General features: G+C 68.2%; 459 protein-coding genes and 4 tRNA genes (2 of these 463 only partly in view). 227 read left to right on the top strand and 236 right to left on the bottom strand.

The features are described from left to right. Positions 1–773, top strand: partial view of a hypothetical protein gene (locus E0H45_RS01110; protein WP_131334395.1) — the 3' portion only. It extends 7 nt beyond the left edge of the window; the window shows 773 of its 780 coding nt (coding positions 8–780); the start codon falls outside the window, past its left edge; it ends in the stop codon at positions 771–773. A gap of 2 nt (positions 774–775) precedes the next feature. Here E0H45_RS01110 and E0H45_RS01115 read toward each other — a convergent pair whose 3' ends face one another. After that, positions 776–2,566, bottom strand: coding sequence for a sialidase family protein (locus E0H45_RS01115; RefSeq protein WP_131334396.1), 1,791 nt, complete (start codon positions 2,564–2,566; stop codon positions 776–778). Between the two features lie 127 nt (positions 2,567–2,693). On the opposite strand from E0H45_RS01115, the gene E0H45_RS01120 reads away from it, so the two are divergent. Together E0H45_RS01120 and E0H45_RS01125 are read left to right on the top strand one after the other, a co-directional pair. Continuing rightward, positions 2,694–3,314: a bifunctional 4-hydroxy-2-oxoglutarate aldolase/2-dehydro-3-deoxy-phosphogluconate aldolase gene (locus tag E0H45_RS01120; RefSeq protein WP_131334397.1), complete on the top strand. Its 621-nt coding sequence runs from the start codon at positions 2,694–2,696 to the stop codon at positions 3,312–3,314. 220 nt (positions 3,315–3,534) lie between these two features. Continuing rightward, positions 3,535–4,497 carry a sugar kinase gene (locus E0H45_RS01125; protein ID WP_131334398.1) on the top strand — a complete coding sequence of 321 codons (963 nt, stop codon included), beginning with the start codon at positions 3,535–3,537 and terminating at the stop codon, positions 4,495–4,497. On the opposite strand, the gene E0H45_RS01130 is transcribed toward E0H45_RS01125, so the two are convergent. Beyond that, on the bottom strand, positions 4,494–5,471 hold the full coding sequence (locus E0H45_RS01130) for a GlxA family transcriptional regulator (protein ID WP_131334399.1): 978 nt from the start codon (positions 5,469–5,471) through the stop codon (positions 4,494–4,496). The two genes, E0H45_RS01125 and E0H45_RS01130, sit on opposite strands and share 4 nt — an antisense overlap. 73 nt (positions 5,472–5,544) lie before the next feature. Here E0H45_RS01130 and E0H45_RS01135 point away from each other — a divergent pair, with 73 nt between their 5' ends. Next, positions 5,545–6,393: a dienelactone hydrolase family protein gene (locus E0H45_RS01135; RefSeq protein ID WP_131334400.1), complete on the top strand. Its 849-nt coding sequence runs from the start codon at positions 5,545–5,547 to the stop codon at positions 6,391–6,393. Here E0H45_RS01135 and E0H45_RS01140 read toward each other — a convergent pair. From E0H45_RS01140 to E0H45_RS01155, 4 genes are read right to left on the bottom strand one after another with little or no spacing between them, the layout of a single operon-like run. Then, positions 6,359–6,979, bottom strand: coding sequence for a dihydrofolate reductase family protein (locus E0H45_RS01140; RefSeq protein WP_131334401.1), 621 nt, complete (start codon positions 6,977–6,979; stop codon positions 6,359–6,361). The two genes, E0H45_RS01135 and E0H45_RS01140, sit on opposite strands and share 35 nt — an antisense overlap. Continuing rightward, a complete protein-coding gene (locus E0H45_RS01145; protein WP_131334402.1) occupies positions 6,979–7,470 on the bottom strand; it encodes an SRPBCC family protein in 492 nt (163 codons plus the stop codon). The genes E0H45_RS01140 and E0H45_RS01145 overlap by 1 nt, the downstream gene beginning before the upstream one ends. A 3-nt stretch (positions 7,471–7,473) precedes the next feature. Then, positions 7,474–7,815, bottom strand: a complete 342-nt coding sequence (locus tag E0H45_RS01150; RefSeq protein WP_131334403.1) for an ArsR/SmtB family transcription factor — start codon at positions 7,813–7,815, stop codon at positions 7,474–7,476. A 54-nt stretch (positions 7,816–7,869) separates the two neighbouring features. Further along, the gene (locus E0H45_RS01155; protein ID WP_131334404.1) at positions 7,870–8,406 is read right to left on the bottom strand and encodes a helix-turn-helix domain-containing protein; all 537 of its coding nucleotides are present in this window, start codon (positions 8,404–8,406) and stop codon (positions 7,870–7,872) included. A 55-nt stretch (positions 8,407–8,461) separates the two neighbouring features. On the opposite strand from E0H45_RS01155, the gene E0H45_RS01160 reads away from it, so the two are divergent. Further along, on the top strand, positions 8,462–9,364 hold the full coding sequence (locus tag E0H45_RS01160) for an alpha/beta hydrolase family protein (RefSeq protein WP_202872164.1): 903 nt from the start codon (positions 8,462–8,464) through the stop codon (positions 9,362–9,364). Here E0H45_RS01160 and E0H45_RS43555 read toward each other — a convergent pair. The 3 genes from E0H45_RS43555 to E0H45_RS01175 form a co-directional block, all read right to left on the bottom strand. Then, positions 9,361–10,827 (bottom strand): ATP-binding protein, encoded by a 1,467-nt coding sequence (locus E0H45_RS43555; RefSeq protein WP_131334406.1) that lies wholly within the window; start codon positions 10,825–10,827, stop codon positions 9,361–9,363. The genes E0H45_RS01160 and E0H45_RS43555 overlap by 4 nt on opposite strands. Next, a complete protein-coding gene (locus E0H45_RS01170) occupies positions 10,827–12,488 on the bottom strand; it encodes an FAD-dependent oxidoreductase (protein ID WP_131334407.1) in 1,662 nt (553 codons plus the stop codon). The genes E0H45_RS43555 and E0H45_RS01170 overlap by 1 nt, the downstream gene beginning before the upstream one ends. A 102-nt stretch (positions 12,489–12,590) precedes the next feature. After that, positions 12,591–14,114, bottom strand: a complete 1,524-nt coding sequence (locus E0H45_RS01175) for a chitinase (protein WP_238154732.1) — start codon at positions 14,112–14,114, stop codon at positions 12,591–12,593. A 91-nt stretch (positions 14,115–14,205) separates the two neighbouring features. Between E0H45_RS01175 and E0H45_RS01180 the strand changes: the two genes are divergently transcribed. Then, complete coding sequence (locus E0H45_RS01180; protein ID WP_131334409.1) at positions 14,206–14,544, top strand: hypothetical protein; 339 nt, start codon at positions 14,206–14,208, stop codon at positions 14,542–14,544. 33 nt (positions 14,545–14,577) lie between these two features. On the opposite strand, the gene E0H45_RS42285 is transcribed toward E0H45_RS01180, so the two are convergent. Further along, positions 14,578–14,925, bottom strand: coding sequence for a hypothetical protein (locus E0H45_RS42285; protein WP_165546324.1), 348 nt, complete (start codon positions 14,923–14,925; stop codon positions 14,578–14,580). A 202-nt stretch (positions 14,926–15,127) separates the two neighbouring features. On the opposite strand from E0H45_RS42285, the gene E0H45_RS43560 reads away from it, so the two are divergent. The 3 genes from E0H45_RS43560 to ligD (E0H45_RS01195) are packed head-to-tail and all read left to right on the top strand — an operon-like array spanning position 15,128 to position 18,385. Further along, a complete protein-coding gene (locus tag E0H45_RS43560; protein ID WP_272948928.1) occupies positions 15,128–16,225 on the top strand; it encodes a helix-turn-helix domain-containing protein in 1,098 nt (365 codons plus the stop codon). Positions 16,226–16,274: 49 nt separating this feature from the next. After that, on the top strand, positions 16,275–17,384 hold the full coding sequence (locus E0H45_RS01190; RefSeq protein ID WP_238154733.1) for a branched-chain amino acid aminotransferase: 1,110 nt from the start codon (positions 16,275–16,277) through the stop codon (positions 17,382–17,384). Positions 17,385–17,419: 35 nt separating this feature from the next. Then, a complete protein-coding gene (gene ligD / locus E0H45_RS01195) occupies positions 17,420–18,385 on the top strand; it encodes a non-homologous end-joining DNA ligase (protein WP_131334412.1) in 966 nt (321 codons plus the stop codon). A gap of 198 nt (positions 18,386–18,583) precedes the next feature. Here ligD (E0H45_RS01195) and E0H45_RS01200 read toward each other — a convergent pair whose 3' ends face one another. Beyond that, complete coding sequence (locus E0H45_RS01200) at positions 18,584–19,186, bottom strand: TetR/AcrR family transcriptional regulator (RefSeq protein WP_202872165.1); 603 nt, start codon at positions 19,184–19,186, stop codon at positions 18,584–18,586. A gap of 83 nt (positions 19,187–19,269) precedes the next feature. On the opposite strand from E0H45_RS01200, the gene E0H45_RS01205 reads away from it, so the two are divergent. Continuing rightward, the gene (locus E0H45_RS01205; protein WP_131334413.1) at positions 19,270–20,628 is read left to right on the top strand and encodes an FAD-dependent monooxygenase; all 1,359 of its coding nucleotides are present in this window, start codon (positions 19,270–19,272) and stop codon (positions 20,626–20,628) included. On the opposite strand, the gene E0H45_RS01210 is transcribed toward E0H45_RS01205, so the two are convergent. Continuing rightward, complete coding sequence (locus E0H45_RS01210) at positions 20,600–21,040, bottom strand: hypothetical protein (protein ID WP_131334414.1); 441 nt, start codon at positions 21,038–21,040, stop codon at positions 20,600–20,602. The two genes, E0H45_RS01205 and E0H45_RS01210, sit on opposite strands and share 29 nt — an antisense overlap. Positions 21,041–21,108: 68 nt before the next feature. On the opposite strand from E0H45_RS01210, the gene E0H45_RS01215 reads away from it, so the two are divergent. Continuing rightward, a complete protein-coding gene (locus E0H45_RS01215; RefSeq protein WP_131334415.1) occupies positions 21,109–21,744 on the top strand; it encodes a nucleoside/nucleotide kinase family protein in 636 nt (211 codons plus the stop codon). Here the strand turns inward: E0H45_RS01215 and E0H45_RS01220 are convergent. After that, positions 21,725–22,462, bottom strand: a complete 738-nt coding sequence (locus tag E0H45_RS01220; protein WP_238154734.1) for a TetR/AcrR family transcriptional regulator — start codon at positions 22,460–22,462, stop codon at positions 21,725–21,727. The two genes, E0H45_RS01215 and E0H45_RS01220, sit on opposite strands and share 20 nt — an antisense overlap. 82 nt (positions 22,463–22,544) lie before the next feature. On the opposite strand from E0H45_RS01220, the gene E0H45_RS01225 reads away from it, so the two are divergent. The 8 genes from E0H45_RS01225 to E0H45_RS01260 all read left to right on the top strand — a co-directional run bounded on the left by E0H45_RS01225 (position 22,545) and on the right by E0H45_RS01260 (position 28,517). Beyond that, positions 22,545–23,444 carry an ATP-binding cassette domain-containing protein gene (locus tag E0H45_RS01225; protein ID WP_131334416.1) on the top strand — a complete coding sequence of 300 codons (900 nt, stop codon included), beginning with the start codon at positions 22,545–22,547 and terminating at the stop codon, positions 23,442–23,444. Between the two features lie 10 nt (positions 23,445–23,454). After that, the gene (locus E0H45_RS01230; protein WP_131334417.1) at positions 23,455–24,228 is read left to right on the top strand and encodes an ABC transporter permease; all 774 of its coding nucleotides are present in this window, start codon (positions 23,455–23,457) and stop codon (positions 24,226–24,228) included. A 247-nt stretch (positions 24,229–24,475) separates the two neighbouring features. After that, positions 24,476–24,673: a hypothetical protein gene (locus E0H45_RS01235; protein ID WP_130383912.1), complete on the top strand. Its 198-nt coding sequence runs from the start codon at positions 24,476–24,478 to the stop codon at positions 24,671–24,673. A gap of 86 nt (positions 24,674–24,759) precedes the next feature. After that, positions 24,760–25,734 carry a proline racemase family protein gene (locus E0H45_RS01240; protein WP_131334418.1) on the top strand — a complete coding sequence of 325 codons (975 nt, stop codon included), beginning with the start codon at positions 24,760–24,762 and terminating at the stop codon, positions 25,732–25,734. A gap of 48 nt (positions 25,735–25,782) precedes the next feature. After that, complete coding sequence (locus tag E0H45_RS01245) at positions 25,783–26,106, top strand: putative quinol monooxygenase (protein WP_131334419.1); 324 nt, start codon at positions 25,783–25,785, stop codon at positions 26,104–26,106. Continuing rightward, on the top strand, positions 26,103–26,843 hold the full coding sequence (locus E0H45_RS01250) for an endonuclease/exonuclease/phosphatase family protein (RefSeq protein ID WP_165546326.1): 741 nt from the start codon (positions 26,103–26,105) through the stop codon (positions 26,841–26,843). Before E0H45_RS01245 ends, E0H45_RS01250 begins: the two co-directional genes overlap by 4 nt. 147 nt (positions 26,844–26,990) lie before the next feature. Then, positions 26,991–28,043: a zinc-dependent alcohol dehydrogenase family protein gene (locus E0H45_RS01255; protein ID WP_131334421.1), complete on the top strand. Its 1,053-nt coding sequence runs from the start codon at positions 26,991–26,993 to the stop codon at positions 28,041–28,043. Positions 28,044–28,235: 192 nt separating this feature from the next. Further along, entirely contained in the window at positions 28,236–28,517 is a 282-nt protein-coding gene (locus E0H45_RS01260) for a P-loop NTPase family protein (RefSeq protein ID WP_131334422.1), read from the top strand. A 207-nt stretch (positions 28,518–28,724) separates the two neighbouring features. On the opposite strand, the gene E0H45_RS01265 is transcribed toward E0H45_RS01260, so the two are convergent. From E0H45_RS01265 to E0H45_RS01275, 3 genes are all read right to left on the bottom strand, one after another. Next, a complete protein-coding gene (locus E0H45_RS01265; protein WP_131334423.1) occupies positions 28,725–30,107 on the bottom strand; it encodes an MFS transporter in 1,383 nt (460 codons plus the stop codon). Positions 30,108–30,401: 294 nt separating this feature from the next. Then, positions 30,402–30,483, bottom strand: a tRNA-OTHER gene (locus E0H45_RS01270). A 257-nt stretch (positions 30,484–30,740) separates the two neighbouring features. Beyond that, positions 30,741–31,628 carry an aldo/keto reductase gene (locus E0H45_RS01275; protein ID WP_131334424.1) on the bottom strand — a complete coding sequence of 296 codons (888 nt, stop codon included), beginning with the start codon at positions 31,626–31,628 and terminating at the stop codon, positions 30,741–30,743. Positions 31,629–32,171: 543 nt separating this feature from the next. Here E0H45_RS01275 and E0H45_RS01280 point away from each other — a divergent pair. Then, positions 32,172–32,774 carry a site-specific integrase gene (locus E0H45_RS01280; RefSeq protein ID WP_165546327.1) on the top strand — a complete coding sequence of 201 codons (603 nt, stop codon included), beginning with the start codon at positions 32,172–32,174 and terminating at the stop codon, positions 32,772–32,774. Positions 32,775–32,892: 118 nt separating this feature from the next. Here E0H45_RS01280 and E0H45_RS01285 read toward each other — a convergent pair. Then, positions 32,893–32,966, bottom strand: a tRNA-Met gene (locus E0H45_RS01285). Between the two features lie 115 nt (positions 32,967–33,081). On the opposite strand from E0H45_RS01285, the gene E0H45_RS01290 reads away from it, so the two are divergent. Both E0H45_RS01290 and E0H45_RS01295 read left to right on the top strand, forming a co-directional pair. Continuing rightward, positions 33,082–34,047, top strand: coding sequence for a GNAT family N-acetyltransferase (locus E0H45_RS01290; RefSeq protein WP_131334426.1), 966 nt, complete (start codon positions 33,082–33,084; stop codon positions 34,045–34,047). A 119-nt stretch (positions 34,048–34,166) separates the two neighbouring features. Next, on the top strand, positions 34,167–34,751 hold the full coding sequence (locus E0H45_RS01295; protein WP_131334427.1) for a hypothetical protein: 585 nt from the start codon (positions 34,167–34,169) through the stop codon (positions 34,749–34,751). 98 nt (positions 34,752–34,849) lie between these two features. On the opposite strand, the gene E0H45_RS01300 is transcribed toward E0H45_RS01295, so the two are convergent. Genes E0H45_RS01300 through E0H45_RS01320 form a run of 5 tightly spaced genes read right to left on the bottom strand, consistent with a single transcriptional unit; the run spans position 34,850 to position 40,260 of the window. Then, a complete protein-coding gene (locus E0H45_RS01300) occupies positions 34,850–37,840 on the bottom strand; it encodes a UPF0182 family membrane protein (protein ID WP_131334428.1) in 2,991 nt (996 codons plus the stop codon). Further along, on the bottom strand, positions 37,837–38,454 hold the full coding sequence (locus tag E0H45_RS01305; protein WP_202872166.1) for a PPA1309 family protein: 618 nt from the start codon (positions 38,452–38,454) through the stop codon (positions 37,837–37,839). Before E0H45_RS01305 ends, E0H45_RS01300 begins: the two co-directional genes overlap by 4 nt. 43 nt (positions 38,455–38,497) lie before the next feature. Next, positions 38,498–39,535, bottom strand: a complete 1,038-nt coding sequence (locus tag E0H45_RS01310) for a YlbL family protein (RefSeq protein WP_131334429.1) — start codon at positions 39,533–39,535, stop codon at positions 38,498–38,500. Further along, positions 39,532–39,804, bottom strand: a complete 273-nt coding sequence (locus tag E0H45_RS01315; protein WP_238154735.1) for a hypothetical protein — start codon at positions 39,802–39,804, stop codon at positions 39,532–39,534. Before E0H45_RS01315 ends, E0H45_RS01310 begins: the two co-directional genes overlap by 4 nt. Positions 39,805–39,834: 30 nt before the next feature. Further along, entirely contained in the window at positions 39,835–40,260 is a 426-nt protein-coding gene (locus tag E0H45_RS01320; protein ID WP_131334430.1) for a molybdenum cofactor biosynthesis protein MoaE, read from the bottom strand. Between the two features lie 307 nt (positions 40,261–40,567). On the opposite strand from E0H45_RS01320, the gene E0H45_RS01325 reads away from it, so the two are divergent. Both E0H45_RS01325 and E0H45_RS01330 read left to right on the top strand, forming a co-directional pair. Continuing rightward, a complete protein-coding gene (locus E0H45_RS01325; protein WP_131334431.1) occupies positions 40,568–41,878 on the top strand; it encodes a zinc-dependent metalloprotease in 1,311 nt (436 codons plus the stop codon). An 81-nt stretch (positions 41,879–41,959) separates the two neighbouring features. Further along, a complete protein-coding gene (locus tag E0H45_RS01330; protein ID WP_238154736.1) occupies positions 41,960–42,475 on the top strand; it encodes an NUDIX hydrolase in 516 nt (171 codons plus the stop codon). A 736-nt stretch (positions 42,476–43,211) separates the two neighbouring features. Here E0H45_RS01330 and E0H45_RS01335 read toward each other — a convergent pair. Beyond that, a complete protein-coding gene (locus E0H45_RS01335; RefSeq protein WP_202872167.1) occupies positions 43,212–43,892 on the bottom strand; it encodes a DUF2064 domain-containing protein in 681 nt (226 codons plus the stop codon). Beyond that, the gene (locus E0H45_RS01340; RefSeq protein WP_131334433.1) at positions 43,889–44,293 is read right to left on the bottom strand and encodes a winged helix-turn-helix transcriptional regulator; all 405 of its coding nucleotides are present in this window, start codon (positions 44,291–44,293) and stop codon (positions 43,889–43,891) included. The genes E0H45_RS01335 and E0H45_RS01340 overlap by 4 nt, the downstream gene beginning before the upstream one ends. A gap of 104 nt (positions 44,294–44,397) precedes the next feature. On the opposite strand from E0H45_RS01340, the gene E0H45_RS01345 reads away from it, so the two are divergent. Next, positions 44,398–45,321, top strand: coding sequence for an NADP-dependent oxidoreductase (locus E0H45_RS01345; protein WP_131334434.1), 924 nt, complete (start codon positions 44,398–44,400; stop codon positions 45,319–45,321). Positions 45,322–45,324: 3 nt separating this feature from the next. Here the strand turns inward: E0H45_RS01345 and E0H45_RS01350 are convergent, their stop codons facing one another. From E0H45_RS01350 to E0H45_RS01360, 3 genes are read right to left on the bottom strand one after another with little or no spacing between them, the layout of a single operon-like run. Continuing rightward, positions 45,325–47,091, bottom strand: a complete 1,767-nt coding sequence (locus tag E0H45_RS01350) for a helix-turn-helix domain-containing protein (protein ID WP_131334435.1) — start codon at positions 47,089–47,091, stop codon at positions 45,325–45,327. A 4-nt stretch (positions 47,092–47,095) separates the two neighbouring features. Beyond that, a complete protein-coding gene (locus E0H45_RS01355; protein WP_131334436.1) occupies positions 47,096–48,403 on the bottom strand; it encodes an MFS transporter in 1,308 nt (435 codons plus the stop codon). A 16-nt stretch (positions 48,404–48,419) separates the two neighbouring features. Further along, positions 48,420–49,148, bottom strand: a complete 729-nt coding sequence (locus tag E0H45_RS01360; RefSeq protein ID WP_131334437.1) for a 3-hydroxybutyrate dehydrogenase — start codon at positions 49,146–49,148, stop codon at positions 48,420–48,422. 146 nt (positions 49,149–49,294) lie between these two features. Between E0H45_RS01360 and E0H45_RS01365 the strand changes: the two genes are divergently transcribed. Then, on the top strand, positions 49,295–51,550 hold the full coding sequence (locus E0H45_RS01365) for an FdhF/YdeP family oxidoreductase (protein ID WP_131334438.1): 2,256 nt from the start codon (positions 49,295–49,297) through the stop codon (positions 51,548–51,550). Here E0H45_RS01365 and E0H45_RS01370 read toward each other — a convergent pair. Beyond that, complete coding sequence (locus E0H45_RS01370; RefSeq protein WP_131334439.1) at positions 51,519–52,688, bottom strand: MFS transporter; 1,170 nt, start codon at positions 52,686–52,688, stop codon at positions 51,519–51,521. The genes E0H45_RS01365 and E0H45_RS01370 overlap by 32 nt on opposite strands. Before the next feature lie 67 nt (positions 52,689–52,755). Between E0H45_RS01370 and E0H45_RS01375 the strand changes: the two genes are divergently transcribed. After that, positions 52,756–53,349, top strand: a complete 594-nt coding sequence (locus E0H45_RS01375) for a CGNR zinc finger domain-containing protein (RefSeq protein ID WP_131334440.1) — start codon at positions 52,756–52,758, stop codon at positions 53,347–53,349. A 182-nt stretch (positions 53,350–53,531) separates the two neighbouring features. Here the strand turns inward: E0H45_RS01375 and E0H45_RS01380 are convergent, their stop codons facing one another. The 3 genes from E0H45_RS01380 to E0H45_RS01390 all read right to left on the bottom strand — a co-directional run bounded on the left by E0H45_RS01380 (position 53,532) and on the right by E0H45_RS01390 (position 57,421). Then, the gene (locus tag E0H45_RS01380) at positions 53,532–53,846 is read right to left on the bottom strand and encodes a hypothetical protein (protein WP_131334441.1); all 315 of its coding nucleotides are present in this window, start codon (positions 53,844–53,846) and stop codon (positions 53,532–53,534) included. A 149-nt stretch (positions 53,847–53,995) separates the two neighbouring features. Then, the gene (locus E0H45_RS01385) at positions 53,996–56,200 is read right to left on the bottom strand and encodes an MMPL family transporter (RefSeq protein WP_131334442.1); all 2,205 of its coding nucleotides are present in this window, start codon (positions 56,198–56,200) and stop codon (positions 53,996–53,998) included. A gap of 684 nt (positions 56,201–56,884) precedes the next feature. Then, positions 56,885–57,421, bottom strand: coding sequence for a M48 family metallopeptidase (locus tag E0H45_RS01390; protein ID WP_131334443.1), 537 nt, complete (start codon positions 57,419–57,421; stop codon positions 56,885–56,887). Between the two features lie 523 nt (positions 57,422–57,944). Between E0H45_RS01390 and E0H45_RS42290 the strand changes: the two genes are divergently transcribed. Then, positions 57,945–58,103: a DUF5679 domain-containing protein gene (locus E0H45_RS42290; protein ID WP_012922897.1), complete on the top strand. Its 159-nt coding sequence runs from the start codon at positions 57,945–57,947 to the stop codon at positions 58,101–58,103. A 179-nt stretch (positions 58,104–58,282) separates the two neighbouring features. Beyond that, positions 58,283–59,596 carry an ABC1 kinase family protein gene (locus E0H45_RS01395; protein WP_131334444.1) on the top strand — a complete coding sequence of 438 codons (1,314 nt, stop codon included), beginning with the start codon at positions 58,283–58,285 and terminating at the stop codon, positions 59,594–59,596. Here E0H45_RS01395 and E0H45_RS01400 read toward each other — a convergent pair. Further along, the gene (locus E0H45_RS01400; RefSeq protein WP_131334445.1) at positions 59,583–61,055 is read right to left on the bottom strand and encodes an MFS transporter; all 1,473 of its coding nucleotides are present in this window, start codon (positions 61,053–61,055) and stop codon (positions 59,583–59,585) included. The two genes, E0H45_RS01395 and E0H45_RS01400, sit on opposite strands and share 14 nt — an antisense overlap. Positions 61,056–61,148: 93 nt before the next feature. On the opposite strand from E0H45_RS01400, the gene E0H45_RS01405 reads away from it, so the two are divergent. After that, a complete protein-coding gene (locus E0H45_RS01405; protein ID WP_131334446.1) occupies positions 61,149–61,943 on the top strand; it encodes a DUF899 domain-containing protein in 795 nt (264 codons plus the stop codon). On the opposite strand, the gene E0H45_RS01410 is transcribed toward E0H45_RS01405, so the two are convergent. Then, on the bottom strand, positions 61,934–62,908 hold the full coding sequence (locus tag E0H45_RS01410) for an alpha/beta fold hydrolase (protein ID WP_131334447.1): 975 nt from the start codon (positions 62,906–62,908) through the stop codon (positions 61,934–61,936). The two genes, E0H45_RS01405 and E0H45_RS01410, sit on opposite strands and share 10 nt — an antisense overlap. A gap of 45 nt (positions 62,909–62,953) precedes the next feature. Here E0H45_RS01410 and E0H45_RS01415 point away from each other — a divergent pair, with 45 nt between their 5' ends. Further along, complete coding sequence (locus E0H45_RS01415; RefSeq protein ID WP_131334448.1) at positions 62,954–63,481, top strand: NUDIX domain-containing protein; 528 nt, start codon at positions 62,954–62,956, stop codon at positions 63,479–63,481. Positions 63,482–63,546: 65 nt separating this feature from the next. Here E0H45_RS01415 and E0H45_RS01420 read toward each other — a convergent pair whose 3' ends face one another. The 4 genes from E0H45_RS01420 to E0H45_RS01435 form a co-directional block, all read right to left on the bottom strand. Continuing rightward, a complete protein-coding gene (locus E0H45_RS01420; protein WP_238150791.1) occupies positions 63,547–63,687 on the bottom strand; it encodes a hypothetical protein in 141 nt (46 codons plus the stop codon). Between the two features lie 109 nt (positions 63,688–63,796). Next, complete coding sequence (locus E0H45_RS01425) at positions 63,797–64,084, bottom strand: WhiB family transcriptional regulator (RefSeq protein ID WP_131334449.1); 288 nt, start codon at positions 64,082–64,084, stop codon at positions 63,797–63,799. Between the two features lie 149 nt (positions 64,085–64,233). Next, positions 64,234–64,431, bottom strand: a complete 198-nt coding sequence (locus tag E0H45_RS01430; protein WP_131334450.1) for a hypothetical protein — start codon at positions 64,429–64,431, stop codon at positions 64,234–64,236. 362 nt (positions 64,432–64,793) lie between these two features. Continuing rightward, a complete protein-coding gene (locus tag E0H45_RS01435) occupies positions 64,794–66,920 on the bottom strand; it encodes an ATP-dependent DNA helicase UvrD2 (protein WP_131334451.1) in 2,127 nt (708 codons plus the stop codon). 100 nt (positions 66,921–67,020) lie between these two features. Between E0H45_RS01435 and E0H45_RS01440 the strand changes: the two genes are divergently transcribed. Next, positions 67,021–67,260: a mycoredoxin gene (locus E0H45_RS01440; RefSeq protein WP_131334452.1), complete on the top strand. Its 240-nt coding sequence runs from the start codon at positions 67,021–67,023 to the stop codon at positions 67,258–67,260. Between the two features lie 99 nt (positions 67,261–67,359). Further along, positions 67,360–69,717: a hypothetical protein gene (locus E0H45_RS01445; protein WP_238154737.1), complete on the top strand. Its 2,358-nt coding sequence runs from the start codon at positions 67,360–67,362 to the stop codon at positions 69,715–69,717. Here E0H45_RS01445 and nudC read toward each other — a convergent pair whose 3' ends face one another. Beyond that, complete coding sequence (nudC, locus tag E0H45_RS01450) at positions 69,718–70,641, bottom strand: NAD(+) diphosphatase (protein WP_238154738.1); 924 nt, start codon at positions 70,639–70,641, stop codon at positions 69,718–69,720. 39 nt (positions 70,642–70,680) lie between these two features. Here nudC and deoD point away from each other — a divergent pair, with 39 nt between their 5' ends. Beyond that, the gene (deoD, locus tag E0H45_RS01455; RefSeq protein ID WP_131334454.1) at positions 70,681–71,394 is read left to right on the top strand and encodes a purine-nucleoside phosphorylase; all 714 of its coding nucleotides are present in this window, start codon (positions 70,681–70,683) and stop codon (positions 71,392–71,394) included. Here deoD and E0H45_RS43090 read toward each other — a convergent pair. After that, complete coding sequence (locus E0H45_RS43090; RefSeq protein ID WP_238154739.1) at positions 71,354–71,686, bottom strand: hypothetical protein; 333 nt, start codon at positions 71,684–71,686, stop codon at positions 71,354–71,356. The genes deoD and E0H45_RS43090 overlap by 41 nt on opposite strands. 16 nt (positions 71,687–71,702) lie before the next feature. On the opposite strand from E0H45_RS43090, the gene E0H45_RS43095 reads away from it, so the two are divergent. Further along, a complete protein-coding gene (locus tag E0H45_RS43095) occupies positions 71,703–71,966 on the top strand; it encodes a hypothetical protein (RefSeq protein ID WP_238154740.1) in 264 nt (87 codons plus the stop codon). Positions 71,967–71,975: 9 nt separating this feature from the next. Here the strand turns inward: E0H45_RS43095 and E0H45_RS01465 are convergent, their stop codons facing one another. Beyond that, entirely contained in the window at positions 71,976–72,611 is a 636-nt protein-coding gene (locus E0H45_RS01465; protein ID WP_238154741.1) for a TetR/AcrR family transcriptional regulator, read from the bottom strand. Positions 72,612–72,799: 188 nt separating this feature from the next. Between E0H45_RS01465 and E0H45_RS01470 the strand changes: the two genes are divergently transcribed. The 3 genes from E0H45_RS01470 to E0H45_RS01480 are packed head-to-tail and all read left to right on the top strand — an operon-like array spanning position 72,800 to position 76,314. After that, positions 72,800–73,606 carry an SDR family NAD(P)-dependent oxidoreductase gene (locus E0H45_RS01470; RefSeq protein ID WP_131334456.1) on the top strand — a complete coding sequence of 269 codons (807 nt, stop codon included), beginning with the start codon at positions 72,800–72,802 and terminating at the stop codon, positions 73,604–73,606. After that, positions 73,606–74,727: a DUF5938 domain-containing protein gene (locus tag E0H45_RS01475; protein ID WP_131334457.1), complete on the top strand. Its 1,122-nt coding sequence runs from the start codon at positions 73,606–73,608 to the stop codon at positions 74,725–74,727. The genes E0H45_RS01470 and E0H45_RS01475 overlap by 1 nt, the downstream gene beginning before the upstream one ends. A gap of 21 nt (positions 74,728–74,748) precedes the next feature. Then, complete coding sequence (locus E0H45_RS01480; RefSeq protein ID WP_131334458.1) at positions 74,749–76,314, top strand: AMP-binding protein; 1,566 nt, start codon at positions 74,749–74,751, stop codon at positions 76,312–76,314. Here the strand turns inward: E0H45_RS01480 and E0H45_RS01485 are convergent. Further along, positions 76,300–76,971, bottom strand: a complete 672-nt coding sequence (locus tag E0H45_RS01485) for a GOLPH3/VPS74 family protein (protein WP_131334459.1) — start codon at positions 76,969–76,971, stop codon at positions 76,300–76,302. The genes E0H45_RS01480 and E0H45_RS01485 overlap by 15 nt on opposite strands. 82 nt (positions 76,972–77,053) lie before the next feature. Next, on the bottom strand, positions 77,054–77,257 hold the full coding sequence (locus E0H45_RS42770) for a PASTA domain-containing protein (RefSeq protein WP_131334460.1): 204 nt from the start codon (positions 77,255–77,257) through the stop codon (positions 77,054–77,056). A gap of 345 nt (positions 77,258–77,602) precedes the next feature. On the opposite strand from E0H45_RS42770, the gene E0H45_RS01495 reads away from it, so the two are divergent. From E0H45_RS01495 to E0H45_RS01505, 3 genes are all read left to right on the top strand, one after another. Further along, positions 77,603–78,199 carry a GNAT family N-acetyltransferase gene (locus E0H45_RS01495; RefSeq protein ID WP_131334461.1) on the top strand — a complete coding sequence of 199 codons (597 nt, stop codon included), beginning with the start codon at positions 77,603–77,605 and terminating at the stop codon, positions 78,197–78,199. Next, entirely contained in the window at positions 78,199–79,893 is a 1,695-nt protein-coding gene (locus tag E0H45_RS01500) for an IucA/IucC family protein (RefSeq protein WP_131334462.1), read from the top strand. The genes E0H45_RS01495 and E0H45_RS01500 overlap by 1 nt, the downstream gene beginning before the upstream one ends. Positions 79,894–80,041: 148 nt before the next feature. After that, on the top strand, positions 80,042–80,539 hold the full coding sequence (locus E0H45_RS01505) for a Uma2 family endonuclease (protein WP_131334463.1): 498 nt from the start codon (positions 80,042–80,044) through the stop codon (positions 80,537–80,539). Here E0H45_RS01505 and E0H45_RS01510 read toward each other — a convergent pair. Then, a complete protein-coding gene (locus E0H45_RS01510) occupies positions 80,525–82,168 on the bottom strand; it encodes a carboxylesterase/lipase family protein (RefSeq protein ID WP_131334464.1) in 1,644 nt (547 codons plus the stop codon). The two genes, E0H45_RS01505 and E0H45_RS01510, sit on opposite strands and share 15 nt — an antisense overlap. A gap of 90 nt (positions 82,169–82,258) precedes the next feature. On the opposite strand from E0H45_RS01510, the gene E0H45_RS01515 reads away from it, so the two are divergent. Continuing rightward, a complete protein-coding gene (locus tag E0H45_RS01515; protein ID WP_131334465.1) occupies positions 82,259–83,008 on the top strand; it encodes a TetR/AcrR family transcriptional regulator in 750 nt (249 codons plus the stop codon). Positions 83,009–83,038: 30 nt separating this feature from the next. On the opposite strand, the gene E0H45_RS01520 is transcribed toward E0H45_RS01515, so the two are convergent. Together E0H45_RS01520 and E0H45_RS01525 are read right to left on the bottom strand one after the other, a co-directional pair. Further along, on the bottom strand, positions 83,039–86,260 hold the full coding sequence (locus E0H45_RS01520) for an ATP-dependent DNA helicase (protein ID WP_131334466.1): 3,222 nt from the start codon (positions 86,258–86,260) through the stop codon (positions 83,039–83,041). Continuing rightward, a complete protein-coding gene (locus E0H45_RS01525; RefSeq protein ID WP_131334467.1) occupies positions 86,260–89,478 on the bottom strand; it encodes an ATP-dependent helicase in 3,219 nt (1,072 codons plus the stop codon). Before E0H45_RS01525 ends, E0H45_RS01520 begins: the two co-directional genes overlap by 1 nt. Positions 89,479–89,592: 114 nt before the next feature. Here E0H45_RS01525 and E0H45_RS01530 point away from each other — a divergent pair, with 114 nt between their 5' ends. Next, positions 89,593–90,495 (top strand): hypothetical protein, encoded by a 903-nt coding sequence (locus tag E0H45_RS01530; RefSeq protein WP_238154743.1) that lies wholly within the window; start codon positions 89,593–89,595, stop codon positions 90,493–90,495. Between the two features lie 54 nt (positions 90,496–90,549). Here the strand turns inward: E0H45_RS01530 and E0H45_RS01535 are convergent, their stop codons facing one another. The 3 genes from E0H45_RS01535 to E0H45_RS01545 form a co-directional block, all read right to left on the bottom strand. Then, positions 90,550–90,846: an MGMT family protein gene (locus E0H45_RS01535; RefSeq protein WP_131334468.1), complete on the bottom strand. Its 297-nt coding sequence runs from the start codon at positions 90,844–90,846 to the stop codon at positions 90,550–90,552. A 9-nt stretch (positions 90,847–90,855) separates the two neighbouring features. Beyond that, the gene (locus E0H45_RS01540; RefSeq protein ID WP_131334469.1) at positions 90,856–91,695 is read right to left on the bottom strand and encodes a TIGR03560 family F420-dependent LLM class oxidoreductase; all 840 of its coding nucleotides are present in this window, start codon (positions 91,693–91,695) and stop codon (positions 90,856–90,858) included. A 78-nt stretch (positions 91,696–91,773) separates the two neighbouring features. Continuing rightward, positions 91,774–92,040 carry a DUF2277 domain-containing protein gene (locus E0H45_RS01545; RefSeq protein WP_131334470.1) on the bottom strand — a complete coding sequence of 89 codons (267 nt, stop codon included), beginning with the start codon at positions 92,038–92,040 and terminating at the stop codon, positions 91,774–91,776. Between the two features lie 78 nt (positions 92,041–92,118). Between E0H45_RS01545 and E0H45_RS01550 the strand changes: the two genes are divergently transcribed. Then, positions 92,119–92,760 carry a TetR/AcrR family transcriptional regulator gene (locus E0H45_RS01550; protein WP_165546328.1) on the top strand — a complete coding sequence of 214 codons (642 nt, stop codon included), beginning with the start codon at positions 92,119–92,121 and terminating at the stop codon, positions 92,758–92,760. Next, positions 92,757–93,542, top strand: a complete 786-nt coding sequence (locus E0H45_RS01555; protein ID WP_131334472.1) for a maleylpyruvate isomerase family mycothiol-dependent enzyme — start codon at positions 92,757–92,759, stop codon at positions 93,540–93,542. The genes E0H45_RS01550 and E0H45_RS01555 overlap by 4 nt, the downstream gene beginning before the upstream one ends. Here E0H45_RS01555 and moeZ read toward each other — a convergent pair. From moeZ to E0H45_RS01570, 3 genes are all read right to left on the bottom strand, one after another. Beyond that, entirely contained in the window at positions 93,539–94,729 is a 1,191-nt protein-coding gene (moeZ, locus tag E0H45_RS01560) for an adenylyltransferase/sulfurtransferase MoeZ (RefSeq protein WP_131334473.1), read from the bottom strand. The genes E0H45_RS01555 and moeZ overlap by 4 nt on opposite strands. 198 nt (positions 94,730–94,927) lie before the next feature. Further along, a complete protein-coding gene (locus E0H45_RS01565; RefSeq protein ID WP_238154744.1) occupies positions 94,928–97,678 on the bottom strand; it encodes a Calx-beta domain-containing protein in 2,751 nt (916 codons plus the stop codon). A gap of 63 nt (positions 97,679–97,741) precedes the next feature. Next, positions 97,742–98,656: an alpha/beta fold hydrolase gene (locus tag E0H45_RS01570; RefSeq protein WP_131334475.1), complete on the bottom strand. Its 915-nt coding sequence runs from the start codon at positions 98,654–98,656 to the stop codon at positions 97,742–97,744. A 64-nt stretch (positions 98,657–98,720) separates the two neighbouring features. On the opposite strand from E0H45_RS01570, the gene ligD (E0H45_RS01575) reads away from it, so the two are divergent. The 5 genes from ligD (E0H45_RS01575) to E0H45_RS01590 all read left to right on the top strand — a co-directional run bounded on the left by ligD (E0H45_RS01575) (position 98,721) and on the right by E0H45_RS01590 (position 101,367). Continuing rightward, positions 98,721–99,647 (top strand): non-homologous end-joining DNA ligase, encoded by a 927-nt coding sequence (gene ligD / locus E0H45_RS01575; RefSeq protein ID WP_131334476.1) that lies wholly within the window; start codon positions 98,721–98,723, stop codon positions 99,645–99,647. Positions 99,648–99,655: 8 nt separating this feature from the next. Further along, entirely contained in the window at positions 99,656–99,823 is a 168-nt protein-coding gene (locus tag E0H45_RS42300) for a hypothetical protein (RefSeq protein ID WP_165546329.1), read from the top strand. Between the two features lie 153 nt (positions 99,824–99,976). Then, complete coding sequence (locus tag E0H45_RS01580; RefSeq protein ID WP_130383969.1) at positions 99,977–100,606, top strand: TetR/AcrR family transcriptional regulator; 630 nt, start codon at positions 99,977–99,979, stop codon at positions 100,604–100,606. Positions 100,607–100,719: 113 nt separating this feature from the next. Then, positions 100,720–100,947, top strand: a complete 228-nt coding sequence (locus E0H45_RS01585; RefSeq protein ID WP_131334477.1) for a DUF3107 domain-containing protein — start codon at positions 100,720–100,722, stop codon at positions 100,945–100,947. A gap of 159 nt (positions 100,948–101,106) precedes the next feature. Next, positions 101,107–101,367, top strand: coding sequence for a GlsB/YeaQ/YmgE family stress response membrane protein (locus tag E0H45_RS01590; protein WP_238154745.1), 261 nt, complete (start codon positions 101,107–101,109; stop codon positions 101,365–101,367). Between the two features lie 185 nt (positions 101,368–101,552). Here E0H45_RS01590 and E0H45_RS01595 read toward each other — a convergent pair whose 3' ends face one another. Beyond that, positions 101,553–102,233 (bottom strand): ferritin-like fold-containing protein, encoded by a 681-nt coding sequence (locus E0H45_RS01595; protein WP_202872168.1) that lies wholly within the window; start codon positions 102,231–102,233, stop codon positions 101,553–101,555. Positions 102,234–102,485: 252 nt separating this feature from the next. Here E0H45_RS01595 and E0H45_RS01605 point away from each other — a divergent pair, with 252 nt between their 5' ends. Together E0H45_RS01605 and E0H45_RS01615 are read left to right on the top strand one after the other, a co-directional pair. Continuing rightward, a complete protein-coding gene (locus tag E0H45_RS01605; RefSeq protein WP_238154746.1) occupies positions 102,486–104,357 on the top strand; it encodes a DEAD/DEAH box helicase in 1,872 nt (623 codons plus the stop codon). 87 nt (positions 104,358–104,444) lie between these two features. After that, entirely contained in the window at positions 104,445–105,377 is a 933-nt protein-coding gene (locus tag E0H45_RS01615) for a DUF4349 domain-containing protein (protein WP_131334481.1), read from the top strand. An 8-nt stretch (positions 105,378–105,385) separates the two neighbouring features. Here E0H45_RS01615 and E0H45_RS01620 read toward each other — a convergent pair whose 3' ends face one another. After that, a complete protein-coding gene (locus tag E0H45_RS01620; protein ID WP_131334482.1) occupies positions 105,386–106,138 on the bottom strand; it encodes a ParA family protein in 753 nt (250 codons plus the stop codon). Positions 106,139–106,288: 150 nt separating this feature from the next. Here E0H45_RS01620 and E0H45_RS01625 point away from each other — a divergent pair, with 150 nt between their 5' ends. Beyond that, on the top strand, positions 106,289–107,164 hold the full coding sequence (locus E0H45_RS01625) for an alpha/beta fold hydrolase (protein WP_131334483.1): 876 nt from the start codon (positions 106,289–106,291) through the stop codon (positions 107,162–107,164). On the opposite strand, the gene E0H45_RS01630 is transcribed toward E0H45_RS01625, so the two are convergent. Next, complete coding sequence (locus tag E0H45_RS01630; protein WP_131334484.1) at positions 107,157–108,236, bottom strand: hypothetical protein; 1,080 nt, start codon at positions 108,234–108,236, stop codon at positions 107,157–107,159. The two genes, E0H45_RS01625 and E0H45_RS01630, sit on opposite strands and share 8 nt — an antisense overlap. Beyond that, complete coding sequence (locus tag E0H45_RS01635; RefSeq protein WP_131334485.1) at positions 108,233–108,766, bottom strand: RNA polymerase sigma factor; 534 nt, start codon at positions 108,764–108,766, stop codon at positions 108,233–108,235. The genes E0H45_RS01630 and E0H45_RS01635 overlap by 4 nt, the downstream gene beginning before the upstream one ends. A gap of 189 nt (positions 108,767–108,955) precedes the next feature. Between E0H45_RS01635 and E0H45_RS01640 the strand changes: the two genes are divergently transcribed. From E0H45_RS01640 to E0H45_RS01650, 4 genes are all read left to right on the top strand, one after another. After that, entirely contained in the window at positions 108,956–109,759 is an 804-nt protein-coding gene (locus E0H45_RS01640; RefSeq protein ID WP_165546330.1) for a hypothetical protein, read from the top strand. After that, a complete protein-coding gene (locus E0H45_RS01645; RefSeq protein WP_131334487.1) occupies positions 109,756–110,070 on the top strand; it encodes a hypothetical protein in 315 nt (104 codons plus the stop codon). The genes E0H45_RS01640 and E0H45_RS01645 overlap by 4 nt, the downstream gene beginning before the upstream one ends. Before the next feature lie 26 nt (positions 110,071–110,096). Next, positions 110,097–110,219 (top strand): hypothetical protein, encoded by a 123-nt coding sequence (locus tag E0H45_RS43565; protein WP_272948930.1) that lies wholly within the window; start codon positions 110,097–110,099, stop codon positions 110,217–110,219. Between the two features lie 192 nt (positions 110,220–110,411). Further along, the gene (locus E0H45_RS01650; RefSeq protein WP_131334488.1) at positions 110,412–111,275 is read left to right on the top strand and encodes a hypothetical protein; all 864 of its coding nucleotides are present in this window, start codon (positions 110,412–110,414) and stop codon (positions 111,273–111,275) included. A 31-nt stretch (positions 111,276–111,306) separates the two neighbouring features. On the opposite strand, the gene E0H45_RS01655 is transcribed toward E0H45_RS01650, so the two are convergent. From E0H45_RS01655 to E0H45_RS01685, 7 genes are all read right to left on the bottom strand, one after another. Next, a complete protein-coding gene (locus E0H45_RS01655; protein ID WP_131334489.1) occupies positions 111,307–112,254 on the bottom strand; it encodes an ABC transporter ATP-binding protein in 948 nt (315 codons plus the stop codon). Positions 112,255–112,258: 4 nt separating this feature from the next. Beyond that, entirely contained in the window at positions 112,259–113,074 is an 816-nt protein-coding gene (locus tag E0H45_RS01660; RefSeq protein ID WP_238154747.1) for an ABC transporter permease, read from the bottom strand. Next, positions 113,067–113,864 (bottom strand): ABC transporter permease, encoded by a 798-nt coding sequence (locus E0H45_RS01665; protein ID WP_131334490.1) that lies wholly within the window; start codon positions 113,862–113,864, stop codon positions 113,067–113,069. Before E0H45_RS01665 ends, E0H45_RS01660 begins: the two co-directional genes overlap by 8 nt. 240 nt (positions 113,865–114,104) lie before the next feature. Further along, on the bottom strand, positions 114,105–114,950 hold the full coding sequence (locus E0H45_RS01670) for an alpha/beta fold hydrolase (protein ID WP_131334491.1): 846 nt from the start codon (positions 114,948–114,950) through the stop codon (positions 114,105–114,107). Between the two features lie 76 nt (positions 114,951–115,026). Beyond that, positions 115,027–115,896 (bottom strand): RecB family exonuclease, encoded by an 870-nt coding sequence (locus E0H45_RS01675; RefSeq protein ID WP_131334492.1) that lies wholly within the window; start codon positions 115,894–115,896, stop codon positions 115,027–115,029. Positions 115,897–115,909: 13 nt separating this feature from the next. Continuing rightward, the gene (locus tag E0H45_RS01680) at positions 115,910–116,542 is read right to left on the bottom strand and encodes a MarC family protein (protein WP_131334493.1); all 633 of its coding nucleotides are present in this window, start codon (positions 116,540–116,542) and stop codon (positions 115,910–115,912) included. Beyond that, a complete protein-coding gene (locus E0H45_RS01685) occupies positions 116,539–117,420 on the bottom strand; it encodes a PHP domain-containing protein (protein ID WP_131334494.1) in 882 nt (293 codons plus the stop codon). Before E0H45_RS01685 ends, E0H45_RS01680 begins: the two co-directional genes overlap by 4 nt. 101 nt (positions 117,421–117,521) lie before the next feature. Between E0H45_RS01685 and E0H45_RS01690 the strand changes: the two genes are divergently transcribed. Next, on the top strand, positions 117,522–117,920 hold the full coding sequence (locus E0H45_RS01690) for an NUDIX hydrolase (RefSeq protein WP_131334495.1): 399 nt from the start codon (positions 117,522–117,524) through the stop codon (positions 117,918–117,920). Positions 117,921–117,933: 13 nt separating this feature from the next. Here E0H45_RS01690 and E0H45_RS01695 read toward each other — a convergent pair whose 3' ends face one another. Then, positions 117,934–118,464 (bottom strand): helix-turn-helix domain-containing protein, encoded by a 531-nt coding sequence (locus E0H45_RS01695; RefSeq protein WP_165546331.1) that lies wholly within the window; start codon positions 118,462–118,464, stop codon positions 117,934–117,936. Next, positions 118,377–118,640 carry a hypothetical protein gene (locus E0H45_RS42305; protein ID WP_165546332.1) on the bottom strand — a complete coding sequence of 88 codons (264 nt, stop codon included), beginning with the start codon at positions 118,638–118,640 and terminating at the stop codon, positions 118,377–118,379. The genes E0H45_RS01695 and E0H45_RS42305 overlap by 88 nt, the downstream gene beginning before the upstream one ends. A gap of 86 nt (positions 118,641–118,726) precedes the next feature. On the opposite strand from E0H45_RS42305, the gene E0H45_RS01700 reads away from it, so the two are divergent. After that, the gene (locus tag E0H45_RS01700) at positions 118,727–119,554 is read left to right on the top strand and encodes an NAD(P)H-binding protein (protein ID WP_131334497.1); all 828 of its coding nucleotides are present in this window, start codon (positions 118,727–118,729) and stop codon (positions 119,552–119,554) included. Between the two features lie 65 nt (positions 119,555–119,619). Next, entirely contained in the window at positions 119,620–120,399 is a 780-nt protein-coding gene (locus E0H45_RS01705) for a GNAT family N-acetyltransferase (protein ID WP_238154748.1), read from the top strand. On the opposite strand, the gene E0H45_RS01710 is transcribed toward E0H45_RS01705, so the two are convergent. Further along, complete coding sequence (locus tag E0H45_RS01710; protein ID WP_131334498.1) at positions 120,381–120,926, bottom strand: DUF4267 domain-containing protein; 546 nt, start codon at positions 120,924–120,926, stop codon at positions 120,381–120,383. The genes E0H45_RS01705 and E0H45_RS01710 overlap by 19 nt on opposite strands. Positions 120,927–121,061: 135 nt before the next feature. Here E0H45_RS01710 and E0H45_RS01715 point away from each other — a divergent pair, with 135 nt between their 5' ends. After that, positions 121,062–121,634: a TetR/AcrR family transcriptional regulator gene (locus E0H45_RS01715; protein WP_131334499.1), complete on the top strand. Its 573-nt coding sequence runs from the start codon at positions 121,062–121,064 to the stop codon at positions 121,632–121,634. 821 nt (positions 121,635–122,455) lie between these two features. Here E0H45_RS01715 and E0H45_RS01720 read toward each other — a convergent pair. Then, on the bottom strand, positions 122,456–123,031 hold the full coding sequence (locus E0H45_RS01720; RefSeq protein ID WP_131334500.1) for a histidine phosphatase family protein: 576 nt from the start codon (positions 123,029–123,031) through the stop codon (positions 122,456–122,458). Between the two features lie 115 nt (positions 123,032–123,146). Between E0H45_RS01720 and E0H45_RS01725 the strand changes: the two genes are divergently transcribed. Genes E0H45_RS01725 through E0H45_RS01750 form a run of 6 tightly spaced genes read left to right on the top strand, consistent with a single transcriptional unit; the run spans position 123,147 to position 130,691 of the window. Beyond that, a complete protein-coding gene (locus tag E0H45_RS01725; RefSeq protein ID WP_131334501.1) occupies positions 123,147–124,205 on the top strand; it encodes a LacI family DNA-binding transcriptional regulator in 1,059 nt (352 codons plus the stop codon). Positions 124,206–124,216: 11 nt separating this feature from the next. Beyond that, the gene (locus tag E0H45_RS01730; protein WP_131334502.1) at positions 124,217–125,512 is read left to right on the top strand and encodes a sugar ABC transporter substrate-binding protein; all 1,296 of its coding nucleotides are present in this window, start codon (positions 124,217–124,219) and stop codon (positions 125,510–125,512) included. Positions 125,513–125,517: 5 nt separating this feature from the next. Next, a complete protein-coding gene (locus E0H45_RS01735) occupies positions 125,518–126,459 on the top strand; it encodes a carbohydrate ABC transporter permease (protein ID WP_131334503.1) in 942 nt (313 codons plus the stop codon). Continuing rightward, a complete protein-coding gene (locus tag E0H45_RS01740) occupies positions 126,459–127,271 on the top strand; it encodes a carbohydrate ABC transporter permease (RefSeq protein ID WP_131334504.1) in 813 nt (270 codons plus the stop codon). The genes E0H45_RS01735 and E0H45_RS01740 overlap by 1 nt, the downstream gene beginning before the upstream one ends. A 31-nt stretch (positions 127,272–127,302) precedes the next feature. Continuing rightward, positions 127,303–128,877, top strand: coding sequence for a glucoamylase family protein (locus tag E0H45_RS01745; protein WP_131334505.1), 1,575 nt, complete (start codon positions 127,303–127,305; stop codon positions 128,875–128,877). Positions 128,878–128,891: 14 nt separating this feature from the next. Further along, on the top strand, positions 128,892–130,691 hold the full coding sequence (locus tag E0H45_RS01750; protein ID WP_131334506.1) for a GH39 family glycosyl hydrolase: 1,800 nt from the start codon (positions 128,892–128,894) through the stop codon (positions 130,689–130,691). Here E0H45_RS01750 and E0H45_RS01755 read toward each other — a convergent pair. Beyond that, the gene (locus E0H45_RS01755) at positions 130,597–131,358 is read right to left on the bottom strand and encodes a FadR/GntR family transcriptional regulator (RefSeq protein ID WP_131334507.1); all 762 of its coding nucleotides are present in this window, start codon (positions 131,356–131,358) and stop codon (positions 130,597–130,599) included. The genes E0H45_RS01750 and E0H45_RS01755 overlap by 95 nt on opposite strands. Before the next feature lie 169 nt (positions 131,359–131,527). Here E0H45_RS01755 and E0H45_RS01760 point away from each other — a divergent pair, with 169 nt between their 5' ends. From E0H45_RS01760 to E0H45_RS01775, 4 genes are read left to right on the top strand one after another with little or no spacing between them, the layout of a single operon-like run. Beyond that, positions 131,528–132,799: an ABC transporter substrate-binding protein gene (locus E0H45_RS01760; protein WP_165546333.1), complete on the top strand. Its 1,272-nt coding sequence runs from the start codon at positions 131,528–131,530 to the stop codon at positions 132,797–132,799. Then, positions 132,799–133,740, top strand: coding sequence for a carbohydrate ABC transporter permease (locus E0H45_RS01765; protein ID WP_131334509.1), 942 nt, complete (start codon positions 132,799–132,801; stop codon positions 133,738–133,740). Before E0H45_RS01760 ends, E0H45_RS01765 begins: the two co-directional genes overlap by 1 nt. Further along, positions 133,730–134,578: a carbohydrate ABC transporter permease gene (locus E0H45_RS01770; protein ID WP_131334510.1), complete on the top strand. Its 849-nt coding sequence runs from the start codon at positions 133,730–133,732 to the stop codon at positions 134,576–134,578. The genes E0H45_RS01765 and E0H45_RS01770 overlap by 11 nt, the downstream gene beginning before the upstream one ends. A gap of 17 nt (positions 134,579–134,595) precedes the next feature. Beyond that, positions 134,596–135,888 carry an alpha-L-fucosidase gene (locus E0H45_RS01775; protein WP_131334511.1) on the top strand — a complete coding sequence of 431 codons (1,293 nt, stop codon included), beginning with the start codon at positions 134,596–134,598 and terminating at the stop codon, positions 135,886–135,888. Positions 135,889–136,027: 139 nt separating this feature from the next. Here the strand turns inward: E0H45_RS01775 and E0H45_RS01780 are convergent, their stop codons facing one another. Continuing rightward, positions 136,028–136,531, bottom strand: a complete 504-nt coding sequence (locus E0H45_RS01780; protein WP_131334512.1) for a MaoC family dehydratase — start codon at positions 136,529–136,531, stop codon at positions 136,028–136,030. 98 nt (positions 136,532–136,629) lie between these two features. Beyond that, a complete protein-coding gene (locus E0H45_RS01785; protein WP_131334513.1) occupies positions 136,630–137,178 on the bottom strand; it encodes a YflT domain-containing protein in 549 nt (182 codons plus the stop codon). Positions 137,179–137,254: 76 nt separating this feature from the next. On the opposite strand from E0H45_RS01785, the gene E0H45_RS01790 reads away from it, so the two are divergent. Further along, on the top strand, positions 137,255–138,361 hold the full coding sequence (locus E0H45_RS01790) for a magnesium and cobalt transport protein CorA (RefSeq protein ID WP_238154749.1): 1,107 nt from the start codon (positions 137,255–137,257) through the stop codon (positions 138,359–138,361). 200 nt (positions 138,362–138,561) lie between these two features. Continuing rightward, the gene (locus E0H45_RS01795) at positions 138,562–139,581 is read left to right on the top strand and encodes an ArsR/SmtB family transcription factor (protein ID WP_131334514.1); all 1,020 of its coding nucleotides are present in this window, start codon (positions 138,562–138,564) and stop codon (positions 139,579–139,581) included. Between the two features lie 61 nt (positions 139,582–139,642). On the opposite strand, the gene E0H45_RS01800 is transcribed toward E0H45_RS01795, so the two are convergent. Together E0H45_RS01800 and E0H45_RS01805 are read right to left on the bottom strand one after the other, a co-directional pair. Beyond that, a complete protein-coding gene (locus E0H45_RS01800; RefSeq protein ID WP_131334515.1) occupies positions 139,643–140,833 on the bottom strand; it encodes an acyl-CoA dehydrogenase family protein in 1,191 nt (396 codons plus the stop codon). Positions 140,834–140,944: 111 nt separating this feature from the next. Next, positions 140,945–142,396, bottom strand: a complete 1,452-nt coding sequence (locus E0H45_RS01805; protein ID WP_131334516.1) for a serine/threonine-protein kinase — start codon at positions 142,394–142,396, stop codon at positions 140,945–140,947. Between the two features lie 119 nt (positions 142,397–142,515). On the opposite strand from E0H45_RS01805, the gene E0H45_RS01810 reads away from it, so the two are divergent. Next, positions 142,516–143,172 carry a peptidylprolyl isomerase gene (locus E0H45_RS01810; protein WP_131334517.1) on the top strand — a complete coding sequence of 219 codons (657 nt, stop codon included), beginning with the start codon at positions 142,516–142,518 and terminating at the stop codon, positions 143,170–143,172. 41 nt (positions 143,173–143,213) lie between these two features. Further along, positions 143,214–143,819, top strand: coding sequence for a VOC family protein (locus tag E0H45_RS01815; RefSeq protein ID WP_131334518.1), 606 nt, complete (start codon positions 143,214–143,216; stop codon positions 143,817–143,819). Here the strand turns inward: E0H45_RS01815 and E0H45_RS01820 are convergent. Together E0H45_RS01820 and E0H45_RS01825 are read right to left on the bottom strand one after the other, a co-directional pair. Continuing rightward, the gene (locus E0H45_RS01820) at positions 143,816–144,778 is read right to left on the bottom strand and encodes an HpcH/HpaI aldolase/citrate lyase family protein (RefSeq protein WP_131334519.1); all 963 of its coding nucleotides are present in this window, start codon (positions 144,776–144,778) and stop codon (positions 143,816–143,818) included. The two genes, E0H45_RS01815 and E0H45_RS01820, sit on opposite strands and share 4 nt — an antisense overlap. A gap of 129 nt (positions 144,779–144,907) precedes the next feature. Beyond that, on the bottom strand, positions 144,908–148,783 hold the full coding sequence (locus E0H45_RS01825; RefSeq protein WP_131334520.1) for a S8 family peptidase: 3,876 nt from the start codon (positions 148,781–148,783) through the stop codon (positions 144,908–144,910). Between the two features lie 89 nt (positions 148,784–148,872). On the opposite strand from E0H45_RS01825, the gene E0H45_RS01830 reads away from it, so the two are divergent. The 9 genes from E0H45_RS01830 to E0H45_RS01870 all read left to right on the top strand — a co-directional run bounded on the left by E0H45_RS01830 (position 148,873) and on the right by E0H45_RS01870 (position 156,353). Then, positions 148,873–149,829, top strand: coding sequence for a helix-turn-helix transcriptional regulator (locus tag E0H45_RS01830; RefSeq protein ID WP_131334521.1), 957 nt, complete (start codon positions 148,873–148,875; stop codon positions 149,827–149,829). Next, complete coding sequence (locus tag E0H45_RS01835; RefSeq protein ID WP_131334522.1) at positions 149,822–150,628, top strand: helix-turn-helix domain-containing protein; 807 nt, start codon at positions 149,822–149,824, stop codon at positions 150,626–150,628. The genes E0H45_RS01830 and E0H45_RS01835 overlap by 8 nt, the downstream gene beginning before the upstream one ends. An 18-nt stretch (positions 150,629–150,646) precedes the next feature. After that, the gene (locus E0H45_RS01840; RefSeq protein WP_131334523.1) at positions 150,647–151,174 is read left to right on the top strand and encodes a hypothetical protein; all 528 of its coding nucleotides are present in this window, start codon (positions 150,647–150,649) and stop codon (positions 151,172–151,174) included. 46 nt (positions 151,175–151,220) lie between these two features. Further along, positions 151,221–152,519: a magnesium transporter MgtE N-terminal domain-containing protein gene (locus E0H45_RS01845; protein ID WP_131334524.1), complete on the top strand. Its 1,299-nt coding sequence runs from the start codon at positions 151,221–151,223 to the stop codon at positions 152,517–152,519. Next, positions 152,509–153,066 (top strand): DUF1003 domain-containing protein, encoded by a 558-nt coding sequence (locus tag E0H45_RS01850; protein ID WP_131334525.1) that lies wholly within the window; start codon positions 152,509–152,511, stop codon positions 153,064–153,066. Before E0H45_RS01845 ends, E0H45_RS01850 begins: the two co-directional genes overlap by 11 nt. 40 nt (positions 153,067–153,106) lie before the next feature. After that, on the top strand, positions 153,107–154,003 hold the full coding sequence (htpX, locus tag E0H45_RS01855) for a zinc metalloprotease HtpX (RefSeq protein ID WP_131334526.1): 897 nt from the start codon (positions 153,107–153,109) through the stop codon (positions 154,001–154,003). Between the two features lie 4 nt (positions 154,004–154,007). Then, a complete protein-coding gene (gene pspAB / locus E0H45_RS01860; RefSeq protein WP_131334527.1) occupies positions 154,008–154,571 on the top strand; it encodes a PspA-associated protein PspAB in 564 nt (187 codons plus the stop codon). Positions 154,572–154,648: 77 nt separating this feature from the next. After that, positions 154,649–155,794 (top strand): Mrp/NBP35 family ATP-binding protein, encoded by a 1,146-nt coding sequence (locus tag E0H45_RS01865; protein WP_131334528.1) that lies wholly within the window; start codon positions 154,649–154,651, stop codon positions 155,792–155,794. A gap of 1 nt (position 155,795) precedes the next feature. After that, a complete protein-coding gene (locus tag E0H45_RS01870) occupies positions 155,796–156,353 on the top strand; it encodes a GNAT family N-acetyltransferase (protein WP_238154750.1) in 558 nt (185 codons plus the stop codon). Here E0H45_RS01870 and E0H45_RS01875 read toward each other — a convergent pair. Next, positions 156,336–156,917 carry a TetR/AcrR family transcriptional regulator gene (locus tag E0H45_RS01875; protein WP_131334530.1) on the bottom strand — a complete coding sequence of 194 codons (582 nt, stop codon included), beginning with the start codon at positions 156,915–156,917 and terminating at the stop codon, positions 156,336–156,338. The two genes, E0H45_RS01870 and E0H45_RS01875, sit on opposite strands and share 18 nt — an antisense overlap. A gap of 90 nt (positions 156,918–157,007) precedes the next feature. Here E0H45_RS01875 and E0H45_RS01880 point away from each other — a divergent pair, with 90 nt between their 5' ends. Continuing rightward, the gene (locus tag E0H45_RS01880; protein WP_131334531.1) at positions 157,008–157,427 is read left to right on the top strand and encodes a hypothetical protein; all 420 of its coding nucleotides are present in this window, start codon (positions 157,008–157,010) and stop codon (positions 157,425–157,427) included. 1 nt (position 157,428) lies between these two features. On the opposite strand, the gene E0H45_RS01885 is transcribed toward E0H45_RS01880, so the two are convergent. Next, positions 157,429–158,634 (bottom strand): epoxide hydrolase family protein, encoded by a 1,206-nt coding sequence (locus tag E0H45_RS01885; protein ID WP_131334532.1) that lies wholly within the window; start codon positions 158,632–158,634, stop codon positions 157,429–157,431. 61 nt (positions 158,635–158,695) lie between these two features. Here E0H45_RS01885 and E0H45_RS01895 point away from each other — a divergent pair, with 61 nt between their 5' ends. Then, a complete protein-coding gene (locus E0H45_RS01895; protein ID WP_165546334.1) occupies positions 158,696–159,649 on the top strand; it encodes a helix-turn-helix transcriptional regulator in 954 nt (317 codons plus the stop codon). 1 nt (position 159,650) lies between these two features. On the opposite strand, the gene E0H45_RS01900 is transcribed toward E0H45_RS01895, so the two are convergent. The 7 genes from E0H45_RS01900 to E0H45_RS01930 form a co-directional block, all read right to left on the bottom strand. Continuing rightward, entirely contained in the window at positions 159,651–159,986 is a 336-nt protein-coding gene (locus E0H45_RS01900) for a sec-independent translocase (protein WP_130384017.1), read from the bottom strand. A gap of 65 nt (positions 159,987–160,051) precedes the next feature. Beyond that, positions 160,052–161,512, bottom strand: coding sequence for a S1C family serine protease (locus E0H45_RS01905; RefSeq protein ID WP_131334534.1), 1,461 nt, complete (start codon positions 161,510–161,512; stop codon positions 160,052–160,054). Between the two features lie 76 nt (positions 161,513–161,588). Beyond that, positions 161,589–162,653 carry a sigma-E factor regulatory protein RseB domain-containing protein gene (locus E0H45_RS01910; RefSeq protein ID WP_131334535.1) on the bottom strand — a complete coding sequence of 355 codons (1,065 nt, stop codon included), beginning with the start codon at positions 162,651–162,653 and terminating at the stop codon, positions 161,589–161,591. A gap of 3 nt (positions 162,654–162,656) precedes the next feature. Then, positions 162,657–163,259 (bottom strand): anti-sigma factor family protein, encoded by a 603-nt coding sequence (locus tag E0H45_RS01915; protein ID WP_131334536.1) that lies wholly within the window; start codon positions 163,257–163,259, stop codon positions 162,657–162,659. Beyond that, positions 163,256–163,927, bottom strand: coding sequence for an RNA polymerase sigma factor SigE (gene sigE, locus E0H45_RS01920; protein WP_130384020.1), 672 nt, complete (start codon positions 163,925–163,927; stop codon positions 163,256–163,258). Before sigE ends, E0H45_RS01915 begins: the two co-directional genes overlap by 4 nt. Before the next feature lie 150 nt (positions 163,928–164,077). After that, positions 164,078–164,299, bottom strand: coding sequence for a biotin/lipoyl-binding carrier protein (locus E0H45_RS01925; protein ID WP_131334537.1), 222 nt, complete (start codon positions 164,297–164,299; stop codon positions 164,078–164,080). A gap of 62 nt (positions 164,300–164,361) precedes the next feature. Beyond that, complete coding sequence (locus E0H45_RS01930) at positions 164,362–164,898, bottom strand: CGNR zinc finger domain-containing protein (protein WP_131334538.1); 537 nt, start codon at positions 164,896–164,898, stop codon at positions 164,362–164,364. A 72-nt stretch (positions 164,899–164,970) separates the two neighbouring features. On the opposite strand from E0H45_RS01930, the gene E0H45_RS01935 reads away from it, so the two are divergent. Together E0H45_RS01935 and E0H45_RS42775 are read left to right on the top strand one after the other, a co-directional pair. Beyond that, a complete protein-coding gene (locus E0H45_RS01935; protein WP_238154751.1) occupies positions 164,971–166,143 on the top strand; it encodes an MFS transporter in 1,173 nt (390 codons plus the stop codon). After that, positions 166,140–166,295 (top strand): hypothetical protein, encoded by a 156-nt coding sequence (locus tag E0H45_RS42775; protein WP_202872169.1) that lies wholly within the window; start codon positions 166,140–166,142, stop codon positions 166,293–166,295. Before E0H45_RS01935 ends, E0H45_RS42775 begins: the two co-directional genes overlap by 4 nt. On the opposite strand, the gene E0H45_RS01945 is transcribed toward E0H45_RS42775, so the two are convergent. Next, the gene (locus E0H45_RS01945) at positions 166,282–167,145 is read right to left on the bottom strand and encodes an SIS domain-containing protein (RefSeq protein ID WP_238154752.1); all 864 of its coding nucleotides are present in this window, start codon (positions 167,143–167,145) and stop codon (positions 166,282–166,284) included. The two genes, E0H45_RS42775 and E0H45_RS01945, sit on opposite strands and share 14 nt — an antisense overlap. Before the next feature lie 119 nt (positions 167,146–167,264). Between E0H45_RS01945 and E0H45_RS01950 the strand changes: the two genes are divergently transcribed. Both E0H45_RS01950 and E0H45_RS01955 read left to right on the top strand, forming a co-directional pair. Continuing rightward, positions 167,265–168,047 (top strand): DeoR/GlpR family DNA-binding transcription regulator, encoded by a 783-nt coding sequence (locus tag E0H45_RS01950; protein ID WP_131334540.1) that lies wholly within the window; start codon positions 167,265–167,267, stop codon positions 168,045–168,047. Positions 168,048–168,197: 150 nt separating this feature from the next. Further along, a complete protein-coding gene (locus E0H45_RS01955) occupies positions 168,198–168,887 on the top strand; it encodes an O-methyltransferase (RefSeq protein ID WP_131334541.1) in 690 nt (229 codons plus the stop codon). Positions 168,888–168,955: 68 nt separating this feature from the next. Here the strand turns inward: E0H45_RS01955 and E0H45_RS01960 are convergent, their stop codons facing one another. The 8 genes from E0H45_RS01960 to glgC all read right to left on the bottom strand — a co-directional run bounded on the left by E0H45_RS01960 (position 168,956) and on the right by glgC (position 177,058). Then, positions 168,956–169,678, bottom strand: coding sequence for an alpha/beta hydrolase family protein (locus tag E0H45_RS01960; protein WP_131334542.1), 723 nt, complete (start codon positions 169,676–169,678; stop codon positions 168,956–168,958). Continuing rightward, positions 169,671–170,669 carry an amidohydrolase family protein gene (locus E0H45_RS01965; RefSeq protein ID WP_131334543.1) on the bottom strand — a complete coding sequence of 333 codons (999 nt, stop codon included), beginning with the start codon at positions 170,667–170,669 and terminating at the stop codon, positions 169,671–169,673. Before E0H45_RS01965 ends, E0H45_RS01960 begins: the two co-directional genes overlap by 8 nt. After that, entirely contained in the window at positions 170,666–171,181 is a 516-nt protein-coding gene (locus E0H45_RS01970) for a 3-hydroxyanthranilate 3,4-dioxygenase (protein ID WP_131334544.1), read from the bottom strand. Before E0H45_RS01970 ends, E0H45_RS01965 begins: the two co-directional genes overlap by 4 nt. Beyond that, the gene (locus E0H45_RS01975; RefSeq protein ID WP_131334545.1) at positions 171,181–171,594 is read right to left on the bottom strand and encodes a RidA family protein; all 414 of its coding nucleotides are present in this window, start codon (positions 171,592–171,594) and stop codon (positions 171,181–171,183) included. Before E0H45_RS01975 ends, E0H45_RS01970 begins: the two co-directional genes overlap by 1 nt. After that, positions 171,591–173,093: a 2-hydroxymuconic semialdehyde dehydrogenase gene (locus E0H45_RS01980; protein ID WP_131334546.1), complete on the bottom strand. Its 1,503-nt coding sequence runs from the start codon at positions 173,091–173,093 to the stop codon at positions 171,591–171,593. The genes E0H45_RS01975 and E0H45_RS01980 overlap by 4 nt, the downstream gene beginning before the upstream one ends. A 175-nt stretch (positions 173,094–173,268) precedes the next feature. Next, complete coding sequence (locus E0H45_RS01985) at positions 173,269–174,570, bottom strand: FAD-dependent oxidoreductase (RefSeq protein WP_131334547.1); 1,302 nt, start codon at positions 174,568–174,570, stop codon at positions 173,269–173,271. Further along, positions 174,567–175,802: a kynureninase gene (kynU, locus tag E0H45_RS01990; RefSeq protein ID WP_131334548.1), complete on the bottom strand. Its 1,236-nt coding sequence runs from the start codon at positions 175,800–175,802 to the stop codon at positions 174,567–174,569. The genes E0H45_RS01985 and kynU overlap by 4 nt, the downstream gene beginning before the upstream one ends. After that, positions 175,799–177,058 carry a glucose-1-phosphate adenylyltransferase gene (gene glgC, locus E0H45_RS01995; protein ID WP_131334549.1) on the bottom strand — a complete coding sequence of 420 codons (1,260 nt, stop codon included), beginning with the start codon at positions 177,056–177,058 and terminating at the stop codon, positions 175,799–175,801. The genes kynU and glgC overlap by 4 nt, the downstream gene beginning before the upstream one ends. Before the next feature lie 64 nt (positions 177,059–177,122). Between glgC and E0H45_RS02000 the strand changes: the two genes are divergently transcribed. The 4 genes from E0H45_RS02000 (at position 177,123) to E0H45_RS02015 (ending at position 181,115) form a co-directional block, all read left to right on the top strand. Beyond that, positions 177,123–177,668 carry a GNAT family N-acetyltransferase gene (locus tag E0H45_RS02000; RefSeq protein ID WP_131334550.1) on the top strand — a complete coding sequence of 182 codons (546 nt, stop codon included), beginning with the start codon at positions 177,123–177,125 and terminating at the stop codon, positions 177,666–177,668. A 19-nt stretch (positions 177,669–177,687) separates the two neighbouring features. Beyond that, positions 177,688–178,845, top strand: coding sequence for a glycogen synthase (gene glgA / locus E0H45_RS02005; protein ID WP_131334551.1), 1,158 nt, complete (start codon positions 177,688–177,690; stop codon positions 178,843–178,845). 70 nt (positions 178,846–178,915) lie between these two features. Then, a complete protein-coding gene (locus E0H45_RS02010) occupies positions 178,916–180,154 on the top strand; it encodes an alpha/beta hydrolase (protein ID WP_131334552.1) in 1,239 nt (412 codons plus the stop codon). Positions 180,155–180,260: 106 nt separating this feature from the next. Continuing rightward, on the top strand, positions 180,261–181,115 hold the full coding sequence (locus E0H45_RS02015; RefSeq protein WP_131334553.1) for an oxidoreductase: 855 nt from the start codon (positions 180,261–180,263) through the stop codon (positions 181,113–181,115). A 330-nt stretch (positions 181,116–181,445) separates the two neighbouring features. Here the strand turns inward: E0H45_RS02015 and E0H45_RS02020 are convergent, their stop codons facing one another. Then, a complete protein-coding gene (locus tag E0H45_RS02020) occupies positions 181,446–181,997 on the bottom strand; it encodes a TetR/AcrR family transcriptional regulator (RefSeq protein ID WP_131334554.1) in 552 nt (183 codons plus the stop codon). A 72-nt stretch (positions 181,998–182,069) separates the two neighbouring features. Between E0H45_RS02020 and E0H45_RS02025 the strand changes: the two genes are divergently transcribed. Continuing rightward, positions 182,070–183,056 (top strand): alpha/beta hydrolase, encoded by a 987-nt coding sequence (locus E0H45_RS02025; protein ID WP_202872170.1) that lies wholly within the window; start codon positions 182,070–182,072, stop codon positions 183,054–183,056. A 16-nt stretch (positions 183,057–183,072) separates the two neighbouring features. On the opposite strand, the gene E0H45_RS02030 is transcribed toward E0H45_RS02025, so the two are convergent. Then, positions 183,073–184,593: a leucyl aminopeptidase family protein gene (locus tag E0H45_RS02030; RefSeq protein WP_131337599.1), complete on the bottom strand. Its 1,521-nt coding sequence runs from the start codon at positions 184,591–184,593 to the stop codon at positions 183,073–183,075. A gap of 294 nt (positions 184,594–184,887) precedes the next feature. Continuing rightward, positions 184,888–185,055: a DUF3117 domain-containing protein gene (locus tag E0H45_RS02035; protein WP_012923066.1), complete on the bottom strand. Its 168-nt coding sequence runs from the start codon at positions 185,053–185,055 to the stop codon at positions 184,888–184,890. Positions 185,056–185,221: 166 nt separating this feature from the next. Between E0H45_RS02035 and E0H45_RS02040 the strand changes: the two genes are divergently transcribed. From E0H45_RS02040 to E0H45_RS02050, 3 genes are all read left to right on the top strand, one after another. Next, complete coding sequence (locus tag E0H45_RS02040) at positions 185,222–186,040, top strand: PaaX family transcriptional regulator (protein WP_131334555.1); 819 nt, start codon at positions 185,222–185,224, stop codon at positions 186,038–186,040. Between the two features lie 32 nt (positions 186,041–186,072). Next, positions 186,073–186,864, top strand: coding sequence for an enoyl-CoA hydratase/isomerase family protein (locus E0H45_RS02045; protein ID WP_131334556.1), 792 nt, complete (start codon positions 186,073–186,075; stop codon positions 186,862–186,864). A 202-nt stretch (positions 186,865–187,066) separates the two neighbouring features. Next, the gene (locus E0H45_RS02050; protein WP_131334557.1) at positions 187,067–189,184 is read left to right on the top strand and encodes an alpha/beta hydrolase-fold protein; all 2,118 of its coding nucleotides are present in this window, start codon (positions 187,067–187,069) and stop codon (positions 189,182–189,184) included. A gap of 191 nt (positions 189,185–189,375) precedes the next feature. Here the strand turns inward: E0H45_RS02050 and E0H45_RS02055 are convergent, their stop codons facing one another. The 7 genes from E0H45_RS02055 to E0H45_RS02085 all read right to left on the bottom strand — a co-directional run bounded on the left by E0H45_RS02055 (position 189,376) and on the right by E0H45_RS02085 (position 195,000). Next, the gene (locus E0H45_RS02055; protein WP_131334558.1) at positions 189,376–189,936 is read right to left on the bottom strand and encodes a DNA-3-methyladenine glycosylase I; all 561 of its coding nucleotides are present in this window, start codon (positions 189,934–189,936) and stop codon (positions 189,376–189,378) included. Continuing rightward, positions 189,933–190,412 carry an SRPBCC family protein gene (locus E0H45_RS02060; protein WP_131334559.1) on the bottom strand — a complete coding sequence of 160 codons (480 nt, stop codon included), beginning with the start codon at positions 190,410–190,412 and terminating at the stop codon, positions 189,933–189,935. Before E0H45_RS02060 ends, E0H45_RS02055 begins: the two co-directional genes overlap by 4 nt. Further along, a complete protein-coding gene (locus E0H45_RS02065; RefSeq protein WP_272948967.1) occupies positions 190,412–191,515 on the bottom strand; it encodes a DivIVA domain-containing protein in 1,104 nt (367 codons plus the stop codon). The genes E0H45_RS02060 and E0H45_RS02065 overlap by 1 nt, the downstream gene beginning before the upstream one ends. 214 nt (positions 191,516–191,729) lie before the next feature. After that, entirely contained in the window at positions 191,730–192,587 is an 858-nt protein-coding gene (locus E0H45_RS02070) for an LOG family protein (protein WP_131334561.1), read from the bottom strand. A 37-nt stretch (positions 192,588–192,624) separates the two neighbouring features. After that, a complete protein-coding gene (gene dapE, locus E0H45_RS02075) occupies positions 192,625–193,692 on the bottom strand; it encodes a succinyl-diaminopimelate desuccinylase (RefSeq protein WP_131334562.1) in 1,068 nt (355 codons plus the stop codon). Then, a complete protein-coding gene (locus E0H45_RS02080; protein ID WP_131334563.1) occupies positions 193,689–194,378 on the bottom strand; it encodes a VOC family protein in 690 nt (229 codons plus the stop codon). Before E0H45_RS02080 ends, dapE begins: the two co-directional genes overlap by 4 nt. 10 nt (positions 194,379–194,388) lie before the next feature. Next, positions 194,389–195,000: a CGNR zinc finger domain-containing protein gene (locus E0H45_RS02085; RefSeq protein ID WP_131334564.1), complete on the bottom strand. Its 612-nt coding sequence runs from the start codon at positions 194,998–195,000 to the stop codon at positions 194,389–194,391. Between the two features lie 53 nt (positions 195,001–195,053). Here E0H45_RS02085 and E0H45_RS02090 point away from each other — a divergent pair, with 53 nt between their 5' ends. Beyond that, positions 195,054–195,719 carry a maleylpyruvate isomerase family mycothiol-dependent enzyme gene (locus E0H45_RS02090; RefSeq protein WP_131334565.1) on the top strand — a complete coding sequence of 222 codons (666 nt, stop codon included), beginning with the start codon at positions 195,054–195,056 and terminating at the stop codon, positions 195,717–195,719. Positions 195,720–195,735: 16 nt separating this feature from the next. Here the strand turns inward: E0H45_RS02090 and E0H45_RS02095 are convergent, their stop codons facing one another. Beyond that, the gene (locus E0H45_RS02095; RefSeq protein WP_131334566.1) at positions 195,736–197,769 is read right to left on the bottom strand and encodes a DUF4185 domain-containing protein; all 2,034 of its coding nucleotides are present in this window, start codon (positions 197,767–197,769) and stop codon (positions 195,736–195,738) included. Positions 197,770–197,772: 3 nt separating this feature from the next. Further along, positions 197,773–198,798 (bottom strand): glycoside hydrolase family 172 protein, encoded by a 1,026-nt coding sequence (locus E0H45_RS02100; RefSeq protein ID WP_131334567.1) that lies wholly within the window; start codon positions 198,796–198,798, stop codon positions 197,773–197,775. Between the two features lie 297 nt (positions 198,799–199,095). On the opposite strand from E0H45_RS02100, the gene E0H45_RS02105 reads away from it, so the two are divergent. The 3 genes from E0H45_RS02105 to E0H45_RS02115 all read left to right on the top strand — a co-directional run bounded on the left by E0H45_RS02105 (position 199,096) and on the right by E0H45_RS02115 (position 201,752). Continuing rightward, the gene (locus E0H45_RS02105; protein ID WP_131337600.1) at positions 199,096–199,749 is read left to right on the top strand and encodes a KpsF/GutQ family sugar-phosphate isomerase; all 654 of its coding nucleotides are present in this window, start codon (positions 199,096–199,098) and stop codon (positions 199,747–199,749) included. Next, positions 199,746–200,684, top strand: a complete 939-nt coding sequence (locus E0H45_RS02110) for a ribokinase (RefSeq protein WP_131334568.1) — start codon at positions 199,746–199,748, stop codon at positions 200,682–200,684. The genes E0H45_RS02105 and E0H45_RS02110 overlap by 4 nt, the downstream gene beginning before the upstream one ends. A gap of 69 nt (positions 200,685–200,753) precedes the next feature. Beyond that, positions 200,754–201,752 carry a LacI family DNA-binding transcriptional regulator gene (locus E0H45_RS02115; protein ID WP_131334569.1) on the top strand — a complete coding sequence of 333 codons (999 nt, stop codon included), beginning with the start codon at positions 200,754–200,756 and terminating at the stop codon, positions 201,750–201,752. A gap of 8 nt (positions 201,753–201,760) precedes the next feature. On the opposite strand, the gene E0H45_RS02120 is transcribed toward E0H45_RS02115, so the two are convergent. The 3 genes from E0H45_RS02120 to E0H45_RS02130 all read right to left on the bottom strand — a co-directional run bounded on the left by E0H45_RS02120 (position 201,761) and on the right by E0H45_RS02130 (position 206,684). Further along, on the bottom strand, positions 201,761–204,838 hold the full coding sequence (locus E0H45_RS02120) for a GH92 family glycosyl hydrolase (RefSeq protein ID WP_131337601.1): 3,078 nt from the start codon (positions 204,836–204,838) through the stop codon (positions 201,761–201,763). Positions 204,839–204,969: 131 nt separating this feature from the next. Next, positions 204,970–205,863 (bottom strand): Rossmann-fold NAD(P)-binding domain-containing protein, encoded by an 894-nt coding sequence (locus E0H45_RS02125; protein ID WP_131334570.1) that lies wholly within the window; start codon positions 205,861–205,863, stop codon positions 204,970–204,972. Then, on the bottom strand, positions 205,860–206,684 hold the full coding sequence (locus E0H45_RS02130) for a phosphotransferase (protein ID WP_238154753.1): 825 nt from the start codon (positions 206,682–206,684) through the stop codon (positions 205,860–205,862). Before E0H45_RS02130 ends, E0H45_RS02125 begins: the two co-directional genes overlap by 4 nt. Positions 206,685–206,762: 78 nt before the next feature. Here E0H45_RS02130 and dapD point away from each other — a divergent pair, with 78 nt between their 5' ends. Together dapD and E0H45_RS02140 are read left to right on the top strand one after the other, a co-directional pair. Beyond that, positions 206,763–207,701: a 2,3,4,5-tetrahydropyridine-2,6-dicarboxylate N-succinyltransferase gene (gene dapD, locus E0H45_RS02135; RefSeq protein WP_131334572.1), complete on the top strand. Its 939-nt coding sequence runs from the start codon at positions 206,763–206,765 to the stop codon at positions 207,699–207,701. 100 nt (positions 207,702–207,801) lie between these two features. Next, positions 207,802–208,779 carry a VldE C-terminal domain-containing protein gene (locus E0H45_RS02140; protein WP_131334573.1) on the top strand — a complete coding sequence of 326 codons (978 nt, stop codon included), beginning with the start codon at positions 207,802–207,804 and terminating at the stop codon, positions 208,777–208,779. Positions 208,780–208,842: 63 nt separating this feature from the next. On the opposite strand, the gene fdxA is transcribed toward E0H45_RS02140, so the two are convergent. Then, positions 208,843–209,169 carry a ferredoxin gene (gene fdxA, locus E0H45_RS02145; RefSeq protein ID WP_012923087.1) on the bottom strand — a complete coding sequence of 109 codons (327 nt, stop codon included), beginning with the start codon at positions 209,167–209,169 and terminating at the stop codon, positions 208,843–208,845. A 117-nt stretch (positions 209,170–209,286) separates the two neighbouring features. Here fdxA and E0H45_RS02150 point away from each other — a divergent pair, with 117 nt between their 5' ends. After that, a complete protein-coding gene (locus E0H45_RS02150) occupies positions 209,287–210,213 on the top strand; it encodes a GNAT family N-acetyltransferase (RefSeq protein ID WP_238154754.1) in 927 nt (308 codons plus the stop codon). Here the strand turns inward: E0H45_RS02150 and E0H45_RS02155 are convergent. Next, positions 210,195–211,571 carry an MFS transporter gene (locus E0H45_RS02155; protein WP_238154755.1) on the bottom strand — a complete coding sequence of 459 codons (1,377 nt, stop codon included), beginning with the start codon at positions 211,569–211,571 and terminating at the stop codon, positions 210,195–210,197. The two genes, E0H45_RS02150 and E0H45_RS02155, sit on opposite strands and share 19 nt — an antisense overlap. Positions 211,572–211,625: 54 nt before the next feature. On the opposite strand from E0H45_RS02155, the gene E0H45_RS02160 reads away from it, so the two are divergent. Continuing rightward, a complete protein-coding gene (locus tag E0H45_RS02160; RefSeq protein WP_131334574.1) occupies positions 211,626–212,063 on the top strand; it encodes a type II toxin-antitoxin system PemK/MazF family toxin in 438 nt (145 codons plus the stop codon). A gap of 4 nt (positions 212,064–212,067) precedes the next feature. Here the strand turns inward: E0H45_RS02160 and E0H45_RS02165 are convergent, their stop codons facing one another. From E0H45_RS02165 to E0H45_RS02210, 10 genes are all read right to left on the bottom strand, one after another. Then, entirely contained in the window at positions 212,068–213,849 is a 1,782-nt protein-coding gene (locus E0H45_RS02165) for a VanW family protein (RefSeq protein WP_131334575.1), read from the bottom strand. A 113-nt stretch (positions 213,850–213,962) separates the two neighbouring features. Continuing rightward, positions 213,963–214,481, bottom strand: a complete 519-nt coding sequence (locus tag E0H45_RS02170) for a flavin reductase family protein (protein ID WP_131334576.1) — start codon at positions 214,479–214,481, stop codon at positions 213,963–213,965. Between the two features lie 61 nt (positions 214,482–214,542). Continuing rightward, entirely contained in the window at positions 214,543–215,454 is a 912-nt protein-coding gene (gene mshB, locus E0H45_RS02175; protein ID WP_131334577.1) for an N-acetyl-1-D-myo-inositol-2-amino-2-deoxy-alpha-D-glucopyranoside deacetylase, read from the bottom strand. Positions 215,455–215,522: 68 nt separating this feature from the next. Next, positions 215,523–215,834 carry a LuxR C-terminal-related transcriptional regulator gene (locus tag E0H45_RS02180; RefSeq protein WP_131334578.1) on the bottom strand — a complete coding sequence of 104 codons (312 nt, stop codon included), beginning with the start codon at positions 215,832–215,834 and terminating at the stop codon, positions 215,523–215,525. A 157-nt stretch (positions 215,835–215,991) separates the two neighbouring features. Beyond that, positions 215,992–217,692 carry an ABC transporter substrate-binding protein gene (locus E0H45_RS02185; RefSeq protein WP_131334579.1) on the bottom strand — a complete coding sequence of 567 codons (1,701 nt, stop codon included), beginning with the start codon at positions 217,690–217,692 and terminating at the stop codon, positions 215,992–215,994. A 188-nt stretch (positions 217,693–217,880) separates the two neighbouring features. Beyond that, a complete protein-coding gene (locus E0H45_RS02190; protein WP_131334580.1) occupies positions 217,881–218,921 on the bottom strand; it encodes an ABC transporter ATP-binding protein in 1,041 nt (346 codons plus the stop codon). Between the two features lie 16 nt (positions 218,922–218,937). Next, positions 218,938–220,008, bottom strand: a complete 1,071-nt coding sequence (locus E0H45_RS02195; RefSeq protein WP_131334581.1) for an ABC transporter ATP-binding protein — start codon at positions 220,006–220,008, stop codon at positions 218,938–218,940. A gap of 15 nt (positions 220,009–220,023) precedes the next feature. Beyond that, positions 220,024–221,028 carry an ABC transporter permease gene (locus E0H45_RS02200; protein ID WP_131334582.1) on the bottom strand — a complete coding sequence of 335 codons (1,005 nt, stop codon included), beginning with the start codon at positions 221,026–221,028 and terminating at the stop codon, positions 220,024–220,026. 3 nt (positions 221,029–221,031) lie between these two features. Then, complete coding sequence (locus E0H45_RS02205) at positions 221,032–222,078, bottom strand: ABC transporter permease (RefSeq protein WP_131334583.1); 1,047 nt, start codon at positions 222,076–222,078, stop codon at positions 221,032–221,034. A gap of 146 nt (positions 222,079–222,224) precedes the next feature. Beyond that, positions 222,225–222,632 (bottom strand): (deoxy)nucleoside triphosphate pyrophosphohydrolase, encoded by a 408-nt coding sequence (locus E0H45_RS02210; RefSeq protein WP_131334584.1) that lies wholly within the window; start codon positions 222,630–222,632, stop codon positions 222,225–222,227. A 9-nt stretch (positions 222,633–222,641) separates the two neighbouring features. On the opposite strand from E0H45_RS02210, the gene E0H45_RS02215 reads away from it, so the two are divergent. The 11 genes from E0H45_RS02215 to E0H45_RS02265 all read left to right on the top strand — a co-directional run bounded on the left by E0H45_RS02215 (position 222,642) and on the right by E0H45_RS02265 (position 236,086). After that, positions 222,642–223,274 (top strand): hypothetical protein, encoded by a 633-nt coding sequence (locus tag E0H45_RS02215; protein ID WP_131334585.1) that lies wholly within the window; start codon positions 222,642–222,644, stop codon positions 223,272–223,274. Positions 223,275–223,376: 102 nt separating this feature from the next. Further along, on the top strand, positions 223,377–223,694 hold the full coding sequence (locus tag E0H45_RS02220) for a hypothetical protein (RefSeq protein WP_131334586.1): 318 nt from the start codon (positions 223,377–223,379) through the stop codon (positions 223,692–223,694). A 79-nt stretch (positions 223,695–223,773) separates the two neighbouring features. Continuing rightward, complete coding sequence (locus E0H45_RS02225; RefSeq protein WP_131334587.1) at positions 223,774–224,574, top strand: hypothetical protein; 801 nt, start codon at positions 223,774–223,776, stop codon at positions 224,572–224,574. A 7-nt stretch (positions 224,575–224,581) separates the two neighbouring features. Continuing rightward, a complete protein-coding gene (locus tag E0H45_RS02230) occupies positions 224,582–226,462 on the top strand; it encodes a fumarate reductase/succinate dehydrogenase flavoprotein subunit (protein WP_131334588.1) in 1,881 nt (626 codons plus the stop codon). Next, positions 226,459–227,211 carry a succinate dehydrogenase/fumarate reductase iron-sulfur subunit gene (locus E0H45_RS02235; RefSeq protein ID WP_131285662.1) on the top strand — a complete coding sequence of 251 codons (753 nt, stop codon included), beginning with the start codon at positions 226,459–226,461 and terminating at the stop codon, positions 227,209–227,211. Before E0H45_RS02230 ends, E0H45_RS02235 begins: the two co-directional genes overlap by 4 nt. A gap of 420 nt (positions 227,212–227,631) precedes the next feature. Then, entirely contained in the window at positions 227,632–229,683 is a 2,052-nt protein-coding gene (locus E0H45_RS02240) for an ABC1 kinase family protein (RefSeq protein WP_131334589.1), read from the top strand. A gap of 34 nt (positions 229,684–229,717) precedes the next feature. Beyond that, positions 229,718–231,106 carry an MFS transporter gene (locus E0H45_RS02245; RefSeq protein WP_131334590.1) on the top strand — a complete coding sequence of 463 codons (1,389 nt, stop codon included), beginning with the start codon at positions 229,718–229,720 and terminating at the stop codon, positions 231,104–231,106. A gap of 77 nt (positions 231,107–231,183) precedes the next feature. After that, positions 231,184–233,658, top strand: coding sequence for a DUF4091 domain-containing protein (locus tag E0H45_RS02250; protein WP_131334591.1), 2,475 nt, complete (start codon positions 231,184–231,186; stop codon positions 233,656–233,658). Between the two features lie 4 nt (positions 233,659–233,662). Then, positions 233,663–233,950, top strand: coding sequence for a 4a-hydroxytetrahydrobiopterin dehydratase (locus E0H45_RS02255; protein WP_131334592.1), 288 nt, complete (start codon positions 233,663–233,665; stop codon positions 233,948–233,950). An 86-nt stretch (positions 233,951–234,036) separates the two neighbouring features. Continuing rightward, positions 234,037–235,095, top strand: a complete 1,059-nt coding sequence (locus E0H45_RS02260; RefSeq protein ID WP_131334593.1) for a WD40/YVTN/BNR-like repeat-containing protein — start codon at positions 234,037–234,039, stop codon at positions 235,093–235,095. A gap of 166 nt (positions 235,096–235,261) precedes the next feature. Continuing rightward, positions 235,262–236,086, top strand: a complete 825-nt coding sequence (locus tag E0H45_RS02265; protein ID WP_131334594.1) for an acyltransferase domain-containing protein — start codon at positions 235,262–235,264, stop codon at positions 236,084–236,086. On the opposite strand, the gene E0H45_RS02270 is transcribed toward E0H45_RS02265, so the two are convergent. The 4 genes from E0H45_RS02270 to E0H45_RS02285 form a co-directional block, all read right to left on the bottom strand. Then, entirely contained in the window at positions 236,081–237,310 is a 1,230-nt protein-coding gene (locus E0H45_RS02270; protein ID WP_131334595.1) for a polysaccharide deacetylase family protein, read from the bottom strand. The genes E0H45_RS02265 and E0H45_RS02270 overlap by 6 nt on opposite strands. A gap of 75 nt (positions 237,311–237,385) precedes the next feature. Continuing rightward, on the bottom strand, positions 237,386–238,015 hold the full coding sequence (locus E0H45_RS02275; protein ID WP_131334596.1) for a DedA family protein: 630 nt from the start codon (positions 238,013–238,015) through the stop codon (positions 237,386–237,388). Positions 238,016–238,112: 97 nt separating this feature from the next. Further along, complete coding sequence (locus E0H45_RS02280; RefSeq protein WP_131334597.1) at positions 238,113–239,294, bottom strand: cytochrome P450 family protein; 1,182 nt, start codon at positions 239,292–239,294, stop codon at positions 238,113–238,115. Positions 239,295–239,303: 9 nt separating this feature from the next. Continuing rightward, positions 239,304–242,003, bottom strand: coding sequence for an AAA family ATPase (locus tag E0H45_RS02285; RefSeq protein ID WP_131334598.1), 2,700 nt, complete (start codon positions 242,001–242,003; stop codon positions 239,304–239,306). Between the two features lie 94 nt (positions 242,004–242,097). Here E0H45_RS02285 and E0H45_RS02290 point away from each other — a divergent pair, with 94 nt between their 5' ends. Genes E0H45_RS02290 through E0H45_RS02300 form a run of 3 tightly spaced genes read left to right on the top strand, consistent with a single transcriptional unit; the run spans position 242,098 to position 243,937 of the window. Further along, positions 242,098–243,156 (top strand): class I SAM-dependent methyltransferase, encoded by a 1,059-nt coding sequence (locus E0H45_RS02290; protein WP_131334599.1) that lies wholly within the window; start codon positions 242,098–242,100, stop codon positions 243,154–243,156. Positions 243,157–243,189: 33 nt separating this feature from the next. After that, the gene (locus E0H45_RS02295; RefSeq protein ID WP_131334600.1) at positions 243,190–243,507 is read left to right on the top strand and encodes an ArsR/SmtB family transcription factor; all 318 of its coding nucleotides are present in this window, start codon (positions 243,190–243,192) and stop codon (positions 243,505–243,507) included. Next, entirely contained in the window at positions 243,497–243,937 is a 441-nt protein-coding gene (locus E0H45_RS02300) for an SRPBCC family protein (protein ID WP_131334601.1), read from the top strand. The genes E0H45_RS02295 and E0H45_RS02300 overlap by 11 nt, the downstream gene beginning before the upstream one ends. Here the strand turns inward: E0H45_RS02300 and E0H45_RS02305 are convergent. The 7 genes from E0H45_RS02305 to E0H45_RS42310 all read right to left on the bottom strand — a co-directional run bounded on the left by E0H45_RS02305 (position 243,897) and on the right by E0H45_RS42310 (position 249,844). Beyond that, positions 243,897–244,688, bottom strand: coding sequence for an ABC transporter permease (locus tag E0H45_RS02305; RefSeq protein ID WP_131334602.1), 792 nt, complete (start codon positions 244,686–244,688; stop codon positions 243,897–243,899). The genes E0H45_RS02300 and E0H45_RS02305 overlap by 41 nt on opposite strands. Further along, positions 244,672–245,487 carry a 2-aminoethylphosphonate ABC transporter permease subunit gene (locus tag E0H45_RS02310; RefSeq protein ID WP_131334603.1) on the bottom strand — a complete coding sequence of 272 codons (816 nt, stop codon included), beginning with the start codon at positions 245,485–245,487 and terminating at the stop codon, positions 244,672–244,674. The genes E0H45_RS02305 and E0H45_RS02310 overlap by 17 nt, the downstream gene beginning before the upstream one ends. Continuing rightward, positions 245,477–246,547, bottom strand: a complete 1,071-nt coding sequence (locus tag E0H45_RS02315) for an ABC transporter ATP-binding protein (protein ID WP_131334604.1) — start codon at positions 246,545–246,547, stop codon at positions 245,477–245,479. The genes E0H45_RS02310 and E0H45_RS02315 overlap by 11 nt, the downstream gene beginning before the upstream one ends. Continuing rightward, positions 246,544–247,569, bottom strand: coding sequence for a 2-aminoethylphosphonate ABC transporter substrate-binding protein (locus E0H45_RS02320; protein WP_131334605.1), 1,026 nt, complete (start codon positions 247,567–247,569; stop codon positions 246,544–246,546). Before E0H45_RS02320 ends, E0H45_RS02315 begins: the two co-directional genes overlap by 4 nt. Continuing rightward, positions 247,566–248,669, bottom strand: coding sequence for a TIGR03364 family FAD-dependent oxidoreductase (locus tag E0H45_RS02325; protein ID WP_131334606.1), 1,104 nt, complete (start codon positions 248,667–248,669; stop codon positions 247,566–247,568). The genes E0H45_RS02320 and E0H45_RS02325 overlap by 4 nt, the downstream gene beginning before the upstream one ends. Positions 248,670–248,862: 193 nt before the next feature. Continuing rightward, positions 248,863–249,564, bottom strand: coding sequence for a GntR family transcriptional regulator (locus E0H45_RS02330; RefSeq protein ID WP_131334607.1), 702 nt, complete (start codon positions 249,562–249,564; stop codon positions 248,863–248,865). Positions 249,565–249,667: 103 nt separating this feature from the next. After that, a complete protein-coding gene (locus E0H45_RS42310; protein WP_165546335.1) occupies positions 249,668–249,844 on the bottom strand; it encodes a DUF5302 domain-containing protein in 177 nt (58 codons plus the stop codon). A gap of 146 nt (positions 249,845–249,990) precedes the next feature. On the opposite strand from E0H45_RS42310, the gene E0H45_RS02335 reads away from it, so the two are divergent. From E0H45_RS02335 to E0H45_RS02345, 3 genes are all read left to right on the top strand, one after another. Next, positions 249,991–250,641 (top strand): LysE family translocator, encoded by a 651-nt coding sequence (locus E0H45_RS02335; protein WP_202872172.1) that lies wholly within the window; start codon positions 249,991–249,993, stop codon positions 250,639–250,641. A 61-nt stretch (positions 250,642–250,702) separates the two neighbouring features. After that, positions 250,703–251,377 carry a hypothetical protein gene (locus E0H45_RS02340; protein ID WP_131334608.1) on the top strand — a complete coding sequence of 225 codons (675 nt, stop codon included), beginning with the start codon at positions 250,703–250,705 and terminating at the stop codon, positions 251,375–251,377. A 44-nt stretch (positions 251,378–251,421) separates the two neighbouring features. Next, complete coding sequence (locus E0H45_RS02345; protein WP_131337605.1) at positions 251,422–252,309, top strand: aminoglycoside phosphotransferase family protein; 888 nt, start codon at positions 251,422–251,424, stop codon at positions 252,307–252,309. On the opposite strand, the gene E0H45_RS02350 is transcribed toward E0H45_RS02345, so the two are convergent. The 4 genes from E0H45_RS02350 to E0H45_RS02365 form a co-directional block, all read right to left on the bottom strand. Beyond that, a complete protein-coding gene (locus tag E0H45_RS02350) occupies positions 252,296–253,018 on the bottom strand; it encodes a class I SAM-dependent methyltransferase (protein WP_131334609.1) in 723 nt (240 codons plus the stop codon). The genes E0H45_RS02345 and E0H45_RS02350 overlap by 14 nt on opposite strands. A 151-nt stretch (positions 253,019–253,169) precedes the next feature. Then, a complete protein-coding gene (locus tag E0H45_RS02355) occupies positions 253,170–253,955 on the bottom strand; it encodes an ABC transporter permease (protein WP_131334610.1) in 786 nt (261 codons plus the stop codon). After that, positions 253,952–254,707: an ABC-2 family transporter protein gene (locus tag E0H45_RS02360; RefSeq protein ID WP_131334611.1), complete on the bottom strand. Its 756-nt coding sequence runs from the start codon at positions 254,705–254,707 to the stop codon at positions 253,952–253,954. The genes E0H45_RS02355 and E0H45_RS02360 overlap by 4 nt, the downstream gene beginning before the upstream one ends. Continuing rightward, entirely contained in the window at positions 254,704–255,675 is a 972-nt protein-coding gene (locus tag E0H45_RS02365) for an ABC transporter ATP-binding protein (RefSeq protein WP_165546336.1), read from the bottom strand. Before E0H45_RS02365 ends, E0H45_RS02360 begins: the two co-directional genes overlap by 4 nt. Before the next feature lie 62 nt (positions 255,676–255,737). Here E0H45_RS02365 and E0H45_RS02370 point away from each other — a divergent pair, with 62 nt between their 5' ends. Next, the gene (locus E0H45_RS02370) at positions 255,738–256,682 is read left to right on the top strand and encodes a helix-turn-helix transcriptional regulator (RefSeq protein WP_131334612.1); all 945 of its coding nucleotides are present in this window, start codon (positions 255,738–255,740) and stop codon (positions 256,680–256,682) included. A gap of 3 nt (positions 256,683–256,685) precedes the next feature. On the opposite strand, the gene map is transcribed toward E0H45_RS02370, so the two are convergent. Then, positions 256,686–257,459 carry a type I methionyl aminopeptidase gene (gene map, locus E0H45_RS02375; protein ID WP_131334613.1) on the bottom strand — a complete coding sequence of 258 codons (774 nt, stop codon included), beginning with the start codon at positions 257,457–257,459 and terminating at the stop codon, positions 256,686–256,688. Between the two features lie 65 nt (positions 257,460–257,524). On the opposite strand from map, the gene E0H45_RS02380 reads away from it, so the two are divergent. Continuing rightward, the gene (locus E0H45_RS02380) at positions 257,525–257,791 is read left to right on the top strand and encodes a helix-turn-helix domain-containing protein (RefSeq protein WP_131334614.1); all 267 of its coding nucleotides are present in this window, start codon (positions 257,525–257,527) and stop codon (positions 257,789–257,791) included. A gap of 22 nt (positions 257,792–257,813) precedes the next feature. Here E0H45_RS02380 and ychF read toward each other — a convergent pair whose 3' ends face one another. Further along, the gene (gene ychF / locus E0H45_RS02385; RefSeq protein WP_131334615.1) at positions 257,814–258,890 is read right to left on the bottom strand and encodes a redox-regulated ATPase YchF; all 1,077 of its coding nucleotides are present in this window, start codon (positions 258,888–258,890) and stop codon (positions 257,814–257,816) included. A 43-nt stretch (positions 258,891–258,933) separates the two neighbouring features. Continuing rightward, the gene (locus E0H45_RS02390) at positions 258,934–259,455 is read right to left on the bottom strand and encodes a GNAT family N-acetyltransferase (RefSeq protein ID WP_131334616.1); all 522 of its coding nucleotides are present in this window, start codon (positions 259,453–259,455) and stop codon (positions 258,934–258,936) included. Positions 259,456–259,522: 67 nt separating this feature from the next. Here E0H45_RS02390 and E0H45_RS02395 point away from each other — a divergent pair, with 67 nt between their 5' ends. The 10 genes from E0H45_RS02395 (at position 259,523) to E0H45_RS02440 (ending at position 267,982) form a co-directional block, all read left to right on the top strand. Continuing rightward, the gene (locus E0H45_RS02395) at positions 259,523–260,389 is read left to right on the top strand and encodes a DUF817 domain-containing protein (protein ID WP_238154756.1); all 867 of its coding nucleotides are present in this window, start codon (positions 259,523–259,525) and stop codon (positions 260,387–260,389) included. 72 nt (positions 260,390–260,461) lie between these two features. Further along, complete coding sequence (locus E0H45_RS02400) at positions 260,462–261,226, top strand: polysaccharide deacetylase family protein (RefSeq protein WP_131334617.1); 765 nt, start codon at positions 260,462–260,464, stop codon at positions 261,224–261,226. A gap of 30 nt (positions 261,227–261,256) precedes the next feature. Then, positions 261,257–262,255, top strand: coding sequence for a methyltransferase (locus tag E0H45_RS02405; RefSeq protein WP_131334618.1), 999 nt, complete (start codon positions 261,257–261,259; stop codon positions 262,253–262,255). Positions 262,256–262,301: 46 nt separating this feature from the next. Further along, complete coding sequence (locus E0H45_RS02410; RefSeq protein ID WP_131334619.1) at positions 262,302–263,471, top strand: DNA recombination protein RmuC; 1,170 nt, start codon at positions 262,302–262,304, stop codon at positions 263,469–263,471. A 46-nt stretch (positions 263,472–263,517) separates the two neighbouring features. Beyond that, a complete protein-coding gene (locus tag E0H45_RS02415) occupies positions 263,518–264,063 on the top strand; it encodes a mycothiol transferase (RefSeq protein ID WP_131334620.1) in 546 nt (181 codons plus the stop codon). Positions 264,064–264,113: 50 nt separating this feature from the next. After that, positions 264,114–264,740: a HEAT repeat domain-containing protein gene (locus E0H45_RS02420; protein WP_131334621.1), complete on the top strand. Its 627-nt coding sequence runs from the start codon at positions 264,114–264,116 to the stop codon at positions 264,738–264,740. A gap of 104 nt (positions 264,741–264,844) precedes the next feature. After that, positions 264,845–266,038 (top strand): glycoside hydrolase family 64 protein, encoded by a 1,194-nt coding sequence (locus E0H45_RS02425; RefSeq protein ID WP_131334622.1) that lies wholly within the window; start codon positions 264,845–264,847, stop codon positions 266,036–266,038. Between the two features lie 39 nt (positions 266,039–266,077). After that, complete coding sequence (locus E0H45_RS02430; RefSeq protein ID WP_131334623.1) at positions 266,078–266,413, top strand: ArsR/SmtB family transcription factor; 336 nt, start codon at positions 266,078–266,080, stop codon at positions 266,411–266,413. Continuing rightward, the gene (locus E0H45_RS02435) at positions 266,410–266,859 is read left to right on the top strand and encodes an SRPBCC domain-containing protein (RefSeq protein ID WP_131334624.1); all 450 of its coding nucleotides are present in this window, start codon (positions 266,410–266,412) and stop codon (positions 266,857–266,859) included. Before E0H45_RS02430 ends, E0H45_RS02435 begins: the two co-directional genes overlap by 4 nt. A gap of 7 nt (positions 266,860–266,866) precedes the next feature. After that, positions 266,867–267,982 carry an aromatic ring-hydroxylating oxygenase subunit alpha gene (locus E0H45_RS02440; protein WP_131334625.1) on the top strand — a complete coding sequence of 372 codons (1,116 nt, stop codon included), beginning with the start codon at positions 266,867–266,869 and terminating at the stop codon, positions 267,980–267,982. A gap of 69 nt (positions 267,983–268,051) precedes the next feature. Here E0H45_RS02440 and E0H45_RS02445 read toward each other — a convergent pair whose 3' ends face one another. Further along, entirely contained in the window at positions 268,052–268,660 is a 609-nt protein-coding gene (locus tag E0H45_RS02445) for an NAD(P)-dependent oxidoreductase (RefSeq protein WP_131334626.1), read from the bottom strand. Positions 268,661–268,737: 77 nt separating this feature from the next. Between E0H45_RS02445 and E0H45_RS02450 the strand changes: the two genes are divergently transcribed. The 3 genes from E0H45_RS02450 (at position 268,738) to E0H45_RS02460 (ending at position 270,495) form a co-directional block, all read left to right on the top strand. After that, complete coding sequence (locus E0H45_RS02450) at positions 268,738–269,100, top strand: winged helix-turn-helix transcriptional regulator (protein ID WP_131334627.1); 363 nt, start codon at positions 268,738–268,740, stop codon at positions 269,098–269,100. Between the two features lie 81 nt (positions 269,101–269,181). Next, positions 269,182–269,700 (top strand): SigE family RNA polymerase sigma factor, encoded by a 519-nt coding sequence (locus E0H45_RS02455; protein WP_131334628.1) that lies wholly within the window; start codon positions 269,182–269,184, stop codon positions 269,698–269,700. A 3-nt stretch (positions 269,701–269,703) separates the two neighbouring features. After that, on the top strand, positions 269,704–270,495 hold the full coding sequence (locus E0H45_RS02460; protein ID WP_131334629.1) for a hypothetical protein: 792 nt from the start codon (positions 269,704–269,706) through the stop codon (positions 270,493–270,495). Here E0H45_RS02460 and E0H45_RS02465 read toward each other — a convergent pair. Together E0H45_RS02465 and E0H45_RS02470 are read right to left on the bottom strand one after the other, a co-directional pair. Then, a complete protein-coding gene (locus E0H45_RS02465; protein WP_131334630.1) occupies positions 270,488–271,519 on the bottom strand; it encodes a 4-hydroxy-3-methylbut-2-enyl diphosphate reductase in 1,032 nt (343 codons plus the stop codon). The genes E0H45_RS02460 and E0H45_RS02465 overlap by 8 nt on opposite strands. A gap of 130 nt (positions 271,520–271,649) precedes the next feature. Continuing rightward, entirely contained in the window at positions 271,650–272,147 is a 498-nt protein-coding gene (locus E0H45_RS02470) for an HAD domain-containing protein (RefSeq protein ID WP_131334631.1), read from the bottom strand. 67 nt (positions 272,148–272,214) lie between these two features. Between E0H45_RS02470 and xseA the strand changes: the two genes are divergently transcribed. From xseA to E0H45_RS02495, 5 genes are all read left to right on the top strand, one after another. After that, positions 272,215–273,429 carry an exodeoxyribonuclease VII large subunit gene (gene xseA, locus E0H45_RS02475; RefSeq protein ID WP_131334632.1) on the top strand — a complete coding sequence of 405 codons (1,215 nt, stop codon included), beginning with the start codon at positions 272,215–272,217 and terminating at the stop codon, positions 273,427–273,429. 17 nt (positions 273,430–273,446) lie between these two features. Continuing rightward, the gene (locus E0H45_RS02480) at positions 273,447–273,641 is read left to right on the top strand and encodes an exodeoxyribonuclease VII small subunit (protein ID WP_131337608.1); all 195 of its coding nucleotides are present in this window, start codon (positions 273,447–273,449) and stop codon (positions 273,639–273,641) included. Between the two features lie 14 nt (positions 273,642–273,655). Then, positions 273,656–274,177 carry a GNAT family N-acetyltransferase gene (locus tag E0H45_RS02485; protein WP_131334633.1) on the top strand — a complete coding sequence of 174 codons (522 nt, stop codon included), beginning with the start codon at positions 273,656–273,658 and terminating at the stop codon, positions 274,175–274,177. A gap of 102 nt (positions 274,178–274,279) precedes the next feature. Next, positions 274,280–275,203, top strand: a complete 924-nt coding sequence (locus E0H45_RS02490; RefSeq protein ID WP_131334634.1) for a hypothetical protein — start codon at positions 274,280–274,282, stop codon at positions 275,201–275,203. A 4-nt stretch (positions 275,204–275,207) separates the two neighbouring features. Beyond that, on the top strand, positions 275,208–276,848 hold the full coding sequence (locus E0H45_RS02495) for an SMI1/KNR4 family protein (RefSeq protein ID WP_131334635.1): 1,641 nt from the start codon (positions 275,208–275,210) through the stop codon (positions 276,846–276,848). Between the two features lie 123 nt (positions 276,849–276,971). Here the strand turns inward: E0H45_RS02495 and E0H45_RS02500 are convergent, their stop codons facing one another. Further along, positions 276,972–277,598 (bottom strand): TetR/AcrR family transcriptional regulator, encoded by a 627-nt coding sequence (locus E0H45_RS02500; protein WP_131334636.1) that lies wholly within the window; start codon positions 277,596–277,598, stop codon positions 276,972–276,974. Between the two features lie 42 nt (positions 277,599–277,640). Here E0H45_RS02500 and E0H45_RS02505 point away from each other — a divergent pair, with 42 nt between their 5' ends. After that, on the top strand, positions 277,641–278,234 hold the full coding sequence (locus E0H45_RS02505) for a flavodoxin family protein (RefSeq protein ID WP_131334637.1): 594 nt from the start codon (positions 277,641–277,643) through the stop codon (positions 278,232–278,234). After that, on the top strand, positions 278,234–278,554 hold the full coding sequence (locus E0H45_RS02510) for a DMT family transporter (RefSeq protein ID WP_131334638.1): 321 nt from the start codon (positions 278,234–278,236) through the stop codon (positions 278,552–278,554). The genes E0H45_RS02505 and E0H45_RS02510 overlap by 1 nt, the downstream gene beginning before the upstream one ends. 129 nt (positions 278,555–278,683) lie before the next feature. Here the strand turns inward: E0H45_RS02510 and E0H45_RS02515 are convergent, their stop codons facing one another. Together E0H45_RS02515 and E0H45_RS02520 are read right to left on the bottom strand one after the other, a co-directional pair. Further along, positions 278,684–279,340: a nucleotidyltransferase family protein gene (locus E0H45_RS02515; RefSeq protein ID WP_131334639.1), complete on the bottom strand. Its 657-nt coding sequence runs from the start codon at positions 279,338–279,340 to the stop codon at positions 278,684–278,686. A gap of 187 nt (positions 279,341–279,527) precedes the next feature. Next, positions 279,528–280,202, bottom strand: coding sequence for a DUF4245 domain-containing protein (locus E0H45_RS02520; protein ID WP_131334640.1), 675 nt, complete (start codon positions 280,200–280,202; stop codon positions 279,528–279,530). 149 nt (positions 280,203–280,351) lie between these two features. Between E0H45_RS02520 and glpX the strand changes: the two genes are divergently transcribed. From glpX to E0H45_RS02535, 3 genes are read left to right on the top strand one after another with little or no spacing between them, the layout of a single operon-like run. Next, the gene (gene glpX / locus E0H45_RS02525) at positions 280,352–281,386 is read left to right on the top strand and encodes a class II fructose-bisphosphatase (protein WP_131334641.1); all 1,035 of its coding nucleotides are present in this window, start codon (positions 280,352–280,354) and stop codon (positions 281,384–281,386) included. Next, on the top strand, positions 281,383–282,324 hold the full coding sequence (locus E0H45_RS02530; protein WP_131334642.1) for a carbohydrate kinase family protein: 942 nt from the start codon (positions 281,383–281,385) through the stop codon (positions 282,322–282,324). Before glpX ends, E0H45_RS02530 begins: the two co-directional genes overlap by 4 nt. 2 nt (positions 282,325–282,326) lie before the next feature. Continuing rightward, positions 282,327–282,797 (top strand): hypothetical protein, encoded by a 471-nt coding sequence (locus tag E0H45_RS02535; protein ID WP_131334643.1) that lies wholly within the window; start codon positions 282,327–282,329, stop codon positions 282,795–282,797. Here the strand turns inward: E0H45_RS02535 and E0H45_RS02540 are convergent. Beyond that, entirely contained in the window at positions 282,794–283,462 is a 669-nt protein-coding gene (locus E0H45_RS02540) for a FadR/GntR family transcriptional regulator (protein WP_238154757.1), read from the bottom strand. The two genes, E0H45_RS02535 and E0H45_RS02540, sit on opposite strands and share 4 nt — an antisense overlap. Positions 283,463–283,648: 186 nt before the next feature. Here E0H45_RS02540 and E0H45_RS02545 point away from each other — a divergent pair, with 186 nt between their 5' ends. Beyond that, on the top strand, positions 283,649–284,977 hold the full coding sequence (locus E0H45_RS02545) for a 2-isopropylmalate synthase (protein WP_238154758.1): 1,329 nt from the start codon (positions 283,649–283,651) through the stop codon (positions 284,975–284,977). After that, the gene (locus E0H45_RS02550; RefSeq protein ID WP_131334644.1) at positions 284,965–285,753 is read left to right on the top strand and encodes an ABC transporter ATP-binding protein; all 789 of its coding nucleotides are present in this window, start codon (positions 284,965–284,967) and stop codon (positions 285,751–285,753) included. The genes E0H45_RS02545 and E0H45_RS02550 overlap by 13 nt, the downstream gene beginning before the upstream one ends. Here the strand turns inward: E0H45_RS02550 and E0H45_RS02555 are convergent. Further along, complete coding sequence (locus E0H45_RS02555) at positions 285,695–286,510, bottom strand: DUF3592 domain-containing protein (protein WP_131334645.1); 816 nt, start codon at positions 286,508–286,510, stop codon at positions 285,695–285,697. The genes E0H45_RS02550 and E0H45_RS02555 overlap by 59 nt on opposite strands. A gap of 66 nt (positions 286,511–286,576) precedes the next feature. On the opposite strand from E0H45_RS02555, the gene E0H45_RS02560 reads away from it, so the two are divergent. Further along, positions 286,577–287,077, top strand: a complete 501-nt coding sequence (locus E0H45_RS02560) for a hypothetical protein (protein WP_165546338.1) — start codon at positions 286,577–286,579, stop codon at positions 287,075–287,077. 77 nt (positions 287,078–287,154) lie between these two features. Here E0H45_RS02560 and E0H45_RS02565 read toward each other — a convergent pair whose 3' ends face one another. Next, positions 287,155–287,844 (bottom strand): DUF1707 SHOCT-like domain-containing protein, encoded by a 690-nt coding sequence (locus E0H45_RS02565; protein WP_131334647.1) that lies wholly within the window; start codon positions 287,842–287,844, stop codon positions 287,155–287,157. 128 nt (positions 287,845–287,972) lie between these two features. On the opposite strand from E0H45_RS02565, the gene E0H45_RS02570 reads away from it, so the two are divergent. Continuing rightward, positions 287,973–289,640 (top strand): fumarate hydratase, encoded by a 1,668-nt coding sequence (locus tag E0H45_RS02570; protein ID WP_131334648.1) that lies wholly within the window; start codon positions 287,973–287,975, stop codon positions 289,638–289,640. Between the two features lie 81 nt (positions 289,641–289,721). Continuing rightward, complete coding sequence (locus E0H45_RS02575) at positions 289,722–290,144, top strand: nitroreductase/quinone reductase family protein (RefSeq protein WP_131334649.1); 423 nt, start codon at positions 289,722–289,724, stop codon at positions 290,142–290,144. Positions 290,145–290,147: 3 nt separating this feature from the next. Here the strand turns inward: E0H45_RS02575 and E0H45_RS42315 are convergent, their stop codons facing one another. The 3 genes from E0H45_RS42315 to E0H45_RS02585 are packed head-to-tail and all read right to left on the bottom strand — an operon-like array spanning position 290,148 to position 292,468. Beyond that, a complete protein-coding gene (locus E0H45_RS42315) occupies positions 290,148–290,306 on the bottom strand; it encodes a hypothetical protein (protein ID WP_165546339.1) in 159 nt (52 codons plus the stop codon). 57 nt (positions 290,307–290,363) lie between these two features. Next, complete coding sequence (locus E0H45_RS02580) at positions 290,364–291,068, bottom strand: ribonuclease FAU-1 family protein (RefSeq protein ID WP_238154759.1); 705 nt, start codon at positions 291,066–291,068, stop codon at positions 290,364–290,366. Next, positions 291,065–292,468 carry a class II fumarate hydratase gene (locus E0H45_RS02585; RefSeq protein WP_131334650.1) on the bottom strand — a complete coding sequence of 468 codons (1,404 nt, stop codon included), beginning with the start codon at positions 292,466–292,468 and terminating at the stop codon, positions 291,065–291,067. The genes E0H45_RS02580 and E0H45_RS02585 overlap by 4 nt, the downstream gene beginning before the upstream one ends. Positions 292,469–292,552: 84 nt before the next feature. Between E0H45_RS02585 and E0H45_RS02590 the strand changes: the two genes are divergently transcribed. Further along, positions 292,553–292,930 (top strand): DUF3224 domain-containing protein, encoded by a 378-nt coding sequence (locus E0H45_RS02590; protein ID WP_131334651.1) that lies wholly within the window; start codon positions 292,553–292,555, stop codon positions 292,928–292,930. Here E0H45_RS02590 and E0H45_RS02595 read toward each other — a convergent pair. The 3 genes from E0H45_RS02595 to E0H45_RS02605 are packed head-to-tail and all read right to left on the bottom strand — an operon-like array spanning position 292,915 to position 295,569. After that, entirely contained in the window at positions 292,915–293,556 is a 642-nt protein-coding gene (locus E0H45_RS02595; protein WP_238154760.1) for a spermine/spermidine synthase domain-containing protein, read from the bottom strand. The two genes, E0H45_RS02590 and E0H45_RS02595, sit on opposite strands and share 16 nt — an antisense overlap. A 2-nt stretch (positions 293,557–293,558) precedes the next feature. Continuing rightward, positions 293,559–294,218 carry a response regulator gene (locus tag E0H45_RS02600; protein ID WP_420323322.1) on the bottom strand — a complete coding sequence of 220 codons (660 nt, stop codon included), beginning with the start codon at positions 294,216–294,218 and terminating at the stop codon, positions 293,559–293,561. Next, complete coding sequence (locus tag E0H45_RS02605) at positions 294,211–295,569, bottom strand: sensor histidine kinase (protein WP_131334654.1); 1,359 nt, start codon at positions 295,567–295,569, stop codon at positions 294,211–294,213. Before E0H45_RS02605 ends, E0H45_RS02600 begins: the two co-directional genes overlap by 8 nt. On the opposite strand from E0H45_RS02605, the gene E0H45_RS02610 reads away from it, so the two are divergent. Beyond that, positions 295,568–295,996 (top strand): hypothetical protein, encoded by a 429-nt coding sequence (locus tag E0H45_RS02610; RefSeq protein WP_131334655.1) that lies wholly within the window; start codon positions 295,568–295,570, stop codon positions 295,994–295,996. The two genes, E0H45_RS02605 and E0H45_RS02610, sit on opposite strands and share 2 nt — an antisense overlap. Then, complete coding sequence (locus E0H45_RS02615; RefSeq protein WP_165546340.1) at positions 295,993–297,576, top strand: alpha-L-fucosidase; 1,584 nt, start codon at positions 295,993–295,995, stop codon at positions 297,574–297,576. Before E0H45_RS02610 ends, E0H45_RS02615 begins: the two co-directional genes overlap by 4 nt. A 3-nt stretch (positions 297,577–297,579) precedes the next feature. On the opposite strand, the gene E0H45_RS02620 is transcribed toward E0H45_RS02615, so the two are convergent. The 3 genes from E0H45_RS02620 to E0H45_RS02635 all read right to left on the bottom strand — a co-directional run bounded on the left by E0H45_RS02620 (position 297,580) and on the right by E0H45_RS02635 (position 302,014). After that, positions 297,580–298,281 (bottom strand): aggregation-promoting factor C-terminal-like domain-containing protein, encoded by a 702-nt coding sequence (locus E0H45_RS02620; RefSeq protein WP_131334657.1) that lies wholly within the window; start codon positions 298,279–298,281, stop codon positions 297,580–297,582. A gap of 172 nt (positions 298,282–298,453) precedes the next feature. Then, the gene (locus E0H45_RS02625; RefSeq protein ID WP_131334658.1) at positions 298,454–299,785 is read right to left on the bottom strand and encodes a PhoH family protein; all 1,332 of its coding nucleotides are present in this window, start codon (positions 299,783–299,785) and stop codon (positions 298,454–298,456) included. Positions 299,786–301,234: 1,449 nt separating this feature from the next. Beyond that, complete coding sequence (locus E0H45_RS02635) at positions 301,235–302,014, bottom strand: isoprenyl transferase (RefSeq protein WP_131334659.1); 780 nt, start codon at positions 302,012–302,014, stop codon at positions 301,235–301,237. 259 nt (positions 302,015–302,273) lie between these two features. Here E0H45_RS02635 and trhA point away from each other — a divergent pair, with 259 nt between their 5' ends. Further along, a complete protein-coding gene (trhA, locus tag E0H45_RS02640; protein WP_131334660.1) occupies positions 302,274–302,969 on the top strand; it encodes a PAQR family membrane homeostasis protein TrhA in 696 nt (231 codons plus the stop codon). Between the two features lie 822 nt (positions 302,970–303,791). Here trhA and E0H45_RS02645 read toward each other — a convergent pair. After that, a complete protein-coding gene (locus E0H45_RS02645) occupies positions 303,792–304,235 on the bottom strand; it encodes a MarR family winged helix-turn-helix transcriptional regulator (RefSeq protein WP_131334661.1) in 444 nt (147 codons plus the stop codon). Between the two features lie 53 nt (positions 304,236–304,288). Here E0H45_RS02645 and E0H45_RS02650 point away from each other — a divergent pair, with 53 nt between their 5' ends. Beyond that, positions 304,289–305,443 carry a phosphotransferase gene (locus E0H45_RS02650; RefSeq protein WP_131334662.1) on the top strand — a complete coding sequence of 385 codons (1,155 nt, stop codon included), beginning with the start codon at positions 304,289–304,291 and terminating at the stop codon, positions 305,441–305,443. A gap of 196 nt (positions 305,444–305,639) precedes the next feature. Continuing rightward, complete coding sequence (locus tag E0H45_RS02655; protein WP_238154761.1) at positions 305,640–306,020, top strand: hypothetical protein; 381 nt, start codon at positions 305,640–305,642, stop codon at positions 306,018–306,020. On the opposite strand, the gene E0H45_RS02660 is transcribed toward E0H45_RS02655, so the two are convergent. The 3 genes from E0H45_RS02660 to E0H45_RS02670 all read right to left on the bottom strand — a co-directional run bounded on the left by E0H45_RS02660 (position 306,017) and on the right by E0H45_RS02670 (position 311,805). Next, positions 306,017–307,432, bottom strand: a complete 1,416-nt coding sequence (locus tag E0H45_RS02660; RefSeq protein WP_131334663.1) for a M28 family metallopeptidase — start codon at positions 307,430–307,432, stop codon at positions 306,017–306,019. The genes E0H45_RS02655 and E0H45_RS02660 overlap by 4 nt on opposite strands. A gap of 86 nt (positions 307,433–307,518) precedes the next feature. Further along, positions 307,519–309,567 carry a M4 family metallopeptidase gene (locus E0H45_RS02665; protein WP_131334664.1) on the bottom strand — a complete coding sequence of 683 codons (2,049 nt, stop codon included), beginning with the start codon at positions 309,565–309,567 and terminating at the stop codon, positions 307,519–307,521. Between the two features lie 249 nt (positions 309,568–309,816). After that, positions 309,817–311,805 (bottom strand): thioredoxin domain-containing protein, encoded by a 1,989-nt coding sequence (locus E0H45_RS02670; protein ID WP_131334665.1) that lies wholly within the window; start codon positions 311,803–311,805, stop codon positions 309,817–309,819. A 58-nt stretch (positions 311,806–311,863) separates the two neighbouring features. Here E0H45_RS02670 and E0H45_RS02675 point away from each other — a divergent pair, with 58 nt between their 5' ends. Continuing rightward, positions 311,864–312,391, top strand: coding sequence for a nitroreductase family protein (locus tag E0H45_RS02675; RefSeq protein WP_131334666.1), 528 nt, complete (start codon positions 311,864–311,866; stop codon positions 312,389–312,391). Here the strand turns inward: E0H45_RS02675 and E0H45_RS02680 are convergent. The 5 genes from E0H45_RS02680 to mca all read right to left on the bottom strand — a co-directional run bounded on the left by E0H45_RS02680 (position 312,388) and on the right by mca (position 316,280). Next, the gene (locus E0H45_RS02680; RefSeq protein WP_131334667.1) at positions 312,388–313,266 is read right to left on the bottom strand and encodes a nucleotidyl transferase AbiEii/AbiGii toxin family protein; all 879 of its coding nucleotides are present in this window, start codon (positions 313,264–313,266) and stop codon (positions 312,388–312,390) included. The genes E0H45_RS02675 and E0H45_RS02680 overlap by 4 nt on opposite strands. After that, positions 313,263–313,820 carry a type IV toxin-antitoxin system AbiEi family antitoxin domain-containing protein gene (locus E0H45_RS02685; RefSeq protein WP_131334668.1) on the bottom strand — a complete coding sequence of 186 codons (558 nt, stop codon included), beginning with the start codon at positions 313,818–313,820 and terminating at the stop codon, positions 313,263–313,265. The genes E0H45_RS02680 and E0H45_RS02685 overlap by 4 nt, the downstream gene beginning before the upstream one ends. Before the next feature lie 77 nt (positions 313,821–313,897). Next, a complete protein-coding gene (locus E0H45_RS02690) occupies positions 313,898–314,893 on the bottom strand; it encodes a copper resistance D family protein (RefSeq protein ID WP_238154762.1) in 996 nt (331 codons plus the stop codon). 168 nt (positions 314,894–315,061) lie between these two features. After that, entirely contained in the window at positions 315,062–315,385 is a 324-nt protein-coding gene (locus E0H45_RS02695; protein ID WP_131334670.1) for a hypothetical protein, read from the bottom strand. Between the two features lie 31 nt (positions 315,386–315,416). Next, positions 315,417–316,280 carry a mycothiol conjugate amidase Mca gene (mca, locus tag E0H45_RS02700; protein WP_131334671.1) on the bottom strand — a complete coding sequence of 288 codons (864 nt, stop codon included), beginning with the start codon at positions 316,278–316,280 and terminating at the stop codon, positions 315,417–315,419. Positions 316,281–316,339: 59 nt separating this feature from the next. Between mca and E0H45_RS02705 the strand changes: the two genes are divergently transcribed. Both E0H45_RS02705 and greA read left to right on the top strand, forming a co-directional pair. Then, on the top strand, positions 316,340–316,768 hold the full coding sequence (locus tag E0H45_RS02705) for a DUF4307 domain-containing protein (protein WP_238154763.1): 429 nt from the start codon (positions 316,340–316,342) through the stop codon (positions 316,766–316,768). Between the two features lie 208 nt (positions 316,769–316,976). Next, positions 316,977–317,489, top strand: coding sequence for a transcription elongation factor GreA (greA, locus tag E0H45_RS02710; RefSeq protein WP_131334673.1), 513 nt, complete (start codon positions 316,977–316,979; stop codon positions 317,487–317,489). A 63-nt stretch (positions 317,490–317,552) separates the two neighbouring features. On the opposite strand, the gene E0H45_RS02715 is transcribed toward greA, so the two are convergent. From E0H45_RS02715 to E0H45_RS43760, 3 genes are read right to left on the bottom strand one after another with little or no spacing between them, the layout of a single operon-like run. Next, the gene (locus tag E0H45_RS02715) at positions 317,553–317,984 is read right to left on the bottom strand and encodes a VOC family protein (RefSeq protein ID WP_131334674.1); all 432 of its coding nucleotides are present in this window, start codon (positions 317,982–317,984) and stop codon (positions 317,553–317,555) included. Then, entirely contained in the window at positions 317,981–318,595 is a 615-nt protein-coding gene (locus E0H45_RS02720) for a TetR/AcrR family transcriptional regulator (protein WP_238154764.1), read from the bottom strand. The genes E0H45_RS02715 and E0H45_RS02720 overlap by 4 nt, the downstream gene beginning before the upstream one ends. 33 nt (positions 318,596–318,628) lie before the next feature. Further along, positions 318,629–319,297 carry an ATP-binding cassette domain-containing protein gene (locus E0H45_RS43760; RefSeq protein WP_131334675.1) on the bottom strand — a complete coding sequence of 223 codons (669 nt, stop codon included), beginning with the start codon at positions 319,295–319,297 and terminating at the stop codon, positions 318,629–318,631. A gap of 148 nt (positions 319,298–319,445) precedes the next feature. On the opposite strand from E0H45_RS43760, the gene E0H45_RS02730 reads away from it, so the two are divergent. Then, positions 319,446–320,681, top strand: a complete 1,236-nt coding sequence (locus tag E0H45_RS02730; protein WP_131334676.1) for an MFS transporter — start codon at positions 319,446–319,448, stop codon at positions 320,679–320,681. Here the strand turns inward: E0H45_RS02730 and E0H45_RS02735 are convergent. Continuing rightward, positions 320,668–321,699, bottom strand: a complete 1,032-nt coding sequence (locus E0H45_RS02735; protein ID WP_131334677.1) for a hypothetical protein — start codon at positions 321,697–321,699, stop codon at positions 320,668–320,670. The genes E0H45_RS02730 and E0H45_RS02735 overlap by 14 nt on opposite strands. A gap of 285 nt (positions 321,700–321,984) precedes the next feature. On the opposite strand from E0H45_RS02735, the gene E0H45_RS02740 reads away from it, so the two are divergent. The 3 genes from E0H45_RS02740 (at position 321,985) to E0H45_RS02750 (ending at position 324,134) form a co-directional block, all read left to right on the top strand. After that, complete coding sequence (locus E0H45_RS02740) at positions 321,985–322,308, top strand: hypothetical protein (RefSeq protein WP_131334678.1); 324 nt, start codon at positions 321,985–321,987, stop codon at positions 322,306–322,308. Positions 322,309–322,548: 240 nt separating this feature from the next. Then, the gene (locus E0H45_RS02745) at positions 322,549–323,130 is read left to right on the top strand and encodes a copper resistance CopC family protein (RefSeq protein ID WP_131334679.1); all 582 of its coding nucleotides are present in this window, start codon (positions 322,549–322,551) and stop codon (positions 323,128–323,130) included. Beyond that, positions 323,127–324,134, top strand: a complete 1,008-nt coding sequence (locus tag E0H45_RS02750) for a copper resistance D family protein (RefSeq protein ID WP_131334680.1) — start codon at positions 323,127–323,129, stop codon at positions 324,132–324,134. The genes E0H45_RS02745 and E0H45_RS02750 overlap by 4 nt, the downstream gene beginning before the upstream one ends. 85 nt (positions 324,135–324,219) lie before the next feature. Here the strand turns inward: E0H45_RS02750 and E0H45_RS02755 are convergent, their stop codons facing one another. Next, positions 324,220–325,683 carry an MFS transporter gene (locus E0H45_RS02755; protein ID WP_131334681.1) on the bottom strand — a complete coding sequence of 488 codons (1,464 nt, stop codon included), beginning with the start codon at positions 325,681–325,683 and terminating at the stop codon, positions 324,220–324,222. Positions 325,684–325,801: 118 nt separating this feature from the next. On the opposite strand from E0H45_RS02755, the gene E0H45_RS02760 reads away from it, so the two are divergent. Both E0H45_RS02760 and E0H45_RS02765 read left to right on the top strand, forming a co-directional pair. Further along, positions 325,802–326,257, top strand: a complete 456-nt coding sequence (locus tag E0H45_RS02760) for a MarR family winged helix-turn-helix transcriptional regulator (RefSeq protein ID WP_131334682.1) — start codon at positions 325,802–325,804, stop codon at positions 326,255–326,257. Further along, positions 326,250–327,269, top strand: coding sequence for an alpha/beta fold hydrolase (locus tag E0H45_RS02765; protein ID WP_131334683.1), 1,020 nt, complete (start codon positions 326,250–326,252; stop codon positions 327,267–327,269). The genes E0H45_RS02760 and E0H45_RS02765 overlap by 8 nt, the downstream gene beginning before the upstream one ends. On the opposite strand, the gene ilvA is transcribed toward E0H45_RS02765, so the two are convergent. Beyond that, complete coding sequence (ilvA, locus tag E0H45_RS02770) at positions 327,262–328,464, bottom strand: threonine ammonia-lyase (protein ID WP_131334684.1); 1,203 nt, start codon at positions 328,462–328,464, stop codon at positions 327,262–327,264. The genes E0H45_RS02765 and ilvA overlap by 8 nt on opposite strands. A 53-nt stretch (positions 328,465–328,517) precedes the next feature. On the opposite strand from ilvA, the gene E0H45_RS02775 reads away from it, so the two are divergent. Then, positions 328,518–329,732 carry a phosphotransferase family protein gene (locus E0H45_RS02775; RefSeq protein WP_131334685.1) on the top strand — a complete coding sequence of 405 codons (1,215 nt, stop codon included), beginning with the start codon at positions 328,518–328,520 and terminating at the stop codon, positions 329,730–329,732. On the opposite strand, the gene E0H45_RS02780 is transcribed toward E0H45_RS02775, so the two are convergent. The 6 genes from E0H45_RS02780 to E0H45_RS02805 all read right to left on the bottom strand — a co-directional run bounded on the left by E0H45_RS02780 (position 329,712) and on the right by E0H45_RS02805 (position 335,285). Next, positions 329,712–330,458, bottom strand: a complete 747-nt coding sequence (locus E0H45_RS02780; RefSeq protein WP_131334686.1) for a hypothetical protein — start codon at positions 330,456–330,458, stop codon at positions 329,712–329,714. The two genes, E0H45_RS02775 and E0H45_RS02780, sit on opposite strands and share 21 nt — an antisense overlap. Positions 330,459–330,526: 68 nt before the next feature. Continuing rightward, the gene (locus E0H45_RS02785; RefSeq protein ID WP_131334687.1) at positions 330,527–331,570 is read right to left on the bottom strand and encodes a hypothetical protein; all 1,044 of its coding nucleotides are present in this window, start codon (positions 331,568–331,570) and stop codon (positions 330,527–330,529) included. 56 nt (positions 331,571–331,626) lie between these two features. Continuing rightward, the gene (locus E0H45_RS02790; RefSeq protein ID WP_131334688.1) at positions 331,627–332,700 is read right to left on the bottom strand and encodes a hypothetical protein; all 1,074 of its coding nucleotides are present in this window, start codon (positions 332,698–332,700) and stop codon (positions 331,627–331,629) included. Between the two features lie 38 nt (positions 332,701–332,738). After that, positions 332,739–333,542, bottom strand: coding sequence for an ABC transporter permease (locus E0H45_RS02795; protein WP_131334689.1), 804 nt, complete (start codon positions 333,540–333,542; stop codon positions 332,739–332,741). Next, positions 333,542–334,336 carry an ABC transporter permease gene (locus tag E0H45_RS02800; RefSeq protein WP_238154765.1) on the bottom strand — a complete coding sequence of 265 codons (795 nt, stop codon included), beginning with the start codon at positions 334,334–334,336 and terminating at the stop codon, positions 333,542–333,544. The genes E0H45_RS02795 and E0H45_RS02800 overlap by 1 nt, the downstream gene beginning before the upstream one ends. Position 334,337: 1 nt before the next feature. After that, positions 334,338–335,285: an ABC transporter ATP-binding protein gene (locus tag E0H45_RS02805; protein ID WP_131334690.1), complete on the bottom strand. Its 948-nt coding sequence runs from the start codon at positions 335,283–335,285 to the stop codon at positions 334,338–334,340. 56 nt (positions 335,286–335,341) lie between these two features. Between E0H45_RS02805 and E0H45_RS02810 the strand changes: the two genes are divergently transcribed. Continuing rightward, positions 335,342–335,923, top strand: coding sequence for a hypothetical protein (locus tag E0H45_RS02810; RefSeq protein WP_131334691.1), 582 nt, complete (start codon positions 335,342–335,344; stop codon positions 335,921–335,923). On the opposite strand, the gene E0H45_RS02815 is transcribed toward E0H45_RS02810, so the two are convergent. Then, positions 335,905–336,633, bottom strand: coding sequence for an SDR family oxidoreductase (locus E0H45_RS02815; protein WP_131334692.1), 729 nt, complete (start codon positions 336,631–336,633; stop codon positions 335,905–335,907). The genes E0H45_RS02810 and E0H45_RS02815 overlap by 19 nt on opposite strands. Further along, on the bottom strand, positions 336,630–337,403 hold the full coding sequence (locus E0H45_RS02820; protein WP_131334693.1) for a CPBP family intramembrane glutamic endopeptidase: 774 nt from the start codon (positions 337,401–337,403) through the stop codon (positions 336,630–336,632). The genes E0H45_RS02815 and E0H45_RS02820 overlap by 4 nt, the downstream gene beginning before the upstream one ends. Before the next feature lie 249 nt (positions 337,404–337,652). Between E0H45_RS02820 and E0H45_RS02825 the strand changes: the two genes are divergently transcribed. From E0H45_RS02825 to E0H45_RS02850, 6 genes are all read left to right on the top strand, one after another. Next, on the top strand, positions 337,653–338,252 hold the full coding sequence (locus tag E0H45_RS02825) for a MarR family winged helix-turn-helix transcriptional regulator (protein WP_131334694.1): 600 nt from the start codon (positions 337,653–337,655) through the stop codon (positions 338,250–338,252). Next, positions 338,249–339,859: an MDR family MFS transporter gene (locus E0H45_RS02830; protein ID WP_131334695.1), complete on the top strand. Its 1,611-nt coding sequence runs from the start codon at positions 338,249–338,251 to the stop codon at positions 339,857–339,859. The genes E0H45_RS02825 and E0H45_RS02830 overlap by 4 nt, the downstream gene beginning before the upstream one ends. 166 nt (positions 339,860–340,025) lie before the next feature. Next, complete coding sequence (locus tag E0H45_RS02835) at positions 340,026–340,619, top strand: hypothetical protein (RefSeq protein ID WP_131334696.1); 594 nt, start codon at positions 340,026–340,028, stop codon at positions 340,617–340,619. Then, the gene (locus E0H45_RS02840; RefSeq protein WP_131334697.1) at positions 340,616–340,918 is read left to right on the top strand and encodes a hypothetical protein; all 303 of its coding nucleotides are present in this window, start codon (positions 340,616–340,618) and stop codon (positions 340,916–340,918) included. Before E0H45_RS02835 ends, E0H45_RS02840 begins: the two co-directional genes overlap by 4 nt. A gap of 104 nt (positions 340,919–341,022) precedes the next feature. Next, positions 341,023–341,595, top strand: a complete 573-nt coding sequence (locus E0H45_RS02845) for a hypothetical protein (RefSeq protein ID WP_238154766.1) — start codon at positions 341,023–341,025, stop codon at positions 341,593–341,595. A gap of 8 nt (positions 341,596–341,603) precedes the next feature. Then, positions 341,604–342,758 carry a hypothetical protein gene (locus E0H45_RS02850; RefSeq protein ID WP_131334699.1) on the top strand — a complete coding sequence of 385 codons (1,155 nt, stop codon included), beginning with the start codon at positions 341,604–341,606 and terminating at the stop codon, positions 342,756–342,758. A 66-nt stretch (positions 342,759–342,824) separates the two neighbouring features. On the opposite strand, the gene E0H45_RS02855 is transcribed toward E0H45_RS02850, so the two are convergent. The 3 genes from E0H45_RS02855 to E0H45_RS02865 all read right to left on the bottom strand — a co-directional run bounded on the left by E0H45_RS02855 (position 342,825) and on the right by E0H45_RS02865 (position 346,815). Beyond that, positions 342,825–344,066, bottom strand: a complete 1,242-nt coding sequence (locus tag E0H45_RS02855) for an AI-2E family transporter (RefSeq protein ID WP_131334700.1) — start codon at positions 344,064–344,066, stop codon at positions 342,825–342,827. A gap of 31 nt (positions 344,067–344,097) precedes the next feature. Further along, positions 344,098–345,468, bottom strand: a complete 1,371-nt coding sequence (locus E0H45_RS02860) for a glutamate mutase L (protein ID WP_238154767.1) — start codon at positions 345,466–345,468, stop codon at positions 344,098–344,100. A 192-nt stretch (positions 345,469–345,660) separates the two neighbouring features. Continuing rightward, the gene (locus E0H45_RS02865) at positions 345,661–346,815 is read right to left on the bottom strand and encodes a cystathionine gamma-synthase (protein WP_131334702.1); all 1,155 of its coding nucleotides are present in this window, start codon (positions 346,813–346,815) and stop codon (positions 345,661–345,663) included. Positions 346,816–346,984: 169 nt separating this feature from the next. On the opposite strand from E0H45_RS02865, the gene E0H45_RS02870 reads away from it, so the two are divergent. Next, positions 346,985–347,599, top strand: a complete 615-nt coding sequence (locus E0H45_RS02870) for a hypothetical protein (RefSeq protein ID WP_238154768.1) — start codon at positions 346,985–346,987, stop codon at positions 347,597–347,599. 8 nt (positions 347,600–347,607) lie between these two features. Next, a complete protein-coding gene (locus tag E0H45_RS02875) occupies positions 347,608–349,995 on the top strand; it encodes a DUF4097 family beta strand repeat-containing protein (RefSeq protein ID WP_131334703.1) in 2,388 nt (795 codons plus the stop codon). Positions 349,996–350,046: 51 nt separating this feature from the next. On the opposite strand, the gene E0H45_RS02880 is transcribed toward E0H45_RS02875, so the two are convergent. Next, positions 350,047–350,343, bottom strand: coding sequence for a DUF1905 domain-containing protein (locus E0H45_RS02880; protein ID WP_202872175.1), 297 nt, complete (start codon positions 350,341–350,343; stop codon positions 350,047–350,049). Then, positions 350,340–350,921 carry a TetR/AcrR family transcriptional regulator gene (locus E0H45_RS02885; protein WP_131334704.1) on the bottom strand — a complete coding sequence of 194 codons (582 nt, stop codon included), beginning with the start codon at positions 350,919–350,921 and terminating at the stop codon, positions 350,340–350,342. The genes E0H45_RS02880 and E0H45_RS02885 overlap by 4 nt, the downstream gene beginning before the upstream one ends. 102 nt (positions 350,922–351,023) lie before the next feature. Here E0H45_RS02885 and E0H45_RS02890 point away from each other — a divergent pair, with 102 nt between their 5' ends. Beyond that, positions 351,024–353,183: an MMPL family transporter gene (locus E0H45_RS02890; RefSeq protein WP_131334705.1), complete on the top strand. Its 2,160-nt coding sequence runs from the start codon at positions 351,024–351,026 to the stop codon at positions 353,181–353,183. Positions 353,184–353,252: 69 nt separating this feature from the next. Here E0H45_RS02890 and yczE read toward each other — a convergent pair whose 3' ends face one another. Then, positions 353,253–353,912: a membrane protein YczE gene (gene yczE, locus E0H45_RS02895; RefSeq protein ID WP_131334706.1), complete on the bottom strand. Its 660-nt coding sequence runs from the start codon at positions 353,910–353,912 to the stop codon at positions 353,253–353,255. Between the two features lie 63 nt (positions 353,913–353,975). Here yczE and yczR point away from each other — a divergent pair, with 63 nt between their 5' ends. Together yczR and msrA are read left to right on the top strand one after the other, a co-directional pair. Continuing rightward, positions 353,976–355,418, top strand: coding sequence for a MocR-like transcription factor YczR (yczR, locus tag E0H45_RS02900; protein ID WP_131334707.1), 1,443 nt, complete (start codon positions 353,976–353,978; stop codon positions 355,416–355,418). Between the two features lie 309 nt (positions 355,419–355,727). Then, on the top strand, positions 355,728–356,372 hold the full coding sequence (gene msrA / locus E0H45_RS02905; protein ID WP_131337617.1) for a peptide-methionine (S)-S-oxide reductase MsrA: 645 nt from the start codon (positions 355,728–355,730) through the stop codon (positions 356,370–356,372). 43 nt (positions 356,373–356,415) lie between these two features. Here msrA and E0H45_RS02910 read toward each other — a convergent pair whose 3' ends face one another. Continuing rightward, positions 356,416–357,345, bottom strand: a complete 930-nt coding sequence (locus E0H45_RS02910; RefSeq protein WP_131334708.1) for a lysylphosphatidylglycerol synthase transmembrane domain-containing protein — start codon at positions 357,343–357,345, stop codon at positions 356,416–356,418. 138 nt (positions 357,346–357,483) lie between these two features. Between E0H45_RS02910 and E0H45_RS02915 the strand changes: the two genes are divergently transcribed. The 4 genes from E0H45_RS02915 to E0H45_RS02930 all read left to right on the top strand — a co-directional run bounded on the left by E0H45_RS02915 (position 357,484) and on the right by E0H45_RS02930 (position 361,211). Next, the gene (locus E0H45_RS02915; RefSeq protein ID WP_131334709.1) at positions 357,484–359,754 is read left to right on the top strand and encodes a CDP-alcohol phosphatidyltransferase family protein; all 2,271 of its coding nucleotides are present in this window, start codon (positions 357,484–357,486) and stop codon (positions 359,752–359,754) included. A 135-nt stretch (positions 359,755–359,889) separates the two neighbouring features. Continuing rightward, the gene (locus tag E0H45_RS02920) at positions 359,890–360,816 is read left to right on the top strand and encodes a hypothetical protein (RefSeq protein ID WP_131334710.1); all 927 of its coding nucleotides are present in this window, start codon (positions 359,890–359,892) and stop codon (positions 360,814–360,816) included. 18 nt (positions 360,817–360,834) lie between these two features. Beyond that, positions 360,835–361,014 (top strand): hypothetical protein, encoded by a 180-nt coding sequence (locus E0H45_RS02925; protein WP_131334711.1) that lies wholly within the window; start codon positions 360,835–360,837, stop codon positions 361,012–361,014. Then, positions 361,011–361,211 (top strand): hypothetical protein, encoded by a 201-nt coding sequence (locus tag E0H45_RS02930; RefSeq protein ID WP_198682517.1) that lies wholly within the window; start codon positions 361,011–361,013, stop codon positions 361,209–361,211. The genes E0H45_RS02925 and E0H45_RS02930 overlap by 4 nt, the downstream gene beginning before the upstream one ends. Positions 361,212–361,504: 293 nt before the next feature. Here the strand turns inward: E0H45_RS02930 and E0H45_RS02935 are convergent, their stop codons facing one another. From E0H45_RS02935 to E0H45_RS02955, 4 genes are all read right to left on the bottom strand, one after another. After that, positions 361,505–362,266 (bottom strand): class I SAM-dependent methyltransferase, encoded by a 762-nt coding sequence (locus E0H45_RS02935; protein ID WP_131334712.1) that lies wholly within the window; start codon positions 362,264–362,266, stop codon positions 361,505–361,507. A 113-nt stretch (positions 362,267–362,379) separates the two neighbouring features. Further along, a complete protein-coding gene (locus tag E0H45_RS02945; RefSeq protein WP_131334713.1) occupies positions 362,380–362,817 on the bottom strand; it encodes a VOC family protein in 438 nt (145 codons plus the stop codon). 116 nt (positions 362,818–362,933) lie between these two features. Next, complete coding sequence (locus E0H45_RS02950; RefSeq protein ID WP_131334714.1) at positions 362,934–363,563, bottom strand: histidine phosphatase family protein; 630 nt, start codon at positions 363,561–363,563, stop codon at positions 362,934–362,936. Between the two features lie 66 nt (positions 363,564–363,629). Continuing rightward, the gene (locus tag E0H45_RS02955; protein WP_131334715.1) at positions 363,630–364,571 is read right to left on the bottom strand and encodes a DUF4333 domain-containing protein; all 942 of its coding nucleotides are present in this window, start codon (positions 364,569–364,571) and stop codon (positions 363,630–363,632) included. Positions 364,572–364,700: 129 nt separating this feature from the next. Between E0H45_RS02955 and E0H45_RS02960 the strand changes: the two genes are divergently transcribed. Beyond that, on the top strand, positions 364,701–365,285 hold the full coding sequence (locus E0H45_RS02960) for a chloramphenicol phosphotransferase CPT family protein (protein WP_238154769.1): 585 nt from the start codon (positions 364,701–364,703) through the stop codon (positions 365,283–365,285). Positions 365,286–365,322: 37 nt separating this feature from the next. Here E0H45_RS02960 and E0H45_RS02965 read toward each other — a convergent pair whose 3' ends face one another. Next, positions 365,323–367,167 (bottom strand): heparinase II/III domain-containing protein, encoded by a 1,845-nt coding sequence (locus E0H45_RS02965; RefSeq protein WP_238154770.1) that lies wholly within the window; start codon positions 367,165–367,167, stop codon positions 365,323–365,325. A 349-nt stretch (positions 367,168–367,516) separates the two neighbouring features. Continuing rightward, positions 367,517–368,041 carry a DinB family protein gene (locus tag E0H45_RS02970; RefSeq protein WP_131334718.1) on the bottom strand — a complete coding sequence of 175 codons (525 nt, stop codon included), beginning with the start codon at positions 368,039–368,041 and terminating at the stop codon, positions 367,517–367,519. Between the two features lie 192 nt (positions 368,042–368,233). On the opposite strand from E0H45_RS02970, the gene E0H45_RS02975 reads away from it, so the two are divergent. The 4 genes from E0H45_RS02975 to E0H45_RS02990 all read left to right on the top strand — a co-directional run bounded on the left by E0H45_RS02975 (position 368,234) and on the right by E0H45_RS02990 (position 372,664). Then, a complete protein-coding gene (locus E0H45_RS02975; protein ID WP_131334719.1) occupies positions 368,234–369,058 on the top strand; it encodes an alpha/beta fold hydrolase in 825 nt (274 codons plus the stop codon). Between the two features lie 233 nt (positions 369,059–369,291). Then, the gene (locus E0H45_RS02980) at positions 369,292–371,028 is read left to right on the top strand and encodes a sialidase family protein (RefSeq protein WP_131334720.1); all 1,737 of its coding nucleotides are present in this window, start codon (positions 369,292–369,294) and stop codon (positions 371,026–371,028) included. Between the two features lie 90 nt (positions 371,029–371,118). Next, the gene (locus E0H45_RS02985) at positions 371,119–371,625 is read left to right on the top strand and encodes a GNAT family N-acetyltransferase (RefSeq protein ID WP_131334721.1); all 507 of its coding nucleotides are present in this window, start codon (positions 371,119–371,121) and stop codon (positions 371,623–371,625) included. Positions 371,626–371,635: 10 nt separating this feature from the next. Then, a complete protein-coding gene (locus E0H45_RS02990; protein ID WP_131334722.1) occupies positions 371,636–372,664 on the top strand; it encodes an NADPH:quinone reductase in 1,029 nt (342 codons plus the stop codon). Here E0H45_RS02990 and E0H45_RS02995 read toward each other — a convergent pair. Next, positions 372,651–373,301, bottom strand: coding sequence for a DUF2625 family protein (locus E0H45_RS02995; RefSeq protein WP_202872176.1), 651 nt, complete (start codon positions 373,299–373,301; stop codon positions 372,651–372,653). The two genes, E0H45_RS02990 and E0H45_RS02995, sit on opposite strands and share 14 nt — an antisense overlap. 15 nt (positions 373,302–373,316) lie before the next feature. Next, complete coding sequence (locus tag E0H45_RS03000) at positions 373,317–374,159, bottom strand: AAC(3) family N-acetyltransferase (protein ID WP_131334724.1); 843 nt, start codon at positions 374,157–374,159, stop codon at positions 373,317–373,319. Positions 374,160–374,276: 117 nt separating this feature from the next. Between E0H45_RS03000 and E0H45_RS03005 the strand changes: the two genes are divergently transcribed. After that, positions 374,277–375,158 carry an SDR family oxidoreductase gene (locus E0H45_RS03005; protein ID WP_131334725.1) on the top strand — a complete coding sequence of 294 codons (882 nt, stop codon included), beginning with the start codon at positions 374,277–374,279 and terminating at the stop codon, positions 375,156–375,158. A gap of 1 nt (position 375,159) precedes the next feature. Here the strand turns inward: E0H45_RS03005 and E0H45_RS03010 are convergent, their stop codons facing one another. Next, entirely contained in the window at positions 375,160–375,639 is a 480-nt protein-coding gene (locus tag E0H45_RS03010) for an NUDIX domain-containing protein (RefSeq protein ID WP_238154771.1), read from the bottom strand. A 75-nt stretch (positions 375,640–375,714) separates the two neighbouring features. Here E0H45_RS03010 and E0H45_RS03015 point away from each other — a divergent pair, with 75 nt between their 5' ends. Beyond that, the gene (locus tag E0H45_RS03015; RefSeq protein ID WP_131334726.1) at positions 375,715–376,395 is read left to right on the top strand and encodes a hypothetical protein; all 681 of its coding nucleotides are present in this window, start codon (positions 375,715–375,717) and stop codon (positions 376,393–376,395) included. Here E0H45_RS03015 and E0H45_RS03020 read toward each other — a convergent pair. Beyond that, on the bottom strand, positions 376,385–377,227 hold the full coding sequence (locus E0H45_RS03020; RefSeq protein ID WP_131334727.1) for an SDR family oxidoreductase: 843 nt from the start codon (positions 377,225–377,227) through the stop codon (positions 376,385–376,387). The genes E0H45_RS03015 and E0H45_RS03020 overlap by 11 nt on opposite strands. Positions 377,228–377,283: 56 nt before the next feature. Next, complete coding sequence (locus E0H45_RS03025; protein ID WP_131334728.1) at positions 377,284–378,663, bottom strand: FAD-binding oxidoreductase; 1,380 nt, start codon at positions 378,661–378,663, stop codon at positions 377,284–377,286. Between the two features lie 183 nt (positions 378,664–378,846). Between E0H45_RS03025 and E0H45_RS03030 the strand changes: the two genes are divergently transcribed. Continuing rightward, the gene (locus tag E0H45_RS03030; protein ID WP_131334729.1) at positions 378,847–380,070 is read left to right on the top strand and encodes a lactate racemase domain-containing protein; all 1,224 of its coding nucleotides are present in this window, start codon (positions 378,847–378,849) and stop codon (positions 380,068–380,070) included. A 22-nt stretch (positions 380,071–380,092) separates the two neighbouring features. Next, positions 380,093–381,544, top strand: coding sequence for a flavin-containing monooxygenase (locus E0H45_RS03035; RefSeq protein ID WP_131334730.1), 1,452 nt, complete (start codon positions 380,093–380,095; stop codon positions 381,542–381,544). Between the two features lie 216 nt (positions 381,545–381,760). Here E0H45_RS03035 and E0H45_RS03040 read toward each other — a convergent pair whose 3' ends face one another. Then, positions 381,761–383,134 carry a cystathionine beta-synthase gene (locus E0H45_RS03040; RefSeq protein WP_131334731.1) on the bottom strand — a complete coding sequence of 458 codons (1,374 nt, stop codon included), beginning with the start codon at positions 383,132–383,134 and terminating at the stop codon, positions 381,761–381,763. Between the two features lie 78 nt (positions 383,135–383,212). Here E0H45_RS03040 and E0H45_RS03045 point away from each other — a divergent pair, with 78 nt between their 5' ends. Then, the gene (locus E0H45_RS03045; RefSeq protein WP_131334732.1) at positions 383,213–384,241 is read left to right on the top strand and encodes an SGNH/GDSL hydrolase family protein; all 1,029 of its coding nucleotides are present in this window, start codon (positions 383,213–383,215) and stop codon (positions 384,239–384,241) included. 114 nt (positions 384,242–384,355) lie between these two features. Beyond that, positions 384,356–384,586 carry a DUF4287 domain-containing protein gene (locus E0H45_RS03050; protein ID WP_130384213.1) on the top strand — a complete coding sequence of 77 codons (231 nt, stop codon included), beginning with the start codon at positions 384,356–384,358 and terminating at the stop codon, positions 384,584–384,586. A 54-nt stretch (positions 384,587–384,640) separates the two neighbouring features. Here E0H45_RS03050 and E0H45_RS03055 read toward each other — a convergent pair whose 3' ends face one another. From E0H45_RS03055 to E0H45_RS03065, 3 genes are all read right to left on the bottom strand, one after another. After that, positions 384,641–385,702 (bottom strand): VOC family protein, encoded by a 1,062-nt coding sequence (locus E0H45_RS03055; RefSeq protein ID WP_131334733.1) that lies wholly within the window; start codon positions 385,700–385,702, stop codon positions 384,641–384,643. 96 nt (positions 385,703–385,798) lie between these two features. Further along, positions 385,799–386,629 (bottom strand): Bax inhibitor-1/YccA family protein, encoded by an 831-nt coding sequence (locus E0H45_RS03060; RefSeq protein WP_131334734.1) that lies wholly within the window; start codon positions 386,627–386,629, stop codon positions 385,799–385,801. A 146-nt stretch (positions 386,630–386,775) separates the two neighbouring features. Then, positions 386,776–387,525, bottom strand: coding sequence for a DUF4118 domain-containing protein (locus tag E0H45_RS03065; protein WP_131334735.1), 750 nt, complete (start codon positions 387,523–387,525; stop codon positions 386,776–386,778). 73 nt (positions 387,526–387,598) lie between these two features. On the opposite strand from E0H45_RS03065, the gene E0H45_RS03070 reads away from it, so the two are divergent. The 3 genes from E0H45_RS03070 to E0H45_RS03080 all read left to right on the top strand — a co-directional run bounded on the left by E0H45_RS03070 (position 387,599) and on the right by E0H45_RS03080 (position 390,086). Then, positions 387,599–388,102, top strand: coding sequence for a DinB family protein (locus E0H45_RS03070; protein ID WP_131334736.1), 504 nt, complete (start codon positions 387,599–387,601; stop codon positions 388,100–388,102). Positions 388,103–388,502: 400 nt separating this feature from the next. Then, positions 388,503–389,696 (top strand): GNAT family N-acetyltransferase, encoded by a 1,194-nt coding sequence (locus E0H45_RS42790; RefSeq protein ID WP_131334737.1) that lies wholly within the window; start codon positions 388,503–388,505, stop codon positions 389,694–389,696. A gap of 15 nt (positions 389,697–389,711) precedes the next feature. Further along, a complete protein-coding gene (locus E0H45_RS03080; RefSeq protein WP_165546342.1) occupies positions 389,712–390,086 on the top strand; it encodes a VOC family protein in 375 nt (124 codons plus the stop codon). Positions 390,087–390,094: 8 nt separating this feature from the next. Here the strand turns inward: E0H45_RS03080 and E0H45_RS03085 are convergent, their stop codons facing one another. Continuing rightward, entirely contained in the window at positions 390,095–390,481 is a 387-nt protein-coding gene (locus tag E0H45_RS03085; protein WP_131334739.1) for an ester cyclase, read from the bottom strand. A gap of 248 nt (positions 390,482–390,729) precedes the next feature. Here E0H45_RS03085 and E0H45_RS03090 point away from each other — a divergent pair, with 248 nt between their 5' ends. Together E0H45_RS03090 and E0H45_RS03095 are read left to right on the top strand one after the other, a co-directional pair. Then, positions 390,730–392,037 carry an NAD(P)/FAD-dependent oxidoreductase gene (locus E0H45_RS03090; RefSeq protein WP_131334740.1) on the top strand — a complete coding sequence of 436 codons (1,308 nt, stop codon included), beginning with the start codon at positions 390,730–390,732 and terminating at the stop codon, positions 392,035–392,037. Between the two features lie 99 nt (positions 392,038–392,136). Then, on the top strand, positions 392,137–392,583 hold the full coding sequence (locus E0H45_RS03095; RefSeq protein ID WP_131334741.1) for a nitroreductase/quinone reductase family protein: 447 nt from the start codon (positions 392,137–392,139) through the stop codon (positions 392,581–392,583). A 36-nt stretch (positions 392,584–392,619) separates the two neighbouring features. On the opposite strand, the gene E0H45_RS03100 is transcribed toward E0H45_RS03095, so the two are convergent. Next, a complete protein-coding gene (locus tag E0H45_RS03100; protein ID WP_131334742.1) occupies positions 392,620–393,279 on the bottom strand; it encodes a response regulator in 660 nt (219 codons plus the stop codon). Further along, positions 393,276–394,385: a sensor histidine kinase gene (locus tag E0H45_RS03105; protein WP_131334743.1), complete on the bottom strand. Its 1,110-nt coding sequence runs from the start codon at positions 394,383–394,385 to the stop codon at positions 393,276–393,278. Before E0H45_RS03105 ends, E0H45_RS03100 begins: the two co-directional genes overlap by 4 nt. 104 nt (positions 394,386–394,489) lie before the next feature. Between E0H45_RS03105 and E0H45_RS03110 the strand changes: the two genes are divergently transcribed. From E0H45_RS03110 to E0H45_RS03120, 3 genes are all read left to right on the top strand, one after another. Continuing rightward, positions 394,490–394,996 carry a glycine cleavage system transcriptional repressor gene (locus E0H45_RS03110; protein WP_130384223.1) on the top strand — a complete coding sequence of 169 codons (507 nt, stop codon included), beginning with the start codon at positions 394,490–394,492 and terminating at the stop codon, positions 394,994–394,996. Beyond that, positions 394,993–395,535 (top strand): peptide deformylase, encoded by a 543-nt coding sequence (gene def / locus E0H45_RS03115; RefSeq protein ID WP_131334744.1) that lies wholly within the window; start codon positions 394,993–394,995, stop codon positions 395,533–395,535. The genes E0H45_RS03110 and def overlap by 4 nt, the downstream gene beginning before the upstream one ends. A gap of 25 nt (positions 395,536–395,560) precedes the next feature. Beyond that, positions 395,561–395,646, top strand: a tRNA-Leu gene (locus tag E0H45_RS03120). Between the two features lie 94 nt (positions 395,647–395,740). Here the strand turns inward: E0H45_RS03120 and E0H45_RS03125 are convergent. Beyond that, the gene (locus E0H45_RS03125; RefSeq protein ID WP_131334745.1) at positions 395,741–395,950 is read right to left on the bottom strand and encodes a tyrosine-type recombinase/integrase; all 210 of its coding nucleotides are present in this window, start codon (positions 395,948–395,950) and stop codon (positions 395,741–395,743) included. A 331-nt stretch (positions 395,951–396,281) separates the two neighbouring features. On the opposite strand from E0H45_RS03125, the gene E0H45_RS03130 reads away from it, so the two are divergent. The 4 genes from E0H45_RS03130 to E0H45_RS42330 all read left to right on the top strand — a co-directional run bounded on the left by E0H45_RS03130 (position 396,282) and on the right by E0H45_RS42330 (position 398,827). Next, positions 396,282–396,506 (top strand): hypothetical protein, encoded by a 225-nt coding sequence (locus E0H45_RS03130; protein WP_131334746.1) that lies wholly within the window; start codon positions 396,282–396,284, stop codon positions 396,504–396,506. Between the two features lie 479 nt (positions 396,507–396,985). Then, on the top strand, positions 396,986–397,867 hold the full coding sequence (locus E0H45_RS03135; RefSeq protein WP_165546343.1) for a pentapeptide repeat-containing protein: 882 nt from the start codon (positions 396,986–396,988) through the stop codon (positions 397,865–397,867). Further along, entirely contained in the window at positions 397,864–398,541 is a 678-nt protein-coding gene (locus tag E0H45_RS03140) for a nucleotidyltransferase domain-containing protein (protein ID WP_131334748.1), read from the top strand. Before E0H45_RS03135 ends, E0H45_RS03140 begins: the two co-directional genes overlap by 4 nt. Before the next feature lie 109 nt (positions 398,542–398,650). Next, positions 398,651–398,827, top strand: a complete 177-nt coding sequence (locus E0H45_RS42330) for a hypothetical protein (protein ID WP_165546344.1) — start codon at positions 398,651–398,653, stop codon at positions 398,825–398,827. Between the two features lie 528 nt (positions 398,828–399,355). Here the strand turns inward: E0H45_RS42330 and E0H45_RS03145 are convergent. The 6 genes from E0H45_RS03145 to E0H45_RS03170 form a co-directional block, all read right to left on the bottom strand. Next, positions 399,356–400,402 carry a helix-turn-helix domain-containing protein gene (locus E0H45_RS03145; protein WP_131334749.1) on the bottom strand — a complete coding sequence of 349 codons (1,047 nt, stop codon included), beginning with the start codon at positions 400,400–400,402 and terminating at the stop codon, positions 399,356–399,358. Continuing rightward, positions 400,399–401,025 carry a hypothetical protein gene (locus tag E0H45_RS03150; protein ID WP_131334750.1) on the bottom strand — a complete coding sequence of 209 codons (627 nt, stop codon included), beginning with the start codon at positions 401,023–401,025 and terminating at the stop codon, positions 400,399–400,401. Before E0H45_RS03150 ends, E0H45_RS03145 begins: the two co-directional genes overlap by 4 nt. Positions 401,026–401,332: 307 nt before the next feature. Beyond that, a complete protein-coding gene (locus E0H45_RS03155) occupies positions 401,333–402,022 on the bottom strand; it encodes a J domain-containing protein (protein WP_131334751.1) in 690 nt (229 codons plus the stop codon). Continuing rightward, complete coding sequence (locus E0H45_RS03160; protein WP_131334752.1) at positions 402,019–402,696, bottom strand: hypothetical protein; 678 nt, start codon at positions 402,694–402,696, stop codon at positions 402,019–402,021. Before E0H45_RS03160 ends, E0H45_RS03155 begins: the two co-directional genes overlap by 4 nt. A gap of 133 nt (positions 402,697–402,829) precedes the next feature. Beyond that, on the bottom strand, positions 402,830–403,684 hold the full coding sequence (locus E0H45_RS03165) for a uracil-DNA glycosylase (RefSeq protein WP_131334753.1): 855 nt from the start codon (positions 403,682–403,684) through the stop codon (positions 402,830–402,832). A 75-nt stretch (positions 403,685–403,759) separates the two neighbouring features. Then, on the bottom strand, positions 403,760–405,178 hold the full coding sequence (locus tag E0H45_RS03170; protein WP_131334754.1) for an MFS transporter: 1,419 nt from the start codon (positions 405,176–405,178) through the stop codon (positions 403,760–403,762). 130 nt (positions 405,179–405,308) lie between these two features. On the opposite strand from E0H45_RS03170, the gene E0H45_RS03175 reads away from it, so the two are divergent. Beyond that, the gene (locus E0H45_RS03175) at positions 405,309–405,884 is read left to right on the top strand and encodes a TetR/AcrR family transcriptional regulator (RefSeq protein ID WP_131334755.1); all 576 of its coding nucleotides are present in this window, start codon (positions 405,309–405,311) and stop codon (positions 405,882–405,884) included. Positions 405,885–405,897: 13 nt separating this feature from the next. Here E0H45_RS03175 and E0H45_RS03180 read toward each other — a convergent pair whose 3' ends face one another. From E0H45_RS03180 to E0H45_RS03205, 6 genes are read right to left on the bottom strand one after another with little or no spacing between them, the layout of a single operon-like run. Further along, positions 405,898–406,806, bottom strand: coding sequence for a Ppx/GppA phosphatase family protein (locus E0H45_RS03180; protein WP_131334756.1), 909 nt, complete (start codon positions 406,804–406,806; stop codon positions 405,898–405,900). After that, positions 406,799–407,281: a DUF501 domain-containing protein gene (locus tag E0H45_RS03185; protein WP_131334757.1), complete on the bottom strand. Its 483-nt coding sequence runs from the start codon at positions 407,279–407,281 to the stop codon at positions 406,799–406,801. The genes E0H45_RS03180 and E0H45_RS03185 overlap by 8 nt, the downstream gene beginning before the upstream one ends. Continuing rightward, positions 407,278–407,886 (bottom strand): FtsB family cell division protein, encoded by a 609-nt coding sequence (locus E0H45_RS03190; RefSeq protein ID WP_131334758.1) that lies wholly within the window; start codon positions 407,884–407,886, stop codon positions 407,278–407,280. Before E0H45_RS03190 ends, E0H45_RS03185 begins: the two co-directional genes overlap by 4 nt. 28 nt (positions 407,887–407,914) lie before the next feature. Further along, complete coding sequence (gene eno / locus E0H45_RS03195; protein ID WP_131334759.1) at positions 407,915–409,195, bottom strand: phosphopyruvate hydratase; 1,281 nt, start codon at positions 409,193–409,195, stop codon at positions 407,915–407,917. 60 nt (positions 409,196–409,255) lie between these two features. Further along, positions 409,256–409,780, bottom strand: coding sequence for an RNA 2'-phosphotransferase (locus E0H45_RS03200; protein ID WP_131334760.1), 525 nt, complete (start codon positions 409,778–409,780; stop codon positions 409,256–409,258). Beyond that, positions 409,777–410,619 carry a LysR family transcriptional regulator gene (locus tag E0H45_RS03205; protein WP_202872178.1) on the bottom strand — a complete coding sequence of 281 codons (843 nt, stop codon included), beginning with the start codon at positions 410,617–410,619 and terminating at the stop codon, positions 409,777–409,779. Before E0H45_RS03205 ends, E0H45_RS03200 begins: the two co-directional genes overlap by 4 nt. Positions 410,620–410,689: 70 nt before the next feature. On the opposite strand from E0H45_RS03205, the gene E0H45_RS03210 reads away from it, so the two are divergent. Continuing rightward, positions 410,690–411,154 carry a hypothetical protein gene (locus E0H45_RS03210; protein ID WP_131334762.1) on the top strand — a complete coding sequence of 155 codons (465 nt, stop codon included), beginning with the start codon at positions 410,690–410,692 and terminating at the stop codon, positions 411,152–411,154. On the opposite strand, the gene E0H45_RS03215 is transcribed toward E0H45_RS03210, so the two are convergent. Then, on the bottom strand, positions 411,122–411,955 hold the full coding sequence (locus E0H45_RS03215) for a phosphotransferase enzyme family protein (RefSeq protein ID WP_131334763.1): 834 nt from the start codon (positions 411,953–411,955) through the stop codon (positions 411,122–411,124). The genes E0H45_RS03210 and E0H45_RS03215 overlap by 33 nt on opposite strands. 210 nt (positions 411,956–412,165) lie before the next feature. On the opposite strand from E0H45_RS03215, the gene E0H45_RS03220 reads away from it, so the two are divergent. Then, positions 412,166–412,627: a hypothetical protein gene (locus E0H45_RS03220; RefSeq protein WP_131334764.1), complete on the top strand. Its 462-nt coding sequence runs from the start codon at positions 412,166–412,168 to the stop codon at positions 412,625–412,627. After that, positions 412,624–412,914, top strand: coding sequence for a transcriptional regulator (locus tag E0H45_RS03225; protein WP_131334765.1), 291 nt, complete (start codon positions 412,624–412,626; stop codon positions 412,912–412,914). The genes E0H45_RS03220 and E0H45_RS03225 overlap by 4 nt, the downstream gene beginning before the upstream one ends. Here the strand turns inward: E0H45_RS03225 and E0H45_RS03230 are convergent. Genes E0H45_RS03230 through E0H45_RS03250 form a run of 5 tightly spaced genes read right to left on the bottom strand, consistent with a single transcriptional unit; the run spans position 412,911 to position 419,454 of the window. Continuing rightward, the gene (locus tag E0H45_RS03230) at positions 412,911–413,900 is read right to left on the bottom strand and encodes a nucleoside triphosphate pyrophosphohydrolase (RefSeq protein ID WP_131334766.1); all 990 of its coding nucleotides are present in this window, start codon (positions 413,898–413,900) and stop codon (positions 412,911–412,913) included. The two genes, E0H45_RS03225 and E0H45_RS03230, sit on opposite strands and share 4 nt — an antisense overlap. Positions 413,901–413,906: 6 nt before the next feature. Further along, the gene (locus tag E0H45_RS03235) at positions 413,907–414,533 is read right to left on the bottom strand and encodes a SurA N-terminal domain-containing protein (protein WP_131334767.1); all 627 of its coding nucleotides are present in this window, start codon (positions 414,531–414,533) and stop codon (positions 413,907–413,909) included. Between the two features lie 28 nt (positions 414,534–414,561). Then, positions 414,562–418,191 (bottom strand): transcription-repair coupling factor, encoded by a 3,630-nt coding sequence (gene mfd / locus E0H45_RS03240; protein ID WP_131334768.1) that lies wholly within the window; start codon positions 418,189–418,191, stop codon positions 414,562–414,564. Further along, the gene (pth, locus tag E0H45_RS03245) at positions 418,188–418,763 is read right to left on the bottom strand and encodes an aminoacyl-tRNA hydrolase (protein WP_131334769.1); all 576 of its coding nucleotides are present in this window, start codon (positions 418,761–418,763) and stop codon (positions 418,188–418,190) included. The genes mfd and pth overlap by 4 nt, the downstream gene beginning before the upstream one ends. Before the next feature lie 43 nt (positions 418,764–418,806). Continuing rightward, complete coding sequence (locus E0H45_RS03250) at positions 418,807–419,454, bottom strand: 50S ribosomal protein L25/general stress protein Ctc (RefSeq protein WP_131334770.1); 648 nt, start codon at positions 419,452–419,454, stop codon at positions 418,807–418,809. A 234-nt stretch (positions 419,455–419,688) separates the two neighbouring features. Between E0H45_RS03250 and E0H45_RS03255 the strand changes: the two genes are divergently transcribed. Beyond that, the gene (locus E0H45_RS03255; protein WP_131334771.1) at positions 419,689–420,354 is read left to right on the top strand and encodes a hypothetical protein; all 666 of its coding nucleotides are present in this window, start codon (positions 419,689–419,691) and stop codon (positions 420,352–420,354) included. Here the strand turns inward: E0H45_RS03255 and E0H45_RS03260 are convergent. From E0H45_RS03260 to E0H45_RS42335, 4 genes are read right to left on the bottom strand one after another with little or no spacing between them, the layout of a single operon-like run. After that, positions 420,347–421,108 carry a DUF1932 domain-containing protein gene (locus E0H45_RS03260; RefSeq protein ID WP_131334772.1) on the bottom strand — a complete coding sequence of 254 codons (762 nt, stop codon included), beginning with the start codon at positions 421,106–421,108 and terminating at the stop codon, positions 420,347–420,349. The genes E0H45_RS03255 and E0H45_RS03260 overlap by 8 nt on opposite strands. 24 nt (positions 421,109–421,132) lie before the next feature. Then, positions 421,133–421,774: a response regulator transcription factor gene (locus tag E0H45_RS03265; RefSeq protein WP_131334773.1), complete on the bottom strand. Its 642-nt coding sequence runs from the start codon at positions 421,772–421,774 to the stop codon at positions 421,133–421,135. After that, complete coding sequence (locus E0H45_RS03270; RefSeq protein ID WP_165546345.1) at positions 421,762–422,412, bottom strand: sensor histidine kinase; 651 nt, start codon at positions 422,410–422,412, stop codon at positions 421,762–421,764. The genes E0H45_RS03265 and E0H45_RS03270 overlap by 13 nt, the downstream gene beginning before the upstream one ends. Continuing rightward, positions 422,333–423,730, bottom strand: coding sequence for a V-type ATP synthase subunit I domain-containing protein (locus tag E0H45_RS42335; RefSeq protein ID WP_165546346.1), 1,398 nt, complete (start codon positions 423,728–423,730; stop codon positions 422,333–422,335). The genes E0H45_RS03270 and E0H45_RS42335 overlap by 80 nt, the downstream gene beginning before the upstream one ends. Before the next feature lie 137 nt (positions 423,731–423,867). On the opposite strand from E0H45_RS42335, the gene E0H45_RS03275 reads away from it, so the two are divergent. Then, positions 423,868–424,551: a hypothetical protein gene (locus E0H45_RS03275; RefSeq protein ID WP_131334775.1), complete on the top strand. Its 684-nt coding sequence runs from the start codon at positions 423,868–423,870 to the stop codon at positions 424,549–424,551. Here the strand turns inward: E0H45_RS03275 and E0H45_RS03280 are convergent. The 4 genes from E0H45_RS03280 to E0H45_RS03295 form a co-directional block, all read right to left on the bottom strand. Continuing rightward, on the bottom strand, positions 424,548–425,528 hold the full coding sequence (locus tag E0H45_RS03280; RefSeq protein ID WP_131334776.1) for a ribose-phosphate diphosphokinase: 981 nt from the start codon (positions 425,526–425,528) through the stop codon (positions 424,548–424,550). The two genes, E0H45_RS03275 and E0H45_RS03280, sit on opposite strands and share 4 nt — an antisense overlap. Positions 425,529–425,561: 33 nt before the next feature. Continuing rightward, entirely contained in the window at positions 425,562–427,010 is a 1,449-nt protein-coding gene (gene glmU, locus E0H45_RS03285; RefSeq protein WP_131334777.1) for a bifunctional UDP-N-acetylglucosamine diphosphorylase/glucosamine-1-phosphate N-acetyltransferase GlmU, read from the bottom strand. A gap of 232 nt (positions 427,011–427,242) precedes the next feature. After that, positions 427,243–427,413 (bottom strand): ferredoxin reductase domain-containing protein, encoded by a 171-nt coding sequence (locus E0H45_RS43825; protein ID WP_420323329.1) that lies wholly within the window; start codon positions 427,411–427,413, stop codon positions 427,243–427,245. Between the two features lie 332 nt (positions 427,414–427,745). Next, positions 427,746–428,828, bottom strand: coding sequence for a hypothetical protein (locus E0H45_RS03295; RefSeq protein WP_131334778.1), 1,083 nt, complete (start codon positions 428,826–428,828; stop codon positions 427,746–427,748). A gap of 123 nt (positions 428,829–428,951) precedes the next feature. On the opposite strand from E0H45_RS03295, the gene E0H45_RS03300 reads away from it, so the two are divergent. Continuing rightward, on the top strand, positions 428,952–429,287 hold the full coding sequence (locus tag E0H45_RS03300; protein WP_131334779.1) for a VOC family protein: 336 nt from the start codon (positions 428,952–428,954) through the stop codon (positions 429,285–429,287). Here E0H45_RS03300 and E0H45_RS03305 read toward each other — a convergent pair. Beyond that, positions 429,280–430,158 (bottom strand): phosphotransferase family protein, encoded by an 879-nt coding sequence (locus tag E0H45_RS03305; protein ID WP_165546347.1) that lies wholly within the window; start codon positions 430,156–430,158, stop codon positions 429,280–429,282. The genes E0H45_RS03300 and E0H45_RS03305 overlap by 8 nt on opposite strands. A gap of 117 nt (positions 430,159–430,275) precedes the next feature. Continuing rightward, positions 430,276–430,749: a hypothetical protein gene (locus E0H45_RS03310; RefSeq protein ID WP_131334781.1), complete on the bottom strand. Its 474-nt coding sequence runs from the start codon at positions 430,747–430,749 to the stop codon at positions 430,276–430,278. A gap of 39 nt (positions 430,750–430,788) precedes the next feature. Between E0H45_RS03310 and E0H45_RS03315 the strand changes: the two genes are divergently transcribed. The 4 genes from E0H45_RS03315 (at position 430,789) to E0H45_RS03330 (ending at position 434,335) form a co-directional block, all read left to right on the top strand. Then, entirely contained in the window at positions 430,789–431,607 is an 819-nt protein-coding gene (locus E0H45_RS03315; protein WP_131334782.1) for an alpha/beta fold hydrolase, read from the top strand. A 169-nt stretch (positions 431,608–431,776) separates the two neighbouring features. Further along, positions 431,777–432,358, top strand: a complete 582-nt coding sequence (locus E0H45_RS03320; RefSeq protein ID WP_131334783.1) for a nucleotidyltransferase domain-containing protein — start codon at positions 431,777–431,779, stop codon at positions 432,356–432,358. Positions 432,359–432,476: 118 nt separating this feature from the next. Then, a complete protein-coding gene (locus E0H45_RS03325; protein WP_131334784.1) occupies positions 432,477–433,445 on the top strand; it encodes a threonine ammonia-lyase in 969 nt (322 codons plus the stop codon). Further along, the gene (locus tag E0H45_RS03330) at positions 433,445–434,335 is read left to right on the top strand and encodes a bifunctional NUDIX hydrolase family protein/GNAT family N-acetyltransferase (RefSeq protein WP_131334785.1); all 891 of its coding nucleotides are present in this window, start codon (positions 433,445–433,447) and stop codon (positions 434,333–434,335) included. Before E0H45_RS03325 ends, E0H45_RS03330 begins: the two co-directional genes overlap by 1 nt. 7 nt (positions 434,336–434,342) lie before the next feature. On the opposite strand, the gene E0H45_RS03335 is transcribed toward E0H45_RS03330, so the two are convergent. Further along, a complete protein-coding gene (locus E0H45_RS03335; RefSeq protein ID WP_131334786.1) occupies positions 434,343–434,780 on the bottom strand; it encodes a hypothetical protein in 438 nt (145 codons plus the stop codon). Positions 434,781–435,090: 310 nt separating this feature from the next. On the opposite strand from E0H45_RS03335, the gene E0H45_RS03340 reads away from it, so the two are divergent. After that, positions 435,091–435,783: an MBL fold metallo-hydrolase gene (locus E0H45_RS03340; RefSeq protein ID WP_202872180.1), complete on the top strand. Its 693-nt coding sequence runs from the start codon at positions 435,091–435,093 to the stop codon at positions 435,781–435,783. Between the two features lie 66 nt (positions 435,784–435,849). On the opposite strand, the gene E0H45_RS42340 is transcribed toward E0H45_RS03340, so the two are convergent. Continuing rightward, positions 435,850–435,921: transfer RNA gene (locus E0H45_RS42340), tRNA-Gln, on the bottom strand. A 123-nt stretch (positions 435,922–436,044) separates the two neighbouring features. Here E0H45_RS42340 and E0H45_RS03345 point away from each other — a divergent pair. The 6 genes from E0H45_RS03345 (at position 436,045) to E0H45_RS03370 (ending at position 443,002) form a co-directional block, all read left to right on the top strand. After that, positions 436,045–437,043 carry an acyl-CoA desaturase gene (locus E0H45_RS03345; protein ID WP_131334788.1) on the top strand — a complete coding sequence of 333 codons (999 nt, stop codon included), beginning with the start codon at positions 436,045–436,047 and terminating at the stop codon, positions 437,041–437,043. Positions 437,044–437,102: 59 nt separating this feature from the next. Continuing rightward, on the top strand, positions 437,103–437,744 hold the full coding sequence (locus tag E0H45_RS03350) for a TetR/AcrR family transcriptional regulator (protein WP_131334789.1): 642 nt from the start codon (positions 437,103–437,105) through the stop codon (positions 437,742–437,744). 74 nt (positions 437,745–437,818) lie between these two features. Beyond that, positions 437,819–438,997 carry a sensor histidine kinase gene (locus tag E0H45_RS03355; RefSeq protein WP_238154774.1) on the top strand — a complete coding sequence of 393 codons (1,179 nt, stop codon included), beginning with the start codon at positions 437,819–437,821 and terminating at the stop codon, positions 438,995–438,997. Next, entirely contained in the window at positions 438,997–439,659 is a 663-nt protein-coding gene (locus tag E0H45_RS03360; protein WP_131334791.1) for a response regulator transcription factor, read from the top strand. Before E0H45_RS03355 ends, E0H45_RS03360 begins: the two co-directional genes overlap by 1 nt. A gap of 99 nt (positions 439,660–439,758) precedes the next feature. Next, on the top strand, positions 439,759–440,538 hold the full coding sequence (locus tag E0H45_RS03365) for an ABC transporter ATP-binding protein (protein ID WP_131334792.1): 780 nt from the start codon (positions 439,759–439,761) through the stop codon (positions 440,536–440,538). A gap of 1 nt (position 440,539) precedes the next feature. Continuing rightward, the gene (locus tag E0H45_RS03370; RefSeq protein WP_131334793.1) at positions 440,540–443,002 is read left to right on the top strand and encodes an ABC transporter permease; all 2,463 of its coding nucleotides are present in this window, start codon (positions 440,540–440,542) and stop codon (positions 443,000–443,002) included. Between the two features lie 42 nt (positions 443,003–443,044). On the opposite strand, the gene E0H45_RS03375 is transcribed toward E0H45_RS03370, so the two are convergent. Further along, the gene (locus tag E0H45_RS03375) at positions 443,045–443,392 is read right to left on the bottom strand and encodes a VOC family protein (RefSeq protein ID WP_202872181.1); all 348 of its coding nucleotides are present in this window, start codon (positions 443,390–443,392) and stop codon (positions 443,045–443,047) included. Positions 443,393–443,394: 2 nt separating this feature from the next. Beyond that, the gene (locus E0H45_RS03380; RefSeq protein ID WP_131334795.1) at positions 443,395–444,192 is read right to left on the bottom strand and encodes a methyltransferase domain-containing protein; all 798 of its coding nucleotides are present in this window, start codon (positions 444,190–444,192) and stop codon (positions 443,395–443,397) included. Between the two features lie 98 nt (positions 444,193–444,290). Here E0H45_RS03380 and E0H45_RS03385 point away from each other — a divergent pair, with 98 nt between their 5' ends. Next, complete coding sequence (locus tag E0H45_RS03385) at positions 444,291–444,788, top strand: MarR family winged helix-turn-helix transcriptional regulator (protein WP_131334796.1); 498 nt, start codon at positions 444,291–444,293, stop codon at positions 444,786–444,788. Positions 444,789–445,185: 397 nt separating this feature from the next. Here E0H45_RS03385 and E0H45_RS03390 read toward each other — a convergent pair whose 3' ends face one another. Further along, a protein-coding gene (locus E0H45_RS03390) for an ABC-F family ATP-binding cassette domain-containing protein (RefSeq protein ID WP_131334797.1) crosses the window boundary here: on the bottom strand, positions 445,186–445,802 show its 3' end. It continues 1,204 nt past the right edge of the window; 617 of the gene's 1,821 nt are visible here — the last part of the coding sequence; its start codon lies off the right edge, out of view; the stop codon is at positions 445,186–445,188.

Raw genomic sequence — 445,802 nt, forward strand, 5'->3', positions numbered from 1 at the left:
CCATCGACGCTGCCGACGGTGGCCGCTGGACCTCTCTGCAGCTCGGTGGCCGCGAATGGCTCTGGGCCGGACCCGGCCTGATCACCGGCCCGCGTACCGATCTCGCCACCTTCATCGACGCGGGCGGCGTCGACGAATGCTTCCCCACCGTCCGCGGGTTCCCTGACCACGGCGGTCTCTGGAATCAGCCGTGGGACGGGACCGTCGCGTACGACGACGCGATCCTGACGCGGGCGTTCACCGCCGGCGCGGACACCGTCAGCGTCGACTACCACTTGGAGGCTCCGGCCGGCTACCGCTTCATCTGGGCCGCCCACGCGCTCCTCGACTGCGTGCCCGGCGCAACCATCTCCGTCCAACCCGGGACCGAGTGCCGCCTGTATCCCGAGGCCGCTCCGTGGTTGCCGTGGACCTGGCCGGGCGACGCTCCCTGGGTGACCGCCGTCTGGCCCACCCCTCTCGAACTCGGAACCTTCGGCCCGACCGACGGGACTGCTGCAGGCGCGGTCCTGGTGGACTGCCCGACTGTCGCGGTCCGCGATCGGGGCTCCGAGCTCACCCTGACCTTGAGTTGCCCGGGGCAACCAGTCTCCACCGCACTGTGGCGCAACCAGGGTGGCTTCCCGGACGATGCGCCGTACCGGAGTCTCGGGGTCGAGCCGATGCTGGGCCGCGTGTTCGACCTGGCGACCGCCGGTCCGGGCGACGCCGCGGTGGTGCCGGAGAGCGGTGAACTGACCTGGCGGTTGACGCTGTCCGCCAGGTCAGTGTGATGTCACCCGAGCGGCAGATCGAGTACGGCGTTGGGCACCGACGTGCTGTTGGTGGTGCGGATGCTGTTGAGTTCGGTTGCGGTCAGGGCGCGTTTGTAGATCCGGACCTCGTCCATCGAGCCGTCGAAGTGGTGCGCGCCGTCGAGGCGTTGCCCGACGTACATCTTGAAGGGTCGGCCGGGGCTGACCGATCCGGCCGGGGCCGTGACACTCGCGGCCTGGGCGCCGTCGACCCAGATCGAGAGGGTGCCGGCCTTGCGTTGCAGGGCGACGTGGTGCCAGGCGTTGTCGTTGTAGGCCTTCGTCGTCTGGACGGCCGCCGTGTTGCCGCCGGTGGTGATCAGGCCGCGGATGCGACTGTCCGCGGGCTCGGCGCGGAGCCAGAACTGCGAGAACTCGTTGATGTTGTAGCCCCAGAAGATCGCCTGAGGTGCGGTACTGCCGCCGTACTTGATCCAGGCCATCGCGGTGAAGTCACCCGCGCCGACCGCCAGCGACTCGGCGAACGGGAGCTGGATCGCATCGTCGATGCCGTCGAGGTCTCTCGCCTGCCCGAACTTGCCGGTGACGGCCGTGGTGCCGCCGCGCAGGTAGCTGTCGTTGTGCAGGCCGGACACGTCGGGGGTCGTGGTGCCGAGCGGCGCGTCGGGGTGACCGATGTCGTTCTCGGTGAAGCGGGCGAAGCGGATCTGGTCGCGGGCGTCGACCGTACCGCCTTCGTACAGCAGGCCGATCTCGCCGGTGTCGAGGATCGCCAGGTCGGAGTACCCGGACCAGTCGCTGGTGATTCTGGTGCCCTCGGCAACGGTCTGCCAGGTCTTGCCCTCGTCGAAGCTCGACCGGATCGTCATGTACCGCCGCCGATCCGGATCAGCCGGCGCCGCGAACAGGAGGCGGTTGTACTTGTCGCCCTGGTCGACCGCCCTGAGGCGTTGCAGCGACCCCTGGACGACGGGCGTGGTCAGCCCGGCGATGGTCGCGAACGGCGCGGAAAACGTTTGACCGCCGTCGTTGCTGACCGCGGCCATCCGGCTCGCGCCCGACGTACCGGCGTTGTTGCGTGCACCGGCGTACACACCGCCGTCGACCTTCTCGACGACGCTGATCTCCTGCGGAGTGGCGTCCGAGCGGAGGTCGGTCGCGCCCTTGTGCCACGTCTCTCCGTGGTCGTCGCTGTAGACGAGCTGGCCCGCGTTCTTGCCGGCGCCGTTGTCGTAGTTGGTGCCTGCGACCAGGCGGCCGGCGTGGGCACCGCGGGTGAGCTGGATGCCGTGCACGGGGCCGGTCGCGTACCAGCCCCAGGCCGGGTCGTCGATCTGGTCGCCGATGTTCTTCGCCTTGCTCCACGTCTTCCCGTCGTCATCACTGACCTGGACGTACGGCGTGCGCGGGCGGCTCGTCGTACCGGGGTCCATCGTGCTCAGCAGCACGATCCGGCCGGTCTCGTAGTCGACGATCGGCGCCGGGTTGCCGCGGGTGGCGACCGCGTTCGGGTCGGTGTCGGTGCCGGAGAGGACCGTTTGGGTCGCCGACCAGGTACGGCCGTCGTCCTCGGAACGGCGCATCACGAGGTCGATCTCCTGGGAGTCCGCGCACCACGCGCGGCGGGCCTCGGCGAACGCGAGCAGCGTTCCGGCCTTGGTCTTCACGATCGCGGGAATGCGATAACAGCCGAATCCGGCGTCCCCTTTGTTGAAGAGCACGGTCTGGGTGACGGCGGCTTGAGCCGGCGGCGCCGGGATGGTGAGCGTGGCCAAGGCCAGCGCTATGAGCAGGGCTTTGAGCTTAGGCATGAGCGGATGCCTCCTGAAAGTAAACAACGGGGCGGTTGTCCACTTCGAAATTTAGCCACACATTCGACGTCCACGCCAGACCTCATGGGACGTCCTATGTCTTCATCGATCACATAGGTTGGGGATTATGGATCTGCTTGCCGAACTCCGGAGCCGGAAACTGCTCGCGATCATCCGCGCCGACGGGGCGGACACCGCCTTCGCCTGCGTCCAGACCCTCGTCGAGGCCGGGATCACGGCGCTCGAGGTCTCGCTCACCACGCCCGGCGGCGTCGAGGCGATCGCCAAGGCGCGGGCGCAGTACGACCCGAACATCCTGATCGGCGCCGGCACCGTCGTCACCGCTCTTCAGGCCGACGAGGTGGCCGCCGCGAACGCCGACTTCACCGTCACCCCTGCGATCACGCGCGGCGCCCACCGCTCGGTCGAGCTCGGCCTGCCGCTGCTGTGCGGCGCCCTCACGCCCACCGAGGTCGTGGCTGCCCTGGATCTCGGCGCCACCGCCGTCAAGATCTTCCCCGCCAAGGTCCACGGCCCCAGCTACCTCTCCGAACTCCGCGCACCCCTCCCCGACGCTCCACTCATCGCCGTCGGCGGCATCGACGCGGTATCCGCCCCGAAGTACCTCGCCGCCGGCGCCCTCGCGGTCGGCGTCGGCTCCCCCCTCCTCGGCGACGCCGGCACCGGCGGCTCCCTATCCGAACTAGCAATCCGCGCAAGCACCTTCCGCACCGCCCTCAACGTCTGACGCCAAGGCCCCCGCTCCCGTTGAATTTGCCTGGTTGACCAGGCAATTTGGCTGGTCAACCAGGCAAATCGGGGGTTCCGGACCCTCCACGACGCTCCGGAACCCCGCATTTGGTGGGTGGACCAGGCAAATGGGCTCGGCAGGGGCGGGGAGCCGGCGCAGCCAAAGGGCGATCGGATGGGTCGCCCCTCGTTCTCGGAGTACTGAACGGAGTACCGAAATGACGGATCTGCTGACGCTGGGCGAGACGATGGTGTCGGTGCGGACTGCGCGCCCGATGCGGCTCGGCGGGGACGCGCATCTCTCGATCGCCGGCTCCGAGAGCAACGTGGCGATCGGTGTCGCGCGGCTCGGGCACGACGTCACCTGGCTGAGTGCCGTGGGCAACGACGAACCGGGCCGGCTGATCGAGCGCACTCTCCGCGCCGAGAACGTCGGCACCCGGATCCGGTTCTCCGACGACGCGTTCACTGGGTTCATCGCGTTCGATCAGCCGTCGCACGACATCACCCGTGTGAGCTACCACCGCCGCGGCTCGGCCGCTTCCACTCTCACGCCGGACGAGACCACAGCTGCCGTCATCGCCACAGCGCCGACGCTGCTTCACGTCACCGGCATCACCCCGGCGCTCTCCGACACAGCACGTGCCGCGACGCTGGCCGCCGTACGCACGGCCTTCGCAGCAGGCACCCAGGTCTCACTCGACGTGAACTACCGCGCCCGCCTCTGGACCCGCCCCGAGGCAGCGGCCGCACTGCGCGAACTCCTCCCCCACGTCCACACCGTCTTCGCGTCCGACGACGAACTCGACCTCCTCACCGACGCAGAAGACCCGATCGCCGACCTGCTGAGATCTGTCGGCACCGTCGTTGTGACGGCCGGCGGCAAGGGCGCTTGGTCCCACACCAAAGGCACCGAATCCGTCGACGCGCCGTCGCCTGAGGTACACACCATCCACAGCCCCGCGCTCCCCGTCACCGTCGTCGACAGCATCGGCGCCGGCGACGCCTTCGTCTCCGGCTACCTGTCCGCCACCCTCGACAACCTCGCCCCGGACGCCCGTCTGACCCGAGCCACCACCTCAGGCGCCTTCTGCGTAACGGCGTACGGCGACTGGGAATCCCTCCCGACCCGCGAGAACCTGACGCTCTTGACCCACACCCAGGGCACCGCTCTCCGTTAAGTGGTTCGCCGGAACTGGGCGCGATACTCGCCCGGCGCCTTCCCGGTGTGACGCCGGAACAGGCGGCTGAAGGAGGCCGGGTCCCGGTACCCCACTTCTCCGGCGATGCGGGCGACGGTCCGGCCCGTCGTCTCCAGCAGTTGTCCCGCCCGGCGTACGCGGGCCGCCTGGAGATACTCGAGCGGCGTCACACCCGCCGTCGCACCGAACCGGCGGAGCAGTGTCCTGGAGCTGACATGGAGCTCAGCTGCGAGTCGCTCCAGGTCGTAGGCAGTATCGAGGTGCTGGTCCAGCCAGCGCTTCACCTGGTCCGCGAAGGTCGAGCCCCCGGCCGGGAGGATCGAGTGGTCGACGTACGGCGCTTGCGATGTCCGGGCGTCGTCAACAAGCGCGATCCGCGCGGTTGCGCGCGCCACGGACGCACCGCTGTGCCGACGGATCAGCGTGAGGGCGAAGTCGTACATCGCGCTGAACGCGGCGGTGGTCGTCACCCCTCGATCGGTGATCACCAGTTGATCGGCGCGGACGTCGACCGCCGGGTACCGGCGCGCCAACTGATCGGCGTACAACCAGGATGTCGTGGCGGTACGGCGGTCCAGCGCGCCGGCCTCGGCGAGCAGGAATGCGCCCAGGCAGATGGAAACGACCGCCGCACCGCCGGCCGTGTGCGCACGGATCGCTGCGAGCTCCGGACCGAGGCGGGACAGGACCAGGGCGACATCGACGGCCGGTCCGACCTCGAACCCCGGCACGACCAGGACGTCTGACGGCCGCAACGGGGACACGTCGACCCTGACCTCTCCGGAGGCGAGCACACGACGTCGTGGGGAAACGATCCGTACGTCGTACGCCGGGTCGAGTGATCCACGCACCTGGGCCACGCGCGTCGCCATCGTGAGCAGGTCAGGGACACCGTGCACCTCCGACGCGAAGCAGCCCGGGTACGCAAGGACCGAGATGCGGAGCGGCGGCATGTGGCGAGATTAGCCAGATCCCTGGCGATCCCGCCACTGGCGGCTGCCGTCGTACGGCAGACATTCTCAGGCCATGACGCGAGCCGGCTCCGATGATCCCCTCGACGACTTCGACCATCGGATCGTGGAGGTCGATGGGGTCGCGAAGACGGTCCACGTGATCGGCTCCGGGCCGGCAGTCGTCGTGATGCCGGAGATGCCGGGCATCAGCCCCGACGTCGCGCGACTCGCGCGCTGGGTGCGGGACGCCGGTTTCACCGTGTTCGTACCGTCGTTGTTCGGGGTGGACGGCGCCTACCCGACGGCCGAGGAGGGCGAGGCGATCGTTCGGAGAGCCTGTGTGAGTGCGGAGTTCCGCGTGTTCGCCGGCGGCGGGACGAGCCCGGTCGGCGACTGGCTGCGCGGTCTGGCCAGGGTTGCTCTGGACGAGGCAGGTGGACCGGGCGTAGGCGCGATCGGACTGTGCTTCACCGGGAACTTCGCACTCACGATGGCGCTCGAGCCGGCGGTGATCGCGCCGGTCGTCAACCATCCGTCTCTTCCGCTGGACGCACCGGGCGAGCTCGAACTCTCGGCGGCCGATGCGGAAACGCTCGCGGAACGGTTCCGGCGCGAGGACCTGCAGGTGCTGGCGTACCGGTTCCAGGGCGACCGGTGGTGCACCGGCCAACGCTTCGCGGCGTACCAGCGGCTTCTGGGTGACGCCTTCCTCGGACGCGTGCTGCCCGCGGAGACCGCGAACCCGGCGCCGCCGCCCTTCTTCCGCGAGGTCGTGGGGTGTGCGCACAGTGTGGTGACCGCGCACTTCGTCGACGAGGCCGGTCACCCGACCGTGCGCGCCCGCGACGAGATCCTTGCCTTCCTCACCGCCAGGCTGACGCCCTCCGCTAGCGCTCCCGGACGGAGTAGGTCAGGTGTGTGACCTTCGGGGAGTGTTCTGCGTGGACCTGCTCGAGGGCTATGCGGCTCGCGTCCACGCCTTCGAACAGGCGTATTCCGGCACCGAACAGCACCGGTGACAAGGCGATCGAGAACTCGTCGATCAGCCCGGCGTTCAGGTACTCCAGGATCGTCTCGCCGCCGCCCGCGACGCGTACGTCGCGGTCGCCCGCGGCTTCACGAGCCTGTTCGAGAGCGGTCTCGATCCCGTCGTTGACGAAGTGGAACGTAGTCCCGCCCGGCCGCTCCCAAGGGTCACGCTTCTCATGCGTCACCACGAATACCGGCGTATGGAACGGCGCCTCCTCCGGCCACATCCGCTCGCCGGCGTCGAACATGCGCTTGCCCATCACACTCACGCCGGTCCGCTCGTACGTCTCCCGCGCGATGTCGTTGTTGCGCCCCTCCTCACCGCCCTTGCCGAGCTTCAGGTTCTCCCGGAAGAACCGCAGCGGAAAGACCCACCGCTGCAACTCCATCCACTGCTTCCCCATCAATTCCTCGGGCGAGTCAGGAGCGATGAACCCGTCCAGCGACATCGACACACCGAAGAACACCTTCCCGGCCATCAGCTCTCCCCTCCCAACCGCGAACCGACGTAGGCAGCCAGGTTGCCCAGCGTCTGCTCACCGCCCTCAACCGCGCCGTACTTCTCGACCGCCTCGTCGCGCAACTCCTTCGTACGAAACACCGTGCGCATCTCGATCCGCGTCGCCGCACCCTCGGGCGCGAACGTCAGCACCGACTCGAACGGGTTCGGATCCTCGCTGGACTCACCGTGCAGCAGCGCAATCCGCTCCGGTACGGCGATCTCGGTCCAGGTGATCCACTCGGCGTAGTCCGTCCCGTCCGGCCCGTGCATCACGAAGTCCCACACCCCGCCGACGCGGAACTCGAACGCCTGAGTGGTCGTGGTGAACCCGTTCGGCCCCCACCACTGCGACAGATGCCGGACCTCGGTGAACGCCTCGAACACCGACTCCCGCGGCGCGTCGATCACCCGAGAGATCACAATCTCCCGCCCGGCCGTCGCCGGTGCTTCTTGTCTGGCCTCTGCCATCAGCTACTCCTCCAGCCGTGTCTGCTTCAGGTCCTGTACGTACGCGTCCAACCGGTCGAAGCTCTCGTTCCAGAACCGCTCGAACCCGCCGGCCCACTCGTGAACCGGCCGCAGCCCCCGCGCATCAAGCCCGTACAGCCGCTGCTTGCCCGCCTTGCGATCCCGCACCAGCCCCACCTCCCGCAGCACCCGCAGATGCTTGGACGCCCCCGGCTGAGTCATCCCCAACTCCTGGGCCAACTCCGTCACCGGCCGCTCACCCGCCCGCAGCAACACCAGGATCTCCCGGCGCTGCGGCTCCGCGATCGCGTTGAACACGTCCGACGTCGTCGCTGCTCGTGCCATGCCCGCAATCATATGCCCATATCGGAATACGTCAAGCAAGGGCGATTGGATGAGCTAAGACGCGTTGTCCTCGGTGGGGAAGAGGATCGGGCTGAGGAGGTAGCGGGAGCGGGACGGGGTCGCCTCGTTCGACAGGACCGGGAGGATCGCGGCTCGCAGGCCCTCGATCAGCTGGTGGAGTTCGGCTTCGGTCAGCCAGATGCCGTGCTGGCGGTAGCCGACGAGGTCCGCGATCGGGTCGGCTCCGTCGCGTTCGACGTACGCGTTGAACTCCGCGACCAGCGCGGCCATCGCCGCGGCGAACCCGCGCCGGTGATCCTCGACCGTCAACTGCTCGAGCTGCTCGGGCGTGATCGAAGCGGACGCGACCCGCAACCGGAAGCGTCGCTCGACGGCGCCCCGCACCCGCCGTTCCTCCGCGACCTCGAGGATGCCGCCCTCGGCGAGCAGCTCGACGTGCCGGTACAGCGTCGCCTTCGACACATCCGCGATCCGCTCCCCCAGCTCAGCGGTCGTCAACGACCGTCCACCGCGCAGCGCATGCACGATCCGCAACCGCACCGGATGCCCCAGCAGTTCCAACGGACCCATGGCCCAACAATCTCACGCCGTGCTACCTTTCTCAAATCATGAGAAAGGTACGCCGATGACCTGGACTCCCCCGCCGTACGCCGATCCGGCCGGCTTCACCGAACACGACATCACCCTGGACGCGGCCGGCCGAACTGTCCCGGGCACGTTGACACTGCCCGCGCACCCGACCGGCCAAGGTGCGGTTCTGCTGACCGGTGGCGGTCCGTTCGATCGCGACGAGACCAGCGGGCCGAACAAACCGTTGAAGGATCTCGCGTGGGGCCTGGCGACTCAGGGCGTCGCGGTCCTGCGCTTCGACAAGGTCACCGCGAACCGGCCCGAAGCGATGGCCGAGCCGGGCTACACGATGACCGCGGAGTACGTGCCGCATGGGATCGCCGCCGTACGGCTGCTGGCCGAGCACGTCGACCAGGTCGTCCTCGTCGGCCACAGCATGGGCGGCAAGATCGCACCGAAGATCGCTGCTGAGGAACCACTCGTCGGCGGGGTCGTGATCATGGCCGGCGATACTCAGCCGATGCAGCATGCGGCGGTCCGCGTCCTGCGCTACCTGGCACAAACAAATCCCGAGGCGGTCCCACTCGAGACCGTGACACTGTTCGAACGGCAAGCGGTCGCGGCCGACAACGTCTCTCCGGAGACTCCGGCGACAGATCTGCCGTTCGGCGCGCCGGCGTCGTTCTGGCTGGATCAGCGCGCGTACGACCCGGTCGTGACGGCGGCGAAGCTCGACGTACCGATCCTTGTCCTGCAAGGCGGTCGCGACTACCAGGTCACCGTTGCCGACGACCTCCCCGCCTGGCGCGCAGGGCTTCCCGACGCCACGATCAAGATCCTCGACGCCGACAATCACCTGTTCTTTCCAGGCGACGGCCCGTCGACGATGGCCGACTACCAGGTCCCCGGACACCTGGACCCGGCAGTCGTCACCACGATCGTCGACTGGTTGCCTTAAGCAAGTAGGGCCGGGTCGGACTCCAGTTCGCGTTCCGGATCCAGGGGCAGGACGATCTTGAAGACGGTACGACCCGGCTCGGACTCGACCCGCAGGTCGCCGTGGTGCTTCTTCACCACGATGCGCCAGGAGATGTCGAGGCCCAGGCCGGTGCCTTCACCGATCGGCTTGGTGGTGAAGAACGGCTCGAAGATGCGGCGCCGGATCTCGTCGGGGATACCCGGTCCGGTGTCGCCGATCTCGACGACAGCGTAGGCGCCGTCCCGGCGGGTGCGGATTGTCAGCGTCCCGGATCCGCCCATCGCGCTCACCGCGTTGTCGATGATGTTCGTCCACACCTGGTTGAGTTCCGCGGCGTACGCCGGGATCGCGGGCAGCTCGGGATCGAAGTCCTTGACGATCTCGTACCCCTGCAGCTTCCCCGACATCATCACCAGCGTCGACTTCAGCAGCTCGCGCAGATCGACGGTCTGGTACGGCGCCCGGTCGATCTGCGAGTACTGCTTCGCCGCACCGACGAGGGTCGAGATCCGGGTCACGGAGTCGTCGATCTCGTTCATCAGCGACTCGGTGTCGATGGTGTACATCAACCACCGCACGGCACCCTCGAGGTACTTCGGCCCGACCGCGGCCAGCACGTTCTCCATCCACGGCACATCCAGGCCGGCGGCGGCGAGCACCGGCGCCACGTCCCAGCTCGCCTGGACGTCGTGGTCGTCGAGCCAGTCCGTCAGCGTGTCCTCGCGGTCGGACAACTCCATCGGCGGGATGTCCTTGTCCTTGTTCTTCTCCAGCCGCTCGACCGCGTCGTCCTGCAACGCGACGATCTGGTGCAGCTTGGTCGCGTCGAGCGTGCCGTCGGCGAGCATCGCCAGCTTCGACCGCATCCCGGACACCCGCTGCCGCAAGGTCGCGGCCGCCCGCACCGCGGCGGCGGCCGGGTTGTTCAACTCGTGGGTCAGCCCCGCGGACAAGGAGCCGAGGGCAAGCAACCGCTCACGCTCGCCGAGCGTCTCGTTGGTCCGCCGCATGCCCATCACGAAGCCCTCGATCAGGTGCACTGCCATCGGGAACCAGGTGTTCATCATCGTCGCCATCGTCTCGGCGCTGATCACGAAGAACTCCGACGGCTCGGTCACCTGCATCGTCGCGGTGTAGGACTTGTGATCGTTGGCGCCGAAGAACGCGTTGAACGCACCGGAGTACACCCCGCGCTGGCCGGTCCGGTTGATCTCCACGAGCTCGCCGTGCGACAGCTTGCACAGCCGGATCTCACCCGAGAGCAGGACATAGCAGCAGGTCGCCTCGTCGCCCTCGTTGAACACGACCCCGTCGTGCACGGACTCGACGTACCCGACCTCGGAGAGCCACTGCAGCTGCTCCTCGGTGAGGCTCTCGAAGAGGAACAGCGTGCGCAACTCGTCAGGAGTCAGCCGCCGCGGCTCCACATCTTGGTCAGTCATCAGAGCATCTCCAGGTATCGGTGCACCAGTGTCACGGCCATCGCTCCGTCGCCGACCGCGGAGGCGACCCGCTTCACCGACTCGGCCCGTACGTCGCCGGCGGCGAACACGCCCGGCATGCTCGTCTCCAGGTGGTACGGCTCCCGCTCCAGCGGCCAGCCCGGCGGTCTGCCGTGCAGGTCGGGTCCGGTGAGCACGAAGCCTCGGTCGTCGCGGAGCAGGTCACCGGGCAGCCAGTCCGTCCGCGGGGCCGCGCCGATGAACACGAACATCCATTCCGTGTCCACCTCACGCTTCTCCCCGGTCTCGCTGTTCAGCAGGGTGAGATGTTCCAGGTGCTCCGAGCCGATACAGGAAACGACCTGCGTGCAGGTGTGCACCTCGATGTTGTCGATCCCGTCGATCTGGTCGATGAGGTACGACGACATCGTCGCGGTGAGCGATGGTCCTCTCACCAGCATATGCACGCGTTTCGCATGCCTCGAGAAATAGACCGCCGCCTGACCGGCGGAGTTCGCCCCGCCGATGATGTACACCTCGGCGCCGGCGCACGCCGGACCCTCGGTGGTGGCCGAGCCGTAGTAGATCCCGCGACCGCACAGGTCGTCGACACCGGGCGCCTGGAGCGTCCGGTACGAGACGCCGGTCGCCAGGATCACCGAGTGCGCTGAGATCTCGCTGCCGTCCGCGAACACCAGCCGCCGCGCGTTGCCGAGCGTGTCGAGCCCGACGACCTGCCGGGTCGTCAACAGCTCGGCTCCGAACCGGACCGCCTGGCGCCGGGCTCGGTCCGTCAACTGCGCGCCCGACACCCCGTCCGGGAAGCCGAGGTAGTTCTCGATCCGGCTCGACTGCCCGGCCTGACCACCAGTCGCCAACTGCTCGACCAGCACGGTCCGCAGGCCCTCACTGGCGCCGTACACGGCTGCACCGAGCCCGGCCGGGCCGCCACCGACCACGACCAGGTCGTAGAAGTCCTTCGCCGGCGCCGTCGACAGACCGACCTTCTGCGCCAGCTCGGCCTCGGACGGCGCGATCATCACCGTGGCGTCGGGCGTGATCACGACCGGCAGCGTCGTACCGTCCACGTCAGCGGCGTCGAGGAGCCGCTTGGCCTCGTCGTCGTCGACGTTCAGCCAGCGGTACGGCACGGCGTTGCGGGCGAGGAAGTCGCGGGCCGCGAACGACGGCGCCGACCAGCGATGACCGATCACTCGGGTCTCGTCGCCGGACGGTTCGGGGGTCGACCGCCACAGGTCGAGCATCGCGTCGACCACCGGATACAGCTTCTCCTCCGGTGGGTTCCACGGCTTCAGCAGGTAGTGGTCGAGGTCGACGACGTTGATCGCCTGGATCGCGGCGTCGGTGTCGGCGTACGCCGTCAGCAGCACCCGGCGAGCCAGCGGGAACAGGTCCATCGCGGCCTCGAGGAACTCGATGCCGGACATCTGGGGCATCCGATAGTCGGCCAGCAACAGCGCGACGGGCTCACCACGGAGCTTCAGCTCCTTCAGTGCGTCGAGCGCCTGCACCGGGTTCTCCGCCCGGACGATGCGGTTCTCCTCGCCGTACCGACGGCGGAGGTCACGGGCGATCGACCGGGAAACGCCCGGATCGTCGTCGACGGTGAGGATCACCGAGCGGGTCGTTGACGCTGTCATGCCTCCTTCATACCAGCGGATGCCTACAAACAGGGATCGGTAATCCACAGGCCCTCGTCCGGTTCGCGAGGGGCTGATCGCGAACCGGACGAGAGGGGCGGCCTACGGGAGGGCGTCGAGGTACGGCGCGTGGCTGTTCTGGAACTCCCAGTTGTAGTAGTGGTCCCAGTTGACCGACCACGTCATCAGCCCGCGGAAGCCCGGCGAAGTACCGCCGCGGAGGCTGTAGCCACCACAGTTCTGGCCCTTCACCAAGCAGTCGAGCGCTTCGTGCACGGCTGCCGGGGCGGTGTAGCCGTTGCCTGCGCTGACCGCTGCCGGGAGCCCGAAACCGATCTGGTCGTCGCGCAGTCCCGGAAACGTCTGACCGGTGTTCGCCACCGGGAAGCCGGCCTTGACCATGTCGGTCATCGCGATGTGGAAATCCGCGCCGCCCATGGTGTGGTACTGGTTGTCCAGCCCCATCACCGGACCGGAGTTGTAGTCCTGGACGTGCAGCACGGTCAGCGAGTCCCGCAAGGCGTGGATGACCGGCAGGTACGAACCGGTCCGGTTGTCGCCGCCGCTGGAGCCGCCGTAGAACTGGTAGCCGACCTGCACGAAGAACGTCTCCGGCGCCATCGACAGCACGAAGTTCGCGCCGTACTTCGCCTTCAATGTCTTCAGCGCCGAGATGAGATTGACGATCACGGGTGTCGTCGGGTTGCGGAAGTCGGTATCGCCCGCGTTCAGATAGAGCGAGTGTCCTTCGAAGTCGATGTCGAGCCCGTCCAGGCCGTAGCGATCGATGATCGCGCTCACCGAACTGACGAACGCGTCCCGGGCCGCGGTTGTGGTCAGCTGCACCTGCCCGTTCGCGCCGCCGATGGAGATCAGCACCTTCTTACCCGCAGCCTGCTTGGCCTTGATGGCTGCCGCGAAATCCGCATCACTCTCGACGTTCGGACACTCGCTCACCGGACACCTGTTGAACCTGATATCGCCGGACGTGACCGACGTCGGTTCCCCGAAAGCCAGATTGATGATGTCCCACTGCTCCGGCACGTCAGCCATCCGCACGTAGCCGGAACCATTGGCGAAGCTCGCATGCAGGTACCCGATGAGCGCATGCTTCGCCAGCCCTGCAGGCGGATCTCCCGGATCAGGAGGATCAGTGGGGTCACCGGGGTCGCTGCCGCCCGGACCGTCCAGGGTGAGGTCGTCGGCCTGGTACGCCGGTTGGCCGTACCAGCCGTGCACGTAGATCCGTGCGGACGTCTGACTCGCACCCGTGGTGAAGGACAGACTCAGCTGGGTGTAGCTCGCCGCGGACGGTGTCCAGATCGACGCGCCACCCGTGACGCCCAGGTAGACGTACGAGCCGCGTACCCAGGCCGACAGCGTGTACGCCGTGTTCGGCTGCACCGCGACTGTCTGGCTGCACTGGGCGTAGTCCGAGCTCGTGACCGCTCCGTTGAGGGCATATCCGCCGCTGCGGACCGGAGTACTGACGACTGAACCGCCAGAGCAGTTCCAGCCGCTCAGGGATCCGGACTCGAAGCCGGGATTGGACAGGATGTTCGCGGCCTGCGCCGGAACAGCAATACCGGCCAGCAGGACGCCGAGAACCACCGCAAGCCATCGCATAGCCATTTAGTAGAGACGTTCCATAACTCATGGTCAATGCGCTGGGACGGCGGCTATCCGACGCTGTCGGGAACCGGCCTAGGGTGAGCGCGTGAGTGACATCGACTGGGGCGTGACCGGCGAGAACGCTGGAACCGGTCATCTCGACTGGCACGACCCCGACGCGCTGTCCGCAGCATTCGCTCCGCACGGTTATCAGATCTCAACAACCACGCTCGAGGTCGCAATCGTCACCGCCTCCGCGGAGGACTGGCAGACCCGCATCGCCGACCACCCGCTGGGTGTCGCGACCTTCCCGCTCCTGGAGCGAGCGGGCCGGCTGGACGACGTACGGACCCAGTTCCTCCAAACACTGACCGACAACTGGACCAGCCCGACCGGCGAGGTCCACATCCCCGCGCAGTACTTGCTGGCGACGGCCACGCGCTGATCACACCCGCTGCCAGGTGGACCCGCCCGACAGCTACGGACCGCAGTCCATGCACGGCCAGGGACGGCCGCAGCGTGAGCAGAGGCCGTCGGGAGTCGGCGCCGGCAGCCAGACCGTCTTCTCCGGCGGCTCGGGAGGTGGTGCGGTCGGCCGGACAGGCGGCGGGTCGAGCCAGTGCAGCCGGGTGTCGCCGTCGGCGGCGTGAACCGCCAGCAGTGACTCGATGCCGTCCCAGGTCGAGGTGCTCGACCAGCGGCCGAGCCACCTGAGCGCAACGGCACCATCGGACCACTCCGCACCTTCCGCGAGCATCCGGGAACCAGGGGCGGCGATGGGCCGGACCAGACGGAAGAGGCGAGCCTGTCGCTTCAGCGTGTTCACCTGCTCAGGGTCGCCCAGAACGCAGTGCGCACAACAGGTGTGGGCTGTGGGCTGTGGGAACAGCCCACAGCCCACATGCCCTTGTTTTCCACGGTTTTTGTCGGCGAGGGCTTGTAACTTGTCCGGCACGCACCACATGAGCTCGAAGCGCGAACGGGGTGGTCCTGTGACCGAGACATCGATTGGGACATCGTTTGGTCCGTTGCTGCGGCAGTGCAGGCAGGCGGTCGGGCTGAGCCTGCGCCAACTCGCAGCACGGGTCGGGTACGACCACAGCTATCTGTCACAGGTGGAGCGCGGGCAGCGGCCCGGCTCTGCGGACTTGGCCCGGCTCTGCGACCGGGAGCTCGGCACTGACGGCCGACTGACTGCCACCTTCGAGCGAAGGCCCGCCCGCGCAGGTCAGCTCCGGCCGGAGGCCGACCCGTTGGAGACGGCGTGGCGAGGGCTGGTCGCGACGCTCGATGCCGGCGGACCGGCTCCCGACGACTTCCGCAGTGTCCCACCGGCCTTGCTGCTACCGGAGCTGGTGAGGCAGCTGCACGGCGCTGACGGAGTGGAGGCAGCCGAGCTGAGCATCCTGATCGCCGAGACACTCGCCAGGCTGGGTGAGCGAAGCACTGCAAGGCGCTGGTGGTGGGCCGCACGCGTGGCCGCGGACAGCGCCGGCGAAGGCCCGCTGCCGGCGTTCGTGCGAGCCAGGGAAGCAATCACCGGTCTGGCCGAGCGGCGTCCGTTGGCAGAGCTGCTTGAGCTCGCGGACGAGTCGGTCGCGCTGGACCGGCAGACGCCTGGCGCAGCAGGCTGTGTGCCGCGGACAGCGCAGGCACTCGTCCTTGCCGAGCTCGGACGCACTCAGGAGGCGCACCGCGCCTTGCAGGAGCTGATCGGTGGCGGCGACGAGCTCCTGCGCGCTGCCCCACAGGCACGGCAGTACCAGTTGCACTGGGCCGAGGGACGAGTCTGCACCCTGCTGGGGTACGGCGTAGCGGGCTGCGTCCTGCTGGAGCGTGCCAGGGAGCTCTGCCCGGAGAGCTGGATCGGCGAGCGCGCACGACTCGACCTGTGCCTGGCCGAGTGCCTGGTCGTCGCGGGCGAGGTCGCAGCCGGGCTGGCCACGGCACTCCGCGTCCTGGTCGAGCTGCCGGACGAGTGGCACGACTCCTTGGTGTACGACGCTGCCGATCGAGTGCTGCACGTCGTACAGGCAGAGCCCGGTGCAGCCGAGCTACGGCAGCTGCTGGCGCGGTCGGCGTACCGGAGTGGTCGGAGTGTGGGCGGCGGGTCGAGCTGGAGGTGAGAGCAGGGGTAGCGTGCGGCGAGTGACAGGTGAACAGCGAGCAACGGTAGTGACAGACGCGTGGGACTTCGCAGTCGAGCTGCGCAGCGATCCGGCCAGTGCGGAAGCTCGGGCGGCCGTGCTTGCGGATCCGGCGTTCGGACAGTCGTTCACCGACCACATGGTCGTTGCGAACTGGTCGGTGGACCGCGGCTGGCACGACTCGAAGGTCACGGCGTACGCGCCGCTGTCACTCAGTCCGGCGGCTGCTGTCTTCCACTACTCGCAGGAGATCTTCGAAGGCCTCAAGGCGTACCGGCACGCCGACGGTTCGGTGTGGGCCTTCCGCCCGGACCGGAACGCCGCCCGGTTCACTGCGAGTGCGGAGCGACTCGCGCTGCCGCAGGTGCCGGAAGACGAGTTCGTCGCGGCCCTACGCGCACTGGTGACCGTTGACGAGGCCTGGGTGCCGTCAGCCGACGACGGCGAGACCAGCCTGTATCTCCGGCCGTACATGATCGCCACCGAGGCCGTGCTGAGCGTCCGGCCAGCCCACGAGGTGCTGTTCGGCGTCATCGCCTCCCCCGCCGGCCCGTACTTCGACACCGGCCCCAAGCCGGTGTCCATCTGGCTGACGACCTCGACCATCCGGGCGACGCCGGGCGGGACCGGAGCGGCCAAGTGCGGAGGGAACTACGCGTCCAGCCTCGCCGGCCTGGCCGAGGCGGTCGCGAACGGCTGCGAGCAGGTTGCGTTCGTCGACGCCGTCGAGCACAAGTGGCTCGAGGAGATCGGCAGCATGAACATGTTCTTCGTGTACGCCGACGGCCGGATCGCGACGCCCGAGCTGAACGGCTCGATCCTCGAAGGCGTCACCCGTGCGTCCGTGCTCGAGCTGGCCGCCGACCTCGGCTACCTGGTCGAAGAGCGCCGGATCTCCGCCGACGAGTGGAAGGACGGCGTCCGCTCCGGCGAGATCACCGAGGTCTTTGCCTCCGGCACCGCCGCCGTCATCACCCCGATCGGCCGCGTCGCCTGGCCCGACGGCGATCTCACCATCGGCGACCACTCCGTCGACCACGGCGTCGGCCCGGTCACCACCAAGATCCGCAGCACCCTCCTCGACCTGCAGTACGGCCGCACCCCGGACACCCGCGGCTGGCTCACCCGCCTGGCCTGATGCCGTTTGTCCCCGCCGCCGGTTAGGTTGGCGTCATGGCCGACTCCAAGGCGAAGTCTCCGGCGATCGAGCTGGAGGTGGGTGAGCGAACGGTGCGGATCTCCAATCCGGACCGGGTGTACTTTCCCGCGCGCGGTGAGACCAAGCTGGATCTGGTGAAGTACTACCTGTCCGTCGGGGACGGGATCGTCAACGCGCTGCGCGAGCGGCCGTGCATGATGCACCGGTTCCCGGAGGGTGTCGCGGGCGAGAAGGTGCACCAGAAGCGGCTGCCGCACGGAGCGCCGCCGTGGATGGAGACGGTCCGGGTCAAGTTCCCGCGGTACAACCGGACCGCCGACGAGCTGTGCGTCACCGAGATCGCGCACGTCGCCTGGGCGGTGCAGATGTCGACGGTCGAGTTCCACCCGTGGAACTCCCGTCGCGCCGACACCGAGACGCCGGACGAGTGGCGCATCGACCTCGACCCGATGCCCGACTGCCCGTTCGATCGGGTACGCCGGGTCGCGCACACCGTCCACGAAGTACTCGACGAGCTCGGCGCGGTCGGCTACCCGAAGACCTCCGGCGGCTCGGGCATCCACATCTACGTCCGGGTCGAGCCGGCGTACGGCTTCTCCGACGTACGGCGGGCCGCACTCGCGTTCGCGCGTGAAGTGGAGCGGCGTACGCCGGAGGACGTGACGACAACGTGGTGGCGCAAGGATCGCGACCCTCGACTGGTGTTCGTCGACTACAACCAGAACGCTCGGGACCACACGATCGCGAGCGCCTACTCGGTCCGCGGGAATCCCGAAGGCACGGTCTCGACCCCGATCCACTGGGACGAGATCGACGACGTGAACCCGAAGGACTTCACGATCGCCACCGTCCCCGCCCGGTACGCCGAACTCGGCGACCTGCACGCCACGATCGACGAGAACGTCTACTCCCTCGACACCCTGATCGAGTGGGCCGAACGCGACGAACGCGAAGGCGCGGAAGCACCGCCCGAGGACTGAGCGCGGACCTGCGCCACTCATCAACTGCTCTTTCCGAGCCTCGGCGACGCATACCCCCAGCGTGACCGCAGCCTCCTGCCCCGGCTTGGTGAGTGGCTCACGTCCGCATCTCCAGGCCATCACAATTGCATCGAGCCGCCGGCTCCACGCCGGACGAGGATCACCACCGCTCGATTGTGATGGCCTGGGCGTTCGCCCCTACCCCGCCAAACCGTGGTGCAGGAGGTTGGTAAGGGTTTCGATGGCTGCGTCGTCGGTGATTGTCTGGCCGTTGGACGGGTTGACGACGAGCCAGGTGTAGGCGAACCCCTCCATCAGGGCGTTCATCGCGGAGATCGTGACCAGTGGATCGGCCGGTGGGTTCGGCAGATGTGCGAAGTGCTCGATCATGTGCTGATCGTCGTCCGCCATGATCTGCTGCAGCCGCCGCCCCAGCTCCGGGTCCACCATCGCGGCCTGCTTCACCGCGATCATCTCCGGCAGATGCGCCTGGTAGAACCGCCAGAACGCGGCCACGTGCCAGCGGATGGCTGACAGTTTGCTGAAGTCGGCGTCGTGTCCGGCGTCGTCGACGACCGCCTCGTCCGCTGCCGCGAGCATGTCGCGAAGCAGCGCCTCGAGCAGCTCTTCCTTGCTCGCGAAGTGGTTGTAGAAGGACCCCGTCGCGCGGCCCGCGGCCGCGGTGATGTCGGTGATCTTCGTGTTCAGGTACCCGCGCTCGGCAAAGACGTCGCGCGCGGCCTGCTTCAGCGCCGCCTCGGTTCCGGCCGCCCGCTGCCGGCGGCTCACCGTGTCCGTCACGACAACCTCCTTGACACCGAACCCTAGTCACGTTCAGACTGAATCTGAATTCAGTGAATCATAGTTCAGTCAAGGAGACCACCATGAACGTCCTGATCGCGGGTGCCGGACCGACCGGACTGACCCTCGGCATCGAGCTGGCCCGGCGCGGCATCGCGGTGCGGGTGATCGACAAGGCGACCGAGTTCTTCAACGGATCACGTGGCGACGGCCTGCAGCCGCGGACCCTCGAGGTCTTCGAGGACCTCGGCGTACTGGACGAGGTCCTGCGGCGGGGCCGACCGATGCCGGTGATGAAGATCTACGTCGGCGGCCGATTCGTGGGCGAGCGCCGGATGGCCGAGCCGGTCGAGCCGACCCCGGACATCCCGTATCCGAACGGGCACATGCTCGGCCAGTCCCAGACGGAGCAGATCCTGCGCACCAAGCTCGCGGAGTACGGCGTGCAAGTCGAACTGGCCACCGCCATCGTCGGATTCACCCAGGTCGACGACTTCGTCACCGCCGAACTGTCCACTGGCGAGACAGTCGAGGTCGCCTATCTGGTCGGCGCGGACGGTGGGAGGAGTTTCGTCCGCAAGCATCTCGGCATCGCCTTCGAGGGGACGACCGACGAGTCGATCCGGATGCTGCTCGGGGACGTCGCCGCCGACGGGCTGGACCACGAGGTGGGCTATTGGTTCGGCGCCGAGGACAACCCGATGTCCGGGATCGCGATGACGCCGCTGTCCGGCGGCGACCAGTTCCAGTTCGGAGCCCCGCTCGACGGCGAGGATGCGGACACCTCCCTCGAGGCGCTGCAGGAAGTGGTCGACAAGTTCGCCGGCCCGGGTACGGCGAAGCTTCGCGACCTCACCTGGTCGACGGTGTGGCGTCCGAACGTGCGGCTCGCCGCGACGTTCCGGGTCGGTCGCGTCTTCATCGCCGGCGACGCCGCCCACGTGCATCCGCCGACCGGCGGTCAGGGTCTGAACACCGGCGTCCAGGACGCGTACAACCTCGGCTGGAAGCTGGCCGACGGACGGGAAGAGGTGCTGGCGACGTACGAGACCGAACGCCGGACGAACGCCGAGCGGGTACTCGGTATCAGTCAGGACCTGATGCAGAAGCACGTCGACGGCGACGAGTCGGCGCTCGAGCGCGGCGAGAACACCCGCCAACTGGACGTCTCGTACCGCGACCTGGCCGACACCCGTCCCCTCACCTCAGGCGACCGGGCTCCCGACGCACCACTGGTCGATGCCGAAGGCAACAAGGTGCGGCTCTTCGAACTGTTCCGCGGCCCGCACGAAACCCTGCTGCGCTTCTCCCCCACCACCGCGTCGACCCACCCGCGTACCGTCGACATCGGCACGACGTACACCTCACCGGAAGCCTTCACCCACTACTACGCGGCCGCCGGCGACGAGATCCTCATCCGCCCGGACGGGTATCTGGCGTAGTCCATCGAGGGCTCTGCGCCGCCAGCGTCAGGACGGCGTCCGAGTCCGGCAGGATCCGCTCCACCGCGTCAGCCGGCACGCCACCGGCGCGTGGATCCTCGGGCTCGCCGATCCACCGCCGTACGGCGTCGGCCGGTGCGGCACCCTTGTCCCGGGCTCGCTTCAACCGGCCTAGCCAGGGGCCTCCGGCATCGAATCCGACGGCTCCGGCGCCATGGACCGGCCGGAAGCCGGCAGCGTCTTCGTCCGCCGAGATCGAGCCCCACAGGAAGCCGAGCAGCTTGCCGCCGAGCATCACGGGCAGGCAACAGATCGGCGTCCGCGAGACCCCGATGTACTCGGTCCGCTCGAGGGTGAAGGGACTCAGGACTCCGAACTCGGTGGGGCGGCCGTACGTCGGCGGTTCGGACATCGTGGCTCCTGACGGTAGATCGCCGCGCAGTGGCCGGCCGGCGGCGCAAACATCCTAGGATCACTGGGGTGCGCACATTGGACTCAGCCGCCGCCTACGATCGTGCCGTCGAGTTGGCAACACGAGGGCGGCGGCAGATCCTGGGGATCACCGGGGCGCCGGCGGCGGGCAAGTCGACGTACGCCGAGCAACTCGCCGCGAAGCTGACCGCCGACGGGCACAAGGTCGCGCTCGTCCCGATGGACGGCTACCACCTCGCGCAGTCGGTGCTGGAGGCCGAAGGACTCGCGGACGTGAAGGGTGCGCCGCACACCTTCGACGGCTACGGCTTCGTCGCGCTCCTCAAGCGGTTGAAGGAATCACCGGACGAGCAGATCTGGGCGCCGCGCTTCGACCGCAGCATCGAGGACTCGATCGCCGCCAGCATCGGAATCGCCCCAGAGGTCACGCTGGTCCTCACCGAGGGCAACTATCTGCTGCTCAACGAGGCGCCTTGGTCGATCGTCCGCAGCCTGCTCGATCAGTGCTGGTACGTCGAGGTGCCCGAGGAGCTCCGTCACGCGCGCCTCGAAGCCAGGCACCGGGCGTTCGGCAGATCACCCGAGGAAGCACACGAACGCACGTACGGCTCCGACGAACGCAACGCGCACCTGATCGCGGCGACCGCATCGGCGGCCGACGCGATCATCCAACCCGGTCAATGAACGCAGCGACCCCGTCCAGGTAGAGCTGCAGGCCGAAGTCGAAGTCGGCCTCGTTGTCCTCCTCGAAGCTCCCCACCTCGTCGAACACGCCGGCGTCGACCGTGCGCGCCACGGCCGGATAGACCCGCGGATCCGCGACCCGCCGGAGCGTCGAGCCGAACCGCTGAAAGGCATCCGGGTTCTCCGCGTAGCCGGCCGCCAGGTCGAATGCCATCCGGATCTCCCCCTGCACGTACGTGATCAGGCCCATCACCACGCCGACCTTCGCCTCCTCGGGCAGGCCGGTGTCCTTCAGCACGCCGAGCGCGGAGTCGAACCAGGCGAGGTTGTTCGGACCGGCGGGCGGACCGGAGATCGGCACCTTCGCGTACCACGGGTGCCGCCGGATCGCGGTCAGCACGCCGTCCGCCCAGAACGTCAGCCCGGTCCGCCAGTCGACGCCCTCGGGCATCGGTTCCGGACGCTCGATCGCGGCGTCGGACATGATCACCAGCAGGTCGTCCTTGCTCTTCAGGTGCCGGTACAGCGCCATCGTCGAGTTCCCGAGCCGCTCGGCGACCCGAGCCATCGAGACGGCGGCCAGGCCTTCGGCATCGGCGATCGCGATCGCCGCCGCGACGATGTCGTCGAGCGTCAGCGACGGTTTCGGCCCGCGCCGCGGCTTCTCACGCAACCGCCACATCAGCGCGACGTCGGCCGGCAGCTCGTTGTTCTCCACCGGGTCAGTTTAGGGCTTGCCGACCATTACTGCGTACCTGCTACGCTATTTAGCGTATTCAATACGCAGTAAGGAGGGGACGATGATCGTCGAAGCGACCGGCTTGAAGAAGTCGTACGGCGCGACCGAGGTGCTGACCGGGGTCGACCTGAGCGTCGCGGAGGGATCGGTGCTCGCGTTGCTGGGCCCGAACGGCGCCGGCAAGACCACCACGGTTCGGATCCTGACCACGCTTACCCGCCCGGATTCCGGTACGGCGACCATCGCGGGGTACGACGTACTCCGCGAACCGGCCCGGGTCCGTGGCGTGATCAGCCTGACCGGACAGTTCGCCGCGGTCGACGAGAACCAGACCGGGCGGGAGAACCTGGTGATGGTCGGCCGGCTGATGCACCTCGGCCGGCGTACTGCGCGGCGGCGTACGACGGAGCTGCTGGAACAGTTCGGACTCACCGACGCGATGGACCGGCGCGTGAAGACGTACTCCGGGGGCATGCGGCGGAAGCTCGACCTGGCGATGAGCCTGATCGCGCACCCGCAGGTGATCTTCCTGGACGAGCCGACGAACGGACTCGATCCGGCCAGCCGGTCGGCGATGTGGGACGCGATCGTGGAGCTGGTCCGCGACGGTACGACGATCCTGCTCACCACGCAGTACCTGGAGGAAGCGGACCGGCTCGCCGACCGGATCGTCCTGCTCGACCAGGGGCGCATCGTTGCCAGTGGTACTGCGGACGCGCTGAAGACCCAGATCGGTGGCGAACGGATCGAGCTGCGCTTCACCGACGAGGTGCAGCTGCTGAAAGCTGCCGGCGTACTGAGCGGTGTGGTCGACCAGCTGGTGCTGAACGTTCCGTCGGACGGTACGGCGGCGCACCTGCACCAGGTCCTCGACGTACTGCGTGACAACGGGCTGACGCCGGAGCGGGTCTCGTCCCACCGGCCCACGCTCGATGACGTGTTCCTAGCACTGACCGCCTGAGAGGTAGCTGATGTCACACCAGGGAGTCGTCGCCGCCTGCTCGGACGCGGTGACCATGATCGACCGCAGTGTGCGGCTGGCGCGGCGCAACGTCGACACGTTGTTCGTGTCGCTCCTGCTGCCGTTGCTGATGATGGCGTTGTTCGTCTACGTGTTCGGCGGCGCGATCAACACCGGGACGGAGTACGTGAACTACGTCGTACCGGGGATCCTGCTGCTGACCACCGGATACGGCGCCTCGTCGACGGCGATGGTGGTCGCCGACGACATGAACAGCGGGATGATCGACCGCCTGCGCTCGCTGCCCATCCACAGCTTCGCCGTACTGACCGGGCATGTGGTCGCGAGCGTCGCGCGCAACGCGACGTCGACGGCGATCGTCATCCTGGCCTCGCTCGCCATGGGGTTCCGCCCCGAGGGCGGAGTGGTGGACTGGCTGGCGGCGATCGGGCTGCTGTTGCTGTACGTCGTCGCGCTGTCCTGGCTCGCAGCGGGGCTCGGCGTCATCGCCAAGTCGGTGGAGTCGGCCAGCACGCTCAGCTTCTTCATGCTGTTCCTGCCGTACCTGAGCAGCGCGTTCGTGCAGCCGGAGTCGATGCCGTCGTGGTTGCGGCCGATCAGCGAGCACCAACCGATCACGCCGGTGATCGAGACCGTCCGCAGCCTGCTGATCGGAACGCCGATGGAGAACAACGGCCGGATCGCACTCGCCTGGTGTTGTGGTCTACTCCTGTTCTCCGTCGTGCTGGCGACTTCGCTGTATCGCCGACGAACGAACCGCTGAGCGCAGGTCTGGTGCCGTTCGGCGACGGATGTTGCGAGAGACTGCCGAGAGTGACCCCTTCGTCGGGTTAACGTCAAAGTCCCCCCCAACGTGTGGTGGTCCCACTCCCCCCGGGACCCACACGGACGAGCGCCCCGATCATCGATCGGGGCGCTTTGTTTTGCCGAAATTTTCTTCTCGAGGACGTGTCGAATCCGGCCCCTCTGGTCCGACGTATCAGTAAGAGCGACCAAAGGAGAGGGTCAGAATGAACATCACCACCGACATCCGGAACATGATCGTCACCATGCTGGCCGAGGGGAGCCCGGTCTGGTACGTGGCCGGCATGGTCAACATGCGCAGCCACGACGTGTACGTGATCGGCTGCGAGGCCGGCTACCCCGACAAGGCCAAACTGCGCCGAGCCGTCTGGGCCGCGCGGAACCGCGTACCCCAAGCCGCCTGACCCAACCCGGTTCCAGGCCGCTCCCAGCCGCCGCCTTGCCCCGTCATCGGGGCGGACGGCGGCTTTCGCTTGTTTAAGGTACGTCTGTGGATGACGTCAGCGTTGTGGACTATCACACGGCCGGGGAGCCCTTCCGGATCGTGACCTCGGTCGAGATTCCGGGAACCTCCGTGGCGGACCGCCGGGTCGCGGCGCAGTCGTCCGAGGCGATCGACGCCGTACGGCGGTTGCTGGTGAACGAGCCGCGTGGTCATGCGGACATGTACGGCGGGTTCGTCGTACCGGGTGACGACGACGGCGCCGACTTCGGAGTGGTCTTCTGGCACAAGGACGGGTACTCGACCGCGTGCGGGCACGGGACGATCGCGCTGGCGACCTGGGCGGTCGAAACCGGTCTGGTCCAGGTCGCGGCTGATGGCGAGACGGACGTCGTTATCGACGTACCGTCGGGGCGGGTGGCCGCGCGGGTCAGTTGCGCCGGCGGTTCGGTGTTGAGCGTTGCCTTCCGCAACGTTCCGTCGTACGTGCTGAGCCGTGGCCTGCAGGTGCCGACGGCGCGCGGATCGGTGCTGGCGGACATCAGTTACGGCGGGGCGTTCTACGCCTCGGTCCTCGCTTCGTCGGTCGGTCTGTCGGTGACGCCGGCGTGTTACGCGGACCTGATCGCGATTGGTCGCGAGATCAAGTGGGCCTTGGACGCGGTCGCCGTACATCCTCACGATCCTCGCTTGAGCGGTCTCTACGGAACGATCCTGTACGACGATCTCGGGCCGGCGCACCAGCGCAACCTTGCGGTGTTCGCCGACGGAGAGGCCGACCGCTCCCCCTGCGGCTCCGGTACGTCGGCACGCCTGGCCCTACTGCACGACGAAGGACGCCTGCGCACGGGTGAGGTCCTGCGCCACGACTCCATCGTCGATACGACGTTCCTCGGCCGCGTCGTCGAGGAGACCCCGGACGGCGTCATCACCGAAGTCACCGGCACCGCCTACCGCACCGGCACCGCGACGTTCAGCCTGGACCCACGCGACGCCCTGGGTACCGGGTTCACCCTTCGCTGATCTCAGATTGCGACCGCCACCGCTGCGGTGGCCGCTAGGTTTGTCCTCATGATCTTCATCACCGCGAAGTTCCGTGTGAAGCCTGAGCACGCCGACGACTGGCCGGCCATCACCGCCGACTTCACCGCCGCAACCCGCGCCGAACCCGGCTGCCTGTGGTTCGACTGGTCCCGCTCGGTAGACGACGCCAACGAGTACGTGCTCGTAGAGGCGTTCGCCGACGACGACGCCGCCACCCACCACGTCACCTCGGCCCACTTCAAGGCCGCTCAGCAACACCTCCCACCCCACCTGGTGGAGACTCCCCGCATCGTCAACTTCAAACTCCCCCAGGACAGCTGGTCCGAACTCGGCGAACTCGCCGTCAATTGACCCGTCTGACAGTCGCCTCCCTCAACACCCGCGGAGTCCCACTCTTCAGCTCTGACCTGCGCTCCCGGTACACCGCGATGGCCGAAGCCTTCGAGGCGTCCGACACAGACGTGGTCAACCTGCAAGAGGTCCTCACCTACTACCACCTGCGCCTGCTGCGCTCGTCCATGCCGTCGTACCGAGCCAGCTTCCGTCCCTCCGCGGCCGGCCCAGCAGGCGGCCTGGTGACGTTCTCCCGCCACCCGGTCGCGACTACCACGTACAGCCGGATCCCGGCCTCTGAATTCAGTGCCTTGCCGCGCAAAACTCGCCTGACCGCATCACTCAAGGGCGTGCTGTCCACGAGCCTCTCGGGCCTCACAATCCTCAACGTCCACCTGTCCGCCAACCACGACGGCGACTGGTCCCCCGCCAACCGCTACCACGGGCTCCACCGCACCCAGCTCACGACGCTGGCGCAGTACGTCGGAACCGTTGAAGAGCCTGCCGTCCTCACCGGCGACTTCAACATCGCCCGCGACAGCTCCCTCTACCGCGACTTCCTCCGCGAATCCCGCCTGACCGACGCGTTCGGCGACGACTGCCCACCGACCTTCCACCGGGCCTATCTCCCTCCGGACAGGTCCCCGCACTGCATCGACTTCGTCCTACTCTCCGGCCCAACGGTCGAATCCGCCGCAGTCGACGACAGCTACCCCAGCGACCACCTAGGCCTAACCGTCCGCCTGCTGGTCTAGAAGCCGCTGCACCTCGAACTCACTTCCATCCCTCACTCCGCCTGCCGTCTCAAGATGAGACCGGCGGCGTCGGCCTGTGGTGTGAGCATCCGAGGTGTAACGGTGCGCACCCTTGGTACCGGCTGGCCGACGAGAAGGGGAGTACCGATGAAGGCGCTCGTTTACCACGGACCTGGCAAGAAGGCCTGGGAAGACGTCCCGAATCCGGTGATCAAGGACCCGACCGACGCGATCGTGAAGGTCGAGGTCACGACCATCTGCGGCACGGACCTGCACATCCTCAAAGGCGACGTACCCGCCGTCACCGACGGCCGGATCCTCGGCCACGAAGGTGTCGGTGTGGTCACCGAGGTCGGCGCCGACTGCAAGAGCGTGGAGGTCGGAGACCGGGTCATCATCTCCTGCATCAGCAAATGCGGGACGTGCGACTACTGCAAGGCCGGCCTGCCCTCGCACTGCAAGACCCTCGGCGGCATCGGCTGGATCTTCGGGCACCTCATCGACGGAACCCAGGCCGAGTACGTCCGCGTCCCGTACGCCGACAACGGCCTGATCCCGCTCCCCGAAGGAGTCTCCGCCGAACAGGGCGCGATGCTGAGCGACATCCTCCCCACCGGCTACGAGATCGGTGTACTCAACGGCGCCGTCAAGAGCGGGGACGTCGTCGCCGTCATCGGTGCCGGACCCGTCGGACTCGCCGCGATCATGACCGCGCGCACAGCCGGCGCCTCGAAGATCATCGCCGTCGACGGCAACAAGTTCCGGCTCGACCGGTCCCGCGATTTCGGGGCGACCGACACGATCGAGGCCGGCGACAACGTCGTACAGGCCCTGCGGGAACTCAGTCACGACGGCTTAGGCGTCGACGTCGCCATCGAAGCGGTGGGCCTTCCCGTAACGTTCAGCACCGCGCTCGAGTCCGTCCGGCCCGGCGGGCATGTCGCCAACGTCGGCGTACACGGCGAGAGCGTCGAGTTCCCGATCGAGCGGCACTGGATCAACAACCTCACCATCACCACCGGCCTGGTCAACGCCATCACGGCGCCAGAGCTCCTCGAAGACATCAAGACGGGCGCCATCGCCCCCGAGAAGTTCGTGACCCACCAGTACCCGTTCGGCCAGTTCGAAGAGGCCTACGACACCTTCGCCAACGCCGCAGAACAAGAAGCCCTCAAGGTAGTCATCACAAACCTCGAGTAAGCCAACTGGAACTGGGGACACCCCCGGGCACCGGGGACAGGCTATGGCTTATCCCCAGTCCCCCGCGCCTATCCCCGGTTGCCGCGTCGCGCTTCGTCGGTGAGGGTTTGACACGGCGGGTAGCAGCTGTCGCCTTCCGGCGGTGCAACACGGGTAAAAAGCTCACGGCATCGGCTGTTCCGCTCGCCGCACGTGCTCGCCGTCGTCGTACTGGCTCGCGCATTCCCGCCCCACTTCGCCTTGCTGATCAAGGGCATGAACCGTCGCGACGCGTGGGACCGCGCCGAGCTGGCCCTCGCCCGGGTCGAGCTCACCGACCGGGCCGGGACAAGGACGAGCGAGCTCTCCGGCGGGCAGCTGCGCCGGGTCGGGGTGGCCGCAACGCTGGCGACGACGCGCGCGTCCTGCTGCTCGACGAGCCCACCCACGACATCGCCGACCTCGCCGAGGAGGCCGAGCACGTCACCGTCCTGAGCCGGGGCCGGATCGTGCACAGCGGGTCGACGGACTCCTTTCTCGCGCACACCCCGTCTGGCGTCTCCCCAGGACGCGCCGCGGAGGCGGCGTACAGCGCGCTGCTGGAAGGGACGGTCGCGGTCAGCGGCTAGGCGTGTGCGTCAAACCGTCGCCGGACAATCGACCTGCCGAGACCGCGTGGAAACAGCTGAAGGTTGCTGCTGGTCAGTCTCGGGGTTGGGTTCGGGTGCTGTTGATGGCTGCGAGCAGGAGGAGGGCGGCGGCAGAGGCGAGGCTGATCCGCATGCCGGTGAGGAAGGTATCGGGATTGGCGATGAGGGCTCCGAAGACGGCGATGGCAACTGCTCCGCCGACCTGCCGGAAGGTGTTGAACACAGCGCTGGCGGTTCCGGCTCGTTCGGCTGAAACGCCTTCAAGGACGACTCCTGTGATCGAGGGCATGGCCAGCGAGCCGCCTGCGCCGATCGGGATGACGCACAGCGCGGTGATGACCGGCGACTCCAACGATGCGGTGAGCAACAACGCCAGGAGGCCACCGGTCATGCACAGCAAGCCGACCACGACAGGCACCCGGGCTCCGAATCTGTTGGTGACCGGTCCGCTGGCAAGGTTCCCGGCAATTGCGAAGAAGGCTGACGGCAGAAACGCCAGTCCGGCATGGAGCGGGGTCAGCTCGAGGTGTTGCTGGAGGAACAGGCTGACGACAAATACGTTGCCGTAGTTCCCGACCATGAACGCGAACCCCACGGGCAAGGCCAGTCGGAACCCGCGGGCGTGGAACAACTGCAATGGCATCATCGGATGCTGACCACGGGCTTGGACGAACACAAAGGCGGCGAGCGTGATCGCAGCCGTTCCGAGGGCGATGATCACGGGAGGACCCGTGAAGCCGCGGTGACCGCCTTCGATCAGGCCGAAGACCAGTGTGGCCAGGGCGATGACGGCGAGGAGTTGGCCTGCCCAGTCGAAACGGGACGGCCGAGTAGGCGAGGTCGCCACTGCGACCAGGAAGGCGACCATGCCGGCGCAGACAGGCAGGTTGATTGTGAAGACCCAACGCCAGTCGAGCGTGGTCAGCAGCCCCCCGAGAGGCTGCCCGACCAGCCCGGCGACGGCACCGCCGACCGCCCATACGCCGAGCGCGCTGGCCCGTCTACGGGGATCGGGGAACGCTTCGCGCACCAGCGCCATTGATGCGGGCAACATGATGGCCGCGGCAGCGCCCTGGGCGCACCGGGCGGCGATCAGCGATCCGATGGTGGGCGCGGCCGCACACGCGGCTGAGGCGAGACCGAACCCGACTATGCCTGCCGCGAGAGCTTTCTTCGCGCCGATGCGGTCCGAGAGGTTCCCGGCGTACAGCAGCAGGGCCGCGAACAGCAGGGTGTAGCCGTCGATGGTCCATTGCTGGCCGGTCGTTCCGCCGCCGAGTTCGACTCTGATCCGGGCGAGTGCGACGTTGACGATCGAGATATCCAAGGTGATCAGGAAGAATCCCAGCGACGCGATCGCGATGACGATCCGCGCGTGCGGGGCGTCGGGGATGGCTGACGCAGTCGCAGGTGTCAGGTCCTGTGGCGGCGGCATCTCGGTCTCGTTCGGATGGCTCGGTATTCCGCCGGGATCAGGCAAAGCGCTCCTTCTTGCGTGTTGTAGCCGTGCGCACCGATCCCTCCAGGTGGATCGGATGGCCTGCAAGAAGTCTGTCAGGGCCGTTCGGGATGAGTCAGGTACCAGGAGTACCCCCCACGACGACGACCAATGGCCGCCTTGGAGTCAGTACCTCCCACGCGGCGAGCTGTACGAACCGGGCACAAACCTGCAGGTCAGACCCTACGAACAAAGCGAAGGCCCGGACCTGTTGGTCCGGGCCTTCTTCCGTAGCGGGGGCAGGATTTGAACCTGCGACCTCTGGGTTATGAGTAGGAAAGAACACGTCTCAGCCGGTCTCGACGATCCCGCTCCGACCAGTGCTGCACGCTCACCGAGTGTCCGATTCGTCTCATCCGACCCCATCCGAACTCCGCCGTCCCTAACGTCCTGGGTACGGTTCTGGGTACAAAGTTCGCCCCTCCCGCTGGCGCTGGAACGCCTCGATCTCACCCTCCGACAGCGGCGTCAGAACCGACGAGTGCGCCCACCGACCGGGATCTAGCTGTACCCGGCCATCAGGTTGGTAGCAGCTAGGAGCTCGGCACGGCTGGCCATGGAGGCGTCCAGCTAGCCGAGGCTGGCGAGCTCGTCTGGGGAGAGCCGGATGGCGCCGGCCGCGATGTTCTCCTCGAGGTGGGATGGGTTGCCGGTGCCGGGAATGGCCAGGACATTGGGGCCTTGGTGGAGTGTCCAGGCCAGGCGGATCTGCTGTGGTGAGGCGCCGTGCTGTGCGGCGACTTTCTCCACGGCTCCTGAGTGGTCGGGCGCCGTGCCGGTCTCCCGCTGCGCACCGGCGATCGCGAAGAACGGCACGTAGGCGATGTCGCGCTCCGCGCACCGCCGGATCAGCTCGTCCTCCTCGCGGCGTAGGTCGATCGCGTAGCTGTTCTGTACGCACGTCACCGGTGCGATAGCCAGGGCCTCGTCGAGGTGGTCGGTCCGCACGTTCGAGATCCCGAGCTGGCGGATCAGCCCGGCGCCGCGCAGGTCCGCGAGCGCGCCGAACCGCTCCACGATCGAGTCCGCGCCCGGCTTCTTCATGATCCGCAGGTTCACCACGTCCAGGCAGTCGACCCCAAGCTGTCGCAGGTTCGTCTCAACCTGAGCACGCAGCTCGGCCGCGGTCGCCGCGTGGTGGAAACCGCGCTCGGGATCCTCACCCGGTCCGACCTTGGTGGTGATGACGAGACCGTCCGGGTACGGTGCGAGTGCCTCGCGGATCAACTCGTTGGCATATCGGACCTCGCCCTCGCCGACACCGAGCGTCCCACCCGGCGACCGGTAGAACGCGGCCGTGTCGATGTGGTTCACGCCGAGCTCGACCGCCCGGCGCAGCACCTGGATCGCGACCGAGCGATCGGAATTCGGCGTGATCCGCATGGCGCCGAAGCCCATCCGGTGAACGACGACGTCGCCGAGCGCCCAGTCCCCGGCGGCGGTTGCTGTGATGTTCATTCCTCAATTGCTCCTTTTATCGTCCGGAGATGAATTCCGGAAGGTCAGTGACGGATCGGCTGCGCGCGCCGGCAGGTAGTCGACGTCACTCAGGTATGGCTTGAGGCAAGCACCGAGTCACTCGATGCGCGGGGATCGGAAGATCGTCAGCAGCATGCGTGGCTCGAAGGCCATCCCAGCGGGATGCGGGTCGATTTCGACCGACCGCTGACTGAGCCGATGCTGTGGTTGCCTGAGGCGGCTGGCACGGTCACAGCCGGCCGCCGTGTTCGAGTAGCTCAGCGGACCCGTCGAGCCGATCGATATGAAGGTCCGCTAACACGCGCAAAGGCTGGGTCCCGGTTCACCCGGGGATCCCAGCCCTGACCTCCTGGCCACCCGCAGGTGGGAGGCAAGCCCTGTCTACAAAGGTAATTATCTCACGTACTACGGGTCAGTACAGCCAGCCCTGACTCCCGCATTGGTGGCGGCGGTCTCCGACCTCTGTTTCGAGCGGCTGCGACGGGGGCCGGAGCCGATCGCGGCCGAGACCGGGGTGCCGAATTGGCCGGTGTTGAGCGCCGGGGCGTCGACCTGGAGAACGGCGAACTGATGATCGAGGACACACGAGTTGTCGTCGCCGGGCGAGCGCAGGCATCCGATGGCAAGTCGGAGGCCAGTCAGCGAGAGATATCGCTCGACGCGTTCACTGTCCGCCATCTGAAGAGGTTCATCGACCAGATGAACCAAGAGCGAAAGGACTTCGGAAGGAGCTATCCGGACCACGACTACCTGATGGCGGGGCCGGAGGGCCGACCGTTGCACCCCGACACGATCACCGCGCGGTTCAACCGCATGGTCGACCGGGCAGGCGTACCGCGCATCCGCCTGCACGACGTCCGCCACACCTACGCCACGCTGGTCCAAGACGCAGGGAACAACATCAAGACGCTCAGCGAGCGGATAGGCCATGCAGACGTGACCGTGACGGGGAAGATCTACGCCCACAGGTCGCGGGGTACTGATCGAGTCATGGCCGACGCCATGGGCGCGATGATCGAGCGTCTCGCGGCCGACAACGAGGCCTCCGAGACGGCCGTGGAAGCGAGGTTGGGTAATGATCTGGGTAACGACGGCACCGAACCGGACCGCGATCCGCCCGAGTGAGCAACAGAGTACGACCCAACCTCACCATGTTCGGTAGATCACAGCGAGGACAAACGCGCAGGTCAGACCTCTGAAGTAAAGACGAAGGCCCGGACCTGTTGGTCCGGGCCTTCTTCCGTAGCGGGGGCAGGATTTGAACCTGCGACCTCTGGGTTATGAGCCCAGCGAGCTACCGAGCTGCTCCACCCCGCGTCGTTGTGTCTTTAGTTTAGAGGATCCGGGCCGAGCAACCAAATCGGTTCCCGGCGTGGCCGGGGACCAGCGAAAACCCGTGTCTGCCGAGGGTGCGGCGGCGTACCGTCCGAGTATGTCCCGACACGTCATTCGCCCGTTCGAGGAGGCGGATCTACCGGCTGCGGCCGGCCTGCTCGCCGAGCGGCATCAGGAGCATCGCAAGCGTCACCCGTTGCTTCCCGCTGACTACGAGGACGAGCAGCTCGCGCTGGTCGAGGTGACGGCTGCCTGGGAGACCGAGGGCGCGTCCGGCGCTGTCATGGTCGAAGGCGGCGAGATCACCGGTTATCTGCTGGCCGCTCCGAAGCAGTCCCCGGTCTGGGGTCCGAACATCTGGGTCGAGGCCGCCGGTCACGCCGTACGTGAGCCAGAACACATTCGCGACCTGTACGGCGCCGCCGCAGCGAAGTGGGTCGACGACGGCCGCATCGCGCAGTACGTGCTGGTGCCTGACGACCCCGCGCTGATCGACGCGTGGTTCCGCCTCGCGTTCGGTTCGCAGCATGCGCACGCCGTCCGCGCTGTGCCTGACTCTCCCCTCCTGCCGCCACCGGATCTCGTCGTACGACGTGCCGTGCGTGCGGACATCCCTGTACTCGCGGAGCTCGATCTCGAACTGCCCCGGCATCAGCGGTTGTCGCCGGTGTTCTCGTCCGGGGAGCTGCCGACTCTCGAGGAAGCGGTGGCGGACTGGGAGGAGTCGATCGACGACCTCGACTACGCGACCTTCGTTGCCTCGTACAACGGGGAGGTCATCGGCTCGTCGATCGGCTGCTCGCTGGACAAGTCGAGTGCGCACAATGGGCTCGCGAAACCGGACAACGCGGGGTTCCTCGGGTTCGCGGCGGTCCTGCCGTCGGCTCGCGGGCTCGGGGCCGGGCGCGCGCTGGGCGAGGCCGTGCTGCAGTGGTCGGCGCAGACCGGGTACACGTCGGTCGTGACCGACTGGCGGGTGACGAACCTGCTGTCGTCGCGAGCCTGGCCGCGGCTCGGGTTCCAGCAGACGTTCCACCGGCTGCACCGGCTGATCGGGCACTGACCGCGAGGTTGTCCACAGATCCGAACTCGTCGGTTCAGGCGAGGGACGATCGCTGCACCTTCTTGGTCACGAAGGGCGTCTCGCAGCAGGCGGGGCGCCGCCGTTTCCAGGAGGCAGCCATGTCGCGTTCATCGCTTCGTTCCCGAGCCGTGCCGTCCGCCCGCCGTATCGTGACCGGGAGCGCGGTCTTCCTGGCCGCACTGGGGCTCTCGGCGACAGTTCCTGCCTCAGCAGCAGAGTTCACGCCGTCGTCGACGTACTCCGCGGCACATCCATCGACCGAGCAAAGGGCTGGCACCTTGGACGGCTTCGTGATCGAGAACCTTCCCGACGGCCTCGGCACGCCGAGCGACTTCGAGTACGAGTGGGAGGACGTGTCCTTCCACAGCCGGGTCTGGGAGACCGGGCCGGATTCGGAGGGAGCGTTCAAGGTCGACCTGACCGTGAAGACCCTCCGTGGCGAGAAACTCACCGATCTCGAAGCCGTGAAGGACTTCCTCGTCGAGTACGAGGAGAAGGAGCCAGGCGACTGGCAGCTCGAGCCGGTCAAGGTCGGCGGGTACGACGCTCTGTTCGCCGGCAACGAGGTGTTCTACTTCATCGAGCCCGGCGTCGCGGCCGAGGTCACGATCGATCACGATCGCTTCACCGACGAGGACGTTCTCGATACCGCGGCCGGGTTCCACCCGGAGCCGACGACCTGATGCCGTAGGCAACCACCCCGGCGAAACGAACGGCGAAACCAACGGGGCGGCGACGCCGACTGATGTCGGTGTCGCCGCCCCGGGAACCACCTTGCGACTCAGCCTGTCGGTGAGGTCGGTGGGCTCGTCGGTGTCGTCGAGCCCGGTGGGTTCGACGGATTCGCGGACGGCGACGCCGATGGTGTCGTGGTCGGCGTCTCCGCTGCACCGGCAGCGGCACGGTCGAGCGCGGCCTTCATCTGGTTGAGGTTCGTCTGGTAGCCCGCAAGGTCGCCGTTCTTGAGGGCTGTCTGTGCCCGGGTCCATGCGGCCTGTGCGTCGGCGATGGCCTGCTTGACCGTCTGGTTCGGCTGCTGTGTCGTAGGCGGCTTCTCGGTTCCTGGAGGCAGCTCACCGGTGTCGACGCTGGTTTTGAAGACCTTGGTGAGGGCTTCCTGCAGCGTCCCGCCGTAGGCGACGCTGTCGCCGAAGGACACCAGGACGTACCGCAGTACGGGATAACTACCCTGCCCGCTGGTGCGCACCGAGTAGACCGGCTGGACGTAGAGCAGACCACCGCCGAGCGGCAACGTCAGCAAGTTGCCGTACTGCGCTCTTGCTCCGCTGTTCGGCTGGTTGATCGGCAGCAACGCCTGTCTGATGCCTTCGTCAGTCTGGAACTTGTTGTAGACCTGCCCCGGACCAGGTATCTGCAGGTTCCCCGGCAATCGCAGGACCCGGAACTTGCCGTAGTCCGGCGAGGTGGCCTCGGCATCGACGGCCACGAACGCAGTCAGGTTCTCCCGTTCGCCGTTCGGCACGTACACCGACGTCAGCGAGAACTTCGGCTCGGTCTGATCGGGCATCCGCAATGAGAGATAGAAGGGAGGCTGGCTGATATGCGTCGCCGAGTCACCACCGGAGGAGACCGCGGTCGGGTCGTCCGGAACCCGCCACAGGTCGCTGTTCTGGTACCAAGTGCCGGCGTCCTGGACGTGGTACTTCGCGAGCAGGTCGCGCTGCACCTTGAACATGTCCTCCGGGTAGCGCAGGTGCGACATCAGGTCCGGCGAGATGTCAGAGCGCGGCTTGACCGTGCCTGGGAACGCCTTCATCCAGGTCTTCAGCACCGGGTCCTTGTCGTCCCAGGCGTACAGCTCGACCGAGCCGTCGTAGGCGTTGACGACCGCCTTGACCGAGTTGCGGATGTAGTTGATCTTCTCGCTCGGTTGCTGAGCGATCGTCCCGCGGCCGGTCGTGGTGTCCCTGGTGCTGACGTCGAGGTCGACCTTCTCGGAGTACGGGTAGTTGTCCGAGGTGGTGTAGCCGTCGACGATCCAGACCACCTGGCCGTCGACGATCGCCGGGTACGGGTCACCGTCCGGCGTCAGCCACGGTGCCGCCTTCTCGACCCGCTCGCGCGGAGTGCGGTCGTAGAGGATCTTCGATTCCGGGTTCACCCGGCTGGACAGCAGGAGGTTCGCATCCCGGAATTTTGTTGCATACAGCAACCGGTTGCCGAACGAGCCGATCGGGACGCCGCCCTTGCCTTCATAGGTGTTCAGCGTCGGGTCGCCGCCGGTCTTTCCTTCCGGCGTGTCGAGCTCGACCTTCTGGCCGCCCTCAGGGGCGCCGACGATCGAGTAGTCCGGCGACTGCTCACCGAAGTAGATCCGCGGCTCGTACTCGCCGAGATCGCCGGTCGGTGGCAGGTCCTTCTCGGTCCACACCGGAGTACCGCCCTGCGACTGGTTCCCGTTTGCGGCGACGACTCCGTAGCCGTGGGTGTAGACGGTGTGGTCGTTGTTCCAGTTGCGCTGACCGGCCGGCAGCCGGTCGACCTGGACCTCGCGGACCGCGATGACCGTGTCGTTGACCTTGCCCTTGATCTTGTACCGGTCGACGTCGAGATCCGTCGGGAACGAGTAAAAGCCACGGACCTGCTGGAGTTGCTCGAAGGTCGGTCCGATCACGGTCGGGTCGATCAGCCGGATACCCGGCAGGACCTCGGCATCCGCCGTCAGGTCCTCCGGCTTCGCCGTGCTCTTCGCCTTGTATTCGGTGACGTCGGTGTCCTCGAGCCCGTACGCCTGGCGCGTGGCATCGATGTTCTTCTTGATGTACGGCGCTTCCTTCACCGGCTCGCTCGGTCGCACCCGCAACTGCTGGAGCGCGGCCGGCCAGAGCGCACCGAGGAGGATCGCCGACAGGATCAGCACGACCGTGCCCACGCCGGGAAGCAGCCAGGTCCGGCGGACCACGTTGGCGAAGAACAGGACAGCACACAGGACCGCTATGACGGCCAGGATCTCCTTGCTCGGCAGGATGGCGTTGTCGCCGGTATAGGAGACACCGGTGAAGAGCTTGGCGTCCGAGGTCGTGAGACCGAAGCGGTCCAGCCAGTAGCTGAAGGCCTTGAGCAGGACGAGCAGACCGAGCAGCACCGAGAACTGCACCTGCGCCGCGCCGGAGGCCTTCTGGCCCTTGGCGGACGGGCGGAAGCCGCCGTACAGGTAGTGGGTGATGATCGCGGCGACCAGCGACAGCAGGACGATCGAGTAGCCGAAGCCGAGCAGCACGCGCAGCCAAGGGTAGTCGAAGACGAAGAACGCGATGTCCTTGTTGAAGTGCTTGTCGGTGACGCCGAACGGGGTCCGGTTCCGCCAGGCCAGGAAGACCTTCCACTCCCCCGACGCTGCCGAGCCGCCGAAGACCAGCATCAGGGTCGCGACGACACCGACCGCGATCTTCCCGTGCTGCTGCAGCAGATCGCCGTACCGCTCGAAGCCGGGGCTGGGCGACGGGGCGAGTGCCACCCGAGGCCGGGTGCGGAAGGCGACGATGACGTTCGCGACGACCGCGGCCGCCATCAGAAGACCGACGATCACGAACAGCAGTACGCGGGTGCCGAGCACGGTGCTGAACACCGAGCCGAGGTCGACCGATCGGTACCAGAGCCGCTGGGTCCAGACGTCGGTGAAGACGCTGAAGAGGATGAGCAGGACGATCAGCGTGGCGATCGTCGGCAGCAGAGCGCGGGGGCGTCCGCCTGTTCGCCGGGTCCTGCGGGCCGGCGGCTCTTCCGGCATGTCATAGACGCCGTCGCTCATGGTCGGTTCTCCTCGTCGTCGCTCATGCCGTCGACCCCAGGACCCTGGCCGGACCGGATGCCGGCCGAAGGTTCGAATGTCAAAGACAGTACTTCGCACAGCGTGGGGACCAAGTCGACACCGGTGAGCACTGCACCGTCCTCGTCGTGGGCACGCAACCGGACGGCTCCGAACCGGGTGCCTTCCCGGAGCACCGCCGCGACCATCCGGACCTCGTGCCGGCGCGGATCGCTACCGGCCAGCCGGGCCAGTTCGGCGTCCGACTCGACGCTGGACAGGCCGGACTCGGCCGCCGCCGGCAACACGATCCGCTCGATCGCCAAAGCGCATCCGGCGACGCCCTCCGGCCATTCGATCCGGCCCAGCGTGTCGGCGAGGCGATCGTCCTCGACACCGCCGGGAAGCTCGCCCTGGGCGACCGGGGTCAGCGGCTGCGACGCGTCCTCGGCGCCGAGTTCGGCGGCAAGGTTGGGTTCGGCGCGGAGCAGGTCCGCCGTCGGAACCAGCGCGAACAACTGCGCGGGCTGGTCCCAGCCCGCGCTGCTCACGTGCTTCTCGATCTCGACCACCGCGCGGCTGAGCGCGTCCGGTGGCAGCGTGCCTACGGAATCCATGCCGGCAGATCTTCCCTTCGGCTCACCGGTTCGTACCTATCGTTCATTGGCTGCACGACGGGACATCTCCCTTGCCGTCGGCGAGCGCCTGCAGGGCGCTGATGGCGTCGGTCAGCGTGCTGATCTTCACCAATTGGATGCCGTTCACGTCCGCGTGCAGTGCGGCCGCGCAGTTCGGCGCCGGGACCAGGAACACCGTCGCGCCGTCATTCCTGGCGCCGGCGATCTTCTGCTGGATACCGCCGATCGCGCCGACCTGGCCGAGCGCGTCGATCGTGCCGGTTCCGGCGACGTGCTTCCCGTTCAGCAGGGCGCCCGGGGTCAGCTTGTCGTAGATGGCCAGGGCGAACGCGGTGCCCGCACTGGGACCACCGATGTCCTGCCCGAGGTTGACCGTCACCTTCACCTGCGAGTCGACGCCGATCGTGATCCCCACCATCGGCCGGGTCTCGTCACCGGGCGTCGCGGCGGTCTTCACTTGGACGGTCTGCTCGGCGGTGCCGCGGCGGATCAGGAAGACGACGTTCTCGCCGACCTTGTGCTTGCGGACGAACTCGCCGACCTGCGGGACCTGCGTCACCGTCTGACCGTCGACGGCCAGCACGATGTCGCCGGCCTTCAACTTGCCCTGCGCCGGCGAGTTGTCCGCGACCGTCGAGACCTTCGTGTGGAACGGGACCTTCGCCGCCTGCAGCGCGGCCGCGACCGCGCTGTCCTGCGAGCCGGTCATCTCCGCGGTGTTCTGCTGCTCGACCTCGTCGGCACTCTGGTCCGGCGGATAGATGATTTCGCGCGGGAACAGGTCGTGGTGCGGGTCGAGCCAGTTCCGCATCGCCTGCGGCAGGGTCAGCTGCCGGTCCGGCGAGGTCACGGACACAGTCGTCAGGTCGAGCTGGCCCGTGGTCGGGAACGTGTCGTGGCCGGTGATCTCGACGACCGGCTTGTTCTTCGTCGATCCCAGAGTGTCCTTGACCGGCCCGGGGCTGAACGAGACGAACGGCACCGGGAACGCGGTGACCAGCCCCAGCGAGACGACAAGCACAACGATCGAGGTGACCAATGTGGCGGTACGACGTGTCACGAACCCTGCCCTGCGATCTTGGAGCCGGAGCTACGGACCTCGGAAGAGACCGGCTGATGGTTACGACGACCCAGGCCACGGCGACGTTCCGGAGTGGCCCGTGGGCCTGGCGCGGCGAGCGCGGCGTTGAAGCGGCGGAAGTCTTCGACCGAGGCGAAGGCACCGCCGGACCGGCGGCGCTCACGGCTGCGCCAACCGCGCCATGCGGCCCAGCACATCGCCAGCAGCGTGGCGATCAGCGGGAACGCCAGCCACGCCAAAACCTTCATCCGGCCACCTTCATGCGCCCAGCGTACGTGTCAGTGAGCGCCGACCCACTCGCTGCCACCGTCGGTGAAGCGCTGGTGTTTCCAAATCGGGACCTCCGCCTTGAGGTCGTCGATCAACTGCCGGCAGGCGGTGAACGCCACATCCCGGTGCGACGCCGCCACCGCCACGATCACGGCGGCGTCCCCGATCACCAGGTCCCCGGTCCGGTGGACGGCGGCCAGCGCGGTCACCGCGGGGTCGTCGCAGATACGCTGCGCAACCTTTCGCAGGTGCTCCAGCGCGTCCGGGTGCGCCTCGTAGCTCAAGCGATCGACCGGCTTCTCCTGGTCGTGGTTGCGCACAGTGCCGATAAAAAGCGCGGTTCCGCCCGCCGTCGGGTCCGCGACAGCCGCCAGCACCTCGTCACTGGACAACGCACTGTCGCGAATGTCCAGCAGTCTGATCGCGTCGCTCATCCGTTCCTCATTCCGGCCAGGTCTCCACGCTCACACCACACCATTGCATCCCCCGCATCGCAATTCTCCCTCCCGCCCTCCATTTCCAGGACATCCCCTCCCTTTCCGCGTCCCGGAGTACGGGGCTGCGGTGCGTGGTGCGGCGTGCACCGGGAGAGACTGTTGCCTTCCTCACCTACCTGCCGCGCCGGGTTCGGGGCTCTGCCGGCGGCGAACAGGGACGGTTGTGCGTTCACCGAGCGAGGAACTGATGGACGGAACCAGTACGTTGGAGTTGTACGCCCCACCCGCACAGGAAGGCCCTCCGATGAGCGACGAACCGGACAACCCGGACAACCCGTTCAAGGGAACGCCGTTCGAGGCCATGTTCCAGCAGTTCTCCGGTGCGGCCGGCGCGGGCGGCACCCCGGACCTGAACGCGATCTTCGCGCAGGTCCAGCAGATGCTGAGCGGGTCGACCGACGGCAAGCCGGTGAACTGGGACCTGGCCAAGGACATTGCCCGCAAGACCGTCTCCACCGCCGGAGACCGCTCGATGACGTCCGCCGACAGCGATCGCGTCGCCGACGCGGTCCGCCTCGCCGAGCACTGGCTGGACGACGCGACCACCCTGCCCGAGGTGTCCGCGACCTCCGCGGCCTGGAGCCGTGCCGAGTGGGTCGAGAACACGCTCCCGGTCTGGCAGACGATCGTCGATCCGGTCGCGGAGCACGTCGCGGGTGCGATGGGCAACGCGCTGCCCGCCGAGGCGCAGCAGTTCGCCGGTCCGATGGCGGGGATGCTGCGGCAGCTGGGCGGTTCCGTCTTCGGAGCGCAAGTCGGTCAGGGTCTCGGGGAACTCGCCGGCGAGGTCGTCAGCTCGTCCGACATCGGGCTTCCGCTGGGTCCGACCGGCCAGGCGATCCTGCTGCCGGACAACGTGGCGAAGTTCGCCGACGGCCTCGGGCTGACCGACGAGGACGTCAGGTTGTACCTCGCGCTGCGTGAGGTCGCGCACCAGCGGCTGTACGCCGGGGTGCCGTGGCTGCGCCAGCACCTGCTGGCCGCGGTCGCCGACTACGCGGCCGGGATCGAGGTCGACACCGGCAAGATCGAGCGGGCGATGGCCGACATCGACCCGCAGAACCCCGAAGCCATGCAGGAAGCGCTCGCCGGCGGCCTGTTCGAGCCCGAGGACTCGGAGCAGCAGAAGGCGGCGCTCGTCCGGCTCGAGACCACGCTGGCCCTGGTCGAGGGCTGGGTCGACGACGTCGTCCGGCAGGCCACCAAGGACCGGATGCCCGCTGGGGTGCAGCTCGCCGAGACGGTACGGCGTCGCCGCGCCGCCGGTGGTCCGGCCGAGCAGACGTTCGCGACCCTCGTCGGTCTCCAACTGCGGCCGCGCCGCCTGCGTGACGCCGCGAACCTGTGGGCCGCCGTCCGTGACGCCCGCGGTGTCGACGGCCGGGACAACCTCTGGTCCCACCCGGACCTGATGCCGAGCACCAGCGACCTGGACGACCCGATCGGCTTCGCTCAGCACGCCGGCGAACTCTCGGACATCGACATCAGCGACTTCCTCAACGAAGAAACGTCAGAGAAGCCCCAGGACGACGACGGAGACAGCCCCACCAAGTAGTGGTTGTAGGACCCCGGCTGGGAGCGTTCGGGTGGGGGTGGGGAGACTTGCGGAATGCTTCATGGGGATGCGGTTGAGGTTTTGGAGGGGTGGCGTGCGCCCGACGCGGAGCAGGAGGAGTTGCGGGCGCACTACCTGCGGCACCTGGCGACGCATCCGGACGGGATGTGGCGCAGTTGCCGGCCGGAGCATGTGACGGCCAGCGCTCTGGTTGTCGATGGCACGGGTCAGAACACCTTGCTGACGTTGCACAAGACAGTCGGCCGATGGCTCCAACTCGGCGGCCATTGCGAGCCCGGCGACACCACACTCAGCGGCGCTGCCCTACGGGAAGCGGCTGAGGAGTCCGGGCTCCCGGGTCTGACGGTGAGCCGCGAACCGCTCCAGCTCTCCCGCCATCTGCTCCACGCCGGCGGGTGCGCTGGTGCGTACCACCTCGACGTGCAGTTCCTGGTCACCGCGACAACCACGGAGTACGTCGTCAGCGACGAGTCGGACGACCTCGCGTGGTTCCCGCTGAACGCCCTGCCGGCCGACACCGACACCAGCGTCCAAGCCCTCGCAACCCGAGCCCACCAGCAAATCTTCCAGCCCTGACGTCACCCGGCTGAACCGTGCAACTCGGCCGCCCACACCACCGACGCGGCTGTGGGGCGCGCCGGGGCGAGCGGAAGGGCACAGGCTTGTGGGCCGGCTCGAATCAGCCGGCCCACCTCCCCACAGCAGGGCACTCCCCACCTCAGCCCTGCGATCCCTCGTACCTCACCCCCGTAAGCACCGCACCCCCGCGCCGTGCTCGCCGCTGACACTGCGTTTCCCGTCATCCCCGTACGTCCTTCGCCCCGCCGTGCCGCCCCCGTGGCGCGGTCGCCTGCTGGTGCAGGCGGTTTCGGCTGTCCGCGTGTGTTCCTCTGCCGTACGGCGGTTCCGGTAGCTCCCGTCGTACTGCCCCCGTGTTGTGATCACCTGCTGGTACAGCGGTTTCAGCCGTCCGCGTGTGTTCCACCGACGCGCTACGCCGAGCAGTGATCGACTACTGGCGTAGCGCTTCCAGGTACCCCCGTGTCTGTCCCTGGTTGTACTGCGTTCCCCGTGATTCCCCGTTGGTACAGCGTTCTCTTGCGTTCCCCGTGTCCCCGTGGTGCGGCCGGTGTGCGCAGTCCCCCGACTGCGGCACGCCCGTTGTGGTGCGATCCCCGTTGTGTGGCAGGCCCGAGCCGCATCCCCCCGGTGCGGTCGGGTTGTCGTCGGGTGCCGCCCCTGAACGGCATCGGCGATCGGTTGGAGCTTCCCCGTTGCATGGTGAACGAGCGGGTGGGGACAAGGTGACGGGTCAGGCGTGACGAAGTAGGGATCTTGTGGCATCCCAGCCTTCAAGGCCGGGATCCAGTCGCGCTAGGTCAGCGTTCGATCGCAGACGGTGCCAGCCGGGGCCGATCGCGACGGCGTGGCGGCGGGGTTTGCGGGCCTCGAGGAGTTCGAGCGGGGTGTCGAAGGTCGGGGCGAGTTCCACGACCCAGTCGGCGACGGGGAGCTTGACGCCGACCGCCGCCAGTGTGCCGTCCTCGGCAGGCGTGACGGCGACGTCGGCGTTGCTCAAGGCGCGGAACAGCTTGCCGATGAGCAGCCCGGGAAGGTCGGGTACGTCGTGCGACACGGCGACCACCGCGGCGGCGGGTCCGGCTAGTTCCACCGCATGCAGGACGGGTCGATCGGGATCGACGGCGTACGTCGGAGTGCCGGGCCAGGTCAGTGCGCGGACCTCGGTCACTGCATTCTCGTCGCCGGCGACCGCTGCCGCGACATCGACCCGGTCGAGCGCGGCGATGACTTCGTACGTGTCCTCCGCCATCGCCAACCGCCACGCGTCAGGGTTCCGGCCTGGCGGAGCCCAGGTCCCGGCGGCCGGCACGACAACCACCACAACCCGACGATCGGACCCGTCCGACTCCACAATCCGCCGGTCGGCGCTATCCGACACGACGCGGTCGTCGGGGCTGTTCGAGTTGGTCATGCGAGGGTGCTCGCGTCGTAGGTGGTGCGGGCGGTGGTTACTTCGGGCATGTGGGATTCGGCCCACGACTTGATGGCGGCGATGAGCGGCATAAGGGTGCGGCCCAGTGGCGTCAGGTCGTAGTCGACGCGGACGGGGACGGACGGGGTGACCGAGCGGGTCAGCAGACCGTCGCGTTCCAGTGAGCGGAGGGTCTGGGTCAGCATCTTCTGGCTGACGCCGGCGATGCGGCGGGACAGGTCGGAGTAGCGCTGCGGGCCATCCGCGAGGGCGGTCAGTACCAGCGTCACCCACTTGTCGCTGATGCGGTCGAGGAGTTGCCGCGCGGGACAGGTCGCGAGGAACGCGTCGTACTCGCGCGCTGCCTCTTCGCGGAGCTGGGATGCGGTGCGGGTCGGCATGGCTCTCCTCGTCGTGCGGTACGCACTCCGAAGTGCGTACTTCCCAAGAGAGAGTAGCTCTCCGAGAGTGGTGCAGATTCCAGACACCACGAGGAGAGAACGATATGCGCGCAGTTGTAGCCCGGCGTCTCGACGGGCCCGATGCGATCGAGTTGATCGAGACCGACGTACCTGAGCCGGCCGTGGGCCAGGTCCGGATCAAGGTCGCCGCGGCCGCGGTCAACCCGGTGGATGTGGCGGTGAGTACCGGGGTGCTGGTCGAGTTCGGCCTGACGGCGCCGCGAGAGCAGTTTGGTCTCGGCTGGGATGTGGCGGGCACGGTGGACGCGGTCGGCCCCGGCTCCCAGGCCCAGGTTGGTGACACCGTGATCGGGGTCGCGGACCTTCTCGCCCAGACGCTCAAGACGCACGCGGAGTACGTCGTACTGGACGCCGACGCAGTGGTGCGCGCACCGGAGGGCGTAGAGCTGACCAGAGCGTCCACGTTCGGACTCAACGGGCTGACTGCGCTACAAGCCGTCAAGGCGCTGCCGGGAGAGACCGTCCTCGTGACCGGGGCTGCCGGCGGTGTCGGCGGGTACGCCGTGGAGCTCGCCAAGCACGCCGGTCAAACGGTGATCGCCAGCGCAGCAGCACATGACGAGGAGCTCGTACGACGGCTTGGCGCGGACCACTTCGTCGATCGGAACGGGGACGTGGCGGCAGCGGTACGACGGATCGCGCCCGCTGGCGTGGATGGCGTTGTGGACGCCGCCGTCGTTGGAATCGCTGCACAGGAGGCAGTGCGCAACGGCGGCCGTCACGTCCACCTGCAGGGAGGTCCACGACCACCGCAGCTCCGTGGCATCACGGTGGAGCAACTGTTCGTCCACACCAACCGCGACGACCTGGAAGAGCTCAAGAGACTGGTCGAAGCAGGCGTCATCTCAACTCGAGTCGCCGAGACCTACCACCTGGACGAGGTGGCTAACGCGTACAAGCGCCTTGCCGCGGGAGGGGTCCGCGGCCGCCTCGTCCTGGTGCCGTGAAGATCAGCCGACGGCGGAATGGAGGCGGAGCGCCACCTGGACGTCCAGTGCGCGGTCCGGGGACTGCCAGCCGTCACCCAGCAAGGCGGTGATGCGGTCGAGTCGCTGCTGCACGGTGTTGGGGTGGATGTGGAGTGATGTGGCGGCCCGGGTCGGGCTCTGGCCGGCGGCGAAGTACGCCTGCAGCGTGCCGATGAGGTCGGTGCCTCGCTGCGTGTCATAGTCGAGGACCTTGCCGAGCACATGGTGCACGTGGGTGCGTACGTCGATCTCGGAGGCACCGACCAGGCCTGCCACACCCAGGTCGTCAGGTGTGGCAGATTCGCACAAGCGGCCCAGGCGGACCATGGTGGTGACCAGGCGAGACGCCTGTCGGTGTGCCTCGACCAAGGGCTCTCCCCACGTCGCGGGCCCTGTGACAGCGACCGTCACGCCCGTGCGCTTAGCCAGCTCGGACAGGTCGCGGGCGGTAGCCGCAGCGCTGGTACGAGCAAACAGCAACACCAGGTCCCCGCCGTACGGACCAGCCAGTACCAGTCTGTCTTCCAGTGGTGCGGACAGCCGAGCACGTACGGCGGTGTGGTCGCCACGGCACACTGCGACGACCAGACGATCGTGCCGATGGTTGGGCGCGAGCAACCGGAGTCGATCGGTCAGAGCGCGTGGATCGGCGCTTCCACTCAGTACGTCGGCCAGCAGGTCTGCCTGTGCACGTTGGGATTGCTCAGCGGCCTGTCGGCGGAACAGCAGGACCAGTGCGGTGACAACGGCTGCACGCTCGACGATGCGCTGGTCTGCGCCGGACAGGTCGTCCGCACCACCAATGACCAGTGCGCCGAGCCGTTCGCGCTTCGCGGTCGCTGCCACGACCCAGCAGTCACCGATGCGAGTCAATCGACCGGACTCGGACTCCTGCCACGGCACGGGCGTACCGGGGACGCTCCCGGCCGCTGCCAGCTCGTTGCCGCTGGCATCGACCAGTACGACCCACATGTCGAGCAGCTCGGCCAGTGCGGCGGCGATGGCGTCCACATCCCCGCCGGACAACACGATCTCTGCAAAACGGTCATGCGCGGCGGCTGCGTGCTCGACGCCTGCGTGTGCAGCAGACAGCTGGTCCAACGCCGCAGCAGTCTCGGCCGCCGCCCGTACCTGCACCAGAGTCACCGCGGCCAGTGTGGCCAGTGAACCGAGCAGCGACACCTCGTCACGACTGAACGGGCGTCGTGTCCGGTTGGACGCGAACAACACACCGACGAACGCTCCATCCACCACCAACGGCGTACCGCAGATCGCTACCAGCCCTTCCTCGCCGACCGCGTCGTCGATCGGAGTGGTGTGCCGAAAGCGCCGGTCCGACGGGTAGTCCGCGGTCCAGTACGGCTTGTAGGTCTCCGCGACCAGTCCGCCGAGTCCTGCACCGAGCGGCAATCGCAGCTGCTGGAACGCGGCAGAGACGGAGCCGTCGGTGGCCCGCATGTACGTGTCGCCACGGGTCTCGTCGTACAGAGTCAGGTACGCGACGTCAGTGCCGACGAGGGTGCGGGCGCGGTGGACGATGGTGTGCAGTACGCCGCCTGGGTCGCGGGCGGACGCCAGCTCGCGCGCTACGTCGACCAGTGCGGACAGCTCGGCCTCACGCTTCTTGCTGGCGTCCATGCCCGCCCGGATCCGCAGGGCGAGGTCGCGTGCCACCGCGTCCTCGCCCGCCGCCCGGGCCAGCTCGCTCCCGGACGCATCCTCGGCCAGCAGCCGCAGAAGCTCCTCCATGGTCCTACAGCGTAGTGAGGTCCCGGCGATGTGTTTCGGAGTACGACGTCACCGCGACGATCGAGATCACCGCACAGGCCGCGACGTACACAGCGATCGCGTACCCGGAGTCGTACGCCTTCAGCAGCGCGACCGCGATGAACGGCGCCAGACCGCCCGCGACGATCGATGCGAGCTGGTAGCCGACCGAGACACCTGAGTACCGCACCCGCGTCCCGAACAGCTCGGTGAAGAACGACGCCTGCGGTCCGTACATCGCACCGTGCAATACCAGACCGACTGTCACAGCGAGCGTCGCAAGTGCGAAGTTGCGCGTGTCCACCAGTGCGATGAACAGGAACCCCCAGACGCCGACACCGACCGCACCGATGAGGTACACGGGCTTCCGGCCGATGCGGTCGGACAGCGCGCCCCAGAGCGGAATGGCGAAGAAGTGCACGGCCGCGGCGATCAGTACGGCGTTCAGCGCGAACGACTTGCCCATGCCGAGGTGTTCCTTCGCGTACGTCGCGATCACGATGGTGAAGATGTAGTAGCTGACGTTCTCCGCCATCCGCGCACCCATCGCGGTCAGCACCTCACGTGGGTACCGCGTGAGCACCTCGAGAATCGGAAGCCTTTCCGCCGGCTCCTCCTGCGAACGAGCGCGCGCCTCCTGGAAGACAGGTGACTCCTCGATGCGCAGCCGGACCCACAGCCCCACCAGCACGAGTACTGCGGACAACAGGAACGGAATGCGCCAGCCCCACGAGTTGAAGGCCGCATCCGTCTGGAACGCAGCCAGCCCGGCCAGTACGCCGTTTGCGATCAGCTGGCCCGCCGGCGCACCGGCCTGCGGCCAGGACGCCCAGAAACCACGCCGTGCCGGATCACCATGCTCCGACACGATCAGTACCGCGCCTCCCCATTCACCACCCAGCGCGAACCCCTGTATGAGCCGAAGCACTGTCAGCAGGATGGGGGCGAGCGCACCGACCTGTGCGTACGTCGGCAGCAGACCGATCGCGAACGTGGCAACACCCATCATGAGCAGCGACAGCACCAGCAACTGCTTGCGGCCCAGCCGGTCGCCGAAGTGCCCGAACACCACGCCGCCGATCGGACGGGCGAAGAAACCGACCGCGAACGTGGCGAAGCTCAGCAGCGTTCCGGTGAGCTCCTCGCCTTTGGGGAAGAAGAGGTCGCCGAACACCACCGATGCGGCGACCCCGTACAGGAAGAAGTCATACCACTCGACCGTCGTACCGACGAGACTCGCGCCGACCACCCGGACGATCGACGAACGGGTACGCACTGGTTCTGTAGCTGTCATTGGGCGGACTCCTCAGTTAGTGGGCGGTCCAGCCGCCGTCGAGTACGAACGAGCTCCCCGTGATGGAGGCGGACGCGGGGCCGCACAGCACGGCTACCAGCTCTGCCACTTCGGCCGGTTCGATCAGCCGCTTCACCGCGACCGGCTCGAGCAGGACCTTGTCCAGCACCTCTGACTCGGACAGGCCGTGTGTCGCAGCCTGGTCCGCCAGTTGCGCGGTGACCAGCGGCGTCCGGACGTACGCCGGGTTCACGCAGTTGCTGGTCACCCCGTGCGCAGCACCCTCCAGTGCGACGACCTTGCTGAGTCCTTCCAGTCCGTGCTTCGCAGCGACGTACGCCGCCTTGAACGGGCTGGCGCGGAGCCCGTGGACCGAGCTGATGTTCACCACACGGCCCCAGCCGGCGCCGTACATGTGTGGGAGCGTCTGCCGGATCAGCCGGAACGGCGCCTCCAGCATCAGCCGGAGGATGTAGCTGAACCGCTCCGGCGGGAACTGCTCGACCGGTGCGACCTGCTGTACGCCGGCGTTGTTCACCAGGATGTCCACGTCCGTAGGGAGGTCGGACAGCCGCTCCAGGTCGGACAGATCGGCCACGACCGTCTCAACGCCGTCCAGCGCGTCCAGACCGGCCTGGTCGAAGTCGACGGCCACCACGTGGACACCGTCCGCGGCCAGGCGCTGGGCGCACGCGGCGCCGATACCGGACGCGGCACCGGTGACGAGGGCTCGACGGGTCTCCATGGCCGATGACTGTAGAAATCCGCGCCCCGGCGCACTATGGGATGCGGCCACACAACCCAACGCAGCCGCATGGCCCGACGAGCCACTTGTCCACAACCGTGGCTATCAAAGGAGCGCGCCACGATAGGTGGACCTATTGTTGAAACATGGTCGATATCGAACAGCCGAAGCAGAAGGCCGCCGGTGTGCCTGCTGTGCTGTCGTCGTTCAAGTTCGGTCTCCGCTCGATGGGGCCGGTGCGCACCGGCCGCACCTTCCTGAAGATGAACCAGGACCGCGGGTTCGACTGTCCGTCCTGCGCGTGGCCGGATCCGGAGCACAAGCACACCGCCGAGTTCTGTGAGAACGGCGCGAAGGCGGTGGCCTGGGAGGCGACCCGCAAGCGGGTGCCGCGGGCCTTCTTCGCCGAGAACTCGGTCGCGGACATCGACCGGATCTCCGAGTTCGACCTCGGCAAGCTCGGCCGGATCACCGAGCCGATGCTGCTGCGAGCGGGTGCCACGCACTACGAGCCGGTTGGCTGGGACGAGGCGTTCCAGGTCGTCGCCCGGCACCTGAAGGCCCTCGTCGACCCGAACGACGCCGTCTTCTACACCTCCGGCCGGACCAGCAACGAGGCCGCGTTCCTCTACCAGCTGTTCGTCCGCGCGTACGGCACCAACAACCTCCCCGACTGCTCGAACATGTGCCACGAGTCGTCCGGTACGGCGCTGTTGCGGGTGATCGGCAGCGGCAAGGGCGCGGTCACGCTGGAGATGCTCGAAGAGTCCGAGCTGATCGTCGTCGTCGGGCAGAACCCGGGCACCAACGCGCCGCGGATGCTCACCCACCTCGAGACCGCCAAGCGCAACGGCGCCTCGATCGTCGCGGTGAACCCGCTGCCCGAGCCGGGTCTGATGCGGTTCATGAACCCGCAGAAGCCGCGCGGCCTGGTCGGCAAGGGTACGCAGCTCGCCGACCAGCATCTGCGGATCCGGATCGGCGGCGACCAGGCCCTGTTCCTTGCCCTCGGCCACCTTCTGCTCGAGGCCGAGGCCGCGAACCCGGGCACCGTGCTGGACAAGTCGTTCGTCGAGTCGCACACCAGCGGGTTCGAGCTGTACGCCAAGCACAACACCGAGCTCGACTGGCCCGCGGTCGAGCAGGCCACCGGGCTGCGGCGGGCCGAGATCGAGGAGCTGGCGCAGCGCTTCATCAAGTCGAAGGCGACCGTGGTGTGCTGGGCGATGGGGCTGACCCAGCACCGCGAGGCGGTCGCAACGATCACCGAGATCGTCAACGTGCTGCTCCTGCAGGGCAACATCGGCAAGCCGGGCGCGGGCCCGTGCCCGGTGCGCGGTCACTCGAACGTCCAGGGCGACCGCAGCATGGGGATCTGGGAGAAGATGCCGGACACCTTCCTGGACCGGCTCGACCACGAGTTCTCGTTCACCTCTCCGCGCGCGCACGGCATCGACGCCGCGGAGACCGTAAAGCGGCTCCGCGACGGCGACGTACGGGTGTTCTTCGCGATGGGCGGCAACTTCGCCTCCGCGACGCCGGACACCGAGGTCGTGCATCGCGGGCTGCGGCAATGCGACCTGACGGTGCACGTGTCCACCAAGCTGAACCGGTCGCACACGATCACGGGCCGCGAGGCGCTGATCCTGCCGACACTCGGCCGGACCGATCACGATCACACCGCGGCGGGTCCGCAATCGGTGTCGGTCGAGGACTCGCAGGGCGCCGTACACCTGTCGAAGGGCAACCTGATTCCGCCGGCGCCGGAGCTGAAGTCCGAGATCGGGATCGTGTGCGGGCTGGCCCAGGCCGTCGTACCGGACGTCGGGCAGATTCCGTGGGCCGACTTCGCCGACGACTACAGCCTGATCCGGCAGCGGATCGGGCGGGTCGCGGACGGGTACGAGAACTTCGAGGAGCGGCTGCGGGACGGTGACGGCGGCTTCCTGCTCGCGCACGCGGCGCGGGACAAGCGCGAGTTCAAGACGTCCGACGCGCGAGCGCAGTTCACGGCGAACGAGCTGACCTGGTTGCCGACGGAGCCAGGCCGGTTGCTGCTGCAGACGTTGCGCAGCCACGACCAGTTCAACACCACGATCTACGGCCTCGAGGACCGGTACCGCGGCATCCACGGGACCCGCGAAGTCGTCTTCGTGCACCCGGACGACCTGGCCGAGCTTGGCCTGGAGGACGGCGGGTACGTCGACATCGTGAGCGAGTTCCGGGGCGTCGAAAGGCGGGCCTCGCACTTCCGGTTGGTCTCCTACCCGACGGCCCGCGGCTGCGTGGCGGCGTACTACCCCGAGACCAATGTGCTGATGTCGGCCGACGACCTCGCGAAGGGCAGCAACACCCCGGTCGCCAAGGGCCTCACGGTCCGGCTGGAGCCAGTCGCTTCCTGAACCACGGCTGGAGTGCCGCGAGCACGACGGCAGCTCCGGCGGTCGTGAGCCAAAGTCCTGCTGGGCCTGCAGACTTGAGCAGTTGGGTGACGGTGATCGGCGCGATCGTCGTGGCGATGCCCCAGCTCAGACCGAAGACGGCGAGGTAGCGGCCGCGGGCCTCGTCGGGCGCGAGGCCGGACGCCTGGGTCAGGTAGCGGGTCAGCAGGAACAACTCGCCGAGGCTCCACAGGACCGAGGCGAGCAGGAACACGCTGAGGCCGTGAGCGACCGCGCTGACCACCAGCCCAGCAGCGACAAGTAGGTAGCCGATCGCGATGGCCCGGAAGTCGTCGAGGTGCTGCACACGGAGCACGCGTTGGGCCACGATCAAGGTGACCGCGGACACCGCGAGGATGATGCCGGTGCCCGACTTCGGGAGGCCTTGTTCGAGCAGCGTCAGCGGTACGCCGATGATCAGCTGCATGTAGATGGTGGCGAAGACTGTGCCGCCCGCGAGAAGCAGTAGCAGTCGCCTGTCTCGCCAGACTGCCGCGGGGCGATCCGCCGGGCGTTCCCGGCGTACGTCGGCCGGAAGCGCGAGCGCGACCAGTGCGGCGCAGGACAGACAGGTGATCGCGTCGGCGACGAAGAGCCAGCGGAGGTCCCAGTGACTGATCGCGGCGGCGAGCAGACCTGCCAGTACGCCGGCCGCTGCCAGCGCCGCGCTGTACAAGCCGTAGGCGGCAGGGCGATCCTCGGGCTCGGTGACGTCGGCGATCATCGCCTGGCTGGGCGGCTCGTAGATCTCGAACGCGAGGCCGAGCAGGATCGTCGCGAGTACGGCGGACCACAGGACGTGGCTGAGCGCGATCCACAACTGGGCGACCGCACACCCCGCCAGACCGAGGACGATCGTACGGCGGCGCCCGAGGCGATCGGCCAGCTGACCACCGAGCAGCCGGGACGGGATCGTCGCGGCCCCGAAGACCGCGAGGATCAGGCCGACTTGTCCGAGCGAAGCCTTGAGCTCGACCGCGAGCACCACGCCCAGGAACGGAAGCGTGAACGCGCCGATCCGATTCACAGCGCGGGCGATGACCAAGATCCAGACGGTCCTGGAGAGCCCGCGCGCTGTCAGTGCCGAAACAGCACTCATCCTGACACCTCATGACTGTCTAAGTGGCTATGATCGGTCACGCAACCTGAGCCTACGGAGGTGGCGCGTGACTGGTCAAGTGTCTTTTGATAGTCATGCCCGGAATGTGCTGGCGGCGTCGGTCGAGTACGTGAACCGACTGACCCCCGGGTACTCCGGTGGTGTCCCGTACGACGCTCCCGCCGACGAACCGGACGCGATCAAGGCCGCCGTCGCCGAGGCGCTGACCGCGATCGGCCATCCGCCGAAGTCCGTTCCGGTCGACGACGCGCGGCGACTGAAGCTGCTCGCGGGCCGGATGCGGACCGTCTTCGAGGCCGCGAACGACGGCGATCTGGACACCGCCGCGGCGGAGATCAACGCGTTGCTGATCGACACGAACGCGCGCCCGCAGCTCGACCGCGGCAAGGACCGCCCGTGGAGCCTGCACTTCCACGGCCCCGACGAGCAGCTCGCGAACGGCTGGGCTGCCGGCTGCGCCGCCGGCCTCGCACTCGCCGTCGGCAGCGACCTGGCCGGCCGGCTAGGCGTCTGCGCAGCCCCCCAGTGCGACCGAGTCTTCGTCGACGTCTCCAAGAACGGTCAACGCCGCTTCTGCTCCCCCCAATGCCAAAGCCGCGTCAAAGCCGCCGCCCACCGAGCCCGCCAGGCTGCCACCTGACCGAACCGGGAATACGAAATGGCTACCCGGGACAAGCCATTACGTGTCCCCAGTCCCCGGCGGGTGTCCCGAGTCCGAGCCGGATCAGCGGCGGGTGAGGGTCGGGTTGGACGGGTCCTCGTTGTTCACGACCGACATCCTCCAACGACACCCTTGCCGCGGCCGAACGGTTTTCGGAACGGTCAGTCGCCGAGGAAGCGCAGTTCCGCCCCCGTGCCGCGGCCGCCTGCTTCGCACAGCTCGGTGAGCCTGTCCAGGAAGGGGCGAACACTCTCCCGAGCGTGAGGCATGAACCGCCGGATCTCGGCCGCCAGCGCGCCCAGCTCCTCGCGCTCGAACAGCACGTCCCCGTAGGCGTCGACCCGGCCGAGCATCGGAAACTCAGCTGTCCTTTCGTCAGTGGCGAGGGCGGCCTCGATGTCGTCCCACCATTGCTCAGCCCCATCGACCACGCGGCCGTCGATCCACAACTCGACCCTGACAGCCATCGCGATCAACCGCCCCTTCTCCAGCCAACTCCCCCAGAACGGCCAGCGGTTGGCCGCGACGTTCGGTGCTCAGGGGAGACATTAGACGTACAAACGCGGCCCACCCGGACTCAGAATCCGGGTGGGCCGCGGCGGTCGCCCCGCTGTCCGATCGTCCGTTAGCCGACCGGGGTTAGTTCGCGTTCTTCTTCCGGGGCGGGTGGGGTCGGGGTGGCGTGCTTGGCGGTGTTGCCGCGGAGCCACTTGGGGGCCCACCAGTTGGCGTCGCCGAGGAGGGTCATGATGCTGGGGAGTACGACGGCGCGGATGATCGTTGCGTCGATCAGGATTGCGACCGCGAGGCCGACGCCCAACTGCTTCATGTCCAGCGTGCTCAGGGTTGCGAAGACCGCGAACACGCCGATCATGACGGCTGCCGCGCTGGTCACCACGCCGGCCGACCCGGTGATGCCCTCGGCCACCGCCTGCTTCGTCGGGACGCCGCGCAGTACCGCCTCGCGGATCCGGCTGACCACGAACACGTGGTAGTCCATCGACAGCCCGAACAGCACCACGAAGAGGAACAGCGGCAGCCAACTGACGACAGCGCCGTTCGACCGGAAGTCCAGCAATCCTTCGGCCCAGGTGTTCTGGAAGACCGCGGTGACGACGCCGTACGCCGCACCCGCGCTCAGCAGGTTGAGCCCGATCGCCGTGATCGCGACCACCACCGACCGGAACGTCACCATCATCACGATCATCGTCAGCAGCAGCACGAACCCGATCACCAGCGGCAGCTTGTCCCGCGTGTGCGCCGCATAGTCGACGTCCGCGGCCACGAACCCGCCGACCGCGTACTCGACTCCCGGCACCTTGCCGACCGTCTCCGGCATCAGTTCCTTGCGCAGCTTGGTCAGCGAGTCCCGTGCTTGGTCGCTGCCGCCCTCGTACGGCGTGGCAACCTCGAGCGTCGCGACCGTGCCGTCCTTGGAGAACCGCGGCTCTTCGAGACCGTCCGACGCGAACAGGCTGTCGCCCTTGGTCCGCTCCATCAGCTCGGCCAGCGCCGCCTTCACCGCGGGCTGCTGGTTCGCAGGCGCCCGTACGGCGACCTCGTGGCTGGTACCCGTACTCGGGAAGGCCGCGGTCAGCCGGTCGTACGCCTTCATCACCGCGGTGTCACGCGGCAGGTCCTCGGTGCCCGGGAACTTCAGCGTCATCCCCAGCGCCGGCGACGCGACCGCGAGCAGCGCGGTGACGGCGACCAGCAGAGTGGCGATCGGGTGCTTCAGGGCCGGCTTGAGAGCCATCGGCCAGAACCGCGGCTCCTTGTTGCCGGCCGTCAGCCGCCAGACGAGCGGGATCCGCGGCTTGTCCACCCAACGACCGAGCTTCGCCAGCACGGCAGGCAGGACGGTCAGCGAACCGACGACGGCCACTGCGACAACCAGGATCGAGCCGACCGCGAAGGACGAGAACACCGCGTCACGAGCGAGGAACAAGCCGGCCATTGAGATGATGACCGCCGTACCCGACACGACGACCGCGTGACCCGAGGTCGCCGCGGCGATCTCGACCGCGTCGACGTGGCCGCGGCCCTTGGCGCGTTCCTCACGTTCGCGGCGCAGATAGAAGAGCGAGTAGTCGACGCCGACCGCCATACCGATCAGCAGGATCACGCTGTTGACCGCATCCACAGCCGGCACCAACTGCGAAGCCGCAGCCGACAAGCCGATCGCGGCAGCCACCGCGGACAGCGCGAGCACCAGCGGGACGGACGCGGCGATCAGAGCACCGAATGCGATCAAGAGGATCGCGAGCGTCACCGGCAGGCTGAAAATCTCCGCCCGTTTGAAGTCCTTGCCCAGCGTCTCGTTGAGCGCCTTGCCGATCGACAGTCCACCGACCTCTTCGATCCGCAGATCCGGATACTGCTGCTGGACCTTGGCGGTCGTGTCGAGCAGCGGCTGGACCCGGGCGTCGTCGTCCGAGCCGTCCGGCACGTCCTTCATCGTCACCCGGACGATCACCGCGTCGTTCTTCGGCGACGGCATCGGCTGACCCACCTCCGCGACCCCACCGAGGGCGCGCATCTGCTGGATCACCACCGCCGCCGCCTTGTTCGCCGCGGCATGGTCGAGCTGTCCGGACGGCGCCGTGATCAGCACGCTCTCGACGTCCGGGTCGTCGAAGTTGCCGGACTTGACGATGTTGTCCGCCCGGGTCACCTCACCGATGTCACCCTCGTTCTTCGACTCCTTCGTCCCGGTCACCTGCCCGAGCGCGAAACAGGCGATCACGACGACAACCCACATCGCGATCGCCCGCCACGGATGGGTCGCGCTCCAGCGCGCTGCCCGGACCGTGATCTGTCCCCTGGCCATACGTTCCCTGCCCCTCTGCGCACCCACCGGCGCCCCACCCAGCGCTCCCTGGCGTTGCGCTGGCTACGGGAAGAAGCCTGGCTGCCGCGGCCCGGTCGCGACCATGCAGGAAGCCCCCCAGGTCACCCTGAGGCAAACCCCACCCCACCCTTTCCCGTACGCCGTACGCACCCCGGCCCACCCCTCCACACCCGCCCCGACCGACCCACCTTGAGCCCCCACCAACCGCTTCCGCCCCCCGCAAACGGTTGGCCGGTGCCCAAAGTCGCGCGAACCGCCGGGCAGGCGGTGGGCGGGACGGCGCGGGGCGCCGTGGGAGTGGGGCGGTGGGAGTGGGGCGGCTGCCCGACTTTGTGCATGACGTCCGTACGCGGCTCGCCGATCCGCACGGACTGGGTGCACAAAGTCGAACGAACGCGCGGGCGCGGGTGGAGCCGGCCCGGGCAGTACGCCGTACGCGCCCGGCCGCCCTGCACCACGCCACCCCCGACTCCATCGCCCTGCTCCGCGCCACCCCCGACTCCACCGACTCCACCGCTCAACCTTGGGCCCCTACCAACCGTTTCCGGCGCGCGCAAATGGTTGGTAGAGGCCCAAAGTCGAAACGGCGGGCAGGCGGCGGGCGGAGGCGGGGTGGGTCGGGCCCAAGGTTGGGCGGCAGGCTTGGGGGTGGGGCGGGGTGGGTTAGAAGTCTTCGAGGTCGAGGGATGAGGCGGCGGAGACGCCCTCCAGGTAGCCCTCGGCGCGTTCGGATTTCGGGTAGCGGTGGACCAGGGCCCAGAAGGTGGCGTTGTGGGTCGGCTCGATCAGATGGGCGAGCTCGTGGACCAGGACGTAGTCGACGACCCAGGCCGGCATCGACTGCAGACGGGTCGACAACCGGATCGATCGGTCCGCCGGAGTGCACGATCCCCACCGTCTGTTTTGGTTCGAAACCCACCTCACCGACGCAGGTTCGGGCACTTCCGGGAGGTGGCGACACGCGAGATCGTGTGCTCTGGCCAACAATTTTTCGTCCGACACGCGCGATCGGCTGCGCTGCTTCTCGAGTCGCGCCAGCATGGTCTCGACCCAGCGCGCCTCCTCGGCGGCGGACAGCCGGTCGGGCATCAGCACGACCACCCGGTCGCCGTCCCGGTAGGCGCTGACCGTGCGCTTGCGGCGCTTGCTGCGGCGGATGTCCACGTGAGGCGGGATCGGGCGCAGTGGAGAGTCGGCCATGGCTCAAAAATGTACCCCCCGAATCCGACAACTTTCTTCGGTCCACATCCTGTGCATGGACGTTTCCGCAGGTCAGACGCCAGATCTTGAACCTGCCGACCCTGGTTGTTCACATCCTGTTCCCCCGCCCGTCCACAGTGTCCGGCGGCGCGTCCCACAGGTTGCTCACAGAGTTATCCACAGGGGTGGACAACGCGGGCTTGCCACCGCCGCCGGTACCTCCTAGCGTCATCGGCAACAGGCTCCCGGACCGCTACCGGGGCCGCTCGGAGGGGAAGCCGAGTGGTCACGGAGGCGGATCACCGGGAGCCTGTTCTGCGCCGGCGAAAGTTTCGGTAAGGGCTTTCCTCGGGGGAATCACGCGGCACGCGGACCAGCAGGTGCGCTTGAGCCTGCGCCAGGAGGCCGTAGGGTGAATCCCGACTGGGCCGAACGGCCTACGGCAGGACGGTCTGCCGTTAGCATCCAACGACTGCCCGGGGCGAGACCCCGGGCTGGAATTCAGAGCAAGGAGAGGGCCCTCATGGCAGAGACCTGGAGCGGCGAGTTTTACTGCGTCAAGTGCAAGGCCAAGCGCACCGCCGACGGCGAGGTCAAGGTCAACGACAAGGGCACGCGCATGGCGAAGGCCAAGTGCCCCGAGTGCGGTACGAACCTGAACCGGATCCTCGGCAAGGCCTGACGCACCAGCACCAAGTCGTAGAGGCGGTGTCCGGCACGTTGCGCGTGCCGGACACCGCCTCTCGTCGTCCTCGGAGTCGTACCCGGAGTCGTACCCGGACCGCGACACACAGCGACACACAGCGACACACTTGGGGCCCCACCGCCACCGGGGCTTGGGTGACCGGACAGAATGGGTACGTGTCGGACCTTCCTCGTAAGGCGCTGAGCCGGACCGCGAAACTTGCCAGCCTGCCGCTCGGTGCCGCCGGGCGGGCGACGGTCGGCCTGGGCAAGCGCATCGGCGGCGCCCCCGCCGAGGCCGTGTACGCCGAGTTCCAGCGCCGTACGGCGGACCAGTTGTTCGCCGTCCTGGGTGAGCTCAAGGGCGGCGCGATGAAGTTCGGGCAGATGCTCAGCCTGATGGAGTCCGCGATGCCGGAGGAGCTCGCGGCGCCGTACCGGGCGACCCTGACCAAGCTGCAGGACTCCGCCCCGCCGATGCAGGCCTCGACCGTGGACACGATCCTCAGCCGTGAGCTCGGCAAGCGCTGGCGGGACCGGTTCGACGAGTTCGGCGACGTACCTGCGGCCGCGGCGTCGATCGGCCAGGTGCACCGCGGACGGCTGAAGGACGGCCGCGAGGTCGCGGTCAAGCTGCAGTACCCAGGTGCCGCGGAGGCCCTGCGGGCCGATCTGCGTCAGCTCGGGCGGTTCGCCCGGACGATCGGCAGCCTGATCCCCGGCCTGGACGTGAAGCCGCTCATCGCCGAGCTCCAGGAGCGGATCGGCGAGGAGCTCGACTACGACCGCGAGGCGCAGGCCCAGCAGCAGTACGCCGACGCGTTCAAGGATCACCCGGAGTTCGTGGTCCCGCGGGTCGTCAAGCACTCCCCCTCGGTGATCGTGTCCGAGTGGATCGAGGGCCGGCCGCTGTCGTCGTACATCACCGGCGGCACCAAGGAGGAGCGGGACGCGATCGGGCTGAAGTACGTCCGGTTCATGTTCAGCGGGCCGAAGTACGCCGGTCTGCTGCACTCCGACCCGCACCCGGGGAACTTCCGGGTGATGCCGGACGGGCGGCTCGGCGTGGTCGACTTCGGCCTCTGCGCGCGGCTCCCGGACGGCCTGCCGCCGGCGATCGGACGGCTGCTGCGGATCTCGCTGAAGGGCGACGGCCTGGCGGTCCGGGACGGGCTCAAGGCCGAGGGCTTCATCAAGCCGCGGATGGAGATCGACCCGGCCCAGCTGATGGACTACCTCGCGCCGTTCGCGGAGCCGGCCCGCGAGGAGAGCTTCCAGTTCAGCCGGGAGTGGATGCGCGCGCAGGCGAACCGGACCGGCGACTTCCGGTCCCCCAACGCGTCCCTCGCCCTGCGCCTCAACATGCCACCGTCGTACCTGCTGATCCACCGCGTCTGGATCGGCGGCATGGCCGTGCTCTCCCAGCTCGAGGCCGAGGCCCCGTTCCGCTCGGTCCTGGAGGAGCTCCTGCCCGGCTTCAGCGACGACTGAGCGCGGGCAGCGCGCGCAGGGTGACCGCCAGCAGGACCGCCATCGCGGCCAGGGCCACGGCAGTGATCCCGGCAGCCATGTGAAGTCCGGAGGTGAAGGCGTCCCGGGCCTGATCGAGTACGTCGGCAGACGCGCCCTGGCTGACCGCCTCACCCAGCGAGTTGCCGCCACGACCGTCGGTACGGCTGCGGTAGACCGCGGTGACCACGCTGCCGAGGACGGCGATGCCGAGGGAGTACCCGAACTCGTTGCCCGTCTGGGTCAGCGCGCCGGCCGAGCCGGCCTTCTCCGGTGGCACAGATCCGATGACCAGGTTCGTCCCCAGAATGACCAGCGCGCCCGGCCCGAGGCACTGCACCGCGAACGCGATCACCAGCACCGTGGTCGAGGTCGTCACGCTGACCACGGCCATGCCGGCCACCGTGAACGCGACACCGGCTGGGATGAGGATGCCCGGACGGATCCGCTGCGCCAGCCGCGGCGCGAGCTGGAAGCCGATCGTCGACGTGATCATGCCCGGGACCAGCGCCAGCCCGGCGTCGAGCGGGCTCATCCCCTTGACCAGCTGGAAGTACTGCGCAATGAAGACCATCACGCCACCGGACAGCATCGAGTACGCCGTCATGCTGCCGAGCGTCACACTGAAGGTCCGCCGCGCGAACAGCCGCACGTCCACCAGCGGGTCGTCCAGCCGCCGCTGACGCCGTACGAAGATCCAGCCGAAGGTGCCGCCGATCAGCAGGGCCCCGATGGACTGGGTGCCGGCCCCGTGCGAGGCGAGGTGCTTCAGGCCGTGGATGGCCGGCAGGATCGCGGCCAGCGACAGCAGGACACTCGGTACGTCGATCCGTCCGGCCTTCTCGTTCCGGTACTCCGGGAGGATGAACCGCCCCACTGCCAGCAGAACCAGCATCGCCGGGACGCCGATCAGGAAGGCGGAGCCCCACCAGAAGTGGTTCAGCAGGACGCCACCGACGATCGGGCCGACGATCGCGCCGACGGTGAAGCAGCCGCCCCAGACGCCGAGCGCGGTGGCCCGCTGCCGCTCGTTCGGGAACAGCGTGGAGATCAGCGACAAGGTGCACGGCGCGATCGCTGCTCCGGCGATGCCCAGCACCGCGCGGGCGCCGATCAGCATGCCGGGGCTGACCGAGTACGCCGCCACGATCGAGGCGACGCCGAACACCGCAGCGGCGATCAGCAGCAGCCGACGGCGGCCGAGGCGGTCGCCCAGGCTGCCCATCGTGATCATCAGGCCGGCCACCATGAACCCGTACACGTCCAGGATCCACAACTGCTGGCTACCGGTGGCGCCGAGCGCCTCGGTGACCGCCGGCACGGCCAGTAGCATCACGAACAGGTCCAGGGACACGAGCAGCGACGCGAGGCACAGCACGCTCAGCGCGATCCACTGCCGCTTGCCGGTGGCCACGGGGTCCGCCTCGAGGCTGAGGGTCATGATCCGGTCCTTCCACAGGAGTCTTGTCACTCACTGCGTCGGACGGCACATCGCAAGATCGACAGTGGGTACAGATCTTTTCAGGAGGTCGGGATGACAACGATGGACAATCTGCCCGAGGTCGTGACGCAGGACGAGTGGCTCGCGGCCCGTCTGGAGCTGCTGAGGCTGGAGAAGGAGGTGACGCGAGCGCGCGACCGCCTGAACGCCGAGCGCCGGCGGCTGCCGATGGTCCGGATGGACAAGCCCTACGTTTTCGAGGGTCCGGACGGTGAGGTCGGGCTGTTGGACCTGTTCGGCGGGCGGGACCAGCTGGTGATGCACCACTTCATGTTCGGCCCGGACTGGGACGAGGCGTGTCCGAGTTGCTCGTCCGCCGCCGACGAGGTCGGAAACCTCCGCCAGTTGTACGTGCGCAACACGGCACTGGTCGCCGTGTCGCGCGCGCCGTACCCGAAGATCGCCGCGTTCCAGGAGCGGCTGGGTTGGACGTTTCCGTGGTACTCGTCGTACGGGAGCGACTTCAACTACGACTTCCACGCCACGCTGGACGACCGGGTCGCGCCGGTGCTGCTGCATTTCCGCACGCAGGAGCAGCTGGCGAACGAGAAGGGGACGCCGTGGTCGGACGGACCGTGGACCGCTGACATGAACGGCGAGGAGCTACCGGGTATCAGCGCGTTCGTCCGGGTCGACGACGAGGTGTTCCACACGTACTCGACCTTCGGCCGTGGCATCGAGGACTTCCACAACTGCTACCGGTACCTCGACCTCACCGTCCTCGGACGACAAGAGGTGTGGGAGGAGCCGAAGGGACGCGCCGAGCCGCTCGGTCTCCACGTCGGCGGACCCGCGATGCGCGTCCCGGACCGGTACGACTACCAGTAGACCGAGTCGAGCTTTCCCTCGATGCTGCGGACGTTCTCCCGGGCACACCGGTCGCAGTACAACAGCTTGCGGCCGTCCTCGATCGAGGTCATCCAGGTCAGCGGCACGTCCTCGGACGCCGCCTGCTGACCACACAACACACAGGTAGCTCTGGTCACGCGCATCAGTGTTGCACCACTGGTCTCCAGGAAGCGCCGCACCTCCGTGTTGAACGCTTCAGGTGCCTCGAGGTTCGCTTCATGGCCCACTCCGCGGAGCACCACGAGTTCTGCAGTGGGGATTGCCGACCGCAGCGCCTCCCCGACCGTCCCGAGCGGGCAGCGCTGGTCGTGTTCACCCCAGAGCAGCAGCGTGGGGACCCCGATCGTGGGCAGGACCGCGTTCAGATCTGCCTCGGCGAACGCGGTCAGCATCGGCAGCATCCCGGTCGGACGGCTCTCCGCCATCATCGTCCGGACCAGTTCCAGCGACCCGGCCGGCGCTGATCCGGCGAAAAAGCCGGGGAGGTAGTCGTCCATCCACTCCGCCGGCGGCCGCTCGACCTCGGACCGGACCCGCCGTACCCGGGCCTCGACCTCCTCGGGCGGCAAGGATCCCTTCCAGCCGGCGTACGCCCCCACAAGGATCAGCGAGCGGACCAACTCGGGGTGGCGTTGCCACACGGCGAGAGCGAGGCCGCCACCCCAGGACAGGCCGCACAGATGGGCTTCCCCGATGCCCAGTTCGGTCACCAGAGCGGTCAGGTCATCGGCGTAGTCCGACATCGTCATCCGACCGGCAGGATCGTCGGAGGCTCCACAGCCGGGCGCGTCCCAGGCGATCACGTCGAAGAGATCGGCCAGGCCGTCCAGCTGGGGTCGCCAGGCACGGCCGTCGCTCCACCCGCCGTGCAGCAACACCAGCGCGGGTCCGGCACCGGCGCGGTGGTATGCCATCGTCCGGCCGCCGACGTCGACCAGCTTCATCGCCCGAGACCTCCCCCGCTCGAGACGTGCCCTACGCTCCTCAGCATGCGCTGGGTGATCCATGGTGAGGAAGAGGCCTGGTCCAATCGGTGGCTGAGCGTACGGCGGTTGGACGTCGAGCAGCCCGACGGGGAGCGGTTCGACTACCACGCGGTACGCCTGAAGGACATCGCCGCGGCTGTCGTCACCCGGGACGAGTGCGTGCTGCTGATGTGGCGGCACCGGTTCCTGACCGACACCTGGGCGTGGGAGATCCCGATGGGGATCATCGAGGCCGGTGAGAGTCCGGAGGCTGCCGCGGCGCGGGAGCTCGAGGAGGAGACCGGGTGGCGGGCGGACGGGCTGAGCGAGCTCATCCGCTCGGAGCCGGCGGCCGGGATCATGGACTCGCGGCACTTTGTGTACCGGGCGGCAAGTGCGCAGTACGCCGGACCGCCGACCGAGCGGAACGAGTCGGATCGGATCGAGTGGATCCCGCTGGCCGACGTACCCGGGATGATCAACCGCCACGAGATCGTCAGCGGCATCACGCTGGTCGGTCTGCAGCAACTGCTGCTGTCAGAACGTGGCTGAGGGGCGGCACCCCTTTGGGTGCCGCCCCTCAGTGATTCAGCTGGTCAGGCTGTGATTCTGGTGGATCAGACGAGGCGGGCGAGTGCGAGGCGCGCGCGTGCGCTGGCCCTCTCAGCTCGCCGGCCGGCCCGCTCGGCCTGCTTCTGCGCCTTCTCGATCTGGTGAGCGAGGCGGAAGCGCCGGTTCTGCTCTGCGTCCTTCAGCAAGCTACGACAATGAGCACGGGCGAGATCTTCGTGAAGTAAATGCATTTCGGTGCTCCTGGTGAAAGTCTGAGTGGTCACGTTGGACTCGTTTCGGATGGGTTGAAGGTCGTCAGGCTGCGGTTACGGTGTCACTCTTGCGGGGACGCCCACGGGGCCGCTTGCGCGGAACCACCACACCTTGGACGAACAGCTGGCCGCCCCACACTCCCCACGGCTCGGAACGCTCGAGCGCTCCGGCCAGGCACTCGGCCTTCAGCGGGCAGGTCGTGCAGAGAGACTTCGCGTACTCGACGTCCGCCGGCGATTCGGCGAAGAAGAGTTCTGGCGCGTAGGACCGACAGGGCAGGTCCTGCGACGTTGCGACCTCGGTGAAGACATCGAGGAAGCTCACGCTCATTCCGGTCACCTCCCAGTGACTTTTGGTTGCTGATCTCTTGTCGTCGGTGACGGCTGCCGGGTGACGGCCGCCAAATCTTGGGGACAAACAAAAGGGCCGCGGGACCCTAGGTGGGTTCCGCGGCCTGGAGGTGCCGGCTCTGACGTCTGTCAGACCGGTGGACTCCATGCTCGAGAACCCGAACCGCCGTACTTCACATCGCCGACAGCTCCGCCCTTGATCTGGGCAGCGCCGGAGGCCATGAGCACAACGGTCGCGACATGCAGGCGCGGCGAGGCACCCTGAATCGGGGCGCACGGCAGCGCGGTTGCGTCGCTGAACGGCTTCTTGACCGTGTTGGTGATCATTTCCAGGGCACCTCCTCTCGTTGTGGCGAAGCGGGCGGTTAGCTCGATCGCTATGGTGGTTTGAAGTTTTCGGCCAGGCTTCGACCGCAGAAAGAACAGTACGCCGTCCGCGCCGGAGCCCGCAAACTATTTATCGCCAGTTCGCGAAGTTGGCCGGAAGTTGCCGCTGAGGCGGCAAGATCTCATTGCCGGCGCAGCCTTCCAGCACGCTCCGGGACGCCATCCGCACGCTCCGGGATCGTTGCCTCTGTCACCTAACTGCCACGTCTGCCAGCAGCAGAACACGGCACGTCCTCCAGGATGCGCCGCGGATCTCGTGCCTGGCAACAGGTTTGCCTGAAAGGGCAGCCAGTGCAGAGGTCTCAGCGAGTGCAGAGGTTGAGGATGTGCTCGCCGTACTTGGTCAGCTTGGTGTGGCCGATGCCCGGGATCTGCCGGAGCGCCTGGGCGTCGCCGGGCTTGGTCTCGGCGATCGCGGTCAGGGTCGCGTCGGTGAGGATCACGAACGCCGGCATCTTCTCGGACTCCGCCTGCTCGGTGCGCCACTCGATCAAGGCGTCGTACAGCTTCTGGTCGATCGAGGACGGGCAGTCCTCGCAGCGGCCGAGCTTGCGGGCGCCCGGGTCGGTCAGGCCGCGGCCGCAGACCCGGCACTTGGGGATCGGCCGGCCGGACTTCTCAGCGCGTTCGGAGCGGGATGGGCGCTCCCAGCCGACGGACGACGACGGGGTCCACTCGGAGCGCGCCGTACGGACGCCGATCGGGTCCAGGAAGCGGGTCGGTCCACGCGTACCGCGGCCGCCCGGCGAGCGGGAGGTGGACCAGCTGATGAACAGCTGCTGCTTGGCCCGCGTCACGCCGACATAGAACAGCCGTCGTTCCTCCTCCACCTGCGCCGGCGTCTGGGCGTAGGTGATCGGCAGCGTCCCCTCGTGCGCCCCGACGATGAAGACGGACTCCCACTCCAGGCCCTTGGCCGCGTGCAGCGTCGCCAGCGTGACGCCCTCCGCCAGCGGCGCGTGCTGGATCGTCGCCCGACGGTCCAGCTCTGCCATCAGCTCCGGCAGCCTCGCGTCGGGATTCGCCGCGGCGAAGTCGGACGTCATCGTCACCAGCGCGCTCAGCGACTCCCAGCGGTCCCGCACCGCACCGGTCCCGGTCGGCGGCTCCTGCGTCCAGCCGGCACCGCCCAGCACTCCGGTCACCGTGGTCACCAGGTCGTCGCCGGCCTGACCGGCCTTGGCCTGTCCGCGCAGCAGTACGGCGGCCTGCCGGATCTCCGCGCGCTCGAAGAACCGCTCCGCGCCCTTCAGCACGGTCGGGATCTTCCGCTCGGCCAGCGCCTGCTCGAAGTTCTCCGACTGCGCGTTGGTCCGGAACAGTACGGCGATGTCCCGCAGCGCCACGCCCTCGTCCTTCAGCCGTACGACGGCCCGCGCCACCGCGTCCGCCTCCGCGACCTCGTCGGAGTACTCGCGGTAGACCGGAACCGGACCGGCCTCCTTCTGCGACCGCAACGTGACCCGCCCGGGCAGCCCCGTCGGACCGGCGGCGTCCAGGATCTTGTTAGCCACGTCCACGATCTGCGGCGTCGACCGGTAGTCGCGGACCAGCTTGATCACGGTCGCCGACGGGTGCCGGGACGCGAACCGCACCAGGTTCTCCGGGTCGGCGCCGGCCCATGAATAGATCGTCTGCGCCGGGTCACCGACCACGCAGACGTCCTCGCGGCCACCGAGCCACAGGTCGAGCAGGCTCTGCTGCAGCGGCGAGACGTCCTGGTACTCGTCCACGACGAACGTGCGGTACTGCCGCCGGATCTCCGCCGCCACCCGCTCGTCCTCCGCGAGCAGCGCGACAGTACAGAGCAGCACGTCCTCCAGGTCGATGCGCCCGCGCTCCAGCTTCACATCCTCGTACGCCGCGAAGATCCGGGCGATCGTCGCCGGGTCGAAGGCCGCCAGCGCCCGCGCCGACTTGGGCGCCAGCCGCGCGTAGTCGTCCGGCCGGACGTTGCTCACCTTGGCCCACTCGACCTCGCCGGCCAGGTCGCGCAGCGCGGGTGTGTCCACCCGGACGCGGCAGCGCGACGCGGCCTCGGTCAGCAGCGGGAACTTGCGGTCCGCGATCGGCGGCAGCTCCCCGCCGTACACCTTCGGCCAGAAGAACCGGGCCTGCCGGAGCGCGGCGGAGTGGAACGTGCGGGCCTGCACGCCCTGGACGCCGAGCTGCGCGAGCCGGCCGCGCATCTCCCCCGCGGCCCGCTGGGTGAACGTCACCGCGAGCACGCGGACCGGGTCGAACGTCCCGGTGCGCACGCCGTACGCGATCCGGTGGGTGATCGCCCGCGTCTTCCCGGTCCCCGCGCCGGCCATCACCGCGACGGCGCCGTGCAACGTGGTCGCGACCGCCCGCTGCTCCGGGTCGAGAGCCTCCAGAAGGCTCTCGGCGGATGCAGATTGTGTGAAGTCGCTCACGGGCTGGGACATGCGGGAACAGCACCACCTGCATCATGGTTCGGATACGTCGAAGGCAACCCTAGACGGGTCGCCCGACAAAACCCCTCCCCACTCCACAAGGAGTCCGCCGATGTCGGCATTCACCATGTACTCGACCCCGTGGTGCGGCTACTGCCACCGCCTCAAGGGCCAGCTCAAGCGGGCCGGAATCGAGTTCACCGAGATCGACATCGAGCAGGTCCCGGAGGCCGCGAAGATCGTCGAGAAGGTCAACAACGGCAACCAGACGGTGCCGACCGTGGTCTTCCCCGACGGCACCGCGATGACGAACCCGTCGCTCGCCCAGGTCGCGGACAAGCTCGTCGCCTGACGAGATCCAGGCATAGCTCAGGTCATATCGCCTGAGTTATGGACATTACGGTCATGACCGTTATACCTTGCGGTGAACTACGCCGCAGGGAGTCCGCCCATGTTCTCGCGCCGTCAATTCCGCTATGCCCTTACGAGCCTCGCCGTCACGCTCGGCCTGCTCGCGACGGGCGGTCTGCACGCCACTGCGGCCCCGCCGGGGGACCTGCCTGACCCGTTCCCGTCGGAGAACTGGCCGCTTGGCACCCCGACGCGACCGATCGCGCCGTCGGCCGAGGTCATCAAGGACCTCGGGTCGCCGATCAGCTCGCTCACGATCATGGAAGGCGCGATCGGCCACACGCCGGACGGCCGCGACGTCGTGTACGCCGTACCCGCGGGTGAGAACGCGCGGCTCAACGTCGTCGACCTGCACAGCCGCGAGCTGATCCGCACCGTGCCGCTGCCCGGGGCCGCCGGCGGCTGGGCGATCGTCGTGGTGCCGAACGGTGACGTCTACCTCGGCACCTACGCCAACGCGCATCTCTACCGCTACAGCCCGGCCACGGGTGAGGTGACCGACCTGGGGCAGCCCATCCCGGGCGAGTCCCAGATCTACGGCCTCACCGCCGACCAGGCCGGCAACGTGTACGCCGGGACGTATCCGACCGCCCACGCGTTCAAGTACGACGCAACGACCGGAGATGTCACCGACTACGGCTCACTCGACCCGGTGCAGCAGTACGCGCGGTCCACGGTCTACGACCCCGACCACAACAAGCTGTTCGTCGGCGTCTCCACTCCGAACGCCAGGCTGCTCCGCATCGACGTGGACACCAAGGCGGTCGAGGACATCACTCCCCCGGGTACGACGGCGAAGGACTTCATCGACCTCGACTACGCCGGCGGCAAGGTCTTCGCAAACGCGAGCAGCCGCCTGGTGGTGGTCGACGCAGTGACCGGTGAGCAGGTCAAGTACACCGACAGCGCCACGGGCCAGCAGGTGATGGACTACCCGATCGCTGCGCGCGGTGTCTCCGCGGCCGGACCAGGTGGCGTCTACTTCACCAACAACACCCTGTCCCTCACGCACTACGACCTGGACACCAACACGGTCGGTCCGGTCTCGCCGCCGCGCACACTGACCCGTGGCGCATCCATCGGCTACGGCTGGGTGACCGAGAACGGCGTACCGGTGCTGTACGGCCTGGCCGGCAACTACTCCGGTGGAACGTTCCGCTACAACCCAGCGGACGGGACGCTCGCGCAGTGGAGCTCACCGTTCCAGTACGTGCCGTCGCCGCTCATGCACGCACTGGCCGACCCCACCACGGCCAAGGTGTTCGTCAACGTCTACCTGAACGGCGCCACCTCCATTTACGACCCGGCGACCGGCAAGTCCACAGTCACCACCAGGCAGGGACAGGTGGAGGGCTGGGCCTGGGACGGCACCGGCAAGATGTACGTCGGTATCTACCCGTACGGCCGTCTCTCGCTCTGGGACCCGACCGCACCGGAGAGCCCGACCAACCCGAAGGAACTGTTCAGCCTCGTCGACAGCGACCACCAGAACAGGCCGGTCGCAGTGGTCCCCGCAGGCAACCGTGTGTACGTCGGCACCACACCGGCGTACGGCGAGTACGGCGGCGCGCTGACCGTGTACGACGTACCGACGGGCAGCCACACGGTCTACCGCAACCTGGTGACCGACCAGACGATCTCCTCCATCGTGCCCTCCGGTGCTGACGTCTGGGTCGGCTCCAGCATCGAGGGCGGTCAGGGCACCGACCCGAGGGCCAGTGAGGCACACCTGGTCAAGGTGAACCCGGCGACGGGAGAGGTGCTGACCGACGTCGTCCCGGTCTCCGGTGCGGCCAGCATCAACGAGCTGACCACCGGACCGGACGGCAACATCTGGGGTCTCGCGGACGGCATCGTGTTCGCCGTCAACCCGTCCACCGGTGAGGTGGAGCGCCTGCTGCCCGTGTTCAGCGGAGCCACCGGCTCACAGGACGGGGCACTGTCCTGGCGCGACGGCTACTTGTACGGCGTGACCGGTGGCCGGCTGTTCGTCATGGACATCCTGAGCGGCCGCACGACCGTACTGCGCGACCACGGCCTCAACCGGCTCACCCAGACGCCGGACGGCACCTACTACACGCTGCTGCGTCCGGACGGCTACATCAACCCGACCAACCTGGCCTCGTACACGCCACCGGTCGACTCCTGTCCGCAGTCCGACGTCCGGTCGACGGTCTGGACCGGGAACATCGACAGCCACGTACAGAACCGCTTCCTGACGTACGGTTGCACGCTGACAGACGTACTGCCGGATGCCGAGGCGGACTGGCCGAGCCACAGCGCCTACGTCGAAGCGGTCAACCGGAAGCTCAGGCAGCTCGAGACGGACGGCTCGGTCGAGCGCTGGGAGGGCGTCCTGATCAGGATCGCCGCAGCCCGGTCCGACGTGGGCCGGTGATCACCAGCTCCCGCTGAGGCTCTCGCCGTACCAGCCTTCGATCAGGCGGCGGGAGATCGAGATCGCCCCCGGGAGGGCCATCGTGCCGGCTTCGACCAGCACGCGGAGGTCCTCCCGGGTGAACCACTTCGCCTCGTGGATCTCGTCCTGGTCCACGTCGATATCGAAGTTCGTCGCCTTCGCGTAGAACCCCAGCATCAGGCTCGCGGGCAGCGGCCACGGCTGGCTGGCCGCGTACTCGACCTCCGGCCCGACGACCACACCGGTCTCCTCGAGCACCTCACGCCGTACGGTGGCCTCCAACGACTCGCCTGGCTCCACGAAGCCGGCCAGCGTGGAGTACCGGCCTGCAGGCCAGGCCTCGTTGCGGCCGAGCAGTGCGCGGTCCTGGTCGTCGGTGACCAGCACGATGATCGCCGGGTCGCTGCGCGGGAAGTGCGACAGCCCGCAACCCGGGCAGCGCCGTACGTGTCCGGCCTCCACTACCTCGGTGTGCTCGCCGCAGTTCCCGCAGTGCGTGTAGACGGCATGCCAGTTGGACAGTCCGATCAGGTGCACGGCGATGCCGGCCTCGCGGTCGTCCAGTACGGCGCCGAGCTCGCGCAGTCCGCCGTACGACTCGTCGCCCTCACCGCCGACCAGTACGCCGAACACCGCGCGGCCCTCCGCGGTCATCCCGGCCCCGGACTCGCGGTCGATGCCGAGGAAGATCCGAAGACCTTCCGGCGCCTCGGACGGCGGCACGAACCGCACTGCGGAGCGGTCCTCGACCACCTGGATCTTGTCGCCGGCCACGACCGCGACCTGCGTTTCGGGCGCGGCCCAGGCTTTCTCCAACCAGTCGTCGTCTCGGCGGCGGTCGGCGGCGCGGTCCAGTACGGGCCGGGACAGGGCTAGCGAACCAGGTGCGATGGAGTAGGCCACATGCCTCAACATATCCCGCGCCCGTGAGAGCATCCCCGCATGAGTATTCACATCGCCGCCGAGAAGGGGCAGATCGCACCGCGGGTGCTGTTTCCGGGCGACCCGCTGCGGGCCAAGTGGATCGCGGAGACCTACCTGTCCGACGTGATCTGCTACACCGAGATCCGCAACATGTTCGGGTTCACCGGCACCTACAAGGGTGAGCGCATCTCCGTGCAGGGCTCCGGCATGGGCCAGGCGTCCGCCTCCATCTACGCGAACGAGCTGTTCGAGGAGTACGAAGTACAGACCCTGATCCGGGTCGGCACCTGTGGCGCGCTGACCGAGGCGGTCCGGGTCCGCGACGTGATCATCGCGATGTCCGCGAGCACCGACTCGCAGATGAACCGGCTGCGCTTCCACGGCATCGACTACGCGCCGACCGCCGACTACAAGCTGCTCCGCGCGGCCGTGGACGCCGCCGAGGCAGCCGGGCTGAACGTGCACGTCGGCCAGGTGTTCTCCGGCGACCTGTTCTACAACGACCGCCCGGACCTGGTCTCGCGGACCGCGGAGTACGGCGTGCTCGGCATCGAGATGGAGGCCGCTGCGCTCTACACGCTGGCAGCGAAGTTCGGCCGCCGCGCGCTCGGCATCATGACCGTGTCGGACCACCTGATCACGCACGAGGTGACGTCCGCGGAGGAGCGTCAGACGACGTTCTCCGAGATGATCACGATCGCCCTCGACGCGGCGATCGAGGTGCCGGTCTGAACCCCCGGTACGGCGCTGCCGTTCTGGCCTGCGCCGCACTCGTCGTAGGGACCACGTCCTGCTCCGGCGACAAGCCGGAGTCGGACGGGAGCCCGAGCACATCTGCGAGCACCAGCACCTCAGGTACGCCTGCCGCGAGCAACAGCTCGTCAGGACCTGAGGAGACGCTGCCGGACCTCACGGCGGCACAGGTCGTCGCAGCGTTCACGGGCAAGCAGTACAAGTGCAGCACCGACGAGGCGTACGAGACCTGCAGCAGCGGCTTGCGGTCGGTCCAGGTGCTGATCGGCACGCACCCGCGTCCACCGGTGATCTCACTGCAGGCGGCCGGCCCGGCGACCGAGTCGACGACGCGGCTGGCCGAGTTCGCACCGGAGGCGCTGGAGCTGGCGCACGTGAACCCGCGCGGTCAGATCGTCGACTGGCTGAAGCAGCAGTCAGGCAAGGCGTCGGCGCAGACGACGTTCGGCGACTGGAACGTCGAGTTCTCGACCGAGGCCGACTCCGAAGCACCGGGCACGATCCTCACGCTCACCGACAAGCTCTGCAAGGCGAACTGCGGGGCCGAGTAACGGCTGTGGCTACGCCGCGACCAGCTTGGGCAGGACCTGCAGGAGCCGGCCGGTCAGCAGGTCCGGGACCTTCTCCGGGTTCGCGGCGTAGCCGACCACGGCCTGCTCGAACAGGCCGTCGATCAGCGCGTACGCCGTCGGTGCGTCCACTGTCGGTGTGGTGCCGGTGAGATCGGCGTACCGGGACAGGATCCGCCAGATCATCTCTTCGAGCAGCTGGTCGATCGCCTCGACGTCCGGGCGGAGCTGCTCCTCGAACATGCTCTGCGCCCGCAGGTCGTACCAGAGCTTGTGCATCGGGGTCTCCTCGACCAGCGTCTGGGTCATCTTGCCCAGGAAGCCGGTCGCGAGCTCGTCGGCGGACGTCGCGGTCTCGACCACCTCGTCGTACCGCCGGGCGCACTTGGTCTTGTAGTAGCGCACGCAGTAGCTGATCAGGTCGATCTTGTCGCGGAAGTAGTAGTGCACGACGCCGTGCGTGAACTCGGAGTTGTTCGCGATCTCGCGCAGGCTGGTGCGCGCGTAGCCGAGCTCACCCAGCGTCTTCAGTGCGGACTCCGCCAGCGCGACCCGGCGGCGTTCGATCTTGTCGATCCCGGAGACACGGGCAGGCCGCTCCTCAGCAGCGGACGCCACGGCAATCACCCACTCTCCTGCTCGGACCTGCTCGAACACGGTCAGGCCTGGCGGGCCCGATGCGCCAGAGTACCCCGCCCCGGGCCAGGCGCGTCCCGGTGCGGGGAGATTTCTTGACAAGTGTCAAACAAAGTCTTGACGACTGTCAAAAGCCTGGCCAGAGTGTGAACAACCCGTGCAGAGCAAAGGAGCTTCAGATGGGTTCACTCGATCTCTCCGGCCGCAAGGCCCTGGTCACCGGCGGAGCGCAGGGACTCGGCGAGGGGATGGCGAAAGCCCTCGCAGCAGCCGGCGCCAAAGTCGTGATCAGCGATATCCAGAAGGACGCCGGCGAGGCGGTCGCCGACGCGCTCGACCAGGAGTACGGCGCAGGCAACGGCTTCGTCGCCCACGACATCACCGACGACGGCGACTGGGAGAACGCGGTGGTCGCCGCCAACGACATCCTCGGCGGCCTCGACATCCTGGTGAACAACGCGGGGGTGGAGATCACCAGCCTGCTCACCGAGGTCACCGCGGACCAGATCCGCAAGATGCTCGAGGTCAACGTCCTCGGCACCACGCTCGGCATCAAGTGGGGCCTGCGGACGATGCGTCCCGAGGGCCTGGCCGGTCAGGGCGGCGCGATCATCAACGTCGCGTCGGTCGCCGCCACCATCGCGTTCCCCGGCATCGCCGTGTACTCCGCGACCAAGTCCGCCGTCGACCGGCTGACCCGGGTCGCCGCGATGGAGTCCGGCAAGCTCGGGTACGGCGTCCGCGTCAACTGCATCTACCCCGGCCTGGTCCCGACCGCGATGGGCGCCGGCCTGGCGAACGACGTGGCCCAACTCGGACTGTTCGAGTCGCCCGACGCCGCGGTCGCCGCGGTGATCGGACTGACGCCCGCCGGCCGGCTCGGTGAGGTCGCGGACATGGCCGATGCGGTCGTCTTCCTCGCGTCCGACGAGTCCCGGTTCATCACCGGCATCGGACTGCCGGTCGACGGCGGAATGGGGATGTGATGGCGAAGCCTGTTGTTGTCTACGGCGCCTCCGGCTACACCGGCCGCCTGGTCTGCGAGTACCTGCGCCAGTACCACGTCCCTTTTGTGGCGGCTGGACGTGACGAGGCGAAGCTCAAGGCCTCTATGGAGTCACATGTCCCTGGCATCGAGACGGCTGACTACGAGATCGCAGCAGTCGACCACGACGTCGCTTCACTCACCGATCTGTTCACAGGCGCTTCCGTCGTACTGAACACGGTCGGACCGTTCAGTGAGCTCGGTCCGGCGGCTGTGGAAGCAGCACTCGCAGCAGGTGCGCACTACACCGACACGACCGGTGAGCAGGACTGGCTGATGACCTGCGACGAGAAGTACGGTCAGCAGTTCGCTGAGGCCAACCTGGTGCTCGCACCGGGTATTGCGCAGATGTACACCACCAGCGAGATCGCCGCGCAGCTGTGCCTCGAGCAGCCCGGTCTGGACACCCTGGACATCGCCGTCTTCTGGGGCGGCAGCCCGACCATCGCATCGACCCGCACGATTCTGGTGAACGCTGCGACGTCGAAGGCGCACTACCTGGAGAACAACCAGTACGCCGAGTTCCCCGAGCAGGGCCTGGTGTCGTTGGTGGTGCCCGGACAGCACGAGCTCGCTTTGTCGCTGCCCTGGGGTGGCATGTCGCACCCGGTGTGGTTCAAGCGCGATCCGCGGGTGGCGAACTGCAAGGCGCAGGGCGGTGTGTTCAACGCCGCGCTGATGAACGGGGTCCCGCAGATCGTTGCCGCGGCGCTGGAAGCCACGAAGGACATGTCGCCCGAAGACCGCAACACCGCATTGACCGAGACCGCTCGCCAGGTGATGAACGAGATGCCGCCCCGGGAGAACCCGCGCGTCAACAAAACGCTGGACTCGGTGCACGCCTCCGGACCGCTCGGGCGGGCGCATTGCGTCATCCACGGCAACAGCAACTACCAGCAGACCGGTCTGCTCCAGGCGTTCGCGGCGTACTCGCTGCTGCAGACGCCACCTAAGCGGGTCGGTTTCGCGAGCGGCTGCCAGGCATTCGGTCACCGCGAGCTGCTCGGCGTACTGCGGAGCTTCGGGCTGGTGTCCGAGCCGCAGCTGACGGTGCAGCACTAGAGGAGTTCCAGAGGAGTTACTGTGCGGCTGGTCGACTACCTGGACAAGGGCGCATCGCTGGCGCCGGACGCCTCCTGCCTGACCACGGACGGCGAGACGCTGACGTACGCCGACGTACAGCAGCTCTCGTACCGGATCGCGGGCGCGCTGGCGGCAACCGGCGTACGGCCGGGTGGCAAGGTGGCGATCCTGGCCGCGAACGACCCGGTGGCGTTCAGTTGCGTGTTCGGGATCAGCCGGGCCGGTGCGGTCTGGTGCCCGATCAACCCGCGCAACGAGGCCGCCGAGAACCGTGAACTGCTCGACCAGTTCGACTGCGAAGTACTGATCTACCAGGCGGCGTTCGCGCCACTGGTGGACCGCATTCGGGACTCACTGCCGAAGGTGCACACGTTTGTCTGCCTCGACGGGGAGCCCTCCAGCTCCGGCCCCACCCCCCACCCTGTTGGCCGGAGCACTGTCGGCTGGGACGCGTTCTGCGGGGGCGCGTCCCAGCCGGCACCTGATCTGACCGACCCGGACGATCTGGCGATGATCGTCGGGACCGGCGGCACGACCGGGCGCCCGAAAGGGGTCATGCTCGGCAACAGCAACCTGGAGACGATGACCGCGCTCACGCTGATCGGGTACCCGTTCGGCGAGCGACCGGTCTATCTGGCGCTGGCACCGCTGACACACGCAGCAGGTGTGCTGTGCTTCCCGGTGCTCGCATCCGGCGGCGAGATCGTGATCATGCGAGCTCCCGACGTACATGCCTTCCTGGAGCTGATACCGCGCCACGGGGTGACCCACACGTTCTTGCCGCCGACGCTGATCTACATGGTGCTGGCAGCGCCGGAGCTCGACTCCACGGACCTGTCGTCGCTGCGGTGCTTCTGGTACGGCGCCGCGCCGATGTCGGTCGCCCGGCTCGAGGAGGCGCTGCGGCGGATCGGTCCGGTGATGGCCCAGCTGTTCGGGCAGACCGAGGCGCCGATGATGATCTCGATGCTGCCGCCTAGTGACCACTTCGACGCAAAGGGCCATAGTGCGCGGGGACGGCTGTCATCCGCGGGACGGCCGTCCCCGCTGGTCACGGTGGCGATCATGGGAGCGGACGGCACGCTGCTCCCGCACGGTGAGCGCGGCGAGATCGTGGTGCGCGGGTCGCTGGTGATGCAGGGGTACTACCGGAACGCCGAGGCGACCGCAGCGGCTTCGGCGTACGGCTGGCACCACACCGGCGACATCGGGTACCTGGACGACGACAACTACCTCTACATCGTCGACCGGGCGAAGGACATGATCATCACCGGCGGCTTCAACGTGTACTCCACCGAGGTCGAGCAGGCGCTGATGGCGCACGCCGACGTACAGGACTGTGCAGTGATCGGCCTGCCGGACGAGAAGTGGGGCGAGCGGGTCGTGGCCGTCGTACAACTCCAGTCCGGCAGTGTGGTCGAGCCGGACGAGCTGATCGCGTTCGCGAAGGCACGCATCGGCAGTGTGAAGGCACCGAAGGAGGTGCTCGTCTGGCCCGACCTGCCACGCTCCAAGGTCGGCAAGGTGGTGAAGCCGGACATCAAGGCCCGGCTAGCTGCTACCTGATGCTCCTGCGGTGGACGCCACCACGATGGCTGCCGTGACGGCCGCCTGCATCTCGGCGACGGCCTTCTTCACCGCGGCCGCGGCCCAGTCCGAGTCGGCGATCTCCTTCGCCCGCTGCTTCAGCGCCTTCTTGTCCACCGCATCCGTGATGACCTTCGGTACGACGTTCAGCGCGCTGAGAAGAGCGATCAACGCAGCGGTGCGCTCGTTCGGCGCCGTACCGACTTTCAGCACGCTCTCCAGCCCGGCGCGCACCTCCTGCTCGTGCCGCGCATCCTTGGCCGGCCAACGCGTGACCGGGAACAGTCCGAGCACTCTGCCCTGGTCCTCCTCCAGCACACCCCGCTCCGCAAGCCGTGCCAGCAACTGGTTGCGCAGCCGCTTCGAGAGCGCACCGATCTGGTCCTTCGGCTTCTTGCCAGGCTTGTTGACCACGTACGCCAGGCGCTCGTCCAGGATCGGGTCCCCGGTCGGCGTGCCGTCCAGCACCTGCAGGCGGCCCGCCTTGCCGTCGATGGTGATGTCGAGCTTCCGGTTCAGCGTCAACTCGATCAGCACCGCGCCGGCCAGCGCGTAGTCCAGGCCCGGCGACCCGGCGACGGGCTTGCCGGTCTCGTCGTCGTACAGCAGCAACAAGAGGTCTTCGGCGATCAACATGCCTCCAACCTAGGCATGCCCGCGGTTGGCGCACATCCGCCGCGCGGCGTACCTGCCGCATCCGCCTTTAGTAGGCCCCCGGCTACTCGCCGATCTTCTTGGAGCGCAGGACGATCTTGGCATCGGCCGCGGCACGGGTGCCGCCCGCGGGCTGCTGGCTGACTACGACCCAGTTGCGGTCGTTGATCAGCAGCCGGCCCTGTCCGGTGGCGTCCTCCTCGGTCAGATAGTAGAAACCCGCCGCCTGCATCGTGTCCTGGGCCAACTGGTGGTTCAGCCCGACCACATTCGGTACCACCGCTGTTTGAGCAGGCGAGGTCGAAGTGGGCGGCAAGGGAGTGGGAGTGGGCGACGAAGCGGCGGTCACAGTCGTCGCTGTCGTCGCAGTGACAGTGACTTGTGAATCCGGCGTTCCAGAGCTGCCACAGGCCACCAACAGAAACAGCATCCCGCCGAGCGAACCGACTGCGAACCAGCTTCGAGCTGCCATCTGCTCCCCGTCCGAGGTCGTCCTACCAGTGTGGACGACTGCGGGCGCCGCCGGGATACGGGCCGGTTTCGATGCGGACTCAGCTATCAAGTAAGGTAAGCCTTAGCTAATCAGGTACGCCATCTCGAAAGCAGAGCCGCCATGACCAGAGCACTGCCCGAGCCGACGTACCGGCGCTTCGTCGCCGGCCTCGGCACCTTCAGCCTCCGGCCGTTCGACCTCGCCGAGGACGTGACCACGCTGCACAGTTGGGTCACCCAGCCGTACGCGCGGTACTGGGGTCTGCTGACCGCGTCCGTCGCCGACGTGCACGCGGAGTACCTCCGGATCGCGGAGAGCACGCACCACCAGGCCTTCCTCGGCGAGCACGACGGGCGGCCGGCGTTCCTCATGGAGCGCTACGAACCGTCGTACGACGCGGTCGGCCGGACGTACGACGTGGCGCCGGGCGACATCGGCATGCACGTCCTGATCGGGCCGCCGACTGTGCCGGCCGCGCCGATCCCCGGGTTCACCGGGGCCGTGTTCGAGACGATCATGGACAGCCTGTTCAGCGATCCGCTGGTCGACCGGGTGGTGGTCGAACCCGACGTACGGAACGTGAAGATCCAGGCGCTGAACGCGCGGATGGGGTTCCGCAAGCACAGCGTCGTACGGCTTCCCGACAAGCAGGCGTGGTTGAGCTTCTGCACGCGTGACCAGTACGCCGAGGCGCATCGAATGAACGAGGCAGGCTGATGAATCACTGGACTGTGGTCAACCAGGCGTTGGTGCGGAAGGCTTTGGCGGAGTTCACGCACGAGCGCATTCTCGAACCCGTTGCTGTTGGCGACAGATATGCCGTCGGCCGATACAGCTTCACAGCGCGGCATTATCCCTTGAATCATTGGGATATCTCAGACGTCGTGCGCGACGACGGCTCGGCGGTCGATGCGCTGGAGTTCATCACCGAGTTCCACGAGCAGCTCGGGATCGGGCGCGAGATGCTGCCGGTGTACCTGGAGGAGATCAGCAGCACGCTGGCGTCGGCGGCGTACAAGCTGTCGAAGCCGGACCTGACGGCGGCGGACCTGGTCACCGCGGACTTCCAGACCATCGAGGCCGGGATGACCGAGGGGCATCCGTGCTTCGTCGCGAACAACGGGCGGCTCGGGTTCGGCCTCACGGACTATCTGGCCTATGCACCGGAGACCGGCGCGGGCGTGCAGCTGAGCTGGATCGCGACCCGGCGGGACCGGACCACTGTTTCTTGTAGTTCTTCCTTGGCGTTCGACGAGTTGATGCGGTCCGAGTTGGGGGACGACGTACTCGCACGGTTCGCCGTTGTTGCTGATCCGGCGGAGTACGTTTACATGCCCGTGCACCCTTGGCAGTGGGACAACAAGACGTCGATCACGTTCGCCGCCGACATCGCCCAGCGGCACATCGTGCACCTCGGATCGACGGACGACGTGTACCAGCCGCAGCAGTCGATCCGGACCTTCTTCAACCGGTCCGAGCCGTCCCGGTGCTACGTGAAGACGGCGTTGTCGGTGCTCAACATGGGGTTCATGCGCGGGCTGTCCCCGTCGTACATGGCCGCGACGCCGGCGATCAACGACTGGGTGCACTCGGTCGTCTCGAACGACGTTGTCCTGAAGCGCTACGGCTTCACCGTGTTGCGCGAGATCGCGGCGGTCGGGTACCACAACCGGTACTACGAGAACGCGACCGAGAAGACCTCGCCGTACCGGAAGATGCTGTCGGCGCTCTGGCGCGAGAGCCCGGTGCCGTCACTGGAGCCCGGTGAGCGGCTGGCGACGATGGCGTCGCTGCTGCACGTCGACCGGCACGGCGCGTCGGTGGCCGCGGCGCTGGTACGGGCGTCCGGCCTCGCGCCGGCGGACTGGCTGCGCGCGTACGTCGACGCTTATCTGATCCCGTTGCTGCACAGCTTCTACGCGTACGAACTGGTATTCATGCCGCACGGCGAGAACCTGATCCTGGTACTGCGGGACGCGATCCCGATCCGGGTGATCATGAAGGACATCGCCGAGGAGATCGCCGTACTGAGTCCGTCCACCGAGGTACCTGCCGAGGCGGAGCGGGTGCGGGCCGACGTACCGGACGACGAGAAGCTCCTGTCGATCTTCACCGACGTCTTCGACTGCATCTTCCGGTTCCTCTCCCCGCTCCTGGATCGGGAGGGTCTGCTGACACCGTCCGAGTTCTGGTCCGTGGTGGCGGAGGCGATCCGCGACTACCAGTCGGCGACACCGGAACTGGCCGAGGCGTTCGCGAAGTACGACATCTTCGCGCCGGAGTTCGCCCTCTCCTGCCTGAACCGCCTCCAACTTCGCAATAACCAGCAAATGGTCGACCTCACGGACGTGGCGGGATCGTTGCAGTTCGTCGGCACCCTCCAGAACCCGCTGACCGCCTCACCCAGCTGAAGTACGGGCGTGCTGCGCCGACACACGGGATATCCGTTCTTGTGTTGGAGGTGAGTCGGTGTGGCCGTGGGTGCTGCTGGATTGGGCTCGGACGGTGGGCTGTGGATAACTTCGGCGGGGGTACGGCGTTCTGCGTCACGCTGGTGTGGTGCGTACAGCAGAAGCCACGCGGGACGGCCGCCGCTACGAGATCGTCGACGGCCGCCTGCTCATCACCGGCCCACAACCGCCCGCCCACCACGCGGCCGTCCTCGCCCTCATGGTCCTGCTGAAACACGCCAGCCCACCCGACCTACTCGTCTCCGTCGGCTCGGTCGCCTTCCGCCCGACCACCCACACCACGCTCCGCCCCGACGTCCTCGTCTGCCACCGCGACGCATCCGTCATCCAGCCGCCCCTACTGGCAGTCGAGGTCCTCTCCCCAGCCACGCGCACCACCGACGTAGTCCTCAAACGAGCCCTCTACGAACAGCACGGAGTCCCGTCCTACTGGCTCCTCGACCCAACCAACCAAGAACTAACCATCCTGGAGCTAACCCCGACCGGCTACGAGTGTCAGGCCGTAGTCCAGGCCGAGGAAACCGCTCACGCCAGGAACCCGTTCCCGGTCGATCTCACACCCGCGAAGCTCTCAGGAGTCTATTGAGGTCCAGAAGGCGCACTGGTGTTCCTTGGCCAGGTCGGCTGAGGTGATCTTTGCAGGGGCGAGTGCCTGGACGTGGTCCTTGTTCTGGAATGGCTGCCAGCGTGGCTGGCCCGGACCGTTCGGGTTGCCCGTGCGTGCGAACTGCGTCCAGTAGCGCATCATCGTCGCGGAAAGTTGTTCCTGGGCGGATGTGCTCGGGCCTGGGAGTTGCTCGTCGGTGAAGAGGTACTGCAGTTCGGCGCCGTGGAATGCACCGGTCGGGAAGTTGGGCTTCGGGAGCGTGCTGAACCACGGAGCAGTCTCGTCGGCGAACTCGTACGCATACAGCGGTGTCTGCGCGGCAAGTACACGATCTCGATCGAGGACTGGGCAGCCCCACGCCCAGTCGGTAACGACGGCCGACAAGGCCTCGCCGGCGGAACGGAACTGCTCCACTGGATAGCGGGCCAGGATCCGTTCGGCGTCCTGCTGGCCGAACAGCGTGTGGACTTCTTCGCGATAGCTGGCCGGGGTCGTCACCTGACCGGTCGCGGTTTCGATTGCCGCCGTGAACAGGCGGTGCTCGTCCCGCGTGGTCCCCTGGATGATCGGTACGTGGTTGAAACGCCCGGTTGCGAAGGCGCGATCCGGGCTGAGCGGCAGCACGCCGCCACCAACGGTGGGTCCTGATCCGACACCGTCGTCAGACCACTTGGTGAGCTCGTCCGTAGGTTTGGCCCGCAGGCAGGCCGCGGCGGTACCCGGGTCGGAGCAGCCGACCTCGGCCGCGACGTCGAGGCCGTGCTGCTCGCGCTCGGACCGTGGCAGCGGAAACCAGGTCGGCGGTCCGGGCGACCACTTCCGCCCGGTGCATTCGGCGCTCTGCAGGATCGCCTTCTGGAACAGGCCCGCGGATCCTGGCGCGACCAGATGGGAACAGACGCTGGTGCCTCCAGCCGACTCACCGAAGATCGTGACATTGCGCGGATCGCCGCCGAACGCCGCCGCGTTGCGCTGAACCCACCGCAACGCAGCCTGCTGATCTTCGAGGCCGAAGTTGCCCGAGAGTTGCTGAGCTCCGCCGTGGTCCAGCGCCGGATGAGCGAGGAAGCCGAAGATGCCCAGCCGGTAGTTGGGGCTGACTACGACGACCTGGCCGCGGTCCGCCAACTGCTGTGCGTCGTACAGGCTGCCGGCTCCATTGATGAAGCCGTTGCCGTGGATCCACACCATGACCGGCAGCTTGCGTGCGCCGCTGTCGCGTGGCGTGGTGACGTTGAGGTAGAGACAGTCCTCGGTAGTGCTGGCCTCGTCGATCAGCCCTCCGGCCTGGGCACAGCGATTCCCGGGCTTGGCGGCGTCCCGGATGCCACGCCATGACGCGGCCCGTTGCGGCGATGCCCAGCGGAGTTCGCCGATCGGCGGTGCGGCGTAGGGAATTCCTTGGAAGAGCCGGGCATCCGCGGTGAGCGTGCCGCGTACTGCGCCGGCGTCTGTCGAGACCACGGTGTGCGCGGGAGTCTCCGGCGTACTGCGGTTGTTCGTCGTGGCTTCGGCTGCTCCCCCGCAGGCCGCTGCCGAGCTCGCGAGCAACGCCGCGGTCAGCAGCACTCCGAGCCGGCGAGAAAGGTCGAACCGTGGTCGTCTCATGTCGTACTCGCCTTCTCAGCTGAATTCGTGTGTGGGTCTCACTAATATAAAGTGTAAGGTACACACGAAGTCAACCGAGGAGCCGACCTGATGCCGTTGACCGACGATGCGCACCTGCCACCGGGGCTCGTGCTGGCGTGGGGCCTGCCCGCCAAGTCGAACCGACTCGGGCGGAAGCCGACGCAGAGCGTCGAGCAGATCGTCGATGCAGCCCTCGAGCTGGCCGATGCCGACGGGTTCGCCGCGTTGTCGATGCCGAAGATCGCCCACAAGCTCGGACTGACCGCCAACGCGATCTACAGGTACGTCAGGTCCCGCGACGAGCTGCTGGTACTGCTCGGTGACGCAGCCTGGGGTCCGGCACCGGACGGGGTCGTCGACGCACGGGACTGGCGAGCGGCAGCGACCGTCTGGACGCAGGCGATGGTCGATCGGTGCGACGTCCACCCGTGGCTCTGCGATCTTCCCATCCGCGGAGCGCCGATGACGCCGAACCTGCTCGGCTGGGCAGAGGCGATCCTGAAGGTGCTGACCGGTGCCGGGCTGAGTCCCACCGAAAGTCTGTCGTGCGCGTTGCTGCTGGATGGGTATGCCCGACGGATCGCCAGCTCGCGTCGCGATCTGCGCGACAGCGCCTCGACCTCCGTCGAGCCGGCGGCGGTGACACGATTCCTCGAACCTCGGCTGCACGAACTCGGGTACTCGACCCTGGCCGCCCTGATGGCCGGCAACCAGTACACCGACGAGATCCACGACGCCGACGTCACCTTCGGCCTCGACCGAATCCTGGACGGCATCGACGTACTGATCACACAGAAGCGGTCGATGCGCCGGTCCTGACGCACGGACCTGGTCCGGTGTTGCGTTCGGTCAGCCGTTCAGGAGGGTGGTGAGTTGTTGTTTGTCGGGCAGGTTCTCGGGGCGGATGATGTCGGCGGTGCGGACGTAGTAGAAGGCTGCTGTCACCTGGTCGAGGGGGATGTTCATGAGTTCGGACCAGGCGACCCGGTAGATGGCTAGCTGGAGGGGGTCGGCGGTTTCGCCTCGGGTGGTTTTCCAGTCGATGACGTCGTAGCCGCGGGAGCCGTCCGGGCGGACGATCTGGTAGACGGCGTCGATGCGGCCGCGGACGACCCGGCCGTCCAGCGCCAGAGCGAACGGGGCCTCGATCTCGTACGGCGTGGTGTCGCCGAACGGCCCGTCGCGGAACGCGTCCATCAGGTCGGTGAGGTCGGTGTCGTCGACGATGTCCTCGTCCGCGGCACCGGGGAGATCGTCCGGGTCGAGCAGCAGTTGCTGACCGAAGTAGCTCTCCACCCACGCGTGGAACCGGGTCCCGAAACGCGCGGCCCGGTTGGGTTTGCGCGGCATCGGGCGGGCCAGCTCGGCGGCCAGACCGTCCGGATCCTTCGCCAGCCGCATCATCTGCGTCGCGGACAGCGCGGCCGGCAGCGCCACGTCGTACGCCTTCCGGCTCCGGCTTTCCCTTGCCTCGGACAACAATCGCTCGAGCTCCGAGTCCCAGCGCGCGACCGTCGCCTGCTCGTCGAGCAGCAGCGACTCCTCCGCCTCGATCGACGGACCCTCCGTACGAGACAGCTGCACCAGAGCAGCCGACTCCAGCCGCCGCTGGAACGAATCCACGTCGTACGGCGTCGGCCACGGCGCCTGTGTCTGCTCGGCGAGCTCCGGGTTCTCCGCGGTCAGCTCCGGCTGCTCCGCCCACGCGATGACCCGCTCGCCCGCGTGCTTCTTCAACGTCTGGAGGTACGACGAGGGACCGCGCGGCCGCTTCTGCGTCGGACCCCACCAGTGCCCGGTCGCCACCAGCAGTTCCTTCGCGCGCGTGAACGCGACGTACCCGAGCCGCCGCTCCTCGAGTGCATTCACGGTCTTGCACTCGTCCGCGAACGCCTTCAGCCCGGCGTTCGACAGGTCGTGGATGTCCGGCAGCGTATCGGCGTCGCCGCGCAACGGCCACGGGAGCACCTTCGCGTTCGTCGTCCACTTGTCCCGCCCGCGGTCCGACGGGAACACCTTCGACACCAGCGTCGGCACGAAGACGACCGGCCACTCGAGCCCCTTCGACCGGTGCGTGGTGAGCAGCTTCACCGAGTCGGCTTCACTCGGTACGGCGAGGTCGAGGCCGGCGGCGTACTCCTCCTCGGCCGCGAGGTACGCGAGCAGACCGTCCAGTGATCCGTCCGACTCGGTCGACACGAAGTTGCCCACGGCATCGAGGAACGCGGCGAGGTGATCGCGGCGCCCGGCGTCGACGTGATCGGGGGTCGCGGTCAGCTCGACGTCCAGGCCGATCGTGCTGATCACCCGGCGGACCAGATCGAGCAGCGGCTCGCCCGCATGCGCGCGCAGCTCGCGAAGCTCGACCGACAGCTCCTTGAAACGGGTCAGGGCCTCCGGCGCGTACGCCGACAGACCCGGATCGTCGACCGCCTCGGCGAGCGAGATGACCTCGGTCGAATCCATCCCGGCGACGGCCGCGTCGAGCGCCGCGACCAGGTCGTCGGCAGCCGGCCGCTCCCCCGCGTCGGCGAGCGCGCGGGCGCGGTTGGCGAGCAGGGCGAGGTCGCGGTGACCGATCCGGTAGCGCGGGCCGGTGAGGATCCGGAGCATCGCCGCGTTCGCGGTCAGGTCGTTGACGGCTTGCAGTGTCGCGACGACGTCGACGACCTCGGGAAGCGCGAGCAGACCGCCGAGGCCGACGACCTCGACCGGGACCTTGCGCGCGATCAGCGCCTCGTGCACCGCGCTGAGGTCGACGTTCGTCCGCATCAGGATGCCGATGTCCTTCCAGCGGCGGTTCCGGGTGCGGTGCGCGGCGACGATCGCGTCGGCGACCCACTCGATCTCCTCCGAGCGGGTCTCGAACAGCCCGACCGTGATCGCGCCCTCCGGAGCGTTCGCCGGGGCCTCGAGCGGGATGACGCCGGGGTGCTGCTCGTAGAGCTCTGCAGCGTGCTGGTTGGCGGCCGCGAGAATGCGACTGCCGCAGCGGCGGTTGACGCTCAGCACATACCGCTGAGCCGGCGACCCATCAGCCTGTGGGAAGTGCGCAGGGAACTCGTCCAGGTTCGCGACGGAGGCACCGCGCCAGCCGTAGATCGCCTGACACGGGTCGCCGACCGCGGTGACCGGATGGCCGCGTCCGTCGCCCGCGGCGAACAGTGCGGTGAGCATCCGGCGCTGCGAGACAGACGTGTCCTGGTACTCGTCGAGAAGCACGACCTTGTACCGCGACCGCTCGACCGCAGCGACCTCCGGACATTCCTCGGCGAGCCGCGCTCCGAGCGCCATCTGGTCGGCGAAGTCGACGACGCCGCGCTCCCCCTTGTACGCCTGGTACTCCTCGACGAGCTGCAGGATCTCCCCCCGCTTCAACGCCGTCTCGGCGAGCTTGCGGACCTCCACCGTCTGCTTGCGCGCCGCCGCGACCTCCTGCCGTACGGCGTCGTCGTGGTCGCGGATGTCATCGGGACGGAGCAGGTGATCCGCGAGCTCGCCGTCCAGAGCAAGCAGGCTGTTGACGAGCGTCGGCACGTGATGCGAGGCGAAGCGGATCGGCCCGGCGGACCGCCGTACGACGCGACCCGCCAACTGGAACCGGGTGGCGTCGGCGAGCACGCGGGAGTCCGGCTCGAGGCCGATTCGGAGGCCGTGCTCCGCGATCAACGTGCCGGCGAACGCGTGGTACGTCGAGACGACAGGCTCGCCCGGCTCCTCGGGCTCCCAGTTGGGGATGTTGCTGCGCAGGTGCGCGGCCAGAATCGGGTGCTGGTCCCTCGGCAACGTCGATCCGAGGACGCCGGCCTTCGTCAGATCCTCGCGGATCCGCACATCGAGCTCGTTCGCCGCCTTCTTGGTGAACGTCAGCCCGAGCACTTCCTCCGGCTTCACCTGCCCCGTGCAGATCAACCACACCACCCGGGCCGCCATTGCCGTCGTCTTCCCCGACCCGGCCCCCGCCACAATCACTCCCGGCGCCAAGGGAGCAGTAATAGCCGCCAACTGCTGATCCGAAAACGGAATCCCCAACAAATCACACAACTCGGCCGTAGACCGCAGCTGAACCATCAGACGATCTCCCGGCCTTCGGGCTGGATGGGGCACAGGGCGCGGGCTTCGCAGCGGTTGCAGCCGTCGTTGCGTTGGGCGGTGAACTGCTCGGTGCGGATCATGGACTCGGCGTCGTCGACCGCGTCGTCGAGCCAGGTGCGGCCGTCCTCATCGGCCTCCAACGGACCCTGGTGCTGGACCTTCGGGAAACCGCCGTTGTCGTCGTGGCGGAGCTGGACGAGCTCGGCTCCACCGGCGACCGCCTCCTCGCCGAGCTTCTTCAGCTGCCGCGAGTTGATCGCGCGCTGGTAGATCGCCAACTGCACGTGGCGCTCGAGCGCCGGCTTGGTCGGAACGTTCCGCCCGGTCTTCAGGTCGACCACCCGGACCGTACCTTCAGGATCCGTTTCGACGCGGTCCATCCGGCCCTTCACCCGAACCGCCGGGTGCTCCTCGTCCGGCAGCAGTACGTCGAAGTCCACCTCCGTCCCCACCAACGTCCGGTCGGGCCGCCCCTGGTGCCACGCGACGAACCGCCGCAACGCCTGCTCCGCCTCGCCCCGCTCCCGGTCCGAGATCCACGCGGACTCGAACTCGAGCTGCGTCCACACCTTGTCCAGCCACCCGTTCAGCTCGTCGACCGACGGCGGCAGCGTCCCGGTCGCGACCGCATCGGCCAGCGTGTGCAGCACCATCCCGAACCCGATCGCCGACGTACTCGGCGTCTCCCCACCGGCGCGTCGGGTCAGGAACCACCGCAACGGACAGTCCACGATCGTCGTCAATGCACTCCCGGACAACGGGACCGGCTGCTCGGGATCAGCGATCGGCCGCACTGACTCCGTCCGCTCGCGCACGCCCCACCACCGCGACGGGTCGGCCGTCGGGACCAGAGGATGCTCACGGTCGTCGATCGCGTCGGCCAACTGGGCCAACCGGTCCGCCGCCACCCGCTTCAACGCCGGCGACGACGCCGGATCCGCCAGCACGCAGCGCAGGTCCGCCACCAGACCCGGCAACGACAACGGCCGCCGTGGCCGCCCGGCGACCAGTTTCAAAGGAATGTCCAGCTCGGCAAGGAATCGGGAGGGTTGATCACCGTCGGCTTCGGGCGCCTGTACGGCGGTCACGATCAACCGCTCCCGTGCACGCGTGATCGCGACGTAGAACAACCGTCTCTCCTCGGCCAGCAACGCGCCCGCCGACAACGGGTCGATCAACCCGTCCGTCCCCAACCGGTCCGGCTCCAGCAACGACCCGCGCCGCCGCAGGTCCGGCCACTGACCTTCCTGCACCGAAGCGACCACGACGAGCCGCCACTGCAGGCCCTTCGACCGGTGTGCCGTCATCAGCTGTACGCCGGCCTCGCGGTACGTCCCGTCGAACCGGTTGTCCCCCGCAATGTCCAGCGACTCCAACTCCGACAGGAACGCCGAAACCCCCTTGAACCCGACCTGCTCCTCCGCCCGGCCGGCCGCATCGAACAATGCGCACAACGAATCCAGGTCCCGGTTCGCGGTCCGCGCGGTCTCACCACCCGACGTGGCCTGCCCGCGCAACCGCCGCAACCACGGCGACTCCGACCACAGCGACCACATCACCTCGTCCGGCGCCGCGCCCGCGGTCACGATGTTCCTTGCCTTGAGCAACCGCTCGCCGAGCGCCGCGAACCGCGCCTCGGCCGGTGACGCCTCCTCGTCGAGCAGCAACGGGTTCAGCATGGCTTCCCGCAGCAGCTCGTCCGACGACCGCGGCAACCGCAGCCCGCCCGCCGCCTCCCGATCGCGTCGCCGCAGCACCCGCGCCAATCGCCGCAGCTGCCCCGCATCCATCGCGCCCAACGGCGACAGTGCCAACGCCCGGACGACATCGACGGTCAACGTCTCCGGGTCGGCCACGGCTCGCAACGCCAGCAACATCGGCCGTACGGCGGGCTCACGCGACAACGGCAGCTCGTCGCCCGCGACGTCCACCGGGATACCGGCCGCCGCCAACGCCCGTCGCAACGGTGGAATCGAACGGCTCCCGGACCGAACGAGTACTGCCATCTCGTTCCACCCGATGCCGTCCTGAACGTGCGCGCGCCGCAGCAGGTCCGCGATGTGCTCGAGCTCCGCACCGCTGGTCGAGTACAGGTTCGCCTCGACCTTTCCCGGACCGAACACACACGACGAGGCATCCGGGGCCCGGAACCGCTCGAACGTGTCCCGATCCAGCGACCCCGGTACGCCGAGCCGGTTGACGACGTTGCGCGACACGCGTTGCAGGGTCGTCCCGAAACGTCGCGTCGTACCCAAAGCGATCTGGGCGGCCTCCGCGCCGTCGCGAGACCGGAACTCGTCGGTGAACCGCAGCAGTCCGCGCACGTCCGCCCCGCGGAAGGTGTAGATCGACTGATCCGGATCGCCGACGACGACCAGGTCGCGCCCGTCGCCCGCGATCGCCTGCAGCAGCTTCGTCTGACCGGGGTCGGTGTCCTGGTACTCGTCCACGAACACCGCTTTGAACTCGGTCCGCAGCTTCGCCTGCACCTGCGGCTGCTGCGCCAGGATCACCGCGCGATGAATCAGCTCGGAATAGTCCAGCACCTGCTCGGCGTCGAGCACCTGCAAGTACTCCTCGAAGAAGTCGCCGACCGCGACCCACTCGGCCCGCTCCGCCGCACGCCCGATCGCGGACAGGTCCTCCGGGTCGAGACCCAACTGCCGCGCCTTGCCGATCACCGCCTGCACCTCGTCGGTGAACCCGCGCGTCTTCAACGCCGGATGCAGACTGCCCGGCCAGTGCACCGCGCCGACCTCACGACTTCCCGACAACGCCTCGCTCAACCGCAGCGACTGCTCCGGCCCGGACGGCAGTCGCAGCGGTACGTCGAACGCGTCGGCCGGCGTGAACCGGCGCAGCAACGCGTAGCAGAAGGAATGGAACGTCATCGACGGCATCACCCGCGTCGTCCGCCCGAGGCGACCGGTGATGCGATCCCGCAGCTCGGTCGCGGCCTTCCGGCCGAACGTCAGCACGAGTACTTCGTCCGGGCTCAGCCCTCGATTGCGGACCCGGTCGACGACGGCCTCGACCAACGTCGTCGTCTTCCCGGTGCCGGGACCCGCGAGCACCAGCAGAGGTCCGCCCGGGTGATCCACCACGGCTTGCTGGTCGGCATCGAGGACAGGTGCCTCCGCGCTCCGGCGCTCCTCCCGGACCAACCGGTACCGGGACCTCTGTCTGCTGACCACCGCCCTATCTCAACAGACCCCACCGACGTTTTCCGAATGAGCCACTCCGTAACTTTTCCACTCCGCTCCGCATCGAGATCCTCGACAGCTTCACAGACAAACAAGGAGCACCGAATGAGGACGATGCGGCGTACTGCCGCCCTCCTGGGGGCGGCTGTTCTACTGGCTGGTCTCGGTACCGCCACTGCCACCGCAGCGAATCCGAAGGTCCAGTCGATCTGCTCGCTGGATCTCGGCTCGATCACCGCGGAAGGCAACTATGTCGACCAGGTTCTGTCCGCCGCGAGCCCGCCGGTCGCGAGCGAACGCCGGGTCGGACCGCAGGTTGCCCAGCCCGGTGAGACCCGGGGCAGCGCGACGTGGGAGTTCAAGCCCGAACCGGAAGGCGGCAGCTCGGACAGCGGTTACGCGTTGTACGGCGACACGCTCTATAGCACGGTCATCAACAACCTGCCGGACGGGACCTGGTGGGGACGCGGGGTGGCGATGTCCGAGATGAACGGGTACACCTCGATCGCGCGAGCGGCGTACCCGAAGGGCGACTCGCCGACACGGCAGTACTTCTACGCGATGCGTGACGACGGCGTGCTGGCGCGCTGGAAGCGGGACGCCGAAGGGTTCCACCCGCTCGGTCTGTACGGCGGGTTCTCGGCCGTGAAGACGATGACGATGATCAGTACGACGGCGACGTACGACACCTTCCTCGCGACCACCAAGGCCGGTGCGCTCTACACGATCCACATCCCGGTCACGTCGCCGCTGACGCCGGTGGTGAAGGTCGTCCGGTCGTCGACCTGGCAGGGCTTCGAAGCGATCGTCGCGGAGAAGTGCGGCACGCAGAGCACGCTGCTCGCCGCGATCGACCGGGACAGCGGGTCGGCGTACCTGTACGCCGTCGGCCACGCCAACGGGACCGCCACGACCATCCAGAGCCTGGGCAAGGTGCCCGGCACGTTCAACGACCCGATCTACTTCCTGCGCACCTCGCAGGCAGGCACGTCGCTGAACGGCGAGTAGCAGAAGCCCATCGGCGGCGTGGGGACCCGGGGCGGGGTCGCCGCGTCGCCGGTGTCAGCTCTGCGGGGCCCAGCGGACTTCACGCAGGTTGACGCGGCCGTTGCTGACCCGCACACCGTCCGAGCGCAGCAGGTGCAGTTGCTCGTCGCCGACCTCGTCGGCCGGTACGCCGGACGCGCGGATCACCCGCCACCACGGCACACTCGCGCCGTACTCGCGCATGATCGCCCCGACCTGCCGCGGTCCGCCCTGCCCGACGTACTCCGCGATGTCGCCGTACGTCGCGACGCTGCCCTCCGGGATCGACTCCACGGCCTGCAGCACGGCCTCGACGTACTCCTCCCTTTCCACAGCCCCAATCTAAGCAAGCGGTGCGAGCGCCTTGGCGAGCGGCTCGAGGACGGACGGCGGCGCGTCCAGCGGGAGGTTCATGATCACCAGGTCGACGCCTGCCTCGCCGTACGCCGCGGCCTCGGCGACCGCCTTGTCGAGCGGGCTGTCGGGGTCGATGCGGACGTTCACCGAGCAGGTGATCTCGCTGACGTCGCGACCGACCTCCTCGCAGCGCTGAACGAGGACGTCCTTGAGCGCCTTCCACTCCTGCGGGTTCGGGACGATGACGTTCCACTGCTGCGCCCACTTGGCGACCGCGCGGAGCGTCCGCTTCGGGCCCTTGCCGCCGATCGTGATCGGCGGGTGCGGTGTCTGCACCGGCTTCGGATTGCAGTACGCCTCGGTGAGCTTGATGTACTTGCCGTCGAAGTTCGCGACCTTCTCGGTGAGCAGCGCGATCATCGCCTGCGCACCCTCGTCGAACCGGTCGAAGCGCTCCTTCAGGCCGTACAGCTCGATGCCGTACGCCGCGGTCTCCATCTCGTTCCAGCCGGCGCCGATGCCGAGCTCGAGGCGGCCGTTGCTGATGATGTCCGTGGTCGCCGCCATGTTCGCGAGCACGGCGGGATGACGGTAGATCATCCCGGTCACCTGGCAGCCGAGCCGGATCCGGGACGTGGCCTGCGCGAGTGCGGCCAGCGTCGTCCAGGCCTCCAGGTTCGGGCCCTGCATGTCACCGCTGAGCGGGTAGAAGTGATCCCAGTGCCACGCGGACTCGAAGATCTCGAACTGATCCGCCGCGACCCACACGTCCCGCATCTGCTGCCAGGTGGTGTGTTCCGGCCTGGTCTTGATCGCGAACCGCATCCGCGCCTCCCTCAAGGCAACCGTTTCCCAAGGGGAGACATTACTCCGCGCGAACGGTGAGGGTCCTCAGACACCCTCTCAGTCGAGGCCGAGGCGGGCGCGGACCTCGGGGCGACGCAGGGGTGGCACCGTCTGGGGTGGGTTGCGGCGGGCCGGCATCTCCTCGAGGAGTTGCTCGGTGATGCGGGCGACCTCGGTGGCCGCGCGCTCGATCGGGGCGCGGGTGGTCGCGCTCAGCGAGCCGACTCCCGACACCTTGCGGACGTACTGCAACGCGGCCGCGTAGATCTCCTCGGAGGTCGCGGACGGCTCGAGTCCCCGGAGCACGGTGATGTTTCTGCACATGCCATAAAACAGTACGCGCGACCGGGGACAACCTACGAGGTATTGACATCCCTAATGCCGTTAGGTTTTCCTCATGACATGAGCACTACTGCGCCGGACCGCCGTACCCGCCGTCGTCAGCAGACGATCGGCGAGATCCTCGACGTCGCCCTCGAACTGATGGAGGCCGAGGGGGTCGCGGCGCTGAGTCTGTCCGCGGTGGCCCGGCGGCTCGGCATGCAGCCGCCCTCGCTGTACCAGTACTTCCCGTCGAAGATGGCGATCTACGACGCCCTGTTCCAGCGGGGCGCCGAGTTGTTCCTGGCCGCGCAGCGGGACGCCGTCGCGGCCGCGCCGACCGACGACGTCGTCGAGCTGCACCTGATCGGCACCACGGCGTTCGCGCGGTGGGCGATGCGGAACCCGATCTATTCACAGCTGTTGTTCTGGCGGACGATCCCCGGATTCGAGCCCAGCGCGGAGGCGTTCGCGCCGGCTCAGGAGGCGCTCGCCGACCTGCGCCGGCACTTGCAGGCAGGGGTCGACGCGGGCCGGTTGCGTCCGGACGCGGCGACCGAGGAGGGGCTCGCGGTGTTCACGTCGGTGACCTCCGGCGTGCTGTCGCAGCAGATGGCGAACGAGCCGGACGCGCCGTTCGAAGAGGGACGGTTCAGCCGGCTGCTGCCCGTCGTACTCGAGATGTTCTACCAGCACTACGCACCTAGCAGGGGGAAGAGATGACTGCAGTACTCGCGGAGCAGATCGGGCGGGCCGACCGTCCGCAGTGCCGGATCCACCGGGACTCCGAGCTCAGCACCTGGCACGAACTGCTCGCGTCGATCGAGGGGGACGAGTGGCATCGCCGTACCGTCTGCGACGAATGGGACGTCGCGGACATCGTCGGCCACCTGATCGGGCAGGCGGAGGACGTGATCAAGCCGACCTCGTTCCCGCGGCGATGGCTCAAGAACAAGCGGGTCTACCCCGGCGTGCCCCGGTTCGACGCGCACATGATGGTGCAGGCCGACGAACACCGCGGTACGCCGCCGGCCGAGCTCCGGGAGCTGTTCGACCAGGTGTGGGCGAAGGCGACCCGGAAGGTCTCGCGCACCCCGGAGCTGCTCCGGCGGGTGTCGATGCAGGTGGACCCGGCGCCCCGGATGTCGTTCGGCTATGTCCAGGACATCCTGCTGGCGCGGGACCTGTGGATGCACCGCGACGACGTGTGCCAGGCGCTCGGACGTCCGTTCGACGCCGGACCGTACGCCGCTGAGCTGATCGCGCAGGTGGTCTACGACCTGGAGGCTTCTGGGCCGTTCTGGGGTGATCGGCCGGCCGTCGAGGTGGTGCTCACCGGACCGGGCGGCGGGGCCTACAAGCTCGGGAGGGGTGAGCCCGTAGGTCGCGCCGCCGTCGACGCCGTCAGCTACATGCGGACGCTGTCCGGACGTGACGACGCCCCGGCGGTGACGGGTGATCCCGTCGCTACCGAGGCGGTCGCGTCCTGCCGGATGCCGTTTTAGTACGAAGGCTGGCTCGGGTCGATCTGGTCGACCCAGGCGACTACGCCTCCGCCGACGTGCACCGCGTCGGAGAAGCCCGCGCCCTTGGCGATCGCGAGCACCTCGGCGGAGCGGACGCCGGATTTGCAGTGGAAGACCAACTGCTTGTCCTGCGGCAGCTTCTCCAGCGCCACACCGGTCTGGAAGTCCGCCTTCGGGATCAGCACCGAGCCCGGGATCTTGTTGATCTCGTACTCGTTCGGCTCCCGGACGTCGATCAGCACGAAGTCCTTCTCGCCGTTGTCCTTGAGCTTGATCCACTCGCTGAGCTGCTTCACCGAGATGGTCGAGCCGACGGCCGCGTCGGCCGCCTCCTCGGTCAGCGCGCCGCAGAAGCTCTCGTAGTCGATCAGCTCGGTGACGGTCGGGTTCTCGCCGCAGATCGCGCAGTTCGGGTCCTTGCGGACCTTCAGCGCGCGCCAGTTCAGGTCGAGCGCCTCGTAGATGTTCAGCCGGCCGAGCGACGGGTCGCCGATACCGGTGAGCAGCTTGATCGCCTCGGTGACCTGCGCGGCGCCGACGGACGCGCAGAGCACGCCGAGGACACCGCCCTCGGCGCAGGACGGGACCATGCCAGGGGGCGGGGGCTCCGGGTACAGGCAGCGGTAGCACGGGCCGTGTTCGGCCCAGAACACGCTGATCTGGCCGTCGAAGCGGAAGATCGAGCCCCAGACGTACGGCTTGCCGAGCAGCACCGCGGCGTCGTTGACCAGGTAGCGGGTGGCGAAGTTGTCGGTGCCGTCGACGATCAGGTCGTACTGCTCGAAGATCTCGAACACGTTGTCGTTGTCGAGGCGCACCTCGTGCAGGACGACGTTGGTGTTCGGGTTGGTCTCCAGGATCGACTCGCGGGCCGACTGAGCCTTGGACTTCCCCACGTCGGACTGGCCGTGGATGATCTGGCGCTGCAGGTTGGACTCGTCGACGGTGTCGAACTCGACGATGCCGAGCGTGCCGACACCGGCGGCGGCCAGGTAGAGCAGCGCGGGGCTGCCGAGACCGCCGGCGCCGATGACCAGCACCTTGGCGTTCTTCAGCCGCTTCTGCCCGGCCATCCCGACCTCGGGGATGATCAGGTGCCGCGAATACCGCCGCACCTCGTCAATCGTCAGCTCGTCGGCCGGTTCGACCAGCGGTGGCAGTGACACGTGTCGGCTCCTCAGGAAGACGTCGGACGGGATCTCCGGTTTTCAACCATCTGTCCCTCCCCCATGTTCCCGCACTATCCCAACTGCCCCCACCGCAGTCCACATCCCGGTCCCCGCGTCTCACCCCCAACCCCACCTTGAGCACCCCTCAACCATTTCGACCGGCGATTTTTGGTTGGTGGGTGCTCAAAGAGGGGTTCAGTCGTTGTCGGTGATGGTGGCGGTGAGGGTTTTGGGGAGTTTCAGAACGGCTCCGTCGATCTGGTTGATCACCGCGGTGAAGGTCTCGGCCGGTTCCTTGGCCTTGTCGTCGAGGATCTTGACCAGGAGCTCCCCGGTGGTCTTGCCGGGTTCGACGGACCCCTCGACGGTCCGGTCGGCGGGGCCGGTGCCGTCGTCGCTGACGCTGCGGTAGTCCTTGCGGATCACCGCCGTACCGTCCTTCAGGACGCCGGAGAAGCTGACGTACTTGTCGCTCGGCGCGGACAGCTTGACCGGGAAGCTCACGACGCCGGCCTTCTCGGTCGCCTTCAGGTTGCCGAGCGTCAGCGTCGGCGTCGGGTCGTCGTCGATGACCAGACCGTGCCCGAACGACTCGTACAGCAGCCCGTCACGCGGCGCGGAGAGCACCAGGCTGAACGGCAGGTCGTAGCTGTCCCGGGTGTTCGCCGTAATCGGCACGGTCACCTTCTGCCGCACCTGGCCCGGTTTGAACACCAGCCGCCGCGCAATATCCCCGACGGACTCGCCGAGGTCCCCGTTCGTCTCGACGTACACACTGACCGGGCGGATGCTCGGCCGCGACATGCGCACCCAGAAGTCCACAGTGCGCGTGCCCTTGTCCCCCTCCTTCACAGTGACGCTGGACGCGGACAGCTTCGGCAGCAGGACCGCAGGTGCCGAGAGCCCGAGTCCGGGCGACGAGAAGCCCAGATCACTCACGTACGCCGACCCGCTGGCGACCCTGTCCGTCCGCAGCTCCACAGCACGCACGTCCCGCAGGTCCACGCCCTTCAGCGACGGCACTGGGATACGTACGGTCCGCAGCAGGTTCTTCGGCAGACCGCCCTCGTTGTTGCCGGGCATCCGCACCAGGGCATCACTGACCGCAGACACCGGTACTACTGCCGCCCGGCCGTGCCCGTCGACGACCCGGACACTCAGGTCAGTCTTGGGCGCGCCAGCCGGGTCCGGTGCGGCACGGAACGTCAGCGCCGCGAACCGCCGTACGTCGCGCTTCCCAGCAGGTACGTCGACGCGTACTACCCCGTTGGTACCCGTCCACTTCAGCTTGGTGACCGCTGTGGTCGGCGTCCTCGCGGCGAACCACGCCGTACCCCAGTGCGGCGCGTTGCCCCAGTCTTCGGTCTCCATGCACGTCGGCGTAGGCGCCCGCATGGTCGGAGCGGTCACACCCGCGCACACAGTCGCAGACAGCTTGCCGCCGACCGCACCGGTCGGCAGCGCCTTGTCGAAGTGGGTCAGGTCCCGCCGCGACCCGAGTGGTGCCTGCGACACCACCCGTACGACGGCCTTCCCAGCGGACGCCGCCCGCGAGTCCGACCCGTCGAACTGCGCCTGAAACTGCGTCTCGTGGCCCAGCTGCAGCCGGAAGAACCCAGCGACGTACGCCGTACCGACGGCCTGCTGCTGCTTCGCTGTCAACCGGCCCGCGTACTTCGCTCCGCACGGCGACGCCTTCTCGTCACCGAACCAGTCGTCGTTCGACGGGGCCACCGACTGACCAGGGGTCCATTCGGTGTTGAAGAAGTTGTGGTTGGCGCCCAGCACCGTGACGGTGGACCGCGGCGCGGTGTCACCGCCAACGGAGTACCTGGTGTCGTCGTAGAACTTCTGGCCCTGCAGATCGGACACGTCACCGTCGCAGTACGGCAGTACGACGCTCATCGCCACACCGGGCACCGTGGCCCGCGCGAAGTCAGTGGGAGCCAGCGGAAGCACGGCGCGGATCCCGTACTGGCCGCCGCGGTCAGCGTTGAGCACAGCGGCCCGAGCAACGCCCTCGCCGCCACGGGAGTGCCCCATCAGGCCAACGTTCTGCAAGTTGATCTTGCCGACAAAGCGGGTACCGAACGGTGCCCCGCCGATCGTCGACCACTTCCTCCAGAGTGCGAGGTGGTCCAGGATCAGTTCGGCCCGCGCCTGTGCGCCGGCGTCGTACGCCTCGCTGTCCCAGCCGTTGATCGCGTTGGCACTGATCGAGACGACCTGATACCCGTTGCTGGCCAGTGCCGTCGCCGGACCGTCGTACCCGCGGTAGCTGGGGATCGGCTTCATTCCCGGCGGACACGGCCACGGCTTCTCGTTGTCGGACGGGTGGGTGGGCTCGCCGTAGCAGACCTCGTGCCGGCCGTGCAGGAAGACCACGAGCGGCCGCGGGCCCACCGCACCACGTGGCGAATACACCTTTCCGCGAAGCTCCGAGCGGTGCGCGAGACCTGGTAGGTAGACGGCCTCGTCACCCAGGTTGTACTCCGCGGTGTCGACCTTGTACTTGCCCAGCGTGCCGGGATCCGTCGGCAGCAGCGGTCCACGCCGCGCCTTCAGCCAGTCGGCATCGGTCGGTCCGGCGGGGCCGATGCTCCGGTCCTTACCGGCCTCCTTGCCGAGGTCCCCGGACCACACCAGGCGGACGTCGCGCGCTTTCAGCACAGCCGGATCGGTGCTGACGAGTGTCAGCGTCTTCCGGTCCGGCGACTGCTTCGCAACGCCGAGCGGCGCGCCGTCGACCTCCAGCAGCGGCAGCGATGCACGCATCGGTGCGGGCGCGTCGAGGTGCAGGGTCAGTTGATATCCGCTGGCAACAGGCCGCACTTCCCATTGGTTGCTCTGAGCAACAACCGGTGGTGCGGCGGTCGCAGTCAGCGGCCCCACACCAAGGAGTACGGCGATCCCCAACGACAGATTTCGGGCGGTTCTGCCAATCACGCGCCCAAGTTGACCTGACGCTCCGCTCAGTCATGTCTCAGCCGGGCCTCGGATTCGACTCGATCAAGCGATCAGGTGACGGAACGCCCGCGCCACTTGATCCGGGTGCTCCATCTGGGCGACATGTCCCGACTGCGGGAGGTAGAGGAGTCGGGCGTTCGGGAAGGTGCGCTGGGCCTTGGTACGGATCCGTGCGTCGACCAACCGGTCCTTGCCGCCGTAGATCAACAGCACTGGGCACTCGACTGTTGCGGCGTCCGCCCAGAGTGATCGGCGCGGCCTGGCCAGCGACGACCGCAGGATGCTGCGTGCGGCCTCCACAGTGGCCTGCCGAACCCACGGGTCGGTGTCGCGCCGATGCAGTTCCTCCTCGTACGCCGCGCGCACCTCAGGCGCCAGCGACCGCGGATCCCCGAACACCATCGCCAACGACGCCTGGAACCGCTGGTCGAACGGCAACCGCTGTGTCCGCTCCAGTACGGCGGGACCGAGCCGGGGCGTCGCCAGCGCGGTGAACCACAGCGCACTCGCCGACACCCGCGGATGCGGCAGTGCGGGCGAGACGAGCGTCAGCGACGCCACCAGGTCGGGACGCTGCGCAGCCAGCGCCACCGACGAGGCACCGCCCATCGAGTTCCCGAACACGTGCACCGGCTGGTCGTACTCGCGTTCCAGCAGCTGGATCAGTACGTCGGCCTGCTCCGAGATCCCGGTCACACCGGACAGCGGCGTACGACCGAAACCCGGCAGGTCGGGGGCGATGCCCCGGATCGTGTCGTTGAGCATCAGGCCGAGAGCGGTCCAGTTCAGCGACGACCCGCCCAGGCCGTGGACGAAGAGAGCGGGCGGCAGGTCCGGTGCCGCCTGCGGCACGTCTCTGACCAGCAGCTCCACCCCTGCGACCGGCACCCGCCGCTCCGGCCACTTCTGCAGTTCCACGGGTTCGGCGTCCCCGGTTACTGGTCCGTAACTCTCCACGGCACCATGGTAAGCAGAGTCGCCAGACCCCGCTTAGCCGCCGTTCAGGTGGAGACTGGGACGCATGGCGGGAGCGCAGCAGCAGCTGACGACCGAGGTGGATGGGCAGACGATGAAGCTCACCAACCTCAGCAAGGTCCTGTATCCACAGACCGGGTTCACCAAGGCCGAGGTCATCGACTACTACCACCAGGTGGCCGCGTTGCTGCTGCCACACCTGTCCGACCGGCCCCTGACCCGCAAACGGTGGCCGGACGGCACCGCAGCGGCGTACTTCTTCGAGAAGAACGCTCCCCGCGGTACGCCGGCCTGGGTACGGACCGAGACGCTGCCCACGCCCGGTAGCTCGACGGGCCGCGACGAAATGAGTTTCGTGGTCTGTGACGACGTACAGACCGTGGTGTGGCTGGCCAACCTGGCTGCGCTCGAGCTGCACGTCCCGCAGTGGCGGATCGGGCTGTCCGACCAGGGCCGGGACCCGCAGGCGGACCTGATCGTGTTCGACCTGGACCCGGGGCCGGGTGCGAGCATCGTCGAGTGCTGCGACGTGGCGCTGGCGCTGCGGCAACTGCTGGGCCACTACGGCATGGAGGGCTGGCCCAAGACGTCCGGGAACAAGGGGATGCACCTGTACGTGCCGATCGAACCTGCGTCGTCCAGGCAGACCAGTGCGTTCGCCAAGCAGTTGGCCGAGCAACTGGCGGAGGCGTTGCCGGAGAACGTGACCGCCAACATGACCAAGGCGCTGCGGCCCGGCAAGGTGTTCATCGACTGGAGCCAGAACGCCAGCGCGAAGACCACGCTGGCGCCGTACTCCCTCCGCGGCTCCGACGAACCCCGGGTGTCCACACCGATCGACTGGGACGAGGTGGCATCCGCCACGTCACCGGAGGATCTCCGGTTCCTGCCGCACGACGTCCTCGCCCGGATCGAGGAGTACGGCGACGTACTGGAAGGGCTGTACGACGACCCGCAGCCGCTACCGAGCTAGGAGGCGACATGACTGAGACCGATTTCGAGGGCCCGGACTACGATCCGGCCTTCGACGCCGAGCACGACACCGAGCAGGACGAGGCGGAGCCCGACGTACCCGCCGATGCCAACCCGGCGGACGTGGAGGAGCAGCGCCGCGAGGTCGGCGACTCCGACGACGACGATTATCGCTGACAGCTGCCCCTGACAGCCGCTTTAACGACTACCACGATGGAACACTGTTCGGCGGGGAAGCTACTGGCGAGGAGGACTGCTGGGTAGGATTCGGAGAACGACCTGGCGGCCGACGCAGACTGCCGCCGGAGCGCACCCTCGAAGGAGCCGACCGTGTCGACGACACCGGAGACCGCACCCAAGCGTGGCAGCCGCCTGCCCCGGCTGGCCCGTCGCGCGCAACTGCTCGAGGCTGCCCAGGAGGTCTTCGTCGCGAACGGGTACCACGCCGCCGCGATGGACGACATCGCAGACCGGGCCGGCGTGTCCAAGCCCGTCCTGTACCAGCACTTCCCCGGGAAGCTGGAGCTCTACCTGGCGCTGCTGGACACCTCCTGCGACGCGATCGTCGCCTCGGTGCAGGACGCACTGAAGTCGACCGAGGACAACAAGCTCCGGGTCGCGGCGACGATGCACGCGTTCTACGACTACGTGGCGAACGCGCAGGGCGCCTTCCGGCTGGTGTTCGAGTCGGACCTGACCAACGAGCCGGCCGTCCGGGAGCGCGTCGACCGGGTCACCCACGCCTGCGCCGAGGCCGTTTCCGAGGTGATCAGCGCCGACGCCGGCCTCAGCCGCGAGCAGTCGATGGTGCTGGCCGTCAGCCTGGTCGGCATGGCCCAGGTCAGCGCCCGCTACTGGCTCGGCGCCGGCGACCCGTCGTTCCCGCAGCAGCAGGCCGCCGACCTGGTCGCATCACTGGCCTGGCGCGGCATCCGCGGCTTCCCGCGGACCGACAACTGAGCGGCCTCTCGGGTTCTGCTTTGGGCGGACGGATGAGAGCTGGGGATCGGTAGCGGATAGGCTCGAAGCGTCATCGGCGAGAGTCGCCGGTCGGAGCGTGCCCGGAGGGTTTCGTGGAGGTCAAGATCGGCGTGCAACACGCCAATCGTGAATTGGTTCTGGAGAGCGAGCAGACTCCGGAAGAGGTCCAGGAACTGGTGGCGGCGGCGCTCACCGGCAAGTCCGGTCTGCTCGAGCTGGCCGACGAGAAGGGCCGCAAGGTGCTGATCCCGGCCGACCGGCTCGCGTACGTCGAGATCGGCGAGGTGTCGACCCGCAAGGTCGGATTCGGCGCGATCTGATCGCGTTCCGGACACAGTCGCGCGTGTCCCGGTTGCAGAGCGCCACTCACAGGGCACGATTGCGGTGAGACCTGCGCCTAACTGGTCTGGTTGTCACGGGGCACCGGGCCGGCGCAGGTTCACCATCCCTCACAAGGAGGAACCGTGTACTGGGTCTGGATGATTATCGTCAGCCTCATCGCGGGCATCATCTTCGGGCCGTTGGCCCGGGCGGTGCTCCCCGGCAAGCAGAACATCAGCCTCGGCTGGACCATCCTCGGCGGCGGCATCGGCGCCTTCATCGGTGGTCTGATCGCCAAACTCCTCGGTGTCAAGGACACATCAGGCCCGGACTGGATCCAGTACCTGATCCAGATCATCTGCGCCGCGATCGTGGTCGCGATCATCTCCTCACGCAACAGCAAAACCAAAGCCGCCTAGCCCAGGCATCACCAAACGGCCGCCGCCCCACCGGGCAGGCGGCCGTTGCCATTTCCCTGGCAGACCCACCAATTTGGCTGGTACACCAGCGAAGTACTGGGTTACCCACCCTGGTTCAGGGTGAGTAACCCCAGATGTGGTGGGTCAGCCAGGGAAATTGGTGGGTCAGCCAGGGAAATTGGGCCTCAGGCCTGGAGGCCGAGGGCGGTCATTCGGGCGGTGTGGGCCTCGGTGAGGCGGGTGAGCATGCGGCCGATGGCGGCCAGGTCCAGGCCGGGGCGGTCCACGCTGCCGGCCAGCAGAGCAGCCAGGGAGTCGCGGTCGGCGGCGATCCGCTGGGCCTGGCTGAGGGCCTCGCCCACCAGGCGGCGACCCCACAGCGCCAGCCGGCCACCGAGCTTCGGGTCCTCGTCGATCGCGGCCCGGACCCGGTCCACCACGAATTCGGCCTGACCGGAGTCGGCGAACACCTCCAGCACCAAGGCCCGGGTCTCCGCATCCACGAACGACGCGATCTCCCGGTAGAAGTCGTTGGCCAGGCCGTCCCCGACGTACGCCTTGACCAGGCCCTCGAGCCAGTCCGACGGGGCGGTGTGGTCGTGGAAGGCGTCCAGCGGGGTGACGAACGGCGTCATCGCCTCCATCGGATCCACCCCGAGCGCGACCAGCCGGTCTCGCAATTGCACGAAGTGCCCGAACTCGGTGGTCGCCAGCGCGGCGAGCTCCGCCTTGTCGTTCAGGGTCGGCGCCAGTTTGGCGTCCTCCGCCATCCGTTCGAACGCGGTCAGCTCGCCGTACGCGAGCACTCCCAGCAGATCCACCGCCGCGGCCCGGTAGGCGGGATCATCAAAGGCCGTCTGCTCCATGCCCGGCACCCTATCGGGCCGCGACGAACAGTGGCGCATGCCACACGAAGCGGCGTTGACAGCCGCTGCGGTTACACTGGTGAGCGATTCGCCGGTGACGCGCCCAGATGGGCAAGCTGGTGCGAGGTGCTTGCACAGTGTCCCCGCGCCTCACGATCGGGGCTTTCATGCCCCAGGCGCCCGGCCACTGAAGCATCTGTCCGCACAAGCATGTGAGAGGCGATCAGCCTGACCACCTTCCGAGAGCTCGGGGTGCTCCCCGAGATCTGTGACGCGCTCGACCGCGTCAACATCATCGAACCCTTCCCGATCCAGGAGATGACTCTCCCGGTGGCCCTGATGGGCACCGATCTGATCGGGCAGGCCCGCACCGGCACCGGCAAGACGCTCGGCTTCGGCATCCCGCTGCTGCAGCGCACGATCGCGCCGCACGAGCCGGACTACGACGAGCTGGTCGCGCCGGGCAAGCCCCAGGCACTGGTCGTCACCCCGACCCGGGAACTGACCATCCAGGTCGCCAAGGACCTCGAGACCGCCTCCACCGTCCGCACTGTGCGGATCCTCAAGGTGTACGGCGGGGTTGCGTACGAGCCGCAGCTCGACGCGCTGAAGAGCGGCGTCGACGTCGTCGTCGGTACGCCGGGACGCCTGCTGGACCTGGCGAACCGGGGTGTTCTCGACCTCGGCCACATCAAGGTCCTGGTCCTGGACGAGGCCGACGAGATGCTCGACCTCGGCTTCCTGCCCGACGTCGAGCGGATCCTGCGCAAGACGCCGGAGCTGCGCCAGACCATGTTGTTCTCGGCAACCATGCCGTCGGCCGTGATCGCGCTGGCCCGCACCCACATGCGGCACCCGCTGAACATCCGGGCCGAGTCGCACGAGGACACCCAGATGGTGCCGACCACGGCACAGTTCGTCTACCGGGCGCACGATCTGGACAAGCCCGAGGTGGTGGCCCGCATCCTGCAGGCCGACGACCGCGGCCGGGTGATGATCTTCTGCCGGACCAAGCGCGAGGCCTCCCGGCTGACCGATGACCTGCAGGACCGCGGGTTCAAGGCGGCCGCGATCCACGGTGACCTCAACCAGCAGGCGCGCGAGCGGGCGCTGACCCGGTTCCGCGGCGACAAGATCGACGTACTGATCTGCACCGACGTCGCGGCCCGGGGCATCGACGTCGAGGGCGTCACGCACGTCATCAACAACACCTGCCCCGAGGACGAGAAGGCCTACATCCACCGGATCGGCCGGACCGGACGCGCGGGGGCCAGCGGCATCGCCGTCACCTTTGTCGACTGGCCGGACCTCACGCGGTGGAAGGTGATCAACAAGGCGCTCGACCTGCCGTACGACGAGCCGCAGGAGATCTACTCCACCTCGCCGGAACTGTTCCACGACCTCGGCATTCCGTCGGAGGCGAAGGGCCGGATCCGTGCGGCGCGTGAGTCGAAGGAGACCCGCGAGCCGCGTGAAGGACGTGAATCGCGGGGGTCGCGCGAGCCCCGTGAGTCGCGGGAGTCGCGTCCGTCGCGGGACCGTCGCGATGACGGACGGTCCGAGGGCGAGCGCTCGGCCGCCAAGAAGCGGAACCGGTCCCGGAAGCGCACGCGAGCCGGTCAGCCGGTCGAAGAACTCGCCGACGTCACCACGAAGACCGAAGTACCGGCCGTGACCGAGGCTCCGGAGGAGGCGCCGGCGCCGAAGGCTCGCAAGCGCACCCGCACCCGGAAGACCGCGGAGACCGTCGAGACTGCGGCCGTGGAGACTGCGGCGGTCGAGGCACCGGCCGTCGACGCACCGGCTGTCGAGGCACCGGAAGAGAAGAAGCCGGTCAAGCGCACCCGGACCCGGAAGACCGCCGAGGCTGCACCGTCCGCGACCGAGGCCCCGGACACTGCGGCCGTCGAGGTCGAGGTTCCGGAGAAGAAGCCGGTCAAGCGGACGCGGACGCGCAAGACCGCCGAGGCGAAGGCACCCGCCGAGGCCAAGGCCGATCAGCCGACCGAGGTCAAGGCTGCGGCCGACGAGAAGCCGGTGAAGCGGACGCGGACCCGGAAGGCGGCTGCAACCACCGAGCCGAAGTCCGCGCCGACGACGCCGATCTTCAGCGCGCCGGAGTGAACGTCACCTAATGGTGATCTGAAGCTGCAACACCCAGCCCCACGTGGGCCGTCCTAGGGCGGTAAACCACGAGAGAGGGGCTGGGTGATGAGGCGGATCAGAGCGGTAGCAGCCGTGGTGGCTGTCGTGGGGGTCATGGTGCTGGCCGGTTGTGGTGCCAGCGGCAACGACAGCACGAGCGGCGACGCCGCGCCGGCGCCGGCCGCGAAGCAGGGCTCCGGCGAGGCCGCGGGCAACGCGAAACCGCAGGCACCGTCCGCAGGCAAGACGGACTCGGCAGCGGGCGGCGGTAACGAACAGCCGGCGATTACGCGGGCGATCATCAAGAGCGGCTCGCTGACGGTCGAAGGCGAGGACGTCTCCGGCATGCGGCAGAAGGCCGTCGCCGCGATCGGCAGCCTCGAGGGTCAGGTGGCCTCCGAGGACACCGGCAGCGACTCCGACGGCAAGATCACCCGGTCGAACCTTGTACTCAAGGTCCCGACCAAGTCGTTCGAGACCGCGATCCAGCGGCTCTCGGACCTCGGCAAACGCCTGCAGATCCACCAGGAGTCGACCGACGTCACCGAGCAGGTGGTCGACGTGGCCAGCCGGATCGAGTCCCAGCGCGCCAGCCTGGACCGGATGCGCGCGCTGATGGCGAAGGCGAACACGATCGGTGAGATCGTCTCGGTCGAGAGCGAGCTCACCCGCCGGGAGGCCGACCTGGAATCCCTGCTGGCGAAGCAGAAGAACCTGTCCCTGCAGACCGATCTCGCGACGCTCACGCTGACGCTGACCGAGAAGGGCAAGCCGCCGGTGCAGACCGTGCAGGAGCCGGACAAGGGCTTCGTGGCCGGCCTCAAGAGCGGCTGGCATGCGTTCACCACGGCGTTCACCTCGATCGCCACCGCGGTCGGCGCGCTGCTGCCGTTCCTGGTGCTGCTGGCGATCATCCTCGTACCGTTGTGGCGCTTCCGGAGCAAGCTGCGTCGGCAGCCGGCGACCCTGCCGCCACCGGCGCCCACCAGCGGCCAGTGAAGCAGCCGTCAGTGAAGTAGTGCGCCGGCCAACGCCCGGTAGGCCTTCGCGCCGGGCGAGGCCGGCGCCGTGCTGAGTACGGTCTCGCCGATCGCGGGCGCCTCCGCGAACCGGATCGACTTCGGGATCGAGGGCTGCAGGACGTCCAGCGAGTACGTGTCCGCGATCGTCTCGAGGACGGTGCGGGCGTGCGTGGTGCGACCGTCGTACAGGGTCGGGAGGACGCCGAGCACTCGCAGGCCGGGGTTGGTCAGCCGCTGTACGTCGTGCACGGTGTCGAGCAGTTGCCCTACGCCACGATGCGCCAACGTCTCGCACTGCAGGGGAATCAGGACGTCGGTCGCCGCGGACAGCGCGTTCACGGTGAGCAGGCCGAGGGTCGGCGGGCAGTCCACGATGATCCAGTCGTACGACGTCCGCAGCGGGCGCAGCGCGGTCCGCAGTACCTGCTCCGGACCGCTCTCCCGGGACAGCTGTACGTCGGCGGTCGCCAGCGCGATCGTTGCGGGCAGCAGATCCGGGGCGTCGTCCAGCTCGATCAGTACCTCGCGGACGCGCACACCGCCGAGCAGCACGTGGTGGATCGACTTGTCCAGGTCCTCGGGGTCGATGCCGACCGAGAACGTCAGGCAGGCCTGTGGATCCAGGTCGACCAGCAGCACCCGTTGGCCGAGCTCGACCAGGGCTGCGCCGAGGGTGGCGACGGTGGTCGTCTTGGCGACGCCGCCCTTCTGATTGGCGACCGCGAGAGTGCGAGGCACCCGGCCATTGTGCCGTACCGCGGAACACCGACAGCACCGCGTACCGAACGACGGGTAGAGGTCCGGCCCGCCGACGCCGTGCCCGCCTGACACACGCGGGCCGCACCCGCCTGCGGGCGACCACTACCCGTTCGTCGGTACGCTCCTCTTGTGAGTACGCCGCGTACGTTGACGCTGCCCGACGGGGTGCGCCCCGAGACACTCGAGACCGACCGGGGCGCGTTCGCCACACTGACCGCCGTACCGGACCTCGGTACGCCGCTCGGCACGGTCCTGCTCGTGCCGGGGTGGACGGGGAGCAAGGAGGACTTCACTCCCCTGGTCGACCACCTGTGCCGGTACGGGTGGCGCACGGTGGCCGTCGACCAACGTGGTCAGTACGAGACCACAGGTCCGTCCGACAAGTCGGCGTACTCGCTGGCGGAGCTGGGCGCGGACGTGGTCGCGATGAGCAAGGCACTGGGCGGGTACAGCCAGCTGGTCGGGCACTCGTTCGGCGGGCTCGTAGCGCGTGAGGCGGTGCTGACCGACCCGTCGGTGTTCTCCACGATCAGCCTGCTCTGCTCGGGACCGGCCGCGTTCACCGACGAGGCGACGATCCAGAGCCTGCAGATGCTCGCGTTCGGGCTCGAGAACCTGCCGATCGAGCAGGTGTACGACATGAAGCTCGACCACGACAGCAAGACCCCCGGGTACGTCGCTCCGCCGGAGGACGTCGCCGCGTTCCTGCGGAAGCGATTCACCGGCAACGTGCCGACCAGCCTGGCCGAGATCACTCGCCGGCTGACGGACGCGGAGGACAAGACCGATCAGCTCGCGAAGTCCGGCGTACGCATGCAGGTGCTGCACGGAGCGACCGACGACGGCTGGCCGCTCCCTGTGCAGCAGGCGATGGCTGTAGCTCTTGGTGTGGAGGCGGAGGTCATCCCCGACGCCGGTCACTCACCTGCCATCGACCAGCCCGCAGCGACCGCCCGCCTCCTCGTGGACTTCTTCCACGACTACCCGAGCCTGATGACTAACTGACCGGTCGCACCTGCGGCGAGAACCGGATCAGGTCGAGGCCGACCGGGGTGAACGCAGCCTTCACCTCCGGGGTGTACGCCACGAGCGAGACGGATGCACCGCCGCCGTAGATCCCGGACCCGCCGGCGCCGTAGATGCCGAGCGTCTTGTTCTTGCTCATCAGGTCGCCGATCGCGTTGCTGATGCGCTCGTTGTCGGACCGGCTGAGCAGGACGGGGACGACGCAGTAGTTCCCCTGGTACACCTTCTCGAAGGCCTCCCGGAACACGGTCGCGTCACCGTGCGCGATACCGATCAGGATTACCACGGGCGCGCCGCGGCTGGTGCCGTTCGGGTACCGGAAGATCGGGCCGTCGATCTGGGCGGCGTGCGCGGTGAGGAACTTGGTCACCGCGGTCGAGGAGATGTTGCTCGGCTTCGACGTCCAGCCGCCGGGCGGGACCGGGCACTGCAGTTCGTTCTGTGCCGGGTAGGACAGCGGCTTCTCCGCCGACTGCTCCTCGACGTCGATCGCGCCGCCACGCCAGATGCCGGTGACCGCCGCGGCGCCGACGCGGACGCCCTTGACCGTTTTGATCCCGGGGACCTTGTCCAGGTCCAGGCCGTTGAGCTTGACCGCGAAGTCGTCGGGGCAGCTCGGGGCCGGCTCCTTACCGGGCGGGTAGCCGATGGCGTGGACTGCCAACGGCGGGCAGAAGACGGGCGTTTTACCCGGAGCGGCGACGATCTGGCCGCTCACCTGCACCTTGTCGCCGGGCTTCACCAGGAACTCGTCGTTGCCTTGGGCAAACGTCTGCGGGGTCCCGGCATTCGGCGTACCGCCGGCGGGCGCACTGGCGACGGGACTGGCCGGGGCGTCGGCCGTCGGGGACTTCGGGTTCGGGAGCACGGTGATGACACCGGCCGCGACCACCGCAACGCTCGCCGCCGCGAGCGCGGGCACCCAGCGACGGTTCTTGCGGCCGCCGCTCAGCATGTACTCGAGATCAGGTTCCGGGGGCGCCTCCTGATCAGCCCGCCAGCGAGCCCCAGCGCGGGTCAACAAGTCGTCGACTTCATCGGTCTGCTTCATTCGGTCACCTCCAGTAGGGTGCGGAGTCGGTTGCGGGCGTCGGAGAGGGTGGATTTCACGGTGCCTTCGGAGCAGCCCATGACGGCGGCGGTGTCGGCGATCGACAGGTCCGCGAAGTAGTAACAGTCGACCGCGAGCCGCTGCCGCGCCGAGAGCGACATGATCGCGTGGTCGACATCCATCCGGGCGTCGAGATCCGGCCGCGACACCGGTCCGCCCGTAGCCTCGTCGATCAGCGACAAGGACGCGCCGCCCGAGCGCATCCGGCGTATCGCTTTCCGCGCTTGATCCGCGGTGATCGCGAGCAGCCAGGCAGACGGCGTACCGCGACTGGCGTCGTACTGCGAGCGCTTGGCCCAGGCCCGCGCGAGCGCCTCCTGCACGATGTCGTCCCGATCCGCCCCCACCGCAAGCCGCCCCGCCAACCGCGCCATCGCCACCAGATGCGGCCGCACCCACGCAACGAACCCAGGCCCGTCCCCCGGCGGCCCCTGCACCCCCACCACCGGCTCACCCGTCATCGTCGGCATACCTTCTCTACCCCCGATCGACCCACCCGGTTGGGTCCTACCCGCATTTCAACGACCCCACCACCCCAAGGTCACCACCCCCACCCATTCCGTAACCCACCCGAGTTATCCACAGATCCCAAATCCCACCCCACAGCCACCACCCAACTCCCTACGGTCGAAGAACCACCAACCGACCAGGGGGACCAGATGCCAGGCGCCCTCCCACCCACCCCAAAATCCCTCCACGAAGCCCTGAACAACACCCGCCCCCTCAACTGGGGCGACAAGGTGGGATCAGCAGACGAAATCGCCCGCAAGTACGGCCCCGACGCGACGCAGCAGAGCCTCTCGATGCTCGGACGGGTCGTCGCGGTGGAGCCGGCGGTCACCGACCAGTTCCTGGACTCGCTGCCGCCAAGTGCGTCGCCGTACCAGCTGAGTCGAAGGGTCAAGTCGCCGGAGTCGCTCGCTCGGAAGATCGCGGACTGGGAACAGGTCAACGACCGCCAGGCGATCGACGACCTCCTGCGCTACACCGTGCTGACCGGCCAATCTGACGAGGTGGTCGCCGCGGCCCGACGGACTGTGGATTCGCTCAACGATCGCGGCTGGCGGGTCCGCTACGCGATGCATTCTTATACCGAAGGTTCGCGGTACAAGGGACTGCACGCGAATCTCTCGGTCCCAGGCTCGCCCCGCGTCGAGGTCCAGTTCCACTCGGTCGCCTCGGCGAAGGTGAAGGAGCTGACAACCCCGTGGTACGAGATCGAGCGCAGCGCGACCGCAACGGCCGTGGAGCGATCGGAGGCACGGCAGCGTTGCTGTGAGGCCTCGGCAACCCTTGAACCACCACGAGGCATCGACGAACTCACACGGTTGGGCGGAAAGCGCGTCAAAGTGAACAACTACATTGAGTATCGGATGCCGGCTGGGCAGCCCCCACTGAGCAGCGCTCCACAAGCGCCACCACACCCCACAAGGATCGAGAGAAACGGCGGGATCGCACGATGAGGCTCTACCTGGTCAAGGACGAGGAGGAGCGCCTGGTCTGGGTGGCGGCGCTCGCGCACGAGACGATGTACGCGTACGTCGCCAACACGGGAAAGTTCCACGACAACAACGCCTTACGCAACGACTTCTACATGGTCCGACGCTTCACTTACGAGGAGATCGGGCCTGCTGAAGCCAGGCGGTTGATCGGACAGGGAATCGGCACCCTCAACGAAACCGACCACCCCAACGCCCTCGTCAAGTGGCGTGCCGATCCGAAGCCTCTCGCGCCCGCCGATGTCCTTTCCATGGCAGCCGGCTCGAACGGGTAGCGGCCGAGGTGACGCGGCTGTTTCTCGTGAGGCAGGGTGAGCGGCGGATCTGGGTGGCGGCGTTGGTGGATGAGGACGTTTGGACGTACGTCGCCAATACCGGGAAGTTTCATCGCAACGACGGTGTGCGGGACGACTACTTCGCCTAGCGGAGGAGGGTTGGGGAGGTTTTCTGCCCGATTCGGGTAGACAATCCTCCCCAGATGGTCGAGCTGCCGGGACCTTTGGGGCTGTAGTTTGCGGGGGTGGAGATGATTTCGGGGCGGTGCTTTCCTACGCCTGATGTTGTTAAGACGGGGAACAATCCGGCTGCTTGGGATCAGTTGGGTGGGTTTGCTGCTGTGCAGGCTGCGGAGGCCAACGCGGCGTTGGGGGTGTTGGCGGAGCGGTTGGAGGGGGCTGGCTCACAGGCGGAGCGGGTTGCGGCGTTCGAGGCGGCGTACCGGCATGTGGCTGAGTGGCGGTACCAGGTCGCCCTGGAGGGCGTTTGGACGCGGCCGGGGGCGGACGCCGACGACGTTCAGGCGACGATCGGCGAGGGTGAGTGGATGGGGTACCGCTTGTCGCCCGGTGCGGCTTCGCGGGAGCCGGGATCGCCCGCGTGGAAGTTGCTGTCCGAGTTGGAGCAGGTTGCTCTGCAGCGGCTGGGCGGGGAGCATCAGCTGCAGAACGTCGTGACATTGCGCGACGGGACCACGGTGAACGGGAATCTGTTGCACTACGTGGCGGCGCCGCGGGACCCGGCTACAGGCGCTCCGTTTCCAGGGCATCCGGATCAGGTGAGGACCCAGACCGCGGCGTACGCGGATCGGGAGGTACTGCGGCGGGCGTCGTTCGAGGCGCTGGCCGAGTTGGAGGGGGCGCGGACTGCGGGTACGGCGGACGTGCGGGATCCTGCGCAACGGCAGGCGTTCGCGGATGCGGCGTACTTCCTGGTGCAGGGGCCGGAGTTCCGGCGCGGGAGTGATGCGATCATGCGGACGTTCCTGGCTACCGCGCACACCCGGGTGTTCGACGCGGCGCCGGTGTTGCCGCAGGCAATCGATCTGGACGGGATGGTGCGCGGCCAGGAAGGTTTCAGCCGGGTGATGCACGAACATCTCCGCCCCGCCCCAGCATCCACCGGCACCGGACCAACCTCAGCCACCACTACCGAACGAGCAGTCCCCACAAGAACCCGTCCCGGCGGCGGCCTCGCCCGCTGACCCCACCGAGCGGCCTCATCCATCAGACCACCTATGCGGAGTTGTAGAGCTGGGTGATGACGGATTCGATGGTGGGTTCGGAGACCGACAGGTCGACCAGCGGGTAGTTGGCGGCGATCTGGGCCAGCAGAGGCGCGGCGCTGGCGCTGGTCGGGAAGGTGAGGTGCTGCCGGGGCCCGTCGACCTTCACAACCGTCGCTCCGGTGACCTCGATGGGTGGCAGGGAGGCGGCCAGGTCCACGACCAGCGTGCGCGGCGCGGACTGGCTGGACTTCAGTCCGTCCAGGGTGCCGTCGAAGATCTGGTGGCCGTGGTCGATGACCATCACCCGGGTGCACAGCGCCTCGATGTCGTCGAGGTCGTGGGTGGTGAGGATGATCGTCGTACGGCGTTCCGCGTTGACCTGTGCGAGGAACTCGCGGAGCCGCGCCTTGCTGATCACGTCCAGCCCGATCGTTGGCTCGTCCAAGTAAACGATCTCGGGATCGTGCAGCAGAGCGGCGGCGATGTCACCGCGCATCCGCTGCCCCAGCGACAACTGCCGCACCGGAACGTCCAGGAGGTCCTGGAGATCGAGCAGCTCCACGAAGGTCGCCAAGTTCGACCGGTGCCGTGCGAGCGGTACGTCGTACATCTTCTGCAGCACCGCGAACGAGTCCTTCAACGGCAGGTCCCACCACAGCGTCGTACGCTGCCCGAACACCACCCCGATGCGCTTCGCCAGTTTCAACCGATGCCGCGACGGGTCGACCCCGGCCACGCGGATCGAGCCGCCGGACGGCACCAGGATCCCGGTCAGCATCTTGATCGTGGTGGACTTCCCGGCCCCGTTCGGCCCGATGTACCCCATCACCTCCCCCGGTTCGACGCTGAACGTCATACCGTCCACCGCCCGCACCTCCCGCCGGGTACGGCGGAACCCGGTCCGCGACGTCACGGTGAAGGCACGCGAAACGTCCGCCAACTCGATAACAGGCACGACCTCAACTCCCTGTACTGCGATAGCGACGAAGGCCGGCCCGCCACGCCAGCGATGCCAGCGCGACCATCACCGCCGCGACCAGCGGCGAGAGCAGCCCGATCCAGGACGGCAACCCCAACGGGGCCGGCTTGCCCAGCACGTAGAGCACCGGGTAGTAGTTGACGAAGGCAATCGGTACGACGAATGTGACGGCCCGCACGATCTGCTGACCGAAGACCACCAGCGGGTACTGCGTCATCGCCTGCCCGCCGTACGTGAACGAGTTCGCCAGCTCGGCGGAGTCCACCGACACGAACTGGAACGCGGCGCCGAGCACGAAGATCGCCGCGAAGATCACCGATCCGGCGATCATCGACACCAGCAACATGATGCCGCGGGCAACTGTCCAGTCGACGTCGAGCCGGTTCAGTGCGAACACCAGCACGATCCCCGCCTGCAGCGGCCGCCCGATCCGCCGCAGCGCGAACCCGTCCGCCGCGGCCTGCACGAACGCCGGCACCGGCCGGATCAGGTACGCGTCGAACGCGCCGGTCCGGACCCGTTCCCCGACCCGCTCGATCGACCCGGTGAACAGGTCCGCGATCCCGAGCGTCATCGAGGCCGTTGCGTAGAGCAACGCCATCTCCGCCAGCGAGAACCCGCCGAACGACGAGATGTGGCTGAACATCAGCACGATCGCGACGAAGTCCATCACCGTCAGCACCATCGAGCTGCACAGCATCAGGACGAACGACGCCGGGTACGCCATCGACGACCGTACCCACATCATGATCAGCATCCAGTACTGCGCGGGCGCCCGGAGCACACGTTCAACCACCCTGGATCACCACCTTGCGGGTCGCCACCGACGTCACCACTTGCGCGCCGAGCAGCAGCACCGCGACCCAGCCCAGCTGGAACAGCAGTGCCGAACCGGTACCGCCCGGGTTCCGGCCGAGCCAGATGTCGATCGGCACCTGCATGGTCGCGGCCCACGGCGTCGCCCGCGCGAATCCACCGATCCAGCCCGGGAACACCACCAGCGGCAGGATCATCCCCGAGAAGAACGTCGACAGCACGAGTGCCAACTGCTCCATGCCGCGGGTGTCGGTGATCCAGAACCCGGACAGCGCGACGAGGTACCTGATCCCGAAGCTGACCAGAATCGCCAGGAACACGCCGACTGCGACCGCGAGCCACGCCAGCAGGCCCGACGGGAACTTGAGATCGAACACCAGCGCTCCGACGAGCAGCGGAATCCCGCCACGCACCAGCAACTGGAACAGCGCCCGGCCGAGGTCGACCGACAGCCACCAGAGCAGCAAATGCGTCGGCCGGTACAGGTCCACCGCGATCTCGCCGCTGCGGACCCGCTCCCCCAGCTCGCCCGTGGTCGTGGCGCCCCAGATCCCGACCGGCATCAGCAGCCCCTGCTGCAGCCACACGAACGTCAGCGCGTCCGCGGCGTCGTACCCGCCGAGCCCGGGGCGCTCGTGCCACAGCGTCAGGTAGATGCCGCACATGATGAACCCGAAGACCGAGTTCGTGAACGCGCCGGACGCGGTGGCGATCCGGTACGTCGAGAACCGCCGGAACGACCGTACGGCGATCGCCCAGTAGACCCCCACCTGCAACCTCCTCTCGAAACAGGTGATGTCCGAAAGGCACAGCGGCACGCAGAACCGCCCCGGTTCCAGAAGGACCCGGGGTTCGGACACCACTGTGACGGCATGGCTGAACCACGCCGATTGTCAAAGGCAGAAGAGGGACGCTACGCCGGGCCCGACGTAGCGTCAACACAAATAACCGGTCCGGACGTGGGACCCCTCAGACCCACGCCCGGACCGGTGCCCGGAAGGTACAGGAACCTACAGGGTGTCGCTCTTCAGCAGATGAGCGAGGTGGGTGGCGAACGGCCCAGGGTGGCTGGCGTACCCGCCGTGCCCGCCCGGGAACATCACCACCGGCCAGCCGAGGTGGTCCGCGATGACCTCGATCGGCAGTCCCGGAAGGTGCATGTACGACTCCAGCCCGGCCGCGGGGACGACCCGATCGGCCACCCGCTTCAACGCGTCCAGATCGGGCTCGTACCGGGTGAACGGCAACAACTTGTGCTCGTAGAAGTTGGCCGCGTTCGCCTGCATCCGCTCCGCGAGCTCGCGGTACTCCGGCAGCAGGTCCTCCATCGGCGGCATCGCGTCGTCGTCCATGCCGGTGCCCATCATGAACACCACATCGGCCGCGGTCAGCCCGTCCTTGCGGTACGTCTCGAACACGTCGGCGAAGAACGCCCGGGCGTCGTCCGCGTCGGCGCCCGGCAGCACCTCGGTGCACGGCGGCTCGTGCGCGACCAGCATCCGCACCCGCTCGGGGTGCCGGGTGATCAGCTCGAGCCCGGTGATCGCGCCGGAACTGCTGCCGAAGACGTACGCCGGTTCGCTGCCGGCGACCGCGTCGATCAGGGCCACCGCGTCCGCGGCCGATTGCACCAGGGTCTCGTCCGTCGCGTCGCCGACGTACCCGCTGCGCGAGTTGCCCCGCGGGTCGTACGTCACGACCGTGTACTCCGCGGCGAGCTGCCCGACCATCCCGCAGAACACGCCCGCGTCGGTCCCGCCGCCCGCGATCAGCAACAGCACCGGCCCCGAGCCAGCGACCTCGTAGTGCAGCGTTGCCCCCGGCACCGCCAATTTGTTCACAGTCTTCGCACCCATCAGGCGATCCCCTTTCGTTCACCCTCAGGGTTCACCCATCCGCTGGCATCCCACGCACACGGCGCTGGCACCGATGTCAGCCGACCTCGTTCAGCGGGACCGGTGACGGCTCGTCGAGGCCGGCCCAGGGGTCGCGGGTGGGGGCTTCGCGGCGGCCCTGGGGGCAGATTTTCGCGAAGTCGCACCAGCCGCACAGCGGGGACGGCTCCGGCGGGAAGGCCTCGTCGGCCTCCGCTGGAGTGAGTCCCTCCGCCCACTTCGCTTCGGCGGCGGCTGCGTCGTCGGCCATCGATTCGGCGCGCTTCTGGTGCCGTCCGAGCGACGCCTCGTCGTGGTCCGCGGCCGCGATGGTGTTGGTCGGTAGGTGATGGAGCTCGACCCGCGTGCACGGCTTGTGCAGGACGCGGCGCGCGCCGAGCACATAAAGGGCCATCGCCAGCGAGGATCGGGCGTCGACAGCGGTCAGCGGGCGGCGACCGGTCTTGTAGTCGACCATCGCCAGCTCGGTCCCACCGCTCCCGTCGCGCGCCGGTCGCTCGTCGATCCGGTCCACGCGTCCGCGCAGCGAGGCCCGCTCCGTGGTGAACGCAACGGTGCGCTCCACTCCGCGAGGTTCGTAGTACGGATCGGAATCGCGCAGGTACCCGAGCACCATCTCGGTCGACCGGTCCCGCCAGTCCAGCGACTGCTGCTCGTCGCGGAACCCCTCGCTACGCCAGCTCGACCGCATCTTCGCGACGACCTCGTCCGGCGTACGGCGGGACGCGGGCCAGCGCCCGAAGAAGTCGGCGAGCACCTCGTGGACGATCGCGCCGACCGTGTTGTGCGCCCACGGCGGGCCCTTGGGCGGCCGCGGCGACTCGAGGTACGTGTACCGGTACTTCCGCTTGCAGTCCGCGAACGTCAGCAACTTCGTCGGCGTCGCGACGAACAACCGCTTCGGCATTCCGGGAAGCACGTCACCCCGCCTTGATGCTGTGCTGATCGATGAAGGCGGTGACGGCGTCGGCCACGAGCTGTACGGCGATGGCGCTCAGCAGCAGACCGGCGATCCGGGTGACGAGCAGTACGCCGTTCTCCCCGAGGATCCGCATGATGATGCCGGAGAACCGCAGCGTCAGCCACATCACCAGGTGGATCGCGATGATGCCGACCGAGATCGCGACCACGTCCGGCAGCGACCCGTTCGCCCGCTGCACGAACACCATCGTGGCGACGATGGCACCCGGCCCGGCGAGCAACGGCGTACCGAGCGGAACGAACGCGATGTTCACGTTCTTGGTCTGCACCGGGTCCTCGGCGGTGTCGGTCAGCAACTGCAGCGCGATCAGCAGGAGCAGCAGACCGCCGGCGCACTGCAGCGCCGGGAGCGTGATGCCGAGGCGGTGCAGGATCTGTTGCCCGAACGCCGCAAACACCACGATCACGCCGAACGCGACCAGCACGGCCTGCCACGCCGCCTTCTTCCGGACCGCACGGGACTGGCCGGCGGTCAGTGAGATGAAGAGCGGCACGGTGCCCGGCGGGTCCATGATCACGAACAGCGTGACGAAGACCGAGCTGAACAGGCCCAGGTTGATGACGCTGTTCACGGCAGGTAGGCCTCGGGAACAGCGGAGTCGGAGGCGGCGGCGTTGGTCTTGGCAACGTCCAGCAGGCGCTCGAACTGCTCGGGCTCGGTCGAGTTCACGCCCAGGTCGTGGTCGATCTTGCCGGCGCCGTGGTGATCGCTGGAGCCGGTGTAGATGATGCCGAGGTTCGTTGCGATGGCGCGGAGCGCTTCCCGCGACTCCGGCGAGTGGTCCTGGTGGTCGACCTCGATACCGGCCAGGCCGTGGTCCGCGACCAGACCGGCCAGGGCCTCCTCGGTCATCACCTTGTAGCTCGACCGGCCCCACGGGTGCGCGATCACCGGCACGCCGCCGGCCTGGCGGACCAGGTCGATCGCATGACCCGGCTCGAGCGCGTAGTGCGGGACGTGGCCGGCGCGGCCGTCGGCGAGGAACCGGTCGAACGCCTCAGTGCGGTTGGCAACCGTCCCGTTCGCGACCAGCGCGTCCGCAACGTGCGGCCGGCCGACGGACGGCGTACCCGTCGCCTGAGCCAGGACCTCGTCGACGGTGAGCGGTACGCCGATGCTGTTCAGCCGGGCCACGATCGTCGGAATCCGGTCGGTGCGGCCCTCGCGAACCACCTGCAGGTCCTTCGCGAGCGGGGCATACGTCGGGTCGGGGAGGTAGCCGAGCAGGTGGACGCTGATCCCGGTGAGCTTGCAGGAGATCTCCAGCCCCGGGACGAACCCGATTCCGAGCTCCTCGGCGGCCCGCCGGCCGTCCACCCAGCCGTCGGCGGTGTCATGGTCAGTGAGCGCGATCACATCGAGCCCGGCCTGCTGCGCGTGCCTCATCAGGACGTCCACCGTGTCGGTGCCGTCCGAACGGTTCGAGTGGGTGTGCAGGTCGATGCGCACGAGCTGGCCGTGTCCTTTCTGATGGACTGTCAGGGCTGATGCTATCCGCGTTCACCGACGAGACCTGGAACTTGTGCACAGACGCCCTATCCTCGGGGTGCATGGAGCGCGTCGACTGCGTAGGTGCCCTGGTGTACGACGAGCAGCACCGACTGCTCGTCGTACGGAGAGCGCACGACCCCGGCCGGGGACTCTGGTCGATCCCGGGCGGCCGGGTCGAGTCCGGTGAGGACGATCCGACCGCGGTCGCGCGGGAGGTCGCAGAGGAGACCGGGCTGACCGTGGAGGTCGGCGATCTGGTGGGCGAGGTCGAACGGCCCGGTCCGCGCGGCCAGCTGTACGTGATCCGCGACTACGCGGCGACGGCCGTGGGCGGCACGCTCACCGCGGGTGATGACGCCTCGGACGCCCGCTTCGTCACCCGCTCGGAGATCGCGGCGCTCCCGACCGCGACACTGCTCGTTTCCACGTTGGAGCAGTGGAACGCCCTGCCGGGCTAAACGTGCTGCCCGGTTAGCAGGTGCTCAAGGGCACGCGGCCGGTCGCGTAGGCCGCGGGGGTGACGCGCATCAGGGAGCGAAAGTCGGCGATCAGGTGGGACTGGTCGGTGTAGCCGGCGTACGCCGCGGCGTCGGACCAGGAGCGGCGAGTCTGCGCGATCACCGTGCGTACGCGCGTGATTCGGGCGAAGTGCTTGGGCGACACGCCGACTGCCTCGCGGAACACGCGCCGCAGATACCGCTCGCTGACTCCGAGGCGCTGTGCGGTTTCTCCTACCGTGCGTGGTGCTGCCAGCTCGGCGACCGCTTCGCCGACCAGCTCCAAGCGGTCCGGGAGGCGGCGCGGCAACTGCCCGAGCAGGAAGTCGCCGAGAACGTCGACGGCCTGCTCGGGTTCATCTCTGTGGCTGACCAGGCGCTCGGCGAGAACGTTTGCCGACGGCCCGGTCAGGTCGCTCAACGGGACGGTGCGGTCGACCAGTTCGTCGGCGGCCGCGCCGAGCAACGGCAGCACGCGGCCGGCCGGATCCGGAGGCGCACGCACACCGGGAGATCCTTCGTGGTGTGGTACGCCGCCTTGGTGCGCGGTCCTGCTACGAGTACGTCGCTCTCGCCGGCGTTCGTCATCCGCCAGACGACCATGGTCGCGGGATCCGGCGGGAGGACGGTGATCGGCGTCGGTGGCGCCTGCAGCGTGACGTTCTCGATCCACGGGTGCACGACTTCGAGAGTAGTCAGTCGGTCGGTGGGTTCCGTAGTACCGAAACTTCCTATCCTCCCGGCGCCCGGTTGGTCAGGGTGGCGGCATGATTCTGATCACGGGTGCGACCGGCACCATCGGCAGTGAACTCAGCCGGCAACTGATGGCCCGCGGCGTCCCGGTGCGCAGGATGACGCGAAAATCTCGTCCAGGCTTCGTACAGAGCGACTTCGAGGATCCGATTTCGTTGCGGAAGGCAATCGACGGAGCTGACACCGTGTTCCTGCTGAGCGCGCCCGGACCATGGGTGCCGGATCATGACCGGGCTCTGGTCGCGGCCGCGATCGACGCCGAGGTGCACAGGATCGTGAAGCTGTCGGCGATCGGGAGCACCAACGAAGGGCTGCCGGGGAACTGGCATGCGGCCGGTGAGCGTGCGGTGCGGGAGAGCGGTCTGGCGTGGACGATCCTGCGGCCGACCGGGTTCGCGTCGAACGTGCTGCGATGGTTGCCGGCTGTGCGCGCCGGCCAACCGATTCCCAATCAGACCGGGGACGGTCAGCACGCGTTCGTCGACCCTGCGGATGTCGCGGCGGTGGCAGCCGAGGCACTGGTTTCGGGTGCGCACGATGAGCGTATCTACACGTTGACCGGCCCCGAGTTGTTGAGCGTTCCGGACCAGGTGGCGGTGATGTCGGACCTGCTCGGGCTGACGTTGCAAGTGGTCGACGTACCGCTGGAGATCTATGCGGAGCAGTTGCGGACAGCGGGACTGGACGAGGCGGTGGTGTCCGTCGCGCTGCGAGGCGCAGAGCTGATCCGGAGCGGCGGAGAGCGGACGCTGACGAACGACGTGGAACAGGTGGTGGGACGGCCGGCCAGGAGCTTTCGGGACTGGGTTGAGACGCATCGCGCTCTGTTCAGCAAAAGTTAATGAGTGGACGACGCTGAAGCAGTGCGTTGTGATGGAGGCCTAGGTGGACGACTCTGAGGCCGTGCATGGCGAACGAGACTCGGGTGGCGCGGATGGACGACGCTGACGTGGTGCGGGCGATCGAGGAGAACGCGGCCGAGTTGCTGATGGCGATGGGCGCGGCGGGCGGTGGGTCGCAGCGGGTCGACGACCGCGCGGAGTGGACGATCGGTGGTTCGCCGATCGACTATCACAACGCGGTGGTGCGGGCGTCCTCTGTCGAGGTGGCTGCTGAATCCCTGGCGGAGTTGAAGAAACACGGCGTACCAGGGACCTGGCATGTCGGGCCGTCGATGCAGATCGATAGCGCGGCCCTGACCGCGGCAGGGTTCGCCGCGGCCGGGTCGGAGCCGGGGATGGCGGTGCGGATCTCGGAGCTGGTCGCGCCCCGCGCCGTACCCGGGCTCTCGTTGACGCGGGTGCGGGACGACGAGTCATTGGCGGTGTGGGAGGCGACGCTCGGGCAGGGGTTCGGCGAGGGCGAGCGCGAGGCGCGGTGGGTTGCGTCGGTCTATCGGAAGCTCGGGTACGCCGACCCGTGGCAGCACTACCTCGGGTGGCTGGACGGCGCACCGGTCGCGACCGCGACGGTGTACCTCGGGGCGGGCGTCGCCGGGCTGTACTTCGTGATGACGGTGCCGGAAGCCCGCCGGCGCGGGATCGGGGCAGCAATCACGTACGGCGCACTGCGTGCAGCAGACACGGAGTACGCCGTACTGGAATCCTCCTCGGCCGGCCGCCCCGTATACGAATCCCTGGGCTTCCGCGAGTACTGCACAGTCGACCTCTACGAGTGGGCCGGCTGAACAGCCTCACCAGGCTCGCCGGTCTGACTGGTGCCGCCAGTCTCGCCGGTCTGGGCGGTCTGAGCGGTCTGAGCGGTCTGAGCGGTCTGAGCGGTCTGGGCGGTCTGGGCGGTCTGGGCGGTCTGGGCGTTGTCGGCGGTGGGGCGTTCGCGGAGGAGGAGGACCGCGTCGAAGAGGACGACGAGTGCGGTGAGCCCGTGAACCCCGAGTGCCGTCGCCGCGGGGCCGTCGTGCGTGAAGACGGTGATCATGTCGACGATCGGGACGAGCGTGGTGATCGCCAGCACGACGCCCGTCGCGCGCCGCTGGCGGAGCGCGAACAGGGCCAGGATGCTGAGCCCGAGGGCGATGTCGCGGATGCCCTTCACCGCGAAGTACCCGGCGGCGGTGCCGGTCGGCCACGGGTCGATCCCGAAGTTCGCGGCGGCGCCGTGCCCGTCGAACAGCCCGTTGAACAGGAACTGGGTTCCGAACGTCAGCGGGAAGACACCGAGCAGGACGGTCAGGACGGTGGTAAAGCGGCGCATCGCATTACTCCTCAACATCGCAGGGCTCCTTAACAGCACGGGGTAACAGCATGGGAAGAATCTAGCAGCGCTAGCTTTCCTAGCAATGCTAACCCTGTCATTGCTAGATTGTCTAGCAGTGCTAGGATTCGGGACATGCCGACTCAGTCACGCCGTGAACGGGCCCGCGCCGAGCGTCACGAGCTGATCCTGCGCACCGCCCGCGAGCTCGCCGAGTCCATCGGCTGGGGGGCCGTCACCACCCGCCGCCTGGCCGAGGCCATCGACTACAGCCAGCCAGTCCTCTACGGCCACTTCGAGAACATGAACGCGATCGCCGACGCCGTCGCCATCCAGGGCATCGAGGAACTGATCGACGTACTGCGCCATGCCCGCACGAGCACACCGGACGCCACAGCCGGACTCAACGCACTGGCCAAGGCCTACCTCAAGTACGCGTCCAACCACCCAGCCGTCTACGAGGCGATCTTCGTCCGCCCGACCGACCTGGAATTCGCTAGCACTGATAGCCCGTTGCTACTGAAGACCGCGTTCGCCGAGTTCCAGGCTGCCATCGAACCCTTCGCCGCCGGCGAGGACCTCGAAACCCTCACCGAGGTCCTCTGGAGCGCCCTCCACGGCCAAGCCACCCTCAGCCATGCCTCCCGCCTCCGCCCCGAGCTTTCCAGCGCCCGCGCGGACCTGCTCGTCAAGGTCATCACCTCCTGACATCCGCAGGCTCGAGGAGACTCGCCATCAGATGGTCGACGAGATAGGCAACGCCGCAACTCCCCCGACGTGTTTGTCGGTGTCCCTCGGCTCCCGGTGCAGAGCCCCCGCGAGGTGACAGGCCTGCTCTCAGGCAACGCGGCCGGCTGTTCGCGCGGCCTGCAGACTGTTGTGCGGCCAGCGGGTTGTTTGTGAGCTAGTGGGTTGTTGTGCGGCTAGTGGGTTGTTGCGCGGCCCGCAGATTGTTGCGCGGCTGGCGGGTTGTGGTGCGGCTGGCGGGTCGTAGCGGGTCAGCGGTGAATCAACCCGCTAGCGGCGGCCTCGCACGCACGCCGCCCCGGCCGCCGCGCAGAAACCACCACCCACAGCACTGCGCTTCCGGCATCACGTCGAGTCGTGGCGTTTGGTTGGTGGCCTAAATCGCGAGTCGTGGATCACGGTTGTGTTTGGCCGCCCGAATCCACGACTCGACGGTCACCCGAACCTGCGGCGTGTCGGGCGAGGGGGCTGCCGCGGTCGGGCGCGGTCGGGTCGCGGGTGGTGGGGTGGGACAGGTTGTGGTGTGTTGGGAGGTGGTATTTCGGGTCTCGTGGCACGACTTCCTGTCTCCAGGCACCAGATTCCCGCAGAACCACCGGGAGGCCCTTCACCGGTACCTGCGGCGCGTTTTGGACGAGGGGCTGCCGTGGGCGGGCGCGGGTGGTGGGGTGGGACAGGTTGTGGTGTGTTGGGACCTGGTATTTCAGGTCTTGCGGCACGACTTCCTGTTTCCTGGCACCGGATTTCCCGCGGAACCACCACGTATGCGTCGTCGGAGCGAGCTAGCTGTTCCAGCGGAGGATGGCTGGGGAGCCTCGTTCCCAGCCGAGGGTGGAGAGGGTGGCGGTGTTGAGGACGAAGTGGCGGCCTTCGGTGACGTCGAGTTCCAGCCAGCGGGCGGTGAGGCCGCGGAGGGCGTGGGAGTGGCCGAAGACCAGGACGTCTCCGGGTACGGCGGCCAGGCGGGCGTTGACGCGGTCGAGGCGGGCGGCGACGTCGGCGGGTGTTTCGCCGTGGGGTACCGGGTCGTCCCAGACTGTCCAGCCGGGGACGGTCTCGCGGATCTCGGCGGTGGTGATGCCCTCGTAGTCGCCGTAGTTCCACTCGACCAGGTCGTCGTCGACCTCCGCGTCGGGGAAGCCCGCGAGTTCCGCCGTACGCCGGGCGCGCTGCCGCGGTGATGTCAGCACCAGGTCGAAGGACTCCCCCGCCAGCCGCTCCCGCAGACTCGCGGCGACGCGCTCGCCGTCGGATGTCAGCGGGAGATCGGTGACGGACGTGTGCCGGCCCGACCTGCTCCACTCGGTTTCCCCGTGCCGGACCAGGAAGACCCGGTCCTTTCGCTCCTCTGTGGTCACGCCTGCATCCTCGCAGACCGCAGATCCGTCGGCGCCGAACCCTTGACCGTTCGAACGATCCAAGGCAGGGTATCGAAAGTGTAAGCGCTTCCACTTTTCCCCAGGAGCGAACCCAGTGCCTTCCGGACCCACCGGCCGGCCGGCGACGATCTACGACGTCGCGGCCCGTGCGAAGCTGTCGATCGCGACGGTTTCGCGTGTCCTGCAAGGGACCGGGCCGGTGTCGGCGAAGGCGCGGGCGCGGGTGGACCAGGCGGCGCAGGAGCTGAACTACGTACCGCTGCGAGCCGCGCGGAGTCTCGCCGTACAGCGGCACGAGGCGCACGGGCTGGTGCTGCCGGACCTCGCCGGTCCGTTCTACGGCGACCTGCTGATGGGGTACGAGCGCTGGGCCGGTGAACACGGTCAGAGCGTCGTCATCACCGTCACCCACGGCAACCCGGATCCGCGGCGCACCGTGATGGACCTGGCCGGGCGGGTCGACGGGATCGTTGTCCACGGCAACGCTCTCGACCTGCCGACGGTGCAGGGGCTGCGGAAGGCCGGCGTACCGGTGGTGCTGATCGCGCATCCGCCCGTCACCGGGTGCGACTCGGTCCGGAGCGAGAGCGCCGCGAGTGCCGAACAACTCACGACCAGACTGCTCGACCACGGCCGCGAGAGTCTTCTCTTCGTCGGTGACCCGGCCAGCTCGTACGACGTTTCCGAGCGGTACGCCGGGTTCGCGAAGGCGCATGAGCTCCGCGGGCTGCAGGTGCCGAAGCCGATCCGCGTCCCGTTGACGGAGGAAGCGGGACGGACGGTCGCCGAGAAGATGCTCCAGGCAACCACCGGTCCGCGGACGAGGCGACCGGACGGGCTGGTGTGTGCGAACGACGAGCTTGCGCTTGCCGCGCTCACGACGTTGGCCACCAACGGGATCGGCGTACCTGGGGAGATTGTCGTGACCGGGTGGGACGACGTGATGGCGGCTCGGTATGTGTCGCCGGGGTTGACGACTGTGCGGCAGCCGATGGCCGAGTTGGGTCGGGTGGCCGCGGAACGGCTGCACGAGCGGGTGACCGGGGCTCGGACCCGGGCGCGAAACGACGTACTGGCAACAGAACTGGTGCTGCGGGACAGCTGCGGCACGAGCCCGGGGGATGCACAGCAGGAACTCCGCAGTAATACGTGAGGAGACAACACATGTTCACCCACAGCATCCGCCGCCGGCTGGTGATCGGCAGCGCTGCATTGACCGCGACAGCGCTCGCGTTGGCCGGGTGTGGACGGTCAGCGGACACGCCGAGCGGCGGGTCGCAACCGACCACCACCGTCAGCGAGGGACCGGCGACCGGCAACCTGACCGTCTGGGCGATGGGCACCGAGGGCGAGAACCTGCCCAAGCTGATGGAGCAGTTCAAGCAGGCCAACCCGGGCGTCAACGTGACGGTCACCCCGATCCCGTGGGATGCCGCGCACAACAAGTTCACCACCGCGATCACCGCGAACACGCTGCCCGACGCGGCCATGGTCGGCACCACGTGGATGGGCGAGTTCGCCGACCTCGGCGCGCTCGACCCGACGCCGGAGGGCTTCGACAACTCCGGCTTCTACGAGGGCGCGCTGGACACGACGAAGGTCGGTGGAACGCAGTACGGAGTTCCCTGGTACGTCGAGACGCGGCTGGTGTTCTACCGGAAGGATCTCGCCGCGAAGGCCGGCTTCAGCACTCCCCCGACGGACTGGGACGGGCTGAAGGCGATGGCCAAGGCGATGAAGGAGAAGGCCGGCGCGAAGTACGGGATCAACCTGCAGCCGGGCGGCGACGGCTCCTGGCAGACGGTGATGCCGTTCGCGTGGTCCGCCGGCGCGAACATCACCGGGGACGACCAGAAGGAGTTCACCTTCGACACCCCGGAGATGCAGGAGGGGCTGAAGTACTACCAGAGCTTCTTCACCGAGAAGCTGGCCGGCACCGACCTGCCGCCGAACCAGACCGAGGCGCAGTTCGTGAACGGTCAGGTGCCGATGTTCATCTCCGGTCCGTGGATGGCAGGCTCGGTGGCGAAGGCCGGCGGTGACGCGATCAAGCCGAACATCGGCGTGTTCCAGATCCCGAAGAACAAGTCGGCGACGTCGTTCGTCGGCGGCTCGGACTTCGTGGTGTTCAAGGCGTCGAAGAACAAGGACAGCGCCTGGAAGCTGGTCAAGTTCCTGTCCGATGCCAAGACGCAGGCGTCGTGGTTCAAGCTGTCGTCCGATCTGCCGGCGGTGAAGAGCGCGTGGCAGGACCCGAGCATCGCGTCCGACCCACTGCTGCCGGTGTTCGGCAAGCAACTCGAGGACGCCAAGGCGCCGCCGGCGATCGTGAACTGGGAACAGGTCGCGAAGGCGTTCGACACCGAGGTCGAGAAGATGGCCAAGTCCGGCCAGTCCCCCGCCGACACCGCCAAAGCCATTCAAACCAAGGCATCCGCCATCGGCACGGGCGGTAGCTGAGCACGATGACAGCAGTCACCGATAGGCAAGCCCAGGCGGTACGGCGTAAGTCGCCGCCTGGGCACCCGCGGCGCCGGATCACCCGTGAGGCTGCGGCGGCGTGGGTTCTCGTATTGCCGTTCGTCGTACTGTTCCTGGCGTTTACCGCGGGGCCGGTGCTTGGGTCGTTCGGGATGTCGTTCACCGATATCAAGCAGCGGGATCTGCGGACGCCGTTGTCGGTGAACGGGGTCGGTTTCGACAACTACGCGAAGGCGCTGTCGGACGAGACCTTCCGCAAGGCGGCATTCAACACGGCGTACTTCGTGATTGTCGGCGTCCCGTTGACGCTGGTCGTGGCGCTGGGCGCGGCGGTGCTGCTGGATCGTGGTATCAAGCGGTTCCAGGCGCTGTTCAAGGTCGCCTATTACCTGCCCGTGGTGACGTCGATCGTCGCGATCGCGGTGATCTGGCGGTTCGTCCTGTCGCCCGACAACGGTCTGCTGAACACCGCGCTCGGCTGGGTCGGCATCGACGGCCCGAACTGGCTGGCGTCGAAGACCTGGGCGATGCCGTCGCTGATCGCGATGGCGGTCTGGCGGAACTTCGGCTCCGCGATGATCATCTTCCTGGCCGGGCTGCAGGGCATCCCGCAGTCCGTGGAGGAGGCCGGCCAGATCGACGGTGCGGGCCCCTGGCAACGATTCCGGTACCTGATCCTGCCGTTGCTGCGGCTGACGATCCTGTTCAACTGCGTGACCATGGGCATCGGGTACCTGCAGTTCTTCGAGGAGCCGTTCGTGATGACCAAGGGCGGTCCCCTGGACACCACGCTGTCGGTGTCGATGTACACCTACAACCAGTTCGGCTTCGGCAACTACGGGCTCGCGACGTCGATGGCGTACATCCTGTTCGTCGTCATCGCGGTCGTCACGTTCATCCAGTTCCGGCTGCTGAAGGAGAAGTGATGCGCCGTACCTGGTGGATCTACCTGATCGGAGTGCTCGGCCTGGTCGCCGTCGCGGCGCCGTTCCTGTGGATGGTGCTCGGCAGCTTCAAGACCCAGGGCGAGCTGCTCCGGGTCCCGCCGACGTGGTGGCCGGACCAACCGACGTCGCAGAACTACGACGAGCTGTTCAGCAAGGCGAACTTCCCGCGCTACTTCCTCAACTCGACCCTGGTCGCGCTGGCCGTCACGGCCGGCAACCTGGTCTTCTGCTCGATGATCGGCTACGCGCTGGCGAAGCTCCGGTTCAAGGGCCGCAACGCGTTGTTCGTGCTGGTGATGGCCACGCTGATGGTTCCGGGCATGGTCACGTTCGTCCCGCTGTTCGTCCTCGTCACCAACGCCGGGCTCGCGAACTCGTACCCCGGCCTGATCCTGCCGTTCCTGGTCTCGCCGTTCGGCGTGTTCCTGATGCGGCAGTTCTTCCTGGGGCTGCCCGACGACCTGATCGACGCCGGCCGCGTCGACGGCACCGGCGAGCTGGGCATCTTCGCCCGGATCATGCTGCCGCTGACCCGGCCCGCGCTGGCCACGCTCGGCATCCTCACCTTCCTCGGATCCTGGAACAACTTCCTCTGGCCGCTGGTGATCGCCCAGACCGAGGACAAGTACACGCTTCCCGTCGCCCTGGCGCTGTACTCGACCGGACAGAACGCGCAGAACTACGGCCTGTTGATGGCCGGCGCGGTCGTGGTCGTCGTACCGGTGCTGGTGATGTTCCTGGCCTTCCAGCGCCACGTCACCCGGGGCATAGCCATCACCGGACTCAAGTAGCACAGGTCCGGACTCAAAGAGGAGACCTCAGATGACCGCCATCATCAGTCGCCGCACAGTATTAGCCGCCGGCACCGCCGCAACCTTGATCGGAACCGCATCTCCCGCCTTCGGAGGGACGCCTTCACCGGCAGAGGCCTTGAAGGGCGGCTGGAAACCGAGTCGCGAGGACAAAGCCACCGTCGGCCGGTGGGCTCGTGACACCTGGCGCAGCATCGTCGCGATGACGGACGAGCAGACCGGGCTGCCCGCCGACAACATCGGCGAATCGGTGACGAACCCGGTGCGCAGCAACTACACCTCCCCCACCAACATCGGCGGCTACCTGTGGAGCACGGTCGTCGCCAAGCACCTCGGCATCATCTCGCCGCAGGAGTCGCTGCGCCGCATCACGCAAACGCTGACGACGATGAAGAACGTCGTACATCATGAGCCGAGCGGTATGTTCTTCAACTGGTACGACGAGGCCACCGGCGAGGTCCGGCACGTCGACCCGGACGGGACCAAGCCGATCACGCCGTTCGTCTCGAGCGTCGACAACGGCTGGTTCGCCTGCGCGTTGATGGTCGTCCGCAACGCCGAGCCGAGAGCACGGGCGCTCGCGGATTCCCTGCTGAACAGGATGAACTTCGCGTTCTACTACAACCCTGCGGCCCGGCCCGGTGGCCTGATGCGCGGCGGCTTCTTCGAGACGCCACCGCCGGACGAGGAAACCGACAAGGGCAACCACGCCGGCGTCGGCCCGGACGTGTACTACCGCAAGTTCCACTACGACACCTGCAACACCGAGGCCCGGATCGCCGGGTACGTCGGGTTCGCGCTGAACCAGGTCCCGCACACGCAGTACTTCGCGACGTACCGCACCTTCCCGGACAGCTGCGACTGGTCATGGGTGGAGCAGAAGCCGAAGGGCGTGCACCGGACGTACCTCGGTCTCGACGTTTTCGAGGGCACGTATTCGTACCGCGGCATGCGGATCGTCCCGTCGTGGGGCGGCGACATGTTCGAGTCGCTGATGCCCGACCTGTTCGTCCCCGAGTCGACCTGGGCGCCGCGCAGCTGGGGTATCAACCACCCGCTCACGGTCCGCGCGCACATCGAGCACGGCCTGGACGACGCGAAGTACGGCTACTGGGGTTTCTCGCCGGCCTCGAACCCCAAGGGCGGGTACTCCGTCTATGGCGTCGAACCGCTCGGCATGGACCCGGGCGGCTACCCGTCCGACCTCGAGGGCACCAACTACGACGGGGGCTTCGAAGGTTGCCGCGAAGGCACCAACCCGAACCCGACGTACGGCGACGGGGTCGTCACCCCGCATGCGGCGTTCCTGGCGATGTCGTACGCGCCGCGGCAGGCGATCGACAACCTGAGCAAGATCGAGAAGACCCTGCACGCGTACGGCGGTGGCGGGTTCTACGACTCGGTCGCGGTGAAGTCCGGGCTGATCGCCCGCCGGTACCTGTCACTCGACCAGGCGATGGTGATGGGTGCCATTGGCAACGTGTTCGGCGGGAACCTGATCCGGCGCAGCTTCGCGAGCCGGACGGTGGAGAGCAGGATCCGGCCGCTGATCGCGATGGAGCAGTTCGAGTCCGGCCTCGAGTAACGGGAGACAGCTAGATGCAGCAAGACGCCAAGACCGACTGGGACGAGCGGATCGCGGTCCGCAGCGACGAGGACCGCACGTTCGCCTTTCCCGAGCTCGATCCGCCGAACGAGGTCACGGCGGTCGGCGGCGTCGGCCAGGTGACGATCGACTGGTCGCCGGTGGACGGCGCGGTCGGCTACCTGATCTTCAGGGGAACCGGAGAGCGCGGTCCGCTGGAGCCGGTCGATCATCACAGCGGCGACGTGCTGTCGGTCCCGTCGCCGCCGTACGTGGACACCACGTGCACCCCGGGTACGCCGTACCGCTACGCCGTCGCGAGCGTGCCCGAGGTGACGGCCCACGGGCGTCCGAGTCAGACAGTCGGCGCCGTACCACTGGTTGCCGATAGCACGGTTCCGGCCGTGTCGGTCACCGTGGACACGGTTGCTGAGGGCACCGAGCTGCAGCGTCCGTGGGAGCCGATGGTCGGCAGCGAGCGCCTGAGCCAGTTGCTCTGCAAGGACCTGACCGGCGGGCACGAGATCGGCAGCGAGCTCGAGGACGCGCTGCGCAAGATGCACGACGAGATCGGCGTACGCACGGTCCGCGCGCACGCGATCTTCCACGACGACACCCACGTGATCGACGGTGATTCGTACGACTTCTCCGTGGTGGACGCGATCTACGACAAGCTGCTCGCGCTCGGGCTGCGTCCGGTGGTCGAGCTCGGCTTCATGCCGCGGGAGCTCGCGAGCGACCCGACGAAGACGGTCTTCGAGTACGGCGCGATCATCTCGCCGCCCACGTCGTACCAGCGCTGGCACGACCTGGTCCGCGCGCTCGTGCAGCACCTGGTCGACCGGTACGGCCTCGACGAGGTGCTGACCTGGGACTTCGAGGTCTGGAACGAGGCCAACCTCGAGGTCTTCTGGTCCGGCACCAAGGAGGAATGGCTCCAGCTGTACGACGTGTCCGCGGCGGCCGTGAAGTCCGTCGACGTACGCCTCGCGGTCGGCGGCCCGTCGTCCGCTGCAGCCGGATGGGTGGACGACCTCCTCGTCCACGCCAAACGCTTCGGTACGCCGGTCGACTTCGTGTCCACGCACACGTACGGGTCGCCGCCACTCGACGTGCGGGCGTCGCTGGAGCGGCACGGGTACGGCGATGCGCGCATCCTCTGGACCGAGTGGGGCGTGACGCCGACGCACTTCAACCCGATCAACGACTCGGTGTTCTCCGGGGTGTTCCTGCTCCGCGGCATGCGGTCCGCGGCCGGCCGGATCGACGCGCTCTCGTACTGGGTCGCGTCCGACCACTTCGAGGAGCTCGGCCGGCCGCCGCGGATGCTGCACGGGGGCTTCGGGCTGCAAACCGTTGGTGGATTGGCGAAACCGCGCTACCACGCGATGACGCTGCTCAGTCGGCTCGGACCGGTCGAGCTGCCGGTGACGTACGACGGAGATGGTGGCGGGAGCCTGGTAGAGGCCTGGGCATCCCGTGACCGCGATCGTGTCGCCGTACTGCTGTGGAATCTGACCCTCGATCAGACCAAGTCGTCGGGGGCAGCAGAACTGACCAGAACGGTCCAGGTCCACCTGCCCGGCGTGGACCCGACCTGGGAAGCGAAGGCCACCACGCTGGCCATTGGCGCAGGTGACATCGCCACAGCCGCAGCGGGTCTTGGCGACTGGCCGACCGAGGCCGAGCTCGCCGACCTGGCCGAGCGCAGTCGGATGGTCAGTACTCCACTGGAGTTGCACGACGGAGCGGTCGCACTGACCCTCCCGATGCCGTCCGCAGTTCTGCTGGAGCTTGGTCCTCGTCGAGATTGACCGCCTCCTGAATCCAGCGCTCCACACCGGCGATGTGCACCGTCGCCCAGGACCTGGCCACCTCCGGCTCGCGCCCCTCGATCGCGTCGAGGATGGCTCGATGCTCGGCCAGCGTCCGGGCGACGGCGTCGGTCTGCGTCAGCCCTCGCCAGATCCGTGCCCGGTACGTCGGCTGCCGCAGACTGTCGATCATCGAGGCAAGCGCCCGATTGCCGCTCCCCATCGCCACCAGCTTGTGGAACTCCACGTCACTGGTGAGCAGATCCTCGACGGACGGCCGCGGACCGAGATCGTCGAGCAGCTTGCGCAGCGCCGCGATGTCGTCGTCCGCCATCCGCAGCGCCGCCCGGGCCGCGGCAGCCGGCTCGAGGATCCGCCGTACCTCGAAGAACTCCAGCACCGACGCGTCCTGGTGGAGGTCGAGGACGAACCCCATCGTCTCCATCAGCAGCGACGGGTCGAGACTGGTCACGAACGTGCCGTCGCCCTGCCGGACCTCCAGCACCCGGATCAGCGCGAGCGCCTTCACCGCCTCGCGCAGTGAGTTCCGGGACAGGCCGAGGCGGGCCGCCAGGTCGGCCTCCCGCGGCAAGCGATCGCCCGGCCGCAGTTCACCGGCGACGATCATCTGCTTGATCCGATCGATCGCCTCGTCGGTGACGCGCATCGCCTCACCTCCTGAATCCGCTGAGACATCCGATGTTCTAGCAAGATACATCCGATGTCTAGGGCCGAATTGCCGGTTCAGGCCAGGAATTATGGCCCTGAGGTGTTGACTACGCCGAATGCTTCCGACTATAGATCGGATGACTAAGCACATCCCCTGGAGGTCAGCGATGAAAGCAACACCAGTGCGGGCACGCCGCTGGGCCACCACCACTCTGTCGGTGCTGGCGCTCACGGCGGTGGCCGCCTGTGGGGGCAGCAACGGTGGCAGTAGCGGTAGCTCCGGCGCAGCGGACAAGGCCGATCTGACCTGGTCGTTCTGGGTCGCCGGCGCCGAGGACCAGGCCGCCTGGCAGAAGGTCGCTGACCAGGCCCACACCGATCACGCCGGGATCACCGTCAAACTCCAGGGCGCCCCTTGGGACAGCTACTGGTCGAAGATCGGGACCACGCTGGCGGGCGGCAAGGCACCCTGCATCATCGGCATGCAGAGTCTGCGGATGGCGTCGTACGCCGGCGCGATGCTGCCGTTGGACGACCTGATGAAGAAGTACGGCATGAAGGCCGAGGACTTCGACAAGCCGATCATGGACGGCCTGAAGACGGACGGGAAACAGATCGCGATCCCGTACGACTCGGGCCCGATGGTGATCTTCTACAACAAGGACCTGTTCAAGGCCGCCGGCGTACCCGACCCGAAGCCGGGCTGGACGATGGACGAGTTCAAGGCGGCCGCGAAGAAGCTCACGGCGGCAGGGAAGAGCGGCCTGGTGACGACCCCTGGCGACCTGGGCACCATGTCCTGGGTGCGGACCATGACCGGCGCCGAGCCGCTGGCCGACGGCAAGCTCAACTTCACCGACCCGAAGTTCGAGCAGGGCTTCTCGCAGTACGCCGACTTCGTGAAGACCGACAAGATCGCCCCGCAGGTGCCGGGTGGTAACCCGGACTTCGAGACCCAGCAGTTCACCGGCGGCAAGGCCGCGATGCAGCTGAACGGGCCGTGGTCACTGATCGACACGAAGGGCAAGGTCAAGTTCAACCTCGGCATCGCGCCGATCCCGGCCGGTCCGGACGGCTCGAAGACCTACACCGCCGGCTCGGGCTTCGGCATCTCCCGGTCCTGCAAGACGCCGGACGCCGCCTTCCAGGCGATCATGTCGATGACGAGCGAGAAGCCGCTGACCACACTGGCCCAGGCCGGCCGCGCGTACCCGGCTCGCACCGTCGCGCACCCGGCGTGGTTCACCGCCGCGAACATCGACGGCGCGAAGGAGACCATCGACTACGCCTCCGAGCACTCGATCCCGCTGGTCACCTCGAAGAACTGGGTCCAGGTCGCCGACCTGCTCAACCGGTTCGGAACGCAGGCGCTGAACGGTGAGATCCCGCCGGACCAGGCGCTGAAGACCATTCAGGACCAGGCAGGCGCTGGTTCGTAATGGCAACCGACACAACCGTCGCTCCGCCCGGTGCACCTGCAGGTGCGCCCCGGGCGGGGCGCCGGCCCGCGTTGCGCCGGGACGGCCGGTACGCGTCGGTCTTCCTGGCTCCGAGCCTCGGCGGGCTGGCCCTGTTCACGTTGTTCCCGACCGCGATGGCGCTGGGCATCAGCCTGTTCGACTGGCCGGTGTTCGGGGAGCGCACGTTCCAGGGCTTCGGCAACTACTCGCACCTGATGCACGACCCGGTGTTCCGCCGGGTGGTGCTGAACACGGTTCTGTTCGTGGTGCTGTACGTCCCGCTGAACGTGGTCGTCTCGCTCGGGCTCGCGGTCTGGCTGGGCCCGCAGATCAGGGGCCGGCAGATGTTCCGGGTGCTGTTCTTCATCCCGGTGATGACGCCGATGGTGGCCAACGTGATGGTCTGGCGGCTGCTGTTCCAGCCCGGTGGGCTGATCGACGGCGGCCTGGAGAGCTGGTTCGGCATCGACGCGCCGAACTTCCTGGGCTCGTCGAACTGGGCGATGCCGGCGATCGTGGCGATGTCGATCTGGCAGGGCTTCGGGTACAACTTCCTGGTCTTCTCGGCCGCGATCGACCAGGTTCCGCAGTCCCAGCTGGAGTCCGCGCAGATCGACGGCGCCGGGCCGCTGCAGCGGTTCCGCTACATCACCTGGCCGATGATCACCCCGTCGATGTTCTTCGCCACCACGATGACGCTGATCACCTCGTTCCAGGTGTTCGCACAGCCGTTCATCCTGACCCAGGGCGGCCCGGGCGTGGCCACCCAGACCATCGTCATGTACGTCTACAACCAGGGCTGGCAGTTCCTCCAGATGGGGCTGGCCTCGGCGGCCGGATGGGTGTTGTTCGTGATCATCATGGGCATCACCGCGATCCAGTTCGTCGGGCAGAAGCGGTGGGTGAACTATGACGTCTGAGACCAACAGCGCCGCCCGCAAGGTCCGCAGCGGCGTCTCGCACACGCTCCTGGTCCTCGTCGCGATCGCCTTCCTCGGCCCTCTGGTGTACGCCGTTTCGACGTCGCTGAAACCCGCCGACGAGGTATTCACCGCGACACCGCACCTGTTCGGCTCCGAGATCCGCTGGAAGAACTACGCGGACGCGTTCACGTTCGCCCCGTTCGACCGGTACTTCCTGAACAGCCTGTTGGTCGCGGTCGCGGGCACCCTGGTGGTGGTCGCTGCGTCGAGCATGTCGGCGTACGCCTTCGCCCGGTTGAAGTTCAGGGGCCGGGAGCAACTGTTCGTGCTGTTCCTGGGGACATTGATGGTGCCCCAGGAAGTGCTGATCGTGCCGATGTACTGGCTGATGCAGGCGCTCGGGTGGGTGGACAGCTACTGGGCACTGATCCTGCCGTGGGCGTTCACCGCGTTCGGCACGTTCCTGCTTCGGCAGTTCTTCCTGACCATCCCGGCCGAATTGGAAGAGGCGGCCCGGGTGGACGGGTGCGGTCCGTTCGGCACGTTCCTGCGGATCATGCTGCCGCTCGCGCGGCCGGCCATCGCCGTACTCACCGTCTTCACCTTCATCAGTTTCTGGGGCAGCTTCCTGTGGCCGTTGATCATCATCAACAGCGTCGAGGACAAGGGCACCGTGCCGCTCGGCCTGGCGCAGTTCGTCGGCCAGCAGGGCACCCAGTGGAACCTGATGATGGCCGCCTCGATCATGGCCATGCTCCCCACCGTCCTGCTTGTCGTCCTGCTGCAGAAACACCTCGTCCGCGGCCTGCTCGTCACCGGTCTGGGCGGCCGCTAACTCACAAGGAGATTGACATGACCGACGCGCCTCCCGCGCATTCTGTCGAGAAGTTCCGCGACTGGCGGTTCGGCCTGTTCGTCCACTGGGGCCTGTACGCGCTGCCGGCCCGGCACGAGTGGGTGAAGAACCGCGAACAGCTGACCGACGAGGACTACCAGCCGTACTTCGACCACTTCGAGCCGGACCTGTACGACCCGGCCAAGTGGGCCCGCGCGGCCCGCGAGGCCGGCATGAAGTACGCCGTACTCACGACCAAGCACCACGAGGGTTTCTGCCTGTGGGACTCCGAGGTCTCCGACTACACCGTGGCGAAGACCGCCTGGGGCAAGGACCTGGTCGGGCCGTTCGTGGAGGCGTGCCGGGCCGAGGGGCTCGGGGTCGGGTTCTACCACTCGCTGATCGACTGGCACCACCCCGAGTTCCCGATCGACCTCGTGCACCCGCAGCGCGACGACGAGGAGGCGATCGCGAAGGCGGCCGGGCGGGACATCCAGGTGTACGCCGACTACCTGCACGCGCAGACCCGTGAGCTGCTGACCAACTACGGGCCGATCGACATCATGTGGTTCGACTTCTCCTACCCGGGCCGGAAGTACCCGGACGGGCGGGACGGTCACGGCAAGGGCCGGGACGACTGGCGCTCGGTCGAGCTGATGGCGATGGTCCGGGAGCTGCAGCCGGACATCCTGATCAACGACCGGCTGGACATCCCGGGCGACTTCGTGACGCCGGAGCAGTACCAGCCGGACGGGCCGATGCAGCGCGACGGCGTACCGGTGTTGTGGGAGGCGTGCCAGACGCTGAACGGCAGCTGGGGCTACGACCGGGACAACCTGGACTGGAAGTCACCCGAGCTGCTGGTGAAGATGCTGATCGACTCGGTCTCCAAGGACGGCAACCTGCTGCTGAACGTGGGGCCGACGGGTCGTGGTGAGTTCGACCCGCGGGCGCTGGCGACGCTGGCCGACATCGGTGGGTGGATGCGGCTGCACGAGCGGTCGATCCGCGGCGCACGCCCGAGTGAGTACACCCCGCCGGTGGACGCCCGCTACACGCAGAAGGGCAACCGGCTGTATCTGCACCTGTTCTCCTGGCCGATGGGCCACGTGCATCTGGCCGGCCTCGGCGGGAAGGTGAAGTACGCCCAGCTCCTGAACGACGCCTCCGAGATCAAGCGCATCGAGAACGACCCGCACCGCACGGCTCAGAACACCACGATGGGTGGCGTCTCGGCCGACGTACTCACGCTGAAGCTCCCGATCCAGAAGCCGAACGTCCTGGTTCCGGTGATCGAGCTGTTCCTCTGACCCCGCGCCAAACGCATTTCCCTGGCAGACCCACCAAGTGCTGGGTTCCCCACCCTGATAAAGGGTGGGGAACCCCCGAGTTGCTGGGTGAGCCAGCCAAATTGGTGGGTCTGCCAGTCAAATCGGGACCGGCCGGTGGTCAGGAGGCCGGGGTGGGGCGGCCAGGTTGTTCTCCGCCCCGGCTCTCCAGGTAGTTGTTCTTCGGGACCATGACCTTGCGGCGGAACAGGCAGACGACGGTGCCGTCCTGCTTGTAGCCCTTGGTCTCGACGTAGACGACGCCGCGGTCGTCCTTGGACTTCGACTCCCATTTGTCGAGGACGAGCGTCTCGCCGTACACGGTGTCGCCGTGGAAGGTCGGGGCGACGTGCCGCAGGGACTCGATCTCCAGGTTGGCGATCGCCTTGCCGCTCACGTCCGGGACCGACATCCCGAGCAGGATCGAGTAGATGTAGTTGCCGACCACAACGTTCTTGCCGAACTGGGTCGAGCCCTCCGCGTAGTGCGTGTCCAGGTGCAGCGGATGGTGGTTCATGGTGAGCAGGCAGAACAGGTGGTCGTCGTACTCCGTCACCGTCTTGCCCGGCCAGTGCTTGTAGACCGCACCGACCTCGAACTCCTCGTAGCTGCGCCCGAACTGCATCTCGGTTCCTCCTCGGCTGCTGGATTCCCCATGCTGCCGGGTCCGGGCGCATCCGGGCCGTGGCGTGGCTCTCACCGGCAGGAGATTTAGGTCACCCCCTAGTCGGTGGGCCGTGGCGCTGTCTGCTGGGCCTGCTGGGCCTGGTGATCCGGCAGGAGCGGGTGCACCTCACCCTTCAGGGCGAGCTTGGCGAGATGGTTGCGCGCCTCTTCAGCGAACTTGAAGTCGCAGAGTACGTCGTACGTCGTGGCCACCACGGCGGTCCGCGACGTGAAATCCCGGCGGCCGGCCGACTGCGCGTAGCCGAGGCCGCCGAACACCAGCCCGAAGAAGGCACCCAGGACGACGCCGGTCAGCACCGCCGCGATCCAGTTGTTGGTGGTGAAGAGTCCCAGCAGCAGGCCGACGAACAGCCCGAACCAGGCGCCACTGGCCAGACCCGCGGTCAGCGCCCGGCCCCAGGTGAGCCGGCCGGTGATCTTCTCGACCTGGCGGAGGTTGTTGCCGACGATGGTCGTGTGCTCGACCGGGAACTTCTCGTCCGAGAGATAGTCGACAGCTCGCTGTGCCTCCCGGTAGGTGTCGTACGTCCCGATCGTCAGGCCGGTCGGCCTGGGGTCCATCGAGGGCATGCCCTGCGTGGTCATCGTCGTTCCTCTCCACGTGCTTCCACCCCCATCATTGCCGACGGCTGGTTACCGCGTCTTGATAGCCTCGCCGGTGATGGCCGGGCGACGATGGGACATGGGCGCGACACGCCGTGTAGGACGGGTCTTCGCCCGGCGCGGCGGCGGTGCCGGACGCCCGCCGGACGACGTGGTCACCGGCAAGCTCGAGGGCGCCCTGGTCGACTGGGGCCTGTACCGCGACGGCGTCCGCGACAACCGGGTCAACTCCTACACCGAGGCGCTGGTCCGGGCGCAGCGCGGGCAGGGGTTCGTGTGGATCGGCCTGTTCCAGCCGACCGACCACCAGCTCGCCATCATCGGTACGGAGTTCGGTCTGCACCCGCTGGCGCTGGAGGACGCGTACGAGGCGCACCAGCGCCCCAAACTGGAGCGGTACGGCGAGACACTGTTCGCAGTGTTCAAAACGGTCACGTATGTCCCGCACGACGACCTGACCGCCACCAGCGAAGTGGTCGCGACAGGTGAGGTCATGGTGTTCTGCGGACCCGGCTTCGTCGTCACGGTCCGGCACGGTGAACACAGTGAGCTGGCCGGGCTGCGGCAGGAGCTGGAGCAGGAGCCGCAACGGCTCGCCACCGGTCCGGGCGCCGTACTGCATGCCATCGCGGACCACGTCGTGGACCGGTACCTGGAGGTCTCGGACGCCGTACAGGCCGATATCGACCTGATCGAGACGTCCATGTTCTCGCCGCGTGGCTGGCGGAACATCGACCGGGTCTACCAGCTGAAGCGTGAAGTGCTGGAGCTCAAGCGGGCCGTGGCGCCGCTGACCGGCCCGATGCGTGCCCTGGCCACGCTGCGGCACCCGCTGATCGCCGACGAGACGAAGAACTACTTCCGCGACGTCGACGACCACCTGCAACGGGTGAAGGAGCAGGTGATCTCGTTCGACGAGCTGCTCAGCTCGATCCTGCAGGCCGGGCTGGCCCAGGTCCAGGTGGCCGAGAACGAGGACATGCGGCGGATCTCGGCCTGGGTGGCGATCCTGGCGGTCCCAACCATGATCGCCGGGATCTACGGCATGAATTTCGACTACATGCCGGAACTGCGGCTGAAGTACGCGTACTTCGTCGTACTCGGAGTGATGGCGGCCGCGTGCACCGTCCTTTACCGGTTGTTCAAGCGGAACCACTGGCTCTGAGCCTGGAATTCGCTCCGGCCGGTCGGGTGAGTTGGCAACCTTTTGCCATGGCCAGGACTACTCCCGGATTGGAATGTTCAAACGGTTGTCCCGCGATCTCCTCCCTTGATTGAATTCCGGGATCGCATTCGGTCAGGAATTGATTACTTTCCGCGACCAAATGCCGACCCGGGGGACGACCAGGACGGGAGGGGATCGCGGTGCTTCGCATTCATTTCACGCCGCGCGACCTGACCCGGGTCACGGTCGCCATCACGCCGGCGCCGCTCTGGGAGGTGCTGCTGAGCCTGCACATGCTGCAGCACTCGGAAGGTCGGCTGATCTTCGAGGACTGGCGGCGCCACGTGCGCACCACGGTCGCACCGGACCAGATGCGGCTGTTGCTCGAGCTGACGCCGTCGAAGGGCTACTCCCCCGACTTCCTCACCCCGGCGGATCCCGCACCGGACTTCGACACCGCCCTGCAGCAGGCGTTGTCGACACCGCGGCAGCAGATCCGCAGCCAGCTCGACCTGCTCGCGCAGTACCGGCCGGCCTCCCCCTGGACACGGGAGCTGGCACAAGGTGGCCGTACGTCGATGCAGAAGCTCGGCCGGGCCATCCGGATGTACCACGACGCCGCGATCGCGCCGTACTGGAAATCGATCGGGACGCACGTGTCCGCCGACCACGCCCATCGAGGGGAGGCGTTGGCCCGGCACGGTGTGGACCGATTGCTGTCGTCGCTGCATCCGCGGGTCCGGTGGGTCGCACCGGTGCTGCAGGTGCTGGACATGAACGACCGAGATCTGTATCTCGATGGCAGGGGAATCGAGTTGCAGCCTTCGGCTTTCTGCTGGCAGGTACCGACCAAGCTGCGGGACCCGGATCTCAAGCCGATCCTGGTGTACCCGATCCAGCATGCGCCCGGGATCCTGCGGCAGATGCCGAGGGAGCACCCGCCGTCGAGTGATCCGCTGGCCTCCCTGCTCGGGTCGACCCGGGCCGCCGCACTGGAGGCGACCGTCAGCGGCTGCACGACCACGGAGCTGGCGAAACGCTGCCGGATCTCCCCGGCCGCCGCGAGCCACCAGGCGACGGTACTGCGGGAGGCCGGCCTGATCACCACCCGCCGGGCCGGCGCCTCGGTGCGCCACGAGATCACCCAGCTGGGCATCTGGCTGCTCTCCGGCCACGGCTCCGGCAAAACCCGGCAAGTCCCGACCCGCAGTACGGCCTAGACCCTGCCCCGCCGTGCGCTGGGCCGACCGGCACCGCCCCGCCTGTCGACCCAGCGCACGGTCAGAGTTTGTAGTCCTCCAGCAGGCGGCGGCCGATGATCATCCGCTGGATGTCGGCCGTTCCCTCGCCGATCAGGAGCATCGGGGCCTCGCGGTAGAGGCGTTCGATCTCGTACTCCTTGGAGAACCCGTAGCCGCCGTGGATGCGGAACGAGTCCTCGACGACCTGCGAGCAGTACTCGCTGGCCAGGTACTTCGCGACACCGGCCTCGAAGTCGTTGCGGGAACCGCTGTCCTTCTTCCGGGCCGCCTTCACCATCAGCTCGTGCGCGGCCTCCACCTTGACCGCCATATCGGCGAGCCGGAAGAGGATCGCCTGGTGCTCGGCGATCTTCTTGCCGAACGTCTCGCGCTGCTGCGCGTACGAGATCCCGAGCTCGAACGCCCGCCGCGCCACACCGCAGCCGCGCGCGGCGACGTTCACGCGTCCGACCTCGACGCCGTCCATCATCTGGTAGAAGCCCTTACCCGGTACGCCGCCGAGGATCTGGCCCGCGTCGATCCGGTACCCGTCGAACACCAACTCCGTGGTGTCGACGCCCTTGTAGCCCATCTTCTCGATCTTGCCGGGGATCGTGAGGCCCTTGTCGACCTCGCCGAACCCGGGCTCCTTCTCGACCAGGAACGTGGTCATGTTCTTGTAGACCGAGTCCTGCCCCTCGTCGGTCTTCACGAGTACGGCGACCAGGTTCGACGAACCGCCGTTGGTCAGCCACATCTTCTGACCGTTGACGACATAGCCGTCGCCGTCCTTCGTGGCCTTCGTCTTGATCGCGGCGACGTCGGACCCGCAGCCCGGCTCGGACATCGAGAACGCGCCGCGGACCTCACCGGTCGCCATCCGCGGCAGGTACTTCTGCTTCTGCTCGTCGGTCCCGTGCTGCAGGAGCATGTACGCGACGATGAAGTGCGTGTTGATGATCCCGGACACGCTCATCCAGCCGCGGGCGATCTCCTCGACGCACAGCGCGTAGGTCAGCAGCGATTCGCCGAGGCCGCCGTACTCCTCGGGGATCATCAAGCCGAACAGGCCGAGTTCCTTGAGGCCCTCGACGATCTCGGTCGGGTACTCGTCGCGGTGCTCGAGCTCGGTCGCGACCGGGAGGATCTCGGCTTCGACGAAGGACCGGACCGTCTTCAGGATCTCTTCCTGGATGTCGGTCAGCCCTTCGGTCTGCTGCAACCTGCTCATCGCTCGGCTCCTTCGATCGGGTCGCTTACCCGCGAGTATCGCGGTTATCAGCATCCCGGTACGAGGGCGACACCCGCTGTGACACCGGCCACCTGACGAAGGTCGCGTGCCTCACTCGTTGCCGTCGTGCTCCGGACGCGGGAGCGATTGGCTGATGGTGAAGAACAGTGCGGCGATCTGCTGGGTCGGCTGCCAGCGGTGGCGTTGCTGTGCCTCGAACAGCCGCTGCCGCGCGTCGTAGAAGTGCTCTGCGGCGGACTCGGTGTCGCCGTGGTCGATTGCCTGGGCAGCCTGGTCCAGGTCGCTCGCAGCCTCCCGCGGCGCCTTACTACGGCTGCCTTGCTGCGTCGCGCGTACCTGTGCCGCCAGAGAGCGCAGCCGCTGCACCAGGACCGCCTGTGCGTTCTGCGTCGGCTTCTGAGTCGGCTTCTTCGTCGGAGTCGTCTTGGTGGGAGTAGGAGTAGTAGGGGTCGGTTTGGGCTTCGGTGTGGTCTTGGGGGCCGCTGTGGCCTTCTGCACCGGAGCAGACGGCGTGCCGCCGGCCTGTGCAGGCGGATCGTTCGACACGCCTGCCCGCAACAGGAGCGCCGCTACTACACCCGCCACCACCACGGCAGCAGCCACACCTGCCTTGGCCAACGGGAAGCTACCGCGGGCCGCTCGATGCGTCCGGGGCGCCGGTTCGTCGGAGTCCTCCTCCCACTTGCCCACACCGAGCACGTCGGCGGCCGCAGGCGGTGTGAAGGCCAGCACCTGGGTCTGGTTGGCCGGTGCGAGCAGTGCGGCCACGTCCTGCTCCGACGACGGCCGGTCCGCCGGGTCCTTGGCCAGCAGGTGCATTACAAGGTTCGACAGCTCAGCCGGCACGTCGGCACGTGTGGCAGGCGGAGGCGGTACGTCGAGATGCTGCCGCATGACCACGTCGACGGTCGGGCCGGTGAACGGCGGCGTACCGGTCAGGAGCTCGTGCAGGACGCAGCCGAACGAGTACCAGTCGCTGGCCGCGGTCGCGGGCTCACCTCGGACCTGTTCGGGCGACACGTACGACGCCGTACCGAGCAGGACGCCCAGTCCGGTCGTCTCGTTGCCCGCACTCTTGGCGATCCCGAAGTCGGTCATCTTGAGGGTGCCGTCGGGAGCCAGCAGCAGGTTGCCCGGCTTCACGTCGCGGTGCACGATCCCGGCCCCGTGCGCCGCGTCCAGTGCGCGGGCGCCCTGCAGGGCGATGTCCTCGACCAGGGCGGCGGCCGGGAGGCCCGACGTACGCATCAGTTTGGCGAGATCGGGACCTTGCACGAGTTCCATCACCAGGAACACGTGGTCGCCCTCGGTGCCGACGTCGTACGTCGCGACGACGTTCGGATGTGTCAATCGAGCGGCTGATTGAGCCTCGGCGCGAAACCGCTGGACCGCGTCCATCGGGTCGCCTTCGAGGCTGCGCAGCAGTTTCACCGCGACCTGGCGGGCGAGGATCGTGTCCTCGGCCTGCCACACCTCACCTGCACCGCCCCTGCCCAGCAGGGTCAGCAACCGGTACCGACCGGCCAGTACCTCGCCGTTCACAAAAAACACCTTCCGCAGCGGACCGGATCACCTTAGGCGGGAAGTGCCGGATGTTCGAGTCCGCGGCCAATTCCTTGAACAACCTCTGCAGAGAGCAAGCGGCGTACTACGGTGTGGTGATGAAGCGATCACTCACCGCCCTGATCGCGGCCGCTCTGGTCGCGACGACGCTCTCCACGACGACAGCCTCCGCGGCCCCTGCTCCTGCCTCGAAGCCGGTGGCCAAGTGCGAGTTCACGCCGACGCCTGAGAACCCAGCAGCCAAGCCCGTCCGGATTCCGTCGCCGGTTGCCCGTGCGAAGGGCACGGTCGACGTGTACTTCGTGACGAACTACGGACCGTTCGTGGTCCGGATGGACCGCGCCAACGCACCCTGTGGCGTGCACAACTTCGTGCACCTGGTGAAGAGCCGGTTCTACGACGCCACGCAGTGCTTCCGGCTGACGAACTCGACCCGGCTGGGTGTCCTGCAGTGCGGTGACATCTACCGCCAGGAGGAGGGCGGTCCGGGGTACAAGTTCCCTGACGAGGTCACCGGCCAGGAGACCTACCCGCGCGGCACCGTTGCCTACGGCAACCAGGGTCCCGGTACCAACGGCTCGGAGTTCTTCGTCGTGCACTCGTTCGCGAACATCGCCCCGAACTACACCGTCCTCGGCCACGTGATCGCCGGCATGTCCACCTTCGACCGCATGGTCGCCGCCGGCATCGCCGACCCCGACCAGGACGGCCCCCCGGTCAAGCCCATCCGCATCTACAAGGTCTGGATCCACTGAGGGGGAGGGTAATTCGGGCGGTACGCCGCTAACTTGAGGGTGTGGGCACACGCGGACGGCCCCGGCACCCCGACGTACTGACACCCGCCGAGTGGCAGGTGGTGCACGCGGTGCGGCACGGGATGTCGAACCGGGAGATCGCGCGGCGGCGTGGAGTCAGCGTCGACGCGGTCAAGTTCCACGTCGCCAACGCGCTGATGAAGCTCGGTCTGGACCGACGGGCCGAGCTTCGCAGCTGGCGCGGTGTGCCCGCGGACAGTGCCCTTCGAGGACGAGGAGGTCAGGCGATGGAGTTAGGTGTTATCGGGCAGATCGCCCGCCCGGTCAGCAACATCGAGACCGCGGTCGACTTCTACGGGAAGGTGCTCGGCCTTCCGCACCTCTACACGTTCGGCGATCTCGCCTTCTTCGACTGTGGTGGCACGCGCTTGTTCCTGAGCGCCACGGACGAGCCCGCGGAACCGTCCGTCCTCTACTTCCGTGTCGACGACATCCAGACGGCGTACGACGAACTCCGCGCCCGCGGCGTGGAGTTCGAGCAGGCCCCGCACCTCATCCACAAGCACGACAACGGCATCGAGGAATGGATGGCGTTCTTCCCGGACCCCGACGGCCACCTACTCGCGCTCATGGCCCAGGTGGGTTAATCGGCCGGGGGTTGCCAGATGTCGGTTCGGGTGAGGCCGGCGGCGCGGCCTTTGGCGGAGATGACGAGGGCCATTTTGCGGCTGGCCTCGTCGATCATCTCGTCGCCGAGCATCACCGCGCCGCGGCCGCCGCCGGCCGCTGAGGTGTAGTGGTCGTAGGCGTCGAGGATGTTCTCGGCGTGGTCGTAGTCGTCCTGGCGCGGCGAGTAGACCTCGTTCGCGGCGGCGATCTGGTCCGGGTGCAGGACCCACTTGCCGTCGAAGCCGAGGGCGGCCGAGCGGCCCGCGACCCGGCGGAAGCCGTCGACGTCCTTGATCTGCAGGTACGGGCCGTCGATCGCCTGCTTGCCGTGCGCCCGCGCGGCCATCAGGATCTGCATCAGGATGTAGTGGTACGCGTCGCCGACGTCGTACCCGGGCGGCTGCTCGCCGACCACCAGCGACTTCATGTTGATCGACGCCATGAAGTCCGCCGGCCCGAAGATGATCGTCTCCACCCGCGGCGACGCGGTCGCGATCGCGTTCACGTTGGTCAGGCCGAGCGCGTTCTCGATCTGCGCCTCGATGCCGATCCGGCCCGGCTCGTACCCGTGCACCTTCTCCAGCTGGGTGAGCAGCAGGTCGAGCGCGACCACCTGCTCAGCGGTCTGCACCTTCGGCAGCATGATGCAGTCGAGGTTCGCGCCGGCGCCGCCGACGACCTCGATCACGTCGGCGTACGTCCACTCGGTGGTCCAGTCGTTCACCCGGACGACGCGCAGCTTGGTGCCCCAGCCGCCCTCGTTGAGCGCAGCGACGATGTTCTTGCGGGCGTCCGGCTTGGCGATCGGCGCGACCGAGTCCTCGAGGTCCAGGAACACCTGGTCCGCATCCAGCCCCTTCGCCTTGGTCAGGAACCGCGGGTTCGACCCGGGCGTGGCCAAGCAGGACCGCCTGCTCCGCAAAACCTGTTCCGACATCAGCCGACCTCCACTCGGTTACCCACCGGTCACCGGCAGCGTACGGCGTCCGCCGCCGCTGTCCCGGTGACCCGGCTCACTTCCTTTCCGAGTGTGTCCCGATTCACCGTGAAGTAGGCGCTGAGCCATTCAGCCACGCCCTAGTCCGTACGCGCGGGTGATGGTCTGCTTGATCGTGTTGCCGGCGGCGTCCACGCCCTCCGTGCGCAGGCTGACGGCGCCTGTGCTGCGCTTCGGGTGCTTCAGTACGGCGGTGTACTCGCTCCGACCCGACTTCGTCGCCCGCACGGACTGCCACGTGGCCCCGTCGTCGTAGCTGACCGACAGCTTCAGGCTGGTCAGTTCCGGGTCGCTCTCGAGGTACGAGTGGTGGTAGCCGCTGATGGTGATCTTGTTGTCGCGTCCGGCGGGCAGGGTGTTGTCCAGCCGCAGTCCGAGGTCGTAGCCCAGGTACAGCTGGCTGTTGGCCGCACAGCTGCCCTTGTCCTGCCCCACGCGAGTGATCGTGTCCCACGTCCCGCAGTGCACGCCGTACCCCTTCGGCGGGCGGTACGGGAAGCCGTCGGTGGGCTTGGCTGTGGTGAACGTCCACTCCGACGCGACGGTCCGCGACCACTTCTGCGGCTTGAACGGCGCCGGGTAGGTCTCGGTCATCCGGTAGCGGCCAGGTTCGTCAGGCAGGACGAAGTACGGCACGCCGATGACCGCGATGAAGAACACCCAGAAGCCCTGTTCTACGGGGATCTCCTTCCCGTCCGGTCCCCAGAGCTTGAGCTGTGTCTGCGGCTCACCACGCAGGATCTCCGGTATGTAGTACGTCTGCGTGCCCGCTGTCAGCCCGTCACTGCTCTGGATGTGCCAGGGCATGAAGATGTTGCCGCTGCGGCACGCCTGACACAGCTGCCAGGTGTAGTCGTTGTCCTCGGGCGTCACGTTCCGCAGGGCCGAGTGCACGAGCGGCTGCGCGCCGAAAGTGTCGGTACGTCGGCCAGGTCGCGTGAGTACGTCGCCGCGGCTCTGCACCCATCCGGAGCGGTGGAACGCCTCCATGTCAGCCGGAGCGTCGTACGTCAGGCCGGCGCCCCGGCTGCGTCGTACGTCGTTCTGGATCGGGCCGACGTACTCGGTCAGCGTGCCAGGTCCGCGCATCGTCAGCTTCACGCTGCCCAGGTTGCGGCCGTACTTCTTCGCCGCGTTCCAGCTCAGCGAGACCGTGCCGGGCGCGCCACCGTGGTAGCGGCTGTCGAAGCGGAACACCTCACGTGTGCTGACCGTCCTCTGTACGACGGGCACCCGTCCTTCAGTGGGGTATGACATCGCGTAGACGTACGGCATCGCCGCCTTGCCTCGTACAGTCACCACCCGCGGCAGGTGGGCCCGCAACGCCTGCCCCTGCGCGGCCGGGATCGTCAGCACCGGGATCGGTACTGCGACATCGTCGACCGGAACCGCCCGACCACGTGCGCCGTACAGGATCACACCGGCCGCACCGGCCTTCTGCGCGGCCTGAGCGCGAGCTAGTACGCCGGACTTGCACGTCCACGCGGCGGCGGGACACAGGTCGGATAGGTCGAGCAGTACGACGGCACCGCGTGCCGGCGTACCGAACACGAGCGGGAGCACCTTCGTACCGTCGAAACGCGCATCCTCTGCTTCCAGGCTCAGGTACTTCGCATCGAGGGTCCTGCCACCGGCATACATCGCTACGGGCGGTGTGGTGAGCAGCCGGTCGTCACGCCACAGGAACTGACCGACGGTGACCTGTTGTGTTGGTGTGACCCACAGCCCCCACTCCTGCTTGTAGAGCGACGAGGCACTGACCCGGAGCGTCCACATGCCAGTTGCTGACGCCTGAGCCCAGCCAACCTGCGTGTCGACCGGTACGGCGGCCAGCGGGGTCCGCGTACTCACTCTGCTAGCAGTACTCGCGTCGAGTACGACGTTCTGGTCGGAGCGCACGTCGACCTGCGGACTGGTCAGCAGCGTGACCTGTGGGTTGCCGGCGGCGTCACGCCAGTTGATGGACGTCTGCACGCTGTACGTGCCCTCGTCGATGGTGCCGCTGATGTTCTGCGCTCCCCCGGCGTACCCGACGTTGTTGGTGATGTCGAGGTCGTTCTGGTCGTCGATGCGCATGAAGTACCAGGTGTTGTACTGCACGTCGGTCGCACCGGCCGGGAGCTTGATGGACCCGGTCAGCTTGTGCCGCGCCGCGTGCGTGTACGCCGCAACGGCGTTGCGCAGCTCGGTCTGACCGGAGGTGGCGACGATCGAGCCCTGGTACCAGGTGCCTGGTCCAGTGGGGTCGAACGTCGCTGTGACCGGTGCAGACCCGTGGGCGGGCACCGTGACGGTGGCGGGCACCTGCAGCGCGTTCGGCGGCGCCGTACCTTCGGTCGCCTTGATGGAGGCGGTCAGGTTCAGCGTGACGGGCTGATCGGTGGTGTTGACGTAGGTGATGGTCTTCGTGGCCGGTACGTCGTACGGCTCCGGGAGGATGCCGAAGTCCAGGTTGCCCGTGCTGTAGACGCCTTGTGTGACAGCGCGTGCGACGTCGACGCGGCCGGAGCCGACCTGGTACGCCGTACCGTCGATCTGCTTGGTGCTGCTGATCAGAAGGCTCTTCAGCTGCTCGCCGGTCCAGTCGGGGTGCTGTTGTGCCAGCAGTGCTGCAGCCCCGGCGACATGTGGCGTGGCCATGGACGTGCCGCTGAGGCTCGTGTACTTGTCGCCGACGAGCGGGCCGAGCGACGTACCTGCTGCACGCGCGGCCACGATCGAGACACCGGGTGCGGAGATGTCCGGCTTGAGGCCGTAGTTGACTCGCCGCGGCCCCTGGCTGGAGAACGAGGCGCGCTGGTCCTGCTTGTCGACCGCCGCGACGGTCAGCGCCGCGTCTGCGACCCCTGGCGCACCGACCGTCCCAGCCGCGGCGTCGTTGCCTGCCGCGATCACGAACAGCGTGTGGTATTGCGCGGTCAGGTCGTTCACGGCCTGGCTCATCGGGTCCGTGCCATCGGTGCAGCAACCGCCCAGGCTCATGCTGATCACGTCAGCGCCCTGCGAGGCCGCCCACTGCATGCCCGCGATGATGCCGGACTCGAAACCACCACCACTGTTGTCGAGCACCTTCCCGACCAGCAGCGTGGCGTCCGGCGCGACGCCCTTGTACTTCCCGTCGGACGCGGCGCCGGAGCCGACGATGGTGTCGGCGACGTGGGTGCCGTGGCCGTGCTTGTCGGTGGCGTCCAGCCCGGGTACGAAGCTCACTGCCTCCGTAACCTTGCCGGCCAGGTCAGGGTGGGTCTGGTCGATCCCGGTGTCGAGTACGGCGACCTTGACGCCCTTGCCGGTGTAGCCAGCCTGCCACGCGGCCGGTGCGCCGATCTGCGGCACGCTGACGTCCAGACTCGCCTGCACCTTGCCGTCGAGCCAGACACTCGAAACACCGTCCAACGTGCGAGCCGTCGGAGTGTCGACAGCCGCCCAGAAGCCGCGCGTCTGCGCCTTGCCGAGGGTGACCGCCTCCGAACGGATGCTGGGCAGCGCCCGCACGCTGCGCGTCCCTGGCAGCGCCGACGTACTGCTGCGCTCGAGGATCAGGGGCAGCGTGGTGCTCTTGCTGTCGGTGTAGCCGTACTTGGTCAGGTAGGCCACGTCGAACAGTCGCCGGTCGAGGCGGCCCGTTCTGATCAGCTCGGACGCGTCGGACGGGTAGACGTAGTACTGGTCGCCCTGATGCAGCTCGGTGAAGACGACCGGACGGCCGTTCTCCCGCAGCGCCGGCGTGACGTCGGCGTCTACCGGCGTACCGTCCGCGGTGAACCGGTACGTGACCTGGTCGCCAGTGATCAGCGTGACCTGCTCGCTCCCGGTCGGCTCCGCGACCTGCTGCGTCGTCGTCGGCGGAACTGGAGGCGTGTCAGCAGCAGCACCTGCGGTCGTAGAGCCGAGCAGGAGTGCGAGAGTCGACAACACTGCGACAGGGGCGCGCCACTTGGTCATGGCGCCGAGGTTGTCAGGGGTGCGACATGTCCGGAAGCGGTCTGGCTGTGCAGTTCCCGCCAATGGCGGAAACCGGAGATGATCGATCAGTGCTCGAGTCACTCGGTCTGAACCGCGAGGAACAGGGCCTGTACGAGGAACTCGTGTCCCGTCCTCCGGTGTGCGCGGCAGAGCTCGCAGACCGCTCCACCGCGCTGGCCAAGCTGGTCGAACTCGATCTCGTCACCCTGGTCAGCACGGATCCCCCGAAGTACGTCGTACTGCCGCCAGATACCGCCCTGGACGTGCTGGCCCGACGGCGCGAGCGAGAACTGGCAGATGCCCGTCGGAAGATGGTGGAGCTGACGGTGCGGTTCCACGGGAGTACGACGCGACGCGAGCCTGCCGACCTGGTCGAAGTACTGCACGGTGACCAGGAGATCGCGCAGACCATGAGCAGGTTGTTGCTGGGGGCACGGCACGAGGTGTGCGGCTGGGACGCGCCGCCGTACCGGGACGACCCGAACCAGGTGAATCAGCTGGAGATCGACCAGCTGAAGCGGGGTGTGTCGTTCCGCGTGATCTACGACCGCCGCGGTTCGGTGGACCGGCCGGGGCGGCTGGCCGCGCTGATCCAGGGGATCGCGGACGGCGAGCAGGCCCGGGTCGGCGATGTACCGATGAAGCTGATCGTCACCGACGCGCCGATGGCCTTCGTCCCGTTCGACGTGCACGCGACGCATCACGAGACCGCGTTGCTGGTCCACGACCCGGTGATGGTGGAGGGTCTGGCCGCGTTGTTCGAGCTGTACTGGCGCAAGGCTGTCCCGTTGGCGACGTACGACCCCCAGCCGCCGGCCACCGACCGTCCGACAACCGCTGAACGCGATCTGCTCGCTCTGCTGATGTCCGGCTTCACCGACAACGAAATGGCGGTGCACCTGGGCTGGAGCGAGCGGACCGTCCGCAAACACATCGACGGGATGCGGCACCGTCTCGGCGCCGACACACGCTTCGAGGCGGGCTATCAGGCCGTACTGCGGGGCTGGCTGGGACACCGTGGGTGACCTGACGGCACTCGGCCTCTCCCCGGACGAGGAGGCGGCCTACAGCGCTCTCGTCGCGTCCGGACCGTCCGACGGCGAGCAGGACGCCGTACTGGCCAGCCTGATCACCAAGGGCCTGGTCGGTCGCGTGGGCGAGCTCTACGTGGCGGTGGCGCCGGACATCGCGTTGGAGGTGCTGCTGCTGGAGCAGGAGCGCCTGCTGCGTGACGCACGGACACACATCGACGACCTGTCAGCGGCGTACCGCAGCCACACGGGCACGCCTACCGCGACGCTGGTCGAGCTGGTGACAGGTGCTGGAGCTGTCCGGCAGCGGATCGACCAGGTGCAGGCGGCAGCGCGGACCGAGCTACGTCGGCTCGTCAAGGCGCCGTACGGCGATCCTCCGGTGCAGCGGGCCGAGTGCAGGACCGTGTACGAGCACGGCGTACTCGATGTGCATGGCAACGAGACGGCGCGCATGCTGCCGTCGCTGCCGATCCACCTGTACCTGGCCGACGATCGGCTGGCGCTGGTCCTGCTGAGCGAGGAGTCCGCCGTACTGGTGCAGCCGTGCGGTCTGTTCGATACGTACGTCGAGTTGTTCGAGGCACTGTGGGAGCGCGCGCTGCCGGTGAAGGCCGACGGCGCCGAGGCTTTGGTCGCACTGCTGCTGGCTGGTCTCACGGATCAGGCCGTCGCCCGGCAACTGGGGGTCAGCGAGCGGACGGCACAGCGGAAGATCGCCGCACTGCTGCAGGAGCTCGGCGCACGGACCCGGTTCCAGGCAGGCGCTCAAGCTGCGATCAAGGGGCAGTGATGTGACACGCTGGGGTCTGTGAGCACCGAGGAGGCTGTGGCCGAGATCGCCGGCGTGATGAAGAAGGCCGGACTCGTCTGGCTGGCCTGGGACGGCGGGCGACCGGTGCCGGCGTGGTTCGCGACGGTCGACGGGCAGTACGTCGTCCTGGCCGACTCAGCTGACGGTGCGGAGCAGCCGCTGCCCGGACTCGCAGCAGCATCCGCGGTCGAGGTCGTCGTACCGGCCAAGCCCGCCACGAACCGTCTGGCGAGCTGGAAGGCGACGGTGCGGCGGCTGGAACCCGGAAGCGACGACTGGACAGCGGCCGCGCAGGTACTCCGTAGCGAGCGGCTCAACGCAGCCGAGCTGGACACTCAGCTGGAGCGGTGGCGCGTGGAGGCAGACATCCTCGTGCTGGAGCCCACCGGTGAGATCAGCGAGTCGGCTGGGCGGTACGACGCGGCACTGCGAACCGAGGCCCCGGTACCGACCCGAGCCACCACCCGGGGCAAGCCACCGATGACACTGCACCGCCCAGTCCGCCGCCGCCCCAAGCTGAGCTAGCCCAAAGTTCCCCCGAGACTCAGGCTCGGCGGGTTAGCCTTCGGACATGAGTGGATCACCGTCGCGGGTCTATGTCGCCCGGTTGGCGGGTCTGCCGGTGTACGACCCGAACGGGGATCAGGTCGGCAAGGTCCGGGACGTGGTGGCCATGATGCGTCAGGGCGACCAGCCGCCCCGCGTGCTCGGCCTGGTCGTCGAGGTGTTCACCCGGCGGCGCATCTTCCTGCCGATGACACGGGTCACCTCGGTCGACGTCGGCCACGTCGTCACGACCGGTCTGCTCAACATGCGGCGTTTCGAGCAGCGCAGCACCGAGGTACTCGTCCTGGGCGAGCTGCTCGACCGGACCGTCACCATTGCCGACACCGGCACCACTGCGGTGGTGTACGACATGGCGATGGAGCAGTGGCGGACCCGGGACTGGCTCCTGACGAAGGTGGCGGTCCGGGAGGGCTCCAGACGGTTCCGGCGCCGCGGACAGACCCACGTGCTCGACTGGATCGACGTGACCGGCTTCACCCAGGTCGAGGAGGGACAGGGCGCGACACACATCCTGGCCGCCTTCGAATCCATGCGGCCGGCCGATCTCGCCGGCGTACTGCACGATCTGTCCCCCAAGCGCCGCAAGGAGATCGCCGTCGCGCTGAACGACGAGCGACTGGCCGACGTACTCGAGGAGCTGCCCGAGGACATCCAGGTCGAGATCCTCGACGGTCTGGACACCGAACGGGCTGCGGACGTGCTGGAGGAGATGTCCCCGGACGACGCGGCCGACCTGATTGCCGAGTTACCGACCGAGACAGCCGAGCGCCTACTGACGCTGATGGAGCCTGAGGAAGCAGAAGACGTACGGCGGCTGCTGACCTACGAGGAGCGCACTGCAGGCGGCATGATGACGTCCGAACCGGTCATCCTGCCCGCGGACGCCACTGTGGCCGATGCCCTCGCCCACGTGCGCAACGCAGAGCTCAGCCCGGCACTGGCCGCGATGATCTACGTGTGCCGGCCGCCGCTGGAGACGCCGACCGGACGGTTCATCGGAATCGGCCACATCCAGCGTCTGCTGCGCGAGCCGCCGTCCGAGCTGGTGTCCGCCGTACTGGACACCGACCTGGACGGGCTGCGGCCGGACGACAGCCTGCAGACGGTCAGCAAGTACCTGGCGACGTACAACCTGGTCGCCGCGCCGGTGCTCGACGACGAGGGCCGGCTGATCGGTGCGGTGACCGTCGACGACGTACTCGACCATCTGCTTCCCAGCGACTGGCGGGAGCACGACCACGCGGATCACCTGGAGCAAGCAGAGCTCCCTGAGCCGCAGGAGGTGGACCACGATGCCCCGTGACGACCGCAGCACCGACGACCGCCGCCAGCGCGGCAACGCCGCCGAGGAACGCCGCCTGATGCGGAGCACCAACCGCCTCGACATCCCGCGCGAGCTGCGCCGCACGATCGCACTGCGCTCGGCGTACGACGCCGACGCGTTCGGCCGGCTGTCCGAACGGATCGCGCGCTTCCTCGGCACCGGGCAGTTCCTGGTCTACATGACCGCGACCATCCTGTTCTGGGTCGGCTGGAACATCTTCGCGCCGGAGAGCGTCCGCTTCGACCAGTACCCGTTCATCTTCCTCACGCTGGCGCTCAGCCTGCAGGCGTCGTACGCCGCTCCGCTCATCCTGCTCGCCCAGAACCGGCAGGAGGCCCGCGACCGGGTGCAGTACGAGCGCGACCGCGACGTCGACGCCCGCACCCGGGCCGACATGGAGTTCCTGGCCCGCGAGGTGGCCGCGCTGCGGATGGCGGTCGGTGAGGTCGCCACCCGCGACTTCCTGCGCTCCGAGCTCCGCTCACTGCTCGCCGACCTCGACACGCGCGAGGAAGACCGGGTTTGACACCGAGCTACTCTCGCTAGCAGGTGAGGAAGGACGTGGGATGAAGACTCGATTCGCGCCTGATCGCGGGCTGTCCAGCCGGATGCTGATCACCAGTTTCCTGCTCGGACTGCTGTACGTCGGCTTCGTGGCGCTACTGATCGCGCTGACCAAGAGCGCGGTGCTGGCCGTGCTGATTGCCGGTGGCATGCTCTTCGCGCAGTACTGGTTCTCCGACCGGATCGCGCTGTATGCGATGCACGGCCGGATCGTCACCCCCGAGGAGGCACCGCAGCTGCACGGCGCGATCGACCGGCTGTGCGCGCTCGCCGACATGCCGAAACCGCGGGTCGCGATCGCCGACGTCGACCTGCCGAACGCGTTCGCCACCGGCCGTAACCCGAAGAACGCCGTCGTCTGCGTGACCACCGGCATCATGCGCCGCCTGGACGCCGACGAGCTCGAGGGCGTGCTGTCGCACGAGCTCTCGCACGTCGCGCACCGGGACGTCGCCGTGATGACGATCGCGTCGTTCCTCGGCGTACTCGCCGGACTGATCACCCGCTTCGGCCTGTACGGCGGCCTCGGCCGCGGGAACCGGGACCAGAACGCGGCCGTGATCATGCTGACGATCATCGCGGTGTCCATCGCCGTCTACGCGATCTCGTTCCTGCTCACCCGGGCCCTGTCGCGGTACCGCGAACTGGCCGCAGACCGAGCCGGAGCGATGCTCACCGGCAGACCCTCGACGCTGGCGTCCGCGTTGACCAAGATCAGCGGGGACATCGCACAGATACCGTCGCGCGACCTGCGCCAGGCGCAGGCGTTCAACGCGTTCTTCTTCGCGCCGGCGATCACCGGCAAGAGCCTGTCGTCGCTGTTCTCCACGCACCCGTCCCTGGAGACACGCCTCGACCGCCTCGGTACCCTCTCCCGCGAGCTGGGCGAGCAAGCTTAGACACATGGGCCTTCTCGACATCCTGCTCGGGCGCAGCAAGGCTGTGCCGCCGAACCTCGATCAGCTGTTCTCGCTTCCGTCGGCCGCGATCACCCTGGAGACCGCGGCCGGCTTCCGTCCGACGGGCAGCGGCTCGGTCTGCTTCAAGGCGGCCGAGGGCGGTGGGTTCACCGCACTCCGCGAGGAGGTCGACAAGCTGCTCGCGCTGGACAACGGCAAGCTCACCAGTACGACGGACTCGTACGGCTTCACCTGGCTGGTCCGGCAGACGGCTCCCGACGACCTGGAGACCCTGGTCACCGACCTGCACGCCGTCAACACGTCCCTCGTCGACGCCGGTTTCGGCAACGCCCTGCTCTGCACCCTGGTCGCCTTCACCAATGGCAGCCAGTCCGTGGGCCTCGTCTACCTCTACAAACGCGGCTCCTGGTACCCGTTCGTCCCGGTCGGCACAGACCGCCGCGACAACGCGCAGGAACTCCAGATCAAGTCGGTCGTAGGCGCAGACCTGAACTTCGAATCGGACCTCTCCCGCTGGTTCCCCATCTACGGCGCCCCCGGCCTCTGAAGTAAGGCTTGCCTTGCCGGGCCTACGTCACATGGACCGTGGTCGGGTGGATGTGGGTGAGCACGTAGCCTGGGGGCATGGCTCCCACTGCTGATCAGGTGACCACGGCGCTCGGCGGCGTAATGGATCCGGAGATCAAGAAGCCGATCACGGATCTGGGGATGGTCGAGACCGTCGCCGTCCGCGAGGACGGCGTGGTCGCCGTACGCATCCTGCTGACCGTCGCCGGCTGTCCGATGAAGGACACGCTGCGCCGGGACATCACTGCCGCGGTGAACAAACTGGACGGTGTCACCGGGGTCGAGATCGACCTCGGGGTGATGTCCGCCGAGCAGCGCGCGGCCCTGCAGACGCAGCTGCGCGGTGGCGTGGCCGAGAAGGAGATCCCGTTCTCCCGGCCGGACTCGCTGACCAAGGTGTTCGCGGTCGCGTCCGGCAAGGGCGGCGTGGGCAAGTCGTCGGTGACGGTCAACCTGGCGGTCGCGATGGCCCAGCAGGGGCTGTCGGTCGGCGTCCTGGACGCGGACATCTACGGACACTCGGTGCCGGCGATGATGGGGGTCGCGGACGAGCGGCCGACCGCGGTGGACGACATGATCATGCCGGTGCCCGCGCACGGCGTGAAGGTGATCTCGATCGGCATGCTGAAGCCGAAGCGCGACCAGGTGGTCGCGTGGCGCGGCCCGATCCTCGACCGCGCGCTGGTCCAGATGCTCGCGGACGTGTACTGGGGCGACCTCGACGTACTGCTCCTCGACCTGCCGCCCGGCACCGGTGACATCGCGATCTCGGTCGGCCAGCGGCTGACCAGCGCCGAGGTGATCGTCGTGACGACCCCGCAGGAGGCCGCCGCGGAGGTGGCCGAGCGGGCCGGCACGATGGCGCAGATGGTGCACCAGCGGGTGGCCGGCGTGGTCGAGAACATGTCGTTCCTGCCCTGCCCGCACTGCGGTCCTGAGCACCGCATCGAGATCTTCGGCAGCGGCGGCGGTACGCGCGTCGCGGAGACCCTGTCCGCACGCCTGGGCTACAGCATCCCGCTGCTCGGCGAGATCCCGCTCGACGAGCGCCTCCGCTCCGGCGGCGACCTCGGCCAGCCGCTCGTGGCAGCCGACCCTGACACTCCTGCCGCACAGGTCCTCGACAAGATCGCGTCGACCCTCGGCGGCAAGCCCCGCGGCCTCCTCGGCCGCCAACTGGGCCTCTCCCCCGCGGGCCGCTGAAGTGGACCATCCCGTCCTGGAAACGGCACGGCTGCGGTTGCGGAAGTGGCGTGAGGACGAGGCGGTACGGATCTCCGCGGCTCGCACGAACCAGGCGACGGCGCACTTCCTGCCGTTCATCCCGCAGCCGTTCACCGTGGAGGACGCGCGTTTCTGGCTGAAGGACCTGGCCGAGCAGGCGGCCGCCGGCACGCGCTTCAACTGGTGCGTGGCGGACGCCGCGACCGATCAGGGACTGGGCAACATCACGCTGTTCGGCATCCATGTCCGTGGCGCGGTCCGCGACGCCGAGGTGGGGTACTGGATGCACCCTGAGGCGCAGGGCGGCGGGGTGATGAGCGAGGCGATCCAGGGGGTCGCCCAGTGGTACTTCGCTCCGGCGAACGACGGCGGGTTCGGCGGGCGGCGGATCTTCATCCGTACGGCGGCCTCCAACACGGCGGCCCGCCGTACCGCGGAGAAGGCCGGCTTCCGGCACGTCGGCACCGAGCGCGCCGCCTTCGAGATCGGCACCCACGTCGACGACAAGATCACCTACGACCTACTGATCACCGACTGACCAGATCGGGCGGAGCGGGGACAGACCGTCCTCGACGTACTCCGCGACGGGACGTACGCCGCCGTCCAGGTACCACTGCTCCAATGCCGCGAAGTACCCGAAAACAAGGGCATTCGCGGCCACCCGGGCCTGGGTTTCGGTGAGCTTGCCGCCGGCCATCAGCGGGGCGATACGCAGGCTCGCGCGGTCCAGCGAGGCGCAGAACGCCGTACGCACCGACGGCTCCTTGAAGAAGTACCGGATCCGCCGCCACGGGATCGGCTCACCGCCGCCCGGCGCCGCCTCGTAGTCGCGGACGATCCGGGTCATCGTGCCGACCGGGTCCTCGCGGTCGAACAGTTCCTCGAGCGCCTCCTGACTCATCGTGTCGAACTCGTCGGCGACGATCAGACCTTCCTTGGTGCCGAAGTAGCGGTACACCGACGACGGCGACACCTCGGCCGCGGCGGCGATCTCCTCGATCGTCACCGCGCCGAACCCGCGCTCGTCGAACAGGTCGAGCGCGCACTCCTGGATCGTGCGCCGCGCCTTCTCGCGCCAGCGTTCCCGCAGACCGGTAGCCATCCCCCGACCCTAAGAGACAGCTACACGCTTCAGCAAGTCACTGTCTAAATCTCTTGACCCCGCCGAGCCGACGTTCGTACAGTCACTTGCATGAGACAGTCACTTTCAGAAAAGCGCACGGCGCTGCTCGCGGTCGGGCTCTCCGTCCTGCTCGCCGCGATCGCGATCGTCGACCAGGCCGGCAGCCGCAGCCTGTTCGACCACGCCTCATCGGGCTACGCGTCGTACGGCAAGCACGTGTCCGAGGGCGCGCTCTACGGCCTGCTGTACGGCGCTGCCGTCCTGGACGCCCTGCTGTGGTTGCTGGTCGCGGGTCTGGCCCGCTCACACCGCCTGGCCGCAGCAGGGGTCGGCGTACTCGTCGTACTACTCACAGCCTCGCTGGGCGTCACACTCCTGGTCGCGTCCGAGTACGGCGTCCACCCGTACCCGCCGCTCTGGGGCGTCCTCGCCCTCCTGCCCGCGGTCGCCGGTGCCGTCGCGACCGCCCTGCTCCTCCGGAGAAGGTGAGTCAGGCCTCCGACTGGCTTCGGAAGAAGGCCCGGATGTCCTCGACGAGCAGCTCCGGCACCTCCATCGCCGGGAAGTGACCGCCGCGCTCGTACTCGTTCCACACCGTGTACATGCCGTACGGGTCGACCTCACGCCGTACCGACAGGTCCGCCCCGAAGACCGCCACGCCGGTCGGCGGCAGCGGCGGTGCTTCCCAGCCTCCGTCTGCCGGCTCGGCCGCCTTGGTGGCGAACTCGCGGTAGGCCTGCATGCCCTCGTAGACAGCGTGCGCGGCCGACGCTCCGACCTGGTTGAACCAGTAGATGCTCACGTTGGTCAGCAACTGGTCGAGGTCGACGGCGTCCTCGGGGAGCTCGCGGTCCGCGTCGGTCCACTCCTTGAACTTCTCGATGATCCAGGCGAGCTGGGCGACCGGTGAGTCGGTGAGCCCGTACGCGAGGGTCTGCGGACGGGTCGCCTGCAGGTGCAGGTACCCGACACCGTCCTCGCGCCAGGCGTTGAACCGCTCGGCACGCTCGCGTTCGGGCCCCTCGAGACCGTCCAGCGAGAGCTCCGGACCGAACGGGAACGGCGCCGGGCCGTTAATGTGCGCGGCGATCACCCGGCCGGGCGCGACCATGCCGAGCATGCCGACGATGCCCGAGCCGACATCGGTGCCCTGGGCAAGGAACCGCTCGTACCCGAGCCGGGTCATGATCTCGGCGAACGCCGACGCGACCCGGAACAGGTTGCCCCAGCCGGGCTCGGTGACCGGCGAGAAGCCGTAGCCCGGGATCGACGGCAGCACCAGGTGCACCGCGTCCTCCGGCTTGCCACCGTGGGCGACCGGATCGGTCAGCGGCCCGATCACCTGGAGGAACTCGGTGAACGAGCTCGGCCAGCCGTGGACCATCAGCAGCGGCCGCGCGGCCGGCTCCGCGGATCGGATGTGGACGAAGTGGATGGGCTGGCCGTCGACCTCGGTGACGAACTGCGGCAGCTCGTTCAGCCGCGCCTCGGCCTGCCGCCAGTCGTAGGTGTGCTGCCAGTACTCGGCGATCCGCCGGAGGTATTCGGTCGGGACGCCGCGGGACCAGCCGAGGCCGGGCAGCTCACGGGGCCAGCGGGTGCCGGCGAGCCGCGCCCGGAGGTCGTCGAGCTCGGCCTGCGGTACGTCGATGCGGAAGGGACTGATCTGGCTCTGCGCTGCGGTGTGCGTCGTCATACCAAAACACTAGAATCGATTGCGGAAAGGTACGTTCCGCGTTCTGAAGGATTCTGGAGAAATGCTGGAGACCTCGGCACGACTGTTGCGGCTGCTCTCGCTGCTGCAGACGCATCGGCACTGGACTGGACCCGAGCTGGCGACGCGGCTGGAGGTGACCACCCGTACCGTCCGCAACGACGTCGAACGGCTGCGGAGTCTCGGATACCCCGTGGACGCGACTCCAGGTGTCGCCGGCGGGTATCGGCTCGGTGCGGGCGCTGCACTACCGCCCTTGCTGCTCGACGACGAGGAGGCCGTGGCGGTCGCGGTCGGCCTGCGGACGGCGGCGGGCGGCTCGGTGACAGGTATCGAGGAAACGTCCGTCCGGGCGTTGGCGAAGCTGGAACAGGTCCTGCCGTCGCGGCTGCGGTACCGGGTCAATGCGCTGCAGAGCTACACCGTGCCGATTCCGGGGTCTGGGCCAGTCGTGGATCCGTCAGTGCTGACGGCCTTGGCCGCCGCGTGCCGCGACCATGAGCGGCTGCGTTTCGACTACGCCTCGCACTCCGGTGCGTTGTCGGTACGCACCGTGGAGCCGTACCGGCTCGCCCACCTGCGAGGCCGGTGGTATCTGGTCGCCTTCGACCTGGATCGTTCGGACTGGCGGACGTTCCGCGTGGATCGGCTGACGCCGAAGATCCCCACCGGGCCGCGCTTCCCGCCCCGCGACCTGCCGTCCGAGGGCTTGGCGTCGTACGTCGATCGGAGTGTGTCGACCGCGATGTGGCAGTTCCGTGCGCGGATCAGGATCTTCGCTCCGCTGGCGGTCGTCGCGGCCCGCCTCCCGGCCACGGCCGGCGTACTGACCGAGATCGACGAGTCGTCGTGCTATCTCGACGCCGGATCGGACAGTCCCGGGATGCTGCTGCGCTACCTGAGCATGCTCGACCTGGATTTCTCGGTGGCCGAGGCGCCCGAACTCGTGGACGAGGTTCGCAAACTCGCTGCCCGCTACGCCCGCGCGCTGGAGTGAGTCAGGTCGACTCTGGGTCGTACGGCGGCTTGGCGCCGGCCGGGAGGCGTTGCGGGGTGCTGTCGGCGAAGTCTGCGACAGGCTTGTCGTCGTCGTCCATCGGCTCGAGCAGGTGCTTGCGAACGAAGTTCTTCGGGTTCAGGTCCTGCAGCTCGAGGTCGGCGTACTCCGGGCCGAGCTCGTTGCGCAGATCGTTCTGCGCGTTGGTCACCATCTGACGGACCTGCCGCAGCAGACGTCCCGCCGTACGAGCGAACTCCGGCAGCCGATCGGGTCCGAAAACGAGTACGGCGACGATCGCGATCACGACCAGTTCGAGTGGCCCGATGCCGAACATGTCCCCACCTCTCCGTACTTCGTTCCGGACTGCGCCCAGCCTATCCCGGCACCGGGTAGCACTCGTCAGCCGATCTGCTGGGCGAGAGTGAGCGTAACCGTTCGGGACCGCCCGCCGCGCTCGTACGCGAGCCGCACGGCCTCGCCCGGCTGGTGGGTGCGGATCGCGACGATCAGCACCTCGGCGCTGTCCACCGGGTCACTGTTGATCGACGTGATCACGTCACCGACGCGCAGACCGGCCCGCGCGGCCGGCGAGCTCGGGCTCACCGCACTGACCCGGGCGCCACCCTCGAACATCATGTCCACACTCGCCCCGATCACCGGGTACGACGCCTTGCCGGTGGCGATCAGCTGCTGGGCGGTCCGCCGGGCCTGGTCGATCGGGATCGCGAACCCGAGCCCGATGCTCCCGCTCTGCCCTTCCTCGGAACCGCGGACGGTGGCGATCGCGGAGTTCACGCCGATCACCCGCGCGTTCATGTCGACGAGCGGACCGCCGGAGTTGCCCGGGTTGATCGCGGCGTCGGTCTGCAGCGCGCTGATGTACGACGACGCCTGCCCGGTGTCGTCACCGGTCGTCACCGGACGGTTCTTCGCCGAGATGATGCCCGAGGTGACCGTGCCGGCCAGGCCGAGCGGCGAGCCGATCGCGACGACATCCTGCCCGACGACCGCCTGGTCCGACCGGCCGAACTGCACCGAGGGCGCGGTCAGGCCGGCCACCTGCACGACGGCCAGGTCGTACGCCGGGGAGCGGCCGACGAGCCGCGCGGTGGCGGTCTTGTTGTCGTTCGTGACGACCTGGATCGAGCCGCCCTTGGCCGCGGCCGCGACGACGTGGTTGTTGGTCAGGATGTGCCCGGCGTTGTCGATCACGAACCCGGATCCGGTGGCGTCGGAGTTGTCCGAGCCCTCGACCTTCAGCTGCACCACACTCGGCAGCAGGGTCGCCGCGACCGCGGACACCGAGCCGGTGCGGATCTTTGGGTCGGCGCCAGTGCCGACCGGCGGGTCCGGCTGCTGCGCAATGGGGGTGCCGTTACCACTGAGTGCGACGACAGCGGTGGCTGCACCGGCGCCGGCCAGGACACCGATGACCAGTGCGACCAGAGCGGCGATGGTGACGACCCGGTTGAGCTTCTGCGGCTCCGACGCGTACGAGCGGGCCTGCTGCTGGTGCCAGTCGAGCGGTGGCGGCGGCACGTACGCCGGACGGTACTGCGGCTGCTCCGTAGGCCAGGCCTGTCCCTGGTACACCGGGCGGAAGGCCTCCTGCTGCGGCTCCGGACGTCCGAAGCTGCGCTGAGCGGTGGACCGGCCACCGTTCGTCTGCCGGTACGCCGCATCCGAGCCGGGGGTCCGCAGCGGCATCGCACCCGCTCCAGGAGCCGGGCGGGTCAATCCAGTCAGCGGCGGGCCTGCCGCAGACCCGTTCCCGTTGGGCTCGCCCGCGGTGGGCAGGACCGAGGTCGGTTCCGTGGTCGCCGGATTCGGAACTGTCGGCTCGGCGTCGTCGCTCGTCACGGTGCCCGCCTCACGTCGTCGTCGTGGTCGTCGGTGGAGCCCTCCGGAGGTAACCGGGAGAGACTTCCACCTTTCATTATCCCAGCTTCGGCGAGAGTGCACCCATCGGAGTGAGCCAGGTCGCGATTTTGGCCAGCCCGGTGCCCAGTCGCTGGATCGCGCTCAGCTCGACGGGGACCTCGTGCGGGAACGATCTGACCACCTGTCCGAGCTGATCCGGGGGCAGATCCCCGATCAATGTGTAGACGATTCCACCGGACGACCAGACGACGTACGACGGCATGCCGTACCGAAGGTACACGCCAGGGCTGTCGGTGCTGCTGAAGCCTTCGACCGCGGCCGGATCGAGCGTGCCGCGCTGCTCGAACAGGGAGACGTTGAACAGCCCGTCGGAGTACGAGAACTGCAGAGAGCCGTTGCTGGTGTCCTGGTGGACGTCGTACAGCTTGAGCGAAGCAGGCAGCTCCGGCGCGCAGACCCAGCCATCGGAACGCAGGCCGTCGACCTTGCCCATGCCGAGCGATTCGACACCACTGGGGACCGTCGGCGGCAGGTGGCCGAGGAACTCGGAGCCCTCGATCTCGAGTTCGGTGAACACGGTGGCGCGCACCATGGTCTTGCCGTCCGCGCTGAACAGCTGACGCTGCAGCAGCAGTCCGGTCGCCTTGTCGATCCAGAACTTCGCCGCCAGCGTCTGGTCGTCCCGCAGCGCCTCCACGAGCACAGCGGTCCGGCCGATCAGATCCGTGCAGCACTTGTCGACCAGTTGGTACGTCGCCTGCAGCAACGCCAGCGGTCCACCGTCGATGGCGGCGTCCGTGGTGGTGGCGCGCTGCACGAAGGCCTTCGCACCAGGCGCGGACGAGCCGAGCACGCTGATCTCGGAGCCCTGCGACGCTGCGTGCAGGATGTCCAGCATCGCCGAGCTGGCGCCCTGCGGTCCCCAGGCGGTGATGACCTGCGTGCCGTGGTACGAGATCTGGTTCGGCGCGACGGCCGCCCGCTGCAGCCAGCTGACCGCCGTCGGCGAGTCCGCCTTCGACAGCGCCGGCAACAGGGCCGGGACGGCCGCAGCGGACGTGGGCAGGCCGAAGCCGATCAGGGCGGTGCTGACCAGGACGGCGAGCCGGGAGAGGCTCACCGGTCAGCGTCCTGTCAGGGCCACCGGGCGCAGCGTCGGGTTCAGCCCGGCGTACCCCGCACCGTTGTAGGAGTTCAGCAGCGCGACCGGGTCAGCGAACGGCGCCCCGCCGCTGGTGCTCGCGTGGTCGGACGAGAAGCTCGCCACCGGCGGTTGCAGCGTCGGCGGCTGCTCCGAGCGGGACGGGTCGCCGACGACGAACGCCGTACCGAGCAGGGAGGCGACTGCGGCAGCTGAGCCGGCTGCACCCAGGACGCCGCTGCGACGACGCGAGCGAGTGCCGCGGGCGGGTCCCGGTCGGGTGCCACCTGTGCGGCCGGCCGGGAACGCGGACCGCTGCGGGAACAGGTTGACCGGCGTGATCACCGGGCGGACCTCTTCCCGTGGCTCGGTCGAGAACGACGAGACACCCATCAGGCGCTGCATCAGGTCGGTTGACGGATCCGGCGACTCCAGCGCGGCGATCCGCGCCTTCAGCCGCCGCTGCGCGTCCACCTCGGAACGACAGGTGTCGCAGCCGACCAGGTGGCTCAGAACCTTGTCCCGGGAGTCGTGGTCGAGCTGGCCGTCGACCACGGCACTCAGCTTGTCCAGCGGGTGCGTCATGCGAGGTCACCTCCGTCGCCGAACAGGCCGCCGTCGACCGGCGGGCCGCCGACCCGGGTCTGGCCGGACCGCGGGGCCCGGTGCTCCAGATGTTTGCGCAGCATCGACCGGCCGCGGTGGATGCGGCTGCGGACGGTGCCGAGCTTCACGTCCAGGACGTCCGCGATCTCGTCGTACGTCATGCCCTCGATGTCGCACAGCACCACGGCCGCGCGGAAGTCCTCGGGCAGCGCGTCGAGCGCGTCCTGCACGTCGTGGTCGAACAGGTCGGAGTCGAGCTTCTCGGCCGGGCCCTCGCCCTTGGCCGGGAGCCGGTCGTGCGCGTCCTCGGGCAGACCGTCGAAGCGGATCCGCTGCTTGCGGCGGGCGCCGTCCAGGAACAGGTTCGTGGTGATGCGGTACAGCCAGCCCTCGAAGGTGCCCGGCGTGTACGACGACAGCGAGCGGAACACCCGGACGAACACTTCCTGGGTGAGGTCCTCGGCGTCGTGCTTGTTACCGGTCAGGCGGTACGCCAGCCGGTAGACGCGGGCGGAGTGTGTGCGGACTATCTCGTCCCACGACGGCAGTGCGTCCGGCACCTGCTGGGGTGCGGGGACCGTCGACGTGTCGAACGGCTTCACCGCAACGCCTCCCTGGGTCCTCTCGGCAATAAGCGTGAAGGCCATGGTGCCGCGGTCACCGTCCTCTGCGCACGTCGGGAAAACCCGGGTTGGACCCTGGTTTGTTCGTACGACGGCTCAACGCGGCTCCCCGGACGGAAGTTCCCGGCCGGTGCCTTCACTACACAAGACGCGCTCGCAGCCATTTCGGTTGAGTCACTGCTCCTCGATGACCGCGATCGGGTCGCCGTCGCGGACGACCTCGCCCTCGACGACCTTCAGTTCGACGATGGTGCCGGCCACCTCGGCCAGCACCGGGATCTCCATCTTCATCGACTCCAGGATGACAAGCGTGTCGGCCGGACCCACCGTGTCCCCGGCCTTGGCGGTGACCTTCAGCACGTTGGCCACCAGCTCGGCCAGCACGGTGTGACTCAACTCGCACTCCTCCCACTCCCGGAACCCACTCCCGATCCTAGGCGTGGAAGGCCAAGACCCGGCTACTGGGCGTGCTGCCGGGCCCGGTACGACGCGACGCGCGTCCGGCTCGAGCACCGCGGTGTGCAGAACCTCCGCGGCCGCTTCTCCGCCGCGTTGGCGAATACCCGCTCGCAGTCCGCCGCCGCGCAGACCCCGAGCGAGTCGAACCCGTGACCGGCCGCGAACGTCGCCAGCCCGAGTGAAGTCGTCGCGGCGAGCCACTCGGCCCAGTTGGCTCCGGGCTTGGCCACATGCAGGTGCCACGGCGACCCGTCATGGTCGGACAGATACGGGCGTACGGCGTACTCCTCCAGCAACTCGTTGAGCGTCCGGGCCGCTGCGCGCGGATCGGCATGGAAGACCTGGCGGACCCGCGCTCGGACCTCTCGGACCGCGAGCAGGTCGTCCTCGTCCAGCGTGATCGGGTCCGACTCACCATGCTCGAGGAGAAACGCGCGGACGTCGGCCGGCGCCGTCAACTGCTCCGGGTCGCGGGTGCGCGTGTTGACCAGGTCGACCGCGAGCCGCACCTGCCGGTCCGGCGTCTGAATATCCACTGGACTCCCTCCGTAACGCCTTTATGATCGTAACGCGTAACAGCCAACTTTGCGTTACAGGAGGTGTGCGGCGTGGCGAGCTACTACTGGGCGGCGACGCTGGCCAGGCTTGCCGACGAGATGGTGGCGTTCACGCTGGTGCTGCTCGTGCTGGAGCGGACGGACAGTCCGGCGCTGGCAGGGATCACCGGGGCTGCCTACGCGCTCCCGGCGGTCGCAACCGGGCCTCTGCTCGGTGCATGGCTGGACAGGACGCCGTACCGGCGAAGTGCGCTGGCACTCAACCAGGCCGTGCTCGGCGTGGTCATGCTCAGCCTGCTGGCCGTAGTCGGCCACAGCGCGCACTGGATCACACCGGCGCTCGCAGCGGTCGCCGGCGCAACTCTGCCGATGGTGAGCGGCGGATTCACCAGCATGCTGCCGAGCCTGGTCCCACCGGACCGACTGGCCCGCGCCAACTCCTTCGAGGCCGCGAGCTTCGGTGCCGCAACCATCACTGGGCCCGCGACCGCTGCCACCATCGCAGCAACGCTGTCGGTGGAGGTCGCGGTCGTAGTCATCGCCGTGGCCGCAACCCTCAGCATCTGCGCCATCAGCCGTCTGCCTGCCCTGCCACCGTTGCAGACCGCAGGAGAACCCTTCCTGCCCGCCGTCCTGGCCGGTCTGACTCACCTGGTCCGCACACCACGGCTGCGTGCATCCACCGTGACCACAACCCTGTTGATGGGGTCCACCGGCATCCTGCTGATCGCCCTGCCGCTGCACATGGCTTCACTCGGCATGCCCAAGTCAGCGGCCGGCTACTTGTGGACGGCCATCGAACTCGGCAGCGTCACCACCGCACTCTTACTGACTCGCCTCCAAGCGCGCTGGCGCCCGGAGCAGGTCGTCATCGTGTCGGTCGCGGCCTACGGCCTCGCCCTGACCACCTGGCCCCTGGCGACCAGCTTCGCCGCCCTCCTGCTTGTGGCCTTTGTCAGCGGTCTCCTGGAAGGTCCGACCCTCCCTGCCATGTTCGCCGCCCGCCAGCAGTACAGCCCGGAGTCCCTGCAGGGCCGAGTCAGCACCACAGCCGCCAGCCTCCGAGTCGGCGCCGCGGCGATCGGCCAAGCCACCGGCGGCCTCCTGGTCCCGGCAATCGGCACCCACAAAGCCCTCCTGGTCGTCGCCATCGCCCTACTAGCGGCAGCCACCCTCGGCCGTGCCACGACCATCTCAAGAAAGGCCCCGCTACATGCCGCATGACGCCTGGGTCCACGGCTGCACTGTCCACCGCAGCGCAGTACGCCGGTGCGAGCACCGGCGTACTGGTTGCGACTGAGGACGGGCGGGCGCTCTACACCGCGCTGGGGTGGACCCTCGGGTCCCCGATGACTGCTGCGGTCAGCCGAGGATGACGGAGCGGGAGAGGCTGCGGGGCTGGTCGGGGTTGAGACCCAGAGCCAGGGACTTGGCGACCGCGACGCGCTGGGCGACGACGAGGGACGCCATCGGGTCCAGGTCGGCGTGGTGGACGATGGTCGCGCCTGTGGCCTTCACGTCGTCCAGCAGGCCTGCCGGCGGCTCGCCGAAGACCCAGACGCCGCGGCCGGGCTGGGCGATCGCGATCGGACCGTGCCGGTAGTCCATCGCCGGGTACGCCTCGGTCCACGCCGACGCCGCCTCACGCTGCTTGAGCGCGGCCTCGTGCGCCAGGCCGACCGTCCAGCGCGTACCGACGTACGTGACCTGCTCGAGCTTGGCCAGGTCGTCGACGTCGACGGTCAGTGCGGTCTGAGCGTCCGCAGCGGCCTTCGACAGGTCCTCACCGAGCGACGCGCGCAGCAGCGCCAGCGTGGTGGTCGCGAACCGGGTCTGCACCACGGACTGCTCGTCGGCGAAGTCGAGCATGATGGTCTGGTCGGCCAGCTCGACGATCGGCGAGTCCGGGGTCGCGGTGATCGCGACGGTCGGTACGTCGGTCGCGCGGATCAGGTCGAGCACCTCGGTCGTCGTACCGGAGCGGCTGATCACCACCACGACGTCGTACGAACGGCCCGCCGGGAACTCGGATCCGGCGAACGCGTCGGTCTCGCCCTGGCCGAGGTCCTCGCGCAGCGCGGCGTACGCCATCGCCATGAACCACGACGTGCCGCAGCCGACCGCGGCGACCCGCTGACCGGCCTGCGGAAGTGCACCGCCGTACTGCGCGAAACCGTCCGAGACCTGTCGCCAAAGGTCCGGCTGAGTGGCGATCTCAGTGCTCACAAATGGCTGCTGGGTCATGTCGTCTCCGCACTTGTCATGGTCGAAACTGCTCGAACGTGATCGAATGGTGCCAACCAGCCGCCACCGGGCTGACCGATTGTGTGAAGGAGGAGCCCCGGGTGAAGCGTTATGAACGCCTCAACACCTTGCTCGAGTCGCTCGCCGAGAAAGGCGCCATCGACGTCGACGAGCTCGCCGAGCAGTTGCATGTGTCCGCGGCCACGATCAGGCGTGACCTGGACCATCTCGGCAAGCAGCAGCTCCTCACCCGGACTCGCGGCGGCGCGGTCGCCAACGCGGTGTCGTACGACCTGCCGCTGCGCTACAAGACTGCGCGTTTCGCGTCCGAGAAGCAGCGAATCGCGCAAGCCGCGGCCACGCTGGTCCGTCGCGGCATGGTGATCGGGATGAACGGCGGGACCACGATCTCCGAGGTGGCGCGGACGCTGGCGACCCGGCCGGAGCTGTCCGCGGAGCACGGCGAGCCCGCGTTCACGCTCGTCACCAACGCGCTGAACATCGCCAACGAGCTGATCGTCCGGCCGCACGTGAAGATGGTGCTGACCGGCGGTGTGGCGCGGCCGCAGTCCTACGAGATGATCGGCCCGCTGTCGCACCGGATCCTGTCCGACCTGTCGCTGGACATCGCCTTCATCGGCGTCGACGGGATCGACGAGACCGGCGCCACCGCTCATCACGAGGGCGAGGCGAACATCAACCAGCTGATCGTCAGCCGGGCCGCGAAGGTGGTCGTGGTGGCCGACTCCTCCAAGCTCGGGCAGCGGGCCTTCGCCCGGATCTGCGAGCTGAGCGAGATCGACACGCTCGTCACCGACGCCCAGGCCGACGAGAGCCAGCTCGGCGTCTTCAAAGAAGCCGGCATCGACGTCATCCGCGCCTGACAGCACTCCACACACCTCCCTCAACAGGTGAGTCACGTCTCCAAGAGACGATCATATCTGATCAGGGCAAGGTTGTTATGAGCAAGAGTGCGCAACCTCCGCGCGTGCATCACGGAATGCGGACCTGCAGCCGCTAGGCTTCGGTTCAGCATGGGTACCGCAGCCGCACACCACTCCGCCGACCACTGGGAGGACGCCATCGCCACCGGCATCGACCCGACGTCCTGGGCGTACGCCGAGGACTACACCGGTGAGGACGAGGTCGTCACCGGTGCGCGGGCGAGCGCCGCGGACAGCGGTGTCGCCCCGATCGGCCCCGGCGCGGCCGCCGCGCTGAGCCTGCTCGCCGCCGGCGTGAGCGCGAAGGCGGTCGTCGAGATCGGCACCGGGACCGGCGTCTCCGGCCTCGCACTGCTCCGTGGCATGCGCGCCGACGGCACGCTCACCACGGTCGACATCGACGCGGAGAACCAGCGGCTCGCGCGCAAGACCTTCCTGGACGCGGGCGTCGCGTCGAACCGGTTCCGCCTGATCGCCGGCGCCGGGCTGGACGTGGTCACCCGGCTCACCGACGGTCACTACGACCTGGTCTTCTGCGACGCGGACCGCCGCGAGAACACGGCGTACCTGCACGAGGCACTGCGCCTGCTCCGCCCCGGCGGCATCGTCGCGTTCGCCGGCATCCTCACCGGCGGCCGAGTCGCCGACCCCGCCCGCCGTGACCCCGACACCATGGCCCTCCGAGACCTGATCCGCGCCGTCCGCGACGACGACAACCTGGTCTCCGCCCTCCTCCCCACCTCAGACGGCCTCCTAACCGCCGCAAAACGCCTGAAGTAGCGGCTTCAGACAGGAACTGGGGTCTGAGCACAGGTTATTTCCTGTCTCCACCCACCAGATCCCGGCAGTTAGCTCGTCAGGCGGGTCAGTTCGGCGGTTACGTCGTGCCACGGGTCGGATTGGGGGTCTATCAGTTCGTAGTGCCCGCAGTGGGGGACGCGGTGGAAGTGGGCAGTGGGGTGGGCGGCGAAGTAGGACTCGGTGATGGTGATGGGCACGACAGTGTCGCCGGTGCCGTGGATGAGGGTGACGGGGGCGATGGAGGCGGGCAGGTGGGCCGGGTCCAGGTCGTTGCGCACGCCGCCGCCTATGAAGTCCTGTACGGCGCCATCGCCGATGCGGTCGCGGTCTGCTTTGAGGAGGTCGGCTACGGGGGCCAGGGCGACCACACCGCGCAGCCGGACCGGGTTGAGCGTCGACGCTGCCCACAGGACGAGCTGGCCGCCCGCGGAGTGGCCCATGAGCACGTAGCCCGCGTGCACGTCCACCAGGTCCGGTAGCGCGTCCAGCGCCGTACGGATGTCGCCGGTCGTCGTATCAGGGTTGCCGGGCTCGCGGCGGTACTCCAGGGACAGCACTGGCCAGCCCATGTCGGACAGCGCTGCGCCGAGCGAGCGGGCGTGCACCCGGTCGTACTGCGGCCGCCAGAACCCGCCGTGCACGAACACCACCAGCGGGCGGTACTCCTTCGCGTGCCAGTAGTCGATCACCTGGTCCGCATGGTCGCCGTACCGCAACTCCTCGTCCGGCTCGGGCGCCTTACGCGACAGTACTGATCGGTCCTCACTCATCAGACCTCCCGAGATAGCGCAGGGCGTTCACGGTCAGCAGTTTGTGCTGCTGCTCCGCGGTCAGGAATCCGGCCTTTCGTACCACCTCCCCGACCGGCCGCTCGCCCAGTGGATAGGGATAGTCACTGCCGACCAGAACGCGGTCTTCCCCCAAGGTATCGACAAGTAGCCGTAAAGGCGCTGATTCGAACACCACCGTGTCGACCAGGATCCGGTCCAGGTACGTCGACGGTGGGTGCTCGGAGCAACCACGGACGACGTCCCCGCGCCGGTGCCACGCGTTCTCCAGCCGCCCGAGCCAGAACGCGAAACTCCCGCCTCCGTGGGCGAAACAGATCCTCAAGGCAGGCGGCAACCGGTCGAACGCCCCGCCCAGGATCATCGCCAGCAACGACAGATGGGTCTCGGCCGGCATCCCGGTCAGCCAGCGCGCCATCCAGCGATCCAGCCGCGGCCCGCCCGGCATGTCCCACGGATGCACCAGCACCGGCGTACCGGTCTCCGCGCAATGGTTGAGGAAGGCAACGATTCCGGCGTCGTCGAGGTCCTTGTCGCCGACGTGGTTGCCGATCTCGACGCCGACATGCCCAGCGGCCCGGCAACGGTCCAGCTCGGCGCAGGCCAGGTCCGGATCCTGCAGCGGCACCTGGCAGAACGGCACGAACCGCTCGTCACCGGCCAGCGTTTCCAGGGTGAGGTCGTTGAAGATCTCCGCCAGCTTGACGGCCTGCGCCGCCGGGCGTTCGTACCCGAAGAACACCGGGGTCGGCGACACCACCTGGAGATCGATGCCGTCGGCATCCATATCGGCACGACGTACGGCGGGATCCCAAGCCTGCGGTCCGACCGGGCGGAACTCGGTCTCGCCGATCATGATCATCGCGGCCCGTTCGGAGTCGATCCGCAACCACGGCCAGCCGTCTCCCCCACACGCCACCGAAAGATCCGGCCACCCGCGCGGGACCAGATGGGTGTGGACGTCTACGGTCATTTACCCGGGTGCAGCGTGCCGCACTCCGGGCAGGTGCGTGCGTCCTCGCTCTCGTAGAACGCCTTGAACACCGGCGGCAGGTCCGCGACGATGTCGGTCACCTGGAGCTCGACCTCGTGCACGATCGCGTTGCAGTTGCCGCAGTACCAGCGGAACTTCTCCAGCACACCTGGTTCCCGGACTCGCTCGATCACCAGGCCGATCGAGTTCGGGCCGCGCTGCGGGGAGTGCGGCATGTTCCGTGGCAGCACCCACATCTCACCGGCGTTCACCGCGACGGTCGCCGGGCCGTCGTCGGTCATGACGTTGACCTTGAGCTCGCCGGAGATCTGGTAGAAGAACTCCTCGTACGGGTCGACGTGGAAGTCGGTGCGCTGGTTCGGGCCGCCGACCACCATCGTGATGAAGTCGTCCCCGGTCGGGAACATCTGCTTGTTGCCGACCGGCGGCTTCAGCAGATGCTTGTTCTCCTCGATCCATTGCGGAAAGTTCGTCGACTCCAAGTTCGCCATCACTCGCTCCTCTGCGGGATCGCCGCTACGGCCTGGATCTCGATCAGCAGCTGGGGATGCGGCAGCTGATGTACTGCGACAGTCGTCCGGGAAGGACCGGACTCGTCGAAAAACTCACCATAGACCTCGTTGTACCCGCCGAAGTCGTTCATCGACACCAGGTACGTCGTCACGCTGACGAGATCCTCCAACCCCACCCCCACCGCCTCGAGAACGTCCCGGATGTTCTCCAGCACCGCCCGCGTCTGCACCCGGATGTCCAGCGCGACAGTACCCATCGAGTCCACCGAGGCGCCCGCGATCGAGTTGTCCGGCCGCCGGCTCGACGTCCCTGAAACAAACGCGAACCCACCAGAAACCTTCACATGCGGAAACCGCCCCCGCGGCGTCGCCTTCCCCGGCACGACGGTCATGTGAGCTCCACGCAGACGTTGGTGGTTTCGGTGTAGAAGTCCAGCGAGTGGCGGCCCCCTTCGCGACCGATGCCCGACAACTTCACACCGCCGAAGGGCGTCCTGAGATCTCTGAGGAACCAGGTGTTGATCCAGCAGAGGCCGACGTCCAGGGCGGCGCCGGCGCGGTGGGCGCGGCCGATGTCGCGGGTCCAGACAGTTGCCGCCAGCCCGTAGTCGGAGGAGTTGGCGAGGGCGTAGGCCTCTTCCTCGGTGTCGAAGGGGGCAATGTGGCAGATCGGTCCGAAGATCTCCTCGCGGTTGGTGCGGGCGTCGGCGGGCAGCCCGGTGACCACGGTTGGTTGTATGTAGCAACCTCCGTCGCGCGCGTCACCGAAGGTCGGTACACCGCCACCGGCCAGCACCTCGGCGCCTTCAGCCCGCGCGAGGTCGTAGTACGACAGGACCTTGTCGCGGTGCTGTTTGGAGATCAGCGGCATGTTCATCGTGGCCTCGTCGGCGGGCCAGCCGTAGGTCAGCTCGGACGCGCGCTGGGCGAGCCGTGAGCAGAACTCGTCGTACACGGATCGCTGCACATACAGGCGTTCCGTGCACAGACAGACCTGCCCGCCGTTCGTGAAGACCGACCGCACCGATCCCTCGACCGCCGCGTCCAGGTCGGAGTCCGCGAAGATCAGCCCAGCGTTCTTCCCACCGAGCTCGAAGGACACCGCCTTGACCCGGTCCGCGGCCACCTTCGCGATCGCCGTACCGGTCGCGGACTCGCCGGTGAACGTGATCGCATCCACCCCCGGATGCCGGGTCAGGTACTCCCCCGCCGACGACGGCCCGAACCCATGCACCAGGTTGAAGACACCATCAGGTACGCCGGCCTCGGCCATCACCTCGGCGAGGACGGTCGCCGACGCCGGCGTCTCCTCGGACGGTTTCACCACCACCGCGTTGCCGCAGGCAAGCGCCGGCGCGACCTTCCAGGTGAGCAGCAGCAACGGAAGATTCCACGGTACGACGATCGCAACCACCCCGACCGGCTTCCGTACGGCGTAGTTCAACGCCCGCCGCCCGTCCGGGAGGACCGTCGTGTACGACTCGGTCGGCACGGTTGTCGCGAAGTCCGCGAAGGCACGGAAGTTCGCCGCGCCGCGCGGGATGTCCAGCGTGCGCGCCTGGCTGATCGACTTCCCGGTGTCACCGACCTCCGCCGCCACCAGATCCGCGAACCGCCGCTCCAGCCCGTCCGCGACCCGCCGCAGTACAACGGCCCGCTCCTGCTCACTCATCCGTCCCCACGGCCCGCTCAACGCCTGCCGAGCAGCACCAACCGCGGCGTCCACGGTCGACTCGTCCGCCTCACAGACATCGAAGATCTGCTGCCCGGTCACCGGCGAGACCTTCGCGAATCGCGAAGCGCTCTCCACGAACGATCCCCCGACGAAGTGCCGCAACAACCCCACGGAACTGGGTTGTCCGGTCAACAGCTCAGGCGACCACAAGCTCACTCCGCCACCTCCCCTGACCTCAAGCACATTCGAGGGGATATCCACTGGTGTTGCGGCTTCTCTCCTGGTGTACCAGGGGAGAACCCACAACACGAGTGGATATCCCCTCGTGTGTAGACGGGCACGCCGACGTGGCACAGCGGCGGGGTGGGGGCGAGCGAGACGCCTGGCGTGCTCATCGGCGTTTCCTCGCGCGGACGAGGCTCAACAGCGCGCCGGCGACGGCGAGCGCCCCTGCCCCCAGCAGTTGGTGCTGGCGTTGGACTCGGCGTTGGACTTCGGCGTACGGCGTGGTCGAGAACGACACGAGCTCGTAGCGGGAGACGTACGTGCCGGGGAGCAGCCGTTCCAGCAGATGCTCGACACGTTTCTGCAGGCGGAAGACAGGTGAGGCGACCTTGTCACGCATCTCGACGAAGTTCGCCAGGGCCATCTCCGCGATCGCCTCGGTGTTCTCGCGCCGTCGGGCCTCGAACAACGGCAGTGCCCGCGCCCACGAGCCGCCCGTGTCGTCCAGGCAGCGGTCCAGTTCGACCACGTCCTCGAAGGCACAGTTCGCGCCCTGCCCGTAGAACGGCACGATCGCGTGCGCCGCGTCGCCGAGCAACGCCGTACGTCCATGGGCCTGCCACGGCAGCGTGTGCACGGTCCCGAGGACACCGACCGGGTTGTTCAGGTAGTCGTCGACCAGATCCGGTGCCAATGGCAACAGGTCGGGGTAGTTCACCCGGAAGTGCTCTTCGATGGCGGTCGTCGACGTGAGCGCGTCGAACGACCCGGCCGGCCAGAACAGTGTGCAGGTGAACGAGCGGTCCGGGTTCGGCAGCGCGATCATCATCGACGTACCGCGCGGCCAGATGTGCAGCGCGCCGGGATCCAGCGCGAACTCACCTGAAGCCGCGGGGATCCACAACTCCTTGTACCCGTAGTCGAGGAAGTCGACGTTCTCCGCGACGATGCCCTCGGCAAGCAACTGCTCCCGCACCGCGGATCCGGCGCCGTCGGCCCCCAGTACCACGTCCGCCGCGACCGACACCTTCCCGGACGGCGTCGCGAACACCATCTGCCCGGCGGCCGAATCCAGCTCCACCAACCGGTGCTCGAACTCCACCGATACGCCCGGAGCCGCCGACGCCGCGGACAGCAACGCGTTGTTCAGCACACCCCGGCTGATCGAGTTGATCGCCCGGTCGCCGGACGCCGAATATGCCTGGAAGTCCAGCGGCCCCGCCACGGGATGGATCATCCGGCCTTTCATCGGCAACGCGTCCGCCATCACCTCGTCGACCAGGTCGATCCGCCGCAACGCGTCCAACCCGCGTTCGGAGATGGCCAGGTTGATCGACCGGCCGCGTTCCACCTGTGCGACCCGAGGATCCGGACGCCGCTCGTACAGCGTCACGGTCAGGCCGCGGCGTGCGAGGAAGCACGCGAGCAGCGAACCGGTCAGTCCGGCGCCGACGATCGCGACCTTCATGCCAACACCTCGGCCAACGCCGCCCCGGCCCGCCAGCAGTCGTGGTACGTCGAGTACAACGGCACCGGCGCAAGCCGCAGTATGTCGGGCTCCCGCGAGTCCGCGATCACGCCGTACTCGAACCGCAACCGCCGCGACAGCGCGCCGGCGCCGCCGCGGACCCGCAGCGACAGCTGCGCACCACGTCGCGCCGGATCGGCCGGGGTGATGACCTCAAACCCCGCCAGAAGCTCCGAAAGGTACGCCGTCAACCGCACACTCCGCTCCCGTAGTACCTCGATGCCGATCTTGTCGAAGATCTCCAGCGATGTCCGCACCGGGCTCATCGAGAAGATCGGCGGGTTCGACACCTGCCACGCCTCCGCGGTCGCCGGCGGCCGGGACTCGGGCGTCATCTCGAACCGCGTCTTCGCGTCGGTGCTCCACCAGCCCTCGAACCGTGGCAGATCCGCGCCGAGATGCCGTTCGTGCACGAACGCACCGGCGATCGCGCCCGGGCCGGAGTTCAGGTACTTGTACGAGCACCACGCGGCGAAGTCCACGTCCCAGTCGTGCAACGCGAGCGGCACGTTCCCGGCCGCGTGCGCGAGGTCCCACCCGACGACCGCCCCGGCCGCATGACCGGCCTTCGTGATCGTGGGGATGTCCATCAGCTCACCGGTCAGGTAGTTCACGCCACCCAGCAGCACGAGCGCCACGTCGTTACCGAGCTGCTCGACGACATCCGCCGTACGCAGACTGTTCTCCCCCGGTCGCGGACGCAACCGGATCACCGCGTCCTCCGCGTCGTACCCGTGGAACTCGACCTGCGACCGTACGGCGTAACTGTCCGAGGGGAACGCCGCATCCTCGATGACGATCCGGTGCCGGGACCCCGTCGGCCGGTAGAACGACACCATCAACAGATGCAGGTTGACGGTGAGCGTGTTCATCACGACCGTCTCGCTCGGCAACGCGCCGACGAGCCGTGCCGCGGGACCGGTCAACAGCTCGTGGTACGGCAACCAGGGCCTGGCCGCGTCCAGATGCCCTTCGACCCCGAGCGCCGCCCACGAATCCAGGTCCTCGAGCAGCTCGGTGCGGGTCGCCTTCGGGCGCAGGCCGAGCGAGTTGCCGGCGAAGTACGCCACCTCGGGGTAGTCGCCACCCTGCGCGGGCGGTACGTCGAACAGCCCCCGGTGCCCCGGGTCCGCGGCATCGAGTCCCAGTGCCTCCGTCTCGGAAGGGGTCACGCCTCGGCGACCTCGTCGGCGGCGGCCTTGGGCGCCTCGATCACCTGCCCCTTGCCGAGCACCGTCACGCCGCCCTTGGACACCGTGAACCCGCGCTCCCGGTCGTAGTCCTGGTCGACGCCGATCTCGGTGCCGTCCGGGATCACGATGTTCTTGTCCAGGATCACGTTCTTCAGCACGACGTCCTTGCCGATCTTGCAGTTGTCCATGATCACCGAGTACTGGATGTCGGCGCCGGCGCTGACGATCACGTTCGACCCGAGCACCGAGTGGTCCACGTGCGCGCCGGACACGATCGAGCCCTGGCAGACGATCGACTCGCCGACCGTCGCGTCGTCGGTGAACTTCGCACCGGGCAGCTGCGGGTGCGAGGTGAAGATCGGCCAGTCGTTGTTGTAGAGGTTGAACACCGGCTGGATCGACACCAGGTCCATGTGCGCCTCGTGGTACGAGTCCAGCGAGCCGACGTCCCGCCAGTACGAGTGGTCCCGGTCGAGCGCACCCGGTACGTCGTTGTCCTTGAAGTCGTAGACGCCCGCCTTGCCCTCGGCAACGAGCATCGGGACGATGTCGCCGCCCATGTCGTGCCGCGACGCCGGGTTGGCGGCGTCCTTGCGCAGCGCCTCGACCAGCACGTCCCGGCTGAACACGTAGTTGCCCATCGACGCGAACGTCTCGTCCGGCGAGTCCGGCAGGCCCGGCGGGTCGGCCGGCTTCTCCAGGAACTCGTCGATCGCGTGCCCGTCCGCGGCAGTCTTGATCACGCCGAACTCGGTCGCCTCGGCCCGCGGCACCCGGATACCGGCCACGGTCACGCCGTTCCCGCGCTCGATGTGCGCGGCGACCATCTGCGACGCGTCCATCCGGTACACGTGGTCGGCGCCGAAGACCACGATGTACTCCGGGTCGGCGTCCTTGATCAGGTTCATCGACTGGTAGATCGCGTCCGCGCTGCCCTGGTACCACTGCGGTCCGAGCCGCTGCTGGGCCGGGACGCAGGTCACGTAGTTGCCGAGCAGGGTGGACATCCGCCAGGTCAGCGTGACGTGCCGGTCCAGCGAATGCGATTTGTACTGCGTCAGCACACAGAGATTTCGATAACCCGCATTGACCAAATTCGACAGCACGAAATCGATGAGGCGGTAACTGCCGCCGAACGGCACGGCCGGTTTGGCCCGGTCCGCCGTCAGCGGCATCAACCGCTTCCCCTCACCACCGGCCAGCACGATTCCGAGAACTCTGGGCGCCTTTGCCATGTCCGCACCTTAGCTCCGACGACCCGCGGACATAAGCGTTTGCGCGCGTCGCAACACTGGAGGGATGCCGATCCTCGTCGTACCGACCACTGCCGTTCACCGATCGTTTCTCGCGGCCTGGGACGAGCTCGGTCCGGATCATGAGCGGTGGATGGGTGCGCGGTCGATCGCCGGCGCCGAGGAGGAGTGGACCCGCGGGCAGGCGGCGGATCCCGCCGAGTTCGCCCGCCTGGTCGACGCGATCAGGACGGAGGCCGAGCCGGAGACCGAGCTGGCGGCCGGCCTCGTGCACCAGACCGTGCTGTGGTTCGTGGACGGCGTCGAGTTCCTCGGCCGGCTCTCGATCCGCCACGACCTGACACCGGCGCTCACCGAGGTCGGCGGGCACATCGGGTACTGCGTCCGCCCGTCGGCCCGGCGGCACGGGTACGCGACCCAGATGCTCACCCAGTCGCTCCCGATCGCCGGCGCGCTCGGCATCGAGCCGGCCCTGGTCACCTGCGACCTGGACAACGCCGGATCGCGCAAGGTGATCGAGGCAGCTGGTGGCGAACTGGAAGACGAACGACACGGAAAGCTGCGCTTCTGGGTGCCGACACACGTCAGTTGATGACCTATCGTCGGGCGGTATGAAGGTCGCCATCCTGACGCGTGAGTTTCCTCCGGACGTGTACGGCGGGGCTGGGGTGCACGTGGACTTCCTGGTCCGCGAACTGCGCCGGCTGATCGACGTCGACGTCCAGTGCATGGGCGAGCCCCGGAAGGGCGCGACCGCGCATTCCGAGGACGACCCGCGGATCCCGACCGCGAACGCGGCGCTGCGCATCCTCTCCACCGACCTGACCATGACTGCGGCGGTCGGCGGGGCGGACCTGGTGCACTCGCACACCTGGTACGCGAACATGGCGGGGCACTGGGCCAAGCTGCTGTACGACGTACCGCACGTGGTGACCGCGCACTCGCTGGAACCGCGCCGCCCGTGGAAGGCCGAGCAACTGGGCGGTGGGTACCGGCTGTCGAGCTGGGCCGAGCGGACCTCGTACGAGGCAGCCGACGCGGTCGTCGCGGTCAGCCGCGGGATGCGGACCGACGTACTCGACTGCTATCCGTCGATCGACCCGGCCAAGGTGCACGTGATCTCGAACGGGATCGACGCGGACTTCTACCGGCCGGATCCGTCGACGCACGTGCTCGAGCGGCTCGGGGTCGACCTCAACCGTCCGTACGTGACGTTCGTCGGCCGGATCACCCGGCAGAAGGGCGTGCCGCACCTGCTCCGAGCGGGGCTGCGTCTGGACCCGTCCGTGCAGCTCGTGCTGCTGGCCGGCGCGGCCGACACGGTCGAGCTGAAGGCCGAGACCGACGCGCTGATCGACGACCTGAAGCTGGCCCGCGACGGCGTGTTCGTGGTCTCCGAGATGCTGCCGCGTGAAGAGGTCCGGCAGGTGCTGACGCACGCGCTGGCGTTCTGCTGCCCGTCGATCTACGAGCCGCTCGGCATCGTCAACCTGGAGGCGATGGCGTGTGAGACCGCGGTCGTTGCGAGCGCGGTCGGCGGCATCCCCGAGGTCGTCGACGACGGCGTGACCGGCACTCTGGTCCCGTACGACGAGAACGACCCGGACGCCTTCGAGCGCGGTCTGGCGGACGGGATCAACGCACTGGTCGACGATCCTTCTCGAGCTGACGCGATGGGTAAGGCCGGGCGGGAACGCGCGGTCTCCGAGTTCGGCTGGGACGCCGTCGCGCAACGCACCGTCGAGCTGTACAACAGCCTGCTCGGGTAGGGGAAACACCACCCTGGTTCGGGGGATCCGCACCATTCTGTGAGCGCGTCGGCGGCGGTTGGGTTGAGGTATGACTTCTCGCCTGATCAAGACCGTCGCCGCCACGCTCGCGACCGCTGCCCTGCTCACGTTCCCGTTGTCCGCCTTCGGCGCGGTCCACCAGCCGACACTCTCCGAGGCTGCGGTCTCCAGCGTGCATGCGCCGCGTGGCGCGCTGGTCTCGGCCGTCCCGATCGCGCAGCTGACCGCAGCTCAGCTCGACGCAGCAGCCGCTGACTTCCCCGGCACGCCACGGGCGTCGTACGGCGTCACGGCGTACCGCTTGATCTATCGGACGGTCGACACCCTCGGGCGGCCGACGACGGCAAGCGGGATCGTCGTACTGCCGGACGGGCGCCGGGGTGCGCTGACCGTCGCGGAGTACCTCCACGGGACGAACGCGACCAAGGCGTACGCGGCATCAGTCGACGACACGTCGACGGATCGGCTGGTCACGGCGCTGTTCGCGGGTCAGGGACTGGTCGGCGTGGCGCCGGACTACGTCGGTCTGGGGCTGGGACCCGGCCGGCATCCGTACATCGACACGAAGACCGAGACCTCGGCGTCGGCCGACCTGCTGCTCGCGACGCGGACGTTCGCGGCCAGGCACGGAGTCGCGCTGAAACGGGACGTGCTGGTGACCGGGTTCTCGCAGGGTGGGCGAGCATCGCTGGCGTTCGGGCGCGCGCTCAGCCGCGGCGAGGTCGGGCCGTTCCGGCTCGGCGAGATCCGGGCCGTCGCGGGACCGTACGACCTGCTCGGCGAGGAGCTCCCGGCGGCCTTCGACGGGCGCGTGCTCCCGCCGACCGCGACCTTCTACCTCGGGTACTTCGTGACCGCGTGGAACCGGACCGTCGGGCTGTACGACGACCCGCGCGAGGCGTTCCAGGCGCCGTACGCGTCGACCGTCGACGGGCTGTTCGACGGGTCGCACACCGACGAGGAGGTCGTGGCCAGCCTGCCGGACTCGCCGGAGAAACTGTTCACGCCGGAGTTCGCCGCGAAGCTCCAGCATCCGAGCGGTCGGTTCCTGCGGGCCCTCCGGGCGGCGGATCAGGTCTGCCGAGACTGGACGCCGCGGGTGCCGGTGCACCTGTACAGCGGGACGAAGGACACCGACGTGGTCGCGTCCAACACCGACTCGTGCGCGGAGTCACTGCACCAGCGCGGTGCGGACGTGACGGTGCATTCGATGGGCGCCGTCGACCATTTCGGTACGGCGTTCACGGCGTACCCGGAAATCATTCGGGCCTACGCTCGCCGGGCCTGACGCTCCGATCGAGCGGCACCGCAGATACCGTCCCAGCCTGTGCCCTGTCACTCCCAGGAACAGCGAGGTACTCCCTGTTCCGCGCGCGCCGGCGAACAGTGGAGACATGACGAACTCAACCATCACCCTCGCCGAGGACCTGACCATCACCCGGATGGGGTACGGCGCGATGCAACTCGCCGGACCAGGCGTCTTCGGACCCCCCAAGGACCGCGATCAGGCGATCGCCGTACTGCGGGAGGCCGTCGCACTCGGCGTCACCCACATCGACACCAGCGACTTCTACGGGCCGACCGTGGTCAACGAAATCATCAAGGAGGCGCTGCACCCGTACCCGGCGGACCTGGTCCTGGTCACCAAGGTCGGCGCCCGGCGCGGCGACGACGCCAGCTGGATCCCGGACCTCGCACCGGACGCGCTGCGCGCCCAGGTCCACGACAACCTCGAGCACCTCGGCCTCGACGTCCTCGACGTGGTCAACCTCCGGACGGAGTTCCACGACGGTCCCGGCGAGGGTTCGATCGCCGAGCAGTTCACCGTGCTCGCCGAACTGCAGCAGGAGGGTCTGATCCGGCACCTCGGCGTCAGCGGTGTCACGATCGCGCAGATCCGCGAGGCGCAGGCGATCGCTCCGGTCCGGACCGTTCAGAACCTCTACAACCTCGTGAACCGGCAGGACGACGACGTGGTCGACTACTGCGCCGACAACGGCATCGCGTACGCCTCGTTCTTCCCGCTGGGTGGATTCACCCCGCTGCAGTCCGAGACGCTGGCGAAGGTCGCGGCCCGTCTGGACGCCACCCCGCAGCAGGTCGCCCTCGCCTGGCTCCTCCAGCGCTCCACCACCAGCGTCGTCATCCCCGGTACGTCGTCACGGGCCCATCTGCGCGAGAACGTCGCCGCGCGGGACCTCGTACTACCCGCCGACGCCATCACCGAACTTGATGCGATCGGCGCCTGACCTCCCCGGCACCGCTTTCCGGAACTTTTCTGCCGCCTGGCGCAACAAAAGTTCCGGAAATCTAGTGCCATGCGCCGCAAGTCCGCGTCGTAAGTCCGGCCCGGTGCGATCACGGCTCCCGCGCTCAGCCCGTTCAGACCCGGACCCCGCGCCCCGCGCCCCGCGCCCCGACCAGCCTCCCCAAACCGGTTCAGGGAGGCTCTTGTCTCCGACCGGGGAGCAATACTGCCCGATTCGGGCAGTATTGCTCCCCAAACCGGTTTGGGGCCGGGGAAGAGGCGGGCACCCAGTCGACTCCGGACTTATCGCACGAATTTCCGGCGCGGAAAGCTAGCGGAGTTCGCGCTGGAGCATCTGGATGAGGGCGTCGACGTCGGACTCCACCATGGGTTCGCCGGTCATGCCCATCCGGTGCAGCAGCGTGCCGATGACGATGTCGATGAAGAACAGGACGCGCTGCTCGGACAGACCGAGCGACTCGGTGAGCACCTGGCGGTACGGGTCCTGGAGCTGCGTGGAAAGGATCTCGCGCAGCCCCGGATCACCGATCGCGTCGGTGAACACCCCGGCGAACGCGGCGGCGACCCCAGGCTCCGCGATCCGCCGCGCGCCGAACCGGACCGCGGCGGCCACATCCTCCTCGCGAGTGTGCCCGACCAGTGGCAGCGGGCCGAAAGTGTCCACGAGGCACGCGGTGACGAGTGCACCCTTGGACGGCCAGCGCCGGTAGATCGTGGTCTTCGCGATCCCGGCCGCGGCGGCGATCCGATCGACCGTGGCCCGGGTGTACCCGAGCTGGTGAACCGTCCGCAGTGTCGCCGCGAACACCTCCGCGTCGACGCTGGAACGGGGCCGGCCGGGCGGCCGGGTGGTGGGAGCCATGGGCCCATCCTACTAGTTATGCTACCGTCGGTATCGATACTAATCGTAGCGAAACCGCAGGGACGGTGCCCGATGCACAGATCCGCCACCATGGCCCCACCCACGCAGCGGCCACCTCTGGGCGTCCGCCTCGTGTACTCCGTACGCAAGGAGCCCGACTACCGCTCGATGTCGCCCGCGGACCTGGCCGCGTTCGGCGAAGTAGCGAACCGGATCGTCAACTCGCGCCTCGCCCGGCTGCTCACCGGCATCCCGCACAGCGGCGTGACGATCACCTGGCAGCAGGTCCAGCTCGCCGACCGCACGATCCGCGTGCGCGTCCACCGCCCGAAGAACCCGACCGCGCGCAAGCTCCCGCTGGTGCTTCACGTGCACGGCGGCGGGTACGTCGGAACCGCGGTGCAGTGCGACTGGATCAACAGCCACGTCGCCGCCCGGGCGTCCGCGGTGGTCGTGTCCGTAGAGCACCGGCTGATGGACCACGACACCCCACTCGCCGCGATCGTCGACGACGGCTGGGACGTACTGCGGCACGTGTTCCAGCACGCCGCCGACTGGGGTGTCGACCCGACCCGGGTAGCGGTCGCCGGGGAGAGCGCCGGGTCGATGGTCGCGGCTCTGTCCGCACTGCGGGCCCGGGACGCGGGCCTGTCGCTGCGGGCCCAGGTGCTGGTCAATCCGTGCGTCGACGTGACCTCGACCGCGCTCGACTACGAGTCGGTGACGCAGTACGCCGATACTCCGACGCTCACCCGCGAAGGACTCGAGTTCTTCCGGCGTCTCGCCGTACCGGGAGAAACCGATCCGCGTCCGCTGTCGCCGCTGTACGCCGACCGCCTGGACGGGCTGCCGCCGACGCTGATGGTGATCCCGGTGCTCGATCCGGTGGCGGACCACGGCCGGGTGTACGCCGAACGCCTCCGGGAGGCGGGCACCACGGTCGAGGTCCGCGAGTACTCCAAGGCCGGGCACGCGTTCATCAGCATGCCCGGTCTCGTACCGCAGGCACGGCCGGCCCGCGACCGGCTCGTCGAGTTCCTCTGCGAGCGGTTCAGATAGTTGCCGACAGCACCCGTCAGCCGATTCCGGACGTCGGCGTGCCGGACGCCAGCCAGGTGCTGAGCAGCCGGGCGCCGGCGCCGGTCGCGCCGACGGAGTACTCGAACCGGTCGGCCGGGGACTCCGCGATCGACGACAGATCGAGGTGCACCCACGGAAGATCGCCGGCGAACGCCTTCAGGAACAGCGCCGCCGTGATCGAGCCCGGGCCCTTCGAACTGTTCACCGAGTCGGCGATCGGCGTCGAGATCAGGTCCTCGTACTCGGCCGGCAGCGGCATCCGCCACAGTTCCTCGCCGGACACCCGGCCGGCGTCCGCGAGGTTGTCCGCCAGCGCGTCGTCGGTCGCGAACATCCCGCCGTACAGCATCGCGCCGAGCGACACCTTGATCGCGCCGGTCAGCGTGGCGATGTCGACGAGTACGTCGGGCTTCAGCTCCTGCACGGCGTACGCGAGCCCGTCGGCGAGCACCAGACGGCCCTCGGCGTCGGTGTTCTTCACCTCGGTGGTGCGGCCGCCGAAGTGCCGGATCACGTCGTCCGGGCGGTACGCCGTACCGGACGGCATGTTCTCCGCGGCGCAGACCAGGCCGGTGACCCGGACGTTCGCTCCGAGGTCACGCAGCGCCGACAGCGTGGCGATCACCGAGCCGCCGCCGGTCATGTCGCGCTTCATCGACACCATGCCCTCGCGCGGCTTCAGCGACAGGCCGCCGGTGTCGTAGGTGATGCCCTTGCCGACGAGCACGACGTACGGCGTCTTCTTGTTCGCACCCTCGGGCACGTAGTCGAGCCGGATGAGCCGCGGCGGCCGGGTCGAGCCCTGGCCGACCGCGAGGATGCCGCCGAACCCGTCGGCGGCGAGCTTCTTCTCGTCCCAGACCGTCACCTCGAGCCCGGTCGCGGCGGCGACCTCGGTCGCGCGCGCGGCCAGCCAGGCCGGGTCCTTCTCGTTCGACGGGGTGATCGCGAGCTGCCGGGCCAGCCAGCCGGTGCGCCCGATCACGACACCCCGGTCGATCACCGCCTGCCGGACCGCGGCCGATCCGTCGGTCAGCGTGACAGTGCCGACGGCAGGCTTGCCCGCGTCGACCGTCTTCTGCGTGTACGAGAACGAGCCGAGCACGACGCCCTCGGCGAGCGCCTGCAGCGCCGCGTCGTCGATGCCCTCGGCAACGACAGTGGTGAGCTCGTCCTTGCCGCGGCCGAACCGCGCGATCGCCGCACCGGCGTGTCGCAGGTCCTTGGCGCTCCCGCCGCCGGCCCCGACCAGCAGGATCTCGGTCACCTCACCGGTCAGCAGCGGGTACGCCGCGGCCGCACCGGCGGACGGGGTGAACCCGGTCGCCCGCTGCACCTCGAGCAGCCGGTCGAGGTCGACGCCGAGCCGCCCCCCGGCCTCCTTCGCGGCGGCCGGCAGACCGTCCTCGTCACCGACGACAACAACCCAGGTCGACGACCCGTGCACCGGCAGACCGGGCTGCCAGGCAACGACCGGAAGACTGGGAAAAGGAGACGAACTACTGCGGCGAGCCACTGGGTCGAACCTCACTGTTTGATCAGATAGAAGCTGCATAACCGTAACGACCCCGGCCGGTGCCGCAAAGAGGGTGTCTCGGGACTCTGCGCCGTAGCGAGCAGGTGCTCGGCGGAGTGCCTCGGTGCGCTGGAGCGGAGGGGTCGATGTGGTTTCATCGTGCCCTTCGCTCCAGTGCAGCGAGGTGCCCGCCGAGTGCCGCGCAGTAGGCGCAGAGTCCCGAGACGCCCTCTCGGGCACCCACCGGGGTCGGGGTGATAGGCAGGGGGCGACCAGACCCCCTGGAGGATGTGATCAGCCGACGACGGCCTTCAGTGCGTTGCCGAGCTCGGTCGCTTCGTCGGCGTTGAGCTCGACGACGAGCCGACCGCCGCCCTCGAGCGGAACCCGCATCACGATCCCGCGGCCCTCCTTGGTGACCTCGAGCGGACCATCGCCCGTCCGCGGCTTCATCGCCGCCATGCGCGCACCCCTTCCCAGTGTCGGTGTTGAGCGACGACACCGCGCGGCAGACCGTCGCCGGCGCCGTTGCGGTGATGCGCCGTCGGCGCGTATCGCAGTGTGTATCGGACCCCATTATTCCCGATCCCAGGCCAGAGCCGTGCACCATACGGCAGACTCGAGTCTTGTGCACGCCCGTTCAGCCCTCTTCGACCTGTACGGCGACCACCTGCGCGCGCGAGGTGCGCAGGCTCCGGTCGCGGCTCTCGTCCGGCTGCTCGCGCCGCTCGGGGTCCACCCGCCCGCGGTCCGGACCGCCGTCTCCCGGATGGTCCGGCAGGGCTGGCTGGAGCCGGCCCGGATCGACGGCCAGCCCGGGTACGCGCTGACGTCCCGGGCGCGTCGCCGCCTCGACGACGCCGCCGCGCGCATCTACCGGACCGCGCCGGACGGCACGCCGGTTGTCACCGGTTCCGAGGGCCCGGGCGACTGGGACCGGCACTGGCACCTGGGCATTCTCCGCGAGGTCCCGAACGCCCGGCGCCGCGACCACCTGGCGAGCCAACTCTCCTTTCTGGGTTGGGCTCCGCTGTCCGACGGCGCCTGGGTCGGGTTGCGCAACGACGCCGAGGTGGACCAGATCCTCGGGGTGGAGGGGATCGCCGCGGATCGGTTCCGCGCCCCGGTCGACGCGGGCGCGGTCGAGTTCGCCCGGCGGGTCTGGAAACTCGACGAGCTCGGCGCGTCGTACGACGCCTGGCTGATCGAGGCGAAGGCACTCGTGGACGCCGCCGGCACGGACACAGGCGACGAGCACGCGTTCGCCGTACGGTCGGAACTGGTGCACGAGTGGCGCAAGTTCCTGTTCCTGGATCCGGGGCTTCCGGACGAGCTGCTGCCGGCCGACTGGGCGGGGACGAAGGCGGCCGAATTCTTCGATTTCCATGCAGAACGATTGGGCCCCGCGGCCGGGCGTTTCGTCGACGACTGCCTGACACAGCACTGAAAATTTCACTGACAGTCAAGGAGCTGACCACGATGAGTGATTCCGTCACGTACGCCGTATCGGAGGGTGTCGCGACTATCACGCTGAACCGGCCGGATGCGATGAACGCGCTCGACACGCCGACCAAGGTCCTGCTCCGCGACACGGTCCTGGCCGCCGCCGACGATCCGGCGGTTCGCGTCGTCGTACTGACCGGGACCGGGCGGGCGTTCTGCGTCGGGCAGGACCTGAAGGAGCACATCGGGCTGCTCCAGGCCAACGACCAGGCCGCGCTGTGGAGCACCGTGCCGGACCACTTCGCGCCGATCGCGCTCGCGCTCGCCGAGATGCCGAAGCCGGTGATCGCGGCGATCAACGGTGTGGCGGCCGGGGCCGGCGCGTCGATGGCGTTCGCGTGCGACTTCCGGGTCGTCGCCGACACCGCGGGCTTCAACCTCGCCTTCACCGGCATCGCGCTGTCCTGCGACACCGGGATCTCCTGGACGCTCCCCCGCCTGATCGGCCAGGCGAAGGCGCTCGAACTGCTCTACTTCCCCCGCACCGTCCCCGCCGCCGAAGCCCTCGACCTCGGACTGGCCACCTCGGTCGTCCCCGCCGCCGACCTGGAAACCGCGGTCGCCGACCTGGCAACCAAACTCGCAGCCGGCCCCACAGTCGCCTACGGCTCCGTCCGCCGATCCCTCAGCTACTCAGCCAGCCACACCCTCGCCGAGGCCCTCGTCTTCGAAGCCACCAAAATGCAACTAACCGGCTCCACAGAAGACCACCACAACGCCGTGTCCGCCTTCGTAGCCAAACAAAAACCCACCTTCACCGGCCGCTAAACCTCTCCCACCGCCCAGCCCGCCCCCCTCCGCCCCGCCACCCCGCGCCACCCACCGGGGGTGTGAACAGGGAGTGGGGGCGATGCACAGGGAATAACCTGTTCACCGCCCCCGGCGCGCGGGGGCAGCCCCGACAACCTGCCCGGATGCGCGGTGTCGCCAGGTCTTGTAATCGTTTACGTAAGCGATTACAACCTGACGTGTGAGGAAACTGCTGCTGCCTGTCCTGACTGTTGCCACGCTGGTCGGGAGTCTCGTCGTACCCGGATCCACCGCCGCGCCCACCGCCGAGCCGGGTGTCATCAAGCCGGCCGCCGTGCGGTCAGCGACGCTCGGTGAGGACATCAAGTACAACGTCTACCTGCCGGCTGGGTACGACGCGTCGGACCGGCGCTACCCGGTCGTCTACCTGCTGCACGGGCGCGGCGACTCGATGAGTGCCTGGACGCAGGTCAAGAGCCGGCTGGACGAACTGATCGGGAGCGGCGAGATCCCACCGACGATCGCGATCATGCCGGACGCGCCGTGGAGCAGCCGGGCGAGCTGGTACGTCGACTCGGCGTACCGAGGAACCGATCCGGGACGACCCGTCGAGACCGCGTTCTTCAAGGATCTCGTGCCGCAGATCGACGCGACGTACCGCACCATCGCGGACCGCACCGGCCGGGCCATCGCCGGCTATTCGATGGGCGGGGCCGGCGCGCTCCGCTACTCGCTGGCACATCCGGACGTGTTCGGCGCAGCGATCGCCCTCAGTCCGGCCGTGTATTTCCCGTTGCCGCCGAGCGATTCGAGCACCCGCGATTTCGGTGCCTTCGGCAAGGGTAAGGACCCGTTCGTCGAGTCGACGTACCTGAAGCTGAACTGGCCCGCCGCGCTGAAGTCGTTCGCGGCGACCGGGCTGCAGTCGCATCTGTTCCTCGCGGTCGGCGACGACGAGTACAAGAACCCGAAGCCGATCGACGCCACCCACGACCTCGACTTCGAGACGCATGTGGTGTTCAACCAGGCGGCGCGGGTGCCGACCCTCACCTCGGAGTTCCGGGTCGTCGACGGCGGGCACGACTGGGACGTCTGGGGACCGACGTTCGCCGAAGGCGCGAAGTACATCTTCCAGTACCTCGGGAAGCCGCCGGCCACGCCGATGCAGGCCGCGATCACCGGTACGCCGGGCGAGGACCGCGCCGGCGGAATCGCAACAGATGCCTCAGGCAACATTTACCAGGCGGTCGCGGCAGCGGGCGCGCTGGACGGCCAGCCGTACGCCGGCGGCACGGATGTCGCGCTGACCAAGTATCGCGCCGACGGGTCGCGCGAGTGGACGCGATCGCTGGGAACCGCTGGGACGGAACGCGCGTACGGCGTTGCTGTGGACGCGGACGGGCGGGTCGTGGTGACCGGCTACACGAACGGCGATCTGGACGGCGCACATGCGGGGAACGCCACGGACGATGCGTTCGCAGCGCAGTACGACGCTGACGGGAATCGCCGGTGGCTGACGCAGTTCGGCGTACCGGGCGTGGCGGATCGGAGCTACTCGGTGGCGATCGACGGAACCGCGGTGTACGTCGGCGGCTACACGAAGGGCGCTCTGGGCGGAGCGAACCAGGGCGACAAGGACGTGTTCGTTGCGCGGCTCGATGCGGATGGGAAGCAGGTGTGGTTGCGGCAGACCGGCAGCGCAGGCGAGGACAAGGGGATGTCGGTCGCGGTCTCGGGTGGCGCGGTTTACCTGGCCGGGATGACGGCCGGCGAACTCGGTACGTCGGCCGGCGGCATCGACGGATTCCTCGCGCGCTACTCGCCCAACGGCGATCCGGTGTGGACGAAGCAGGTCGGCACCGCTGCGTCCGACGAGGTGTGGGGCGTCGCGCCGGATCCGGCGGGCGGCGTCTATCTGACCGGCTACACAGCAGGCGATTTCGCGGGAACGTTGAGCGGAGACAAGGACATCCTGGTCGCTCGTGCCGACGCAGACGGCGTACTGACGTGGCGGGACCAGTTCGGAACGACCGGCAACGACAAGGCCGCCGCGGTGGCGGTAGATGCGAGCGGTGCGGTGTATGTCGGCGGCTTCACGGACGGATCGTTGGAGACCCCACTGGGCAAGTTCGACGGCGTACTGACGAAGTACTCACCCGACCATGCACGCAGCTGGACGCGACAGTTCGGTACGGCGGACGATGACGCGGCAGATGCTTACGCCGAAGCGAATCTGTACCTCACCACGACGTCGGTCGGGACCCAACTGTCCGGTCTGACCGCAACCGATGTGTTCCGGACGACCTTCACCACAGACGGCGCGAACAAGCTGCCGTAGAACGTTTGGTGGGCTCCACGACCGCGTTCCGGCCGGGCGAGTCACGGCCGGACAACCACCTGACAGTCGGGGAGCCCGCTGAACACCACATCACGTTCAGTGTCCGAAGCACAACTCGTTCAGCCGTTTGTCTTTTGATTCCGCCAAAGTTCCTTTTGCATCTGCAAAAGGCGTCTGCACGTGCACGCGGATTACCGGGCTATACAGGTCTTCAAGTGGTCGTTCACGATGCCGGTGGCCTGCATCAACGCGTACGCCGTGGTGGGTCCGACGAAGACGAAACCCTTCTTCTTCAAGGCCTTCGACATCGCCACGGACTCAGGAGTCGTGGCCGGTACGTCGGCCAGCGTCTTCGGAGCCGCGTGCTTCGCGGGCCGGAACGACCAGAGCAGGTCGGTGAACTCGCCTTCGGCCAGGTCGAGCAGCGCGCGGGCGTTGGAGATCGTCGCGTTGATCTTCAACCGGTTGCGGACGATGCCGGGGTCAGCCATCAACCGCTCGAAATCAGTGTCGTCGTACTTCGCGATCGTCTCCGGATCGAACTGTGCGAACGCGGCCCGGAAGTTCTCCCGTTTGCGCAGGATCGTGATCCACGACAGGCCCGACTGAAACCCCTCGAGGGTCATTCGCTCGAACAGCGCGACATCGGTGCGGATCTCCTTGCCCCACTCGGTGTCGTGATATTCGACGTACTCCGGTGCGGACGTCGCCCATCCGCAGCGCGGCTGCCCGTCCGGTCCGACGACCGTCATGCGTTGGCCTCCTTGACGAGCCGCCGGAGCGAGATCCGCATCATCACCTCGAACGCCGGGCGCACCACCGGCCAGGCGAATGCGCCCAGGCGACCGAGCGGCGGTACGACGTCCTCGGACCAGGTGAACGTGCTGCCGAAGACCGACGTACCGCGGTCGACGCCACAGAACACTCTCGGCTCGATGGCGAACGTCCCGGTGCCGCGGACGATCTTGCCGAGATGCTTCACCGTGCACTCGCGCGGTGGATCCCAGTGTGTGATGACCATGTCGTCAGTGAACCCGACGCCACCGACAGAAGTCCGCGCCGCGACTCCCCCACCGACGCCGACGCCGTCGTTGTCGGTGCCCCAGACGCGGGTGAACAGCATCCAGCGGGACTGGCGCTCCCAGTCCATCACCACGTCCCAGGCGACCTCAGGCGCCAGCAGCAACTCGACCGACGCCTCTGCGTGACAGCTCCTCGTCGCGTCCATCAGCTGGGGCGCTGATACGCCCCTTCACCCTGCTGATCCGCAGGCGGCCAGAACCGCCACCCCTCCTCGTCCCCGTCCCCAGCCGCCCCGTTGACGCCAGCCTGCTGCGCCCCCTGCTCCGGGGCCTGCTGTCCCGGGGCCTGCTGCTCCTGGGTCTGCTGCTCGACCTGCGGCTGAGGTGCGGCGGTGCGCTCGTCCGACGTCTGCTCAGGCGCCTGTGCAGTCCAGTGCTGCGACTGCGACTGAGCGGAAGCCTGCGGTGCCTCCGGAGCCTGCGGCTGCTGCAGTTGCGGTGGCTGCTGCTGTTGCGACGGCTCCTGCGGCTGCTCCTGCGGCTGCTGCAACGTCCAGTGCGCGGTGGGTGGCTCGGCGGGAGGTTCTGCAGGCGCTGGGTCCGGCTGCTGCTGGGGCTGCTGAGCGGGAGGTGCCTGATGCGGAGCCGGCGTGCGGCGTGGGGTCACCGGTTGCGACTGGGCTTCCAGTACGGCGCGCGCCTCGGCCTGCAGGCGCTCGTACTCGTCCGCGGCTGCCTGGATCGCCCGCGGCAGTTCGGTCGTCTCCGGCTCGTCGTCCGCTGCGTCGGGAGCTACGGACGCCTGCGGTACGTCGGGCGTCGCGCCCTCAGACTGCGCCGACCCAACGGATCCAGCGGAGTCGGTCGGCTCCGCGGTGTCCTCCGGGGCGGCAGGCTCAGCTGCCGGCGCAGGTTGGGCGATGGGGTCGGGACCGCCTACCAGGATCGGTGGCTGGGTGCCGGTGTCCTCGAACTCGCTCGGGTCGTACGGCCGGGAGCTGAAGCCGTGCCCGTCCGGTGCCTCGACGATCGGGGCGACGGCGCGCTCCAGGTCGGCGATCCGGCGGTCGCGTTCGGCGACCTCCTTCGCGACCCGTTCGAGCAGCGTGTCGACCTCGTCCATCCGGTAGCCGCGCACCCCGACCGCGAACCGCGCCGACTCGATATCGGTCGACGTGAGCGCTTGCCGCGCCGGCACGGTCATGTCGGGCCGGTCGTCGTACGCCGTGCTCATGGCACCCCAACGACCCGAGGCCACTACCGCTACAGCCCCGATCAACAGCACCACGATCAGCCCGAAGAACCACATCACGGGACCGATCGTGCCATGCCGGGCGAGTCAACCGCGAAAACCCCCGGGATTTGGAGGTCGCGCGAGGCGGTGACGCCGTCGCGAGCGTCGTCCCGCGGAGTGCTGGGCAAGGCGGAGGAGGGAGGCAGGACGGAGTCCTGTCGACCGACGACAACGCCGCCCAGTGCCCGCGGGACGGCGCGCAGCAGGCGTCACCGCCTCGCGCGACCTCTCAGCTCCCGTCGGAGCCGAGGCGGTGATCCCGGCGGGCCGGCTCGTTCGCGGCGTCGACCTCGCGGGCGGCCGCTGCGGCGGCCTCCTCGGCGGCCTCGTCGGCGAGTTCGCCGGCCTTGACGATGTAGCTGATCGCCTCGTCGACGTCGTCCGTGACGACGAACATCTCCAGGTCGGCGGCCGAGATCTTCCCGTCCTCGAGCATGGTTGTGCGCAGCCAGTCGACCAGCCCGCCCCAGTACGACGTACCGAACAGGACGACCGGGAACGACGTGACCTTCCGGGTCTGCGCCAGCGTGAGCGCCTCGAACATCTCGTCCAGCGTGCCGAACCCGCCCGGCATCACCACGAACCCCTGGGCGTACTTCACGAACATCGTCTTCCGGGTGAAGAAGTACCGGAAGTTCATGCCGACATCGACCCACTCGTTCAGGCCGTTCTCGAAGGGCAGTTCGATACCGAGCCCGACCGACACCCCGCCGGCCTCGGACGCGCCCTTGTTCGCGGCCTCCATCACGCCCGGTCCGCCGCCGGTGATCACGGCGTACCCGGCCTCGACCAGCTTCCGCCCGAACTCCTCGGCGGCGGCGTACATCGGGTCGTCCACCTTGGTCCGCGCCGACCCGAACACGCTGATCGCTGCCCCGAGCTCGGCCAGCATGCCGAATCCCTCGATGAACTCCGACTGGATCCGCAGCACCCGCCACGGGTCAGTGTGCACCCAGTCCGACGGCCCGCGACTGTCCAGGAGGCGCTGCTCGGACGTGGACTGCTGCACCTGGTTGCGCCGCATCGTGACCGGCCCGCGCTGCTGCTGGCCGACCGGACGGTCGGGGTGGGTTGATGGTTCTGACATGCGTCCAGGTTATTGCCTGGCCGGTAACCGGGCGCGTTCAGGCGCGGTCTGTCAACCAACTCCTCAGCCGCTGTTCACACAGCTCGATCTCGGCCTCGGGCACGAACTCGTCCTGCTTGTGCGCGTACAGCGGGTCGCCCGGCCCGTAGTTCACCGCCGGTACGCCGAGCAACGTGAACCGCGCCACGTCCGTCCACCCGAACTTCGGCTGCGGCTCCCCGCCCACCACCTGCAGGAACGCCGCCGCGGCCGGCCGCTCGAGCCCCGGGAGCCCGCCCGGCGCGGAGTCCGTCACGGTCACGTCGTACCCCTCGAAGACCTCGCGCAGGTGCGCCTCGGCCTCCGCCTCGGACCGGTTCGGCGCGAAGCGGTAGTTGATCGTCACCGTGCACAGATCCGGTACGACGTTGCCGGCGACGCCACCCGTGATCGCGACCGCGTTCAGCCCCTCGCGGTACTCGAGCCCGTCGATCGGCACCCGCCGCGGCTCGTACGCCGCCAGTCGCGCGAGCACCCCGCCCGCGGCGTGGATCGCGTTGCTACCCATCCACGAACGCGCCGAGTGCGCCCGCTCACCGCGGGTGGTGACCTCGATCCGCATCGTGCCCTGGCAGCCGGCCTCGACGACCGCGTTCGACGGCTCCATCACGACCGCGAACACGCCTTCGAGCAGTTCCGGGTTGGAGCGGGTCAGCTTGAACAGACCGTTCCGCTCGGCCTCGATCTCCTCGCAGTCGTAGAACACGTACGTGATGTCCCGGTTCGGCTCGTCGAGGGTCGCGGCGAGCCGCAGCCCGACCGCGACACCGCCCTTCATGTCGCACGCGCCGAGGCCGTGGATCAGGCCGTCGGCGCGGCGGGCCGGGAGGTTGTCGTTGAGCGGCACGGTGTCGAGGTGACCGGCGAGGACGACCCGCTCGGCGCGGCCGAGGTCGGTGCGGGCGACGACGGTGTTGCCGTGCCGGAACACCTTCAGATGCGGGTACGCCGACAACGCCGCCTCGACCTTGTCCGCGAGCTTCTCCTCCGTCCCGCTGACCGAGGAGACGTTCACCAGCGCCTCGGTCAGATCCGGCCCGGATACGGTCAGGTCCAGCTTGGTCATGGCGAGTCCTCGGTCGGGGGCAGGAAGACGCAGAATTCGTTGCCTTCGGGGTCGGCGCAGATGTGCCAGCCGATCTCGTCGTCCTTGGGCCGCAGCAGTGTCGCACCCGCGTCGAGCACCGGCTGCAGGGCGGGTGCGGTGACGTCCCAGTGCACGCGGTTCTTGACCGTCTTCGGCTCCGGGACCGGGTTGAAGACCCAGTACCTGAATGGCAGCCCGAGGACGTTCTCGAGCCAGTAGTACGGCCGGCCCGGACGGCTCGAGAAGTCGCCGCCGACCACGTTCGCCCACCAGCGGGCCTGCGCCTCCGGATCAGCCGAGTCGACGATCAGTTCCATCAGCCGGTACGCCGGGACCGTCTCGCGGACGAACCCGCAGAACTCACCGCCCTCCGGGTCGGTCAGCACCGTCCACTGCTGGGCCTCGGTCTCCGGGGACTGGATCGTCGCACCGGAGCGTTCGAGGTCCGCGATGTCACCGGCGATGACGTCGAGGTGCACGCGGTTCTTCACGGTCTTCGGCTCCGGGACCTTGCACATCCAGATGGTCTTCTCCGGGGCGTCGCCGACCAGCACGTTCGGGTTGTCGGCCGGCGCGGTCAGCCCGATCGTCCGTCCCCAGAAGGCAGCCATCTCACTCGGGCTCGCCACGTCCACACACAGGTCCTTGAACCGCGCGACGCTCATACCGCACACATTATCCGGCGGTGCGCTTGCGGTAGTGCCGGTTCACCCGCTCGCGATTCCCGCAGGCCGGCGAGCACCACGTCTGCCGCGGGTCGTCCTGCAGGAAGTACTTCACACACCGCGCCGCCGGGCAGGCCCGCAGCCGTGCGCGGTCCGGGCTCGCCAGGAAGTCGATCGCCGACCGCCCGACCGCGCCGACCAGCAACGCGATCGGGTCCTCGGTCCGGTACGCCCATCGCACAACCGGCTCGTCCACCCATTCCAACTCCGTCGTACCCAACCGCTCCGCCGCCCGGTTCACCATCCGCAGCGCATCCTCGACCGTCATCAACCGCGCGGCATCCGCCTTACTAGGAGCCCCAGGAGCAACCGCCCGAGCAAACAACGCCCGCACCGCCCCCCGAATCCGCACCAGCTCCTCCCACAGGTTGGGGAGGATTTCTGCCCGATCCGGGCGCAAAAACCTCCCCAAGTCGGACTCGGCCCCCAACACGTGCGCAACCAACAGGTCGTGCTCGGTGAGCCAGGCAGCTGCCTCCTCCGGAGTGGAGAGCAGGTCCGCGACGCCACCGTGACCGTCGTGCTTGATCGTGGCGGCTAAAGCGAAGGCGAGCGTGGTCATCTGATGATACTAATGGGATATTCGACTGATGGCATGTGAATGAAGGAGCTGCTGTGGCCCTGAATGAAGTACGTGCGATTGCCGGTCAGCTGCTCGCGCTGACGGGAGATCTCGACGACGACGCCGCACGTGCCGGGTCGGGCCTGCCCGGGTGGTCGCGTGGTCATGTGATCACCCACGTCGCGAACTTCTCCGAGGCGATGACGCGTCAGGTCGACGAGGCGCTGCAGGGACGCCTCATCGAGGTGTACGACGGTGGGCGCCCGGCGCGGGATGCCGCGATCGAGGCCGGCGCCGACCGTCCCGCCGCCGAGCTCCGGTCCCACCTGACGCAGGCCGTCACCACGTTGCTCGCCTCCTGGGACAAGGTCGGCCCCACCGACTGGCCGCTCCCGATCCTGCACCGCAACAGCAACCTCTCCGCGGGCCTGCAGGCCACGTGGCGCGAACTCACCATCCACACCACAGACCTCGACCTCGGCATCACCGCCACCACCTGGTCCGACGACTTCTGCCTGCACCTGCTCGACTTCCTCCGCGCCCGCACCCCCGACAACACCCACCTGATCCTCAAGTCCCCCACCATCACCTGGGACAACGGCACCGGAGAGGACATCACCCTCGAAGGCGCCCTCACCGACCTAACCGCCTGGTACGCCGGCCGCCCAACCCCAGGCCCCATCACAGGCTCAACCCCGGACCTCCTCGCCTGGCCGTGACCTTTCCGGAAAGCGGTTAGTTCACCGTGAAGTCGTCTAGCTGGATCCAAGTGTCGAGGTTGGGGGCGTTGAAGCCGGCGTAGACGGTGAGTTCGTGGACGTTGGGCGGGACCTTCACCGTGACCTCGTGGTGCACGTAGCCGGTGCCGGCGCCGAAGGTGGTGCTTGCGAGGTCGGTCGTTCCGGCGCGGACGCCGAAGCGGCCCTGGTCGGCGGGGAGGTTCGCTGACGCGTTGATCCAGGAGCCGAACGTGTACGTCGTACCGGGGACAACAGGCACGGTCTGGTACAGCGCGCTCCATCCCGTACACGTGCAGCGGATCCAGCCGTTGTTGGCGCCGGAGTGCGCGAAGCCGAGGCCGCGGTCGACGCCGTTGGCCGCTTTACCTTCGAAGAGCCACGCCGGCTTGCCGCCGACGGTGCCTTCGAACCCACCGTCGGCGAACTGCGACACGTAGCGAACAGCAACCTCAGAAGCAGTCGAGTACGAACGCGTCCCACCGGGCAGGCCGAACACCCGGACCCCGTCCGTCTCCTGCACCGGGAAGGTGATCGTGTACGTCGTGTTCGCACCGGCCGACGCATCGCCCGGGTACGTCGGCGACACGGTCTGCGACCCGACCTCGACCCACTGCCCGTTCTGGCGAACCTGGACCCGCGGCCGCCCGGTGAAGTACCCGCCCTCGGCCGACACCGCCCCGGACGTGAACTCCACGTTGTTCACCTTGTGCCGCGCGGGCCACTCGTACCCCCACCACGACGCACCCTTCACCTCGTCGTCGAAGTCGGACTCGCTCCCAGCCCGAGAGCCGTCGTTCAGCACCGCGAGACTGCCCGACTGCGTGGATTTGGAGATCGCGACAGCGCCGGTCGAAGCAGCAGCGAGGTTGTCCGATCCCGGGAGGTTCGAGGCCGGCGTACCGACGGACGGCGTCAGGACCAGCTTGCGCAGGTTGAAGTTGTAGACCGACGTACCGATTCCGCCTCCACCGCACGGGCACACGTTCGCCTGCAGGTACATCGTCTTACCGTCCGGCTGCACGAACTTCGACGGGATCGTCACGCCGTACCCGCCGTACTTCGAGGTCGACCACGGATACCCGCCGAAGTCCTTCGAGAGGAAGTGTTTCCACGGCCCCCACGGCGTCGGCGACTCGTAGAACTCGAAGGTGTACTCCGTCCACGACGTGTACACGTACCGCTTCTGCTGGGGCAGGTACGTCACGCCGCCCTGACTGATCACGCTCAGATTGGAGGCGTTCGTCCCGTACGTCTGCGCGTACAACCGCCGCGGGTCGTTGAGCACCGGCTTGCGATCGGCGATCTTCGCGGACCACCCGGACCCGGTGTAGAACTTCCACGCGCTCCTGTCCTGCACGTCACGCTTGGGCACCCGCGCCAGGAACACGCTCTGCGGATCGGGGACCGTGTCGTCGAACGAGTCCCGCCAGTTCCCGTCCAGCCCGTACGCGTACACATAGCCGTCGGGCCCGGCGGCTCCGCCCTTGCCGAAGTCCGCGAACCAGATCGTCGTGAACACATGGTCCGCGAACATCGGCTTCGACTTGTCCCACGTCCACGTCCGCCCGTGGTCGGTCGACTTCAGGATCGTCGCCGCCGGTACGTCGTTGAAGTCGAGCGCGAGGTCCTGGACGGCGAGGTACAGAGTGTCGCCGACGCACACCATCCCGGTCGGCTTCCGGTTGTACCCGGCACCGCTCCAGACGGACCCGACCTGATCCCCACGAGAGATCGTTGCCCCGGACAAGTTTCCCGGCGTACCGGTGATCTCGCTGACCGCGATGTCGGCGAAGTCGCCGTCGACGCTGAACCCCTTGCCGTCACCGTTCGCGGCGTAGAGCTTGTCGTTGCCGGCCCAGCACGACGGCCACAGGTCGCCGTCGCTCTTGCTCGGCGTGCCTTTCGCCTCCACCTGGGCAGTGCCGATCGCGTTCACGGTGGCGACCTCCTGGGGATTCGAGGACTGGGTCAGGAGTGTCGCCGTTCCGAAGACCAGCGGCAGGACAGCGAGCAAGGCCCCACGCTTCATGAGCTATCCCTTCAAGGTTTGGTACCAGTACGCGACCGACGACCAGTCGTCGCTGCGCTTGTTGGCGTGCCCGTGCTCGATGGTCACGCGGATCGAGCTGAAGAACGTGATCGGATCCTCGACGTGGAAGCGGTACAGCGAGATCTCGCCGCTCCAGTTGGCTCCGCCAGGCAGCGTGATCCCGTGGTACGGCGCGGAGTACGGCTCACTCGGGCACCATGCGGTGTTGAAGTAGTCCTCGGTCCCCGTGCCGTGCAGTGACGGCGGGAACGGCTCGCCGTCGATGAAGATCATGTCGTCGCCCTCGCCGTACCAGTTCCACTCGGCCGACTCGCGCAGGTTCCGGATGCTCACGACGCACCCGACGTAATGCCCCTTGCCCTCGGTGTCGAGGACGACGTAGTTCCCGTCGCCGGACAGATTCGTCCCCTCGACCTGGTACTGGCGCAACGTCTCGGAGCCCTGCGGTACGCCGTCCGTCGGATGCTGCCTGTTGTACGACGCATGGAAGTACCCGAGCCCGTCCTGCGCGCCGTCGAACAGCTCGTAGTCGACGTAGTAGTAGAAGAACACCGGAGCCGCCGTGAGCTCCGAGACGATCTCGACCTTCGCTCGGGAGGCAAAGGGCATGTGGAACCAGCAGTTGAAACCCTTCCCGTCCTGCGGGCTCATCTGCAGCGGTGCGCTGACGAAGTTGACGGTCTTCCCGTGCCCGACGCCGAAGAAGTCGCCCAACGGCGCGAGCACACTGGGTTGATCGGAGTCCTCCCAGGTGATGCGCAGGATCAGCTTCCGCAGGTAGTCCCCATCGACCTCGTCGGGACCCCACGCACTGTCTCGCGCGACGGTGCACCAGATGTGGTTGATCGATCCGGGCCCGTCGATCTCCGCCAGTACGGCGGTCTCACCCGGACGGATCGTCAGTCGGTCGTCGTTGCCACCCGTCCGGTCCCAGCTGGACGCCCGGCGGCGCTTGGAGTCCCGTAGTCGAGGCAGATCACGAAGACTGCTCCCGTAGTCGCCGTACATATGAGCCTTTCACCTGAGCCTTCTCCTTGAGTCCGGTCGCCTTCATCGCGTCGACGAACCGGCGCCGGCCCGCGACGAACACCACGACCGTGCGCTTCGAGGGGCAATCGATTTCTCGCAATCTACGATCGGCGACCGGGGCGGTCAAGGGGCGACGGGGAGACGATGTGATCAACTCCGGCAATTCCCGCGTGTACACAAGGCTTTCGACCTGGGCGCAGCCGTTGACACCACCCGATCCCACTGCCTAATCTGCGGAAATCGATTTCTGAGATGAGAGGCACTGGGATGTCAGTTGTGCCGAACCGTGCGTCCGCCCACCGCACGGCCGACGAGCTGTCCAGAGACCTGGTGGCACGGGGACTGCAGGCGGCGCGGGACGCCATCGAGACCGAGGCCGCTGCTGTTTCGGCGCTCGCCGACCGCCTGGACGGGGTGTTCCTGGAGGTACTGACCGCGGTTGCCCGGTGCGAAGGCCACCTGGTGGTGACCGGCCTCGGCAAGTCCGGCCTGGTCGGACGGAAGATCGCCGCGACGCTCGCGAGCACAGGTACTCCGGCGACGTTCATCCACTCCGGCGACGCGTTGCACGGGGACTCCGGCGCCGTGACGACCCGCGATCTCGTGCTGGCATTGTCAGCGTCCGGAGAAACGGCCGAGGTGTGCGAGTTCGCCCGGATGTTGCGGGACCGGCAGATCCCGGTGATCGCGATGACCGGTCGCGAGGAGTCGACGCTGGCGCAGCTGGCGACGTACACGCTGGACACGATGGTGCTCCGCGAGGCGGATCCGTTGAACCTGGCGCCGACCGCGTCGACGACCGCCTCGTTGGCGATGGGCGACGCGCTGGCGTGTGCGCTCGTCGTACTGCGGGAGTTCAGTCATCACGACTTCGCGCAGTTCCATCCGTCCGGTGCCCTGGGCAAGCGTCTCTCGGAGGACCAGGCATGACCGATGTCTGTGTGCTCGGATCGTTCATGAAGGACCTGGTCGCGTCGGCGGAGCGGCGGCCGTTGCCGGGCGAGACGTTGCACGGCACCGGGTTCGCGGAATTCCTCGGCGGCAAGGGCGTGAACCAGGCGATCGCGGCGGCCCGGATGGGTGCGCGGACGGCGATCGTCGGGACGATCGGCGAGGATCGGTACGGCGAGGAGTTCCTGGAACTGCTGTCGGCGAACGGGGTCGACACCTCGTGGGTGGTGCGACACCCGTCGCTCGGCACCGGGGTGGGGCTGCCGCTGGTGCTGCCGGACGGCGGGAACTCGATCATCATCGTGTCCCGCGCGAACGCGGCGATCACAGCATTGGACGTCGAGGCCGCCACCGACGTACTGACCGCGAGCAAGGTGCTGAGCGTGCAACTCGAGCTCCCGGTCGAGGCGAGCCACACCGCCCTTCGGCTCGCCTCGGCCGCGGGCGTCACCACGATCCTCACGCCTGCGCCGGTCGGCCCGGTCGACCCGACGCTGGGGTCGTACGTCGACATCCTGGTGCCGAACGAGGTGGAGGCGGCGGCGCTCACCGGGCTGAACTGCGACGACGAGTCGCAGGTGCCGATGATCGCGCGCAAACTCGCCGAGGACTGGGACCTGCGGGCCTGTGTGGTGACGCTCGGAGCTCGGGGTGCCTATGTCCTGGACCGGGTCGGCGGGTTCGAGGAGCGGATCAGCGCGCACGAGGTCGACACCGTCGACACGGTCGGCGCCGGCGACGCGTTCTGCGGTTCCCTGGCCGCGTCACTCGCGGACGGGGCCGGCCTGGTGGACGCCGTACGACTGGCGAACGCGGCGGGTGCCCTGTCCACCACAGTGCACGGCGCCGCCGACTCCGCACCTTCCCAGGCCGCGGCGCTCGCACTACTGGAAGGCGTTACGTCGGCATCATGAGATCCTTTGGTCGGGATCGGAGTTAGAGTGCGATCCAGACGACCATCGGATCTCCAGCGGGGAGCGGGTATGACGACGATCTACGACGTAGCGCGTAGGTCGGGGGTGTCACCGGCGACGGTGTCACGCGTGCTGAGCGGCCGGCGGAACGTGGACCCCGAGCTGTCCGAGAAGGTCCGGGCCGCGGTCGCGGAACTCGGCTACCGCCCGAACGGGGTCGCGCGGAACCTGCGCAAGTCGTCGACGAACCTCTGGGCGGTCGTCATCTCGGACATCGAGAACCCGTTCTTCACCTCGCTCGTCCGCGGGCTCGAGGACGTCGCGCAGACCGAGGGGTACCACGTCGTCCTCTGCAACTCCGACGAGGATTCCGCGAAGGAAGCGGCGTACGCGTCGGCGGTCCTGACCGACCAGATGGCCGGCGTGGTGATCTCCCCGACGTCGACGGCCGAGGGCGTCCACCTGCTCGCGAACGCGAAGATCCCGCTCGTGATGATCGACCGCCGCGTCGAAGGCGTCGAGGCCGACACCGTGCTGGTCGACAACGAGCACGGCGCCTTCGAGGGCGTCAAACACCTGATCGACGGCGGGTACCGGCGGATCGCCTGCATCACCGGCCCGCGCAAGGTGTCGACGGCGATGGACCGGCTGGCCGGGTACCGGTCGGCGCTGCGGGCCGGCGGGATCCGGTACGACAAGGACCTGGTCCGGCACGCCGACTTCCGCGAGGCCGGCGGGTACGCCGCGATGGAAAGCCTGCTCGAACTCCCCGATCCGCCCGAGGCGCTGTTCGCCACCAACAACCTGATGACCGTCGGCGCCCTGGAATGCCTGGCGAAGAAGGGCTTGCGCGCGCCGGACGACATCGCGATCGTGGGCTTCGACGACATACCGTGGGCGGACCTCGTCATCCCCAGCCTCACCACGGTCGCCCAACCCACCTACGAGCTGGGCCGCACCGCCGGCATGCTGCTGAAGGACCGCACCGCCTCCCCCGGCCGCCCGCCCTCCACCGTCACCCTCCGCACCGAACTCCACATCCGAGCCACCTCAGCCCCCAAGAAGTAGTCCGGCCGTCAGTCCAGGAGTTCTAGTTGGGCGAGGGTTGTTGGGGTCGGGGTGGTTAGGCGGTAGTGCTGGTATTCGCCGGGGGTTTTGATGGTGAAGGGGCGGGTTTGGCGGGGCCAGGGGAAGGTTTGGTTGGTGCGTTCGTCGAGGACGGTCCACGTGGTGCCGTCGGTGGAGGCTTCTAGTTGCCAGGTGGTGGGGGCCGCCGCGGAGCCCGACGTGAGGGTGTAGAGGGTCGGGGTTGCGGGGGCGGGGAGGGACCACGTGGTTACCGGGTCGATGGTGGTTTCGGTGGTGGACGTGTCGTCGAACAGGGGGTTGTTCGGGTCTACCGGGATCAGGTCGAGGAGGGGCGTGGGGACGGTGTCGTCGGAGGTGAGCGCCGGCGGGAGTTCCAGCGTCGCCCAGTCGGACGGCTCGGCGCCCAGCGTGAAGTGGAGTTGACCGGCGGCAGTCAGGTCCGCGTGGGTGATTGATGCTATGGACAACTGCTTGCCGTCGACCTGGAGCTCTTGCACATAAGGGTGTTCGGGGTTGGCAGCAGTGATCGTGATGGGCGTGCCGCCGAGCGGGCTGACGACCGTACGGCGGAACAGTGGCGAGCCGATCGCGTACTCGGGAGCACCGACCCGGAGCGGGTAGAGACCGAGTGCGGCGAACAGGTACCACGCGGACATTTCACCGTTGTCCTCGTCGCCCGGGTACCCCTGCCCGATCTGCTCACCGACGTACAGCCGGTCGAGGACCTCGCGGGCGATCGCCTGGGTCTTGGCCGGCGTACCGGTGTAGTTGTACATCCAGGCGATGTGGTGCGCCGGCTGGTTCGAGAAGCCGAACTGGCCCATCCGGACCGCCTGGGCCTCGACCATCTCGTGGATGACGATCGAGTACGTGCCCTTCTTCATCGCGAGTTCGGGCGTCGCGAAGAACGCGTCGAGCTTCGCCTCCAGACCGCGTGGCCCGCCGTACAGGTTGGCCAGGCCGCGTGGGTCGTGCGCGACGTGGAACGCGAAGTTCCAGCCGTCGGTCTCGGTGAAGTCGCCGCCCCACTCCTCGGGGTCGAAGTCGGTGGGCGCCTTGGCGAAGGTGCCGTCCGGACGACGCCCCTGGAAGAAGTTGATGTCGTTGTCGAACAGCAGCACGTAGTTCAGCGACCGGCGGCGCAGGTACTCCGCTTCCTCCAGCAGCTGATCACGACGCTCGGGGTAGACGTCGGCCAGGCGAGCGGCCATCTCCGCCAGCGCGAAGTCGTTCAGGTACGCCTCGAGCGACCACGACACGCTCTCCTCGGTGTCGGTGCTCACGTACCCGGCGAAGAACCCGGTCTCGACGCCCTTCCGCCCGACCTCGGTCGCCTCCGGCGCGACGGTCGCGTTCCGCAGCCCGGCGTCGTACGTCGCCAACGGGTCCGGCAACGCCACGCCCTTGAGGTAGGCGTCCGCGAACGACACGTCGGAGCTCGTCCCGGTCATGCAGTCCGCGTACCCGGGCGAGGACCAGCGAGCGATCCAGCCACCGTCGCGGTACTGCTGCACGAACCCGTCGACCAGCTCCGCGGCCAGCGCCGGGTAGAAGAACGCGTACGCCGGCCACGCGGTCCGGTACGTGTCCCAGAACCCGCTGTTCACGTACATCTTCCCGGCCTTCACGACCGCATTGGTCTCGCGTGCGGTCGCCGTACCGTCCGTCGGCAGGACCGGGCTCGCATAGCGGTACTCCGGTGCGTCCGACGTACCCGCGTTCTCGAAGTGTGAGTTCGGGTAGAGGTTGAGCCGGTACAGGTTGCCGTACACGGTCCGCAGCTGCGGCGGTGTCGCGCCCTCCGGCCGGATCACCTGCAGGCGCTCGTTCCACACCGCGTTGGCGGCGGCCTGGATCTCCTCGAAGGACCGCCCCTCGAGCTCGAGATACACGTTGTGCCGCGCCTGGTCGACGCCGATGAACGACGTCGCGATCCGCAGTGTCACCTCAGGTACGTCGAACGTCGCGGCGCGGGCGTTGGCGCGACCACCGCGCGCTTGGCCGAAGGCGGTGGGAACCGTCGAGAACTCGCCGTAGCAGTACATCCGGGTGCGACCGGTTTCGGAGCCGTTCTCAACCCATCCGGTGACCGCGTTCCCGTCGTACTCGAAGGCGCCGTTCTCGTCGATCGTGTCGAAGATCAGGTGCCGTCCGGGCGCGTCCTCGGGGAACGTGAAGCGGAAGATCGCGCCGTGGTCGGTCGGGGTGAGCTCCGCGCGGACACCGTTCGCGAGGTCGACCGCGTACAGATCGGGGCGGGCGGTCTCGTCGTCGTGGCTGAAAGCGGCGGCGCGCTCGGCGGGGTCGCCCAGCGGCTCGGCGGCGGCGACCGGCATGATCGTCAGCTGATCGCGGTCGCCCATCCACGGGCTCGGCTGGTGGGAGAACGTGAGGCCCTGCAGCTCGGGACGGTTGTCCGCGTTGTTGGCGCGGTGGTACTCGTACGGCCAGCGGTGCGTCGAGGCGTTCGTGACCGGCGTCAGGAAGTTGAACCCGTTCGGCCAGGCGGTGATCGGCAGCGTGTTGCCGCGGGAGAAGTCGTGGCTGGCGTTCGTCCCGCGGCGCGTGTCGACGTACGCCGCCAGGTCCGACCCATCGGGCTCCGCCGGCGCCGGGCCGATCTCGACGTCGTCGATCCATCCCGCGAACTCGTGGCCCGCCTCGGGCGCATCCACCACGAGTACGACCTGCGCGATCGTCTGCCCCGCAGCCGCGGTCAGATCGACCTGTACGTCGTTCCACTGGTCGGCGTACAGGATCTTCGCGGCGCCCTGCCCCGCGGCGTCAGCAGTCTTCCCGTACTGGTCCAGGGCCCCGTCCAGCCGCGTCCCGTCCGCAAACACCACCTCGACCGCCACGTACGTCGCCGAGTAGGTCAGCCCCGCGTCGAGCTCCGGATAGACCTTGTATCGCAACCGATCCCCCGCCGCGACCACCCGTCCCCCACCAGGCAGCTCAACCTCGCGCCGCCCACCCGTCGTCCCGGAGTACCGAGTCCCGTCAACGCTCGTGAACCCCGCCCGCGAACTAGTCGGTCCACCGGGCCCGCCACCAGTCTCAATCATCACGCCACAATCCTACGAACCACCGCCCCACCCCCGGCGAACTGTTTCCATCGTGGACTGGATGGCCCGCTTTCCGGAAAGAAATCTGCACCTGGCGGCAGAAATGTTCCGGAGATCGTCCGTACCAGCGATCAGTGGGGTGGATCGGGTGAGGTGTTTCCGGCCTGGATCCAGGTCACGTAGTCGCGGGCGATCTGCTCGTGCGGGCGGAGGTGGAGGCCGGCGTGTAGGGCGTTGGTGTTGTTGAGTTGGAAGGTGCCGTCGTTGGTGCCGTCGTGGGGGAGGTGGAAGCGGTCTTCGGTCGGGGACCAGTTGACGGGCTGCGGATCGGGTACGGCGGAGCGCCAGGCCTCGGCCAACTCGGTCATCGTGTGGGTGGGGCTTACTGCGTTGAACGGGCCGGGGATGCGGTTGGTGGTGAGGTGGAGGAGGAAGGCGGCCAGGTCGCGGGCGTCGATGTACTGGATGGGCTGGTCGGGGCGGGCGGCGCATTCCAGCGGGAGGTTGTGGGCCAGCGCCCAGCCCCAGTTGCCGAAGTCGGGGTTGTAGGGGCCGACGACGAAGCCGGAGCGTACGGCGGCGGTGCGGTCGCCGAAGGTGGCGGTGAGCAACGATTCGTTGCGGACCTTCGACGGGCCGTAGAGGTCCATCGTGAAGTGGTCCTCGGGGGCGTCGGCCGGCCACGGCAGCAGCGGCGCGGACTCCGTCATACCGGGCGTGGTCTTGCTCGCGTACACGGCGATCGAAGACATGTACGTGTACTGGCCGCAGCGGTCGCGGAGTACGGACGCGCTGAGCGAGACGTCCCGGACCAGGAGGCCGGACATGTCGATCACGCCGTCCCATTCGCCGTCAGCGAGGGCCTCCGGCGCGGCGCGGTCGCCGACGATCCGGCGTACGGACGGGAAGAGCCCGGGGTTCGTCTGCCCGCGGTTGAACAGCGTCACCTCGTGACCGTCCAACAAAGCAGCCTCGACGACGTGCCGCCCGAGATTCTTGGTGCCCCCGAGCACGAGCAGCCTCATGCCAGCGCCCCGACGACGTCCTCGAGTTCGCTCAGCAGCCCGTCGATCCAGCCCGCGGACTCGGGGATCGTCCGCAGACCTTCCTCGACGATGAATCTCAGCGCCACCAGGTAGAAGCAGCCACCACCGACGAGCATCTGCCGCTCGACCACCGCAGGATTCCCGCCGGCCGCATCGAGGTAGTGGGCAACGATCGGCGCCCGGTCGTGGCCGAGGGCAACGGCGTCGCGAACCAGGGTGTAGAGATCGCTCAGATGCGGCGCCCCATAGGCCCCGGGCCAGTCGATCGCGGTCCACCGCGTTCCGTCGGTGACCAGGTTCTTCGGCACGTAGTCGCCGTGCACCACGGCCGTCGGCGCGTCCCGGTGCAGTCCGGAAAGCGCCTCGGTGAGCGGACCGAGATCGAACCCGATCCGTCCGATCCGGTCCGCCAGCTCCTTGACCCGCTCCGGCGGGAACTCGCTCGGCCCGTCCACCGGGCGTTTCCGGATCCTCGCGAGCAGCTCCGCGGTCGCCGCGAACCCTTCGGCGGTCGGCTCCTGCTCCAGCGTCACCCGCCCGACATCCTCCAACACCACCACGCCTGCCCCGCCGGACCGATACCGGTGAATCAGTGCAGGCGCCGGCAGCTCCAGCGGTACGACGAACCGCTCGTACGCCGCTGCCTCGTCGGCCTGCCCGTCGGTGCCCCGCTTGACGATCACGCTGTTCAGCCCGAACGACAGCCGCCACACCTCGGAGGATCCCCACTGCCGGAGCAACTCCCCGTGCAGCTCCGCGACGGCGGGCGCCTTGGTGGCTTCCAGAACCGGATCGGACACGTCATCGAGCCAAGCAGGAAGCATCCGAAAAGTAGACCATGGTCCGACCGCCGGGCGCCGCCGAATTAGGGTGTGGGTATGACGGAGAACGCCACGCACGCCTGGGGCTTCGGCCTCGCCACCGTTACGACCGCTGGGGACGTCCTGGACGTCTGGTACCCGGCGCCCGAGCTCGGAACGCAGCCCGAGGACGCGAAGGCCCCAGCGGAGCTGGTCGCGGCCGAGGGTAACGACGAGCTCCGGCAGGTACGGCGTGAGGTCGTGGCGACCGAGATCGCGCTGGACGCGGCCCCGAGCGGTACGGCGGATGCGTACCTCCGGCTGCACCTCCTGAGCCACCGTCTGGTCCGCCCGCACGGCGTGAACCTGGACGGCATCTTCGCCGCCCTCCCGAACAACGCGTGGACGTCGCACGGCCCGGTCCCGGTCGAGGAGATCGAGAACGTGCGGCTGCGGGCCCGCGCGGCGGGTCAGCACCTGAGCGTCACGAGCGTGGACAAGTTCCCGCGGATGACGGACTACGTCGTACCGTCCGGGGTCCGGATCGGCGACGCGGACCGGGTCCGCCTGGGCGCGCACCTCGCGGAAGGTACGACGGTCATGCACGAGGGGTTCGTGAACTTCAACGCCGGCACGCTCGGTACGTCGATGGTCGAGGGACGGATCGTCGCCGGTGTCGTGGTCGACGACGGCAGCGACATCGGCGCGGGCGCGTCGATCATGGGCACGCTGTCCGGCGGCGGCAAGCAGGTCGTCTCGATCGGCAAGCGCTGCCTGCTCGGCGCGAACGGCGGTACCGGCATCTCGCTCGGCGACGACTGCGTGGTCGAGGCGGGGCTGTACGTGACCGCCGGCACCAAGGTCACCCTCCCGGACGGCAGCGTGGTCAAGGCCCGCGACCTGTCCGGACAGCCCGGACTGCTCTTCATCCGCAACTCGGTCACCGGCGCCGTCGAGGCCCGCCCACGCAAGGGCGAAGGCATCACCCTCAACGAGGCCCTGCACGCCAACGCCTGACCGTCCGAAAGTATGAATTTGCGAACCGTCGTGAGGCTGCACACGTCAACCAGATCGTGAACGCGGAACTAGTCCCCCGCCCCCAGACGTTCGGAGCGGTATGCCGGTGAAGCGTGGTGCCCTGGTGGCCGTGGGTGGCATTGGCGTGCTCGCCCTGACGGTCGGGGTCGGCATCGCCTGGCTCGGCGGGAAGCACGTCGGGAACCTCCTGCCGCCGACCGAGGAGTGCACGGCGACGGTCGGCGGGCAGATGGTCGTGGTCGACTTCGAGCAGGCCGAGTCCGCGGCGATCATCGCGGGCGTCGCCGTACGGCGGGGTCTCCCGGCCCGCGCGGCGACGATCGCGCTCGCCACGGCGTACCAGGAATCCGGACTGCGCAACCTGGCGCACGGTGACCGGGACTCGCTCGGGCTGTTCCAGCAACGGCCGTCACAGGGCTGGGGTACGGCGGCTCAGGTGCGGGACCCGCACTACGCGGCCGGGAAGTTCTACGACGCGCTCGTGAAGATCAAGAACTACCAGAAGCTCGCGATCACGGTCGCGGCCGACCGGGTGCAGCGCAGTGCGTTCCCGAACGCGTACGCCGACCACGAGGCGGACGCCCGCGTCCTGGCGTCGGCGCTGACCGGGCAGTCGAAGAGCGTCTTCAGTTGCACCGTGAACACCGACGCGGTGCAGCAGGAGGCGATGGGCAGCAACGGGCTCACACCGCGCGCGGACGCCGTACGGAAGGACCTCATCCGGACGTTCGGGACGCTGTCGACCGGCGGGTACGCCGTGGGCGGGGTGAACTCCGGGCACATGGAGGGATCGGCGCACTACGACGGGCGGGCGGTCGACGTGTTCGTCCGGCCGATCTCGACGGCCAACACCACGAAGGGCTGGGCGATGGCGCAGTACCTGGTCGCCCGGGCGGACCTGCTGAAGATCAAGACGGTCATCTTCAGCGACAAGATCTGGACCGCCGGCGGCCGGTCGGACTCCGGCTGGCGGGACTACACCCCACCCGAACGCTCCGGCGACCCGAAGATCCTCCGCCACCTCGACCACGTCCACGTGGACGTCCTCGACCAATAACACAACGTCCGAAGAAACGTGCGCTCCAGGCCACGAATCTTCGGACGTTGTGTGATGAAGTGCTTACTCGTCGTGTTCCTGCGGCGGCAGGGCCGCGATGAACGGGTGGTCCTTGTCGATCTTGCCGAGCTTGGACGCACCGCCCGGGGAACCGAGGTCGTTGAAGAAGTCGACGTTCGCGGTGTAGTAGTCCTTCCACTGCTCCGGGGTGTCGTCCTCGTAATAGATCGCCTCTACCGGGCAGACCGGCTCGCAGGCTCCGCAGTCGACGCACTCGTCGGGGTGGATGTACAGCATCCGGTTGCCCTCGTAGATGCAGTCGACGGGGCACTCCTCGACACAGGCGAGGTCCTTCAGGTCAACACACGGCTGCGCGATGACGTAGGTCACTGCTACTCCTCCTATGGCAGGCAAGCGCAGACCGGGACTGGGGTGCTGCGATGCGGTGGTGCACGGTGTCTCTAGTATCACGGTAGTACGTCGCCCACTGTGCCAGGAGTCCGGATCGTGTCAGGCCTGCGAGTCCGTGATATCGGCCACCGTGTCGTCGTCCGTCACCGGATACCGGGCGGTCTGACCGACGTCATCGGCGTTCTGCAGGCCTGGACCCCCGAACTCGTCACTGTCCGCCACGCCGACGGCGCATTACACGAGATCCCGGCCTCCGACGTGACCGCGGCCAAGACCATCCCCGAGATGCCGCTCCGCCCGGTGGACGTCGACCAGCTCTTCCTCACCACCGCACTGGGCCGCCCAGCCGTCGAGACGGCACACGTCGGCCACTGGTTGCTCCGGGCATCCTCCGGCTGGACGGGCCGCGGCAACTCGCTCCTCCCGGCGGGCAGCCCCGGGATGCCCGTGGCCGACGCGCTCAAGCACGCCGAGACGTTCTACGACGAGCGCGACCTGCCGCCGCTGGCGCTGATCCGGATCGGAAGCCCCGAGGACGAGGCACTCCGCGCGTGCGGGTGGGTCGACGCGCGACCCGGGCAGTCCGACGTACTCGTCATGCACACCACGCTCGACCACGTGAACGCTGCACCGGAGTACGACGTACAGCTCGACGAGCATCCTGGTGACGCCTGGTACGCCGCTGCCTTCGAGGGGCCGGTGCCCGCGCCGGCGTCGAAGGTGCTGGAGGGTGCACCGAAGGCCATGTTCGCCTCGATCACCCTGGACGGTCGGATCGTGGCCGTCGGACGTGGCTCGATGACCGGTCACTGGCTGGGCGTCGACGCGATCCGCGTGAACTCCGCGTACCGCCGCCGCGGCTTGGGCACCGCCGTTCTGCAGGGCCTGGCCCGGTGGTCGGGTTCCCTGGGTGGCCGCCGTACGTATCTGGAGGTGCTCCTCGAGAACACCGCCGCGATGGCGACGTACACCCGTCTTGGCTACCGCGAGGCCTATCGGTACCGCTACCTGACCAGTCGGTGAGCCGCACCCGCACCGATGAGCGTCAGCACGATGAATCCGGCCAGTACAACCCCCAGCGCACGACTGGGGTCGTCAGCCAGCGCAGCGTAGGTAGAACCGGCTATCGCGACACCTAGTGCTCCAGACAGTTGTGCGTTCGTGGCGACCACTCCCGACAGGTCAGCGACGTACTGCGACGACATGCTGGACGTGACGGCGCCGATGAGGGTGTTGGAGGTGATCCCGAGCCCCAGCCCGCCGATACCGAGCAACGCGAACAGAAGCGGCCCAGCGCTGCCGCCCAGCAGCAGGTACGCCAGCACAGACACGTAGCCGACCGCCAGGACCAGGCAGCCGATGACAGGCATCCACCGCAGTCCCCGTCGCAGTCGGGGCAGGATCGGACCGGCCAGACCGAACGTGGCGACCCAAACGACCATCGCGAAGCCGGAGTACGCCGGTCCCTTGTGCAGACCGCCCTGGAGGTAGAGGGCGAGCACGAAGAGCAGGGCGAAGTACGTGCCCGACGTACAGCCGTGGGCGAGGAGACCGGCGCGGACGGACGGGTTGCCGAGGACCTGACGGGCGATCAGTGGGCGACCACCACGGCCTGCTGCGCGACGTTCGCCGTACTCGAAGAGGGCCAGCGCCGGGACGCTCAGTAGGAGGCACAGCCAGGACCAGGTGGGCCAGCCGCGTTCGGAGCCGAGCAGGAGCGGGACGATGACGAGCAGAACCGTTGTGGACAAGGCGAGTACGCCGCCAAGGTCAAGGCGGTCGCGACGTCCGGGCGGGTCAGCGGGAAGCAGGCGACGGCCGGCCACGGCGAGGACGATGCCTATCGGCACGTTGACGAGGAAGATCGGGCGCCAGCCGGTGCCGAAGAGATCCGCCGCAATGAGGACGCCGCCGAGCAGTTGGCCCGCCACCGCGCCGCCGGACAGCGCGATCGAGAAGTAGCCGAGCGCCTTGAGTCGGTCGCGACCTTGGAAGTGCAGCTGGATGCCGCTCAGTACCTGCGGGACCATCAGCGCGGCGCCGGCACCCTGGACGAAGCGGGCCACGACCAAGGTGGCGAGTCCGGGGGCGAGGCCACAGGCGAGGGACGCCGCAGTGAAGACGGTCAGGCCGAGCAGGAACGTCCGCCGGTACCCGAGCGACGAGCCGAGCCGGGCGCCGGTGATCAGCAGTACGGCGAACGCGACGACGTACCCGGACACGACCAGGCCGACGGCGCCCTCGGAGGCGTGCAGGTCGGCGCCGATGGACGGCCCGGCGATGTTGGCGACCGCGGTATCGATATTGGCCATGAGCTGACCGGTGAGCAGGACGGCCAGGATCGCGTCCCGACGGACCGTTCTTGTCTGCGGAGTGAGCACGTCACTGGAACGGTGTGAGGTAGCCGAGATGTGAGGGCGTTAGGCTCCCGTGGCATGGCGGATCACGTGGTCGAGCGGCCGGAGTACGCGGGGGACTTCGAGGGGACGGTGCGGGTGGAGTACACGCCGCACCCGGACGACGGGGTCGCGGATCCCGGCGAGATCGTCTGGACCTGGGTGCCGTTCGAGGAGGACTTCAGCCGCGGCAAGGACCGCCCCGTGCTGGTCGTCGGCTGGGACGAGCCGTTCCTGCTCGCGTTGATCCTCACCAGCAAGGACCATGACCGCGACGCCGCCGACGAGGCGCGCTGGGGCCGGGTCTGGCTGGACATCGGCAGCGGCTCCTGGGACAAGGAGCACCGGCCCAGCGAAGTCCGCCTGGACCGTGTGCTCCGCATCGACCCGCAACAGGTCCGCCGCGAAGGCGCCGTGATCGAAGAAGGCGTCTTCAACCAGGTCGCCGCCGGCCTGCACAACCTCAACCGCGGCTGAAGGATCAGCTAGGCGGGCGGGTGGTCGTGGTGACACCCGGCTTCCGGCCGGGTGGGGTCGTGATCCCGCCCGGCGGCGGCGTGACCGTGGTGCCTGGCTTCGGCCCGCAGCGGATGTCGGCGGCCGCGTTGTACTTCGTGGTGAACGACTCGGTCTTCTGCCGTACGCCGTTCTTCGCGAAGTACCGGTAGATGGTGATGTCGAAGCCCGGGGTCGGCGCCTGCGGCTCACACTTCGCGGCCGTGTTGTAGACGAGGCCCGGCTGGCGGAAGTTCGTCTTCTCCGACTGTCCGGCGGTGATGTCGACGAACTTCGTGCCCCAGATGATCACCCGGATGCTGCCCTTGCTGCCCGGCGTCGACGGCTTGAAGATCGTCTGCACCAGCAGGCCGTGCCCGGAGTCGTTCAGGAACTTCAGGTCCACCGAACCCCAGGCAACCGTCGCCTCCCGGCCGACCGGGTAGCGGCTGATGTAGACGCTGTGCGCCTTGTGCTCGACGATCTTCAGCCCGGCGAAGAACGCCGCGTTGAAGGTGGTGGTCGCCGACTGCGAGACACCGCCGCCGAAGTCCTTCTCGAACTTGCCGCCGCTGATGATGTACCCCTCGGCGAACCCGTTCTCCTTGGTCCGCTCACCGACGACCTTGTTCAGGCTGAACTCTTCGTTCGGCTTCAGCAGCGTGCCGTTGATCTTCGCCGCCGCCGTACCGATGTTGGTGTTGCGGTACGGCGCGTGCGGGAACTCGGTCTTGAAGTCGCCGATGTTCTGCGTGATCCCGAGCGCGGTCGCCTGCGCGGTGGTGAACTTCGCCGGCGTCGCCGTCAGCGGTACGGCGGCCCGCCGCTCACCGGTCGGCTTCGGCAGGATCGCCAGGATCGCCGCACCGACCTTCGCCCGGTCGACGACCATGCCGTTGACCGCTGGAACCACCTTCGGCCCGGCGCCGACGATCTGCACCGTCGCGTCCTTCGGCAGCGTCTCCAGCGCCTTGAACCGCTGCACGAACAGCGGCTCCAGCGCCTTGGTGCTGAGCGCCGGGATGACCTTGCCCTCCTGCACGCTGACCGCCAGCGCCGGTGCGATCTCGGCCGGCTCCAGCTCGACCGACTTCGACCCGACGGTCAACCGGATCGGACCCGACATCGCGGGCTCGGCGAACTCCTTCAGCGCCTTGTCGATCGCCTCGGTGGCGGCCTGCGGCTTGGTCACGCCGGCCGGCAGTTCCTTCGGGGTCCCGTCGGACGGGTACGCCGCGAACACCGCGTCGACCGCCTTCGCGGTGTCCAGCTGCAGGCCGTCGGCCGGATCGTGCTTCACCGGCTGCGTGCCCTTGAACGTGATCGTGCCCTCGGTGGCCTTGCGGTTCACCTGGCCGGCCAGCTTGTCGACGGCGGCCTTCAGCTTCGCGTCGTCCTTGGTCACGACCGGCTCGACCACGTCCCCGCCGGTCAGCGCGTGCCAGATCCGGCCGGGGGCCAGGCTGCGGCCCGCGCCCGCGGCGGCGACGGTCTTGTCCACGTCCACCGAGAGGCCGGCGTCGGCCGGCAGCACCTGGAACTTGGCGTCGCCGGCCTTCAGCGCGATCGGCGCACTCACCCGGTCCTCGAGACCCGCGGTCAGCTTGGCCTTCGCGTCGTCCTCGGACAGGCCGCCGATCGGGATACCGAGCACGGTCGTGTCCGTCGGGATCTTGGCTCCGGCGAACGCGAACGCCGCGCCGTACCCCACGACGAATACACCGAGCCCCGCGGCGGCGATGATCCCCGCGAGCTGCTTTCTCCCCACCGGACAGAGTCCTCCCGCTCGAGCGCTTGGTCAGGGCACAAGCGCACATCCTACGGGACAGGACAGGCCTCATCGACCGTCGGGGCTGCCCCGCGCTGCCCCGGCAGTAACGATCAGTTTCCGGGCAGTTCCCGGTAGTGACTGGAATGGTAGATCAGCGCGCTCGGGTCGCCCGGATCGCCCGTCCCGAGGCTGAGCACCTCGCCCACCACGATCGTGTGATCTCCCCCGTCGTACGTCGCCCAGGTCCGGCATTCGAGCCACGACAGGGCGCCGTCGACGGTCGGGCACCCGGTTTTCGGGCCGGCCGCCGTACCGATGCCGTCGAACTGGCTGTACAGGTCCCGCCCGGACCGCGCGAACCGGTCCGCGATCTCCCGCTGCGCCCCGGAGAGCACCGACACGGCCCAGTAGCCGCAGTCCAGTACGGCGGAGTGCATCCGGACGCCCTTGTCGACGCAGACCAGCACCAGCGGCGGATCGAGCGAGACCGAGGTGAACGCGTTGGCGGTCATCGCGTGCGCGACGCCGTCCTGCAGCGTGCTCATGATCGTGATCCCCGACGCGAACTGGCCGAGCGCAGCGCGGAACTCCGCAGGCGGGACGCTCCCACTCGACTCGGTTGAGGACACCTCAGCAGGTTATGCCCGCTGACAGGTTGATGCCTCAACCGAGCGTGTGGGAACGGTCACCTCACAGACCGGCGAACAGGTCGTGCTCCAGGCCGTCGGGGCCGGGCGCCGGGGTGCCCTTGACCAGGCGGTACGGCTCGGAGGCCCAGATCTGGTTGCCGTTGTTGTTGGACAGCGCGAAGAACGGTCCGTCGACGGTGATCTGGGTGGCGTGCGCCTTCATCGCGTTCATCTTCCGGTCGATGAACTCCTCGCCCTCGATCACGCAGTCGATCAGCCGGTCCGGCGTGATCATCGGCGGCATCGGGCCGTCCGGGTCCATCCCCTCGAAGGTGGTGGTGTCACCGGAGTCACGCAGCGCCCGGAGCTGCTCACGCATCCGGGACTCGGCCATCGCGGTCCAGTAGATCTTCGGGATGTCCCAGGCCGCGCCGAGGTCCTCCCGGTACGACCGGGCGGCGGCCAGATCGGCGGCGTACGTCGCGACGCGGTGTGCCTTGATGTGATCGGGGTGGCCGTAGTTGCCCCACTCGTCGTAGGTCACCAGGACCTGCGGGCGGAGCTCACGGATCACCGGGACCAGGTCGTTCGCCGCGGCGACCAGGTCGGCCTGCCAGAAGCTGTCCTTCCGGGTCTGCGGCGGGACATCCGCGTTGCCCTCGTCGTTGTAGATCATCCCGGTGTCGCGGTACTTGCCCGGGCCGCCGAGGAACCGGTGGTCGGTGACACCGAGCTCGGCCATCGCGTTCGCGAGCTCACCGATCCGGTGCTCGCCGAGGCCGTCGTCCTGGTCGGCGGCCAGATGGGACAGCTCGGGGACGAGGACCTCACCCTCCTCGCCGAGCGTGCAGGTGATCAGGGTGACGTGGGCGCCCTCGGCGACGTACCGCGCCATCGTCACACCGTTGTTGATGGTTTCGTCGTCCGGGTGGGCGTGCACCAGCAGCAGCCGGCGCTCAGCAAGCTCAACCATGCCGAAAGCCTACGTCGGCCCCCGGACAGTTCTCCCGGCAGTTCTCCCGGCAGTCTCCCGGCAGCGGGTCAGCCGAAGCGGCGGACCAGCAGGCAGCCGGCCTGGAACCGCGACTTGGCGCCGAGACCGGCGATCAGCGCGCTGATCTCGGAGCGCACGGTCCGCAGCGACAATCCGAGGTCGCGCGCGATCGCGGCGTCCTTCGCACCGGTCGACATCATCCGGCCGATCGTCACCTGGCGGCTGGTCAGCTCCCCGACCGCGGCGGGAGTCCGTCGGTGCGATCCGAGCTCGTAGACCTCACAGACGATCTCCGGTGCGCCATGTTGCTCCTGAATGGCCTCGAGCCGCACCACAGATATTGCCGGGTACACCGACATGCGTCACTCCTCCCCAAGAGTTCAGGAAAGGATTCTCGTCCCCGGGTCAGACCACTTGCCAGGTACAACCCATACAAACCACCCATACAGTTGCGGTGCGTGAACAGCGAGAAGGGCGGCGCCGTCAGGCACCGCCCTCCTCAGAAGTGTGCTGCGATCAGCTCACTTTCTTCACACCGATCTGGGTCAGGTCAGGGAAACCACCCGTGTTCGGGTCGGTCACCACGTTGTCGAGGTTCGAGCCCACGACGTACACGTTGAGGTCCTGAACGGTCGGCACCAGCGGAGCCGTCTTCATGATCTCGACGTACAGGTCGGACAGACCGGACTCGATCTTCGTCTTGTCGGTCTCCTTGGTCAGCTCGGCCATCTTGTCCCAGCCGGCCTGACTGCGCGCGTAGTTGTTCTGCGCGGCCTTACCCGGCGCGGTCGTGTCCGGCCCGAAGACGGACGGCACGATCGTCGTCAGGCTCGCCCAGTCGTAGCACCAGCCGGCGGTGATCAGGTCGGTCGCCGAGGTGTCCTGCTGCTGCGTCGAGTAGTAGTTGTCACCCGGGATCTTCTGGATCTCCACGTTGACGCCGATGGCCTTCCAGGACGCCTGAGCGGCCTCGGCAGCCTTCACGGCCAGACCGGAGTCCGCCGTACCAAGGACGAGCTTCTCGCCCTTGTAGCCGGCCTCGGTCAGCAGCTGCTTGGCCTTCGCCGGGTCACCCTCATCCGGAGCCTTGAAGTTCTCCTCCGGCTTGTAGCCCTCCATGTCCTGCGGAATGATCGAGTCGACCACCTTGGCGAGCCGCTCGCCACCACGGCCGTCGCGGTAGCTGGTCCGGTCCAGGCCGTAGTAGAGCGCCTCGCGCATCTTCTGGTTCTTCAGCAACGGGTTCTTCTGCTGGTTGAACGCGATGTACCGGCGGCAGATGTCGGTGCCCTCGACGACGCGGTCCTTGACGCTCGCCTGGTTCGTCTTGGCGATGTTCTCCGGCTGCACGCCCGTGAAGCTGAGCGAGCTCTGGTCCGCCGTGCCGTTCGCGATCAGCCGCTGGTCGACAGTCGCCTCGGCGTCACCGAACTTGAAGATGAACTTGTCCGGCCGGGCGTCGCGCAGCGGGTCGGTCTTCTGGTCCCAGTTGGTGTTGCGGACCAGCACCAGTTGCTTCTTCCGCGTGTACGACTCGATCTTGTACGGGCCGCTGGCGACCGGGTGGTTGTCGTACTGCGTCTTGGTGTCCTTGGCCTTCGGGACCGGCGAGAAGACCTTCATGCTCGCCGTACCGTCGAACGAGGCGACCGGGCGGTTCAGCTTGAAGACGATCGTCTTCTCGTCCGGGACCTCGATCGCGGTGCAGCCCTTGCCGCCGTTGTTGTCCGCGACGTACGGACCCTTGTAACCCTTGCAGTCGAGGTACTCGTGCGCGTACGGCGCACCCTCGGCCATGTCCGGTGCGAACGACCGCTCGGCGTTGTATTTGATGTCGGCGGCGACGATCGGCGTACCGTCCTCGTACTTCAGCCCGTCCTTCAGCTTGAAGGTCCAGGTCTTGAAGTCCGGACTGGCCTCGTAGCTCTCGGCGAGGTCCTTCTCGAGGATGAGTTTCTTCGCCTTGGCGTCGTACCGGTAGTCCGTCAGGGTCCGGGTGATCAGCTTGCCGATCATGCCGGAGTCCGTGACGAAGTTCCGCGCCGGGTCGAGGTGCTCGACGTCGGTGACGGAGTAGACGGTGACGGTGCCCCCCTTGGCACCGGCCGAAGCCTGCCCGCTCGGCGTATCGCTGTTTCCCCCGCCGCAGGCAACCGCGGTCAGGCTCAGTCCGAACCCAACGGCGATCGCCACTCCGGTTCGTTTGAGGTGATCCATGGCCAGTGTTTCCTTCCTTGTGTTGACACTTGTCGCCGGGTCACGGCGGCATTGAAGAAAGTGATCTACGTCATTTGGCGGTCATCAACTCACGTGTTCACAAACTGCGCAATGCGGATGTGGCCGCTTGACCGGATCGTGATCCCTTCAATGCCGTCGGTACACCAGACCAACGCTCTGTGTAGTCGTCAGACCACGTCCCGTTCCTCAGGGAAGTGGCAGGCCGATTGATGGCCCGGGGCTCCGATCTGCATCAGCGGCGGCTCCTCCGCAGCGCAGATCTCCTGTGCCTTCCAGCACCTGGTCCGGAAGCGGCACCCCGAGGGCGGGTTCAGTGGGCTCGGTACGTCGCCCGTCAGCCGGATCCGCTCGCGCGCGTCCTCGGCGTCCGGGTCGGCCTCCGGCACCGCGGACAGCAGCGCGTGCGTGTACGGGTGCCGGGCGTGGTTGTAGAGCTCGTCGCGGTCCGCGGTCTCGACCACCTTGCCGAGGTACATCACCGCGACCCGGTCGGAGATGTGCCGGATCACCGACAGGTCGTGCGCGATGAACAGGTAGGCGAGCCCGAACTCCTCCTGCAGGTCCTCGAGCAGGTTCACGATCTGTGCCTGGATCGACACGTCGAGCGCCGACACCGGCTCGTCGCAGACGATCAGCTTCGGCCGCAGCGCAAGCGCCCGGGCGACTCCGATCCGCTGTCGCTGGCCGCCGGAGAACTCGTGCGGGTAGCGGTTGTAGTGCTCGGGGTTCAGCCCGACCCGTTCCATCAGGGTCTGGACCGCCTTCTTCGTCCCGGTCTCGGTCTTCACCTTCTGGATGTCGTACGGCGCCCCGATGATGGTGCCGACGGTCTGCCGCGGGTTCAGCGACGAGAACGGGTCCTGGAAGATCATCTGGATCTCCCGCCGGAACGGGCGCATCTTGGCCCGGCTCAGATGGCTGATGTCCGAACCCAGGAACGAGATCGAGCCTGCGGTCGGCTCGTCCAGCCGGGTCACCAGCCGGCCCGTAGTGGTCTTCCCGCAGCCGGACTCACCGACCACGCCGAGCGTCTCGCCGGCGTGGAGGCTGAGGTCGACGCCGTCGACCGCCTTCACCGCACCGGTCTGCTTCTGGAAGATGATCCCCTGGGTCACCGGGAAATACCGTTGCAGCCCCCGGGTCTCGAGCAGCAGTTCGCCGCCCGCAACCTCCTTGCCGGTCTGCTCGGCAGATGTCGTAGTACTCACCAGCGCTCCCCCGCCATCAGAGGCTCGGCTTGATCTGCTCGGTGAACAGCTGCCTGCGTTCCTCGGACTTGATGTGGCACCGCACCCGATGCTGTTCCTGGCCGATCTGCAGCAGTTCCGGCAGCTCGGTGGAGCAGTTCGCCCCTTCGACGTGTTCCTGGTAGTCGCAACGCGGCTGGAACGGGCATCCTTTGGGCAGGTTGATCAGCGATGGCGGCGTACCCCGGATCGACTTGAGCCGCCCGTCGCCCGAGCGGTTCACCCGCGGGATCGAGCCGAGCAGACCCCAGGTGTACGGCATCTCGGGCCGGTAGAAGATGTCCCGGACGTTGCCCGACTCGACCACACGGCCGCCGTACATCACCACGACGTTCTCGGTCATCTTGGCGACCACACCGAGGTCGTGGGTGATCAGGATGATCGCGGAGTTGAACTCCTTCTGCAGATCCTTCATCAGGTCCAGGATCTGGGCCTGGACGGTGACGTCGAGCGCGGTGGTCGGCTCGTCGGCGATCAGCAGCGAGGGGTCGCACATCAGCGCCATCGCGATCATCGCGCGCTGCCGCATACCGCCGGAGAACTGGTGCGGGTAGTCGAAGAACCGCTTGTCGGGCGACGGGATGCCGACCCGGTCGAGCAGCTCGATCGCGCGCTTCTTGGCCACCGCCTTCGGTGCGTCGTTGTGCACCAGGAAGGCCTCGGTGAGCTGGTCACCGACCCGGAAGAACGGGTGCATCGCCGACAGCGGGTCCTGGAAGATCATCGCGACCTGCTGGCCGCGCAGCGCCCGCATCTCGGGCACCGACATGCCCACCAGTTCGGCGCCGTCCAGCCAGATCTCGCCGGTCACCTTCGCCTTGCTGCCCTTGTGCAGGCCCATGATCGCCAGGCTGGACACGCTCTTGCCGGAGCCGGACTCGCCGACGATGCCGAGCGTCTTGCCCCGCTCGAGGGTGAAGTTCAGGCCGTTGACGGCCCGCACCATCCCGTCGTCGGTCGGGAAGTGCACCTGCAGGTCCTTGACCTCCAGGAACGGCTTTCCGGCGCGTGTGTCCGCCGGCGGCGCACTGGTCACGGATTCGGTCATCTCACCCTCACCTGATCAAGCCAGCCGCACGCGCGGGTCGATGACGGCGTACAGGACGTCGACGACGATGTTCGCGAGCACCACGAAGATCGCCGCGAACAGCACGACGCCCATGATCGCGGGCAGGTCGTTGCTGAGCACGGAGTCGATGGAGAACTTGCCGAGGCCGGTGATGCTGAAGATCTGTTCGGTGATCACCGCGCCGCCGAGCAGGCCGCCGACGTCCAGGCCGAAGATGGTCACGATCGGGGTCAGCGCGGACCGCAGCCCGTGCTTGAAGACCACGGTCCGCTCGTCCAGGCCCTTCGCCCGGGCCGTCCGGATGTAGTCCTCGTTCATGGTGTCGATCATGTTGGCCCTGGTGATCCGGGTGTAGAGCGCCGCGAACACCAGCGCGAGCGTGATCCAGGGCAGGATGTAGAACTGCAGCCATTTCACTGGGCCCACCGAGAACAAGGCGGCGTTCGCCGTGTCGGGGAACGGGATCCAGTTGAGTTTCACGATGAACAGGTACAGCAGCAGGTAGCCGAACACGATCGTCGGGAAGGACACCCCGAACAGAGCCAGGCCGACGCTCAGCTTGTCGATGAACTTGCCCTTGCGGAGCGCGGCGATCAGGCCGAGCATCACGCCGGCCACCAGCCAGAGGACCGCGGCCCCGAGGGCCAGCCACAGCGTCGCCGGGAACGCGTCCTTGATCGAGTTCCAGACCGGGATGCCGTTCTGGTACGACTCACCGAAGCACGGCCACGGGCAGTTCCGTTCGTTGCCCTCGGAGCCGATCGTTCGTCCGCCCGGGCTCACCAGGCCCTGCATGTACTGGCCGTACTGCACGACCAGCGGCTTGTCGAAACCGTACGTCGCATTGACCTGTGCGACCGTCTCCGCGTTGCAGTTCTTGCCGCAGATGAGCAGCGCGGGGTTCGCCGGCGTGGCCCAGAACAGGAAGAACGTGATCGCGCTGATCACCACGAGCACGAACACCGCCTGGATCAGGCGGCGGATGAGATAGCGGCCCACCGGTCAGCTCCTTCCGGCGCGCGGATCAAGGGCGTCCCGGACCGAGTCGCCGAGCAGGTTGAACGCCAGCACAGTGATGAACAGCGCCATCCCCGGGAAGAACAAGTACAACGGGTTGCTCTCGATCCAGGCTGACGCGTCGGAGATCATCCGGCCCCACGACGAGGTCGGCTCCTTGATGCCGACGCCCAGGAAGGACAGCGCCGCCTCCGCGGTGATGTTGGTCGGTAGCAGCAGGGTCGTGTACACCAGCAGCGTCGGCAGCATGTTCGGCAGGATCTGCCGGAAGAGCACGTAGTTGGGCCCGGCGCCGAGTGACCTGGCTGCCTCGACGAACTCCCGCTCACGCAGCGACAGCGTTTGACCACGGACGATGCGCGCCAGGTACGCCCAGCCGAAGAAGCCGAGGACGAACATCAGCACGCCCATTCGCAGCGTGTTGTTGTCGGGCATGCCGAACAGATCCTGGGCACGCGAGGCGACCACCGGTGTCAGCGCCATCACGAACAGCAGCGACGGGAAGCTCAGCATGATGTCCATGAGCCGACTGAGCAGCGTGTCGACCCAGCCGCCGAAGTACCCGGACACCATCCCGATCACGGTGCCGAGCACGACCGCGATGACAGTGCCGCCGAGTGCCACGAGCAGCGAGACCCGGGTGCCGTAGACCAGCCGCGAGAAGATGTCACGGCCGTTCTGCGGCTCGATTCCGAGCCAGTGCTCGGAGCTCGTGCCGCTCCCCCACAGCCCGCCGATCGGGATGCCGCCGTCACGCGTGTTCAGCAACGGGTTCCCGTTCGCGTCGACCTTGTTGAACTGATCGGGCGGGAACCCGTTCAGCTTCACGATCAGCGGTGCGAACAGCGCCACCGCGATGATCAGCAGGATCACGATCGCGCTGATGATCGCGACCTTGTCCTTCCGCAGCCGTGCCCACGCGATCTCCCCCGGCGAGCGGCCCTCGATCTCCTTCGCTTCGGCAGTCTCGACCAGAGCATCTGTCGGCAGCCCTTCATCGGGAGACTGCGTCTCCGATACCCCCAGCGTCATCGCCCGTCACCCGTCCTTCATGGTGATGCACCCCGCACCTTTGACCCGAGCTCGCCGGGTTGCCGGGAACCCTACGTATCTCGCAGTGTGGACGCCATGGGAAGCCGACGCTAGTCACCGAATCGTGACCGGTGTGACTTCCGCCACTACTGCCGGGTTCGGAGCGTCCGGACGAACGGCCGATCGGGTACCAGCCAGTTGCCCTCGTCGAGATCCGCCGGCGCGAACCACCGCAGCTCCGAGTGCTCCCGCAGTACCGGATCGCCGGCGACGATCACCGCCCGGTAGACGTGCAGCCGGTACGTATCCGAGATGTCCACGCCGGGCCCCAGCGACTCGCCGACCTTGATCTCCAGGTCCAGCTCCTCGCGGAGCTCCCGGACCGCGGCCTGCTCGTCGGTCTCCCCCGGCTCGACCTTGCCGCCCGGGAACTCCCAGCCACCGTCCGGCCCCGGCCGGTACGCCGCCAGCACCAGGCCGCCCCGCACCACTGCAACACCCACGACGATCTGCACGTCGTGACTCTGCCAGAAACTGTCCTTCGCGTCCGGCATGATGCCGGTATGCCGTTGCAGAACAGGGTTCTGCCCACCCAGGAGATCGTCGCCGACTCCGGCCGCGGACTGCTGATGGGCAATCGCGGCAGCCTGCACGGCGCCGACCGCCGCCTCGGCACGACGCGCTGGCGGTCGAAGGCGTGGATCTGCTGTGTGCTCGACTGGAAAGGGATCCGCCGCGATCCGATGCCGCCCGGCCGCTGGACCGCCCTGTTCTTCTTCGACGAAGCGGTCGCGCTCGCCGCCGGCCATCGGCCCTGTCATTACTGCCGGCGCAGGGATTTCCTGCTGTACGCCGGTGCGTGGGCGAGCGGCCGCGGCCTGCCCGAACGACCGCGGGCCGCCGAGATGGACGCCGTACTGCACCATGAGCGGGTCGAATCGCGCACCAGGCGGCAGCGAACGAGCGTCCAGGACTTCTCCGGACTACCGGACGGCGCCATGGTGCGGTTCGACGGCAGACCCGCGCTGGTGCTCGACCAACAGGTGCTGCCGTGGTCGTGGGAGGGGTACGGCGAACGGCTCCGGCCACCTGGTCTGCACGAGGTCGAAGTACTCACGCCGCCGGCGAATCTCGTTGTCCTACAGGCCGGATTCGCCCCATTACTCCACCCGTCGGCGCCCTCGCAACTGAGGTAAGCCTAACTGGAAACACGCCGTACCGAGGGGTCTTCCGTTGGGCGCTCGGCAGGGGCAAAGTGTGCCCATACTGACAGCTACATAACCATCACTGGAGTGGGCATGAGTGCTGAGTTGAACACGGGGGCAAACAGCGGCCAGCGCAATATCGCCGCAGTCGTCCGCGCGCTCGAAGGGCTGCATGCGGCGGTGGGCAAACTCAGCCAGGAGTACGGTGACACCCTCGGCATCCGCCGCCTGGTGTCCGATGTGGCCCGGCTGAGCGACGATCTCGCAGAGCTCGGCCCGCCCGACCCCAGGCACAGGCCCGGACCCGTTCCGGAGGAACTCGAGGAGATTCCCGACGTGGAGTATGACGCGTCCATGTGGACCGACGCGGAACACGAAGGCTTCGGCGCGCCTGACAGGCACGCCCCGTGAACGAGCGCAGCGAGAGAACAATTGAACACAGCGCGACATCGGCATCAGAGTCGCCCGCAGCGAAGCGAGGACGACTCTGATGGCGACGGGAGTTGATGCGCCGGGCCGCGCTCAAATAGGCCTCAAGACGGCAAGATCGGATCGATGGTGGCTCGCGCCGTTGCGCATCGGCGTGATCCTGGGCTTCTTCATCGTCTACGCGACGATCCGGATCTTCATGAACAAGTGGTACTGGGTCGACGCGTACCACTACCTCACGCCGCTGTACTCGCCCTGCGTGACCAGCAGCTGTGTCGAGGGTTCCAGCCATCTCGGGACCTGGTTCGGCGACTTCCCGCGGTTCGTGCCGTTCAGCCTGATCACGTTCGTGATCCTGGCCGGCTTCCGCGGCACCTGCTACTACTACCGCAAGGCGGGGTACCGGTCGCTGTTCTTCGCGCCGGCCGCCTGCGCGGTGCCGGAGCCGCACAAGAACTACACCGGTGAGACCAAGTTCCCGCTGATCGCGCTGAACCTGCACCGCTACTTCTTCTACGGTGCGCTGATCTTCGGTGTGCTGAACATCTACGACGGCCTGCAGGCCTTCCACGGCGACGGCGGCGGATTCGGCATCGGCCTCGGCACGGTGATCATCTGGCTGAACCTGGTCATGCTGTGGCTGTACACCCTGTCCTGCCACGCCTGCCGGCACATCGTCGGCGGCCGGCTGAAGAACTTCTCCAAGCACCCGGTGCGCTACCGGTACTGGACCTTCGTGTCCAAGCTGAACCCGAAGCACGGCACCTTCGCGATGACGTCGCTGTTCACCGTGATCCTGACCGACTTCTACATCATGGCGGTCTCCGCCGGGTGGTTCTCCGACCTGCGCATCATCAATTGAGGATTTCATGACTGAGCTGGAACGACACTCGTACGACGTCGTCGTGATCGGGGCCGGCGGCGCCGGCCTGCGCGCGGCGATCGAGGCCCGCGAGCAGGGCAAGAAGACCGCGATCATCTGCAAGTCCTTGTTCGGCAAGGCGCACACCGTGATGGCCGAGGGCGGCTGCGCGGCCGCGATGGGTAACGCGAACTCCAACGACAACTGGCAGGTCCACTACCGCGACACGATGCGCGGCGGGAAGTTCCTGAACAACTGGCGGATGGCCGAACTGCACGCGCAGGAGGCCCCCGACCGGGTGTGGGAGCTGGAGACGTACGGCGCGCTCTTCGACCGCACGCCCGACGGCCGGATCAGCCAGCGCAACTTCGGCGGTCACACCTACCCGCGGCTCGCACACGTCGGTGACCGCACCGGCCTCGAGCTGATCCGCACCCTGCAGCAGAAGATCGTCTCGCTGCAGCAGGAGGACTTCGAGGCCACCGGCGACTACGAGGCCAACCTCAAGGTGTACGCCGAGTGCACGATCACCGAGCTGATGAAGGACGGCGACGCGATCTCCGGCGCCTTCGGGTACTGGCGTGAGTCCGGCCGGTTCATCCTCTTCGATGCGCCGGCCGTCGTACTGGCGACCGGTGGCGTCGGCAAGTCCTTCAAGGTCACCTCGAACTCCTGGGAGTACACCGGTGACGGGCACGCGCTGGCGATGCGGGCCGGCGCGACGCTGATCAACATGGAGTTCATCCAGTTCCACCCGACCGGCATGGTCTGGCCGCCGTCGGTGAAGGGGATCCTGGTCACGGAATCGGTCCGCGGCGACGGCGGCGTACTGAAGAACTCCGAAGGCAAGCGGTTCATGTTCGAGTACGTGCCGGACGTGTTCCGGGCGCAGTACGCCGAGTCCGAGGACGAGGCGGACCGCTGGTACAAGGACCCGGACAACAACCGGCGCCCACCGGAGCTGCTGCCGCGGGACGAGGTCGCCCGCGCGATCAACTCCGAGGTGAAGGCCGGCCGCGGTACGCCGCACGGCGGCGTGTTCCTGGACGTGTCCTCGCGGCTCCCGGCCGAGGAGATCACCCGGCGGCTGCCGTCGATGCACCACCAGTTCAAGGAACTGGCGGACGTCGACATCACCGCGGAGCCGATGGAGGTCGGTCCGACCTGCCATTACGTGATGGGTGGCGTCGAGGTCGACCCGGACACCGCGTCGTCCGTCGTACCGGGCCTGTTCGCCGCGGGTGAAGTGGCCGGCGGCATGCACGGCTCGAACCGGCTCGGCGGCAACTCGCTGTCCGACCTGCTCGTCTTCGGACGGCGGGCCGGTATGGGAGCCGCGATGTACGTCGACGGTCTCGGAGCGGCACGACCGAAGATCGACGAGGCCGACGTCGACGCGGCGGCCGCGGACGCGCTGGCGCCGTTCGAGCTCGAGGGCGGCGAGAACCCGTACACGATCCACCAGGAACTGCAGCAGTCGATGAACGACCTGGTCGGCATCATCCGCAAGGAAGAGGAGATGGAGCAGGCGCTCGGTCGCCTGTCCGAGTTCCGCAGCCGGATCGCGAAGATGACGGTGGAGGGTCACCGGCAGTTCAACCCGGGCTGGCACCTCGCGCTCGACCTGCGCAACATGCTGACCGTGTCGGAGTGTGTGGCAGGGGCGGCGCTGATGCGGCAGGAGTCGCGCGGTGGGCACACGCGCGACGACTTCCCCGGGATGAACCCCGAGTGGCGCAAGAAGCTGCTGGTGTGCGGGCTCGACGCCGACGGCGTCGTCAACGTCACCGAGAAACAGCAGATCTCGATGCGCGAGGACCTGCTGGAGCTGTTCGAGCTCGACGAGCTGAAGAAGTACCTGACGGATGAGGAGCTGCCGGCCAAATGAGTTACAAGGGCAAATTCCGCGTCTGGCGGGGTGACTCCGAGGGCGGTGAGCTCAAGGACTACGAGGTCGAGGTGAACGAGGGCGAGGTCGTCCTCGACGTCATCCACCGGCTGCAGGCCACCCAGACCCCCGACATGGCGGTCCGGTGGAACTGCAAGGCCGGCAAGTGCGGGTCCTGCAGCGCCGAGATCAACGGCATGCCGAAGCTGATGTGCATGTGCCGGATGAACACGTTCGCCGAGGACGAGGTCGTCACGGTCACGCCGATGCGCACGTTCCCGGTGATCCGCGACCTGGTCACGGACGTCTCGTTCAACTACCAGAAGGCGCGCGAGGTGCCGGCCTTCAAGCCGCCGGCGGACCTGAAGCCGGGCGAGTACCGGATGCAGCAGGTCGACGTCGAGCGCTCGCAGGAGTTCCGCAAGTGCATCGAGTGCTTCCTGTGCCAGGACACCTGCCACGTGATCCGTGACCACGAGGAGAACAAGGAGTCGTTCTCCGGTCCGCGGTTCCTGATGCGCGTCGCCGAGCTGGACATGCACCCGCTCGACGCCGCCGACCGGCAGCACGCCGCGCAGGAGCAGCACGGCCTGGGCTTCTGCAACATCACCAAGTGCTGCACCGAGGTGTGCCCCGAGCACATCAAGATCACCGACAACGCCCTGATCCCGATGAAGGAACGCGTCGTCGACCGCAAGTACGACCCCCTGGTCTGGCTGGGCAACAAGATCCGCCGCCGCCCCGCCTGACCGCAGTACAACAAGCGCAAACGCAGTACCCGAGCCCCTGGCCCCACCCGGCCAGGGGCTCACCATTTGCCTGGCCCACCAGCCAATTTGCCTGGCTGACCAGCCAATTTGGCTGGTTGACCAGCGAAATGGTGGGTTTGTGACCCTGAATCAGGGTGGGGAACCCACCACCTCCTGGGTCTACCCATGAAATGCGGGTGGGGTGGTGCGCGGGTGCGGGTGGGGGTGGTGCGCGGGTGCGGGTGGTGCGCGGGTGCGCGTGGTGCGGTGCGCGGGTGCGCGTGGTGTGGTGCGCGGGGCGAGTGGGGTGGTGCGCGGGGGCGAGTGGGGGTCACTCGTGGGGGGGGGGCGGTTGGGTCCGGGGGTGGTCACTCGCGTGGGTGAGTCGCGGCGGGGCGGTTAGCGCCTAGGGTTCCGGGCATGGGCATTGTGGCGGCGGGGTTGTTCAGTCTGTTTGTGTTCATGGTGATCTTTGTGCCGGTTTCGCAGCGGCTGCTCGGGGTGCGGTTCGGGGTGCTGCGGCTGGCATTGGGGGCGGCGCTGACGCTGTCGGTGTTCAGTCCGATCGCCAACGCGCTGGTCGGCAAGCTGCCCTTCGAGGGTTCGAACACCGCCGCGGTCGCGTTCCTCGCGTTGACGGCAGTGTGTTCGATGCTCGCCGGTTTGGTCTTCCTTGTCCTGGCCGAGGCCATGGTGCCGACCGGGTCGTTGCCGCGGGCCCGTGATCTGCGGCGGGATCTGGGCGGGCGGATCGCGCGGACCCGGCGGTACCTGCAGATTCTGCGGATCGCGATCAAGCACGGCCTCGGTCCGTACCTGCGTGGCCGCCGTCGTCCCGGCCGGGAGAACGCCGCGGGCCAGGCCGAGTTGGCCAGGTCGCTGCGGCTCGCGCTGGACGAAGCCGGTGTCACGTTCGTGAAGCTCGGCCAGGTGCTGTCCACCCGCAGCGACATCATCCCCCAGTCGGTCGCCACCGAGCTCAGCCGCCTCCAGGACCAGGTCACCCCGGCGCCCTGGTTGCAGATCGAGGAGATCCTCACCGAGGAACTCGGCGCCCCACCGTCCCAGGTGTACGCCGCCTTCGACACCGAACCGCTGGCCGCAGCCTCGGTCGCCCAGGTGTACACCGCTCGCCTCCACGAGTCAGACGCCGCACCCGCTGGCTTGCCGACCGCAGACCCGGCGTCCGGGGACTCGGTCCACCAGCCGCGCACCGGCGGCATCGACGTGGTGGTGAAGGTGCAGCGTCCCGGTATCGCCGGGCTCGTCGACCGCGATCTCGACATCGTCCGGCGGCTCGCCAGGCTGCTGCACCGGAACACGGACTGGGGCCGCTCGATGGGGGTGCGGGCGCTCGCCGACGGGTTCGCGGACGCGATGCGCGAGGAGCTCGACTTCACCGTCGAGGCCGGCAATATGACCACAGTCGCCGCCGGCCAATCCGTTGCCGCCAGCAATGACCTCGTCGTACCGCGGCTGTACCCGGAGCGCTCCACCCGCCGCGTCCTCACCATGCAACGGCTCGACGGCATCGGTCTCGGCAACGCCGGCCAGGCGATCGCCGACCGCGGCCTCGACCCGGTCCGCCTCGGACGGGCGCTGTTCGAATGCCTGCTCGGCCAGGTGGCGATCGACGGGATCTTCCACGCCGACCCGCACCCGGGCAACTTCCTGCTGCTGACCGACGGCCGGATCGGCATGCTCGACCTCGGCTCGGTCGGCCGCCTCGACCCCGCGACCCGCGAGGCCCTGCAACGCTTCCTGCTCGCCATCGACCACGGCGACCCGGTGTCGGCCACCGACGCCCTGCTCGAGATCGTCTACCGCCCGGACGTGATCGACGAACGCGCGCTGGAGCGCTCCGTCGGCCAGTTCATGACCAAACACCTCGCGGCCGGTGTGACGCTCGGCCCCGCGATGTTCAACGACCTGTTCAAGATCATCACGTCGCACGAGCTCGGCGTACCGCCCGAGGTCGCCGCCGTGTTCCGCGCGCTCGCCACGGTCGAAGGGACGATCTCCCGGATCTCCCCCACGTTCGACCTGGTCGCGGCATCTCGCCAGTTCGCCTCCGCGCACGTCACCGACCGCCTCGCGCCTGATGCGCTCCGCCGTACGGCGACCGAAGAACTCGCCACGCTGCTCCCGATGTTGCGTCGGCTGCCGCGCCGGATCGACCGGATCGCGGCCGCGGCGGAGAGCGGCCGGCTCGGGGTGAACGTCCGCCTGTTCGCCGACGAACGCGACCGCCGGCACTTCACCGGCCTGCTCCACCAGGCGCTGCTAGCAGTGCTAGGCGCGACCGCGGGCATCATGGCTGTCCTGCTGCTCGGTACGCCGGGCGGCCCGAAGGTCACCGACTCGATGACGCTCTTCCAGCTGTTCGGCTACAACCTGCTGGTGATCTGCGCGGTGCTCGTGCTCCGCGTCCTGGTTCTGATCTTCCGGTTACCCGGCAACCGAGCGACTTGACTTCAACCTAACTTGAACTTCAACCATAGGCGGCATGACGACGACCGCTGAGGCTCGCCCCAAGCTGTTCACCGGACAGCACCTGCCACTGGTGCTCGGGGTGATTGGCCTCGTCACGCTCGGCGCGTTCGAGAACCGCGCGGTCGGTACGGCGCTGCCCACGATGGTCCGCGAGTTCGACGCGCTCGGCAGTTTCGGTCTCGCGAACGCGGCGCCGAACGCGAGCTACCTGATCTCGCTCGCGATCGCCGGCCTCTGGTCGGACCGCCGCGGCCCGATCCCGACGCTGCGCGCGGGCGCGATCTCGTTCACCCTCGCGCAACTCCTGGTCGGTACGGCGACCGCGATGCCGATGGTGATCGCGGGACGCCTGCTCAGCGGCCTGGCCGAGGGATTGCTCGATGTGTCGTTGATGGTGCTCGTCGCCCGCGCACTGCCCGCCGTACTGCGGCCGCGGATGTTCTCGTTGTTCGCCGCGATGTGGATCCTGCCGTCGGTCCTCGGACCGGTCCTGACCGGTGTGGTGACGGAGCAGTTCGGCTGGCGCTGGGTCTTCCTGGGCGCGCTCATCCTGCTGGTCCCGAGTTGGCTGCTACTCCGCCCGGCGATGCGTCAATCGGCCGACGCCCCCGCGCCGGAGCGCACCGCCGAGGACGCGGCCGAGCTCGCGGCGTGGCGAGCCGCACTCCCCTGGGCCCTCGCCGCATCCGTCGCCCTGTTCTCGATGACGCTGGCCGGCGACCATCTGGAAGCGCACCCGATCCTCGGCGGTACGGCGGTTGTCGTGGCGCTAGCAGTGCTAGGACGAGCCGCCGTACGCGTTATGCCGGCCGGCACGTTCACCGCACGACGCGGCTTCCCCGCAGTGGTCGCCGTCCGCGGACTCGGCGGGGCTGCGTTCGCCGGAGTCGGCGCGTACCTCCCGCTACTGCTCACGCTGCAGCACGACTTCAGCCCGTCGCGGGCCGGCGTGACGCTGTCGATCACCGGCGTCTGCTGGGCGTTCGGATCGTGGTTGCAAGGTCGTGAGCACGGGATCGAGCGGGTCGTCGTACTGCGGACCGGGCTGGCGTTCATGACGCTCGGACTGGCTGTGACCTCGCTGCTCGCCTGGACCGACGCGACCACCTGGATCGGCCTGATCGGCTGGGGGTTCGCGGGCGTCGGCATGGGGCTCAGCTCCTCGAGCCTGTCGGTACTCACGCTCGACCTCTCGGATCAGAGCAACTCCGGCCGCAACACCAGCGCCGGTCAGATGGCCGCGACGATGAGCATCGCCACAGCGCTGGCGATCAGCGGCACCCTGCTGGCGTTCAACGCCGACGACCCGCAGCCGTGGGTGTTCGGCGCGATCGTCACCACGGGATCGGTACTGGCCCTTCTCGGATTCCTCGCCGCACCGCGCGCCCGTCGCTCCCAGTAACCCCTGTCCGATACCTTGACGGGGCATTCCGCTCGCTTTACGGTGAGGACCGTAATTCCGGCGAGAGGAGCCCGCTCGTGAGGAAACCCAGCTTGTTGCTGACAGCAATCACCTTGGTCATCGGTCTGGTCCAGGTGGGCACGGCGCAGGCCGCCGCACCCGCCGGCGTGTTCCAGGACTTCGAGGCCGACGGCGACCTGCAGGGCGCGACCGTCACTCTGCCGCAGGTCGACAGGATCGAGCGCACCGCTGACCCAACCCACGGCAACTCCGGCGTGAGGTTCACCATTGGCCCGTCCAACACTCCGGGAGCCAGTGCGTCGTCCGCCATCAACCTGTACGCCGGAACGCCGAGCCTCCCGGTGTCGGACTGGTCCGGTCACACCGTGCTGGGCTTCGACTTCTTCACCGAGCAGGACTACACGACCGTCGGACGGATCACGGTCCGGGACCAGTCGAACAAGGCATGGGGCATGGATTACCCGATCCGGGCCCGCGACTGGACGCCGATCACGCTACGGATGAGCACAATCGCGGCCGCCGGTGTCGACATCACCCGGATCGCCTACCTCAGCTTCTCGATGCCGCGGTCCAAGACACCCGTCATCGGTCACTACGACGCCTTCCGGCTCGTCGACAGCTACCCGTACGACCAAACGCCGTACGGCGACAAGGCAGCCGCCCAGCTACTGCGGCTGGTCGACTTCAACGGCGTACTGACGAAGCTTGCGGAGCAGATCGAGGGTCTCGGTCGGTCGCTCGGGCACGGGTCCACTGACGAGCGGTTGCGGGCTCAGGTGCGGGCCGCGGAAGCGCAGTGCGCCGAACTGCGGCAGAAGCTGGGGCCGATGACGTATGCGGAGTACCAGCCGTTCAACGCAGGCGTGACCGCGTTGCAGCGGACCGTGCCGCGGTTGTCGAACACCATCCAGGCGCGGGCGCACGACCGCGGCGCCGACTTCGGTGTGGAGTCGGCCGACTCGATGGCGTTGGTTTACCCGAAGGACTTGCCGTTCACCTCGACCGGTACGGCGCCGACGGTGTCGCTGACCCGTGGCGAGTACGAGAACGTGCAGGCCGTCGTACTGCCGTTCGCCGAACCCCTGACCGGCGTACAGGCCCGAGTGACGTCCGTGTCCGGCAAAGGTGCGCTGCAGGCCACGGTCGCTCCGGTCGGTTCGCTCAACGTGACGCCGACGAACGTGTACCACCGGCCGACGTACGCCGGTTGGACGCCAGACCCGATCCGTGATGACCTGACGTCGGTCGACGTACCCGCGGACACGTTCCAGCCGTACTGGATCAGGCTGAAGGCAGCGGCAACAGCCGCCCCTGGCACGTACCACGTCACGGTCGCGTTCTCCGCAGCCGGCAAGCGGACCCGCACCATGTCCGTCGCCGCCAAGGTCTGGCCCGTGACGGTGCCCGACGCGCCGAAGCTCAACACCACGTTCCAGTTCACGCCCGCGATCGTGAACGACCTCTACGGGATCACCGACCCGGCGGCGCAGGAGGCCGCCAAGCATCAGTACTGGTCCTTCCTGCACGACTACAAGATCGAGCCGGACCAGCTCTACACCTGCGCCTGCATCCCCTCGAACGCGAACCCGGTGATCGTGCCGACCCCGGTCGAGGATGTGCTCTACATCCGGGACCACTACGGACTGCGTGACTTCAACGCGTTCTATCTGTGGGCCGGCCTGCTCAACCCGTCCAAGCCCGAGACGTGGCAGGCACAGATCGACACGTGGATCGCCCAGTTACGGACCGCGATGGACAGCTACCGCGCGGCAGGTGTCGACAAATATGCATATGTGTACGGCTTCGACGAGGCGAACGGCCCGCTGCTGCAGGCGGCGAAGCAGACCTTCGCCGCCGTGAAGCAGGCGTTCCCGGACCTGCCGATCCTCACCACGCTGCGGGACAACTCGATGGGCGTCGACACCGGGCTGGCCGGCCTCGTCGACATCTGGGCGCCGCAGCAGGACCTGTACGACCAGTCAGTCGCCGAGCGAACCCGGGCCCGTGGCGACCAGGCTTGGTGGTACCCGGACATCGCCACCGGCTCGCCGTTGCCGAACTGGTTCAACGGCTACCGGCCGATCGATGCCCGTACGTTGGTCGGTCCAATGTCCTACAAGGCTGGCGTGGAAGGCGTTCTGTACTACGCGACCAACCGCTGGCTCCGCTCCGACCACGCCAACCAGCTGCTGGTGAACGACGGGATCCTGTCCGCGTGGAAGGCAGCGACGTTCAACGGTACGGCGGGTGACGGGTCGATGTTCTACCCGGGGCCGAACGGCCCGATGGCGTCGATCCGGCTGGAGAACTTCCGCGACGGGATGGAGGACTACAACCTCCTGTGGCTCCTGCAGCACGACCTGCAGAGCAACCCGGATCTCCCGGCGCCGCTGAAGGCACACGCCGCCAAACTGCTCGCGGCCGACGCCGTGGTGACCAACCAGCGCACCTTCACCGAGGACCCGGCGCGCTACCGCGCCTGGCGCACCGACGTCATCGCCACCCTCACCACCATCAGGGGTCTAGAGTGAGCGCATGAGTGAGCTCTTGACCGACGACCAGATCGACCTTGCGTTGCGCGACCACATCCCGGAGTGGAAGGTCGTGGACAACGAGCTGGTCCGAAGCGTCAAGAGGGACACGTTCCTGGACGGCATCCGGCTGGTGGCGACCGTCGGGCAGTTGGCGGAGTCGATGAACCACCACCCGGACATGGACATCCGCTACACGACCATCACGTTCCGGGTCAGCAGCCACGAGGCCGGCGGCATCACCGACGACGACCTCGTGCTCGCGCGGCACATCGACACGGCTGCAGGCTAGGCGCCGGCTGACCTGTTTCCGTCATGGCGCTTGTCGGCCACGGCGAGCGCTGGTTCGGTGTGCCTGAAATCCCTTACACCTAAGGGATGACCGTCCTCGGAACCGCCTTGACCGTCCTTCTCGCGCTGACTCCTCCGTACGCCGGTGCCGCGGACCCCGGCTGGTTCTGGAACCGTCCGCACTGCGACACCGTGTACGGCGACGGCTCGGTGACGATCACCGAGTCCGACGGCGCGACCCTCGCCCCCACGACCGGCAAGTTGCGCGCCGTCACGTACGCGAAGGTCGCCGCGCTGCAGGAACCGAACACGCTCGTGAGCATCGGCCAGCAGACGATCCAGCGCTCCAGTGACGCCGGCTGCAGCTGGCAGTTGCTCGACAAGACACCGGACGACCTGAGCACGTACGACGTACAGCCAGGTCCGAGCGACTCGGCGTACGTCTACAGCGTCAACGACCAGCCCATCCATCGCGTGCACGGCTCGCAGGTCACCACGGTTCTCGGGCCGGTCGCCGGCGGCGGACTGGCCGCGCTGGACGCACGGCCCGGACAACTGCGGGTCGTGGCCGGCGACGGGCAGCTCTACGACTCCTCGAACGACGGCGAGACCTGGCAGCGCGTCGGCGTACCGCCTGCTCGTGATCTCTTCCTGTACGACGCCGTGGTGGATCCGCGGAACCCGGATCACGTGGTGGTCGGCGTGATGTCGGACGGTGTGTACCTGACGTTCGACGGCGGGCGGACGTGGACCCGGTCGGTGCCGGTCGAGCGGGTGAACGCGTTCAGCCTGGCGATGTCGCCGGCCGACCCGTCGAAGGTGTGGATGGAGGGGTACGACCGGGACCGGTCGACCCGGTTCATCTGGGAGTCGACCGACGGCGGGCAGAAGTTCCGCGAGGTGCTGGACCAGAGCCGGGCCGACCTGGTCAACGGCAACAAGATGTGGGCCTCACCGGTCGACCCGGACCTTCTCTACTTCAGCTACGGCACGTCCTTCATGAACTTCGGCGCCGACCTCTACCGCTTCGTCCCCTCCACCGGCGCCCTCACCAAGAACCACAACAAGAACGACGGCATCCCGTCCCTCGCCTTCAACCCCTCGAACCCGAGCATCCTCTACCTGGGGCTCGCCGAGGAGCGGTGAGGTAGGGCGGACCTGCGCCACTCACCAACCCTCGCCCAAGGGCGCTCCGAGGACCGGGCTGAGCGTGGACAGCGCGACCTGTCGGTGGTTGGTGAGTGGTGGACGTCCGCGCCTCGCGCCTGAGATCGTAAGTCCCTGGCTCGATTACATCGGTTACCGTTGATGAGTGACGAGTGTTGAGGAATATCGCCTGCTCGGGTTCGCCGATGCCGACCGGGAGGCGGCCGAGGCGTTCACGCCGGATCAGACGGCGGTGAAGGAGCTCGCGGACCAGATCCGCGGCGCAATCGGGAAGCTCGGCAGCGAGCCGGAGTTCACGATGCCGGAGGACCCGCGGAACTCGGTCCAGGCCTTCCTGGACACCGTGCCGGACATCCGCCGGTTCCACACGGAGCGAGGCATTCCGGACGACATCAGCTGGGCGACGCTGGCCGATCTGGGACAGCAGCTCAAGGTGAGTCGTCGTACGCACGGCGAGTACAGCCTGGAGACGCACTGGTGGTTGACGAACTTCTGGGTCGGCAACATCTACTGGCTCGGGCGCCTGCAGTACATGCTGTTCCAGGTCACGGAGGACAAGCCGGTGCCCGGCACCCAGCCCGGTGAGTGGATCATCGGCGTGCACATCCCGGAGACCGGTCCGCTGACGCCGGAGCTGGTCGACGACAGCATCCAGCAGGCCCGCGAGTTCTTCCCGCGGCACTTCCCGGAGTACCCGGTGCAGACGGCGAACCTGTGGTCCTGGCTGCTTGACCCGTACCTGCTCGACAATCTTCCGCAGGACTCGAACATGGTGAAGTTCGGCCGCCGCTTCACGCCGTACGGGACGCCGAACGACAGCCAGGACAGCGCGATCTTCTTCACGTTCCGCACCCACGGCCTGGACCACCTCGACGAGCTCCCGCAGGACACCCGCCTGCAGCGGCTCGTCGTCGGCCGGATCAAGGACGGCGGCACCTGGCAGAGCGCGTACGGCTACACCCGGCTATGACGGGCGATTCTGGCCGCTAGGTACGCCGTACTTCTGCAGCCAGCTCGCCAGCTCCATGTTGGACACGCACCGTACGTCGGGCTGCTTGCACGTCTCCGTCACGAAGGTGGTCAGCGCATCCGAGTACACGCTGTTGTTCCAGCGGTTGAAGTGGTTACCGAGAAACAGTGGCGGGTTGCCGCTCGCGCGCGACTTCGCGAGCGCCTGCCGGTAGGTCGCGAGGACCTGCGCCTTCAGCGCGGGCGCCTGTGCGATCGGCGCCTTGCGTGCCTGGGTCTGCGCGAACCACAGGTTGTAGTCCATCGTCAGCGTCTTCTTGGCGGTGCCGGCCAGCGTCACCGATTCCAGCGGGAAGTTCCACAGGCCGTCGGCCTTCTTCGGCCAGGCGATGTACCCGGGCGCGGAGGCGTCGTACAGCATGCCGCGCTGTGCCATCGCGAGCCGGTACGCGGGGCGGTTGCCCTCCAGGCACGGTGTCCGCATGCCCTTCACGGTGGCTGGGTCGAACGGCGGCTCGACGGTTTTGCCGGTTGCCAGTGACGGGCCGGTCCGCACCATTTGGTCGAACGCGCTCAGTTCGGCGCTCCACTGCGCGGTCGTCCAGCGGCCGATGCCGGTCGTGCCGCAGAAGTGCCCGTTCGCGTGGGTGCCGATCTCGTGGCCCTCGGCGATCGCCTCGCGCAGTACCTTCGTGCGGCCGAGGATGTCGGGTGTGTCTCCCCAGCCGATGTCGGAGGCGCCGGGCTTCTTGTACGGCGGTTTGTAGTCGGTGCGCCGGTCGCCCGGGTACAGGTACGGGCCGGAGAGGAAGAACGTCATCCGCGCGTTGACCTGTTTCGCGACGGCACGCCAGCGGGCCCAGAGTGCAAGATCGCCCGCGCCGTCGAAGGAGACGACGACGAACAACGGCGGTTTGCCGTCGGGCAGCCGTCCCGGGAAGGATCGTAGTACCGGAGCCGCCGCGGGCAGCTTCCCTGGCGGAGCAGTCGGAGGCGTCGAAGGCGTCGAAGGTGGTGGTGTCGACGGCTTCGTGGTCGACGCGGATGCAGTGGGCTTCGGCGCTGGAGAGCTGGGCTTGGGCGCCGGAGTGCTCGGCTTCGGCTTGCCGGTGGGTGTGGGAGCGGTAGGGCTGGCAGCACCTTCCAGCGGTACGTCGGCACATCCGGCCAGCACCGCCGCGGCTACGAGCGCGACGGCCGCGAGGTTCGCCCCAGGCCTCACCACGGGTCTACTGACGCATGGAAGCCGTCAAAGGTTGGCCCGGGACACGCGCGTGCGCGGAAACCGGGGCGGGGATCGTTAAGCGGCCGTGACCTTCGCCGCGCGGCGCTTCACGACGATCCGGCGGGACGTCTCGACGACGAGACCGATGACCGCGGCCAGGCTCAGGCTGAACGCGAGCCCCTTCAGCTGGTCGTGCGCGAACGCGTCGCCGCCGAGGTATCCGAGCAGGGCGACGTACGTGTAGGCAACCGTCACACCGGCGATCGTGAACACGATGAACTTCTTGAACGAGTACCGCGTCGCGCCCGCCGTCAGCGTCGCGACCATCCGGGCTCCCGGGATGTAGCGGACCGTCATCAGGATCAGCCCGCCGCGTGAGTGCAGCGCGGCCGAGACCTTCTCGTAGAGCCGTTGGCGGCGCTCCTGGCGCTTCATCCAGCGGTGCAGCGCGGGTCCGGAGCCGCGGCCCAGGAAGTAGCAGACGGACTCGCCGATGACAGAGCCGGCCATCGCGACCGTGATGACGAGCAGCAGGTTCTGGTGACCGGCGGCCGCCGCCATGCCGGCGGTGATCACCATGCCTTCGCTGGGCACCACCGGGAACACCGCATCGATCGCCGCAGCGGCGAACAGGATGAGCAGCAGCCAATGCGAGGCCATCGCAATGCCGAGCAGGTGTCGCGCGACCTCCATCAACTCCGTCACCCCGAAAGGATGCCATTCATTGTCAAGCGAGCCGCAATCCCATCGATGTCATTCAGGCGTGATTCACCCGATGTTCAGTCGATGCCACTGGCTGCGGTCAGAGCAGCACGGGGAGTTCGCGGATCGCGTTCATCAGCAGGCTCGGGTGCCGCGGCGGATCCTGCTCGGGTACGGCGAGCCGCAGCCGCGGGAACCGCTCGAACAGCAGGCCGAGCGCGATCCGGCCCTCCAGCCGCGCGAGCGGGGCGCCGAGGCAGTGGTGGATGCCGTGCCCGAACGCGAGGTGCGCGGTGTCGGTCCGGGTGATGTCGAGCTCGTCCGCACGCTCGACCTTCCGGACGTCGCGGTTCGCCGGGAGCAGCGCGAACACGATCATCTCGCCGGCGTCGATCCGGGTTCCGGCGATGTCGATCGGCGCGCGGGCGACGTACGGGATCGCGGCCTGCAGCGGACCGTCGTACCGGAGGAGCTCCTCGACGGCCGTGGGCAGCCGCTCCGGCTCGTTCCTCAGCAGCTCGAGCTGGTCGGGATGCCTCAGCAGAGCGTGTACGCCGTTGGTGATCAGGCTGACCGTCGTCTCGTGGCCGGCTGCGAGCAGCAGGAAGACCATCGAGGTGAGCTCGTCCTCGCTGAGCCGGTCGCTGCCGTCGCGGGTCGCGATCAGGGCGGACAGCAGGTCGTCGGTCGGCGCCTGCTGCTTCTGCACGATCAGCTCGTGCACGAAAGCGAGCATCGACGTCGTCGCCTCGATGTACTCCTCGGCGGTGTACACGGCGGCGTTCACGAACACCGACGACCAGCGGCGGAAGTCGTCCCGCCGTACCGCCGGGATGCCGATCAGCTCGCAAATCACCGTGATCGGGAGCGGGTAGCTGTACGCGTTCACCAGGTCGACCGGCTCGTCCGCGGTGGCCATCTCGTCGAGCAGGCCGGATGCGATCTCCCGGATCCGCGGCTCGAGCGCCTCGATCCGGCGCCGGGTGAACGCGGCCGTGACGAGTTTGCGCAACCGGGTGTGGTCCGGCGGGTTCGCACTCAGCATGTGCTGCTCGGTGCGCGCGATCAGGTCGTCCATGACGCTGTCGCGGTGCGGACCGTCCATCGGCGAACGCACCACGTCCGGATGCGCGAGCAGCTCGCGCGTCTCGGCGTACCCGGTGATGAGCTGGACGGGTACGCCGGTGAACAGCGTGAGGCGCTGCACCGGGCCGGTGGACGCGAGGTCCTCGAAGCCCCAGTGCCGGGCGATTCCGCTGACTTCCGTGAACGGCTGCCTCATGCAGCCAGCCTACGTTCGGCCCGGAACGAGGTGCTCTGCCAGCTCAGTGCGCGAGTGGATGCCGAGCTTCGCGTAGACCTTGCGCAGGTGGTACTCGACGGTCTTCGGGCTCAGGAACAGTCGCGCAGCGGCCTCACGGATGCTGTTCCCGTCCGCAAGCAGTACGGCGATCTGTCGCTCCTGTGGCGTCAGCTCGTCCGCTGTGCTCGGCACGCGACGCCGTGCGGTCTCACCGGTCGCCTTGAGCTCCGCCGCCGCCTGGTCTGCCCACCCGAGTGCGCCGAGAGCGTCGAAACCCTCCACAGCGAGCCGCAGCTGCGTACGCGCGTCCACGCGCCGCCGTGCCCGTCGCAGCCAGGCGCCATAAGCCAGCCGGGTCCGGGCCAGCTCAAACGCGTCCAGCGTCTCCTCGTGCCAGCCGAGCGCCAGAACGAAGTCCGACTCGCTCTCATCGGCTACACCCCGCGCACGTGCTGCACGCGCCAGCGACCACGGCTGGCCTTTCGCCTCTGCCAATGCGGAGTGTTCGCGCACTACCCGCTGCGCGTCGTGCGACCGCCCCAGCCGCAGGTAGACCTCGACCAGCTCCGGTGCCGGCGACAGGTCCGGATCCTTCAGCCCGTACTCAGCCAGTACGTCGACCAACCGCTCGTACTGCGGTAGCGCCGCCGCCGGGTCGCCCCGTCCCAGCTCCAGGTCTCCCAGCGCGAACAGGGACCACACCGTGCCGAGGCGGATCTCATGCTCCGCACAGATCCGCAAACACTCCAGTGCGAGCTCCTGGCACTCCGCTCTGCCCTGGTGGGACATCAGCCACGCCAGTCCGGCCAGGTTCATCGCCAGTTCAGTCGTTTGACCGGTCTCCCGCGACAGCCGGATCCCCTCGTCGTACGACGTCTCCGCGTCGGGCCACCGATCGGTTGTCGCGTCGTCGCGGGCCAGCACGAACAGCAGGCCCGGCAGCGTCCCGAGAGCGACTTGCTCGCGTCGCTCGAGCATCGCCTGCTGCAGGAGCGTCCGGCCGGTTCCTGTTTCCCTGAGGAACAACGCAGCCAGCACCATCCACACCTGGCGACGGCGGTCCCGGTCCAGCTCGTCGGAGGGGGCCAGTGCGATCGCTGCACGGATCTGGTCCGTCCCACCGCTCCCGGCGAGCACCTTGGCGACGCCGCTCGCCAGCATGCCGATGATGCGCGGACCGAGCCGATCGACCGTCGGCAGCAGGACGTCGATGTCGTACGCCACCTCAAGGCCGGCCGCGGCATCGCACAGCCGGAAACAGGCCGCGACCGCATCCGCGAGCAGACCGGTGGCAACTGCCGGGTCCGTGGACTCGGCTGCGGCCGCGACCAGGATGTCGCGGGCCCGGCGCGGCGACCCGCACTTCACCTCGATGTCGCCGCGAATCTCCTGCGCGCGGATCCGCACCGGCAACGGCGGCTGCAGGATCAGCGCGTCACCCAGCAACGCCTCTGCACGCTCCGCCAGTCCGGCCGACCACGCCGCTGCACCGGCCGCGACCAGTCTGACCGCACGGTCCGGCAGGCCCTGGCTCAGCCGCCCAGCACGCTCGTACGCCGTTGCCGCGACCGCATGTGCTCCACGAGCAGCAGCATGCTCCGCTGCAAGGACCAGTCCGGCTGCCACCTCGTCGTCAGCGCCGAGGACTGCCTCTGACAGGTGCCACGCGCGCCGGTCCCGGTCCGGCGTGGCCAGTGCGACCGCACGATGCGCCGTACGACGTGCAGCCGGGTCAGCGCCGGTGTAGATCGCCGAGCGGACCAGCGGATGTCGCCACTGGACCTCACCGTCGCGAATGGCGACCAGGCCGGCTGCCTCGGCCTCCTCCAGTGCAGCGACGTCTACCCCGAGCTCTGCGCACACTCGGGACACCGTTCCGAGCTCACCGTCCAAGGCCGCGACGAGCAGGGCGGTGCGCGCATCCGGGCTCAGCCGGTCTGCCCTGCTGGCAAAGGCTTCTGCGAGCATCGCGGGGACTGGGAACGGTACGCCCGGCGGCATCCGGTGCAAGCGGGCCGGATCATCAGCCAGCTCAAGCAACGCCAGCGGGTTACCGGCCACGGTCTGGTGCAGTTGCTCGACCAGGTCGCTCGGGAGATGCTGCACGACCTGTCGCGCGGCCTCCAGCGTGATGCCCTCCAGCTGGAGCCGTGGCAGGTCGGCCTCGAACGGATGCGGTTCGTCGACGCGAGCCGCGATCAGCATGACGATCGGGTCGGCCACCAGGCGCCGGGCTGCGAACAACAGGGCCTCTGCGGACGGGCGGTCCAGCAGATGCGCATCGTCGATGATCAGTGCGAGCGGCGTGTTCTCGGCGTACCGGCAGATCAGGCTGAGTGTTGCGGCTCCGACGGCGAAGCGATCCGCCGGGCTGGCCGCATCGGGTCCCGATCCTAGTGCCAGTGCCGATGCGAGAGCTGTCCGTTGCGGTCCGGGGATGCGGTCGAGGCCGTCCAGCACAGGTCGCAGCAGTTGGAGCAGGGCTGCGAACGGCAACTCACGTTCGGCGTCGGTACCGCGTGCTCGCAGGACCTGCAGTCCGCCGGCCAGCTCGGCGGCCTCATCCAGCAGGGTGGTCTTGCCGATGCCGGGCTCGCCGGTGATGAGCAGTACACCTGCGGCTCCGACCCGCGCCCCCGCGATCAGTTGCTCGATCACCTGGCGCTCCGCGTCCCGCCCGATGAGCATGTCTCGCAGTGTGCACCAGGAGCCCCACCTGATGCGATGGTCCGGCTCCTCTTCCTAGGTTCGCCGTACCAACCATTCGAGGGGGAGCAAGCGAATGACTGTTGCAATCGACAGCGACAAACTGATGGGCTTCGTCTTCAAGGCGGTCGACGAGGTGGGGGCGACACTGAACGCGGCGCTGGTCGTGATGGGCGATCGGCTCGGCTTCTACCAGTCGCTTGCCGACCACGGCCCGACCACGCCGGCCGAGCTCGCCGAGCGGACCAACACCGATCAGCACTACACGCGGGAGTGGCTGAACGCGCAGGCGGCGGGCGGATTCGTCGAGTACGACGCGAGTACCGGCCGCTACACCCTGCCGCCGGAGCAGACCGTGGCGATGACCGATCCGAACAGCCCGGCGTACCTGCCCGGCTTCTTCCAGATCGCGCTCGGCACGGTGCAGCACACGACGGAGACGATCGAGGCCGCGCGGAGCGGTGCCGGCGTCGGGTGGCACGAGCACACGTCCGACGTGCATGTCGGCTGCGAGCGGTTCTTCCGGCCGTCGTACAACGCGAACCTGCTGCCCAGCTGGCTGCCCGCGCTGGACGGCGTGGTGGCCAAACTGGAACGCGGCGCGAAGGTGGCCGACATCGGCTGCGGGCACGGCGCGTCCACGGTCCTGATGGCCGAGGCGTTCCCGAAGTCCCGGTTCACGGGCTCGGACTACCACCAGGCTTCGATCGAGACCGCCCGGCAGCGGGCCGCGGGCCTCGGCGAGCGGGTGACCTTCGAGGTCGCGGCGGCCAACCAGTTCAGCGGGTCCGGGTACGACCTGGTGACGACCTTCGACGCCCTGCACGACATGGGTGATCCGGTCGGCGCAGCCAAGCACGTCCGTGAGGCGCTCGCTCCGGACGGCACCTGGCTGCTGGTCGAGCCGATGGCCGGCGACCACGTCGAGGACAACCTCAACCCGGTCGGCCGGGCGTACTACGGCTTCTCCACGCTGCTGTGCACGCCGGCCTCGCTGTCCCAGCCGGTCGGTCTCGCCCTCGGTACCCAGGCCGGCCCGGCCCGGATCCAGGACGTCACCACGGCAGCCGGGTTCAGCAGGTTCCGCACGGTCGCGCAGACGCCGTTCAACCTGGTGTTCGAGGTCCGCCCTTGACACAACAGTTCACCAACTGGTGAAGTATCACGTGTGCTGACGACGACCTTCGGAGCGCTCGCGGACCCGACTCGGCTGGCTGTCGTAGGCCGGCTGAGTCGGGGCGACGCGACGATGGGTGAGCTGGCCGAGCCGCACCGGATCACGCCACCGGCGATGACCAAGCACGTCACGGTGCTGGTCGACGCCGGTCTCGTGAGCCGGCGTCGGGTCGGCCGGACCGTCGTGTGCTCGCTCCGGCCGGAGGCGTTCGCCGAGGTGGAGCAGTGGGTCGGCGACCTCACGGCGTACTGGAACAGCACCGTTGACCGGTTGGAAGAACTCCTGCGAGGGGACGGCGATGGACACTGAGATCCGGATCGAAAGGGTGCTCCCGGCAACGATCGACAGGGTGTACGACGCCTGGACGCGGGCCGATCTCCTGGTCCAGTGGTACTGCCCGAACCCCGAGCTCGAACTGAAAGTACAGGCCGACGTCCGCACCGGTGGTACCTACGTCGTGGAGATGGGGCCGCACGTGGTGCGCGGCACCTACCTGGAAGTGGCGCCGCCGCACCGGCTGGTGTTCAGCTGGAAGTGGGACGGTACCGACGACGAGCCGACGCGGGTCGAGGTCGAGCTGACGGAGATGCTCGACGGCACCCGGATGCTGCTCAGCCACACCGGGTTCGCGAACGCCGAGGACGCCGCGAACCACCGGATGGGCTGGGATCCCGAGGTACGCCGGTTGGTCGAGCTGCTCAACGCTCGGCAGCCCGACCCCGCAGCCGATCGAGGATGAGAACCAGTACGACGGTGGTCGCGAGCAGCACCACGGCTTCGGCCGCGGCGACGAACGCCTGACCGCGGTCGGTCAGCGCGAAGATGCTCACCGGCAACGTCCGCCACGACGCGGGATAGACCATGATCGTCGCGCCGACCTCGCCCATCGACAGCGCGACGGACAAACCGGCGGCCGAGGCGATCGCGGGCAGCAGCATCGGCAGCCGGACCCGCCACAGCACGCGGGCCGGCGACGCCCCGAGCGAGGCCGCGACCTCGGCGTACGAGGGATCGATGCGTTCCAGCGCCGCGGACACCGTTCCGTAGCTGAAGGCAACCATGAGGACGAGGTGTGCGATCACCACGATCCATTTCGTACCGTTGAGCAGCAGCGGCTGGCGGGAGAACGCGACCAGCAGCCCGAGCCCGACCACCACGGACGGTACGGCGATCGGCAGGTGATGCATCGCGTCCGCGAGCCGCTTGAACCGGGTGTCCGCGGCCGACAAGGCGCCCCAACTCCCGAAGACGACCGCGAGCAGGCCGCCCAGGAACGCCGTCTGCAGGCTGACCGACAGCGACGCCAGTTCATCACCGGACAACGCCTGTCGGAGGTGATCAGCCGTCGGGTCGGAGGGCAGCACGCCGTTCCACGAGCCGGCGAACGCGGCCGCGATCACGACCACGAACGGCGCGACGACAAGCAGCCCGAACACCACGGCGAACGCGAGCCAGACAATCGCCTTCCCGGGCTTAGTCCAGACGAGCACGACGACCTCCCAGTGCCATCCGCAGTACGGCGTACAGGCCGAGGGAGAGCGCGATCTGTACGACGGCGATCACGCACGCACCCGGGTAGTCGAACATCACGATGCCTTTGGTGTGCACGAGCATCGGCAACGTTGTGGTGCCTTTCGCGCCGAGGAACAGGACGATGCCGAACTCGTTCAGCGTCAGCAGCAACGTCAGGCTGCCGCCCGCGAGGAGGGCAGGACGTACTTCGGGCAGCACGACCTGCCGCAGTACGCGCCACGGACCCGCGCCGAGACTGGCGGCCACGTCGAGCTGTGCGCGCGGCAACCGACTCATTGCCGCCAGCAACGGCCGCATCACGAACGGGGTGTAGAACGTGACCTCGGCGAGCACCACCGCCCATGGCGAGGTGAGGAACCCACCTGCCCGCAGGATGCCGGTACTGCCGTAGATGAACGTGAAGGAGAGCGCGACCAGGAATGACGGCAGCGCGAGCATCGTGTCCACCAGTCCGGCGACGATGCGGGCACCCGGGAAGGGCACGAAGCTGATCACGACGGCGAGGAAGGTGCCGACCACGAGACAGCCTGCGGTTGAACTCACCGCGATCTGCACGGTCCGCAACAGTGCGCTCCGGAACTCGGTCGACGCGATCACCTCACCCCACGCCGGGGCTGACTCCACGGCGACCAGCACCAACGGGTAGACGACCAGGACCGCAATCAGGAGGAGCGGCGGCAATACCCACACCCACCGGCCGTCCGGCCGCGGTCGATTGCTGACGACAGCACCGACTCCGAGCGCCTCAACAGCCATCAGCCAGCACCAGACTGCACGCCTCCACCGGCAACACCAGCGAAACGTCCGCCCCAACCTCGGGCACCCGCCGATCGGCCGGTACGTCGACCCGCACCGTCACACCCGCCAACCCGTCGACCGAGCATGTGACCTGGTTGAACGCCCCACGCCACTGCACCCCCAACACCTCGCCACCGACGCCTGCGCGTCCGGCAGCGCCGCCTCCGCCGGGGACGGCATCGGCCTCCAGCCGGATCGCATGCGGGCGGATGCACAGCAGGCTCTCGCCGGGTGCTGCTTGCAGACCCGGGACCACGTGGCCGGCCACCTTCACGCCGCCTTCAACCGGCTCGACCGGGAGCAGATTCGCCCCACCCAGGAACGAAGCGGTGAAGGCCGACGGCGGAGCGGCGTACAACTCAGCGGCCGGAGCGACGTCGACCAGCCGTGCATCCCGCATCACGGCGATCCGGTCCGCCAACGCCAGCGCCTCGGACTGATCGTGGGTCACGTAGACGATCGCGATGTCCGGCACCTCGCGCCGCAACTTCTGCAGCTCGCCGAGCATGTCCGCCCGCAACTGCGCATCTAGCGCTGCTAGCGGTTCGTCGAGCAACAGCACCGGCGGCCGGATCGCGAGCGCCCGCGCGATCGCAACCCGCTGCTGCTGACCGCCGGACAACTCGCGAGGGAAGCGCCGCGCGTACGCCGTCATACCGACCATCTCGAGCATCTCGCCGACCCGCTCCGCCACCTCGGCCCTCGGCTTGCGCGCTGCCTTCAGCCCGAACGCGACGTTGTCCGCGACCCGCAGATGCGGGAACAGCGCGTACTGCTGCACCACAACCCCGATCCCCCGCTTGGCCGGCGGAAGATCGGTTACGTCGTTCCCGGCCAACCGAACCCGCCCCCGACTCGGCCGCACGAACCCCGCCACCGCCTTCAACGCGGTCGACTTCCCAGAGCCCGACGGCCCGAGCAGCGCGACCGTCTCACCGGCCGCGACGCTCAGATCAAGCCCTTCCAGCGCGCACGTGCGACCGAAGTGCACGGTCACGTCCTGGAGCTGGACCGTCATCCCACGGCCTTCGTGTACGCCGCCACGTCGGCATCCAGATCGGTCAGGACCGCGGACCAGTCGGGCTGCCAGACCTCGACGCCCTGGGTCGCCTTCTCCACCGTCTGGAAGTTCGCGTCGGTCGGCTTCACGTCGTCCCGCGCCGGGATCCCGAACGCGTCCTGCGACACCGTCTGCTGCGCGTCGGTCGACAGCAGGTACTCCATCAGTTGCTTGCCACCGTCAACGTTCGGCGCACCGGCACCGAGACCCATCACGTACGGCAGCGCGAGCGTCGTACGCTTGCCGTCCTTGCCCGCCGGGACGAAGATGCCGAACGCCGACTTGTCGTTCGCGATCGACGCCGCGTTCATCTGGACGTCGCCGTTCGCGACCAGCAGCTCACCCTTGCTGACCTTCGGCTGCAACTTGCCGGTCGACGCCGACGGGCCGACGTTGTTGGTCTCCAGCTTCTTCAGATAGTCGAGCGCGCCCTGCTTCCCCAGCAGGTGCTGAAGCAGCAGCAGTACGGCGGTACCGTCCCCGGCCTGCCCCGGCGTCGAGTACTGCAGCTTCCCCTTGAACCTCGGGTCGAGCAGCTCGTCGAACGTCTTCGGCGTACCCGCCTGCTGGTTGGCGATGAAGCACAGATAGTTGTCGACAACCGCGACATAGTCGTCGCCCTTGACGCCCTTCACATGATCAGCGCCCGGTACGGCGTACTTCTGCAGCAGACCGTCCTGGGATGCCTTCTGAATGAACGGCGGCAGCGTCACGACGACGTCTGCCTGCGGGTTCGACTTCTCCTTCTGCAGCCGCGAGACCACCTCACCGGAGCCGGCCTCGACCGTCTGGACCTTGATCCCGGTCTTCTGGGTGAACGCGTCGAACCGGGTCTTGTACCAATCGGCAAGGCCGTCCGCGGTGTAGACGGTGACGGTCTTCGCGGCGCCGTCGCCGGTGGATGCAGCTCCGGTGCCACCACAGGCGGCGGTCCCAGCGAGCACAAGAGCGGCGGCGAGCAGGGTCTTGACTGCCTTCACGTCGTTGTCCTTCCGATCTCATCGAAGGTCGCCTCGGCGATCGCCGGCGACATGGTCATCCCGCGCCCGCCGGGGCCGGTCACCAGGTGCACGCCGTCGGCAACTTCCCGCCGGACGATCACCTCGTCGCCGGTCGCCTGCGAGTACACGCCGGCCCACCGCCTCACGATCTTGGGCAGCTTGCGGCCGAGGAGGTTCTCCGCGGTGTCCCGCAGGTAGTCGTACGGATCGCTCTGCACGTCGAACCTGAACGGCTCGGCGTACTCATGGGTGTCACCAATCGTCAGACCACCGTGCGTCCGCTGCACCATCAGCAGTTGCATCTTGTGGTCCTCGGCAACGGGGGCCTGCGCCGGCAGGTCATGGACTGCGGGACCGCTGTACGCCGGGTAGTACCGGAAGCTGTCCCCGTCGGCGACCGCGGTGGTGAGCGTGTCGCCGAGCGGTGCCGTCTGCATCATCTGCAGGCGCACCCGGCGTACCGGAAGGTCGTCGATGAGTTCGCGGATCAGCCCGCTGTGCCAGGCGCCTGTACAGAGAAGGACGACGTCCGCTGAATGCGTCACCCCGTGGTCGTCGACGACCCAGCCCGTGTTGACATTGCGCACTTCGCGTCCACCGAGGAACTGGTAGCGGTTCGACTTCATCAGCTCGGCCCGGAGCGCCGGCAGGACCTCACGCGGCTCGACGATCGCGTCCCGCGCACACCACAACGCGCCGCGCAGGTCGCCCTTCAGCGCGGGGTTGCGCTCTCGGGTCTGCTCCGCGTCGAGCACCTGGAATCCGCGCGCCACCGCATCCGGTCGGGCCGCAGCCTCCTTGGCGACCGCCAGCTCGGCCTCGGTACGGCAGACCGTCAGCGAGCCGACCGTACGGACGCCGACGCCGGGCACCTCGGCCCACAGGTCACGGGCCCGCTGCGCCAGCTCGAACTCGGCCCCGTCGGCGCGTCCGCTGACCCAGACCAGGCCGAAGTTCCGCACACTCGCACCCCGCGCCTCGAGCTCCCGCTCGAGCTGCAGCACCTGGTGCCCACGCCGTACCGCTTCCCAGGCGTGAAACGTGCCCAGCACGCCGCCACCCACCACAACCACCCGCACGCTGACTCCTCTCGTCGCGACCAAGATTGGTCCGGACCAATGAAGTCAGCATAGGAGAAGGACGACCACCGCGTGAACGGCCGGCGAACGGTTTGGCGGACCGCCAGGCCATCACAATTGCGCTCGCGCAGGAGCCCTCCGCGGCGATCGCCTCGGAGGGGCCGATTGTGATGGCCTGGGGATCCGGGGGGCGCTAGGGGCGGAGGGTGGCGCGGAAGCCGACTCGGTCGCCGCGGTAGAGGGAGCGGACCGCTTCGATCGGGCGGCCGTCGGTGTCGCGGCTGGTGCGGTGCAGCAGGAGCATCGGGAGCGACTGGGTGGCCTTGAGGAGCTCGGCCTCCCGCGGGGTCGCGATCACGGTCTCGACCAGCTCCTCCCCCTCGCCGAACCGCACGCCGAGACGACCGGTCAAGCACCGGTACAGCGACCCGGTCGGCTCCAGCACCTCACGCAGCGTCGGGAAGCGCGCGACCGAGAGGTGCGTCGTCTCCAGCCCGATCGGCTGCCCGTCCGCGAACAGCACCCGCTCCAGCCGGTGCACCGGATCCCCCTCGGCGACCTTCAACTGCTCCGCGAGCTCGACGTCGGCGATCACCTCCTCGAACGCGACCACCTCACGCCCCGGCGTATGCCCCTGGGCCCGCAACGCCTCGGTGTAGCTCACCAGCGCCAGCGGCTGCACCAGCTTCGGCGTCGCGACGAACGTCCCCTGCCCCTGCCGCGCCCGCAGCCGCCCGTCGGCGATCAGCTCCCGGATCGCCTGCCGCATGGTCCACCGGGAGACCCCGAACTCCTTGGCGAGCACCCGCTCCGGCGGCAACGCCGCTCCCTCGCCCAGCCGCTCCAGCACGTCCACCAGCTTGGTCTTCACCACGAAATGCAGCGGCTCACTCACACTGCCGACAATAGTCGAGGCCCCAGCGTGTCCCGCGGAGAAAAGGTCGAGCCCCGGGCGGCAACCCGGGGCTCCTGTCGGATGGATGGACAGTTGGCGGAACTCAGCTGCCGGACTTGCGCCGGAACTGGCGCTTCTGCTTGTCGTTGTGCGCGTCGCCGACGCCCTGCCCACGCACTCCGGATCCCGGATGCGTGTGCTTCCCGGCGTTCTTCTTCTCGAGCGCTTCCCGAAACTTCTTCTGCAGATCGTCCGCCGGCTCGCTGGACTTGTCGCTCATACCGTCTCCTTCAAACCGTAGGCGTACGGACCCCACGCTAACCGAGGGTGAGTACCGCAGGCGAGTGCATTCCAGCTCGCGGAAATCCCCGGCGGCGGATCGGGAGCCGCTGTTAGGTTCGGAGTACGTCGAGGGAGGGACACGGAATGCTGGTCAGCAACGAGGCACTGCTCGGGATCGCCCTGGTCGAGCTGGGCCTGGTGATCGTGCCGGGACCGAACATGATCTACCTGATCTCCCGCTCGATCGCCCAGGGCCGCCGCGCGGGCCTGATCTCGCTGGCCGGCGTCGGACTCGGCTTCCTCACGTACTTGCTCGCGGCAAGCGCCGGCCTCGCGACTCTCTTCGCGCTGGTCCCTGAGATCTATGTCGCACTGAAGCTGGCCGGCGCGGCGTACCTGCTCTGGCTCGCCTGGAACGCGTTCCGCCCCGGCGGCGCGTCGGTCTTCGCCACCCAGGAACTCGAGCCGGACCGCCCGCGCAAACTGTTCGGCATGGGCCTGCTCACCTGCCTGCTGAACCCGAAGATCGCGATCCTCTACATCTCGCTGCTCCCCCAGTTCCTCGACCCGTCCCGCGGTCACCTCGGCGTGCAGAGCCTGATCCTCGGCCTCACCCAGCTGACCGTCGGTGTCGCCATGAACGCCGTCTTCGTGATCACCGCCGGCTCGGTCGCCGTGTTCCTCTCCCGCCGCCCGACCTGGATGCGCATCCACCGCTACCTCACCGGCACCGCCCTGGCGGTCTTCGCGATCCGCCTCGCCACCGACCGCGCCCGCCCGCTCGCGACCCACTGAGAGCTGTCGGCCCCGCCGACTCGCTGAGAACTGTCCGACCCGCCGACTAGCCTCGTCCGGGATGAACGACTTCGCAGTCTCGTCCGTCGATCGGCTCGTCGCCGCCTGGAGCACCACGCCGGTCGCCGCCCTGGTCCGCGACCGCAGCCTGCCCGCGATCACCCGCGAGTACCTGCTCGACACGTTCGCCTGGCAGGACGCGGAGGATGCCACGCGGGCGCTGACCAAGCACTTCGCCGGTGCCCGCTTCGCCGACGAGGTCGAGTACGGCGTACTCCTGGTTCCGGACCCCACGAAGCTCGACACCCGCGGCCCGTTGCCGGATGAGGTCCGCCCGACGCCGTCGCCCGATGTGTTCGACGAACGCCTGCCCGCCGGGGTCGCCCTGCCGGGCGGTCGCCCGTGGCAGCTGGTGGTGAGCGTGATCGGGTCGTACGGACCGTCGCTCGGCAGCTACAACGACGTGATCGCCTCGGGCGACTTCATCGTCGACGGGCAGGACACCCGGCAGTGGATGACCCGTCAGGTCTGGGGTACGCGAGTCCTGCAATGTGGCGCGACGCCGCCGGACTGCGAGGACAACGAGCGGTGGACATTCACACTGTTCCCCGGTGAGGAGCTGGTCGACGGGCAGGCCGAGTCCGGGACGGTGTTGAAGGGCAAGGTCCGGTTCCGCCTAGGCAAGCCGGATCGCGGTATCGGGTCGGCGCGGGTCGCTCCTGCAGTGCTCATCTAAATCGTGTGCGCCGCTCTGGGCACTCCCGGATACTTCTGGGCGTGATGCACGAGGGGCAACTGGATGTGACGGTCGGACTGGTCGAAGGGCTCGTCAAGGAGCAGTTCCCGCAGTGGAGCGAGCTCGCGGTCCGCGCCGTACCGTCCCACGGGACCGTCAACGCGTTGTTCCGGATCGGCGATGAACTGGTCGCCCGGTTCCCGATCTTGCCCGGCGATGTGGCGACGGTGCAGCGGGAGCTCGAGGACGAGGCGGATGCCGCGCGGCGGTTGCACGCGATGTCGCCGTACCCGACTCCGGAGCCGATCGCGATCGGGGCGCCGGCCTCGGGTTATCCGCTGCCGTGGGCGGTGCAGACCTGGGTGGACGGGACGATCGCGTACGACGCGGACGTCGCAGGGTCGGCCGCCTTCGCCGAGGATCTCGCACTGTTCGTGCTGGCGCTGCGGGCGCAGCCGACCGAGGGGCGGATGTTCACGGGCTCGTGGCGCGGCGGGGTGCTGACCTCGCAGGACGAGTACGTCGCGGACGGGCTGGAGCGCAGCCGCGGGATGATCGACGTGGACGAGCTGGCCCGGTTGTGGGCCGACCTACGGACGACGCCGCGTACCGAACCGGACGCCTGGACGCATCGCGACCTGATGCCGGGCAACCTGCTCGCGAAGGACGGCCGCCTGGCCGGTGTCATCGACGTCGGCACCTTCACGGTCTCGGACCCCGCGATGGATCTACAGCCCGCGTGGAACCTCCTCGATCCCACCGCCCGGTCGGCCTTCCGCGTTGCGCTCGGCAGCGACGAGGCCGAGTGGCGCCGCGGCATGGGCTGGTCGTTCGCCCAGGCCATCGGCTGCCTCTGGTACTACGTCGAAACCAACCCGATCATGTCCCGCACCGCGCACCACACTCTGACCGCACTGCTCAAATCGCCCTAGCGACGAACACCCATTCTTTCCCGGGCCGATCCGGAGCCTCCCGTACGTCGTCGACCACGAACCCGGCCGCGACCAGCGACTCCTCGACCTCGTCCCGCTCGCGGAACCGCAGGGTGGACTGCGACGTGAGTACGGCGCCGTCCGACGAGAACACGTACGTGCCGCGGAAGGTGACGAACGGCAACTCAACCGACAGCAGATCGCCCCAGGCCTCCACCGTCTCGCCCGCAACCTCCCGTACCTGATGGGTACGCTCGCGGGTCCACTCCTCCCACTGGCGACGCGCCGGATCCCGCGTCTCGAACACGAACCGGCCACCCTCGGTCAACGCGGCCCGCACCCCACGCACCGTCGCCGACCACTCCTCGTCCGTCAGGAACACCTGCGCCACGTTCCCCGTCATCAGCGCAAGGTCCATCTGCAACGGCGGCAACGTGGTCGCATCCCCGTGGATCCACCGCACCCGCTCCGCAAACTCCTTGCCCCGAGCAACCACCAGTGAAGCCTCCGCCGGATCCACTCCGACGACGTCCACGCCGCTACTGGCGAGCAGACAGGCCAACTCGCCCGTCCCGCACCCCACATCCAGGACCTTCGCGGCGCCGAACTCCCCCACGATCGCCGCGTAGTGCTCCAGATCCCCCCGATCCGGATCCAGCGCGTCATAAACCGCCGCCAACCGAGGCTCCCCGAACAAAGCGTCAACCATGCCCGCGACCGTAACCCGATGCCCTCGGTCCATCCACTGTTTTTGTACCTAAGAACAGGACGTACATGTCTACGTATAGCCGCCGGCACGCCTGACCGGACATCGGAGCGCCCTCGAATCGGGCACACCTCCTGTCCTTAGCGCACGCCTCTCACGAAGTCGCGCCGGTGTATCTCCTCAACCCGGCGCGCCAAGCCAGCGCTGCTAGCGCGGCTGCACCTGCTGCTGCGAGCACGCCGGCGAGTAGTACACCGAGTTGAGGGCCGCGGAGTAGGGCGGTTGACGGGACGCTTGCGATGAGCGCCATCGGGAAGACGTAGGTGAGGAGGATGCGAAGCGGGCGGGCGAAGACGTCCGTCGGGTAGCGGCCGAGTTGCCAGGCCGAGTGGTAGAAGACGTCCAACTGCAGTTTCGGCGCCCAGAACGCCAAGCACGCCAGCAGCACGCTCAACGCCCAGGTCACTACGGTCCCTGCCACGACCAGCACCAACCAGCTCACCACTCCAGCGGCACCAGGCGACCGATCGGCAATCCCGATCCCCCAGGTCAGCACGCCGGCGCCGAGGACAACCTGGATCAGTTGCAGCGGTGACGACAACGACAAGCTGGACAGGAACAAGCTCGGAGCCGGCTGCAGCAAGTAGCCGTCCAGCTTCCCCTCGCGGATCCCGGTCTCGGGGAACCACGACAGGTTCGGATCGATGAACGTCGTCCGCAGACCGGTGATCAGCTGATATGTGCCGATCAGGACGAGGAACTCCGCCTTCGACCAGCCCGCCAACGTGTCGGCCCGGGTGAACACGATCAGCACGGCCGCGATCGCCGTACCCAAACCTGTGAACGCAAGCACCACATCGAAGACGAGGTTGACGCGGAAGGCCACACTTCGGCGCAGGGACATCGAGAAGCCTGCTGCCAGCAGACGAAGGAGCTTCATGAGCCCACCGCCGTGTACCGACGGATGCCGGCTCTCCACAGGACCATGACCACACCGACCAGCACGACCACCCACACCAATTGATAGAGGAGCGATCCACCGCTCCGCGTTCCGGCGGCGATCTCGGCCGGCAGACCGTTCATCCCGTAGAACGGCAGCACCTCCGCAACCCGGCGCAACCCGTCCGGCAGCAACCCGATCGGCGCCGCCGTACCGCCGAACAGGAACACCAACTGGCTACCGAACCCCACCACCGCATGTACCCGATCCGTCCAGAACGCCGTCAGCGACAACAGGAACGTCCACAGGAAGACGAGCACCGCGGCCAGCACGAGGTACGGCGTACTCCGCACCACCGCCCACCAGTCGAACCCGACCTGCAACGCGATCCCCGTGAGCAGCACGATCGGTGCCCCGAGCAACGTCAGCCAGGCACGAATCGCGAGGTTCATGCCGATCACGCCGACCACCACCGGCTGCGGGCGGAGCAGCTCGTGGCTGAGCGTCCCGTTGTAGATCCGTTCGGAAAACGTGTGCTGCTCGAACGACTCGGTCATCAGCGTGACCAGGATGATCGCGACGTAGTACCGCGCGATCGCCGGATCACCCGGATAGACCGCGGACCACACGAACAACCCGATCAGCGGCGCGACCACAGCCTGCACCACGAGGGTCAGCAGGAACCACCACGCGCCGGACCACTCCAGCACCTCCTGACGGAGCCGGAACCCGAGCAGTACCGCGGTTCTCATCGCAACCCCTCGCGGTACGCCTGGTCGATGACCTTCTCCAGCGGCGGCTCCTCCACCGCGAGGTCCACGACCTCCAACGCCTGCAGCAAACGGGCCGTCGTACCCGCGACCTCGTCCCGCGGCACCCGGAGAACCCACCGCCCGTCCGCCTTGTCGACCACCTCACCGAACGGTGACGGGTCCCCTTGCGTGGAGATCCGGATCAGTTTGTACGGCGACAGCCGCGCGGACAGCTCCGCGAGCGGACCGTCGTACTGGACCTTGCCCTTGTCGATCAGGATCAGGCGCGGGCACAGGGACGCGACGTCGGCCATGTAGTGGCTGGTCAGGAGCACGGTCGCGCCGGTCTGTTCGACGTACTCCTGCACGAACTCGCGGATCTGGCTCGCGGCGCTGACATCGAGACCGATCGTCGGCTCGTCCAGGAACATCACCTCGGGGCGGTAGATCAGCGCCATCGCGAGCCCGACCCGCATCCGCTCGCCTAGGCTGAGCGCGCGAAGTTGCCGCTCCAGCAGCGGTTCGAGGTCGAGGAGCGCTTCGAGCTCGGCCAGGGTACGGCGGAACGTGGCGCGCGGGACGTCGTACAGCAGGCGCTGGTACTCGAGGGAGTCCATCACGGTCAGCTCCTGCGAACCGCCGACCGGTTGGCTGCCGCGGACGAACGCGATCCGCTTGAGGAAGGCGGAGCGGCGTTGCCACGGGACAGTGTCGAGGACCTGAACCGCGCCGCCGGTCGGGTGCAGGATCCCGGAGAGGATCTTCATCGTCGTGGTCTTGCCGGCGCCGTTCGGGCCGATGAACCCCGCGACCTCACCCGGGGCGATCGTGAACGACACCTCGTCGAGGGCCTGGACCGTCTTGTACTCGCGGCGTACCAGCGAACCGAACGCCGCCCGCAGCCCGCCTTTGCGGACCGGAGCCTTGTAGGACATCGAGAGGTTTTCCACCTCCACTGCAGCAGTCATGGTGGCGACCGTAGGAGGAAAAGACGCCAGCTTCTGGCTTGTTTTCCTGAGATAGTCGGAGGATGCGCGCCGAACGGCTCCTCCGACTGCTGCTGCACCTGCAGACACGCGGTCAGTCGACGGTCGCGCAATTGTCCGCCGCGCTGGACGTCTCGCCACGCACGATCCAGCGCGACCTGGATGCGCTGAGCCTCGCCGGTGTTCCGGTGTACTCGATCCGCGGGCGCGCCGGTGGGTGGACGCTGCTGCCCGACTACCGCAGCCGGCTGACCGGGCTGACGCCGTCGGAGGTCATGTCGGTGTTCGTCGGCGCGACGGCCCACGTGCTCGCCGACCTCGGCCTCGACGCCTCCAGCGACCTTGCGGTCACGAAGCTGATCGCGTCACTTCCTGAAGGCACTCGCCGCGAGGCCGAGTACGCCCGGCAGCGTCTCCTGATCGACCACGCCGGCTGGGACGACCGCCGCGAAACCCCGCGCTGGCTGGACCTCTGCCGCCAAGCCGTCTGGGAGGAACGCCGCCTCGAAATCAGCTACGGCGAATCCACCGACGACGGTCCGCGGCGCGGGCCGTTTGCGATCTCGCCTCTCGGGCTGGTCGCCAAGGCGCGCACCTGGTACCTGGTCGCCGCCCGCACCGACGGCCGCCTCCGCACCTACCGCCTGTCCCGCCTGACCTCGGCCGAGCTCACCAACAACATCTTCACCAGACCAGCCGACTTCGACCTCGCCGCCTACTGGGCCCAGTCCCAGCGCGAGTTCCAGGCCTCGCGCCCGTCGTACCCGATCGTCCTGAAGGTCCGCGACCACGCCGTCCGCCGCTTCCGCCCAACCGCCCCGATGCTGCCCGCGGACGACAACTGGTGGATCGTCCACGCCGACCTCGAGAACCTCTACGAAGCCCAAGCCGCCGTCCTAGCCCAAGCCGGCGCAGCCCAAGTCATCGCCCCACCGGAACTGATAACCCTGGTCCACAACGCCGCCCAGCAGATCGCGAACTCCCACTGACACTCAGCTCTGCGCCTTTGTGAGGATTTCGGGGCCGTTGTCGGTGATGGCGATGGTGTGTTCGGTGTGGGCGGTGCGGCAGCCGGTGACGCTGCGGAGGGTCCAGCCATCTTCGTCGGTGATGAGCTCGGCGGTGTCCTGCATGACCCACGGTTCGAGGGCGAGGAGCAGGCCGGGGCGGAGTTTGTAGCCGCGGCCGGGGCGGCCCGTGTTCGAGACGTGCGGGTCCTGGTGCATCGTCGAACCGATGCCGTGGCCGCCGAACTCGGTGTTGATCGGGTACCCGGCCGCGCTCAGCACAGTCCCGATCGCCCGCGAGATGTCGCCGATCTTGGCCCCGGGAACGGCGGCCGCGATCCCCTCGGCCAGTGCGCGTTCGGTCGTGGTGATCATCGCGACGTCCTCGGGCGCCTTCGATTCACCCACGATGAAGCTGATCGCAGCGTCCGCCGCGATCCCACCCAGGGAGACGGCGAGATCGAGCGTCAGCAGGTCACCGTCGGCGAGCTGGTAGTCGGACGGCTTTCCGTGCAGTACGGCGTCGTTGACCGCCGTACAGATGTAGTGACCGAACGGGCCGCGTCCGAACGACGCCTCGTAGTCGACGTAGCAGGACTGCCCGCCGGCCTCGGCGATCAGGGCCTTCGTCCACTGGTCGATGTCCAGCAGGTTCGTGCCGACCGCGGTCCGGCTCTTCAGCGTCTGCAGAATGCCACCGACCAAGGCGCCCGATTCCTTCGCTTGGGCCAACTGGCGGGGGTCCAGGATCTCGATCATGCGCGGCCTCTCGTGTCCATCCAATAACTATACCGGCCATATTATCCCGGTACTATCATCGGATCATGGTCCGGCTCCCGCTCACCCCCGCGGAGGTCGAGCGCGGAGAGCGCCTCGGCACCCTGCTCCGCCGCGCCCGAGGCGATCGCTCGATGCTCCAGACCGCCCTCGACGCCGGTGTCTCCCCCGAAACCCTCCGCAAAATCGAGTCCGGCCGCGTAGCCACCCCGGCCTTCCCCACCATCGCCGCCATCGCCGACGTCCTCGGCCTGTCCCTCGACACCTTGTGGACCGAGGTCAACCGAACCGAACCAAAACGCCTGGTCTCCTAGACCATCCAAGAAGGTTCGAGCATCAGACGTTGAAGCGGAACTCCACTACGTCGCCGTCCTGCATGATGTAGTCCTTGCCTTCCATGCGGACCTTGCCGGCGGAGCGGGCGGCGTTCATGGAGCCGGCGTCGATGAGGTCGTCGAAGGAGACGATCTCGGCCTTGATGAAGCCGCGCTGGAAGTCGGTGTGGATGACACCGGCGGCCTCGGGGGCGGTGGCGCCGCGCTTGATCGTCCAGGCGCGGGACTCCTTGGGACCGGCGGTCAGGTACGTCTGCAGGCCCAGCGTGTCGAACCCGACGCGCGCCAGTACGTCGAGACCGGGCTGGTCGATGCCCATCTCGGCGAGCATCTCGCGGGCCTCGTCCTCGTCGCCGAGCTCGACCAGTTCGGCCTCGAACTTCGCGTCGAGGAAGATCGCCTCGGCCGGCGCGACCAGGTCCCGCATCTTCTGCTTGAGGTCCTCGTCGGCGAGCTCGTCGGAGTCGCAGTTGAAGACGTACAGGTACGGCTTGGCGGTCATCAGCATCAGCTCGCGGATCGCGTCCCGGTCCACTCCGGTGGCGATGATCGGCGTACCCGCCTCGAGGTGCTTCTGCGCCTCCCGCACCGCCTCCAGGACGACCGCCGACTCCTTCTTCAGGCGGGCTTCCTTCTCCAGCCGCGGGATCGCCTTCTCGACGGTCTGCAGGTCGGCGAGGATCAGCTCGGTCTGGATGGTGGAGATGTCGTCGGCCGGCGAGACCTTGCCGTCGACGTGCGTCACGTCGTCGTCGCGGAACACCCGGGTGACCTGGCAGATCGCGTCCGACTCGCGGATGTGGCTGAGGAACTTGTTCCCCAGGCCCTCACCCTCCGACGCGCCGCGGACGATGCCGGCGATGTCGACGAACTGCACGGTGGCGGGAATCACCTTCTGCGAGCTGAACAGCTCGGCGAGCTTCCCCAGCCGCGGGTCCGGGACACCGACCACTCCGACGTTCGGCTCGATGGTCGCGAACGGGTAGTTCGCGGCGAGTACGTCGTTCTTGGTCAGCGCGTTGAACAGGGTGGACTTGCCCGCGTTCGGGAGCCCGACGATTCCGATGGTGAGTGCCACGGGAGGCAAGGTTACGCGGGTAACCCCGTCGTACCCCAATCCGTCAGATCAGGTAGGCCTCGAGTTCGGCGCCGTACCAGCGGTTGGTGCGGCCGATCGGGCGCATGCCGAGGCGGTTGCAGACGGCCAGCGACGCCCTGTTGTCCGGGCGGACGACCGCGTGGATCTGCCCGATCCCGGCCTTGAACCCGTGCTCGATCGCGCCCCGCGCCGACTCGGTCGCCAGCCCCCGGCCCCAGGCGTCCGGGTGGAAATGCCAGCCGACCTCGACCTCGCCGCGGCCGGCGGTGCCGTCCGTCGGGTCGGGCAGCGGGACGAGTAGTACGGTCCCCGCGATCGTCCCGGTGGCCCGTTCCTCAACGGCCCAGACGCCGTACGGCGCCTCGCGGCTGCGCTCGTTCCACCGCATGATGGCCTTCGACGCCGCACCGCGATCGGTCATCACCCGGGGCTCGGCGCCCAGCCAGCGGGACACCTCCCAGCGCCGGTAGATGTCGAACACGCGGTCGCCGTCAGCGTCCGACCACTCGCGCACCACGAGCCGATCCGTCTCGAAGACCACCATGCTCGCCACCTCCCAAGGCTGTTCCTATTTCCGCGAACCAGGCGATCGCAAGCAACGTCTCCATCCTGTGACCACTTGGACGGATCGGATCGGGTTTCCCTCACGCTTCGTGTTCGGATGCCTGCAGTTCCTGCGTTTCGGGTGGCTGGAGGTGGTGTCGTGCCTGTTTCCCGGGTTCCTGTTCGCGGGCCTGGCGATCTCGAAGTACGTCGACCTGCCGATCGCCCGGTACGACGCCTTGCTGATCTACTGCCTCGGCCTGACGCTGCTGTTCTGGGTGGTGGGGCTGGAGACCTGGCGTGAGGTCGCGGTGATCTTCGGGTTCCACCTGGTCGGGCTCGGGCTGGAGCTGTTCAAGGTCCGGGTCGGTTCGTGGCAGTACCCGGGCGACGCGGTGACGAAGTTCGCCGGAGTGCCGCTGTTCGCCGGGTTCATGTACGCCGCGGTCGGCAGCTACCTGTGTCAGGCGTGGCGCCGGTTCGACCTCCGGGTGAGCAACTACCGCCCGATCCTGACCACGGTCTTCGCGGTGCTGATCTACGCGAACTTCTTCACCCATCAGTGGATCCCCGACCTGCGGATCCCGATCGCGCTCGGTCTGCTCTTCGTGTTGCGCCGTACCTGGGTCTTCTTCACGGTCGGCGTACGGCGCTACCGGATGCCGCTGGCGTTGTCGTTCGCGTTGATCGGATTCTTCCTGTGGATCGCGGAGAACTTCGGCACGTTCCTCGACGCGTGGAACTATCCGGACCAGGTGAGTGTGTGGCGCCTCGTGCATCCGGCGAAGTTCGGCGCGTGGTCGTTGCTGGTGAGCATGAGTTTCGTGCTGGTCGCGAGCGTGAAGTCACTGGAGGGCCGGCTGTACCACCGCGGCGGAACCGCAACAGTCGAGATCTCACCGCAACACGAAAAGGCCAACCAAGCTGAGGGGTAAGGCGTCTTCAGGAGTGTGAGGGCGCCTGAGGGGGCGCAACTGGGGAACCGCCTTAGCTGCAAGGGGAAAGTCATGTCCCGAAAGTTCGCCGCATTCGTCGCGACCGGGGTGGCGCTGGCCGTCGTCATCGGTTCGTTGCTGGTCCTGGCGCTCGGGCACGAACGGCAACCACGACCGGCCGCCGCGACCACGCAGACCACGACGCCGAGCCCGACGCCCACCGAGACGCCGACGCTGAACGCGCCGCCGTCGACACCGCGCAAGCCGGCTCCGAACCCGACCGCAGCACTTGCCTCCGGCAACAAGAAGGTGTTGTTCTTCAGCTTCGACGACGGGCCGGACCCGTATTGGACGCCGAAGGTTCTGCAGGTCCTGAAGAAGTACGGCGCGCACGCGACGTTCTTCGAGCTCGGCTCGATGCAGACCGCGCACCCGGGGCTGCGTGAGCAGGTGCTTGCCGCCGGCCACACGATCGGCAGCCACTCGATCACGCACCCGCAGCTGACCGCGGTCGCACCGGCGAAGCGGCACCACGAGATCTTCGACGGACCGGAGTCGACCTGCTTCCGGCCGCCGTACGGCGCCTCGAACCCGAAGGTCCGCGCCGACATCAAGGCGGCCGGCATGGTCCAGGTGCTGTGGGACGTCGACCCGCGCGACTGGGCCCGACCGGGGACGAGCGCGATCGTGCACAACATCCTCACCCACGCGCACAACCACAACATCATCCTGATGCACGACGGCGGCGGCAACCGCGCGCAGACCGTCGCCGCCCTGGACAAGGTCCTCCCACTCCTGAAGGCGCAGGGCTACACGTTCCCCGCGATGAACTGCTGACGTCGGGCGCTCCGGGCCGCACACTGAGCCATGGATGCTTCCCGGGAACTGCACCGCCTGACCAGTGGGTATCAGGTATCTCAAGCGGTGCACGTCGCCGCCACGCTCGGAATCAGCGACGTACTCGCTGACGGCCCGAAGAGCCTCGCCCAGCTCGCAGAGTCCACCAGAACGGACACCGGGGCGTTGACGCGCCTGATGCACGCGCTGGCCGCTCTCGGGCTGTACGCCGTCGACGACGGCAAGTACACCAACACGGAGCTCGGTACGGCGTTGCGGACCGACGTACCGCGCTCGGTCGCCGGCTGGGCGCGCTTCATCGGCAAGGGCTCCCACTGGCAGGCGTACACCGGTTTGGAGGACAGCATCCGGACCGGTGAGACCGCGTTCCCGGCGGTCCACGGCGAGGCGGTGTGGGAGTACCGCGCGAAGCATCCCGAGGAGCAAACGGCCTTCGACGCGGCCATGACCTCCATGTCGGAGACGATGGCCGACGCGGTCGTCGACGCCTACGACTTCAGCCGGTACGAGACGTTGGTCGACGTCGGTGGCGGGCGAGGCCGCCTGCTGATCGGCATCCTGTCGCGGTACCAATCGGTTCGCGGCGTGCTGTTCGACCAGCCTGACGTGGTCGCGGGCGCCCACGACCTGCTGTCCGCAGCGGGCCTGGCGGAGCGTTGTCTCGTGGTCGGCGGCAACTTCTTCGATGCCGTGCCCGAGGGTGACGCGCACCTGCTGAAGGCGGTGATCCACGACTGGGCGGATGCCGAGTCGATCGAGATCCTGCGTACCTGCCGGAGGTCGATGCCTGCCCACGGCCGGCTCCTGCTGGTGGAGCAATTGCTGGACGAGTCGCCGGATCCCGTGCGTACGGCGTTCTCGGACCTCAACATGCTCGTGATGACCGGCGGCCGCGAGCGGACGACGGACGAGTACCGCGCCCTCCTCGCCGCAGCCGACCTCGACCTCGTCGCCACAGTTCCCACCGCCGGCACAGCATTCATCCTCGAGGCGGCACCGCGCACATAGGCGTGGTTCGCAGAAACTGTCGGTGGCGTTCGGCACTATCTGTGACATGACCGGTACGACGGTGTTACTGATCCTGCTCTTCCTCGTGGTGGGGCTGTTGCTGGGTGCTGTGTTCGGCGTGCTGTGGGTGCGCGGCCGGGACGGTGCTGCGCTGGCGCGGATCACGGCTGAGCGGGATGCGGCCGAGGATCGGGTGGTCGAGCTGACGCAGGAGCGGACGAGTGTCGGCCAGCAGATGGGCGGGCAGGCCGTCGTCAAGGAAGCGCTGGATCGCCTGCACGCACAGCTGAATCAGCTCGAGCAGGGCCGCGCGGCGTGGCAGAGCCAGCTGCATCAGCAGGTGAACGAGGTGCGGATGAGCGGCGAGGCGTTGCGCCGCGAGACGGCTTCGTTGTCGACCGCGTTGCGCAAGCCGCAGGTGCGCGGCCGGTGGGGTGAGCTGCATCTGCGTCGCACCGTCGAGCTCGCCGGAATGGTTGCCCACTGCGACTTCACCGAGCAGACGACGACGGTCGCCGAGGACGGCGTACTGCGGCCGGATCTCGTGGTGAGGCTTGCCGAGGGCAAGAATATCGTCGTCGACTCCAAGGTGCCGCTGGCCGCGTTCCTCGACGCGAGCGAGTCCGACGACGCGGAGCACCGCGAGGACCGGTTGCGGGCGCACGCGCGGCACCTGCGGACCCATGTCGACCAGTTGGCCGCGAAGGCGTACTGGACCCGGCTGTCCCCGTCGCCGGAGTTCGTCATCCTCTTCGTGCCGGGCGAGTCCTTCCTGTCGGCTGCGCTCGACGTCGAGTCTTCGCTGCTCGAGTACGCCGCTGAACGCCGGGTGATCCTCGCGACGCCGACCACGCTGATCGCTACGTTGCGCGCGGCGGCGTACGCGTGGAACCAGTCGGCGTTGACAGAGTCTGCGCAGCAGGTCTTCGAGCTCGGCCGGGAGCTGTACGAGCGACTCGGCACGATGGGCGACCACCTCGGCCGCGTCGGGCGGTCGCTCACGTCGGCGGTGGAGGCCTACAACGGGACGGTCGGGTCGTTCGAGCGCCGGGTGTTCATCACCGCGCGCAAGCTCCGCGACCTGCACGTCACCGAGTCCGAGCTGACCGCGATGGAGTCGATCGAAGCGTCCGTGCGACCGCTCACGGCACCCGAGTTCGTCGCGCTGGACGAGTCACCGACCACGAGGCGGTGGCCACCGTCACAGACCGGCTGAATGTTCCGGACGGTTATCGTCCGGAACCGGCACTAGGGTCCTTGCCATGGACAACGCACCGCTCACCGAGCCGCCGGTCGCCGGACCCGAGGCCGACACGTTGCTGGGGGCGCTCGAGCGCAACCGGCGTACCTTCGCCTGGAAGTGCGGCGGCCTGGACTCGGCCGGCCTGAACAAGCAGCACCCGCCGTCGACCGTGACGCTCGGCGGGCTGCTCAAGCACCTGGCGCTGGTCGAGGACGAGTACTTCACCCGCCGGCTCCTCGGCAAAGAACTCGGCGCTCCCTGGGACTCGGTCGACTGGGACGCGGACCCCGACTGGGAGTGGCACAGCGCGCCGGACGACTCGCCCGAGGAACTGATGGACCTGTGGCAGGCGGCGGTCGCCCGCTCCCGCGCCGCGGTCGCCGAGGTCCTCGCGAACGGCGGCGTCGACCAACTGGCCCAATACAAAGGCCGCAACGGCGACTCTCCCAGCCTGCGCTACATCCTCGTCGACCTCATCGAGGAGTACGCCCGCCACACCGGCCACGCCGACCTGATCCGCGAATCCATCGACGGCCTCACCGGCGAAGGCGTACCCGCCCCCTAGCGCCTCAAGGACCTCGTGGGGTGACTCCTGAGGGGTCGTATGGTGCCGAGATGGCGCCCCTCATCCAACTCATTCCCCGCGGTCCGTTCGGACGAGAGGACATCCAGGCTTTCGCCGAGGAACAGGGCTGGACACCTGCGGAGGTGACCGTGCCCGAGGGACCGATCGAGGAGCTGGCGTGGGTTCTCGGACTGGTCGACGCCGATAGTCCCGAGGACAGCGAAGAGATCGAGACAGTGGTGGTCCACTGGATCGAGGACCAGCGCTTCCAGGTCGACTATCTGGCGGTCGAAGGAGACGATCCAGAGTCGTTCGCCGACTGGTTGCGCGGCGAACTGCCCCTTCATTCCGACCAGTCCTTGGCACAGTTGACGGCGAGCACCCGCGACGATGCGGCCCTCATGCGTGCTCTGCGTCGCCTGGGCGTCAACTACGCGGGAAGGGCGTTCGACAGTACGTCGTACGGGTTGCTGCGTTGGGCCCTGCACGACCCCGAACCTCTGGTCCGGCGGAACGCTCTGCTCGCCGCCTCTCTTCTGGACTGGCCTGAGCTTGTGCCGCTGCTGACCTACGTGAGCGAGACCGAGAACGATCTCGCCGTCAGGGAACAGGCCCTGACCACCCTCGACATCGTCCGCGACAGCACTGCTGCTCCACTCGGCGGCAGCGGCAACTGACCAGCCTGCTGTCGGAAAGCCGACAGTAGTGAGGTGTTGACAGTCGGTGTCCTTCTCGCGAAACGATGAGAGCGCTCTCTCGGGGGGCGACGTGAGGAGGAAGAATGCGCTTCAGAACCAGAGTCCTGGGTGTCGTCGCGGCTGCGGTGGCTGTGGCCGGCGTGCTGTCGGCGGCCCCGGAACGGTCGGCCGACGCAGCCGTACCGGCGACGATTCCGCTGACGATCACGAACAACTCCGGCCGCGGCGACGCGGTCTACATCTACAACCTGGGCACGAACCTGGCCACCGGGCAGCAGGGCTGGGCCGACACCTCGGGCACGTTCCACGCCTGGCCGGCCGGCGGCAACCCGCCGACCCCGGCGCCGGACGCGTCGATCGCCGGACCCGCCAACGGGCAGTCCGTCACGATCCAGATGCCGAAGTTCTCCGGCCGCGTGTACTTCTCCTACGGCCAGAAGCTCGTCTTCCAGCTCACCACGGGCGGCCTCGTGCAGCCCGCCGTACAGAACCCGAGCGATCCGAACCGGAACATCCTGTTCCACTGGTCGGAGTACACGCTCAACGACAGCGGCCTGTGGATCAACAGCACGCAGGTCGACATGGTTTCGGCGCCGTACGCCGTGAGCGTGAAGGCCGGCGACGGGTCCACGAAGACCACCGGCCACCTCAAGTCCGGCGGCTACAACGCCGTCTACAACGGTCTCCGCAACGCCCCCGGTGGATGGGGCGGCCTGATCCAGACGGCACCTGACGGCTCGGTCCTTCGCGCGCTCTCCCCGCTGTTCGGCGTCGAGACCGGGGCGCTCCCGGCGAGCGCCATGGACGACTACATCAACCGTGTGTGGTCGAAGTACAGCTCGGAGACCCTGACGGTCACGCCGTTCGGCGACCAGCCGAACACCAAGTACTTCGGTCGCGTGTCCGGCGGCGTCATGAACTTCACGAACAGCTCCGGCGCTGTCGTGACGTCGTTCCAGAAGCCGGACTCGGCCAGCGTGTTCGGCTGCTTCAAGTTGCTCGACGCACCGAACGACCAGATCCGCGGCCCGATCTCGCGCACCCTGTGCGCCGGCTACAACCGCTCCACGCTGCTGACGAACCCGAACCAGCCGGACCCCAACGACGCGAACTTCTACCAGGACGCGGTCACCAACCAGTACTCGAAGATCATCCACTCCCAGATGGCCGACGGCCACGCGTACGGGTTCGCCTTCGACGACGTCGGCAACCACGAGGCACTCGTCCACGACGGGAACCCGCAGCAGGCCGGACTGATCCTCGATCCGTTCAACTGAGGCTTGACACCTGCTTCGGTTAGTGGCAACTTACCGTTCGTGGGAACTTACGGATCACTCGAAGCTGCCGGACCGGTGCTGGACGCGCTCGGCGACCCGACGCGCCGGGTGATCCTCGAGACGCTGCGTACTGGCGGGCCGTGCTCGGTCGGTGGACTGGCCGAGCGCGTGCCCGTCAGCCGGCCCGCGATCTCGCAGCACCTGAAGGTGCTCGGCGCGGTCGGTCTGGTGCAGCACGAGTCGCGCGGGACCCGCAACATCTACCGGGTCCATCAGGCCGGTCTCGGCGAGCTGCGCAGCTGGCTCGACCAGTTCTGGGGCGACGCCTTGCAGGCGTACGCCGACCACGTACAGCGGACCGAGGAGGGGAAATGACTGTGGAACAAGACATCTCGCCATTGGTGAAGACCGTCGTCGTACCGGTCGGGGTCGACCGGGCGTTCGAGGCGTTCACCGCGGAGACGTCGGCGTGGTGGCCGTTGTTCAGCCACTCGGTCGGCGCGGCAGCGGCGAACGAGGTACGGCTGGAGGGCGCCGTCGGCGGGCGCATCGTCGAGTACGGCGCCGACGGCGAGATCGCCACCTGGGGCACCCTGTCGGACTGGGATCCGCCGAAGTCGCTGAGCTTCAGCTGGCACCCCGGCCAGGACCCGTCGGAAGCCGGGCAGGTCACGGTGACGTTCGACGCGACCGACGGCGGCACACAGGTCCAGCTCGTGCACTCCGGCTGGGAGCGCCGCGGCGACGGCGGCCGGGCCCGCCTCAGCTACGACACGGGTTGGGACTTTGTGCTGGGCAAGTACGTCGAACACGCCCGATAGTGGATGGATGGCGAATCCTCCCGTTGACGCGCGCGCACTGGAAGCCTCGCTGCGGCCGCATGGTGAATCGGTCATGCTGCCGCGAGCGGCGTACGTCGATCCGGAGGTGCTCGCCTGGGAACGCCGGCACTTCTTCGCCGGCACCTGGACGTGCCTCGGCCGCGTCGACGAGCTGTCCGACGGTACGACGTACCGCGAGGTCACCATCGGCGACATCGCGACCGTCGTCACGTTCGGGGACATACCGCGGGCGTTCGCGAACACCTGCCGGCATCGCGGTCACGAGCTGCTCCAGCGGGACGAGACGAGTGACCGGCGAGCCGTGGTGTGCCCATACCACGGGTGGTCGTACGAGCTCGACGGGTCGGTGAAGGCCGCGCCGCGGATGGGCGATTGCTTCGACACGTCGCCGTACGGGCTGGTCGAACTGCCGGCCGCGGTGTGGCACGGCTGGCTGTTCGTGAACGCGACCGGTACGGCGGCGGCGTTCGAGGAGCATGTCGGCGGGCTCACCGACCTCGTCGCGCCGTACGCGCCGGAAACCCTTGTACTGAAGGCGCGGCACGCGTACGACGTGGCGGCGAACTGGAAGACGATCGTGGAGAACTACCACGAGTGCTACCACTGCCCGCTGATCCATCCCGAGCTGTGCAAGGTGTCGCCGCCGACGTCGGGCGACAACTGGAACCTGCCCGGCGCGTGGGTCGGCGGGCTGATGGACCTGCGACCGGACGCCGAGACGATGTCGCTCGACGGCCGGTCGCTCGGGGTCCCGATCCCCGGCGTCGACCCGCGTCAGGTCAACTACCTCGGACTGTTCCCGAACCTGCTGATCTCACTGCATCCCGACTACGTGATGACCCATCGCCTCGAGCCGCGCACACCCGGCCTGACCGCGATCGAGTGCTCCTGGTACTTCCGGCCCGAGGTGACGGACCCGTCGTACGCCGTGGAGTTCTGGGACATCACGAACCGCGAGGACTGGGCCGCCTGCGAGTCGGTCCAGCGCGGCGCCGAGTCCCCGCACTTCCGCCCCGGCCCGCTGGCACCCGCCGAGGACGCCGTCTACCAATGGGTGACCATGCTCGCCCGCGGCTACCTCGGCAAGCCGCTCAGCACCTGAAGCGGGAACACCCGCCTGTGACTGGGCACTAGCAATAGCCTGTTCCCAGTCCCCCACGCCTATCCCCAGTCAGTAGCCCAGCGTGAAGCGGCGGCGGTTGTGGGCCGGCTGCTCCGCCTCGTTGATCACGGCTACTGCGTAGTCCTCGGCGGAGATGTGGTCGCCGATCGGCTCGTCCTGGCCGAGGCGGAAGACGCCGGTGCGCTCACCGGGGGCGATCACGAAGGCCGGGGACAGCATGGTCCAGTTCACGTCGCTCGCGCGCAGGTTCTCGAGCGCCTGCGACACGGTCAGCGACTCGTTCTTGTACTCGGCCGGGAAGTCCGGCCCGTCCACCACCCGGTTGCCGTTGACCACCAGGCTGCCGGCGCCCCCGACCACGAACAACCGGGTCGCCGTCCCCCGCACCGCGGCGATCAGGGTGTCGACCGCGTCCAGGTACTCCTGGTGGTCGCCGCCGGTGCGGCTCGGCCCGATCGCCGCGACCAGCGCGTCCGAGTCCGCCGCCAGCTCCTTGACGGTCGCGACGTCGTTCGCGCTCCCCTGCACCGCGCGGACGCCGTCCGGCAGCTCTCCGCCGGAGCGCGTCACGCCGGCCACCTCGTGCCCGCGACCGACCGCCTCGGCCGCCACCCGGCTGCCGACCATTCCACTCGCACCGAAGACCGCGATCTTCATCTCTACTCCTTGTCTGTTGACCTGACCTCGACGGTATCTATTGGTAACTGGCTACTTCAACGTGCTATAAGTACCTTGTGGTAACCAAAGGCAACGCGTTCGATCCGAACTGCCCGACCCGCACGATCCTGGACCGGATCGGCGACAAGTGGACGGTGCTCGTCGTCCTGAGCCTGCGCAGCGGCCCGCTCCGTTTCACCGAGCTCCGCGACGGCATCGGCCGGGTCGCGCCCAAGGTCCTCACCCAGACCCTGCGCCGGATGGAGCGCGACGGCCTGATCACCCGCGAGGTCTACCCGGAGATCCCGCCGCGCGTCGTCTACACCCTGACCCCGATGGGCGCGTCCCTGATCGAGCCGATCAGCGTGATCACCGACTGGGCAGAGACCCACGTGCCCGCAATCACCAGGGCGCAGCAGCGGTACGACGAACCCGCCTGAGATCATCCAGCTCACCGCTCAACCTTTCCTTCGGGTCACGCCATCTCAAGGCTGACCGAGTTGAGTGAGATGGGGGTTGGAATGGATCCAGGACGCGACCACGAATTCGCTGAGTTCGTGGACGGGCGGTTCACCGCACTGCAGAGGTTCGGCTACCTGCTGACCGGTGAATGGCACCTGGCCGAGGACCTGGTGCAAACCGCATTGACGAAGGTGTGGTTCCACCGGAACTCGTTGCGCAGCAGCAGCGCGCTGGAGAGCTACACCCGGACCGTGATGGTGAACACCAGCACGCAGTGGTGGCGCCGGAAGTGGCGCGGGGAGACACCGACCGAGCAGTTGCCGGAACCGCAGGCACGCGAGCAGTACGGCTCGGTCGACGACCGGGACCTGTTGCTGCGGGCACTCGCCGGACTCCCCCGCAGGACCCGCGCGACGCTGGTCCTGCGGTACTTCGAGGACCTTCCGGAGGCCGAGATCGCCCAGATCATGGGCTGCTCGGTCGGCACCGTGAAGTCGAACGTCTCCCGCGGACTGGCCAAACTCCGTGAGCACCACCTCGTCGCCGCCGTTTCCGCTCCGGCCCAGAAGGAGGGCTGAACCATGACCGACGATCTCAAGCAGCAGTTCGAACGGCTCGTCGCCGACCCGCCGCCACCCAGCGCGATGCCGAGCGAGTCCGTGTTCGCCCGGGTCCGGACCGCCCGGCGCCGTCGTACGGCCGGCGCATTGACCCTGGCCGCGGCCGCGGTAGTTGCCGTCGCTGTTGCCGCTGGCAACCTCGCGGACTTCAACAGCAGCCCGCCGATCACCAACAGCCCGAGCGCACCCGTGACGGTCGTCACGGGCCCGCCGACCGGTACGCCGTCGACAACCGCACCGACCACGGCCAGTTCGGCCACGACCGGGAGCACGCATCGGACGACGACCGGTACGCCGGGTACCCCCACGGGCTCCGAGCGGCCGACCGGTACGACGACAACCGGGGCCGGCACCACCAACACGCCGCCACCGGTTCAGCCGCCGGCGCACCCGATCCAGGTCGGCGTCGTTCTCAAGCCCACCATCACCGGCCGCACCGTCGCGGTGAAGGTGACGGTCTCGGGCACCGTCATCGTGCCCAGGGCGGACGGGAAGGACCTGCCCGCCGACACCTCGTTCCTCAACCTCTCCGGCGGCACGCAGTACTACTGGGGCGACGGGGAGCAGGGCGGCTCGGACGGCGGCGCGGTGCAGTGCGGCGGCAAGACCCGGAGGACCGGTAGCGAGACGTACTCGATCGAGACGCACACCTACACGAAGCCGGGGACGTACACGCTGCGCTACGTCGTGTCGTACTGCAACACCAAGGGCGGGTTCACGACCACCAAGACCGCCAAGGTGACGGTCAAATAGTCCAGGCGTGGTCGGAGGTGCCGGTGGTGGGGAGGCCGGCGGCCTTCAGGTCGGTGCGGAGGTCGCGCGGGAGGGCGAACGTCAGGCTCTCCTCCGCGGTGGTGACCTCCTGGACGTCGCCGTACCCGCGCTCGGCCAGCCAGCGCAGGACGTCGCGGACCAGCACCTCCGGCACGCTCGCACCACTGCTGACACCGACCGAGTCGACGCCGTCCAGCCAGGCCTCGTCGATCTCGTCGGCGAAGTCGACCAGGTAGCCGGCCTTCGCGCCGTGCTCGACCGCGACCTCGACCAGGCGCACCGAGTTCGACGAGTTCCGGGAGCCGACCACGATCATCAGGTCGGCTTCCGGGGCCAGCTTCTTGACCGCGGCCTGACGGTTCTGGGTGGCGTAGCAGATGTCGTCGCTCGGCGGGTCCTGCAGGTGCGGGAACCGCTCGCGCAGGCGCCGTACCGTCTCCATCGTCTCGTCGACCGACAGCGTGGTCTGGGACAGCCAGACGACCTTCTCGGGGTCACGGACGGTGACGTTCGGTACGTCGTCCGGGCCGTCGACGAGGTGGACGTGGTCGGGGGCCTCGCCGGAGGTGCCGATGACCTCCTCGTGGCCCTCGTGGCCGATCAGCAGGATGTCGTAGTCGGTCGCCGCGAACCGCTTCGCCTCGTGGTGCACCTTGGTGACCAACGGGCAGGTCGCGTCGATGGTCTTCAGCTGCCGCGCGGCCGCCTCCTCGTGCACCACCGGGGCGACGCCGTGCGCGGAGAAGATCACCGTCTCGCCCTCGGGCACCTCGTCGGTCTCGTCGACGAAGATCGCACCACGCTTCTGCAGCGTCTGTACGACGTACTTGTTGTGCACGATCTCCTTGCGCACGTAGACCGGCGGCCCGTACAGGTCGAGCGCCTTCTCCACCGCCACCACGGCCCGGTCAACACCCGCGCAGTACCCACGGGGGGCCGCAAGCAGCACCCGCTTGGTCCTCGTCGCGGTCGCGGTACCGGTGTCACCAGGCTGAGAAGTCACGTCCCCATGGTACGGGCCGTGATTTGTGAGCGGCGTCACGGCAGCTGCGATACCAGGGGCCAGGGCAACGTACGTCGGGGAGCCGTCCGCCCTATCCGGACGGCTCCTCCGCGGGAGGTGTACCTGCTCCTCAAGAATCGCCTGGAAACGCCTTGTACGCAAAGGGTTTTCGGACCCACTCCCGCAGTACGCCGAAATGCCGATCGGTCAGCCCGCCCCGCGCGTCGACCGGAAGGATCAATGCCTCCGGGAAGCGGTCTCGCTCGACGTCGCCCACCTCGTCGTCCACCCACGCGAACGGACGGTCGCCGACCCAGTCCGCGACGTACGGCGCTTTCCAGGAACCCCGGCGAACCGGGGTGCGATCGGGCCAGAGGATCGTCGGCAGCTCAGGCAGACCGAGCAGGGGTCCAAGCAGGCGATTGGCGCCGTGCTCCCAACTACTGGCCCACACCAGGTCAAAGCTGTCCGCGAGCGCGTTGAGCTCCACCCCGTGCAACGGATTGAGCAGAATCCGCCAGGTCTTCACACCTTCAGTGATCTCGTGCCGCTCGTACCCCGGCGGGACTCCCTCGGCCCGGTGCGGGTTGAGCGGGCCGTCGAAATCCAGCAGCAGGAGTGGGCGCATTACTCAACGTTAGAGTCCCTCAGACAGCCTCTTAGGGAATGTCGGTGCGGGGTCGTAGGGTCTGGGGGTGGCTTTGGAGACCTCGCCGGAAGCGCCTGCGGCCGTGCGGACGATCGCGAACGGGATCGCGAGCTGGATCAACCAGCTCGGTGCCGTATGGGTCGAGGGGCAGCTGACGGACGTCTCGATCGGGCGCGGTACGACGACGGTTTTCGGGACGTTGCGGGACACCGACGCGGACATCTCGTTGCGGTTCACCTGCAACCGGCGCGTGTTCGAGGCGGTCGACGTCCGCGACGGCTCGCGGGTGCTGGTGCACGCCAAGCCGAACTTCTTCGCTCGCCGCGGCACGCTGGCGCTCGCGGTCAGCGAGATCCGCCACGTCGGGATCGGCGAGCTGCTGGCCCGGATCGAGCGGTTGAAGCAGTTGCTCGCGGCCGAGGGCCTCTTCGAGCCGTACCGGAAGAAGAAGCTGCCGTTCCTCCCGCACACGATCGGGCTGATCTGCGGGCGGGACTCGGCGGCGGAGCGCGACGTACTCGAGAACGCGAAGCGGCGCTGGCCGGCGGTCGCGTTCCGGATCGAGTACGCGTCGGTGCAGGGCCCGTCGGCGGCCGGTGAGGTGATGACCGCGCTGCGGAAGCTGGACGCGGACGACTCGGTCGAGGTGATCGTGATCGCGCGCGGCGGCGGGTCGCTGGAGGATCTGCTGCCGTTCTCCGACGAGGGTCTGATCCGAGCGGTGTCCAAGACCGGTACGCCGGTGGTGAGCGCGATCGGGCACGAGCCGGACTCGCCGCTGCTCGACCTGGTCGCGGACCTGCGGGCGTCGACACCGACCGACGCGGCGAAGCGGATCGTGCCGGACGTGCGCGAGGAACTCGACGGCGTACGGCAGTTGCGCGAGCGCGGTCTCCGGGCGATCCGGTCCTGGCTGGATCGCGAGGCACACGCGCTGGCGGCGATCCGTTCGCGGCCGGCACTGGCGGCGCCGGTGTCGGACCTGCAGCGGCGGTCCGACGAGATCACGGCCCTGGTCGAGCGCAATCGGCGTACGCTCACGCATCGGCTCGACCGGGCGAGCGACGACATCGCGCACCGGTTGGCGAGCGTGCGGGCGTTGTCCCCGAAGGCGACGCTGGAGCGCGGGTACTCGGTGCTGCAGTTGGCCGACGGCACCGCCGTACGGGAAGTGGCGCAGGTGGCGCCGGGTGATCTGCTGCAGGCGCGGGTCAGTGACGGCCGCTTCGCGGTCGAAGTCAAGTCCGAGGAGGACAAGTGAGCGGCGACCGACCCGAGATGACCTACGAGCAGGCCCGCGAGGAGCTCGTCGACGTGGTCCGCAAACTCGAGGCCGGCGGCACCAGCCTCGAGGAGTCCCTCGCACTGTGGGAGCGCGGCGAGGAACTCGCCGGCACCTGCCAGCGGTGGCTGGACGGCGCCCGCGAACGCCTCACCAAGGCCCAAGCCGCCCACGAGGAAAAGACCAACTGACCACCGCGGAACCGATGCCCGTCCCGCCCTGCAGCCTCGCGATTCGACCGGCACGGCCGGAGGATCTGCTCGGCGCCGCCGACGCCCGCGTGGCCAGCTGGCGAGCGGCATTCACAGGTCTCGTCCCCCAGGACTTCCTGGACGCCATGGACCCGGCCTCCATCGCATCCTCGTGGGCGAACAGCATCGCAGCCGGACGCTCACGCCTGTACGTCGCAGTCGCGGGCGAGCAAGTGATCGGGTACGCCGGTGTGGGGTCGGAGCGTGATGAGGCAGCGCCGCCGAACACCGGTGAGCTGTACGCACTCTTCGTCCATCCCGACCACTGGGGAACTGGCGCCGGCCGCGCCCTGACCGACGCCGCCTGCGTTGATCTCCGCGATGCCGGCTGCACCACTGTCCGACTATGGGTGCTCGAGGCAAATATCCGCGCGCGCCGCTTCTACACGCGCTACGGGTTCACGGAAACGCCCGACCGCACCCACTCCTCGCTCGGCAACCTCCCCGAGATCAGGCTGACCGCACCCCTGGTGTGAAGGTTCCGCAAAACCGGAACGATTCCTCGGACGGTGACCTGATCCATCACTACGGTGAACCACTTTCCTAGATCTGGTTCATCATGTGGAGGTTTTACCAATATGATCGCGCTCATCGTGATCGGCGTACTCGTCCTCGGACTTGCCGGTTTCGTCTTCTGGTTCCTGAAGATCCGCGATCCGCTGAAGGGCGAGGACTTCTACAAGTTCCACGCCGAGCAGAAGTGGGCGTGGGAGCTCACGCTGACGCCGGAGCAGGAGAAGGCGTTCATGGCCGGCCTCGAGGCGTACGACGACGAGCGCGGCTGCTACCCGATGCGCGAGGAGGGCATCCTGCGGGTGTACAGCCCGATGATGCTGATCTCGCTGTTCTGGATGACCGAGCGGTTCGCCGCGATGGGGCCGGCCGCCGTACAGGATCCGGCAGGCGCCGTACAGCAGCTGATGACGGACGCCGCAGATGGTGAAACCGACGGCATCCTCTACTACGACGACGAGTGGATGGGCGAGGACGTCGAGCAGGTCGACGGCATGGACAAGTACGCCTTCACCGACGCGATCATGTCCGCGACGCGCGCGCAGGGAGTGGACCACGAGTTCGCCGGCGGCTACGCGGACGAGGACAAGGGCTTCGTCACGATGGGCGTCCTCGCCAAGAGCCCGTCGCACGTGGCCCAGATGTACGAGGACGCGTACGCGACCTCCGGCCCGCAGCCCGAGCTGAACAACCGGCTGGACGTCATGCGCGAGGTCATGAAGGCGGAGGACCCGGAGTACGTCGCGGCGTACAACAAGGCCGAGGCGGAGAAGAGCAAGTACATCAACACGTTGGTCTTCTGCTTCGACCGCGTGGTGAAGCACTACAACGACGCGCGGCCGCAGATGCAGCACGCCGAACCGCGCGACGTACTGTCCGTCGTGATGGCGCAGATGCTGGAGGACGGGCGCTCCGGGTACACGTGGACGCGGCCGCCGTCGCAGGAACAGCACGAGCTCGCGCTGGCGCTCCTGGGAAACCGCGGCTAGTTGCGTGCACACAGATCGTGAGGACGCCGCGGCCGCCGCACTGACCGAGCTGGCCGAGCAGATCGCCGGTGCCGCCCCTCGAGGGTGGAAGCGCGCCGAACTGCACGGGTATGCGCTCGGCGAAGGCGCGTCCGGGCATCGTGGTTTCGGCTTCCTGCCCGACGCCCTGAACGGGCACGGCGCGAGCGACATCGACGTCCACCCGAATCTGTGCGCCCTGCATACGTTGCTCGGGGCAACAGATCACCTCACGATCGATCTGGAACTGGAAGCCCGCGGTCGTTTTCGCGCGATTCTGAGCGAGCGGCTCGATCGCGCCGACGACCGGGGCTACCGGTACCTGCTGGACCCGCAAGCCGAGCCGCCTGCTCTCGACACCCCGCATCCCGCCGCCGGCGAGGCCGGGGATCCGGCCGAAGCCGTTGCCCTGTTCAACGAATACCAACGGCTGCTGCAGGCGGCGCTGGACCTGCCGGACGTGCCGGATCTTCCACCGCCGCTGGAGGAATGGGAACGCGAGGAGATCATCCTCGACTTCGCCTTGCCCCGCGACCTCAGTGCGCTGTACGCCGTTGCCGACGGCGGGGGCGGGCATGTGCAGTTCCACGGCTTCGCGTGGTTCGGTCTGGAGATGCTGAGCGAGGTGAGCTCGGACCACTGGTGGGTCACGCGAGGGTGGCGGCGCTTTGTCCACAACTCGTTCGTGACCGAGTTCGGGCCGCCGGGGGCGATTCGGCGGGTGGGCGATCATCCGGCCTGGATCCCGTTCGCCACCGACACCTTCGGCGACTACCTCGCCGTCGATCTGTCCCCCGGCCCGAACGGGCGGCCCGGTCAGGTGATCATGATCGGGCGTCACCAGCACGACGGTCCGATCTACGTCGCGGAGTCGGTGACCGAACTGATCCGCAGACACGCGGACGCGCTGCGCTCCGACCGGATCGAGCGCGACGAGGACGGCGGACTGTGGATCAACTCGGGCGACGCCTACCACTACCAGCGCCGGTACGACGACACATGCCGGCTCACTGTCAGCGGCCGGGACGCGGGGCCGGTCCGCGGGGTCACCGCGGAGACGCGTGAGTTGCTGGTGCACGACGCGCCCTGGGTCGATCTCGGACCGGTACGTGAGGCACCGGCGCTGGTGAAGTTCTCGATCCACAACTGCGCGGGGCTCGACCTGTCACCGCTGCAGGACACGTCGATCGAGGTGCTGTCGCTGGCAACCGACACGATCGATCTGTCCGGGCTGCACGGGCATCCGGCTGTCGGCCAGGTCGTTCTGCGCAGCGCGAAGCCGGTTGACCTGCGACCACTGGCGTCCTGCCCGAACCTGCACACCCTCGACCTGGCCGACGCGCCGGCCGCCGACGTGTCCGCCTTAGGTCAGCTGACCAGCCTGCGCTACCTGAGGATGCTGCGCCCGCAGTGGCAGGCGTTCCTGGCCGGCCAGTCGCTGCCCGCGTCGCTGGCGATCGCCGAACTCGCCGAGGAGCCACGGCAGGAACGGAAGTTCTACTGGTCGTTCGACAGGGCCTACGAGAAGACCCGCCGCCCAACGATGGCCGACGCCCTCGAATGGGCAGAAACCCTGACCGGCAAGGCAAGCGACATCCTCACCATCAAAGGCAAGTTCAAGCACTAGCGACCTGTGCATAAGAACAGGACGTACCAGAGCCGCACCTAGTGCACTTGAGCGTGGCGAGGTCCGCGCGTACGGCGTCTCGGCGGTGCACTACCTGTCCTTCTGCACGCCCGGCGCTTCGGGTCACGCGGGCAACAGGCTCGTTGCTACCGCTCGGAGGCCGGTTTTCATTCGGTCGAGGTCGTAGCCCTGCTCGCGGAGCGCGTTGTGCAGGTCGGCTGCTAGCGGTGCTAGCAAAACGTGAGCTGTGTAGTCCGCGTCCAGTTCGGGGCGGGCGGCTTCGATGAGGTGCGACAGGTGGCGGTGCCAGAGGTGGTACGAGCCGATGCGGTAGCGCGCGCCGTCCGACGCGTTCTCGCTGTCCATGAACAGGGCGACGTGCCGATCGAGTAGATCGAGGTACGCGTCGAGGAACGCCAGCACCCGTACGGCGGGCGGCGCGCCTGGCCCGAGGGGCGGCGGGCCGCTGATGATCTTCGCCTGCAGCTCCTGCTCGCGCTCGTCGAGCAGCGCGACCGCCAGCCCGGCTCGATCGCCGAACCGGCGGAACACCGTTCCCTTCCCCACGCCCGCCTCCGCGGCGATCGCATCCAGCGAGACGTTCTTCACGCCGCGCTCGGTGAACAGCCGCTCGGCGGCCTCCAGAACCCGCAGCCGATTGCGTCGCGCATCCGCCCGTTCCGGCCGCGGCTCCCCGACGACCGGCAGGCTCCGTTGTAAAGCGGACCGCGGTCCGGTACTGTCGTTCATAAGACGGACTGTAGTCCGCTAAAGACTCTGGAGGAAGCAGACATGAGCAACGCTCGGATCGCGATCGCCTACCACTCGGGCTACGGGCACACCGCGAAGCAGGCCGAAGCGGTGGCCGCGGGCGCCGCGTCGGTTCCGGGGACCACGACCGATCTGGTGCCGCTGGACGAGCTGACCGAGGACGTGTGGGAGCGGCTGACCGCTGCCGACGCGATCATCTTCGGCGCACCGACGTACATGGGGAGCCCGAGTTGGGTGTTCAAGAAGTTCGCTGAGGAGAGTGTGCGGATCTGGGCGGCCGACCTCGGCTGGCGGGACAAGATCGCGGCCGGGTTCACCAACTCGAAGGCGATGTCCGGCGACAAGCTGAACAGCCTGGTCGACCTGGCCGTGTTCGCCGCGCAGCACGGGATGATCTGGGTCGGCCTGGACATCTACCCGGGCTGGGCGGACAGCACCTCGAGCATCGAGGACCTCAACCGGCTCGGCAGCTGGCTCGGCGCGATGGCGCAGTCCGACGCGGACCTGTCCGCGGAGAAGGCGCCGCCGGCCACCGACCTGCGGACCGCGGCCGCGCTCGGCGCACGCGTCGCGACCGTCACGCACCGGCATCTGAGAGGAGCACTGGCGGCCTGATGGCATGGCTCATCCTGCTCGCCGCGGCGGCGTTCGAGATCGCGTTCGCGCTCAGCCTGAAACCGAGCGAGGGCTTCAGCCGGCTGTGGCCGACGCTCGGCGTGCTCGTGTTCGGCGTGATCTCGGTCGCCCTGCTCGCGAAGACACTCGATCGCCTCCCGGTCGGTACGGCGTACGCGATCTGGACCGGCATCGGCTCGGTCGGCGTGGTGATCCTCGGCATCGTCCTGTTCCACGAGCCGATCACCCCGACCCGCCTCGCCTGCATCGCGCTGATCGTCACCGGCGTAGTAGGCCTCCGCCTAGCCGGCGCCGAGTAGGCGGACCTGCACCCCTCACGTGCCGCATTTGCTGGGTAAGCCAGCGAAATGGTGGGTTCCACACCCTGGTAACCGGTCACAAACCCCCAATTTGACTGGTCAACCCAGCAAATGCGGAAGGCGGAGGGGTCAGGTGTTGGTGCGGCGTCGGCGGCGGGAGCGGGGGCCTGTGGGGAGGTGGCGAGTGTCCAGGGGGAGGTCGTTCGTGGGGGCCGGGCCGCCGGCGAGGAGTTGGTGGTAGGCGGACCAGGTGGTGGCGCGGGGCGGGATGTTGCCGATGGCATCTACTCGGGTGACGGGGTGGGTGCCTTCGTGGATCGGGTCCCACAGGTCGGCGTCGCTGCGCAGGTCCCGGAGTTCGCCGAAGAGCTCGCGGCCGAACCAGCACGGGTAGCTCTCGCCGTCGTCGTACCGGCTGACGCCGATCGGCGTGGAGGCTTCGGCGACGAGCGACCAGACGGTGGCGGACGTGATCCCGGGCTGATCACCGAGCAGTACGACGATCCCGTCGGCGCGCCGGTCGACCGCGTCCAGGGCCGGCACGATCGACGAGCTACCGGTGTCGGAATGCGGCGACTCGACCACCCGCACCCCGTCGAGATCGACCCGGTCGTGGACCTGCTCCGACGCGCTGCCCAGCGTCACGACCAACTGGTCGAAAGCGCATTCCCGCGCGCTCTCCAGGGCGGCGCCGAACAGGGTGCTGCCCTGATAGGCCAGCAACTGCCAGGGAGAACCGAGATGCGGTGAGCTGTCTGCGCCCAGCAAAAGCCCCGTGATGAACATTTGCGGGTCAACTCCCTGCCCGGGACGGCGCGACCATTCGACGACCCTTCTGCTGGTCCCCGAGCGTACGCAAGCCGAGCCTCGATCGAACCCCTTGCCGAGGGCACGTGTCAACGACCGTCCGGAAAGTGGTCGGAATTGACCGGAAAATGGGCAGTGAGCCGGTTACCGCCGGTCAGCACAAATGTCAGCGCAGGGCCGAAGCGAACGCTTCAAGCGCCGGATATCCGGCATTTCCGGCGACGATCGTCGTCACCCCGGAACCCACCAGGAGCAAGGCGTTCTCGTTCTTCCGGTCGAGCAGCACCTTGCGTTGCCAGGTCACGCCGCCGACCGACGCGGTACCGTCGTCCGACGTCCGGCCGAGCTTGTCGGCGACGTATTTTCCGCCGCTGACATTCGACTGCTCGAGGCCGACGTATTTCATCTCGTTCGTCACGACCCCGAGATGCCAGGTGATCGGCTCCTGCTGCGGGGTACGGAATTCCACGCTGGTCGCGGTCCACCCGGACGGCATCGGCTCCGGTCCGCGGACCCAGGCGGCGGCCTTCCGGGCGTCCTGCAACTGGGCGGTGTATTCGACCGCGGTCGGCTTCTCTTCCTTCTTCGGGCGCCACGTGACGGTGATCAGGAACGCGACCACGGCGAGGCAGATCACCAGCGCGAAGACCATGTTCCCGACGGTCTGCGACTTCCTCTTGTCCCGGCGGTACGCCTGCCGGTACTCGTTCGCCTCCGCCTGAACCTGCGCCCGCTCCCGCGCCTTCTCCTGCGCCCTCACGTCCGCGTTCCCGTCAGCCTTCGCATCAGCCTTCTCCTGGGCTGCAGCCTCGTCGGAAGCGTCCTGACCTGTCGAACTCATGACGACAGTGTCTCGCGAGGTGCAATCCGCCCGAACAGCGGCCACAGCCGTTGGCTACGATCCGTTGGCATGAGCGAGCGCAGCGAGCGAACAAAAGCAGAGCCGACCTTGTCGCTCATGATGGAGCCGAGCGCCAGCGAGGCGGAAGCATGAGCGACCCGACCACACCGCCGGCCCATCTGGAGGTCGACGCGCACGCGCCCGACCGGAACCTCGCCCTCGAACTGGTCCGGGTCACCGAGGCCGCGGCGATGGCAGCGGGCCGCTGGGTCGGCCGCGGCGACAAGAACGGCGCCGACGGCGCGGCGGTGAACGCTATGCGTACGCTGATCGGCACTGTCGGCATGAACGGCGTGGTGGTGATCGGCGAGGGCGAGAAGGACAACGCCCCGATGCTGTACAACGGCGAGCAGGTCGGCTCCGGCGAGGGCCCGGAGTGTGACGTCGCGGTCGACCCGGTCGACGGTACGACGCTGGTCGCGAAAGGCATGAACAACGGCATCGCGGTGATGGCCGTGTCCGCGCGGAACTCGATGTACGACCCGTCCGCGGTCTTCTACATGGAGAAGCTCGTCGTCGGCCCGGAGGCGGCCGAGGTGGTCGACATCCGGCTCCCGGTCGCGGAGAACATCCGCCGGGTCGCGAAGGCGAAGGGCAGCTCGGTCGACGACGTCACCGTCGTACTGCTCGACCGGCCGCGGCACGAGGAGCTCGCCACCCAGATCCGGGCCACCGGCGCGCGGATCAAGTTCATCTCCGACGGCGACGTGGCGGGCGCGGTCGAGGCGGCCCGCCCGGACACCGGTCTGGACATGTTGCTCGGCATCGGCGGTACGCCGGAAGGCATCATCGCTGCCTGCGCGATGAAGTGCCTGGGCGGGAAGATCCAGGGCAAGCTCTGGCCGCGGGACGACGCGGAGCGGCAGAAGGCGCTCGACGCCGGGCACGACCTGGACCAGGTGCTCGACACCGACGACCTGGTGAGCGGCGACGACTGCTTCTTCGTCGCGACCGGCATCACCGACGGCGAACTGCTCCGCGGGGTCCGCTACGGCCGCTCCACCGCCCGCACCCACTCGCTCGTCATGCGCTCCCGCAGCGGCACGATCCGCTCCATCGAGAGCGTCCACCAGCTGGAGAAGCTCCGCGCCTACTCCGCCATCGACTTCGAGCACGCCCGATGACCGCTCCGCTCCTCGTCGTCGGCGAGGCTCTGGTCGACATCGTCGGATCCGCGAAGTCCCGCAACGGCAACGGGAAGAGCAACGCGACGCCGGGTGGTTCGCCGGCGAATGTCGCGGTCGGTCTGGCGCGGCTCGGCGTACCGACCGAGCTGGTGACCCGGATCGGGACCGACGCGTACGGCGATCAGCTCGGTGCGCACCTGTTCGGGAACGGTGTCCAGCTCGCACCCGGATCGGTCGACCCGAACTTCCGGACCAGTACGGCGACTGCGACGCTGGATGCGGACGGCGTCGCGACGTACCAGTTCGACATCACCTGGGAACCGCCCGCGCTGTCGCTGTCCCGCGGCTGCCCGGCCATCCACACCGGTTCGATCGCGACCGTGCTCGAGCCCGGCGCGGCGTCGATCCACGACTTCCTCGCGTCGGTCGCCGACCAGCCGGTCACCGTGACGCTCGACCCGAACGCGCGGCCGAGCATCACGCCCGATCCCGTGTCGACCTGGGACGCCGTACGGGCGCTTGCGGCGTTGAGCGATCTGGTGAAGCTGAGCGACGAGGACTGTGAGTTCCTGCGGCCCGGGCTGGCGCCGGTGGACATCGCGAAGGAGTTGCTGACCGCCGAGCGGACGCAGTGCGTGGTGATCACCCGCGGCGGCGACGGCGCGCTCGGAATCTCCCGGGACGCCCACGTCGACGTGACGGCGCCGGTGATCGAGGTCGTGGACACCGTGGGCGCGGGCGACTCGTTCATGTCGGCGCTCATCGCCGGACTGGACGCACGCGAGTTGCTCGGCGAGCGGCGGCTGGTCGGGCTGACCTCCGAGGACCTGCGGGACGTCGTGGACTACGCGGTGAAGGCGGCGGCGATCACCTGCACCCGGCACGGCGCCGACCCGCCGACGGCGGCCGAGCACACGGAGAAATGGGGTTCCTGAGGGTGTCTGCCGAAACCTGGAGCTCCGAACTGGAGTCCAACGGCAGCGTGGACTTCCGGCCGCGCCGCAGCAGGCTCGCGGTGCGGCTGGCCGGATTCGGGCTGCTGATGGTGCTGTCGGCCTGGACGAACGTCGAGCATCTGCGCGCGGACGGTGTGTCCGGCGCACTCGGCGTACTGCGGCTGACCGCTCTCGCGGCGTTCGTCTACGGCACCGGCCTGACCACCTGGCAGCTGATCACGAACCGCCCGGTCATCACGGTGGACGCCGAGGGCGTCACCCGGGGCCGCAGCCTGCAGTGGTCGGGCATCACCAGCATCGACGAGCCCGCCGGCTGGCCGCTGGCGCGCGCGGTGCAGATCAACCCGGCGGACCGCCGTACGCGGCCGATCTCGATTCCGCAGGATCACGTCGGGGACCTGGACGCCCTCGCCCCCTGGCTGCGCTCACTCCACGAACAGCACCGCGACTAGTTCACCGCGCTGCGGACTGCGCTCAGGTGTTCGCGGGAGCGGGCTGCGGCCAGGTCCGGATCCTTGGCGCGGATGGCGTCCGCGATCGCTTCGTGGGCGGCCTGGTCGTGGCGATGCCGGTGCTCCTCGTCGAGCTTGAGCATGTCGATCATCGCGCGCCGGATCCGCGGTACGAACGTGTCGAACAGCTCCGTGAGTACGGCGTTGTGCGCGGCCGTCACCACCGCGCGGTGGAACGCGAGATCGGCCTCGATGTACCAGTCGTCGGGCGCCTTCACGGCGGCCCGTTGGCGGTCCGCGAGCGTGTAGCGGAAGTTCTTCAGGTCCGCCGGCGTACGACGGATCGCCGCCATCCGGGCGCCCTCGGTCTCGATCGCCAGCCGGCCTTCCAGTACGTCGGTGATGTCGGCCTTCCGCAGCACCTTGTCCCAGTCCTCGGCGACCTGTAGCGCGATCACGAACACGCCCGCGCCCTGGCGACTCTCCAGCACCCGCCGGCCGGCCAGTTCCCGCACGGCCTCGCGGATCGTGGACCGCCCGACGCCGAGCTGCGCGGCCAGCGTGGTCTCGCCGGGAAGCTTGGCGCCGAGCGCCCATTCGCCGCTCCCGATCCGGCGCAGCAACTCCTCGGCTGCCTGCTCGGCGAGCGGATGACGGCGAATCATGGAGGACAGTCTAGAGGTGATCAGGTTGTCAGCTTGTCTGAGGAGTTGATACGGTGCTGGGCATGCGCTTGCTCCCGGGTCTCCTCCTTCTTGGCCGCCACGGCGGGAGCTGATTCGACCGGCGCTCCCTTCGTGGAGTGCAGTCGTCCGCCGGTCCTCCCCCGCTCCTCGGAAGGACCACCTCTCATGAATCGTCAGCAGCCCTCCCCCATGCCGAGCCACCGCTACCGCGACATCTTCAGCAGGGTCCCGGTCGCACCCGTCGAACGCACCTGGCCCGACCGCCGGATCACGACGGCGCCGCTCTGGGTGCCGGTCGACCTCCGGGACGGCAACCAGGCGCTGGCCGACCCGATGGACCCCGAGCGCAAGCTCCGGTTCTTCGAGCTGATGGTTGCCATCGGCTACAAAGAGATCGAGGTCGGCTACCCGTCCGCGTCCCAGACCGACTTCGACTTCGTGCGACTGCTGGCCACGTCCGACCTGGTCCCGGACGACGTCACGATCGTGGTGTTCACACCGGCCCGCCGCGACCTGATCGAGCGGACCGTGGAGTCGGTCGCGGGGATGCGCGGCGACGTGGTGATCCACATGTACGCCGCGACCGCGCCGGTGTGGCGGGACGTCGTACTGCGCCGTACGCGGGACGAACTGGCGTCGATGATCTACGCCGGCTCCGAGGAGATCCTGCGGCTGGCCGGGGACTCGGTGCGGTTCCAGTTCTCGCCCGAGGTCTACAACCTGACCGAGCCGGACTACGTGCTCGAACTGGCGGATCACCTCACCAAGCAGTGGGACGCGACGCCGGAGCGGCCGGTGATCCTGAACCTGCCCGCGACGATCGAGGCCGCGACACCGAACGTGTACGCCGACCAGATCGAGTACATGCACCAGAACCTGCCGCGCCGCGACGGCGTCATCTTGTCGGTGCATCCGCACAACGACCGCGGTACGGGGGTCGCCTGCGCGGAGCTAGCAGTGCTAGCGGGAGCGCAGCGCGTCGAGGGCTGCGTCTTCGGCAACGGCGAACGCACCGGCAACGTCGACATCGCCACCCTTGCGCTCAACCTGCACGCGCAGGGCGTCGACCCGATGATCGACTTCTCGGACATCGACGGGATCCGCGAGGTGGTGGAGTACTGCACGCGGATGCCGATCCATCCGCGGCATCCGTACGTCGGGGAGCTCGTCTACACCGCGTTCTCGGGGACCCATCAGGACGCGATCCGAAAGGGGTTCGCCGTCCAGGGGCCTGGTGTCTGGGAAGTGCCTTATCTGCCGATCGATCCGGCCGACGTCGGGCGTGGGTACGAGGCCGTCGTACGGGTGAACAGCCAGTCCGGTAAGGGTGGGATCGCGCATGTGCTGGAGTCTGTGTACGGCATTCGGCTGACTCCGGAGCAGGAGCGGGAGTTCGCGGGGCACGTGCAGCGGCACACGGACGCGACCGGGCGGGAAGCGAGTGCGGAGGAGCTGAAGGCGTTGTACGAGGAGGTTTACGGGTGCTCGAACTGAAGGACGTCGACTTCATCCGGGACGGCAAGGCTTTGCTGTCCCGGGTGTCGCTGACCGCGGGCGAGGGTGAGCGGTGGGCGCTGCTCGGGCCGAACGGCGCGGGCAAGAGCACGCTGCTCGGGTTGTGCGGCGCGGTCACCCATCCGACCCGCGGTACGGTCGAGATTCTCGGACGCCGGCTCGGTACGGTCGACATTCGCACCCTGCGTGAGTCCATCGGGCACGTGAATCCGCGCCACCCGCTGCGATCGCCGCTGAGCGTCCGGGACGTCGTACTGACCGGTCTCACCGGGACGATCGAACGCATGCCGCGCTGGGAGCCGACGCCTGCGCAGGAGGATCGTGCTCTCGAGCTGATCGACCTGCTCGGGATCGGCGGGCTGGCCGGCTCGCACTGGACCACGCTGTCCCAGGGCGAGCGTGGGCGCGCGCTGATCGCGCGGGCGTTGATCTCGGACCCGCGGTTGCTCCTCCTGGACGAGCCGTCGACCGGGCTGGACGTCGCGGCGCGCGAGCAGCTGCTGGAGACGCTGGACCAGATCCACCTCAGCCACCCGCACTTGGCGTGGGTCCTGGTCACCCATCACCTTGAGGAGCTCCCCACCTGCACCACCCACGCCGCACTCCTCCGCGAGGGCCGTGTGCTGTCCGCCGGCCCGGTCGACGACGTGGTCACCACCGAACTGATCTCGGCGACCTTCGACCATCCGATCGAGATCAACCGCCACGCCGGCCGCTGGACCGCAACCGCCCACCGAGGTACCCAGCACCGCTGAGCAGTGCGAGTACGGCGCATCCGCCGGCGAGCCACAACCAGAACGTCTGGTCCGATCGCGCCGACTCGACCGTCCAGGTACAACGACCCTTCCCCGGCTCGGCAACGACGTATTCGACCGGTACGACGTCGCCGAGCCGGAAGAAGTGCTCGTCGCCGGGGTCGCGCCCGGTGTTGAACGTGTGCTCCACGCCGCTGACGGCGTACCGGATGTCCACCGTCCCGGACCCCTTGTCGAACCACGACGGCTCGTGGATCGCGACCACCGTCCCGTTGGTCGTCGCGGTCGGTTGCTCCGCCGGCCGCGCCGCGCTCCGCGCCTGCAACCCGAGGGCTCCGAACGGGACTGTGATGATGACGAAGAACAGCACGAGGCTCAACGGAACAAGCGGTTCGCCTCGCCGCCGCCAACCGGAGGAATGGGCAGCAGCATGCCGCCCGGCCGAGAGCTCGCCTGTCGCGGTTTCCACCGGCCTGACGCCCCGGACCCAGAGCACAGCCACGACAACCAGCATCAGCACCAGCCACGCCATCACCACGCCGAGGCCGATCATCCCGCCGACGAAGGCCGCGTCACCGACCGGACTGTGCGCCACGAGCGCGACCAGAGCACCGACTCCGCTGCCGAGCGCACCGACGAGAACAATCGCCGCGAGGGCCCCGATCCCGAACAGGGACGAGCCGGAATCGGCCAGCTCGTACGCCGCCGCCGGACCGCGCACGAACGCCCAGCTCAAGGCTGTTCTGACCCGTCCCATGAACCAAGTCTGGTGCATTACAGTGATTCCAGCTCCGGGGGTGGAGTCGTGAGAGCTGGGGGCGACATGACTGTGATGGGCGAGCGACTACCCGAGGCCTGGATGGTCGAACTGCACCGCAACGGCCGCGTCGAGTTCCCGCTCCGCCGCTGGTCGTTCCTGCAAGTCCCGGTGCTCCCGATCCTGGGACTGTCGGTGTTGTCGGCAGGCAGCCTTCCGGACATGCTCGCCGACGGCAACTGGCGTTTCCTCGCCTATCTGCTGATCGCGGTGTACGCCGGCGCCGGGATCGCGTTGGTCTGGCAGCTCGTCACCCAACGCCCGACCCTCGTCATCGACCACCGAGGCATCCACCAAGGCCGCCGCCGCTTCATGCCCTGGACCGAGATCGGCTCCATCGGCCCCATCTCCGGCCCCAAGATGGCCCGCCAACTCCAGATCCACCCCAGGAACATCTGGGCCAAAAACCTCACCCTCACCCAACAACACGTCAACGACCTACAAGCCCTCAAAACCTGGCTGAACACCCTCCTGGCGAACCACCACCAGGACTCCCCCAGCAGCTAAGCCGCAGGAGTGGGTGCTACGAACCTGGGGAGGATTCTGCACCCGGATCGGGCAGTTACCCTCCCCAGCCCGGTGGGTCAGGTGAGGCCGAGGCGTTTGGAGAGGCGGGGGCATCTTTTGATCTTGATTTCGCCGAGGATGGCGGTGCCGCGGATGTGGAAGCGTTTGGGGGCGGCCGGCTGGGCGTTCGGGTCGGGGACGGCCTTGAGGCCGGCTTCCTGTTCGGAGACGGAGCCGAGGATCGGGTTGCTGTCCAGGAGGACGATCGCGTTCTGCGGGACCCGGATCTTCACGTCGGCGAGGATCGACTTCACGTCGATCGTGATCTCGTCGAACGGGATCTGCGCCTCGGTGTAGTCGAGCGTGACGTCGCCGAGGACCGCGTTCACCTCCTGGCGCTGCGGGACCAGCCAGTTGCCCATCCGCTTGGACTCGGACATGAACACGTTGAGCACCGGACCGGTCTCCACCAGCGCGCCGCCGTACTGCGGCGTGGTGGAGGGCACGCTCTGCGCCCGCGGACCGCTGGGCAGGTCGGCGGTCAGCTCGACCAGTTCGCCGTACGTCTTGGACGCGTACAGCGTCTCGAGCCGGTCCTCGAGCTCGGTGTATGACAGCCGGCCCTCGCCCGCGGCGTCGCGGAGGATGTCGGCGACCTCCTCCCGCTCGAGGTCGGACACCCGCCGCCGCAGCGCCGGATCGTCACCGCCCTGCGCGGGCACGACATCCTGCGGGCGGTTCTCCTGGGGAACGTCATCCTGAGCCACGCCAAAACCATACGCGCGCCCACCCCCGCTCGCAGACCCGTTTCCTCCCCGATTCACCCCTGATCCCGCCCCTGATACCGAGGGTTAGGCTTTGGGCGTCCAGTCCAGTCTGTGTGGAGGTATGCCCGGTGTCTGCCGACTTCAACTACTCCGACCTGTTGCCGTTGGGTGCCGACGAGACGGAGTACCGGCTGCTGACGACGGAGGGTGTCAGCACGTTCACCGCAGGCGATCGGACGTTCCTGCAGGTCCAGCCGGACGTGCTGCAGGCGCTGACCGCGGAGGCGATGCACGACATCTCGCACTACCTGCGGACCGCGCACCTCGCGCAGCTGCGGCGGATCATCGACGACCCGGAGGCATCCGGGAACGACCGGTTCGTCGCGCTCGACCTGCTGAAGAACGCGAACATCTCGGCCGGCGGCGTACTCCCGATGTGCCAGGACACCGGCACCGCGATCGTGATGGGCAAGAAGTCCGAGGGCGTCCTCACCGGCGCGGTCGACGAGGAGTGGATCAGCCGCGGCGTGTACGACGCCTACACCAAGCTGAACCTGCGCTACTCGCAGATGGCCCCGCTGAACATGTGGGACGAGAAGAACACCGGCTCCAACCTCCCGGCGCAGATCGAGCTGTACTCGACCCCGGCCGGCTCCGGCGACCCGGCGTACAAGTTCCTGTTCATGGCCAAGGGCGGCGGCTCGGCGAACAAGTCGTTCCTGTACCAGGAGACGAAGGCGGTCCTGAACCCGGCACGGATGATGGAGTTCCTGGACGAGAAGATCAGGTCCTTGGGTACGGCGGCCTGCCCGCCGTACCACCTGGCGGTCGTGGTCGGCGGTACGTCGGCCGAGTTCGCGCTGAAGACTGCGAAGTACGCCTCCGCGCACTATCTCGACACGCTGCCGACCGCGGGATCGCCGGTGGGGCACGGGTTCCGGGACGTGAAGCTGGAGGAGGAGGTCTTCAAGCTCACGCAGGAGTTCGGGATCGGGGCGCAGTTCGGCGGGAAGTACTTCTGCCACGACGTCCGCGTGATCCGGCTGCCGCGGCACGGCGCGTCCTGCCCGGTCGCGATCGCGGTGTCCTGCTCGGCGGACCGGCAGGCGCTGGCGAAGATCACGCCGGAGGGTGTGTTCCTCGAGCAGCTCGAGCGCGACCCGGCGCGGTTCCTGCCGGACACCACCGACGAGCACCTGTCCGACGACACGCAGGTTGTGCGGATCGACCTCAACCGGCCGATGAGCGAGATCCGCGACGAACTGTCCAAGCTGCCGGTGAAGACGCGGCTGTCGCTGACCGGGCCGCTGGTGGTGGCGCGGGACATCGCGCACGCGAAGATCAAGGAGCGGCTGGACGCGGGTGAGCCGATGCCGTCGTACCTGCGGGATCACGCGGTGTACTACGCCGGTCCGGCGAAGACGCCCGAGGGTTACGCGTCCGGGTCGTTCGGGCCGACGACGGCGGGGCGGATGGATGCGTACGTCGATCAGTTCCAGGCGGCCGGCGGGTCGTTCGTCATGCTTGCCAAGGGCAATCGGTCGGCGAAGGTGACGGCGGCGTGCAAGGAGCACGGCGGGTTCTACCTCGGGTCGATCGGCGGGCCGGCGGCGCGGCTGGCGCAGGACTGCATCAAGTCCGTCGACGTGATCGAGTACCCGGAGCTCGGCATGGAGGCGATCTGGAAGATCCAGGTCGAGGACTTCCCGGCCTTCATCGTCGTCGACGACAAAGGCAACGACTTCTTCACCGACACCAGAAAGCCGGTTCCCCTTACCGTGCGGCCGCGCAGCTGAAACAGTAGCCCGCTGGCCGCCCAGCTGGGTGGTTGACGTGGTTGGGGGATCGTCGGACCCTCGGAGGTGGGGGTGGTGGCGATGGGCCAGCGGATGTTGCGGGCGGGGAACCGGATCGGCGTGTGGATGTACAAGACGCTGGACGGGCGGATGGCGAGCGGGAGCAAGGACGTGCATGTCCTGATGCTCACCACGCCCGGCCGCCGCTCCGGCGTACCGCGGTCGACGTGTGTGCGGTACCTCGATACGCCCGACGGCCTGCTCGTCTGGGGCACCGGATCGGGCTCCCGCCGGGACCCGGACTGGTTCCGCAACCTCCGAGCGGCGCAGACGACCGACGTACAGATCGGCGCCGTGCACACGACCATGCGCGCGCGGGAACTGAACGATCCCGAGCGGGACACGGTGTGGACGGACGTCATCCTCCGCGAGGACCCGCGGATCGCCCGGTACGCGGCGAAGGCCCGGCGGACGATCCCCGTCGCCGTCCTGAACCCGGACTGACTCTCAGCCGGCCTTGCTCTCGACGACTTCAGGCAGTTTGAGCATGAGTGTCTTCGCGGCCTGGACGAGATCGGCTTCGTTGTGGCCGAAGGCTTGGAGGTAGCTCCTGAGGGCAGATCGCAGCAGCTGGAGCTCCTCTGCCTGCAACTCGATGGTGTACATACTTCCAAGCTAAGTCCATACCGGCCAGTTGGACCCGCCCGTGACCCACCTGTGTTGTCAGCCGCTATGGAGCTCCTCCGCGATCAGGTCAGGCTGGTGGGTCGTCGGCGCGACGGGCAGTCGCCAGGCCGGCGGCGCGGACCAGAACTGCCAGTCGTCCGAGAACGGCGACGTCCAGGCCTCGATGTCACGGATCGCCGTGTGCGCATCGGCGACGATCTGCTCCGCCTCGGCCGCGGTGAACCGCCCGGCGGTGACGGCGCCCTCGAGCTCGTCCTCGTCCTTCCACTCGATGCTGCGGTCCGGGTTGATCCAGAGGTCGAGCACATGATCGACAGTGCCGGTACGGCGCGAAGCCCAGTCGCGGACATGCTCACGCTCGAGGTTCACGTACCACCCGCGGAACGTCCCGTCCGCGCCCCAGAAGTACCAGACCGACCACGGCTTCCCGGGCGGTGACACCTTGAGGATCCCGGTCCCGTGCCAGACATCGAGCTTCAGCACCCGGTCCGCGGTGAACATCGCGACCGGTCCGGCGTGCCGCGTCTCGCGTCCGTCGGTGAGCACCGGTTTGAGCAGCGGCGTCCCCGGCGCGAGCCAGGCGACCAGTCCGTCGGCGTCGTCACGCACCACCGTCATCGGCCGCACGTTCGGCTTGTCCGCGTGCCGTCCGGTGCCTTCGTACACCCACTCGATCGTCGTGCCCGGCTCCCAGTACCGCGTCAAGCCGTCGGTCACACCATCGGTCACGCCATCGGTCACGACTGCGCCGGCCGGGTCATGGACAGTACGTCGAGGGCCGCGTCCAGCTGCTCCTCGGTCAGGTCTCCCTTCTCGACGTGACCGTTCTCGATCACGACCTCGCGGATCGTTTTCCCTTGTTTCAAAGCACTCTTGGCGACCGCGGCCGCGTTCTCGTACCCGATGTAGCGGTTCAGCGGGGTCACGATCGACGGTGACGACTCGGCCAGCGCGCGGGCGTGGTCGACGTTCGCCGTGATGCCGTCGACGCAGCGGTCGGCGAGCAGGCGCGAGCTGTTCGCCAGCAGGCTGATGGATTCGAGCAGGTTGCGCGCGATCACCGGCAGCATCACGTTCAGCTCGAAGTTGCCTCCGGCACCGGCCACGGTGATCGTCGTGTCGTTACCGATCACCTGGGCCGCGACCATCAACGTCGCCTCGCAGATCACCGGGTTCACCTTGCCCGGCATGATGCTCGACCCCGGTTGCAGGTCCGGCAGCGCGATCTCGCCGAGCCCGGCGCGCGGCCCGGAACCCATCCAGCGCAGGTCGTTGCAGATCTTCGTCAGGCTGACGGCGATCGTCTTCAGCTGCCCGGACAGCTCGACCAGCCCGTCCCGGGCGCCCTGGGCCTCGAAGTGGTCCTCGGCCTCGGTCAGCTCCAGCCCGGTCCGGCGGTTCAGCTCGGTGATCACCGCGGCCGCGAACCCAGGGGGCGTGTTGATCCCGGTCCCGACCGCTGTCCCGCCCAGCGGCAGTTCGGCGACCCGCGGGAGCGTCGCCCGCACGCGCGCGGCACCGCGGCGGATCTGCTGCGCGTAGCCGTTGAACTCCTGGCCGAGCGTCACCGGGGTCGCGTCCATCAGGTGCGTCCGCCCGGACTTCACCACCTCGGCGAACTCGGATCCCTTACGGGACAGGGAATCCGCGAGGTGCTCCAGCGCCGGCAGCAGCTCCTGCACCACACCGGCCGTGGCGGCGACGTGGATCGCCGACGGGAAGGTGTCGTTGCTGGACTGCGACGCGTTGACGTGGTCGTTCGGGTGCACGTCCGCGCCGAGCGAGCGGGTGGCGAGGGTGGCCAGGACCTCGTTGGCGTTCATGTTCGTCGACGTACCCGAACCGGTCTGGAAGACGTCGATCGGGAACTCCGCGTCGAACTCCCCCGCCGCCACCTGGTCCGCGGCGGCCACGATCGCGGCCGACCGGTCGGCGTCGAGCACCCCGAGCGAGGCGTTCACGACCGCGGCCGAGGCCTTGATCTGCGCAAGCGCGTGCACGAGCTCCGGCGCCAGCGGCCGCCCGGAGATCGGGAAGTTCTCCACCGCACGCTGCGTCTGCGCCCGCCACAACGCGTCCCGAGGCACCTTCACCTCGCCCATCGTGTCGTGCTCGATCCTGAATTCCACGTCATCACCCATACCAAAAAGAGTACGTCGATCGGCACTGTCGGAACGCCCTGATAGACAAGCTGTGGACAACGACACAACCGGAGGGGCAACGGGATGAAGTTCACCCAGACGTTCGAGATCACCCAGTGGGACCAGGCGGCGTACGACGAGGCGGGCACGATCCAGCTCGGCCGCGCGACCGTGGGAAAGACGTTCACCGGCAACGATCTCGACGGCACCAGCGCGGCCGAGCTGCTGCTGGTGGGGACGACCGACGGTCCGGCGGCGTACACCGCGGTCGAACGGTTCACCGGGACGCTGGGCGGACGCAAGGGTTCGTTCGTGATGGTGCACGGCGCGAGTGCCGACCAGACGTCGTCACCCGGCCGGATCGTCGCCGCGGAGGGCGACCTGGCCGGGCTGACCGGCACGATCGTCTACGAGCACGACGAGCAGGGGGCTCGTGTCACTGTGGACTACGAGCTGCCTTGATAGACGTAGTACAGCTCGGGGCGGCCCTGTAGGTCGACCGGGACGGGTTTGACGTCGCAGGTGCCGAAGACCGAGCCGACGGCTGCTTCCAGGGCGGCTGACGCGGACGAGGACCAGACGGTCAGGGCGCCGCCGGCGCGGAGCTTGGTGCGGCAGGTGATCAGGAAGTCGGACGAGTAGATGGCCGAATTCTCGTTGTAGACAAGGAAGTCCGGGCCGTTGTCGACGTCCAGCAGGATCGCGTCGACGGATGCGTCGGGCAGGTCCGTGACGACGGCCCGGACATCACCGACCACCACCTCGACGCGAGGGTCGTCGAGGATCGACGGGACCAGGCCGGAGCGCATCCAGGACACCACGTCCGGCTCGATCTCCGCGACGACCACCTGACCGAGGCGGGAGTCGGCCAGCAGCGCGCGGACCGTGTACCCAAGTCCCAGCCCACCGACAAGCACCCGGTCGGGACGCCGCACCGCCTCCAGCGTAGCCGACGCCAGCAGTTCCTCGCTCGACGTCTCCCGATCGTCCATCACGAAGACCCCGTTGACCCGCAACTCCAGCGCCCCGTCATCCCGCCGCCGCAGCACCAACTCGCCACGCGGGCTGAGCGCCCGTGCCAGCTCCACCGTCACACCAGCCCTGCGTCGTGGGCCAGCAGCGCGAGCTGCACGCGGTTGGTGAGCTGCAGCTTCGCGAGCGCGTTCGTCAGATGCGTCTTCACCGTAGCGACCCCGACCTCCAGTGCAGCAGCCGCTTCCGCGTTGCTCCTGCCCCCAGCGACGGCCAGTACGACGTCCCGCTCCCGCTCCGTCAACTGCGCCAGCGCCGCGAGAGCCGTCGTACGGCGTCCGTCCTGGTCGACTGCGCCCACGTGGTCCATCAGCTGCCGGGTGGACTGTGGCGACAGCACTGACTCGCCAGATGCCACCTTGACCACAGCGGCAACGATCTCAGCTGGTGCAGCGTCCTTGAGCAGGTACCCCGACGCACCAGCACGCAGTGCGCGCAGCAGGGCCTGGTCCGACCCGAATGTGGTCAGCATGACCACCTCCGGCGCGCCAGCTCGCCGACGGATCGCAGCAGTAGCAGCAACCCCGTCCAGCACCGGCATCCCGATGTCCATCAGTACGACGTCCGGCCGCAGATCACGTACCGCGGAGACCGCCTGCTGCCCGTCGGCGGCCTCACCGACCAGCTCCAGCTCCAGCGCACCGGACAGCATGCTGGACAGCCCCGCCCGGACGAGTGGGTCGTCGTCGACCAACAACAGCCGGACCGGTTCACTCACGCCCGTCATCGTAGGCCACCCAAGGCAACCAGGCCGCCAGCCGGAACTCGCCATCCGCCGTCGGCCCGTGCTCGAACCGCCCACCAGCCAGGGAAGCCCGCTCTGCCAGTCCGATCAGCCCAACCCGCGAGCCCGGACCGGCCCCACCGGGCTCCAGCCGGTTCGACACCTCCATCGACAGGCCGGCACCGGCCACACCGCTCACCGCCACCCGAACCGCCTGGTGAGGGGCATGTTTCCGCGCATTCGTGAGACCCTCCTGGACGATCCGGTACGCGTGCCGCCCGATCGAGTCCGGCACCGCACCGAGCTCAGCCGCCACCTCCAGCTCGATCTGCATCCCAGCAGTCCGTGACTCGGCCACCAGTTCGTCCAGCTCGGCTATGCCCCGTCGTGGCCCGTCAGCGGCGGGCCGAGACCGCAGTACGCCGACAATCTCGCGCAGGTCGTCCACGCAGTCGCGTGCGCTGGACCGGATCACACCAGCGGCACGTGACAGCTCAGCGGACGGCATGTCCGGTCGGAACTCCAGCGCACCCGCGTGCATGCTCAGCAACGACAAGCGATGCCCGAGCGCGTCATGCATCTCCCGGGCAATCCGCTCCCGCTCCAGCCGCTGCCCCTGCTCAACCCGCAACTGCTGCTCCGACTCGGCGCGGACCGCACGCTCGGTCAGCGACGCCATCAGCTGCCGCCTGGTCCGGATCACGATCCCCCACGCGACCAGCACCAGACAGGCGAGCGCAGTGAGCGTCACAGCGATCCAGTAGCCGTTGGGCACGTCTGCGACCGGATACAGCCAGAACTGCACCATGCAGGACGCCATCGCCGCCGCACCCAGCGAGAGGCTGACAGCAGTCCGACGGTGCACAGCAACGTTGAACAGGGCCAGACCGCCCGCGGCACCCACTGACGGCACCAGAGTGGACGCCAGGATCATCAGCACGGCCAGACCGGCCGGCGAGCGCCGGCGGAGCAGTAGCGACAGCGCACCGGCGGCGCACAGCGACACATCCAGCCAGTGTGGCAGCGGACCGATCCGAGGCGGCGGCTCTACGTCCCCCACTGCCAGCAGCCCGACCAGGAACGCGATCAGCACACAGGCGACGTCCACCACCCGGTCCCGCGGGGTCAGCCGTCCGTAGCCCGGCGCAGCACGCGATCCGGGCGCGATCAGCGCGGCGAAGATCCCCGTGTCCACCTGATCGACGGTAGCGCCTGGACAGCTCGGTACGTGCGTGCGACGGCGTACCGCGAGACTTTCGGTGGAGGCGCGGGTCCGCCGAACGACGGCAACGGCGTACGGCGGGCTGATCCGCGGACCGACGTACGACGGCAGGGTTGCAGACATGATCCTTGCCGAAAGCATCTTCCGTGGGACGACCGCCGCGGACCTGGCCGCCCGGACCCGCTGGGACTCGCTCAGGGCCGCTGTGGACCAGAGAGCTGTCTTTCCGCGATCCGGCACGCTTCGGCTGCACCCGAGCCACCTGGAGCTGAACGGCTGGGACCAGGGCCGCGACATCACGATCCATCCCGCCGAACTGGTGTCGGTGCGCAACGACTTCACCGACCTCTACGGCCGATTTCTCGGAGGTGGGTCGAAGACGCTCGGCGCGCCACTGATCCTCGAACTGCGGTCCGGGACGGTCCTCTACCTGCTGGTCAACCACCGCTGGTTCACCGAACGCACCGACAACGCCCAGTGGGCCGGGCGCCTCACCCAATGGCTGGCCACCAACCAGAGCAACCGCCCGACTCCGGAGACCGGCCGATGACTCTCGTTGCCGTGCACAACATCTTCCGCAGGATCGGCAGGTTCCTCCTGCGGTTCGTACTGGTGGTCGTCGTCCTGGTGCTGATCTTCGCCGGCGGCTCGGTGGTCTGGACGTGGCAGGACGACCGCAAGGCCGAGATGACGACCGACGGGCCGTACGAAGCCACGGTGGAGTCGCTGAACAAGCATCCGCTGCCGACGTGGTTCGCCGACGCGAAGTTCGGGATCATGATCCACTGGGGCCTCTACTCGGTGCCGGGCTTCGCGCCGAAGGGCAGCACGTTCAGCAAGCTGCTCGAGACGCAGTACGGGCACGCGATGACCCACAACCCGTACGCCGAGGACTACGCGAACGCAATGAAGGACCCGAAGTCGCCGACCGCGATCCATCACCGCGAGCACTACGGCGACGCGCCGTACAGCGCCTTCACCAAGCAGTTCGACGCCGGCCTGGCCAACTGGAACCCGGACCGGTGGGCTGCGCAGTTCAAAGCGGCCGGAGCGTCGTACATCGTGGTGACGGCCAAGTACGCCGACGGGTACTCGCTGTGGCCCACGAAGGTCCGCAACCCGCACGCACCGGACTTCCACGCCCAGCGGGACCTGATGGGTGAGCTGGCCGCGGCAGTCCGCCGGCAGGGCCTGAAGTTCGGCGTCTACTACTCCGGTGGGGTCGACTGGACGTTCCAGCGCAAGACTGTGAAGACACTGGGCGACTACGCCTACCTGCACTACGGCGAGGACTACCGGGAGTACGCCGTGGCGCAGGTGCGCGAGCTGATCACGCGGTACAAGCCGGACATCCTGTGGAACGACATCGCCTGGCCGACGGGTTCCAAGCGGCTCTACTCGGTGCTGGCGGACTACTACAACACCGTGCCGGAGGGTGTCGTCGACGACCGCTGGAGTACGGCGTCGTTCGGCCGGCAGGTGATGAACCCGAAGCCGATGCGCTGGGGGTTCGACCAGGTCATGAAGGGGCTGTTCAAGCTGCCTGGTGTGGCGGACAGCATCAACACCCAGAAGCCCGCTCCGCACAGTGACTTCCGGACACCGGAGTACACGGACTTCGACACCGTCCAGGACAAGTTCTGGCAGCAGGACCGCGGTATCGGCGGCTCGTTCGGCTACAACCGCGAAGAGAACAACCAGGACTACGCCGAGTCGACCGATCTGATCGCTTCACTCACCAGGGCGGCGGCCAACAACGGTGCGCTGCTCCTGAACGTCGGACCGAGCGGTGGCGACGGTGCGATCGTCCCGGAGCAGCTGAGCAGGCTCACCGACATCCGAGCCTGGCTGAAGGTCAACCGGGAGGCACTGGACGGCACCCGGCCGTGGACGCGCTCCTCGGCGACCACCACCGCTGGAGACCAGGTGATGTTCACCCAGAAGGGCAAGACGGTGTACGCCGTCGTACTGGGTCGGCCGAAGGGGGACGTCGTGATCAAGGACGTCCAGCTGACCGGTCAGGCAGCACGTGTGGGCGGCAACCCGATCACGCTGACTACAGCCGGTCAGAGCACCCTGCTGAAGGCGGCCGGCGACGGGAGCTACGGTCCGGTGTTCCGGATCGGGTGAGGGTCAGTACCAGCCCTTGGCTTGGGAGTGGCCCCAGGCGCTGCAGGGGGAGCCGTAGGTGGCTTCGATGTAGTCCAGGCCCCACTTGATCTGGGTGACCGGGTTGGTCCGCCAGTCCTTGCCGTACGCCGCCATCCGGTTGCCGGGGAGCGCCTGCGGGATGCCGTACGCCGTCGACGTCGGGTTGTCGGCGCTGACCTTCCAGCGGGACTCCTTGTTCCAGAGCTTCTCCAGGCAGCTGAACTGGCTCTGGCTCCAGCCGTGGTCGGGGAGGAGGTTCATCGCGACCTCCTTCGGCGTGCCCTCGTACTTCTTCCGCTCGGCGTCCCGGCTGGCCCGCTCCTCGCTCGACGAGCGCTGGGCCTCCCGGAGTGCCTGATAGCGCAGCAAAGCAGCGTTCTTGGCCTTCATCTTCACCGCGGCCGCGTCCTGCAGGGCGGTGCGCTGCTGCTCGATGGCCTCGACCTGGTTCCGCATCCGGACCGCCTCGGCGGCGATCTCGGCGGCCGACTGCGGCTTGGCCGACGGTGTGGTCGCGGAAGGGATCGCCTTCCCACTGTTCAGCACGGCCATCTCGGCCCGCCCGGACACCTTCTCCGACGCACTGCTGCTCCCAGGAGAGCTGAAGAGGTCGATACCGGCGACAACGGAAACCACGGCGATTCCGGTCACTGCGAGAATCGCGACGGAGCGCTTCGCTTTCATCTGTCCTTCCGAGAAAACCCGACCCCCGTCGGCTGCAACGAGAACATACTCTGACGTAAACCGTCCGTCATCACAAGCAGGTCACGAACGAACGGTGCGGTCACCGCGTGGCGACCGCACCGTTCTTACCTTTGCTTTACAGACGTTTATTACCTAACCGTACGAACACTCCTTACAACTGCAGGTCATCCAGCATCTCGGTGACCAAAGCCGCGATCGGCGACCGCTCCGAGCGGGTCAGGGTGACGTGCGCGAACAGCGGGTGCCCCTTCAACTGCTCGACCACCGCGACCACACCGTCGTGCCGGCCGACCCGCAGGTTGTCCCGCTGGGCGACGTCGTGGGTGAGCACCACCCGCGAGTTGGCCCCGACCCGCGACAGCACCGTGAGCAGCACGTTCCGCTCCAGCGACTGCGCCTCGTCGACGATCACGAACGCGTCGTGCAGCGACCGCCCGCGGATGTGGGTCAGCGGCAGCACTTCGAGCATGCCCCGGTCGATCACCTCGTCGATCACGTCACTGCTGGTCAGCGCACCGAGCGTGTCGTACACGGCCTGGGCCCACGGCCCCATTTTCTCGGCCTCGCTGCCCGGCAGGTACCCGAGCTCCTGCCCGCCGACCGCGAACAGCGGCCGGAAGACGATGACCTTCTTGTGCTGGCGCCGTTCCATCACCGACTCCAGGCCGGCACACAGCGCGAGCGCGGACTTACCCGTACCGGCCCGGCCACCGAGCGAGATGATCCCGACGTCCGGATCCAGCAGCAGATCGAGCGCGACCCGCTGCTCGGCGGACCGGCCGCGGATCCCGAACGCCTCCCGGTCGCCGCGGACCAGCCTGATCCGCTTGTCCGGCATCACCCGGCCGAGCGCGCTACCCCGGTCGGACAGCATCACCAGCCCGGTGTGGGTCGGGAACTCGCCTGCCTCGGTCAGCTCGACCGCGCCGTTCTCGTACAGGTCGTCGACCACGTGCGTCTCGACCTCGAGCTCCGCCATCCCGGTCCAGCCGGACTCGAGCGTGAGCTCGGCACGGTACTCCTCCGCAACCAGGCCGCACGCCGAGGCCTTGACCCGCATCGGCAGGTCCTTCGAGACCAGCGTGACGTCCTTGCCCTCGGCCATGAAGTTGCAGGCCACGGCCAGGATCCGGCTGTCGTTGTCACCGAGCCGGAAACCGGCCGGTAAGGTCTCCGGGTCGGTGTGGTTCAGCTCGACCCGAAGAGTTCCACCCTTCTCCCCCACTGGCAGGGGCGCGTCCAGTCGTCCGTGCAGTATCCGGAGCTCATCGAGCAGGCGTAGCGCCGTACGTGCGAAGTAGCCGAGCTCCGGGTGATGCCGTTTGGCCTCCAATTCGGTGACGACGACCACCGGAACGACCACCTCGTGCTCGTCGAACCGCAGCATCGCGTGCGGGTCCGAGAGAAGCACTGAGGTGTCCAGCACGAAGGTGCGCTGGTCCGGTGTGGATGAGGTACTTGACGCCTTGGCGTGGATGGCCATGTCGCACGTCCTCTTCTAGGCCGTGACGTACACCCTCGCCCCGGCCCGCCAGTGGTTAGGTGATGGGTCGGGTGCCGCCCTCGGGGTCCGGTGTTGACCCCGTCCGCGCCACCGCATGAGCGGCAACGGCGATCAGCGAGCTCGAGACCTGAGGTCTCGGGTACTCCGTTCGGCCCCTCATGGGGCAACCGGCTGGAACGAGATTCTCAAACTGATCGGGCCTCCCGTGACAGCCGGCTTCCCCTCCGACCGTCAATGTCAGGGTAGGAGCCTCGTGCAAACGGCGCAGCCCGACACGCCCGGCCACGGGGTTAACACGGTGTTACGCCTTCCCCCCACCCGAGGGAGCCACGTCACTCCGCGGGGTGATCCGGTACGCCGGGGCGCCCGGCGAGGCTCGGTGCATGACGAAGAACTGGCCGACGTGGACCGGGTACCTCACCGCGCTCTGGTCCCTCGTGTACGGCGTACTCGGCCTCTACTGGACCCTCGGCGGCGCCGGCTACCCGTTCGCGCGGGTCGCCGACGATCAGGCGTCGGCATCGATCCTTGAAGGTACGCCGGTACACGTGGTCGCGCCCGTGATGGTCGCGATCGGGCTCGGCGGCGCCGTACTCGCGCTCGTGATGACCCGGATGAGGCCGCGCGGGTCGATCCTGCAGGCGATTGCCGCCGTACTCGCGGTCGGTCTCGCCCTCGTCATCCCCGATTACACGCTGATCGCGGTGGTCGCCATGGCCCCGGCACTGATCGTGTTCGCGTTCACCGGCGTACCGGGGCCGCAGGACGGCGTCGGCGACATCCTGTACTGGCACCGCGTGAACCTGATCATCCTGTTCGTCGGCGGCCTGCTCTGGGCGGCGACGGCACTCGCCTACCACCGGCGCAGCCGCAATGCCTGCGTCTCGTGCGGCCGGCGCACCCGCGATCCGGCCTGGATGCGACCGGAGGCTGCGCTCCGGTGGGGCAGGTGGGCGGTCGCGGTCGCTGTGGTGGCGAACCTTCCGTACGAGTTCACCCGGATCGCCTGGTACCTCGGCTGGCCGGTCGGCATCACCGACGAGTTCCACCAGATGATGGCCGACACGCCCGGAATGCTCGAGATGGGCCTCGGCCTGGCCGTGATGGGCCTGGGCGGAGGCGTCCTCACCCACGGACTGGTGCACCGGTGGGGCGAGATCTACCCCCGCTGGATCTGGTTCAAGGCCAGCCGGCGCGTCCCACCTCGCCTCGCGATCATCCCGGCCTCGATCGTCGCCGTCGTACTGATCCCCGCCGGCCTGATGAACACCCAGGCCCCACTCGGCGGCGACATGTGGGCGACCAACGGCCCCGGCATCCTCTGGATCCTCTGGGGTACGGCGCTGGGCGTGGCGACGTACGCGTACTACCTCAGGCGCCGCACCACCTGTACCCGCTGCGGCCGAGGAACGCCGTCGGCCGTGCAGATCAGGTCCCGAAGCGGCGCTCGCGTTGGGCGTAGCTTCGGATGGCGCGGAGGAAGTCGACGTGACGGAAGTCCGGCCAGAGCGCCTCACAGAAGTAGAACTCGCTCAGCGCGCTCTGCCAGAGCAGGAAGCCGCCCAGGCGCTGCTCACCCGACGTCCGGATGACCAGATCCGGGTCGGGCTGGCCCTTGGTGTAGAGGTGCCGCGCGATGTGCTCCACGTCGACGCGGTCGGCCAGCTCCTCGATCGAGATGCCCTTCGCGGCCTCCTCGAGGAGCAGCGACCGGACCGCGTCGGCCAGCTCGCGACGTCCGCCGTACCCGACCGCGACGTTGACCAGCATCCCCTCGACGTCGTGGGTGTCCGTCTCCGCCGCCTTCAGCGCCTCGGCGGTGGTGCCGGGCAGCAGGTCGAGTGCGCCGACCGGGTGGATCCGGTAGCGGCCGATCGCGGTCAGCTCCTCGACCGTCTGCTCGATGATCCGCAGCAGCGGCTCCAGCTCGTCCGCCGGGCGGGTCAGGTTGTCGGTGGACAGCATCCACACCGTGACCACCTTGACGCCGACACCGTCGCACCAGTTCAGGAACTCGGAGATCTTGTTCGCCCCGGCCTCGTGGCCGCGCGACACCGGGTCGCCGACCTGGCGGGCCCAGCGCCGGTTGCCGTCGATGATGACCCCGATGTGCCGCGGGATCCGGTCCAGCGACAGCGATCGGGTCAGCCGCCGCTCGTACAGGCGGTAGACCGCGTCGCGCAGCTTCTGCTTGCCAGGTGTCCGCATGGGCAGGGTGCTCTCCTCGAAGACTCTCGGTCACGAGGCTAGCCCAGAAACGCCCGGTACGAGAGGCCCTGGAGTGGCTCACAGAAAGCTGCCGGAAAGGTCGAACTTTCTGCGAAGTTCGTGCATCGTAAACGTGGGGGTGCTGCATCACCCGGGTGACTTCGCCTACATTTCATTCTTCCGACCGATGCAACCTACGGTTCCGTAGGTTACGGTTGCGTAGGTACGAACCGCCCGGACACCCCTCGAAAGGACGGCGATGACCGTTTCCGACGCACCACCCCAGGAACTCGGTCACCGGCTCTCCGGGCGCCTCGGCCCACTCAAGCCCAAGCTCCGCGGCTGGTTGCACGCCGGGACGTTCCCGTTCGCCACCGCCGCCGGCATCGTGCTGATCTGCCTGGCACCGCACGCGAACGCGCGCTGGGCGGCCGCGGTCTACACCGCAGGGTCGATGCTGCTGTTCGGCATCTCCGCGCTGTACCACCGGTTCTACTGGGGCCCGACCGGCGAGGCGATCCTGCGCCGGCTCGACCACAGCAACATCTTCCTGCTGATCGCCGGCACCTACACGCCGCTCGGCATGGTACTGCTGCACGGCAACGACCGGGTGCTGATGCTCGGCCTGGCCTGGGGCGGCGCGGTGCTCGGCATCCTGTTCCGGATCTTCTGGCTCAGCGCGCCGCGCTGGATCTACACCCCGCTCTACCTGGCGCTGGGCTGGGTCGCGATCTTCTGGATGGGCGACATCTACCACTCCGGCGGCGCGGCGGTCGTCACGCTGATCGCCGTCGGCGGCGGCCTGTACTCGATCGGCGCGGTCGTCTACGGCACCAAGCGCCCGAACCCGTCCCCCCGCTGGTTCGGCTTCCACGAAATCTTCCACGCCTTCACCGTCGCCGCCTTCATCTGCCACTACATCGCAGTAAGCATCGCGACCTACCGCGCGGGCTAACCACCCGCGACCACAGACCACACGCCTCAGCCGAGGTTCGGCCACTGGGGACACCCGCCGGGGTCCGGGAACAAGCAATAGCCTGCCCCCACACCCCATCGCCTGTCCCCAGTCGGGCGCCCCGGAACATTTCTGCCACGAGCTGCAACATATGTTCCGCAAACCGCCCGTAGACCGCGGAGCCGAGCGGCACATCCGCCCGCCAAGCACCCCCGCTCGTCGCACACCCCCGCGCGCCAGCGAAGCCGGCCAACAAACAGCCACAAGGCGTGCCCGATCTACATCCACACCACCACCCCGCGCCGGAGACACCCGGCGGGGACCGGGAACAAGCAATAGCCTGTCGCCACACCCCATCGCCTGTCCCTGGTGCGATCCAGTGCGGTACTGCGGAACATTTCTGCCACCAGTTGCAACATTTGTTCCGCAAACCGCCCGTAGACCGCGGAGCCGAGCGGCACATCCGCCCGCCAAGCACCCCCGCTCATCACACACCCCGCGCCCCGGCGGAGCCGGGCAACGGGCAGTCGCGCCGGAGGCGTGTCCGGTCTGCATCCCCCGCCACCACACGCCCGCCGAGTGCGTCGGCCCTCACCACGGTTCGCCCACCGGGACACCCGCCGGGGTCCGGGAACAAGCAATAGCCTGTCCCCACACCCCATCGCCTGTCCCCAGTCCGATCCAGTCGGGTACTCCGGAACGTTTCTGTCGCCGGCTGCGACATTTGTTCCGCCGAGCGCATCCGCTCGTCCCACACACCCCTCGCGCCGGCGGAGCCGGGCAACGGGCAGTCGCGCCGGAGGCGTGTCCGGTCTGTGTCTGTTACGGGTCGGTGCCTAGTTCGTGGAGGGTTTGGCGGAGGTGGGCGTAGCGGGTGGGGCCTAGTTGGGTGGACCAGGATTCCTCTACTCGGGCTATGGCGGCTCGGCTGAAGGCGACGGCCTCGTCGCCCAGCGGCGTACGGCGGACCAGGCGGACCCGGCGGTCGGTGGGGAGGCGGGCGGACTCGGTGTAGCCGAGTTTCTGCAGGTAGTCGACGTGCTGGCCGAGGCCCTGCTTCGTCATCGTCGCGACCTCCGCCAGGTCGGTGATCCGGGCGCCGTCGGGCGGGATCAGTTCGAGCAGGCGGTAGTGCGAGACCCGGAGCCCGGGGAACTGTTCCTCGGACGTGGCCAGGATCTCCGACCGGATCCTCCGCAGCGCCAGCCCGAGCAGTGCGGCGATGTGATCGGTCCCGACCCGGGGGTCGTCGTTGACGGAAGTCATAAAGCAACTTTACTATCACATCAGTAAGGTGACTTTACTTCCTTGGGGGGAACATGATCACCGGACTGGAACCGTTGGGCCGGGACGCGTTGGGGGAGGAGGACCTGACCGCGCTCGCGCGGACGATCACCGGGGACCCGGCGGCCGTCGCGGGCGCGGTCCGGGTCGAGCCTGTCGACTATCCGATCGGTACGCCGAGCACCGAGTCGCTGCACCGCGTCTTCGGTACGACGCTCGACGGCGCCGACTGGTCGTGCTTCGTGAAGAAACTGCAGTCCGTCAGGCACTCGCCGATCATCGAGTTCGTGCCCATGGAGTACCGGCAGAGCTTCATCGACTACATGCCCTGGCAGTTGGAGGTCGCCGTTCACCAGAGCGGCGTCGGCGACCTGATGCCGCCGGGCCTGCGACTGGCGCACGCCTACCGCATCGACGAGTACGACGACGACCGCGCGACCCTGTGGATGGAGAACGTCATCCAGGAGTGGGGCCCGTGGCCGATGGACCGCTTCGAGCGGGCGGCGTACCTGCTCGGCCGGTTGTCGGCTCGCCGGCAACCCCATCTCGTCGCGCCCCTGCTCGACCGGGTCGTCTCCAGCACACCTGGTACGGCGCTGCGGTACTACGCCGACGGCCGCGTCATGAAGTCTGCGCTACCTGTGCTCACCGATCCGCAGACCTGGCGGCACCCACTGCTGAGCGCAGCGGTCTGTCACCTGGGCGACCACCGTTTACGGGACGACCTGCTCGAACTGGGCGAGCGCGTCCCCGCAGTACTCGATGCACTCGAGGCGTTGCCGCAGTGCTACCAGCACGGTGATGCGAGCCCGCAGAACCTGCTGGTCCCCCATGACAGCCCTGACGAGTTCGTGGCGATCGACTGGGGTTTCGACTGCCCACAGGCGGTCGGGTTCGATCTGGGGCAGTTGCTGATCGGACTGGCGCACGCGGGCGAGCTGGCGCCGGGGGCGTTGCCCGCAGTACACAAGGTGATCCTGAAGGGGTTCCTGGAGGGTCTCGCGGCGGACGGCATGCAGGTGACCGAGGAGGAGGTCCTCTACGGGTACCTGGGTTCGCTGCTGATCCGTGCCACGTTCACCGCGCTGCCGTTGGAGATGTTCGGCACGGCCAACGCTTCACTGGAGCTGTTCGAGCAGCGGGTCGAGCTGACCCGTGCGCTGGTCGACCTGGTTTCCCCTGTCGTTTGACGCGATCACATTTCAGTCGTGTCACAGCTGCAACGAACGGCACCCCTCCGTGTATCCATGATGCGTGAGGAACCTGAGCAGATACGCAGCAGCAACCGTCATCGCAAGCTTCGTGCTGACCGGATGCGGAAGCGAATCCGGCACCGGAAGCCCGAGCACACCGTCGCCCAGCGCGCCGACTCTGCCGACAGCGTCAGTGACGCAGTCGACGCCGGTGGGCACCGGTCTGCCGCTCACCGTGTCCAGGACCGGTGGGTTCGCGGGTTTCGACGACCAGGTGCAGATCGGCACCGACGGCGTCGCGACCGTGAGCAAGCGCGGCAAGGAAACCATCCGGTGCAAGCTCGACCCGACCCTCCTGGCGACCATCACCACGGCCGCTCAGCAGGTCGACTGGGCGAGCATGGTCGCGACCAAGCCGGCCACGAAGCACCCCGACGACATGATCGTCGCGGTCTCGGCGAACGGCCGGACAGCACGCATCGAGGACCCGAAGGTGCAGCCACTGGCGGCCCCGGTGACCAAACTGCTCACCGAAGCCGCCATCCCGCCGGGCAAACTCTGCAAGCAGCTCTAGCCGGCGGTCAGGGCTACATCGTCGATCACGAAGCTCGTCTGCAGGGAGGAATCCTCCTGGCCGACGAACTTCACCGTGACCGTCTTTCCCTTGTACTGCGTGACATCCAGCGTTTTCTGCACGTACGACGTGCTCTTGTTCAAGTTCGAGTACGTCGCCACCGTGGTCGCGGTCGACCCGTCGACGATCTGCACCTTGACCGTGTCGTACACCGTGGAGCCCGTGGTCTCCGCGGTGTCGATCCGGATCCACAACGACAACGAAGCCGCTGCCGCCGTGGCCGGGATCGCGACCGCCTGACCGAGGTTCTCGGTGCTGCTGCGGCCGTTCCCCTGCAACCACGCCTTGTACGAACCGGTGCGCGCCGGGCGTGAGGTGCTGTTCGTGATCACACCGGTGTTCCCGGTCCAGTTCGCCGTACCGGACTCGAAGCCCGGGTTCTGCAGGAGGTTGTCGCCGGTCGGGGGCGGCCCACCGGTGTAGTCCTTCTGCGCGTACGTCCAGATCATGTGGCCGATGGCATCGATCTGGCGGTCCAGCGAGGTCAGGTCCAGGTTGTTGATGGTGTCGCAGGACCGGTGGTAGCACGGGTCGAACGCCTGGCCCGCCGTACCTCCCCACTTCGACGCCTGGGCAGACGTCTTGGTGCCCTCGGCACCGGAGAACGTACCGGCCGTTGGGATCCCCAACGAACGGAACGCCGCGTGGTCAGAGCGGCCCTGGACGTCGATGAACTCGGTCTGCACGCTCTTCCCGGTGAAGTACGCCACCAGGTCGTCACGAGCGCCGTTGCCGGCCGGGTTGTCGTCGTACACGAAGTACCCCGGGTTCGGCGACGCGATCATGTCGAAGTTCAGGTACAGCTCGATCTTGTCCCGCTCGGCGGCGGGCAAGTTGTTCACGTAGTACTTCGAACCGAGCAGTCCGAGCTCCTCGGCACCCCAGAACCCGAACCGCAAGCGATTCTTGGGGGTCTGGCCACTGGCAGCGTAAGCGAGGGCGGTTTCGAGTACGCCGGCGCTCCCAGAGCCGTTGTCGTTGATCCCCGGACCGGAACTGACGCTGTCCAGGTGCGAGCCGCTCATCACCACGTGGTTCGCGTCGCCGTGCGGCCATTCCGCGATCACGTTGTACGACGTACCCGCCGAGGTGCTGAACGACTGCAGGGTCGTGGTGTACCCGGCCGCGTCCAGCTTGGCCTTCACGTAGTCGGCCGAAGCCTTGTACCCGGCCCGGCCGGTGTACCGGTTACCACCGTTGCTGGTGGCAATGGACTGCAACTGGTCCAGATGGGCCTTGGTGTTGGTGACCGAGATGTCGGGTGAATCGGCCGCGACCGCACTGTTGCCAGTAGCAAGCAGTGTGGCGGCGACGAGCACTACGCCGAGTCCTGGGACAAGGGACTTGCGCATGGGTGGACCTCCTTCGGGCAAAGGAAATCCGGGGCGCGCGGGCCTGGGCGGAAGGCCACGCACGCCCCGGACGATTCACCGTGAGCTCAGCTCGCGGTCAGGGAGGTGTCGTCGATGACGAAGCTGGTCTGCAGGGAGGAGTCCTCCTGGCCGACGAACTTCACTGTGACGGTCTTTCCCTTGTACTGCGTCACGTTGAGCGTCTTCTGGACGTACGACGTGTTCTTGTTCAGGTTCGAGTACGTCGCCAGCGTGGTCGTGGTCGACCCGTCGACGATCTGCACCTTCGCCGTGTCGTACACCGTCGAGGCAGTCGTCTCGGCGGTGTCGATCCGGATCCAGAACGACAGCGTGGCGGCGGTCGCCGAGGCCGGGATCGCGACCGACTGGCCGACGTTCTCGGTGGTGGCGCGACCGTTGCCCTGCAGCCACAGCTTCCAGGTGCCGGTCCGCGCCGGGCGACCGGTGTTGTTGGTGATCGGGCCCGAGGTGCCGGTCCAGTTCACCGCGCCGGACTCGAAGCCCGGGTTCTGCAGCAGGTTGTCACCCGTCGGCGGCTCCGGGTCGGTGCCACCGCCACAGGCGGCCGCGCCGGCCGGGACCGAGATACCGTTGAACGCGGCCTCGATGCCCTTGCACTGCGCCGAGTCCGCGCCGTACAGCTCCTTCGCGGAGTTGATCGCACCCTCACGGGCGTCCTTGTAGGTGCTGCCCGAGCTCAGCTTGGTGCTCAGCGTGCGGTACCAGACCTTGGCGGCCACGTCGCGGCCGATGCCGGTGATGGTGGCGCCGTTGCAGGCGGTGCTGCTGTGCGTCACGCCGCCGATGACCTTGCTCCCGGTGCCTTCCGACGCCAGGTAGAACCAGTGGTTCAGCGGGCCGGACGAGTAGTGCGGGTCCAGGCCGCCGGTGCTGGTCGACCAGCAGTCCACGCTGCGGCCGTCCTTCGAGGGCTTGTCCATGTAGCGCAGCGGCGTGCCGTTGCCGTTGATGTTGATCTTCTCGCCGATCAGGTAGTCACCCGGGTCGGACGAGTTGTTGGCGGAGAACTCCACCGCCGTACCGAAGATGTCGGACGTCGCCTCGTTCAGGCCGCCCGCGTCGCCGGAGTAGTCCAGGTTCGCGGTCGCCTCGGTGACACCGTGACTCATCTCGTGACCGGCCACGTCGATCGCGGTCAGCGGGTGGGTGTTGCCCGACCCGTCGCCGTACGTCATCTGGGTGCCGTCCCAGAACGCGTTCACGTACGCGTTGCCGTAGTGCGTGCGCGAGCGGGCGCCCTGGCCGTTGTTGAAGATGCCGTTCCGGCCGTGGACGTTCTTGTAGTAGTCCCAGGTCAGCTGGGCTCCGTAGTGCGCGTCCACACCGGCGGTCTGGCGGTTCGACGCGGCGCCGGTACCCCAGGTGTCGTCGGCGTCGGTGAACGTGGTGCCGTTACCGGACGTCGAGCCGTTCAGGTCCGTGGTGTAGTTACCACCGCGGGTCGGGTCGGTCATCGTGTAGCTGCCCGACGTACCGATGCTGACGGTGCCGGAGTACATCGAGTTGCCGGTACCGGTCTTGACCTCGTCGTCCTGTGCGAGCACCGCACCGGACTTGGCGTCGACGAACGAGTGCAGCACCGACGGGGTCTGGTCGGGCTTCACACCGGTGGTCACCACCTCGTACGCGAGGACGGGCTTGGCCGGCGTCACGAAGACGACCAACGCGCCCTTGTTGCCGGTGGCCTTGAACTTGGCCGCCTGCGCGCCCTTGGTGAGCGCCGCCGACTGGGACAGAGTCGGCTTGGTGGCGACGGCGACCGACTTGGCGCCGCGGTTGTACGTGACCTGCCCGATCGACTCGCCCTTGCGCTTGACGATCAGGTCACCTCCGACGACCTTGAGGCCGTTGAAGGTACGGTCGTAGCGGACGTACTCCGTACCGTCCGAGTCCTTGATCACGTCGCGGACCTTGAGCTGCTCGCCGGTGCCGAGACCGAGAGCGGCGGCCGTCTGCGCGGTCAGCGCCTGCTCGGCCTGGACGGCGGCCGGCTGGTTGAAGCCGGATGCCGGGAGCGGAGCCGTCCGGTCGGCGGCACCCGCGTTCGAAGCGGTGAACGTCGTGGCAAGACCCGCTGCCGCGACGATAGCCACCGCCCCTGCTGATGTCAGTCGTTTCAAGACAACATCTCCTCACGGTGTGGTCGCTGTTTGGGCGCAGCGACCGAATTCAGTTGGGGACACCGGATGTGACGCAACAGTGCCACTGCCTCATTTGTGACACTTCGTGTCGGAACATGCGAGTTCTGTTACATCCGACTGAGGACCGACTGTTGCCGTCCGCTCGCCGCGCGTCAAGGGATTCCGGCGAAACCGCAGGGAAAACCCGCACCCGGGACGGCCTCAGTCCGTGGGGCGCAACTCCCGGCGAAGGTGTTCCGGCAACGTCACGGGCAGCCGGCAGGTGAATTTCTGACATACATATGCCGCCGGCACGCCGCCGACCAGGTCCCGTCCCGCCATCAGCGGTACGGCGGAACCGGGCGCGCCGGACGCGATCGGCGTACCCCAGGGCGCGTCGGCGAACGCGACCCGCACAAGCCCCTGCGCAGCGGCCGCGTCGACGCCGGGAGCGGCGGTGACGATCGCGATCTCGAGCGGGCCGGTGGCAATGGTTTCGGCGACCGCGAGGGCCCGGCCGGCGAAGCGAGGTGCACGGTGCGCGATGGCGGACGAGGCCTGCAGCGCCTGCTGGGCCGCGGTCTCATACCGGTCTGATCCGGTCAGGCTCGCGAGCGTGGCGAAGGCCTCGGCGGCGAGGCTGACTCCCGACGGGGTCGCGTTGTCGGTTGCGTCCTGCGGCCGCCACACCAACTGCTCGGCGTCGGCGGCCGTGTCGAAGTAGGAGCCATCAGCAACGAACTGCTCCAGAACCCTTTCCAGCAAGGTCTCCGCGACCTGATACCACTCGATGTCACCAGTCGCGCCCAGCAAGGTCAGACACCCTTGGGCAACCGCCGCATAGTCCTCGAGGACGCCGTCCGCACTCCCCCGCACACCGTCCCGCGACGTCCGGTACAACCGCGCACCGTCCAGATGCACGTCGCGGATCAAGCGGGCCGCTGCCTCCGCGGCCTCGACGTACTGCGGCTTGCCGAGCACGACCCCAGCACGTGTGAGTGCCGTGATCGCCAGACCGTTCCACGCGGCCACCACCTTGTCGTCGCGCCCCGGGTAGGTACGGCTGCTCCGCGCCTGCGCGAGCGTTTCGCGGACCCGGTTCCACCGGTCCAGGTCATCCGGGTCCTGCCGAAGCTGGAGGACCGACGTACCGTGCTCGAAGGTTCCGGTCACGTCGCAGAGGTCGATGACCCAGTCGGCGTCGTCCCCGAGGGCTTCGCGGAGTTGCTCAGGCGTCCAGGCGTAGTACTTGCCTTCCTCTCCGTCGGTGTCGGCGTCGAGAGCGGATGCGAAGCCGCCTTCCGGCGTCCGGAGCTCGGCGAGCAGGAAGCCGGCGGTCTCCTCGGCGACGCGCTTCGCGAGCGGGTCGCCGCTGATCGTCCACCAGTGCGTGTAGACGTCGAGGAGCAGCGCGTTGTCGTACAGCATCTTCTCGAAGTGCGGGACGATCCACTGGCCGTCGACGGAGTACCGCGCGAAGCCGCCGGCGAGCTGGTCGTACATCCCGCCGCGGGCCATCCGATCGCAGGTGTGCGCGACCATCGCGAGCGCGTCCTCGTCGCCGGTACGGCGGTGGTGGCGGAGCAGGAAGTCGAGCACGATCGACGGCGGGAACTTCGGGGCCCGCCCGAAGCCGGCGTCGACCGGGTCGAAGTCGAGCTTCAGCAACTGGACAGCCTGCGCCAGATCGAACGTCTCCTGGCCCGCGGGCTGCTGCGCGCCGAGCTGCTCGACGACCCGCTTCCCGATCCCGTCCAGCTGCTCACGCCGGTTCTGCCACGCGTCGGTGATTGCTTCCAGCACCTGCCGGAACGACGCCATCCCGCCCCGGGAATCCTTCGGGAAGTACGTCCCGCAGAAGAACGGCTCCCCCGCCGGCGTCAGGAACACCGACATCGGCCAGCCGCCCTGCCCGGTCATCGCCACCGTCGCCGCCATGTAGATGGCGTCGACGTCCGGCCGCTCCTCCCGGTCCACCTTCACGCTCACGAAATGCTCAGCCAGGTACGCCGCCGTCTCGGCGTCCTCGAACGACTCGTGCGCCATCACATGACACCAATGACAAGCGGAGTACCCCACCGACAGGAAGATCGGCACGTCCCGCTCCCGGGCCTCGGCGAACGCCCGCTCGGACCACTCCCGCCACTCCACCGGATTGCCCGCGTGCTGCCGCAGGTACGGACTGGTCGACTGTCCGAGCTCGTTCGCCATACCCCAACCGTATGCGTCCCGCGGAATGAGCCCGACCGGGTGGCAGTTGAATGGGAGCATGCCGGTCCATCCACTGCTCGCCAGCCGCTTCAGCCCACTGTTGTTCGACCCCAGCTGGACGGTCACGGAGGAGGACGTCGAGGTGCTCCTCGACGCGGCTCGTTGGGCGCCGTCCGCGGGCAACTCGCAGCCGTGGGCGTACTTCGTCGCTCGCCGCGACGAGCCCGACCACAAGCGCATCGTCCGGCACCTCGCCCGCAGCTCGGCCCGCTGGGCGCCGAGCGCCTCGCTGCTGATCGTGACGATCGCCCATCGGTACGTCGAGGACACCGACTGGGCCTACTCCGACTTCGCGGACTACGACCTCGGGCAATCGGTCGCGCACCTCACCCTGCAGGCCCACGCCATGGACCTGGCCTGCCGCCAGTTCCGCGCCTTCGACCTCGAAACCCTCACCACCGACCTGAACCCCAGCCCCGGCTGGCACATCGTCTCGATGATCGCCGTCGGCCGCCCCGCCGAAGACCGCCCACCCTCCCGCGACCGCCGCACCACCACCGACCTACGAACCGCCCCCTGGGACTAGGTTGGACCGAACGGCCGGGCATCTGTCGCCTCGTGCACAAACACCGGATCGAGCACCGCGGCAACCTTCGCCATCTGGTCGTCAAGATCGGGTTCGCTGATCGCTTCGACACGTTCTTTGCGTCGCCATGCGGCCCACTTGGTCTGCGCAACGGCGCCGTACCCCACGACCACGGACGCAACTGGGCCGAGTTCGACTTTGCGATACCTGGCGACGGCGGTGACTGCCTCCAGGAGTTGCCGTTCGTTGATGTGATGCCGGCGAGCGAGCTGGACGATGTCGACGTAATCGCGCCAGCGAGTGCTGGTGATGCCACGCTCCAGGATCGTGACGCCCTTCTCGGCGATCGTCGTTTCCGGCGCGTAGCCGAGGAGCTCGATCTCGCCGCCGAGCAGACGGCCGACCTTGATGAGCCGTGCAGGCGGAACGATCGGATCCCCGGCCGAGATGTCCCAGGCGACCACGACTTTCTGCGGGCCGATGTAGCAGTCGACACGCATCCGCAGCCCCGGGTATTCGGCCTCGTCGCGAATCTCCTGGAAGCTGACCGTCGCGAGATCGAACCGGAGCCCGTCCGCGACGTCGACCGCAGCGATGTCACGGACAACCTGAGCAATTCGCTCTGCGGTCAGGTCGCCGTCGACCACCTCGGCGTCGACATCCTTGGTCGGCCGACGTATCCCGTAGGTCGCGAGCAGGATGCCTCCCTTGAGCACGAAGCCGTCCTTGTGCTCGGTGTGAGTGAGCCGGTCCAGGAACGAGTCCAGTGCATGCCGTGTCAGGTACTCGGCCGTCGGTGTCGGCCGGCCCTCTTTGGCGCCATCCGAGCGCGCCTTGTTCTGGATCTGCCGGAACACCGCCTCACCGTCGGTCATGCGAGGAGCTCCAGCGCTTGCAGGATCGGGCCCTTGGCCCGGGGAAGACGGGCAGCGATCGCTATGAGTTGGGCCGGTTTGCCGCCCCGGCGAAGCCACTCCTGCAGCGCCTCCCGGCCGAGGTCGTGCCCGACATCGCCGCGCAGGCGGAACGCGTCCACGATGCACCGCTGAGGAGAGTAGAGCCCGATCTGAAGCTCAGCGCCGGGAATCGGGATCTGCGTTCGGCCGAGATCGAATGTCTCCTTGGCGAACAGATGCCAACTGATAGCAGCCTGCGTCGCTGGGATACGGGCACCTCGCGGGATCGCGACATCGAGCGTGTCGGGAATCGTGTCGGTGAGGTCGTGGATCGCGAGCGCGGAAGTGAGGCAGATCGTCGCGTCTGCGCGGCGGGCGGCTGCCTCGATCCAGTCCCAGTCGGCGGCCGGGGCGTCTGCCGGACGGTAGATCCCGCGCGCGATCCGGTCATACTCTCCCGCGCGGGCAGCACGGTAGAGAGCACTCTTGGACAGGCCGGCGTCAGGCGCACCTTTGGGTCGCAGCGCCTCCATGACTCACCTCCGATCCGATTCGTCTACAGATAACACTACCTGTATACGCTTTCTTCCATCGGAGATCCAGCGGGAGGTCAGGCGGTCTGGGACAGGGCTACCGAGAGGCCGAGGGTCAGGGCCATGACCAGGAGTTCGACGCCTACGACGCGCCAGAAGCCGCGGCCCGCGTCGAGTAGGTCGGTGTCGGAGCGGCTGCGGTGGACAGCGGCGAGAACGATCAGGAGCAGGAACGCGGCCACCTTCACGAGCAGCAGGACGCCGTACCCGTCCTCGGTGAGGGAGTCGATGACCGAGCCCCAGCCGCCGCTCCTCGCGGCCAGTCGGCCGGCGGCGCTGATCAGGCCGCTGATCAGTACGGCGATCGCCGAGATGAACGCGACCTGGCCGTACCGCTCCAGCACGATCGGCAGCCCGGTCCGGCTCGCCCGCCCGTAGCGGACCAGGCCCGCGAGCCCGCCCACCCAGGTCGTCGCCGCAATCACATGGATCACCAGGGCCGCTCCGGCGAGGACGACGTACGACTCGTTCCGCGGGTACGCCGTGACCGCGGTCGGGACCAGTGCGGCGACGGCGACCAGTACGCCGAGCGCCGCGGCCGAGGACGTCTGCACCCGGCGGATGCCGATCGCCAGCGCGAGGACCAGGATGCCGGTGATCAGCAGCGCCTTCACCTCGGGGACGCCGAGCGCGTCGTCGAGGCGTAGCCGCAGCAGCCGCACCGGGGTGTTGAGCAGGAGCGCCGCCGTCACGATCGCACCCGCGAACGCGCACACCGCCCAGATGATCGCCGAGTTGCTCGCGTCCCGGACCGCACGCCGGCCCTGCACGCCGAGCGGTCCGCCCTCGATCCGCAGCAGGACGACCGCCGCGAGCAGCGCACCCGCACAGCCGACCGTGGCCAGCGTGGAGATCAGCCGGAACAGCGGCAGCAACCAGGCGACGAACGCACCCGGCCCGCCGATTCCGCCGGCGTCATGCGGCTCGCTGTCGGCGGCGTACAGCGCCACCACCAGCGCCGCCGAGGCGACGAGGACAGCACCGACCCCACCCGCTACCAGGCGTCCGGGCATGCGGTGCCTGGCGGCGCGGGTCGCGGTCACCGGAGAGACAGGTCGTGGGCACCATTCAGCACGCGGCTCACTATAGGGTCAGCCGAAGGTGGGCTGCCCAGTCCGACACCATCTCGTGACCAGGGTGTTTCCGAGCTCCCAGGAATCGGTGACAGCACTGACATCAAGTCAGTGCTCAGAGTGTTCCTTGGAGTCATTCGGGGCCGAGGTCGGGTCCGAAGTCGGGGTCGGGGTCGGGGTCGGGTCCGAAGTCTTCGGCTCCGCATCGCCAGCCGGGGACTGCGAGTCGACCGGACTCGCTGGGCCGTCGGACGGTGCTGGGTCGTCCGCACCATCGCGATCGAAGTCGATCCGCTTCAGCTGCTTGGCCATGTTGCGCCACAGCAGCACCGTGGCGGCACCGAGAGCCAGCACGATGAGCAGCGCGACCCATCCCGGCTTCACGACGTTGGGGTCGATCTCGGCCGTCTGAAGGGAGATCATCGCTGTCACGCCACCATTCTCTCATTGTCCGCAGCCCCCGTCAGTGCAGCCCCGCGAACAGATCGTCCTCGGGCAGCTCGGACTCGACCAGACTGCGCGCCAACTCGTAGTCCTCGGTCGGCCAGGCCGCCTGATGTACCTCCAGCGGTACGGCGAACCACGCACCGTCCGGGTCGATCTGGGTGGCGTGCGCGAGCAGCGCCTTGTCCCGCACCTCGAAGTACTGTGCGCACTCGACCCGGGTGGTGATGCGGCGCTCGTTCTCCGGGTCCGGCTTCCAGTCCTTCAGGCGCTCGGCGTACGGCGATTCCAGGCCGCGCGCGAGCATGCCGTCGTGCAGCGCCTTCATCCGCTCGTAGTGGAACGTGTGGTGGTAGTACAGCTTGAGCGGCTGCCACGGCTCACCGAGCTCCGGGTACGCGTCCTTGTCCCCCGCCGCCTCGAACGCGGCGACGGTGATCGTGTGGCACATGACGTGGTCCGGGTGCGGGTAGCCGCCGTTCTCGTCGTACGTCGTGACGACCTGCGGGCGGAACTCGCGGATCAGCTTCACCAGCGGGGCGGCGGCGTCCTCGACCTTCTGCGCCGCGAAGCAGCCCTCCGGGAGCGGCGGCAGCGGATCGCCCTCCGGGAAACCGGAGTCCACCCAGCCCAGCCACTCCTGCCGGATCCCGAGGATCTCGCGCGCCGAGTCCATCTCCTTGCGGCGGATCTCGGTGATGTTCGCCAGCACCTCCGGGCGGTCCATCTTCGGATTCAGGATCGATCCGCGTTCCCCACCGGTACACGTGGCGACCATCACCTCCACGCCGTCAGCGACGTACCGGGCGGTCGACGCGGCGCCCTTGCTCGACTCGTCGTCCGGGTGGGCGTGCACATGCAACAACCGAAGATCTCCACTCACAAGACACAATGGTCCTCCAACGCATGCGAAAACCCACGACCGACCCCCTGGACACCCTTGTGACCGAGTCTTCTGCCGCCACTCCGGCCTCCGATCTGAACGCCCGCTACGGCCGCGGCGGGCGGTCCCGGCGGCCGCTGCTGATCGGCGCCGTGGGCGTGGTCGTCCTGGCCGGTCTGACCTGGCTGATCTGGGTGGCCTGGGTGCAGTCGAACCCGCCGGTGACCTCGCAACTGCAGGGATTCGAGATCGTCTCGGCGACGAGTGCGAAGGCGACGCTGAAGGTCGACCGCAGCAAGTCGGTGGAGGCGAACTGCCGGCTCCAGGCGAAGTCCGCGGACTTCTCGATCGTCGGCGAGGTAACGGTCACAGTCCCGGCCGACGCACCCCGTCACCAGGTCCTCCCGGTAACCCTGACAACGCAACGCTCAGCAACCTCGGTCGTCCTGGTCGGCTGTACGACGGCAGACCAGCACCGCCCCCGCTGACGCCGGCCCGGCGCCCGACGTACCTGATGCGGCAACCGATTGCCGCTGCGGTCCGAATTCCTCGGCGGCAAACGTTTTCCAAGCCTTTGTGACCGGCTGGAGCCCCTGCGTATTCGGCGGTCTCTTGCTAGGCTCGTTTGATTGGTCGCCGTCGACGACGGCGGCCAGCAGTATTTTCCTGCCCATCCACCGACACAAGGAGCAGCCCGTGACGCAGAAGATCGACGAGGACAGCGTTGTCTGGCTGACGCAGGACGGTTACGACCAGCTGAAGTCCGAGCTCGAGCACCTCAAGGGCCCCGCCCGTGCCGAGATCACCCAGCGGATCAGCGAGGCCAGGGACGAGGGCGACCTCAAGGAGAACGGCGGCTACCACGCCGCCAAGGACGAGCAGGGCAAGATCGAGGCGCGGATCCGGCAGCTGGAGGACATGCTCCGCCGGGCCCGGGTCGGCGAGACCCCGAAGGCCGGCGGCAAGATCGAGCCCGGCATGAAGGTGTCCATCAAGTTCGCCGGTGACGACGACGTCGAGACGTTCCTGCTCGGCTCCCGCGAACTGCTCGCCCTGGACGCGTCGGTCGACATCGACGTCTACTCGCCGCAGTCTCCACTGGGCGCCGCGATCCTTGGCAAGAAGAAGGGCGACAAGGCCACCTACGAGGCCCCGAACGGCAAGGACGTGACCGTCGAGATCGTCGGCGCGGAACCCTTCACCGGCTGACCCCCACCACAGCTCGCGCCCCGGTGGATCCCACCGGGGCGCTTCTCGTTCCCCCGGTGGGGCTCAGTGGTTCGGGGCGAAGAGTTCTAGTTGGATGTTGTCCTGGTCGCGGAAGACGAGCACCGAGGCGTAGGGCTCGTCGGCGATCGGGGACTGGGTGAGCGGCTTGTCGGCGGTGTCCGCGCGGACTACGCCGTGGGCCTCGAGGTGGTCCTGCCACTGTTCGAGGTCGGCGCGGGAGCCGACGGCGAAGCCTGCGTGGTCGAGGCCGGTGACGGTTTCGTTGCACAGGGCGCCGTCGTTGGTGTCGTGCCGGTGCAGGGCGATCATCAGCTGACGGTCGTCGTCGGCGAGGATGCGGCCGACACCGCCTTGGTGCGGTACGTCGAGCACCGGATGGACGCCGAACACCTCGCCGTACCACTCGACGCTCGACTCGAGGTCGGTCACGGTGAGAGCCAGATGATGGAGTCTGGGCTGCGTGACAGCGGTCATGATTCCCCCTTGTACTCCGTGGATTCCCCGCGCGCGTAGTGAGCGAGGAACATCTCGGTCACGTCCTCGATGAGACCGGTCCACCGGTCGCCGCCCGGGTCGTTGGCGATCTGCTGGTCGACCAGGCCGGCGGTGATGGCGGTCCAGATGTCGAGGTGCCGTGGATCGTGCACGCCGTTGCGTGCGAGGAGGTCGCGGGCCAGCGCGAGTGCACTGACGGCGATCCCGTACGACTCGGGCGACGGCGTGAAGCCGGGAACCGAGTGCTGGAACAACAGTTGGTACCTCGGTACGTCGGACACGCAGAAGTCGGCGAAGTTGCGCACCGAGGCGATCATGTCCGCCACCGGATCGTCGCTCGCCGGCAACGATCTCATCAGCTCCACGAACGACTGCGCGGCCTGCGCGAACATCGCGTCCAGGATCGCGTTCTTGGACTCGAAGTACGCATACAGCGTCGGCGTGGTGATCCCGGCGCGCTTGGCCAGCTCGCGCAACGACAGCGCGGCCAGCCCGTCGTCCCGCACCAGGCCCCAGGCGGCCTCCAGCACGGCCGCCCGGGCATTGGCCCGGCGGGCCGCGCGCCAGTCACCGTCCGAACTCTTTAACACAGTTCGGATTATTTGCACGCTGTATAAGTCTTGTCAATGCCCAGTGGCACTCCGGTACTTACGGACCGCGAGCGGCGCGAACACGACGATGATCGCCACGCACCAGATCAGGGACAGCCAGACCGGGTGCTGGGCCGGGAAGCCGTCGGGGCTGGCGAACGGGGACGGGTTGCCGAACAGGTGCCGGCAGGCCGCGACGATCGACGAGATCGGGTTCCACTCGGCGATCTGCTGCAAGGCGCTCGGCAACTGCGGGGTCGGTACGAACGCGTTCGACAGGAACGTCAGCGGGAACAGCCAGATCAGCCCCGCCGACGAGGCCACCTCGGGTCCGCCCACGGACAGCCCGATCAGCGCGCCGACCCAGAGCATCGCGAACGCGAACCGGCCGAACATCCACAGGTTCTCCCGGCCGGTGAGCAGTTCGTCGACCGCGGCGTACTGCCCCGACAGCCCGACCAGCGACCGGACCGTGTCCGCCTCGGTCACCACGTCATGGCCGAGCACCCGGGCGGAGCCGGCGTCCGGCTCCATCAGCGTCGTGAGCACCCGCACCGTGGTGGTCTTGCCCGCCCCGTTCGGCCCGAGGAGGCCGAGGACGGTCCCTTCCGGCACGTCGAGATCGATCCCGTCGAGCGCCTTGACTGTCGTTTTTCTGCCCTTGAACGTCTTGACGAGGCCGGTTGCCTCGATTGCAGCCATCCGAACGTCCCCCTTCTGGATGTGACGCAGGCCACCATCCTGCCCGAGAACGCCGACAATTTCACTCCCGAATTATATTGAGTAGGGTCAACTCAACTTTCTTGACAGTTGAGTCGACACGGCTCAAGTTTGGTTCTACGGTCGCGGAATGGGCATCCTTCGCCACCCCGATTTCCGCCGGCTGTGGGCCGCCGACCTGCTCAGTCAGCTCGGGTCCCGCCTGAGCATGGGCGCGATCCCGCTGCTCGCCGTACTCACCCTCAACGCCTCGACGCTCCAGGTGTCGCTGCTCAGGACCTGCGAGACCGCCGCGTGGCTCGTCCTCGGCCTGTTCGCGGGCGCCTGGGCCGACCGGATCCGCTGCCGCCCGGTCCTCGTGTACGCCGACCTGCTCCGGGCGCTCCTCTTCGCGTCGATCCCGATCGCCTGGTGGTTCGACGTACTCACCCTCACGCAGGTGTACGTCGTACTCGTCCCGGCCGGGATCCTCACGGTCCTGTTCGACGTCGCGCACACGTCGTACCTGCCGCGGCTCCTTGAGCAGGACCGCCTGCTGCCGGGCAACGCCAAACTGGCCGCGAACCACTCGATCGCCGCGGTCATCGGCGCCGGTGCGAGCGGACTGCTCGTCCAATGGCTCGGTGCGGGGCTGACGATCGGCCTGGACGCGCTCAGCTTCCTGTGGTCAGCGCTCTGGCTCCGCTCCATCCGGGCACCTGAGGCGGAGCCGGTGAAGCCGGAACTGCCGAACCTGCGCCGCGAGATCGGCGAAGGCATGCGCTACGTCTTCAAACATCCGCTGCTGCGGCCGCTCGCGCTCAACACGATGACGACCATGCTCTTCCAGGCCGCCGCCGGCGCGATCATGGTCGTCTATCTGGTGCGCGGCGTCCATCTGCAGCCGGCCACCATCGGCGTCCTCAGCATGATCGGCCTCCTCGGCGCGATCGTCGCCTCCGCCGTTACCGAAAAGCTCAGCACCCGGTACGGCGATGCGCGCACGCTGCTGCTGTCGTCGACGGGTATCGGCGTCGCGTTCACGGTGCAGGCACTGACCGCACCGGGCTGGATGGTGAGCTGGTTCGTCGTCGGCACGCTGCTCGCCGGCTTCTGCATCATCGTCAGCTACATCCTGCAGGTCAGCACGCAGCAACGCCTCTGTCCACCGGACCTGCAGGGCCGCATGAGCGCCACCATGAGCTTCGTCAGCTGGGGCGCCGCTCCCATCGGCAGCCTCCTGGGCGGCGCGCTCGGCACAGCGTTCGGCCTGCACACCACCCTGTGGATAGCAGGCCTAGGCACCCTGGCCGGAAACGCCTTCCTCTACCTCTCCCCCATTCGCACGCTGCGCACGATCCCCGCCGAGGAGGTCAGTCCGAGGTGATTTGGGCGGTGCCTACCAGGACCTCTACGTCGAGGGCGGCGCGGCCGCGGCCGATCTCCACGTCCTTGGACTGGCCCGAGACGGCGCCGCTCCAGGTCACGCGGCCGAGCTGGGACTCGGTGTGGACGTGTACGTCGGAGCCGCGGCGCAGCACGACCTGCGCCGTACCGGACTCGACGCGGACGCGGGAGCGGCCCTTGGTGATCTGGGCGTCGAGACTGGCCGAACCCGCCTGGACGAGGACGTCGATCGGGCCGTCGACGTCGGCGACCTTCGCCGTACCGGCGGTGACGCGGACCCGGGTCAGGCCGGGCAGCCGCTCGGCGTTCACGCTGCCGCCGGTGACCTCGACCTCGACCTGGAGGTTCGGGTTGACGCGGATCGACAGCTCCTTGGCGAGGCCGTTGACGTGGGCCTTCAGGTCGGTGGGGTTGCGCAGCATGCTGAAGCCGTCGATCGAGACGCCCATGTCGCCTTCGCTGCTGATCGCGAGCGTGTCGCCGTCGCGCTTGATCACGTGCGGACCGTCGACCGCGACACCGTTCACGGCCGGCTCACCGATCAGCCGCACCCGCCGCCCGATCGCCCGCACGGTCACCCGCTGCACCCCGGACGGAATCGGCACGTTGCTGTGCTGCTCCTCGACCGGCTCCTCCTCCGCGTCAGCCTCGACCACGTCCGCAGGCACAGCGTCCTGCACGGTGTCCTGCACAGATTCGGCGGCGTGCCGGGCACCCGCGGCATCGGCCGCTGCCGGCGAATCGACGGCGTCGGCCCACACGGTGGGGGACGGTACGTCGTCGCCCGACGGCCAGGGCCACGGCGGCTTACCCTCGGACGCTGCGTCCCCGTCGTCAGCAACCGGAGCTTCAGCCGCCGGCTCTGCCGTCCCGGCAGCCTCGGAAGGGTCGGTCTTGAGGGCGGCGATCAGGGTGGTGGCCTCTTCGGTCGAGAGGTGCCCCTTGGCGACGCGGTCCAGGATGTCCTTGACCTTCTCGTCGTAGCTCTGGTTGCTCATGCCACCAGTCCAGCACCCCGCCGGGTCGAAACCAATCGGGGATCGCCCCGAACCCTGCCGGCCCGCACCCTGAACAACGGCCCGCCGGAGGACGCCGGAGCTTGACGAAGCAGCGTTCGTTTCGTTCCGTGAGCAAAAAACCACGAATTGCTTGTGGTTCGCCCGGCGGATTCAATACATTCATTTCAAGCGACGCATTGACTGGCCATCGGGCGCCGCCGCCGCACCATTTCACCGGTCAACGACGACCGATTTTGTCCCACCCTCCCGCAAGGAGAATTCGTCATGCCCAATTTGAGGTCCCGCCTGATCACCCTGCCGCTCGCGAGCCTCGCGCTGGCCGCCGGCGGCGCTGCCCTGACCGCCACCACCGCGTCGGCGCACGAGCACCCCACCCCGGTCGCGAACGTCGGCGACGCGGTCGACTACGCCACCGACCAGGTCCAGCTGCACGTGGACGACGAGGCGCTCGGCCTGTACCCCGCAGTGGAGAACCCGCTCGGCTACACGACCAGCCACGTGGTCCCGGTCGGCGTGAACGTCGTGTCGCTCACCCTCTCCGGCCACAAGTCCGTCGACGACGGCACCGGTCACGGGCACGACCACTGATCCACCGGCTGCGGCGCCGGCTCGCATGACCGGCGCCGCGGCACCCCGATCGCCCGTGGCCGCGGAACCTCCCCCGCGACCACGGGCGATCCACATCCGGGGCCGATTCGTCCTCACACCTCAAAAGTAACCCCGAGAGGTTTCGACCGCATTTCCCAGGGCTCCGGAATTGTTACGGCACAATGACCGATCTGCATTTAATAGAACATTTTCCGATATTTCTCCGACAGGAGGATCCGGATGTCTTTGCCCATGACGTCCTGGCTCTTTGCACTGCGGCGGAACTGCGCACCGCTACTCGCCGTCGTCACGTTCACCGCCGCCCTGACCCTCGCACCGGCCGTCCCCGCCGCCGCCCACAGCAAGCTCTCCGCGAGTACGCCGGCCAACGGCGCCCGGCTCACGTCCACCCCGTCCGCGCTCGCCTTCACGTTCGACCAGACCCTGCAACCGGTCCCCGGCTGGGACGCGGTCCTGGTGACCGGGCCCGACGGGAACCGCCACCCCGCCCGCTCGGTGCGGATCGAGGGCCAGACACTGCACGCCACCTGCGACCGGCTCGGCACCGCCGGCGTCTACACGATCAGCTACCGGGTGATCTCCGGCGACGGCCACCCGATCGCCGGCCACATCACGATCACCCTCGACCGGCCCGATCCCGGTTCGCGGGCCGCGAACGCGATGGTGCTGCCGACCGACGGCGTACCGGCGTGGCTGTGGTTCGCCGAGCTCGCGGTCGTCCTGTTCCTGGTGCGTGGCTTCCGGCGCTGGCGATCCGATCTGACCGCTCCACCCGAAGCGGTCGTCAGGGACCAGCGATGAATGTCGCCGTCCCGTCCCTCAAGGCACGGCGCCCGGTCGTCGTCGGGGCGATCGCCACCCTGAGCACGGCGGCTCTGGCCTGGTCCATCGTCGTCACCCGTCCGACGCCCGAGCCAGGCCTGATCACGACCAGTCCGGGCATCCTCTACACCACCCCGGTCGCCCGCTTCGTCACCAACGCAACGTCAATCCTCGCCGTCGGCGCCGTACTGCTGCTCCTGCTTCTCGGCGCCCAGGGCCGGGAGCGGTACGGCGCCATTGCCGGCCGCGCCCGGATCATCGGCATCGCCTCCGGCACCGCCTGGGTCACGGCCACCACGACGACGTGGTGGCTCCAGGCAGCGGCGATCTCGCAGTCCGGCTCGAAGATGCCGTTCGCAGGCATGGCGTCGTACGTCGTCGACGTCTCCTCGGGTACGGCGCTCGTGGTGACCGTTGTCGCCGCGGGCGCGTACACGCTGGCCGCCGTCAAACGCAGACCGGCGCTCGGCCTCGCCGCAGCACTTGCCGGACTGATCGCCGTACCGGTCACAGGGCACGCTTCGCAGAGTGAGGCTCCCTGGATCACCACGCCCGCGATCACCGCCCACATGTGCGCGGTGAGCCTTTGGGTCGGTGGGCTCGCACTAGTCACCGCGCTTGTCGCCGGCAACCGTTCCGCTTTGGCCCTGGTCCTGCCGCGGTTCTCGACCGTTGCTGGTGGAGCGATCGCCACGGTCGGGCTCACCGGCGTACTGCTCGCGGGACCACGTCTGACGAAGGACCTGACCCCACACCTGTCCGTATTACTCCACGCGTTACTCGAGACCCCTGCGGGCTGGCTGGTGCTCGGCAAGCTCGCAGCTCTGATGATCCTGGCCGCGACCGGCGGTGCGATCCGTCAGATCCTCTTGCCGGCCGTACGCCGTGAGGAGAGGTCCGCCCTCGCCACACTGGCGACCGTCGAACTCACGGTGATGGCCGTGGCCATCGCGCTCGCCACTGTGCTGGCCAGACCGCTGTGAACACAGCAGTGCGGGCCCAGGAGAGTAGTCCTGGACCCGCGCTGCGCTCTCTATAACCGCACAGCCCATGGAGAGCTGGTTGTTGTCATGCCGCCGGCGTCATCTCCTCCGCCGCCAGCTCGTTCTGTACGGCGGCCAACTCGGCAGCCTCTTCTTCTTCGGCGGCCCGACGGGCCCGGAGGCCGTGGAGACCGGTCAGTGCGATGACCAGGCCGAGGGCCGCAATCCCCGTCACGACGCCGAGGCCGGACTTGTACGCCGACAGCACCCCGGTCGGCGCGGTGACGCCGACGGTCTGGCCGCTGATCACCGCGGTCACGATCGCGAGGACCACCGCGCCACCCACCTGGTTGGAGGTGTTGAACAGACCGGAGGCCAGCCCCTGCTCGTGGTCCGGGACCCCGGACACGGCCTGGATGTTCAGCGACGGGAACCCGATCGCGAACCCGAGACCGAGCAGCATGATGGTCGGGAACACGGTCGAGAAGTACGCCGACTCCGGGCCGATCCGCAACGAGAGTGCGTACCCGGCGACGAACAGCGCCATCGCGACGATGATCATCTTCTCGGTGCCCACCCGGTCGACGATCTTGCCGACGTTCGGGGACAGCGTGGCGACCAGCAGTCCGGCCGGGAGGAACCCGAGCGCGGTCTCGAACGACGACCAGCCCAGCAGGTTCTGCAGGTACATGGTGCCGATCAGCTGGAAGGCGACGTACGAACCGAAGACGGTCAGGATGGCCAGGTTCGCGCGCCGCAGCGACGCGTTACGCAGGATGCCGAGCCGGACCAGTGGGTGCTTGGTGCGCAGCTCGATCGCCACGAAGCCGGCCAGCAGTACGGCGGCGAGGACGAACAGGCCGATGGTCTGCACCGAGGCCCAGCCGGCCTGCTCGGCGCCGACGACCGCGTAGACCAGGGACAGCATGCCCGCGGTCACCGTGACCGCACCAGGTACGTCGTACCCGCCGGTGGACTCCTCCCGCGGGCTGTTCGGGATCAGCTTGATCGCGAACAGCAGCACGATCAGGGCGACCGGGCCGGGCATCAGGAAGGTCCAGCGCCAGCCGACCTCGGTCAGCGCGCCGCCGAGGATCAGGCCCATCGAGAAGCCGCTGGCGGCGCAGGTGGTGAAGATGCTGAGGGCGCGGTTGCGATCCGGGCCCTCGTGGAAGGTGGTGGTGATGATCGAGAGTGCGGCCGGGGCGGTGAACGCCGCGGCGATGCCCTTCACGAACCGCGCAGCGATGAGCAGTTCGGGGTTGGTCGCCAGTGAGCTCAGCATCGAGACCAGGGCGAAGACCGCGAGGGCGATCAGGAAGACCCGGCGCCGGCCGAGCAGGTCGGCGGTACGGCCGCCGAGCAGCAGCAGGCCGCCGTACCCGAGCACGTAGCCGGTCACGACCCACTGGAGAGAGGCAAGGGAGACGCCGAGGTCGGCGCCGATGGACGGCAGGGACATACCGACCATGGACACGTCCAGGCCGTCGAGGAAGATCACGCCGCAGACCACCAGGAGCGCTCCCCAGAGGCGCGCATCCCAAGTCATACGGGCTGGTGATGTGGTTTGCGTAGTCACGAGGAGAGACTATTGCATGCGTGTGCATCTAATGTCTAGGCATTAAATGCGTTTGCATTGAATGCGCGTGCATGCTATGGTCACCGACATGACCGTTACGAAGGTCAGCGCTGGACCTGGTGAGACCGGCGCCGATGCCAGTGCAGACGTCAGGGAATGGCGCGAGCTGCTGGCTCGCCACGCGGACCTGACCTGCGCCCTGGACCGGGCGCTGCAGGCCGGTCATGCACTCGGGATGAGTGAGTACGAGGTGCTCGAGCGGCTCGCGGAGCTGCCGGAGCAGTCTGCGAAGGTGGCGACGATCGCCAAGTCCGTGCACCTGAGCCAGAGCGCGCTGTCCCGCGTGATCGGCCGCCTGGAGGTCGCCGGCCTGGTCGAGCGGCACATGTGCCCCGAGGACCGCCGCGCCGTGAACGTCCGGCTGACCGACGAAGGCCTCCGGCGCCAGACCGAGGCCCAGCCAACCCAGCGCCAGGTGCTGTCCCAGCGACTTCACGCACCCCTGGTGAAGACCTGTGAACCCGTACCCTCGGTGGATGCCTGAGGCGTACGACGAAGCACGCGAGGTCATCGCAGACCTGCACCGGATCGTGACGCCGAACGGCGTCCAGGAGAACTTCCAGCTGCCCGCCGGCGGCGTCGACCACTGGGTCTACGCCCGCGGTCAGGACCGCTCCAACCCCGTGATCCTGTTCGTCCACGGCGGACCGGCGTCGCCACTCGCTCCGACGGCCTGGCAGTTCCAGCGGCCGATCGAGGAGTACTTCACGGTCGTCACCTACGACCAACGGGGCGCCGGACGCACGCTGCGCACGGTCGAGCCCGAATCCATCGCGGACACGCTCACGATCGCGCGGTACGTCGCTGACGCGATCGAGCTCGCCGAGCAGGTCCGGGAGCGGTACGGCGTCCGGAAGGTGATCCTGATCGGCCACAGCTGGGGCACCATCATCGCCACCCAGGCCGCGCTCGACCGGCCCGATCTGTTCCACGCGTACGTCGGGGTCGGGCAGGTCGTCGACGCCCGCGCCAACGAGCGGCTGTGTTTCGAGTACGCGCTCGACCAGGCGCGCGAACACAACCACACCGAAGCGCTCGAGCAGCTCGCGTCGATCGCTCCGTACCCGGGTGACGAGCCGGTCACCCGCGAGCGGATCATCATCGCCCGGCAGTGGGCGCAGTACCGCGGCGGACTGTCGGCGTACCGCGACGACTCCCAGTACTTCTTCGGGGCGCCCGAGTTGTCGCCGGAATACACGGCCGAGGACACCGAAACCATTGGCGAGGGCAACGAGTTCACGTTGAGTCGGGTGCTCGACGAGATGCTGGCCGTCGACTACACAGGCGTGACGCAGTTCCCGATCCCGGTGCTGATGTTCCTCGGGCGGCACGACTACACGACACCGGCGCAGCCTCCCGCGGAGTGGATCGCAGCGGTCGAAGCGCCGTACAAGCGGGCCGTCTGGTTCGAGCACTCGGCCCACCTGGCGCCCTGGGAGGAGCCGGGAAAGTTCCTGGTCAGTCTTCTGACCTACGTGCGCCCGCTGGTCAGTTGAGCGTGTACGTGTAGCCGTTGGCGGTGAGGCCGGCGAGCAGGCGATCGCGGTGGTCCTCGCCGCGAAGCTCCAGTTGCAGGGCGACCTCGACCTCTTCCAGGCTGAGGGTTGCCGAGATGCGCTCGTGCACGACCTCGATGAGGTTCGCGTCCAGAGCGGCGATCCGGGTCAGCAGCGTGGCCAGCCCGCCGGGCGTGTCCGGGATCCGCACGCGCAGCGAGAGATACCGTCCGGCCGCGGCCATGCCGTGCTGGATCACCCGCATCAGCAGCACCGGGTCGATATTGCCGCCGGACAGCACGACCACGACCGGCGGCTTGAACCGCCTCGGCTCGTCGAGGACGGCGGCCACCGCGGCGGCACCCGCCGGTTCGACCACCAGCTTCGCGCGTTCGAGCACCAGCAACAGCGCCTTCGACAACGAGTCCTCGCCGACGGTCCGCACCTCACCGACGTACCGCTGCACCGTCTCGAACGGCACCTGCCCCGGCAGACCGACCGCGATCCCGTCCGCCATCGTCGTCATCTGCTCCAGCTGGACCGGCTCCCCCGCGGCCAGTGAGGCCGGGTACGCCGCCGCGCCGGCCGCCTGTACGCCGACAAGCTCGACCGGCATCCCGTCCCGCTGCATCGCCGCCGCGATCCCGGCCAGCAGGCCACCGCCACCGGTCGGTACGACGACCGTTCGTACCTGTGGGCACTGCTCGACGATCTCGAGTCCTGTCGTCGCCTGCCCCGCCACGATGTCGGGATGGTCGAACGGATGGATCAGCACCGCCCCGGTCTCGGCCTCGAAGGCGCGCGCCGCGATCAGGCAGTCGTCGATCGACGTACCGGCGAAGTGGATCTCCGCGCCGTACGCCCGGGTCGCCTTCTCCTTCGGGATCGGGGCGCCGTGCGGCATGAACACCGTGGCTTTGATGCCGAGCAACTGCGCCGCCAGGGCAACGCCCTGCGCATGGTTGCCGGCACTCGCCGCAACGACGCCGCGACGGCGCTCGGCCTTCGAGAGGCGCGCCATCCGCACGTACGCCCCACGCAGCTTGAACGACCCGGTCCGCTGCAGGTTCTCGCACTTGAGGAACACGTCGCCGCCGACCAGATCGCTCAACCACCGCGAGTACTCCAACGGCGTCGGCGCGACCACGTTGTGCAGCAGATCGGCCGCCCGCGCAACATCCCTGGCATCGATCACGGCATCACCATAAGCAGGAAAAGCAGTTGCGTCCGGTACATACGCTTCAGCAGGTGAAGGTTACGGCTGTCGTGGTGCGTCCGTCCGACCAGGCGGTCCTGATGCTGCCGTCGGGGCTCCCCCAGGTCGAGCAATCGGACGACTTCTGGTTCCCGGATGTCGAGGCGGTGCTGCAAGCGCTGCGGGACCAGCACGGCATTGAGGCCGTCGTACTCACCTGTCTTTCGAACGATCCGCTCACCTACCTGATGCTCCCGAGCGGCGAGCCGCCGGCCGGCACGCGCTGGGTGCACGACCACCCCGTGAGCTCATCCGACCTACCCGCCTGGACGCGCCCGGAGTGGTACGGCGAAGCGCCGCAGTGGATCGCTGAGCGTCTGAAGGCGACCGGCCCGTGGTCGCAGGTGAAGTCGTGGGGCCTGTCGAACGTCCTGCGCATCCCGACCGCCGACGGCGACGTGTACTTCAAGGCGCTCTCACAGGCGTCGACCGAGCCGGACGCGTTGCCGTTCCTGTTCGCGAATGAACCGCTGTTCCTGCAGCGCGCCTCCGCCGACCGTCCCGGAGCGGTGCCGGCGCCGTTGGCGATCGACGAGCAGCGCGCGTGGATGCTACTGCCCGACCTCGGCTCGCCGTTGGAGGGCGAGAGCGACGTCGCGGTGTGGATCGATGCCGTGCGCAACCATGCCCGGTTGCAGCGCAGCTATGTCACGGAACCCGAGCGGCTGCTGGAGTACGGCTGCGCCGACCGACGGCTCGCCGTCCTCGACGCCGAGCTGGATCGCCTGCTCGAACCGAACTCGCTGACGGCACAGCTCGACCCGACAGAACTGTCCGGGTTGCCGGAGCGCGCGAAACAGTTGCGCGAGGCAATCGTCGAGCTGGCGGAGATCGGCGTACCGGAGACATTGCTGCACGGCGATCTGCACCCGCGGAACCTGGCGGTACGCGACGGCCAGGTGTTCGCTTTCGACTGGACGGATGCGGCGCTGGCACACCCGTTCCTGGATTGGGTGACGTTCGTGGAGACGCGGTCGCCGCTGTCGAGCGATCCACGCGTGCTGGACGCGTATCTGAACGAGTGGGCTGAGTACGCCGCCCCGTCCGAGCTGCGACGCGCGCTGACGCTCGCCGAAGAGCTCGGCACGCTCTACCAGACGATCACCTACCTGCACCTCGTCGACCACCTGTCCGGGCCGAGCAAGAACTCCATGTTCCGCGGCGGCGCGAACTGGCTGCAGAAGTTGTTAGCGGTGCAGGATCGCTAGCTGGTTGCGCAGGCCGCGGCGGACGGGCGGGTCGAGGTACCGGTCCCATTCCGGATGCCGCTCGCCGCGAAGTTTCGCGTAGTGCGCGAGCGCTTCGGCCAGTGCGGCCTCGCGCAGGTACCCGCGCGCGAGCGGCTGCTTGCCGCGCCCGTTCGGCCGGGGGCGGCGCTCGTACGCCGCGTTCGCGGTGAAGATCCCGAGTCCGTAGAACACCGTGATCAGGTCGGTGAGCGGCTCGTGGTCCGGCCGGCGCGTCAGCGAGATCCGGCCGCTGCCGAGCAGCAGCTCGTGGCCGACCTCATGGGCGTAGATCGCGATCAGCGCGACCGGATCGGCCGTCAGCGCCGGCGCGAGCTCGATCTGGTTCCGGCCGTTCCCGCGGATCCACCGCCCGGACTGTTCCTTCACCACGAGTCCACCGACCGGGCGTCGTACGCCGTTCAGCTCGAAGCTCAGCCCGCACTGGCCGGGCCGGAGATCCATCCGGTTGTCGACCCGGCCGCACAGCTCGGTCGCGGCGGCCACGCTGGCGTCGTACCCGTCCGGGATCAGGTCGGCCGGCACCGCGATCGGGCGGAGCAGGACGTCCCGGCCGAACTCGGCCACCAGCCAGTCCATCGACGTACGGATCCAGCGCCGGCTGCCGCCCGGCAACCGTTCGCGGGGCGCCTTCAGCTGGGACCGTAGCTGCTGACTGCGGCGGATCATTCCGATCGGATTCCTCACCCGCCGGATCATGCCTGTCCGACGCCGCGGCAAACCTCTCGGTTCCACAGCGTCACCGGACATTGACATCAGGTCAGCGGTGCGCCTTCCTGGATCGACGCAATCTCGGCGTCCTTCACCAGCGACGCGAGCCGGGCGAAGGTCCGGATCCGGACCGCCCGGTCGACCTCGGTCGGCATCACCGGCAGGATCGATTCCGGCCACAACAGGTGCCGGCGGAAGCAGTACGCCGCCAGCGCGTCGGAGGCACCGCGCTCGCCCAGGTACCCGAGCGTCTGCAACGCCGAACGCCGTCCGGGGACCCGCTCGACCGCCTGATTGGCGAGGAAGATCCCGAACCCGTGGAACACCGCGAACAGATCGGTCAGCGCCTCGGCGTCGACCCGCCTCCGGTCGATCAGGTGATACCCCCAGAGCACCTCGTGCCCGAGTTCATGAGCAGTGGCGGCAACCACCGCGGCCGGGTCGGCCAGAGTGGTTGCCGACAGCATCACCGCGGTCCCCTCGATGCCGCCGGTCCGCAGGTCCAGCCAGGCCGCCCGCGATCCGCTGCCGGCCGGCGTCGACCAGATCGCCTCGGCGCGCCGGCACAGCTCGGCCCGGCGGTCCGGGTCGGTCTCCTGGAGGATCGCCGTACTGCGTTTCAGCTCGGCCTGCAGCTCGCGCTCGGCCAGCACGCTGATCTCGGGCGCGAACCCGGCAACGGCCAGCGCGTCCACCTCGGCCGACGTCATCGTTGCCCGCAGCCCCGAGATCGCGATCAGGTCGCTGCCCTGCTCGGCATTCAGCCGGTGCACGGCCGCGCTGCGGGCGGCGGCGCGGACCTGTTCCATCCGGAAGCTGAACCGGATCCGGTCGTCGGGTACCTCCATCCACGCGCACACCTGCAGACAGAGTTCGCGCGCCGCGCGCTCGGAGCCGTCGTACCCGACAGGCACGAATTCGCTGGGCAGCACCGGCCGCCGGCGAAGCGGCTCGACCCCGAACCGGCCGATCAGCCAGTCCAGCGAGTCCTCGATCCACTGCTCCGGCCCACCGGGCAGCAGGACCTTCGGTCCGTACAGCTGTTCTCGGTGTCGTTGCCGGCGCCGCCAAGCACCGATCAGATTCATACCAGAACTGACGCGGTCGCCCGAACGCCCGTTCCATCAGGAATGTTGCAGCTGGATCACCAACCCAACACGGTCGGCGGACCGCCGACCAGCTCGTCAAGACGGGACACGAAACGGGCCCGCGGATCCGGATCGAGAGCCTGATGCCACGCCGGGAGAAGCGGTCCGTCGCGGACCAACTGGTGCTGCTGGAATCTGTACACGGCAAGCGCTTCGGCCACTGCTCGTTCGCCGAGGTAGCCGAAGGTTTCGACGGTCGGCGTGCCGAGCGTGGTCTCGTCGAGCGCGGCGTTCGCGTGGGCGATCCCGAACCCGTGCAGTACGGCGTACAGGTCGGTCAGCGGCTCGCGAAGCGGACCGGCGCCGCCGGGCACGTCGGAGGACATGAGGACCTGGTGGCCGAGTTCGTGCGAAGCGGTCGCGATCAGCACGGTCGGGTCGGTGAGGATGTCGGAGCCGAGCATCACCGCGGTGTATCCGGGGAGCAATTCGACACCGGGCAGGCAGTAGGTCAGGTCCGTCCAGCGCCCGGCCGCCGACGACTCGGTTGCGGCCGCCTCAGGGTCCGGGCGATCCGGCTGTTGCTCGAGCTCGGCCTGTCGCGCCGGGTCCGGCTCGGCCGCGATTTCCCGGCAGCGGACGAGCTCGGTGAGGAAGTCGAGGAAGGCGAACCGCTGGATCTCGGGCAGCAGCCCGTCGTCCTCCAGCAGCTCTTCCAACCGGTCGTCGGACGTTGCGCCGAGCAACCGTGAGTACTTCCGTACGGCGGCGATGTCCTCCGGCGCCGCGCCGCGGAGCGCGGGATGGGTCTGCGCGACGTACGCGTCGACGATCGTGGCGCCGAGCAACTGACCGGCCTCGACGACCTTCTCCAGCTGGAAGCTGAACCGGATCCGCTCGGACGGGATACCCATCCGCTCGCTCACCTTCAGGCATACGTCGCGGGCAGCCGCCTCCGACCCGTCGTACCCGGCCGGCACGAACTCACCCGGTACGACGGCCGGCCGCCGGAGCGGGTCGGTGCCGAAATGATCGGTGAGCAGCCGGAACGACTCTTCGACCCACCGCGCCGACCCACCGGGCAACTCGACTTTCGGCGCCCGCACGAGATCGCGGAAGGACATGTCCATGCCAGCTCCGACGGGCGCTTGGGGTGTTGTGGTTCCGACTACTTCAGGAGCAACTTGCCGAGGCGGCGTGAAGCGACGTACATGCCGAGGGTGCCCATGGCTGCCAGGTAGAGGGCGTGGATCAGGAGGAACCAGCTGACGTTGCCTGTGCTGAAGGCACGTTCCAGGACGACGCCTTGGTAGAGCGGGGTGATCTCGACCAGCCAGCGGATCGCGCCGGGATAGGTCTCGACCGGGTAGAACGTGGCCGAGAACAGGAACATCGGCATGATCGCCAGCTGCACGAACTCGAAGTCCTGCCAGCTGCGCATGAACGTGGTCAGCGCCATCCCGGCGCCTGCGAACGCGAACCCGATCAGCACCGCGGCCGGCAGCGCGAGCAGCGCCCACCACGACGAGATCAGCCCCATGATCAGCATCACCACGATGAACATCGCCGAGTAGATGCCTCCGCGCAGCAGCGCCCAGGTGACCTCGCCGGTGGCGACGTCCCACGGCCGCAGCGGCGTCGCGAGCATCGAGTCGTAGAGCTTGGCGTACTTCATCCGGAAGAAGATGTTGTACGTCGAGTCGAAGATCGCACCGTTCATCGCGGAGCTGGCGAGCATCGCCGGCGCGACGAACGCGGCGTACGCGATCTTCGTGCCGTCGGACAGGGTGAAGTCGCCGACCAGGTGGGCGACGCCGATGCCGATCGAGAGCAGGTAGAACACCGGCTCGAAGAAGCCGGAGAGGAACACCACCCACGACCGCCGGTAGAGCAGGAAGTTCCGCTCGACGATGTGCCGCCCACCACCGAGCCGAACCGGGACCGGGATGACCCGGGCTGCAATGGTCGCCATCAGCCGATCAGCTTCCTTGTGAAGCCGCGGACGGCAAGGCGGGTGCCGACGAGGAACCACGCCAGCAGGTAGACGATGTTGCCGAGGGCCAGCAACGGGTTCACGGTGCCGAGGCTGAGGCTGCGGGACAGGTCGACCGCGTGCCACAGCGGACTCACGTACGCCAGCCACTCGATCCAATCCGGCAGTTGCGAGACCGGGAAGAACGCCCCGGAGAACAGGAACGCCGGCACCACGCCGAACCGGAAGACCATCGCGAAACCGGAGTCGTTGTCCAGGACCGTGGCGTACGCCGCGATCGGACCGGCGACCGCCATCCCGAGCAGCAGAGCCACCGGCAACCCGAGCACGCCGAGCGGTGACTTCAGCCCGCCGAACAACGTGATGATCACCAAGAAGACCGCGCACGACGTGAACACCCGGAACGCGATGAACCCTAGCTGCCCGTAGACCACGTCCGCCGGCCGCAGCGGCGTCGCGATCATCGAGTGGTAGAACTTCTGCCACTTCAGCCCACTCATCACCGGGTACGTCGCCTCGCCGACCGCGATCTGCATCGCGGTGGACGCCAGCAGCCCCGGCGCGATGAACTGCAGGTAGCTGACCCCGCCGAGCGCACCGGTCCCGTTGCTGTCCACGAACGACCCGAGCCCGATCCCCATCGCGGCCAGGTAGAGCATCGGCAGCAGGAAGCTGCTGATCATCGTGCCCTTCCAGGTCCGCTTGTAGACGGTCAGCCAGTAGTCGAACATCCGGCGACCGTTCTCCACCGCGCCGGTCATGTGCACTGCCATGTCAGTCCACCAACGTCCGGCCGGTCAATCTCAAGAACACGTCTTCGAGAGTGGAACGGCGTACCAGGACGGCGGCCGGCTCCAGGCCGCGCTCGTGGACGGCGGCGACCGCGCGCTCGCCGTCGTCGGTGTAGAGCAGCAGCCGGTCCGGCAGTACTTCGACGCGCTGGGCGAGGTCCTCGACCTTGCCGGCCAGGGCGTCGTGGTCGGCAAGCATCACGTCCGGCCCGAATCGCAGCTCGGTCACCTCACGTGTCGAGTAGTCGCGGATCAGCTCGGCCGGGGATCCCTCGGCCGCGATCAGGCCGCCGTCCATCACCACGAGCCGGTCGCACAACTGCTCGGCCTCGTCCATGTAGTGCGTGGTGATGATCAGCGTGACGCCGGCCTGTTTGAGCCGGAACAGCTTGTCCCACAACAGATGCCGGGCTTGCGGGTCGAGTCCTGTGGTCGGCTCGTCCAGCAGCAACAGGTCGGGTTTGCTGACCAGCGAGCGCGCGATCGTCAGCCGGCGCTTCATCCCGCCGGACAGCTCGTCGACCTTGACCTTCGCCTTCTCGGTCAGCGCGACGAACTCGAGCAGCTCGTCCGCGCGCTCGCGGCACTCGGCCCGGCTGAGACCGAAGTACCGCCCGTAGATCGTCAGGTTCTCCCGGACGGAGAGCTCGGTGTCGAGAGTGTCGTCCTGCGGGCAGACGCCGAGCCGGGCGCGGATCGACGGCCCGTCGGTGGCCGGGTCCAGGCCGAGAATCTCGAGCGTTCCGCCGCTGATCGGTGAGACCGCGCCGATCATCCGCATCGTCGACGACTTGCCCGCACCGTTCGGCCCGAGGAACCCGAAGGCCTCACCCCGCCACACGTCCAGGTCGATCCCGCGAACCGCCTCGAAGTCGCCGTACGACTTGCGCAGCCCACGAACATGAACCAAAGACTCCCGCTGCTCACTCACCTGCCTGACACTAGACGCACCTCCGGACAGTTTTCTTGTCGTTTTGGGCAGGCGGGATGGCATTCACTGTTGACGATCTCCGGCAGCTGAGCGACCTGACGGTCAGCGCCTGGCAGGACGGCATCGACCGGGACTGGTCGGCCCCGGCCGGCGGCTTGACGTGGAACTGTCTAACGACGGCCGATCACACCGTGGACACCGTGATCGCCCCGGCTGTCTTTCTGGCATCACGGAAGCTGGACAGCTACCCGGCGTACGGGATCGGCACACCAGGCCCGGACGCGTCTCCCTCGGTTCTTGTCGAGGCATTGCAGACCGCCACGAGGATCCTGGTCGCAGTGGTCCGCGAGGCCGGCCCGGATGCGCGCGCGGTGATCTGGCGACGGCCGCACGTCGAGATCCGCGGACCGGCGGATTTTCCACCCCGCGCGGGCCTGGAGCTGATCTTCCACGCGTACGACGTCTGTCTGGGGCTGGGCGTGCCGTTCGACCCGCCGACGGACCTGTGCGAACGCCTGCGGGAGCACACCCGCGACTGGCCGATGTGGACGAGCCCCGGCTGGTCGTCGCCGACAGATGACCCGGACGCCTGGGCGGACCTGATCCGGTCCTCCGGCCGTCAGCCTCTTCCGACGTAAGGCATTCCGGCTGCCATGACCGTGAGGGTCGGGACCGCGACGGACGTTGGCAGTTCGGCGATCTGGACTACGAAGGCGGCGACGATCTTCGGGTCGAAGGTCGGCTCGACCGCGATCGAACCGTCCGGCTGGAGCACGCCCTGTTCCATCCGGGCGGTCATCGCGGTCGCGGCGTTCCCGATGTCGATCTGGCAGGCGGTGATGCCGTGCGCGCGCCCCTCCAGCTCCAGGCCCTTGGTCAGACCGCTGATCGCGTGCTTGCTCGCGGTGTAGGCGATCCCCTGCGGCCGCGGTACGTGGGCCGAGATCGACCCGTTGTTGATGATCCGCCCGCCCTTCGGGTCCTGCCGCAGCATCACGTCGTACGCCGCCTGCGCGCAGAGGAACGACCCGGTCAGGTTGGTGTCCACCACCTGCCGCCAGTCCTCCTCCCGCACGTCCTGCACCGCCGCGGCCGGGGAACCGGTGCCCGCGTTGTTCACGAGTACGTCGACCCGCTCGAGCCCCCCGAAGAACCGCCGTACCGCGTCCCCGTCGGCCACATCCAGTACGGCGAGATCGACCCGGCCCTCGCCGAGCGCGACCGTCTCGCGCAGCTTGTCCTCCGTCCGCCCGGTCACCCACACCTGGAACCCGGCCCCCGCCAACGCCAGAGCCATCTCCCGCCCCAGCCCTGACCCACCACCAGTAACCACCGCAACCCGCGTCATGCCGCCACCCTTCTATCTCGCCGGACTGCCGTCCAGGATGGCAGCACCGCCGCAGCGACCGCGGTGAGGACCAGCAACTCCACCCAGACCCCCTGGCCGAGTGGAGGAACCAGCTCCTCCGTGAGGTTCCACGCCGCGTGCAGCAGGATCGCGGCCGGCACGCCACCTCGCAGGCGCTCGCTGACGAACAGCATCACGAACGTCAGCGGGAACAGCTCCAGGAAGAACGTCAGCCCCTCCTGCGTGAACAGCCCGTCGTCGTGCTGACCTGTGCCGTTCAGGAAGTACAGCGGCAGATGCCACACGCCCCAGGCCGCCCCCAGCACCACAGTCGTCCCGAGCGGCCCGAAGTACTCACGCAGCCGCGGCTGCACGTACCCACGCCACCCGAACTCCTCCGACACCGGCCCAGCCAGGAAGGTGTACGCCGCAGCGCCGAGGACTCCCCCAGCACCGGAGATCACCGAAGCGGCGTGATCGGGCAACGTCGGCAGGTTCCCCATCACCGCCGTCGCCACGAGCGGCGGCAGCACACCGAGTACGACGGCAGCGACCGGCCACACCAGCGACCACCTGACGACGCGCCTCCGCTCCCGGTACCGCAGCCACATCACCAACGCGGCCAGCGACGGCCCCGACGCCGCCAGCGCGAACACGAGACTGCCTGCACCCTCATCCGGATCCACTCCGAGTACGCCGAGCACGCCCCATGGCACCCAGGTCAGGACGAGACAGATGACACCGAACTCCAACAGCCGCCGCTTGATCACCGCCCTAGCCTCCTGGCCGGACCAGCGGACCGGCGAGGGTGCTGGACCGACCCTTCGCCGTGGTGCCAGCACTACCTCGCACCGATCCGCGTCACAAAACGCCACCGTCGGCCGTCGACTTACTGTCCACACCTCCGCTCAACTGCGGACAGTGATCATCCGACGACCGAGTGCAAATAAGTGGCGACCCACTTGAACACCTTGGAAACTCATTTGCGTGTATCACGCAAGCATGTATATGCTTGCAGCATGCAAGTAAACGACGCGTACACCCCACAGACCCCCATCGAGGGCGTCATGCACGCGTTCACCCGGATCGGGCGCCGCCTCAAGGCCAAGCAGCCCGGCGACACGCTCGACCACAGCGCGCACGTCGTGCTGTTCGCGCTGCGGTGCAACGGCGCCCTGCGGCTGTCCGACCTCGCCGGAAAGCTGGAGCTCGACGCCTCCACCGCGAGCCGCCACGTGCGGTCCCTGGAGCAGCTCGGACTCATCCGCCGCTCCCCCGACCCGGACGACGGGCGCGCGTTCCGCGTCGAGCTCACCGAGCAGGGCATCGAGCAGTGGGAGGCCAGTGCCCGGCACCGGATGGAGCTGCTCAGCGCGGCCATGGAGGGCTGGTCCGAGGAGGACGTGCAGACCTTCGAGCGGCTGATGACCCGCTTCGCGGACGGCGTCGCCGCCCACACCGAAGCCCCCAGCAGCGCCGCCTGGGCCGACAAGGGCTGGGCCGCGGTCGCCCCGCGACTGCAGTCCGCCGCGGCACAGCGCCGTACCGACCAAGACTCCGCGACCGGCAGCGACCCTGCCCGCGAGAACAACGACAACAACCTGGAGAGCACCAGATGAGCACCACAGAACCCGCCACCGCCGGCGGGGCTGCACCAACCGACGGTGGTCCCAACTACCTGTCCCACAAGCAGATCCTGGTCGTCCTCGGTGGACTGATGGCCGGCATGTTCCTCGCCGCCCTCGACCAGAGCATCGTGGGTACGGCGCTGCCGCGGATCGTCAGCGAGTTCAACAGCCTGGACAAGCTGTCCTGGGTGGTCACGGCGTACTTGCTGACCTCGACCGCCTCCACGCCGCTGTGGGGCAAGGTCTCCGACCTCTACGGCCGGCGGCCGCTGTTCATCGCGGCGATCGTCACCTTCCTGGTCGGCTCCGTGCTGGCCGCACTGTCGCAGAACATCGAGATGCTGATCGGCTTCCGGGCCGTCCAGGGTCTGGGTGCCGGCGGCCTGATGTCGCTCGCGTTCGCCACCATCGGCGACGTGATCCCGCCGCGTGAGCGCGGTAAGTACATGGGGTACTTCGGTGCCGTCTTCGGCCTGTCCTCGGTGGCCGGCCCGCTGCTCGGCGGTCTGCTCACCGACGGTCCCGGCTGGCGCTGGATCTTCTGGATCAACCTGCCGATCGGCCTGGTTGCCCTGGGCATCGTCGCCGCGGTCCTGAAGCTGCCGCACGTGAAGCGTTCGCACAAGATCGACTACCTCGGCGCCTCCACGGTCGCCGCCGCGGTCACCTCGCTGCTGCTGGCCGTCTCCTGGAGCGGCCCGAGCAACGGCTGGGGCACCACCACCACGATCGCTCTGCTGGTCGCGTCCGTCGTGCTGGCCGTCGCGTTCGTGCTGATCGAGCTGCGGGTGTCCGAGCCGATCATCCCGATGGACCTGTTCAAGGGCCGGATCTTCTCCGGGTACGCCGGGTTCGCGTTCCTGCTCGGCTTCGCGATGTTCGGTGCGCTGATCTTCCTGCCGCTGTACCTGCAGGCGGTCAAGGACATGTCCCCGACCCGCTCCGGCCTGGCGCTGCTGCCGATGATCGTCGGTATCTTCTCCGCCTCGATCCCGAGCGGCCAGCTGATGAGCAAGACCGGTCGGTACAAGATCTACCCGATCATCTCCGCGGTCATGGTCGGCGCCGCGATGGTGCTGCTGTCCACGCTGAGCATGGCCACGCCGTACTGGCAGCTGGCGATCTACATGTTCGTGATGGGCGCCGGACTGGGCCTGTCGATGCAGATCACCGTCACCGCGGCGCAGAACAGCGTGCCCCGTCAGCACATGGGCACGGCGACCTCGTCGATGACCTTCTTCCGCTCCATGGGTGGAGCAATCGGTACGGCGGTCTACGGCGCCGTACTGACCACCCGGCTGAAGGACCACCTGACCGACATCGTCCCGAACGCCGCGCAGGGCATGGTCGACGGACTGGCCAAGGCGGCGAACAGCGTCCAGGCGCTGCACGCCCTGAAGCCGCCGATGAAGGGCTGGGCCCTGCAGGGTCTGGTCGACGCGATGGGCGACGTGTTCCTGGTCTCCCTGCCGTTCCTGGCGATCGCGCTGATCCTCGCGGTCATCACGCCGGAGCAGCGGCTGGCCGGCCGCAACGACGGCCCGAAGGCCGAGGGCGACGAATCGCTGGAATCGTCGGCCGCGGCGGCAATGCACTGAGGCGCGTCACCGAACTGAGACCGAACTTCGGTTGACCTACCCGACAGCCGCCCTGGGAAGCTTCCCAGGGCGGCTGTTCTTGTGCTGGCCACGAGCAGGACGTCCGCCTGACCCCTCCGGGGACTTAGTTTCGACACGTACCGCAACGACAGGGACTGCCGCACGGATGAAGACACTTGACCGGCCGCTGGACGACGACGACCGCGCGATGGCCGACATCGCCGAGGTCCGCGACTGGCGGCGCCTTGCCGGCCCGCAGGCGGGCGAGACCGGGCCACTCCCGGTCCGCCGCCTGATTCGGCGCGTGAAGTCGGGGACGAACTGGAAGCCGTGGCCGATCAACCGCCGTACGGTGATCGACGACCAGCTCGACGGCTGGGGCTTCCTGACCCGCCGCAACACCGAGCTCGCGGTGTACGACGACCAGGTGCTGCCGCACAGCCCGTTCAGCGGCTGGGTCGCGTTCGCGATCGAGCGCGGGGACGTCGAAGCCGCGGCCGCCGGGCTCGACGAGCACTGGCCCGCGAAATTCGACCTCGCCTGCCGGCACTGGGGACAGCCGTCGTACGTCGGAATCGAGAGCAAGACCGGTTTCGAGGACGACTGGGCCCCCGGCGCCGGCATCGACCGCCGCCACCTGGCGGTCTGGACGCCCCCGGGCGCCGAGATCCACCTGTACAGCAACAAGCCGACGGCGAGACCGCTGTCGGTGTCGGTCGGAATCAACTACACCGTCTACCTCAACGAGGAGGGGACATGAGGACAGCAGACCACAGGCTCCGAGAAGGCCAGCGGGACCTCAAGTTCACGAACGGATCAGAACCCGCCCCCACCGGCAGTGTCTCGGAAGCGACGCTCACCGGCCTCAGGCACGAACGCCTCGCAGCCGCGGGCGGGCCGGCCGGCCTGTCCCCGGACCAGGCCAAGACCATGCAGGCCGCGGCGCTTCCTCCGATCGCCCCAGGCCAGGCGCGCACCGTCGACACGTCCGGCGTACGCCACGAGTCCAGCCGGTTCGAGCACGGCAAAGGCACCGGCAACAAGTCGCCCGAACGCTAGACCAGAACACCCCGAATCAGCAGGTCGGACTGACCTCGTCGCGCCATACGGTGGCCGACGACGGCTTGAGCACGAACGGAAGGAACAAGCCCGGAATGAAAACCATGGACAGGCCACTCGACGAGGACGAGGCGGCCTTCGCCGACTTCGCCGAGGTCACCGACTGGCGTGCCATCGCGGGCCCCAACAACGACGCCAGCGGGCCGGACGTCGTCCGGGCGATCGTGCAGCGCGTCACCGCCGCCACCGACTGGAAGCCCTGGCCGCTCGCGCCGGGCGAGCAGATCGACCCGGTGCTGGCTTCGTGGGGTTTCACCACCAAGCGCGGCAGCACGATCGTCGTGTTCCCCGGCATGGCCTACGCCGATGCCCTGAACAGCGGGTGGTGCGCCTACCAGCTCAGCCCGAACGACACGGCCGAAGCCGAGGCCGGGCTCGACGCGCATTGGCCGGACCACGTGGCGCTGGCCCGCAAGTACTTCGGCGAGCCGGAGTACGTCAGTGACGACAGCAACCCGAACTTCCTCGACGAATGGGGACCGGGAGCGGGCGCGGACAAGCGCCACCTCGCCACCTGGCTCCTCAACGGCGCCCATCTGCGGCTGTTCAGTACCAAGCCGAGCCCGGACCCACTGACCCCCGCGGTCGGTGTCAGCTACGCGATCTACATCGACTAGGAGACGCCATGACGACACCATCGGAAGGCCGCCCCGGCTGGGAGCAGGGCAGCTGGGGCCAGTCCATGGACTGGCTGAGCAACCTGTCGGCGGAGCAGCAGCAGAACCTTCAGGCATTCGTGGGGATGACCCCGGATCAGCGGCAGGCCGCCACTGCCTTCGTGAACCTCGACGACCGCCAGCAGGCGAACTTGATGCGGGCGGCGAACTCGGACCCGCTGAAGGACCGTGTGTCCAACGCGATCCGCGGCGCGGTCGCGCGGGTGCACCTGACGTACGACCGGACGCAGGAGCGGCTGAGCGAGATGGCCACGTCCTTGGCGGCCCAGGGCCGCCAGTACCGCGACGCCGCGGTCGGAGGCGTCCGTGACGCGCGGGACACCGTCGTACAGGGTGCGCGGGACGCTCGGGACACCGTCGTACAAGGTGCCCGCGACACGCGCGACACCGTCGTACAGGGCGCCCGGGACACCCGCGACGCGGTGGTGCAGGGCGCACGCAACGTCGGCGACCGGGCGACCGAGCTCGGCCAGCAGGCCGTCGGTGCGTACGAGACCGGCCGGGAGCGGGTTGTGGACGCGGCCCAGCGCGGGCAGGTCCGGCTCGACCAGGCCTGGCAGAGTGGCGCCGACCGCGTCGGCGAGATGCGCGACTCGGTTGTCCAGGGTGCCCGCGGCGCGCGGGACACTGTGGTGCAGGGCGCGCGCGACGGACGCGACGCGGTCGTCGGCGCCGGCCGGGACGCGATGGCGGCCGGGCGGAACGCTGCCGCGAAGGCGGGCCGTTGGTTCGAGGGCAAGTTCAACAACGCCATGGTGAAGGCCGAGAGCTCGCTGGCAAGCTACAACGCCGGCCGGCACGACCCGGAGCTCGGCGCGAACACGGTCAGCCCGAAGGACCGTACGGAGATGGCACAGAAGTTCAGCGCCGCCATGTCCGCTCCGACTCTGGAAGAGCGCAACCAGATCATCCAGGGCATGGCCCAGTCGTCGCAGGCCCAGGTGGACGCGCAGAACTCCGCGCTCCGCGCCCTGGGTGGCGTGGCCCCGGCCGGAGGCGCCATCCCCCAGGGGCAGGCTACGCAGACGCAGCAGCCGACGGAGCAGACCGCCAGCACCAACCTGCAGAAGAACACCGACAACAAGGGCATCGGCGGTCGCTGACCTCGATCACCCGAAGCACCACTGAAGACGCCGCCGAGCCTGGCTCGGCGGCGTCTTTGTGTGCGGCTATTCCGTGGGGGCCGGGCGGGGGCGGCGTCTGGGGAGGGGTCTGGGCGGTTCGGGGTCGACGTCGTGGCCGGCCAGGTGGTTCACGATGGCGTTCAGGACGGCGGCGGTGGGGACCGCGACCAGGGCGCCGACGATGCCGGCGATGACCACGCCGGTGGCGATCGAGAGGATGATCGCCAGCGGGTGGACGCTGACCGCGCGGCCGAGCAGGAACGGTTGCAGGACGTGCGCCTCCAGCTGCTGTACGCCGATCACGACGGCGAGCATGATGATCGCGATGAGGGGGCCCTTGGCAACCAGCGCGACGAGGACCGCGACGGTACCGCTGATCAGGGCGCCGACGACCGGGACGAACGAGCCGACGAACACCAGGATCCCGATCGCGCTCACCAGCGGCAGGCCGAGGATCGCAGCGCCGAGTGAGATCCCGATCGCGTCGACAGCGGCGACGATCACCGTGGCGCGGACGAACGCGGTCAGCGAGACCCACGCCTTCCGGCCCGACGAGTCGGCCTTGTCGCGGGCGCGGCGCGGGAACAGCCGGACCAGCCACGACCAGATCTGCTCGCCCTGGTACAGGAAGAAGAACAGGCAGAACAGCGAGATGAACAGCCCGGCCACCACGTGCGTCGCCGTCGTACCGACCGCTGCCGCCTGCTGACCGAGCGCGCCGCCGGACGTGACCAGCTCCTGCAGCTGCTTGTAAAGGTTGGTGATGTCGGCGTCGGTGAGGCCGAAGTTGATCCGGGCCAGGTCGCGCAGCTTCTGCACACCTTCGCCGACCTGGTTGGACAGGTCCTCGAACTGCCCGGCGATCTGCGTCCCGACCAGCGTCAGCAGACCCGCGACCACCACGATCGTCGCGAGCACGGTGATGCCGGCCGCGGCGCCGCGCGGCAGGCGGAGTTTCTGCAGGCCGGTGGTGACGGGGATCAGGAGGGCGGTGAGGAGTACGCCGACAGTCACCGGTACGACGACCTCGGACAGGTACCGCATCCCGTAGCCGATCACGACGATGGCCGCGACGATCACCAGGAACCGCCAGGCCCACGCACTGGCGATCTCCATCGCCGGCGTCACGCCGTGGTCCGTCTTCGTCGTCGACCGGGTCGCCGCCGGCGCCTCGACCGTCTCGACTACCGGCCCGGTTACCGACTCGCTGGAGGGCTCCAGCACCTCGTTGTCCGCGACCGGACTCTGGTCCTGCGCCCTGGTCTCGTCCCGCCCCGACTCGCTCATCCCACCTCCGCAAGCTGATGTGGTGATGACACTAGTGCCCGCTCGGGCCTGTTCCATGAATGTGGGCGGCCAGGCCTTCGGCGGCCTTCGGGGCGTCGTCCGCGAGCAGACCGACCGCGGCGAGCACGTAGTCGGCGTCGACACACACCTCGGCGCGCTGCGGGACGAGCCAGCCCTCCTCCTGCGCGTTGGTCCCGATCGAACCGAGGATCCGCGCCGCGACCTCCGGCGGGTTGTGCCGCAGCACTCCCCCGGACCCGACCAGCAGATCGACCTCGCGCAGGTCCTTCCCGGAGCGCTCGATCACCCGCCCACCGGGCCCGAAGACGATCCGCTGCCGCCCCGCGTGCCGGCGCAGCGCGACCGTCGCGGCAACGCTCGCCAGCGTCTCGTCGTACGACGCCTCACGCCCGCTGTCCGGAAGGTACGACGGGTCCGCACGCCGGCGTTCGGCCGCCGCGTGTACCTCGTCCGCGTTCGCGATGAGCCCCGCCTCGGCACCGGCCGCAACAACAGGTACGGCGCTCCAACGCATCCCGAGATCGCCTTCGACGGTCCGGGTCACGGGATGCGGCGCGACTACTTCGCGACCGAGGTTCGCGTCCTCGGGGTCGAGCTCGATCACCGAATGCACGTCGGTGGTGGCGCCGCCGATGTCCACGACCGCCACGTCACCGTGCAACGCGGCGAGAACCTCGACACCCCGCAGTACGACGTCCGGCGTCGCGGCGCGGACCATCCGTGCGAAGGACGGGTCACGCGACAGGTTCTTCCCGCCGATCACGTGCTCCAGGAACATCTCCCGGATCGCGGCGCGGGCGCTGTCCGGCGCGAACACCCCGATCTCCGGTACGACGTTTTCCGCCAGCACATGCGGTACGTCGGCCGCGGTCAGCGTTTCCGTGATTTCCGTCTGGGCCTCGATGTTGCCTGCGACAACGACCGGTTTCCGCCACTTGTACTTCGCCAGCGTCTCGGCGGCCTTGAGCAGTACGGCCGAATTGCCGCCGTCGGTGCCGCCGAGCAGCAGGACGACGTCCGGGCGGTCCTTGCGCAGCTCCTTCTGACTCGCCGCGCTCAGCCCACCGCTGACGACCGCCACGACGCGCCCGCCGCTGGACAACGCCACCCGCTTCCCCGCCTCCGCGGTCACGAGCTCTTCGTTGCCCACGACACCGATCCGCAGGCCGCCGCCCGCACTCGAACAGGCCAGCACCTCGGCGTTCCGCACGCCGCGGTCGGCCGCTTCGAGTACGGCGCGGCAGGCCTGCCAGCCGTCCATGACGTCGGTGTCGATCGTCGTACGGTGCTCGGCCCGGGCCACGAGCTCACCCGAGCCGGAATCCACCGCAACCGCCTTCGTGAAAGTCGACCCGAAGTCGACCGCCACTACAAGAGCCACGCTCACCCCACCTCTCCATCCGCAGCCAGCCAACCGGTCCCACCCACCCGCCGCGCACATTCGCTGGGGTCAACCAGCCACATTGGGGGTTCGCCACCGGCGTTCAGGGTGGCAAACCCCGCATTTGGCTGGCCAACCCACCAAATTCGCTGGCTTACCCAGCACATTGCCGGGACTGGCGTGGGCGGGCAGTTAGGAGAGGGCGCGATCGAGGTCGAGCAGGAGGTCGTCGATCGTCTCGATGCCGACGCTGAGCCGGATCAGGTCCGCTGGGACCTCGAGCGGGGTGCCGGCGACCGAGGCGTGCGTCATCTTGCCGGGGTGCTCGATGAGGGACTCGACACCGCCGAGAGACTCCCCGAGCGTGAAGACCTCGGCCTTGTTGCAGATGTCCAGAGCCTGCGCCTCGCCGCCGGTGACGCGGAAGCTGACGATCCCGCCGAACCGCTTCATCTGCTTGGCGGCGGTCTCGTGACCCGGGTGCCCGTCGACGCCCGGGTACAGCACCTGGCTGACGGACTGGTGCCGCTGCAGGAACTCGACGACCTTCTCCGCGTTGTCGCTGTGCCGGTCCATCCGGACGCCGAGCGTCTTGATGCCGCGCAGCACCAGCCACGAGTCGAACGGCCCGGCGACGGCGCCGATCGCGTTCTGGTGGAAGGCGATCTTCTCCGCCAGCTCGGCGTCCCGCACGATCAGCGCGCCGCCGACCACGTCGGAGTGCCCGCCCATGTACTTCGTCGTCGAGTGCACGACGACGTCCGCGCCGAGCTCCAGCGGCTGCTGCAGGTACGGCGAGGCGAACGTGTTGTCGACGACCAGCAGGGCGCCGGCGTCGTGCGCGATCTGGGCGACGATGGCGATGTCCGCGACGTTCAGCAGCGGGTTGGTCGGGGTCTCCAGCCAGACGACCTTCGTCTTGCCCGGCTGGATCGCGGCCCGGATCGCCTCCGGGTGCGTGACCGCGGCCGGCGTCATCTCCACACCCCAGGTGCCCAGAACGCGGGCGAACAGGCGGAACGTGCCGCCGTACGCGTCGTCAGGGAAGACCACGTGGTCACCCGGCACGCACAGCGAGCGGATCAGGGTGTCCTCGGCGGCGAGACCGCTGGCGAAGGCGAAGCCGCGGGTGCCGGCCTCGATCGCAGCCAGACACTCCTCCAGCGCCGTGCGGGTCGGGTTCGCCGAGCGGGAGTACTCGTATCCGTTGCGCAGCCCGCCGACGCCGTCCTGCTTGTAGGTGCTGGTCGCGTAGATCGGCGGTACGACCGCGCCGGTCGTCGGGTCAGGCTCGTTCCCGGCGTGGATCGCGAGTGTTTCGAAGCCGTAGTGGTGTTCCGTGTTCACCGGACCAGCGTACGGCCTGGTCTGCTCGGGACCCGCAGGACGTCCGGTGCTGAGACCATCCGGGGGATCCGACTTGTCCACAGCCGCGTCGTACTGGGTGGCGAATGACCCATTGCGCCGCCTACGGTTGCGCACAGGGGGTTGTATCGGGTCATAAAGGGTTGCGGTCATGGAACCGGGCAAGGAAGGACGACGGCGCCGGATGAAGACGCAGGACAGGCCGCTCGACCAGGACGACCTGGCGATGGCGGATCTCGCCGAGATTCCGGACTGGACCGTGATCGCGGGGCCGGACGGCGACGAGGCCGGGCCGGAGGTCGTGCGCGCCCTGGTGCACCGGGTGATGGGCCAGACCGCCTGGCAGCCGTGGCCGCTGCAGGCCGGCGAGGTGATCGGCGCCGACATGGTCTCGTGGGGGTTCACCACGCAGCGCGGCACCACGATGATCGTGTTCGACGGCCTGGCATTCCCGGACTGCCCGGACAGCGGCTGGTCGGCGTACGAGATCGGCCCGGACGACATCGCCGCCGCCGAGTCCGGGCTCGACGCGCACTGGCCGGACCACCTCGCGCTCGCGACCAGGCACTGGGGGCAACCCGACTACGTCGGTGACGAGGGCAGCCCGACGTTCGCGGACGAGTGGGAGCCCGGCGCCGGGACCGGCCGCCGGCACCTCGCCGTCTGGCTGCGCCCGGGCGCCCAGATCCACCTCTACAGCACCAAGCCCAGCAAGGACCCGCTGACGACGTCTGTCGGGGTCAACTACGCCGTGTACATCGACTAGGAGACCCGATGAGCGAATCCTCCCAGGAAACCGGCGGACTGCGCGCGCGGGCCTCTCGGTGGAATGCCGCACGGCGCGGCCGGAAGACGCTGAAGGCGGCGTACACGCAGGCGGCCCGCGACGTGAAGCGCATGGACCCAGCGGTCCGTGAGCGGATCGGTCGCGCCAACATGACGAAGTCCGACCTGCAGCAGTTGGCGAGCCTCCACGTCGACGCAACCGTACGGCCCGGGCCGTACGGCGACCTCTCGCAGCGGCTCGGCCAGGCGGCGAGCGCCCGGCTGGAGGCGGCCGGTCCCGCACCCAGGCAACCCAGGATCTCCAGCCCCAGAAACCCGTTACGCCGGGTCGTCAACCGGTACTCACGCTGGGGACGGAACGAACGTCAAGGGACGAAGGTCCTCAAGGCCGCGCTCAAGCAGGCGGCGCGGGACGTGAAACGCACGGATCCGGCAGTGCAGGTCGCGATCGGCCGATCGACGCTGAACAGCGCGGACCTGGCGGCGCTGGCCTCGGGCCGGATGGATCAGGTGTTCCGGCCGGAGGGCCGGTTGCACGGAATGCCGGGGCAGCAGAACGGCGCTGGGCGGCAAGGGCAGGGCATCCAGTCCCGGGACGCGGTCCGGCAGGCGCCGTCGCCGCAGCAGTCCGAGCAGATGGCCCTGCGGATCGCGGCGCTGCAGCAGTCGATCCTGGAGAGCCAGCAGCAGACCCTCACGCTGATGCAGGAGAACAACCGCCTCCAGGCGGAGATGCGTCAACTGCTCGAGGCGCGCGTCCAGGAACTCCAGCAGGAAAACACCAACCCTGCTCTTGAACCGAGCCAGGACCAGCAACGGGAAGGCGACAACCAGCTCGAGGCGGGCAACGACCAGGAACCAGGCGAGCGCACCGAAGGCGAAGCCGAGGCCCGCACAGAAGGCGAGCCCCGCGCCGAGGGCAAGGCCGAGGTTGGCGAGGGCGAGCCTCAGGCTGTGGGTGAGCAGGCCGAGACCGGCGATCGTCCGGCGAGCGAGGCCCAGGTCGGCGACGACAACGGGCCGCAGCTCGGTGAAGGTGGAGAACCGCAGACGCCCCAGGCAGGCCCAGAGGTCGAAGGCGCGGAAGGGCAGAACCCCTCCGAGGCCTGGACCGTCTCGTCCGAAACCCAGGGCGAGTCCGTCAGGACCGCCGAAGCGCAAGAAGGCCTGCAGCCCACCGGCGAACTGGACGCACCCGCAGCCAGCTCGCAGGACCCGGCAAGCACCCCAGCACCAACCGTCGACCCCCAGCAACTGCCCGGCACCGACCCCCAACAGCCTGGCGTCACCCCGCAGGGGCCTGGGGTCAACGGGCAGCCGCCGCGTGGGGCCGATCCCCGGGAGGCTGCGGCCGACGCGCAGGGACTGCAGGAGCCCGCAGCCGGGGAGACGCCGAGGAGCACGCCCTCGACCCGTCGGGAACTCGTGGCAGACACAGCCGGGCCCGTCACCATCGATGCCGAGCTGATGCGATCTGCCGGCAATGTCACGGTCAGGGTCGACCCGAACTGCACGCAAGCCAGGTTGGAGATCTCGACCACCGACACCGAGGGGCCCTCGGCCGAGGCGGTGCAGCGCGCGACGCTCGGGCAGAGCCCCGACGGCGTACTCTCCGCGAAGGTTGCCGGCACCTCGAACGGCGCTGTGATCAGCACTGGGCACAATGGCATCCAGATCTCCGGATACAGCGGTTCGATCATGGTCAACGGCACGCAGATCAACGGCAATGGCTCCAACCTCACGGTGGGCCCGGCCCCGTCGCCGATCGAGGTGACCGCCGTCGTGCCGCCCGGGAGTGCGCTGAGCGCACGGACCCAGAGCGCCGACATCGAGGCGAGAGGCCTCGACACCGTCGACGCACAGACCCAGTCCGGTGATGTGAACGTGGACGTCGCGAGGACCGTCAGTGCTGACACCCAGTCCGGAGACGTGTCCGTCGGCCGGGTCCAGGACCTCGACGCGAGGGCACAGAGCGGGGACGTGTCGGTCGGCCGCGCAGAGGGCGAGGTGAGGGCGAAGACACAGAGCGGGAACGTTTCGGTCGACCGGTTCGCCGGCGGGACAGCGCGCGTGGGCTCCATGTCCGGCAACGCCCGGATCCACGTTGTCGACCAGGCCGCGAACGGGCCCAGGATCGTCCGCGCCGATTCGATATCTGGCAACGCAACCATCAGCACCTCGAGCGAAGGGGTCGCGCAGAACCTGAACGCCGACGCGACATCGCTGACCGGTCGCGCCAGCGCGCCGCCGCGTGCGTCCACCGCGCCACTGCACCAGTCGGGCCAGTCGGGCCAGTCGAGCCAGGGCGCCAGGCCGGACCACCAGATGCCGGGCCGGCAGTCGCCTACGGCCCGCGGCCCTGCTTCGGAAAAGTGACACGGACACTGCCGCGCTGTAGGTACACTCGCGGTCGACCGGAGGCACCTGTCAGAAGTCGGTCAGCGTCAGCTGCGTTTCTACTGGAGTGCCTTCGGTGAGGTTCTCCGCGGTTCGGACCGGCTTCTTGACGGGGAGGACGTAGGTGCCGGTCTTGGTGGGAAAGACGGAGGTCTGCCAGGTGGTGGTGCCTACCGTGACGGTGACCCGCACCGACCCGAAGCCCTTGCGGCGACCTTCGGTGAGGTCGGTGATCTCGTCGCTGATGTCCTCCGGCACCGTGACGAAGTACCAACTGCCTTCGCCCGGGTACTGCCACAGCGGCGTCGTGAACCGGTAGTCGCTCACTCGCCCACCGGGGTGCCGCGGCGAGCGAGAACGGCGGTGGCAGCGTCCAGCAGCACCGCGCGGATCTCCGCCTCGCTGACCGAGAGATCGAGCTCGGCGGACATCGCCGCCCCGATCGTCTCCACCGCGGCCGCCGCGCGCAGCCGGTCGGCGGCCGTCGGGTCCGGCCCGGCCAGCCACAGCTGGAACCGCCGGCTCCGAGCGATCAACTCGTCGAGGTCGTCCCCGAAGGCGGCGAGTACGGCGGCGATGTCGCGGAGCAGTGTCGGACCGGTCGCCCGGTGCGCGATGACCACGTCGACGTACGCGCCGAGCGCCTCACGCTCGTTCTCCGAGGACCACTCCATCGTCTCGGTCAGCCGCAGTACCTCGAACAGATCGTCCAGGAAGGTGCCGACGACCGCGCGCAGCAGCTGCTGCTTCGACGAGTAGTGGTAGTACAGCGACGCCTTGGTGATGCCGACCTGCTCGGCGATCTCGCGCAGGCTGGTCTTGTCGTACCCCTGGGTCGAGAACAGGTCGACCGCGGCGCGATGGATCTCCGCCTTGGTGTCCCGGGAACTGGTCGCGTGCTGCACGTCACCACCCTCTCACCTTCACTCGCCTACCGGTCGGCAGGTAGTCTACCTACCGACCGGCAGGTAGACAGTGTGTTCCAACCCTCAGGGAGGGGTCTCGGGGTGTTCACCAAACTCGGACGCTTCGTCGTCCACAATCCGTGGAAGGTGATCGCCGCCTGGGTGGTCGCGGCGGTGGCCGTGATCGCGTTCGCGCCGACGCTCGCGGACGTCACGACCAAGGACCAGGCGGCGCTGCTGCCCGACAAGTACGAGTCGGTGCAGGCGCAGAAGCTGGCCGTCGACGCGTTCGGGCAGACCAACGACGCGACCGCCAGCATCGTCGTCAAGCGGAACGCGGGCGGCGAACTGACCGCGGCCGACCAGGCCAAGGTCACCGAAGTGGCGGCCAAGATCACCGCGGCGAAGATCGACCGGGTCACCGCCGCGATCACCGGCCCGCAGGCGGTCTCGCCGAACAAGCAGGTCCAGATCATCAGCGTCGGCCTCAAGGGCACGCCGGACGAGCAGGCCGTGCTGGACGCCGTACAGAAGATCCGTGACGTCACCGGCGCCACCTTGACCGGCGCCGATCTCGAGTACGGCGTGACCGGCGACGCGGCGCTGATGCTCGACAACCAGGACGCGTTCAACAACGCCTTCATCGTGGTCGGAATCGCGACCGTCGTGCTGATCATCGGCCTGCTGCTGGTGATCTACCGCAGTCCGGTCGCCGCGTTCCTGCCGATCCTGACGGTCGGTCTGGTGTCGGCGATCGCGCCCGGCCTGATCGCACTGGTCGCGAAGGCGACCGATCTGCAGGTCACGCAGGACCTCCAGACGATCCTGACCGTCGTGCTGTACGGCGTCGGCACCGACTACATCCTGTTCCTGCTGTTCCGGTTCCGCGAACGCCTGCGCGCCGGCGAGCAGCCGAAGGAAGCGCTGGTGAACGCGGTCGCCCGGGTCGCCGAGGTGATCGTGTCGGCGGCGGGCGCGATCGTCGTCGCGTTCAGCGCCCTGCTGCTCGCGGTGTTCGGCGGGTTCAAGAGCCTCGGCCCGGGTCTCGCGATCGCGGTCGCGGTGATGGCGTTCGCGGCGATCACCCTGGTCCCGGCGGTCGTCTCGCTGCTCGGCCCGAAGGTGTTCTGGCCGTCGAAGTCGTGGCAGAAGACGCCGAAGGGCGCGATGTTCAAGCGGTTCGGCACGTTCACCGCGCGGCGTCCGGCGGTGGTCGCGGCGATCTCCGGCGGCGTGATGGTCGTGCTCGCGCTCGGCTCGCTCGGGATGAAGGTCGACTACGACGCGTTCAGCCAGCTGCCGGACGGCACCGAGTCGTCCCGCGCGATCAAAGACCTGCAGGCGGGCTTCCCGGCCGGCGCGCTGAACCCGACCACGGTCTACGTCAAGAGCAACGACGGTACGCCGCTGGATCCGGCCGAGCTCTCGGCGTACGCCGGGAAGCTGGCGAAGGTCGACGGTGTCGGCGGAGTGCTTCCGGCCGGCGCGGACGGCAGCATGGCGTTGCTGAACAAGGACAAGACCGTTGCCCAGCTCAACGTCGTACTCAAGAACGCGCCGTACGCGAACGCGTCGCTGGATCTGGTCGACGGAAAACTCCGGGATGCCGCGCACGCCGAGGCGCCGGCCGGGACGACCACGCTGCTCGGCGGCGTGACCGCCAGCTACACCGACATCCGGGACGCCAACAGCCGGGACCTCTCGGTGATCTTCCCGGTCGCCGGCGGGCTGATCGCGGTCATCCTCGCGCTGCTGCTGCGGTCGCTGATCGCGCCGTTGGTGCTGATGTTCGCGGTGGCGCTGAGCTTCTTCAGCTCGATCGGCGCGACGGTGTTCGTGTTCCAGGGCGCCGCCGGCCATGCGGGCGTGACGTTCTCGCTGCCGATCATGCTGTACCTGTTCGTCGTTGCCATCGGCACCGACTACAACATCCTGATGATCGCCCGGTTGCGCGAGGAGGCCGAACGCGGCACGGATCCACGGACCGCGGCCGACCGCGCGATCGAGCACGGCGGCCCGTCGGTGGCGGCGGCCGGGCTGATCCTGGCCGGCACGTTCTCGTCACTGATGCTGGCCGGTATGGCGCTGCTCACCGAGATGGGGTTCTCGGTCGCGGCCGGCATCGTGATCTCGGCGTTCGTGATGTCGAGCTTCCTGGTGCCGAGTGTGATCGCGCTACTCGGCCCCCGCGCCTGGTGGCCGCGCCGGATGAAGGTCAGCTCAGCTGCCCCCGAGGAGCGTGAGCTCCAACCGGTCGGCTGACAAGAACCCGCAGGCTGAGGGGTCCTGCGAGAATGACGGGTCCCGGACCTTTACTGGTCCGGGACCCGTCTACTTACGCTTGAGGCGGACGGTGAAGATCGGTAGCAGGACGTGGACGAGTGGGCCGATCGAGAGGGCGTAGACGACGGTGCCGACGCCGATCGAGCCGCCGAGCAGGAAGCCGGTTGCGAGGACGGTCAGCTCGAGGGACGTCCGCACGAGCCGGACGCTCAGACCGGTACGGCGTACCAGGCCGGTCATCAGGCCGTCGCGGGGGCCGGGGCCGAACTGGGCGCCGATGTAGAGGGCGCCGGCCAGCGCGTTGAGGACGACGCCGGACAGCATGAACACGATTCGCAGCCAGAGCGCGTCCGGGCGGTCGACCGTGGCCAGGGTGAGATCGGTGACCAGGCCGATCACGATCGCGTTGCTGATCGTGCCGAGTCCGGGCCACTGGCGCAGCGGGATCCAGGCGAGCAGTACGACGAAGCTCATCGCGATCACCACGGTCCCGAAGCTGAGCGGGATGTGCTTGGTGATGCCGGAGTGGAACACGTCCCACGGGTCGAGCCCGAGGTTGCCCTGGATCATCAGGCCCATCGAGGCGCCGTACAGGGTCAGGCCGACGTACAGCTGCACCAGGCGGCGCGGGAGGTGGCCTGCCTTCAGCTGCTGGATCGGGTTGAGGGGCGCGAGCTGACGCGGCGGGGCATCGGAGGTGGCAGTCACGAGATCCAGTGTCCGGCGTAAGTGGCCTGGTATTCGATAGCCAGTTGCGCGATAGTGGACTGCATGCAAGCCCGATATCTTCCCGCCAGCACGTTAAGCGGCCTGCTCGGCGAGTGGGCCGACGGGACCGGTCCGGCGTACCGGGTCCTGGCCGAGCGGCTCCGGCTGCTGATCGCGGACGGGCGGATCATGCCCGGCTCGCGGCTGCCGAGCGAGCGCGAACTGACCGAGGCGCTGGGGGTGAGCCGTACGACGGTGGCGTCCGCCTATCGCGAGCTGCGTGACAGCGGGTACCTGACGAGCCGGCGTGGTTCGGGGAGCGTCACCGCGCTGCCGTCGAAGATCGAGCCGGAGCTCGGGCGGCACCACGCGCCCGGGATCGACACCGACGGGCTGTACGACTTCACCTGCGCGGCGCCGGCCGCAGTGCCGGGGATCAGCACGGCGGTGGCGTCGGCGGCCGGCGAGCTGCCGATGCACCTCGCCACGCCCGGGTACCACCCGCAGGGCCTGCCGGTACTGCGTTCCGAGATCGCGGCGGCGTACTGCGAACGCGGGTTGCCGACGTCGGCGGATCAGATCATCGTCACCGCCGGGGCGCTCGCCGCGACATCGATCGCGGTCCGGGCGATCACGCAGATCGGCGACCGGGTCCTCACCGAGAGCCCGACACATCCGAACTCGGTGGACGCGATCCGGCGCAGCGGTTGCCGCGTGGTCGCCGTACCGATGTCGCCCGGCGGGTGGGACCTGCCCTTGCTGGAGGCAACGATTCGGCAGACGGCGCCGCGGGCCGCGTGGATGGTGGTGGACTTCCAGAATCCGACCGGTTTCCTGATGTCCGCGGCGGATCGGCAGCGGCTGGCACTGGCGTTCGCGCGGTCGCGGACGACGGCGATCGTGGACGAGACGCTGTTCGAGCTGTCGCTGGACGGGCAGGAGATGCCGCCGCCATTCGCTTTGTACGACCCGGACGGCGTGATCACGGTCGGGTCGGTGAGCAAGTCGTTCTGGGGCGGGCTGCGGATCGGATGGATGCGGGTGCCGGAGGCGCTGGTCGCGCGCATTCTGGACGCGCGCGCGTCGATGGATCTCGGTGCGCCGGTGCTGGAGCAGTTGGTCGTCGCGGACCTGCTGCGGCGCCGATCCGAATTGCTGCCGGAGCGCCGGGCGTCGCTGGCAGCGCGGCGAGATGCGTTGGCCGCCGCGGTGTCCGCCGAGCTTCCGTCGTGGAGGTTCCGGCTGCCGTCGGGTGGGTTGTCGCTCTGGTGCGAGCTGCCCGAACCGGTCGGCTCCAGCCTCGTCGGCGTCGCCCAGCGCAACGGCGCGCTCCTGGTCGCGGGGTCCCGCTTCTCCCCCGACGGCGGCCTCGAGTCGTTCATCCGCCTCCCGTTCACGCTCGACGTGGACTCACTACGCGAGGGCGTCACCCGCCTCGCCACGTCGTACGCCTCCCTCACCACCAGCGGCGCTCCCACCCGCCGGACTGGGGTGATGATCGCCTAGGGCGGACGCCAGCCACTCACCAACCTCCCGCGGCCGGGTCGGCCCACGCTCAGGCGCCCGCTCGGAGCGGCCCGTTGGGGCGGTTGGTGAGTGCCGCAGGTCCGCCCGCTACGCCATCGTCCCGTAAGGCGGACGCCCAGGCCATCACAATTGGCCCCGCCCGCCGCGCGCCCGCGGGGCGCCCCCCGGAGCGCGTAATTGTGATGGCGTGGCGGTCCGCACGTCATCGCGCCGTAAGGGGTACGGGGAAGGTTCACCCGGTCAGGGGCGTTGAGGGACTATGAGAGTCACACTGCGAGAGGCGTGAGAATGTCGTTCTTCACCCGCAACACCGCCATGGTCGAGCCGCAGGCCGCACTGCCCGGCCGGCCCACCCCCGGCTTCGCCGTACCGGACGAGAACATCGTCCTGCACACGCCGCAGACCGCTGCCGCACCCGAGGGCTTCGAGGAGGTCTGGTTCGGCACCGGATGCTTCTGGGGCACCGAGGAGATCTTCTGGCAGCAGCCGGGTGTGTACACCACGGCCGTCGGGTACGCGGGCGGTTTCAGCCCGAACCCGTCGTACGAGGAAGTGTGCACCGGGCGCACCGGTCACGCGGAGGCCGTCCGGGTCGTGTACGACCCGACCAAGACCACCTTCACCGACCTGCTGAAGGTCTTCTGGGAGACCCACGACCCGACCCAGGGCATGCGGCAGGGCAACGACCTCGGTTCGCAGTACCGCTCGGCGATCTACTACACCACCGACGCCCAGCGCGCCGAGGCCGAACGCACCCGCGACCTCTACGCCCCCGTCATCAAGCCCCTCGGCTACGACGACATCACCACCGAAATAGCCCCCGCCACCACGTTCTACTACGCAGAGGGCTACCACCAGCAGTACCTCCACAAGAACCCGAACGGCTACCGCTGCCACAGCAACACCGGCGCGAAGTTCCCGGCTGACGCCTGACAGATTCACCGCGATGCCCCTGGACTCCCTGAGTTCGGGGGCATCAGGCATCTACGGCACTTTCGAGTTGCTCCGACTGCTGGTCGGGCGCGCTGTCTCGGGCGCGCCGACGCGCAACTACCAGGACGACGGCTCCAGGCAGAGTTGCGGCCAGCGCGAGTACGCCGTACAACACCGCGACGGTGACGCCCAGCGTCGCGCCCAGCCCGACCGAGCTGAACGCCCATGCGGCCGCGCCCTCGCGCGGGCCCCAGCCTGCGATGTTCGTCGGCACCGCCGAGGCCGTCAGCACGACCAGTGCCAGAGGCAGCAACCGAGCCAGCGACACGTCCGCCCCGGTGGCTCGCACCGCGATCAGGAACACAGCGGCGTGGCCGACCACGGCGACGGTGGAGGCGACCAGGATGCCCGGCCAGGCCCGCGGCGCGAGGACCGCGTCGCGGAGGTCGCTGGTGAACGCGCGTCCGATCCGCGAGGAGAGGCGACGTCGGTTCAGGCAGAGGGGTACGGCGATCAGCGCCACAGCGGCGACGACCACGACCGTCACGGCGACCGACGGAACAAAGGAGCCAGCAGGCCAGGACAGCAGGAACAGCACGCCGACCGTCAGCACGATCTGTACCGCAAATCCCGACGCCCGCTCCCACGCGACCGCCCGCAGGCTCCGGCCCAGGTCGCCCACCTCGCGCCCGTGGCGCACAGCGCGGTGTACGTCGCCCATCACCCCGCCGGGCAGCGTGGAGTTGAGGAACTGGGACCGGTAGTACGCGGCCACCGCGGTGCTCAGCGGTATCTCGACGCCGAGCCCGCCCGCGACGAGCCTCCACCGCCATGCACAGCACAACGTGGTCAGCGACGTGATCGCGATGGCCGCGGCGAGCGGCCAACCCGTCGTCAGTCGGAGCCCGTCCAGCAGTGGACCCGTACCCACCCGCCACACGAGAACGGCGAGGATCACAGCGCCGCCTGCCATGCGCGCCCAGGTCCAGATGCTTCGGCTGATGGCGATTCCGATCTCGTAGTTGGAACCGGATGAACCGGTGCGACGCTGTTCTCGTATGACCGTCGTACCCGCAGATACGGAGGCATTGTGCGTCTGGTTCAAGGTCGAGTGCGCAGCATCCTGACCGGCCAGCTCGCCGGCTTCGCTTGTCTGCTCGTGCTCCTCGGTGTGCTCGCGGCAACCACTGGCCTCGACGTCGCCGGCTGGGCGGCCGGCGTCGCCTCCGGAGCCGGCCTTGCCGCGCTGACCGCCCGCTCTATGGCGCATCACCGTCGTGACGGGCTGGGGCCCGCGGACAGAGTGACACTGGCTCGCGCGGTCCTCGCCTGCGGGGTCGCGGCGCTCACGGCGGACTCGTTCGGCGGCCAGACGCCGGTGACGATTTTCGTGGCGATCTCGACGATCGCGCTGGTCCTCGACGGGGTGGACGGTCAGGTCGCTCGGCGTACCGGCACCGCTTCGGCGTTCGGCGCGCGCTTCGACATGGAAGTCGACTCGTTCCTCGTTCTGGTCCTGAGCGTGTACGTCGCACACACGATGGGCTGGTGGGTGATCGCATTCGGTGCAGCCCGCTACGTGTTCGTAGCTGCAGGCTGGGCGCTGCCATGGCTGCGCGGCTCGCTCCCGCCCCGCTACTGGGCCAAGGTCGTCGCCGCGATCGTGGGCATCGCGCTGACCGTCGCGGCTGCCCGCATCCTGCCCGATGCCGTGACCACGGTGATGCTGCTGATCGCGCTGGGACTGCTGGCTGAGTCGTTCGGCCGTCACACCTGGGGGCTCTGGCGCGTCGCCGGAGGCCCGCCGGGCACTCGTGCCACCGTGACGACGGCGCTGGCCGTGCTCCTGGTCTGGGCTGCGCTCCTCGTGCCGGACCACACCGGCGACCTGTCACCGGCCGCCTTCCTCCGGATCCCGCTCGAGGGCCTGGTGCTGATCGTCCTCGTCTGCGTACTGCCGTCGAGACTCGCGCGGATCCTCGCACTGATCAGCGGTCTCCTCGCCGGGGTGCTGATGATCACGCGGCTGCTCGACAGAGGCTTCTACTTCGCCTTCGACCGCCCCTTCCACCCCGTCTACGACGCGGCGTACGCCGGCTCGGCGCTGGAGGTGCTCGGCGACTCGATCGGCCGCGTCGGCGCCCTCGCAGTCTTCATCGGAGCCGGAGTCCTCTGCGTGGCCCTGCTCGCCCTGCTGCCGCTGTCGGCAGTGCGGGTGACCCGGCTCGTGGCGAGACATCGGTGGCCGACGATCCGGGTCGTAGCCGTCCTGGCCGCGATCTCGATCGTGCCCGCGCTGACCGGCGCCTGGCCCGTACGACAGCTCGCCTCGGCCTCCGCAGCTCGGCTCGCCACGCAGGTCGGTGACGACCTCCGCGACCAGCGGGAGTTCGTACGGGCGCTCGAGCAGGATCCCTTCCGCGACACCCCGGGCAACGACTTGCTGACCGGTCTGAGGGGCAAGGACGTGCTCCTCGTCTTCGTCGAGAGCTACGGACGCACGGCGCTCGACTCTCCTGTAGTCGGGTCGGCGCTCGAGGCCGGGGACCGGCGGCTGCAGCAGGCCGGCTTCTCCTCGCGCAGCGGCTTCCTCACTTCGCCGACCTTCGGCGGCATCAGCTGGCTGGCGCACTCCACCCTGCAGTCCGGGCTGTGGGTGAACAACCAGCAGCGGTACGACCACCTCGTCACCCTCGACCGGCTCACACTCACTGACGCGTTCGGTCGCGCCGGCTGGCGGACAGTCGCCGACGTACCGTCCAACAACAAGGACTGGTCGGTGGCGAAGAGGTACTACCACTACGACATGGTCTACGACCGCAGGAACGTGGGGTACGCCGGGCCGTCGTTCAGCTATGCCTCAATGCCTGACCAGTACACCCTGGCCGCGCTCCAGCGGCTGGAGTTGGGGAAGCAGAACCGCGCTCCCGTCATGGCCGAGGTCGATCTGGTTTCCAGCCACACGCCCTGGGCACCGCTCCCCCGGCTCGTCGACTGGAGCCGGGTGGGTGACGGTTCGGTCTTCGACCCGATGCCGGCCGAGGGCGACTCGCCGGAAGACGTCTGGCGGCAGCCGGACCGGGTGAAGGCCGCGTATGCCCAGTCCATCGCGTACTCACTCGACGCCCTGACCTCATTCGTACAACAACTCCAGGACCCCAACCTGGTGCTCGTGGTCCTCGGCGACCATCAACCGGCCAGCATCGTGTCGGGAAACGGGGCGAGCCACGACGTACCGGTGAGCATCATCGCCGCCGACCCAGCCGTGACGGATCGGGTAGCGGACTGGGGCTGGCGGGACGGGCTGCGGCCAAACACGGACGCACCGGTCTGGCCGATGGACACCTTCCGCGACCGCTTCCTCACCGCCTACGGCCGCTAGCCGCCAACACGAGTGTCCCGTTTCCTGCCGACGTCCGACCTTGAGTTTGTGGGGCCGGTCGCCGGGTACCTGCGGAGTGGCTGGGGGCCTGGTATGTGGTCGTGAAGTACATGATCAGGATCAGGAGGCAGGGACATGGCCGGAACAGGCGTCGCGGGCAGACTGGTGAAGGCCTGGGGGACCGGGGTCAAGGACTTACCACGAAACACGTCCTGGCTGCTGTCGAAGGCGTTGACGCCGCTGGAGGCGACGAAGGACGCGGCCGGCGGCGCGACGCACGTGGCGGGGAGCGGACTGGTGGACATCGCTCGCCACGCGGGAGCTTCTGTCCTGGACGCGCTGCCCGTCGGCGACTCGATCGAACTCAGGCTTCAGCGCGCCAGAGCCGCGGCGGACGAGGCCCAGCAGGCGGAGGAGAAGGCAGTACGCGAGGCCGAGGAGGCGAAGGCGCGCAGCGACGAGGCGCGTCAGGTGGCCGAGCGATGCCGGGCGTACGTGCGCGACGTCGAACGGGAGCAGGCGCAGGAGGTCAGCGACAAGGTCTCCGAGGCCCGCCGTGAGGCCGATGCGCGGGTCGAGCGGGCTCGTGCTTCGGCGCAAGCGGACGCCGACCGCGTGGTGGAACGGGCGAAGGCGGAAGCGGACGACCGGGTCGCGAAGGCACGTGAGGAGGCCGAGGCGGCGCAGTCGAAGGCCAAGCAGACGATGGCCGACGCGACGGCCAGCCTTGCGGAGGCCAGGCGGCTGGCGGACGAGGCCACCGAAGCGACGAAGGCGGCTGCCGAGGAGGCACACCGACAGGCCGCGCAATTGGCCGCGAACGCCGATCGCGAGGCCAAGAGCGCCGACGAACGGGTCCGCGAGGCCGAGCGGGTCCGGTCTCGCGCCAGCACACGGCGCAAGCGCAACGGACGGACCGAAAGCGCCGCCGACCTCAACGAGATGACCAAGACGGACCTGCTGAACCTTGCGACGACCGAGGACGTCAAGGGCAGGTCGGCGATGAGCAAGACCGAACTGGTGACCGCCCTCAAACGCTCGACCGGAACGAAGCGGAACTAGCGAGGAGTGGAGACGACCATGGGACTGTTTCACAGGAAGAGCCGGTGGGAGCGGATTGTCGAGCCGATCGCGACCGGCGCGACGAAAGCGATGCGCCGTAGTGCCGTGCGCAACAGCCTTGCCGCCGCCGCTGCCGCGATCGGCATGAGCGCTGCCAGCGCGGCGGTCTCCTCACGGCGGCAGAAGGACAAGCGATGAAGCTGCGCAGTCTCGTGGTGTTCGGCGTGGGGTACGTGCTCGGGGCCAAGGCGGGACGTGAACGCTATGTACAGATGGTCGAAGCGGTCAAGACAGCGTCGCAGCGATTCGACGAGGCCCGCCGTCAACGTGAAAAGCCTTCCCGAGCTGGGAGCGACGGGCTCGACAGCTATCTGGACGAGACCAGCCGGAACTAGCACCCTGGCCGGCGGCGCTGTCGTACACACGTCGCTGGTCGCGCGACTGCTCGGACTGCGGCTCCTGACAGTTGAGGGGACGGTTCTGCTGGCACCGGTCTCGTACGGCGTCTCGCCGCCGGACACCCTGCGCACGCCGGACGCCCTGCGCACGCCTGCCCAACTGGACGCCACGATCGTGCCCAGGGGAATTGGAGCAAGGCTAGGCCCGTCGGCACGGTTGCTCGACGAGAGCATCGACGATCTGCGAGCTCTGGACCGCTGAACGCCGGAGAGGAGCTCGGCGCTCCTGATCAGAGGTGGCGGCGGGCGAGGTGGACATGGATCTGGCCGTCGATTTCCACGGTTTCGGGGAGGGTCTGGAGGGTTCGGCGGAAGACTTCGTCTCGGTCGGCGGGTGGGAGCATGACGTACGCCGAGACCGTCGAGAGTTGTCCGATGTAGTCGGCGGCGCTCATCGTCAGGCGTCGTTCGATCACCGCCTGACGGACGTCGGTGAACCACTCGGACTGCTGGAGCTCCGTGCCAGGCCATTGCATCGGGCGATCCTCGGGGGTGCCGTCGGGTGACGGGACACCGTCGTCCTGCAGGTACGGCGCACGTGCCGCCCGCGCGGCCTCCTTGAGGGCCGGGTCGGCGAGCTGGATCGGTACGCCGAACGAGGCAAACACGCCACCCGGCTGGACGAGTTCGGCCATGCGCTCCCACCGGCCTTCAGGGTTGGTCCAGTGGAGCGCGGCCGCCGAATACACCAGCTCGTACGACGAATCCAGCGGCAGGTCCTCGAATGCGGCTTGCACGGTTGGGACGTCTGCCGGCAGGTGTTTGCGCAGCTCCGCGAGCATGGCCGCGTCAGGCTCTGTCGCCGTGACCGCGATTCCTCCCTGCGCGAACAGGCGCGTCGCCTTGCCTGTCCCGGCGCCGATCTCGAGGGCGGTCCGGATCGGCGCACCGGCGTACGCCGTCACCAGATCGAGGAGTTCCACGGGGTACCCAGGCCGGAACCGTTCGTACGCCTCCGCCACTGTCCCAAAGCTCAACGCGCGCGCAACCATGCCTGCATCCTGGCATCTTCCACACCACTACTGCTTGGCATTTTGTCGAGCCCGTCGGGGACCGCAACCCAACGACCGTCGGCGCGGGCGCCGGCTATGAACAACTCACGGGGCTACACCGTGTGGGCGTAGCCCGGCTGATTGGTGTGGTCGCCGGCGTCGTCACCTGTGCTGTACAGGCGGACTGTCAGCCCGTCTGGGTCGTAGACGTCGACCACCCAGCCACGGGTGCCACCCTTGATCCCGGAGTGTCGTACGCCGAGACCGTCGAAGTGCGCGATCCACGCCTCGGCGGCCGTACGGTCGGCAATCGCGAAGCTCACCGGGTCGAATCCGGCGTTGCCGACCGCGGCCTGCGCGTTCTGCCGCAGGGCTACCGGGACGCCCGCACCGGGCAACCGCCCGCCGACGCCGCGTACGACGCCGTCGTCGTCAGGAAACTCCAGCTCGACGGTGTAGCCGAGCACCCGTTCGTACCACTCGCGGCTGCGGGCCAGATCGCTGACCGGCAGCTTGACGTGGTGGATGCCGGTGAACCTCACATCTGCCATCCCTACCCCCACACTCCGTTTGCACCCGAAGGCCGAGCGCCGCAGCATCGCCCCCTGGATCCGACGAACCCGCCTCGAGCGTAGCAACTGCAACTCCGGCTGACGTGGAGTTGCGCTCAAATGCGCTGCTCTGCAGGGAAACCGGTCCAACGGAGGTCAGCGGGTAGGTGTTGCATGTCGTTGTAGACGAGGACCGAGGAGGGGCGGCCGGGGGCGTATCGGATGACTGTCAGGGCGGCATTGCAGTGGTTGAGGCTTAGCCACCGCCAGTTCGGCGCGTCCATGGCATGTCCGACCAGCCAGCCGATCAGGAAGTTGTGGGTCACCACTAGCTCGCGCCGTTCGTCCGCGCCGTCCACCGGACCGGCAAAGCGCTCCAGAGCCAGACGAGCAAGCTCAGGTCCGCGCTCGAGCTCCTCGGGTGTTGCCTGCTGGAGGAAGCGGAGCAGGTCGTCAGCCGACTCCGCCGGCAGCTCGTCCCTCTCCGGCACATACGGGACGTAGTCCCCAGCCACTTCCGAAACCTCAAGCGGGGCTTCCAACTCCAGTTCCTCCCGCACCAGACGCGCAGTCTGAACCGCCCGCGGAAGCGGACTGTGATGAACAGCGGCGAAAGGAACGTCTCCCAGCCGCCGCCCAAGCAACACCGCCTGCCGACGCCCCCGTTCGGTCAACCCACTCCCATCCGCCATCGCCTCACCATGCCTGACCAGGTAGAGGTAACGGGTACTGCGCTCACTCGTCATTGACTCGTCCACCCTCTACTGGACGCCGTCCGACCCACCCCGGTTCGCCGCCGCTGGCGACCGCGCTCAGTATTTCCAGGCTCCTAGTTGGTGGTTGTCGGTGTCGTGGATTACTAGTTGGCCGTGGCGGGTTGGTACGTCGAAGATCAGCCAGCCTGCGGTTTGTTCGCCTTGGTTGAGGATTGCCGCGGCCAGGGGTGGGTCGAAGGTGGTTGAGGTGACAATTGCGTCGCCGCTGTAGGTGGTGCCGTTGGCAACGGCGGTGATCTCGATCAGGTCTTGCTGGTCGATGAGGGCTCGTAGCGTCACGTACGCGCCCATGTACAAGCCATGTTCGGGCTGGTCGAAGTCGTCGCCGGTTGTGAACTTCAGACGCGTGACGGTGACCTCCAGCTGGGCGGCGCCGGACTCGCCGTACACCGTCAGCTTGTCGCCGATCTTTCCGATCGAAGGTGGCGTCACCACCCACACCGTGGCGGGCTCGAAGTGCACGGTCCCGCCGAGGTCGTCGACCACGGTCTGGACGGCCTGTCGCTTGCCTGCCAAGGAGACGGTGCACGGGATCTTCCCGCCGACCTCGACGACCCGGATGAGCGGCGTACCGCAGTCGATCGAGGCACCCGCGGCCTGCGCCGGAAGCCTGGACCGGATCTCGGTGACGACCTTTCCGGTGTCGATGAGGGCCTTGGCCGGTTTGAGTTCGTAGGTGTAGTCGCCGTCGGTCACATGGCTCAACGTCACGGTCACCGGCAGTTGGGTGCCGGCCACATCGGCTGTGCACTGGAAGGTCTTGCCCTCGGCGACTTTCACGTCCTTCGGGCAGGAGACAGCGCCGACCTGTATGTCGGGAACGTGCTCGCGCAGGTACGTCGTGACTGCCGCAGCCGTCCGGTCCGAATCGACCGTACCGCCCCCGACGGTGACCTCGGCCGAGCATCCCGCCAACACCGCAGCGAGCAGCGCCGCGGCCGATCGAGACGACCTCTGTGAACTGGTGATTGCAGGCACGACGACCCCCCGCCATCTGAGATGGGCGGCGGCTCCCCCCGCGTCACGGTCCGCAGTCCTGGCTCAGGACGTTACTCCTCGCCGTACCTGGGAAGAAGGTCCTGTCCTGCCGTCGGGGATGATTGGCCGGTGTCGATCACCGCAAGCCATGAGCTGACTCCCGAAACGAACATTGGCCGCCCTGGCCGGCTGATTCTGCTGAACGGTACGTCGAGTTCCGGCAAGTCGAGCATCGCGGCGGAACTGCTCGGCTCGTTGGACGGCACCTGGTTTCATCTGGCGATCGACCAGTTCCATCGGATCCGGGCCAAGCGGGAGATGTCGGACGAGGCGTTCCTGTCCGTGTTCCAGCGAACGGTGCTCGGATTCCACCGGGCCGTTGCCGGGATGGCTGCGGCGGGGAACGACGTGGTGGTGGATCACATCGTCGGTGAGAGGTGGCGGCTCGCGGATTGCCTGACGGTGTTCGGCGGGCTGCAGGTCCTGTTCGTCGGTGTTCGTTGCTCGCTGCCCGAACTCGAGCGACGCGAACGCGAGCGCGGCAACCGCACGATCGGCAGAGCCGCGGCGCAGTTCCCGATCGTCCACCAGCACGGCGTGTACGACGTGGAGGTGGACTCGGAACACAGCACCCCGGCCGAATGCGCTGCGATGATCCGCGACCGCCTCGACGCAGGCGCACCGACAGCGTTCGATCGACTCCGAGCGATCTGAGCAAGGGCGCCCCCAGATCAGAGGCGCCCCTTTGGGTTCAGCCGGCGCGGTACAGGGAGCCGCCGGCGGAGATGGCGATGCTGGTGCGTTGGCCGCCGACGTTGAGGTTGACGATGAACGTCGTACCGACCTGTCGCACGGTGTAGGTGACCGACCCGCTGGATCGGACCGGGACGATGAACGACAGGATCGAGGCCGTCGTGCCGGAGCGGGCCAGCATCAGCGTCGGCGCGGACTTGCGGACGTAGCTGCTCGGGTACTGCCAGCCCTGGATCGGGTTGGTCTGTGCCTGCTTGATCAGGATCGCGCCGGCCGGCAGCGCCTGCTTGAACGGCACCTGGAACAGGACCGTCTTCGTCGCGTCTCCTGGTGCCATCGCGACCGCGGTCGTCCGGGAGTACACGCTCGCCCGCTGATCCGACGGCAGGTGCCACAGTGTCTGGAACGCCTGGGCGGTCTTCGCCGACGCACGGTCCCACACCACGAGCAGATCTGGATCCTTCAGTGCCAGGACCGAGCGGGCCCGACTGATCCCGCTCCCCGGCGCATCCGCGAACACGTACGACTCCGCGTTGGCCTTCACCGACAAGGCAGTCAGCCGAGTCACCGGGTTCAGGTACGTCGACATCGGCGTCGTCATCACGCTGTGAGCGCTCGGACTGACGGCCCACGTGCGGTACGCGCCGGCGTTGTACGCGGCGTACCCGCCGTCGACCAGAATGTCCCGGCCGCGCGCCGTGTAGGTGATGCTGGTGTGGTCGAGATGGCCGTGGAACGCCCGCGCCGGACCGTACCTGATGCTGTACGCCGACTCGCCCGTGAAGCCTCTGGCGGGATCAGTTCCCCATCCGGTGCGACCGAAGACGTAGCCGGCCGAATAGACCCCGACCCGCCACGGCGGCGCCGTGCCCGCCGTACCCTTCGAACCGGCGAACTCCAATGGCGTGCCTGTCCACGGGTACGTCGCCTGTACCTCGGTGTCACCGAGTTGGTGGAGCTTCCCGAGCGAGTTCGTCGCCAGCGTCAGGAACTTGGCCAGCAACGCGCGCCGGGTGGCGATCGTCGTACCGGGGTTGACGCCGCAGTTCTGCATCACGGCGATCGCGCGACCCCAGAGCGAGTAGTTGAAGGATGCGTAGCCGGTGGACTGTTCGTTGGTCCCACCCTCGGCATCGATCGAGGTCGTGATGCCGGCCGCGAATCGTTGCTGTGCGAGGTTCTTGTAGTCGGTCCGGCCGAGCACGCAGCCGACCCCGAACAGCGCGATACTCTCGTCGGTGCCGTGGTTCCAGGCACCGCTCCAGTTGTAGGTGAGGAACCGCGCGTGACTCAGCAGCGCTGCGTCCACCCACGCATACCGGGCCGGCACCGTGGTCACATGCAGCCCGGTCAGGATGGCCTGGCGCAAGCAGTTCAGCACGTTCGTCCGGTGCATCGTGGACTCCCACGCGCCGACGTTCGCCTTCCACGAGTACGGGTTGTCGCGGTACCAGTCGTACGCGATCGTGTTGACCCGCGTCAGCGCGGTCAGATCGCCCTTGCCTGCAGCAACGATTCCCTGTCCGAGCCAGCGCAGCGAGTGGAACCACATGTACCAACTGGCATTCTTGTACGGATTCGCCGCCCAGTTGATGTTTCCGCCGCCGTTGCCGACCTTGTACGCCGCATACGGGCCCCAGGCAAACTTGTCGCTGTACAGGTTCGTCAGCGGGTTCGTCGTCTCGATCCCGCTGAACCCCGGACACGCGTAGAACGGTGCCGTGAGCGCCTGGATCTTGTTGGTGTTCGTACCGATGTCGGTCGCCGGCGGGGCCGCCGGTGGTACGACGTTGCTCTCGCCCGGCACGAACTGGGACCCGCCCGGATCGTCCGGTCCTGGCACGATCTCGATACCGGGACCTTCTCCCGCTGCACGGGTGTCTCCTGTTGCCGTTCCCGCCCCCAGAACCAGAACAGCGAGTCCCACGGCTACAACGGCCGTACCCCTGAATCGCATGAAGTTGTACCTCTCCCCCACCGCCTCCGGATACCGGGCGACGGTCTACTGACCGGACTGGCGCGCCAGCGGCACGCCATACCTCGGGCAGCCCGCGAAGTCCGCGGGGGCGGTCAGCTCACCGAGGTTTTGTTCCCCTTATCTGCCTCGATGCAGCAACACCGCGGAAAGTTGCGTTTCCGGGAACAGCAGAGCGCCAGGACCCCGGAGGAGTCCTGGCGCTCGGTTTGTTGGTTCAGCCCATGGTTTTCTGGCCGTCGATCGTTTCCCGGATGATGTCGGCGTGACCGGCGTGCTGGGCGGTCTCGGCCGCGATGTGCAGGAACACCCGGCGGACGGACCAGAACACACCCGGCGGCTGCCAGGGCGCGGCCGGGAGCTCGTAGCTGGCGTCCAGGTCGAGGGTGCGGACGAGGTCGTCGGTGGCGGCGGCGACCTTCTCGTACTCCGCGAGTACGTCGGCGAGCGTCTCGCCGTCGACCAGGCGGAACTCGTCCTGCCGTGCGGCGACCATCTCCGGGGTGAACTCGGTGATCGGCTCGGTGGAGCCCTTGCCCTGGGCGCGCTCGATCCAGTGCCGCTCGACCGAGGACACGTGCTTGATCAGGCCGCCGATCGTCAGTTCGCTGACAGTGGGGCGGGCGCTCGCCTGCTCGTCTGTCAGGCCCTGGGCTGTGTGCCGCAGGAAGAACCGGTGCTTCCCGAGAAGGTCCAGGATGTCGGCCCGCTCTCCGGACACGGTCTGCTCGTTTGTCGTCATACTGCGACTCTAATCGCCATAGCGGCCAGTTTCTGTCCTCTATAGAAATTCGTGGTTCGAACCGTGGTTCCGGCCGCCGAGGCGCGTGGTCCGTTCGTAATTGAACCCTTGAACACTCCTCCGCGAGGCGTCTGGCGACTAGCTTGGCGTAGGGCGGCGACTGGGCCGAGCCCATTGCACAAGGGGGTTGACGTGGGAACGATCACGACCAGCGACGGTACGGAGATCTTCTACAAGGACTGGGGTACGGGCCAGCCGATCGTCTTCAGCCACGGATGGCCGCTGTCGGCCGACGACTGGGACAACCAGCTGCTGTTCTTCCTGTCGAAGGGGTACCGCGTCGTCGCGCACGACCGCCGCGGGCACGGCCGGTCGACGCAGACCGGCGACGGACACGACATGGACCACTACGCCGACGACCTGAAGGCAGTCGTCGACCACCTCGACCTGCGCGACTGCATCCACGTCGGCCACTCGACCGGCGGCGGCGAGGTCACGCACTACCTGGCCCGGCACGGCGAGGACCGGGCCGCCAAGGCCGCGCTGCTCTGCGCGGTCCCGCCGCTGATGGTGCAGACCGATGCGAACCCGGAGGGCCTGCCGAAGGCGGTCTTCGACGATCTCCAGGCGCAGCTCGCGGCCAACCGGTCGGCCTTCTACCGCGCGCTCCCGGAAGGGCCGTTCTACGGCTTCAACCGTCCGGGTGCCGTGCCCAGCGAAGCGATCATCGCGAACTGGTGGCGCCAGGGCATGATGGGCGGCGCGAAGGCGCACTACGACGGCATCGTCGCGTTCTCCCAGACCGACTTCACCGAGGACCTGCGGACGATCGCCATCCCGGTCCTGGTGGTGCACAGCGAGGACGACCAGATCGTGCCGTACGCCGATGCCGGCCCGAAGTCGGCCGCGCTGCTCAAGAACGGGGTCCTGAAGACCTACAAGGACCTCCCGCACGGCCTGCCCACGACGCACGCCGACGTGGTCAACGCCGACCTTCTCGAGTTCTTCCAGTCGTAGCTCACCTTCTCCCGGCTTGATCACCGATCCCGACTCGATCACCAAGGTCGTCAAGACCGCGATCCGCGCCACCAGGTGACCTTCAGCGAATCCGTGACGGCTTGCGTACGACGGTACGCAAGCCGTCATGACCTGTTGCGAGGTGTTGTGCGGCACCGGCTCGGATGCTAGGTCGGAGACGTCCAGACGGGCCGGGAACGGTCCCGGACCGATGGACGTCCCGGGGAGGGATCATGGGCAGACCACGCCTCGTCATCGCTTCCGTCGCTGCGTTCGCAGCTGCCTTGTGCGGAGCCGCCGTCGCTGCCTATGCCGCACCGGCCACGCAGGTGACGGTAGGCAGCCCACCGACGCCGTTCTCGCAGAACAAGCAGAACGAGCCCGCCGTCGCGATCGACGCGCACGATCCGGCGGTGATGGTCGCGGGGGCGAACGAAGAGATCGACATGGAGTCGTGCGCGGCAGGTGCCCCGAGCACGTGTCCGTTCACCGACGGTGTCGGTGTCTCCGGGGTGTACTTCTCCTTCGACAGCGGCCAGAGCTGGACCCAGCCGACGTACACCGGCTGGAGCGCCCGGAACTGCCTGGGCCCTGCGGCGTGCACACCGCAGGTGGGCCCGATCGGCACGCTGCCTCGCTACTTCGAGGCCGGGCTGGTCTCCGACGGTGATCCGGCCGTCGCCTTCGGGCCGCGGCCCGGCCCGGACGGCACGTTCTCGTGGGACAACGGCTCCCGGCTGTACTACGCCAACCTGACGTCGAACTTCTCCGCAAACCGGCGACTGGAGACGTTCCGTGGTTTCGAGGCGATCGCGGTGTCGACCACCGACGACGTCCACGCTGCGGCGGCCGGCGACGCATCGGCCTGGACCGCGCCGACCATCATCTCGAAGCAGTCGTCGACGACCTTCTCCGACAAGGAGCAGATCTACGCCGACAACGCGTCCAGCAGCCGGTTCTTCGGCCGGGTGTACACCTGCTGGGCGAGTTTCCGCAGCAACAGCCACGGGCAGGCCCTTCCGGTACCACTGACCGTGGCGCGATCGGCCGACGGCGGCCGTAGCTGGATCACGAGCCAGGTCGGCCCAGCCACGAACAACGGCATCAACCAGCAGCCCGACGGTTGCGTCGTACGCACGGACAGCACCGGCAACGTCTACGTCTTCGGGGTCGGTGCCCGCCGCGGTACGAACCTCCAGTTGATGTACAAGTCGACCGACGGCGGCGCGCACTGGACCGGCCCGACCGCGGTCGCTCCGGTGGTCAAGCCCGGTGTGTTCGACCCGGTCGAGGGTCGCCCGGTCATGGACGGTATCGCCGGCGCGCGGGTCGACCTGGCCGGCGGACCGAACGTCGACATCGCGAACGGCCGGCCAACCGGTGCCGGCGCGACCGACGAGATCTTCATGACCTGGTCGGACGGCGGGGCGGGCCTGAACCACGAGCAACTGATGCTGACCTGGTCGCCGAGGGGTGGCACGTCCTGGGTCGCGCCCGTTCCGCTCGCCCTGACCACCGGCGACCGCCCGGTCTACACCGCGCCCGCGGTGTCCCCGGACGGCACCGATCTGTACATCGTGCACAACTCGTTCACGACGCCGTACAGCGGCAACACGACGGACCCGCGCGGCCTGGTCGGCGAGGTCCGGCACGCGAACGTGGCGGGCGGCGTACCGTCCGGCTGGACCACGCTCGAACGAGCGCCGGGCGGTGACCCACGTGGCAGCAGCGCGAACGCGCTGATCTCGGAGTTCCTCGGCGACTACGTGTACGCCGCCGCGACGAACGACCGCGCCGTCGCGGTCTGGAACGACACCCTCAACGCGGGCGTCTGCACGGCGATCAACACCTACCGGGCGTCGCTCTACACCACGACCCCCGGCGCACCGCCGAACGTCCTCGTCGCCTGCCCGGCGACCTTTGGCAACACCGACATCCTCGGAGGCAGTTACGTGGACCCGACTCCGTGACGCGAGGTGAGAGCGCCACCCGGTGACACCCGCCGCAGGTCGTCCGGAAATTCGGGCGACCTGCGGTGGTGGCGCGGCTACGCTGCGCGGATGGACGACGCGTTGGAGATCCGGCCGTTGCGAGTCGAGGATCCGCCGGTGCTGGCGGCGGCGTTCGACGCGATCGGGTGGAACAAGCCGGAGAGCCAGTACCGGCGGTACCTGGGCGAGCAGGAGGCCGGGACGCGTGACGTCCTGATCGCCACGGTCGACGGCGAGTTCGCCGGTTACGTCACGGTGCGCTGGGTGTCGCCGTACGAGCCGTTCGACGGGATTCCGGAGGTCCAGGACTTCAATGTGCTGCCGAAGTTCCGGCGGCGCGGGATCGGGAGCGCGTTGATGGACGCGGCCGAGGCCCTCGTGGCGGAACGCTCCCCGATCGTGGGGATCGGGGTCGGGCTCTACCCGGACTACGGCCAGGCGCAGCGGATGTACGTCCGGCGCGGCTACCTCCCCGACGGCCGCGGGCTGATCTACGACGGTCGACAGGTGCCGCCGATGGAGACGATCCGCAACGACGACAGCGCGACGCTGATGTTCACCAAGCAACTGAGGTAGCGTCGATGACGTGCGCGCCATCCAGTACTCCGTGACCGGTGAGCCCGATGTCCTGGCCCTCGTGGACAGGCCGCTGACCGAGGTCGGTCCGGGAGAAGTGCGGGTGCGGATCCACCGGTCGGGGGTCAATCCGACCGACTGGAAGTCGCGCCGCGGCAGCGAGGCCGGTACGCCGGTGCACCCGGCGCAGGTGCCGAACCAGGACGGATCCGGTGTCGTCGACGCTGTCGGCCAGGGCGTCGACGCGGCCCTCACCGGTCGCCGGGTCTGGCTCTGGGAGGCCGCGTACCAACGGCCTTCGGGAGGTACGGCGCAGGAGTACGCCGTGGTCCCGGTCCGCCATGTGGTGCCGCTGCCCGACGACGCGTCGTACGATCTCGGCGCCGCGCTCGGCGTACCGTTCCTGACCGCTCATCGATGCCTGACCGTGACCGAGGACGGCCCTGATCGCCTCGGTCCAGGCAAGCTCGCCGGCCGCACCGTGCTGGTGGCCGGCGGCGCCGGAGCGGTCGGCAACGCGGCGATCCAGCTGGCCCGGTGGTCCGACGCGACCGTGATCACCACCGTGAGCAGTCCGGAGAAGGGCAATCTGGCCGCGCTCGCGGGCGCCGACCACGTCATCGACTACAAGCAGCAGGACGTGGTCGCTGAGGTCCGCGCGATCGCACCCCACGGCGTCCACACGATCGTCGAGGTGTCGCCGGCGGCGAACGCGGCCATCGACGCCGCGGTGATCGCGCCCCACGGCTCGGTGTCGGTCTACGCGACCGACGGCGGCGCGACGATGGAACTTCCGGTGCGCGCGTCGATGGTGCCGAACGCCCGCTGGCAGTTCGTCCTGCTCTACACGGCGCCGGAGTCCTGGCGCCCGCGCGGCCTGGCCGACGTCTCGGCCGCGGTCGAGGCCGGTGCCGTCCGCATCGGCCCGGATGCCGGCCTCCCGCTGCACCACTACCCGCTCGACCAGGCTGCGGACGCTCACGCCGCCGTAGAGGACGCCATCGTCGGCAAGGTCCTCATCGACGTCATTCCAGGCTGAGGAGTTCCTCGAAGGGAACAGGTCTGCGCGAGGTGTCCTCGAGCGGATGGGACTCGGCGGAGAACAGCGGCGGGTAGATGGCAATCCCTTGGGACAAAGGGATTGCGCGGGTCTCTTCGGCCCAGGTCGGCCAGCGGAGGCCGGCGTAGAACTGCGTCGGGCCTTCGGTGAGCGACCAGAGGACGAAGTCGGTGTGCCCGACGCCGAGGCCGTCCCAGTCGAGGGTGTCCGGCGCCCAGTAGCAGACCTGACCGGGCTGGATGCCCAGCCCACCGCCGTCGACGGCGAAGCGTCCGCCGAGCACGTCGTAGGCAACAGTGAGGTACGGCGGTGGCACGGCAACCTGCTCCGGGTCGTCGAGGTTGTTGGCGGTCGCGAGATCGGGAAGACCGGAGCCACCGCCGCCGAGAATGCGCAGCCAGCCGTCGTCGATCACCAGGCCGCCGCAGTTCACCGCGAGCGCACCGAGCATCGACCGCGCGGTGACCTGCAGGCGGAAGAGGACATCTCGCCCTGCCGCCGGATCGACGGGCAGTACCGTGGCGGGGCGGGCCGCCTCCGCAAGCGCCTCCTGCAGCACGGCCCAGGCCGGATCGTCGACGTCGGCCAGTTCATCAGCAGTTCTGACGTGGGTCACCCGGCCGAGCATGCCCTACTCGGCGAGGGCAGCCAAACGTTGTTGCAGAGCGGCTGCGCAGCGGCAGGTTGGGTCGTCGGTGCACAGGAGGGCGGCGGGATCGGCTTCGACGAGCTGACGGGTCGCTGCTAGTACTGCCTGCTTGGGGATTCGCCGGACGCGGGCGTTTCCGATCTGGATTTCCTTGGTCGCAGAGCGCAGTACCGGCTCGATGGTGTCGAAGCGGTGGCTTGCGCCGGGGATGTTCGGGAGCTCGACCCACAGACCGTCGGCGGATTTCGCGTAGCGGTAGAAGCGCGAGCGGCCCAGGTGTTGCTCGGCGAGGTGGATCGTGGTGTTCGAGGTGTGGGTGACGCCGAGCAGCAGGACGTCGCCGTCGATGGCCTCGATCGGGCCGAGCGGCCAGTCGGGGCGCTGGGCTTCCAGCAGGCGTTCGGCCGCGGGGCCAACGGCCTGGTAGGAAAACAGCGGATGCTCGGTGCGGAACGGCGAGCAGGTCAGGCGGAAAGTTTCCGGAATCGTTCCGAGCCAGCGGTCGATCGGGAGCTCGGCACGGAAACTGGTTGCCTGCGACAACCGAGTGTCGAAGTCCGGCCAGTCTTCCGCGTTCCAGTAGTCGTTGTCCGGCCGAACCAGTCCTGGTGGTGCCGGGATACCGGTGAGATCCCAGGTGCCGGCGGGCATCAGTACAGTCCCGCACACCTCGGTCAGCGCCGAGCAAACCGCCTCCGCGCCACCGTCGACGTACCCGAACGAACTCAGCGACGAGTGCACAATCACCTCGGACGCCCGCCCCAGCCCAAGCTGCCGCAGCCCATCGACGAGCTCGGGTTCGGTGACGACATTCGTTGCACGCACCCCGGCAATATCTCATCCGGGACCCGGCACCGCTCGGCCTTTTCGAGGCCGATCCAGCGGCAGCGGTCTTGCGCCGACCGAAGGCGAGGAGCACCGTCAGGGGTGGGGGTGGGTGCGATGCTGCTGGTAGTCGGCGGGACCGGGGATCTGGGTGGGCGCGTGGTTCGCTTGCTGACCGCCCGGCGGAGTGACGTTCGGTGTCTGTCGCGCACCGGCACGCAGATGACCGACGCGGCCGTGGTCCGCGGCGATCTGACGGATCCCGCGAGTTTGCGCGCAGCGTGCCGCGGCGTGGAGACGGTGGTCGCGTCCGCTACCGCGATCGGACGACGGCTGGCCCGCCTGCCCGGACCCTCGATCCGCGCGGTCGACGAAGCGGGGATGCTGTCACTGGTCGACGCCGCCGAGGAGGCCGGCGTACGGCGGTTCGTGTACGTCTCGTACGCCGGGGTCGACGCAGGTCTCGGGACGCCGCTCGAACGGGCCAAGGTCGCCGTCGAGGAGCGGCTCCGGCAGGCGAAGCTCGCGCAGGTGATCGTCCGGCCGGACGCGTTCCAGGAGATTCATCTCGGCCCGGTCGGACGCTTCGACCTTGCTCGGGGCAAGGTTTCGGTGATCGGCAAGGGCGACGCCAAGGTGCGCTGGGTCGGCACGGACGACGCCGCCGCACTCGTCGCGGCGGTGGCCACCGAGCCCGAGCCGCCCGCGCTGATCGAGTTCGGCGGCCCCGAGGCGTTGAGCCGCAACGAGGCAATCGCTGTCGCGGAGGAACTCCTGCACCGCCGGATCAAGGTCACGCGGATGCCGACTCCCGCTGCGCGCCTCGCGATCCGCCTGCTCGGCAGAACCCAGGACGGCCTGGCCTCGGTCGTGGGAGGCGGCCTTCTACAATCCCTGCACGACGCGACCTGGACCGACGAACCGCTCCGCGCCCGAGGCATCGTCCCTCGTTCCCCCACCGACTTTCTCCGCGCCCAGGCGAAGCAGTACGCCACCTGACCTAGCAGGCCTGGAAGAGGCCCGTCTGCCGGTAGGCGCTGTGTAGGCGTAGGACCAGCTCCGTCGGTGGATGGAGTGGAGTTGGTGGCGTCACGAAGAAGGCAGCTTCCAGTACTTCGTCCTCGCCTGGGTTGAGGGTGCCGGTCCAGCGGCGGGTTTCGAAGCAGAGGGCGAAGCACTGGACGACATCGCCGTTCGGGTAGGTCAGCGTGTGTATGTCGGCGCGCGACACGCTCGCGAACGGGATCAGGTCCTCCTCCGCGACGACCAGCCCGGTCTCCTCGGAGAACTCGCGGGCCGCCGTACGTCGGAAGCTGTCGCCTGGTTCTGCTCCGCCCGCAGGGAGCTCCCACAGACCGGAGTCGCGACTTCTCTGGAACAGGATGCGATCGTCCGCATCCATCGCGAGAACCTGAGCTCCGGGCAGCAACAGCAGCCGGGAACCGACGTCGCGGCGGAGCTGGGCGAGGTAGGAGTCCACGGATGAGAGGGTAGGGCTGTGGACTGGGTGCGGCGGAGGGCGGGATCCCTACTGGGGCTGGGTTTGATCGGCGGGATGGTGTGGACGACGGTCGTCACGTTGTCGATGCCCGGCTGGTACGCCCCGGGTGAGGATTGCGGGCGCAAGGTCGGCGCGGTCGATGCGGTCGCGCGCACCAGCTGGTTCCCGCCGTCGGCGAGCTGCGTGTCCGGCGACGAGGTCCGCCAGTACATGTCGACCACCCGCTCGGTGGTCCTGTCCATCGTCGGCGTACTGCTGCTGATCCTGATCACGACCGGCCTGATCCTGACCGTACGACGACTGACCGGCGAGCCCGGCCCGATCAGGACCGGCGACGACCTCAAGCGCCGGCGGCGGTCGCACCTGACGTTCGGGGCCCTGGACATGGGCGTCGCGTTCGCGTTCGTCACGTTCCTGAACGCGTTCGCGATCGTGTTCGGCGGACTCCCCGGCGCGATCGTGTTCATCCTCACCGCACTCGTCGGTCTGAGCGCGTTCGGCACGATGCTCGACCGGCACATGGGCCCGCTCCCGAGCAGCGAGCTCGAGTCCCGCCGCCGCGGCACGGTCGCGGGCCTCGGGACCTTCGGCATCGTCTTCGCCGCGACCGCCGTCTCGGGCCAGCTCCCGTTCTTCCGCTTCTGGGCGGTCCCGCTCGGCGCGATCGGGTACGCCGTGATCGCCGCCGCGCAATGGTCGCGCGCCGGACGCCCTGCCGGCCTGGTTACGGAATGAACAGTCCGACCAGCTCGGCGCTGACCGCCCAAAGGCGCGCCGCCACCGCTTCGTCGTGGCTGCGCTGAGACGATCGCGCCGGCTTGCCGTTGGCGAAGTACTGACCGGTCGTCCGATCGAGGCCGGCTGCGGAAGCCAGGTGGATCGACGTGGCGGCACCCCCGGCCGGGGACTTCATGAACGGGCGCAGCAGCGGCACGAACACCCGCTGCACCCGGCCCGGGTCATCGGCTCCGAACGCCGTACTCACCAAACCCGGATGTAAGGCGTTGGCGGTGATCGCCGTGGCGTGCAACCTTCTGGCCAGCTCGTAGGTGAACAGAACGTTGGCGAGCTTGGACTGGTTGTACGCGCGGGAGCCGGAGTACGACCGGGTGCCCTGGAGGTCGTCGAAGTCGATGCGCCCGAGCGTGTGCGCGTTGGACGCGACCGTGACGACACGAGCCGCGGCGCCTTGTTCGAGCCGCTCGAGCAGCAGATAGGTGAGCAGGAACGGCGCGAGGTGGTTGACGGCAAAGGTGTGCTCGAGACCATCCGCGGTCACATGCTTGCTGTTCCAGTAGCCGCCGACGTTGTTGATCAGTACGTCGATCCGCGGCTCCCGCCGGAGCACCTCCCCGGCCAGTCGACGGACCTCCGACTGCACGGACAGATCAGCGACGAACACCTCGACGGTCCCACCGGCCGCACGGATCTCCCGCGCCGTGTCCTCGGTGCGCCTGGTGTCGCGGCCGGTGATCAGCACCCGTGCGCCCATCGACGCCAGGCCCAGCGCGGTCGCTTTGCCGATCCCCGACGTACCGCCGGTGATCAGAACTGTCCTGCCGTCCATGTGCCCGAGCATCCGCTCCCGACGCGGTTCTGTCCATCGCCGGTGCGGACACCTGATCAGCAGGGCCAGCTGGGCTCGATGTTCTGGTTCAGGTGGAAGACGTTCTCCGGGTCGTACTGGCACTTCACCCGCGCCAGCCGCTGGTAGTTCTCCTCGCCGAACCCCGCGATCACCCGGTTCTGTCCTTCGTTGCCGATGAAGTTCAGGTACACGTACCCGGTCGCCCACTCGGCCAGGTCCGAGCACACATCCCGCGCCCACCGGATGCCGCGCGCATCGTCGGCCGGATCGGACCACAACCCGAACGGGTGCACCACCCACGCCGCCTGGCGATGCGGCTGCGGCCACTTGTCCGCACCCCGCTGTACGGCGCCACCCCACGGCACGATCGCCTGTTGCGACGGTGACGGCGAGATCATGTCCGCCGCGCGGCCGGCGAACGCCTCGACCGCGGGATCGGGGAACGACGCCAGATGTTCCGCGGACCAGTAGTTCCGGAATCCCGGCGGATCGTCGAGCGCCGACTGGATGTCGGCGTACGGCATCTCGGCGACCAACTCGGCCTCCGGCTCCAGCGCGAACAGCGGCGCGAACACGTCACGCATCTCCGCCTCACTGCCGGCGTACACCGCCGCCGCACCCACGATCAGCTGCCCCTGGAGGTGATCGGGCACGAACTCCTCCGGCGGCCCGGTCAGATAGATCACGCCGCCACCGAGCTCCTCGGGCGCGCCCGAGTCGATCAGGTCCCGGTAGGCGCGCAGTACCGTCGGACCCGCCGACGCCGGCCACATCAGCAACGCCAACGTTGTCGTGGGCAACTGCTGGAGATGGAACGTCAGCGCCGTCGCGACCCCGAAGTTCCCGCCGCCCCCGTGCAGCGCCCAGAACAGCTCGCTGTTCTTCGTCTCGTCCGCGATCAGCAGCCGCCCGTCCGCGGTGACGAGCTCCACCGAGATCAGCGCGTCACAGGCGAGCCCGAACTTCCGTTCCAGCCAGCCCGATCCGCCGCCGAGCGTCAGGCCCGCGATCCCGGTCGTCGACGCCCGCCCGCCGGTCGTCGCCAGCAGGTACTTCTGGCAGGCCCGATCGAGGTCACCCCAGGTCGCGCCGCCGCCGACCCGCGCGATCCGGGCGAACGGATCGACCTGAACGCTGTTCATCCGCCGCAGATCGACGACCAGGCCGCCGTCGGTGACCGCGGTCCCGGCCACCCCGTGCCCGCCGCCGCGGACCGCGATCTCCAGCTCCCGATCAGCGCCGTAGCGCAGCGCCGCCTGGACGTCACCCACCGATTCGCACTGGGCGATCATCGCGGGACGCTTGTCGATCATCCCGTTGAAGACCGTGCGCGCCTCGTCGTACGCCGCGTCGGTGTCGCGCAGCAACAGTCCCCCGAAACCCGGTGGCCGCAGCTGTTCGGTGACTTCGGACATGGTGGATCTCCCCCTTGCTCACTCCCCCAGGCGATTCACCGATCGTCCATCGCACCCCGCCCGCGGTCAACGCCCGGCCGATTACCGCGCGATCACACGAACGGCTGTCCACCAAGGGCTTTCGCGCGATCACGCCCCGAGACGATCTGGGCTCACCCGCCGTACGTCGGTAGGGTTCGAAGTGTGACTGATGCGGCGGTGATCGGTGGTGCGGGTCAGGTCCTGACCGAGGACGAGGTGACGGCGTTCGTCGGCGGTGTCCTGGCCGGCGCGGGTCTGGAGGGCCGCAGCGTCTGCGTGATCGTCCCGGACGCCACCCGCAGCTGCCCGCTTCCCTTGCTCCTGAAGGCGGTCACGGAGGCCCTGAAGGACAGCCAGGTCACGATCCTGGTTGCCCTGGGCACGCATGCGGAGATGACGCCGGACCAGCTCCGCGAGCACCTGGGCGGTGACTACCCGAACGTGATCAACCACGAGTGGTGGAAACCCGACACGTTCGCCGACCTCGGCACGATCGGCCCCGACCGGGTCGGGGAGATCTCGGACGAGATGCTCCGCGACGAGGTCCCGGTCCGGCTCAACCGCGCCGTCGTCGAGCACGACGTGGCCCTGGTCGTCGGGCCGGTCTTCCCGCACGAGGTGGTCGGTTTCTCCGGCGGCAACAAGTACTTCTTCCCGGGTGTCGCCGGGCAGGAGGTCATCGACTTCTCGCACTGGCTCGGCGCCCTGATCACCAGCGCGAACATCATCGGTACGCCGGGCCTCACCCCGGTCCGCGCCCTGATCGACGAGGCCGCCGCGCTCATCCCGGCCGAGAAGCTTGCCCTGTCGGTGGTCGCCCAGTCCGGGACCGACGCGCTGCACGCGGTCGCGTTCGGTGACACGATCTCGTCCTGGCGGGCGGCCGCCGAGATCTCCGCGCAGACCCACGTCCGCTACCTGGAGCATCCCGTCCGGCGGGTCGTCTCGGTGATGCCGCCGAAGTACGCCGACATCTGGACCGCGGCCAAGGGCTTCTACAAGGTCGAGCCGATCGTCGCGGACGGCGGCGAGGTGATCCTCTACGCGCCGCACGTCACCCAGCTGGCCGCGATGCACCCCGAGATCGAGGAGATCGGCTACCACTGCCGCGACTACTTCGTCGGCCAATGGGACAAGTTCCGCGACCTGCACTGGGGCGTCCTCGCGCACTCCACGCACCTGCGCGGTGCGGGCACCTGGGACCCGGCGAACGGCGAGCACCTCCGCGTCCGGGTCACGCTCGCCACCGGCATCCCCGAGGACGTCGTCCGCCGGGCCAACCTCGACTACCTCGACCCGGCGACGGTCGACCTGGCCGCGTACGAGTCCGATCCGGAGACCTTCGTCGTACCGAACGCCGGCGAGACCCTCTACCGGCTTCAGTGACCCGCCGGTAACCTCAGGCGGTATGGCTGAGGTCGTCATCATCGGGTCCGGGTTCGCCGGGCTGTGCATGGGAATCAAACTGCAGCAGGCCGGGTGTGAGGACTTCGTCATCCTCGAGAAGGCGGACGACCTCGGCGGCACCTGGCGGGACAACACGTATCCCGGCTGCGCCTGCGACATCCCGTCGTACCTGTACTCGTTCTCGTTCGAGCAGAACCCGCGCTGGACGCGGATGTTCGCGCCCTGGGACGAGATCCTCGCGTACCTGCGGCACTGCGCGGACAAGTACGGGATCGCGGACAAGATCCGGTACGGCGCCGAGGCCACCGAAGCCGTCTTCGACGAGGCGACCGGCCGCTGGACCGTCACGGTCAACGGCGACGAGACGATCGAGACCCAGTCCCTGGTGGCCGGCGTCGGCAGCCTGCACCGGCCCAAGCTGCCGGACCTCCCGGGCCTCGACTCGTTCGCCGGTACGACGTTCCACTCGGCCGTCTGGGATCACTCGGTGGACCTGCGCGGCCGGAACGTCGCGGTGATCGGGACCGGCGCATCGGCGATCCAGTTCGTGCCGCAGATCGCTCCGCAGGTCGCCCAGCTGGACGTGTACCAGCGGACGCCACCGTGGGTCACGCCGAAACCGGACCGGGCGATCGGCCGCTGGGAACGCGGGCTGCACGCACGGTTCCCGGCCGGCCAGCGGGCTATCCGCAACGTCATCTACTGGGGTCTCGAGGGTCGTGGCGCAGGTTTCGCGGGGAACCCCAAGTTGATGAAAGGCCTGGAAATACAGGCGAAACGGCACCTGCACAAGCAGGTCACCGACCCTGAGCTACGGACGAAACTGACCCCGGACTACCAGATCGGCTGCAAGCGGATCCTGATCTCCAACGACTACTACCCCGCGCTCGCCCGGCCGAACGTCGACGTCGTCACCACGCCGATCACGCGGGTCACCCCGAACGGCGTGGTCACCGCCGACGGCACCGAACGGGCCTGCGACACGATCGTGCTCGGCACCGGCTTCGACGTCTCGGCGAACCTGACCCGGATGCCGATCCTCGGCAAGGACGGTGTCGACCTCGCCGACCACTGGAAGCGCAACGGGATCGGCGCGCACCTCGGCATCACGGTCTCCGGGTACCCGAACCTGTTCCTGCTGGTCGGCCCGAACACGCTCCTCGGCCACTCCTCGATGGTGTTCATGATCGAGGCCCAGGTCCGGTACGTGATGCAGGCCCTGCACCTGCTCCGGCGGCGCAACGCGTCGTACGTCGAGGTCCGCGAGGAGGTCCAGGAGCGGTTCGTCGATACCGTCCAGGGCGAACTCGGCTCCACCGTCTGGCAGTCGGGCTGCACCAGCTGGTACCTGGACGCGGCCGGGCGTAACTCCACGATCTGGCCGGAGTGGACGATGTCGTACTGGCGCCGCACCCGGCGGCTCGATCCAACGGACTTCGCAGTAGTCCACTAGGGGATGACCCGGACTCCTTCAGTAGGAGTCCGGGCGGCCCGGCGTACGACCTTGGGATGAAGGAAAGACCGATCCGGAGGCCGATGTTTCGCGGGCACCGCTGAAGGACTCTTGAGACATGGAAATCCTTCAGATCGCCGGAGCGGCAGTCATCGTGATCGGCATCGTGATCACGGCGCTGATCGCCATCATCCCATCAGTTGTAGACCGATAAGGTCAGTCGGCGGACAAGTGGACCAGTAGGTCCTGCCGGGTCAGTACGCCCACCGGCTTGCCGTCGTCCAGCACCATCAGGGCGTCCCTACCCTCGAGCAGCTCGACCGCCTTCGTGACCGGTTCGCCCGCGCCCAGCGACGGGAGCGCCGCGTCCATGTGCTGCTCGACCATGTCGGCCAGCCGCGCCTTGCCGGAGTACAGGGCGTCCATCAACGTCCGCTCCGACACCGCGCCGGCCACCTCGGCCGCCATCACCGGCGGCTCCGCACGGACGACCGGCATCTGCGAGACGCCGTACTCGCGGAGGATCGCGACCGCCTCGGCGATCGTCTCGTGCGGGTGGGTGTGCACCAGCGGCGGCAGGCTGCCGTCCTTGCCGGCCAGCACGTCACCGAGCGTCGTGCCCTGCTTGGTGTGCGCGAGGAAGCCGTACTGCGCCAGCCAGTCGTCGTTGAACACCTTGGTCAGGTAACCGCGGCCGCCGTCCGGCAGCAGGACGACGATGACGGCTTCGGGGTCATCCACCTCGTGCGCCAGCCGGATCGCGGCCGCGGCGGCCATCCCGGCCGAGCCGCCGACCAGCATCGCCTCCTCGCGGGCGAGCCGACGGGTGAGCGCGAACGAGTCCGCGTCCGACACCTCGATGATCCGGTCGCAGATGTTCCGGTCGTACGTCTCCGGCCAGAAGTCCTCGCCGACACCCTCGACCAGGTACGGCCGGCCGGTGCCGCCGGAGTACACCGAGCCCTCGGGGTCGGCGCCGACGATCTGCACCTTCCCGCCGGAGACCTCCTTGAGGTACTTGCCGGTGCCGGTGATCGTGCCGCCGGTGCCGACGCCCGCGACGAAGTGCGTGATCTTGCCGTCGGTCTGCTCCCAGAGCTCCGGGCCGGTGGTCTCGTAGTGCGAGCGCGGGTTGTTCTGGTTCGCGTACTGGTTCGGCTTCCAGGCGCCCTCGATCTCGCGGACGAGACGGTCGGAGACGTTGTAGTACGAGTCCGGGTGCTCAGGGGCGACCGCGGTCGGGCAGACCACGACGTCGGCGCCGTACGCCTTGAGCACGTTGCGCTTGTCCTCGCTGACCTTGTCCGGGCAGACGAAGACGCACTTGTAGCCCTTCTGCTGGGCGACCATCGCGAGCCCGACACCGGTGTTGCCGGAGGTCGGCTCGACGATCGTGCCGCCGGGCTTGAGCTCGCCGGAGGCCTCCGCGGCCTCGATCATCCGGACCGCGATCCGGTCCTTCACCGAGCCGCCCGGGTTGAAGTACTCGACCTTGGCGAGCACCAGCGGCTTCGCGCCGTCTGTCGTTTTCGTCAGCCGCACCAGCGGGGTGTTGCCGACCAGGTCCAGGAGTGATTCTGCGTAGCGCACGTTCTTCACTGTAGTGATGCGCGCGTCTTTCCCCTATTTTCACTTGCGTCGGCGTAACAGCGTGTAATCCTTGTACCCATGAGTAGAGCCAGGGCAGCCAAGAAGCTGGCCCAGGCCGCAGCCTACGGGGGCGGGGGACTCGGACTCATCGGTGCCACGTTGTATGGCGTACTGACCGCTGAGGCCGAGTATGCGAAGCGCGTGATCGGACCGGCGAGGTTCTACCCCACTTCAGGCGACGGCCTGTACGGCCGGTATCCAGGACATCCGATCACCTTCGCCATGCTGGGCGACTCCAGTGCCGCGGGGTACGGCACCGAGTCGCCGGACGAGACACCCGGGGTGATTCTCGCCTCCGGTCTGACCGACCTCGCCGAACGTCCCGTCCGGCTGGTCGACGTGTCCAGGACCGGGGCGAAGTCGACGGACCTGGCGGCTCAGGTGGACGCCGCCCTGCAGGACGGTCCGCACGTGGCCGTCATCCTGATCGGCGTCAACGACGTGAAGGCCAAGATGCCCCCGTCGACCTCGGTCAGATTGCTGGCCACCGCCGTCCGCCGGTTGCGCGCCGCGAACTGTGAGGTGGTGGTGGGTACCTGCCCCGACCTGGGCGTGGTCCGGACGATCATGCCGCCGCTGCGGCAGGTCGCCCGGTCCTGGAGCCACCGGCTGGCCGCCGCTCAGACCATCGCAGTCGTCGAAGCAGGCGGCCGCTCCGTGTCGTTGGGCACGCTGCTCGGCGAGGTGTTCCGCACCAACCCGACGATGTGGGGCCGGGACAACTTCCACCCGTCGGCCACCGGGTACGCCGCCGCGTCGGCCGCACTGTTGCCGTCGGTGGCGGCCGCGATGGGCGTCGGCACCGAGTCGTTCGTGCACCCGGAGCTGTTCCGCGGCGAAGCGATCCTGCCGATCGCGGAGGCCGCCGTACAGGCTGCTCGCCGGGCGGGCACCGAGGTCGCGGCCACTGAGGTCGGCGGTCGAGAGCGCGGCCCGCGAGGTCGATGGGCGGCGCTGCGACACCGGCGCCGGCACCCCAAGGCCGAGGTCGACCGCGTCGAGGACCACACCGAGGAAACCCCGGACACCGTGCCCGTCGGTCAATAGTTGTTGGCTTGTGCGTCCGCTGAGCGGGGACTTTCATGTCGGGAGTCTTGCCTCCGGGCGGCCATGTGGTGCACAGTCGATAACGACGCGATACCCCGATAACGGGAGGCGAAGATGGGCTTGAACCACTCCGAAGAGACGCATCAGCGTTTGGTGGAGGCTGTGCCCAGATGCACCGGACGCGCAATGACCGAGTGGTTCCAGCTGATGAACGACGGACCGTCGTTCCTGCGCTTCGACGACAGAGTGAGATGGCTCGCCGGCGAGTACGCACTCGCGCACGGGCACGCTACCGCCATCGTCCACGAATTCGACCTGGTCAAGGCGCATCGGCGAATGGGCTGAGCCGCAAAGGAGTCGACTAGAAGACCTGCCCTTTCAGGTGGAGGGGCAGGTCTTTCACGTTCTGATGACCACCTCGTTGCCCTCCGGATCGGCAACCAGGTAAGGCTTCTCGGACAGCAGCCGCCCACCCGCTGACAACGCTGCCTGCACCCTGTGCGCCACCGAATCCTCCGGTACAGCGAGCTCGAAGTGGATCCGATTCCGCTGCCGCCGGGGCTCCTCCAGCTGCTGGAAGAACAGCACCGGGTTCAAGCGCCGCGGGTCGTAGATGTCCGAGAGAAACGGCCGGTCGTCTTCCGCATAGCCCAGCAGCGCCGCCCAGAACGCCCGGACCGCCGCCACGTCGAGCGCGTCGATCCCGAACTGCACGAACCGCAACCGCGTCGGGTCCGCTCGCAGCCCGAGCTCCTTCGCCGCGGCCTCGACCTGCGTCGCCAGCGCGATGAACTTCGGGTCCGCGCCGTCGGTGTCCTCCCACTGGTCCTTCCCGCTGTCGATCACGACGCCTTCCGCCCGTACGTCGATCATCAGCGGAATGCCCGCGGCATCAGCCAGTTCAGCCACGGTGGTCGCCAGCTGCGCCGGTGCGGACGTCGGGTAGAACGTCATCGCGGCGAACAGCGCCAGCCAGTCGGTCGTCCCCGGCAGCGGGTCCCCTGGTACCAGGTCGACCTCGTTCCCCTCGTCGTCGGGCAGCATCACGCCGAATGCCCCGGACGGCTCCCGACCCGTCACCTCGCGCGCCTCGGTCACAGCGGCCGACGGCCGGACCACGTCGACGTGGATCCGGTTCCGCAGCGGTCGCGGCTCCGCGAGACGCCGTACCGTGAACGTCGGGTCCCTCCGCAGCGGATCCGAGCCCAGGACGGCGTCCCAGAATGGCTGCACCGCGGCCGGATCGGACGCCTCGATCACGACGTCGAGGGTCTGGACGCCTGCCGGGTTCGCGGTCAGGCCGAGCTCCTGGGCCGCGGCTGCCACCAGGGCGTTGTCAGCAGCCCGGACCCGTACGCCGGTGGACCGGACGTCTGCATCCGGCATTCCGTGCTGCGCGAGGCGTTCGGCGAGCGCGGCGCCCGCGGCGTGCGAGGGAGCGTCGTACCAGGCAGTGGTCATGGAACCACCGTAGAACCGGAACCGGACGACCTGCGTCCGAAATGCCGGAAGGGCCGGCCCACCTGGACCGGCCCTTCCGTTGTTCGGTACCCGCTGTCAGTCGCCGCCGCGGAGGATGGCGAGGATCCGCAGGATGTTCCAGTACAGCCAGACCAGGGTGACGGTCAGGCCGAACGCGGCCCGCCAGGCCTCGTTCTGCGGGGCGCCCTGGCGGACACCCTGCTCGATCATGTCGAAGTCGAGGATCAGGTTGAACACCGCGAGGCCGGCGCCGAGCGCGGCGAACAGCAGGCCCATCGGGCCCATACCGCTGATGCCGGTGTTGATCCCGACGAGGCTCAGGACCAGGTTGATCAGCAGCACACCCGCGAAGCCCGCCGTACCGATGATCACCATCTTGGTGAACTTCGGCGTCACCTTGATCGCGAAGTACTTGTACGTCGCCAGCGTCAGGCCGGCCGTCACCATCGTGGCCAGCACGGCCTGCACGATGATCGCGGAGTCACCGACCCAGCCGGCGATGAACTTGCTGCCGATCCCGAGGAACACGCCCTCGGCGACGGCATACAGCATCAGCAGCACCGGGTTCACCTTGCGGGAGAACGACAGCACCATGGCGAGCGCGAACCCGACCAGCGCGCCGGCGAGGAACGCCGGCGTGACCAGAGTCGTCGGGACCGTCCACCAGGCCACCGCGGCAGCCGCCACGACCACGCCCAGGGTGATGGCGGTCTTGACGATCACATCGTCCAACGTCATGGGGCGGCTCGAGGCCGGAGCCCCCGGGTACTGCTGCTGCGGCGGCATACCCGATCCGCCGTAGCCCTGTGGGCTCTGCTGACCGTACGGAGCGGCCCCCGGATAGGCCTGGCCGTGGCCAGGCGCGAACGCACTCGACCGGTTCAGCACCGGGTTACTGCTCTGCATCTCTTCCTCCTGATGACCCACATCCGGGGCCGTATCGAGATACTACGATCCCACCCTTAACAACGTCTGAGAATCCATCAACCATTCCGCACCGAAAATCGGCGAATATCCATCGCTTCCCGATGTATTTGCCTTCAATACAAGGTTCAGATGTGCGGGCGGGCGGGTTCCTGGGTGGCGAGGGCGGCGCCGACCTGGTCGGCGAGGGCTACGGCTACCAGGCGTTGTTCCAGGTCGGGGCGGGCGATCCGGCTCGCGGCGGTGAGGAGGAAGCGGCCGCGGGGTTCGCCGGCGTGCTGGACGGTGAGTTCGATCTCGGCGTTCGTCGGCAGGCCGTCGCGTTCGACCTTCAGGACGTGCGATCCGCGGGTCACGGAGCCGTCCGGATTCAGCCGCGGCGCCTGGGTCTGCTTGCTGCCGGCAACGAACTTCGCACCGTCGATCCCCAGTACGGCGGTCAGCTCGGCGCGCACCTGGTCGATCAGGTCGTCGGTCGACCCGCCGGCCGCAACCGCCTGCGAGGTGGTGATCACCCCGTCCAGGTACCCGGCGCGCCGGGACGCCTTCGCTTGTTGCTCCCGGCCCCAGATCGCGATCTGCGTCACCGCGATCCCGATCACCAGCAACAGCACCGCCTGCTCGACGTCGTTACTGCTGTTGATGGTGAAGCTGTCGTACGGCACGGTCAGGAAGAAGTCGAACCACACCGCGCTCGACACCGCCGCGATCACCCCGGCGAGCCGGATCCCGAACACGGCCACCGCCACGATCACCACAACCAGCAGCAACGCCGCGTTCGCGTTGTCGAAGTGCGCCCGGAACGGCGTCAGCAGCGCACACACCGCCGGAGGCGCCAGCACCGAGGCCGTCAGTACCGGAGTTCGATAGTTCTCCACCCCTCTATTGATGCGCACCGCCCGCACCGGATCAACAGTTCTCACAAAGGTCTGTCATCCGTACCGTGGTCGCATGCCCGAGATCGCCCGCATCCGGCCCGCCGAGGACGCCGACGAGCGCGGCACGCTGACCGGCCTGCTCGACTTCCTCCGCGCAACCGTCGAACTCAAAGCCACCGGCCTGACCGACGAGCAGGCGTTCGCCCGCCCGGTCCACCCGTCCGCGCTCACTCCGGGCGGAATCGTCAAGCATCTGACCGGGGTCGAGCGGTTCTGGTTCGCGATCGACTTCGCCGGACAGGACATCGCGTGGCCCTGGACGGAGGAGGATCCGCACGGCTCCTTCCCGATCGAGCCCGGCGACACGCTCGACTCGATCCTCACGGCGTACCGCACCGAATGCGCCCGCTCCCGGGAGATCGTCGCGGCCAACTCGCTCGACGATCGGGCGCGCTCGGCGGAGGGCCTGACCTTCACGCTCCGCTACGCGCTCGCCCACATCATCGAGGAAACCGCCCGCCACCTCGGCCACCTCGACCTCCTCCGCGAATCCACCGACGGCCTGACCGGCGAATAACCGGCCCTGGTGGTTCATCGAGTCGTGGGTTTCGGCGGCCAAACGCAGCCTCGACCCACGACTCGCCGTTCCCGTGGCCGACCAAACGCCACGACTCGACGCAATGCAGGTCGACGTACGCCGTGCGCCAGCCCTCCGACCGAGCAGCGCCCGGAACTGCACCTCGCGCACACGAACGGATAACCCCTCGTGTTGGGGGTTCTCCCCTGGCATGCGAGGGGAGAACCCCCAACGCGCGGGGATATCCGTTCGTGTGACTGGTCCGTGAGCGGTGCCCCGGGAGCCGGGGAACTGAGGGCTGGGCGGTGGGGAGGATTGCTTCCCGCCGGGCAGGGTTCCTCCCCACTCACCTCCGAATAATCCGTCGCCCTCGGACAATCGCCTGCGTAAGTTGCCTCGTATGTACCGAATCCGACTGGCTACGGTCGCGGACGTCGTGTTCCTGGCTGAGGTGACGCTGGCTGCCACCCGCGCGCAGGGCCGGCTGGCCGCGGACTTCGACGAGCCCGCCTGGCTGGCCGGTTTCGAGACCTGGAGCCGGGAGTCGATCGAGGATCCCGCTACCGATCTGTACGTCGTCGAGGTCGACGGTAGCCGCGCCGGGCGCCTGCGAGTCAGTCGTACGCCGGAAGCCGTCGAGTTGAACGGGATCCAGCTCCACCCGGACATCCAGAATCGCGGCATCGGTACGGCGATCATCACCGCGCTGCAGTCCGAGGCCGCGCGGTACGGCGTACCGCTGAAGCTGAACGTCGAGCGGGACAACCCGAACGCGCGCCGCCTGTACGAGCGCCTCGGGTTCACGAAGACCGGCGAGGATGGAGCTGAGGACGTCATGCAGTGGTCGAAGGCCGCGGAGCAGAACCGGTTGTGGAACGCGGACGTCGCGCAGCGGTACGACACGCCTGGCGACGGGATGTTCTCGGCGGACGTGCTCGGGCCGACGGTCGAGCGGCTGGCCGGACTCGCCGACGGTGGGCGCGCGCTCGAGTTCGCGATCGGCACCGGGCGGGTCGCCGTACCGCTGTCGGAGTACGGCGTACCGGTGAGCGGGATCGAGCTGTCGGACGCGATGCTCGAACAGTTGCGGACGAAGGCCGACGCGGAGACGATCCCGGTCGTCTCCGGCGACATGGCGACGGCGCGCGTACCGGGTGAGTTCACCCTCGTTTACCTGGTCTACAACACGATCTCGAACCTGCTGACCCAGGAGGAGCAGGTCGCCTGCTTCCGGAACGCCGCCCGCCACCTCTCCCCCGGCGGCCGCTTCGTGATCGAGCTCTGGGTCCCCGAACTGCGCCGCCTCCCACCCAGCCTCCCCGCCACCGTCGGCGTCGCCGATCCCGGCTACATCCTGCTGGACACGTACGACGTACTGAAGCAGCACGTCGTCTCCCACCACTTCCACTTCGGCGAAGGCACCGAGGCCCAACTCTTCCGCTCCCCGCACCGCTACATCTGGCCCGCCGAACTCGACCTGATGGCCCAACTGGCCGGCTTCACCCTCGAATCCCGCCACGCCGACTGGACCAACACCGAGTTCACCGCCGACTCCCCCTCCCACATCTCGGTCTACCGCCTACCGCCCACATAACACAGGCTGGTGCCCGTGACCTCAGATCCGCTGTTCACCCGCCTCGCCCCGGTCCTGAACGTCTCCGACCTGCCCGCGGAACGTGCGTTCTACGAGAAGCTCGGCCTTCCGGTGATCTACGAAGGCCCGGAGTACCCGGATTTCATCGCCTTCGGGACCGACTCCGTGCACTTCGGCATCCAGCAGGCCTCCGCGCCGAACGACCCGCCGAGTGTCCTCACCTGGCAGATCGCCGTCTCCGACGTGGACGCGGCCGCCGCCCGCTGCCGCGAGGCCGGGCTCGACTTCGAGCTGGAGCAGAACGACCCCGCCCCCGGCTGGACCTACCGCCGGCTCCTCCTCCGCACGCCAAGCGGCTACCGCCTGGCGCTGGAGGGCGAGTCCGAATAGCTGGGCAGTCAGCGGGCGGTGTTCGGGTAGCCGCCTAGTTGTTCGAGGACGTCCAGCCAGTCCATGACGACGTCGGATTCGACCATCACGCCGTTCGCGAACCTGTCCAGGGACATGCCTCTGAAGGTCACGCGCTGACCGGTCGCGGGGACTCCGAGCCACTCGCCCCGGTGCGTGCCTTGATAGTCGAAGCGGACTGCCAGCCGGTCGCCCTCGACGACTCGCTCCGCTGAGGTGCATGCGTAGTCCGGAAAGGCCTCGCGGATCTCTCCGATGCCTTTCTTGAAGTCGGCTGCCAGCTCAGAGCTCATCAGCGCGTCGAGTGCCCCCAGGTCACCCGCGCCGATCGCATCGGTGATTGCCTCGTCGATGCGCACCATCTCGTCGCGGTTCATGACCCTCCCCTTCCCCTCGTTGCGACGCTAGGACGCCCCGGACAGCCCGGCAAGGGCTGGCTTGCGGTTGTGTGTCGGGGGTGGTGGGTACCGCTCGAGGGACCCCACCATGAAGAGATGAGAGCTCCCTCGGGCAGGGGATGTTCGGTGGGTGAGATCACTCTCGGGAGGGTTTGTGAAATCTTTCACGAGCGTTTAGCGTTGAAGCGAACATGAAGTCTGAGAACCACTCAGGGAGAGTGAACCGCATGACAGCCCAGGTGCCGCACATCCTCGTCGTCGGAGGCGGTTACGTCGGGATGTACACCGCGTACGGCCTGCGCCGCGCCGCCCGCAAGGGCCGGATCCGCGTGACCGTGGTCGACCCGCGGTCGGTAATGACCTACCAGCCGTTCCTGCCGGAAGCCGCGGCCGGTTCGGTGGAGCCGCGGCACGTCGTGGTGCCGCTGCGCAAGACTCTCAAGGGCTGCCGGGTGGTGACCGGACGCGTGACGGGGATCGATCACGCGCACAAGGTCGCCAAGGTGATGCCCGAGGAGGGCCCGGAGTACGAGCTGGCCTACGACCAGGTCGTGGTCGCGCTCGGTTCGATCGCCCGTACGCTGCCGATCCCCGGCCTGGCCGAGGAAGCGACCGGGTTCAAGAACGTCGAAGAGGCGATCGCGCTGCGCAACAAGGTCCTGGACCGGCTCGACGTCGCGTCGTCGCAGCCCGACCCGGCGCTGCGCAAGTCCGCGCTCACCTTCGTCTTCATCGGCGGCGGGTACGCCGGTGTGGAGGCGTTCGCCGAGCTCGAGGACATGGCCCGCTACGCCACCCGCTACTACGACAACATCAAGCCCGAGGACATGCACTGGGTCCTCGTCGAGGCCACCAACCGGATCCTTCCGGAGGTCGGCCCGGATCTCGGCAAGTACACCGTGGACCAGCTCCGCAAGCGGAACATGGACATCCGGCTGGAGACCCGGCTCGAGTCCTGCGAGAAGGGCCACGTGATCCTCAGTGACGGCGACGAGTTCGACGCCGACACGATCGTCTGGACGGCCGGTGTAAAGGCGAACCCGGCGCTCGCCGCGACCGACTTCCCGCTGGACGAGAAGGGCCGGGTCAAGACGCTGCCGAACCTGCGGATCGAGGGTGTCGACGACGCCTGGACCGCCGGCGACAACGCCGCCGTACCGGACCTGACGAGCGAGACCGGTGCGTACTGCGCTCCGAACGCGCAGCACGCCGTACGGCAGGCCAACCGGCTGGCCGCGAACATCCTGCGGGTCGTCGACGGTCAGCCGCCGCAGGACTACAAGCACAAGTACGTCGGCTCGGTCGCGAGCCTCGGCCTGCACAAGGGTGTCGCCCAGCTGTACGGCGTGAAGGTGAAAGGCTGGCTGGCCTGGTTCCTGCACCGGACCTACCACGTGTCCCGCGTACCTACCCTGAACCGGAAGGCCCGCGTCATCCTCGACTGGACCCTGGCGCTGTTCTTCCGCCGCGAGGTCACCAGCCTCGGCAGCCTGCAGACGCCGAACGAGGAGTTCCGCCGGGCGACCCAGTCGTAGCCCGTCACTTGATCGGCCGGGCCCCCAACTCGCCGGGGGCCCGGCCTTCTTTTCGCGGTCCCGCTCTGCGACGCTGTGCGCGAGTGTCTGGAGGGGGACATGAGTAAAGCGATGCTGCCGCCGCGCTGGTTCATCCGCGCGGCCTGGAAGGTCCACCGAGGTCTCTACAACGCCAGCAATGGCCGCAAAGGTCTCTCACGACCGCGGGGCAAGAAATACGGCCTGTTGCGGCTCACGGTGCCCGGCCGGCGGACCGGGGAACCGCGAAGCGTGATTCTCGGGTACGTCGAGGACGGGCCGAACCTGGTCACCCTCGCGATGAACGGATGGGGCGCGCCGGAACCTGCCTGGTGGCTGAACCTGCTGGCCCATCCGGACGCCGACGCGGTGCTCACCGACGGGCAACGACCGGTCCGCGGACGCCCCGCCGAGGGCGAGGAACGTCAGCGGCTCTGGGCCCGCTGGCAGGAACTCGACAAGAACCTCGACGAGTACGCCGATCGCCGCCCGAGAACGACCGCGGTGGTGGTGCTCGAACCGCGCTAGTCGTGGTCAGTCGTGGTTAGCCGTGGTTAGTCGTGGTTAGTCGTGCAGCATCCCGGCGTCGTGGACGAGGAGGGCGATCTGGACGCGGTTGTTCAGGTCGAGTTTCGTGAGGATGCGGGACACGTGCGTCTTCACGGTCGGGATGCTGAGGTAGAGGGTCGCGCTGATCTCGGCGTTCGACTTCCCCTCGCCGACGGCGACGGCGATCTCGCGTTCGCGGTCGTTCAGGTCCGCGAGCCGGGCGGTGGCCTTGGTCTTGCGGTCGTCCTGGCCGGAGTCTGCGACGCGGGTGATCAGGCGTTTGGTGACGGCCGGTGAGAGGACGGGCTGCCCGGCGGCGATCCGGCGTACCGACTCGACGATCTCGGCTGGCGGGGTGTCCTTCAGGATGAACCCGGCGGCGCCGGCGCGGAGGGCGCGCAGGACGTGTTCGTCGGCGTCGAAGGTGGTGAGGATGACGACCTCAGGTGCGCCCGAGCGGCGCCGTACCGCTTCCGTCGCGGTGAGGCCGTCGGTGCCGGGCATCCGGATGTCCATCAGGATCACGTCCGGCGCGAGCCGGTCGATCAGACCGTGTACGCCGGACCCGTCACCGGCCTCCCCGACCACCCGGATGTCCTCGGCGCCGCCCAGCATCAACTTCAGCCCGGCCCGCAGCAAAGGATCGTCGTCGACGATCAACACCCGAATGGTCATGCGGGCCACGGTAGCCAGGCGTACAGGCGGAAGTCGCCTTCGGGGGTGCGGCCGTGTTCGACGCGGCCTTCGACCAAGGCGGCGCGTTCGCTGAGGCCCTTCAGACCTTGGCCGTCGCCGCGCCGCCGGTTCGGCGCCGGATTGCGCAGTTCGACGGACAGTCCGTTGCCTGGGGCACCGGTCACGCTGATCGACACCGGCTCGCCCGGCGCGTGCTTCACCGCGTTCGTCAGACCTTCCTGCACGATCCGGTACGCCGTACGCCCGACGTGCTCCGGCATCGCACCCGGCGCTTCGAGTGTCAGCTCGACCGGAATGCCGGCCTCCCGCGAACCCTCCACGAGCGCGGGCAGGTCGGCGAACGCGGGCTGCGGGAGCTCGCCGACCGGAGCCCGCAGTACGCCGATCACCTCGCGGAGATCCTGCAGCGCCTGGTGCGCGCTCGCCCGGATGATCTCGGCAGCGCCGGCCACCTCTTCGGTGGACGCGTCCGGGCGGTACGCCAGCGCGCCGGCATGCACGCTGAGCAACGACAACCGATGCCCGAGTACGTCGTGCATCTCGCGGGCGATCTCCTCGCGTGCCCGGAGCTGCGCCTGCTCGGCCTGCAGCGTCGCCACCGTCTCAGCCCGATCCGCCCGGTCCCGCAGCGTCTGCAGGAGCTGACGCCGGGACCGGATGTAGAACCCCCAGCCCGCCATGGCGGCGTACAGAGTGATGCCGATGACGAGCTGCGTCTTCCAGTCGTCCTTGTGCCGCACCTGGAGATAGCTGAGCGTGGCGACGCAGTTCACCGCGAAGACCCAGATCGATGTCCGCCACGGCTTGTGGACCGCGACGGTCATGAACAGCACCAGCGTCGCCCCGGCCGCGGCATCGGCGTACACCGAGACTGCAGCCCCGAGAAGCGCCAACGGGACGGTCCAGCGGCGCCGGAACCACAAGGTCAGGCACAGCACCATGCCCGACCAGAGGTCGACCGCGAGCAACGTCTGCGACACCGGGTCGGACTCACCCTCGCTGTAGGCGAGAAGCCCGATCAGAACTGCCAGCACGAACGACACGCTGTCCACGACCCAGTTCCGGGCAGTACGGCGTGAGCTCATGCCTTGAATGTAGCGGTGAGTAAGCGATCTCCGGGGCGGGTGCGGGTGTCCGGATACCGAAGTCGGTGCGATCGGGTACTTAGGTCGGCGGTAGGTTGCCGGGCATGAGTCAGCTCGCTGTCACCGTCATCGGCCCGGACCGCCCGGGAATCATCGCCGACGTCACCGAGGCCCTGGTCGGTACCGGGGTCAACCTCGAGGACTCGACCATGACGCTGCTGCGCGGCCACTTCGCGATGATGATCGTCTGCGCCGGGCCGTTCGACGAGGTGAAGTCGGCGCTCGAGCCGCTGCGGGGCGAACTCGTCATCACGGTCCGCAAGATGGGCCCGGAGCACGAGCACGCGCCGATCGGTGCGCCGTACATGCTGAGCGTCCACGGCGCGGACCGGCCCGGGATCGTGGCGGCGGTGACGCGGATGATCGCGGCCGCCGGAGGCACGATCACGGACCTGGCGACGCGGCTGAGCGGCGGGCTGTATGTGCTGACCGCCGAGGTCGAGCTGCCGCCGACGGCGGAGCTGGAGATGCTGGACCGGGCGCTCGAGATCACCGCCGAGGAACTCGGAGTGGGCGTCACGCTGCGCCCGGCCGAGAGCGACGAACTGTGATCACGGATTGGTCCCCTGCACGTCTGGATGTCCAGGGTGCTGTTCTCGAGGTCGTCCGCGCGCCGCACCCCGTGCTCGCAACGGAGAGCGCGGAGGTGGACCCGCTCGACCCGGAGATGATCCAGCTCGCCGCGGATCTCGTGGCGACCATGCGGGTCTCCCCCGGGTGCGTCGGTCTCGCGGCACCGCAGGTAGGTGTTGCGGCGCAGATGTTCTCGCTCGATGTAACCAATCACCCGAAGACGCGTACCTGCCACGGCGTCTTCGTGCTGTGCAACGCGGTCGTCGTCGAGGCCTCGCGCAATGAGAAGGCGCGCGAGGGGTGCATGTCGGTGCCGGACTTCACCGGCGACGTCAAACGCGCGACCCGGCTGACGGTCACCGGAGTCCTCCCCGGTACGACGGACGAGGTCACGATCACCACCGACGCGTTCGAGGCCCGCGCGCTCCAGCACGAGATCGACCACTGCAACGGGCAGCTGTTCCTGGACCGGGTAGCCGGCGCCCACGCCGTGTACCCCCGAAAGACCTACCAGTAACGAGTACCCTCATCCCGAGCCTCCAGCCCGGGTGGCGGAACGGCAGACGCAGCGAGCTTAAACCTCGCGGCCCTAACAGGCATACGGGTTCGAATCCCGTCCCGGGCACCATGAACTGACCTGCAAAGATAACCAAGCCGGAATATAAGCAGCGATTGCATCAGTCGTGCGATGGTTGCACTAGCGGTTGCAGTTGCCTGCCCGATCATGCCCACAGCGCCTTTCCAATCTTGGCCGCAGTGTCCTCAGCCAGCTTGCTCGTCACGTGCGTGTAGCGCTTGGTCACTGCCAAGGTCGAGTGCCCGAGGATCTCCTGCACCACGCGGATGTCGACGCCCTGCTCCAACAGCAGCGTCGCAGCCGTATGCCGTGCGTCATGAGGACGAGCATCCCGAAGGCCGGCCGCCTGGAGCATGCCCAGTCTTCCAACTGATCTCCGGCCGCAAGACGTCCTGCCGACTGTGCAGCCTTCTGAGCCCGCAGATGCGGGATCAACTGCTCCGGAAAGGCGTTCCACCTGGTCTGCCCGCCCTTCGGTGGACGGAATTCCCACTCGCCTCCCTGCCGCTCGGCGCAGTACTGAGCCGCGCTGTCAATCTCCCGATGATGATCAGGCTGTACCTCCTCAACGAGAAGGAGGCCTTCTTCGGCTTCTATCCCGTCGTTGAACGGGAGGTACCGATACATGAGAAGACACGCCCATCTCCGAATTGGCCGGTAAAGACACTGTGCTCTTCCATCACTCCATGAGCGGCGACGACCGAACCACTGCCTCGCAGTACGTCGACCAAGCCCGCATCCGGTTCAACAGTCTCTGGGGCACCATCAGCAGGACCACAGCCCATGACCACCGACTCCCCCGCCTCGGTCCTACGCGCGCAACCCAAGCCGTCCTCCTGGACTTCGACGGCCAATCTCCGCACGCCATCCCCGCACCTGACGTCTCGGACGAACTGCGCGCATTCATCTGAGACGCCATTGACGAGCTCCCACGAAGTATCGTGGATGCCAACGGATTGGCGGACCAGGTTGATCATGTCCTAGCACGTGATCCCGAATACGTTGATCGCATGAAGCCGAGCCCGCACCTCCTGCAGCGAGCAACGGAAAATTCTTGGCAGGGATTCGGCTGGGTGCGCGCTGATTAGCAACCAAGTCAGCGATGTCATGGCTGGTGTCACCGCCGGTGCGCGACGTATTGGGTTCACCAATACGCCAGGCAAACGTCCAGGACCTGACGAACGCTGGAACTGATGCCGTGGCCGGCAGCATGATGGGGTTCGCGGCCGATCTTTCGAACCAGGCGGGTACCTGAGAATGACAGGCCACTCGAGGAGTGAAGCGGGGCAGGTGACTCAGATGCCAAGGTCTGACAGACTGCGTAGGCTGAGTTACGACCAAGCTCGCGATGGCGGACCCGCTGACAGCGGCAGAGAGATAGGACATGGCTGTGGGGGACCTTGTCAGCGGACGACGGCCAGCAACACTCAAAGATGTTCAGAGCGGGAGCGATCTCCTATTTGCATCACAGCGCTGCGACAATCTCGTCCTCAATAAACTCAACATTAGCCATTCGACGTTTATTAACATCAGCTTTCTGCGCACAAAGATCACCGGCTCGGAATTCCAAAACTGCGTGTTCGAGGAATGCTATTTCCGGCGGGCTGATATTAAGCGAAGTCAGTTTGTCGGGTGTCGCTTCATAAATTGCACGTTCGACTACATCGGCATCACCGATGTAGATTTCCGGTTCGCCGATTTCCGCAACACCGCCCTTCCTTTCAAGGAAGCTCGGCGCAACGCACCACCGGAACACAATCTACGGCAAGATCTATTCTCGAACCTCTCCAGGGCTGCGACACTGTCCGGGGATGAAGTTGAAGCACGCAAGTACCGGCTAGCAGCAATTGAGGCGGAGAATGAGAACCTAAAGGCGGCGATTCTGGGGGAATCTGCATGGCACAAGGAGCACTACGACCTCGTGCGACGCGCTGAGTCGGTCATTCGACTCGGATGGCACTACTTGAATAAATATCTATGGCGGCACGGCGAGAGCGCTGCAGTGTTATTCGCTAGTGCAATTGTCGTGACTCTACTCGTTTTCCCGGTTCTCCTCTACTTCGATCGGGATAGCTTCAATCTTCGGCCCCTACCTTCGTACGGGCAATTAATCTGGATGAGCATGAGCAATTTCATTTCGCTCGATCGATTGTCACAGCTCAACCCTGAGTCGACATATATGCGATTCGTTTCCACGCTTGAAGGTTTGGCTGGCATCATTTTTACCGGCATGTTCGTGACGGTTTTGGTTAAGGCGTTGCTGCGACGATGACCGTTACCGAAGTTTGGCTGTATGGGTCTGTCGCTCGCGGCACCTTCACGCCGCAGAGTGATCTGGATCTGCTTGTGGCATCCGACGCGCAGTGTCCCATCGAGATCGAGCTTGAACCGATAGTTGCTGGACTGCCTCAAGTCGAGCACCGATCGATCACTTCGTACACCTGGCCGCAACTGGCACAGATGTCAGCATACGGGTCACTCTTCCTGCTACACCTCAAATTGGAAGCGCGGCTCTTGCACCGACGTGGTGACGACGCTGCGGGGCTCGTGAATCTCTTGGGCACCTTGCAGCCGTATCGCCTAGCGCACCGGGATCTGCGCGGATTCAGCGCGACCCTGGACGACGTGGCTGAAAGTTTGGCTGACGGAGGCGACCCGGCGTACGAATTGAGCGTAATTGCAACTGTCATTCGTCATTGTAGTGTTCTTGCCTGCTATCTCGATGGAGAGCCGGAGTTCTCAAGAGATAAATCTATTCCAATCGCATTGGAGCGCTTTGGAATGCATAAATTTGCGCAGGGCGCTCTTGAGATCTACAAATATCGCATTGCGAGAGCCCGAAAAGTTCGGATTGAAGATCACCCGAGTGGTGAGGAGGCGCTGATGTGGCTTGATGCCGCCAAGCACTTCGTTGACGCCGTGGGGAGTTACCATGCGCGCAAGTGATCGTGTTCTCCGTCGGATTGACCGCGTTCTTGAGATGGAACAAACGCCCGCGGACGCATACCCTCTCAGAGCCCGCCTTGGCCGGGCCGTCTTCGAGGTCACGAGGTGGGTGCTCGACGAAGCGCCGCCTGGCGTATCGGAGACCGACGTTCGTGAATTGGTAGCAGTTGCCGACCACATCATGCAGCCGAGCGAGCCGTTCGATGCGCGCTGGCGTAGCGAATGGCAGATCGCTACTAATCACCTGCGACGGCTCCGCGAGATGTTGATTGCAGCTGCCACCTGACAGTTCCCCGTGCTGCCAGCACGCCCAATGCTCTCCTGTCTGGATCGACTCCCGGACGTCCATCGCGACTTGGGTTGCCTGACAAGTTTTTCCACGTCTTCAAGTCGGGCCCTCCAGGGCCCGAAAGCCGCCACCACAGGGCGGGCCACCCGCCACTCCGCTTCGCTACGTTCTGGTCGCGTCCCTTGGCTTGGCGCGCACAGGATGTCGGGCCGAAGACAGCAGAACTCGCCATCAACTCTCGACACCCTGTCGCCGCCACGACTCGCGGAATGGCCGGCGGCCCGCCTCACGCCGTTGTCCTTCGCATCCATCTGACCATCGGCTTCCGCATCGCCGCTAACAATCATCGAGAAGTGCGGCCCGGCCGGCACGCGTCAAGGGTGCCTCCGGCATCACGCGCGATCGAGCAAGCTCGACCACGGCCCCGCTCCGAACCTGAGGTCGGCAACTACCGGGTCAGTCCGGAGGATTGCCCGCACGCTTGACACGTAGCCGTCAACGATGCGCAGAATTCGGAACCAGGGATCAGACAACCCGATGAAGGTTGCCTGGACGGGGAGGGATTAGATCATTGTGTTTTGACGACGTGAAACCAGCCATTGAAGCAATATCATTTTCATGCAAACCTCGATCGGACAATGCGGCTGAAATGTCATATTGAAGGCTTGGTCGCTCAGGCGTTAGCTCCTGACTGACAGGCTCACTCGTCTTCCAGCCGCGCGCCGAGAACAGCTTGTATACGCTCGTTCTGCGATCAGCCTTGATTAAGCCAGCGTCATAGGCCCGCTCAACGATGGCTGCCATTGAAACACCCCATTCGCGCTTCAGGTCGGCGAGAATGTTGACTTGGAGATTCCGGAGCTGAGGTCGAATCACATCAAGAGGCATAAGAAATTCGGCGGCGAAGGCATTCGCCTGACTCTCAACGTCTTCGACCACCTCCTCCGAATGCAAGACGAGGTGCCCCAGTTCGTGCGCTAGCGTCAATCGCTTGCGATCGGTAGGAGCAATAGAGTTGATGAACATAATTGGATGCCCATCGACCCACTGAGATAAACCATCAATTCTGGACGTGCCGAAGTCTGATTCGATAATCAGGCATCCTGCGGCCTCCAACCATTGCATTAGTCCACGTACTGGACCTATCGGCATTCTCCATTGCATCCGAACCAAGCGTGCTGCATCTGCCGGATTGGTTGCGATGGGATCAAACGTAGGAATGCGTTGCTCGGCACGAAGTGCTATCTCTTCAAACAACATGCTTGCATGCATCCGATACACATTTAGCTGCGCTTCGAGCTTCTTCCATACTGTTGGTTTTGCAGTCTGCCGTCTTCGCATATGCGCGTCGACAGCCATCGCCCCCCGCGCTCGGCCGGCGTGCTCTAGAAATCGCGGCGTGACACCAAGCGCATCAGCGATACGCCCGAGCACCTCGTTGTCCGGCTCTCGCATCGCGGTCTCATAGCGAGACAACGCCGCCTGGGTGACACCCGCCATCTCGGCCAACTCCCCCTGCGTCAGGCCGCGAGCCCGGCGAGTGACTGTGATTGCCTCGCCGAGAAAGTTCATGACTCCTTGCTTCCCTCTTCCTTGTTGGTCTCCTGGTTCGGGGTGCCACCGATCGTAGGCGGCTTCGGAGCACCTGTCGGGAACATCGGCCTGACCGTCCCCTCACCACCCGAGCCCGCGGACACGTCGATGACCCAGATCACTTCATCAAACGACCCATCGCGCAGTGACATCACCGGGCCGCCGATGGTCCGACTCCCCGCGTCCCACTCGTATCCAACGCACAGGTTCACGATCCCCGCGCCGTCCTCGGACAACAAGTCGGGCTGCTGGGTGACGAAGCTCAGCGCCTCCTGTGTCGGGTACGACCGGATTGCCCCCGTCGGGCTGTGCCGCTTAACACGGAGACGGTAGTCGAGCCCGACATACACGTCCCTCGTCGGCTCCTTGTCGACGAACGAAACGTTCGGGATGCTGTCCAGTTCACGGAGGACATGAGACCACATTTGGTCGTGGATCCAGTTCGCCAGGCCCCGCTCACTGTGCCTCGACACGAAGTGAGGGGCGATCCGGCGGTACTCCACCAGATCAGCCGCAACAGCTACAACGGCGTTCGCGAGTCCTCCGACGACCTTGTCGCCAAGACCAGCGAGGACCTCATCGGGAGTCGGATACGAGAACATGCCGGAAAATATACCACTCTGCATGCCGGTTGTTCGGCGCACAACGGTCGTGGTCCTGCCCTCGGCCGAGCCGACTGCACAGCGTCCCTGAGCCCACACGCGCTGCCACCACTCGGCAAGCTGCTTACCGCCCGCACAGGTCCGCGCTGGTTGCAGTTCGCTCCGGCTCGCATCAGACCGTGCCGGTCTCCGACGTCGGGCGACGACCGTTAGCGAACCCACCACGGACGTCAGGGGACAGTCGAACGTCAAGCTCAACCTGGCGGCCTTACAGGCGTGCGGGTTCGGATCCCGCCCTGGGTACTGGTTAGGTACCGCGGGTTAGGGCGCCGATTATTGAGAAGGCGAGTAGGCCTACGTTGATCAGGATTGCGAGCCAGGCGAGGGGTCTGCCGGGGCGGTTGTTGCGGAGGACCGAGATTGACAGGTAGATCGAGACCGGCGAGCAGATGAACGCGGTGAGGACCGCTCCGACTGCCTGCCCGCTCACGCCGCGGCGACGCTGCGGCCGGTACGTCGGGGCGGTGTAGGAGTCGCGGTACTGCGGGGCGGTGTACGAATCGCGGTAGGGCGGATCGGCGTACGGGGACTCGGTGTACGGATCCTGATAGGGCTGCTCGTACGGCGGTGCCGTGTAACGGTCCTGGCGCGGGGGTGTCCCGGTGCGACCCGGGCCGGAGGCCCAGTCGAAGGGATCCGCTACCGGCTCGTCGGGTTCGGGCTCGGTGCGGGCCGTCGGGCGGACGAAGTCCTGGGGGCGTTCCTTGCGCTGCAGGAGGAGTGCGTAGTCGGCGCGCCGGGTCGGGTCGGTCAGGATCTCGTAGGCGCGGTTCAGCTTGACCTGCTGCCTGGAGTCGCCGCCGACGTCGGTGTGGTGGCTTCGCGACAGGCGGCGGTAGCTGCGCTTGATCTCCTCGGCGCCGGCCGACCGGCTGACCCCGAGCAGCTTCCAGGGATCGGCTCCGTCGAGGTCCCGGAAGTCCCGGCTCGAAGTCATCGAGTGACGTCCGCCTGGTAGCAGGTCAGTCGCCAGGAGGCGTGCTGCGGGTCCACACCGTTGGGCAGCGTGCGGTGCCCGGTTGCGAACGTGACGGTCTTGTCACCCGCGAGATAGCACCACAGGTCGAGCTCTTCGTCGTTCCCGTAGTAGTACGACCGGTAGTGCGTGATGGCTTGCGTCCCGAGGAACGGTGTCTGCAGGCGTTGCTGCGCCTCCAGCGGCAGGTTGCCGAGGATGCCACGCATCTCCTCCGTGAGGTTCAACTGCGGCGGGACCGACGGCTGGGACTGCTCGTCCCGGCCACGCGACACCAGCGAGCGGAGACCACCGCGCGGCTTCGTGGCCTGTTGCTGTACGACGGCGTGCTTGATGCTCGACGGTACGAACGGATCGATCCGCACGCTCTGCGTCTTCTGACCCTGGTTGTTGACGCGCGGCGTCGTCACCGCGAGCCCGTTCGGCCCTAGGACGACGGCGTACGGCCGGTCGCGCTCCCGCTCGTGCAGGTCCGCCCACCACTCGATCGCCGGTCCTACCTTGCGCTCGAGGTACGCCTTGACGTCGTCGTGGAGCTCGCCCCACCAGTGGAACCGGTCCGGGCTGGTGACGAACCCCAACGGCGCGGCCTCGTGCGCGGCAGGCATCGACGGCGCGGCCGGTGCGCGCTCCACGCCACCACTTGCGGGCCGTTGCGCGGCCGGACGTCCCCGAGATTGCTCGGGCAGGTTGTCACGAGTCATGCGGGCAGCGGCGTGGGGCGGCGGCATACATAGTCGGAAGCCTCCAACACGTCACCTACCCAGGTCAACTCTGGTTTTCCGGACCTGTGGACACGTCGGCCAGGGTCTTGGCGCGGGTGAGTACGGCGTCGGTCATCTGCTCGGTGAGCTTGCCGGTGAACGTGTTCTGCTGGCTGGGGTGGAAACAGCCGAGGACGGTGACCTCGCCGTACGGCGTCGGGATCCGGTACTCGACCGCGTGACCGAACTTCGGGCGCGGCCGCGGTACGTCGACTCCGAGCGCGATCAGCGCCGCGAGCAGAGCGTCGTACGCGAACTTGCCGAGGCAGACGATCGACCTGGTGCTGGGCAGGACGAGTTCGAGCTCGCGGCGGTACCAGGGGGCGCAGGTGTCGCGTTCCTCCGGGGTCGGTTTGTTCGCGGGCGGGGCGCAGCGGACGGCGGCGATCATCCGGGTGCCGATCAGGTGCAGGCCGTCGCCGGCGTGCTCGCTGGTGGGCTGGTTGGCGAGGCCGACGCGGTGCAAGCTCGCGAACAGCCAGTCGCCGGAGCGGTCGCCGGTGAACACGCGCCCGGTGCGGTTCCCGCCGTTCGCCGCCGGCGCCAGCCCGACGATCAGGATCCGCGGCTCGGCGACACCCCAGCCCGGGATCGGCCGTCCCCAGTACGGCTGATCCGCAAAGGACTTTCGCTTGCCGACAGCAACGTCTTCGCGCCATTCGACGAGCCGCGAACAGGCCCGGCACACCGACACCCGCGCTTCGAGTTCCTTCAGCTCACCCGTCGCCGCGAGCTCCACGACCTCCCCGGCGTCGCGGGCAACCGGAGTACGCCGTACCGCCGGGTCCTCCGGCCACCCGACCCCGGGCGGCACCGGACTCTCGAACATCTCCCCGGTCAACGGATGCGGAAGCTTCACCCACCCAGCCTAAACGGGAGGTTGGGGAGGATTTCATGCCCGATTCGGCACAATATCCTCCCCAACCCCGACCGGTCAGGCGGCGAGCTGCTCGACGGGTTGCGGGGTCATGGCGGTACGACGTGAGCTCGGGATGGCCAGGGCGAGTACGACGGCTGCCGCGGCGAAGGCGGACAGGAGGAGGAAGGTGTCGGTGAAGCCGGCCTCCGCGGGGAGCCCTGAGGGCTGGATGTGGCCCGTGATGATGGAGCTGGCGAGGGCGGTGCCGATGGAGCCGCCGATGGTGCGGATGTTGGCGTTCATGCCGGTGGCGGCGCCGGTCTGTTCACGCGGGACGTTCTGCACGATCAGGCTGGTCATGGCCGCGTAGGCGAGGCCGAGCCCGACACCGAACACGGCCGTCGAGACCGCCACCTGCCACTGCGCATCGTGGAACTCGGCGAACATCAGCGCCGCGACCAGGCTCAACGCCGACCCGGAAACCACCTGCGCCTTGGCGCCGAACCGCGGCGCGAGCGGGCCGCTCAACGACCCGACGACCGCCATCGTCACCAGCATCGGCAGCATCAGCAGCCCGGCCTTCGTGACGCTCGCGCCGAAGCCGAACCCGGCCGCCGTCGGGATCTGCAGGAACTGCGGGACGAACGCGTACACCGCGAACATCGCCGCCCCGAACAGCAGCGCCACGAGGTTCGTCGTCCACACCGCCGGGCGGCGCATCATCCGCATGTCGATCAGCGGATTCCGCGAGCGCAGTTCGACCGTGATCCAGCCGGCGAACAGTACGACGGCCAGCCCGAAGAGTCCCGTCGTCCGCAGCGAGCCCCAGCCCCACGACCGGCCCGTGCTCAGCGGGAGCAGCAGCGCGATCAGCCAGCCGGACAGGAACGCGGCGGCCAGCCAGTCGATCCGGCCGGGAACACGGTTCGGGGACTCCGGGACGTAGCGCCGTACCATCACCGTCGAGAGCGCGACGACCGCCATCGGGATCCAGAACAGCCAGCGCCAGCCGAGCCACTCCACGATCGGGCCGGCCAGCACGATCCCGAGCCCGCCGCCGGCCGCGATGATGGCCGAGACCACGCCGACCACGGACGGCACGCGTTCGGCCGGGAACTCGTCCCGGATGATCCCGAACGACAGCGGGAACACGGCTCCGCCGACACCCTGGAAGATGCGGGCGGCGATGAGTACGCCGATGTTCGGCGCGAGCGCGGCGATCAGGCAGCCGATGGCGAGGGCGGCCAGCGCGATGAACAGCGTGCGCTCCTTGCCGACCATGTCGCCGATCCGGCCGAGCAGCGGGGTCGCGACCGACACCGACAGCAGAAGCGCGGTGAACACCCAGGTGACCGTGCCGGGGGTGGTGTGCAGGTCGTGCTGGATGACGGGCAGCGCCGGGCTGACCAGTGACTGCAACATAGAGAAAGAGGCGACGACCGTGGCGAGGACCGCCAGGGTCACGCGAGGGTTTCCAGACCTGATGACAGGCATGCAGAAGTCCTTCGAAAGGGTGGGAACGCGCCAGAACGTGGGCGCGGGATTTCCCCGGCCTGCTAAAGTCGAGGTATGCCTCCACTATAGCGGAGGGTCGCCTCCGCTATCAACTGGCTAAGGTGAGCAAATGGTGACCGGTGAGAGCAGGCCCGCGTTGCGGGTCGACGTACGGCGGCCGCAACGGGCGGACGCCCGGCGGAACTTCGACGCCCTGCTCGGCGCGGCCCGGGATGCGTTCGCGAGCAAAGGCGTCGAGGCGTCACTGGAGGACATCGCGCGCCAGGCCGGCGTCGGGATCGGCACGCTGTACCGGAACTTCCCGCACCGCCAGGACCTGCTGAACGCGGTCTACTTCGGCGAGATCGAGGAGCTGTGCATCGCCGCGGAGGAGGCGGCCGAACTGCCGCCGTGGGAAGGCCTCACCACGTGGCTGCACCGCTTCGTCGGGTACGCCGCGACGAAGCGCGCGATCTGGGAGTCGCTGAACCGGGAGGCCGACAGCTTCAAGGCGGCCCGCGAGGCGATGTACGCCGCCGGAACGCCGCTGTTCGAACGCGCCCAGGCCGCGGGCGAGGCACGTGCGGACGTCTCCTTCGACGACCTCCTCCGCATGGTCAGCGGCCTGACCGCCGCCGGCTTTGTCGACCAGGCCCAACGCGACCGGGTCCTCGCCATCGCCCTCGACGGCGTCCGCGCGCACTAGGCCCTGTCTGGTGCTAACCGAGGGAGAGCGCCACCCCGTCGAGGATGTCGTGCTCGGAGACGGTGAGTTCGGAGACGGGTAGCCGATCGTAGAGGCGCTGGAGGATGAGGGCGCCGGCGCCGATCACGTCTACTCGACCGGGGTGGATCGCCGGTACGGCGGAGCGTTCTGCGCGGGTGGTGGTTGTCAGCCAGGTCGTCGCGGAGCGCAGCTGGTCGGTGCTGAGGCGGGCGTGATGGACGGCGGTGCGGTCGTACTCGGGGAGCTGCAGCGCCACCGCGGCCACGGTGGTGCAGGTGCCGGCCACTCCGATGAACGCGCGGGCGTCGGCGAGCGGGACGGTGGTGGCGTCCAGGAGGGCGTCGATGTCCTTGGCGATCGCGCGTAGTTCTGTTTCGGACGTGGGGTCGGTGGTGACGTGGCGTTCGGTCAGGCGGACCGAGCCGATGTCGAGGGATTCGGCCGCGATCACGCCAGTTGCGTCGCCGAGGACCAGTTCGGTGGAGCCGCCGCCGATGTCGGCCACCAGGTACGGCGCGGACAGGTCGAGCGACATGGTGGCGCCGCGGAAGCTGAGTTCGGCTTCTTCCGCGCCGGAGATGATTTCCGGACGTACGCCGAGACGCTCCTCGACGCCGGCGAAGAACGCATCCCGGTTGCTGACGTCGCGGGCGGCGGAGGTGGCGACGAAGCGGAGTCTGGTGACGTCCTTGGACCGGATGACAGATGCGAAGTCTTCACACGCGCTGAAGACGCGGGCGAGGGCTTCGGGAGCGAAGGCGCCGGTCGCGTCGACGCCCTGGCCGAGGCGGACGATGGTCATGCGGCGATCGACCTCGACGAGCTGACCGTCTACGAGGTCGGCGATCAGCAAGCGGATCGAGTTGGTCCCACAGTCGATTGCGGCGACCCGGTCAGACACACGGACCTCTGCGGCCCCAGTCTTCAAGCGCTTCCAGGGTCTCGTCGCCGAGCGGGTTCACGCCGGGGCCGGCGGCCAGCGAGTGGCCGGCCAGGACGTGCAGGCATTTGACCCGCGTGGGCATGCCGCCGGCGGTGATACCCGCGATCTCCTCGACATGCTCGATGGACTCGCGGTGCGCGAGGTACGACTCGTGCGCGGCGCGATACCGGGCGGCGAGCTCCTCGTCGTCAGCCAGGCGGTCCGTCATCTCTTTCATCATGCCGGAGGCCTCGAGCGTGCCGATCGCGGACGCGAGCCGCGGACACGTCACGTAGTACGTCGTGGGAAACGGCGTACCGTCCGGTAGCCGGGGCTCGGTCTCGACAACGTCCGGGAGGCCGCAGCTGCAGCGGTGCGCGATCGACCGGATGCCGCGGGCCGTCCGGCCGAGTTGTTTGCTGACTGCTTCTTGGTCGGAAGGGCTGACGCTCACCTGGTCACCTTAGGTGACGGTGTGATGAGAGGCTTCGGGGCGGTTTTGGCGGGGGTCGGCGTCGTGGCCGGCGCCGGCGGTGTCCCCGCACCCTCGACGCTCCCCCACAGCTTCGTGTACCAGGTCGGCTTCTGCTCCTCCGTCGTACCGTCCGACGGCGCCGACGGCTCCGGCGGGGCGCCCAGCGGCTTCCCGTCCGCACCGATCACGCGGTACCCGACCTCACCGGGCATCACCCAGCCGAGCCGCTGCCGCGCCTGCGCCTTCACGTACGCGTCGTCGTCCCAGCGGGTGATCTCGTCGTTCAGCTCCGCGACCCGTTTCTCCCGGTCGCGGATCTCCTGCTGCAGCGCGCTGACCTGCTGGTGCTGGTCGAACCACACCCGCAGGCTCTGCGCGTAGGACACGATCAACGCTCCCAGCACCAGCAGCACGACGGCTGCCCGCCCGGTCAGGTTGCGGGACCCGCGGGTCCGCTCCGGGTCCGCCTGGGTTCCCGTCGTACGCCGTTTCGGCTGGTCGCCCCGCCGGGCCGGTGGACGCGACTGGGTCCGGCTCGACGGACGCGAGCCGGGGCGTGCACCGGAATCCCGACGGGACGGCATACAGACGACCTCCTGAATCAGGCCAGCGTCAGCCCTGGAAGCGCGGGAAGGCCGAGCGACCGGCGTACGTCGCCGCGTCGTCGAGCTCCTCCTCGATCCGGAGCAGCTGGTTGTACTTGGCGGTGCGGTCGGACCGGGCCGGGGCGCCGGACTTGATCTGGCCGCAGTTGGTCGCGACCGCGAGGTCGGCGATCGTGGTGTCCTCGGTCTCGCCGGAGCGGTGGCTCATCATGCAGGTGAAGCCGCTGCGGTGCGCCAGGTCCACGGCGTCCAGGGTCTCGGTCAGCGAGCCGATCTGGTTCACCTTGACCAGCAGGCTGTTCGCCGACTTCTCGTCGATACCGCGCTGCAGCCGCTCGACGTTGGTGACGAACAGGTCGTCGCCGACCAGCTGGATCTTGCTGCCGAGCTCACCGGTGATGGCCTTCCAGCCGTCCCAGTCCTCCTCGTTCAGCGGGTCCTCGATCGACACGATCGGGTACGACGCCACCAGGTCGGCGTAGTAGGCGATCATCTCGTCGGCCGACTTCTTGCCGCCCTCGAACGCGTACACGCCGTCGGTGAAGAACTCGCTCGCGGCCACGTCCATCGCCAGCGCGATGTCCTTGCCGAGCTGCAGGCCGGCCTTCTCGACCGCGACCGCGATCAGGTCCAGGGCGGCCCGGTTGCTGTCCAGGCTCGGCGCGAAGCCGCCCTCGTCGCCGAGGCCGGTGGACAGGCCGCGCTCCTTCAGCACCGCCTTCAGGGCGTGGTAGACGCCCGCGCCCTGCATGACGGCCTCGGCGTACGTCGCCGCGCCGATCGGGGCGATCATGAACTCCTGGACGTCGACGTTGCTGTCCGCGTGCGCGCCGCCGTTGAGGATGTTCATCATCGGCACCGGCAGGACGTGCGCGTTCGGGCCGCCGACGTACCGGAACAGCGGCAGGCCGGAGCTCTCCGCCGCCGCCTTCGCGACCGCGAGGCTGACGCCGAGGATCGCGTTCGCGCCCAGCTTGGCCTTGTTCGGGGTGCCGTCCAGGTCGAGGAGCGCGTGGTCGATCAGGCGCTGCTCGTGGACGTCGTACCCGACGATCTCCTTGTCGATGTCCTCGAGGATCGCGGTGACGGCCTTCTGCACGCCCTTGCCGCCGTACCGGTCCTTGTCGCCGTCACGCAGCTCCACGGCCTCGAACTGGCCGGTGGAGGCGCCCGACGGGACGGCCGCGCGGGCGATGGTGTCGTCGTCGAGCAGAACCTCGACCTCGACAGTGGGGTTGCCGCGCGAGTCGAGGATCTCGCGCGCGCCGACGGCCTCGATGGTGGCCACATTGACTCCCAAATTCTCGATGACGAATCGCTGCTGAGCCTAGTCCCCAGACCAGCAAGCTCAGTGGACCGCGTCGACCCTAACGATCGCATCCGCAGGTACCTCGCGCGTCAGTAACACTCCGTTGGGCGCCCGATAGACCGCCAAATCCGCGCAATCCACGCCCAGCAAGACTTCTACCGCCGTACGGCGCCCCACGTGACTGTCCTTCGCCGGCGCCAGATGAACGTGCGTACGCCGTCCCGCGCGCAAACCTTCCCGTCGAATCGCAGGCAGCGCCGCGTGATTCGTCCCGTGCCAGAGGAGATCGTCGGGGTAGACGCGTTCCCAACTGTTCTCCAACGCTTCACGTGTCACCGGCATCCCCTTGAGCGAATGCCCCTGACACGCACGGATCCGCTCCCCGTCGACCTGCAGCCGCTGCTTGTCGTTCTCCCGCACAGCGACGTCCAGCCGCTCACGGGTCAGCCCGAGAACCCGCAGTACGTCGGTGATCGCCGCCCACCCGTCCGCACTCATCGTGAGCCCACGTTCACCCGCTGTATGGCGCAGCAGTTTGGAGATCGCCCTGCTGTCGCGGCTCATGTCAGCGCCCTCCTCAGCCCGTCCACCCGGTCGTCGCGCCCCGGTCGCGTAACGACGTAGTACCGCACCGGCGGCAGATCCTTGACCGGGATCTTCCGTACGGCGCTCGTCGTCCGGACCGAACCGTTGACGACCGCCGGCCCGATACCGAGACGCACGAAGTGGACCAACAGTTCCCACCCTTCCGCTTCCACCGCGACGGACCACCGCAGGCCCTGGTCGAGCATGCTCCGCTCCAGCTGCTGCCGGTGCGGGCGATCCTTCGGCGGTACGACGAGCGCCTCGTCCTGCAGATCCTTCAACCGGACGGTACGACGTCCCGCCAGTCGGTGGTCGCTGCGCACGATGAGCGTTTGCGGGAACTGTGCGAGGAGTTCGCAGTCGAGGTCGTCGGGCGGGATGCCCAGTGCGGTCACGCCGACGTCCGCCGTACCGCCCCGGACGGCAGTCAGCGTCTCGGCTGCGTCGCCGGTGAGCAGGCGGAGTTCACGACCGCGGGTGAGGTAGCGGCGGAGCGGGTCGGCCAGCAGGTACAGGTACGAACCGGAGCCGGCGATCAGCACGAGCGGTCGCGGTGGGGCGGCATCCAGGGTGCGAAGAAAGTCGGCCGTGCGGTCGCGGGTGTCGTTGGCGAAGGCGGCGAGCTGTTCGCCCGCGTCGGTCAGGAGCAGCTGTCGCCCTTGCTTCGCATAGAGCTGCGTACCTAGGCGGGTCTCCAGCTTGCGGATTCGGGCGTGGAGCGCGGGCTGGCTGACATGCAGTTCCTCGGCGGCACGCGTGAAGTTGCGGTGCCCCGCGAACACCGCGAACGCCTGCAGATCCTCCGCCACCAGATCCATCACCAGAAACTATAGCTATGTCGATAAGAACTAGTTCTGCTGGATAGCTGGTCGTGTCGACGATGAAGGTATGAACAGATTGGGAATCGATATCGGACGAGTGATCATCGCCGGAGGGTCCGGCCCGGGCGACACATCGTTCTTCTCCGGCGACACCACAGCCATGCTGCGAACTCCTGCCGTACCGGGTGACTTTGACGCGATCGCACGGCTGGTGCCGTTGTTCGCCGAGGCGTGGCTGGTGTCGAAGTGCGGGCCGCGGGTGCAGGAGCGGTCGCTGGAATGGTTGCGTCATCACCGCTTCTTCGAGCACACCGGGATTCCCGCGGGGAACGTGCGCTTCTGCCTACGCCGTCCCGAGAAGGCGATCCATTGCGCCGACCTCGGCATCACGCACTTCGTCGACGACAAGGCGGACGTGATCGCTGCGATCACGCCGGTGGTGCCGTACCGCTACCTCTTCAAGGACTGGGAGACGACGGAGGCCGCCGTACTGCAGGATCTACAGGCCGAACGAGCGGCGCGCGTCGGCTAGACCCTTCAGGTTGTCGGCTGGGGTGGAGATGCCGGTCAGGACGTTGTTGGTGATTCGCCAGGCGAAGTACCCAGCCTGGACGGCGTACCGCACGCGCAGGAACGTAGGCAGGCCGCGCTCGAGTTCGTCGGCCAGGTCGGGGCGCCGGCGCAGGTACGCCGGAACCACCGGGTCGCCGTTGTACATGACGGCAGACGCGACGTCGTACAGGATCGGGCCCTGCATCGCGCTCCCCCAATCGATGAGGGCAACCTCGCCGTCAGCCCGCCGCAGGAACGCTTCCGCGGCCGGATCTCCGTGCAACCAGGCCCAGGACACCGGCCCGAGCGCAGCAGCGTCGGCGACGGCGCCCTCGACCGCCGGGCGGATCCAGGGCTCGAGGTCCAGGCTGTCTTCGAACGGCAACAGGAACTGCAACCACTCGGTCAGCTCACCGGCATCGAGCGCAGCGGCCGAGTGCACGCGTCCAAGCAGGTCCCCGATCGCCACCTGATCCGCAGGACCCAGCTCAACGCCGTCGACGTACTCGAGCACGGCAACCTGCCGCCCATCGACGCGTTCAACGAGGCGGCCGTGCTTGCTGACACGCGGGCGACCGGTGCAGATACCGGCGTCGTCGAGGCGGGCCGCCAACTCCAGGCCAGGCTCGAACGCCGAGTCCGAGAGCTCAACCGACTTGAGCACCACCCGCCAGTCGATACCGGACGCCAACCAGGCGGCCGAGTTCATCCCGCCGGTCAGCACCTCCAGCCGCGCCGGCTTCAGATCCCAGCACTCCCGCAGCACCTCAGCAACATCCACCCACCCACCTTCTCAGCCGCCCAGCACCCTAAGCAGCCGATTTTCGACGACCTGCTGGTGTACCGAAGAACAGGTAGTGCACCACCGAGACACCGTACGCAAAGCCACACCTACGCTCAGGTGCACTACCCAACCACCGCACACTTCCTGTCGTTAGGTACACCGACAACGTACTTGCCGACATGGAAAGTTATCTGTTAGCTTTCCGGTATGGAAAGTGATGCGGAAGAGCAGCTGCGGATCATCGAGCGGGCCGAGGCGGCGCCGTATGTCAGCTACCCGAAGACGCCGTGGTGGTACCCGCCGGTCGTCGGGCTCTGGGCGGCCGCGTTGATCGGGGCGTTCGCCTGGTGGCGGGACAACAGCGCCCTGTTCCTCACGGCGCTGGCGGTGCTGCTGGGCCTGGAGGTCGCGTTCCTGACCTGGATGCAGCGGCGGCACGGCGCGATGCCGTTCCCCGGGCGCGGGCGTCCGCCGCGGGAGATCGGGCGACTCTGGAAGCGGTACTTCCTGACAGCCCCGGTGGTCGTGGTGATCGTTGCACTGGTCTGGTGGCTGGTCGGCGTAGGGTCTGCCGCGGCGACCGCGTTCGTCCTGGTGACCGTTGGGCTCTGGTACTACGAGCGCCGGTACGCCGTCACCGCGGCGCAGGTACGGGAGCGTCTCGGATGATCGACGGACTCGATCCGGTCATCCACGCACCGAAACGCCTGGCCGCGATGGCAGTACTGGCGAACGCCACCACGGTGACGTTCCGCTTCCTGAAGGACTACCTGGAGGTCACCGACTCCGACCTCTCGAAACACATGTCGGCCCTGGAGAACGCCGGCTACGTCGCCACGACAAAAACCGGCCACGGCCGCGGCGCCACCACCACCTACCGAATGACCAAAGCCGGCGAACACGCCTACACCGCCCACCGCAACGCCCTCCGCACTTTGCTGGACGGCCCGAACTAGCTGTTGGTCTCGGCAGTCCGGATCTCGGTGGTGAGTTGCTGGACAGCGAGACGGAGGGCCTGTTCGGCGTCGATGCCCAGGGCGCGCGACTCGCGGACAGCGGCCAGGAGTTGGTGACCGATTCGGTCGAGGTCCGAGTCGCCGGCGGGCGGGAGTTCGGCAGGGAGAACCTTGTCGGCCCGGCCCAGGACCTTGTCGGCCAGAGCGAGAGCGGGCAGGGCGAGCGGGATACCTTCGAGGACCGACGAGCGCTGCTTCTCGGTGGCCTTGATGGCTTCCCAGTTGGCCTCGACCGCGGCGGCGTCGGCCGCGTCGACCGTCCCGAAGACGTGCGGATGCCGCCGGATCAGCTTCTCGACGATGCCGCCGGCCACGTCGTCGATCGAGAATCCTTCGTCGGCGTCGTCCTCCGCGATCCGGGAGTGGAACGCGACCTGCAGCAGCAGATCCCCGAGCTCCTCGCGCAGGTGCTCCTGATCGCCGGTGTCGATCGCCTCGAGCGTCTCGTACGTCTCCTCGAGCAAGTACTTCGCCAGACTCTGATGCGTCTGCTCCTGGTCCCACGGGCAGTTCCGCCGCAGCCGGTCCATCACCCGGACCAGATCGATCAGCCGCGCCCCAGGTACGTCGTACGCCCCGTGCAGGATCTCCACGCCGTACGCCGCCTGCGGGTCCCGGGTCCGCTCGTTGGCGACGACCCGCAGCAGCCCCGGCTCGCCGTCGTCGCCGGTCAGCCACACCACCTGACGGCCGGCCTCGGCCGCGGAGGAGAGCCACGACCAGGCTGCCTCGACACCGGCGTCGACCTGCGTGACGACCAGGCCGGAACCGATCACGGCCTGTACGTCGGGGCGATCCGGTCCTCCGGCCGCGCCGATCTCGTCGGCAGTTTCGAGGGCCTGCCAGGTGGCGCGGGTGAGGAGCCCGGGGGCGACACGAGGACTCGTGAGGACGACCTTGATGCCACCCGCGGACTCGTCAGGCATTCGCCGTCAGCCCTGGCCCTGCTGCTGCTGGGCGGCGTCCTCGGCCGCCTTGCGCTTGGCCGCGGTCTGGTCGGACTCCTTGGACAGCGACCCGGAGATCGACGTGTCGAGCCGGCCGTCGCTCCACTGACCGAAGCGCGGTGCGACCGTGACCTTGATGTCCTTCGAGGCGGCGTTCAGGGCCTGCAGCCCCTCCTGTGCCTTCTGCTGGCCGTCCGCGTCGTGGATGCCCTTGCCGCCGGCGAGCTTGATCGTGACGATCAGCGTCGCGGCGAGGTTGTCCAGGAAGGCGCGGGACGCCGGATCGGCCTGCAGCTTCTGGTACGCCTCGGCGCTCGGCGCCACGCCGTTCTTGGCCGCGTCGGCGATCTCCGCGTCGCTGACCGAGATCGCCTTCTGCTGCCGGACCTGCGCCGCGAGCTCGTTGCTGACCATCCCGTTCAGCGCGGCCTGGTCGGGGTACGCCTCACCGAGCGCCGCGCCGACGGCGCGCGAGGTCTGGTCGACGTCGCCGATGCTGATCTCGGTCCCACCGACCATCGCTGCCGCGCCCGGGTGGGTTCCCGCCGCACAGCCGCCGGTCAGCAGCACCGTCGCCACCACCACACCGAGAGCCCGAAGCCGTGTGCTCACCGAATCTCCTCGCCAGTCCCTGTCAGTTTCACGCCGGCACCACAATAGGTTCGGCGATCACGTCGTCGATCAACCGGGTGCACCATTGCAGCAGCTCCTGGTCGCGGAGCGGCTGACCGCCGATCTGCCGGGTGGCAGGTCGTGGCACCAGAATGGTATGCAGTTGCGGCTTCACCAGACTCTTCGGGTACAGCCTGTTGAGCCGGAGCACCTTCGAGTCGGGCAGCTCGACCGGCCCGAACCGGATCATGTTGCCCTGCAGCGTGACGTCGTGCAGCCCTGCCCGGCGGGCGTGGTTGCGGAACTTCGCCACCTCGATCAGGTTCAGCACCGCCTGCGGAATGTCGCCGTACCGGTCGTGCAGTTCCTCGACCAACTCGGCGATGCCCTCGGCGTCGCGGACGGCGGCCAGCCGCTGGTACATCTCCAGCCGCAGCCGCTGTGACGGGACGTAGTCGTGCGGCAGGTGCGCGTCGATCGGCAGCTCGATCTTGACCTCGGGCTCCTCGGCCTGGGTGTCGCCGCGGTACTCCGCGACCGCCTCGCCGACGAGCCGGACGTACAGGTCGAAGCCGACGTCCGCGATGTGCCCGGACTGCTCGCCGCCGAGCAGGTTGCCGGCGCCGCGGATCTCCAGGTCCTTCATCGCGACCGCCATACCGCCGCCCAGGTCCGAGTGCTGCGCGATGGTGGCGAGCCGGTCGTGCGCGGTCTCGGTCAGCGGCTTCTCCGGCGGGAAGAAGAAGTACGCGTACGCGCGCTCCCGGCCGCGACCGACGCGGCCGCGGAGCTGGTGCAGCTGGGACAGGCCGAGCAGGTCGGCGCGCTCGACGATCATCGTGTTCGCGTTCGAGATGTCGATCCCGGACTCGACGATCGTCGTACACACGATCACGTCGAACTGCTTCTCCCAGAAGCCCTGGATCACGTTCTCGAGCGTGTGCTCGTTCATCTGGCCGTGCGCGACGCTGACGCGCGCCTCGGGCACCAGCTGGCGGATCCGCGCGGCCGCCTTCTCGATCGTGTTCACCCGGTTGTGGACGACGAAGACCTGACCCTCGCGGAGCAGTTCGCGCCGGATCGCGGCGGTCACCTGGCCCTCCTCGTAGGCGCCGACGAAGGTCAGCACCGGGTGCCGCTCCTCCGGCGGGGTCGCGATCGTCGACATCTCGCGGATCCCGGTGATCGACATCTCCAGCGTTCGCGGGATCGGTGTCGCCGACATCGTCAGTACGTCGACCGCGGTCCGCAGCCGCTTCAGCTGCTCCTTGTGCTCGACGCCGAACCGCTGCTCCTCGTCGACCACGACCAGTCCGAGGTCCTTGAACGCAACCTCACCGCTGAACAGCCGGTGCGTCCCGATCACCACGTCGACCGACCCGTCGGCCAGGCCGTCGATGGTGGCCTTGGCCTCCTTGTCGGTCTGGAACCGCGACAGCGGGGCCACGTTCACCGGGAAGGCGGCGTACCGCTCGGCGAACGTCGCGTAGTGCTGCTGCACGAGCAGCGTCGTCGGCACGAGTACGGCGACCTGCTTACCGTCCTGCACGGCCTTGAAAGCCGCCCGTACGGCGATCTCCGTCTTGCCGTAGCCGACGTCGCCGCAGACGATCCGGTCCATCGGCATGACGCGTTCCATGTCGTGCTTGACGTCGTCGATGGTGGCGAGCTGGTCGGGCGTCTCCACGAACGGGAACGCGTCCTCCAGCTCACGCTGCCACGGGGTGTCCTTGGCGAACGCGTGGCCCTTGGTCGCCTGGCGCGCGGCGTACAGCTTGATCAGCTCGCCCGCGATCTGCCGGACCGCCTTGCGGGCGCGGCCCTTGCGCTTGGCCCAGTCACCGCCGCCCATCTTGTCGAGCGAGGGCTGCTCGCCACCGACGTACCGGGTGACCTGGTCGAGTTGGTCGGTCGGCACGTACAGCCGGTCGCCGGGTTGTCCGCGCTTGCTCGGCGCGAACTCGATCACGACGTACTCGCGGGTGGCTTTCTGGGATCCGGTGCCGACGGTGCGCTGCATCATCTCGACGTACCGGCCGACGCCGTGCTGCTCGTGCACGACGTAGTCGCCGGGCTGCAGCTCCAGCGGGTCGATCGTCTTCTTGCGGCGCGACGGCATCCGTTGCTGGGAACGGCGTTCGGCCGCCGAACGCTGGCCGGCCAGGTCGTTCTCGGTGAGCACCGCGAACTTAATGCCGTCGGCAATGAACCCCTGCTCCAGCTGGCCCTGCGAGATCAGCACGACGCCGGGCTCGGGGATCTCCTCGATCCCTTCGACCACCCGCGCCGGCAGCTCGGCCTCGGAGAACACCTCGGCCAGCCGCTGCGCGGGGCCGTGTCCTTCGGTGACGCACACAACGCGCCAGCCGTCCCGCAGCCAGCCGCGGATGTCCTCGGCCGCGGCCGCCGTCTCACCGCGGTACGGGTCGACCTCGTGGACGGCGAGGATCTTGCTGGTGACCGCACCGGCCTCGGTGTCGATGTCGAACGCGACCCGCGCGCCCATCGAGTCCCGCAGGTCGGGCGCGTCGGTCGGCGCGGCCGCGAACGGCGACAGGCTCCACCAGGCCAGGCCCCTGCCGAGGGCCTGTGACCGGACGTCGCCGAGCGACATGTACGCCGCCGCGCCCAGGTCGATCGGGGCCTCGCCACCACCGGCGGCAGCGGCCCAGGACGCCTCCAGGAACTCCTGACTGGTCGCCACCAGGTCGTGCGCCCGCGCGCGCACCCGCTCGGGGTCGCTCACAACCACGTGCGTACCGGCCGGCATCAGGTCGACCAGCAGCTCCATGTCGTCGACGAGCACCGGCGCCAGCGACTCCATGCCCTCGACGGCATGCCCTTCGGCGAGCTTCTCGAACAGCTCGGCCAGCTCGGGGTGTTCCTTCGCCAGTACGGCGGCCCGCGCGCGGACCTCTTCGGTCAGCAGCAGCTCGCGGCACGGAGGGGCCCACAGACCGTGCTCGGCGATCTCCAGCGAGCGCTGGTCGGCGACCGCGAAGTACCGGATCTCCTCGACGTCGTCGCCGAAGAAGTCCACCCGCAGCGGGTGCTCCTCGGTCGGCGGGAAGACGTCGATGATGCCGCCGCGGACCGCGAACTCACCGCGCCGCTCGACCAGGTCCACCCGGTGGTACGCCGCGGCAGCGAGCCGCTCGACGACGTCCTCGAGCTCGACCGAGTCGCCGACGTGCAACTGCACCGGCCGCAGGTCCGCGAGTCCGGCGACCTGCGGCTGCAGCACGGACCGCACCGGCGCGACGAGGATCCGGATCGGGCCGGTCGTCTCGTCGGACGGATCTGGATGGACGAGCCGACGCAGTACGGCGAGCCGACGGCCGACCGTGTCGGAGCGAGGCGACAGCCGCTCGTGCGGGAGCGTCTCCCAGGCCGGGTAGTAGGCGACGGTGCCGGGCTCCTCGACGAGGCACTGGAGGGCCTCGGTGAGCTCCTCGGCCTCGCGGAAGGTGGCGGTGACGGCGAGCACCGGGCGGTCGGCGCCGTTCTGGGCCGCGGCGATCGCGGCGAGCAGGACCGGGCGCACCGGCGTCGGCGCGCTCAGGTCGAGGGTCGTGACGCCGTCACCGCGGGCGTCTCGGACGGCCTCGGCCACCACCGGATCGGTGATCAGGGTGTCGACCAGACCGCTGAGCTTCACGTGTTGTACTTCCCTTGAGTTGCCTCTAGGCCGTCGGTGAGCAGGGATTCGACCGCGTCCGCGGTCCGGTCCACGGCGAACGGAAGGTCCTTGCGTTCGGTCGAGGAGAACTCGTTGAGGACGAAGTCGGCGGGCGCCTGCCGGCCCGGTGGACGACCCACACCGAACCGAACTCGATAGTACTCACCGGTGCCAAGCGATTTGCGCAGCGATTTCAGCCCGTTGTGGCCGTTGTCGCCGCCGCCGAACTTGCACCGCAGGACACCGAAGTCGATGTCCAGCTCGTCGTGCACCACGACCAGGTTGGCCGGGTCCAGCTTGAAGAACTTCAGCAGCCCGGAGACCGGTCCGCCGGACTCGTTCATGTACGAGCGGGGCTTGGCCAGGACCGTCCGCAGGCCGCTGATCCGGGTCTCGATCACCTCGGACTTCACCTGCTTGCTCTGCTTCCACTTCGCACCGGTCCGGGCCGCCAGCTCGTCGGCGACCAGGTGCCCGATGTTGTGCCGGGTGCGGGCATACGAAGGGCCGGGATTCCCCAGTCCGACGACCAACCACACGTCGTCCGCCACGGATCCCGGCCCTCCCGAAGATATCTGGTGCTGCGGCAGCAGGTTACTCGGCCGCGGCGGCCACCGGCTCCTCGGCTGCAGCCTCCGGCTCGGCGCGCTCGATGCCGGCTTCGGCCTCGGCCTCGGCCAGCTCCGCCTCGGCCTGCTCGGCGGTCTGCTGGGCGGTGATGTTCACGATCAGGGTGTCCGGCTCGATGGCCAGCGTCGTACCGGTCGGCAGGGTCAGGTCGGACGCGTGGATCTGGGCGCCCACCTCCAGGCCCTCGATGGAGACGGTGACGCCGTCCGGGATGTGCGTCGCCTCGGCCTCGACCAGGATGCTCTGCGCTTCCAGCACGACCAGGGTGTCGCTGACGGCCTCGCCCTCGAGGTGCACCGCGATGTCGACCTGAACCTTCTCGCCGCGGCGGACGATGACCAGGTCGACGTGCTCGATGAAGCCCTTGATCGGGTCGCGCTGGACCTGCTTCGGCAGCGCCAGGTGGGACTCGCCGTCCTCGACCTCGATCAGCAGCAGGGCGTTGGCGGTCTTCAGGGCCAGCATGGTGTCGTGACCGGGCAGCGTGATGTGCACCGGGTCACTGCCGTGGCCGTAGAGGACGGCGGGAACCTTGTTGTCCCGGCGGATTCGGCGGGCAGCTCCCTTGCCGAACTCCGTACGCGATTCGGCGTGGATCTTGACCTCGGCCACGAGATGAACTCCTCAAAAGCGTTGCGGTGATCAGTTGTCTGGATGGAACTCGGCTGCGGCCTCAGCGGGCGCCTGCTGACCCCGAGAAGGCGTCAGGCAACGAACCACCGCGTCGATCACGGAGCCGCGCCCAACAGTTCACGGGGGGCGTCCCTCGCCGAGGCAACCAAAACAGTCTACCCACGAGCGCGGCCAGACGGGAAATCCGGCCCCGGTGTTCGGTACGTTGCCGGGGTGATCTCGCCGTACTCCGTTCTCAGCCTGCTGTTTCCGGTGGTTTTCATCGGTGCGATGACGTGGCTGATCGTCTGGAGCACGCGCCGGCGGCGAGCGAGGCTGAGGCAGCGCGCCGCGCAGGTGGCGTCGGTCGGGTGGTACCCGGTCCCACCGAACCCGTGGCTGGCGCAGATCGCCGCCAACCTGTTCCGGGAGGGCGAGCCCGGTGAGACGTACGCCGGCGTGTACCAGGGTCGCGGCCTGTGCGTGCTCGACTACACGTACGTCACCAGCAACGGCAAGAGCCAGCAGACGCACACCGTCAACCTGGTCGCGCTGACCCTCCCGGTCGCGCTGCCACCGCTCACGGTGAGGCACGAATCGGGCCTGCGGATGTTCCGGGGGCGCGATCTCGAACTGGAGAACCAGCAGTTCAACGACCAGTTCCGGGTGGAGTGCTTCGACGACCGGTACGCGTCGGCCGTCATGCACCCCCGGATGATGGAGTGCGTCCTGTTCAACCCGGGCCTGGAGTGGCAGGTCGCCGGAAGCGCGTTCGTGTCCTGGTCGGCCAACGGCTTCGCCGTACCGGATGTGCTGGCCCGGCTGGACGCGATGACACGGCTGATCGACCTGATCCCACCGTTCGTACTCCGCGACTACGGGCAGCCGACGTTCAGCTGAGTCTGGTCCAGACCTGACGGAGGGCTCGGGCTGCGTCGCCTTCGAGTCCGGCTGCGTCCAAGGTCTCGGCCAGTTCGTCGAACTCCGGGCCCCAGCGCCAGGCGACGCTACGGAGATGTTCCGGGAGGGCGGGATCCTTCAAGGAGCCGCCGTCGGCGCGGGTCTGCTGTGCGATGAGCGCCTCGGTGACACCGTGCTTCTCGGCCAGCTGGAAAGCGAGCACCGCCAGTGCCGCCTTGCCCTTGTTGTACAGGGCGTACGACGATTTCGCCGCGCTGGCCGCACCTGGTTCGGAGCCGACCACCATCGGGGTGACCGCCGTACCGGCCCACAACGTCGCGACCTGGTCAGCCGCCGTACCGGACAGCATCAGATGCGTCGGGCTAGGACCACCGGTCGGCGGCGGCCCGACCACACCGGCGTCGACGAACGTCGCATCGGGTACGGCGGATTGAGCCTCCCGCAGCGACGTCGGGGACAGCGGATTCGCCTCGACGTACAAGCCCGCGAAGCCCGCAGCGCCGACCTGCTTGGCGATGTCGACCGCCCCTTGCGGTGCGCATGAACACAGCACCGCCTCGGCGCCGCCAACCGCGTCGGCGAACGACGCACCGATCAGCCCGGCCTCGTCGGCCCGCGCCTTGGAAGCATCACTGCGACCCTCCGGCACCCAGCGCACCTCGTGGCCGGCAGCGACCAGCTGCGCCGCGAGCTTCGAGCCCATCGCACCGGGATGGAAGACAGCGATTCGCATGGCGCCAGTCCTTCGGGAGAGCGGTCAATGCTCTCCAAGATAGGCGAGAACCGCGAGCACCCGGCGGTGCTGTTCGTCGTTGGTGAGCAGGCCGAGCTTCGCCAGGATGCTGCCGACGTGCGTCTCGACGGTCCGCTCGGTCAGGAACAGCCGCCGGCCGATGCCGACGTTGGTGCAGCCCTCGGCCATCAGCGCGAGCACTTCGCGCTCGCGCGGGGTCAGCGGCGCGAGGCGGTCGTCGGCCTGCCGCCGGCCGATCAACCGGCTGACGACCTCCGGGTCGAGGGCCGACCCACCGGCCGCGACCCGGTCCAGGGCGTCCAGGAACTCGTCGACTGCCAGCACGCGGTCCTTGAGCAGGTAGCCGAAGCGACCGGTCGCGACCAGTTCGACGGAGTGCCGGGTCTCGACGTGCTGGGAGAGCAGCACGATCCCGAGTTCGGGGTGCAGGACCCGAAGCCGGCGGGCGGCCCGGGCACCGTCGTCGGTCCCGTCGGGCGGCATCCGGATGTCGATCACGGCCAGGTCCGGCCGGGTATCCGCGATCACGGTCAGCAGGCTCGTGGCGTCCGCGGCCAGGCCGGCGATCTCGTGGCCCGCGTCGGCCAGGAGACGCGCCAGCCCTTCCCGGAACAGCGCCGAGTCCTCGCCGATCACGATTCGCACGGCAGCACCGCCTCCACCGTCGTACCCCGGCCGGCCGGGCTCCGCAGCTCCAGCGCACCACCGACCGCCGCGACCCGATCGAGCAGTCCGCTCAGCCCCGAGCCGGGCCGCGGTACGGCGCCCCCGCACCCGTCGTCCTCGATCCGGACCCGCATCGCATCGGCCGATCGCGCCACCCGGACCACGATCGCCGTGGCGTTCGCGTACTTCGCCGCGTTCGTCACCGCTTCGGCGGCCACGAAGTACGCCGTCGTCGCGAGCTCCTCGGGCAGATCGGCCGGGATCTGCAGCCGGACCGGTATCGGCAGCGACTGGGTGATCGCGCTCAACGCGGCGTGCAGGCCGTCGTCGAGGCTGGTCGGGCGCAGGCCGTGGGCGATCTGTCGCAGTTCGGCGACCGCGGTCCCGAGTTCGGCGACGCCCTGATCGAGCAACCCGTTCACGTCGACCGTCCCGTCGTCCAGATGCCGCTGGGCCAGCCGCATGGCCATCCCCAACGCAACCAGCCGCTGCTGCGCGCCGTCGTGCAGATCCCGCTCCAGCCGCCGCCGCTCCTCGTCACCCGCCTGCACCAGCCGCGCGCGGCTCGCGGCCACCTCGCGAAGGGCGCCCGCCAGCTCCGCGCGCAGCCGCGTCACCTCCACAAGACTGGCCGCCGCGGCCGCCACTGCTTTCAGTACGGCGGGAGAGGTCATGTCGGGATGCGAGTACGCCGATCTGCTCACCGCCCAGCAGCACCGGGACCAACCGCGGCCCTGCCACCGGCGAACCTGTGGCGTCGACGAAGCCGGACGCTCCCGGGATCAGCAGGCCGACGCGAAGGGCCGGATCGCGGAGCGCACTCCGCAGCGCGGACTCGAGGTCCTCCGGCTGGGCCTGCTCGGTGTGGATCCGACGCTGCAGATCCTCGATCGCCAGCAGTGCGGCACGTCGCGGTGGGTAGAGCCGCCGGTCGACGGCGCGCTGCAGCCGGGTTCGCAACGGCGCCAGGATCAACGCGCAGACGGCCGTCGCGGCAGCCGCGACAACAGCCGAGTCGCGTCCCAGTACCAGTCCGAGTGAGACGGCCGCGACGGCGTACGTGCCCAGCAGGACGACCATCACGATGCTGTAGCTGACGGTGTCGGCCAGCACCCGGTCGACGTCGTACAGGTCGTGCCGGAGCATCGCCACCGCGACGGAGGCCGGGAGGGACACCAGCGTCACGATCCCGAAGACGGTCGCGACGATTCCGCTGTGACCCGAGACCAGGATTTCGGCCAGGCACACGAGCGGGTAGACCACGGCGGCCAGGCCGGCGAGTAACAGCCACTTCAGCTGCGCACGGACGGTGCCGGTCGAGCCGCGGTACCGGATCGCCACCGGAACGACCGCGGTCAGGCAGAGCGCGAGGAACCCGAAGAACACGACCTCGCTCACCACGCCGAGGACTCCGGTTAGCGGCAGGTACGGCCGAGGCAAGTTCTGGAGCGGCGACAGGAACGGTTCCGAGGTGAACGCACCGAAGGCCTGCTGGCCTACGCCAAGCACCAGCAGCGCCAGGGGAACCGGTCGCCACCGACGACTCACCAGCTGACCTGTCGGGAAGTAGAGCAACAGGAAGGCGACCGCGGCCAGCAGCCACCAGCCGCTCTCGCCGAGCCAGGCGACCACCCGGCTGTCCAGCGGCAGGCGCCCCGGATCGTGTACGACGGCGTTGTAGTAGACGTCGCGTGCGGTCAGGAACACGGCGATCGCGCCGATCCAGCCAAGGATCGCCCCGACGGGGTTGGTCGGCTGCCGGCGAGCGACTGCGAGCCCGAGTGCCGCGATCGCGGTTCCGATCGCCGCCAGACCGATGAAGTTCCGCAGCGTGTGCGGGCCGGTGCGGTACGCGACCAACAGCCAGGAGCTTCCCGCCACGAGCGTCAGAACGAGCAGGAAGGTACCGAGCGCGACCCACCGTGGCCACCGCATGTCGTCAGGGTAAGGCCGGTTTCGGCCGGATGACTCCGAGCCAGCACGGAGAACTGGGTCCGTGCTCTCTGCGATGTGCCGACCCGCCGTGCGGACGTTCCCTGGAACCGTCCGAATTACTCGCGGGAGGGGTCCCGATGTCCACCACAACTGTCCGGCCGAACGTCGTACCGGCCGATCCTGTCACCCGCCGGCGCATCGGCGCGATCGGCCTCGTACTCACCATCAGCAACGTCATCGCGACGCCCGGCGGAGTGCTCTGGCCCGAACCGTCCGGCGGCGGCGAGACCTACTCGTACGCCGACATCCAGCCGCTGCGGGACCGCTGGTGGGGCCTGCTGGTCGTCCTGGGTGTCAGCGCGCTCCTCGGCGTCGCGGCTCAGGCCTTCCTCACCAGCTACCTCGTCCGCGAGCGCGGTGCGGCGTGGGCCACGACCGGCGGATTCCTGATGTGGATCGGGATCGCGTTCCAGGCGGTCGGTGTCGGCGGGCTCGCAGCGACGTACTACGTCGCCACCGGGGTCGATGCCACGACGGGCGGCGCGGTGATCGACAACGCCAACGACGACCTGCTCCACCTGTTCGGCCCGATGCTCGCCGGCGCGTTGATGGTTGCCGTCGGAACGGTGATCCAGGTGGTCGGGTTGTGGCGGTCGCACGCCGTACCGCGCTGGGTGCCGCTGCTCGTGCTGTTCATCGTGGTCAGCTTCGTGGTCCCCGGCAACGGGTGGATCGGGCTGGCCGTGCAGATCCCGATGGCGGCCGGTGGGATCGCCATCGCGTACTACGCGTGGCGCCGGGCCGCCGTCGGCACTGTCTAGGCGCGGCCTTCGAACAGGCTGGTCACCGAGCCGTCCTCGAAGACCTCGCGGATGGCTCGGCTGATCAGCGGCGCGATCGACAGTTCGGTGAGCTTGTCGAAGCGGCGCTCCTCGGCGATCGGCAGCGTGTTGGTGACGATCACCTCGCTGGCCTGGCAGTTCTTCAGCCGGTCCACCGCGGGGCCGGACAGGATCGCGTGCGTCGCGGCGATGACCACGCCCGCGGCGCCCTCGGCGTACAGCGCGTCGGCCGCCTTGGTGATGGTGCCCGCGGTGTCGATCATGTCGTCGACCAGGATGCAGACCCGGCCCTTGACCTCACCGACGACCCGGTTCGCGACCGTCTCGTTCGGGCGGTCGATGTCGCGGGTCTTGTGGATGAAGGCCAGCGGCGCGTTGTTCAGCCGCGCCGACCACTGCTCGGCCACCTTGATCCGGCCGGCGTCCGGCGACACCACGGCCAGCTGCTGGTCGCCGTACTTCTGGCGCACGTAGTCGCTCAGGATCGGCAGCGCCATCAGGTGGTCCACCGGCCCGTCGAAGAAGCCCTGGATCTGCGAGGTGTGCAGGTCCACGCAGATCAGCCGGTTGGCGCCCGCGGTCTTGAACAGGTCGGCCATCAGCCGGGCCGAGATCGGCTCCCGGCCGCGGTGCTTCTTGTCCTGCCGCGCGTACCCGTAGAACGGGAGCACCACGGTGATCCGCTTGGCCGACGCCCGCTTCAGCGCGTCGACCATGATCAGCTGCTCCATGATCCACTCGTTGATCGGCGAGGTGTGGCTCTGGATCACGAACGCGTCGCTGCCCCGGACCGACTCCTCGAACCGGACGTAGATCTCGCCGTTGGCGAAGTCGTACGCCTGGGTCGGGACCAGGCCGGACCCGAGCTCCGTGGCCACCTCCTCGGCGAGACCGGGATGCGCCCGGCCGGAGAAAACCATCAGGTTCTTCTCGGTGGTTCGTTTCATCCCGCTCATCGCGCGCGCCTCCCGTTGTTTCGCGTGTACCGCTCAGGCCTGCTCGTCCGGCTGGTCGGCGAGCGCCGCCTCGGCCGCCGCGGCGGTCTTGGTGCCGGGACGCTTCCGCGCGACCCAGCCCTTGATGTTGCGCTGCCGGCCGCGTGCGACCGCGATCTCGCCCGGGCCGACGTCCTCGGTGAGCGCCGTACCGGCCGCCAGGTAGGCGCCGTCCGCGATCGTCCGCGGGGCCACCAGCACCGAGTTGCTGCCGATGAACGAGTGCTTGCCGACGTGCGTCGGGTGCTTCGCGACACCGTCGTAGTTCGCGAAGATCGTGCCGGCGCCGATGTTCGCGCCCTCGCCGATCGTCGCGTCGCCGGCGTACGTCAGGTGCGGGACCTTGGCGCCGTCGCCGATGGTGGAGTTCTTGGTCTCCACGAAGGTGCCGATCTTGCCCTTCACGCCGAGCTTGGTGCCCGGGCGCAGGTACGCGAACGGGCCGACCGATGCGCCGTCCCCGATCACAGCCAGCGTCCCATGGGTGCGGATGATCGTCGCGTTCTCGCCGATCTCCAGGTCCGTCAGGGTGGTGTCCGGGCCGATCGTCGTACCGCTGCCGACCGTCGTCGCGCCGTGCAGCTGGGTGTTCGGCAGCAGGGTGACGTCGCGGGCGACCTGGACGGTCTGGTCGACCCAGGTGGTGTTCGGGTCGACGATCGTGACGCCCTCGCGCATCAGGCGGGTGAGGGTACGGCGGTTCAGCTCGGCGCGGAGCGTGGCGAGCTGGACCCGGTCGTTGACGCCCTCGGTCTGCATCTCGTCGCCGGTGACGTGCGAGCCGACCCGCTTGCCGTCGTTCCTGGCGATGCCGATCACGTCGGTCAGGTAGAGCTCGCCCTGGGCGTTGTCGGTGGTGAGCCGGCTGAGACCGTCCCGCAGGGTGGCCGCGTCGAAGACGTAGATCCCGGCGTTGATCTCGTCGATCGCCCGCTGCTCCGCGGTGGCGTCCTTGTGCTCGACGATCGCGGCGACGGTGCCGTCCGGCCCCTGCACGATCCGCCCGTACCCGGTCGGGTCGGGGACCCGCGCGGTCAGGACGGTGACCGCGTTGCCGTGCTTGTCGTGCTCGGCGATCAGGTCGTGGAGCGTCTCCGCCTCGAGCAGCGGGACGTCGCCGGAGGTCACGATCACCGAGCCGTCGAAGTCGGCCGGTACGGCGGTCAGCCCGGCGCGGACCGCGTCGCCGGTGCCCAGCTGCTGCTCCTGGACGGCGGTGCGGGCCTGCGGGTCGACGGCCTCGAGATGTTGCTCGACCAGTTCGCGGCCGTTGCCGACCACGACCACGAGGTGTTCGGGGCTGAGCGCCCGGGCGGTGAGCACGGCATGCCCGACGAGACTGCGCCCGCCGATCTCGTGCAACACCTTCGGGGTCGCCGATTTCATCCGGGTGCCCAGACCGGCGGCCATGATGACGACCGCCGTGGGGCGATGGGAAGTCACGCGGTCTTCTCCTCGAGTTCCCTGCGAGTTCTTTCGACAAGTATCAGCATGGGCACCCGAAACAGCGCCCGCGCAAGCCTACTTGCTTACCGGATGCCCGCTCGCACGGGGACGGCGAGACCGATGTCACCCCTGCCGTAACAGCAATCGGCGCGGCTGGTGACTCTCAGTGATCCTCGGGGTCCGCTTCGCCGCGTTTCCAGTAGCCGCGGATGACGGCGTCGGACATGGGTCAGGGTCGGAGCGGACGAAGCGCATCGGCCTCGCCGGCGGCGAAGAGGAAGGTCCGGGGTGGGACCGCGAGGGACAGGACGTGCGTGGCGAGCGTGCCGCGCGGGATCCAGTGGACCTTCGTGTTGGCGCGGCTGGCGAGCGGGTACGCCGACTCGTCCGGGTGGTCGATCTCGACGACGACGTCGGCGCTCAGGTGGCTCGGGGCCTCGTCGAGCCAGCGGGCGGTCAGTCACTCCGTGCAGGCGAAACCCACCTCGATCCGGCCGACACGCCATACGGTCTACCGGTTGTGCCTGCGTGAGGATCCGGTGGGGTTGGCCGGGCTGCGGGTCGCGCGAGCCCTCACCAACGATCCAGCCGACCCGACCAGTCTGGACGAATGGGCGGGCCGGCTGCATATGAGTGCGAAGACGCTGCAACGGGACTTCCGGGTCGGTTACTCGAGCGCATCGGCGTACATCGCGGCGTTCCGTCGTACCTTCGGCCGTACGCCGGGGCAGATCAGCGACTGAACGCGGCGAGCGCGGCGAACGGGGACTGCGCCGACGCGGCGGACATCCCGACCGTCCAGACGCGATCCTTCGTGGTCGTGACGCCGGTTAGGGTTCCGGTCGCAGCCTTGGGCGCCGGGCCTGCGACGAGCTTCGAGCCGCTCAGCTGGAGGACGTACGGTTTCGCGATCTGGTCGGCGCCTTCGAATCGTTCGCCGACGACGACGGGCAGATTGTTGCGGAGGGCAACGTCGTACAGCTGGGCCATGCCGGCCGGGACCGCGACCTTGGTCCACTTGGTGCCGTTGTAGTGCAGGGCGAGCGGGGCGATGCCGGACGCGTACTGGACGCCGACGAGCCAGATGTTCTTCGGGCCGGCAGCCGCCATACCGGTCGGGATCTGCGAGCCGTCGGTCGGCAGGTCCTTGACCAGCGTCCAGCGCTTTCCGTCGAAGTGCGCGAGGCCGGCGTTGAGGCCGAGCCAGGCGTTCTTCGCGGACAGGACGGTCAGCACGTTGCCGTTGATCGATCCCTCCAGGCCGGTGTTGAGGGCCTGCCACTTCCCGGCGGCGTAGCGGTAGACGACGGCGCGTTCCTTGCCACCGACGTTCGCCCAGCCGGTGACCCAGGCCGAGGCGTCCGGCGCGATCACGACGTCGTCGAACGATCCCGTGGGTACGGCGGGAGGCTTGACGACCTGCCACTTGGCGCCGTTCCAGTGCAGGGCGAGCGGTTTGGGCTGGTCCGGGTTGGTGCGGTCCTCACCTACGGCCCAGACGTTCTTCGCCGTACCCACCGCGACGCTTTCCAGGCTCGCGTTGGTCTTCACCGGTTGGGTCGTGGCCTTCCAGGCCTTGCCGTCCCAGCGCATCGCCAGCGGGCGCTGGACGGCGAAGTCGTCCACCTGGTCGCCGCCGACAGCCCAGGTCCCACCTGCTCCGGTGGCCACGTCGTTGAACGTGGCCGGCTGCCGATGAGTCGCGGTTGTTGTCCACTGCAACGATCCTTGCGTGGCCGTTTCCTGGGCCGTTTCCTGGGCCGGGCGAGCGACCGCGGTACCTGCCGTGACCGCAGTCGCCAGGGCCCCGGTCATCACTACGAACATGCTTTTCTTCAGTCTCACAACGATCCCCTCCGAGTCAGCGTCTCCTACATCCCTCCCGACGCTGCGGCACCCCCACTGCGTTACACCCCGTTTTCTGCAACCCTGGAAGGCATGGCCCTCACACTCGGAGCAATCGTCCTGAACGTCCCGGACACCGGCCCCGCCGCCGACTTCTGGCGCGAGGCCCTCGGCCTCACCGCCGACCCACACAACCCGGACTACCTCGCCCCACCGCCCGGCACCCCGGCCACCAGCGTCCACCTCGACAGCACCGACCGCACCCACTTCGACCTCTGGGTAGACAAGGAAACCTCAACCCCGGAAGCCGAAGTGGACCGCCTGATCGCCCTCGGCGCCGAACGAGTAGAAGACTGGACCTACCCACCCAACGCCGATTTCGTAGTCCTGAAAGCCCCCGACGGCACCATCTTCTGCATCATCAGCTGAGCAGTGCTGCGACCTGCGGGCTGTTGAGGAGGTTTGCGGTCAGGGGGACGTGGGTGTCGCGGTTGTAGGGGTCCTGGTCGTGGGCGTTGGCGATGATCAGGGAGTAGGCGCAGCGGTAGCCGAGGAGCTGTTCGGTGTCGTACCCGAGCCGGGCGGCGAACTCCGTGTCGAAGGCTGCTTCGACCTCGCGGGCCCGGGGTGACCAGAGGTCGATGACGGTTGCGGTGGCAGCGGCTTCGAAGACCGGGTCGCCGGGCACGGTCAGGAGGCCGAAGTCGAGGAGCGTTACGGGGCGGAGGTTCCCGTCCACGAGGATGTTTCCGGCGGTGACGTCGCCGTGGACCAGGCGTGTCTCCGGTTCCTTGAGGTCGGACAGCAGCCCGAAGAGGTTCTCGATCTTCGTCTCGAAGTCGTCGATGACCGGGCTCAGTTGATCGCCGAAGCGCGCCACTCGCCGACGGACGAGACCCGACAGCGCGTCGATCCACGACACGCCATCCGGCCGGAACGGGTCCGGTTCGTCGAGCACCGTCGTACGGCGAAGGACGGCCGGCGCCTCGACCTGCGCGAGTGCCTCGACCACCTCGACGACGCAGTCCCGCATCCGCTCCCAGCCGGCATCGCCGAACTGCGGCGCCACGGTGTGCAGCGGGACTCCGGGCAGCTCTTCCTCGATCGTCACCCAGTAGGGCCCTGGGCGGTGCAGGTCCAGCACGCGCGGCGTGCGATAGGGCAGACGGCCGTCGAGCGCGGCGTACAACTCCCCCAGCGTTCGCAGCTCGCTCTCGCCCGCGTGGAACCAGATCTTCGCGACCTTCTCCCCACCGAGCCGAAACACCGCTCCCTGCATCCCGATCGCAACCTGCTCCACCTCCCGGTACCCCAGGCTGTGAAGCTGTTCCTGCAGAAAAGCGTCCGACAACGACATGCCGAGAGACCCTAGTCGCACTCCTCGCAAGGTGTCTGTCGATTTTGGCCCGGCGCAGGCTCAGTCGTACGAGCGTTCGGCGAAGCTGAGGCCGCCGCGTTCGGGGTGGGTCAGGTACTGGGCCTTGCTGTGGACGGCCGGGGTGCGGACGTACTGCGTAAAGCCGGGTGCGCGGAGGCGGAGGTCGAAGTTGTGGCCCTCGACGTGCCACAACGGGTCCGGGCGGTCGTCGGGCGGGTCGAGCCGGTGCAGGTCGGCGATCTCGAGCAGGTCGTTCATCGGCTCGAGCTCTCCCGAGATGTCCCACGCCTCGTCGAACACCAACGTCGCCGGCGCGATCCAGAACGTGAAGTTCCGCCGCGCGAACGCCGGATCCACCCACCGCACGATGTAGTCGAGATCGAGCAGGACGCGCTGCCAGGGGAACCCGTCGTCCTCACGTACGCCGATGCTCACCGCGTGCACGCGGCAGTCGTGCCAGCCCATCACCTCGAAGTCGGCCGCCGTCCAGGTCGCCTTCTCCAGCTCCGTCATCGCACCAGTATTGTCGGAAGGGCCTGGAATCCTTGCGGTATGGGTGATTCGCTGGTGGATGTCGGGGACGTCACGCTGTTCGTCCGGGAGCTCGGGCAGCGGGGTGATCGGCCTTCTGTGGTGGTGATTCACGGCGGGCCTGATGTCGGGCACGGGTACCTGGTGCCTGGGTTCGAGCCGTTGGCCCGGGATCATCACGTGGTGCTGTTCGACTTCCGCGGGTGCGGGCGGAGCAGTCGGGGATTGCCCGACGACGACCTGCAGCCGGAGTACGTCGTACAGGACACGCATCGGTTGATCGAGAGACTCGGGCTCGGGGCGGTCGACCTGGTCGGGTTCTCGACGGGTGGGCGGGCGGCGATGGAGTTCGTGCACCAGCATCCCGAGCAGGTACGGCGTTTGGTGCTCGCGTCGACGTCGGCGTACTCGTCCACGGAGGGTGCCGTCTACCTCGCAGACTGGGACGAGTACCAGCGCCGCCAACGGGTCGAGGACGAGGCGAACGGTGCCTTGCGCAACTCGACGATCTTCGTGTGGGACCTCGCCCGCGCGCCGGCGTACCTGCAACTGCTCGAGTCCCTGGACACCGACCTCGGCGACTGGTCCGAGGAACGCGCGATCAACGGCCTCATGCACCCGTGGATCACCGGCGACCCCGAACAGATCCTCCGTGGCTTCGCGAAACCCATCCTCATCCTGCACGGCGAGAAGGACATGGGCTTCCCCGTCCAACTCGCGCACCGCCTCCACGCAGCCGTCCCCAGCCAACTCGCCGTCATCCCCGCCACCGCCCACATGTGCCACTTCGAACAACCCGAAACCTGGGCCCACCACATCCGCACGTTCCTGGACGACTGAAAACCGGGTGCCAGGCTCTCGCGGCGTCGCTACGATCGTGCGCTGAGTGTCAGGGCGAGGAGGAGGTGGTTGCTGTGCGCGTTTCCTGCGCGGTGCCGCCTCGGATCTTCTGGCGGCTCTGACTCTCACCGGGGCTCACCGCATCCGACCTCATGCGAGGGAGTCCCAGATGCATCTCGAAGTACTGAACGCCGTACGGGCGTTGTTCGCCGACTACCCCGGCCGCTACTGGATCGCCGGCGGGTGGGCGCTCGACCTGTTCGTCGATCGGGTACGGCGACCGCACACCGACGTCGACGTACTCGTCCTGGCCCGCGATCTCGACCTGGTCGCCGCAACGTTCACCGACCCGCGGCCGACGGTCGAGAACCCGAACACCGGCGACCAACGCCCCTGGGAACCGGGCGAGACGTTGACGCCAGGTCCCGGCGTACTGGCGTTCCCCGACGACCTGTTCCCGGCACCGGTCCGCATCATGCTCGCGGCGTCCGACGGCGACGACTGGGTCTACCACCGCGGCCGCGGCACACTCCGCAAACCGCTCGACGAGATCACGCTCACGACCGCCGACGGCATCCCGTACCTCGCCCCGGAGCTCGTGCTCCTGTTCAAGTCCCGCAGCGACCGCCCGAAGGACACCGACGACTTCAACGACGTCGCCACCGACCTCGACCCGACCCGCCGCGCCTGGCTGCACGACCGCATCGCCCCGCGCTATCCCGACCACGAGTGGCTCCCCGCCTTGAGCTGACGTCAGCGAGGTACTGGGGACACCCGCCGGGGACGGGGAACAAGGTATTGCCTGTGCCCAGACTCCATTGGGTGTTCCCAGAACCTCGATGTCGGACGATTGCGTAGCATCCAGTGTTGTGCAGAGGACGCGGCTCGACCTGGATCGGATTCGTGCGGCGCGCAAGGTCATCGATCCGGTGTTTCTGGACAGCCCGTTGTATCGCTGCGAGGCGTTGGAACCGCTACTCGGCTGTGCGGTCAACATCAAGCTCGAGACGGCGAACCCGGTCCGCAGCTTCAAAGGTCGCGGTACCGAGGTCGTCGCGAGTCAGCTCGCCGGCAGCGACTCGCGTGCCGTGGTGTGCGCGAGTGCGGGCAACCTCGGCCAAGCCCTCGCCTGGTCCAGCCGCGACCGCGGCCTCGACGTCACGGTCGTCGCCTCGAGGTTCGCGACCGCGACCAAGCTCGACCGGATCCGCGCACTCGGCGCCAAGCTCGAACTCGTCGACGGCGACCACGAACTCGCCCGCGAACGAGCCGCCGCAATCGCGCAGTACGACGGGATTCGGCTGCTCGAGGACAGCCTGGACCTCGAGACATGCGAGGGCGCGGCAACCATCGGACTGGAACTGGTGCCGCGGATCGACCCGAGCAGTCGTCCCGCCGTGCTGATCGCGCTCGGCGGCGGCGCACTGGCGACGGGTGTGGGATACGTACTGAAGACGCTCGCGCCCGCGGTCGAGGTGATCTGCGTCCAGCCGCTCGGCGCACCGGCGTTGACGCACTCCTGGCATCAGCGCCGCGTCGTCACCACCGACGCGACCAACACGATCGCCGACGGCGTCGCCGGCCGCATCCCCATCCCGGAAGTCCTCGACGACCTCCTCCTCGTCGCCGATGACGCCGTACTCGTCCAGGAAGCCTCGATCATCACCGGCCTGCGCATGCTGCTCGACCACGCCGGCCTCGTCGTCGAACCATCGGCCGCGCTCGGCATCGCGGCAGTCCTCGAAGACCGCGACCGCTTCGCCGGACGACAGGTGTTCACGATCGTGTGCGGCAGCAACGTCGACCTGGACAAGTACCGGGGCTGGGTCAGCCTCTGATGGCAAGGCTCGCGGTGAAACTCCTGCTGGTGGACGAGGACGACCGCCTACTCCTCATCCACGCCAAGGACCCGAAGACCCAGGCCGAGTGCTGGTACCCGGTCGGCGGTGGCGTCGAAGCCGACGAGTCCCTTCAGACCGCCGCCGCGCGCGAGACGTACGAGGAGACCGGTCTGCGCGATCTGCCGACGGGGATCCACGTGTGGACGCGGGACCACACGTACGAGTTCAACGGCGAGACCGTCGACGTACACGAGGAATGGCTCCTGCATCGCGTCGACCACTTCACACCGGCCCCGGCGCACCTGAGCGACTACGAAACCACCACGATCCTCGGCTTCCATTGGTGGACCGCGCAGGAGCTGATCGAGACACCCGAAACAGTCTTCCCACCACAACTCGGAGAGCTGCTCACCGACCTACTCGCTAGCCCGCCGAAGGAGAATGAGGTCGTGTCTGATCCATCGGTCGTCATCCGTCCAGCCCGTCTCGAAGACGGCGAGCACGTCTGGCCGCTCGCGCAGGCCTTCGCGACGTCGTTCACTCCCGAACGGTCCGCGTTCGACGCGACCTGGAAGCAACTGGTCGACGTACCTGACACTCTGCTGCTCGTCGCCGAGACCGCTGACGACAGAATCGTCGGCTACCTGCTGGGCAACACCCACCTCACCTTCCTCGCCAACGGCCCCGTCGCCTGGGTCGAGGAAGTCATGGTCGACGCAAACCAGCGGCAGTCCGGAATCGGCCGCCTCCTAATGGAACACGCCGAGCAATGGGCCAAGTCCACAGGCGCCGCCTACCTCGCCCTAGCCAGCCGCCGGGCAGGCCCGTTCTACCTAACCCTCGGCTACGAAGACTCCGCCACCTTCTACAAGAAAACCCTGACCTGAGCTGCAGTCACGTGTCGTATTCGAGGCCGTCCCAGGGTTCGTAGTAGGCGATGAAGTCGCCTGGTTCGATGTGGAGCGAGTAGGTGCCTTCGTACTCGGTGCCCACCCAGCCGAAGGTCACGCCGTTCCTGTCGACGGCGAACGGCGCCACGTCGATCGGTTCGAGGACGTACTTGCCGAGCTCAGCCAACCGCGAGGCAACAAGTTGATCGGCGCCGGCCGAAGCAGCCTGTCCAGGAGGAACACCTTCGGGCCGGCGAACCTCGTCGACCTTCACCTCGTCGAACGTCCCGTCCGCCTTCCAGAGGAACAACCCGACGTACGCCGCCCCGGAACCGAACAACTCATCGCTGAGAAAGAACTTCCGCCCGTCCTCAGCAGTCCCGGCGTACGGCACGTGATAGTCGTCCGGAACGATCCGGAACCGCCCATGCACCTGCTCCACCGCAGCCTCCCCCGCACGCTCCGCCGAACCGCCCCCACACCCACCCAACGCAACCACCAACCAGACCGCAAGCACCCCACCCAACCCGCACCGCAGCCCCCTCATCCGCCCCATGCCGCACAATCTAGCTGCGGCTGGCGGGTTATTTGACCGCTGCTGTCCTACAACACACCAGCTGTAAAACAACCCGCCAGCGGTCTGTCGACACCTCGCGCTGGGCGAATACAGCTGACACAGTGAGCGGATGTTGACGCAGGTGGGTGATGGGGTTTGGGTGCGGCAGAGTGAGTGGGTTTGGAGTAATGCTGTCGTGGTGCGGGGGGAGGGTGGGTTGGTGCTGGTCGATCCCGGGATCGACGGGTCCGATCTGAATGAGCTCGCCGATGACGTGGATCGGCTCGGGCTTCCGGTGGTCGCCGGGTTCTCGACTCATCCGCACTGGGACCACCTGCTCTGGCACTCCCGGTTCGGTGATGTGCCGCGGTACGCCACCCTCGGCTGCGCGAAGGTTGCCGGTGAAGTGCGAGAGCGGGCGCAGGCGATGGCGGCAGAGAGCGCGGAGGGCGTCCCACTCGAGCTGATCGGGCTCCTCAGCCCGCTGCCCGCGGACGGAGGCCCCATACCGGGCGAGATCGTCGAGCATCAGGCGCACGCCATCGGCCACGCCGCCGTACTCCTCGCCGACCGCGGCGTCCTGATCGCCGGCGACATGCTCTCCGACATCCTGATCCCACTCCTCGACGCCCGCCGCCCCGATCAGGTGTGCGCCTACGAAGCCGCACTCGACCGACTCAGCGAGGCAGTCCAGCACGTCGACGTCCTCATCCCCGGTCACGGCGCAGTTGCCGAGGGTCCCGAGGTCGCGGCCCGCCTGGCCGCCGATCGGGCCTACATGGACGCGATAAAGCGAGGCGAGGACCCGACCGACGCACGCCTCGCCCAGGACTGGCTCAAAGGCCCACACCAGTCGAACCTGGAGCAGGCCCGGCACTCGTCCGAATGAACAACCCCGGCTCGTCCGGATGAACAGAACCCCGGCTCAAGAAGTCCCGAGCCGGGGTTCGTGCTGCTCCCCCGCCAGGTTTCGATCCTGGTCTTCGAGATTCAAAGTCTCGCGGGCTGCCGATTACCCCACGGGGGATCGTGGTTGCCGGGACAGTTTGCCATGAGTGGGGTGGATGACACGCTGAGGGGTTCCTTACCTACGGTCCCGTAGGTTACGGTGGCGTAGGTAAGGACACGCTGAGCTGAGGGATTAACAAATATGACTCCACCCGCCGTTGCCGCTCCGGATGCGCCCACCCGTACCGCACCGGTCGACGAGGACGTGAATACCGGAACGCTCGGCGGTGAGCAGAAGAAGCTCTGGGAGCAGGTCGCGCTGGCGCTGTTCATCGGCATCCCGTTCCTGGCGGTGCTGGCAGCGGTGCCGATCGCGTGGGGCGGGTTCCTCGGCTGGCGGGACGTCGTACTCGCGGTGGTCTTCTACACGGTCGCCGGTCACGGGATCTCGATCGGTTTCCACCGGCTGTTCACGCACAAGTCGTTCAAGCCGAACCGCCCGCTCAAGTACGCCCTCGCCATCGCCGGCTCGCTGGCGATCGAGGGCCCGGTGATCCGCTGGGTGGCCGATCACCGCAAGCACCACAAGTTCTCCGACCGCGACGGCGACCCGCACAGCCCGTGGAAGTACGGCAACACGCTGGGCGCGCTCACCAAGGGCTTCTTCCACGCGCATGTCGGCTGGCTGTTCGACACCGAACAAACCCCGCAGCGGCAGTACGCGCCGGATCTGCTGAGGGACAAGGACGTCGTCAGGGTGTCCCGGATGTTCCCGCTGCTGGTCGCGGTCTCCCTGCTCGCGCCCGCGGTCATCGGCGGCCTCTGGTCCTGGTCGTGGACCGGCGCGCTGACCGCGTTCTTCTGGGCCAGCCTGGTACGGATCGCCCTGCTGCACCACGTGACTTGGTCGATCAACTCGATCTGCCACACGATCGGCGACCGGCCGTTCAAGAGCCGCGACAAGTCCGGCAACGTGTGGTGGCTGGCGATCCTGAGCCAGGGCGAGTCGTGGCACAACCTGCACCACTCGGACCCGACCTGCGCCCGGCACGGCGTACTCAAGGGACAGCTCGACACGTCCGCCCGCTGCATCTGGATCTTCGAGAAGAGCGGCTGGGTGTCCGACGTCCGCTGGCCGGTCAAAGAGCGGCTGGAGGCCCGACGTGTGGACTCTTCGCCCCGTACGCTCAAGGCTGCTTGAACCCGAAAACTCCCACCCGCAATACCCGAAGTGCGGCATGATGCTGACGTGATCACGACGTGACGGAACCCAAACCGCGGCGGTCCGGCCGGATCCGGATGACCAGTGCCGAACGTCGCGAACAGCTCATCACCATTGCCCGCGGCCTGTTCGCCCAGAAGGGGTACGAGGCCACCTCGGTCGAGGAGATCGCCCACCGCTCCGAGGTCTCCAAGCCGGTCGTCTACGAACACTTCGGCGGCAAGGAAGGCCTGTACGCCGTTGTTGTCGACCGCGAGGTACGGGCGTTGCTCGACGGTGTCACCGGCGCGCTGACGGCCGGCCGGGCGCACGAGCTCGTCGAGCAGGCGGCGCTCGCGCTGCTCGACTACATCGAGAACAACGCCGACGGGTTCCGGATCCTGGTCCGCGACTCGCCGGTCGGGTCGGCGACCGGTTCCTTCATCTCGATCCTCAGCGACGTCGCGACCCGGGTCGAGCACATCCTGGCCGAGGAGTTCAAGCGCCGCGGTCTGGACCCGAAGAACGCCCCGATGTACGCCCAGATGCTGGTCGGCATGGTCGCGCTCACCGGCCAGTGGTGGCTGGACGCCCGCAAACCGAAGAAGCAGGACGTCGCCGCACACCTGGTCAACCTGGCCTGGAACGGCCTGTCCGGCCTCGAGGTCAAGCCGGTTCTCGCGACCCGCCCGCACAAGTAACAGCCTCTGGTCGTACGCCGAGATCCGACCGTGGAATGACCTCCGCCAAGGCCGGGCCCCGTACCCTGGCCAGCATGACGGGGATGCTGACCGCGCGGCCGCTGCCTGCCCGGAGCAAGGCGTTCGACCTGTTCCTGGCCGGCGGCCTGTGCATGATGTTCGGCTTCCTGTCGCTGGCCCAGGCGCACTGGGGCGGCGTCCTCGCGTTCGGCATGCTGGTCCCGCTGATCTGGCGCCGCACCCACCCCGAACTGGTCTTCTTCGGCGTCTGCTCGGTCGCCGCTCTCCAATGGCTCGCCGCCGTCGAGTTGATGCCCGGCAACGTCGGCCTGCTCGTCGCCCTCTACGCCATCTCCGTGTACGGCGACCTACGGCTGAGCCGGATCGCCCTGGGGATCGGCGGTCTCGGCGTCCTGATGGCAACCTCGCGGTACTGGTCGAACTCGGACTGGAAGCAGCAGGTCACGATGATGGTCGCGCTGGGCGCGCTCGTCTTCGGCGTCTGGGCGTTCGGCGAGCGCCGCCGTACCCGCGGCCTGTACGTCGCGCAGCTCGAGGAGCGGGCCGCCCAGCTCGAACGGGACCGTGACCGCGAGGCGAAACTGGCCGTGAGCAACGAGCGGACCCGGATCGCCCGCGAGATCCACGACGTGGTGGCGCACGGCCTGTCGATCATGATCGTCCAGGCCGACGGCGGGCTGTACGCCGCGGACCAGTCGCCCGAGGCGGCGAAGAAGGCGCTCGCCACGATCGGCGACACCGGCCGCGCGAGCCTGACCGAGATGCGCAAGATGCTCGGCCTGCTGAAACAGGACGAGCAGAACGAGCTCGACCCGAACCAGCCCCGCCCGCAGCCCGGCGTCTCCAGCCTGCCGGAGCTGATCGAGAACGTCCGGGAGGCCGGGCTCAGTGTCAGCTACGAGGTCACCGGAGAACCCCGCGACCTGCCGGCGCTGCTCGGACTGACGGCGTACCGGATCGTGCAGGAGGGTCTGACGAACACGCTGAAACACGCCGGGCCGGGGGCGCGCACCTCCGTCAGCCTGGACTTCGGGCGCGAGATGCTGACCGTGGTGGTCACCGACGACGGTCGCGGCGCCGGCGTCGCGCCGAGCTCGGACCCGGGTCACGGCCTGGTCGGGATGCGGCAACGCGCCTCGGTCTCGGGCGGTACGGTGAGCGCCGGACCGAAGGCGGGCGGTGGTTACGAGGTGATCGCCAGACTGCCGTACAACCTGCCGACTGGAGAGTAATGGACGACATCCGGGTGTTCCTCGTGGACGATCAGGAACTCGTCAGAGCGGGCTTCACGATGCTGGTGGACTCGCAGGCCGACATGCGCGTGGTCGGCCAGGCGGGCGACGGCGGCGAGGCGCTCGAGAAGATCCAGGTGACCGCGTGCGACGTCGTCCTGATGGACGTCCGGATGCCGCGGCTGGACGGCGTCGAGGCCACCCGCCGGCTGCAGTCGTTGCCTGAGGCACCGAGGGTGATCGTGCTGACCACGTTCGACCTCGACGAGTACGCGTTCGCCGCGATCAAGGCCGGCGCGGCCGGCTTCCTGCTCAAGAACACGCCGCCGGCCGACCTGCTGAGCGCGATCCGCCAGGTGCACTCCGGGGACGCCGTCGTCTCCCCCAGTACGACGAGACGTCTGCTGGAGCACTTCGCCGGGTCCCTGCCCGACGAGCAGACCGAGCGTCCGGACCTGGCCGACCTCACCGCCCGCGAGCGCGAGGTGCTGGTCGAGGTCGCCCGCGGCCTGTCGAACACCGAGATCGCCAGGCTCTTCACGTTGTCCGAGGCAACGGTCAAGACGCATATCGGCCGGATCCTGGCCAAGACCGGTCTGCGGGACCGGGTCGCCCTCGTCGTCCTGGGGTACGAGACCGGACTCGTCCGGCCCACCAAGTAATACCCAGGTAGGACCTGGGGTCCCCACCCTGGTCCGACGAAACCGGGGCGCGGAATCACTAACTTCTTGGACAACATCGGAGTTGAACCAAGGAGTGACATGAGCTTGCAGACCGGAGAGCTTGCGGCCGGGCGGTTGCCGCAGGACGGGGAGCCGCGGACCGCGATCCGGGCGCACGAACTGCGCAAGGTGTACGGACAGGGCGACACCGCGGTCGCCGCGCTCGACGGGGTCTCGGTCGACTTCGGGGTCGGCCAGTTCACCGCGATCATGGGCCCGTCGGGGTCCGGCAAGTCGACGCTGATGCACTGCCTGGCCGGGCTGGACACTCCGACCGAGGGCCAGGTGCTGCTCGGCGAGACCGAGCTGACCCGGCTGCCGGACGCCGAGCTGACCAAGATCCGCCGGGACCGGGTCGGCTTCGTGTTCCAGTCGTTCAACCTGCTCCCGATGCTGTCCGCGAACGACAACATCCTGCTCCCGCTCGAGCTCGGCAACCGCAAGCCCGACGAGCAGTGGCTGAGCACGCTGATCGAGGTCCTCGGGCTGAGCGACCGGCTCACGCACCGGCCGTCGGAGCTGTCCGGTGGCCAGCAGCAGCGGGTCGCGGTGGCGCGGGCCCTGGTCGGCCGCCCGGAGGTCGTGTTCGCCGACGAACCGACCGGCAACCTGGACTCGCGGTCCGGGGCCGAGGTGCTCGGCTTCCTGCGCCGCTCGGTCCGCGAGTTCGGCCAGACCGTGGTGATGGTGACGCACGACCCGCTCGCGGCGTCGTACGCCGACCGCGTCGTGATGCTTGCCGACGGCAAGCTGGCCGGCGAGCTGCGGCAGCCGACCCCGGAGAGCGTTCTCGACGCGCTGCGCCAACTGGGGGCCTGACGTGCGACGTTCGCTCCTCTCCTCGCTGCGGGCCCACATGGGTCGCCTGGTCGCCGCCTGTCTGGCGATCGTCCTCGGGGTCGGTTTCGGATCGCTCGCGATGATCGTGCACGCGTCCGCGTCACACGGTGTCAACGAGACGATCGGCGCGCAGTACAAGGGCGTCGACGCCGTCGTCTACCCCGACCAGGCGACCATCTCCCCCGCCGACATCGCCACCGTCCAGAAGCTGCCGCAGGCCGCGGCGGCCGTCACGCTGACGACCGCGTACATGGACGTCGCGTTCCCCGATCTGGTCCGCGGGACCACGGTTCCGATCGACGCCCTCTACGACACCCAACACATCGCCGGCCCCGGCACCTCCTCCGGACGGTTGCCGACCGCAACGAACGAGATCGCGCTTCCGGCCCGGACCGCGGCCAAGCACAAGATCGCCGTCGGCCAGAGCTTGCGGATCAGCTCGTACGACGACAAGTCGTGGACCGTCACCGTCGTCGGTCTGCTGGACGACTCGAAGTATGTCGGCAGCGCTTCCGCCGTCGCGACTCCGGCCGCGGTGAAGATCTTCGACCCGGGTGCGTACACCCGCGGGATCGCACTGGCCGCGAAGCCCGGCGTCTCCCAGCAGCAACTCACTTCAGCCGCGCAAGCCGTGGTCGCGAGCGGTCTCACTGTTTACACCGGTGAGGCGTTCATCCAGCACGAGGTAAAGGGTCTGACCAACGGTATCGACGTCCTCGGCGGAGTGTTCGGGATGTTCGCCGTGATCGCGTTGTTCGTGGCCTGCCTGGTGATCGGCAACACCTTCACGATCGTGATCGCCCAGCGCACCCGCGAGATGGCACTGTTGCGCTGCGTCGGGGCGTCCCGCCGGCAGGTCTTCTCCTCGGTCATCGCGGAGGCCACCGTGGTCGGCGTGATCGCGTCGGCGATCGGTGTCGTCTTCGGCGTCGCGCTCTCCGCGCTGGGGTTGGCGCTGTCCCGCGAGTTCGATTGGGGTATCCCCCCGGTGCCGTTGCATCTGGACCTGTCGTCGATCTTCCTGCCGCTCCTGCTCGGCACGCTGGCCACGCTCGTCGCGGCCGTCGTACCGGCTCGGCGGGCGACGAAGGTGGCGCCACTTGCCGCGCTCCGTCCGGAGGCGGCTCCGGCGGCCGCGACCAAGGCGGGCATACTGCGGTTGGTGCTGGGCTTCCTGCTCCTCGCCGGCGGCGGCCTACTGCTGGGGGTCGGGGCGAAGCAGCACGAGGTACTGATCGGTGTCGCGGGCGGCGCGATCTCGTTCCTCGGCATCCTCGCGATCGGTGCGCTGCTCGTCCCGGCGCTGATCCGCGTGATCGGCGCGCTCCCCGCCCGGAGTGGCGGCGTACCCGCCCGGATCGCCGTCGCGAACGCGGTCCGCAACCCTCGGCGTACGGCGGCCACCACGTCGGCGCTGCTCATCGGCGTGACGCTGATCAGCCTCACCTGCGTCGGGATCGCCTCGGTGCGGAAAACGTTTGATGTGTCGATGGACGGTCAGTACCCGGTCGACCTGATGGTCACGACGTACAAGGAGAAGATGCCGGCGAGCGCCGAGCAGCAGCTCCGCGACATCAAGGGCATCACCCAGGTCGTCCCGATCAGCACGGTGACCGCGAAGGCCGGTGGCGAAGAGATCGACGTGACCGGTGTCGACGCGGGCAAGGCCGGCTCGGTGATCCACAACGCGGCGCTGAGCGACAAGCTGAAGCCCGGTACGGCGCTGGTCACCTACCCGGTGCTGAAGCGGCTGAAGCTCGAGGACGGCTCGCCGCTGACGATCGTGTCGGGACAGCACAAGGTCACACTGACCGCCCGGCTGGCGATCGGGGTCGACCCGATCACCACGACGTCGGCCGACCTCGCGAAGCTGACGCCGAGCGCGCCGGTGACCGGGTTCTGGCTGGCGTCGGACCCGAAGGCGGACGGCGCGGACGTGGTCGACGCCGTGGAGCAGTCGATCCCGACCGTCAAGGATCTGTCGGTGCAGGGCGGACTGGCCGAGCGGACCAGCTACACGAAGATCTTCGACGTACTGCTGATCGTCGGCATCGGTCTGCTCGGGGTCTCGGTGCTGATCGCGCTGGTCGGCGTCGGCAATACGCTCAGCCTGTCGGTGCTGGAGCGGACGCGGGAGAACGCGCTGCTCCGGGCGATGGGCCTGTCCCGCCGCCAGCTGCGCGGGATGCTCGCGATCGAATCGTTGCTGATGGCACTGGTCGCGGCCGGTCTCGGGATCGTGCTCGGTCTGCTCTACGGCTGGACCGGGACGAGCGCCCTGATGGGCGGCCAGACGGTCGAGGGCGGCGTGGAGTACGCCGTACCCGGGACCCTGCTGATCGCCATCGCCGCAGTGGCCGCGGTCGCGGGCCTACTCGCCTCGGTACTGCCCGCCCGCCGTGCGGCCAAGGTCGCACCGGCCGGCGCACTGACGACCGAATGAGCCAGCGGCTCGCCCGGCTTGAGGGGGCCGGGCGAGCCGCTTTCACACGATCTCGACGCGATTCCCGTGGCCGTCGGCGGTGTGGAATCGCCGGCGGCCTGGGATCGTTTCGTTGTCCCAGGTCACCGGGTATCCCAGCGCTTCGAGCTGCGCGGCCAGAGCGTCCAGATCATCGACAGCCAACGCCGGATGTGCCTTCTTCGCGGGCGTGAAGTCCTGCTCGACCCCGATGTGGATCTCCGCCGCCCCGGCCTTGAACCAGCACCCGCCGCGCGCCTTCAGCAGCTCCGGCTTCTCCACCTCGGTCATCCCGAGCGCATCGCGGTAGAACGCCCGCGCCACGTCCTCGCCACCGGGCGGGCACGACACCTGCACATGATCGAGCCGCATGCTCATCCCTTCTTCTGCGCCGTCTTCTGGGCCACCGCGAAGATCCGCCGGAACGGCAGCAGCGTCCCGTAGTCCCGCTGCGGATACGCCTCCGCCAGCCGAGCGCCGTACTCCGCCTCGAACTTCGGCCGTACGTCGTCCGGCAGCGACTGCAGCACCGGCCGCGCGCCGGTCCCCTTCACCCACTCCAGTACGGCGTTGTCGCCGGACAGCAGGTGGAAGTACGTGGTCTCCCACGCGTCAACCACGCACCCTTCCGCGCTGAGCGCGTCGACGTACCCTGCCGGACCGGGTACGTCGGGGCGCAGCGAGGTGTCCTTCGCGTACTCGGCGTACGGCTCGGTGCCGGCCAGCTCCCGCAGGATCGCGTGCGACGGCGCATCGCCGTTGCCCGGGATCTGGATCGCCAGCCACCCGCCCGGCCGGAGCGCCCGGACGAACCCGGGCAGCAGGTCGAGCTGCTCGGGCACCCACTGCAGCGTCGCGTTCGTGACGATCACATCCAGCGACCCGGGCTCGACGCTCCACTCGCGGACGTCACCGAGCTCGAAGCTCAAGTGGTCGTCGGCGTACTCCGCCGCGGCCTCGAGCATCTGCGGCGAGCTGTCGATCCCGCGGATCTCGGCCTCCGGCCAGACCTGACGCAGAGTCGCGGTCAACGCGCCCGGACCGCAGCCGAGGTCGACCACGGTCCGTACGTCGGTCGCCCGGACCCGCTCGACCAGGTCCCGGAACGGCCGGGCACGCTCGTCGGCGTACGTGCCGTACTGCTCTGGACTCCACACCGGTGACGTACGCATCGGACTGCCCCTCTCACACTGATTTATCTTGACGTCGAGATACTCTAACTCCACAACTTGTCTTGATGTCAAGAGTCTTGATGGGTACTCTCGAACCCATGGAGGACGAGGTCGATCGCCTGATTCAGGCCTGGCGCCGCGAGCGCCCCGATCTCGACGTGGCGCCGATGGAGGTGCTGTCCCGGGTCAGCCGCCTGGCGCGGCATCTCGATCGCGCCCGCAGCCAGGCCTTCGACACCCACGGCCTGGAGTCCTGGGAGTTCGACGTCCTCGCGGCGCTGCGCCGAGCGGGTACGCCGTACCAGCTGTCCCCCGGCAAGCTGCTCAAGGAAACCCTCGTCACGTCCGGCACGATGACGAACCGGGTCGACCGGCTGGCCGCCCGCGGCCTGGTCGAGCGGCTGCCGGATCCTCATGACCGGCGCGGTGTGCTCGTCCAGCTGACACCCGCGGGCCGGGACAAGGTCGACGCCGCGATGGCCGACCTGCTCACCCATGAGCGCACGCTGCTCGGCGGCCTCAGCGACGGCGACCAGCAGAAGATCGCCCGGGTGTTACGGGAACTGGTCCGCCCGTTCGACCTGGAAAAGCACTAACCGAAAACACTCGGTTCGCGTCACCGACAAAGCCGCTTGTTCGTACGGACAAAGCGCGGCCGAAATGACCCGGAATTATCCGAAAAGACGACCCGTCACTTCTACCCTGGTCCGATCGTTGCTAGTTGCAACGAGATCGAGAGACTGCTGTAGCCGACGACTATCGACACCGGACGGGCCCACTACTAGGGTCATCACCGTCGGTGGTTGATCGACTACAAAATGTCAGAACACGGTGACTTCGGCGGCAAGAGGTGGTTCGCCGAAAGTGGCCGCACGGTGTCCGGGGCTCGGGGCCCGAACAACGGCGGCCGGCACGGGGCCCGCTCACCCAGGAGCTCGGCGCACCCCTCCGAATCACAGGGGATCGGAGGGGGCGCCGCGGCTCGAACCCCTGCTACTCCGCGCGTTCCGCCGCTTCGAACCAGGCCGTTTCCAGCTCACCACGCTCGTCGGCCAGCTTGCGGAGCTCGGCGTCCAGCTCGGAGAGCCGCTCGTAGTCGCTCGCACTTACGGCCAGCTGGTCGTGCAGTTTCGTCTCGGCCTCGGTGATCTTCGCGAGCTGCCGCTCGATCCGGTTCAGCTCCTTCTTCGCCGCCCGGGCCGCTGCCGCGTCAGCCGTCGGACGTTCAACCACCTGGCCATTTTGTGCTGTTGACAAATCGGTGGACACAACTGCGGCCGGCGTCAACGCATTCGACGCCGCCCGTCGCGGAATTCCGGCCTCGAGTTCCTCGAGATACTGCTCGACGCCGCGCGGCAGATGCCGGACCCGGGCGTCGCCCATGATCGCGTAAACCATGTCGCTGACCCGCTCCAGGAAGTACCGGTCGTGGGTGACGGTGACGACGACGCCGGGCCAGCTGTCCAGGAAATCCTCGAGCACGGTCAGTGTCTCGACGTCCAGGTCGTTGGTCGGCTCGTCGAGGATCAGCACGTTCGGCTCGTCGAGCAGGATGCGCAGCAACTGCAGCCGGCGCCGTTCACCACCGGACAGGTCCGAGATCCGCGTCG

The organism is Kribbella soli (assembly GCF_004331345.1).
Classification (GTDB): domain Bacteria; phylum Actinomycetota; class Actinomycetes; order Propionibacteriales; family Kribbellaceae; genus Kribbella; species Kribbella soli.

What these genes read in the sequence shown, in the direction of transcription:
- E0H45_RS03100 (WP_131334742.1), bottom strand. Translation starts at nt 393,279, where the DNA reads ATGACCATTCGGGTGTTGATCGTCGACGACGATCCTTTGCTGCGGGCC.
- E0H45_RS02205 (WP_131334583.1), bottom strand. Translation starts at nt 222,078, where the DNA reads ATGACGCTGGGGGTATCGGAGACGCAGTCTCCCGATGAAGGGCTGCCG.
- E0H45_RS01400 (WP_131334445.1), bottom strand. Translation starts at nt 61,055, where the DNA reads ATGACCCTCAGCCTCGAGGCGGACCCCGTGGCCACCGGCAAGCGGCAG.
- E0H45_RS03200 (WP_131334760.1), bottom strand. Translation starts at nt 409,780, where the DNA reads ATGAGCCGCGACAGCAGGGCGATCTCCAAACTGCTGCGCCATACAGCG.
- E0H45_RS01295 (WP_131334427.1), top strand. Translation starts at nt 34,167, where the DNA reads ATGTCGCGTTCATCGCTTCGTTCCCGAGCCGTGCCGTCCGCCCGCCGT.
- E0H45_RS01645 (WP_131334487.1), top strand. Translation starts at nt 109,756, where the DNA reads ATGAGGCTCTACCTGGTCAAGGACGAGGAGGAGCGCCTGGTCTGGGTG.
- E0H45_RS01895 (WP_165546334.1), top strand. Translation starts at nt 158,696, where the DNA reads ATGCTGGAGACCTCGGCACGACTGTTGCGGCTGCTCTCGCTGCTGCAG.
- E0H45_RS02715 (WP_131334674.1), bottom strand. Translation starts at nt 317,984, where the DNA reads ATGACCGCTGTCACGCAGCCCAGACTCCATCATCTGGCTCTCACCGTG.
- E0H45_RS02830 (WP_131334695.1), top strand. Translation starts at nt 338,249, where the DNA reads ATGAGCACCACAGAACCCGCCACCGCCGGCGGGGCTGCACCAACCGAC.
- E0H45_RS02160 (WP_131334574.1), top strand. Translation starts at nt 211,626, where the DNA reads ATGGCGGATCACGTGGTCGAGCGGCCGGAGTACGCGGGGGACTTCGAG.
- E0H45_RS02230 (WP_131334588.1), top strand. Translation starts at nt 224,582, where the DNA reads ATGACTGAGCTGGAACGACACTCGTACGACGTCGTCGTGATCGGGGCC.
- E0H45_RS01230 (WP_131334417.1), top strand. Translation starts at nt 23,455, where the DNA reads ATGTCACACCAGGGAGTCGTCGCCGCCTGCTCGGACGCGGTGACCATG.
- E0H45_RS02875 (WP_131334703.1), top strand. Translation starts at nt 347,608, where the DNA reads ATGAGCGAATCCTCCCAGGAAACCGGCGGACTGCGCGCGCGGGCCTCT.
- E0H45_RS01845 (WP_131334524.1), top strand. Translation starts at nt 151,221, where the DNA reads ATGAGTGGATCACCGTCGCGGGTCTATGTCGCCCGGTTGGCGGGTCTG.
- E0H45_RS03170 (WP_131334754.1), bottom strand. Translation starts at nt 405,178, where the DNA reads ATGCCTGTCATCAGGTCTGGAAACCCTCGCGTGACCCTGGCGGTCCTC.
- E0H45_RS02950 (WP_131334714.1), bottom strand. Translation starts at nt 363,563, where the DNA reads ATGACGAGTGAGCGCAGTACCCGTTACCTCTACCTGGTCAGGCATGGT.
- E0H45_RS03210 (WP_131334762.1), top strand. Translation starts at nt 410,690, where the DNA reads ATGAACAGATTGGGAATCGATATCGGACGAGTGATCATCGCCGGAGGG.
- E0H45_RS01495 (WP_131334461.1), top strand. Translation starts at nt 77,603, where the DNA reads ATGACCAGAGCACTGCCCGAGCCGACGTACCGGCGCTTCGTCGCCGGC.
- E0H45_RS01245 (WP_131334419.1), top strand. Translation starts at nt 25,783, where the DNA reads ATGATCTTCATCACCGCGAAGTTCCGTGTGAAGCCTGAGCACGCCGAC.
- E0H45_RS01785 (WP_131334513.1), bottom strand. Translation starts at nt 137,178, where the DNA reads ATGACCACGCAGGGCATGCCCTCGATGGACCCCAGGCCGACCGGCCTG.
- E0H45_RS03365 (WP_131334792.1), top strand. Translation starts at nt 439,759, where the DNA reads ATGAGCTTGCAGACCGGAGAGCTTGCGGCCGGGCGGTTGCCGCAGGAC.
- E0H45_RS02765 (WP_131334683.1), top strand. Translation starts at nt 326,250, where the DNA reads ATGCCTGAGGCGTACGACGAAGCACGCGAGGTCATCGCAGACCTGCAC.
- E0H45_RS01755 (WP_131334507.1), bottom strand. Translation starts at nt 131,358, where the DNA reads ATGCGCGTCACCGACGAGGCGATCGATCGGATCAAGCAGATGATCGTC.
- E0H45_RS02310 (WP_131334603.1), bottom strand. Translation starts at nt 245,487, where the DNA reads ATGGCTGTTGAGGCGCTCGGAGTCGGTGCTGTCGTCAGCAATCGACCG.
- E0H45_RS01440 (WP_131334452.1), top strand. Translation starts at nt 67,021, where the DNA reads ATGTCGGCATTCACCATGTACTCGACCCCGTGGTGCGGCTACTGCCAC.
- E0H45_RS03205 (WP_202872178.1), bottom strand. Translation starts at nt 410,619, where the DNA reads ATGGATCTGGTGGCGGAGGATCTGCAGGCGTTCGCGGTGTTCGCGGGG.
- E0H45_RS02605 (WP_131334654.1), bottom strand. Translation starts at nt 295,569, where the DNA reads ATGTCTGCAACCCTGCCGTCGTACGTCGGTCCGCGGATCAGCCCGCCG.
- E0H45_RS01520 (WP_131334466.1), bottom strand. Translation starts at nt 86,260, where the DNA reads ATGGTTCAGCTGCGGTCTACGGCCGAGTTGTGTGATTTGTTGGGGATT.
- E0H45_RS01915 (WP_131334536.1), bottom strand. Translation starts at nt 163,259, where the DNA reads ATGACGCACCCGCTGGACAAGCTGAGTGCCGTGGTCGACGGCCAGCTC.
- E0H45_RS01770 (WP_131334510.1), top strand. Translation starts at nt 133,730, where the DNA reads ATGACGTCTGAGACCAACAGCGCCGCCCGCAAGGTCCGCAGCGGCGTC.
- E0H45_RS02985 (WP_131334721.1), top strand. Translation starts at nt 371,119, where the DNA reads ATGGACGACGCGTTGGAGATCCGGCCGTTGCGAGTCGAGGATCCGCCG.
- E0H45_RS03035 (WP_131334730.1), top strand. Translation starts at nt 380,093, where the DNA reads ATGGCTGAGGTCGTCATCATCGGGTCCGGGTTCGCCGGGCTGTGCATG.
- E0H45_RS03175 (WP_131334755.1), top strand. Translation starts at nt 405,309, where the DNA reads ATGGTGACCGGTGAGAGCAGGCCCGCGTTGCGGGTCGACGTACGGCGG.
- E0H45_RS02685 (WP_131334668.1), bottom strand. Translation starts at nt 313,820, where the DNA reads ATGGAGGCGCTGCGACCCAAAGGTGCGCCTGACGCCGGCCTGTCCAAG.
- E0H45_RS03375 (WP_202872181.1), bottom strand. Translation starts at nt 443,392, where the DNA reads ATGCGGCTCGATCATGTGCAGGTGTCGTGCCCGCCCGGTGGCGAGGAC.
- E0H45_RS02380 (WP_131334614.1), top strand. Translation starts at nt 257,525, where the DNA reads ATGGTCCGGCTCCCGCTCACCCCCGCGGAGGTCGAGCGCGGAGAGCGC.
- E0H45_RS02065 (WP_272948967.1), bottom strand. Translation starts at nt 191,515, where the DNA reads ATGTGGTTCTTCGGGCTGATCGTGGTGCTGTTGATCGGGGCTGTAGCG.
- E0H45_RS01690 (WP_131334495.1), top strand. Translation starts at nt 117,522, where the DNA reads ATGGAGCGCGTCGACTGCGTAGGTGCCCTGGTGTACGACGAGCAGCAC.
- map (WP_131334613.1), bottom strand. Translation starts at nt 257,459, where the DNA reads ATGATCGAGATCCTGGACCCCCGCCAGTTGGCCCAAGCGAAGGAATCG.
- E0H45_RS02340 (WP_131334608.1), top strand. Translation starts at nt 250,703, where the DNA reads ATGAACGACTTCGCAGTCTCGTCCGTCGATCGGCTCGTCGCCGCCTGG.
- E0H45_RS01320 (WP_131334430.1), bottom strand. Translation starts at nt 40,260, where the DNA reads ATGAGCGACGCGATCAGACTGCTGGACATTCGCGACAGTGCGTTGTCC.
- E0H45_RS03005 (WP_131334725.1), top strand. Translation starts at nt 374,277, where the DNA reads ATGCTGCTGGTAGTCGGCGGGACCGGGGATCTGGGTGGGCGCGTGGTT.
- pspAB (WP_131334527.1), top strand. Translation starts at nt 154,008, where the DNA reads ATGGGCCTTCTCGACATCCTGCTCGGGCGCAGCAAGGCTGTGCCGCCG.
- E0H45_RS02435 (WP_131334624.1), top strand. Translation starts at nt 266,410, where the DNA reads ATGACTGTGGAACAAGACATCTCGCCATTGGTGAAGACCGTCGTCGTA.
- E0H45_RS02350 (WP_131334609.1), bottom strand. Translation starts at nt 253,018, where the DNA reads ATGGTTGACGCTTTGTTCGGGGAGCCTCGGTTGGCGGCGGTTTATGAC.
- E0H45_RS03015 (WP_131334726.1), top strand. Translation starts at nt 375,715, where the DNA reads ATGGTGTGGACGACGGTCGTCACGTTGTCGATGCCCGGCTGGTACGCC.
- E0H45_RS01640 (WP_165546330.1), top strand. Translation starts at nt 108,956, where the DNA reads ATGCCAGGCGCCCTCCCACCCACCCCAAAATCCCTCCACGAAGCCCTG.
- mshB (WP_131334577.1), bottom strand. Translation starts at nt 215,454, where the DNA reads ATGGTTGAGCTTGCTGAGCGCCGGCTGCTGCTGGTGCACGCCCACCCG.
- E0H45_RS02460 (WP_131334629.1), top strand. Translation starts at nt 269,704, where the DNA reads ATGACCGACGATCTCAAGCAGCAGTTCGAACGGCTCGTCGCCGACCCG.
- E0H45_RS03050 (WP_130384213.1), top strand. Translation starts at nt 384,356, where the DNA reads ATGGGCTTGAACCACTCCGAAGAGACGCATCAGCGTTTGGTGGAGGCT.
- E0H45_RS03190 (WP_131334758.1), bottom strand. Translation starts at nt 407,886, where the DNA reads ATGCCGTCCCGTCGGGATTCCGGTGCACGCCCCGGCTCGCGTCCGTCG.
- E0H45_RS01730 (WP_131334502.1), top strand. Translation starts at nt 124,217, where the DNA reads ATGTTCACCCACAGCATCCGCCGCCGGCTGGTGATCGGCAGCGCTGCA.
- E0H45_RS02195 (WP_131334581.1), bottom strand. Translation starts at nt 220,008, where the DNA reads ATGACCGAATCCGTGACCAGTGCGCCGCCGGCGGACACACGCGCCGGA.
- E0H45_RS01145 (WP_131334402.1), bottom strand. Translation starts at nt 7,470, where the DNA reads ATGGCAGAGGCCAGACAAGAAGCACCGGCGACGGCCGGGCGGGAGATT.
- E0H45_RS02260 (WP_131334593.1), top strand. Translation starts at nt 234,037, where the DNA reads ATGACCGTCCTCGGAACCGCCTTGACCGTCCTTCTCGCGCTGACTCCT.
- E0H45_RS02025 (WP_202872170.1), top strand. Translation starts at nt 182,070, where the DNA reads ATGCACAGATCCGCCACCATGGCCCCACCCACGCAGCGGCCACCTCTG.
- E0H45_RS01155 (WP_131334404.1), bottom strand. Translation starts at nt 8,406, where the DNA reads ATGGGTCCGTTGGAACTGCTGGGGCATCCGGTGCGGTTGCGGATCGTG.
- E0H45_RS02345 (WP_131337605.1), top strand. Translation starts at nt 251,422, where the DNA reads ATGCACGAGGGGCAACTGGATGTGACGGTCGGACTGGTCGAAGGGCTC.
- E0H45_RS02920 (WP_131334710.1), top strand. Translation starts at nt 359,890, where the DNA reads ATGGCCGGAACAGGCGTCGCGGGCAGACTGGTGAAGGCCTGGGGGACC.
- E0H45_RS02540 (WP_238154757.1), bottom strand. Translation starts at nt 283,462, where the DNA reads ATGATTCGCCGTCATCCGCTCGCCGAGCAGGCAGCCGAGGAGTTGCTG.
- E0H45_RS03145 (WP_131334749.1), bottom strand. Translation starts at nt 400,402, where the DNA reads ATGAACTTTCTCGGCGAGGCAATCACAGTCACTCGCCGGGCTCGCGGC.
- E0H45_RS03360 (WP_131334791.1), top strand. Translation starts at nt 438,997, where the DNA reads ATGGACGACATCCGGGTGTTCCTCGTGGACGATCAGGAACTCGTCAGA.
- E0H45_RS02080 (WP_131334563.1), bottom strand. Translation starts at nt 194,378, where the DNA reads ATGAGCGTCGCGCGGTTCAAGGACCTGTGTGTGGACGTGGCGAGCCCG.
- E0H45_RS02635 (WP_131334659.1), bottom strand. Translation starts at nt 302,014, where the DNA reads ATGCGGACACCTGGCAAGCAGAAGCTGCGCGACGCGGTCTACCGCCTG.
- sigE (WP_130384020.1), bottom strand. Translation starts at nt 163,927, where the DNA reads ATGGCCTTCACGCTTATTGCCGAGAGGACCCAGGGAGGCGTTGCGGTG.
- E0H45_RS01765 (WP_131334509.1), top strand. Translation starts at nt 132,799, where the DNA reads ATGGCAACCGACACAACCGTCGCTCCGCCCGGTGCACCTGCAGGTGCG.
- E0H45_RS01740 (WP_131334504.1), top strand. Translation starts at nt 126,459, where the DNA reads ATGCGCCGTACCTGGTGGATCTACCTGATCGGAGTGCTCGGCCTGGTC.
- E0H45_RS01300 (WP_131334428.1), bottom strand. Translation starts at nt 37,840, where the DNA reads ATGAGCGACGGCGTCTATGACATGCCGGAAGAGCCGCCGGCCCGCAGG.
- E0H45_RS01960 (WP_131334542.1), bottom strand. Translation starts at nt 169,678, where the DNA reads ATGAGTGAGGACCGATCAGTACTGTCGCGTAAGGCGCCCGAGCCGGAC.
- E0H45_RS01255 (WP_131334421.1), top strand. Translation starts at nt 26,991, where the DNA reads ATGAAGGCGCTCGTTTACCACGGACCTGGCAAGAAGGCCTGGGAAGAC.
- E0H45_RS02690 (WP_238154762.1), bottom strand. Translation starts at nt 314,893, where the DNA reads ATGCCCGGACGCCTGGTAGCGGGTGGGGTCGGTGCTGTCCTCGTCGCC.
- E0H45_RS02120 (WP_131337601.1), bottom strand. Translation starts at nt 204,838, where the DNA reads ATGATTGAGACTGGTGGCGGGCCCGGTGGACCGACTAGTTCGCGGGCG.
- E0H45_RS01880 (WP_131334531.1), top strand. Translation starts at nt 157,008, where the DNA reads ATGAGACAGTCACTTTCAGAAAAGCGCACGGCGCTGCTCGCGGTCGGG.
- E0H45_RS01160 (WP_202872164.1), top strand. Translation starts at nt 8,462, where the DNA reads ATGACCTGGACTCCCCCGCCGTACGCCGATCCGGCCGGCTTCACCGAA.
- E0H45_RS03385 (WP_131334796.1), top strand. Translation starts at nt 444,291, where the DNA reads ATGGAGGACGAGGTCGATCGCCTGATTCAGGCCTGGCGCCGCGAGCGC.
- E0H45_RS01790 (WP_238154749.1), top strand. Translation starts at nt 137,255, where the DNA reads ATGGCCGGGCGACGATGGGACATGGGCGCGACACGCCGTGTAGGACGG.
- E0H45_RS02410 (WP_131334619.1), top strand. Translation starts at nt 262,302, where the DNA reads ATGACCGGTACGACGGTGTTACTGATCCTGCTCTTCCTCGTGGTGGGG.
- E0H45_RS02490 (WP_131334634.1), top strand. Translation starts at nt 274,280, where the DNA reads ATGATCGCGCTCATCGTGATCGGCGTACTCGTCCTCGGACTTGCCGGT.
- E0H45_RS01670 (WP_131334491.1), bottom strand. Translation starts at nt 114,950, where the DNA reads ATGGGTGCGAAGACTGTGAACAAATTGGCGGTGCCGGGGGCAACGCTG.
- E0H45_RS02530 (WP_131334642.1), top strand. Translation starts at nt 281,383, where the DNA reads ATGACCGCTCCGCTCCTCGTCGTCGGCGAGGCTCTGGTCGACATCGTC.
- E0H45_RS01530 (WP_238154743.1), top strand. Translation starts at nt 89,593, where the DNA reads ATGAGGACGATGCGGCGTACTGCCGCCCTCCTGGGGGCGGCTGTTCTA.
- E0H45_RS02575 (WP_131334649.1), top strand. Translation starts at nt 289,722, where the DNA reads ATGGGCCAGCGGATGTTGCGGGCGGGGAACCGGATCGGCGTGTGGATG.
- E0H45_RS02420 (WP_131334621.1), top strand. Translation starts at nt 264,114, where the DNA reads ATGGCGCCCCTCATCCAACTCATTCCCCGCGGTCCGTTCGGACGAGAG.
- E0H45_RS02440 (WP_131334625.1), top strand. Translation starts at nt 266,867, where the DNA reads ATGGCGAATCCTCCCGTTGACGCGCGCGCACTGGAAGCCTCGCTGCGG.
- E0H45_RS02015 (WP_131334553.1), top strand. Translation starts at nt 180,261, where the DNA reads ATGACGAACTCAACCATCACCCTCGCCGAGGACCTGACCATCACCCGG.
- E0H45_RS02670 (WP_131334665.1), bottom strand. Translation starts at nt 311,805, where the DNA reads ATGGCGAACGAGCTCGGACAGTCGACCAGTCCGTACCTGCGGCAGCAC.
- E0H45_RS01235 (WP_130383912.1), top strand. Translation starts at nt 24,476, where the DNA reads ATGAACATCACCACCGACATCCGGAACATGATCGTCACCATGCTGGCC.
- E0H45_RS03110 (WP_130384223.1), top strand. Translation starts at nt 394,490, where the DNA reads ATGAGTCAGCTCGCTGTCACCGTCATCGGCCCGGACCGCCCGGGAATC.
- E0H45_RS02815 (WP_131334692.1), bottom strand. Translation starts at nt 336,633, where the DNA reads ATGACGCGGGTTGCGGTGGTTACTGGTGGTGGGTCAGGGCTGGGGCGG.
- E0H45_RS01130 (WP_131334399.1), bottom strand. Translation starts at nt 5,471, where the DNA reads ATGCCGCCGCTCCGCATCTCGGTCCTTGCGTACCCGGGCTGCTTCGCG.
- ligD (WP_131334476.1), top strand. Translation starts at nt 98,721, where the DNA reads ATGGCGGGAGCGCAGCAGCAGCTGACGACCGAGGTGGATGGGCAGACG.
- E0H45_RS03140 (WP_131334748.1), top strand. Translation starts at nt 397,864, where the DNA reads ATGACCGTTACCGAAGTTTGGCTGTATGGGTCTGTCGCTCGCGGCACC.
- E0H45_RS01325 (WP_131334431.1), top strand. Translation starts at nt 40,568, where the DNA reads ATGAGCGACGAACCGGACAACCCGGACAACCCGTTCAAGGGAACGCCG.
- msrA (WP_131337617.1), top strand. Translation starts at nt 355,728, where the DNA reads ATGTCGTTCTTCACCCGCAACACCGCCATGGTCGAGCCGCAGGCCGCA.
- E0H45_RS01140 (WP_131334401.1), bottom strand. Translation starts at nt 6,979, where the DNA reads ATGGCCGGGAAGGTGTTCTTCGGTGTGTCGATGTCGCTGGACGGGTTC.
- E0H45_RS02740 (WP_131334678.1), top strand. Translation starts at nt 321,985, where the DNA reads ATGCCCAATTTGAGGTCCCGCCTGATCACCCTGCCGCTCGCGAGCCTC.
- E0H45_RS01735 (WP_131334503.1), top strand. Translation starts at nt 125,518, where the DNA reads ATGACAGCAGTCACCGATAGGCAAGCCCAGGCGGTACGGCGTAAGTCG.
- E0H45_RS01780 (WP_131334512.1), bottom strand. Translation starts at nt 136,531, where the DNA reads ATGCAGTTCGGGCGCAGCTACGAGGAGTTCGAGGTCGGTGCGGTCTAC.
- E0H45_RS01210 (WP_131334414.1), bottom strand. Translation starts at nt 21,040, where the DNA reads ATGTCCGAACCGCCGACGTACGGCCGCCCCACCGAGTTCGGAGTCCTG.
- E0H45_RS01365 (WP_131334438.1), top strand. Translation starts at nt 49,295, where the DNA reads ATGGTCGATATCGAACAGCCGAAGCAGAAGGCCGCCGGTGTGCCTGCT.
- E0H45_RS01595 (WP_202872168.1), bottom strand. Translation starts at nt 102,233, where the DNA reads ATGGAGCAGACGGCCTTTGATGATCCCGCCTACCGGGCCGCGGCGGTG.
- E0H45_RS43555 (WP_131334406.1), bottom strand. Translation starts at nt 10,827, where the DNA reads ATGACTGACCAAGATGTGGAGCCGCGGCGGCTGACTCCTGACGAGTTG.
- E0H45_RS02315 (WP_131334604.1), bottom strand. Translation starts at nt 246,547, where the DNA reads ATGACGGTCCAGCTCCAGGACGTGACCGTGCACTTCGGTCGCACGTGC.
- E0H45_RS01305 (WP_202872166.1), bottom strand. Translation starts at nt 38,454, where the DNA reads ATGGATTCCGTAGGCACGCTGCCACCGGACGCGCTCAGCCGCGCGGTG.
- E0H45_RS03225 (WP_131334765.1), top strand. Translation starts at nt 412,624, where the DNA reads ATGATCGACGGACTCGATCCGGTCATCCACGCACCGAAACGCCTGGCC.
- E0H45_RS43760 (WP_131334675.1), bottom strand. Translation starts at nt 319,297, where the DNA reads ATGGCTGCAATCGAGGCAACCGGCCTCGTCAAGACGTTCAAGGGCAGA.
- E0H45_RS02825 (WP_131334694.1), top strand. Translation starts at nt 337,653, where the DNA reads ATGCAAGTAAACGACGCGTACACCCCACAGACCCCCATCGAGGGCGTC.
- E0H45_RS01115 (WP_131334396.1), bottom strand. Translation starts at nt 2,566, where the DNA reads ATGCCTAAGCTCAAAGCCCTGCTCATAGCGCTGGCCTTGGCCACGCTC.
- E0H45_RS01705 (WP_238154748.1), top strand. Translation starts at nt 119,620, where the DNA reads ATGGCGAACGAGACTCGGGTGGCGCGGATGGACGACGCTGACGTGGTG.
- E0H45_RS02785 (WP_131334687.1), bottom strand. Translation starts at nt 331,570, where the DNA reads ATGAATCTGATCGGTGCTTGGCGGCGCCGGCAACGACACCGAGAACAG.
- dapD (WP_131334572.1), top strand. Translation starts at nt 206,763, where the DNA reads ATGACGGAGAACGCCACGCACGCCTGGGGCTTCGGCCTCGCCACCGTT.
- E0H45_RS02730 (WP_131334676.1), top strand. Translation starts at nt 319,446, where the DNA reads ATGGGCATCCTTCGCCACCCCGATTTCCGCCGGCTGTGGGCCGCCGAC.
- yczR (WP_131334707.1), top strand. Translation starts at nt 353,976, where the DNA reads ATGCAAGCCCGATATCTTCCCGCCAGCACGTTAAGCGGCCTGCTCGGC.
- glgC (WP_131334549.1), bottom strand. Translation starts at nt 177,058, where the DNA reads ATGGCAAAGGCGCCCAGAGTTCTCGGAATCGTGCTGGCCGGTGGTGAG.
- E0H45_RS03260 (WP_131334772.1), bottom strand. Translation starts at nt 421,108, where the DNA reads ATGCGAATCGCTGTCTTCCATCCCGGTGCGATGGGCTCGAAGCTCGCG.
- E0H45_RS02850 (WP_131334699.1), top strand. Translation starts at nt 341,604, where the DNA reads ATGACGACACCATCGGAAGGCCGCCCCGGCTGGGAGCAGGGCAGCTGG.
- E0H45_RS02925 (WP_131334711.1), top strand. Translation starts at nt 360,835, where the DNA reads ATGGGACTGTTTCACAGGAAGAGCCGGTGGGAGCGGATTGTCGAGCCG.
- E0H45_RS42790 (WP_131334737.1), top strand. Translation starts at nt 388,503, where the DNA reads ATGTACCGAATCCGACTGGCTACGGTCGCGGACGTCGTGTTCCTGGCT.
- E0H45_RS01120 (WP_131334397.1), top strand. Translation starts at nt 2,694, where the DNA reads ATGGATCTGCTTGCCGAACTCCGGAGCCGGAAACTGCTCGCGATCATC.
- E0H45_RS02055 (WP_131334558.1), bottom strand. Translation starts at nt 189,936, where the DNA reads ATGACGGTCGTCGGACCGGACGGGCAGCCGCGCTGCGGATGGGCGACG.
- E0H45_RS03300 (WP_131334779.1), top strand. Translation starts at nt 428,952, where the DNA reads ATGGCCCTCACACTCGGAGCAATCGTCCTGAACGTCCCGGACACCGGC.
- E0H45_RS01425 (WP_131334449.1), bottom strand. Translation starts at nt 64,084, where the DNA reads ATGAGCGTGAGCTTCCTCGATGTCTTCACCGAGGTCGCAACGTCGCAG.
- E0H45_RS42290 (WP_012922897.1), top strand. Translation starts at nt 57,945, where the DNA reads ATGGCAGAGACCTGGAGCGGCGAGTTTTACTGCGTCAAGTGCAAGGCC.
- E0H45_RS02255 (WP_131334592.1), top strand. Translation starts at nt 233,663, where the DNA reads ATGAGTGAGCTCTTGACCGACGACCAGATCGACCTTGCGTTGCGCGAC.
- E0H45_RS02280 (WP_131334597.1), bottom strand. Translation starts at nt 239,294, where the DNA reads ATGAGGCAGCCGTTCACGGAAGTCAGCGGAATCGCCCGGCACTGGGGC.
- E0H45_RS02355 (WP_131334610.1), bottom strand. Translation starts at nt 253,955, where the DNA reads ATGAAGCTCCTTCGTCTGCTGGCAGCAGGCTTCTCGATGTCCCTGCGC.
- E0H45_RS01975 (WP_131334545.1), bottom strand. Translation starts at nt 171,594, where the DNA reads ATGACCGTCGTGCCGGGGAAGGCGACGCCGCGGGGGCGGTTTCCGCAT.
- E0H45_RS02020 (WP_131334554.1), bottom strand. Translation starts at nt 181,997, where the DNA reads ATGGCTCCCACCACCCGGCCGCCCGGCCGGCCCCGTTCCAGCGTCGAC.
- E0H45_RS02555 (WP_131334645.1), bottom strand. Translation starts at nt 286,510, where the DNA reads ATGGGACGGGTCAGAACAGCCTTGAGCTGGGCGTTCGTGCGCGGTCCG.
- E0H45_RS02970 (WP_131334718.1), bottom strand. Translation starts at nt 368,041, where the DNA reads ATGACGACAAACGAGCAGACCGTGTCCGGAGAGCGGGCCGACATCCTG.
- E0H45_RS01875 (WP_131334530.1), bottom strand. Translation starts at nt 156,917, where the DNA reads ATGGCTACCGGTCTGCGGGAACGCTGGCGCGAGAAGGCGCGGCGCACG.
- E0H45_RS03095 (WP_131334741.1), top strand. Translation starts at nt 392,137, where the DNA reads ATGAGTAAAGCGATGCTGCCGCCGCGCTGGTTCATCCGCGCGGCCTGG.
- E0H45_RS01345 (WP_131334434.1), top strand. Translation starts at nt 44,398, where the DNA reads ATGCGCGCAGTTGTAGCCCGGCGTCTCGACGGGCCCGATGCGATCGAG.
- E0H45_RS01500 (WP_131334462.1), top strand. Translation starts at nt 78,199, where the DNA reads ATGAATCACTGGACTGTGGTCAACCAGGCGTTGGTGCGGAAGGCTTTG.
- E0H45_RS02590 (WP_131334651.1), top strand. Translation starts at nt 292,553, where the DNA reads ATGAAGTTCACCCAGACGTTCGAGATCACCCAGTGGGACCAGGCGGCG.
- E0H45_RS02215 (WP_131334585.1), top strand. Translation starts at nt 222,642, where the DNA reads ATGCCGTTGCAGAACAGGGTTCTGCCCACCCAGGAGATCGTCGCCGAC.
- E0H45_RS01410 (WP_131334447.1), bottom strand. Translation starts at nt 62,908, where the DNA reads ATGAAGCTGGTCGACGTCGGCGGCCGGACGATGGCATACCACCGCGCC.
- E0H45_RS01865 (WP_131334528.1), top strand. Translation starts at nt 154,649, where the DNA reads ATGGCTCCCACTGCTGATCAGGTGACCACGGCGCTCGGCGGCGTAATG.
- E0H45_RS02650 (WP_131334662.1), top strand. Translation starts at nt 304,289, where the DNA reads ATGATCACCGGACTGGAACCGTTGGGCCGGGACGCGTTGGGGGAGGAG.
- E0H45_RS01555 (WP_131334472.1), top strand. Translation starts at nt 92,757, where the DNA reads ATGACTGCAGTACTCGCGGAGCAGATCGGGCGGGCCGACCGTCCGCAG.
- E0H45_RS02760 (WP_131334682.1), top strand. Translation starts at nt 325,802, where the DNA reads ATGACCGTTACGAAGGTCAGCGCTGGACCTGGTGAGACCGGCGCCGAT.
- E0H45_RS02810 (WP_131334691.1), top strand. Translation starts at nt 335,342, where the DNA reads ATGGCATTCACTGTTGACGATCTCCGGCAGCTGAGCGACCTGACGGTC.
- E0H45_RS03295 (WP_131334778.1), bottom strand. Translation starts at nt 428,828, where the DNA reads ATGACCGGGGCCCTGGCGACTGCGGTCACGGCAGGTACCGCGGTCGCT.
- E0H45_RS42335 (WP_165546346.1), bottom strand. Translation starts at nt 423,730, where the DNA reads ATGCGGTGGCCACGGTGGGTCGCGCTCGGTACCTTCCTGCTCGTTCTG.
- E0H45_RS01205 (WP_131334413.1), top strand. Translation starts at nt 19,270, where the DNA reads ATGAACGTCCTGATCGCGGGTGCCGGACCGACCGGACTGACCCTCGGC.
- E0H45_RS02335 (WP_202872172.1), top strand. Translation starts at nt 249,991, where the DNA reads ATGCTGGTCAGCAACGAGGCACTGCTCGGGATCGCCCTGGTCGAGCTG.
- E0H45_RS02415 (WP_131334620.1), top strand. Translation starts at nt 263,518, where the DNA reads ATGGACAACGCACCGCTCACCGAGCCGCCGGTCGCCGGACCCGAGGCC.
- E0H45_RS03020 (WP_131334727.1), bottom strand. Translation starts at nt 377,227, where the DNA reads ATGGACGGCAGGACAGTTCTGATCACCGGCGGTACGTCGGGGATCGGC.
- dapE (WP_131334562.1), bottom strand. Translation starts at nt 193,692, where the DNA reads ATGACCAAGCTGGACCTGACCGTATCCGGGCCGGATCTGACCGAGGCG.
- E0H45_RS01635 (WP_131334485.1), bottom strand. Translation starts at nt 108,766, where the DNA reads ATGCCGACGATGACGGGTGAGCCGGTGGTGGGGGTGCAGGGGCCGCCG.
- E0H45_RS02520 (WP_131334640.1), bottom strand. Translation starts at nt 280,202, where the DNA reads ATGAGTTCGACAGGTCAGGACGCTTCCGACGAGGCTGCAGCCCAGGAG.
- E0H45_RS01820 (WP_131334519.1), bottom strand. Translation starts at nt 144,778, where the DNA reads ATGTCGGAACAGGTTTTGCGGAGCAGGCGGTCCTGCTTGGCCACGCCC.
- E0H45_RS02680 (WP_131334667.1), bottom strand. Translation starts at nt 313,266, where the DNA reads ATGACCGACGGTGAGGCGGTGTTCCGGCAGATCCAGAACAAGGCGCGC.
- E0H45_RS02945 (WP_131334713.1), bottom strand. Translation starts at nt 362,817, where the DNA reads ATGGCAGATGTGAGGTTCACCGGCATCCACCACGTCAAGCTGCCGGTC.
- E0H45_RS02930 (WP_198682517.1), top strand. Translation starts at nt 361,011, where the DNA reads ATGAAGCTGCGCAGTCTCGTGGTGTTCGGCGTGGGGTACGTGCTCGGG.
- E0H45_RS02185 (WP_131334579.1), bottom strand. Translation starts at nt 217,692, where the DNA reads ATGGATCACCTCAAACGAACCGGAGTGGCGATCGCCGTTGGGTTCGGA.
- E0H45_RS02390 (WP_131334616.1), bottom strand. Translation starts at nt 259,455, where the DNA reads ATGGTGGTCTTCGAGACGGATCGGCTCGTGGTGCGCGAGTGGTCGGAC.
- E0H45_RS02645 (WP_131334661.1), bottom strand. Translation starts at nt 304,235, where the DNA reads ATGACTTCCGTCAACGACGACCCCCGGGTCGGGACCGATCACATCGCC.
- E0H45_RS02400 (WP_131334617.1), top strand. Translation starts at nt 260,462, where the DNA reads ATGTCCCGAAAGTTCGCCGCATTCGTCGCGACCGGGGTGGCGCTGGCC.
- E0H45_RS01370 (WP_131334439.1), bottom strand. Translation starts at nt 52,688, where the DNA reads ATGAGTGCTGTTTCGGCACTGACAGCGCGCGGGCTCTCCAGGACCGTC.
- E0H45_RS02115 (WP_131334569.1), top strand. Translation starts at nt 200,754, where the DNA reads ATGACGACGATCTACGACGTAGCGCGTAGGTCGGGGGTGTCACCGGCG.
- E0H45_RS01470 (WP_131334456.1), top strand. Translation starts at nt 72,800, where the DNA reads ATGGGTTCACTCGATCTCTCCGGCCGCAAGGCCCTGGTCACCGGCGGA.
- E0H45_RS03045 (WP_131334732.1), top strand. Translation starts at nt 383,213, where the DNA reads ATGAGTAGAGCCAGGGCAGCCAAGAAGCTGGCCCAGGCCGCAGCCTAC.
- E0H45_RS03105 (WP_131334743.1), bottom strand. Translation starts at nt 394,385, where the DNA reads ATGAGCTCACGCCGTACTGCCCGGAACTGGGTCGTGGACAGCGTGTCG.
- E0H45_RS03320 (WP_131334783.1), top strand. Translation starts at nt 431,777, where the DNA reads ATGCATCTCGAAGTACTGAACGCCGTACGGGCGTTGTTCGCCGACTAC.
- E0H45_RS02210 (WP_131334584.1), bottom strand. Translation starts at nt 222,632, where the DNA reads ATGCCGGACGCGAAGGACAGTTTCTGGCAGAGTCACGACGTGCAGATC.
- E0H45_RS01170 (WP_131334407.1), bottom strand. Translation starts at nt 12,488, where the DNA reads ATGACAGCGTCAACGACCCGCTCGGTGATCCTCACCGTCGACGACGAT.
- E0H45_RS01175 (WP_238154732.1), bottom strand. Translation starts at nt 14,114, where the DNA reads ATGCGATGGCTTGCGGTGGTTCTCGGCGTCCTGCTGGCCGGTATTGCT.
- E0H45_RS01900 (WP_130384017.1), bottom strand. Translation starts at nt 159,986, where the DNA reads ATGTTCGGCATCGGGCCACTCGAACTGGTCGTGATCGCGATCGTCGCC.
- E0H45_RS03090 (WP_131334740.1), top strand. Translation starts at nt 390,730, where the DNA reads ATGACAGCCCAGGTGCCGCACATCCTCGTCGTCGGAGGCGGTTACGTC.
- E0H45_RS03280 (WP_131334776.1), bottom strand. Translation starts at nt 425,528, where the DNA reads ATGAGCGGGATGAAACGAACCACCGAGAAGAACCTGATGGTTTTCTCC.
- E0H45_RS01350 (WP_131334435.1), bottom strand. Translation starts at nt 47,091, where the DNA reads ATGGAGGAGCTTCTGCGGCTGCTGGCCGAGGATGCGTCCGGGAGCGAG.
- E0H45_RS01485 (WP_131334459.1), bottom strand. Translation starts at nt 76,971, where the DNA reads ATGTTGATCGCCGAAGACCTCTTGTTGCTGCTGTACGACGACGAGACC.
- E0H45_RS02505 (WP_131334637.1), top strand. Translation starts at nt 277,641, where the DNA reads ATGAGCAACGCTCGGATCGCGATCGCCTACCACTCGGGCTACGGGCAC.
- E0H45_RS03155 (WP_131334751.1), bottom strand. Translation starts at nt 402,022, where the DNA reads ATGACTTCGAGCCGGGACTTCCGGGACCTCGACGGAGCCGATCCCTGG.
- E0H45_RS03330 (WP_131334785.1), top strand. Translation starts at nt 433,445, where the DNA reads ATGGCAAGGCTCGCGGTGAAACTCCTGCTGGTGGACGAGGACGACCGC.
- E0H45_RS02500 (WP_131334636.1), bottom strand. Translation starts at nt 277,598, where the DNA reads ATGAACGACAGTACCGGACCGCGGTCCGCTTTACAACGGAGCCTGCCG.
- E0H45_RS02745 (WP_131334679.1), top strand. Translation starts at nt 322,549, where the DNA reads ATGTCTTTGCCCATGACGTCCTGGCTCTTTGCACTGCGGCGGAACTGC.
- glgA (WP_131334551.1), top strand. Translation starts at nt 177,688, where the DNA reads ATGAAGGTCGCCATCCTGACGCGTGAGTTTCCTCCGGACGTGTACGGC.
- E0H45_RS01335 (WP_202872167.1), bottom strand. Translation starts at nt 43,892, where the DNA reads ATGACCAACTCGAACAGCCCCGACGACCGCGTCGTGTCGGATAGCGCC.
- E0H45_RS02855 (WP_131334700.1), bottom strand. Translation starts at nt 344,066, where the DNA reads ATGAGCGAGTCGGGGCGGGACGAGACCAGGGCGCAGGACCAGAGTCCG.
- glpX (WP_131334641.1), top strand. Translation starts at nt 280,352, where the DNA reads ATGAGCGACCCGACCACACCGCCGGCCCATCTGGAGGTCGACGCGCAC.
- E0H45_RS02245 (WP_131334590.1), top strand. Translation starts at nt 229,718, where the DNA reads ATGACGACGACCGCTGAGGCTCGCCCCAAGCTGTTCACCGGACAGCAC.
- E0H45_RS02070 (WP_131334561.1), bottom strand. Translation starts at nt 192,587, where the DNA reads ATGTCAGAACCATCAACCCACCCCGACCGTCCGGTCGGCCAGCAGCAG.
- E0H45_RS02360 (WP_131334611.1), bottom strand. Translation starts at nt 254,707, where the DNA reads ATGAGAACCGCGGTACTGCTCGGGTTCCGGCTCCGTCAGGAGGTGCTG.
- E0H45_RS01615 (WP_131334481.1), top strand. Translation starts at nt 104,445, where the DNA reads ATGAGGCGGATCAGAGCGGTAGCAGCCGTGGTGGCTGTCGTGGGGGTC.
- E0H45_RS42300 (WP_165546329.1), top strand. Translation starts at nt 99,656, where the DNA reads ATGACTGAGACCGATTTCGAGGGCCCGGACTACGATCCGGCCTTCGAC.
- E0H45_RS02545 (WP_238154758.1), top strand. Translation starts at nt 283,649, where the DNA reads ATGAATCGTCAGCAGCCCTCCCCCATGCCGAGCCACCGCTACCGCGAC.
- E0H45_RS01710 (WP_131334498.1), bottom strand. Translation starts at nt 120,926, where the DNA reads ATGCGCCGCTTTACCACCGTCCTGACCGTCCTGCTCGGTGTCTTCCCG.
- E0H45_RS02620 (WP_131334657.1), bottom strand. Translation starts at nt 298,281, where the DNA reads ATGAAAGCGAAGCGCTCCGTCGCGATTCTCGCAGTGACCGGAATCGCC.
- E0H45_RS02225 (WP_131334587.1), top strand. Translation starts at nt 223,774, where the DNA reads ATGGCGACGGGAGTTGATGCGCCGGGCCGCGCTCAAATAGGCCTCAAG.
- E0H45_RS02125 (WP_131334570.1), bottom strand. Translation starts at nt 205,863, where the DNA reads ATGAGGCTGCTCGTGCTCGGGGGCACCAAGAATCTCGGGCGGCACGTC.
- E0H45_RS02180 (WP_131334578.1), bottom strand. Translation starts at nt 215,834, where the DNA reads ATGTCGGTGTACCCGGCAATATCTGTGGTGCGGCTCGAGGCCATTCAG.
- E0H45_RS02405 (WP_131334618.1), top strand. Translation starts at nt 261,257, where the DNA reads ATGGATGCTTCCCGGGAACTGCACCGCCTGACCAGTGGGTATCAGGTA.
- E0H45_RS02110 (WP_131334568.1), top strand. Translation starts at nt 199,746, where the DNA reads ATGACCGATGTCTGTGTGCTCGGATCGTTCATGAAGGACCTGGTCGCG.
- E0H45_RS01150 (WP_131334403.1), bottom strand. Translation starts at nt 7,815, where the DNA reads ATGGCACGAGCAGCGACGACGTCGGACGTGTTCAACGCGATCGCGGAG.
- E0H45_RS02455 (WP_131334628.1), top strand. Translation starts at nt 269,182, where the DNA reads ATGGATCCAGGACGCGACCACGAATTCGCTGAGTTCGTGGACGGGCGG.
- E0H45_RS02470 (WP_131334631.1), bottom strand. Translation starts at nt 272,147, where the DNA reads ATGCGCCCACTCCTGCTGCTGGATTTCGACGGCCCGCTCAACCCGCAC.
- E0H45_RS03150 (WP_131334750.1), bottom strand. Translation starts at nt 401,025, where the DNA reads ATGTTCTCGTATCCGACTCCCGATGAGGTCCTCGCTGGTCTTGGCGAC.
- E0H45_RS02480 (WP_131337608.1), top strand. Translation starts at nt 273,447, where the DNA reads ATGACCTACGAGCAGGCCCGCGAGGAGCTCGTCGACGTGGTCCGCAAA.
- E0H45_RS03130 (WP_131334746.1), top strand. Translation starts at nt 396,282, where the DNA reads ATGAGCGGCGACGACCGAACCACTGCCTCGCAGTACGTCGACCAAGCC.
- E0H45_RS01290 (WP_131334426.1), top strand. Translation starts at nt 33,082, where the DNA reads ATGTCCCGACACGTCATTCGCCCGTTCGAGGAGGCGGATCTACCGGCT.
- E0H45_RS01360 (WP_131334437.1), bottom strand. Translation starts at nt 49,148, where the DNA reads ATGGAGACCCGTCGAGCCCTCGTCACCGGTGCCGCGTCCGGTATCGGC.
- E0H45_RS02750 (WP_131334680.1), top strand. Translation starts at nt 323,127, where the DNA reads ATGAATGTCGCCGTCCCGTCCCTCAAGGCACGGCGCCCGGTCGTCGTC.
- E0H45_RS02000 (WP_131334550.1), top strand. Translation starts at nt 177,123, where the DNA reads ATGCCGATCCTCGTCGTACCGACCACTGCCGTTCACCGATCGTTTCTC.
- E0H45_RS01760 (WP_165546333.1), top strand. Translation starts at nt 131,528, where the DNA reads ATGAAAGCAACACCAGTGCGGGCACGCCGCTGGGCCACCACCACTCTG.
- E0H45_RS02010 (WP_131334552.1), top strand. Translation starts at nt 178,916, where the DNA reads ATGACTTCTCGCCTGATCAAGACCGTCGCCGCCACGCTCGCGACCGCT.
- E0H45_RS01715 (WP_131334499.1), top strand. Translation starts at nt 121,062, where the DNA reads ATGCCGACTCAGTCACGCCGTGAACGGGCCCGCGCCGAGCGTCACGAG.
- E0H45_RS01630 (WP_131334484.1), bottom strand. Translation starts at nt 108,236, where the DNA reads ATGAAGCAGACCGATGAAGTCGACGACTTGTTGACCCGCGCTGGGGCT.
- E0H45_RS02095 (WP_131334566.1), bottom strand. Translation starts at nt 197,769, where the DNA reads ATGAAGCGTGGGGCCTTGCTCGCTGTCCTGCCGCTGGTCTTCGGAACG.
- E0H45_RS01825 (WP_131334520.1), bottom strand. Translation starts at nt 148,783, where the DNA reads ATGACCAAGTGGCGCGCCCCTGTCGCAGTGTTGTCGACTCTCGCACTC.
- E0H45_RS01435 (WP_131334451.1), bottom strand. Translation starts at nt 66,920, where the DNA reads ATGTCCCAGCCCGTGAGCGACTTCACACAATCTGCATCCGCCGAGAGC.
- E0H45_RS02835 (WP_131334696.1), top strand. Translation starts at nt 340,026, where the DNA reads ATGAAGACACTTGACCGGCCGCTGGACGACGACGACCGCGCGATGGCC.
- E0H45_RS02060 (WP_131334559.1), bottom strand. Translation starts at nt 190,412, where the DNA reads ATGGACGCGACGAGGAGCTGTCACGCAGAGGCGTCGGTCGAGTTGCTG.
- E0H45_RS02035 (WP_012923066.1), bottom strand. Translation starts at nt 185,055, where the DNA reads ATGGCGGCGATGAAGCCGCGGACGGGCGATGGTCCGCTCGAGGTCACC.
- E0H45_RS01545 (WP_131334470.1), bottom strand. Translation starts at nt 92,040, where the DNA reads ATGTGCAGAAACATCACCGTGCTCCGGGGACTCGAGCCGTCCGCGACC.
- E0H45_RS03355 (WP_238154774.1), top strand. Translation starts at nt 437,819, where the DNA reads ATGACGGGGATGCTGACCGCGCGGCCGCTGCCTGCCCGGAGCAAGGCG.
- E0H45_RS02615 (WP_165546340.1), top strand. Translation starts at nt 295,993, where the DNA reads ATGACTCTCGTTGCCGTGCACAACATCTTCCGCAGGATCGGCAGGTTC.
- E0H45_RS01955 (WP_131334541.1), top strand. Translation starts at nt 168,198, where the DNA reads ATGGGTACCGCAGCCGCACACCACTCCGCCGACCACTGGGAGGACGCC.
- E0H45_RS01405 (WP_131334446.1), top strand. Translation starts at nt 61,149, where the DNA reads ATGACAACGATGGACAATCTGCCCGAGGTCGTGACGCAGGACGAGTGG.
- E0H45_RS01800 (WP_131334515.1), bottom strand. Translation starts at nt 140,833, where the DNA reads ATGAGCAGGTTGCAGCAGACCGAAGGGCTGACCGACATCCAGGAAGAG.
- E0H45_RS02510 (WP_131334638.1), top strand. Translation starts at nt 278,234, where the DNA reads ATGGCATGGCTCATCCTGCTCGCCGCGGCGGCGTTCGAGATCGCGTTC.
- E0H45_RS02910 (WP_131334708.1), bottom strand. Translation starts at nt 357,345, where the DNA reads ATGGCAGGCGGCGCTGTGATCCTCGCCGTTCTCGTGTGGCGGGTGGGT.
- E0H45_RS03310 (WP_131334781.1), bottom strand. Translation starts at nt 430,749, where the DNA reads ATGACGGAGCTGGAGAAGGCGACCTGGACGGCGGCCGACTTCGAGGTG.
- trhA (WP_131334660.1), top strand. Translation starts at nt 302,274, where the DNA reads ATGACCGTTTCCGACGCACCACCCCAGGAACTCGGTCACCGGCTCTCC.
- E0H45_RS01275 (WP_131334424.1), bottom strand. Translation starts at nt 31,628, where the DNA reads ATGAACATCACAGCAACCGCCGCCGGGGACTGGGCGCTCGGCGACGTC.
- E0H45_RS03055 (WP_131334733.1), bottom strand. Translation starts at nt 385,702, where the DNA reads ATGACCACTGCCTGGTACGACGCTCCCTCGCACGCCGCGGGCGCCGCG.
- E0H45_RS02790 (WP_131334688.1), bottom strand. Translation starts at nt 332,700, where the DNA reads ATGGACATGTCCTTCCGCGATCTCGTGCGGGCGCCGAAAGTCGAGTTG.
- E0H45_RS02285 (WP_131334598.1), bottom strand. Translation starts at nt 242,003, where the DNA reads ATGCTCATCGGGCGGGACGCGGAGCGCCAGGTGATCGAGCAACTGATC.
- E0H45_RS02870 (WP_238154768.1), top strand. Translation starts at nt 346,985, where the DNA reads ATGGAACCGGGCAAGGAAGGACGACGGCGCCGGATGAAGACGCAGGAC.
- E0H45_RS42775 (WP_202872169.1), top strand. Translation starts at nt 166,140, where the DNA reads ATGACGCCTGGGTCCACGGCTGCACTGTCCACCGCAGCGCAGTACGCC.
- E0H45_RS01430 (WP_131334450.1), bottom strand. Translation starts at nt 64,431, where the DNA reads ATGATCACCAACACGGTCAAGAAGCCGTTCAGCGACGCAACCGCGCTG.
- E0H45_RS03345 (WP_131334788.1), top strand. Translation starts at nt 436,045, where the DNA reads ATGACTCCACCCGCCGTTGCCGCTCCGGATGCGCCCACCCGTACCGCA.
- E0H45_RS02235 (WP_131285662.1), top strand. Translation starts at nt 226,459, where the DNA reads ATGAGTTACAAGGGCAAATTCCGCGTCTGGCGGGGTGACTCCGAGGGC.
- E0H45_RS03125 (WP_131334745.1), bottom strand. Translation starts at nt 395,950, where the DNA reads ATGCTCCAGGCGGCCGGCCTTCGGGATGCTCGTCCTCATGACGCACGG.
- E0H45_RS01135 (WP_131334400.1), top strand. Translation starts at nt 5,545, where the DNA reads ATGACGCGAGCCGGCTCCGATGATCCCCTCGACGACTTCGACCATCGG.
- htpX (WP_131334526.1), top strand. Translation starts at nt 153,107, where the DNA reads ATGAAGACTCGATTCGCGCCTGATCGCGGGCTGTCCAGCCGGATGCTG.
- E0H45_RS01810 (WP_131334517.1), top strand. Translation starts at nt 142,516, where the DNA reads ATGAAGCGATCACTCACCGCCCTGATCGCGGCCGCTCTGGTCGCGACG.
- E0H45_RS01125 (WP_131334398.1), top strand. Translation starts at nt 3,535, where the DNA reads ATGACGGATCTGCTGACGCTGGGCGAGACGATGGTGTCGGTGCGGACT.
- E0H45_RS03025 (WP_131334728.1), bottom strand. Translation starts at nt 378,663, where the DNA reads ATGTCCGAAGTCACCGAACAGCTGCGGCCACCGGGTTTCGGGGGACTG.
- E0H45_RS02365 (WP_165546336.1), bottom strand. Translation starts at nt 255,675, where the DNA reads ATGACTGCTGCAGTGGAGGTGGAAAACCTCTCGATGTCCTACAAGGCT.
- E0H45_RS02425 (WP_131334622.1), top strand. Translation starts at nt 264,845, where the DNA reads ATGCGCTTCAGAACCAGAGTCCTGGGTGTCGTCGCGGCTGCGGTGGCT.
- E0H45_RS42310 (WP_165546335.1), bottom strand. Translation starts at nt 249,844, where the DNA reads ATGAGCGACAAGTCCAGCGAGCCGGCGGACGATCTGCAGAAGAAGTTT.
- E0H45_RS02370 (WP_131334612.1), top strand. Translation starts at nt 255,738, where the DNA reads ATGCGCGCCGAACGGCTCCTCCGACTGCTGCTGCACCTGCAGACACGC.
- E0H45_RS01850 (WP_131334525.1), top strand. Translation starts at nt 152,509, where the DNA reads ATGCCCCGTGACGACCGCAGCACCGACGACCGCCGCCAGCGCGGCAAC.
- E0H45_RS01355 (WP_131334436.1), bottom strand. Translation starts at nt 48,403, where the DNA reads ATGACAGCTACAGAACCAGTGCGTACCCGTTCGTCGATCGTCCGGGTG.
- E0H45_RS01510 (WP_131334464.1), bottom strand. Translation starts at nt 82,168, where the DNA reads ATGAGACGACCACGGTTCGACCTTTCTCGCCGGCTCGGAGTGCTGCTG.
- E0H45_RS02585 (WP_131334650.1), bottom strand. Translation starts at nt 292,468, where the DNA reads ATGGGTGATGACGTGGAATTCAGGATCGAGCACGACACGATGGGCGAG.
- E0H45_RS02625 (WP_131334658.1), bottom strand. Translation starts at nt 299,785, where the DNA reads ATGGCCATCCACGCCAAGGCGTCAAGTACCTCATCCACACCGGACCAG.
- E0H45_RS03070 (WP_131334736.1), top strand. Translation starts at nt 387,599, where the DNA reads ATGCCCGAGATCGCCCGCATCCGGCCCGCCGAGGACGCCGACGAGCGC.
- E0H45_RS03380 (WP_131334795.1), bottom strand. Translation starts at nt 444,192, where the DNA reads ATGCGTACGTCACCGGTGTGGAGTCCAGAGCAGTACGGCACGTACGCC.
- E0H45_RS03085 (WP_131334739.1), bottom strand. Translation starts at nt 390,481, where the DNA reads ATGAACCGCGACGAGATGGTGCGCATCGACGAGGCAATCACCGATGCG.
- E0H45_RS02045 (WP_131334556.1), top strand. Translation starts at nt 186,073, where the DNA reads ATGAGTGATTCCGTCACGTACGCCGTATCGGAGGGTGTCGCGACTATC.
- E0H45_RS02800 (WP_238154765.1), bottom strand. Translation starts at nt 334,336, where the DNA reads ATGGCAGTGCACATGACCGGCGCGGTGGAGAACGGTCGCCGGATGTTC.
- E0H45_RS03220 (WP_131334764.1), top strand. Translation starts at nt 412,166, where the DNA reads ATGGAAAGTGATGCGGAAGAGCAGCTGCGGATCATCGAGCGGGCCGAG.
- E0H45_RS01750 (WP_131334506.1), top strand. Translation starts at nt 128,892, where the DNA reads ATGCAGCAAGACGCCAAGACCGACTGGGACGAGCGGATCGCGGTCCGC.
- E0H45_RS02840 (WP_131334697.1), top strand. Translation starts at nt 340,616, where the DNA reads ATGAGGACAGCAGACCACAGGCTCCGAGAAGGCCAGCGGGACCTCAAG.
- E0H45_RS01540 (WP_131334469.1), bottom strand. Translation starts at nt 91,695, where the DNA reads ATGCGGTTCGCGATCAAGACCAGGCCGGAACACACCACCTGGCAGCAG.
- ligD (WP_131334412.1), top strand. Translation starts at nt 17,420, where the DNA reads ATGGCCGACTCCAAGGCGAAGTCTCCGGCGATCGAGCTGGAGGTGGGT.
- E0H45_RS01515 (WP_131334465.1), top strand. Translation starts at nt 82,259, where the DNA reads ATGCCGTTGACCGACGATGCGCACCTGCCACCGGGGCTCGTGCTGGCG.
- E0H45_RS03230 (WP_131334766.1), bottom strand. Translation starts at nt 413,900, where the DNA reads ATGCCTGACGAGTCCGCGGGTGGCATCAAGGTCGTCCTCACGAGTCCT.
- E0H45_RS01225 (WP_131334416.1), top strand. Translation starts at nt 22,545, where the DNA reads ATGATCGTCGAAGCGACCGGCTTGAAGAAGTCGTACGGCGCGACCGAG.
- E0H45_RS02675 (WP_131334666.1), top strand. Translation starts at nt 311,864, where the DNA reads ATGCCGGTCCATCCACTGCTCGCCAGCCGCTTCAGCCCACTGTTGTTC.
- E0H45_RS03315 (WP_131334782.1), top strand. Translation starts at nt 430,789, where the DNA reads ATGGGTGATTCGCTGGTGGATGTCGGGGACGTCACGCTGTTCGTCCGG.
- E0H45_RS01315 (WP_238154735.1), bottom strand. Translation starts at nt 39,804, where the DNA reads ATGAAGGTTTTGGCGTGGCTGGCGTTCCCGCTGATCGCCACGCTGCTG.
- E0H45_RS01775 (WP_131334511.1), top strand. Translation starts at nt 134,596, where the DNA reads ATGACCGACGCGCCTCCCGCGCATTCTGTCGAGAAGTTCCGCGACTGG.
- E0H45_RS02845 (WP_238154766.1), top strand. Translation starts at nt 341,023, where the DNA reads ATGGACAGGCCACTCGACGAGGACGAGGCGGCCTTCGCCGACTTCGCC.
- E0H45_RS02445 (WP_131334626.1), bottom strand. Translation starts at nt 268,660, where the DNA reads ATGAAGATCGCGGTCTTCGGTGCGAGTGGAATGGTCGGCAGCCGGGTG.
- E0H45_RS01385 (WP_131334442.1), bottom strand. Translation starts at nt 56,200, where the DNA reads ATGGCCAGGGGACAGATCACGGTCCGGGCAGCGCGCTGGAGCGCGACC.
- E0H45_RS01475 (WP_131334457.1), top strand. Translation starts at nt 73,606, where the DNA reads ATGGCGAAGCCTGTTGTTGTCTACGGCGCCTCCGGCTACACCGGCCGC.
- E0H45_RS02755 (WP_131334681.1), bottom strand. Translation starts at nt 325,683, where the DNA reads ATGACTTGGGATGCGCGCCTCTGGGGAGCGCTCCTGGTGGTCTGCGGC.
- E0H45_RS01415 (WP_131334448.1), top strand. Translation starts at nt 62,954, where the DNA reads ATGCGCTGGGTGATCCATGGTGAGGAAGAGGCCTGGTCCAATCGGTGG.
- deoD (WP_131334454.1), top strand. Translation starts at nt 70,681, where the DNA reads ATGAGTATTCACATCGCCGCCGAGAAGGGGCAGATCGCACCGCGGGTG.
- E0H45_RS02515 (WP_131334639.1), bottom strand. Translation starts at nt 279,340, where the DNA reads ATGTTCATCACGGGGCTTTTGCTGGGCGCAGACAGCTCACCGCATCTC.
- E0H45_RS01445 (WP_238154737.1), top strand. Translation starts at nt 67,360, where the DNA reads ATGTTCTCGCGCCGTCAATTCCGCTATGCCCTTACGAGCCTCGCCGTC.
- E0H45_RS01965 (WP_131334543.1), bottom strand. Translation starts at nt 170,669, where the DNA reads ATGACCGTAGACGTCCACACCCATCTGGTCCCGCGCGGGTGGCCGGAT.
- E0H45_RS02140 (WP_131334573.1), top strand. Translation starts at nt 207,802, where the DNA reads ATGCCGGTGAAGCGTGGTGCCCTGGTGGCCGTGGGTGGCATTGGCGTG.
- E0H45_RS01745 (WP_131334505.1), top strand. Translation starts at nt 127,303, where the DNA reads ATGACCGCCATCATCAGTCGCCGCACAGTATTAGCCGCCGGCACCGCC.
- E0H45_RS01340 (WP_131334433.1), bottom strand. Translation starts at nt 44,293, where the DNA reads ATGCCGACCCGCACCGCATCCCAGCTCCGCGAAGAGGCAGCGCGCGAG.
- E0H45_RS02735 (WP_131334677.1), bottom strand. Translation starts at nt 321,699, where the DNA reads ATGAGCAACCAGAGCTACGACGAGAAGGTCAAGGACATCCTGGACCGC.
- E0H45_RS02610 (WP_131334655.1), top strand. Translation starts at nt 295,568, where the DNA reads ATGATCCTTGCCGAAAGCATCTTCCGTGGGACGACCGCCGCGGACCTG.
- E0H45_RS02485 (WP_131334633.1), top strand. Translation starts at nt 273,656, where the DNA reads ATGCCCGTCCCGCCCTGCAGCCTCGCGATTCGACCGGCACGGCCGGAG.
- E0H45_RS01590 (WP_238154745.1), top strand. Translation starts at nt 101,107, where the DNA reads ATGATTATCGTCAGCCTCATCGCGGGCATCATCTTCGGGCCGTTGGCC.
- E0H45_RS02660 (WP_131334663.1), bottom strand. Translation starts at nt 307,432, where the DNA reads ATGCGCAAGTCCCTTGTCCCAGGACTCGGCGTAGTGCTCGTCGCCGCC.
- E0H45_RS03275 (WP_131334775.1), top strand. Translation starts at nt 423,868, where the DNA reads ATGTCCACCACAACTGTCCGGCCGAACGTCGTACCGGCCGATCCTGTC.
- E0H45_RS01675 (WP_131334492.1), bottom strand. Translation starts at nt 115,896, where the DNA reads ATGCCGAAGCGGTTGTTCGTCGCGACGCCGACGAAGTTGCTGACGTTC.
- E0H45_RS02795 (WP_131334689.1), bottom strand. Translation starts at nt 333,542, where the DNA reads ATGGCGACCATTGCAGCCCGGGTCATCCCGGTCCCGGTTCGGCTCGGT.
- E0H45_RS42315 (WP_165546339.1), bottom strand. Translation starts at nt 290,306, where the DNA reads ATGTACACCATCGAGTTGCAGGCAGAGGAGCTCCAGCTGCTGCGATCT.
- E0H45_RS01700 (WP_131334497.1), top strand. Translation starts at nt 118,727, where the DNA reads ATGATTCTGATCACGGGTGCGACCGGCACCATCGGCAGTGAACTCAGC.
- E0H45_RS02300 (WP_131334601.1), top strand. Translation starts at nt 243,497, where the DNA reads ATGGACACTGAGATCCGGATCGAAAGGGTGCTCCCGGCAACGATCGAC.
- E0H45_RS03060 (WP_131334734.1), bottom strand. Translation starts at nt 386,629, where the DNA reads ATGCAGAGCAGTAACCCGGTGCTGAACCGGTCGAGTGCGTTCGCGCCT.
- E0H45_RS01970 (WP_131334544.1), bottom strand. Translation starts at nt 171,181, where the DNA reads ATGGCGAACTTGGAGTCGACGAACTTTCCGCAATGGATCGAGGAGAAC.
- E0H45_RS02240 (WP_131334589.1), top strand. Translation starts at nt 227,632, where the DNA reads ATGGGCATTGTGGCGGCGGGGTTGTTCAGTCTGTTTGTGTTCATGGTG.
- E0H45_RS02100 (WP_131334567.1), bottom strand. Translation starts at nt 198,798, where the DNA reads ATGTACGGCGACTACGGGAGCAGTCTTCGTGATCTGCCTCGACTACGG.
- E0H45_RS01390 (WP_131334443.1), bottom strand. Translation starts at nt 57,421, where the DNA reads ATGGCCGACTCTCCACTGCGCCCGATCCCGCCTCACGTGGACATCCGC.
- E0H45_RS02085 (WP_131334564.1), bottom strand. Translation starts at nt 195,000, where the DNA reads ATGACCACGCTCGCCTTCGCTTTAGCCGCCACGATCAAGCACGACGGT.
- E0H45_RS02560 (WP_165546338.1), top strand. Translation starts at nt 286,577, where the DNA reads ATGACTGTGATGGGCGAGCGACTACCCGAGGCCTGGATGGTCGAACTG.
- E0H45_RS01550 (WP_165546328.1), top strand. Translation starts at nt 92,119, where the DNA reads ATGAGCACTACTGCGCCGGACCGCCGTACCCGCCGTCGTCAGCAGACG.
- E0H45_RS01885 (WP_131334532.1), bottom strand. Translation starts at nt 158,634, where the DNA reads ATGACGACGCACACCGCAGCGCAGAGCCAGATCAGTCCCTTCCGCATC.
- E0H45_RS02980 (WP_131334720.1), top strand. Translation starts at nt 369,292, where the DNA reads ATGGGCAGACCACGCCTCGTCATCGCTTCCGTCGCTGCGTTCGCAGCT.
- E0H45_RS01265 (WP_131334423.1), bottom strand. Translation starts at nt 30,107, where the DNA reads ATGCCGCCGCCACAGGACCTGACACCTGCGACTGCGTCAGCCATCCCC.
- E0H45_RS01985 (WP_131334547.1), bottom strand. Translation starts at nt 174,570, where the DNA reads ATGAAGGTCGCGATCGTCGGCGCCGGACTGACCGGTTCGCTGCTCGCG.
- E0H45_RS02935 (WP_131334712.1), bottom strand. Translation starts at nt 362,266, where the DNA reads ATGGTTGCGCGCGCGTTGAGCTTTGGGACAGTGGCGGAGGCGTACGAA.
- E0H45_RS02290 (WP_131334599.1), top strand. Translation starts at nt 242,098, where the DNA reads ATGACTGTTGCAATCGACAGCGACAAACTGATGGGCTTCGTCTTCAAG.
- E0H45_RS02220 (WP_131334586.1), top strand. Translation starts at nt 223,377, where the DNA reads ATGAGTGCTGAGTTGAACACGGGGGCAAACAGCGGCCAGCGCAATATC.